We start from the raw sequence: 456,004 nt of genomic DNA on the forward strand, positions 1-456,004 counted from the left end.
GTCGGCCCACTCCCCGAAGACCAACTCGACGCCGCCACCGAAGGCTGGAACCACTTCTTCAACGAACTCGCCACACTCCTGGCGAAGTGAACACCCCAACACCAGGCCGGCCGGGCGTGACGTCACGCCCGGCCGAAACGCGCTCACAGCCGGCGCGGCCTACGGGCCAACCCGCCCTGGCACCATTCCTTGTAGTCGAACAGTTCCGGGTCCGAGATCAACGCCTTGGTGTTGTGGACCCACAACAGCACCCAGGCGTCCTGAGTGGCCGCCGCCTGCTCCAGCAACCGCCGGACCCTGCGTCGCGGATGCGCCCGGAATCCGGTGCGCACCGCGTCGGCGGCGTAGAGGTACAGACAGTGCAGGGCGAAGGTCCGTTTGGGGCACATCGGATCCGCGGCCAACTCCACGAGCGTCGGCATGAGCGGATCGTCCGCCAGCAGCAGGTCCCACTGCGCCGCGATCTGCGGCGGTCCCGCCGCCGGGTCGTTCGCCCAGGCGCGCAGTTCCTCCGCGGTCGGGTTGACCGCGGAGGCGAAGCCGGCGAACACCGTTGACTCCTGCATACGTTCCCCCTGACCGTCGGCGCTGTAGCGTCAACCTAATCCGGCGACGAACCGGACGCCAGCGGATAGCCGGGAACGTCATGAAACCGATACGCGGGCCTGGACCGTTCGGCGGACCGGCCGACGTCACGGCCAGGCCCGCCGAGCCGATCAGGTCGCCGGCGTGGCCGAACGGTCGAACAGCGCCGGCAGCGTCGGCTGCCACGCCTCCCGCATCTCCTCCACCGACACCGAGAACAGGCCGTCCACGTCGAGCCCGTCCATCTTGGAGTCGACGATTCCCAGCGGCTGCCACGGCACGTCGTTCTCCTCGCACAACGCCCGCACCGCCGCCTCGTGCCCGCGCGGCACCGTCACGATCGCGCGCGCGGTGGACTCGCTGAACAACCAGACGAAGTCGTCGAGGCCGTCGGGAAGCCGCACCCGGGCACCGACACCGTGACGCAGCACCGACTCCAGCAGCGCCTGCGCCAGGCCGCCGTCCGACAGGTCGTGCGCACCGGAGAACAACTCCACCTCGGCCGCCCGGCGCAGCACCGACGCCAACGCCTGCTCCGCGACCAGGTTCACCTCCGGGGGCGTACCCCCCAGGTGCCGGTGTTCCTGCCACGCCCACTCCGAACCGGACAGTTCCGGCCGGGTCTCGCCCAGCAGCAGGATCCGGTCGCCGTCGTTGGCGAACCCGCTCGACAACCGCCGCGACACGTCGTCCAGGACACCGAGCACACCCACCACGGGCGTCGGGTGGATCGGCACCATGCCGGTCTGGTTGTAGAAGCTCACGTTCCCGCCGGTCACCGGGATCCCCAGTGCCGCCGAGCCGTCGGCCAGGCCGCGCACCGCCTCACCGAAACTCCACATGACCTCCGGGTCCTCGGGGGAACCGAAGTTGAGGCAGTTCGTGATGGCGATCGGGTTCGCGCCCGTGACCGCGACGTTCCGGTACGCCTCCGCCAACGCCAACTGCGCGCCCGCGTACGGGTCCAGCTTGGCGTACCGGCCGTTGCCGTCGGTGCTGAGCGCGATGCCCAGGCCCGACTCCTCCGACAACCGGATCACACCGGCGTCCTCGGGCTGCGCCAGAACCGTGTTGCCGCGCACGTAACGGTCGTACTGCTCGGTCACCCACGTCTTGTCGCACAGGTTCGGGGAGCCCGCCATCCGCAGCAGCGTGGCCTTCAGCTCCTCCGCGTCGGCGGGACGCGGCAGCGTCTCCGCGCGGTCCACCGCCACCAGGTCCCGGTCGGCCGGGGGCCGCATCGGGCGCCGGTACACCGGCCCGTCGTCGGCGAGGCTGCCCGGCGGGCAGTCGACCACGGTCGCGCCGTGCCAGTCGACGATCAGGCGGGGACCGGTGTCGGCGGCGGGCGGCATGACCTCGCCGATGGCGGTGGCCAGCACGCCCCACTTACGGGCGACCGCCAACACCTCGTCCAGTTTGGACGGCTCGACGATCAGCAGCATCCGCTCCTGCGACTCGCTCGCCAGGATCTCGTGCGGCAGCATCGACGCCTCACGCAACGGGACCCGCTCCAACGCCACGCGCATCCCCAGGCCCGCCGCGGCGGCCGTCTCCGACAACGCGCAGGTCAACCCGGCGCCGCCGAGGTCCTGGATGCCGGTGATCAGGCCCGCGTCGTACATCTCCAGGCACGACTCGATCAGCAGCTTCTCGATGAACGGGTCACCGACCTGCACGCTCGGGCGCGCGGCGCCCGCGTCGTCGCCGAACGTCGCCGACGCCAGCACCGACACGCCGCCGATACCGTCACGGCCCGTCTTGGCGCCCAACAGCACCACGACGTTGCCGACCCCGGACGCCGCCATGTTCTGCAACCGGCTCACCGGCAGCACACCGACACACAACGCGTTCACCAGCGGATTCCCCTGGTAACACGGGTCGAAGACCACCTCGCCGCCGATGTTGGGCAGGCCCAGGCTGTTGCCGTACTGCGAGATGCCCGCCACGACACCCGGAAGCACCCGGGCCGTGTCGGGATGCGACGCCTCACCGAACCGCAGCGGATCCATCACCGCCACCGGCCGCGCGCCCATCGCCAGGATGTCGCGGACGATACCGCCGATACCGGTCGCGGCACCCTGATGCGGCTCCACGAAACTCGGGTGGTTGTGGCTCTCCACCTTGAAACTGACCGCCAGGTCGTCGCTCACGCGCACCACGCCGGCGTTCTGGCCGATACCGGCCAACAACCGGTCGGTCTTCGGGCTCTTCTCCGCGAACTGCGAGAAGTGCACCCGGCTCGACTTGTACGAGCAGTGCTCGCTCCACATGATCGAGTACATCGCCAGCTCGGCCTGCGTCGGCCGGCGGCCGAGCACGTCACGGATGCGCTGATACTCGTCTTCCCGCAGCCCCAGCTCGGCGAACGGCTGCGGTTCGTCCGGTGTGGCCTGGGCGCGGCCGACGGTGTCCACCACGCCGGCGGATTCCACGGTGCTCATACGGTGGTTGCTCCCAGATGGGCGAGAACGGACGTGAACACACCCAGCCCGTCCGTCGACGGACCGGTGAGCCGCTCGACGGCGTGCTCCGGGTGAGGCATCATGCCGACCACGTTGCCGGCCTCGTTGCAGATACCGGCGATGTCACGCTGCGACCCGTTCGGGTTGCCTTCGACGTACCGGGCCACCACCCGGTTCTCCGCCTCCAGCGCGTCGAGGGTCGCGGTGTCGGCGACGAAACAGCCCTCGCCGTTCTTCACCGGCACCACGATCCGCTGCCCGGGCGTGAACGCGCCGGTCCAGGCGGTGCCGGTGTTGCCGATCTCCAACGCCTGGTCACGGTTACGGAAGTGCAGTTCCCGGTTGCGGGTGAGCGCCCCGGGAAGCAGGTGCGACTCGCACAGGATCTGGAAACCGTTGCAGATCCCCAAGACCGGCAGCCCACCCCGGGCGGCGTCCACGACGGTCTCCATGACGGCGGAGAACCGGGCGATCGCCCCGCACCGCAGATAGTCGCCGTAGGAGAACCCGCCGGGGAGGATCACCGCGTTGACCCCGCGCAGCGCACTGTCGTCATGCCACAGCGACACCGGCGTCGCCCCGGCGAGCCGGACCGCACGGGCGGCGTCGACGTCGTCCAGGGAACCGGGGAAGGTCACGACCCCGATGCGCGGGCTCATGCGGTGGGCTCCGCCTCGGACGCGTCCGGCAAGCGGACCGTGAAGTCCTCGATGACCGGATTCGCCAACAGCTTGTCCGCGATCTCGGTGGCCTGCTCCCGCATGACCTTCTCGTCAGTGCCCTCGGTGAATTCAAGCTCGATACGCTTCCCGATCCGCACCGAGGCGACCTGACCGGCTCCCAGACGTGGCAGCGCGTTCACCACCGCCTCGCCCTGCGGATCCAGAATTTCCGGCTTGAGCATGACGTCGACGACGACGCGCGTCACAGCCCCGCTCCTGTCGATAGATGAAAAAACCCGTTCACAAGAATATGCGCAGCTTGGGAGGCCGCCAACCCGCCCCCGGGGACATGGCCCGCGTCTCAGCGCACCCGGTTACCCGCCGACGCCCTCGGATTCCCACGCCCGGAACGGATCCGGGGCGCATGCGGGTCCGGCCACGACCCGTTCCGGGTGGCCGACGCCACCACGGGAGGGATCAGAGGATCGCCTCGGGCGTGTACCCGGCGGCGTCGGGGTGCGCCGCCACGATCTCGCCGACCCGCTCCACGACCGAGGCGACCTGAGCCGACGCGGCACCGGTGAAACGCAACGGTTCGTCGATGAGCGCGCCGAGCCGGGCCCGGTCCAGGCCGAGCCGCCCGTCTGCCGCCAGCCGGTCCAGCAGGTCGTTCCCGGTGGTGCCCTTCTCCCGCATCGCCAGCGCCACCGGCACGGCGTGCTGCTTGATGACCTCGTGCGCGGTCTCCCGCCCCACGCCGCCACGCACCGCCGCCAACAGGATCTTGGTGGTGGCCAGGAACGGCAGGTACCGGTCGAGTTCCCGGGAGATGACGGCCGGGTACGCCCCGAACTCGTCGAGGACGGTGAGGAACGTCATGAACAGGCCGTCCGCGGTGAAGAACGCGTCCGGCAACGCGACCCGCCGCACCACCGAGCACGACACGTCGCCCTCGTTCCACTGGCCGCCGGCCAGTTCCGCCACCATCGACGCGTACCCGCGCAACAGCACCATCATGCCGTTGACCCGCTCGGTGGAACGGGTGTTCATCTTGTGCGGCATCGCGGACGACCCGACCTGGCCCGCCTTGAAGCCCTCGGTCGCCAGTTCCGCGCCCGCCATGAGCCGGATCGTCACCGCCAGCGAGGACGGACCGGCGGCGGCATTCACGAGCGCCGACACCACGTCGTAGTCGAGCGAACGCGGATACACCTGCCCGACGCTGTCCAGCACGTTCGCGAACCCCAGGTGGGCCGCCACGCGCGACTCCAGTTCCGCCAGCTTCGCCAGGTCGCCGTCGAACAGGTCGAGCTGGTCGGCGGAGGTCCCGACCGGTCCCTTGATCCCCCGCAGCGGGTACGACCGCAGCAGGTCCTCGACCCGGCGGTAGGCGGCAAGCAGCTCCTCGGCGGCCGACGCGAACCGTTTGCCGAGGGTGGTCGCCTGAGCGGGCACGTTGTGGGAGCGGCCCGTCATGGCCAGTTCGGCGTGTTCGGTGGCCAGTCGCGCCAGCCGGGCCGCCGTGGCCACCATCCGGTCGCGGACGAGCCGCAGCGAGTCCCGGATCTGCAGCTGTTCGACGTTCTCGGTCAGGTCGCGGCTGGTCATGCCCTTGTGGATGTGCTCGTGCCCGGCGAGCGCGCCGAACTCCTCGATGCGGGCCTTCACGTCGTGCCGCGTCACCCGTTCCCTGGCGTCGATCGACGCCAGGTCCACCTGGTCGGCGACCCGTTCGTAGTCGGCGACGACACCGTCGGGAACCGGGACGCCCAGCTCCGCCTGCGCCTTCAACACCGCCAGCCACAGCCGACGTTCGGCGCGGATCTTCGCCGCCGGGTCCCACAGCGCGGTCATGTCGGCGGAGGCGTAACGGGCGGCCAGAACGTTGGGAATCACCCCGCCATTGTGCGCCGTGCCCCCGGCCGGGACCGGGCAAGGGGCACCCGTGGCGAGGTGCCGGTCTCACCCGGCGCTCAGGTCCGGGTGCTCGCCACGTCACCGCCGTCGTCCGGTTCGGTGCGGTACACGGCCGCGAACCGCACCGCCGTCGCGACCGTGAGCAGTACCGCCAGCGCGCTCAACACCCAGGGGTCGGCCGGGTTGCCGCCCAGGTTCCGGTCGACGATGTGCGAGACGCCGTGCACGACCGCGCCCACGGCTCCACCGAACAACCCCACCAGCAGCGCGTCCCGCCACACGACCGCGGCCAGCAGTGCCGCGCCGATGCCGATCTGGAAGGCGCCGGCGTCGTGGAACAGGTGCAGGTTGAACGGCTCGAAACGTGCCACGTACTCGTAGAACGACCGGGGCCAACCGAACGCCCACACGCCCGGAACCAGGAACACCAGCGCACTCAGCACCAGGATCAGTCGCCACCATCGGTTCACGTCGGTCCCCTTCCTCTCGAACCCGACACCGATACGACCCGCCGGACCGCCCGGAACGTGACGTCCCCCCCGGTGGACCGCGTCACCTTTACCCGCTGGCATCACGAACGAGCGATCGCGTATCCTCCCTCACGGAGGATTCGCCTAGTGGCCTATGGCGCTCGCTTGGAAAGCGGGTTGGGTGCAAGCCCTCAGGGGTTCGAATCCCCTATCCTCCGCCACTTCATAACTGCATTCACCAGCCATAACGCGACTGCGACCACCTTAGTGGAACGTCAGTCGCGTTTGGCGTATCGCACCCTTCCCGACCGGTGTTTACCGACACGTGTTGCACGTTTGATGCACGGCCGTGAGGGCGTGTCGGTTCCCACGTAGAGAGGTCCGGAGGCATCCCGGCGGCGGTTGGTTCAGTTCGGGCCGGTCGAACCGGCTTCCGACGTTCGGTGAGGGTGCCGTCGGCGGGTCCGCACCACCCGTCGTAGTCGGTGTCGACCGTGTGAAGACCCCGCCCGGCGAGCTCGCGGAGCACCGTCGACTTCCCCACGCCCGACATCCCGGTGATCAGCACCCGCGTCATGCCGGCGGCGTAACGCGACGGCACGCCGCCACATCACGGCCTTCGCGACCCGGCGACGGCGTATATACGCTGTGAGATGTTTGATCGACACATCCGATATCACCACCGGGGGGTGACCATGAGTCGGACCGTGATCGACTTGGACGACGGCCTGCTCTCCGAAGTGATGCAGGCACTCGGCACCACGACGAAGAAGGAGACGGTGAACTCCGCACTACGCGAGGTCTTGGAACATCGAAGAAGAGCACTCGCTTTGACGAGATTGCGCGAAGCCGCCCACAGCGGCGGATTCGACCTCGGCCTACTCGAATCGAAGACAGAGTATCGCTGGTGACCCTTGCCGGTATCTGATCGGCACCAGTGCACTGGCCGGTTCATGCGTCCTGACGCCGACCGGTTCGGCTGGGACCAGGCGGCGATCGCCGGGCTCATAGCGACATGTCCGATCACCGAGCTCGAATTCTTCTTCAGCGCCCGGTCCCTTGCCGACCGCACACGAGGCATCGAGGACCTTCGCTCCCTTTTCGGCTGGGTTCCCATCGACGACCGGGCTTACGACCGAGCCTGGCAGGTACAGCACACGCTCACCGAACACGGCGAACACCGCAGCGCCGGACCGGTGGATCTGGTGGTCGCCGCGACCGCGGAGCTCCAGAACCTGACACTCCTTCACCGCGACCACGACTTCACGCGTATCGGCGCGGTCACAGGCCAACCACTGCAGTGGTACGGCCCCACCGGGTGAGGGCCTCCGACCGAAGCGGCCCCGTTGTCGTGTGATGACACGCGCACGTGCGTACGACAGATCCGATCCCTTGAAGTTGCCGTTGCCAGGAAGGGCAGTACCGAAGTCGCGCCGAACGACGCACCCCCGCTCGGCGTGGAGTCCTGCGATTTCAATGCTCGCCGAGCCGAGCACATGGCCCACGGTTCGGAAGGTGGATTCAAAGTGGCGGAACCGGGCGATCCCACGAGCCTCGACAGTCGATAAGGGCGGTGAGGCGGTCGACGACGTCGGCCAGCGGCGCGGTGGTGTCGATCTCCAGGGTGGCACCGGCCCGCAGCAACGGTTCGACGGTGCGGCGCTGCTCCAGTTCCCGGGCCAGTTCGTCAGGGTGCCTGCCGTAGTCGTTGGTGGCGCGGGTGGCCAACCGGTGGAGTACCACGTCCTCGGGCGCGCTCAACAGCACGACGTGGTCGAAGTGGCGGTAGAACACGGCCTGGTTCTCGACGCAGCCGCCGACGTACAGCGGACCGGTCGTCCCGGTCAGCAACCGCCGCATCCGGTCCTCCCGCCACACCCAGCCCGGCCGGGTCTCGGGACGGTCGGGAGGGGTGCCGTCGGCGGGTCCGCACCATCCGTCGTAGTCGGTGTCGACGGTGTGAAGACCCCGCCCGGCGAGCACGCGGAGCACCGTCGACTTCCCCACGCCGGACATCCCGGTGATCAGCACCCGCGTCATGCCGGGAGCGTAACGCGACGGCACGCCTGGGCACAGGATGCGAAGATCCCCGCCGTAAGAGGCCACCGCCGACGACATCGGAACCGATACGTCGCCCCTGCCAAGGCGTGGTACCCCGCCCCCGCCGGGCAGCGATTCCAGTTTTGCGGGAGAACTTGAATGGCGTGGGTCGTGATTCAAGTATCTGGGCGGAACTTGAACGAGCACGCCGTCGTTCGAGTTCCGCCGGTACCTTCACCGAGACCCGGCGGGTCACTCCGGCCAGGTGGCGAGGCAGAACGGCCGGCCCGCCGGGTCCAGCAGGACCCGCCACCGGTCGCCGCCGGGTTGGAAGTCGGGGACGGTGGCCCCCAGTTCCACGGCCCGGCGCTCCGCGGCGGGGATGTCCGCCACCGACAGGTCGAGGTGGAACGCCTTCGCGCCGTGCGGGTCCGGCCACGGCGGCGGCGTGTACTCGTCGACCCTGCCGAAGCCGAGCGCGGGACCGTCGCCGCCGGAGAGCATCACCGCGTTGTCGTCCTGGTACGTGATCTCCCACCCCAGCAGCCGCGAGTAGAACTCGCCCAGAGGTTTCGGGTCCGCACAGTCGACGGTGGTCATCGCCAGCCGGACCGGGTTCGTGGTGTCCGTGTTCATGGCGCGATCGTATTCCCGGCTCCGACCGGCGGCTTGAAGAAAACCGCCACCGGCCCGGGGGATTCTCAACCGTGCCGGGAATGCCCCGAACAGTACTTGCGGCCGACCGCGGCCGTGCGGTCGACGAACCCGGCCCCGCAACCGTCCGCGGCGCAGCGTTTCAACCGGCGCCAGCCGTCGCGGGCGACCAGTCGCGCGAGCGCCGACGCCGCCGAGGCCGCCCGGTCCGGTCCGGTCTCGGTCACCATCACCACCTGCCAGTGCTCCCCCGTGCGGCGTAGCCGCAGCCCCGCGGTGGTCGCCGCCAGCAACCGGTTGAGCGCACGCGCCGCCACCTCGGGATCGCCGGCGGCGACGACCGCCGCGAAACCGGGGTGCCGGGGGTCGCGCAACAGTTCCGCCGCCCAACCGATCCCCGGTTCCAGATCCCGGAGACGGCCCGTCCGGTCAGGCATCGGCGATACGCACCCCCATCGAACGCGCCGTCCCGGCGACGATCCGCATCGCGGCGGCCAGGTCGGTGGTGTTGAGGTCCGGGAGTTTGCGTTCGGCGACGGCACGGAGCTGCCGCTGCGACAGTTCACCGACGATGTCTGTCCCGGGCGTGGCGGAACCGCCGCGTCCGAGTTCCCGCTTGATGAGGAACGACGTCGGCGGTGTCTTGTACCGCAGGGTGAAACCGCGGTCCTCGGCGACGGTGACGACGACGGGGACGATCTCACCGCGCTGCCCGGCGGTGGCGGCGTCGTACTGGAGTTTGACGTCACGGATGTTGACACCCGTGACCGCCAACGCCTTGCCGAGTTCGGGAACGGCGGCGTTGCCGGCCTCGAGTGCGATGGTGACGGTGCGGGTGGGCATGACTTCTCCTCGTCCGGCGGAAAGCCGGTCGGCGACCGGCACCGGCCCAGCGTCCGGCCTCCAGTCGCGAGAGGGTCAAGCCCGTAACAAGTGACGTACGTCACCGTCCGGGACCGTCATTCGGTGATGCGCATCCGCGACACCCGGTCTCCGTCGAGCGTGAACCGGAACGTAGACAGGCCGTTGTAGCCGTCGCCGCCCACGTCGATCACGGTCATGACGTCGTCGCCGTCCTCCTCGGCGGACCGCACGTCGAAGGTCTGCCGGACCCCGATGCTCTCCCGTTCGCTCCACTCCCGGATCTGCTCGTGACCGGTGAACTCCCGGCCCCAGTCCTCGACGACGCCGTCCTCGGTGAACGCCCCGACGAATCCGGCGAGGTCGCCGTCGTTGACCGCCGCGACGAGCAGCCTGACCGGTTCGGGCAGTGCGATGTCGGCCATGAGTGTCCCCCTTCCGTCTCGCGTCAGCCTAGATGTCGTGCCGTCTTCCGGGGCCGGGCGAGACGAATCCGGTGCCGCGACTCCGGGGGCACCCGGAGCCGGGTGCCCCCGGAGGGCGGTCACGCGTCGCGGTACCGGAACGCGAGCCAGCCCCCGCCGACGACGAGCAGCAGCCAGGCCGCCATGACGGCCCCGGCCGCGACGGGCGAGTACACCGCCTGCGGGCCGGCGGCGCCCACCAACTGGCCCGCGAGGTTGGTGGGGAGGGTCGCCGAGACCGGGCGCGCCCAGTCCGCGGGCAGGAAGAACGCCAGCATGGGCGCCACGAACAGCAGTCCGGTCATGGTCACCAACGCCCCGGCGGTGGCGCGCAGCAACCAGCCCAGCCCGAAACCGACGAGCGCGATGAACGCGACCCCGACGCCGCGGCCGACGGTGAGTGTCACGGCGTCCGCCACGGTCTCCCACGGCCGGATCGGGGCGGGCCGCCCGGCGGTGAGCACGTCGGTCGCCAACACGGTCAGCCACGCGACGGCCTGGCCGCCGACGACCGCGACACCCAGTACGACCACGAGCTTCGACGCGAGCAGCCGGCCCCGCCGGGGCACCGCGACCAGGGTCGTACGGATGGCGCCACTGGTGTACTCGGCCGTGACGACGAGGGCCGCCAGGACCCCGAACAGGAACTCCGCGAACGGCATCACGGGGATGCCGATGTCGGCGGCCTCGGTGTGGATCCGGTCGGCGGCGGACATGCCGTCCCAGGTCCGGACCATGAGGTGACCGATTCCGGTGCTGCCCACCAGCACCAGGAACATCGCCCCCAGCAGTGCCCGGCTGGACCGGACGCGGTGGAGCTTGTGCCATTCGGACGCGATGACGGACATCGTCAGGACTCCTCTCCGGTGCGGAACTCCACGGCGTCGGCCGTGAGTTGCAAGTAACTGTCCTCAAGGGACGCGGATCGGGGGGTGAGGCGGTGCAGCGTGATCCCGTGTCGCAACGCGATCTCACCGAGCCGTTCGGCGGTCAACCCGGTCACCGACATGCCCTCCGGGTCGGGGGCGACGACGCCTCCCGCCTCGGTGAAGGCGGACTCGGCGGCGACCGGGTCGGCGGCCGCGACCAGGACGTCCCGCCGGAACCGCTCCGCCAGGTCCGCCATCGACGATTCGAGGATCAACCGGCCCCGCCCGATCACCAGGACGTGATCGGCGGTCAACTGCATCTCGCTCATCAGGTGACTCGACACCAGGACCGTCCGCCCGGTGGCGGCCTCGGCGCGCATGAGGTCGCGGATCCACCGGATCCCCTCCGGGTCGAGGCCGTTGACGGGTTCGTCGAACAGCAGCACCTCCGGTTCCCCCAGGAGGGCGGCCGCGATGCCGAGTCGCTGCCGCATTCCGAGTGAGAAGCCACCGATCCGTCGGCGTCCCACGTCGGTCAACCCCACCCGCTCCAGGACGGTGTCCACCCTGGCGGCACCCAACCGGTTGGCGCGCGCCAACGCGATGAGGTGGTCCCGCGCGGCCAGACCCGGATGCATCGCCCCGGCGTCCAGGAGGGCGCCGACGTGCCGCAGCGGTTCGGCGATGCGGTCGTAGGGCCGCCCCAGCACCCGGGCACTCCCCCGGTCCGGCCGGTCGAGGCCGAGCACCATCCGCATCGTCGTGGACTTCCCCGCCCCGTTGGGGCCCAGGAACCCGGTGACCCGGCCCGGTTTCACCGTGAAGCTCAAGCGGTCGACCGCGGTGCGGCGACCGAAACGCTTGGTCAGTTCGGATACTTCGATCATGGCGACACGATGCCCGCCGGAAGGGGTCCGGCGCGTCGCCGTGACGGTGTCATTCCCGGCTACGGCCGGGGTCGGGCGCCGGGTCGTCGTGACGCAGGGACGTCATACCGGGGTATGACCCCGCGAGTCCGACGCGGGTCCGGTGGCGGCGCGTTAGGGTCGGCCGACATGACGTCTCCTCCGCGAACCGGTTGGCCGCGCCGCCTGCGCGGCATCGGCCGCGCCGTGCTGGACGTCGCGCTCGGAATCGGTGCCGGGGTCGTGCTGTGGGGCATCTCCAGTGTCGCGGGTGTCGAGGGCCGGCCGTTGCTGCCGGCGGGCCTCGCGTGGTTCGCGGTACTCGCCACTGCGGTGGGTGCCTCGGTGGCGGTGCGGCGCCGGTGGCCGCTGGCGGCGCTGGTGGTCACCACGGTCGCCATGCTGTTGTTCACGCTGTCGGGTGCCACCCGGGAGCCCTACACGTTCACCGCGCTGGTCATGTACGAGGTGGCGGCGCGACGGCCCCCGGCCCGCTCCGCCCTCGCGCTGACCGGCGTCGTCGCGGCCGCGGGTACCACCATCACCGTGGTGTACCTGCCCACCGACGGCTGGTACGGCACGGTCGGACTGCTGATCAGCATCGTCGTCCTGAACCTCGGTGGGTGGTTGCTGGGCCAGGTGAAACGGCTCCACGACGTCGCGGTGTCCCGGGACGAGGCCGAACGCCGCCGCCAGGCCGTCACGGTGGAGCGGCTGCGGATCGCCCGGGAACTCCACGACGTCGTCGCGCACAGCATGAGCGTGATCGCGGTGAAGGCGGGGGTGACCGCGCTGGTCGCCGAGTCCGACCCACCGGAGGCGGCCAGGGCGCTGCGGGTCATCGAGGACACCAGCCGCAAGGCGCTCGTCGAGATGCGGCACATGCTCGGCGTGCTGCGGGACGGCTCCGACGACGCCACGGAGGGCGCGCTGCTGCCCGCGCCCCGGCTCACCGACCTGCGGGAACTGGTCGACCGGGCGGCCGTCGCGGGCGTCGCGGTGGACCTCTCGGCTACCGTGGCCGAACCGCTGCCCGAAGGGGTCGAACTGGCGGTGTACCGGATCGTGCAGGAGGCGGTGACGAACGTGATCAAGCACGCCGGGGTACCGGAATGCCGGGTCGTGGTGGCGATGGACGGCGGCGAGGTCGTCGTGACCGTCTCCGACTCCGGGCGCGGCGGGGAACCGGGCGGACGTGGGCACGGCATCACCGGGATGCGGGAACGCGTCGCCGTGTACGGCGGTGAGGTGTCGGCCGGGCCGGGTCCGTCCGGCGGGTTCACCGTCGCGGCGCGGATTCCGGCGGGGGAGGCGGAGTGACGGCACCGGTGCGGGTACTGATCGCCGACGATCAGGCGTTGGTGCGCGGCAGTTTCCGGCTGCTGGTGGACACCGCGCCCCGGCTGGTCGCGGTGGGGGAGGCCGAGAACGGGGTCGCGGCGGTGGAGGCGGCGCTGCGTGAGCTCCCCGACGTGGTGCTCATGGACATCCGCATGCCGGAGATGGACGGGATCGAGGCGACCCGGCGGATCTGCGCGGAGACCGACGCCGTCAAGGTGCTGATCCTCACCACATTCGACCTCGACTCCTATGTGTACGAGGCGTTGCGCGCCGGGGCGAGCGGTTTCCTGCTGAAGGACACGCCGCCGCTGGAACTGTTGTCGGCGATCGACGTGATCGCCGCCGGTGACGGCCTGTTGGCGCCGTCGGTCACCCGGCGCCTGATCTCGGAGTTCGCCCGGCGCCCGGTCCCGGCGCGCGTCCCGTCGGTCGACCTGGCGCGGATCACCAACCGGGAGCGGGAGGTGTTGACGCTGGTGACGTCCGGTCTGTCCAACACCGAGATCGCAGAGGCCCTGCGGCTGAGCCCCGCGACGGTGAAGACCCACATAGGACGGCTGTTGTGGAAGCTGTCGGCCCGGGACCGGGCGCAACTGGTCATCGCCGGTTACGAGGCCGGGCTGGTGACCCCGCGCGGACGCCGGCCCTGACACCGTCGATCCATTGCGGAGTATGCGGCCGACTGTCGGCTGCCCGGCAGCGACACATGGACATCGACGCATAGGCTCATGGCCGTCCACCCACCCCTCACGTGACGGGAGCACCCATGACCGATCCGGTATTCGACCGCAAGGACCAGCTCGCACAGATCCAGGCCGGACTGCTGGAAGGCGAGTCGATCATCGCCGTCTACGACGCCACCGGCGTCTCCACCGGCTTCATCGGCCTCACCGACCGGCGAGTGGTCATCATGGACAAGTCGTTCGTCGGTGAGAAGATCGCCCTCACGTCGATCCCGTACAGCCGCATATCCAGCGTCAGCGTCGTCAGCAACCGGTCGTTCGCCGGACAGTTCTTCTCGTCGGGGACCATCGCGATCCACGTCGGCACCAGCGTCTACGAGTGCGTGTTCCGCGGCGACGAGAAGACCCACCACGTCCACCAGGTGATCATGCACCACATCACCACCTCGTGACCCCCGGCCCGCCCCGCCGGAACCGACACGGCTGTGTCCGGTGTCTCCTTCCGGCGGGCGGGAACCCGGATCGCCCGCCACCGCCGTAACGTCTGCGTCCCGCCCCGCGGCCCACCGCCGCCAGCTCCACCGGAGCCGCCGTGACGTCGACGCGATCGCCACAGGACGTCTTCCGGCTGCCCGGGTTCGCGCTGTTCTGGACCGCCGAATCGGTGTCACTGTTCGGGGTCTACGTCACCACCATCGCCCTGCAGGTGCTCGTCGTGCTCGAACTCGACGGCACCGCCGCCGACGTCGGACTCGTGAACGCCGCCCGGTGGCTCCCCTACCTGCTGCTGGGCCTCGTACTGGGCGCGATCGTCGAACGGTGGCGACGGAAACCCGTCATGGTCGTCACCGACCTGGGTAGGGCCGCGCTGCTCACCGCGATCCCGGTGCTCTGGTTCACCGGGCTGCTGAGCCTGCCCACCCTCATCGCCACCGTCGGCCTGCTCGGTGTCCTGTCGCTCCTGAACGACGCCGCCTCCCAGTCGTTCCTGCCCCGGCTCGTCGCCGCCGACCGGTTGCTCGCCGCCAACGCCAGGATCGACCAGAGCGAGGCCGTCGCGCAGACGTCCGGGCCGGTACTCGGCGGCGCCCTCGTCACCGTGTGGGGGGCACCGTTGGCCGTCCTCACCGACGCCGTCGGGCACCTGGTCTCGGCGGTCGCGGTGTGGCGGATCAAGATCACCGAACCGTTGCACCGGCGCGAACCCGGCGCCCGCCTGTGGCGGGACGTCAAGGCGGGGGTGCGGTGGGGATACCGCCACCGCACGCTCGCGCCCCTGGCGTTGTCCACACACATCTGGTTCCTGTTCAACAGCATGGCCACGACCGCGCTCGTGCCGTTCATCCTGTCCGGGCTGGGACTCAGTCCCGCCGCACTGGGCGTCGCGATGGCCGCCGCCGGCGTCGCCGGACTGGGCGGCAGCCTGCTCGCGGTACGGGTCGGCCTACGGTGGGGCGCGGGTCCCACCGTCATCGCGTGCCGGATCCTGGCGGCGGTGGCGTGGGCGGCGATCGCACTCGTCCCCGACGATCCGCTCTTCGGTCAACAGTGGACGCTCACGGCGCTGCTCGCGGGCTGCCAGTTCCTGTACGGTACGGCGTTGGGCCTGGAGAACGCCAACGAGATGGGATACCGGCAGATCACCACCCCCGACCACATGCAGGCCCGGGTGAACACCACCATGCGGTCGGTGAACCGGGCGATGATCGTGGTCGGTGCGCCCGTCGGCGGCCTGCTCGCCGACTCGATCGGGCACCGCCCGGTGTTCCTGGTCGCCGCCGCCGGATTCGGCCTGGCCGTGCTGACGTTGCTGCTGTCACCGTTCCGCACCGCCCGGCACGACGACGCGGCGGCCTGACGGGCGGAGGAACGGGTCGGCGCCCCGGGGCATCCCCGCCGGACGGTGTCGCGCGTCTTGCGAGCGGACAGCCGACATGAAGGAGGCCACCGCGATGCGGCCCAGTCACGAGACCGAGTACTGCGAGTTCGTGGCGGCGAACCTCATCCCGTTGCGACGCTTCGCCTACCTCGTATGCGGGGACTGGCATCGCGCTGAGGACGCGGTACAGACGGTGCTCACGAAACTCTACGTGGACTGGCACCGGACGGTTCGCCGTGATCCGCAGGCGTACGTCAGGCGCATGGTCGTCAACGCGCTGCACGACGTGCACCGGCGAAGCTGGTTCCGGCGGGAACGACCGGCGGAGACGCTACCCGACACGGCGTACGACCGCGCCGAGGCGACCGAGGACCGCCTGGTCCTGCTCGACGCCCTCGCCAAGCTCCCGGTCAGGCGCCGGGCGACCCTGGTGTTGCGGTTCTGGGAGGACCGGTCCATCGAGGACACGGCCAGGATCATGGGCTGTTCGGAGACGACAGTGAAGAGTCAGACCGCGCGGGGCTTGCACACGCTGCGCGATCTGCTCCCCAACTCCATGACAGAGCGGATCGAGGTTATACCGACATGACAGACGACATCAAGGCCGTCTTCGAACAGACGTTGCCGGAGACGGAACCACCGCCCAGGTGGGACACCGGGCGTTACCTGGAGGCGGGCCGTACTCGGCGACGGCGACGCCACATCGCCGCCGCCGGTACCGGCACCTTCGCCGTGGTCGCCGCCGCCCTGGCGGTCGCGATCCCGCTGTCCGTACCGGGGGCCGACGTCGCGACACCCGGAGACGACACACCGGAGCCCTCCGCGTCCACCACACTGCCGACGCAGTACCCGCCCGCACCCGCCGACTGGGACGAGTACACCGAGATCGTCTCCGGGCTCATCGCGGAACAGTTCCCCGAACTGTTGGTGCAGGACCTCAGCGAGGTGTTCGAGTTGGCGGAGACCGGTGAGGCGTGGACGGACGACCCCGACGCGGCGATGGAGATACCGCACACGGCCGAGCTGTGGTTCGAGACCGCCGAGGGGGAGCCCGCGGGGTCGTTGAGCGTCCGGCTGTTCGAGCCCGGCCCCTGGACCGACGAGATCTCCGAGGAGTGGCTCCACTACCCGGACCCGTTCGGCGGGCCGCTCGTCGGATGCTGGAGTGGCAGTTACGAGGTGCAGCAGGAGGACTCGGGCGTGGTGAAGACCATGCACACCGAGACCACGTGCGACGAGGCCACCACCTCCGACGGCGACCGGATGGTCACGGTGGAGAGCCGGCAGTTCTACGAGGGCGAACCCGTCCAGAGCATCAGGAAGACCGTCGTGGTGTACCGCGCCGACGACACCGCCGTCATGCTGGCGACGCACTGCGGCAACGACGACGAGGACGAGGAGTCCGGGCGCTGCTACGAGTCGCCCGTCGACGTCGCGGCGCTCGCCGCGATCGCGCAGGACCTACCGGCGATCATCGTGACCGACGACGGCCGGTGACCCGTGGGTGTGGCCGCCGGGGCACGGCGGCCACACCCGCGGCGACGGGTGTGGGTGGCGGGCCGTTCCCCCGCGAGAACCGGGGGCCGCCACTCCTCCTCCCCATGGCGTCGAGCCTATGCCCGAAGGTCGCGGGGTGTCGAGCCGCGCGACGGCGGGCTGTGGATAACCCCGCATTGTGGAAAACCGGCCAAGCCGAACCTCGCCCGGCGGGCGGTGACGGGAATCGCGGAGGTCACCGGCACTCCGCGCCCCGGCGGGCCGGCACCGCGAAAGCCCCGGCGCACACGAAACGGCGGCCACCACCGGGTGACCGCCGTTTCGGCATGTATCAGTGCTGGTGCGGGCGCCAGACCACCAGTGCCGTCTCCCGACTCACCTTCGTCCGGCGGGCCAGCCGGAACGGCCCGATCGCGGCCTCCAGTTCGGCGCGTTCGTCCTCCATCGACTCGACATGCGCCATGAGCTCGTTGACGTGTACCCGCAGCGCGGACACCTGGTGCTCCAACTGCATGATCCGTTTGATGCCCGCCAGGTTGACGCCGTCCTCCTGGCTCAACCGCTGGATCTCCCGCAACTGCGCCACGTCGCGGACGCTGTAGCGGCGCCCGCCTCCGGTGGTCCGGGACGGCTGCACCAGACCGAGCCGGTCGTACTGACGCAACGTCTGCGGATGCATCCCCGCCATCTCGGCGGCCACCGAGATCACCAGTACCTTGGCGTCCAGGGCCGCGTCACTCATGGGCGGCTGTTCCGCACTGCGTCTCGTCTGCTTCGCCATCACCGCACCACCTTCCGCACTCGCGACGCGGTGTCGGGCCACCGCGTCTCTCCATGTTCCTCGTCTTCAAGCGTGGCCGACGTCGCCGCCGGCCGCAAGTGTCATCCCGTCGGTGCCGCCGCCGCCCGTTCGATCTCGTCGCGTGGCGCCGCCGGGGCCGCCTGCGCGTACTCCTCCAGGGCCTTGCGGGCCTCGGGGGTGAGGTCCTTGGGTACGTGCACCTCGATGGTGACCAGCAGGTCGCCGCCCTTGCCGTTGTCGCGGTTCACGCCCCTGCCCCGTACCCGCAGCGTCCGCCCGGACGGGGTGCCCGGCGGGACGCGAAGCGTCACCGGGCCGTCGAGGGTCGGGATCCGCAGGTTCACACCCAGGGCGGCCTCGGTGAAACTGACCGGCACGGTCAGGGCGAGGTTGTCGCCGTCCCGGGCGAACAACGGGTGGGGCCGGACGGTGACCAGTACGTAGAGGTCACCCGCGGCACCGCCGCGGGTACCGGGCTCGCCGCGTCCCGCCAACCGGATGCGTTGACCTGACTTGACTCCGGCCGGGATCCGGACCGTCATGGTGCGGGTCTTGGTGACACCGCCGGTGCCCTGGCACTCGGGGCACTTGTCGACGATGACCGTGCCGACCCCGTCGCACTCCCGGCAGGGCTCGGACAGGCTGAACGCGCCCTGGTTGACGGTGCGGACGCCCGCGCCCTGGCAGGTCGGGCAGGTCTTGGGAGACGTGCCGGGTTTCGCGCCGGAGCCGTGGCAGAGGTCGCAGACGCCGGGTGACCGGAGTTTCAGCGGCAGCGCGACGCCCTTGACGGAGTCGTCGAATTCGAGGACGACGCCGGTCTCGACGTCGCGTCCCTTGGTGGGGCCGCGTCGCCGGCCGCCGCCGAAGAACGAACCGAACAGGTCGCCCAGTCCGCCGTTGTTGCCTCCGCCGCCGAATCCGCCGCCTCTGGCCTGGGCCATGAGGTCGTCGAAGTCGAACGGCATGCCGCCCTGGCCCATTCTGGCGCCCCGGCGGAACGCCCCCGCCCCCATGAGGGAGCGCATCTCGTCGTACTCGGCGCGTTGCCGGTCGTCGGAGAGCACGGCGTACGCCTCGGAGACCTCCTTGAAGCGTTCCTCGGCGTCGGCGTTGCCGGGGTTGTGGTCGGGATGCAGGTCCCGGGCCAGTTTCCGGTACGCCTTCTTGATGTCGGAGGAGGGGGCGTCCTTGGTCACGCCGAGGACCTTGTAGAAGTCCTTCTCCAGCCAGTCACGCGAAACCATTATGGACGCTCCCCCTTCCCTACTCTGTCACTTGTCCTTCGGTGCGGTCGACTCGTCCGTTCCATCGCCTCCAGTATCGGGCGATTCGGAGTCGTTGTCGTCGGCCGGACGGTCCGGGGTCTCGGCGGTGTCGGCCGGTTCGGTGTCCGCCGCCTCGGCGTCACCGGTGGCGGGCTCGTCACCGTCCACGGTGTCACCGGGCGCGTCGGTGCCGGTCTCGGTCGCGTCGCCCTCCGGCGTCGCCGGCGTGGTGTCCTCGGTGCCGGTCTCGTCGGAGACGGCCTCCTCGGTCACGGCCGGCGCCGGCTCGTCCGACGGTTCCGCCACCGCGACCATCGCGGCCCTCACCAGTCGCTCACCCATCCGGTAGCCGCGTCGCATCACGTCGATGCAGGTCGGCTCGGTGACCTCCGCGGAGTGCATGTGCGCGACGGCCTCGTGCACCATCGGGTCGAACCGGTCGCCCTTGTCGCCGAAGCTCTCCAGTCCCAGCTTGGTGAGCGAGTTCTGGAGTTGTTCGGCGACGGAGGCGAACGGGCCGACCAGGTCGCCGTGGTCGCGTGCCCGGTCGATGTCGTCGAGCACCGGCAGCAGACCGCTCACGACGGCGACGGTGGCCTGTTCGGCCGTCGCCTGCCGGTCGCGTTCGACCCGCTTGCGGTAGTTGTGGTACTCGGCGGTGACACGCTGCAGGTCGCGGGTCCGCTCGTCGAGGGCCTCGGCGAGCTCACCGGCCGCCGCGGCGGCCACCGGGTCGACGTCGCCGTCGCCCACGGTGGACTCTTCGGCCTTGGGATCCTCGGCGTCGCCGTCAGGGGAGACGTTGTCGGGAGTGTTCTCGTCGCTCACTTCTTGTCGTCCTCGTCGACGATCTCGGCGTCCACCACGTCGTCATCGGCCTTGCCCGCGGTGCCGGTGTCACCGGCGGCGGCCTCGGGGCCGGCCTCCTCGGCCCCGGCGGCCTGCTGGGCCGCGTACATGGCGGCTCCGGCCTCCTGGGAGACCTTGATGAGCGCCTCGGTGCGGGTCTTGATGACTTCGAGGTCGGTGCCGCCGAGCGCGTTCTTCAGTTCGGACAGCGCCTCTTCGATCTCGGTCTTCTTCTCGGCCGGGATCTTGTCGCCGGACTCGGCGAGCAGCTTCTCGGTCTGGTAGACCCAGGTCTCGCCGAGGTTGCGGGTCTCGGCCTCCTCCTTGCGCTGCCGGTCCTCGTCGGCGTGGTCCTGCGCGTCGCGCATCATCCGCTCGATGTCGTCCTTCGGGAGCGAGGATCCACCGGTGATGGTCATCGACTGGGCCTTGTTGGTGGCCATGTCCTTGGCGGAGACGTTGACGATGCCGTTGGCGTCGATGTCGAAGGTGACCTCGATCTGCGGAACGCCGCGCGGCGCCGGCGGGAGACCGGTCAGCTCGAAGGTGCCGAGCTTCTTGTTGTACGCGGCGATCTCGCGTTCACCCTGGAACACCTGGATGAGCACCGATGGCTGGTTGTCGTCGGCGGTGGTGAAGCTCTCGGAGCGCTTGGTGGGGATCGTGGTGTTGCGCTCGATCAGCTTGGTGAAGATGCCGCCCTTGGTCTCGATGCCGAGGCTGAGCGGGGTGACGTCCAACAGCAGGACGTCCTTGACCTCACCCTTGAGGACACCGGCCTGGAGGGCGGCGCCCACGGCGACGACCTCGTCGGGGTTGACGCCCTTGTGGGGGTCGCGGCCGATCATCTCGGTGACCAGGGCGCTGATGGCGGGCATCCGGGTGGAGCCGCCGACCATGATCACGTGGTCGATCTGCGACACCTTGATGTTGGCGTCGCGCACCGCCTGCTCGAACGGCTTCTTGCAGCGGTCGCGCAGGTCGGCGGTCATCCGCTCGAACTCGGCGCGGGTCAGGTTGAGGTCCAGGTGCAGGGCGCCGTCGGGGCCGGCCGTGATGTACGGGAGGTTGATGGAGGTCTGCGTCGCCGCGGACAGCTCGATCTTGGCCTTCTCGGCGGCCTCCTTGAGCCGCTGGAGCGCCATCTTGTCCTTGGACAGGTCGACGCCGTGCTGGCCGTTGAAGGTCTTGACGAGGTGGTCGATCAGCCGGTCGTCCCAGTCGTCGCCGCCGAGATGGTTGTCGCCGTTGGTGGCCTTGACCTGGATGACGCCCTCGGCGATCTCCAGGAGGGACACGTCGAAGGTGCCGCCGCCGAGGTCGAACACCAGGATGGTCTGCTCGGTGTCGCCCTTGTCGAGGCCGTACGCGAGCGCGGCTGCGGTGGGCTCGTTGATGATGCGCAGCACGTTGAAGCCGGCGATCTCACCGGCCTCCTTGGTGGCGGTGCGCTCGGCGTCGTTGAAGTACGCGGGCACGGTGATGACCGCGTCGGTGATGGTCTCACCCAGGTAGGACTCGGCGTCCCGCTTCAGCTTCATGAGCGTGCGGGCGCTGATCTCCTGGGCGGTGTAGTGCTTGCCGTCGATGTCCACGGACCAGTCGGAACCCATGTGCCGCTTCACGGACCGGATCGTGCGGTCCGGGTTGGTGACCGCCTGCCGCTTCGCGACCTCGCCCACGAGGACTTCGCCGTTCTTGGCGAACGCGACGATCGACGGAGTGGTGCGGGCACCCTCGGCGTTGGTGATGACGGTGGGTTCACCGCCCTCCAGGACGCTCACGCAGGAGTTGGTGGTTCCCAGGTCGATGCCGACCGCACGTGCCATGTGTTGCTCCCCCAGACGAGTGGATGCCGTTTGACTTTCCGGTGCCTCTAGTTGAGCCACCGAGACTCAATGTTGCGTCGGGATGGCGGTATTGTCAAGTCCGCTGTTGAGCCGGGGGGACTCAAGGTGACGGATGCGGCGGGTGTGGCGGCCGCGAGACACACCGCCGACGCGCCGATGTACCACCGGGTTACCCGCCCGGCGGCGATGATGATCATGACCGGGCCGTACTCTGATTCGGTAATCGGGTCGTTCACCGCGCGGGTGTGCCGGATCCTCCGGGGCCGCCGCCGCGCCCGGGGCCGCCCGTGGACCGATAGTGGAAATGGTGAGCTATGCCAGCGATCGTTGTGGTTGGTGCGCAGTGGGGCGACGAGGGCAAGGGCAAGGTCGCGGACCTGCTCGGCGGCCGGATGGACTACGTCGTCAGGTATCAGGGCGGGAACAACGCCGGGCACACCGTCGTCACGCCCGACGGTGAGAAGTTCGCCATCCATCTCACCCCGGTGGGCATCCTCACCCCCGGGTGCGTCCCGGTGATCGGCAACGGCGTCGTCGTCGACCCGAAGTTCCTCATCGGTGAACTGGACGGGTTGTCGTCCCGCGGCGTCGACGTGTCGCGGCTGCTGCTGTCGAGCGACGCCCATCTCGTCATGCCCCACCACCGGGCCCTCGACCGCGTCGTGGAGCGCTACCTGGGGTCGGCGCGGATCGGCACCACCGGCCGGGGCATCGGCCCCGCGTACGGCGACAAGGTCGGCCGGGTGGGCATCCGGGTCCAGGACCTGCTCGACCCGGGCATCCTCACCAAGAAGCTGGAGATGGTGCTGCGGGAGAAGAACCAGGTCCTCGTGAAGGTCTACAACCGCAAGGCCATCGACGCCGCCGCCGTCGTCGACGAGTACCTCGGCTACGCGGAACGCCTCGCGCCCTACATCGCCGACACCCGGCTGGAACTCGACAAGGCGTTGACCCGGGGCGCGAACGTGCTCCTGGAGGGCGCTCAAGCGACCATGTTGGACGTCGACCACGGCACGTACCCGTTCGTGACGTCGTCCAACCCGACCACCGGCGGCGCCTGTGTCGGCTCCGGCATCCCGCCCACCAGGATCGACTCCGTCATCGGCATCATCAAGGCGTACACGACCCGGGTCGGCTCGGGACCGTTCCCGACCGAACTGTTCGACGAGTTCGGCCAGCACCTGCTGAAGGTCGGCGGCGAGTACGGCGTCACCACGGGCCGGGAACGCCGCTGCGGCTGGTTCGACGCCGTCATCGGCCGTTACGCCGTCCGCGTCAACGGCATCACCGACCTGTTCCTCACCAAGGCCGACGTGCTGTCGAGCCTGGAGAAGGTGCCGATCTGCGTCGGATACGAGATCGACGGCGAATTCCACGACGAGATGCCGATGACCCAGACCGCCCTGCACCACGCGGTGCCCCGGTACGAGTACCACGACGGTTGGTGGGAGGACATCTCCGAGTGCCGCCGGTTCGGTGACCTGCCGAAGAACGCGCAGTCCTACATCGAACGGCTGGAGGAACTGTGCGGCGCCCGCATCAGCGTCGTGGGTGTCGGTCCCGGCCGTGACCAGAACATCGTCAGGCACGACATCATCTGACGCGGTCCGCGGGGACCTTCCCTGGCGGATCCTGGCGGCATCGGGTCATACTGTCTGAGCGAGGCGAGGACACGATGCCGCCACCGGCTGGACACGCGTCGCGATCCGCAGCCGATACACAGCAGGAGACAAGTCGATGGGGCGCACGCTCGGTCCGTTCACCGACGTCTCAACGGCACGCGTCGACGGCGCATACGAGATCTACGAGGGACTCGACGAAGAGGGCCGGGACATCGAGATCCTGACCCTCGGGATCTCCTCGTCCAAGGATCCGTCCCGCCGGGCGTTGCTGTCCGACACGGTCGCGTGGGCGCACGCCACCCGCGGCCCGGCGGACGCGCCGATCCTCAAGGCCGATCTCAACAGCGAACAGCCGTACGTGGTCACGCTGCGGCAGACCGGGTACCGCGGTGTCGAGCGGATGCTGGAACGGATGCTCGCCATGGGCCCGGCGACCGGCCCGCTCGCGATCACGCCCGGCGCGCACACCGGTCAGATCCCCCGGGTCGGGCACCACACCAACCCGCATGGCATCCCCGCGGTGTCGTCACCGCCGGGTTCGCCGGCCGGATCCCCCGTGGCACCGGCCTCGCCCATGGCGCCCTACGTGACCACCAACCGCAGCTCCCGGCCGGCCTGGCTGATGCCGCTCATCATCGGGCTGGCGCTGCTGGTTCTGGGCGGCGGCGGCTTCGTCGTGGTGTGGGGCATGTCCGGTGACAGTCCCGTGGTCGCCGACGAGGACGGCGGCGTGCCACCGGCGTCCGAGGAGACGCAGGCGCCCGGTGAGGCGCCCCTCCCGGAGTACCGCACCGACCTACCCCCGCAGCAGATGTTCGGGGACCAGGTGTTCGGCGACTCGGCGGCGGGCGTGGTGCAGCCGCCCGGCTGGCCGATCGCGTTCCGGGTGCCGGAGGGCTGGGAGTGCCAGACCGGTGACGGCGACACCACCGTTCCGGTCGTGACGTGCCGGGGACCCAGCGACGACAACCCCGGATTCCCGCCCGCCATGCACCTCGAACTCGTCGAATGCCCCGACGAGTGCGCGGAGAGCACCCGGCTCTCCGTCATCGAACGGTGGCAGATCCGCGCCTCCGAACTCGACCAGGACACGTACTTCTTCGAGGAGTCCACCGCCACCGACTACACCCTCGCGGTCAGCCGGTTCTTCTCCCCCGTCCAGAACGTCGACCTCCACCCCGAGAACCTGCAGCTGGCGATCAGCGCGACCGGCATGACCGAGGACGTCGAGGCGATCCAGCTCGTCGTCAACGACCTGCTCACGCAGTCGCAACGACCGAGCTGACCGGTTCAGAACTGGCAGAACGCCACCGTGGCGTCGTCGTGGACCTTGCCGCGCCGCCACTTGCTGGAGTCGGGATCGGACTCCTCCACCGACCGGGTGCGGGCGATGACCTCCTCCGGCCCCCGCGTCTCGGCGAGGTTCAACAGTCCCAGCCACGTCATCTTCCCGAACAACTCCACCAGCCGGGTCGCGCCGTCGGTGGCGAGCAGCGCCCGCCGCACGCGCCCCCGGCCCAGGTGCCCGGTCAACGCGCGGTAGGCGGCCTTCGGGTCGGCCGCCGCGATCGGGAAACCGTCCGGGCGGTTGCGCGCCCGGGCGAGTTCGTCGGCGCGGCGGCGGCTGATCTCGACGAACTCGGCGCTGCCGGGTGCCGCCTCCCCGTACGGGGTGAGGTTCAACCGGTTGAGCCGGTCGTCGGTCAACACCATCGGTTCCTCACCGCCGTCGTCGACGACCAGGACCGAGTCGGACAGGACCAGGTACTCGACGGCCTCCCGGTTCTGCCGCAGCACGACCACCGTCGATGCGGGCGTCGCGGGATGCCGCAGGTCGCACCGTCCCCTGTGGGCGGAGGCGGTGTCTGCTATCGCGGTCGCCAGGGCGTCGGGCAGCGGCGTGGCACGGTCGGCACCCGACCGCAACAGCGCGGTACCCAGTGTCTTCACGTACCACGGCAGTCCGTGCACACACCGGCGGTCGACGTCGGCGGCCAGCGCGTCGCCGACTCCGCAGCCGTCCAGGACGACCACCATGTCCGGGCCGCTGCCGAGCCAGTCCTCGTTCTCCTTGAAGGGCCGTGTCGGGGTGGAAACACCGGTCACTTTCACGATGTTGAGTCTGACACGTGCCCGCCGGTGGACGAACCCCCGCCGCTGCACGACACTTGACCGTATGTCACTACCCGCTCCGGTTCTGGATCTTGCCTCCGACGTGGTCCCCGACGCCGAGGACCACGGCAAACTCGCGTTCGCGTACGCGCACGGTCCGTTGCTGTCCGGCTTCGGCACCGACGACGAGATCGGCCTGGTGTGCGTGTGGGACCGCGACACCGTCCCCGAGGACGCCCCGCCGCGTGCCGAACACGTCACCCAACACGACTTCAACGCGGCACTGGCGGCCGTCGGCGAGGGCCGGGTGTGGCCGTTGACGCCCGCGAGCCCCCTCACCGGCATCGCCGGGTTCGCGTACGGCGTCCTGCTGTCCGACGAGGAGGGCGCGGGCACGGCCGCCCGTGGCGCCGTCAGCGAGTTCCCGCAGGCGTTGGCCGTGGCGACCGGCCAGCGGCTCGCGTTCGACGTCGGGACGGTGAGCGCGGCGTTGTCGGAGGAGTCGGACCGCTGGATCCGCGCGGAACTGCTGACCGAGGCGCTGCACCACGCCTACGTGGCGTGGTTCGCGGCCCACGAACGCTACTTCCCGGGAGTGCGGCGCCGCGGCGAGTACGCCCGGCACTTCGGGCTCGACCTGTCGGTGCTGGAACTGGAGGACGAGGTGTGGCGCGCCGACAGCGGCGCGCTCGCCGCCGACCGGTACCGCGCGATGGCGGAACGGATCCTCAACGACCGTTGACGGCCCGGATGTACCGGGAGGTCACCGGCGCTGTCAACAGGCCGATCGCGACGGCGGCGCCCGCGGTCCCCGCGAGGGTGAAACCGATCTTCATCCAGTCGATGTACAGCGGGTCGCCGAGCGCCCGCACCGTGAGGAACAGCGGGTACACGACGAGGCCCGCCGCGACCGCGACCAGGCCGGTGCGCGCCCACGGTTCACCGCGCATCAGCGGCGGCGCCATGCCCACGAGGAGGATGACCGCGATCACCAGGAGGCCGCCGATCACGACGGCCTCGGTGAGGGCCGCGCCGCGCTCCGCCTCGGTGTCGCCGAAGTAGACGGCGTAACCGTCGACCTCGTTGAGGGTGCGGTACACGAACACCGCGATCAGCACCGCGAAGACGAAGCACTCCAGGGCCAGCAGATAGACGGCGGCGGTGAGGGTGGCCGGCCGGCGAGGCGCGGTCATGCGACTCCTTCAGCGGAATCCCGTGGGGCGGGGATCGGGCGTTGTCGATGTGAGCTTACGGTCGCGGCGTGACGCGCGCCTCCACCGGAAAGCCGGTGTGGACGGGCACGAACGAAGGGCGGCGGGCGGTCACGGTCGTCGCGGGGACCGGATCGGCGGTGGTGGAACCGCCGGGTCGAGGGGCGGTCCGACCCCGAACCGATACCCGGTTGCAGCATCCGATTCGCACCCGATAACATTGCCCGGTCGGTGCGAACCGGCGGTCGACTGCGCTCGTAGCTCAACGGATAGAGCATCTGACTACGGATCAGAAGGTTGGGGGTTCGAATCCCTCCGAGCGCGCCACACCTCTTTCGCAACGATTGCAGCCCGAAACCGCGATGACATCAAGGTCTCGGGCTGTTTTCACGCCCGGCGGTTCCTTGGGCCGGGCTCCGTGTCGGTGCCGCGCCCTACACTTCGCGGCGATGACCGACGCCACCCCCGACGACCCGGTGACGCCCACGCAAGGCCCCCGCCAGGGCCGGGCGGCCGACGACGCCCTCACGGGATCCCACCGCGACCGGTTCGCGTCCCACCCCGACCGGGACTCCTACGACACGCTCGCGGCACTCGGCGACCCCGAGCTACTCGCCTGGGCGGTCGACCACCTACGTACCGCCCTCGACACCGGCACACCCGATCCCGAGGCCGCCGACCTCCTGACCGTCATACTGCTCGCACAGGACCGGGCCGCCGAGGCGTGGGAGGCCGCCGAACGATACGACGCGTCCCCGCAGGCGCGGGTCGAGGTGGCCAGACGACACCGCCACACCGATCCGGAGGCGTGCGGCGGCTTCTTCATGACCCGAGCGGAAACCCTCATCGGGCAACGGGACCGGGACTCCTACACGGCGGCAGCCGAACTGGTCGCCCTGGCCGCCGAGTGCCTGGACCTGTACGTCGCCCCCGGGACCGGCGAGACCTATGTGGCCGAGCTGCGGTACACGTACTGTCGCAGACGCCACCTGATGGCCGCCTTCGACGCCCGAGGACTTCCCGACGACCTGTGAAGGTCCCGCGGGCACGTCGGGTGTCGCGGTGGCCTCGTCCGCACTCGATTCGACGTGCCGGTGCGGTTTCGCCACGATTGAGGCATCCCGACGGATGAGGTGGATATGGAACCGCGAGACGTCAGCACGCCGGTCGAGTACTCCCGTCAGTACCGGCTGGAGGGTGCGGCCGAAGGGCTCGCGGCGCTCCATGAGCTGATAAGCGACTTCTACGCGGAACTGAATCGGCGGGTTCGTAACCGCGAGGACGACATCTCACCTCGGGACCGCGATTACGACCTGCGGGGACTGGCCGAACGGCTCGGATTCCACCCACCCGATCGCGTGCGGCCGTGGGATATCGCCGTCGGCCACGAAGCCGGACAAACGGTTCTGGTCTGGCACGACTGGACGCAGGAGTGGCCGGTCACCGCCTCACGGAAGGCCCTGGCCGACCTCGCCGAGGCCGCGTCGGAGCTGGACTCGGTCGGCCTGGCGTTCCACGCGCGCACAGCGGGTCTCACACCGCCGTTCCGCCCCGATCTGGACTGGTCGATCGGATACGGAGAACGGCCCACCGAGTTCGGTTGGATCCCGCCCTACGACCACGCCCTTCGGATCGGTTAGCCACCGGAAGTCGGCTCGGCGCGGCGGTGGCGGCTCCCGGCCCGTTCGAGACGACGGCCCCGACTCCCCCATGAGAACACTGTGGAGCTATCCTATTCCGGCCCTTCCGCGCCCAAGGCTTCCGCTGCATTGCCGGGGATCCGGCGGGGCCGGTCGCATGATGTCGCTTATTCATCCTTTATGGATTTACTGCTCTTGCACAGCCCCATATCATCGATGGTGCTACGTACATCGCGACCTTCGGAGGCGACCGCCGATGCGTTTCATCCCGTCTCTCGTCGGGGCGGCCGCCGCGATCGTGACGCTCACCGGATGCACCGGCGACGGACCCGACACGACCACGACCGACGCGACCGGTTCCCCGGCGCAGCAGCCGACCACCGAACCGGAACCGGAGGTCTTCCGGGAGTCCATAGGTCTGTTCCGGACGACCGACCCCGCCACCGCGGACCTCGTCGCGGTGCTGGACACCGGTGACGTCGCCCTCGACCTCACCCTTCACGTCACAGACGAGGTGGTCGAAACCACCGAGCCGGTCAACGGCCCGGCCGGGAGCGTCAACCTCTGGTTCTTCTTCGACGAGGGCGAAGACAACTTCCTGACTCTCAACATCCCCGAAGCGGCCCTGACGATCGGCGACATCGAGAAGCAGGACGGCCTCTCGACACTGCGGGGGACGTTCAGTGTCGAGCCGTCGAGTGGATCCGATGTCGACTACGTACTCACCCAGACCGGAGACGTCCCTGAGGCCACGACCACGGACGAGGTGAAGTGCGGCGAAGAGGAGGCGTTCATCGCGGATGCGGAGACCCTCGCCGGCGACCCCGCGGCCTATGCGACGATCCGCGAGCACTGGGTCGACAGCCCCCGCATGTGGTGGGCCGTCAAGGCCACCGCCCACTCGATCGCGGAATACGGCGATTTCAGCGACTCCATGGCCGTGGCCTGCGCGATCTACGTGCCCTGACAGCCGCCTCGGCTCGCGGTACCGGGCTGGACGCGATGACTCCCGTGGGCGGCGACGACGGAGATGTCAGTCGCGGCCGGGCTACGTGCGCCGAAATCACCGCGCCGACGCGATGATTCCCGTGGTCGGCGGAGGTGTCAGTCGCGGCCGACCCAGGTCGCGAGGTCGACCTCGTTGCCCTCCGGGTCCGCGAGCGTCCAGTGCATGGGGGCGAACCGGTCGGTGACGATCCTGCCGCCGGCGGCCACTGCGGCGGCGACGCGCGCCTCCGCCTGCTCGTGCGGGACACCGACATCGATGTGGATCCGGTTGCGGCCCTCCCGCATGACGTCCATCTGCTGCACGAACACCGGCGGATACAGGCCGTCCGGGTCGGCGATGTCGGAATCGCCGACCATCTCGTAACCGAGCACCGCGCACCAGAACGCCCGGACCCGGTCGACGTCGTAGGCGTCTATCGCGAACTCCCAGGTGCGGGTGGCGCTCGGATCGGCCGGGACCCCGAGCGCGGCGGCCGCGTCGGAGATCTGCCGGGCCAATGCCAGGTCGGCGTCGGTCAACGACCAGTGCTCCTTCGTCACCAACCGCACCTCCAGCACCGTGGCGCGGAGGTTCACATCCGGATGATGCCCGGCCGCTTCCGCGAGCCGGCCGATCTCCGCGACCAGCTTCACGCCGGTGGCGAAGTCGCCGGTGCGGTACAGCGCAAACGCCACCGACCACAGCACCCGCCAGTCGGCTACGCCCTCGGAATCGTGGAACTGCTCAGGAGTGATCTGCACCACCATGCCCGACATGCTAAGCGGCCCCACCGACATCGGACCAAAACGTGCGCCGTGCGTGTGGGATTCGCGCGGCGGCCTCAGTGGACGTCATTCGGGCTGCCGGTCCCGCGAGAGCCGTTCCGTTCACCTGGAGCCTGCTCGGCGCACAGCGGCTCGGATCCGAGTGGAACGAGGAAGACTGATCGATCCCTGCGGTTTTCCACAATCGCGAGTTATCCACAAGCGGTGGCGGGCACGCTGGACGACCTGCGCAAATCCGTTCTACGCTCAAAGTATGGGGCGGAGGTTGGAGGCCCCCGGTACTTCTGTGGTCTCGGTCTGAGCCGGTTCAGATATCGAACGCGCCGGACTTGATGGCGCTGAGCATGGCTCGCCAGTCTTCGGCCGGGGTGGTGAGGATCGGACCGGTGGGGACTTTGGAGTCACGGACGGCCACGGCCTGACCGATCGCACCGACCTCGACGCAGTTGGCACCGCTGGCGTTGGTCCTGGTCGCTTTACGCCATGCCTTTGGTTGTGGGGTGTGCATTGATTTTGCGCTCCTTTCACGCTCGTCGGAAATTGTCTCGCGCCCGTGCGATCAGCGCGGCTGACCGGGCCGGTGGTTCGGCAGCGGCCCGAACATGGTCGAACGCGTCGATGAATCGTTTCACCTCGTGCGGTTCTTCGACGAAGTCGTCACGCCAATGCAGTTGCTCCAGGAATACGGTCCCAGGGTCCATCAAGTCGGCGAAGTGCAGGACAGTGAATCTGGTACTGAGAGACGCGTGTGCTCCAGCTGAGTACGGCATGATCTGGATGGTCACGTTCCGAAGCGTGGACATCTCCAAGAGGTGATCGAACTGCTTAGCCATTGTCTCCCGCGAGCCGATCGGACGATGCAGTACTGATTCATCGAGCACCGCCCAAAGCTCGCACGGAGCTTCCCTTCGCATGAGAATCTTCTGCCGTTCACTCCTCACCAATGCTCGGCGCTCGATCTGCTCCTCGTTGACCTGGCCCAACTCGGCGATCAACACCGCTCGGAAGTATTCCGGTACCTGCAACAGTCCGGGGACGAGGTGGTTCTCGAGGGAGTAGATGGAAGTCGCGGCGCTTTCCAACCCGATGTATGCGACGGTCATGAGATCTCGGTACTTGTGCCACCATCCTCTTCTCCGACCTTGCCGCGCGAGCTCGATGAGGTCGTCACGAACGGCCGTATCCGTGACGCCGTAGAAGTCCAGAAGGGACTCCACGATCGACGGATGGATGGCGAGCTTCCCGGATTCGGCTTTGCTCAGGGAGCCTGGATGGTAAGACACGGTTCTCGCGGCGACTTCGAGCGTGTAGCCGTGCTGGTTGCGGTATGCCCGAAGCTTCGCGCCCAGCACGCGCAAGCTCACCGTTGGACTGATTTCGCGCGACATTTCGGCCCCACAGCTTCTGGATTGCGATTCCTAACGACGCAACTTGCGTATCACAGAGGACACATGCTAGCGTAATCGTGTTGCTACATCAACTTGGAGTGATCTGGGTGGTTGTGGAGGCTTCCCGGTTGCCGTCTTCGGCGGTGGCGGGAGGGAGAAGACCGGGGCGGGTCTCAGTTTGGCGACTTGCCCGCCCCGGTCCTGTAATACCCGAACTCGCGAAAGGAGCTCGCGCGGTCAACAGTCTGTCACACCCGGTGGTGGTGCGCCACTCACGATTGGCCGCCCGCTTCTGAACCGGGTTCGTTACCTCTTCTTACGGCTTTCCCTTTGCGTGTGGTTGGTCTTGCGCCGACATCACCACCCACGCCGGGCGGGTGCCCGCGACTTTTCCGCATACCCGGTGTCGTCTGTCGTGCCCTCCCGCGCGACCGGAGCCGGCGCGGGTGCCCGCCCGTTCTGCTTCGTCTGTCCACTGTTCACTCGTTCTCGCCCTTGGGGGGCCTGTCATGGCGATACGTTCGTGTAGCTACGAGATCCTGATACCCGGTGCCGATCCAGCACCGCCGGCACCCGTTCACCCGGACCCGCACGTCAACGTGGTACTCACGGCGGTGGCACGTGCCGCCCGGACCCGCCGGTTCGCGTTCGTGCAGACCCGCGTCACCGAAGACCGCGTCGACACGGGCCTGATCATCCACGGGGTGGAGAACCCCGACGGCACCGCCGTGGTCCTGGCCAAGGACGGCCACCCGTTCGGGTGGTTCACCACCGTGGACTCCGCGCACGCCCGGATGCCGCTACCGGACATGTACCTGGTCTGGCTCGACCCCGAACGCGACCCCGACCTGTTGAAAGCCGCCGACGCCGAAACCACAGAGCAGAACGTGGACGTGTGGCTCATGGCTCTACCGTTCGCCGCACTCGGACTGGCCGACGCCCGCGCAAGAGCACTCGACATCCTGGCCTGTCTGGAAGACACCGTCCCGGGCATGCTCGCCGAATCGGCCGGGATCTTCGAAGCGACCCGCTCCACCAGCTTCCTGACCCTGTACTGCCCCGAACCCGGCTGCACCCTGTCGCCCTACCACTCCGGCGACCACCACATACCCACCACACCAACCGATGGCGCCGACCTGGCGCCCACGGCCGAACCCGTCTACACATGCGGGCCAGTCGAGACGGAAGCCGAATGCCGCACCGCACCGCAGGACGGGGCCGGCGGTTCGACATCGGAGGCGGAGCGATGAACGCCAGACCGCCCGTCGTGACACCCGCCGACGTCGACTGGATCGACTCCTACGGCGAGGCGCGCGTCTGCGGGCACCGGTTCACCCGCGACGACATCCTCTGCCACGAAGACATCTGGGACCGCCGCACCCACGACAACGCCCTCACGAGCGCCGCACGCCAACGCATCGCCGCCGCACTCACCGAAGAACTACACCAACGCGCCGCCGACGCGCTCGCTGCACACATGCGGCAACACCAGCCGCCGCCCGGAACCGCCGCACTCGAACGGCTGCGCACCGCCGACGCACTCACCACCTGGCAGCACGACCACCCCGCCACCACCTTCACCTGGCGCGCCTGCGACGGCTGAACCACACCGCCTTGGGTGGTCTGAGGCCCACCTTGGGTGGCCACAGGCCCGTTGAAACCGGACATCAAGGCTTATTTGAGGCACATCGATCGGCCCCAGACCACCCAAGGCGACACCACCACCCAGAACACGAAAACGGCGACCAGGCTGTCCTACCAGCCGGGCCGCCACACAACGAGAAATGCGAGTTCTCGCCATGTCATGGTGCAGCATATCCAGTAACCAACAGACCACGCAGATCGCCCGCGCCGAACGCATCCGCGCACTACACGGACCAGGTAAACGAACAGCCCGACACGGCTTCCGCCGCCACTGCACCGAATGCCGCCAACACTGGCACCGCACAAGAGGCTGCGCCCCCTACCTCTGGGCCACCGACCTGTTGTCCAGCCTGTCCAAAGTCGTCTACCCGAGAGCACCACACCGACCCAAAGGCAGACACCGACCCGCATACACCCACGCCCTACACCTGGCCACCCGCAACATGCGGCGACTCAGCCGACCGGTCACCAGGCCGTACCGGCACACCACTCGGCCATACCCCGCACCGATCGGCCACCAACCCGCCTGGTGACACCTCGTGGCCGGGCCGCAGCGTTACCGCCGGCCCGGCCGTGCGGTCTACAGGTACGCGAGGTAGCGGCCGGGCTTGCCGGATTCCTCGATCGTGAAGCGACGCCGCAGGCCGCCGCTCTCCCACGCCTCGACCTGCTGGGTGAACAGTTCACTGGTCACGAACAGGTGGCCTCGGAGGTTCCAGTCCTTCGCCAGCCAGGACCGCAGTGTGTCGCGCAGGGCGTGGTCGGTGGCGGTGCCGAGCCGCGACTTGCGGACCCAGAAGTAGACGGCCGCTTCGTAGTCTTCCCAACGTTCCTCACCGACCGGGGTGATGCGGGCCGTGGTGAAGGAGCGCACGTCGGTGGGCATGAAGTAGACGCAGCCGAGACATTCGGTCTCGGCCGGGTCCATCACCGTGTAGGTGAACGCGCGGCCTTCGGCGTGCCGCCGTTCGAGCCCGTCCAGGTCCTCCCGGTTGGCGTCGACGGTGAAGTCGTCGGTGGGCCACCCGCCGTCCTGTTCCCACCCCCGCAGGTACTCCCGGCTCTCCATGACGGCCGCGTGGTCGAGTTCGGCGTCGGCCGCGGTGATCGGCCGGAGGATGAAGTCGCCGGTCCTCACGCCCTCGGGGACGGTGTCCAATGTGAAAGGCATGCTTCCCTCTCGGTCGGCGGTCGGGGGCTCAGGATAGGAGCCGGCTCCGGTCGTGTCACCCGGTTTTCACGCGGGCGGGCGGCCGTTCAGTTCGTCGACTTGTTGGGAATCAGATGATGTGGCCCGATGAATCCTATATGTACTTTGCGGGTGGTGCCGCCGGTATCGTCGTGGAAGTAGATGCGGGGCGCGAGACGACCACCGCCCTCAGCGATCTTCAGGTGGGCGAACATCGCAATCTCCCCGGAGGGGTCCACAGCGCTGTCTACTTTGAATACCCGTTTCCTGCGCAGCTTCTCGTTCTTGTGAACCGTCTCGCTCTCCTTCATCGAGAGCTTCTTCGGTGTAGCCGGCCAGCCCAGTACCGGCCCCGTGACGCACCATTCCCAGAATCCGCCGTTACTCCAACCGTTGGCGCGATCCTCGGCGTAGGCCGCCAACGCTCGGAGACCACGCCATGCGCTCTTCGCCCAGGGGTGGGACTCGTTGCCGGTATCGATGTGGCCGAGTTCCCGCTCAGCCGAGTCCGGGATGGCGAGCCATTCCGAAAGGTGGCGTCGCGCCTCGCTCACGGCACTGGAGGTGTCCTGAACCTGATCGGGAATCGCGGAGTCCTCGTCCACCACGAATTCGGTGCCCCACAGCAGCCCCCCGAGCCCTCGGGAGAGCAACTCCTTCTTGAGCCGGGACAGGTGTCCGTTGGCGCGGCTGAGCTCCTCCTCCAGGATGCTGAGCTCATCCCTATCGAGTTCGTGCTGGAACTCCCACTCCTCCCGCTCTCGCTGTAGGTCAGCGATCGGGACCATGCCGTCCGGTATGCCGGTGGGCCGTTCATTCCGCTCGGCGAACACGCCGAACACCTTGGGGATCCGACGTGTGACCGACAGTTGGGCGACGGAGTACACGATGCGGTCGATGGTCAGCTGATTCACCGTTTCCAGCCGCGACCTCGGGTAGTACCTGTGCCGCCAACCGTCCGTGTCCGGCATGACGGGGACGGGGGCGTAGACGCGGATGCCGCCGCCCCAGGTCGCGAGGGTACCGAGTTCTCGTTTGAATACCTCGACGGCGTTCGTATCGAGAGTCAGGACGACGGCCACCCCTTGGACACGTGACGCGATGTCCCTGGCCCACTTCAACCAACTGCCGTCGTGAACACCCCACGGTTCCGAACCGACTATCACGGGAAGGGTCCGGTCGGGGTCCGCCAACAGGTCGATGACGATGTCGATGCCCTCGGCGGGAACCGGCTCAGGCGCGGTCAGTAGCCGTCCCCGGCCGGGTGTGGGTTTGGCGGCCGCTACCAGCAGATCGTGAACCACCCGTGGTCTTCCCACCGAAGCGCGCTGCGTGAAGTCGTCGGATTCCATCCCGGTCTCCACGAGGGTGTGCAGTCTATCCTCATCGGCCACGACACGGATCACGGTCGTCCACTCCGTGGTGTCGGCGGGAGTGTCATCGCTGACGGTGACCTCGAATGCCTCGGAACCGACGGCGCGGTAGTTGACGAACCTCCGACGTCCCTGCGACAGGGCGAACTCGCTTCTCCCCACGGTCAGCGAAACGGGTTCCCGCGTGGCCTGCGCCCACGCGGCCACACAGTCACGGTAATGATTCAACAGCTCCGCGGTTCCCGAGGTCGGTGTGTCCGACCAGACCGCCCGATACAACACGCTCATCTCGACTCCTCAGGGTCGCGTCGTGTGCGGTGGCACATACATGGACGACCGCCCCAGGCGAGTCGCGACGGCTCCGGGTGCGCGTCCCGTTCGCGTTCTATCAGGGTTCATGCGTCCCCGCAGTCATGAAGGCGACTCTGTTCCGGTTCGCGGTGTCGCACGGGGTTGGTATTCCTGTGTATGTCGGGTACGAGGGGATGTGGTGGTGTGATCGCACTGGTCGGTGGGGACCTGTTGAAAGACGACGCGGACGTGCTGGTGAATCCGGTCAACGTCGTGGGTGTGATGGGCCGGGGGTTGGCCGCCCAGTTCAAGCGCGCCTACCCGGAGAACTTCGCCGCGTACCGGCGGGCCTGCGAACGGGGCGAGCTGCGGGTCGGCACCGTCCTGGCGGTTCCCATCCCGCACGCGCGGTGGGTCGTGAACCTCCCCACGAAACGGCACTGGCGGGCGGCCTCCCGGTTGGAGGACGTCGCGGCGGGCCTGGACGGTCTCGTCGACTTCCTCGAACGCACGCCGGTGGACAGCGTCGCGGTGCCCGCCCTGGGCGCCGGGCTGGGCGGTCTGCCCTGGCCGGAGGTGGAGGCCCTGACCCGGGAGAAGCTGGGCACGCTGGAGGTCACGGTGCGGTTGTACGCGCCGGCCGGGACGTGACACCGCCTCCGGTGACCGGTTCACGGTCGGCGGGCACCGTGCCCGTTCGTCTGCCCGGACTGTCCCCTCTGGCTTGGCCCCCGCCGGGCCGTTCTCGGTCCCGGGCGGATGAGGCGACCCGCCCGGGATCACACCGTTTCACGCTCGGACCGGCCGCCACGGCGAGGACCAAGCGGGACCGGCCGACGGTCGCGACCGGCGGATTCGACCCGGGCACCAGCTTCGTCCTCATGAGACACCAGAACTTCATGCCCGATATCCCTTGGGGCACAACATAATTCGCCCATACGAATGCGTTCGGTGACTTGACAGGTACTCTCGCGGCCACATAGGGTCTGAAATGTTCTGGATCTAGCCGCCCGACAGCCGCCTGTCACCTGCCACAAATCAGTAGACCTCCCACGGACGACCCGATTCACTCGGAACCTCCGTTGATGAACGCTGCCCCGGGATCGGTGAATCCACACCCGTTTCAAAGGAGAGAACCGTGTTCAGGAGAACGTTCTCACGCGCCGCGTTGGTGGCCGCCATGTGTTTCGCGATGATCTTCGGTGCATCGAGCACCGCGCTCGCCGACTTCACCGTCCAGGGCGACACCGTCGAGTGCGTGTCGATCTCGGGAGCCGAGCGAGGCTGCATCACGCACGTCGACAACGGTGATGACTTCAGGGTCTGCGACACCAATGTCGACGGCCACGGCGTGTACGGCGCCCTGCAGGAATACATCAGCGGCAGCTGGATAACCCGAAAGTCTCAAGAGGACGGCGGCGACCCCGGCTGCGACACGTTCCACTTCGACGTCACGATCGAGGACAGGGACGCCTATCGCCTGAAGATCTGCTGGAACGGGGTGCCCCGCAACTACACCAACTGTGACTACGACCCCTTCCGCGAATAAGGGAACATCGCATTATGCACCCGTACATCGCCCGGGTCGGCCCGGGTGATGTACGGGTGCGCCTCGATAATCCCCAGACGATACTCGAACGCCCATTCATCCGGATTCCGGGAATCGTTTATCTATTCACGGTGATCGATTGAGAAAATGGCACGTCCAATCATTCATTGTGGACTGAAAATACGGATCGGTCATACGGCCGCGCGGCCTCCGGTACGACGGCCCGGACCACCTCCGGACGAGACGATTCACCGATTCACCGATTCACCGGTCACGGTGCGACCCGCTCGCCGCCGCCCGGGTCGCGGGCGTCGATCACGGGCACGGACGGCGCATACCGTGCCACCGCCGCGGCCAGGTCCTTCGCGCGGGCCGGCGACAACCGGACGCTGTGCTTCTGGATCCCTCCCGGCAACCACTCGGGAACCCCGTTCGGCCGCAGGTCCGCCGCCGACCAGGTGCGGCCGGCGGCCTCCCGCTGGAAGTTCCGGGCGCGGTCACCGGCGAGCACCACACCCACCTGCGGCGCCCATCCGGGAACACCGAGACGTCTGGTCCTGCGCCGCCACACCACGAGTCGATCGATCTCGGTCCAACGGACGCGCCTCCGGGAACGGTCCCGCAACACGATCCCGTCCCGGTCGCACACCAACGCGATCAGGCGCCGGAACCTGAAGATCACGAACACCAGCGGGTAACCGACGGCCGCCACTCCGGCGTACAACGGCACCGTCCACGCCCAGGTCTCCCTCTCCCAGACGGCGTACCGGTCTCGCACCATGACGTCGTCGCCACCGGCCGCGATCATCGCCAGCACCGTGACGCCCACGATCACGATCCCGGCGGCCGCCCACAGCCACGCCGACAGCGGGATGCGGTCTCTGATCACCACCCGGTCCGGCGTCCGGTTCACGGTTCGTTCCATCCGGCCAGTGTCGCCCCTTCCCGCGTCCGCCGCGATGACCCCGGTCACGCCGCACCTGGCTCGGGGAGGTCACCGTCACCGGCGGCGGGACACCCCGTCGGGTGCCCCGCCGCCGCGGGCGTTCACGGACGCAGAACGTAGCGGCCGCGTACGCCGCCCTTGGCGACCGCCCGGTGGGCGTCGGCGACCTGATCCAACGGCACGGCCGTGTGCACGCGTGCCGCGAGTTCGCCGGACGCGGTGCGGGCGAGGAGGTCGCTCAACCGGGCGGCGTCGGCGTGGACGTTGACGACGTGCACGGTGATGCCGCGTTCGGCCTCCGGTGCGGCGCCCGGCCGTACTCCCACGAGGGTGCCGCCGTCGCGCACCAGGTCCAACGCCTGCGGTAGTACGGCGGTGTCGGCCACGGCGTCCCAACCCGGTGCGGTGTCGGTGGTGAAGTCGGCTCCGGTACTTCGGACGAACTCCTCGTCGGTCGCCCGGGCCAGGCCGGTCACCCGCCAACCGCGGTCTGGCGCGAGCGCGGCCACGTACCCGCCGACGGCACCGGCCGCGCCGGTCACCAGCAGGCGGGCGCCGGTGGCGGGGGCGTCACCGAGCAGGTCGAGGATCTGCGCCGCGGTCAATCCGTTGGCGGGCACGGTGGACGCCTCGACCAGGTCGAGCCCGTCGGGGACGACGGCGAGGTCGGTGGCGGGTACGACGAGTTGTTCGGCGTAGGTGCCGAAGTCCCGGTCGAAGCCGCCGACCATTCCGGCGACACGGGTGCCCACCGCCAGGTCCACGCCGTCACCGACGGCGATGACGGTTCCGGCGAAGTCCCAGCCCAGACCGGTGTGGTGCGGTTGGTCGATCAGGCCCATCTGGTGGAAGAAGCCGCCGGCGACTCCCAGATCGACCGGGTTGACCGCCGCCGCGGCGACCCGGACGCGCACCTCGCCGGGTCCGGGCTCGGTCACCGGTACGTCGATGATCTCGATCGAATCGGGTCCGTTCGGGTTGCGAACGACGGCGGTGCGGAATGTGGACGTGCTCAAGGTTCGACTCCTGTCGGGGGTGTAATAGGTCGTCTCGCTCCACTATGCTGGCGGTACTTCCGATTGGGAAGTAGGCACCTGAAAGTGCGTAACCCATCCGGCGGTAGGAGGACCGGTCATGCCGACGACGACGGCGGCCCAGAAGCGGGCACAGGCGAAGGCGGAGTACGACGCGTTTCTGGCGGGTTGTCCCAGTCGCCAACTGCTCGACCGGATCTCCGACAAATGGGTCGCGTTGGTCCTGGCGGCGCTCGGCGGCAGCTGCCCGCACGGTCGGCAGCGGCCCGGTGACGGCCCGCAGGCGATGCGGTACTCCGAGCTGGCCCGGCAGCTGGCCGGGGTGAGCCAGAAGATGCTCACCCAGACGCTGCGGTCCCTTGAACGGGACGGGCTGGTGACGCGCACCGTCACCCCGACCGTCCCCGTCACGGTCAGCTATGAACTGACCGGACTCGGTCTGTCGCTGCAGCGCGTGATCGGCGGCGTCAAGAGTTGGGCCGAAGAGCACATGGGTGAGGTGCTGGCCAACCGCGAGGACTACGACACCCGGGGTTGACCGGGCCGGCGACCGTTCCCGCGCCGGTCGGTGGTTGCGGCGGTACCCACATTCCGCTTGGTCCCCGCCGCGTTGTGGGACCCGCCCGGGAACGGGTCGCCACAGGCGTGCACCGACCCCGTCGGCGCGGACCAGGCGCGACCCGGCGGGGACCAAGCGGACCGAGGTGGCGAGGCCGTGCGGGCCGGGCCGATCGGAATCAGGTCGCGGGGCCGGTCGGGGCGGGCCGGAGGGGTTGCCCGTTGAGTTCCACCGCCCGGTCGCCGTACGACCACCACAACCGGTCGTCGACCGTGAGGTACGCCCGGTGTCCGGCCACGTCGCCGCCCTCCCACAGCACCCGCGCCACGGCGCCGAGGTAGGTCGCCAGGTCCGGCCAGCCCCCGGTGAAGTCACCGCAGTCGTCGTGGACCGCCGTGCCCAGCCGGCCCTGACCGGCACCGGGGCGCATGTCGACGACTCCCAGGTCACCACCGGCGGACTCGGCCCACGGGATCCACAGTGAGTGCCACCAGGGTTCACGGCCGGCCTCCGGCGGTACGTCCTCGGCGAAGTCCGTCCATCGCCGCCACAGTCGGGCGATGTGAGCGGTCGGCACCGGGTCGGCCTCCGGCAACAGGTTCGCCCAGCCGGATATGCCGTCGTGGACGGCCAGGGACTCCCTGAGCTGTGCCGGGAAGGCGATGCCGACGGCCTCCTCGGCTGCTGCCACGTCCTCCGGTGACGCGGGAGGGTTGAGCATCGCGAGGCTTTCGGGCGCGTGGGTCGCGAGCCAGGTGTCGATGCGACGCCAGGAGTCGGCCACCGGGGACGGAAAACCGGGGTTCATGTGGACATCATGCGGCCACCGGTCCAGTCGCGGCGCCCACGGTGACGGTTTCCGAGGAGACGGGCGCCGCGCGGGCGACGGCGACGCGGTACCGGTCCCGGCTCCTCCGGCATATCAACGGAATCGGAAACCGTCGCGCGCGAGAAGGAGGAGCCGACACGATGACGGTGGCGGCGTACGGTGCCCCGCCGTTCTCGTGCCGGCCCGACGATCTGCCCGCCGAGATCGGTGAACCGTACGTCTTCCCTCATCTCGAACCGCAGCACCGGCAGTGGGAGACCCTGGAGTCGGCCTTGGACTGGTGTCGGGGCCTGTTCGCGGAGTTGGGCCTGATTCAGCCGCCGGTGGAGACGACCTGATCGGGAGGGGTCCCGGGGTTCCCGGAGCACAATTGAATCGTTCGGCGTAGGAGAGGAAACACCATGGCAGCCACCGACTTCGCACCGCAGATCCTCCCCGGTTGGGTACGCAGCCTGGCCGCGGGCGTGCCCCGGGCGCCGGAGGGCGCGAAGGATCTGCCGACCGCCCCCAGGGGCACGCTGTTCGCCCTCGGTGCCGGTGGTGGGTGGGCAGTCCCGCCGCGCCGCTTCGAACTGCTCTTCGGGCGCAAGGAGGACGACGTCCACATCCCGCTCGGGGTGGACGACCGGCAGATCAGCCGCCGCCAGGGCCGCCTCACCTGTCACGGTGAAGAGTGGACGGTCCGTAACGACGGCCGGTTGCCGATGGTGTTCCCGGGGAACTCGCTGCTGCTGAGCGGTCAGGAACGCGTGATCAGCGCGAGTTACACGCCGGTGTTCGTCGGGGATCCGGAGGACCGTGTCCACTCGCTGGAGATCCGGTTGATCGGTGGGAAACGGACCGGCCCCGACTGCGACACCGACGACGAGACCTCGGTGTCGACGGTCCACCGGTTGAGTGGTGTCGAACGGCTGGTGTTGACGTCCATGGCTCGCCGGTACCTGCTGGACCTGCCACGGCCACGGCCGCAGACCTGGCAGGACATCGCGAACGACCTGAACCGGTCGTCAGCGACCGATCGGGAATGGAACGACAGGTCGGTCGCCCGGGTGGTGGCGAAGGTCAGGGAGCGGCTCTCCACTCCGGGCTATCCCCGGCCGGTGGCGGGGCTGCTGCGGGACGATTCGATCGGTGAGCCGCTGGGCAACGCGCTCAACGACAATCTGGTGCGGGAGATGCTGCAGAGCGCCACGTTGACGCCGAACGACCTGCGGCTGCTCGAGGACTGAGCACGGGCCCGGCGACGGCCGCCCGGAAGCCGGGCGGCCGTACGCGGAGGTTCGCGGTTCAGCCGAACATTGGGGCGATGTAGCCGGTGCCGTCGCCGGCGACCTTCCAGAACTTACGCGCCCACTCCACCGCCTCCTCCTTCGTCTCCACGTCGATGATCCCGAAACCACCGATCAACTCCTTCGTCTCGGCGAACGGACCGTCCACGGTGGTGATATCGCCGCCCTCGGAGGTGATCCGGACCGCGTGCGAGCTGGGTAGACAACCACCGGCCGACACCAGGACACCGGCGGCGGCGACCTCGGCCATGTACCGGCCCATCTCCTCCATCAGTTCGGGGGTGGGGGGCGTGCCGGCCTCGGACTCCGCGCTGGCCTGGTGCCACATGATGTACTGCATCCGACTTCTCCTTCGAGTGTGTCCCGGTGTCTCTCACCGGACACCCACACGACGAACACCCGGCATCGGATTCGACACTCCGGCAGAAGAATCTTCGAAGTTTTTTCCGGTGGGGTGTTCGCGCGGTTCGGGCCGGTGTCACGCGGTTCGGCTCAGAGGTTTCGGTAGCAGATGAAGTAGTAGATCCGGTCGGTCTCCGGGTCCCACTCGCGGCCGACGGCGATGGCCGAGTCACGCCAGTAGTAGTGGTAGTCGAATCCCTCACCGCCGCACGCGAGCCACGCGGCGTCGTCGTGGTCGGGTTGGCTCGGGTTGGGATCCTCGGGATCGGTCACGATCTTGAACACGTACTCGTCGGCTTCGGGGGAGTCACAGGCGACGACGGTGTAGTCCTCGGCCTCCATGAGGCATTCGCCCTCCATCGGGTACCGCTCGACCTGTTCGTCACCGGTGACCGGCGGCGGTGCCGACTCATCCGGGGCCGCGGGGCTTTCGGAGGAGGCGGGATCGGTGGGGGTCTCCGCACCGGAGGCTCCGTCGGCGTCGCGGTCGGGCACGAAGAGGCCGGCCGTGAAGGCCACCACCACCGCGGCGACCATCGTCGCGATCATCCCGATCCGTCGCGGCGCCGAGACCGCCGTACGGCCACTCGACGCGACGGTGGGGGGAGTGTCGTCCGAGGCACCGAGCGCCGTGACGGTGGTGCCACGCGATGCCGGTACCGGCCCCACCCCGGACCGGCCGATCGCACGGTTCAGGTCTGAGGCGAGTGCTTCGCAGGTGTGGTAACGCGCGGCGGGGTCGAGGTGCATGGCCTTCGCCACCACCGTGTCCAGCGTCTCCGGCAGGTCGGGCCGGGACTCCGTGACACGGGGAGCCCCGCCGTCCCGTTGGGCCGCCTCGGCGGCGATGTCGTCCAGTTCGTCGAAGGGACGCCGTCCGGTCAGGCAGTGGTAGAGCACCGCGCCCAGCGAATAGACGTCGCCGGCCCGTTCGACGGCGGTGGCGGGGGTGAGCAGTCCGGCCGTCCGGGGCTCCGGTGCGGTCGTCTCACCGTTGAAGACCTCCATCGCGGTGTAGCGGCGGGTGCCGATGGTCTCGCCCACGGCGGTGAGGTCCTCGCCGGACCTGGTCTTGGCGACGCCGAAGTCACTCAGGTAGACGTGGCCGCCGGCCCCGAACAGGATGTTGCCGGGCTTGACGTCGCGGTGGAGGACGCCGTGATCGTGCGCGTGGTCGAGGGCCGCCGCGATCTGCCCGACGGTGTGAGCCGTCTCGGACAGGTCGAGCGGCCCGGCCTTCAACCGGGTGCGCAGGTCCGCCTCCGCCCTCGGCATGACGAAGTACAGTAGACGATCCTCTTCGGATGCGGCGGTGATGATGTACGCGATGTTGGGGTGTTCGAGGCCCGCCATCAACTGGATCTCACGCAGGAACCGTTTGCGGTATCCGGCGTGGGAGGCCAGGTAGTCGGCCATGATCTTGATCGCCACCTTGCGGTGGTGAAGCCTGGTGTCGACGGCCAGGTACACCCGGCTCATGTTGGTGGTGCTCACCGGTTCCTGATCCAACCGGTATCCCGGAAGCAGTCCGGTGAGTTCCGACCAGGGCAGGAAGGTCGACGACGTCGTGTCATCCATGGGCGTTCCCTTGAGGCTGAACCGGGCGAGCGTTCTACTCCTCAAGGCTGCCATACGAAGCACCCAGCGTGACGTCACGGTCGCCGCCGAGACACTCAGTCCATCAACCGGTCGAAGACACCCCGGACGTCGGCGTCGGAGTAGTCGGAGTCCACTTCGCTCGGCGGGTGGCCGATCCCGGTGAACGACTCGTAGTACAGGATCATGGGACACGGGTCGCCGATGTGCGCGGTGTACCGCGCGACCCGTTCGCCGGTCTTGAGTTCATAGGCCGTGACGGTGAACTTCGTGGCGTAGAACTTCACCGAGGTGACACCTACCGGGGACAGTTCCGCCTCGTAGAAGCACGTGTCCTGGTAGCGGCCGCGTTCCGGTCCGTCGACACACACGACCAGCTCGGTGTCGTCGACGTCGTCGGCGATCCAGGAGCCCGGGAAGTCGTACCCGCGCGGGTTGATGCCGAACCACTCCGCCGGGTGGGGGCCGTCGCCCCGGTAGGCGGGGGCGCCCCGGTACGCCGCCGGGGAGTCGCAGTAGTCGCCGGTGGTGAACAGGTCCTGCACCTCCTCACGCTGGATCGCGGTCTCCACGTCGTACAGCTCGTCTTCGGCGGCGCCGGCGCCCGAATGGTCGGGGAACTCCGTGAGCAACTGCGTGTAGGCGGCCTGTGCCGCGTCGAGGTCCTCGGCATCGGTGAGGTCGCGGGCGCACTCCAGCAGCGGCCCGGGAACGTCGTCGGCGGCTGCGGCGATCGGGCGGGCCAGTTCCGGTGCCGGCCAGTCCCGTTCGCGGATCCAGTCGTTGATGGTCCTCACGCGGCAACTCGCGTCCGACGTGGTGAGGTCGGCGAGGAACGTGGTCACGACCTCCTCGACCCGGTCGGACTCCCCGGGGGCGTCGTGAAGCGTCTCCCGCAACTGGTCGAACGCGACCTGGAGGTGCGGCGTCGGTGTCCGGGACCGCAGGGCGTGCCCGAGCAGGATCTCGGCGCGCCACGGGCCGGCGCCCGTCCATCGCGCGCCCGGATCGTCGAGGTAGTCCCGCAGCGTCGCCGCGGCGGCGAGCGGGTTCTGGCCGTCGGCGGACGACAGCAGCAGGCACGCCGCCAGGTCCCGGTCCGCGACGGCGGCGGCCTCGCCGGAACTGATGCGGTGCAGCGCGGTAAGTCCGTCCAATGCGGACGTCACGCTTTCGCAGTCGCCGTCGGTGTGAGCGCGTGCGGCGGCGTCCACAGTGGATCGGGTTTCGGCCTGGAGGCCGAGGACCATGGCCGACAGCAGGCACGCGACACCGGCGGTGAAGGCGCGGAGTCGCCGGGTCCGGTCCGGGTCGGTCAGGTCGGCCGTGCCGTGGACGGGCGTGTTCCTGGTGAGCCACCAGGCGTGCAGGACGTTGCCGATCCACCACGCGGCCAGGACGAACCGCCAGGCCGGTGTCGCCGGTTCGGCGTACATGAACGCCAGCACCCACAGCGTGACCGCGACCGACACCCCGGCCGACCGGAACCGTCTCAGGAGCAGGTACCCGATGCCGAGGAGGGTCGCGTTGCCGAGGACGACGGCCGTGGGGTCGGGCGGTGGTGGCGTGATGCGGATGGCCGGGTACACCTGGTGCTCCTTGACCGATGCGGGGCGTGGGCGGGTCGGGCCGGTCGTTCCGGGCACGTGACCGGTCGTCGGTTGCGGTTTCCGTCAGCACACCACGACGCTCGCGGGACCGGTCCCGCGAGCGAATCCACGTCCTGAGAGGACGGAGGATTTCCGGGAAAATTCTCACCGGGACGCCAAACGTTTTGCCTGCTACGTGACCTGCTGGAATCCCATGCCCCGACATCGACGGAAATCATTGCCTTGAGTACCTTTTCCAAACCCTCACACCGCTCTATCGTGAGTGCATGTGGCAGTGCCGGCAACCGGCGCGACCGTCACTCTCGGTTCGGTGGAAAGGAACTCACGTGCAGATCGACGAAGAACGCGTACACGGCACCGGCACCCGGATCCGTCGCGTCGGTGAGGACGCCCGGTCGTACCTCACCCGGATGGCGGGGCCGATGCGCGCGGCGACCCAGGGAAACGACGGCCTGTCGGCCGTCCACACCCTGCGACAGGTGCTGGAACGCCTGTACACCAACACCGAGGCCACCGCGGCGGCCTCGGTCACCAACGGCGACAACGTCATGACCGCCGCGTACAGCCACCGGGTCACCGACATCGCGCAGGCGCGGGCGTTCGCCGCCTTCGATCCCGCCGGTGTCGGTTGTGACGACGGGAGTCGATGACGATGGTCGACTTCGCGGGACTCCGCCAGGTGGTGGTGGATCCGCTGCTCGGATTCGCCGACAACGCGAGGAAACTCGCCACCGAGCTCGAACAGTTCGGCAGCGAGACGGACGGCCTCAAGCGGGCACTGTCCGGGATGTGGTCCGGCACGGACGCGGTCGCGGCGACGAACTCGCTGGCCCGCGACGCCGCCGAGTACCGGAAGAGCTCCGGCCAGTATGGACGCCTCGACGAGATCGTCTCGCAGCTCGCCCAGGCGCTCAAGGCGGCCAAGCAACTCCTGGAATCGGCGATCGGCATGGTGCCGTCGATACCCGGCATGATCGACGGCGGCGGGACCATCACCATCGACTACGGAAGGCTGGGGCCGAATCCGTCGCAGGCCGCGGTGGACGCCGCGGTCTCCCGGGCGCATCAGGTCCACGACCAGATCCGGCAGGCGCTGCAACAGGCGACCGACGCCGACCGGCGGGCGCAGTCGGCACTCGCCGGGCTCGTCGAGGCCGACGTGCCGATACCGCAGCCCCGGCCCGACACACTGCCCACCGGCGAGGACGCCCCGGTGCCGCAACCCCGGCCGGACACGCTCCCCACCGGTGAGGACGCCCCCGTGCCGCAGCCCCGGCCCGACGACCTCGGCGGTCAGACCGGTCAGGACGGCCAGGGCGACCAGGGCGACCAGGCCGCCGGCGGTGACGCGGGCGGCGGCGACGCCCCGCTCCAGCCGGTCGGCGGGCTCAACCAGGCGCAGATGAACAACGCCGCGACCATCATCGCGGTCGGCGAACGCCTGGGCATCAGCGAACGCGGCCAGGCCATCGCGCTCGCGACGGCGATGCAGGAGAGCAACTTCCGCAACCTCGCCAACACGAGACTGCCCGACTCCCTGAACGTGCCCAACGAAGGCACCGGCCGGGACCACGACTCGGTCGGTGTGTTCCAGCAACGGCCGAGCCAGGGCTGGGGAAGCATCGAGGAGTGCATGAACGTCGAGTACGCGGCGGAGGCGTTCTACACCGAGTTGCAGCGGGTGCGCGGCTGGGAGGACATGGAGCTCACCGAGGCGGCCCAGGCGGTCCAGCGTTCCGCGTACCCCGACGCCTACGCGCAGTGGGAGAACCTGGCGTACGACATCCTGGAGGCCGACGACTGACCCCGGTCGGCGACGGCCACCGCGGTCCCGACTCCGCCGGACGACGCCCGAGGGGGCATCCGGGCGTCGTCCGGCGGTCCACTGTGCTCTCTGCCCGTAGAGAATCTACGAGCTGATTGACGAATGTGAATTTATTCGCCATCATGTGCTCAGCATGAAACACCCACCCCACGAGAAAGAGGTTTTCATGTCCGGCAACCCCATCTCCCGGCGCCGCGCCCTGATGTTCGGCGCAGCGGGTCTGCTGGCCGCGCCGCTGGCCGCCGGTACCGCCCTCGCCGACCCGATCGGCACCAACGCGGTCAAGGTCTACCTCGACCCGGGCCACGGCGGCTCCGACCCCGGCGCCGTCGGAAACGGCCTGCAGGAGAAGAACCTGACGCTCGACATCGCGCTGCGGACCAGGACCCTCCTGGTCAACAACTGGGGTGTCACCGTGCGGATGTCCCGCACGAGCGACATCTACCGCAGCCTCAGCTACCGCAGCTCCGACGCCAACTCCTGGGGCGCCAGCCTGTTCGTCAGCATCCACATCAACGCCGGCGGCGGCACCGGCTTCGAGAGCTTCCGGTACACCTCCACCAGCTCCCGGACCGTCAACATCCACCGCGCCCTCCACCCCGCCGTCCTGTCCGGAATGCGTTCGGTCGCCTCGGTCACCGACCGCGGCCTCAAGACCGCCAACTTCCACGTCCTCCGCGAGACGAGCATGTCGGCGATCCTCACCGAGAACCTGTTCATCGACCGCGCCTCCGACGCGGCACTGCTCGCCCGCGCCGACTTCCGCGCCGCCATCGCCCGCGGCCACGCCCAGGGCATCGCCAACGCCCTCGGCCTGTGAGACCACGCCGGCGGCCACCGGCCAGGAGGTGGCCGCCGGCAACGGTCCGTGCAGCCGGTGCGTCGCATCGCCCGGCGACGGGCTCCGGCAGCGGACTCCCCGCCTGGCCGGTGATCGCGCGGTGCGGTGACACGGCCGCGGTACGGTGACACGGGGCCGACGTCCCCGGTTCCCTTCCCGCGCGACGCGAACCGCCCGGAGGCACGAACGGGCGGAATCGCGGGCACCTTCACACCCCACCCCTATCCGGGGGCAGGCCACCCACATCGCAAAGCATGACCGGGCGCACCGAGCGTCGTCAACCGGTTATTCAGCGTGGCTTCAGGTTCGGCGGGGGCCGGTGCGTCGCCGTGATTATTCGCGATGGCGAACGACCGGCGTCCGATCCGCCACGGGCCAGCCGGTCTCGCGGGTCACGGTGTCCCTCCTCGACCACGGCGCCCGGAGCAGTCCGCCGGGCGGCAGGATGCCCCGATGGACATCGCGTACCGGTGGCGGGCACCGCTCACCGACATTCAGGTCAACACGCTCCACGCCGCCGCCTTCGGCCACCGGGTGCTTCCGGCGCCGACCATGGCACGGCTGCACCGGCACAGTCTCGGCTGGGTCAGCGCCCACGACGGCGACAGCCTCGTCGGGTTCGTCAACGTCGCCTGGGACGGCCGCCGGCACGCTTTCCTGCTCGACACCTGCACCGCACCGGACAGACAGGGCGGCGGTATCGGGACCGCCCTGGTCGCGCATGCCGTGGACCGGTCGCGCGACGCCGGTTGCGAATGGCTGCACGTCGACTACGAGGAACACCTCACCGGGTTCTACCTCGGCGCGTGCGGGTTCCGTCCCACGGCCGCGGGGTTGATCAGGTTGACGTGACCGGTTCCCCCGTCTCGTCGCCGGGCGCCCGGACGGTGGCGGCCGGGATCTCACATGAGTCGCCGTCGCACGCCACGGCGTCCGGATCACCCAGCAGCGTGAACGGCGACGGCGCCGTCTCGTCCCGTTCGGCGGTCATGACGCGTCGCCCCGGGCCGCCGCCGCCTGCTCCAACGCCGCCGCGAACACCTGGGGTTCCTGTGCGCCGGACACACCGAACTTCTCGTCGATGACGAAGAACGGCACCCCGGAGATGCCGTAGGCGCGGGCCTGCGCGATGTCGGCGGCCACGTCGTCGCGGTGGGCGTCCTCGGCGAGGGCCGCGCGCACCAGTTCCGGATCCAGACCCACCTCGGCGGCCAGTGCGATCAGTTCGGAGTCGCGGCCGAGATGACGGCCCTCCTCGAAGTACGCCTTGAGGAACCGCTCCTTGAGTTCCGCCTGCCTGCCGTGCGCCTTGGCCAGGTGCAGCACCTGGTGCGCCCGGTACGTCTTGGTGTGGCGGAGCGCGTCGAAGTCGTAGTGCAGCCCGACGGAGGCCGCGATGTCGGTGACCTGCTGAAGCATGCCCTTCACCGCCGCCGCGGGCATGCCCTTGTGCTCGGCGAGGAAATCGACCTCGCTGCCGTCGAAGTCCACCGGGGTGTCGGGGGCCAGCTCGAACGAGTGGTACTCGACCTCGACGGCGGCGTCACCGCCGTTCGCCCGGTACCGTTCCACGCCGTCCTCGAAGCGTCGTTTGCCGATGTAACACCACGGGCAGGCGATGTCGGACCAGATGTCGACCTTCAACGGTGCGGTCATTGCGTCTCCTCGTTGTTCGCGGTTCGCGGCGAGCGGGGTGGCCGTCTCGGGACGTACGACGAGGCCGCCGTCACGCCGTCGCACGGCGGAGTCGCAGGATGCAACGGCCCGGGCAGGCGATCGATTCCCGGACGTGACCGGTTCCGCCGCTCACCGGGAGTCGGCATGCCAACCCGCGACCGCCGCGCGGGGTGTGGGCGCGGCGAACCACCACACGACGACGAAACCGACGACCAGGACGGTGGCGGGAAGCAGCAGCGACTCCCCCATCGCCAGCGAGAACGCGTCACGGACCGGCCCGGGCATGTCCGTCTCACCGCCGCCGGCGTCGGCGGTGTCCATCCCGGGAACGTGCACGGCGAGCCGGGCGTTCATCATCGCGGCGATGCCCGCACTACCCAGGACCGCGCCGAACTGCCGGGTGGTGTTGTAGACGCCGGAGCCGGCTCCCGCCAACGCCGGAGGCAGATTCCGGGTGGCCGACGTGGACAGCGGAGCCCACACTCCCGCGTTGCCGAATCCCAGCAGCGCCACCGGCAACAGCAGCGACCACACCGGGACGTCGGGGGACAGGATCGCGCCCAGCCAGACCAGTCCCGCGATCATGCAGGCGAAGCCGCCGGCGGCGAGGTACTTGGGGTTCATCCGGTCGACGAGCCTGCCGACCACCGGCGCGAGCACCCCGGAGATCACCGCCATCGGCGCCATCAGCAACGCCGCCTGGGTGGGACTGAAACCCCGCGCGAGTTGGGCGTAGAGCATCAACGGCAGCGCCATACCCGTCACCGCGAACCCCATGCCGTTGATGGCGACGTTGGCGAGGCTGAAGTTCCGGTCCGCGAACAGGCGCAGCGGGACCAGCGGCTCGCGGCGGTTCCAGCGCTGCCAGGCGACGAACACCGCCAGCACGACCAGGCCGGTGGCCACCAGACTCCACACCGAGACCGGGCCGACGATCGTCCCCCAGTCGAAGGTCTCACCCTCCTGGATACCGAACACCAGGCAGAACAGGCCGACGGCCGAGAGGATCACGCCCGGGACGTCGAAGCTGTGGACGTGGGTGGGCAGGACCGGGACGAGCCGGAACGCCAGCACCCAGCCCACGACGCCGACCGGGACGTTGATGAAGAAGATCCACTCCCACCCGAGGCCGTCGACGAGCAACCCGCCCACCACCGGCCCCACGAGGGTGGCGACACCGGCAACCGACCCCCACAGTCCCATCGCGGTACCGCGCCGGTCGGGTGGGAACGTCCGGGTGATCACGGCCATCGTCTGCGGCGTCATCATCGCCGCGCCCAGGCCCTGCACCACGCGGGCGACGATGAGGCTCTCCACGGTCCCCGCGAAGCCGCACCACGCCGAGGAGGCGGTGAACACCGCGAGGCCCGCGAGGTAGACGTTCTTGGGCCCGTACCGGTCGCCGAGGCGGCCGGTGATGAGCAACGGCACCGCGTAGGCGAGCAGGTAGGCGCTGGTGACCCAGACCGCCTCGGTGATGTCGGCTCCCAGGCCGGACATGATGGCGGGCATCGCGACCGACACGATCGTGGAGTCGACCAGGAGCATGAAGAACCCGATGACCAGTGACCACAACGCCGGCCATGGTCCGGTCCGCTCCGGCATCCGTGAAGCCTCCCGCCCCGCGACTCCGCCCGCCCGGCGTGAGGGCGGCCGGGCGCCCACCGAGGCTATCGGACCGGGGGGCCGCCGCCGGGCGGGTCGCCGATTCCGGGTGCCGGTCAGCCCCAGCCCAGCGCGTGCAGTCTCTCGTCGTCGATGCCGAAGTGGTGGGCGATCTCGTGTACGACGGTCACCGCGACCTCCTCGACCACCTGCTCCTCGGTGTCGCAGACGCGCAGGGTGGGCAGCCGGTAGACGGTGATCTTGTCGGGCAGCACGGCCCCGTAGTCCCAGCCCCGTTCGGTCAGGGCGTAGCCCTCGTAGAGTCCGAGGAGGTTCTGGTCGGGTCCCTCGGGCGCGTCCTCGACCACTATCACCACGTTGTCCATCATGGACAAGAGTGCTGCGGGCACCTCGTCCAGCGCCTCCGAGACCAGTTCCTCGAATCGCTCCGCCGACATCTCCACAGCCACGACCCGAAGGATATGACGTCGCCCTCCTCCACCGCTACGAGTAACCTTTCTCTTCGTGATCGACCTGCGAGTACTGCGAGAGAATCCCGACCTGATCCGGCGCAGCCAAGAACTGCGCGGCGAATCCACCCGGCTGGTTGACGATCTCGCCTCCGCCGACACCGCCCACCGCAACGCCCTGCAGCGCTACGAGTCGCTGCGCGCCGAACAGAAACAGTTCGGCAAGAAGGTGTCGGCGGCCTCCGGTGACGAGAAACAGCAGCTGCTCGCCCGCACCCGGGAACTCTCCGGAGCGGTCAAGGCCGCCGAGAACGCCGTCACCACCGCCGCCGAGGCGCTCCGCAACGCACAGTTCGCCATCCCCAACCTCGTCGAGGAAGGCGTCCGGCCCGGCGGCGAGGACGACTACACCGTCCTGCGCGAGGTCGGCGAGATCCGCACACCCGACCCGTGCCGCGACCACCTGGAACTCGGCGAACTACTCGGCGCCATCGACATGGAACGCGGCGCCAGGACCTCGGGAGCCCGGTTCGGCTACCTGACCGGCGTCGGCGCCCAGCTCCAACTCGGAATGCTGCAACTGGCCGTCCAGTACGCGCTGGAACACCGGTTCACCCCGATGATCCCGCCCGTCCTGGTACGGCCCGACGCCATGGCCGGCACCGGCTTCCTCGGCGCGCACGCCGAAGAGGTCTACTACATCGAACGCGACGACCTCTACCTCGTCGGCACCTCCGAGGTGCCGTTGGCGTCCTACCACTCCGGAGAGATCCTCGACCTGACCGAGCCGCGCCGCTACGCCGCCTGGTCCACCTGCTTCCGCCGCGAGGCGGGCAGCTACGGCAAGGACACCCGGGGCATCATCCGGGTCCACCAGTTCGACAAGGTGGAGATGTTCTCGTACTGCCGGCCCGAGGACGCCGCCGCCGAACACGAACGCCTCCTCGCCTTCGAGGAGGACATGCTCGGCAAGATGGAACTGCCGTACCGGGTCATCGACACCGCCGCCGGCGACCTGGGCTCCTCGGCCGCCCGCAAGTACGACTGCGAGGCGTGGCTGCCCAGCCAACAGCGGTACCTGGAGCTCACCTCCACGTCGAACTGCACCACCTTCCAAGCACGGCGGCTCGGCGTGCGGTACCGCGACGAGGACGGGAAACCCCGCACCGCCGCGACGCTGAACGGCACCCTGGCGACCACCCGGTGGCTCGTGGCGCTGCTGGAGAACCACCAGCGGCCCGACGGTTCGGTGTACGTGCCGAAGGCGTTGCAGCCGTTCGTCGGCCGTGAGGTCCTCGAACCGGTCGGCTGACCGGCCACACGCTTCAGGACCCGGCGGGTGTGAACAACTCGATCGCCCGCCGGGTCGAGGCGACCAGTTCCGGGTCGCCCTTCACCAACCGCAGCGCCAACGCCTCGTGCAGCACCGTGCCGGCCTCGCCGGTCTCGCCCGACTCCGCCAGGCACTTCCCGAGATGCTGCAGCGCGAAGTCCAGCAGCTCGGGGACCGAGGCACGCGCCAGTTCCACGGCACGCCGGTACTGCGGCAGTGCCGCCGCCGGGTCGCCGGCGTACCTCGTCACGTCCGCCCGGTTCACCATCACCGCGAGACGGCGGCGATCGGTGTCGGCCGCCTCGTAGGCGGCGTCCAGCAGCCCGGCCGCCGCCTCGTACTCGCCGGTCAGCAACCTGCCGAGACCGGCGGCGCGCAACTCCGCGAAGCCCTCCGGTTCACCGATCCGGGCCAGTTCGGCGTCGAGCGCCGCCCGGTCGGTGGGCACCATCCGCAACCGTTCGTCGTAGCCGATCAGGTGATACACCACGGCGTGAGCCTATGGGCCGCCCGGACACCGGGGACGGCGGGACCGCCGGGCGCCCTGAACGCCCCACCCCGACCGGGGGCAGACCACCCGGTCGGCTCGAAGCATGACAAACCGGCCGAAACCACGTCAACCGGTTATTCAGCGCGCCTTCAGGTTCACCGCGGGAGACGGCGCCCCGAGTCTTCAACCCTCGGCAACCATGAGTTGGCGCACACGCGGCGATCCCCGTCATCTCCACGCCGGTAATGTCGGAACATGAAGAAGCCCGGACTCGTCATCGTCGACCTCGACGGCACGGTGGTGGCACACGGCGCCGGAGACACCTCCCTCACCGCCGCGGCCGAGCCCAGCCCCGCCGTCATCGAAGCCCTCGCCGCCGTACAGGCCGCCGGCGTCCCCGTCGCCATCGCCACCGGCCGCGCCATCTGGGGCGCCCTCCGCACCGCCCGGTCACTGGGCCTGACCCGCGGCCTGATCTCCGCCGCGCACGGTGCCGTCACCTACGACCTCGCCGCCGGCGCCGTCGTCGACTCCCACATGATCGACCCCTCGCTGGCCGTGAAGAGCCTCGCCGCCGCCGACGTCCGCACCGCGTTCGCCGTGGAACTGGGCACGGTCGGTTGGCGGCACACCGCCGACTTCGCCCGCGACTTCCACAGTGACTGGGCCGACGTCGTCGACGTCGCGACACTGGCCGCCACCAGCACCCCGCGCCTCGCCGCCCGCCTCCCCGGCGGAAGCCGGTACGGCGCGGGCCTACGGTGCCCACTGGCCGGCAAACTCGCAAACGACGCCGCACTCGATCCCGGAATGTACTGTGTGGAGGTGGGCTTCAACGGCTGGATCGACATCGGACCGGCCGGAGTCACCAAGGCGACCGGCGCCGAGGCCATCGCCCGGCACCACGGGGTCTCGGCCGCCGACACCGTCGTCTTCGGCGACGCCGCCAACGACCTGCCGATGTTCGGCTGGGCCGGGCACGCCGTCGCGATGGGACAGGCGGTGGACGAGGTCAAGGCCGCCGCCCACGAGGTCGCACCCGCCGTCGGCGACGACGGCGTCGCCACGGTACTGCGGAGGTGGTTTCGATGAGTCCACTGCCCCGACTGGTCGCCACGGACCTGGACGGAACCCTGGTCCGCACCGACAACACGGTCTCGGAACGTTCACACCGGACACTCGCCCGGCTCGTGGAGCGCGGCGTCCACGTCGTGGGCATCACCGGTCGCGGCCCGCGACTGCTCCGCCTCTGCCGCGACGACATCCCCAGTGCCGGGCACCTCGTTCTGGCGCAGGGCGGCTACGTGTACCACTGCGACGGTCCCGACTCGGCGGTGCCGTTGCGAGAGACCGTCATGCCGGGCGACCGGGCCGCCGCGGTCGTGGAACTGCTGGAACGGCACGGCGGTGACCTGACCGTCATCGCCGAGTGCGACCCCGGGCACGAGGCGCCGCTCATCGGCGCGGTGATCCCGGACTGGCCGTGGCCGGTGCCGATCCTCGGCTGTGAACGGGAGGACATCTTCCGGGGCCCGGTCATCAAGACCTTCGTGCGCAGCATGACCGTGCCGGCCCTGGAGCTGTTGGAGATCGCGCGCTCGGTGGTGCCGGCCGATCTGGCGTCGGTCACCGAGGCCGGCATCGGTTTCGTCGAGATCTGTCCACCCGGGACCACCAAGGCCACCGGACTGGCCTACGTCGCCGACCGGCTCGGCGTCGACAGCCGCGACGTCATGGTCTTCGGCGACGCACTCAACGACCTGCCCATGTTCGAGTGGGCCGGGCGCGCCGTGGCGATGACCGGCGCGCACCCCGACGTCAAGGCCGCCGCGGACGAGGTCACCGGCTCCAACGACGAGGACGGCGTCGCCACCTACCTGGAACGGCTGCTCGCGACCGCGTGACCCGCTCGGTATGGCGTCGTCTTGACGGACGTCAGCCGGGCGTGACAGTCTGTGTGCCATGCCGGGCCGTCACGATCGACCACAGGGGATCACCGCACTGTGGGACGCCACGGCCGTCGCGGTCGTCGGCGCCTCCGACCGGCCGGGATCCATCGGGGGAACGGTCCTCGACCACCTCGCGCGCGCCGGGTACCGGGGGAACGTCTACCCCGTGCACCCCTCGGCGGCGACCGTGCGCGGCATACCGGCGCACCGCAAGGTCACCGACCTGCCGGAGACCGTGGACGTCGCGGTCCTCGTCATCCCCGCCGACGCGGTCGCCGACAGTCTCCTCGACTGCGCCGCCGCCGGGGTGTCCACCGTCGTGGTCACCTCCTCCGGCTTCGCCGACGCCGGACCGGCCGGTGCCCGCGCCGAGGCCGCGCTCGCCCGGACGGCCGCAGAACACGGCATGCGGATCCTCGGCCCCAACTGCATCGGCGCCGCCGACATCCACACCGGCCTGATCACCGGTTTCTCCCCCATGTTCCACGGATACGACCATTCGCGGCCCGGCGGCCTGGCGGTCGTCAGCCACTCCGGCGGCATCGGTTTCGGCATCGCCAGTCTCGCCGCCGAACGCGGCCTGCGGCCCGGCTGGATCGTCACCACCGGCAACGAGTGCGACATCACCGCCGGAGAGGTCATGGCGGCCCTCGCGGAACGACCCGACTGCACCGGCGTGGTCGCGTACCTGGAGTCGGTGCCCGACGAGGACCGGTTGGCAGCGCTCGCCGCGACCGGAGTGCCCGCCGCCGTGCTGCTCACCGGTCACTCCCGGGCAGGGGCCGCCGCGGCCGTCACCCGGCGGGGCCGCACCGGCGACGAGGACCCGGCCGTGTTCCACCGTCACGGCGTCACCGTCGCCGCCGACGTCCCCGCCCTGCTGGACCACGCCGCCGGATTCGCGATGCCCCCGATGACCGGGAACCGGGTCGCGGTCGTCACCACCTCGGGCGGGGCGGGCATCCTCGCCGCCGACGCGATCCACCGGTCCCGGTTGCGGCTGGCGGAACTGTCGGACACGACACGGGACCGGCTCCGCCGGACACTCCCGGGATTCGCGTCGGTGGACAACCCGCTGGACGTCACCGCGAGCGTCATCGGCCGGCCGGAACTGCTGGTGGAGAGCCTTCGCGCCCTCGTCGACGACGACGGCTGCGACGCGGTACTGGTGTCGCTGTGCGTCCTGGCGGCCGGGCAGGCCGACGCCGCGGCGGACGTCATCATCGCCGTCGCCGGGTCCGGTAAACCGGTCGCGGTGTCCCGCACCGGTGCCGATTCGTTGTCGCCGCGGCTGCGTCCCCGGCTGGCCGACGCGGGCATCGGCGTGTACGCCACACCGGACGCGGCGGTGGCCGTGCTGGACGCCGCCCGCACCGACCGTTGGGGGACGACATGGACGTGACGACCCTGTTCGACCGCGCCGCCGTCCGGTTCCGCGACCGTGTCGCCCTGGAGGGGCCGCAGGGCACCCAGACGTTCGCCGAGCTGGCGTCGCGGGTGGCGCGGCTGGCCGGGGTGTTGCGGGACATGGGCCTGCGTCCGGGTGACCGGGTGCTGGACCTGCAACCCAACCAGAACAGCGTCGTCGAGGCCGACCTGGCGTGCATGCGCGCCGGGCTGGTCCGGGTCGCGTTGAACTACCGGCTGCACACCGACGACTGGGACCGGATCGCCGCCGACTGCGAACCCGCAGGGCTGCTGTGCGACGCCTCGCTGGCCACCCGGGCGGCGGGCCTGTACGACCGGCTGCCCGCCAACCTCACGATCGGCGGCGACCACCTGGAACGGCTCGAACGCGCCGACCCGTTGACCCTCCCGGTGTACTCCGACCTGGTGTCACTGAACTACACGTCCGGAACGACGGGGACCCCCAAGGGGGTGCGCCGCCACCACCGGCACCGGCTCACCTCGATGACGAACATGACGCTCGACGTGTTGGGAGGACTGCCCGGCCCCGGCGACACGTACCTGCACGCCGGGCCGATCAGTCACACGTCCGGCCTGTTCGTGCTGCCGTTCCTGACGGCGGGCGCCCGGCAGATCATCCACACCGGCTTCGACACCGACGCGGTACTCGACGCCTTCACGCACCGGGGTGTCACCCACACCGCGCTGGTGCCGACGATGATCGCGCGACTGCTCGGCTCCCCCGACCTGGAGTTCCAGCCGGGACTGAAGATGTTGGCGTACGCGGGCGCCCCGATGTCGGCCGCGCACATCCGGGGCGCCCGCGAACGGATCACCGGGGCGCTGGTGCAGTACTACGGGCTGGTGGAGGCGATCCCGCCCGTCACGGTGCTGACCCCCGAGGACCACGCCGACGCCGTCGACGGCCGCCCCGAACTGCTGGCCTCGGCGGGCCGGGCGGCCCGGCTCGTGGACCTCGCCGTCGTCGACGAACACGGCGTGCCGGTCCCCGCGGGCGAGACCGGTGAGGTCGTCACGTGGGGACCGCACGTCATGCCCGGTTACTGGCGCGGCGAGTCCGACGCCAAGGCGTTGCGGGACGGACGGCTGGCGACCGGTGACCTCGGCAGGATCGGCCCCGACGGGCACCTGTGGCTCGTCGACCGGAAGGCCGACATGATCCTCACCGGCGGATACAACGTGTACCCGCGGGAGGTCGAGACACTGCTCGCGGGAGTACCCGGCGTCGACCAGGTCGCGGTGTACGGCGCCGAAGACCCCGAATGGGGGCAGCGGGTGACCGCCGCCTACACCGGGTCGGCGACGGAGGCCGAACTGCGGGCGCGTTGCGAGGCCGCCCTGGCCGGTTTCAAACGACCGAAGTCGTATCGCCGGCTCACCCGGTTCCCGCTCAACGCCACCGGCAAGATCGACAAGAAGGCGCTGGCCCGCGATGACCACTGAAGAACCCGGAAGGTTCCCGTACACGCGCGGCATCACCGCCGAGCCGCAGCCGTGGATCATGGGCCAGTACGCCGGGTTCGGGACCGCCGCCGACACCGGGGCCAGGTTCCGGGAACTCCTCGACGCCGGGCAGACCGGCTTCTCCGTGGCGCTCGACCTGCCCACCCAACTCGGCCTCGACTCCGACGACCCCCGCGCCGCCGGGGAGGTCGGGCGGGTCGGCGTCGCCGTCGACTCCCTCGCCGACTTCGAGACCCTGTTCGACGGGATCGACCTGTCCCGGGTCAGTCAGATCCGCACGACCGCGAACTCGATCGGTTTCGTGTGGGCGGCGATGTGCCTGGCGTTGGCGGAGGAACGCGGCATCGACCCGGGGGCGTTCGGCGTGTTCATCCAGAACGACGTCCTCAAGGAGTACTTCGCGCGCGGCACCCAGATCCTGCCCGTCCGGGCGGGTCTGCGCCTGGCGGTGGACACCATGGAGTACCTGTCCACGCACGCGCCCGGCTGGGTGCCGTTGGCGATGTCGGGCTACCACATCGCCGAAGCCGGCGGCGACGCCGCGACCGAGGTCGGCTACACCTTCGCCAACGCGATCGCGTACCTGGACGAACTCACCGGGCGTGGCATCCCGGTCGACCGGGTGGCCCCGTCGCTGTACACGTTCCTGTCCGTCGGCATGGACGTGCTCGGGGAGGTCGCGAAACTGCGGGCCGCCCGCCGCGTCTGGGCGGAGCTGGTGACCGAACGGTACGGCGCGACCGATCCCGCCAGTGCCCGGTTGCGCATCTTCGCGTTCACGGCCGGGTCGTCGCTCACCGCGCAACAGCCGCTGAACAACCTGGCCCGCACCGCGTTGGAGGCGTTCGCGGCGGCCTGCGGCGGCGTCCAGACCCTCCACGTGTGCGCCTACGACGAGGCGCTGGGCGTGCCGACGGCGGAGGCGGCGACACTCGCGTTGCGCACCCAGCAGATCGTCGCGCACGAGACCGGGGTCGCCGGGGTCGCCGACCCGCTCGGCGGGTCGTACGAGGTCGAGACGCGCACCGACCGGTGCGCCGAGGCCGTCCGCGCCGTCATGGCCGACATCGAGGACCGGGGCGGCGCGGTCGCCGCCATCGAGGCCGGGTACCAGCAGGAGCGACTCGCCGAAGCCGCCTACCGGCAGGCCCGGGCGGTCGAGACCGGGGACCGGGTCGTCGTCGGGGTGAACCGTTGGCAGACCCCGCCCGAGGAGTTGTCGGTGTTCCGGGTCGACCCGGCGGTCGAGTCGGCGCAGTGCGCGTCGCTGCGGCGGTTGCGCGACGAACGCGACGACACCGCCGTGGCGGCGGCGCTCAACGCCCTCACCGAGGCTGCGGAGAAGGGCGACAACATCGTCCCGGCGTGTCGGCGCGCCGTGCGGTGCCACGCCACGGTCGGGGAGATCATGTCCCGGCTCACCTCGGTGTTCGGGGCGTGGCGGCCGGGGTGACGTTCCACGTGGAACATCACCGCGGCGGCTCCGGCGGGTAGCCGCCCCCACCGTCCGACGCGTCCTCCGCGGCGCGTTCGTACCGGTTGCAGGGCCGCCGGCGGAGCCACACGTCCCAGCACTCCGCCGCCACGTACATGAGACCGAAGGCCCAGCCGTGGCGTCGCCACTGGGCGTCGCGATGATGCCGTTCGTGCGCCAGCAACGCGCGTCCCGGGGCCGCCGCGTCCCCGGCGGTCACGAAGCAGTCGCCCCACTGGGTGCCGCCCCGGCCGTACCAGCGGATCCGTCCGCAGCGACACACCCGCATGTCGGTGACGTCCTCGCATCGTCCACCGGTCGCCACGACCAGCCTCTCGGCCAGCGCGCCCAACGTCCGGGACTGCCATTCGGCGAATCGCGACATGCCGTACTCCGATCTCGGCGGGCCGCCGCGATCCGGAACCGGGGAGGCGCGGGCCCATAATGAGGTATGCCCGAGCCGGTCGCCAAGTTCGCCGTCACCGTCGACCTGGTCATCCTGACGGTACAGCGGGACGTCCTGCACGTGCTCACCGTGACCCGGGCCGTACCACCGTTCGAGGGGCGGGCGGCGCTCCCGGGCGGGTTCGTCCACCCGGACGAACCGCTTCCGGCGGCGGCGACCCGTGAACTGTCCGACGAGACCGGCCTACCCCACGACGCGGGGCACCTGGAACAGCTCGCCACATACGGCGAGCCCGGCCGCGACCCGCGCGGCAGGGTCATCACCGTCGCCTACCTCGCGCTGCTCGCCGACCCGCCGCAACCGGCGGGCTCCGCCGACTGGACCGCGACCGGGCCGCTGCTCGCCGACCCGGCGGCGTTGGCGTTCGACCACCACCGGATCCTCTCCGACGGGGTGGAGCGTGCCCGCGCGAAACTGGAGTACTCGTCGCTCGCGGCGCAGTTCTGCCCGCCGGAGTTCACCATCGCCCAGTTGCGGCGGATATACGAGACCGTGTGGGGGACCCGGTTGGACCCGAGGAACTTCCACCGGAAGGTGACCGGCACGCCCGGGTTCGTGGTCGCGACCGACCATCACACCAGCAGCGACCGGGGGCGACCCGCCCGGCTGTACCGGCGTGGCCCGGCCACCAGCCTGCACCCGCCGCTGCTGCGGCGCTGACGGCGTGTCGCATCCGTGCGGTTCTCGTGGCGGCGGCGGCTAACGTCACGGAACCGCGGTCCGTGACACCGGACCGCATCGACTCAGGAAGTTGCCGTGAACCAGCCGTATCCGTACCAGTCACCTCCGCCGGGTGGCGCGCCGTACCCGCCCGGGCCACCTCCCCCGCCGCCATCCGGCCAGGTACCCGGCGGCCCGCCGCCGATCACGCCACCGGGGGCTCCCGCCGCGAAACCGCCGCGAAACCACACCGGGATCATCATCGCGGTGATCGTCGTCGTCCTGCTCGGGGTGGCGGTGTGCGGCGGAGGTGCCTGGTACCTGTTCGGTGGCGGCGCCGAGACCATCGAGGACGCCACGACGCCGCAGCCGGAGTATCCGCAGGCGTACCAGGTCACGGCCCCGCCGTACGACGGCGCCGCCCTGACCGGCGAGGACCCCTCGGACGTGTGCGACCTCGTCGACACGGACCGGTTGGGGACGGTGATGCCGGTCGTGTCGGCCGCCCCGGACGGCTACTACGACTGCGCGGTCACGTTGAACCACGAGGCGACGTTCCCGGAGTCGGGGCATCAGGGGCAGTTCGGTGTGACCGTGGACGTCCACCCGGACGTCGCCACCGCCGACGCGGCGTTCTCGGCCGACCTCGACTACTGGGACGGCGAGGACCTGGGCACCGGTGAGTTCCAGACCGAGGCGGCGTTGCTGGTCGGCACGGAGACGGACTCCTCCCGTTGGGTGCACCTGGTCGTGCGGCAGGGGGCGCTGACGCTCTCGGTGCACTTCGAGGTCGAGGACAGGATCGACGGCGACACGCCGCCGGGCGTGCCATTGGACGTGTTGCGGAACATGGCGGTCGACACGGCCAACGAGGTGCTGAACGGCTTGAGGACGGGTTGACCCGCCGTCTCCCGTGGCCCCGGCTCCGGGGGCGCGGGAGACGGGCCGGTCGGTGCGCATCAAGGCCGGGTTCGCGGTGTGGGTCGGTGGGGTTCGGGTTCGCCGGTCGGCCGGGCGTGGCGTTCACGACGTGCGCGGTCCGTCCGCGTGACGAGCCCGGGCCGGCTGAGCCGTGCGTCGTCGGCGCCGACGGCCCGGGTTGCCCGACGCAGAGCACGGTGGAACGGGGGGCGCCGGGCACCGTGGGGCGACACTCGGCCGGGCGGGACGGGGCTCGGCAAGCACGGTGCGGTCCGTAATCCGGCGGGGCGGCGGGTGTGCCACGCGTGGGCAGCGATAGCCGGCGGGCTCGCCTGAAGCCCCGCTGAATAACCCGTTGACAGTCTCGTGACCTGACAGTCACACTTCGTCGTGAGGGTGGTCAGCCCCCGGTAAGGGGTGGGGCGTGGCCGGGCACGGAATCACCGGCCCTGGGCGTCGGCGCGGATCGGTTCCGTCGACGGCACGCCGATCGCGCGGGCACCGCCGCTGAACACCCCCGGCGGCCGGCACCTCGGCTCCCACATCCGGCGTGTCGTCCGATCGCACCGACCGGGCCCTTCACCTCTGACCCACGGCGTCGGGGGTCACGCCGCGGAGTCCACCGGACCGTTCCGGCTTCCGGCGGCCACCGAGATCACGTCGTCCAGGACGCCGCGCGCCCGTTCGAGTTCACCGATCATCCGGTCGATGCGTTCCCGCTCCGACGACAGTTCCTCCACCAGCCAGGGCGTCGCCGAGGCCGCCGGTCCGCCGTCGGCGTCCCGCATGCACGGTAGGATCTGCGCGATCTTGGCGCTGTTGAGTCCGGCGGCGTACAACTCCTGGATCCGGATGACCCGGTCGACGGCCGCCTCACGGTAGACGCGTTGCCCCCGGGGCGTCCGGTCCGAGACCAGGAGCCCCTGCTGTTCGTAGTACCGCAGCGACCGTTCACTCACTCCGGTCCGGCGGGCGAGTTCCCCGATGCGCATGGTCCGTCCCACTCCGACTTGCCTCTGACATTGGTGTCAGGTTCTACCGTACCGGCATGACGCATTCACCGTTGTCGACGCCTTACCGTCTCGGAGACCTCGTACTGCCGAACCGCGTCGTCATGGCCCCGATGACCCGCTACCGCGCCACCGAGGACGGTACGCCGCTGCCGATCGTCGCCGACTACTACGCGCAACGGGCGACCGCCGCGTTGATCGTCTCGGAGGGCATCTCCCCCAGCGCACGCGGCCAGTCCGACTGGCGGATCCCCGCGCTGGAGACCGACGCGCACGTCGCCGGTTGGCGCGCCGTGACCGACGCCGTCCACGCCGCGGGCGGCAGGATCTACGCGCAGCTCATGCACGGCGGCCGCAAGGGGCATCCGCTCGCGCGGGTCCTGGGCGACGTGCCTGCGGGTCCGTCGGCGGTACCGTCCCCGGACCCGGTGCGGACCCGCCACGGCGACAAGGCCGCCCCGATCACGCCCCGGGCGATGACCCGCGCCGACATCCGCCAGGCACTCGCCGACTACCACCACGCCGCCCGCAACGCCGTGGCCGCCGGTTTCGACGGTGTCGAACTACACGGCGCCAACAGTTACCTCGTCCACCAGTTCCTCGCCGACAACACGAACCTGCGCACCGACGAGTACGGGGCCCGCCGCGTCACCGACCGGATCCGGTTCGCCGTGGAGGCGGTCGAGGCGATCGCCGACGCGGTCGGCGCGCACCGCACCGCCGTCCGGCTGTCACCCGGCAACCCCCAGTTCGGCATGTCGGAGGCCGACCCGGCACCGGTGTACCGGGCGCTGGTGGACCGGCTCGACCGGTTCGGCCTGTCCTACCTCCACCTCACCGACGACGACGCCTACCCGGCGTTGCGCGACCTGCGGCCCCGGTGGAACGGCACGCTCATCGGGAACGTGGGAGAGAACCGCGAACCGACCACCCGGGCGGCCGGGGAGGCCGTCCTCGCGGAGGGGCTGGCCGACCTGGTGTCCTACGGACGGGCCTTCATCTCCAACCCCGACCTACCGGCCCGGTTCGCCGCCGACGCACCACTCCAGGAGATCGACTCCGCCCACCTGTACGGGCAGACGGCGACCGGTTACGTCGATTACCCGGCACTGAGCCCGGCGGCGGTCTTATCAGGGGTCACCGGGAGGCGGCGGTCTCGTGGACGGTCCGCCACGACCAGTCGCCTCCCGGCTCCCGGACCAGCACGGCGGTGACCCGCCGATGGTTGCCGCCCTCGCCGCGGTGATGGGTTTCCAGGAACCGCACCACCACCATCTCCGGCACCCGCGCCACCTCGTGGAGGTCCGAGATCTCGATGCGCATACCGGGGACGGCGTTGCGGGCCTCCCGCAGTTCCGCCAGCAGCGACTCCCGGTCGGTGACGGTGCCGTCGGGTCCCACCAGGGTGAAGTCGGGGTGTTGCGCGGCGGCGAACCGGGCGAACACCTCGGGTGCGGCTGGTGTACCCAGCCACGTCGCCAGGTCGTCGTGCAGTTCCCGGACCAGGGTGGCCAGTTCGTCCGAAGGGCTGGGCATCGGTTCTCCTCGATACGTGGCGGCGGTCGGGCCGGTGGGCGGGGTGTCGGCCGGCTTCCGCCACGCCCGGTCGGAGCGTAACCGGTGCCGAGCGGGCGGGGTGGTCCCGTCCGGTCTGCCCGGTGAATACTGGCGGCATGATGACCACCGACCCGGATTCCGTCACGGTACGGCCCGCGACCGTCGACGACGACGCGGCCCTGCTGGCCATCGAGAAGACGGCGTGGAACTCCGACTCCGGATTCCCGTCGATGCGCGACCCGGATCAGGTCGTGTTCTTCGACGCCGAGCGGCGTCCCGTGGACATCCACTTCGTCGCCGAACACGCCGGCCGGATCATCGGGTACATCCGCCTGGCACCCGCCGCGAACAATCCCGAGTCGGCGCACGTACTACTGATCCCCGGCCTGGCCGTCGATCCGGCGGCGCGTGGCCGGGGCGCCGCCCTGCGGCTTCTGGAGCACGTGGCCGAGGTCGCGGCGGCCCGGGGCGCCCGCAAGATCATGCTGTACGTGTTCGCCACCAACGACGCGGCGATACGCCTGTACCGGCGGGCCGGCTACGTCGAGGAGGGCAGGATGCGCGACCAGTTGTTCATCGACGGCCGCTACATCGACTCCCTCCTGATGGCGAAACACCTGGTGTGAACCGCGCGGTCGGCCGCCGCTAGAAGCAGCTCCAGTACATCCGGGTCTCCTCGAACCGCCGGGCGAGCAGGGCCTCCCGGTCGATCACCCAGTGCGAGTTCCCCATGTCGCCCCAGCCGACGCCGTTGTCGTCGGTGTCGATCTGCGCCAGCAGGACGGGCAGGTCCTCGTCGGTCTCCCCGTCCACCGCGACCCGCGCGGCGGCGGCCGCCGCGGAGGGCGCGAAGTCGGGGTCGTACTGGACGCCCTCGCCGTAGCCGCCGATCCGGTGCGTGCAGTACATCGGTCCCCCGTCGTCGGAGGGCAGCCACCGGCCGTCCAGGTATCGGTCGAGTCCGCCCCGGACATAGGGGTGGGTGCCGGAAGGGTGGCAGACCTCCACGTCGGCGGCCAGGTCCAGTCGCGGGTGGCTCTCCGCCCTCGAGCCGGGCGGCGGGGACGTGGACCGGGTCGGCGTGCCGGCGGGGATGTGCAGTACGGCGCAGTCCTGCAGGTCGTCGGGTTCGGCGAAGAACAGCAGGCGGCCGTCCGGCGGCAGCTCCAGATCGATCCGGGGCAACACGGCGAGGTCGACGCTCAGCAGGTGTTGGAAGGGCGTGTCGCCGCCCGGCCAGGGATGGTCCCCGGGGAGTTCGGGGTCGCCGCCGAGGTACCCGACGACGACGTCACCGGGTTCGGCGTCGCGTAGCCGCAAGCCGGTGGCGACGCGCGCCTCGCGCCGCCGGGCGATTCGGGCCGCCAGATGCCGTGAGGCGGAGTCGGCGACACGCTGCCACAGTTCTCGCCGGGGGTCCGGCCGTTCGGTCATCCGACGATTGTGCGCGCCATCCGCAACCGAGACCGGAACCCGTGCCTGCACACGGAAACGCCCCGGCCTGATCGGCCGGGGCGCTTCTCCCTGGTGGGGCTAGATGGAATCGAACCATCGACCTCAGAGTTATCAGCTCTGCGCTCTAACCGACTGAGCTATAGCCCCGGGGGATACTCGTGCAACGGTTGGAAACCTTACCCGACGCCGAAACCGCACCCACCGCGAGGGTGGTGGTTTCGGCGGTGCCGACGGGCACGCTCACCTCGGTGAGGATAGCCGTCGGAGGGCGGTCCGCGCATCCCGGTTACGCCGGGCACGACGCGGGGCGGGCACCACCCGGTGCCCGCCCCGCGTCACGTTCGGATGCGGTGTCAGTCCTTCTCGGCGAGGGTCAACTCGATGCCGCCGACCAGGTCCGCGCAGACGTTGTAGATGAACGCGCTGAGCGTGGACAACGCCGTGAACAACACCATGTTCACGAGGCCGAGCAGCGCCGACACCAGGATCACGCCCTTGGCGGTGAACTGGAACGACACGTCGCCCTCACCGCCGCCGGCCCCGATCAGCGACGCCAACAGCTCGTTGACGCTGTCGAACACGCCCATCGCGTCCAGTGCGATGTACAGGACGGTGGTCGCGACGATCATGACGATGAACAGGACCACCGACACCGCGAACGAGAACTTCATGACCGACCACGGGTCGATGCGTTTCACATGCAACCTGGCCCGGCGTGGACCCCGTCCCGCCGCGGCCGACACGGCGGCGCGTGCCGCCTTGACGGCCTCCGCCACCCGGGCGGGGCCCTGGGCGACGGGGGGCTGATCCACCGCGTCCGGGGACGTGGGTGGCGGAGCCATGCCCGGTGGGCGGGTGTAGGTCGCGTTCACCTCGGTGTCGTCCGTCGCGGGCGTGGTGCCCGCGACGGCGGCATGCCCGGAGGCCGACGCGCCACCAACCTGTGCCTCGGTCATAGTTTCAGTCCTGTTCGTCCGGTTCGTCGGCGCTACGCGCGATCGCTATCAGCGTCACGCCCTCTGGCAGGTCCATCAGTTTGACACCCATCGTGTTGCGATCGGTGGTCCGGCGCACCGGTTTCACCGGAGTCCGGATCACACCGCCCTCCGATGTGATAGCGAACAGTTCATCCTCAAGGCTCACCGAAAGCGCACCGATGAGGACACCCCGCCTCTCGGTTATCTTAGCGGTGAGGACCCCCTTACCGCCTCGTCCTTGCTGCGGATACTCCTCGATGGGTGTGCGCTTGGCGTATCCGCCGCTGGTGGCGACGAGGATGTCCATGCCCTCGCGTACGACCTCCATGGTCAGCAGCTCGTCGGACTCGGTGAACCGCATCCCGATGACACCGGAGGTGGCGCGTCCCATGGGCCGCAGCGACTCGTCGCTGGCGGGGAAGCGGATCGCCTGTGCCCGCTTGGAGACCAGCAGCAGGTCGTCCTCCTGGCTGATCAGGGCCGCCGCCACGAGCTCGTCGCCGTCGCGCAGGTTGATGCCGATGACGCCGCCGCTGCGCGCCGAGTCGAAGTCCGACAGCCTGGTCTTCTTGACGAGCCCGCGGCTGGTCGCCAGGACCAGGTACGGCGCGACGTCGTAGCCGCTGATCTGCATGATCTGGGCGATGTGCTCGTCCGGCTGGAACGCCAACAGGTTCGCGACGTGCTGGCCGCGCGCGGTACGACTGGCCTCGGGCAGCTCGTACGCCTTGGCCCGGTACACCCGGCCCTTGTTGGTGAAGAACAGGATCCAGTCGTGCGTGGAGCACACGAAGAAGTGGCTGACCAGGTCGTCCTGCTTGAGCCCGGCACCGGCGACGCCCTTGCCGCCGCGCCGCTGCGACCGGTACGAGTCGATCTTGGTGCGCTTGGCGTAGCCGCCGCGCGTGATCGTCACGACCACGTCCTCGCGGGCGATGAGGTCCTCCATGTTGACCTCGCCCTCGAACGGGACGATCTGGGTGCGACGCTCGTCGCCCCACTTGGCGACGACCGTGTTGAGTTCGTCCTTGACGATGGAGCGCTGCCGGTCGGGGCGGTCCAGGATGTCCTTCAGGTCGGCGATCTTGGTCTCGATCTCACCGAGTTCGTCGATGATCTTCTGGCGTTCCAGTGCCGCCAGCCGCCGCAGCTGCATGTCGAGGATCGCGGTCGCCTGGATCTCGTCGACGCTCAGCAGCCGCATCAGGCCGGACTTGGACTCCTCCGCCGACGGGGAGCGGCGGATCAGTGCGATGACCTCGTCGAGCTGGTCGAGGGCCTTGGCGAGACCGCGCAGGATGTGGGCGCGTTCCTCGGCCTTGCGCAACCGGAACCGGGTGCGCCGCTGGATGACCTCGATCTGGTGGGCGACGTAGTGCCGCACGAACTGGGCCAGGTTCAGGGTGCGGGGCACCCCGTCGACCAGGGCCAGCATGTTGGCGCCGAAGGTCTCCTGCAGCTGTGTGTGCTTGTAGAGGTTGTTCAGCACCACCTTGGCGACGGCGTCGCGTTTGAGCACCAGCATGAGGCGCATCCCGGTGCGCCCGGAGGACTCGTCGCGGATGTCGGCGATGCCGGAGATCCGCCCCTCCTTGATGTGTTCGGCGATCCGCTCGGCCAGGTTGTCGGGGTTGACCTGGTACGGCAGTTGCGACACGACGAGGCAGGTGCGGCCCTTGCGGTCCTCCTCGACCTCGATGACGGCGCGCATCCGCACCGAGCCGCGGCCGGTCCGGTAGGCGTCCTCGATGCCGGAGCGTCCGACGATGAGGGCGCCGGTCGGGAAGTCGGGACCCTGGACGAGCGTGATGAGCGCTTCGAGGGTCTCGTCCTCCGGGGCCTCCGGGTTGTCGAGGCACCAGTTGACCGCCGAGGCGACCTCCCGCAGGTTGTGCGGCGGGATCTTGGTCGCCATACCGACCGCGATGCCCTCGGAGCCGTTGATCAGCAGGTTCGGAATCCGGGACGGCAGGACGAGGGGCTCGGTGGTCTTGCCGTCGTAGTTGGGTCCGAAGTCGACACTGTCCTCGTCGATGTCGCGCAGCATCTCCATGGCCAGCGCGTCGAGACGGGACTCGGTGTACCGCATCGCGGCCGGCGCGTCGTTGCCGGCGGAACCGAAGTTGCCCTGTCCGTCGATGAGCGGGTAACGCAGCGACCACGGCTGCGCCATCCGGGCGAGGGTGTCGTAGATGGCGGAGTCGCCGTGCGGGTGGTACTGCCCCATGACGTCGCCGACGACGCGGGAGCACTTGACGTATCCCCGGTCGGGCCGGTAACCGCCGTCGTACATCCCGTAGAGGATCTTGCGGTGTACCGGTTTGAGGCCGTCGCGCACGTCGGGCAGGGCCCGGCCCACGATGACGCTCATGGCGTAGTCCAGATAGGACCGCTGCATGGCGATCTCGACGCCGACCGGCTCGATCCGCCCGCCCGACACCTCCGGAACGTCGAGGTCCGGTTGGTTGACTTCTGACACGGCTTACCTTTCCCCCGGAGACCGGGAATGACGTGTGACCATCGACGAACATCGGCCGCGCGGCCTAGATGTCAAGGAACCGAACGTCCCTGGCGTTGCGCTGGATGAACGATCGACGCGACGACACGTCCTCGCCCATGAGGACGCTGAAGAGCTCGTCGGCGGTTGCCGCGTCGTCGAGTGAAACCTGCAACAGCGCCCGCGTCGCGGGGTTCATCGTCGTCTCCCACAACTCGGTGTAGTTCATCTCGCCCAGACCCTTGTACCGCTGCACACCGTCGTACTTGCGGGGGTCGGGCTTGCCCTGGCTCATTCCCAGCTCGATCAGGCCGTCGCGTTCCCGGTCGGAGTACGCGTACTCGACGACGTCGCCCTTGCGGTTCCACTTGATCTTGTACAGCGGCGGCTGCGACAGGTACACGTGCCCCATCTCCACCAGCGGACGCATGAACCGGAACAGCAGCGTCAACAGCAGGGTGTTGATGTGCTGGCCGTCGACGTCGGCGTCGGCCATCAGGATGACCTTGTGGTACCGCAACTTCTCGATGTCGAAGTCGTCGTGGATGCCGGTGCCCAGCGCGGTGATGATCGCCTGGACCTCGTTGTTCTTCAGGACCTTGTCGATCCGGGCCTTCTCGACGTTGAGGATCTTGCCCCGGATCGGGAGGATCGCCTGGGTGCGGGGGTCGCGGCCCTGCTTCCCGGAGCCACCGGCGGAGTCGCCCTCCACGATGAACATCTCGGACTCGCGAGGGTCGGTGGACTGGCAGTCCGCCAGCTTGCCAGGCATCGACGACGTCTCCAGCAGGCTCTTGCGGCGGGCGAGCTTGCGGGCCTGCGCGGCGGCCTTGCGGGCCTGCGCGGCGGCGGACGCCTTCTGGATGATCGTCTTGGCCTCGGTCGGGTTGCGGTCGAACCAGTCGACCAGCCACTCGTTGCACACCTTCTGGACGAAGCTCTTGACCTCGGTGTTGCCGAGTTTGGTCTTCGTCTGGCCCTCGAACTGCGGTTCGGTGAGTTTCACCGACACGATGGCCGCCAGGCCCTCGCGGATGTCGTCACCCGACAGCCGGTCGTCGCCCTTGAGGAGCTTGCGGTCGGCGCCGTACCGGTTGACGCAGGTCGTCAACGCGGCCCGGAAACCCTCCTCGTGGGTGCCGCCCTCGTGGGTGTTGATCGCGTTGGCGAAGGTGTAGACGCTCTCGCCGTAGGACTCGTTCCACTGCATCGCGACCTCGACGGACATGCCGGTGTCCTCGGCCTCGAACATGACGACCGACTTGTGGAGCGCGTTCTTGGTCGCGTTGAGGTGCCGGACGAAGTCGGCGATGCCCTCCTCGTACTGGAAGACGACCTCGCGGGGCTTGGAGTCCTCCTCGGCCTCGGCGCGGGGACGCTCGTCACGCAGCACGATCTTGAGGCCCTTGTTCAGGAACGCGTACTCCTGGAGCCGGCGGTAGATCGTCTCGAAGTTGTAGACGGTGGTCTCGAAGATCGTGTCGTCGGGCCAGAAACTCACCGAGGAACCCGTGCGGTCGGTGGCCTCGCCCTTCTCCAGTTGCCCGGGAACGGCGTTCTTGTACTGCTGCCGCCACACCGAACCCGACTTGTGGATCTCCACCTCCAGCCGGGTACTGAGCGCGTTCACCACCGACACGCCGACGCCGTGGAGACCACCGGAGACCGCGTAGGACTTGCTGTCGAACTTGCCGCCGGCGTGGAGGACGGTCAACGCCACCTCGACACCCGGCTTCTTCAGCTTGGGGTGCAGGTCGACCGGGAAGCCGCGGCCGTTGTCGATCACCCGGATGCCGTTGTCGGCCAGGATGGTGACGTCGATGGTGTCGCAGTATCCGGCCAGCGCCTCGTCCACGGCGTTGTCGACGACCTCCCACACGAGGTGGTGGAGGCCGCGTTCCCCCGTCGAGCCGATGTACATACCGGGACGCTTGCGGACCGCCTCCAACCCCTCCAGGACGGTCAGCGACCCGGCGTTGTAATCCTGCTGCTGTTTCGCCGCCACCAAGTACTCCCTTGTGTTCACCTATGAGCTGTGGGCCACATCACCGCCGGGCGCTGTGAGCGAATCACCGCGTCCGCCGCAGATGCGACTCGTCCAATCTTACTTGGGCCGTCCGACAACAAGGCACAGCGCGCCCCTTGACTCGCCAGTGAGCGACCGAAAACCGACCGACGTACCCCCCTGCGCGGGTCAAGGCCGGAAATCCGTCATCGCCAGTCGTCGCGCGACCCACCGAACCGGACCCGCCGGGGACCCGACACGTACGACGGCTGCGACGGCCCCTGCACCCTGATCCGGTCGACGACCCCGGGCCCCACCTCACCGGCCAGCCTGGCCAGCATCTGGGCCTTGAACAGCCGCAGTTGCGTCGCCCACGCCGAGGACTCCGCCTCCACGATCAGCTCACCGTCCTGGCACGCGACCGGGCGGCAGTGCGCCGCCACCTCCTGCCCCACCAGCTCGGGCCACCGCGCGAACAGGCCGGCGTGCGCGGCGGGCCGCCGCCACCCCCGGTCCTTCACCAGCTTGCCCAGCACGTCACCGAGCAGCTGCGGGTCACGGTCGTCCGGTCCCGGACCCGACCAGCCGCCGCGCCTGCGCCGCCGAGGACGCCGAGACGACTCATACGACACGGTTCACCTCCCCGTCACAGATGTCGAACCGGCCACCCGTCATCGCGGCCGGGACGTCCTCGGCGACCGCACACGTCACCAACACCTGTGGGGCGTGCGTCACCATGGCCGCCAGTCGTTCCCGCCGGTCGGTGTCGAGCTCGGCGAACACGTCGTCGAGGATCAACACCGGCGACACCGCCTCGGCCCGCAGCAGCTCGGCCGCGCCCAGCCGCAACGCCAACGCGTACGACCAGGACTCGCCGTGACTGGCGTAACCCTTCGCGGGCAGGTCACCGAGCCGCAACAGCAGGTCGTCGCGGTGCGGACCGACCAGCGTGGTACCTCGTTCGGTCTCACGGGCCCTGGCCGCCGCCAGCGCCGCCGCCAACCGGGCCGTCAACAGGTCCCGGTCGGGACTCAACGGTTCCGCGTCGGCCCACGCCGCCTGATACGTCATCTGCGGCCGGCCACGACCGGCACTGACCGCGTCGTACGCCTTCACCACGTACGGCGACAGGCTCTCCAGCAACGCCAACCGGCCCGCCAGCAGGTCCGCGCCGTGTTGCGCCAGGTGCCGGTCCCAGATGTCGAGGGTGTGCAGGTCGGTGTTGCCCCGCCCACCGGTCTTCCTCGCCAGGTAGGCGGTACGCAGCAGGGTGTTGCGTTGCCTGACCACCCGCTCGTAGTCGGCGCGGACCCCCGCGAACCGGGGATGCCGCGCGATCAGGAGTTCGTCCAGCATGCGGCGCCGCTGCTCCGGCTCACCCCGCACCAGGCTCAGATCCTCCGGCGCGAACACGACCGCCTTGAGGACCCCGATCAGGTCCCGGGCGCGCGGCAGCGGGCTGCGGTTGAGCCTCGCCCGGTTCGACTTCCCGGGTTGGATCGTCAGATCGGCGCGCAACTCACGGCCCTCGTGACCGATCGCGGCCCGGATCACCGCCGACTCCGCGCCGTGCCTCACCAGCGGCGCGTCACCCGCGACCCGGTGGCTGGCACCGGTGGCGAGGTACCCCACCGACTCCACCAGGTTCGTCTTGCCGTGCCCGTTGGGACCCACCAGGACACTCGGCCCCTCCGGGAACGTCACGTCCACCTGGGACCAGGACCGGAAGTCCGTCAACTGCAGTCGGCGCACATGCATCGCGATGACCCGCCTTCCGTCCGGTCGACTCGTGCCGCGGAACCGCCCGACGGGCGGGTTCAGGCGGGCGTCTCCCGGTTCTTCACCGCGTGCCCGCCGAACTGGTTGCGCAACGCCGCCACCGCCTTCATGGTCGGCGAATCGTCCTGCCGGGACGCGAACCGCGCGTACAGCGACGCCGCGATCGCGGGGGTGGGAACCGCCAGTCGGATCGACTCCTCGACGGTCCAACGGCCCTCACCGGAGTCGGGGGCGTAACCGGCGATGCGGTCCAGGTTCGGGTCCTCGTCGAGCGCCCGGTCCAACAGGTCCAACAGCCAGGAGCGCACAACGGTACCCTCCCGCCACGACTTGAAGACCGCGGGGACGTCGGTGACGAACTCGCTGGCCGCGAGCAGCTCGTACCCCTCGGCGTACGCCTGCATCAGGCCGTACTCGATGCCGTTGTGCACCATCTTCGCGTAGTGGCCCGCACCGACACCGCCCGCGTGCACGAAGCCGTACTCACCCGGCGGCTTCAGCGAGTCGAAGATCGGCATGAGACGTTCCACGTGGGCGTCCTCACCGCCGACCATCAACGCGTAGCCGTTCTCCGCGCCCCACACGCCGCCCGAGACACCGACGTCGACGTAGCCGACACCGTGCGCGGCCAGCATCGCCGCGTGCTCGGCGTCGTCACTGAACCGGGAGTTCCCGCCGTCGACGACGACGTCCCCCTCCGACAGCAGGTCACCCAGGGCCGCGACCGTCTGCCGGGTCGGGTCACCCGAGGGCACCATCACCCACACCGCGCGGGGCGCCGCCAACCGCGACACGAGGTCGGCCAGGTCGGCGGCGTCACTGAGGCCGGGGTCCGTGTCGTATCCGACGACGTCGTGTCCGGCGGCGCGCAACCTGGTGCGCATGTTGCCGCCCATCTTGCCCAGGCCGATGATGCCGAGCTGCATCGAGGTCTCCTCCCGAGGAGTGGGGTCAGCTGTCGAAACGCAGCGGCTGGAGCATGTACCGGTAGCCGCCGTAGTCGTTGGTGTCGTCCTCGGAGAGCCTGCCACCGGTCAACACGACCGGCTTACCCGGCTGGGTGAACGAGAACACCGCCTGCGGTGCGGAGATCGCCGACAGGCCGTCCAGCAGGTACTGGGGGTTGAACGCGACCTTCATCGGTTCACCGTCGTACTGGCAGTCCAGGCCCTCGGACGCCTTCGCGTCCTCCGCGCCCCCGGCCTCCACGACCAGGCCGTCGCTGTCGAAACTCAACCGCAGCTGCGAGTTGCGTTCGGCGACCAGCGACACCCGGCGCGCCACCGCGCCCAGTTCCGCCGCGGCCACCCGCAGCTCCGCCGCGAACGTCGCCGGCAGCAGGGACCGCAGTGGCGGCAGTTGACCGTCCAGCACCCGGCTCGTGGTGCGGCGTCCGGCCGCGGCGAACCCGACCATGCCGACGCCGCCGGCCGACGCGTCCGGGACCGCGATCGTGACGTCGCCGCCCCGCGCGCCGAGCGCCTTCGCGGTGTCCGAGAGCGCCTTGGCGGGGATGAGCGTCGTGACCTCCAGGTCACCGTCGTCGGGCCGCCAGTCGAGGTCCTTGATCGCCATCCGGTACCGGTCGGTCGCCAGCAGCGACAGGCCGCTGGGGGTCAGTTCGATCTGGACACCGGTCATCGTGGGGAGCGTGTCGTCCTTGCCGGCGGCGACGGCGGTCTGCGCGACGGCGGCGGCGAAGGCGGCGGCGTCGACGGTCCCGACCGCGCCGGGCATGTCCGGCAGCGCCGGGTAATCCTCGACCGGCATCGTGGGGAGCGTGAACCGGGCACTTCCGCAGGTCAGCTCCACGTGGCTGCCCTCGGCGGCGATGTCGACGGGCTTGGCGGGCAACGCCTTGACGATCTCGGCCAGCAGCTTGCCCGAGACCAGGGCGGATCCGGACGAGTCGGCGGACACGTCGAGCGTCACCTGGCTGGAGACCTCGTAGTCGAAACCGGAGATCGTCAACCGGCCGTCGGTGATCGACAGCAGAGCTCCGGCGAGTACCGGGACCGACGGCCGCACCGGCAGGCTCTTGGCGGTCCATGCGACGGCGTCGGCCAACGCGTCGCGATCGACTCGAAGCTTCATGGGTCTTACTCCTTCGCGTGCCCCTCGATGAAAGCACCATGCTGCCACGTCCCGGTAGGCCGGGTGTCACCGATCTGGCATGGAACGGCCACTCGCGCCGACGATCCGAAAACCCGTGAGCGGCCGCCGATCCGATCGGCGCGGGTTTTCCACATCGTCATTAATAGATTTTTTCCCCTATAGGTAAATACCGTAGTCGTATTGAGTCCTGTGGAAACTGTGGAAAACCGACGTATTCACAGCTCAACACGGTCGGGTGGCTGTGGATTTCATGTGGATGAAACTGTGGAAAAACCCGGAGTTATCCACAGTTCCACAGCCGGGGCCGAGTTATCCACATTCGTCCACAGGACTGTCCACAGGTTATACACAGGTTTTCCACAGCACCTGTGGACGAACCGGAATGGTTTTCCACACGATATCCACACCGTTCTCCACAGATTTCGGCCGGTTATGCACAGGTTACCCACAGGTTTATCCACACCTCCTGTGGAAAACCGAAGCCGCCCACGGCCTCTCCACGGGCCCGCGACGGCGTCCCCGGCGCCGTCCACAGCCCGGAAATCACCCTTTCGGGCCATACCCCACCCGCCGAACGACCACCGCTGGAAACACCGAACGCGCCGCGTCCACCGACACGGCGCGCCCTCGTCACGGACCGGCGGGCCCGGAGTTCAGTCCCCCTGCAACTTCAACCGGTTCGTCAACTCCGCGATCTGGTTGTACAACGACCGCTTCTCCGCCATCTGTTTACGGATCTTGCGATCCGCGTGCATCACCGTCGTGTGGTCCCTGCCCCCGAAGGCCTGACCGATCCTGGGAAGCGACAGGTCCGTCAACTCCCGGCACAGGTACATCGCGACCTGCCTCGCGTTCACCAACACCCGGGACCGCGAATGCCCCCGCAGATCGGTGTCACTGACCCCGAAGTACTCCGCCGTCGCGGTCATGATGTCCTCGGCGGTGACGTCCGGGCTCTCCCCCTCCGGAATGAAGTCCTGCAACACCTCCTGCGCCAGCGCCAGGTCCACCGGCTTACGGGTCAGGCTCGCGTACGCCGTCACCCGGATCAGCGCGCCCTCCAACTCCCGGATCGAATGGTTGATCCGCGACGCGATGAACTCCAACGCGTCCGGAGGCGCGGCCAACCGCTCCTGCGCCGCCTTCTTCTGAAGGATCGCGATCCGGGTCTCCAGGTCCGGCGGCTGCACGTCCGCCAACAGACCCCACTCGAAGCGGGTCCGCAACCGGTCCTCCAGCGTCGACAACTGCCTCGGTGAACGGTCGGACGTGATCACCAACTGCTTGTTCGCGTTGTGCAGCGTGTTGAAGGTGTGGAAGAACTCCTCCTGCGTACGCTCCGCCCGCTCCAGGAACTGGATGTCGTCGATCAACAGGATGTCCACGTCGCGGTAACGCCGCTGGAACGCCTGCCGCTTGTCGTCGCGCAACGAGTTGATGAAGTCGTTCGTGAACTCCTCCGTCGACACGTACCGCACCGTGTTGGCGTTACCGAGGTTCTGCGCGTAATGCCCGATCGCGTGCAACAGGTGCGTCTTCCCCAGACCCGACGCGCCGTAGATGAACAGCGGGTTGTACGCCTTCGCGGGCGACTCCGCCACCGCCACCGCCGCGGCGTGCGCGAACCGGTTCGACGAACCGATCACGAAGGTGTCGAAGCTGTACTTCGGGTTCAACCGGCTCGCCTGCGCCACCGGCGGCGTCGCCTGCCGGGGCTCGCTCCGGAACACCCCGGTACGTTCCGGAGCCGGATCGGCCGCCGGCGGAGGCGGCACCATCGGTGCCGCGGAGCGCGGCGCCGGCGGCGTCGCCCGAGGCCCCGGCCCCAGCACCGAGGTGTCGAACAACGGCGGCGGCAACCCCGCCGACCGCGACGACGACCGGGACGCCTCCTGCCGCGCGGGCGGCGCCGGAGGAGCCGGTTCGGGCTCCGGATAGCGCGGGGCGGCCGCCTGCCGCGGCGGCGTCGGAGCCGCGGGCTCCGCCGAGGCACGCACGGTGACCGCGATCTGTACCGACCGGCCGAGACGACGCGTGAGGGCATCCGTTAGCATCGGCCGCAACCGAGACTCGAACGCTTCACGGGCGAACTGGTGGGGTGCGGCGATGATCACAGTGTCTTCGAACAATCCCAGCGGCTGAGTCACCGCCAACCACGCCCGCTGCTGGCCCGAGAGGGATTCATCGCCAAGCTCCGCGGTCATGGCCGCCCATGCCGTGTGGAGTTCGTCCTGACTCACCGCTGACCCCTCATCCTTCGCGGAACGTTGTCCACAGGTTATCCACAGGCCGCCCGCCCGCTGCGTGTGCGGTGGTCCCAACTGTGATCTTGATGAGCCCCGACCTATCTGACCTGTGGATTCACGCCTGGAAACCGGTCCGGCGACCGCCCGCCGACGCTCCGGGAAACGCCCGGCGAGCTGCGCCGACACCCGGTTATCCACAGGGCCTGTGGATAACCGGGCGGTTGTCCACAGGGCGGTGACCTGCCGTTCGGCCCTCACCTGCCGGATTCTCCCGAGGTGACGGCCGGTACGATCGCGAGGTTGTCCATTGGCGGGCTGCTAGCCTGGGTGGGCGGCACCGAACGCCACAACAACCCTTATCAACGTGGAGAGCACTCGTGAGCAAGCGCACCTTTCAGCCCAACAACCGCCGTCGCGCAAAGACCCACGGTTTCCGGCTGCGCATGCGCACCCGCGCCGGCCGCGCCATCGTCGCCGCCCGCCGCCGTCGCGGCCGTGCCCGCCTGACCGCTTAATCCGGGCCCCACGGGACATCCGGTGTTGCCGGCAGCCGCTCGGGTCCGGCGCAGCGCCGACTTCTCGGCGGTGCTCAGACACGGCCGCCGCGCCAGGCGCGGCGGCGTCGTCGTGCACGCCGGACGCCGAGCCGACCCTCACCCCACGGGTGCACGGGTCGGCTTCGTCGTCAGCAAGGCCGTCGGCGGCGCGGTCACCAGGAACCTGGTCAAACGGCGCCTGCGGCACCTGGCCGCACAGCACCTCCCCGACTGGCCCGCCGACACCGACTTCGTGGTCCGCGCGCTGCCCGACGCCGCCACGGCCGGGTACGACCGACTGGACGACGACCTCACCGCGGCGGTCGCCGCGACACTCCGGCGGCGGCAGTGACCCCGACGGCCCGGATCCTGACGTGGCCCATCGTCGCGTACCGTCGATGGATCAGCCCCGCACTACCGGACCGTTGCCGGTTCCATCCCACCTGTAGCGCCTATGCCGTGGAGGCGCTACAGACGCACGGCGCCGCCCGCGGCGCATGGTTGACCCTGAAGAGACTGGGACGGTGCCAGCCGTTCCACCCGGGTGGATTCGATCCGGTCCCCACGGCACCTGATCGACCTTGAGAGAGCGCAGATGACTGAAACGACCGGAGTCGGCCGGTGAACCTCAACTGGATCTACACCGCCATCTCGTGGCTGCTGCTTCGATGGCACGAGCTGTGGGGGCAGGTGGTCCCCGAAGACGCGGTACTCGGTACGAACTGGTCCTGGGTGCTGGCGATCGTGTTCCTCGTCATCACCATCCGGGTGATCCTCTTCCCGCTGTTCATCAAGCAGATCAAGTCGCAGCGGGCGATGCAGGCGCTCGCGCCGCAGCTCAAGGAACTCCAGAACAAGTACAAGAACGACCGCGAGACGCTGCAGCGCGAGATGGTCGAGCTGTACCGCAAGGAGAAGGCCAACCCGCTGATGGGTTGCCTCCCGCTGCTGCTCCAGGCGCCCGTGTTCATCGGACTCCTCCACGTCCTGCGACGCATCAACCCCGACAACGTCTACGAGCCCAACTGGACGCTGTACGGCTGGACCACCGACCAGTGGTTCAGCGCGCTGGGCTCCCACGTGTTCGGCGCGCCCATCTGGGGCACCTTCACCACCAGCGCCTCGCAGCTCGCCGGCACCGGCAGCGACCCCCTCACCGTCAAGGTGGTGTCCGGGATCCTGGTCATCGTCATGACCGCGACCACCTTCCTCACCACCCGGCAGATGATCCTCAAGACCGGTTGGAACCCCGACCCGCAGCAGCGGATGATCCAGAAGGTGATGCTCTACGGCATCCCCGTGATGCTGCTGTTCTCCGGTGTCATCTTCCCGATCGGCGTCATCGTCTACTGGGTCATCAACAACGCGTTCTCGCTCGGCCAGCAGATCTGGGTGCTGCGCAAGTACCCGCCGCCGCAGAACATCACCGGCGCGAACCTTCCGGCGAAGAAGACCGCCAAGCCGGGCAGCAAGAAGCACGCCCAGGAGCTGAAGGAAAAGCAGGAACGGGCCAAGGCACTGGCGCCGAAGGTGGGCGCCAAGCCAACCAACCGAAAGAAGGGGGGTGCCACGCGTGGCGCCAGTAAGTGAAGCCGAAACCCCGGCTCCGGCCGCCGACGACGTCACCGAGGACGAACTGTTCGCCGAGAGTGAGATCGCGGCCGACTACCTTGAGGGTTTCCTCGACATCATCGACAGCGACGGTGACATCGACGAACTGGTCGTGGGGGACCGGCCGGTCGTGGAGATCGTCGGAGGCGGTCTCGGAAAGCTCATCGGCACCAACGGCGCGACCATGGAGGCGTTGCAGGAGCTCGCCCGGCTGGCGATCTACCGCAAGACCGGCGAACACAGCCGCCTCATGCTCGACGTCGGCGGATACCGCGCGAACCGTCGCAAGGAACTGACCGCGCTCGCGGAACGGACGGCCTCCAAGGTCCTCGACACCGGCAGGCTGGTGCGCCTGGAGAGCATGAGCGCCTTCGAGCGCAAGTGCGTCCACGACGTCATCAACGCCACCGACGGCGTCGAGAGCGAGTCCGAGGGCAGCGAACCCAACCGCCGAATCGTGGTCCGACCGACCTCGTGATGACAGAAGACGCAAACACGGCGGGACCCTCCGGTGTGGAGGGTCCCGCCGTTTCACGTGACACCGCCGCCCCCGCCGAACCCGCGGCCGAACTGACCGGCCAACCCGAGGGCGTCCGCGCCGCCGCGGCGGAACTCTTCGGCGCCCGCCTCGACACCGCCGTCGCCTACGCCGGGCTGCTCGCCACCGACGGCGTGGTCCGTGGACTCATCGGCCCACGAGAGGTGCCCCGGCTCTGGGAGCGCCACCTGCTCAACTGCGCCGCCCTCACCGAACTCGTCCCCGCCGACTCCGACGTCCTCGACATCGGGTCCGGGGCCGGACTCCCCGGCATCCCGCTCGCCGTCGCCCGCCCCGACCTGTGGGTGACGCTCGTCGAACCGATGGAACGCCGGACCGCGTTCCTCACCGAGACCGTCGAACGACTCGGACTCGACAACGTCGAAGTGCTGCGGTCCCGCGCCGAATCGGTCTCCCCCAAGGGAAAGGCCGACGTGGTGACCTCCCGTGCGGTGGCGGCGCTCCCCAAACTCGCCGGCTGGTGTCTCCCGCTCGCCCGCCGGGGCGGACTGGTCCTGGCGATCAAGGGATCGTCCGCGCCACAGGAGGTGGAGGACTACGTCGCGCAACGCCGCTCCCGGAGGGCCGAGCAACCGGCCGTGGTCCGGTGCGGCGAGAAGCTGCTGGACGTTCCGACGACCGTGATCCGGCTCCGCCGTCCGTGACGGCCGGCCCGGCCGTGTATTACCGCCGTGGGCGCGATCGCGCCCACGGCGTTCGTGTTCTCACCGGCGGCGAGTGTCGCCGGGTGGAGTGCGGGTTCGGCGGTGTCCTGCGGTGTTTCGGTCCTCCGGGGTGACACGCGGCGTCCGGGGACACGTGGTGACGGTGGTCTTCGCCGGAACCCGCGACGCCGGACTCGATGCCGAGATGCGGGGCGTGGGGTGCGTGTGCGGCATGTGCCTCGACTCGTTGTGGCCGTGGGTCCTCGATCAGCCTCGGGCTCCTGCGTCCGTCACCGACGGCGGCGTCCACTTCGCGGTGGGCGGCGGTTCCCTTTCTGGAATGCCTTCCGTGCCGAAGGGATGGGGACGGCACGGGTCGGCCGGCCGGTACGCGGCCGGGCTGGTCGCCCGGCTTCCGACGGCGTCCGGCCCGGATCGGCACAGGCGGGCCTCTGTGGCAGTGTGGTGCCGATGCCCGCCCGCCGTCACCGGCCTTCGGTCGGCCCGGCGCGGCGGCTTCCCACCCGGGCGACGTCGACGGGGCCTCGAAGGAACGGGGGCCGGGCGAGGGGGACGGCCGGCCGGCCGAGAGAGATGACGCCCCGATCGATCTCGGGGGCCGCCACTCCTCCTCCCCATGGCGTCGAGCCTATGGGCCGATGTGGGGGTGTGTCGAGGCCGAAGCGCGGGGGCTGTGGATAACCCGCCGGTTGTGGACGGATCCGGGGTGGCCCCGGCGACATGCGGCGATGCGGCATGTGGATACGTCGACGCGCCGGGTCGCACGGCATCCGGACACGCCAATGTTTCACGTGAAACATCGCGGCCCACGGGTGTGCGAAGGTGTTAGCGGAAATCGACCTGGGGCATTGCGTCAAAGGGCCGCCATGGCCGTACTCTTGCGGAGTGCGTGAGAACTGGGATGAAGGTGAAGTCAGTCGCGAGCGCATTCGAGAGGTGCTGGACTCCGCGACACGGCCCGATTTAGCTGCCGACGGTGACCGGCCTGGTAATGAGACGACTCATGGAGCACAGATGCGAGCTGACCACACATGGGAGACTTCGGGCGCCGTTTCACGTGCGATCACGGCCGCGGCCGAAGCTACGGATCCCCAGTTTCCGCAACAGAAGCCGAATGTTCCACGTGAAACAGAGACCGAATGGCCGTCGCCCTGGGACGACGACCTACCTCTCGCCCGTGAGGCGCAGCGCGCCGTCAAGGTGTTGAATCCCGGCGGCGGAGTGTCGATGCCCCGTCCCCGTCGCCGCCGCGTCCTGGGGATCGCGAACCAGAAGGGCGGCGTCGGAAAGACGACCTCGGCCGTCAATCTCGCGGTGGCACTCGCACTCCACGGCAACCGCGTCATGGTGATCGACCTCGACCCGCAGGGCAACGCGTCCACCGGACTCGGTGTGGAGCACGGGGCCGGAACACCCTCCATCTACGAGGCACTCATCGAGGGCGTTCCGCTCGTCGAGGTGACCCAGGCGGTCGAGGGCATCCCGAACCTGGTGTGCGCTCCCGCGACGATCGACCTCGCCGGCGCGGAGGTGGAATTGGTGTCGCTCGTCGCGCGGGAGAACCGACTGCAGCGCGCCATCGCGGGTTACCCGCACGAGATCGACTACATCCTGATCGACTGCCCGCCTTCGCTGGGCCTGCTCACCGTCAACGCGATGGTCGCCGCCGAGGAGGTGTTGATCCCGATCCAGTGTGAGTACTACGCCCTGGAGGGACTCGGACAGTTGCTCCGCAACATCGAGCTCGTCAAGGTGCACCTGAATCCCCGGCTTCAGGTGTCGACGATCCTGCTGACGATGTACGACAAGCGGACCAAGCTCGCCGATCAGGTCGAGCAGGAGGTGCGCAGTCACTTCGGTGACACCGTGTTGAAGGCGGTCGTGCCCCGTAGCGTCCGGGTGTCGGAGGCACCGGGATACGGGCAGTCCGTCATGACGTACGACCCGGGTTCCCGGGGAGCGACGAGTTACTTCGAGGCGGCCGAAGAGATCGCCTTGCGAGGCGCGGCAATGGGGGCATCGTTATGCGCAAGAAGGGTGGTCTCGGACGAGGACTGGCGGCACTGATTCCGCCGTCCCCGGCCGAGGATGTTTCACGTGAAACGGCGTCGGAGGACGAGTCGCTGCCGACGCCGCGGCCTTCCCAGGACGACATCGCCTTCACCGGCGAATCGGCGGAGGCACCCGATGTTCCACGTGAAACGACACCGGAACTTCTGCCCGTACCGGGCGCGAAATTCAAGTTGATCCCGCTCGATTCGCTCGCCGTCAACCCGAAGCAGCCCCGCGAGGACTTCGCCCCGGAGGAACTCGACGAGCTGAAGGTGTCGCTCGGCGAGGTCGGGATGCTGCAGCCGATCGCGGTGCGGCCCCTGCCGCCGAACACGGTGCGCGTGGTCAAGAACGAGGACGACGAGGACGTCGAACGGGTCTTCGAGTACGAACTCGTCATGGGGGAACGCCGGACCCGTGCCGCGCGCGCCCTCGGTTGGGAGACCGTTCCCGCCATCGTCCGGGAGACCAAGGACGAGGACCTCCTCAAGGAGGCCCTGCTGGAGAACATCCACCGGGTGCAGTTGAACCCGCTGGAGGAGGCCGCGGCATACCAACAGCTTCTCGAGGAGTTCGGCGCGACGCAGGAGGATCTGTCGAAGCGGATCGGGCGCAGCCGGTCGCAGATCTCGAACATGATCCGGTTGCTGAGTCTGCCCGCCGGGCTGCAGAAGCAGGTGGCCGCCGGTGTCCTCACTTTCGGGCACGCGCGTGCGCTGTTGGCGCTGCCGAACACCGATCGGCAGCACGCGGTGGCGAAGCGGATCGTTCAGGAGGGTCTCTCGGTCCGGACCACCGAGGAGGTCGTGCGCTTGGAGAACGGCGGCCGGATTCCGGACGGCGACCTGGCGCAGTCGGTGCCGGCGAAGAAGCGGGCCACCAAGATCCACTCGCCGGGGGTCACGGATCTCGCCGATCGGCTCTCGGACCGGTTCGAGACGCGCGTGAAGGTCGCGTTGGGGCAGAAGAAGGGCAAGATCGTCATCGAGTTCGGCAGTATCGCCGATCTGGAGCGGATCGCGAAGAGCATGGGCCTGGACTCCCGCGAGAACTGATCCCGGGAGTATTCACCGGTCACCGGATTCTCCGGTGACCGGTTCTTCGTGTCATCGGGTGGCCCGGATCGTCTCCGGACAGCACGAACACCGCCGAGGTCGTCGGCGGTTTTTTTGTTTCACTCATTCGGTTGTCTGAGAACGTCGGTGTGGTCGACGGTCCGGCTCACGTGTCCGCATGTCTCCCCCGCTGGGCGACATGACCGACGTGGCGAACACCTGGAACGTGGAATGTTTCACGTGAAACATCGCGTCGTGGGTGTGGAGCACCGACCGGAACGAGTGACGAGGTGGTCCGCGTCCCCGGGGTTCGGGCGGCGGTGCCACGCCGACCGGAGGGGCCGGTCGGGACCGGATCGGGGTGACGGTTCGGCCGACGACACGTGCGACCCGGTGGAGGCCGTGGGCCATCCAGAGCCACAGCGCCCACCAGGTCGATGGTGGGATCGGCCGGCCGGACATACATCGGTGTCTATCAGCACGGCGCCCGGTGTGGCGGGAGGCGCGCCGGAGGCCCACCGCCGGAAGCGACGCGCGTCATACCGGACTTTGAGAAAGCATCTGGTGCCCGGGAGAACCATCGGGCACTGTTGTATCCGTGCATTCCGCTACAGCGGTCGGCCCGGACGCGGCTGCCGAAACAATCGAAGTCCTGGTGGATCCACCGGTGACCACGGCCCTGGTGGACGAACTCACCGAGCTGTGGGCGAAGGTGACGAACTCGGGTGGATCGGTGGGCTTCGTCGCCCCGGTCACCGAGGAGGGGGTTCGACCGCACACCGTGGCCATCCTCTCCCGGGTCATCGACGGCAGCGACACCTTGGTCGCCTTGACGAAGGGAGGACAGATCGTCGCATGGTGCGTTCTCGCCGCCAACGACAGTCCGCCGCGTCAGGGTTGGCGGAACGTCCGTCACGTGCAGGTGGATCCGGACAGTCAGGGCGGCGGGCTCGGCGGTCGGTTGCTCCAGGCGGTCGAGGCGGTCGCGCGAGGCGTCCTGGGGTTGGAGGCGTTGAGCCTGAAGGTACGGACCGGTACGGGTGCCGAGGAGTTCTACCGCCGGCACGGCTTCGTCGAGGTCGGCCGGTTGCCCGGTGCCGTCAAGGTCGCCGAGGACGACTACCGGGACGACATCATCATGTGGCGGCGGTTGCGGTAGCCGCGCGGCGGATGATCTCCGGCCGCCGGTCGGTCCGGGTGCCGTCAGGTATGCGGTAACTTCTATCTGTGGCAGGCAACCCCCGATCTCAGCAGCTTCCGGATTTCGTGACCTGGCCCGCTTTTCCGTTCGAGGGCGACCTTCGGTTGAAGCCGATCGCCCCCGCATCGGACGTGGAGCCGCCCCGGCGTGGCGAGGAGCCCGGTGAGTGCGTGTCGTGTCTCACCGGGGACGACGGCTATCTGTGGACGAACGACCGTTGGCGGGTGAAGACCCCGCCGAAGCCTTCGGGGTTGCCGGTCGTCGTCATCCTGGAGACGCGCGCGCATCTCGATCTCGGCGACCTCTCGACGATGCACGCCGCGGAGTTGGGTGTCTTGACGGTGCGTCTCGAACGGGCGATCCGGTCGCTCGACTCGGTCGCGCGGGTGCACGTCAATCGCTGGGGTGACGGTTCGGCCCACCTCCAGTTGTGGTTCCTGGCCCGCCCGAAGGGCCACCTGCAGCTTCGGGGGCCGTTCATGACGATGTGGGACGACATCCTGCCGCCGACCGAGGAGTCGCAGTGGCGCAGCGACCTGGAGTACCTCCGGGCGTGGCTGGACGACACCGACTGAACTGGGCGGGTTTTCCACAATGCCCCGGTTATCCACAACCTTCGCGGACAGCGCTGGACGGGCGCCTCGAATCGGTTCTACGCTCAAGCCATGGGGTGGAGGATGGCGGCCCCCCGGCTCGTCGGCGGGTGCCGGGGTGGGCGTGGGCGGGTCGTCGTCCTGGGGCACACGGCTCGGTGGTGGTTGTGGAGCCGGGGTGGAAACCGGTGGGAATGCGAAAACCGGAACCGATCACGTCGGTTCCGGTTTCTCGGTGGCCAGGGCCGGGGTCGAACCGGCGACCTCTCACTTTTCAGGCGAGCGCTCGTACCAACTGAGCTACCTGGCCGGGATAGAGCCATGCATACGTTACCGCATGAGTGGGCGAGGCCGCATCCGGGATACCGGTGGCGGCGACAGCGGGCGTCCGTGACCGCGGACGTCACGATTCGGTCCCGCACGGCTCGGTGTGGCGGTCGGGTCAGGCCGGGGGCCGGGTGAGCCGGAAGGTGACGTACCGGACGGGGTACCCGTGCCGGTCCTCGGTGAGTTCGGCGACGGGGGCGGCCGACAACGGCGACGCCTCGACGAGTTCCATCAGGTAGTCGAGATCCCCGCTGGAACCGAAGAACAGCAACACCCTGCCGTCGTCGGTGAGGTGCCGGTCCACCTGTTCCATGAAGCCGGTGAGCGTCCGGTAGTCCCGGTCGGTGACGGCGCGTTCGAAGGTGTCGCGCGGCGCGAACCATCGGAACGGCGGGTCGAACACGATCAGGTCGAAACGTCCGTCGATTCCGGTGAAGCAGTCGCCCTCCCGGACCGTCACACGGTCGGCGACCCCGTTGCGGGCGGCGTTCGCGCGGGCGGTCGCCACCGCCGACGGGTTCACGTCGACGGCCAGTACCTCGGCGGCGGTGCCGGCTGCCAGGACGGCGTTGACGCCGGAGCCGGTTCCCATGTCGAGTACCCGGTCACCGGGCCGGACCTCGGCCAGGACCGCCTCGCCCAGGACGTGGGACACCGGGGTGATCGGCATGACGTCGGGCGGGACGGTGAAGGTGCGCCCCAGGTACTCGGTGGTCTCACCGGTTCGCTCGGCGGCACGGTCTCGACCGGCTTCGTGCCACCGCAGTACCCATTCGGCGCGTTCCGGTGACATCCGGGGCTGGTGTGTGGAGCCGGTCATGGTGGAAGCGTAGGAGACGGTTCGGTTGCGCGACAGCGGTTATCGCCGCGCGGCACCGGCGTCCGTTCGCGGCCCGGGTGGTTCGCGCCGTTCGCGACGGCCGGTGCCGTGGCCTTATATCCCCGGGTGCCCGTGCCGGGCGGGCGGATGTGTTTCCCCGGCCGTGGTCGGGGGATGAACGGTGTCCGAACGATCCGCGAACAATCGGGGTGCGGAGACGACGAACCCCGGGCCTGAGCCGATGTCGGACTCTGGACCCGGGGTTCCATGGTGCGGAAGGAGGGAGTTGAACCCTCACGCCCTTTCGGGCACACGGACCTGAACCGTGCGCGTCTGCCATTCCGCCACTTCCGCGAGTGACCGGACGCCTCGAACGAGGCGAATGGAACTCTAACACAGGCGTCGTCGCGCCCGAAACCGGCTTACCGGGTGGGGGTGCGGGCGGGGCCGCGTCGGCTGGCGGGAATTGCGGCGACACTCTAGGCTTACTTAGTCCTGGAATGACCGGCTACGGCTGCTGAAATCACGTGACCGCTCAGCGCGCGACGCTGAGCGGTCTCACGCGGCCCGATACCATCGTTGACGGGCACACAAATGCCACCGTGGTGTTCAATGGTGTGATTGGCAAGGAGGAATCCGGTGACTGTGCTGGGACGCTTCGAGAAGCGGCTGGAGGGCCTGTTTGAGGGTGCCTTCGCGAAGATATTCAAGGGTGTAGTCCACCCGGTGGAGATCGCCGGCGCCATGCAGCGGGAGGCCGAGTCGCACAAGGCCATTCTTGCCGGTGGCCGGATTCTGGTACCGAATCGTTACGTGATCGACCTGTCGCCGCCGGACCACGACAGGCTCGCCCCCTACGCGGCGGCGTTGGCGCAGGAGTTGGCGCAGTCGCAGGCGGAGCACATTGGGGAGCACGGTTGGACCGTGTACGGCGACGTGATCGTGGAGATCGAGCGCGGCGAGGGCCTGGACACGGGGATGTTCCGGGTGATCGCGGAGGTGGCCGCTCAACAGGACCAGCACGCGCAGCACGGCTACGGCCACGGCGGTGGTTACGACGGTTCGCATCCGGGTGGCCAGCCCGCGCCGCCGACGGGTCCCCGCCTGGTGTCCGGTGACGGCAGGCAGTACGCCATCACGATGGGTTCGACCACGATCGGCCGTGGTGAGCAGGCGCAGATCAGGCTGCCCGACGTGGGTATCTCCCGGGTTCACGTGCGCATCGACTTCGACGGCGGCCAGGTGATCGTGACCGACCTCGGCTCGACCAACGGCACGCTCGTCAACGGGCAGCGGATCTCGACGATCGCCCTCCAGCCGGGTGACATGATTCAGCTCGGGACGACTTCGCTGACGCTGCAAGCCAACTGAGCGCGCGGCCGATGTCGGGGCCAGGCCCAATGATTCCTGACCTTTGGAGGACTGTCCGTGCCTGAGTTGGTCTTCACGGTCGCCCGGTTCGGCTTGCTGATCCTGTTGTGGGTGTTCGTCTTCGTGGTGGCGCGTGCGATCCGGCGGGACGTGTTCGCGCGCCCGGGTGGCGGCGTCGCGGTGGCCTCGCGTGGTGCCGCCGCGACGCCGCCGCCGCGTGGCGCACCGGGCGCGCCCGCCCCGCAGGCGGCCAGGTACCTGATCGTGACCGAGGGGGATCGCAAGGGCACCCGGTTGTCGTTGGGGGGTTCCACGATCCGGATCGGCCGTTCCCCGGATTCCACTCTGGTCATCAACGACGACTTCGCGTCGGCGAGGCACGCGCAGTTGATGCCGCGCGGCGGGCAGTGGCTCGTGGAAGACTCCGGATCGACCAACGGAACGTATCTGGGACGCGCTAAGGTCACCGGACCAACTCCAGTCCCCCTAGGGGTGCCGATCCGTATCGGCCGAACCAGCATTGAGCTTCGCCCATGACTTTGACTTTGCGTTACGCCGCCGTATCCGATCGCGGCCTGATCCGCAGCGGCAACCAGGATTCCGTGTACGCCGGGCCGAGGCTGATCGCCGTGGCGGACGGCATGGGGGGTATGGCCGCCGGCGATCTGGCCAGCAACATAGTGATCAGCTCCCTCTCGGTGCTGGACGAGGACGTTCCCCGTGGTGACCTGACCGCCGCGCTGGCGGGCGCGGTGGAGGAGGCCAACCACCGTATCCGCACCACTGTGGAGGAGAACCCGCAGATGGAGGGCATGGGTACGACGCTCACGGCCTTCCTGTTCTCCGGCAGCACTCTCGGAATGGTCCACATCGGTGACTCGAGGGCGTACCGGTTGCGTGGCGGGGCGCTGAACCAGATCACCAAGGACGACACCTACGTCCAGATGCTCGTGGACGAGGGACAGCTCAGCCCGGACGAGGCGGAGAACCACCCGCAGCGGTCGCTGTTGTTGCGGGCGTTGGGTTCCAACGAGGTGGAGCCGACGTTCGCGAGCCTGGAGGCGGTGGCGGGCGACCGTTACCTGCTGTGCAGCGACGGACTGTCCGGTGTGGTCAGTGATGAGACGATCGCGGAGGTGCTCCGGCAGATCCCGGACCCCCGCGAGGCGGTCGACCGGTTGGTGCAGTTGGCGTTGCGGGGTGGAGGCCCCGACAACGTCACGGTCCTGGTCGCCGACGTCACCGACGCCGACATCATCGAGGCCGCCCCGATCGTGGGTGGGGCCGCCGCCGCCGACCGTGACGACGTGTCCGCCGCGGACCCTTCGACGGCCGCGGCCCGTGCCGCGGCGACCACGGCGGGACCGGCCGAGCCGGAGGCCGAGACGCACACCGATGACGCGGCGGCCGAGCCGCCCCGTAAACGCCGGGGTAAGGCCGGTTGGTACACCCTGGTGGCGTTGCTGCTGGTGGGGATCGTCGTCAGCGCCGGGTATCTCGTCTACCAGTCGCAGTACTTCGTCGGGGTGGACGACGAGGGGCACGTCGCGGTGTTCCAGGGCTTCAACGGTGAGGTACTCGGTGTCTCGTTGGCGACCGTCGAGGTGGCGAGCGAGAGGTCGGTGGACGACCTGACCCCGGACGCCCGCCGCAAGGTCACCGCCGGTATTCCCGCCGACAGTCGTGAGGAGGCCCTGGAGATCCTGCAGGGCATGACCGACGACGACCCCGACAACGCGAACCTGTTGGATCCCTGCCCGTCCCCCAGCCCGTCTCCGCTGCCCGAACCGTCCGGGGACCCGGATTCGTCCGAGTCCGCTTCGGACGACGCCGATCCGAGCCCGTCCGACTCACCGTCTCCGGACGGCACGACGACGTCCGGCCCGGAACCCGGCGTCGACTGCCGTCCGATCGACTGACCGGGAGGCCGGGTGACCGCGAGACAGGCCACGCGAGTACCGACACGCCGCAACGTCGAACTGGCGTTGCTGCTGTTGGTGATCCTCGTGCTGTTCGTGTTCCAGACCGCGGTGGAGATCGCGTTGCTGGGCGAGCTCACCCAGACGGCGTTCTGGCTGGTCGGCCTCATGGGGGCCGCGATGCTGGTCGCGCACGTCCTGGTGAGGATCTTCGCGCCGTACGCGGATCCGGTGCTGTTGCCGTGCGGGGCGATGCTGACCGGGATCGGCGTGGTGTTCATCCGTCGCCTCGACATGAGCGCGGTCGTGTTCTCCGAGGAGGCGCAGGCCCTCGTCCAGGTGTATCCGACGGTCGAGGACCGTGCCGCGCTCGGCCTGTTCGACGACCCGGGCGGTCGGCAGCTCATGTACCTGTTCGCGGCGGTCGCGGTGTTCGCGGCCTTCCTGTGGCTGGTGCGGGACCACCGGAACCTGTCGCGGTACCCGTTCATCCTGGGGCTGACGGGGATCCTGATGGCGGCGTCCCCGGCGATCATCGGTCAGGAGATCAACGGTTCGAAGCTGTGGATCGACCTCGGTTTCGCCAGTGTGCAGCCGAGCGAGTTCGCGAAACTGTTGTTGCTGATCTTCTTCGCCTACTACCTGGTGCGTAAGCGGGAGGTGTTGTCGCTCGCGAGCCGCAAGTTCCTGGGGATCCCGTTCCCGCGCGCCAAGGACCTGATCCCGGTGCTGGTGGTGTGGCTGGTGAGCCTGCTCATCATGATCGGGATCCGGGACCTTGGCACGTCGCTGTTGTTCTTCGGCCTGTTCGTGGCGATGCTGTACATCGCGACCGAACGGATCAGCTGGATCATCATCGGGTTGAGCCTGTTCACCGGTGGTGTCCTGTTGATCTACCCGTTCTTCTCGCACCTGCAGTTGCGGGTGTCGATCTGGCTGGACCCGTTCGCCGACCCCAACGGTGACGGCCGGCAGCTCGTCCAGTCGTTGATCGGCCTGGGATCGGGCGGCCTGTTCGGGGCCGGCCCGGGCGCGGGGCAGCCGCAGGCGACGAACCCCGCCGCCAACAGCGACTTCATCCTGTCGGGTCTCGGTGAGGAACTGGGCCTGTTCGGGTTGACGGCGATCCTCATGGTGTACCTGCTGTTGGTCGCGCGCGGCATGCGCGCCGGCCTGGGGGTGCGTGACTCGTTCGGGAAACTCGTCGCGGGCGGCCTGGCGTTCAGCGTCGGTTTCCAGTTGTTCGTGGTGTTGGGCGGAGTCACGAAGCTGATCCCGTTGACGGGTCAGACCGCGCCGTACATGGCCGCCGGTGGTTCGTCGCTGTTGGCGAACTGGGTCCTGTTGGCGATGCTGGTCCGGTTGTCGGACGCCGGGCGGCGTCCGCAGGCGGCTCCGGCGGGCCCCATCAAGATCGCGCCGCCACCGGCTCCGGTGGACGACTCCCCGACCCAGATCGTGTCGGTGCCGCAGCTGGCGAAGGAGCCCGGCACGGGTTCCGACCCGGGTTCCGACGGCCCGCCGACCGACCCCTACCGGACGTCACCGTCCACCACTCCCGAGGTGAAGCCGTGAACGCACCACTGCGTCGGGTGACGATCGTGGTGATCGTGCTCTTCTCGCTGTTGTTCCTGAACCTGAACTGGGTCCAGTTCGCCGAGCACGACTTCTACCAGAACAACGCCTACAACGACCGGGTGACGATCGCGGAGTACTCCCGGCAGCGCGGTTCGATCGTCGCCGGCAGTGAGACGCTCGCCGACAGTGTCCCCACCGAGGACGGCGACGAGTACAAGTACCGGCGGCAGTACCCGCTCAACGAGCCGTTCGCGCACCTGACGGGTTACCAGTCGCTGGTGTACGGCGACAGTGGGCTGGAGCAGACCGAGAACCAGATCCTCTCCGGTGAGGACCCGAGGTTGTTCGTGGACCGGTTGAGCGAGTTGTTCACCGGTACCGAGGTGGCCGGCGGCAACGTGGTGTTGTCGATCGAGCCGGAGATCCAGTTGGCGGCGTGGGAGGCGATCACGGGTGTGAGTGAGGGCCAGGTCGGCGCGGCCGTGGTCCTCGATCCGCGCAGCGGCCGGGTGCTGGCGCAGGTGTCTGCGCCGTCGTACGACCCGAACCCGTTGGCCAGCCACGACAACCAGGAGTCATCCGAGGCGTGGACCGCGTACACCAGCGACCCGTCGAATCCGATGCTCGACCGCAGCACCCGGGAGCTGTACCCGCCGGGTTCGACGATGAAGGTCGTGGTCGCGGCGGCGGCGCTGGCGGCGGGCATGACACCGGAGACCGAGATCTCGTCCGGTAACTCCTACACCCCTCCCAACGCGGGCACCACCATCACCAACAGTGAGAACCAGTGCCCGGAGGACGAGTTGACGCTGCAGGAGGCGTTGACCCGGTCCTGCAACACCTCGTTCGCGAAGCTGTGCGTGGAGGAGCTGGGGCCGGAACCGATCGCGGAGATGGCCGAGGCGCTCGGCTTCGGGCAGCAGCTCACGACGCCACTGGGCGTGGAGGCGAGCCAGTGGGGTGACCTGTCCGACCCGGCGTTCCTGGCGCAGGCGTGCATCGGGCAGCACGAGGTGAAACTCACCGTGATGCAGGACGCCATGTTGTCGGCGGCGGTCGCCAACGGTGGTTCCCTGATGTCGCCGCAGTTGATCCGGGAGATCCAGGCCCCCAACCAGACGACGCTGGAGTTCGGGCCGGAGGACGAACTGTCGAACCCGTTCAGCGCGGACGTCGCCGCCGACCTGCGCAAGATGATGGAGAACGTCGTCTCCGCGAGCAACGGCACCGGCGCGAACGCCCGCATCGAGGGGTTCACGGTGGGTGGTAAGACGGGGACGGCGCAGCACGGCGTCGACGAGAACGGCAACGACCTGCCCGAACACGGCTGGTTCACCGGTTACGCCTTCAACGGTGACGGCGAACCGGTCGTCGCGGTCTCGGTGTTCCTGGCCGCCGCCGGTGACGGCGGCAGTGGCGAGGCGACCCGGATCGCCGGCGAACTGATGCGGTTGGCGCTGGAATGACGTTGGCGGCGGACAGGCACCATGGAGGGTGGACACGACCCTCGGTGAGTAAGGACGGAAGACGATGATGACTCCGGGCAGCAAGCTCGGCGGCCGGTATCGGCTGGACCGGCGGATCGCCACGGGCGGCATGGGCGACGTGTGGCGTGCCACCGACGAGGTGCTGGGCCGGGAGGTCGCCGCCAAGGTGCTGCTGCCTTCGCTGTTGAATGAGCCGGGTTTCGTCGAACGGTTCCGTGGCGAGGCGCGGGTGGTGGCGACGTTGACGCACCCGAACATCGTCCGGGTGTACGACTACGGCGAGTCGCCGATGCCGGGGGGCGGTCAGGTCGCGTACCTGATCATGGAGTTCATCGACGGTGAGGCGTTGACGGCGCGGTTGCAGCGGCAGGGGCGGCTCACCGCGCAGGAGGCGATGCCGATCATCGCGCAGGCCGCGGAGGCGTTGGACGCCGCGCATCAGCGCGGCGTCATCCACCGGGACGTCAAACCGGGGAACCTGCTGTTGTCGCCGCAGGGGAACGTGATGCTGACCGATTTCGGCATCGCCCGGTCGGCGTTGACGGGGGGCCTGACCCAGGCCGGTTCGGTGCTGGGGACGGCCGCGTACATCTCACCGGAGCAGGCGTCGGGGCAGCCGATCACCGGTCAGGCCGACGTGTACTCGCTGGGCATCGTCGCGTATCAGTGCCTCGCGGGGCGGCGGCCGTTCGACAGCGACAACCCGGTCGAGTTGGCGATGCGGCACGTGAACGACGCTCCGCCGCCGTTGCCGGACGACGTGCCGGAGCCGGCGCGGCGGTTCGTGGCGCAGGCGTTGGCGAAGGACACGGCGCAACGGTTCCCGACGGGTGAGGCGATGGCGGCCGCGGCCCGGGAGGTCGTCGGTATGGCGGGTCCGGCTGTGGTCTCGTCGCCGGCGAGGGGGGCGGCGGTGCCGCCGCCGGGTGTCGGACTGGACGACCGTACGCGGGTGAATCAGGCACTGGATCCCCATACGCCGCCGCCGGTGGCGAAACGCAACAGGTTGATGCTGGTGGTCGCGGGCGCGGCCCTGGGCCTGGTGGTGTTGGCCGGTGGTGTCTGGGCGATCGTCGACGGAGGTGGCGCGGAGGCCGGCGACGGGGGCTCCGACAACACCACGCAGTCCGCGGACGCCGAGGAGGAGACGCTGCTCATCGACGTCGGGGAGTACGTCAACGAGGACCCGCAGCAGGTGCAGGCCGCGTTGCAGGAGCTCGGGTTCACGGACGTGGAGATCGACGGGAACGGGCGCTTCGTGGCGGACATCACACCGAATGGTGAGCAGCTCCCTGGAACCCCGATCGTGATTGAAACGAGTATGACAAGGGTGAATCCGGGCGACTCGCAGGATCCGTCCGCACCGGACGGTTCACCGAGCTGTACACCTGGGACCATCGGATGCATCCCCCGCTAGACCGACACAAGTTTCCACACGAAGGACAGTGACGATGACGGCGCAGCCCAGACTGCTCGGCGGCCGCTACGAGATCGGCGGCGTCCTCGGCTACGGGGGCATGGCCGAGGTACACCGCGGCCGTGACCTGCGGTTGGGCCGCGACGTCGCCATAAAGATGCTGCGCACCGACCTCGCCCGCGACGAGACGTTCCTGACGAGGTTCCGGCGGGAGGCGCAGAACGCCGCGTCGCTGAACCATCCGTCGATCGTGGCCGTGTACGACACCGGTGAGGACTCCGGCAACGGGTCCGTCCCGTACATCGTCATGGAGTACGTCGAGGGCCGCACCCTGAAGGAGGTGCTGATCGCCGAGGGGCGGTTGGCGCCCCGGCGGGCGTGCGAGATCGTCGCCGACGTGTGCGCGGCGTTGGACTTCAGCCACCGGCACCAGATCATCCACCGGGACGTCAAACCGGGCAACGTCATGCTGGCCACCAACGGCCAGGTGAAGGTCATGGACTTCGGTATCGCCCGGGCGATGGCGGCGGGCCAGGCCACGATGACGCAGACGTCGGCGGTGATCGGGACGGCCCAGTACCTCTCGCCGGAGCAGGCGCGGGGCGAGACCGTGGACCGCCGTTCCGACGTGTACGCGACCGGTTGCCTGCTGTACGAGCTGTTGTGCGGGGACCCGCCGTTCACCGGCGACAACCCGGTCAGTGTCGCCTACCAGCACGTGCGGGAGGCGCCGAAGACCCCCAGCTCCGTCAACCCGGACGTGCCGCCGTCGGTGGACGCGATCGTGTTGAAGGCCCTGGCGAAGAACGCCGCCAACCGGTACCAGACGGCCGGTGAGATGCGGGAGGACCTGGAACGTGCCATCGCGGGCCGTCCCGTGCTGGCGACGCCGTTGATGGGCGAGGAGGAACGCACCCAACTGCTGGGGGCCGCGACCGGGGACGACACCCGGCACGTGCCCGCCGCGGTGGAGGCGCCCCGCCGGAACCGCAAGCGCGTGGTCGCCCTGTGGACGGTGTTGGCGTTGCTGTTGGCCGGTGCCGTCGGGTACGGCGCCTGGTACATGGCGGCCGGCAACCGGGTCGAGGTCCCCACCGTCATCGGTGAGACCCAGGCCGACGCGGAGACGATGATCCGGGAGGCGGGCCTGGAACCGGAGGTCGACATGGTGCCCTCCACCGAGGAGGAGGCCGGCCTGGTGCTGGACCAGTCGCCACCGGGCGCCGCCTCGGTGGTGGAGGGTTCGGCGGTGACCATCGAGGTGGGTGCCGGCCCGACGATGGTGGAGGTCCCCGACCTGTCGGGGGCACAGACGCAGCAGGAGGTCATCGACCTGCTCGCCGAGGTGGACCTGTCGCCGAAGTTCGAGGAGGTCGACGGTGTCGAACCGGGGTTCGTGTCGCAGGACCCCGAGGCCGGTGAACAGGTCGAACCGAACGGCAAGGTAACCGTCAAATGGTCCGACGGCAATCTGAACGTGGTGCCCAACGTGGTCGGGCAGAACGAGGACGACGCCTGCGGCCAGTTGAGCAGCGCCGGGTTCGGTTGCAACCGCGAGTACGTGACGGGCAACCAACCCGTCGGTACGGTACTGGAGCAGAACCCCGGCGGCGGTCAGGAACTCGAAGGCGGTGACGTGACGATCCGGGTGGTCGGGGTGAGCGTCCCGAACCTGGACGGTAAGACCATCGACCAGGCCCGGGCGGAAATGCCCGATGGTCTGCAACTGGAGGTACCGGCCGACGCCGAGGGCGACTGGGTGATCAACGGCCAGGACCCCGCCCCCGACACGGTGGTGCAGGGCGGCTCGACCGTGACGGTGACCGCGGAGGACCCGGGACCGATCGGGTGACGTGACGACGAGAACGGCCGCCGGTCACCCGGCGGCCGTTTCGCGTATGGGGGCCGGATCAGCCCGCGGCGGGCAGGATGCGGCCGGTGACCTCGCCCAGGCCGATCGTGACACCGCGCGGGCCGGGGGCGGTCGCGGAGATGGTGACGGTGTCGCCGTCGACCAGGAAGGTGCGGATCGAGCCGTCCGCGAGGGTGACCGGTTCGCTGCCGCCCCACGTCAGCTCCAGGAAACTTCCCCGCTGGTCCTTCTCCGGGCCGGAGACCGTGCCGGAGGCGTAGAAGTCACCGGGACGCAGCGCCGCGCCGTTCACCGTCAGGTGCGCCAACTGCTGCGCGGGTGTCCAGTACATCTGACCGAACGGCGGCCGGGACACCTCGGTGTCGTTCCACTTCACCGACAGCGTCAGGTCGTAGCCGTAACGGTCGGACTCCTTCAGGTACGGCAGCACCGCGGGCTCCTGCACGGGCGCGGGCACCCGCGCGGCGGCCAGGGCCTCCAACGGGGTCACCCAGGTGCCGATCGACGTGGCGAACGACTTGGCCAGGAACGGACCCAGCGGCTGGTACTCCCACGCCTGGATGTCGCGCGCCGACCAGTCGTTGACCAGCACGACACCGAACACGTGCTCGGTGAACCCGTCCGGTGACACCGAGGACCCCATCGGGGACGGCGCGCCCACCACGAAACCGACCTCGGCCTCGATGTCGAGCCGGGCGCAGGGACCGAACACCGGCTCCCCCTCCGGGGTGCGGCGCTGCCCACTGGGACGCACGATGTCGGTGCCCGAGGGCACCAGCGTGCCCGCGCGGCCGTGGTAACCGACCGGCAGGTGCTTCCAGTTCGGCATGAGCGGTTCCCCGTCGGGACGGAAGATCTTCCCGACGTTGACGGCGTGGTGCTCCGAGGAGTAGAAGTCGACGTAGTCGGCGGGCGTGAACGGCATGTGCATCGTCACCCGGGCGACCGGCGTGAGCAGTTGCGAGACGGAGGCCTTGTACTCGGTGTCGGTCAGCGCCTCCTGCAGCTGGCCGCGCACCTTCGACCACGCCTCCGGCCCGGCGGCCAGCAACGGGGTCAGGTCGTCGGCGCCCAGGGCGGCGCAGGTGGTGCAGCCGGGGCAGGTGCTCCCCGCGACCAGGGCGCGGACGTCCAGCACCTGATCGCCGATGCGGACACCGATCCGGCGGGACGTGTCGTCCTTCGTGGAGAACACGCCGTACGGCAGGTGATGGACACTGTAGAGGCTGTCGGTGGCGCCGTCGACCCAGCTCACTTCTTATTTCTCCTCATGTACCAGGGACAGACCGGTGAGGTCATCGAGCGGTTCGGCGATGCTGCACGAACCGAAGCCCGCCCACAGTGGCCGTGCGGCGGTGAGCAGTTCACGCAGCCGCGCGGCGACCACGGTGGAGTCGCGGATCTCCAGACATTCTGTCACGGAGTCGACACTTTCCGATCGGTGGGCCTGATCGGCCGCCAGCAACACGTTCCCGAAACCGTGATGCGTGAAACCGGTGGCGGGATCGGTGTGCCGGGCCAGGTGGTGCAGACCCGCCGTCAGCTTGAAACCCGTCCCGGCGCGGGCGCACACGGTGATCGCCTCCGCCAGCCGGCGGGGGCTCGGGAACAGGTCGGCGGTGAGACCACCGGTGCGGAACTTGGGGACCAGGCCGCCACCGGTCAACTCGGGAAGCCAGTCGCCGGCGGCGTCGACGGGTATTTCAGCGAATACCGGTATCCCGTGCCGCTTCACGGCGTCGGCCAACCGTTCCACGTCGGCGCCTCCGGAGACCCGTGCCTCCAACTGCACCGGCCGAAGCCCCGGCGGCGGCGCGTCCAGGACCGCCACGGCGGCGGGGACCCCGGTGTCGGCGATGACACCGACCCGCAACGGTCCCTCCCCGGCGGGCACCTGCGACAGCCGCCCCACCGGCAACAGCAGCGGCCCCACCAGGTCCGCGTACCAGGCGGAACGGTGAACGCGGTGAGCCGCGACCGCGTCCGGGACCGCCGCGTTGCCCGGCGGGAAGACCGCGGCGTCGTCGATGAGGCCGGTGAACAGCGCCGGTATCGCGAAGCGGTGTGACATCGTTCCGAGAATAGTTGACGGCGGTCCCGGTATACCCGTGCGAACCGGACGGACCCGTTCCGTGAAGTGACCGGGCCGGTCAGGGGTCGCGTTAGGCTGGCCACACCACCTACGCTGTCGTGACACCGGCAGCCGACCGCGCGTCAAGGAGTCGATGATGCCCTACTACCGTGCCGTCGGGGAGATCCCCCAGAAGCGACACACCCAGTTCCGGCAGCCGGACGGCAGCCTGTACGCCGAGGAGCTGATGGGGCAGGAGGGTTTCTCCTCGGACTCGTCGCTCCTGTACCACCGGCACCTGCCCACCGCGATCTCCGACAGTCTCGCGTACGACCCCGGCACCGTCGAACCGGTCACCAACCACCCGTTGAAACCCCGGCACTTCCGCACCCACAAGCTCGGCGGCGGCGGCGACGCCGTCCTGGGCCGCCGCCACCTGCTGGCCAACGCCGACTGCCGGATCTCGTACGCGGTGGCGGACCGGCCGTCCCCGTTGTACCGCAACGCGATCGGCGACGAGTGCGTCTACGTGGAGGCGGGAACCGCGACGGTGGAGACCTCCTTCGGTGCGTTGGACGTGTCGCCCGGTGACTACCTGATCGTGCCGATGTCCACCATCCACCGGATCGTGCCGACCGGGGACGAACCGTTGCGGACGCTCGTGGTGGAGTCCAGCGGGCACATCACCCCGCCGAAGCGTTACCTGTCGGTGCGGGGCCAGTTCCTCGAACACTCTCCGTACTGCGAACGCGACATCCGCGGGCCGGAACAGCCGCTCCTGGTGGAGGGTGAGGACGTCGAGGTGTACGTGCAGCACCGCGGCCGCGGCGCACGCACCGTCTGGACGAAGTTCGTGTACCCGCACCACCCGTTCGACGTGGTCGGCTGGGACGGCCACTTCTACCCGTGGGTGCTGTCGATCCACGACTTCGAACCGATCACCGGGCGGATCCACCAGCCGCCGCCGGTGCACCAGACGTTCCAGGGACCGAACTTCGTGATCTGCTCGTTCGTGCCGCGCAAGGTCGACTACCACCCGGACGCGATCCCGGTGCCGTACAACCACCACAACGTCGACTCCGACGAGGTGCTGTTCTACACCGGCGGGAACTACGAGGCCCGCAAGGGGTCCGGCATCGAGCAGGGATCGATCTCGCTGCACCCGTCCGGTTTCACGCACGGGCCGCAGCCCGGAGCGGCGGAACGCGCGATAGGCATCGACTACTTCGACGAGCTGGCCGTCATGGTCGACACGTTCCGGCCGCTGGAACTGTGCGACGCGGCGTTGGAGTGCGAGGACACCGGTTACGCCTGGACGTGGAACCGCAGTCCCGAGGCGTGAACGGCGAACCGCCCCCCGGCCGTGGGCCGGAGGGCGGTTCGGGTCGCTGTCCTGTGCACTGAAGGCTCAGGAGCCGCCCGGGGTGATCACCCGGCCGGTTCCCAGCGTCCTCGTCGAAGCAGTGGCACCGCGCGCCGTCCCACGAGTGGACCGGACACGCGGATCGACCACGGATGTCCTAATCGAACAGTTCTTCGAAGAAGCTCTTGCGGCGCTTCCTCGGGTGGCCGTGGCCGTATCCGTGGCCGTGCTTGTAGTAGGGCTGCCCGTGCCCGTGCTTGTAGTACGGCTGTTGGCCGTGCCCGTACGGGGACGCCGGCGGCGGGTAGTGGCCCGGCGCGACCGGCGGCGGCGGGGCCTGCGGCGCGGGAGCGGCCGGAGGCCGGGGAGCCGACTGCGGCGCCCCACCGGACTGGAACTTGGCGTCGGCGTCGATCAGGTGCTCCAGCTCACCCCTGTCGAGGAAGATCCCCCGGCATTCGGTGCACTGGTCGATCGTGACGCCGTTGCGCTCGAACTGGCGCATCTTCGCGTGGCACTTGGGACAGTTCATCTCCATACTTTCCAACGGTACCTGGCAGGTGCACGCATACGCATATGGGTGACGGTTGACACGTCAGCGTCGCGCCTGGGCACCGTTCTCCACGCGCCACGGCGAGCGTGGCGACTCCGCCTCCCGGAGCACCCACCACCAGATTCCGAACACCGCCGGGTACAGCAGGTAGCCGAACCGGCTCGCCGGCAGCAGGCACATCGCGACCGTGAGCCCCACCGCGCACACCGCCGAGGCGTGGTGCGCGGAGGTGACCGGGGTGCGCCACAGGTACACCGCGAACCCCGCCGCCGCCGACGCCAACAGCATCATCGCGATGATCCCGCCGCCGGGGACGTGCTCGGCGATGAGATGACCCGGCAGCGGCGACGCGGCGGTCGACTTCACGACGCCCTGCCCGAGCGGGTATCCGATCACGTTGTCGTAGAAGGCGCCGGCGTCGGCCACCAGGGCCGGCACCATGGCCAGCACCGGGATCCCGGCGGCGGCGGGCGCGAACCGGCGCAGTTCCCCGCGCCGCCAGGCCAGGACCGCCACGACCACCAGGACCGGCCACGCGAACAGTTTCAACGCCGCGGCGACACCGATGGCGACACCCGCGAGCACCGGCCTGCCCACCGCCATGGCCGCCAACGCCAGTACGCACGCCGCCACCACGGGCAGGTCGTCGCCGCCGGTGGCGAGCGTCAACGCGCACACCGGCACCACGAACACCGCCTGGATCGCGCGGACCGTCGGGTTGACCGGCATACCGGCGTCCCGCAGCAGCCGGACCGCCCACCACACCGCCGCGACCGTCACCAGCGCGAAGTAGATCCGGGCGTCGGTGAACCACGCCTCACCGAACCAGGCGCGCGGCAGGCCGAACAACGCCATGCCGGGCTGGTACGGGTCGTAGCCCAGCAGCGGCACCGGCAGCGCCGAGATCACCTCGTCGGTGAGATAGGGGGTTCCGGTCTCCCACAGCCGGACCCCGGAGTCCTCGACGACCAGCACCTCGTCCTGCGCCCGGCCGGCAACGCCCTGGGCGCGTTGCGCGACCTCCGCCAGCAGGGGCATGCCCGTGACGGCGGCACCGGTACCGACGGCGACCCACAGCCGCAACCGCACCGGTGTGCCGTAACGGTTCCACAGCAGCACGGACACGATCGTCGCGGGCACGTACCCGCCCAGGACGACGGCCCCCCAGAACCGGTGCGCGGGCAGGGTGGACCACACCGCGGTGTACACCGCGAACGCGGCCGACAGCCCGTACAGGAGTGCGTCGAGGTAGAGCGGGTCGCGCCGCAGTCGCTCCATTGTGTCCCCGTGCCTCAGCGGAGGGTGAGCTGGCGGCCGACCAGGCCGTCACGGGCCCGGCGCTGCGCGCTCGTCAACGGGGCCGTCTCGGTGAGCGCCTCCGCGTAACGCTTCATGAACTCCGCGACCGGTGACTCGCACTCCTCGGCGGTGACGTCGGGAGCCAGGTCCCACACCGGAACCAGCAGGCCGTGCGCGCGGAACATGCCCGCGAACTTCGACGCCTCGGTCAGTTTGAGCCGGTCGTCGCCGCGGAGCCGCGCGAGGGCGTCCAGGGCGGAGTCCTCGTCCTGCGGCATCACGATCCGCACGTGTACGTGTTCCGGTGTGCGGCACCAGTAACCGGCGTCGGCGGAGGCGAGCGGACTCGTCGGGTAGATCGACGCGTTGGCGCGTTCCATGCTCGCGCCGATCTGCGGGTTCTCGGTGTCGGCGTCCGGCGCGAGCCAGTAGTCGAAGGTGTCGTGGACGGTGACCTCGAGCGGGGCGTCCGACAGCAGGTCCTGCATGCGCGGGCCGGGACCCGGCCGCGCGGGGACGGCGACGGGCCGGCCCGGGGCGGCCGCGAGCGCGGCCAGCAGGGACGCGGCGATGTCGCGGCTGACGTCACCGGACTGGAACTGCCGCTGCATCGCGACGAAGACCTTGTCGTCGGTGCGGCTCATCGCGGGCCACGCCAACGGGAGCACGGTCGTCAGAACGACCTCGCGGTCGCCGACCTGCTCGGCGAACTCCGGTTTGAGGCTCAGTGGCGCGGTCGCGGCGGGGAGCAGTTCCCGCATGGCGACCCAGTCGCCCTCGCCGGGAAGGCCCTCGAAGGGCCGGGCCACGAATACGTCGCGGATCTTGGTCTTGCGCGGTGTCGCGCCGCTGGCGCTGTGTTTGCGTCGCTTACTCACAGTGTGACAGCCTACGGGTGAACCGCTTGCTGTGCTCCGGGTGTCAGCCTCGCCCACACCGTTCGCCCGTGTGACTCGTCCTGCACACCCCAGTTGGAGGCGAGGGCGCTGACGATGAGCAGGCCCCTGCCGTCGGGTGCGGTGGTGTCGAGGGGGCGGGGCCGGGGAAGGGTCGCGCCGCCGCCGTCGGTGACGGAGAACTCCACCTCGCCGTCGGCCACCCGGCAGCTCACGGAGAGGTCGCCGTCGGGCAGCGGGGTGGCGTGGCGCACCGCGTTACAGATGAGTTCGGTGGCGACGGCGTGTAGATCGGCGAGCCGGTGCGGGTACAGCGAACCGACCACCTCTGCCAGCCAGCGACGGATGGTGGCGGCGCTGCGGGCATGGTGGGGCACCCTGGTCTGCCATGAGGTGGGGCTGTTCACCACCGTCCGCATGTACTCAAGCCTCCACGTGACGCGTGTGTGATACGGCACGGGCGTGAACACGAGCCCCGTTGGGCCGACCCGTCCATGAGGGGTCCACCGAACAGTGTGCCGATCCGTCTAGAAGATACCGCTAGATCGCCGAAACGGCACACGTCCGGTCCGCGCGGCCGGCCGTGAGGTGACGGGATTGTGGCCGCGTTATGGATTCCGGGTGCCTCGTCACGCCTGGCGTGACGACCCGTCGTGTCGGGGAGATCACGGTGTGCGACCCAGTGTGGCCAACGCCATAGCGGGATCGTCGGTGATGACGGCGTCGGCGCCGAGGCCGGCGAGGAACTCGACGTCCTCGGGCCGGTTGGCGGTCCACACGTACACCTTGCGGCCCGCGTCGTGGGCCTGCCGGATCAGGTCCGGCTTGGACCGGACCAGCGACAGCCGGGGTCCCACGATCCCGGCGGCCTCGGGCACTGTCCCGAGCGGGAACTCGTAGAGCCACACCAGCGGTACGGCGGGGTCCATGGTGCGGTACCGGCTGACGGCCGCCCGCGCGAAGGACATGACGGTGACGTCCAGGCCGGGGAAGTCGGCCAGCGCCCGGTGCAGTGCCCGTTCCACCTCCGCGCCGAACCGGGATGGGTGCTTGGTCTCGACCAGCATCCGCACCCTGCGTGGGGCTTCGTTGATCAGCCGCAGCAACTGCACGAACGGCAGGATCTGGTGTTGTTCACCGGCGACCGGTTCGCGCCTGCCGGAGAAGTCGAGCTTCTGGAGTTCGGCGAGTGTCTGACCCGAGATGGCGCCCCTGCCGTTGCTGGTGCGGTCGACCGTGCGGTCGTGGTGGCACACCAGGTGCCCGTCCCGGGTCAGCCGGACGTCGCATTCGACGGCGTCCGCGCCCACCTCGACGGCCCGGACGTACGCGGGAAGGGTCTGCTCGGGGAGATCGACGTTGGCCCCACGGTGCGCCACGATCATGGGTTCCGGCATGCCGCGAAGCATAGTCAACCCACCTGCGTCGGGCCGGGTGGCGGTGTCGGTGGCAGCATTGCCCTCCGTGACGCCTGAAGAGATCTCCCTACTGTTGCACCGGGTCGCGGACGGTACCGCCTCGGTGACCGAGGCCGCCGCCGCGTTGACGGAGGGCGTCTTCGCGGGCGGACCGGGATACGCCGACCTCGGTTTCGCCAAAGTGGACACTCACCGTCCGTTGCGGACGGGTGAACCCGAGACGGTGTTCGGCGACGGTAAGACCCCCGAGCAGTTGGTGGCGATAACGGAACGCCTGCTCGCGGCACGACCCGGCGGCGCGGTGCTGGCCACCCGGTTGCGGCCGGAGGGCCTGGCGGCGTTGCGGAGCGGGTTCGCGCCCGTCGAGACCGACGAGTCGGGCCGCACCGCGCTCGTCGGCACCCCGCCACCGGCGCGGGGCACGGTCGCGGTGGTGTCGGCGGGGACGTCGGACCAGCCGGTCGCCGGTGAGGTGGTGTTGACCGCGCGCGCCCACGGGCTCGGTGTCGTACCGGTGCCCGACGTGGGGGTCGCCGGACTGCACCGGGTGCTGCGGGCCCGGCCCGCGTTGGCGGGGGCCGACTGCGTGGTCGTGGTCGCCGGCATGGACGGCGCGCTGCCGTCGGTCGTCGGTGGACTCGTGCCGGTGCCGGTGGTGGCGGTACCGACGTCGGTGGGTTACGGCGCGGCGTTCGGTGGCCTGGCGGCGCTGTTGACGATGCTGAACTCGTGCGCGCCGGGCGTCACGGTCGTCAACATCGACAACGGTTTCGGGGCGGCCGTCGCGGCGGCCCGCATCGTGCGCGCGGGTGACCGGCGGGAGGCGTGAGGGACCCGAGAAGGGGAACGCGCGTGCCCGGATCACCGGGCACGCGCGTCTGGACTGGGTGAACGGGGCTCAGTGACCGGCCGCCACGGGTTCGCGCTCCTCGGAGCTGCGGCGGGGCTGCGTGGGCCGCGCGGCGGGCGAGGTCTTGTCGGCCCGGGCGATGCGGTCACGGCGGTGTCGTCCGATGTACTTGGCCATGTCTCCTCCTTGTTCATGCGCAGATTACCCACGGGGTACGACATTCAACCCCCAACAGATCGAACACAGTGGATGAATGGTCGGTGGCCGACCGTGACATGTCCTGACCAGGACCTTCGGGGCGCCATGACGGGGCTCACGATATGGCGGTCACCACGGCGCCTCCCCGGAGTGGGGGGCCGCCACTCCTCCTCCCCATGGCGTCGAGCCTAGGAGCGGCGCGCCCGGGATGTCCAACGGGGACGCGGCGGGCTGTGGACAACCGGGTGGTTGTGGAAAACGCCCGGACGCGGCGTCGACCGGCGGGAAACCGGGGACGGCACCGCTCAGCGGGCGATCAACAGGACGAGGTTCAGCAGGGCGAGCAGCCCCAGGGCGATCGAGGGTGTGGCGGCCTTCGTCGGGTCGCCGGCCCGGCGGTGGGCGACGACCGCGCCGATCATCAGCAGGACCAGTCCGATGGACGCCACGACGGCCAGCCACTCCCACCACAGTCCCACCACCAGCGCGACGGCGGCGGCCGTCTCCAGCCAGCCGATCGCCCGGTAACCACCGAACGGCACACCCAGGTGTTCCGCCTGGCGGCGCGCCGCGTCCTTGCCCGTCACCTTGGGCAGGCCGGTCGCCAGGAACGCCACGGCCAGCAGCAGCGACACGATGATGATCACGACCGTCACGGCACCTCCCCCGTAGGAGGCCGATCCTATGTGCCGGGTCGGCGCCGCAGGGGCGAATCACGATCAGTGCCGCGCCGCCAGGCCGTCGAACACCACCCGCAGTACCGCGCGGCACCTGGTGTCGTCCCAGCCGGTGGTCACGGCCGTCTGGCACAGGCCCAGCAGCAGCGCGAGCACGTCGTCGCCCCCGACGTCGGGGCGTACCGCGCCGGCCGCCTGCGCGCGGGCGAGCAGGCGTTCCACGGTGGCGCGCCAGGCGTCGATCGGTTTGTGGACCGCCGGCGCCTCCCCGGTCTGCGCCAGCAATGCCATCACCCCGTGCTTCTCCCCCGCCTGGCGGACCAGTTCGGTGAAGAAGTCGTAGAACGCGGTGGCCGGGTCGCCGTGGGACTCCAGTTCGGTGACGCGGACGGTCAACCGTTCCAGGCTGTCGGTGATGATCGCGTGCAGCAGGTCGGACTTGGTGGGGAAGTGCCGGAAGACGGTGCCGATGCCGACTCCGGCGCGCCGGGCGATCTGTTCGGTGGTGGCGGCCGCGCCGGCCTCCTGGAACACCGCCTCGGCGGCGGCGAGGACCCTCGCGCGGTTGCGGCGTGCGTCGGCGCGCATCGGCCGCGACGGTGACGGATCCGGCAAGGCACCCTCCGAGTCAACCGGAGTGGAGACTCCGTATAGTGGAACCGGAGTGGCCACTCCGGTAAACAGGCTGTCGGCACAAGTGTGCCCCGCATCGAAACGAGCCACACATGACGGATCATCCCACCCCGCGCGAGGTCTTTGAACGCTTCGCCGCCGCCGGCGTCTCCGGAGACGTCACCTCCCAGGCCGACCTCTACACCGAGGACGGCGTCCTCGAATTCCCGCTCGTCGCCGACCCGGTGCCCCACCGCTTCCAAGGCCGCGCCGCGATCCGCAGGACACTCCAGGCGCTCCGCGACCACGTCACGGACAGCGGCACCGTCGTCGACCCCGCCGCCACCCGGGTCACCCTCCACGACACCACCGACCCCCGCGTCCTCGTCGCCGAGATCGCGTTGGCCATCACCCTGCCCACCCCCACCGTCGCCCACTACGTCCAGGTGTTCACCGTCGAGGCGGGACTCATCCGCAACATGCGCGACTACTTCGGCCCCCACCAGATCGACTTCGTGACCCGGGCACTCCGCGACTGAGCCCGACGTCACCCCCACATCCGACCGGGTAACCTCGTCGCGTCCCGTGGACCCGCCACGGGACGCGACGGCGCCCCTGGAGGACGGATGACGATCGGCTGGCTCGACTGTGCCGCCGGCGCCAGCGGGGACATGTTCCTCGGCGCCCTCGTCGACTCCGGCGTGCCACTGCCCGTCCTGCAGTCCGCGATCGACGCACTCGACGTCGAACCCGTGGAACTGCGGGCGGAACCCGTCACCCGGCACGGACTCGCCGCCGTCCGCGTCCACGTCGACCACCCCGAAAGCCACGTGGACCGCCGCTACACCGCCATCCGCGACCTCATCGAGACCGCCGAACTGCCCACCCCGGTCAAGGAACACGCCGTCGACGCGTTCACCCGGCTCGGACACGCCGAGGCCGCCGCCCACCGCGTGCCCCTCGACCGGGTCCACTTCCACGAGGTCGGCGCCCTCGACTCGCTCGCCGACGTCGTCGCCGCCTGCGCCGGACTCCACTGGCTCACCGAACACCGGGGCCTGACCACCGTCACCGCCTCCACCGTCACCGTCGGCGGCGGCGTCACCCGCGGCGCCCACGGCGGCATCCCGCTACCCGCGCCCGCCACGCTCGCCGTCCTGTCCGCGGCCCGGGCACCCGTCACCGGCGACGTCCCGTACGAGGCGTGCACGCCCACCGGAGCCGCGCTCGTCGCCGCCCACGCCCACGGCTACGGCCCGATGCCGCCCATGGTGGTCGACACCGTCGGCTGCGGAGCCGGCGGCAGGGACCCGGCCGAACGCGCCAACCTGCTGCGCCTGGTACTCGGGCAGCCGGTGGAGACCACCGCGCCCGCCGAAGCCGTCCTGCTCGCCGCCAACGTCGACGACCTCGATCCGCGGCTGTGGCCCGACGTGCTGGCCGCCCTCCTGGCGGCCGGTGCCTCCGACGCCTGGCTCACCCCCGTCCTCATGAAGAAGGGCCGCCCCGCGCACACCCTGCAGGTCCTGTGCGCCGACCCGGCGGTCCCCGCCGTCACCGCCGCCGTATTCCGGCACACCACCACCATCGGCCTGCGCAGCAGCCGAGTCGGCAAACACACCCTCCCGCGCCGGTTCGGAGAGGTCTCACTCGACGGGCACACCGTCGCCGTCAAGATCGCCGAACACGACGGCACGGTCGGCAACATCTCCGTCGAACACCGCGACGTCGCCGCCGCCGCCGAGGCACTCGACCTCCCCGTCAAACACGCGCTGGCCAGGGCCACCGCCCTCGCCTGGGACCGGTACGGCCGATGAACGACCTCCTCCCGCTGCTGGCCACCTTCGGCCTCATCTTCATCGCGGAACTCCCCGACAAGACGATGATGGCGACGCTGGTCCTGTCGAGCCGGTACCGGGCGGTGCCCGTCCTCGTCGGGGTCGGCGCCGCCTTCGTCCTCCAGTCGGCGATCGCCGTCGCGGCGGGCGGCCTGCTCACCCTCCTGCCGGACTGGATCGTGCTGGCGATCGTGGCGATCCTGTTCGCCGTCGGCGCCGTCCTGATGTTCCGGGAGAGCCTCTCCGACGACGACGATCCCACCGAGGACGACCGGCGGCGACAGACCCGTTTCTGGCCGACCGTGTTCACCAGCTTCGGCGTCCTGTTCGCCGCCGAATGGGGCGACGCGTCCCAGCTCGCCACCGCCGCCCTGTCGGCCCACTACGAAGCACCCGTCCTGGTGTTCGCGGGCGCGGCGCTGGCGCTCATCGCGGTCGCCTCGCTCGCGGTCGTGCTGGGGCGGCTGGTCGTGCGCTACGTGCCGTTGAAGTGGATCCAACGCGGTGCCGCCGTCCTGTTCGCGGGCTTCGCGATCGTCGCGCTCGTGGAGCTGCTCACCCGGTGAAACGGTTACGCTGGGCCGGTATGTACGTCTTCCGGCGACCCGGCACACCGGCCCTGCGGCCGTTCGTGGCGGCGCTGTGGTGGCTGACGGCGCCTCCCCGGAAGGGATTCGACCGGGTCACCCCCGACGGCGCCGCGGCCCTCTACATCGACCTGGCCGAGACCGGCATCCGCACCTACCACCCCGACGGACGGGTCAGTGAATCGGTGACCGCCGCCGCCGTGCAGGGCGCCGGGACCCGGCCCGTCGTCATCGCCCCCGGAGAACTGACCCGGCACGTCGGTGTCGCGTTCCACCCCGGCGGCGCGTACCCGTTCCTGCCGGAACTGCCGCCCGCCGACACACTGCTCCCCGCCGCCGAACTGTGGCCCGGCGCGAACGCGTTGACCGACCGGTTGCGGCACATCGACGACCCGGACCGGGCACTCGACACCCTGGAGACATTCCTGACCGCCCGGCTGCACCGCCGGCCGGCCCGGGCACTGCCGCAGGTGATGACGGCGCTCGCCGACGGCGTACCGGTCCCCGAGGTGGCGGCCCGGTTCGGCATGACCCGGAAACGGTTCGCCGCCGCGTTCCAGGCACAGGTCGGCGTGTCCCCGAAACGGTACGGGCGCCTGCGGCGATTCCGGCGGGTGTTCGACGCCACCGTGAACGTGCCGGGACCCGACTGGGCGCGGCTCGCCGCCGTCCACGGCTTCCACGACCAGGCCCACCTGATCCACGAGTACCGGTCGTTCACCGGGACCACACCCGGCAGGTACCGGCCGCGATCGCCGCGCGAACCGAACCATTCGCCGTTTTCTACAATCCCCGGCGGCGCGACTGCGGCAAGCTGAAGCCATGACCGGATTCCACGTGATCAAGCTGCAACCCCGACTGGTGGTGTCGGGCGCCGACGCCGCCATCGACTTCTACGGCCGGGCGCTCGGGGCGACGCTCACCGAGCGGTACACCACCCCGCAGGGCAAGGTCGTCCACGCCGAGATCGCCGTGGGGGACTTCACCGTCGCGATCAAGGACGAGGGCGACGGCGACCCGGCACCCCGGGACGGCGGAGTCCCGGTGATCATGTCGCTCCGCGTGACCGACGTCGACGCGGCGGCGGCGGCCTTCGACGCGGCCGGTGGCACCGTCATCTACCCCGTGAGCGACTGGCCGCACGGCGAACGCGGCGGCAGGTTCGCCGACCCGTTCGGGCACCAGTGGATGCTCACCCAGGTGATCGCGGACATGTCGCCCGAGGAGATCCAGCGCGTCACCGACGAGATGTTCTCGCGGGACGACTGACGGCGACTCACCGGGGAGGCGTGGGCGGCCAGTGGGTGGCCTCGGCGGTCTCGGGCACCGGCGGGTTCGGGCGGCCCGGCCGGGGCGGCGCCCACGGGCTGTCCATCGGGACGGACGTCACCGGGTGGTCGGCGTCGGGAGCCGGAGGACCGTAACGCGGCGGTGGCGGCCCGAACCGGGGCGGGGGTGGCGGCCGCAGCCGCGCGAAGTACTGGTTCACGGGTGTCAACGCGATCAGGATGATCGCCACGACCAGTGCGACACAGGCCCCGACCCCGGCGATGACACCGGTGTCGAACAGCCACCGCCAGGCACTGCCCGCACCGTCGTCCCCGTCGGTGCCGTAGAGGGTCAGGAGCAGCACCGTGCCGTACATGCCGCACGGCAGGTGCCAGCCGAGCAGGACTCCGCCGGTCGACCACACGACGACCCGGCCGGCGGGTCTCCCGGCACGCAGCATGACCGCCCCGGTGGCGAGTCCGCCGGCGAGCAGGAACGGGAACGCCAGGATCACCGCGAATCCGGCTCCGGCCCGCGCGATGTCCTCACCGGAGGCGTGGACGGCACCGTCACCGGTGAGCGCGAAGTACGACCACAGCAGACAGACGCAGTGCAGTACGGTGGCCGCCGCCGCACCGATCGCGGTCCACTGACCCGCGACGAGCTGGCGCGGTCTCTCGGCGGGATCGGGGCGACTCGTCATGCCGGACAGCCTAGCGATCGGCGGCATCCCGGTTCACCGGACGCCGCAGCTCGGTCTATTGAGGACGGCGCGTCCGTTCGGGTCGATCCGCGAACCAGTGCGCCGACTGACCGTGCCCACGGGTCCAGGCCAGTGGTGCACCGTCCAGGGCCAGGACGTTGTGGTGGCCGGGACCGGGCGGTTCCGGCAGCGAACCGTACGGCAGCACCGTGGGTGCCTCGTTGGCGATCCAGTGACCCGGGAGCGCGCGGACGGTCTCGGTGAACGCCGCCCGGCCCTCGGGTGGGACCAGGTGCAGTACGGCGGTGTGGAACACCACGAGGGTGGCGCCCGAGGGGGCCTCGGCGGCCAGCGCCGCGAGGTCGCGGCTGAGGTCGCCGCGCACCAGTAGCGGCGGTTCGGCGGCGGCGATCGCCGCCGCGGCCCGGAGTCGCTCCCTGCGGTGCGCGTGCTCCGGCCAGATGAGGGCGTCGAGCCAGGCGAGGTCGTCGGGGTCGGTGACGTCCAACGGGTTCAGTTCGAGGCCGGCGCGCCACACCACCTCGGGCAGCCGGTCGGGAACCGCGACACCGGTCAGCTCGCAGTCCAGGACGGGCGTGCCGGTGCCGCGCAGTCGTTCCCCGTAGCGGTAGCCGTATCGGTCCGGGTACAGGCACAGTCCGGCCGAGGCGCCCACCTCCAGTAGCGCCAACGGTTGCGGAAGGGACGCCAGGACGGGGAGCAGCACGGCGCAGCGACCGGGTTCGTTGGTCTGGGTGATCCGGTTGCGGATCTCGGTGGAGACGCGGGTCCAGTGTTCCCGTACGTACTCGCCGAACCGTGCGGTGTCGTCCACGGGGCCGCCGAGCAGCCGGACGACGCCGAACAGCAGGTTGGGTTGCCGCTTCTCGCGCGGCAGCGTGGCCAGCAGGCTCAACAGCCCGGGGTCCTCGGCGACGGCGAGTGCGAGTCGTTCGTATGTGGGCGAGACGCCTCGGGCCTCGTCGAGGCCGAAGCGGACGTACCTCTCGGCAAGCGACATGGCGTCATGCTGGCACGCCCGGCGGGCGGGAGGTGGCGTCTGTGGTGCTTCTCATCGGCGGGTATCGGTGTGGTTTTCCACAATCCCCGGGTTATCCACAAGCCACCGTTCCGCGACTCGACACCCCGTGACCCGCCAACATCATATGGCGGAGAGGAACCGTCGATGAAGACGACGCTGCACCTTACGCCCGCCCACCGGCGCAATGCACCATCTTCCTGCTTTCGTTATGGAGAACGTGGCAGCGGTGCGAGCATGCAGGATGGCATTGTGCAATGTGACTCATACCGATTTCGGAACCGGCGCTACGACGGTGGAAACCTCAACCTGGCCATCCCGAGTCTTAACGAGGTCGGCCGATCGCTCGCTTGTTGCGAGCAAGTGTGGCTGTGCGAAGTCCTCCAGTGCGGCTACAACGTCAAGTACGGGATATTCCCGACGATCGGCCAAGTAGCGGGCGACCTGCCGTAGCGCTGGCTGCGGCAGGTTGACCTCCTTCGGGACGTTTGCGTCGGCCTTGAGGAAGGACCGGATTACCTGCCAACCACTGTAAAACACTTCCATGAAGTCACCGTCATGCTTGAGCGGACAGACGATCATGTTTTTGGAATCGTCTTTGTATGGGAGATCCGACGCGCCTTGTTTGCTCGGCACGATTCCGACCCGCAGCCCTCGTGCGGATTCTAGCTGTGAAGGATTGATCTTTACCGACGTCCCAACCCATTTGTCTAGATCAGACATTCCAAGGAATAGGTCTGCCTTCCAAAGGCCGGCAATGCTTTGCGGTAGATTGGGCGGATTCTTTCTCTTGCGAAAGGCGTCAGCGACGTTACGTAGATGCTTTTTGAGCTTTACGGGACGGCCCTGGGTTCCATACATGAGTTGAGAATCAGCTGTGAGGAGGGCTAGCGACGTGTCAACCAGTTGGTTCACTCCTGCCTTTTCTGCCGCAAACAGCATGGATGAAGGAGCTTCACCAGGTAGCTTACAGTGCTTTGCAAGGGCATCATGAACCCTTTCCAGCACCATGGGGTCCTTGTGGAGTACAGCACTGTGGACTGCGTACTCAAAGCAGATACCGCAGTCCCCATCGCCTTCCCGGTATACCCTCGGTAGCATTTTTAGCTTCAGTTTCTCGTGCCCGCCTGCCTCGTTGACGATGTCCGCTTTTTGGGCAAGCAACAGCCCGGTTAGGATCGGTCGCACAACGGAAGTAATCGCGGAAACCTCGTCAGCGACGGGACTCTGCTGGGTTTCAAGCCTTAGGCTCAAATGATCCACGTTGGCTCTCCGATTGAAGTTGGAATCTTGACTAGGTGAGGGTCTGACTGTCACCGCTTCCACAACGGCTAGGTCGTACCCGCTGTAGTAGACCAAGGCATGGACGCTAGGCGGATCGACCCAGCGTGCTCGTTCGTTCTATATGTACACGTGCGTTGCTGTGCTCCAATGAGCGGGATCACCACAACTGGTATCGGGGAGGAGTGGCGGCCCCCGACCCGGGGACGGCGCGGTCGGCACCGGAACCCGCTCGGCTCGCCTGTTACTTGGTGTGTTGCGCGCCGATGCGGAAGCCGTAGTCGCGTTCGAGTCGTGCCACGGCGTCGGGGTCGCCCGAGCGCAGCGCCTCGTGGATCTCGTCGTGCGGTGTCGGGCGGGTCTCGGCGACGATCTGGGTGAAACGGAGTTCCCCGTCCGCCAGCATGACCCCCGACCAGCCGGCCGCGACCATCACACCGAGGCAGAGGAACAGGAAGCCGTCGAGTTCGAAGTCCATGAACGCCTCGACGATCCGGTAGCCGGCCACTCCCATGCCCGCGAACGTGAGCATGAAACCGATCCAGGCGAGTGTCTCCGTCGACCAGGTCACCGTCGTCACCCACTGCGCCCGCCCGTTGAGGGCGATCCACCACACCGCGTTCACCGTGTACAGGGCGGCGATGACGGCCAGTACCGGGATCTCCCACCAGTAGCCGGGCCCGAACTCCGCGATCCAGCGGATCAACGTGATGACCAGCAGTGTCGCCATGACGGTGCTGACGATCAGTCCCCGGTACAGCAGGAAGGTCCGTGACCGTGGCGGCTTGGGGTCGTCGGCCCAGTCGGGGGCCACCGGCCCCAGGTCGGGACCGTCGCCGCCGGCCTTCGGGCGGCGCAGGTGTTCCACGTCGGTCTGGAAGCGTTGACCGACGATGCGGCGTTCCAACAGGATGCGTTCCGGGTCGTCGGGGGCGGCCGGGTCGTACCAGACGTCGAAGCGGTTTCCGACGACCGGTGCCCAGCGCGGATAGTCGGGGTAGTGGAACTTGACGTCGCGGGTGCCGTCGGGTCCCGGGTACTCGACGGTGAGGGCGAACACCGGTTGCTGGTTGAGCCATTGCCGGGTGAACCGGACCCCGGTGACCTCACCCGCGACACGGACACCGTGGGCGGCGACGTGGGCGGCGATCGCCTGCCGTCGCCGTTCGTCCCGCATGCCGGCGGTGAAGCGGCGCACGCGCGTGAACGCCGTCCAGCCGATCAGTCCCGGCATCAGGAGCGTGGCGACACCGGTCAACGCCAACGGTACGGCGTCGATCCGGTCCGCCGCCTGCCACAGCGCGATCCCGGCTCCCACCGGCCACCCGGTGGCGAAGGCGAGTCCGGCGACGCCGTAGGTGATGCCGGCCAGCGGCGTCGGGGGTTTGGCGTGCCGGCCGGAGACGGTGTTCATCCCCGCGCGGGCGTATCCGATCGACTTGATGAGCGCGGGATTCAGGTGTTCGGCGGAGCTGAAGGCGGCGAGGACGCAGGGGGTCAGCATCATCACCGGCGCGAACCACCAGGGCATCACCGGCCACAGGGCGAATCCGGGCGCCAGTGCGGATCCGGTGAGTACCCAGCCCATGCCGGCGCCCAACGGGAACCACATGAGGGCGCTGACGACGACGCCGCGGCGGAACACGGCGTGGTGTCGTGCGCGGATGCGGGGCGCCCACGGCAGCGGAAACGTCTTCGCCCCGACCCGCGCCTGCGCGAGGGTGAACGACATCCGTTGAATGTAGTCAGGACGCGCAAACGTTTTGTGCGCGTGGGAGGTGGGCCGTCGGCGAGGTCTCGTGGCGGGACGGACCCGCCACGAGACCTCGCGTGTCAGTCCTTCGGCGTCGCGCCGCCGGTGAGTGCGAGGCCGTCGCCGGATTCGGGGACCGTGACGGTCACGGTGTCGCCGTCGTGGATCTCGCCGGCGAGTAGGCCGCGGGCGAGCCGGTCTCCGATGGTGTTCTGCACCAGGCGGCGCAGCGGCCGGGCGCCGTAGACCGGGTCGAAGCCGCGTTCGGCGAGCCAGGTCTTGGCGTCGGGGTCGACCTCCAGTTGCAGGCGGCGGTTGGCGAGCCTGCGCCGCAGCGCGTCCAACTGGACGTCCACGATGGACGTGAGTTCTTCGCCGGTGAGCGAGTCGAAGACGACGACGTCGTCCAACCGGTTGAGGAACTCGGGTTTGAAGTGTTCCCGGACCCCGGCCAGCACCGCCTCCCGCCGGGATTCCGGCGACAGGGTCGGGTCGGCGATCGCCGCCGAACCGAGGTTCGACGTGAGGATCAGGATGGTGTTGCGGAAGTCGACCGTCCTGCCCTGCCCGTCGGTGAGCCGTCCGTCGTCGAGCACCTGGAGCAGCGTGTCGAACACCCCCGGGTGCGCCTTCTCGACCTCGTCGAGCAGTACGACGCTGTACGGGCGACGCCGTACCGCCTCGGTGAGCTGCCCGCCCTCCTCGTAGCCGACGTAACCGGGGGGCGCGCCGACGAGCCTGGCCACCGAGTGGCGCTCGGAGTACTCGCTCATGTCGATGCGGACCATGGCGCGTTCGTCGTCGAACAGGAAGGCGGCGAGCGCCTTGGCGAGTTCGGTCTTGCCGACGCCGGTGGGGCCGCAGAACAGGAAGGACCCGGTGGGCCGGTTCTCGTCACTGATCCCGGCGCGTGCCCTGCGCACCGCGTCCGACACCGCCGACACCGCGGTGGCCTGGCCGATGACCCGGCGGCCCAGTTCCTCCTCCATGCGCAGCAGTTTGGCGGTCTCGGCCTCCAGCATGCGGCCGGCGGGGATGCCGGTCCACGAGGAGACGACCTCAGCGATGTCGTCGCTCTCGACCTCCTCCTTCAGCATCGCGCCGGACGCCTGGAGTTTCGTCAGGTCGGCCTCCGCCGCGGTGAGTTGCCGTTCCAGCTCGGGGATGCGGCCGTACCGCAGTTCGGAGGCGGTGGCGAGGTCGGCGTCGCGTTCTGCGCGGTCGGCCTGGCCGCGCAGTTGTTCCAGTTCCTCCTTGATGGCCGAGATGGCGGAGATGCGTTCCTTCTCGGTGTTCCAGCGTTGCGAGACGGCGGTCAGTTCCTCGCGGCGGTCGGCCAGTTCGCGGCGGAGCCGTTCGAGGCGTTCGGCGGAGGCCGGGTCGGCCTCCTTCGCCAGCGCCATCTCCTCGATCTCCAGGCGTTTCACTGCCCGTTCGATCTCGTCGACCTCGACGGGCCGGGAGTCGATCTCCATGCGCAACCGGGAGGCGGCCTCGTCGATGAGGTCGATCGCCTTGTCCGGCAGGAAGCGGTCGGTGATGTAGCGGTCGGACAGTGACGCGGCGGCGACCAGCGCGCCGTCGGTGATGCGGACGCCGTGGTGGACCTCGTAGCGTTCCTTGAGGCCGCGGAGGATGCCGACGGTGTCGGCGATCGAGGGTTCCCCGATCAGGACGGGCTGGAACCGGCGTTCCAGTGCCGGGTCCTTCTCGATGTGTTGGCGGTACTCGTCGAGGGTGGTGGCGCCGACCATCCGCAGCTCGCCGCGCGCCAGCATCGGCTTGAGCATGTTCGAGGCGTCCATGGAGCCCTCGCCCTTGCCCGCGCCGACCATGGTGTGGAGTTCGTCGAGGAAGGTGATGATCTGGCCGTCGGAGCCCTTGATCTCCTCCAGTACCGACTTGAGCCGTTCCTCGAACTGGCCGCGGTACTGGGCGCCGGCGACCATGGCGCCGAGGTCGAGTGAGACGACGCGCCGGCCGCGCAGCGACTCCGGGATGTCCCCGGCGACGATGCGTTGCGCGAGCCCCTCGGCGATGGCGGTCTTGCCGACGCCGGGCTCCCCGATGAGCACGGGGTTGTTCTTGGTGCGGCGGGACAGTACCTGTATGACGCGGCGGATCTCGGTGTCGCGGCCGATGACCGGGTCGACCTTGCCGTCGCGGGCGGCGGCGGTCAGGTCGATGCCGTACTTCTCCAGGGCCTTGTAACCGCCCTCTGGGTCGGCGCTGGTGACCTTGCGGTCGCCGCCGCGGATCTGCGGGAACGCCGCCACGAGGGACTGTTCGGTGGCGCCGGCCTTGCCGAGGGCGTCGCCGCAGGCGCCGCCGACCTGGGCGAGCCCGGCGAGCAGGTGTTCGGTGGAGACGTACTCGTCGCCGCCGGAGGTGGCGAGGCGGTCGGCGGCGTTGATGGCGTTGAGCAGTTCCCGGGCCATCGAGGGTTCGGCCATGGAGGAGCCGCGGGCGCTGGGGAGGCCGCGCAGGCCGGTCTCGGCGGTGACGAGGAGGGCGTCGGGGTCCGCGCCGACGGCGCGGAGCAGTGCGGGGGCGGTGGAGCCGGCGGTGGTGAGCAGGGCTCGCAGCAGGTGCCAGGACTCGACGGTGGCGTGCCCGGACTGGGCGGCGTCGGTGGCCGCCGTCGAGATGACCTCCCGGCTCTTGGTCGTCAGTCTTTCGACGTTCAACGTGTCTCCCGTTCAAGGCGCGTGCGGAGTCGGTTCGAGAGTTGAGTCTAGTCGGCTCAAGGTTGATCGGCCAGTCGGAATCCGGGCGCGGCGTGCCGTGTCGTCCGGACGACCCACCGGGCGGCGGACGGTCTATATCGTCGTGTGCATGTCCATGAATCCGATCGCGCTCGTGACCGGAGCCGGCGGCGGAATCGGCCGGGTCACCGCGATCCGGTTGTCCCGCGCGGGTTACCGCGTGGCGTTGACCGCCCGCGACCCCGACCGGCTGGAGCGGGCCGCCGCCGAATGCCCCGGTCCCACCCTCGTCCTTCCCGTCGACCTGACCGCGCCGGGAGCGGTGGAGTCGGTGTTCGCCGACACCGAGGACGAGTGGGGGACGGTCGGGGTGCTCGTCCTCGGGGCCGGCACCGCCACCTCCTCCCCGGTCACCCGCATCACCGACGAGGAGTGGCGGCGACAGCTCGACGTGAACCTGACCGCGCCGTTCCGGTGCGTGCGGCGTGCCGTCCCCGGGATGCGGGCCGCCGGTCACGGCCGGATCGTCGCGGTCGCGTCGGTCGCGGCCAAACGGGGGGACCCCTACGTCACGGCGTACTCCGCCGCGAAACACGGCCTGCTCGGAATGGTGCGGTCGGTCGCGGCCGAGCTCGCCGGTACCGGGATCACCGTCAACGCGGTCTGCCCGGGATACGTGGACACCCCGATGACCGAGGAGTCGGTCGCCAACATCGCCGCCCGGACGGGTAAGACGCCGGACGAGGCCCGGCGGCTCCTCGCCGGTAAGCAGCCGATCGGGCGGCTCATCACGCCCGAGGAGGTCGCGGCGGCCGTCCAGTTCTGTATCGACAGCCCCGGCGTCACGGGGCAGGGTCTCAACATCGACGGTGGAGCGGTGCAGTCGTGAACCGATACGTGAATCCCCCCGAACTGGCCGCCCCCTCGGGGTTCTCGCACGCGGTGATCGCGCCGCCGGGCCGCACGGTGTACCTGGCGGGGCAGACGGCGGCCGACGCCCGTGGCCGGATCGTGGGCGGCGGTGAGTCACCGGACGTGGTGACGCAGTTCGCGCAGTGCCTGTCCAACCTGTTGACCGCGCTGGCGGCGGCCGGGGGCAGGGCCGAGCACCTGGTGAGCATGCGCATCTACCTGGTGGACGTACCGGCCTACCGTGCCCGGGCGCGGGAGATCGGCGCGGTCTGGCGGCAGCTCGCGGGCGATCGTTATCCGGCGGCGGCCGGGATCGGCGTCGCCAGGTTGTGGGACGACGACGCGATAGTGGAGATCGAGGGCGTCGCGGTCATACCCGGCTGACGTGCGCGGCCGTCACGCGAGGAGGCGGGCGGCGGCCTCGGCGGCCGGCGCGGCGAGTCTGCGGCGCAACCGGCCGAAGAGCCGTTGGGCGTGGTGGCCGGGCCAGTCGGCGGGCAGCAGTTCGGTGGGGAGTCCGGGGTCGAGGTAGGGCAGCCGGCGCCAGTCGGTCACCGCCGAGACCCATCCCGCCAGCGGCGCGGCGTCGAGGGTGCCGGTGTGCCGGTCGAGGAATTCGCGGTACATCCCGGCGATGCGCGGGAGGTCCCACCAGGTCGCGACGGCCTCGGGAAGCGGCAGGTCGCCGTGGTAGTCGGACGTGAACAGTGAGACGTAGCGGCCGAGCGCGATGCGGCGGAGCATCGCGGCGGCGGCGGGCAGGGTGTGGGCGGGCGCGATCCACACTCCGGGGGCCGCCTGTCCGAAGCCCAGCCAGGTGAGTCTGCCCCGCAGAACGTGTCGTTTGGCGCGCATCGACTCCGGTATCGAGAACACGCACAGCACCCAGCCGTCGCCGGAGCGGCCGGCGGTGGGCCGGAAGATGCGGCGGTCGCCCTCGTCGAGCAGTTCCCGGCCGGGTTCGGTCAGGGAGTACCCGGCGGCTCCCGCCACCCGGGTGGCCTGCAACATGCCGCGTCGTTTGAGGCGTGACACGGCGGCTCGCACCGCCTGTTCGTCGACGTCGAGTTCGGCGAGGAGCCGCACCAGCCCGGCCACCGGCAGCGCACCGCCGGCCTGCCGGGCGTACAGCCCGTAGACGGTGACTATCAGGGAGCGGGGGGTGGCGGACATGACCGGGCCTTTCTTCGGCGAACTGAACGATAGCCGGTCTGATGGCGATATCTTGACGCACGTCACGGTTACGGAATACCGTCGTATGGGGAGGAAGTCACCGCGGGTCGGTACGCGCCGTGCGGATTCGCGGCCGGTGACGGACGAGTGTCCGCGACGCGGTGGAACGGCCGGGACGTGCCGCCGCGGGGTCCGTGTGCCGGACACGTCGTCAACTCCGAAAGGCTTGTGACCATGGCAGCGTCGCCCGTTCTCAGCCCGTCCGCTCATATCGATACATTTACTCGCGATAATCTCCCCGATCCGGCCGACTGGCCGGACCTGGGCTGCGACCTGCCCGGCCTGCGTTATCCCCAGCGGCTCAACTGCGCCGACGTCCTGCTGGACGAGACGATCGCCCGGTTCGGCGGCGACCGGCGGTGCCTGATCACCGACACCTCCGAGTGGACCTACGCCGAACTCGCCGACCGGTCGGCGAGGATCGCCGACGTCCTGACCCGGGACGCCGGACTCGTCCCCGGCAACCGGGTGTTGTTGCGGGGACCGAACAACCCGATGATGGTGGCGTGCTGGTTCGCCGTCCTCAAGGCGGGCGGCGTGGTCGTCACAACCATGCCGTTGCTCAAGGCGGGCGAGCTGCGCACCATCGGGGAGATCGCCCACATCGATCTGTCACTTGTGGATGACCGTTTCGCGGACGAGCTGGTCGAGGCGGACGTCTCCCCCGTCATGACCTTCGGCGAACTCACCTCCCGCGCCGAGGGCCGGCCCGCCGACCACCGCTCCGTCCCGACCGCCGCCGACGACGTCGCCCTGCTCGCGTTCACCAGCGGCACCACCGGGCGGCCCAAGGCCACCATGCACTTCCACCGCGACGTCCTCGCCAACGCCGACACCTTCTCGCGGCACGTGCTGCGGCCCCGCGCCGACGACGTGTTCGGCTGCTCCCCACCGCTGGGCTTCACCTTCGGGCTCGGCATGGAGGTCGTCTTCCCGATGCGGGCCGGTGCCGCGTCACTGTTGCTGGAGAAGGGCACCCCGGACCTGCTGCTGCCCGCGTTGGCCGCCCACCGGGTGAGCGTCATGGCCACCGCGCCGACCGCGTACCGGGCGATGCTGGGGGCCCTCGCCCTCGACGGCTCCACGGACCTGTCCCGGTTGCGGCGCTGTGTGTCGGCGGGCGAACCGCTGCCCGCCGCCACCTGGCACGACTGGCGGGAGGCGACCGGTTGCCGGCTCATCGACGGCATCGGCGCCACCGAACTGCTCCACATCTTCATCTCCGCGGCCGACGACGACATCCGGCCGGGCTCCACCGGGCGACCGGTGCCCGGATACCGGGCCGCCGTACTCGACGACGACGGCCGGGAGCTCCCCGCCGGGGAACTGGGCCGCCTGGCGGTGCGGGGACCGACCGGTTGCCGTTACCTGTCCGACCCCCGGCAACGCGACTACGTCCGCGACGGCTGGAACATCACCGGCGACATCTACCGCACCGACGAGGACGGCTACTTCTGGTACCACTCCCGCAGCGACGACATGATCATCTCCGCCGGATTCAACATCTCCGGCACCGAGGTGGAGTGGGCGCTGCTGGGGCATCCGGGCATCGCCGACTGCGCCGTCGTGGGCGTCGCCGATCCGGTGCGGACCATGACGGTCAAGGCGTACGTGGTTCCCCGGCCGGGTCATGAACTGACCGCCGAGGACGTCGTAGGGCACTGCCGTGACCGGATCGCCAGTTACAAGCGGCCACGTGAGGTGGAGTTCGTGGAGTCGCTGCCGCGCACCTCGACCGGCAAGGTGCAGCGGTACCGGTTGCGCGCGGCGGAGTGACCCGCGCGGCCGGTCAGTACCACCACCACAGGAACCGTTGCCGCCGCCGTATCGTCAGCGACGATCCCTTGATCTCGCCGGTCACCACGAACCGCACCCCGCGACGGTCACCGGTGAACGGCACCTTGTTCGTCGCCGACGACGCCCGAAGCGACACCGACTCCTCCGCCCACGCGTCCGGGGGAAGGACCAGGACGATGCTGGAACCCTTGGTGTTCAACTCCACGTCGACCTGCCGGTGCCCGATGACCGCCTCGGTGAAGTCGAGTTTCATCGAGGAGGAACGCGGCTTCAACCGCAACCGGCGCGGCACGAGCCAACGGCCGTTGCGGGTCATCGACGAGCCGCGTGGGGCGAGCAGCTCGTCGTCGCCGGCCGTCGTCTCTCCGGCCGCCGTCGCCGGCAGGTCGGCCAGCAGGGGCTTCAGATCGCCGAACGTCCGGGCCTCGTACACCGCGCTGCTGCGCGCCGCGAACTCGTCGAGGTCCAGCCGGCCCTCGGCGGTGCAGGCCTGCAGGTGCGCCACCACGCGTTCCCGGTCTTCGTGTGAGAGCCGAAGCCGGGCCGATTCCATCTCACCTGACATGTATCTACTCTGCCATCCCCTCGGCCGCCCGGCATCGGCGGCGAAGGCGGACGCGATCCGTGGGGTCGGCACCCGGTGTCCCGGGCGCCGACCGGTGACGTGTCGGTTCAGCCGCGACCGTGCGCCCGCGACGCCAGCCACAGCGACATCGCGCGGACCCCGTGACCGATGGCGTTCTCGTCGGGCGTGAACGCCCCGAAGTGCGGATAGCTGTCGATGACCTCCGCTCCGGGGGAACGCACCCCGAGGAACGTCCACGTGCCCGGGAGCCGGTCGAGGAAGAGCGCGTAGTCCTCGCCGCTGAACGGGACGGCGGCCTCCATCCGGATCGCCCGTTCCCGGCCGAACGTGCCGCGCAGGAAGCGGTGTAGCGCGTCGCCCTCCTCGACGGGGCAGGCCATCGCGGGGAACGGGTCTTCCGGGAACACCGCGCCGGTCGTGCCGTGTTCCCGCGCGATGCGGTCGACGTCGCCTCTGAGGGTGACGTACCGCTCCTCCGGCCAGCACCGGAACACGACCTGGACCTCGGTGGCGGTGTCGGTCCGTGCGACACGGGTCCGCAGATACACGAACTCCGCGAGCGGTCCGTCGGGCGTCACGAAGTCGGTGACGAGCCGTTCCACCCCCTCCGGTCCGTCGGGGGGTGACACGGTGCCGAGCGCGGCGATGCGGGCGGCGAGTTCCTCCGCCCGCGCGGCGGCGTCCGGGCCGGTCACGGTGATCGCGCCCGAATCGCGGCCCGGCAGGCCGAATCCGGCCGTGGTGGCGAACGTGCCGACCGGAAACGGTCCACAGTGCAGCGCGTGGATCTCCTCGGGGCGGACCCGGTCGAACACGCCGTCGTCGAGCATGGCCGCCGCCCCCGTCAACGCCTCCTCGGCGGGCTGGAAGACGAACACGACGGTGCCGTGCAGGCGGCGGCGAAGCCGGGACAGCACCTCCGCGACGCCCACACCGACGGTGGTGTGCAGATCGTGCCCGCACAGGTGCGCGGCGGCGATGCCCCCGGGGATCTGGTCGGGCGCGGGGACGGCGTCCATGTCGGCCCGGAACGCGACGGTGCGGCCGGGATGCGCGCCCCGCAGTACCCCGACGACTCCGTGACCACCGACGCCGGTGGTGACGTCCAGACCGCACGCCCGCAGCCGCGCCGCGACGACCCCGGCCGTGCGGCGTTCCTCGCCCGGCCCCTCCGGGTGGGCGTGCAGGTCACGGCGCAACGCGATCAGGTCGTCGCGCAGCTCGTCGGTCAGCGCCTCCACTGAACGGTCGAGCCCCTTCGGCGAGTCGCCGGAGGCCCGGCCGGTGCCGGGTAGCGCCGCCACGGCGACGGCGGCGGCCGTGCCGCCGAGCAGCGTGCGTCTGTTGAGGACGGTGTCGGGTGTGGGCATCGTTTCCTCCGGTGGACTGGATGGTGCGGCTACTGCGCCGAGTGTGGCCCGGAATCCACCGCCGCGCATTGAGGAGAACCCCCCTGTCCACCATGGTGTTTCCCCCACCCCGTGACGGGGACCGTGCCGCGGGTCCACTGTCGTTAACCTGAGTCCATGTCAGATGCGGTACCCCTCGGCGTCGACTTCGGCACCTCGCACACCGTCGCGGTCGTCCGTACCGCCGACGCCGCGTTCACGCCGCTGTTGTTCGACGGCTCTCCGATGCTGCCCTCGGCGGTGTACGCCGAACCGGGCGGTGCGCTCGTGGTGGGGCGGGAGGCGTTGCACGCGATGCGCCTGGAGCCGGCCCGCTTCGAGCCGAATCCGAAGCGGTGCGTCGACGACGGCGCGGTGCTGCTGGGTGACCGTGAGGTTCCGGTCGCCGACATGATCGGCGCCGTGCTGGCGCGGGTCGGTGAGGAGTACACCCGGGTGGTGGGCACCGCCCCGGGATCGGTGACACTGACGCATCCCGCCGCCTGGGCGTCGACGCGGCGGGTGATCCTGCTGGACGCCGCCGCCCGCGCCGGATGGCGGGAGCCCCGGCTCGTGCCGGAACCCGTCGCCGCCGCGGCCAGGTTCGCCGCGAGTCGCGGTGTGGCCGTGGGATCTGCCGTGGTGGTCGCGGACTTCGGCGGCGGCACCTTCGACTGCGCCGTGGTCCGCAGGACCGGGACCGGGTTCGAGGTCGTCGAGGTGGACGGCCGGGAACGGTTGGGCGGCGTGGACGTCGACGAGGCCTTGGTGCGCCGGTTCCGTGATCGTGTCGAGGGTGACGCCGAGTGGCGGCGGCTGCTCGCGCCCGAGACCGCCGCCGACCGCCGACACCGGCGGAGCCTGTACGACGACGTGAGGTCCGCGAAGGAACTGTTGTCCCGGAGGCAGTCCGCGGAGATATTCCTGCCGGTGTTCGACCGTGACTCGCATCTGACCCGTGCCGAATTGGAGGAGACGGCCCGTCCACTGCTGGAGGAGGCGACCCGCGTCACCGGCGCCGTGATGCGGTTGGCCGGGGTGCAGGCCGGTGAGGTGGCGGGCCTGTTCCTGGTGGGCGGCGGCAGCCGGATGCCGTTGGTCGCCACCATGCTGCATCACGCGACCGGGATCGTCCCGACGGTGTGGGAGCAACCCGAGCTCGTCGTCGCCCAGGGCGCGTTGCTCACCGCCGCACCGGCGGTACCGGTCGCCGGGGGCGGCACGGTTCCGGTTCCGGCGTCTCGGGCTCCGGCGTCTCCGGCCCAGGCGGTTTCGGCCCCGATTCCGCGACGGGATCAGCCGCCCGGTCCTGCGAGGACGGAGCCGTACCCGGTGTCACCCGGCGCACCGCCGGTGGCGGAACCGGCAGCGCATCGCCGCCCGGACCGACCGGCCCGGTTGTGGGTCGTTCGGGGGCTGCTGGCGGTGCAGGTGGTGTTCATGGTGATCCTGGCACCTCGCTTCGGCGGGTACTTCTTCGAGCTCGGTGCGGCGATCACATTCTCCATCGTCGTATGCGCCTGCATCGTGTTGTCGGCAGTCCGGCATCGGGTCGCGTTGTGGACCTGTGTCGCCCTGCAATTCGTCCTGGTGGTCGGCCTGTGGACCATCTGAGCAGTGATCACCACAATAGAAGGAATCGATGGGTAACCTAGGCTCTCTGATCCTCTTCACGGCCAGCGCGATCGCCGTCGTGGCCATCCTGTCGACGCGCCGCAGCCGTGCCTGGTTCGGGGCCGGGTCGGCGGTGCCGGGGGTCTTCTCCCGGTACACCGACCGGGCGAGGCGGGCGGTCGTACTGGCGCAGGAGGAGGCGCGACTGCTGGGACACTCGCACCTCGGCTCCGCGCACCTGCTGCTCGGGTTGATCCACGAGGGTGAGGGACGCGCCGCCACCGCGTTGACCGGCCTCGGCCTCACTCTCGACCGGGTACGTGAGCAGGTCCTGCGCGCCCACGGTCGCGGTGACGGTTCCCCGGGCCGGATCCCGTTCTCCCACACGATGCGGTTCGCGATCGGGGCGGCCGAACACGAGGCACGGCGGCGGGGAGACCATCACGTCGGCACGGAACACCTGCTGCTGGGCCTGTTCCTGGAACACGGCGACGCGGTCCGGTCGCTGCGGGAACTGCTGGGACCGGACATGGAACCGGCGGTGCGTGACGCTCTGGGTGCGACGATCGCGACGGTTCACGAGCAGACCGCCTAGAGCTCCGGAACGGTGTCGAGGCCGCGCGCGGTCGTACCGGGGACCACGCGCGGCCGACGCGACGCGTCAGTAGTCGTCGCGCAGCACCGGGCAGGACATGCAGCGTGGGCCTCCCCGGCCGGAACCCAGTTCGGAGCCGGCGATCTCGACCACCTCGATGCCCGCCTGCGACAGTCGCCGGTTGGTCTCGGTGTTGCGTTCGTAGGCGACGCAGACCCGTGGCGCGATGGCGAGCGTGTTGTTGCCGTCGTCCCACTGTTCGCGTTCGGCGGTGACCGGGTCCAGGCCGGTGTCGATGAGCCGCAACGAGTCGATGCCCATCGCCTTGGCGGCGGCGGGGAGGAACGGCGATGGACCCGACACGACGTGGTCGTCACCGACGCGGGCAACGGTGTAGGCCACCAGGGTGTCGGCGACGTTGGGGTACATGACCATCGCGTCGACGTCGACCATCGTGCACACCGTGTCGAGGTGCATGGTCGCGCGTTCCTGCGCGATCGGGACGGCGAGCAGGGTGTGGGCGAGGCCGGCGTCGAATATCTTGCGTGCCAGGCGTTCCGCCCCCGCCGGCGTGGTCCGTTCACCGACACCGACCGCGATGACACCGGGGGCCAGCAGCAGGACGTCGCCGCCTTCGACCGTCTCCAGCGACGGGTCGTACAGCTTCTCGGTGCCGGTGAACCGCGGGTGGTAGGTGTAGATGAGTCCGGTGAGGGCGGTCTCCCGCCGCCGCGCGGGCATGGCCAGCGAGGTCACGGCGACCTTGTCGCCGATCCACACCGAGGAGTCCCGGGTGAACAGCAGGTTGGGGAGCGGGTCGATGACGAAGTCGTGCCGGTCGGCCATCGTGTAGACCAGGCCGGTGCCGCCCCGCACCTCCTCGTGGGAGAGTCCGGCGATCAGCGTCGTCGCCAGTTGGCCGGGGTCGAGGTCGCCGAGTTGCCCCCGTAGCCGGTCGCGGAGCGTGTCCCCGAGCCGTTGGTCCGCCAGGACGTCGGTGACGGCCGCGCGCCGCGCCTCCGGGTTCTCCAGGGTGGTGCGCAGCAGGTCGTGGACGTACAACACCTCGACACCGTGGTCGCGAAGCGCCTGCGCGAACGCGTCGTGTTCCTGCTGTGCCCTGTCCACCCACGGGATCCCGTCGAACAGCAGTGAGTCGTTGTTGCGGGGGGTGAGCCGGGTCAGTTCCGGCCCGGGGCGGTGGAGTAGGACGGTCCTGAGCCGTCCCACCTCGCTGCGCACCCTGTGGTCGGTGAGTGTGTCGGTCATGGCAACCGAGCTTAGAGGCTGTCTTCGGACCCGCTGTTCCGCTGCGCGTCGCCTCGCGGCGTCGCCCGGGGTTTCCGGGTACGACACCGGTACGCATGGACCTCCCCGGGTGTCACCGCTCCTCCGGCCCGCCGTGCGCGGACGAGGATCGACGGGGAACGTGTCCGCCGGGCGGTGCCGGTTCGGGGGCGTGGAGGGTGGCCGTACCGCTTCCGGTTGGCTACCTTCGGTAGGGCACCGGCATCGCCGGGTCCGGCGGTCACCCCGCGTCGGACCGGATACCGTGAGGCGCGCAAACTGAAGGAGTGCCGGACATGCCGCATATCGAACTGTCGCTGTCGGCCCACGACGGTGAGGGGGCCGCGGCCACCTGCCGGCAGTGGGAGGCACCCGTCGGCGGCTCGGCGGACGCGTGTCTGCTGCTGGACGCGCACGGCGTCATCGTGGCCTCGTCGCCGTCGTGCCGCGCGATGCTCGGCCTGCCCGACGACGTCGACCGGCAGCGGCGGCAGTTGGTGGACGGCCTGCTGCGGTTGCTGGGGTTCTCCGCGGGGAGCAGTGTGCTGCCGCAGTGGGAGGTCGAACGGATCCCGCCGTTGCAGGCGTTGAAGACCGGGGCGTTGGCGCGTGGCCTGTTGCGGGTGTCGGCGGACGGCGCCCCCCGCACCCTGGACGCGATCGCGACGCCGCTGCACGGTGGCACCGAGGTGGTCGGTTCGCTGAGTTTCTTCCGGCGCTGCTGACCCGGTCGCGGACGCCGTCCCGGATCCGGGCGGTTCGGTCGCGATCGGGCACTTCGCCCACGCCCCACCCCATCCGGGGGCAGACCACCCCGCCACTCGAAGTGTGACGAATCGGGCGAAACGGTGTCAACGGGTTATTCAGCGGGACTTCAGGTGCGAGCGCCGGGGACACGGCGCGGCCCGGCCGTAACGGGCGCCCCGCACACCGAGACCGGTGCACCGCGCCCCGAGGCCGGCCCGGCGGCTCAACCGGCGAGGACGAACCGTCGTTCCGTCAGCGCCGTGGGATCGAAACCGACGATGCGGTGTGCCCCGTCGGGTTCGATCAGCCACCATCGTGACCTGTCGAGACCGGGACCGGGCGACACCGCCCTGACGTGTAGGTGGACGCACATCTCCATGGCGAGCCACAGTTCGTGCCGGCGGCCGTTGTGTCGTGCGAACGGTTCGGCCGCCTCCATCCGGCAGTCGAACTCGCTGCCGTCGGGGAAGCGGTACTCGGTGACGGTGACGAGGGGGTATGACGTGGTCGGCGGTCCCGGGGAGACCTGGATCTGGCTGGCCGGCACCTGGTACAGCGTCACCAGTGCCGCCGCGACCGCGTCCGCGCGTGTACCGGTGGCGAACGTTATGTCGTAGTCCACGGCCGAATAGTCCTTTTGTCGTCTGTCGTGGTGTTCCAGTCTGGGGGACCCCGAGGGATCTTGCGGCGCCGGGCCGCCGGACGACTCCGTCGCGCCACCCGAACGGGCCGCCCGACCCCACCGGAGGTGCTGATACCGAGTATGCCGTCGCCGGTGTCCCGGTGGGGGGACAGGGGTCGGTGACGTCGCCGGTGGGCCGGGGCGGCGCCCGGTAACGTGGGTGTCGTGAACGACTTCGCCTATACCGATCTGCTTCCGCTCGGCACGGACGACACCGAGTACCGGAAGGTCTCCGACGAGGGTGTCGAGGTGATCGAGGCGGCCGGGCGGCGGCTGCTGACGGTGGCGCCGGAGGCGCTGACCCGCTTGACCGCCGAGGCCATGCGGGACATCTCGCACCTGTTGCGCCCGGCCCACCTCCGACAGTTGGCGTCCATCATGGACGACCCGGAGGCGTCGAACAACGACAAGTTCGTCGCTCTGGACCTGTTGAAGAACGCCAACATCTCGGCGGGGGGTGTCCTGCCGATGTGCCAGGACACCGGTACCGCGATCGTGATGGGCAAGCGCGGCCGCCACGTCCTGACCGACGGCGACGACTCCCGGCACATCGCACGCGGCGTCTACCAGGCGTACCGGGACCTGAACCTGCGGTACTCGCAGTTGGCGCCGTTGACGATGTGGGACGAGAAGAACACCGGGACGAACCTTCCGGCGCAGATCGAGCTGTACGCCGAGGGCGACGACGCCTACAAGTTCCTCTTCATGGCCAAGGGCGGCGGCTCGGCCAACAAGTCGTTCCTGTACCAGGAGACCAAGGCGATCCTGAACCCCGCGTCGATGCTGCGGTTCCTGGAGGAGAAGCTGCGCGGGCTCGGTACCGCCGCGTGCCCGCCGTACCACCTGGCGATCGTGATCGGCGGGACCAGCGCGGAGTACGCGCTCAAGACCGCCAAGTACGCCTCGGCGCACTACCTGGACGGCATCCCCACGGCCGGTTCGGAGTCCGGACACGGTTTCCGGGACCTGGAACTGGAGAAGCAGGTGCTGGAACTGACCCGGAGGTTCGGGATCGGCGCCCAGTTCGGCGGGAAGTACTTCTGCCACGACGTCCGGGTCGTGCGGTTGCCGCGCCACGGCGCGTCGTGCCCGGTGGCGATCGCGGTGTCCTGCTCGGCGGACCGGCAGATGCTCGGGAAGATCACCGCGGAGGGCCTGTTCCTGGAGCGGTTGGAGACCGACCCGGCGAAGTACCTGCCGGAGACGACGTCGGACGACCTGGGCGAGGACGTCGTCCGCGTCGACCTGAACCGCCCCATGGCGGAGATTCGCGAGGAGCTGTCGCGTCACCCGGTGAAGACGCGGTTGTCGTTGACGGGCCCGTTGGTGGTGGCGCGGGACATCGCGCACGCCAAGATCAAGGAGCGGCTGGACGCGGGCGAGCCGATGCCGGACTATCTGCGCGACCACGCGGTGTACTACGCGGGTCCCGCGAAGACCCCGGCCGGGTACGCGTCCGGGTCGTTCGGTCCGACCACCGCCGGCCGGATGGACTCCTATGTGGAGCAGTTCCAGGCCGCCGGTGGATCACTCGTGATGCTCGCGAAGGGCAACCGGTCCTCGCAGGTGACCAGGGCCTGCCGCGACCACGGCGGCTTCTACCTCGGATCGATCGGCGGCCCGGCGGCCCGGCTCGCCCAGGACTGCATCAAGTCGGTCGAGGTGCTGGAGTACCCGGAACTGGGCATGGAGGCGGTCTGGAAGATCCACGTCGAGGACTTCCCGGCCTTCATCGTCGTGGACGACAAGGGCAACGACTTCTTCGCCGAGACCACGAAACCGGTGTTGACGATCCGCACCGGACGGTGACCACCCGGAGACCGTCCCGACCGGATAACGTGAACCGACGACGTCGTGAGAGAACTGGTGCCTGATGACTCTCCCCCCGAACGACCCCGCGGCCGGTCAGTACCCGCCGCCGGGGCAGCCCGGGCCCGGCCCGGTCAGCGGTCCACCGCACCCGGCGGGCCACGGCATGCCGTCCCCCGTGAGCGGTCCGCCGCCTCCCGGGCACGGCATGACGCCTCCTCCGCCGTTCGCGCCGCCCGCTCCACCGTCCGGTTTCCTCACACCGTCACGCGGCATGTCGGGGGCGGTCGTGGCGGCGGGTGTCGCGGCGTTCGTCGTCGGGTTGCTGCAACTGGTGAACGCGGTCCGGGCCGCCATGTTCTTCATCGAGTTCGGTGACACCGCGCTGATCCTGCAGGGCGTCGGGATCGCCGTCTTCACCGCGATCGTGGGGCTGACGGCGTTGACCGGTGGTGCGTTGGTCCTGGCGGGTAAGGAGTTCGGCCGGGTCGCCGCGACGGTGGGCGCCGGGGCGGCGCTGCTCGACAGCGCGTTCTCATTCCTGTCCCTCTTCGGCGACTTCACCCATTTCCACCCCGACATGATGGGTTCCGTGCTGCCGATGCTGGCGTATACGGGCGGTGTGGTGGCGAGTCTCGTGGTCGTGATCGCGTTGGCGGGGCGGGGTGCCTCGGACTGGCTGCATCACAAGAACGCCAAGCCGGAACTCGGATGACCTCGTCCTCACGCCGACCCGCAGACCACGGAAGTGAACAATGACCCAGCAGCCTCCCGGACACGATCCGCACGGTCCCGCCCCGGTCTCACCGGGTGGTTACGACCCGTACGCACCGCCGGTGATGGGGGCACCTCCGGGCGGGATACCGCCGCAGCCGGTGCCGGGTGGTGCGCCACCGCCCGCGACACCGGGCAGCGTGCCACCGCCTCCGGGCATGCCCGGCAGTGTGCCGCCCCCTCCGGGCATGCCCGGCAACGCGCCGCCACCGTCCGGTGATACGAAGAAACGGCCGGGCACCGTCGTCGCCGGCACGATCGCGCTGTTCGCGCTGACCGTCGGGCACCTGGCGATCGCCGCGATCTTCGGTATCGAACAACTCATCGAGCGCTTCGACGTGGACCTCTGGATCCTGGTTCAGTCCATCGGTTACCACCTCCTGTCGGCGATCCTGGTCGGGGTCGCCGGCGGGTTGTTGTCGGCAGGCCGGGGTGCCGGGCGTGTCCTGGGCATCGCGATGGCGGGCGCCTGCCTGTTCACCATGCTGCGGCTGGGGTGGAACCAGATCGTCGCGATGATGTACGGCTACGGCGAGCTCTGGATCCCGTTGCTGATGACGGTCACGGCGGCCGGTGTGGGTACGACGGCGCTGGTGGCGATCGGTGTACTGGCCGGTTCTCGCAACGCGGAGTGGTTGTGGCTCAAGCGGTCGGGAGCCTGATTCACTCCTCCCTGCCCGCGGGCCGCCGCTTGGTGTAGGTGTCGACGTACTCCTGGCCGGACAGTTCGGCGATGGCGTCCATGATCTGGTCGGTGACGGCCCGCAGGGTGAGCCGGTTGGCCTGCATCCCCTCGTAGCGCGCGAAGTCGAGGGGTTTGCCGATCCTGACCTCGACTTTGGCCATCCGGGGCACGGTGACGCCGATGGGCAGTACCTTGTCGGTTCCGCTGAGGCCGATCGGTATGACGGGCGCGCCGGTGGCGAGCGCCAGGCGGGCGACGCCGGTCTTGCCCTTGTGGAGGTGTCCGTCGGTGCTGCGGGTGCCCTCGGGGAAGATGGCGAACAGCCGGCCCTCGTTGAGGACCTGTTCGCTGGGGCCGAGGGCCTGGGCGCTGCGGCGGCCGCCGGAGCGGTCGACGGCGACCTGGCCGAGTCGTTTCACGGTGGCGCCGATCAGTTTCCCCTTGACGCCGCCCCGTACGAAGTACTCGACCTTGGCCATGGTGGCGATGTGCCGGGAGGTGACCAGTGCCAGGAAGTAGTGGTCGGCGACGGACAGGTGGTTGCACGCCAGGATCGCGGGACCCTCGGCCGGGATGTTCTCCCGCCCTTCGATTCGCGGCCGCCACGTCGCCTTGATCATCGGCGCTACGGTCCACTGTAGGGTCTTGTACAGCACTGATGCTCTCCCGGTGAGGCGGCCAGACGTCCAGGCAGGTCGACAGGCACACGATAATCCCTTGACCTGCCACGATATGCACCGGAACACCCCGGTGAGGTGATGCGCACAACGTCGCATGTCGCACCGGTGGGGCGCTGGGGCTGGACGGCGCCCCACCGTATTGGATAGCGTTTGCCGACATGTGGCCGCTCCCCACCGACCCCCGCACCTCACCCCACACCGGATACACCCGGCGGCACTGGGAGGCCGTCGCCGACGAATGGCTCGCCGCCACGACCCGGTACGCCTCCCCGTCCGGCGCACTGCTCCGCATACCGGGAAGGCACGCCTGGTCCGGGCCGGAGTCCGACGCGTTGGAGGGGTACGCCCGCACCCTGCTGCTCGTCGCGTGCCGCACCGCCCACGGCGACCGCCCCGACCTCGTCGACCGGTACGCGGAGGGCCTGATCGCCGGCACCACACCCGGCGGGCCGGAGTCGTGGCCGCGCGGCGACGACTGCCGTCCTGACCGGCGCGGCCCGACCCAACCCATCGTGGAGGCGGCCAACATCGCCTTCGCGTTGCACCTGAGCCGTGGCCGGGTGTGGAGCCGCCTCGACGACGGAGAACGCGCCCGGGTGGTCGACTGGCTGCGGCACCACGCGCGGCTGCGCGCCTGGCCCAACAACTGGCTGCTGTTCACCGCCGTCATCGAGGCGTTCCTCGCCTCGGTCGGCGTCGACACCTCCGGCCACCGCTCCGACGCCCTGGTGCACCGCGTCGAGTCGTGGCACCTGGGCGGCGGCTGGTACACCGACGGCGGCCGCCGCAACGTCGACCACTACAACGCCTGGGTCATCCACCCCTTCCTGTGGGCGTGGTACGACATGGTCGGCGCGGAACGCGACCCCGACGCGGCCCGGCTGTGGCGGAACCGGCTCGCCGCGTTCGCCGCCGACCACGCCCGCATGTTCGGCGCGAACGGTTCCCCGCTGATCCAGGGCAGGTCGCTGGTGTACCGGACGGCCGCACTCGCCCCGCAGTGGCTCGCGCACCTCGTCGACGCGCCCGGAACCGACCCGGGTGCCACCCGGCGGCTCGCGTCCGGCGTGTTGCGGTACTTCACCGACGCCGGTGTCGGCATCGGAAGACCCGTCGGCCTGGGGTGGCTCGCCGACGACCACCTCCCCATGACCCAGGAGTACTCCGGTCCCGGCTCCCCCTACTTCGGCGCGATGGGCTTCCTCGGGTTGCTGCTGCCCGCCGACCACCCGGTGTGGACCGCGCCGGAGCGGCCGCAACCCGCCGAGGGACCCGACACGGTCACCGCACTCCGGGACGTCGGCTGGCTGGTGCAGTCGGTACGGGACGGCGGCGTGGTCACCGTCCACAACCACGGCAGTGACCACGTCACCTCGAAGACACCCGACACCGACCCGTTCTACGGCAAGCTCGCCTACTCCAGTCACGGGTTCCCCGGGACGGGTGCCGCCTTCACCGACGGGTGTGACGGGGAGTTCCAGCGCCTGGGCGACACCGGTGACTGGCTGCGGCGACGCGCGATCGCGGCGCACCGCGTCACGGCCGACACCGCCGTGTCGGACAACGACTACGGTGACGGCACCGTGACCTCGGCGACCGCCGTGCGGGGTGAGCTGGCGGTGCGTTGGCACCGCACCTTCGACGACCGTCCGGTGCGGGAGGGTGGTTGGCTGCTGGCGGATCCGGTGGCGACCGGTGCCGAAGACACCGTCGCGTGGGCGCGGGACGCCTCGGGACTGTGCACGGTGGTGGCCGGACTGCACGGCTGGGCCACCGCCGGAGTCGACGGGTTCGGGGCGGTAACCCCGCTCGGCGACCGGGCGGCAGTGCCGGTGCTGCGTGCCCCGGACGGTCGCGACCTGGTGTCGCTGCACCTGGCGACCCGCCACGCCGATCCGGTGGCGTGGTGCCGGGAGCTGCGGGAACGGCTGTCGGTCACGGTCGACGCCGAGGGGCTGACCGTGGTCTGGCCGGACGGCGCGCGCTGCCGGGTCCGTCCGATTCGCGCACCGGAACGGGCCACAGTGGCGCCGGAGGTGCCGTAGACCGGGGAAATCCCCCGAACCGCTGACATCGTGTCCTCAGGCGATAGCGTGGCGTCATGAAGCGATTCGTCGTCGTCGCGGTCGTCGTGGCGCTGATCGTGGTCGCCGGAGTCGGCGGCTACCTGCTGCTGAGGGAGACACCGGGCGCGCACTCCAGTGCGGCCTCGGAACCGTCGCCGGTCACCGTCACGACGGCACCCGCCAGTCCCGTACCGCCTCCCTCACCGTCGCCGACCGAGTCGCCGGAGCCGGTGGCGGTGGTCCCGGACGAGTCGTGGTCGGGGCCGTCGGGTTCGATGGCCGTGACCGGGTCGGACGCGGTGGCGTTGACCTTCGACGACGGTCCGAGTCCGGCGTGGACGCCGCACGTGTTGAACACGCTGCGGGACTGGCAGGTCAAGGCGACGTTCTGTGTGGTCGGGACGGAGGTGCGGGCGAACCCCGAGTTGGTGAAGGCGATCGTGGCCGACGGGCACACGTTGTGCAACCACAGCTGGCACCACGAGACCCGGTTGGGACACGAGTCGGCGACGAAGATACGCCGCAACCTGGAACGCACCAACGACGCGATACGCGACATCGTCCCGGACGCCTACATCGGCTACTACCGGCAGCCCGGTGGCCAGTGGACCGAGCGGGTGGTGCGGATAGCCATGGAGATGGGGATGGTGCCGCTGCACTGGTCGGTCGACCCGAGCGACTGGGACAAGTCGACCCGTTCCAGCCACATCGAACGGAACGTGCTGGGCCACACCTCGGCGGGGAGCATCATCCTCATGCACGACGGCGGTGGCGACCGGCGGCGCACCAGTGACGCGCTCGGTCCGATCCTGTCGGAGCTGACGTCGCGGTTCCGGTTGATCGCGCTGCCGTGACCGCGCCGTAGGCGGGCCCGGACGGTCATGCCGCCGCGGCCCGCCGAGGCTCACGACCGCAGGGTGACCGCCGGGGCGACCCGGCTGGCCCGCCACGCCGGGTAGACGCCGGCGACCACTCCGACCAGCGCCCCCACCACGGGTCCGGCGGCCAGCAACAGGGGGTCGAAGGCGACCTGCCAGTCCCGGGCGAGCGACACCACGGCGGTCACGTTGACCCCGATGACGGTCCCGATCGCGCCTCCGACGACCCCGATGATGGTGGACTCGCACACGAACTGTCCCGCGATGGCGCGCCGTGACGCGCCCACGGCCCGGCGCAACCCGATCTCGCTGCGCCGCTCCATGACCGACACAAGCGCCGTGTTAGACACGCTGACCGCGCCGATGACCAGCGACACCGCCGCCAGGCCCAGCAGCAGTGCCTGGATGTCACCCTCCACTCCCTGCCGGAAGTCGCTGAGGTCGGGGGGTACCGCGACCTGCACCAGGGCGGGGTCGCGTGGCCACAGGGCGACGCTCGACTCGCCGCCCACCTGTTCGGCGGCGCCCAGTTCGGTGCGGATGCGTGCCTGCGGGCCGCCGAAGCCGGTGCTGCCCTCGGTGAGGCAGAACTCCACCGGGACGATCGCGGCGCGGGTGAAGCCGGTCTCGCTTCGCGGGGCCTGGTAGATGCCGATCAGCAGGTACCGGTCGCCGTCGATGAACAGCACCGGTGACCCGGAGACGTCGGTGATGCCGAGGTCCTTGGCGAGCACGGTGTCGATCATGACGACCGAGTCGCCGCGCGCGCCGTGTCCGGAGTCGTAGGCGCGCCCGTTGACGACCTCGATGCCGATCGCTTCGAGGGCGTGGCCCTCCACCGCCGACACCGGGGCGGATCGGAAGAACCCGTCGGAGTCGGTGCGCGACACGCGGCGTTCCTGACTGGACTCGCAGACCAGGCCGGCGGCGACGACGCCGTTGAGTCCCCTGACCCGCGCGGAGTCCTCCGTGGTCGGGAACAGGCCGGACGCGACGACCTCGTCGCTGAGGCTCGCGGTGACCTGGGTGGCCTTGACCGCGTCGAACTTGTCCGACACGGCCGCCTGCGCGGTCGAGGACAGGCCGACGGTCGCCACGGTGGCCGCGATGCCCATCGCGATTCCGGCGGCCGTCAACCAGGCCCGGACGGTCCGGCCGCGCAGCGACGCCACCGCCTCCGCGACGATCCCCCACACCTGCACGCCCGGTCTGCCCGTGCCGGCGCGGCGGCCGCGTCGCGGGCGTGGTGCCCACCGGATCATTCGGCGCCCCTGTCCCGTTTGGAGACGACCACCTGGTCGCCCTCGGACAGTTCGCCCTCCAGCGGGGTCACGGCGATCTCGCCGTTGTAGTCGACGTGGGTCTCGATCGGGACGTCGGTGAAGGTCTCGCCGTCGTAGACGGTGACCTTCTCGGCGCCGTCCACGGAGGTCCACACCGCCGACGCGGGCACCACCAGGGAACCCTCGGGCGACTTCAGCTTCTCCGCGATGACACGTTGCGGGTCACCCGGTTCGCCCTCGATGTCGCCGGTGACCTCGAAGACGGCGCGTTGGACCGTCTGGGGCTGTTCACCCTCGTAGAACTCGTCCCCGGAGGCCTCGTTCTTTACCTCCTCGATGGTCGGGTAGGCGGTCTCCTGTTCGGCGAGTGGACCCTCGCCGAACCGGAACGGGGTGCTCTCCTTCAACCGGATGAGTTCCGCCGCGGTCTGTTCGTCGAGTTCCACCACGACGCGCCACTCGCCGGTGACCAGGGTCAACAGTTCGCCTTCGGCGGGTGCCGCGAGGGCCGCCTTGACCTTGCCGACGGTGAGCGGCAGGTCGGCGGCGAAGAACACCTCGCTCTGCGGCAGGGTCAGCAGCCGGGCCGGTTCCTTCGCGCCGGTCTCGCCGTCGCCCTCGCCGTCCTCGGGGGACTCTCCGGCGTCGGTGTAGAGCGGTTGGTAGCCGGCGTTCTGGTAGAGCCGGGTGACGTCGGCGGCGGTGCGGGCGTCGAAGACACCGGTGACGGGTGTCCCGAACAGTGGCGCCAACGCCTTCTGAAGCTGCCCGACGTCGGGGCCCTGGTCGCCCTCGGTGAGGTCGCGGTAGGCGGGGATGGCGCCTTCCAGGGCGAGGTACGGGCGGCCGTTGAGTTCGATCAGCACCTTTCCGGCACTCACCTCGTCGCCGGCCTTCGTCGTCAGTTTCGACACCAGCGTCTGTCCGCTGTTGCCCTCGGACTCGCCACCGGAGGCGCCGGGGGCGGTGACGGTGAGTTCGTCCGCGCGTTGCAGCTCACCGTCGAGTTCGAGCAGGTCGATGAGTTGCCGGTCGGCGACGGTCGCGGTGATGACCGACTCGTCCGGCGGTGTGGACTCGGCGGCCTGTTGCGCCGGAGTGCGGGCGTCTGCCGCGACCCACCACGCGGTCGCGGTGCCCGCGACCAGGACGAGGGTGACGGCACCGCCGATGATTCTTCCCTTGGTGACACGCATGGAGATAGGCAAACCTTCGAGGAGGTGAAGCGATCCACTTGCTAGGACGCCTTCACCCGGGCACCGGGTTGCCGACGAACGCGGCCGAGACCGGTCGGTCACCGGGGCGGCGGGTCCAGGTCCTAGGCTGGGCGGTGTGAGACCGCGCGGCAACATCACTCGCGGCACCACCTTCCCCAATCGACTGCGGCGGCTGGACCGTTGGCTGGCGCCGCGGGTCACCGGCCTGTTGCGGCCGGGGACCGCGCCGGTGGTGGTGGACCTGGGGTACGGCGCGCACCCGGTGACCACCGTGGAGTGGTTCCGCCGTTTGTCGGTGGGCCGTCCCGACCTGCGCATGGTGGGCCTGGAGATCGACCCGGAGCGGGTGGCGGCCGCGGCCGCCGCGACGGTGCCGGGGCGGCTGGAGTTCCGCCTGGGGGGATTCGAGTTGGCGGGTCTGCGTCCGAGGCTGGTGCGGGCCATGAACGTGTTGCGGCAGTACCCGGAACCGGAGGCCGCCCGGGCGTGGCACGAGTTGGCGGCGGGCCTGGCGCCGGGTGGCCGGTTCGTCGACGGGACCTGCGACGAGATCGGCAGGGTCGCGAGCTGGGTCCTGCACGACGAGGCGCGGCCGCTGACGCTGACCCTGGCGGCGGACCTGGCGTCCCTGGAGTCGCCGGCGGTGTTGGCGGAGCGGCTCCCGAAGGCGTTGATACACCGCAACGTCCCGGGTGAGCCGGTGCACGCGTTGCTGGCGGCGGCGGAGTCGGCGTGGCGGCAGGCGGCCGGGTGGCAGGTGTTCGGTCCCCGGGACCGGTGGCGCCGGACGCTCGTCACGTTGCAGGAGGCCGGTTGGCCGGTGGCGGAGCCGCCGTCACGGCGACGCGACGGCACCCTCACGGTGCCGTGGGAGTCGGTCGCGCCCGGGTGACCAGTCGCCGCCGGGGCGCAGCGTGGCGGCCAGCCACAGTCCCGACTCGTCGAACAGGTAGCGGCGCATCGTCCCCAGCCGGGGACCGTAGACGTGCACGCTGACGGCGGGGTCGTCGGTGTGGTTGACCATCGCGTGTACGACACGGGGTTCGACGGCGACCGCCTCCGGCGCGTCGACGGTGCGGCGCGCCAGCCGGGGCGTCTCGCCGGGCAGTACCCGGTATTCGGTGAGCCGCCCGGACGCGACCGCGAAACCGGCCGGGCAGGGTGCCCGTCGCCCGCCGTGGTCGTGGAGTTCGGTGCCCTGCCCGGGAAGCCACGCGAGGAGCCACACCTCGTGGTCGGGTCCGGTGAGGACGCGGCGGGCGGACCGGCCGCGCGGCGTGAACCAGGGCCGCCACGGCAGGGCGGCGGCGTGGTCGCGGGCGATGCCGGCGAGTCGTTCGGAGACGGCGACGGTGGAATCGGTCACGGGGATTCCCTGGTGGTCGTGCCCGATGTGGGCGCGCGGACGGTGGACGGACGGCGTCGGTCAGTACCGACGACAGCCGTACAGCGGCGAAGACGACCAGAGGTAACGCATCGCGGTCACCATATCGCATGGGACCGGCCACGGTGGGTGGGAACGGTCGCCGCACACCGTGTCCGTTCCGTGACGACGTGCGGCGGCGACCATCGAGAGCCACCGGCCGGGAATTGTCGGCCCGGGCGGTGATGCGTTAGTCTCGCCGGTGGTCCGCGTCCGCCGGGACGCGATTCGGCGGGCGGACCTGCCACAGTGACACTCGCGGGGGAGCAGAGGAGCATTGCTCGTGACCGCTAACCGATTCGGTAGCAGGCGTTCGAGGGCATGGGTCACCGCGGTGACCGCCGCGGTGGCGGCACTGCTGACGGCGGCCCCGGCGGCGGCGGACCCGATCGGCGACATCGAGGCCGAGATCGAGGCGCAGGCCGCCGATCTCGAGGTCGTCATCGAGGAGTACAACGCGATCTCCGAGGAGCTGGCCGACACCAAGGAGCAGATCGCGGCGCTGGAGGAGGAACTGGCGCCGTACGAGGAGAAGCTCGAGGAGTTGTACGACGCCACCGAGGGCATCGTCACCCACGCCTACCAGACGCAGGGTCTCAGTGGGACCTTCGCGGTCCTCAACGCCGGTTCGCCGGAGTTGTTCAGTGAACGGATGACCGCCCTCAACGGCGCGACGGCGGGTGACGCGGCGTTGATCGCCGAGGTCACCGAGGCCAAGGCGGTCTACGAGGAGGACATGGGCGTGCTCGACGACCTGCGGGCGACGCAGGCCGAGCAGGAGGCCGCCCTCGAAGAGCAGAAGACCACGATCGAGGAGGGCATCGAGCGGTTGCAGGCCGACCGCAAGGACGCCTACCGTGACGAGGCCGCCGCACGTGGCGAGTCGATCGACTACATCCCGGACTACATCCCCGGTGACCGGGGTCTGGTGGTGCGGCACGCGATGGCGCAGTTGGGGAAGTCGTACGTGTGGGCGACGTCCGGCCCGGACACCTACGACTGCTCGGGGCTGATGCTGGCGGCGTACAACGCGATCGGGATCGGTCTGCCGCACAACGCGGCGGCGCAGTACAACATGTCGACACGTATCAGCCGTGACGCGTTGCAGCCGGGTGACCTGGTGTTCTACAACGGCCTGGCGCACGTCGCGATGTACATAGGGGACGGTTACGTGATCCACGCCCCCACCACCGGCGACGTGGTGAAGATCCAACCGCTCGACGAGGCGGCGACCCCCTATTACGGTGCGGGTCGTTTCCTCTGACATGACGATGCGACGGCCGGGAGGGTCACCTCCCGGCCGTCGTCGTGTCTGAGACGGCCTCCAAGGCCGTCGGTCAGGCGGGCACGCCGAGCGTGAGGTAGGCGAAGCCGACCAGGTCGCGGCTGCCGGTGAGCCAGATCCGGCGGTGGTCGGCGAGGTCGGTGCGGTACCCCTCGGCGCGGGGGTCGTCGCCGTGCCGCAGCAGCCACTCCGCCTTGTCCGCCAGGTGACCGGACTCGAACCGTTCCCACTCGTCGCGGTTGACGCTCTCGATCCACAGCGGTTGGAATCCGGCCGCCTCCGCGTGGCCGACGAGTCCGTGCAGCGACGGGTGGTCGTCGGGCGTGGTGTCGGGCCACAGGTTCGCGAGGTCGGCCTCGGTGGGCGGCCGTTCCCAGAACACGTCGGCGAACAGGAGTGTGCCGCCGGGCGTCACCAGTTCCCGCAGCCGCCGGAGGGCCGAGGGGGTGTCGCCGTAGGCGTGGGAGGCGCCGATGCACAGGACCAGGTCGGCGGGCGTGTCGTGGTCTTCGCCGGGGCCGACGACGAACTCGGTCCGGTCGCCGAGTCCGCGTGCGTCGGCGTTGCGCCGGCCGCGCAGGACGTCGGGTTCGTCGGTGTCGATGCCGGTGCCGGTGGCGCCCGGGCAGGACTCGACCAGCCGGAGCAGCAGTTCGCCCCAGCCACAACCGATGTCCAGGATGGTCCGCGGCGTCGCGGCGGCGAGTCTGGTGACCAGTGCGGTGGCGCGTTCTCCGGACAGCGGCGAGGCGAAGTCGAGTCGGGTGCCGTATGCGGGTGCGGGTATGTCTGTCATCACGTTCACTGTGGCGGTGGGTGGTGACGGGCGCAATCGAATTGCAGGTGGCAGGGTAGTGTCGGTGCCCGCTGGTATGATCCCGAAAGACAACCGGTTCGGAAACGCAATCAGTCAGGAGTGAAAGACATGGGCATCGTCACCTGCGACATCTCCGTATCCGTGGACGGCTACGTCGCCGGCCCCAACCAGTCCCTGGAGAACCCGTTGGGAGAGCGCGCCGAGAACCGGCTGCACGCGTGGATGTTCGAGACCCCCGAGGAGAACGCCGCCGAGGTCGCCGCGATCACCGGCGCGGGCGCCTACATCATGGGCCGCAACATGTTCGGGCCGATCCGGGGAGAGTGGGACCTGGAGTGGCGTGGCTGGTGGGGCGAGGAACCGCCGTACCACGCGCCGGTGTTCGTCCTCACCCATCACCCCCGCGAACCACTCACCATGGCGGGCGGCACGGTCTTCCACTTCGTCACCGACGGCATCGAATCGGCCCTCGCCGCCGCCCGCGAGGCCGCCGGTGACCGCGACGTCGCGATCGCCGGCGGTGCCGCCACCGTCAACCAGTACCTGGCGGCGGGCCTGATCGACGAACTGCGTCTCCACGTGAGCCGCGTCCTGCTGGGCGCCGGGGAGCGGCTGTTCGAGGGCGTGCCGGACACCGACCTGGAACACGTGTCGACCCGCGGCGCCTCACTCGTCGACCACCTCACCTACCGGATCCGCCGCTGAGGAGCCGTCGCGTCATCCCCGGGGCGGCGGCCCCGGGGATGACGCGCGGTCGGTCGCCGCGGTGGTCACACCGCCCGCAGCAGCGCCGAATACAGGGTCAGGCCCGGCCCGAACGCGCAGGCGACCAGCTCGCCACGGGCCTCGGCGGCCATCTCCCGCAGGATCATCAGGATCGTCGCCGACGAGCAGTTCCCGTGCCGCCGCAACACGTCCCGGGACACCGCGAGCCGGTCCTCGGTCAACGCGAGCGACTGCCGGGCCACGTCGAGGATGCGGCGGCCGCCGGGATGTATCGCCCACGACTCGACGTCGTCGCGTTCGAGACCGTGCCGCCGAAGCAGGCCGGAGACCGTGTCGGGCAGGTGCCGCGCCAGGACCAGCGGCACCCGCGACGACAGGCCCATCCGGAACCCCCGATCGGTGACGTGCCACGTCATCGCGTCGGCGTGCGCGGTGTCGGTGCGGGACGCGACGTCCAGTACCGCCAGGCCGCGCGCCGGTTCCGGTACCACCACGACCGCCGCCGCCGCGTCCGAGAACAACGCGTGCGCCACCGTCTGTTCGGTGTCCAACGGACCGGGAGCCAGGTGGAGACTGGTCAACTCGACGCACAGCAGGGCGGCGGGCCGGCCGGTGACGCGGACCTGGTTCGCGACCGCCGCCAGGCCGGGAACGGCCGCGTAACAGCCCATGTGTCCGATGAAGAGCCGTTGGGTGGCGATCCCGGCGCCCAACCGGTCTGCGAGCCGGATGTCCAGGCCGGGAGTGGCGTATCCGGTGCAGGAGACGACCGCCAGCAGCGACAGGTCGGCCGCCGACACCCCCGACTCCCGAAGCGCCTCACGCAGCGCCGACTCACCCAGTGGCAGCGACTCGACCTCGTACCGCGCCATCCGCGCCGCCGTACTCCACTGCGACACGTCCTCCACGGCGGGGTCTACGACACCGTGCCTGGTCTCGACACCGGCGTTGCGGAATATGCGTTCGGCGCGGGCCGAGCCGTCGGTGTGGTGCGCGAAGAACTTCGCCCACAGGTGGTCCTGTTCCAGGACCCCGGGAGTCGCGACGCCGAAACCGGCGATCACCGGGTTCACCATCGCGGTTCCGATCCCGCGTAGGGGTCGCCGCCCATCGCGTGGACGCCGAGCCAGTCGGCGCACACGTCGGAGGTCGCCGGTTGCAGCGCGCCGCACCTGGCGTCGCGGAACAGCCGTTCCAGCGGGTTGCCGCGCCGGATCGACGACGCCCCCGCCACCTCCATCATGGACGCGGTCACCGCCGCCGCGGTGTCCCCCGCCGACAGCTTGGTCCGCCACACCCACGCGGCCGCCTCCGGGTCACCGGCGTCCACGAGCGCGGCGGTGTGCAGCAGGGTCGCGTAGGCGGCCGACACCGCCGCGTCGGCGCGGCCGAGTCGCGCGCGCACCGGGGCCAACCCGGCGAGGTTCCGTTCGGCGGCCTGCTCTGCGGCGATCTCCACCGCCGACCGGGCCACTCCGATGTAGACGGCGGCGTAGCTGGCGACCATCCAGTGCGGCGCCAACTGGGCCGCCAGCAGCGTCACCCCCTCGACCCCGCCGACCAGGGCCGTCTCCGGGAGCTTGACGTCGAACCGGACGTCGTGGCTGCCCGTCGCCCGCATCCCCATCGTGTCCCAGGTCGGGTCCACGGTGACGCCGTCACCGGCCGGCACCAGGAACTGCGAGACGGTCTCGGGCGCCGACAGGTCCCGGGCCGCCACCAGGTACGCGTCGGCGTGCCCGGCGCCGGAGACGAACGACTTCGCGGCGGTGAGGTGGAAACCGTCGTCGGTGCGCCGGTACCCGCTGGTCATCCGGGACAGCCGTGACCCGCTGCCGCGTTCGCTCATCGCCACGGCGAACAACGCGCCGGCGGCGGCCTCGGCGAGGATCCGGTCCCGGTGCGCGGGATAGTCCGAGGCACCGAGCTCCTCGGCGAGTTCGTCGGGGATGGTGGCGAGCGCCCCGGTCACCCCGGCGTGCATGTTGAATATCAGCCCGGTGGCGCCGTTGCCGCGGCCGAGCTGGTAGGCCACCTCGACGTAGGTCCGGAAGTCGGCTCCCAGGCCGCCGAGTCGGGTGGGCACCATGAGACCCGGCATGCCCAGTTCGCGCAGCCGCCGGAAGTCCTCGGCCGGGAAGTCACCGGTGCGGTCGTACTCGGTGGCCCTCTCCCGCATCGCCGGTACCATCCGGCGTACTTCACGCATTCTTGACTCCCTTGCCCGCGTAGAGGATCGACAGCGACCGGGTGGTCGCGATCGGGACGGTCCCCCGCCGCCGCCACAACCAGCGCAGCATCGGCAGCGCGGCGGGCCGCAGACCCCACAGGCGCATGTCGACGCCGTGGCGGGCGGCCTCCTCGCGCAGCTCGCGAGGCGGGACGAACAGGGCGGGGTCGTGGATCCCCGGTGGCGGGCCGCCCGGGATCCGTTCCGCGATCCACACCGCCACCACGGTCGCCAGGGCGGTCCTGGCGATGGTGTCCACTATGAGCGTTCCACCGGGGCGCAGGACGCGACACGCCTCGGCGACGGCGCGCCGCCAGTCGGTCACGTGTTCCAGGATCTCCCCCGCGATCACGACGTCCGCGACGCCGTCGGGGAGGGGGAGCCGCATCGCGTCACCCTGGACCGCGAGCACCCCGTGCGCGGCGGCTATGCCCGCGTTGCGGGCCCGGATGTCCAACCCGACGTGCCGGTACCCGGTGATCCACGGCGCGTTCAGGCCGCCGCCGCAACCGACGTCCACCAACACGGCCCCGGGACGCGAGGCCGCCGGGACGAGCGCGCAACGGGACTCGGCGAGCCAGTGCAGCATCGCGAACGCCCCGGCCGGTCGCCACCATTCGGCGGCGAGCCGGTCGTACTGGCGCGGATCGTTGCGCGGGGACACATTGTCCAATCTGCCACAAATCGGGCCGTTACGCTATGGCGGTGACGTTACTGCCCCTGTTGAAGGCGAGCCACTTCGGACCGACCGTGACGGTCACCGCGGTCGCCGTCGCGCTGTCCGCCACCGACCGCCCGCTCCCGGACACGGTCCTGGTGGCCGCCGCCGTGCTGGCCGGGCAACTGTCGATCGGGTGGAGCAACGACTGGATCGACGCCGCCCGCGACGTCGCCTCCGGCCGCGCGGACAAACCCGTCGCCTCGGGCCTGCTGTCGCGCCGCCTGGTGGCGACGGCGGCGATCGTCGCGGCCGTGGCGTGCCTGCCGTTGTCGTTGCTGGCGACGCCGACCGGTGGGGCGCACGTGGTGGCGGTGGCCGCCGGTTGGGCGTACAACCTCGTCCTGAAACGCACGGTCTGGTCGGTGGCGCCGTACGCGGTGGCGTTCGCTCTGCTCGTGGTCTTCGCGATGGACGGACCGCCGTGGCCGCTGGTGGTCGCGGGCGGTCTGCTGGGTGCCGCCGCCCACTTCGGCAACGCCCTCCCCGACCTGGCCGAGGACGCCGCCACGGGCGTGCACGGCCTGCCCCACCGGCTGGGCGCCACCGGAAGCCGGTTCGCCGCGCTCGGGTGTCTCGCGGCCGCGAGTGTGCCGTTGTTCCTCCTTCTCGGCACCCCGTGGGTGTTCGCCGCCCTCGCGGCCGTCGCGGTGGCGGCGGGCTGGGCGTGGTGGGGCGGTTCCCGCAGGCCGGTGTTCCTGTTGGTGCAGTCGACCGCGTTGATCGACGTGGCGATGCTGCTGTTGGTGGCCAACCTCCGGTGACCGGCGCGATGAGTCGGCGGGTCGGCCATGGCGGCCGTTACGCGAGGTTCTACGCTGTGGAACGCATGACGGCTCGATGAGAGGACGACAAGTGGCCACTGCGAGATCGCCGAGACTCCTGACCCGGACCTTGCTGGGGGCCGCGACGGCGGCGACGTTCGTGCTGACCGGCTGCGGCGCGGGGCAGGTCACCGCCACCGACACCAAGGTGCCGGCGGTGCCGGGCACCAACGCCGAGATCGTCAACGAATCGGAGTCCGTCTACATCGCCCTGCGTGACATGCTCGTCGCCTGGGACGGCCTGGAGGGATACGAGGAGGGCGGCACGGCGCCGCTCGTCGTGCGGATCTTCAACTCCGGTCACCAGGCCGACGAACTGCTCTGCGTCACCACCGACGCCGCCGACACCGTGGCGCTGGCGACCGGTGACGACACCGGCACCGAGTCCCCCAGCCCCTCGGACCAGGCCAGCCCCTCGGACCAGGCGAGCCCGTCCGACGGTGCCAGCCCGTCTGACGGCGCGAGTCCGTCCGACGGTGCGAGCCCGTCCGACGGCGCCTCCCCCTCGGACCAGGTGACGCCGTCGGAGACCGCCTCCGCCGATTGTCCGGACGGCGCCGCGCCCGTCAATGAGGAGATCCCGGTGAACGGCAGTCTGCTGCTGGTCCCCGGAGAGGGCCCCCACCTGCGGCTGACCGGCCTGACCGAGGACATCGGCGCGGGCACCGTCATCACGGTCACCTTCACCTTCGCGGTCGCCGGCCAGACCACCGTGGAGATCCCCATGGGCCTGCCCAGCAGCCCGCCGCCGCGTGAGACCGCGGAGTTCGACGAAGAGGGTCACTGACTGACACGGACCACACGCCCCCGTTCCCGCCGGAGCGGGGGCGTTCCGTGTCCACGGGTCGGTGCTTCCGGACCGGCCCGGAGAATTCGTCGAAGAAATCCGGCGGCGGTGTCGAAACCGGCGGCCGCCGTTCGTCGTGTGGGTGTCGGGTGAGAGTCACCGGACACCGTCGAAGGAGATACCGATGCAGTACATGATGTGGACCCACCCCGACGCGAAGTCCGAGGCCGGTACGCCGCCGGACCCGGAGCACATGGCGGAGATGGGCCGGTTCATCGCCGAGGTCGCCGCCGCCGGCGTGCTCGTCACCACGGGCGGCTGCGCGCCGAGCTCACAGGCGGTGCGCATCGTGTCGGAGGGCGGGAGGATCACCACCACGGACGGTCCGTTCACCGAGACCAAGGAACTCATCGGCGGCTTCGCGATCATCGACGTCGAGACGAAGGAGGAGGCCTTGGAGTGGTCGCGCCGGTTCTGGAAGGTCGCCGGCGACGGCACCGGTTACGTCGCCGCGATGTTCTCCGGCGATCCGGGTGACTCGCCCGAGAACTGAATGCGTCACACCCGGTCACTCTCCGCGCGGTCGGTCGGACCCGGTCCGTCGGCGGGCGGCCGGGTCTCGTCGTACCGGTGACTTGGCATCCTCGCCCACGTGAACGTGGGCGCTTCCTACTGTGCCTTCGGCGTAGGCCGCCGCCTGCGTCACCGAAGGCACTTCGGTGGGTTCCTGCTTCAACGACCTGTGCCACTTTCTCAAGTGGTCTTACCTGATCTCCACGGGCGTATACTTCCCGCCTGCCCGGCGGTAGGTTCTCTGCTCGGCTTGGTCCTCGCCGAACAAACCCCCTCACCTTACGGCACGATAACGTCACGGTCTGATACGGGTCAGGCGCTTCACCCTGTCGATTCACCACCGGGCGAACGTCCGGAGCACTGTCGGCAGAACCGGGTAGCGTTCCGGTATGGCCAGAAACGCCCGTACCGTCCACTCCTGTTCGGCGTGTGGGCACACGGTGCCCAAGTGGGTGGGCCGCTGCCCCGACTGCGGCGAGTGGGGGACGATGGCCGAGTCGGCCCCCGTCGCCTCGGCGTCGCCGGCCCGCAAGGCGACCACCGCGCGGCCCGGCGTCCCGGCCAGGTCGATCGGTGACGTCAGCGCCAAACAGGCCGAGGCCCGGTCCACCGGTGTCGGCGAGTTCGACCGGGTGCTGGGCGGCGGCCTGGTCCCCGGCGGGGTCGTGTTGATCGCGGGGGAGCCGGGCGTCGGGAAGTCCACGTTGCTGTTGGACGTGGCGCACCGGTTCGCCGCCGCCGGGCACGGCCGTGCGCTGGTGGCGACGGGGGAGGAGTCGGCGTCCCAGGTGCGGCTGCGCGCCGACCGGATCAAGGCCATCCATCCGGATCTGATGCTGGCGGCGGAGACGGAGCTGTCGGCGGTGCTGGGGCACCTCGACGACGTCAAGCCGGGCCTGTTGATCCTGGACTCGGTGCAGACGATCTCCAGCGGCGACGTGGACGGCGTCCCGGGCGGTGTCACGCAGGTCAGGGCGGTCGCCTCCGGCCTGATCGGTGTGGCGAAGGAACGCGGCATCACCTGCATCCTGGTGGGACACGTCACGAAGGACGGTCACATCGCGGGGCCGCGCGTACTGGAGCACCTGGTCGACACGGTCCTGCACTTCGAGGGCGACCGGCATTCGACGCTCCGGCTGCTCCGCGGCGTCAAGAACCGGTTCGGCCCGGCCGACGAGGTCGGCTGCTTCGACATGACGGAGGACGGCATCGTCGGTCTCGCGGACCCTGCGGGCCTGTTCCTGGCCGAGGGTGGCGATGAGCCGGTACCGGGCACCTGCGTGACGGTCACCATGGAGGGCCGCCGCGCGATGCTCGTGGAGGTGCAGGCACTGGTGGGCGGCAGTGCGAAGGACGGCACGATCCCCCGCCGGACCGTGTCCGGGCTGGACTCGGCGCGGTTGAACATGGGGCTCGCGGTGCTCGACCGGCGTGGCGGCGTGCGCTGCCTCGACCGGGAGGTGTACGCGGCGACGGTCGGCGGGATGCGGGTGACGGAACCGGCCGCCGACCTGGCGGTCGCGCTCGCCGTGGCGTCGTCGGTGTCCTCGGCTCCGGTGTCGGCCGACATCGTGGCGATCGGGGAGGTGGGGTTGACCGGTGCGGTCCGGCGGGTGTCGGGTGTGCCGCGCCGGTTGGCGGAGGCGCGGCGGCTCGGTTTCCGGCACGCGCTGGTGCCGCCGGGCTGTGCGGAGGGCGCGCCCAAGGGCATGACGGTGTCGGAGGTGTCTTCGGTGGGTGAGGCGTTGCGGATGGCCTCGAAGCGTTGGGCGGCCAGGGGTTGACGGTCTCCCCTCACGGTTGTCGGGTCGTCAGGCGGCGCCCCGGAACGACACCCGGATCGAGTGGACCTGCCCTGCGGAGTCGGTGATGAAGAGGTTGTTCCGTTTCGCTCCGCCGAACACCAGGTTGGACGCGGACTCGGGCAGTGGCAGTCTCCCGATCATGGTGCCGTCGGGGTCGTAGCAGTGCAGGCCGTCGAGGCCGGCGGCCCAGATCCGGCCCAGGTGGTCCAGCCGGATCCCGTCGGCCCAGTTCTCGGCGAGTACGCCGCGGTCGGTGAGCCGGTCGTCGTCGGTGACGTCGAAGACGCGGATGTGGCGTCGGCGCGAGTCGGCGATGTACAGCCGGCGTTCGTCGATGGAGAACGCCAGGCCGTTGGGCCGCACGAAGTCGTCGGCGACCTTGCGCACCTCGCCGGTGGCCGGGTCGATCCGGTACACGTGGTCGCCGCCGATCTCGCTGTCGGCCTGGCTCCCCTCGTAGTAGCCGGTGATCCCGTACCGGGGGTCGGTGAACCATATGGAGCCGTCCGACTTGACCACCGCGTCGTTGGGGCTGTTGAGTCTTCTGCCCTCGAACCGGTCGGCCAGTACGGTGATCGAGCCGTCGTGTTCGGTGCGGGTGACCCGGCGGGCGCCCTGTTCACACGTGACGAGGCGGCCCTGCCGGTCCACGGTGTTGCCGTTGGCGTTGCCCGACGGCTCCCGGAAGACGCCGACCTGCCCGGTGGTCTCGTCCCACCGCAGCATCCGGTCGTTGGGTATGTCGCTCCAGACCAGGTACCGGCCCGCCGGGAAGTACGCGGGTCCCTCGGTCTTGCGGCTTCCCCGGTGGATCACCTCGATGTACTCGTCGCCGGAGTACTCCCGGAATCGCTCGTCCAGCACCTCGAACCTGGCCTTGAACATCGCAGCTCCTCGAATGACGATCGTCATATGGCCGATTCCATCGAATCACGTACGGTTGTACCACTGTTTCCACGAATACCGATCGAGGTGTGACGTGATCGACGAGACCGATCGGCGGATACTGGTCCGGCTGCAACGGGACGCCACCACACCGTACGCGGAGCTGGCCGCGGCGGTGGGCCTCTCGGCGGCGTCGGTGCACGCGCGGGTGCGGCGGCTCCGCGAGTCCGGCGTGATCCGCCGGACCACCGTCGAGGTGGATCCGGCCGCCGTCGGCCGGGGTGTACTGGCGTTCGTGACGGTCACCGGTGACGTGTGGATGGGCGACCCCGACACCGTCGAGGCGTTCGCCGGCATCGCCGGTATCGAGGAGGCCCACATCGTCGCGGGAACGGCGTCGGTGCTGGTGAAGGTGCGCGCCGCCACCACGGAGGGACTGCAGTCGGTGCTGCGCGAGATCTTCCACGTCCCCGGTGTCACCGGCACCCAGACGACCGTGGTGCTGGAGACAGGTTTCTCGCGCCCCGTGACGCCCGAGGTGCCGTCGCCCTGACGCGGCCGGCCGCCCTCATTCCACCCGGTCGGCGACCAGTACGTGCGGCGGCGCGAAGCCGGCCAGGTCCCGCAGCAGGCCCTCCGGCGACTGCCGGAAGTCGGTGAGCCGCACCGCGAGGTCGAATCCGGTGGCCCGTCCCTCGGTGGCCCGGTCGGCCTCCCGCAGGACCGCCCGGTCTACGAACCGGGGCCGGTCACCGGAGTGCCTTCCGAGGTGGCCGTCGCACGCGAACAACAGGTATGCCTCGCCGCGGCGGCGGCCCGGGACCGTCAGCGCCGCGACCTCCTCCACGTGCACCCAGGGCAGTAGGACGGTGCGGAACGCGCCCGGCCGCACCGCGAGGCCGTAGTGGTTCACGGCCAGCCGGGGTGGTCGCCACACCGGTACGGTCGCCGCCGCGACCGCGAACACGACGCAGATCGCGACGAAGAGCGGGGCGCGTGCCGCCGGGTTCGGGTCACCCGACGCCAGCCGTTGCGGTTCGGTGACGAACAGGACCCAACCGACCGCCGTGATCCCGACACCGGTGAGCAGGTAGGTGACGAGCCGGACGATGGCGCGCCGGGGTGCGCGGCGCCTCACCACGACCCATTCGGCGGCCTGCCGTTGCATTCGCCGGTCACCTCCGCTCCAGGTCCGTGCCTCGGGGCCCGGGCGGTGCCTCCGCGCGTCGCGGTCTCGCCGCCACGTCGGCGGCGGCACGACGAGGTGATCACCGGCCCGGTCACTACGTACACTAGGCACGCACATACGCCGTACGCAAGGAGCCGACCCGTGCTGACGCCCGAACGCGACGACCCCATGCGCGCCACGCTGGCACTCATGGCGCCCGGCACCGCGCTGCGCGACGGGTTGGAGCGGATCCTGCGGGGCAACACCGGCGCGCTCATCGTGCTGGGTTTCGACAAGACGGTGGAGTCGCTGTGCACCGGCGGTTTCAACCTCGACGTGGAGTTCTCCGCGACCCGGCTCCGGGAACTGTGCAAGATGGACGGTGCCGTGGTGTTGACCAACGACGGTTCGCGCATCGTGCGGGCGGCCGTGCACATGATGCCCGACCCGTCGATCCCCAGCGAGGAGTCCGGCACCCGGCACCGCACCGCCGAACGGGTCGCCAAGCAGACCGGCTGCCCGGTCATCTCGGTGAGCCAGTCGATGCGGATCATCGGGCTCTACGTCAACGGCAACCGGCACGTGCTCGACGAGTCGGCGGCCATCCTGTCCCGCGCCAACCAGGCGCTCGCCACGCTCGAACGGTACAAGTCGCGACTGGACGAGGTCGCGGGCACGCTGTCGGCCCTGGAGATCGAGGACCTGGTGACCATCCGGGACGCCATGGTCGTGGTGCAGCGGATGGAGATGGTGCGCCGCATCGCCGACGAGGTCGAGGGCTACGTCATCGAACTGGGTGTGGACGGGCGACTGCTGGCACTCCAACTCGACGAGTTGATGGCCGGTGTCGACGCCGACCGCACCCTGATCGTGCGCGACTACCTCCCCCACGACCGGGACCGCGCGGAGCTGGCGGCGGCGCTGGGCGCCCTCGACGGTCTGTCGGCCGGGGAACTGCTCGACCTGACGGCGGTCAGCCGCGCGCTCGGCCACGTCGGCGGCACCGAACTGCTCGACTCCTCGATCAGTCCGCGCGGTTACCGGCTGCTGGGCCGGGTGCCCCGGCTGCCGGGGATGGTCGTCGACAGGATCGTGGAGCACTTCGGTTCACTGCAACGCCTGCTGGGCGCGACGGTCGACGACCTCCAGCACGTCGAGGGCGTCGGGCACGCCCGGGCGCGCGGCGTGCGGGAGGGCCTGTCCCGGCTCGCCGAGGTGTCCATACTGGAACGCTACGTCTGACCGGCGGCGCCTCCCCGGCCGAGCCGACATCCCGGGGAATCCCGCCGGATCGGTATCGTGTGAGGCGGGAAACACCGTCGTGTCAACGTGAAGAGGGGACGGCACCCGATGCCCGGACTGCGCGCGACCTTCGACCAGGCCGTCACCCGGCACCTGTCCGCCGTGGCCCGGCTCGCCGCCACCCGCGCCGTCCTCGACACCACGAGTGAGACCGGCCCGGCCCCCGAGGCCGTCGCCGCCGAAACCGTTCTCGGGCAACGCCTCCGGGCCGCCGCCGACACCCTGCGACGCGAACCCGGGTGGGTGCGGATCGGAGAGGGCAGGCTCCACGAGGGCGGTTTCCCCGTCATGGTGCCGTTCCCCGGCCACGCCCACCTGCGGCTGTCGGCCGACGCCGGAGACCCCCGGGTCGCCGGACTCGTCCGGTCGGTGCTGCTCCAGACACTCGCCACCCGGCCGCCCGGCACGCGGGTACTCGCCGTGGACACCGAGACGGTCGGCGCCGCCTTCGCGCCGCTCCGGCCGTTGATGGACGCCGGAGTCCTCGCCGCGCCCGCCACCGACCAGTCCGGCTTCACCGCGGCACTCGCCGCCGCCGAAGGCCACGTCAAGGCCAACCTGCTCGGCGACGGCGGCGGAGAACTCCTGCTCGTCATCGCGTCGGCCCCGGCACTGCCGGGTGCCCTCGCGGACCGGCTCGCCGCGCTCGCCCGGTCCGGCAGCGGATCGGGACTGCGCATCCTCGCCGCCGGCGTCCCCGAACTGCCCGACAGCGTCGACGTCACCGTCGGTGACGTCATGCGGGTCGGCAACCCGCCCAACGCCCCGTTCGGGATGCGCGACGGCCTCGCGGTGCCCGTCGTGTTCGACCCGCCGCAGCCCACCGACTACCTCACCGCCGAGTCGCAGCGGCTCGCCGACCGGGCCAGGGCCGCCGCCGAACTCGGCTTCGCCGACCTGATCCCGCCGGACCTGTGGCGGGAGGACCCCGCCGACGGCCTCGCCACCGTCATCGGCCGCGACGCCCAGGGCGTCGTGTCGCTCCGCTTCGACGACGAGACACCGCACTGGCTGATCGGCGGCCGGACCGGCGGCGGTAAGACGGTGTTCCTGCTCGACGTGCTGTACGGGCTGGCCGCCCGGTACGCGCCGCAGGACCTCGCCCTGTACCTGTTGGACTTCAAGGAGGGCGTGTCCTTCACCGAGTTCACGCCGCAGCCGTCCGACCCGACCTACATCCCGCACGCGAAGGCGGTCGGCGTCGAGTCCGACCGCGAGTACGGCGTCGCGATCCTGCGGGAGCTCGACGCCGAGATGACCCGCCGTTCCGTGGTGATGAAGCGGCACGGCGTCGCACGTTACGGCCAGTTGCGGGTCCACGAGCGGCTGCCGCGCATCGTCTGCTTCATCGACGAGTTCCAGGTGCTGTTCGCGGGCAACGACCGGCTGGCCAGGGAGGCGGTCGCCGTACTGGAGAACCTGGCCCGCAAGGGCCGGTCCTACGGTGTCCACCTGGTGCTAGCCAGCCAGACGACCTCCGGCATCGAGGCGCTGTACACCAAACGCGACTCCATCTTCGGCCAGTTCGGGATGCGGGTGGCGTTGCCGGGCGCCACGTCGGTGCTCGACGGCAGGAACACCGCCGCCCAGAACCTCCGCACCGGGGAGGCCGTGATCAACGTGGACGGTGGAGTCGCCGGCCGCGACCGCCGGATCAGATTCCCCAACGCGCACGCCGACACCATGACGCTGTTCAGGTTGCGGCACGACATGTGGGAACGGCGCGGTGAGGCCCCGGCGCCCACGGTGTTCTACGGGTACGCCGAGGTCACCCTGGAGGAACAACCCGAATACGGCGCACTCGTGGCCTCGGACCCGCCGGAGGTGCTGCTGGGCAGGCGGGTGGACGCCTCACTGCGCGCCGCCTCGGTGCGACTCGACCGGACACCCGGCCGCCACGTCGCGGTGCTCGGCAGCGACCGGGCGGGCGCGCAGACCCTCGCGGCCGCCGCCAGGTCGCTCGCCAGGCAGCAGCCGACGGCCCGGTACGTGATCGCGGGACTCGCCGAACCCGGCGCGGTGGAGTCGGCGCTGGCGGGCATGGCCGCGCCGGAACGTCTCACCGACCCGGACGCGGTGGCGCGGGTGATCTCCGAGCTCGCCGACCACGACGGTCCCGCGTATCTCATCGGGTTCGGCCTCGACCTGGTGACGCTCGACCGCACCGGCCAGGCCGACCTGCGCCGGCTGCTGCGGCGCGGCCCCGGGAACGGTGTCCACCTGCTCGGCTGGTGGCGGAGCCTGCGCCGCTTCATGGAGGACATCGGCGGTACCTCGGGACGGGAGGACGTGGCGTGCAACCTCGTGCTCAACATCCCGGGCGACGAGCTGATGAACCACTTCGGACAGTCCGCGGCCGACTGGCGGCCCAGGCCGGGCCGGGCACTGCTGTTGGACCGGCAGGCCGGCACCCAGGACCTCCTGGTCCCCTTCACCGCCCCCGACCGGACCTGACCGGCCGGTCGTCGTCACGGGTACAACCCCAGTTCCTTTGTGAGTTCAGCGAGTTCGTCGGCGGCCCGTCGACGTGCCGCGTCATCCCGGCGCCGGTACTCCTGGAGGTCTGCGAGCCTCACCCGACGGTGCCGACCGAGTTCGCGGTGTGTGATCTCACCGGAGTCGAGCAGGTGGTTGAGGAGACCGGCGGCCTGCCGTGTGGTCGGTTCTGAATGGCTGGAAACGATCGAGATTCCTTGGTCCTTCGTGGTGTCTCTTGAGCTGAGGGAGGCGGAGTGAGCCCAGCCCGCATTCGGGACGGACGTGGATAATCCGGGCATTCGAGTGCGGGTGTGGGCTGTGGTCTCCGTCGCGTCGGTCGGCTTCGGTCACACAGGCGGGCTTGTTACGGCGACGCTAGGGCGGCATGTGAGACGCCTCCAGGTGACGGGCACACCGGTGGCCCGGTGTGGTCTGAATCCGCCGCCAACGCTCTGCACGCTGAGTCTGGGCCTACCGTGTTCCGCCCCCCGGTTCACACGGTGAGGGGCAACGACTCTCGGACGTTCTCTCCAGTAAAACGAGTTCACCTTCTGAGGGACGGCTCGTCGAACCGGTCGCTTGGTAACCCAGTTGCGGCCCACCTGGGGTCTGACGAGGGTTCGACACTCCCCGGAGACTTCCTGGTAGCCTCGGACCCATTCATTTGTTTCTCGACAATTCAAATGATAGTGCCCCCGGTCGAGGCTCCGCCTCCCGGGGGCACGCCTCTGTCGCGGCACGGTGACACACGGTGCGGCACCGCGCCTGGAGACCCCCACCCGGTTTCCGGGGCCGGCGGTGCGCCGGAACCGGGCGGCTTGGTGGGTCAGAATGTCGGCGTGGTCGGCCGGACCGGGCGAAGTCGGCCGGAGGGCGCCGAAACGTCCAACGGCCACGCCCCACCCCGACCGGGGGCAAACCACCCCACACCGCGAAGTATCACAAAACGGGCGAAACGGTGTCAACGGGTTATTCAGCCGGGCTTCAGGAAACCGTCCTCCACCCGACGTGTCCATGATGGAGTCTCAGTGTGTCGCCGGTCGTCCCGTCGCCAGGTCGTCCAAGGTCTCGCGCAGCACCGGCCACACCGCCGACTCCGGATCGATCGGCGGGAAGTGACCCACCCCGGGCAGTTCACGCAGCACCGTCCGGCCGGTCCGCGCCACGTACTCCCGGGACATCTCCACCGGCACCCACTCGTCCACGTCACCGTGCAACACCACCGCCCGGGAACCGGGTTCCGCCACGGTGAACTCGTCGTACAGGTCCGGAACCTCCTCCGGGGACCCGCCCAGGAACGCCGCCACCGCGCCCCCGTCCAGGTCACGGCGCCAACCGTCCCGCATGTCGGTGACCGGCGCCAGGGCCACGACCCCCGCCACCGGCACCGCCGCCCGCGGCTCCAAGTACAGGGCCAGGTGGCCGCCCGCCGAATGCCCCAACAGCAGCAGCGGCTCACCCGCCACCGCCTCACCGACGTGCCCCACTGCCGCGGCCACATCCCCCGCCGTCACCGCCGGCGCCACCCCGCGCCGGTACTCCACCGCCGCGACCCGCATCCCGGCGTCGCGCAACGCCCCGCACAACGGCCGCAGGTGCGCCCTGTCGTACTCCGGGCGCCAGAACCCGCCGTGGACCACCGCGACCGTGGCGCGCGGCGGCGACACCGGCGTGAACCACTCCACCACCTGATCCGGATCGGGACCGTAGACGTCGGTGACCCCGGCCGCCGCCGGCCGGGTCAGGATGTCGCGGGAATCGGCCATGTGTGCAGAATATGGCCGTGGACTGCTGCGCGCCAGGCCGGGAACCCGGCCGCCCGGAACCGGCCGGCCCGGGGTTCCCGGTGCCGGAACGCGCGCGTCGCGACGTCCTCAAGGGCATGGTGCGCGTCGAGGCCGGAAGGTACGTCCTCGGCGGCGACGACCCCGACGCCAACCCCGGCGACGCCGAGGGACCGCCGCGACCGGTCACCCTGTCGGCCTTCCACATCGACCCGGTGTGCGTCACCAACGCGCGCTTCGCGGCGTTCGTGAAGGCCACCGGCTACGTCACCGAGGCCGAACGCGAAGGCTGGTCGTACGTCTTCCACACGTCGGCGACGCCGCTGGCCCGTCGCAGCCTGGTGGCGGGTTCGCTGCCGGACACGCCGTGGTGGCTGCCGGTCGCCGGCGCGAGTTGGCGGGCACCCGCCGGGCCGGGTTCCTCCGCCGCGACCCTCCAGAACCATCCCGTGGTGCACGTGTCCTGGCACGACGCCGTCGCCTACGCCACCTGGGCCGGTAAGCGTCTGCCGACCGAGGCCGAGTGGGAGGCCGCCGCGCGAGGCGGCCTGGAACAGGCCCGCTACCCGTGGGGCGACGACCTGATCGTCAACGGCGCGCACCGCTGCAACATCTGGCAGGGCCGGTTCCCGCACGTCAACACCGCCGACGACGGCCACGTCGGCACCGCGCCGGTCAAGACCTACCGCCCCAACGGTTACGGGCTGTACCAGATGGCGGGCAACGTCTGGGAGTGGTGCGCCGACCGGTGGGGCACCGACCGCACCGGTGACGTCGACCCCACCGGACCGGACACCGGGACCGCGCGCGTCACCCGGGGCGGCTCCCACCTGTGCCACGAGTCGTACTGCAACCGGTACCGGGTGGCCGCCCGCACCTTCAACACCCCGGACTCCAGCACCGGAAACACCGGTTTCCGTTGCGCGGCATAGCCCGACGGCCCGGCGCATGCTCTACCGTGTGGCAATGCGCGACCTCACCGATGTGCGATACGAGAAGGCCGACCACACCGCGACCGTCACCATCGACCGGCCCGACCGGATGAACTCGTTCCGGGGCCGGACCGTCGACGAACTCATCCACTGCTTCAAGACCGCGTGGACCGACCCCGACGTCGGGGCGATCATCCTCACCGGAGCCGGCGACCGGGCGTTCTGCGCGGGCGGCGACGTCAAGGAACGCGCCGCGACCGGCGGATACGGCGAGACCGAATGGGGCTCCTTCGAGATCGAACGCCTCCACCGGATCATCCGCGACGTACCGAAACCCGTGATCGCCGCCGTGAACGGGGTCGCCGTCGGCGGCGGACACGTCCTCCACGTGCTGTGCGACCTGTCGATCGCGTCCAACACCGCCCGGTTCGGGCAGTCGGGTCCACGGGTCGGCAGCTTCGACGCCGGCTTCGGTTCGGCGTACCTGGCGCGCGTCATCGGCGAGAAACGCGCCCGCTGGATGTGGTATCTGTGCGAACTGATCGACGCCGACACCGCCCTGTCCTGGGGCCTGGTCAACCTCGTCACCGAACCCGGGGAACTGCTCGACACGGCCCGCCGCACCGCCGCCGAGGTCAACCGGCGCTCCCCCACGGCGCTGCGGTTCCTGAAGCACTCCTTCAACGCTGACACCGACCACCTGGGCGGCATCTCCCACCTGGCGTTCGACGGGCTCGACCTGTTCACCCGGACCGAGGAGGCCGCCGAGGGCGCCGAGGCCTTCGCGGAGCGACGCGACCCGGACTTCCGCAGGTTCCGCCGCTGAACGTGTCCGAGACCCGCGCCGAACGGGTACGGGACGGGGGACGCGCCGACCACCTCCGTGCCGAGACCGGGTCCGGCCGATTTGCCGCACCATGGCACAGGATTTAGTCTCGACAGACACGCGACGAGACAGTTGGGGACTAGCAGGGATGACTGAGCACACCGACAAGCCCACCGACGATTCCCGGCCCGAAGAGCCGGAGACGGCCGACGAGCGGGCGGACGCCGCCCAGGAGGACGAGGGACCCGCCACCGTGCTCGTCATGGGACCCGACGGGAAGCCGCTGGGCACCATGGAGGTAGACCCGGAGACCGGCGAGTCCAACGACCCGGCCAAGCTGGTCGAACAACCCGCCAAGGTGATGCGGGTCGGCAGCATGATCAAGCAACTCCTGGAGGAGGTCCGCGCGGCCCCTCTCGACGAGGCCGGCCGCACCCGGTTGCGCGACATCCACGCCCGGTCGATCCGGGAACTGGAGGACGGCCTCGCGCCGGAGCTGCGTGAGGAACTGGAGCGGCTGTCGCTGCCGTTCGAGGCCGACAAACCACCGTCGGAGTCGGAACTGCGCATCGCGCAGGCGCAGCTCGTGGGCTGGCTCGAAGGACTGTTCCACGGCATCCAGGCGGCGCTGATGGCGCAGCAGATGGCCGCGCGCATGCAACTGGAGCAGATGCGGCGCGGCGGCATGCCCGCCCTGCCCGCCGGGGGCCAGATCCCCGCCGGGATGCAGCAGATGCTCGCGGGCCGCCGCGACGACGACGACGCCGGACACGGCCAGTACCTCTGACGGGTGAACCCCCGCCGACCGGTCCCGGCCGGCGGGCACCCGGGCCGGCGACGCTCGGCTGACCAGGGCCGCTGCCGACGACGGCCTGCGACGGCACCTCTACCATTCATGGCATGTCAGCAGCAGACGTCATCTCGTTCTCCCGTGGCGCGCCGAGCCTGGACATCGTCGACATCGAAGGACTCAAGGCCGCCGCGGTGGCCGCGTTCGACTCCGACCCCGCCCGGGTCGCGGGTTACGGAACCTCGGTCGGCTACCCGCCGTTGCGGGAGTGGATCGCTGACAAGCACGGCGTCGACGTCAACCAGGTCCTCGTCACCAACGGCTCAATGCAGGCCGACGCGTTCCTGTTCGACGCGCTCGTGGAACCGGACACGCCGGTCGTCGTGGAACGCCCCACCTACGACCGCACCCTGCTCGGACTGCGCAACCGGCGCGGCGACCTGCACCCGATCGGGCTGGAGCAGGACGGCCTCGACGTCGACGAGCTCGCCGAACGGCTCACCGCCGGACTTCGGCCGGCACTGGCCCACATCATCCCGAACTTCCAGAACCCGGCGGGCGTGACACTGTCCGCCGAGAAGCGGGTCCGGTTGCTGGAGTTGGCGGGCCAGTACGGTTTCACCGTGTTCGAGGACGACCCGTACCTGGACATCCGATTCCGGGGCGAGGACCTGCCGACGATGCTCTCCCAGGACACCACCGGGTCGGTCGTGTTCGCGTCCTCGTTCTCCAAGACGGTGTGCCCGGGCCTGCGGACCGGCTACCTCGTGGGTCCGACCGCGCTCATCAGCAAGATCGCGGCCATGGCCACCAACACCTACATCGCGCCCAACATGCTGGCGCAGGCGACCATCCACCAGTTCGCGATCTCCGGGGCACTCGACGCCTCCATCCGGACGGTCCGCAAGGCGCTCGCCGAGCGCGCCGACACCCTGGCCGCGTCGCTGCGCACCCACCTGCCGCAGGCCGAGTTCACCGTCCCCGACGGCGGCTACTTCCTGTGGGTGGACCTGGGATCCGACGTCGACGTGCACCGGCTCCTCCCCGCCGCCGAACAACACGGCGTGCAGGTGGTCAAGGGCACCGACTTCGTCCTGGAGGGCGGGGAGCACTCGCTGCGGCTCGCCTATTCGGCGGTCCCGGCCGACCGGGTGGACGAAGGAGTTCGCCGATTGGCGGCCGCCGTCGCCGACTGCCGGTGATTCGATACGACTTCGTGATCGCTTCGCGACCATGATGAACGTACTGTGAGGACATGAAGACCGTCCGGCATGACTACCCTGGCGTAGTTACGCCATGGCGGACAACCGCCACGAGGAAGGGTTTGCAACCCCACTCATGACGGATAAGAATCACAGACATGCGACGCGTTAGCGTCCAGGAGGCTTTACCCCCGCCCCCCCATGTGGCGTCGGGTGGCGCACTCGCTGACTCCCCCCCGCAGCGAGCGTGCCCCCGGCGCCACGTTTACGTTCACGGGCCGCACCCGCACACGACGACGGCCCGGCGAACGGATCCGCCGGGCCGCCTCACGCGCGGTACCGGGATTACCGGGTGGCCGCCACGAACGTCTCGGTGCGGTCCTCCACGGTCGCTTCGGGGTAGGTCAGCCCCTCCGCTCTCGGGTCGTCGGCGAACAGGTCGTCTTCTCGTTCGTTCCCACGACGCATCAGCATCAGCCCGGCCGCCGCGGCCGCGGCCCCGGCGGCGACCGCACCCGCGACCCACGGCCAACGGGCACGGCGCTTCTTGCGCAGTCCCACGATGGTCAGGGCACTGTCGATGCGTGGCGCCATCCTCTCCGCCGCGCCGCTGGCGGCACAACTGGTGGCGGACCTGAAATGGCCGAAGCCCTGAGCGAGTTCTCCACGAATCTGCTGGGCACGGCTCTTAGGTGTACGACGGTTCAGCAAGATCACGTTGATTCACCTCCCGTGTTTGGCTACCCCCACATCCTGCCCCGCAAACTCCGGATATGTGCCCGAACCGCTTCAGGTGGTCACCGCCCCCTCCGCACCACCCTCCACGGTGACGTCCCCGGCCACGGCCGTGCCGGGTCGCGGCGAACCGGCACCGGCATGGCACGATGGGCGACATGACAACGGCAACCCTGCACACCAACGTGGGCGACATCGAGATCCAGCTCTTCGACAACCACGCGCCAAAGACCGTGGCGAACTTCGTGGGCCTCGCCGAGGGCACCAAGGACTACGTCGACCCGACCACCGGCAAGCCGGGCAGCGGCCCGTACTACGACGGCGTGGTCTTCCACCGCGTCATCGAGGGGTTCATGATCCAGGGCGGCGACCCGACCGGGTCCGGCCGCGGCGGCCCGGGCTACGAGTTCGCCGACGAGTTCCACAGCGACCTGGTGTTCAACAAGCCCTACCTGCTGGCGATGGCCAACGCCGGACCCGGCACCAACGGTTCGCAGTTCTTCATCACCGTCAGCCCGCAGCCGCACCTGACCCGCCGCCACACCATCTTCGGTGAGGTGAAGGACCCGGCCTCGCAGAAGGTCGTGGACTCGATCGCCACCACCGACACCGATCGCGGCGATCGTCCGAAGAGCGAGATACGCATCGACCGCGTTACCATTGCGCGGTAATGACACACGAACAGGTCGTGCCGGTCTGCTATCGGCATCCACGCAGGGAGACACACGTCAAATGCGTGCGCTGTGACCGGCCGATCTGTCCGGACTGCATGAACGAGGCCTCGGTCGGTTGGCAGTGCCCCGAATGCGTCACCGAGGGCCGCAGGACGGTCCGGCAGGCCCGCACCGCCTTCGGCGGCTCCATGCGGGGCCGGACCGGCCTGGTCACCAAGGTCCTGGTCGGCGTCAACGTCGCGGTGTTCCTGATCGGGCTGCTCGTCTCACTCACCGGCGGCGGCGGTGCCATCCGCAACGTCCTGCTCGGCGGGATGACCGAGTTCCACCTGTACGGCGCGGTGTTCCCGGGGCCGTACATCCAGTTGAACAACGGCCAGTTCGCCGCCTTCGGCATCGCCGACGGCGAGTACTACCGGCTCGTCACGTCGATGTTCCTGCACTACGGGATCATCCACCTGGCGTTCAACATGTACGTCCTGTGGATCATCGGCCGGTACCTGGAACGCGACCTCGGGCCGCTGCGCTACCTGGGCCTGTACCTGGTGAGCGGTCTCGGCGGCGGCGTCGCCACCTACCTGTTCGCCGACCCGATGAGCTTCGCGGCGGGCGCCTCCGGCAGCATCTTCGGCCTGTTCGGGGCACTCCTGCTGGTGAACCGGCGACTCAGCCGGGACAACAGCGGCCTGTACGTGCTGCTGGGCATCAACCTGTTCATCACATTCCTGCCGGGAAGCAACATCAGCATCACCGGGCACATCGGCGGCCTGGTGACCGGTCTCCTGCTGGGCTGGGCGCTGTCCCACGCGCCGCGCGAGAACCGCAACCTCATCCAGGCGGGCGCGTTCGTGGCTGTGATCGCACTGTTCGCCGCCGCCGTGATCTGGCGGACCGGGCAACTACTGTCGGCGGTCCCCTTCACGTAACGGCCGGTTCGCCGTCACACCCGCCGCGACACCGGCGGCCTCCGGCTACCCGCCGCGAACTGCACCGGCCACTCCACCGGGAACTCCTGGTCGGCGGCGGCGTGCAACGTCCACGCCGGATCCCACAGGTGGACCCTCCCGAGGGCGCACAGGTCGGCGCGTCCCGCCAGGATGATCGAGTTGACGTCGTCGGCCGACGAGATCGCCCCCACCGCGATCACCGCCACGTCCGGGTACTCCTCTGCCAACGCCTGCCGGATCCGGTCGGCGTAGGGCGTCTGGAACGACCGGCCGTACGCGGGCCGTTCGTCCGACACCACCTGGCCGCACGACACGTCGACACCGTCGACGCCCGCGGCGGCGAACATCCGCGCCACCTCGATCGACTCGTCACGGGACAGGCCGTCGTCGTGCCAGTCCGTCGCCGACACCCGGACCGTCACCGGGCCGGGCCACTCCCGCCGGACGGCGGCCAGCACCTCCAACGGGAACCGCATCCTGCCGGTCAACGGGCCGCCGTACTCGTCGTCGCGGTGGTTCGTCAACGGGGAGATGAAACTCGACAACAGGTAACCGTGCGCGCAGTGCAGCTCCAACAGGTCGAAACCCGCCGACCGGGCCCGCCGCGCCGCCGCCGCGAACTCCGCGACGATCTCGGCCATCCCCGCCCGGTCCAGTTCCTTCGGCGTCTGGCTGTCCGCGCGGTACGGCAACGGCGACGGCGCCACCAGGGGCCAGTTCCCCTCCGGCAGCGGCGCGTCGATGCCCTCCCACATGAGACGGGTCGAACCCTTGCGGCCGGAATGCCCCAACTGGACGCCGATCCGGGCGTCGCTGTGCCGGTGCACGAACTCCACGACCCGCCGCCACGCCTCGGTGTGGGCGTCGTCGTACAGGCCGGTGCAGCCCGGCGTGATGCGGCCGGTCGCCGACACGCACACCATCTCCGTCATGACGAGGCCGGCGCCGCCGAGCGCCTTGGAACCGAGGTGCACCAGGTGGAAGTCACCCGGGACACCGTCCACCGCCGAGTACATGTCCATGGGAGACACCACCACCCGGTTCCGCAGCGGGAGCCCGCCCAACGTGAACGGCTGGAACATCGGAGGCCGGCGCGTCACCGGCCCGGGGGTCGCGCCGCGTTCGGTCTCGGTCCGCGCGAACCAGTCGTCCACCCGGTCCACCAGCTCCGGATCCCGCAACCTCAGGTTGTCGTACGTGATGCGGCGCGACCGGGTCAACAGGTTGAACGCGAACCGCAGCGGATGCTGCCGAAGGTACTGGCCGACGTCCTCGAACCATTCGAGGCTCGCCGCCGCCGCCCGCTGCGTCGAGGCCACCACCGGCTGCCGCTCCGCCTGGTACTCCGCCAACGCCGCCGGGACGTCGGAATGCCGGTGCAGCGCGGCGGCCAGCGCCGCCGCGTCCTCCATGGCGAGTTTCGTGCCGGAACCTATCGAGAAGTGCGCGGTGTGCGCGGCGTCGCCCAACAGCACCGTCCGGTCGTCGTACCACCGGTCGCAGGTCACCGTCGCGAACGTGGTCCATCCGGTGCCGCCGTCGTGCAGCGCGTGCCCGTCGAGCCGGTCGGCGAACAGCGCGGCGCAGTCCTCCGGCCCCGGCCGGGCCGCCCGCCACACCTCCTCCGGCATCTCGATGATCACGGTGGAGCCGTCGCCGTAGGGGTAGGCGTGCATCTGCATGACGCCGTGCTCGGTGGCGCGGACGTCGAAGGTGAACGACTCGAAGAGCCGGTCGGTGCCCAGCCACACGTACCGGCACCGGTGGTTGACGACCTTCGCGCCGAACCGTTCGGGGCGGGCGGAACGGGTCGCCGACCGCACACCGTCGGCGGCCACCACCAGGTCGTAGTCGCCGGCCAGTTCCGCGGCGGGCGGCGCCGACTCCCCGAACCGGATCCGTACCCCCGTCTCCCGGCAGCGGTCGGCGAGCAGTGACAGCAGGTCGCGGCGGCTCATCGCGGCGAACTCGTGACCGGTGGACGACACCAGGCTGCCCGGCGCGTCCGGTTCGGCACGCAGATGCACGTCGATGTCCTGCCAGGCGACGAACCGTGCGGCCATGGCGGCGTGCACCACCGGGTCGGTGTCACGGATCGAGTCGAGGGTCTCGCCGGAGAACACGACACCGAACCCGTAGGTGCGGCCGGAGGGGTTGCGTTCGAACACGTCGATGTGGTGGCCGGGATCCCGGCGTTGCGCCTGCGCGGCGAAGTAGAGCCCGGCGGGCCCTCCGCCGATGACCGCGATGCGCATCAGTGCCCTCCTGTGACGTCGCTCCGGTGCCCCGCCCGCCCAACCGGCCGGCACCCGTCCGGGATGGACCGGCGGACATTCAGGGTATGGTGCCTTCATGACGGTCGTCAATGATTCGCGAGCCCGTTTCGCCGGTCTCGGAATCGTGGTGACCGGAGCGGCCGGCGGTATCGGGCGGGCGGTGTGCCGCGCCTTCGCCGACGAGGGCGGCCGGGTCGTCGGCATGGACCTCCACGGCGCCGACCTCACCGTGGACGTCGCCGACGCCGAGGCCGTCGGCGCCGCCGTGACCGAGGCCCACCGGCGGCTGGGCCGCATCGACGTACTGGTGACCCTCGCGGGCGGTTCGCTCGGCACGCCCCGCGACACCGGCGACATCACACCCGCCGACGTGGACCTCGTCCTCGACGTCAACGTCAAGGGCACCTACCACGCCTGCGCGGCGGCCCTGCCGTTCCTCACCGCCACAGGCGGTTGCATCGTGACGTGCGGGTCGATCGGCGGCCGACAGCCCTCACCCGTCACCGGTGTGCCGTACGCCGCCGCCAAGGCGGCCGTCGGAGGTCTCACCCGCCGGCTCGCCGCCACCGTCGGGCCCGACGGTGTCCGGGTCAACGCGGTCGCGCCGGGCCTGTTCCCGACGCCCCGGGTGGCCGCGATGTTCGACGCGCTACCCGCGAACGAACGGGAGGCCGTCATCGCGGCGATCCCGCTGCGCCGGATGCCGGAACTGTCCGAACTGGTCGCCCCGATCCTGTTCCTGGCCTCCCGGGACGCCGCCTACATCACCGGAGTGACCCTCGACGTCAACGGCGGCCGTCACATGCCGCCGTGACCGCCCGTCACCGGGCGCGGAACTCCCGCTCCAGGCGGCGGGCGTACTCCAGGGAATCCGGTGTGTCGCAGTCGAACCAGGCGGGAAGGTCACTGTCGAACCAGCCCACCTCGGCATACCGCAGCGTCCCGAGGACCTGACGCATCCCCGTTCCCGGGGCGCAGTCGGCCAACCGGTCACGCAGCACCGGCTGCCGCCACACCCCGCACAACCACTGTGGACGACCGTGGTGGTCGACCAATACGGCCCCGTCGTACCGGTCGTCCGAGGCCGCGCACAACGCCTCCACGACCTGCGGCGTGAGGAAGGGCAGATCCGCCGCCAGCACCAGGACCAACGGCACCGTCGACGGGATGTGCGCCAGTCCCGCCCGCAACGCGTACGCGGGACCGCCACCGGGCGGGTCCTCGATCGTCACGATGAAACCCCGACCGAGGACGTCACCCACCACGACACGGGGACTCGCCTGCGGGGCCGCGTCCATCACCCGGCGCAGCAGGCTCCGGCCACCGACCGTCAACTCCGGCTTCGGCACCCCGCCCATCCGGACCGCGGCTCCCCCGGCGAGCACCACGACGGCGTACCTGGCATCCGGCTGCTCCCCACCGATCGGATCCACCACCGGTTCGTGTGTCACCACACCTCGAAACTACCGGCGGTGGCCGTGGAACCGCCAGCCGGTTACCGTCACCGTCATGGGACGAGTGAGTGACCGCCGCCGGATCCTGCGGGTCAACCCGCAGGGTCGCCGATTCCGCGCCGACGCGATCGTCGGTGAGGAACCGCTGGAGATCCAGCTCAACGGCACGCCCTACACCGTCACCATGCGCACTCCCGGCGACGACGTCGACCTCGCCCTCGGACTGCTGCACGCCGAAGGCGTCATCACCGCCGCCGCCGACACCGTCACCGCCAAGCACTGCACCGACAGCGACCTGAACGTCCTCGACGTCACACTGCGGTTCGCCGCGCCACCGCGCCGCCGGGACTTCGCCGTGTCCAGCGCGTGCGGCGCGTGCGGCTCCGGAAGCATGGCGGAACTGTGGGAGCAACTCAACCCGCAGCTACGACACGACATCGCCGCCGACCCGGTGACCGTCCCGGTGGAACTGCTCACCGGCCTACCGGACGCACTGCGATCCGCGCAGCGGGTCTTCGACCGCACCGGCGGCCTGCACGGCGCCGCCCTGTTCACCGACTCGGGGCGGCGCGAATGCGTCCGAGAGGACGTCGGACGGCACAACGCCGTCGACAAGGTCGTCGGGTGGGCACTGCGCCAGGACCGGCTGCCGCTGCGCGGCGCGATCCTGGCGGTGAGCGGCCGGGTCGGTGCCGAGATCGTCCAGAAGGCCGCGATGGCGGGCATACCGGTGATCGCGGCCGTGTCGGCGCCGACCACGCTGGCGGTCGATCTGGCCGCCAAATGGGGGATGACGCTGGCCGGGTTCGTCCGAGACGGCGGCGCCAACGTCTACACCGGATTCCAGCGGATACCCGGAGAAGAGGACTCGTAGCCGGCGGAGTGCTCATCGGGACCCGAACTCCACCGTCTTCCACGGCGGAGTGCCCGCGGTGAGGATGTGCCGCATCAGCCCCGCCAGTCTCCCCTCCGGCAGCCCCGCCAGCGATATCGCCACCGCCTCCGCGGCGAGCACGCCGTTTCCGGCGCGCCACGCGGCGTACGCCAGCAACGCGGCGGCCCGGGCACGGTAGCCGGCCTGCACGTGGCGCGTCAGCCAGATCCACAGCGACACACCGGTGCGGTTGCCGGGACGGTCGACGCTGCGCAGCGCCGCGTCGTGGATCTCGTTGTCCTCCAAAGCGACCCCGAGCCAGACCGTGTCGGCCAGACTGGGCAGTTCACCGGTCGCCACACTGTGGTCCAACACGGCCAACGCCTTGTCCCGCAAGGTGTCACGGTCGGCGCGGTCACCGTCTCCGACTAGTTCCAGCAGTCGCCGCGTCGCGTCGGCCACCGCCTGCCGGGTGCGGCCGGTCACCGGCGCCAACTGCCGGATCAGCGTCTCCCGGGACGGGAGCGCCTGCGACCCGGCGAGGGTGAACTCGGCGGCGACACTGGAGTCGTCGCCGGGGACGGCGGTGCCCTCCACGGGGCAGCATTCGGTGTCCTCGCACAGGTAGGACCAGAACCGGCCCTCGGTGACCCGCAGGGCCTCCACCAGGTCGATGCGGTTGACGTCGCACAACCGCCGCAGCCAATCGACGCAGCGGGTGACGCGGTCGGCGGGGCCGTATCCCACCAGGATCGCGCCGTCGACCTCGTTGTTCTGCAGTGCGTGGGCGGTGATGCCCAGCCGGTCGGGTGGTTCGTCGCGACCGGGCAGGCCGGCGCGCGCGGTGACGGCGATGCCGTCGCCGGCCATGCCGATGAGGACCATGCTGTCGCTGGGGTGGTACCCCAGGAGATACGGCACCGCCGACAACAGCTCGGCGGGGGAGGTCAGTGTGATGTCCGGGCGATTCGCCCGTTTCGCGGTCTCCATGCCGTCCAGAGTCGGAGAATCCGGCCGACCACGCCAATCGGAGGAACCGGGGCTGTGGATAACCACCCGGTTGTGGACGACGGGCGGAGCCGGGGTTGTCGGCACGTACCGGCTCGGGGGCCGCCACTCCTCCTCCCCATGGCGTCGAGCCTATGGTCGCGGTGAGGGGGACGTCCAGCCGGCGGGCGCGGGGCTGTGGATAACCGGCCGGTTGTGGACGACGGGTGCCCGGCGGTCCGGGTTGTGGAGGGTCTATGGGCCGGAACCGCGCGCGGTTTCACCGACAGTTCCATGGTGGACTGTCGAGACCCGGAATCGCCACCGTCCTGACTTGCGGATACGACGCGGGAATTGATCATTCCGAGTGCGCCCGGCGGTTTGTGACAATAGTGGGCGGGCGCGCGCGCTGTCATGATCGGAAATGCGTTCGCCCGCGCGCACCCGGATAAACCGGATCGGCGCCGGGTTCCGTGGTGACACGACGACGTCGCCGGACGTGATCACCCCATGGGCCGTCGGGAATCGGCGCGGGCGTGTGGCGCGTGACGGGACGGGCGTTCCAGAACCCTACGGGTATACCGGAGAGGGGGATGGGGCCCGCCCCGGCGGCACGGGGGAACGGCCGGGGCGGGGGACTCGGGTTCAACACGGATAAAGAACCGGAGTCGGGGGCTGCGGCTCCACGGGAGGAGAGCCGGAGCCCGGCACCATGGTGTGCGTCGAGTGTATCCGATGAATTCCTTGCACGGGAACCTTGGGCACGCATATTTTTCCCGCCGAGTCACAGACCCGCCGACGAGAAAAACCGGCGGTTACCGACACCGGAATTGCACACCGGGTAATGGCGTACGCCACGGTCTCTTAACCGAATGGCATTCGGCGGAATTCAGTCGGCGTCGCCCTCTTCACGACGACGCCCCTCCGCGGCCACGGCGTCCGCCCGCCGTACCGCCTCCCGGCGCGCCAACCTGTTGTTCTGATAGGTCTCGTGCACCTCCTGGTGCAGCCGCCGCTTCCGCTTGGCGTACCAGGAGGTCAGGACGATGCCGACGATTCCGGCGATCATGAAGATCCAACCGGTCGTCTCCAGGTCGATCCACTCCGGTTCCAGCCGTACCGCGAACGCCAGGATCGCGCCCAGGACGAGAAGGAAGATACTGCCGCCGAGTCCCATCGTCGTCGTCTCCTTCGCGGGCAACGGGGTGCACAGTGGGCGGCTTCAAGCCTACCGGCTGAACGGTTCGCGTGCGGGTCGGCGGAATCACCGTCACCACGGGACGGCTCACCGGCAGAATGTGTCACATGACGCGAGGATGGCAGTTCTGGATCGACCGGGGTGGCACGTTCACCGACGTCGTCGCCCGCGACCCCGACGGGCGACTGCACGTCCACAAGCTACTGTCCGAGAACCCGGAGGCGTACCCGGACGCCGCGATCGCCGGAATCCGTCGCGTCCTGGACGTCCCCGCGACCGCGCCGATCCCGGTGGCGGACATCGCACTGGTCAGAATGGGCACCACCGTCGCCACCAACGCCCTGCTGGAACGCGACGGCGAACCCACCGTCCTGGTGACCACCACCGGATTCGGCGACGCCGCCCGGATCGGCTACCAGAACCGGCCGCGCATCTTCGCGCGTCACATCGTGCTCCCCGACGTCCTCCACTCCGCCACCGTCGAGGTGTCGGCGCGCGTAGACCGGGACGGCGGCGAGGTCACGCCACTGGACGCGGCGGCCGTCGAGTCCGCCCTCCGCACCGCCTACGACGACGGCTTCCGCAGTGTCGCGGTGTGCCTCCTCCACGGCTACCGGCATCCCGGTCACGAACGCGCCGTCGGGGAGATCGCCCACCGGATCGGCTTCACCCAGATCTCACTGTCACACGACGTCAGCCCGCTCATGAAACTGGTGTCCCGCACCGACACCACGACCGCCGACGCCTACCTGTCGCCGATCCTGCGCCGGTACGTCGACGCCGTCGCCGCCGAGCTGCCGGGGGTGCCGCTGTGGTTCATGCGGTCCTCGGGCGGGCTCACCGACGCGGCGGCCTTCCGGGGCAGGGACGCGGTGATGTCCGGCCCGGCCGGCGGCATCGTGGGGATGGCCCGCACCGCCGAGGCCGCCGGGATCACCCGGGTCATCGGCTTCGACATGGGCGGCACCTCCACCGACGTGTCCCGGTACGCGGGCGAGTTCGAGCGTGAACTCGACACCCAGGTCGCCGGGATCCGGTTGCGGGCACCGATGATGAGCATCCACACCGTCGCCGCCGGCGGCGGGTCGATCCTGCGGTACGACGGCGCCCGGTTCCGGGTCGGTCCACAGTCGGCCGGTGCGGTCCCCGGTCCGGCCGCGTACCGGCGGGGCGGCCCGCTCACGGTGACCGACGCGAACCTCATGCTGGGCAGGATCCAGCCCGCGCACTTCCCGGCGGTGTTCGGGGAGTCCGGCGACCTGCCGCTCGACCTCGGCACCGTCACCGAACGGTTCACCGGTCTCGCGGAACGGATCGGCGACGGCCGTTCCCCCGAACAGGTCGCCGAGGGGTTCCGCCGGATCGCGGTGTCCAACATGGCCGAGGCCATCAAACGGATCTCCGTACAGCGCGGGCACGACGTCACCCGGTACACGCTCGCCGCGTTCGGCGGCGCGGGCGGGCAGCACGCGTGCGCGGTCGCCGACGAGCTGGGCGTCACCGAGGTGTTCGTCCATCCGCACTCCGGTGTCCTGTCGGCGGTGGGAATGGGGCTGGCGGACGTCACGGCGACCCGGGAGATGGCCGTGGAGGCGGTGTTCGACCACGACGGGCTCGCCGCCGCGGCCGACACCGCCGAACGCCTGGTCGTCGAGGCCCGCACCGAGCTGTCCGACCAGGGCATGCCCGGTGACGAGGCGGAGGTCCGGCTCACCGCGCTGTTGAAGTACGCGGGCACCGACACCACCGTGCCGGTGCCGATCACCGGCGAGGCGGAGATGCGTGACGACTTCACCCGCCGCTACCGCGAGATGTTCTCCTTCCTCATGCCGGAACGGGACATCGTGATCGAGGCGGTCGCCGTGGAGGCGGTGTCGCCCGCGGCGGCGCTGATCCGTGAGCCGTCGCCGCCGAGTGGCGGCACGGCACCGGAACCGGCCGACACGGTGCGGCTGTACCACCACGGCGAGTGGCGTGACGTCCCGTTGTTCCGGCGGGGCCTGCTGGGCGCGGGTGCGGCGGTGACGGGTCCGGCCATCATCGCGGAGTCCGGTGGTACGACGGTCGTGGACCCGGGTTGGCGTGCCGAGGTCACCGGCGACGGCGACCTCGTGATGCGGCGGGTCGCCTCCGCCGACCGGGAGACCGGGGCAGGCACCGCCGTCGACCCGGTCATGTTGGAGTTGTTCAACAACCTGTTCATGTCGGTGGCGGAGCAGATGGGGCACCGGCTGCGGGCGACCGCGAACTCCGTCAACATCAAGGAACGGCTCGACTTCTCGTGCGCGGTGTTCGACGCCGACGGTGAACTCATCGCCAACGCCCCGCACATCCCGGTGCATCTGGGTTCGATGAGCGAGTCGATCAAGGCGGTCATCGCGGCGCGCGGTGAGGCCATGCGCGACGGCGACTCCTACGTCCTGAACAACCCGTACGCCGGCGGCACCCATCTGCCCGACATCACGGTGGTGACGCCGGTGTTCGACCCGCGCGGCGAACGGGTCTGGTTCCATGTCGCGTCCCGTGGGCACCACGCCGACATCGGCGGCATCACACCGGGATCGATGCCCGCTTTCAGCGGCGAGGTGACCGAGGAGGGGGTGCTCATCGGTGACTTCCTGTTGGCGCGTGACGGGGAGCTGCGTCACGACGCGATGCACCGGTTGCTTACCGGTGGCCCGTACCCGTCGCGGAACCCGGCCGACAACCTGGCGGACCTGCGGGCGCAGTTGGCGGCCAACCACACCGGCGTGGCCGAACTGCGCCGGCTGGTGGAGCAGTTCGGCCTGGCGACGGTGCGCGCCTACATGGGGCACGTGCAGGACAACGCGGAGGAGGCGGTCCGGTCGGTCGTCGACACGCTGCGGGACGGCGAGTACCGGTACCGGATGGACGGCGGCCAGGTCATCGCGGTGTCGGTGCGGATCGACTCGGCGGCACGGCGGGCCGTCATCGACTTCACCGGCACCTCACCACAGTTGCCGGGGAACTTCAACGCACCGCGTGCCGTGACGACGGCGGCGGTGCTGTACGTGTTCCGGACCCTCGTGGGCGACGAGATCCCGTTGAACTCGGGTTGCCTGCGACCGATCGACCTGGTCGTCCCGGACGGTTCCATGCTGTCGCCGCGGTTCCCGGCGGCGGTGGTCGCCGGGAACGTGGAGACCTCGCAGGCGCTCGTGGGGGCGTTGTACGCGGCGCTGGGGGTGCAGGCGGAGGGCAGCGGCACCATGAACAACGTGACCTTCGGCAACGCGCGGTACCAGTACTACGAGACCGTCGCGTCCGGTTCCGGTGCGGCCGAGGACTTCCCGGGCACGAGCGTCGTCCAGACCCACATGACGAACTCGCGCCTGACCGATCCGGAGGTGCTGGAGTGGCGGTTCCCGGTGCGGCTGGAGGAGTTCTCGATCCGGCGGGGCAGCGGCGGCGCGGGCGCCAACCGGGGAGGTGACGGCGCGGTCCGGCGGATCCGTTTCCACGAGCCGATGACCGTGACGATCCTCAGTGGGCACCGTGAGGTGCCGCCGTACGGCATGGCCGGCGGCGAGCCCGGCGCGCTCGGTACCCAGTGGATAGCGCACGCCGACGGCGGCACCACCACCGTCCGGGGCTGCGACTCGGTCGAGGTGGCGGCCGGAGACGTGTTCGTCCTACACACCCCCGGCGGCGGAGGCTACGGCCCGCCGCAGGTCTGACCATTCAGACGGGCGATACCGGTTCGGGCGCCGTGGACTGCCGCGGTATCGCCGAGAATCCACCATGCCCCCGCCGCACCCGGCCGCCGGCGGTTCAGTCCTCGTCCTCGTCGTCGTCCTCCCCCACGTCGGCGTCGTCGGGTTCGCCGGGTTGGAGGATGACGTAGTCGTTGGGGACCTCGTCGATCTCCTGCCGGTCGGGGGTGACCACCCACGGTTCCCCGTCCACCCACGCCGCGACCGCCAGGACGACGGTGTTGCCGTCGTCGTCCTCGGTGCGTACCCGCCATCCCGCGCCCACCGGCGGGACCGCCGGTTCGCCGCCGGAAACGCGAGCCGGGACGCGGCCCGTACCGCGCCGCCCGGCGGCCGGGGCCGGTCGATCGTCGCCGGTAGACCCGTCGTCGCCCCAGTCGAAGTCGTCGTCGTACATGGCCATGCGGTCCTCACCTCGTCGTCGCCGGTCGCTCCGGCACCCGCAAGTGTCCTCCCTTCCGCTTCCGGCCGGGGCTCCGGCGGCGACACGGTCACCCGAGACCGGCACGACAGCCGGTCCGACAGCCACCCGCCCGCCCGGAGCCGCACCGCGACCGCCACCGCACGGCGCGGCCCGGTCGCCCGCCACGCACCACCGGTGGCGAGACGGGTACACCGTGGGCAGCCGTGGCGATACGGCATGATGACCCGTGATGACCGCCATCGACCGAAGCACCGTGACCGGCCGTCCCCGCCCCGACGACGGCCGTCCCGTCGCGCCGTCCCGGACCGACCGTGTGGTGCGGTCCCTGTCTCAGGCCATCGGCGGGCCACTCGGCAGGCACGGCCGCAACCCGCCGCGTAGACGGTTCTGGATCCCGATCCGGGTCGTGTTGCTGGCCGCGGTGATCATGGCGGGCCTGGCCTGGCTGCAGAAGTATCCCTGCGCGGACGGCGGCTGGACGGACTTCCAGCAGTACACCCAGTACTGCTACAGCGACATCCGGGCACTGTGGGGAGCCGAACGGCTCGACCAGGGCGCGGTCCCCTATTTCGACCACCCCGTGGAGTATCCGGCGTTGACCGGCGTCTTCATGGGGATCTTCGGCCTCGCGTCGCACGCGCTGCTCGGCGCCGGCGGCGGCACGCTGTACTACCACCTCAGCGCGGTCGTGCTGCTCGGTTTCGGGGTGGCCGCCGTCGCGTCGGTGTACCGGATGCGCCCGGGCCGGCCGTTCGACGCCATGATGCTCGCGGTCGCGCCGATGGTCCTGTTGACGGCCGGCGTCAACTGGGACCTGCTCGCGGTCGGGCTCACGTGTTTCTTCCTCGCGGCCTTCGCGCGGGGCCGGGTCGTGGCCGCCGGGGTGTTGTGGGGGCTCGCGGTGGCGGCGAAGTTCTACCCGCTGCTGATCGCCGGTCCGCTGTTGTTGCTGGCGTGGCGGCATCGCAGGCTCGGACCGGCCCTGTCGGCGACCGGGATCGCCGCCGCGACGTGGTTGCTCGTGAACCTGCCGTTCATGCTGTGGGCGCCCGACGGCTGGCGCCGGTTCTTCGAGTTGAACTCCGAACGCGGCATCGACTGGGGCACCTCCTGGTACATCCTGCGGCACTTCGCGGAGGTGGGCGGCGGCCTCGACTCCGCGTTGCAGGGGCTGGGCGCGGCGCAGGGGTGGCTGTACGGGACGTTGAACCACGTCGACACGTTGAACTGGCTGTACCTGGTGGCGTTCGTGTTGTGCTGCTCCGGTATCGCCTGGCTGGCGTTGTTCGCGGCCGAGCCGCCCCGGTTGGCGCAGTTGGTGTTCCTCGTGGTCGCGACGTTCCTGTTGACGGGCAAGGTCTGGTCGCAGCAGTACGTGCTGTGGCTGATCCCGTTGGCGGTGCTGGCCCGTCCGAAGTGGCGGTTGTTCCTGGTCTGGCAGGTCGGGGAGCTGCTGTACTTCTTCGGCTTCTATTCGGAGTTGTTGACCGTCTCGGAGTCCCAGGACTCACCGGCTCCGGCGTGGGGCCTGGTCATCCCGGAGTGGGTGTTCGTGATGACCTCGATCGCGCGGTTCGTCACGTTGACGATCCTGGTGGTCGCGGTGGTGCGGGACGTCCTCGATCCCGCCCGCGACGTGGTACGGCGGACCTACCGGGGCGACCCGGACGCCGGGCCGCTGCTTCCCGCGGGCGGCCCGGCGTCGGTCACAGTGCGAACACCACCACCGCGCCGAGGTCGGTGACGGTGACGGTCGGGTCCTGGGTGGCGGTGTTGAGCGCGTTCTGCCAGGGCGTCCCATCGACCCGGTCGCGCACGATGACGACGGTCCGGATGCCCTGCTCCCGCAGTGCGGCGACGCTGAGTGGCGCGGGGAACGACAGGGCGTCGTCCCGGATCTCCTGTTGACTCGTCGGGGTGAAGGCCGCCGTGCCGTTGGTGATCTGCGGGAAGCCGTCGACGCTCCAGTACTGCACGGTGGTGTCGTTCCAGCCGTCGGACGGCAGGACGAGTATCGGGTCGGCGAGTTCGGACAGTGCCACCGGGGGCGGTTCCGGCCGGGCGGTCTTGCCGACGCCCATGCCCTCGGCCAGCACCAGCAGCACCGGCAGCAGTACCGCCAGCCGGAGCGGCACGGGCGCGGTGACGGTCCACCGTGGATCGACCCGGTCCTCGTTGGCGTAGCCGTCGAGCCGGTCCGCGAGGTGGGTGAGCGTCCCGGCGGCGAGGATCGCCAGGAGGATCGTGGTGTACAGGACGAGCCGGCCGGGCGTGCGCAGGCCGTCGAAGCCGGGCAGGTACTCGAACAGCAGCGCGTACGCCCAGGTGCCGTCGTCGATGAAGTTGGTTCCCATCGCCAAGGCCACCGACACGAACGTCCCGGCCGCCAGGTACCAGCGTTGCCGCCGCGTCCACACCGACCAGACGAGACCGACGACCGCGAGTGACAGCAGGGTGAACCCGACGAGCAGGCTGGTCTCGACCGGCGCGACCATCTCGGCGCGCGCGGGCGCGTGGGCCTCCCCCCACAGGGCCGATTCACCGGGGGCGATGAGGAAGCTCGACCAGGTGGGCGAGAAGACGTCCACGTAGTCGAGGGTGCGGACCGCCTCCGGGTGGGCCTCGATGACCCGGAAGTAGGGGATGGCCAGCAGCAGTCCGACGGCGGCGAACACCAGGCCGCCGCCCGCGTCGGCCGCCACGATCCGCCAGGGGACGCGCGGGAAACCGGAGACCGCCCAGCACACGACGGCGACGATCCCGATGCCCGCCAGCAGGTACGCGAAGGGCACGCCCATGCCGAATCCGATACTCACCTGCCAGGCGGCGACGAGCCAGCCGCCGAGCACCCAGCCCCACCGGGTGCGGTTGCGACGGTACCCGTATCGCAGGGACCAGCCGTGGCCCCGGGCGAGCATCGCCAGGGCCAGGACGATCCCGCCGACCGACAGGACCTGGAGGTGCCCGGCCTGCGCCAGCTTCCACGGCGCGTACGCGAAGGCCGCCGCGCCGACGACCGAACCGGCGACGCGGGCGCCCAGTTGCCGCAGCAGCGCGTAGCAGCCGAGGAACGCCAGCGCGAACGCCAGGATGAACAGGACGTTGTAGCGGATCAGGGCCGCCTCGTGACCGCTGCCGATGAGGGCGGCGGGCGCGTAACCGAGGAACGTGTCGGTGAAGGCGTAGGAGTCGACGGCGGGCCAGAACGAGGAGGTGTCCCAGATCCCCGACGGGTCGTTCCACAGGGCGTGGCCGGTCCAGGCGAGCACATAGGTGATGAGGAGTGGGTCGCCGAGGTCCTGGGGGATGGTGTGCGCGGGGTCGGCGGCGGCCGGCCACGTCATGAAGACGGCCAGCGCGAGGCTGCCGAGGGCGGCGAGTGTCCATTCGTGCCGCAGGATCCGGGCGGCGTGACCGGCCCAGCGGGTGACGCGCCGCGGCGGTGCCTCGGGTTCCGTGTCCTCGGGGTCGGTGGTCTCGGTGGCGAACCGTTGCCACCGTTCGTCGTCGTCGCGGTCGGTGTCCTGGTCTTCGACGCCGGTGGTGCCGGCCTCGGGTGAGGTCATCTCGTCAGCTTCCGGATCAACGCGATGTCGGCGGCCTGGGATTGCGCGTCGCCGGGGGTTTCGACGACGGCCGGGCCGCCCGCAGCCGAGATGATATCGGCTATGACACCCGGTTCGATGGCACCGGCTCCGAGGTTGGCGTGGCGGTCGCGTCCGGAGTCGAAGGTGTCGCGTGAGTCGTTGGCGTGGACGAGGTCGATGCGGCCGGTGATGGCCTTGACGCGGTCGACGATGCCGGACAGTTCCTCACCGCCGGCGAAGGCGTGACAGGTGTCGAGGCAGAATCCCGGTGAGAACTCGCCGATGGCGTCCCACAACCGGGCGAGGGCGTCGAGGCGGCGGGCGCACGCCCTGTCGCCGCCGGCGGTGTTCTCGATGAGGATCGGCACCGGGAAACCGCCCTGTTCCCGGCCGTACTCGAACGCCTTGCGCCAGTTGGCGAAACCGACGGCGATGTCGTCGTCCTTGGTGACGTGGCCGCCGTGGACGATGAGTCCGGCGGCGCCGACCTCGGCGGCGGCCTGGGCGTGTTGCACGAGGAGGCGGCGGCTGGGGACCCGGATCCGGTTGTTGGGGGAGGCGACGTTGATGACGTACGGAGCGTGGATGAATACATCGATGTCCGAGGCGCGGAGCGCGGCGGCGTCGTCCCGGGGTTCGGGCTTCTTCCAGCCCTGGGGGTCGCCGAGGAAGAACTGGACGACGTCGGCCTGCCGTTCGCCGGCGGCGGCCAACGGATCGACGGAGTCGACGTGTGAACCGATGCGCATGACGCGAGCGTACTTGCCGGGGGTGTCATCGGCCGGTGGCGGTGTGACCGGGGACTCGACGCCCGGGCGGCGGACGCTCGGTCAGTCGCCGGACACGGTCCGCGACACCCGGCCCGCCGTTCCTTAAAATCAGGCAAAACCGGGTATTGCATGTCACATTGACGCCCGCGAACACGTTACCCTCACGGTGCCGCGTCGTTAACCGTAGAGACCACAACTCAATCCGATCGCCACCGAGCGAATGAGACCGGGTGCGGCACCGGTCGGCGTGCAGCGGCACTGGAACGAGCGGCCACGCCGGCCCCTGGACACCCCCGGTAGACGTGGCACAACCGTAGGTAGGAGAACCATTCATGCGTGAACCCGGCGCCCGCGGCCGGCGACCCAGTCCGTACCCACGACCGCCACACGTCCAGTCGGCACCCGCGCCCGTCCCGCCCCAGGCGCCGCGTCCCGCCGTCCGCCGCGCGAAGCAGCGCCGTTACGTCGCAGGAGTGTCGATGGCCGCGGTCGCCGCGGCCGTGACGGTCGGCATGATGTCCAGCGGTAACGCCTTCGCCGAGGGTGAGGGCGACAGCGTGGTCTTCAACGGCCACTGCGGTCTGGTGGGTCTCGGACTCGCGCACGAGTCCAAGCCCGACAAGAGCGAGTTGTCCGTCACCGAGGGGGACGAGGTCACCTTCGTCAACAACCTCGGGACCGACGCGACGTTGTTCCTGGGGAAGCAGGAGATAGAGGTCCCCGAGGACGACGAGTACACCACGACGCTGTCCGCCTCCAGTGAGGCGTTGATGGCACCGGACTGCCCGGCGAAGCTGTCGGAGCGGGCCGAGACGGTGACGGTCACGGTCACCGCGGCCCCCGCGACCTCGGACGACCAGGGGTCGAACGGGAACGGTTCGCCGTCCACGGGCGACACCGGGGATACGACCGGCACGGGTGACGATTCGGCGCTCGGCGTCCCGGACGACGGCGACCAGCCGCCGCTGGACGCGACCGATCCGGCCGCGAAGGACCAGGTCCCGGCGCCGGACGGTGAGAAGGACGACGACGGTACGTCCTCGGGTGAGGAGGCGGTCGGCACCGACACCGGTGACACCGCCGGTACCGACGAGACCGCCACGAACGTGGAGGCGGTCGACTCCAGCACGATCGAGCAGACCGGGGCCTCCGGGGTGCTCGCGTTGCTGGCGACGGTGTGTCTGGTGGGGGTCGCCGTCGCGGCGATCCGGACCCTCATGACGCAGCGGGCCGCCGCGCGCGGCTGACGCCCGCGGAGATCGTTCACGGGCGGGGCGCCTCGGCGCTCCGCCCGTTTTCGTGCGCGTCGACGAGTCGCCGTGCCACCGCTTGGCCAAACCGCCGCCGTGATCTACCCTTAACGCACGTTAAGTAGGCGGCGCGGACCATCCTCGTCCGTCGCGGCACGGCGGTGTGGCCGGTCCCCCGGTCCCCGCCCACCCGCGGACGATCCGGCCGTGCGCCGCCGCGAGTCGCAGGGTGAGAATCGGAGCCGGTGTGGACACCAAGGATTTGAGCGAGCGCATCGAGGCCGGCGGGGCCGCCAAGTACCACGAGGCCAACGCCGCCAAGGGCAAACTGTTCGCGCGGGAGCGGATCCTGCGACTGGTCGACAAGGACTCCTTCATAGAGGACGGCCGGTTCGGCAACGCCCTGGCAGGCGACCTCCCCGCCGACGGCGTCATCACCGGTTCGGCGCGGATCGCGGGTCGCCCGGTGTGCCTGCTGGCCAACGACTCCACCGTCAAGGCGGGTTCCTGGGGTGCCCGGACGGTCGAGAAGATGGTCCGGATCACCGAGCAGGCCTACGCCAACGGTGTGCCCATGGTGTACCTCGTCGACTCGGCGGGTGCCCGCATCACCGACCAGGTGGAGTTGTTCCCCGGTCGTCGCGGCGCGGGCCGGATCTTCTACAACCAGGTGCGGGCCTCGGGTTCGATTCCGCAGGTGTGCGCCCTGTTCGGGCCGAGCGCGGCCGGTGGCGCCTACATCCCGGCGTTCTGCGACGTGGTCGCCATGGTGGACAAGAACGCGTCCATGTACCTGGGGTCGGACCGGATGGTCGAGATGGTCACCGGCGAGAAGACCACTCTGGAGGCCATGGGCGGCGCCAAGGTGCACTGCACGGAGTCGGGCGTGGGGCACTTCCTGTGCGCCGACGAGGACGAGGCGCTCGCCGTGGTGAAGCGTTACCTGTCGTTCCTCCCCGACAACTGGGAGCAGGCGCCTCCGGTGACGGAGCCCGGTGAGGCGCCGGAGGTGGACCTGCGGGCGATGGTGCCCGACAGTGAACGCCAGGCGTTCGACATGCGCAAGTACGTCAAGGGCCTGCTCGACGACGGCGACTTCTTCGAGGTCCACGCCAGGTGGGCCAAGGAACTGGTCACCGGTTTCGGGCGGCTGGCGGGCAAGCCGGTCGGAGTCGTCGGCAACAACTCGATGTTCAAGGGCGGGGTGCTGTTCGTCGACTCCAGCGACAAGGCGGCCCGGTTCGTGCAGTTGTGCGACGCGTTCAACATCCCGCTGCTGTTCCTGGCGGACGTGCCGGGGTTCATGGTGGGCAGCGCGGTCGAGAAGCAGGGCATCATCCGGCACGGCGCGAAGATGGTCAGCGCCATCTCCGAGGCGACCGTTCCCAAGATCTGCGTCGTGGTCCGGAAGGCGTACGGCGCGGGCCTGTACGCGATGGCCGGGCCGGGTTTCGGCCCCGACGCGACCCTGGCGCTTCCGACCGCCAAGATCGCCGTCATGGGCGCCGACGCCGCCGTCAACGCGGTGTACGCGCGAAAGATCGCGGCGATCGAGGACGAGTCGGAACGTGACGAGTTCGTGCGGTCGAAGCGGAGCGAGTACGAGGCCGACATCGACGTGGTGCGGCTGGCGAGCGAACTCGTCGTGGACTCGATCGTCGAACCGGAACGGCTGCGTGACGAGCTGATCGCACGGTACGCGGCCGCGGCCGGTAAGAACCGTGAGTTCTCCCGGCGCCGTCACGGCGTCACACCCGTATAGAGAGGGCAGCGATTCCATGGATTTCCGGCTTACCGAGGACGAGACGGCGCTGCGGGACGCGGTGGCCGAGTTCGCGACCGAGAAGGTCGCGCCGGTCATCGGCGACTACTACGAGCGCGGTGAGTTCCCGTACGACCTGGTCGCGGAGCTCGGCAGGATGGGCATCTTCGGTGCCCCGTTCGCCGAGAAGTACGACGGCGCGGGCGGCGACTACTTCATGCTGTGCCTTGCGTTGGAGGAACTGGCCAAGGTGGACTCGTCGGTGGCGATCACCGTGGAGGCCGCGGTGTCGTTGGGCGCCATGCCGGTGTACCGGTTCGGCACCGACGCGCAGAAGGAGCGTTGGCTGCCCCGGTTGTGCCGGGGCGAGGCGCTGGCCGCGTTCGGGTTGACGGAGCCCGGCGGCGGCTCGGACGCGGGTGCCACCCGGACGAAGGCGGTGCTGGACGGCGACGAGTGGGTGATCAACGGCGCGAAGTGCTTCATCACCAACGCCGGGACCGACATCACGGAGTTCGTGACGGTCACGGCGGTGACCGGTACCGGTGCCGACGGGCGGCCGGAGATCTCCAGCATCATCGTGCCGAACGGCACTCCGGGTTTCACCGTGGGACAGAAGTACTCGAAGGTCGGTTGGTGCGCCTCGGACACCCGGGAACTGTTCTTCGACGACTGCCGGGTGCCCGCCGAGAACCTGCTGGGTGAACGGGGACGCGGTTACGCGCAGTTCCTGCGGATCCTCGACGAGGGCCGGATCGCGATCGCCGCCCTGGCGACCGGTCTCGCCCAGGGTTGTGTGGACGAGTCGGTGCGGTACGCCGGTGAGCGGGAGGCGTTCGGTCGTCCGATCGGCACCAACCAGGCGATCCAGTTCATGATCGCCGACATGGAGGTCCGTGCCCACACGTCACGGTTGGCGTACTACGACGCGGCGGCGCGGATGCGTGCGGAGCAGCCTTTCAAGCGGTACGCGTCGGTGGCGAAGCTGCACGCCTCGAACGCGGCCGTCGACAACGCGCGGGCGGCGACGCAGGTCTTCGGCGGGTACGGGTTCATGAACGAGACGCCGGTGGCCCGGATGTGGCGTGACACCAAGATCCTGGAGATCGGGGAGGGCACCAGCGAGATCCAGCGGATGCTCATCGCCCGTGACCTGGGCGTGGGCTGAGCCCACCGGGTCACGTACCGCGCCCGTCCCGGACGGACGTCGCAGTAGTGGCGGCCTGCGCGGATCGACCCGTGCGGGCCGGCCCCTGAGAGGCTGCCTTCGGTCCTGGTGTTCTGCTGCGCGTCGCCCGGTCGGCGCCTCGCGGCGTTGTCGAAAGATCCTATGTACAACACCGGTAGGCAGGACGTCCTCCGCCTTGCGAATGCACTCGATTGGACACCGCTCGCGACGAACGAGGACCGAAGACCGCCGCTAACCGCGTCCGTGCCAGTCGTCGATCGCGGCCTGGATCTCGGCGGGGTCCGGCATGGACGGGTACGGTCCGGCGAGCCGGAGCCCGAACGCCGGCAGCAGGGCCGCGAAGGAGTCGGTGAGCAGCGACGACCGGAAGATGTCCACTCCCCTGTGGACCATCGGTGATCGGTCGGCGGTCGTCACGTAGGGGTACTCGAACAACGGCATCGCCGGCGACGGCGAGACCAGGCGCAGTGGTGTGCCGGTCTCCGCCGTGTTGTGGGCGGCGACGCCGGCCGCCGACATCGGTACGGCGCCGCCGGCGTCGTACCGGGGCGACGCCCCGGCGGACCGCGCGGTCATGAGCAACGCCAGTGACGCGGCGTCGATCCGCGGGTCTTGCAGCGCGACGGTGGTGTCGCCCAAGGCCATACCCTCCGCGGCGAGTTCCCACCGTCCCTCGGGGACGGCCAGGCCGAGCGGGCCGGCGGCGACCGGGTCCATACGGGCGTCGAACGGCGAGACGCCCTCCCCGGCGAGCCTGGCGGGCCAGGTCAACGACTCCGGTACCCAGACGTCGGGCAGGTCACCGGGTGCGGCGGGCGTGTCGGCCAGATCGACGTCGGCTCCGGCGGCGGCGGCGAAGGCCGCCGCCGTCTGTGCGGACTCCACGGTGGTCACCTCGGCGGTGACGCAGGTGCCGTCGGTGGGCCGGGCCTCGGCGGCCCAGGTGGCGGCGTGCTGCCGGAGGACGGGCGCGATCTCGGGTGCCGCCGCCACGTGTACCGTCACCGTCTCGCGGCACTCGTTGACGTCCCCGATCGCCGAGGCGAGTGCGACTCCGGCGACGGGTGCGAGCACCGCGACCATCGCCGTACCCAGTAGGGCGCGGCGTGCCCGTGGCGTCAGCCTCGCGGGCCTACGGTGTCGTCGCGTCACGGTGTCGATTCTAAGGGTTCTCCCGTCGTCGCGCGTCGTGCGCGACCGGGCGGAGAACCGCCCGCGGGGAGTCGTCCGGCGGTGCCGGAGTGCACCCGGATCCCGAAGGGGGAGGGCGAAACCGGTCGGATCGTCACGGTCTCACCGGAGGTCGCGGGCGTCGCCCGCCGAGGCGGGCCGCGGGTTCAGCTGCGGCGGCGGCCGCGGCGCTTCGGCGGGGTCAGCAGGTCCGCGACGGCGTTGAGGGTCTCCGGGACGATGCGGAAGTACGCCCACACGCCGCGCTTGTCGCGTTCGACGAGTCCCGCCTCGGTCAGGATCCGCAGGTGGTGGCTGATGGTGGGCTGCGACAGACCGAGTGGCTCGGTCAGTTCGCAGACGCAGGCTTCGCCGCCTTCGGTCGACTGGATCAGGCTGATCAGCCGGAGCCGGTTCGGGTCGGCCAGAGCCTTGAGCACTCCGGCGATTCGCTCCGCGTCACGGCGGGGCAGCGGCTCACCGCCGACCGGGGACGCGGGAGTTGTGGTATCAGCGAGTACGCGGACCACGATTCATCCTCTCACCAAGACTATCGATTAGTATTTATATCACTACGGACTGTGCGTGCTTCCAGTGAGGGGGCGAGACATCGAGGTATATCGGGTTCCTCGATTGTTTTACAATTGTAGATCTTTGCTGGTGAATGCCGCACGGTATTCGTAACCAGCGTCACGTACCGCGTCACCCGCGCCGCGGTCGACGATCACCGCGACTCCCACCGGGTCGGCCCCCGCCTCCCGTAGCGCATCGACGGCCGTCAACACACTACCTCCCGTCGTGGAGGTGTCCTCGACTGCCAGGACGCGGCGCCCCGCGACGTCGGGGCCCTCGATGCGGCGTTGCAGCCCGTGCGCCTTGCCCGCCTTGCGGACCACGAAGGCGTCGAGCGGGCGCGGCGAGTGGTGCAGCATGGCGGTGGCGACCGGGTCCGCTCCCAGCGTCAGGCCCCCCACGGCGGAGTAGTCCCAGTCCGCCGTCAGTTCCGCCATCACGCGTCCCACCAGGGGCGCGGCACGGTGGTGCAGCGTCACACGGCGCAGGTCGACGTAGTAGTCGGCCTCCCTGCCACTGGACAGCACGACACGGCCGCGCACGACGGCCAATTCATCGATGAGTGCAAGCAATTCGTCCCGGTCGGACACGCAGTGAGCCTACGACACGCCACACCGGCCCATCCCCCCGGAGTGTCAGCTTGTGATTACGCTCGTGTGGGGAGGAACACATTCAATCGAAAGTCGCGAATATTATGGCTGATCAGCGGATCTGCCCCCTGGCCGAAATGGCGGCCATCCGGGAGGTGATCCGGCCCAGCATCCCCAACGGCATGTGTCGGATTGCCGACACAATGAGTTTGTATCGCACCGACGGCACACTGATGAGCTTGCCCAGCCTCAGATCCCGCATCCCCGCCTCGACCACCGCGTCGGCGTCCAGCCACATCCACTGCGGAATGTCGTCGGTCGGGATCTCCGCGCTGGCGTGGAACTCGGTCCGCACGAAACCCGGGCACAACGCCATGACCCGGACACCCTGGCCCCGGCCCGACAAGCCGATCGACTCGCTGAACGAGGTGACCCACGCCTTCGTCGCGTTGTAGGTGGAACCGGGCATCGTCGCGCCGAAGCCCGCCACCGAGGACACGTTGACGATGGTGCCGCCGCCCCGCCTGGCCATCTCCGGGAAGGCGGCGTGGGTCAACCGCAGCACCGCGCGCACGTTGAGGTCGAGCAACCGTTCCTCCCCCTCGAGGCCCGCCGAAGGGAAGCCCTTACCGAGACTGATGCCCGCGTTGTTCACCAACACGTCCACCTCGGCCGCCGCCTCGGCGGCGGCCTCGCAGCCCTCGTCGGTCGACAGGTCCGCGGCGAGTGGCCGCACCCGTACCGCGTGCCGTTCCGACAGCATCGCGGCCACCCGCTCCAGGCGGGAGAGGTCACGCGCCACCAGGACCAGGTCGTGGCCCTCGGCGGCGAGATGCCGGGCGAACGCGGCACCCAGTCCGGCGGTCCCTCCGGTGATCAGCGCGGTCGTCATGTCTGCCCTTCGCTCCGGTCCTGTGTACGAATACCGTGGGGTCGTTGCGGCGGCGGGTCGCCGGCCCGTGTGGAGGCATACCCCCGATCCTCCACATGAGTCCGGCCGGGTCAGACCGGCGGCAGCCCGACCGGCTGCGGCGGTTGCCTTCGGAAGAACGGGTTGGAGGCCGGGAGCGCCAACAGCACGATCACCACCAGGTACAGGATGGTACTGAGCACGGTGGTGACGATGCTCAGGGCGGTGAACCAGCCGGGGACGGTCACCTGGTTGACGACCTCGTTGAGAGCCCTGGTGAACTCGTCGCCGCCGGTGACCTGGGTGGTCTGGTTGAACGGCATCGCCAGTCCCGAGCAGATCCCGCAGGCGAGCCCGATACCGGCCAGTACCCACGTGGTGACGCGCGCCCAGTTCTTGCCCCGCATGACGAACAGACCCATCAGGCCGACGACGGCGGCGAACAGCAGCGACACCACCGACACGCCGATCGCCAGTACGGTGCTGAACTGGATGATGAGTTCGAGGTCCTGGGGCGTGACCGACGGGACGTCGGAGAGGGCGGACTCCAGCCGGTCCATGTAGTCGAGGGTGACGACGACGCTCAACACCGTCGACACCACGGCGAGCGCCGCGATCGCGTACTGCGACCAACCGGCGGCGGTGACGGTCGAGGGGCGGGCGGGGGGCTCCGGGGTGACGTACCCCTCCGGTTCGTAGGGCACCGGATCGATCGGTTGATCGGACATGCTGGAACGCTACCCGATCGGGTGGCGGGCCGGGTCCCGCCGCGGAGCGCCGGTGGTCAGCGCAGGGTCCCCGCCCGGCGGGCGGCACTGAGGGCGCTGAACCAGCGGTTCGCCGGGGTCAGCGACAGCAGCACGATGATCAGGATGTCGATCACGCACAGCAGGAACACCAACACGGTCGCCGTCACGGCCTGCCACGGTTCGCCCTCGGTCTCGCTGAGGGCGACTCCCAGGACGAAACTCACGCAGATGTTCATCATGAGGAAGAGCGCGTAGACCACGATCGCGGTGATGCGGACGCCCTGCCGGCCCCGCAGCACGCCCAGCGCCAGGGCCACGAAACCGATGCCGGTGATCAGGAAGACGACACCCACCCACAACGCGATGCCGCGGTCCTCGTCGTTCATCATCGGGATGCTCGTGAACGCCAGCGCCACCGTGAACAGTGACAGCGCCACGGTCACCAGGATGGCGATGCCGGCGGCGGTCACGACCGTCGGCCGTTCCGTCACGACCGGCGGGGCGGGTGCGTATCCCGGCGGGTACGCCGGCGACGTGTAGGCCGGTTGCGCGTACGGCGACACCGGGACACCGGAGGCGGGGTGCTGCCCCGGCGGGGAGTAACCGGGACCGTACTGGCCCTGCGGGTACTGCGGTGAGTGCGGGTCCTGCGGGGGAGGGTAGGTCATCGTGCCGTCTCCGTGAACGTGGTGGCTGCCATCTCACCGTAACGGTGAGACGCGAGGCGCCGCACCGTTACGGTGAGGCGCGAAGGGCCGCCGCCGTCCGGTGAGGACGGCGGCGGCCCGGACGTGTCTCGTCAGGAGAGGCCCGCGGCGCGCGCCTGTCCGCTGAGCTTGAACCACTCGCCGGATTCGCGGTTGGCGAGCATGACGACCGCGACGATCGGGACCACCATCTGCAGCAGCGACAGGATGATGCCGACCGGCATGTACCAACCGGGGATGATCTCGGGCGCCGTGGTGCCGACGGCGGCGGCCTGTGATTCGAGGGTCTCCATCATCGCGCCGACGCCGGCGTAGGCGATGAGCGCGACACCGGAGCACGCGATGACGAGGCCGTGGACGATGAAGGCGGCGATCCGGGCGCCGTTGAAGCCGCGCAGCAGGAGCAGCGCGATGACGACGAAGCCGATCATCCACAGCAGGTTGATGAAGTTGGTGAACCCGGAGAAGCTACTCGTCTCCGGGTAGGAGCCCAGGCCGTTCTCGGAGTACCACTCCTCCATGTTGGCGTTGAGGGTGGCCTCGCCGACGAAACCGACGATCGCCGCGATCAACGTCAGTGCGGCCATGCCGAGCGTCATCATGGCACCGAGGGTGACCTTCTGGGGACGCTCGCCGGGCCCCTGCGCGGGAGCACCGTAGCCGCCTCCGTATCCCGGCTGGCCGTACGCCGGCGAGGACGGCACGCCGGTCACCGGCTGGCCGTACGCGGGGGACGCGGGTACACCGGTCACCGGTTGCTGTCCGTACGGGTCGGGCTGTTGACCGTAGCCGGGCTGCTGGCCGTACCCCGGCTGTTGGCCGTAGCCGGGCTGCTGCCCGTAGGGGTCGGGTTGTTGCTGACCGTAACCGGGCTGTTGGCCGTAGCCGGGCTGCTGCCCGTAGGGATCAGGCTGCTGCTGACCGTAGCCGCCAGGCTGTGGTGGGTAAGACATGTCGCGCCCTCCTGGCTGCGATACTGAGGTGTCGAAACGACAGGTTACTCGACCACCCGTCAGCGGGCATCGCCCCATTCGGCGACCACCCGGTACCGGCGAGTAGTCCGCACGGGCACTCTACGGGCCACCACCGACATCCCGCACAGTGGACCGTACCGCCGGTGCACAGCGGTACGGGCAAGGGGTTTCCGGAACGGTGACGACCGCGCGTGACCAGCCGCCGGACCAACACCGGAACCCGGCCGCCGCCCACGCGCGCCGTGGGCACGGGAGCCCGCGCGAACCGATGGCGAATCGGGATTTATGTGTGATTTAAGGTCGGCCGTCCGGTCATCACCACATCGAGGCCCTCCGGACGCCGAATCGTTACGTTCACGTCGCACTCCGGGGCCGTCCGGCGACCGCCATCATGGACATCCGGGGCCGGTCTGTCCACCGGCACAACGGAACCCGCGAAGCGCGCTTCCGGCGTGACGGGTGATACTCGTCGTCCCACGGCTGCCCGGCACGCATCCACCCGACCCCCTCACCGTGCCCGAGGTATCCCATGTCCACACCCATGGACCGACTCCAGCGTCCGATCGGACCGCCGGCCCCTCCCACCTATCTGGCTCCCGCCATCATCGCCACGTTGTTCTGTTGCCTGATACCGGGAATCGTCGCCATCGTGTACGCGGCCAAAGTGGAGGGAACCCACGCCGCCGGTCACCACGAGGACGCCCGCCGCTACTCCGCGCTCGCGAAGGGCTGGCTGATCACCTCGGTGGCACTGGGACTGGTCGCGATCATCGTGGTGCTCCTGTCCAGGGTGCCCGATAGCGCCTGGTGAACCGGTACGGCGGCCCGCCGACGGCACCCGGTCGCGCACCGGTAACGGCATGCCGGATGATTCGGAGCGGCCGGGGTGCGGGAGCGACCGATCGGATTCGATCACCGTCCGTTCGTCCACCGGTAGCCGACGGTTTATCGATCATCAGTCTTGATCGACTGTGGTAAACCGTTAAGCCGACAACTGTCACACCAGCCCATTCACCCGGACGGCGTCCCCATGCCGCCCACAACGGAGGAACTCCCCAATGGCCTACTCTCAGCCCCACGCCGGCGGCACCCCGCCGTCCAACTACCTCGCGGCCTCGATCGTGTCGATCTTCTGCTGCTGGCCGTTCGCGATCCCCGCCATCATCCAGGCCAACAAGGTCAACCAGCTCTGGCAGGCCGGTGACTACGCGGGTGCGCAGGAGGCGTCCAAGCAGGCCAAGAAGTGGATGACGATCGCGTTCGCCGTCGGCATCGGCTGGTACGTGCTGTGGATCGTGCTCTACGCGGTCGGCGCCGTCGCCCTGTTCGGCTACGGCGCGACCCTCTAACGGACCAGATTGTTCACCGCGATCGACGCCGCCGCCACCCGCTGGCGCCAACGGTTCCCACTGTTGGAGCCGGCGGGTGTGCTCGCCGTGGCCACGGCCACGGTGGTGTTCGTCGGCCTCAACGACCCGAACGCGCCCGGGAACTACCCGACGTGCCCGTTCCTGGCGATGACCGGCTACTACTGCCCCGGATGCGGTTCGCTGCGGGCGATCCACGCCCTCGCCCACCTGGACCTCGGCACCGCGCTGCGGCTGAACCTGCTGACCGTCCTGGTCATGTTGCCCCTGGCGGCGTTCTACTACTTCCGGTGGGCGGGTGAACGACTGCTCGGCAGACCACTGCGGAGGAACCTCGCCCATCCGGCGTGGATCTGGGCGTTCCTGGTCCTCATCCTCGGATTCTGGCTGACCAGGAACCTGCCGTTCGCCGCGATCCTGGCCCCGTACGGCATCGCGCCCTAGGGGGATGGCGGGGGACGCTCCCGGCTCAGGCGACGCGGCGGTGCAGCACCCGCCGCACCAGGCCGGCGAGCATCACGCCGACGTCCAGTCCCGCCGCCTCGACCGCCATCGGGAACAGCGAGGTCTCGGTCATGCCCGGGACGACGTTGGCCTCCAACACCTGCGGCGGCCCGCTCTCCGGCACGATGAGGTCGATCCGGGACAGGTCGCCCAGGCCGAGCGCGTGGTACGCCGCGAGCGCGGTACGCCGCACCTCCTCGGCGACGGCCTCGTCGAGCCTCGCCGGCACGTGCCAGGTGGTCGCGCCGGGGTTGTACCGGGCGGCGTAGTCGTAGTCGCCGCTGTTGGGGGCGATCTCGACGGCGGGCAACGTGATCGGACCCTCCGGTCCCGACACGATCCCCACCGCCACGTCCACACCCGGTGCGAACCGCTCCACCAGTGCCTCGTCCCCGTACGCGAAGCAGCCGATCATGGCGGCGGGCAGGTCCGCGGTGCGCCGCACCAGGTGTACGCCCAGCCCGGAGCCGCCCGACGCCGGTTTCACCGCCAACGGCAGCCCCCACCGGTCGGCGATGCGTTCCAGCAGCGGCCCGGCGCCGAGGTCGGTGAACATGTCGCGTGGCAGGGTGATCCATTCGGGCGTGGGGATTCCGGCCGCCGCGAGTACCGCCTTGGCCGCCGGCTTGTCCCAGGCGCGGCGCGCGGCGGCCGCGTCCGGTCCCACGTAGGGCACGCCGATCAGGTCGAGCACCGACCGCAGCGAACCGTCCTCTCCGATGTGTCCGTGCAGTGCGAACACGACGGCGTCGGGCGGATCGGCGACCAGGGAGGGGATCAACGAGTCGTCGACGTCGCGGAGTTCGGCGGCGACACCGACCCGGGTGAGGGCGTCGGTGATGCGGCGACCCGACCGCAGTGACACGTCGCGTTCGTAGGACAGGCCGCCGGCCAGCACCACCACCCGGGCCTCGTCGAGTTCCGGTGCCACAGACTCGGTCATGCGGTGAAGGTATCCCGTAGCCGGGTCGCCGCGTCGATCACCCCGGCGAGCCGCCGGACGCCCTCCCGGATGCGTTCCGAGGTGGGGAACGAGAAGTTGAGCCGCATCTGGCCGGTTCCGCCGCCGTCGGCGTGGAAACCTGTGCCGGGCACGTAGGCGACCCGTTCGGCGAGCGCCTGCGGCAGCATCGCCTTGGAGTCGATGCCGTGCGGCAGGTCCGCCCACACGAAGAGTCCGCCGCCGGGCCGGGTCCACGTCATGCCCGCGGGCATCGATTCGGCGAGGCAGGCCAGCATGGTGTCGCGTCGTTCCTGGTAGAGGGTGCGGAACACCTTGACCTGTTGCCGCCACGGCATCGTCGACAGGTACCGGGTCACGGCGGCCTGGGTGAACGCGCTGGGGCACAGGATCTGCGACTCCGACGCCAGGACGAGCTTGTCACGCACCGCCGGCGGGGCGAGGACCCAGCCGACGCGCAGCCCCGCCGCGAAGGTCTTCGAGAAGGTGCCCAGGTAGAACACGCCGTCGTCGGTGCGGGCGCGCAACGGCGCGGGCGGTTCGCCGTCGAAGGCGAGCATTCCGTACGGATCGTCCTCCACGATCAGCAGTCCGTGCCGGTCGCAGATATCGAGGACGGCGGCGCGTCGCCGGTCGGTGAGTGTGACACCGGTCGGGTTCTGGTACGTCGGCACCGTGTAGAGGAACTTCGGTGGCGTGTCGGACTCGGCGATCGCGGCCTCCAGGGCCTCCGGGATCAGGCCTTCCGCGTCCATGGTCACGTGCCGGACCCGCGCCTGCGCGGCCTGGAACACGCCCAGCGCGCCCACGTACGTGGGTCCCTCGGCGAGCACGATGTCGCCGGGGTCGAGGAACACGGTCGCGAGCAGGCTCAGTCCCTGCTGCGCGCCGACGGTGACGACGACGTCGTCCGGTGACGCGGCGGCGATACCGGTCGAGGCCATGACCCGGCAGATCTCCTCGCGCAACCTGGTGTCGCCCTGCCCGGGGCAGTACAACATGGCGGCGGGACCGTTGTCGCGCAACAGCTGCGCGAACATGTCGCCCAGTTCGGCCATGGGAAGCGCGGTGGTGTCGGGGTTTCCGCCGGCGAGGGACACCACCTCGGGCCGGCTCGCGACGGCGAAGAGTGCCCGGATCTCCGACTGGGCCATCCCGTGGATGCGTGCCGCGTAACGGTCGGTGTAGTCGTCGAGTGTCGTTCCGGACACGGTTACCTCCCGCGCTGCGCCGATGGACTCCGAAGTCATGCCAGCGTACTCGGCGGCGCAGTCGTCGCCGCCCGGGTTTCCCGGCATACGGCACTCCCGTGCCGTGACACCGCAGGTGGCGGAGCCTTACGCGAAACAGTCGGCACGGAAAGTGAGAGGACGGTTACGTCGCACCGGATTCGGGTCTAGGATTGCGGCGTGTCGCGACGAATGGGGAGTTTGACGCTCGACACGCTCAAGGACCTGCCGCAGCGGTGCCGGGGGTGTGTGTTCTGGGAGCTGTCACCGGAGTGCGAGGCCGCGATGGCGGCCGAGAGTTCAATGCTGGACAAGGAAGCCTGGTTGTCGGGCACCCTGCTGGAGTGGGGCGGTTGCGGCAAGATCGCGTACATCGACGGGATGCCCGCCGGTTACATCAGTTACGCTGCCGCCCGTTACGTGCCCCGCGCGGCCGACTTCCCGACCGGTCCCGCCTCGCCGGACGCGGCGCTGTTGATGACGGCGCACGTGATCCCGGAGTTCGCGGACACCGGCCTGGGCAGGCTGCTGGTGCGCGCGTCGGCCGAGGACCTGGCGAAGCGGGGGGTGCGGGCGCTGGAGGCGTTCGGGGACAACCGCGGCGAGTCGGGTGCCTGCGTCGCGCCCGCCGGATTCCTGCGCGCGGTGGGGTTCAAGACCGTGGCGCCGCATCCGCACTACCCGAGACTGCGGCTGGACCTGCGGGTGCTGCCCGGTTGGGGCGCCGGTGCGGGGGCGCTGGAGGACGAGGTGGAACGCTGGTTGTCGACCGTGTCGCTGGACGTCGCGCCGCAGCGGCGGGCACGGCAGTCGGTCGTCTCCTGACACACGAAACGAGGGTGGCCCCGGCGGTTTCGCCGGGGCCACCCTCGTTTCGTTCAGGCGGCGCTCTCCATGAGCTTGCGGATGTCGCCCTTGGGCTTGGCGCCCACGATGCTGCCGACGGGCTCGCCGCCGTTGAACAGCATCAGGGTGGGAACGCTCAACACCTGGTACTTACGTGTGATCTCGGGGTTGCCGTCGGTGTCGACCTTCACCACCGACACCCGGCCGGCCAGCTCGGTGGCCAACTCCTCCAGGATCGGTGAGACCTTGCGGCACGGGCCGCACCATTCGGCCCAGAAGTCGACCAGTACCGGGCCGTCCGCCTGGAGCACTTCCTGGCTGAAGGTGGCGTCGGTGACCGCCTTGGTAGCTCCCATGGTCATGTCCCTCGGTTGTAGTTGTCGTGTCTTGGGGTGGGCGATGCGGCTGAGACGAGGTCTCAGCTCTCGATCGCGGTGACGTAACGTTCCGCGTCCAGCGCCGCGGCGCAGCCGGTGCCGGCCGCGGTGATGGCCTGCTGGTACGTGTGGTCCACCAGGTCGCCCGCGGCGAACACGCCCGGGAGGCTGGTACGGGTGCTGGGGGCCTCCACGAGGACGTAACCGCCCTCGTCAGTGTCGACCTGCTCCGAGAACAGCCCGCTGCGCGGGTCGTGCCCGATGGCGACGAACACACCCGTGACCGGTACGGTCTCGCTCTCACCGGTGACGGTGTCGCGCAGCCGGACGCCCGAGACCTTGCCCTCGCCGAGGACCTCGTCGACGACGCTGTTCCAGCGGACCTTGATCTTCGGGTTCGCCAGGGCGCGGTCGGCCATGATCTTGCTGGCCCGGAACTCGTCGCGGCGGTGCACGATCGTCACCGACTCGGCGAACTTGGTCAGGAACGTGGCCTCCTCCATCGCGGAGTCGCCGCCGCCGACCACGACGATGTCCTGGCCCTTGAAGAAGAACCCGTCACAGGTGGCGCACGCCGAGACGCCGTGTCCCAGCAGTTCCTTCTCGCCGGGCACGCCGAGCGGACGCCAGGCCGAACCGGTGGCCAGGATGACGGCGTGGGCCTTGAAGACGGTGTCACCGACCCAGACGGTCTTGACGTCGCCGGTGAGTTCGACCTTGGTCACGTCGTCGGTCAGCAGCTCCGCACCGAACCGTTCCGCCTGCTTACGCATGTTGTCCATGAGGTCCGGCCCCATGATGCCGTCGGCGAAACCGGGGAAGTTCTCCACGTCGGTCGTGGTCATCAACGCGCCACCCGATTCGGCCCCCTCGATCACCAGCGGGCGCAGGTTCGCGCGGGCGGTGTAGAGCGCGGCCGTGTACCCGGCCGGGCCCGAACCAATGATGATCACGTTGCGGATCTCGGTCACTGACATGCTCCTTAGCGTGCTGGCGCGGTGCGTCGCCATCGTCAACGTCATGGTACGGACGGGCATTCCGGGGCGCGGCCCACGCCACCGTGATTGTGAACGCACCACACCGGCGCCGCGGCCGGTGCGAGGGAGCGCGGTTCCCGGTCAGGCGAACGACTGCGAGTGGTAGAGGTCGAGCGTGCCGTCGGCGCAGCCCGGCCCCTGCGCGGCGATCGTGCCGCCGCCGGTCACGGAGGAGACGACGACCACGACGGCGGGGGAGTCCTCGAAGGTGCCGAAGTCCACGGCCACGGCGGTCCCACCGAAGTAGCGTTCCACGGCGGAGACACAACCGGTCAACGCGTCCGGGTCGGCGGCGATCACCTGCAGGCCGGGGTCGAGGCCCTTGACCGAGACGTCGCCGGTCGCGGCCAGCGCGAACTCCATGTCCTGCCCGGGGGCGTAGTCGTGGCCCGAGTAGGTGACCACGTAGCCGGGCTCGCCCTGCGTGCCGAGCGGGGTGTCCTCACCGCCCTCCGGTGCGCCCGCCTCCGGCTCGGACGCGGCGGACTCCTCCCGTTCGAGGGCGGGCTCGGCCGCGTCCTCCGCGCCGCCGGTCTGCAACGGCTGGGTCGCCAGGAACAGTGCCGCGACGATGACGGCCGTACCGGTGCCGGCGGCCGAGGCCAGTGCGAGGCGTCGCCGCCACCACGGGCGGGGACGCGCGGGCGCGGGCCGGTCGGTCTGCGGCGCCTCCAGCGGCGGCAGCTCCGCCAGCACCCTGTCGAGCCGGTCGGCCACGGCGGTGGGCAGTGCCTCGTAGTCGGCCGAGGCGGCGGCCAACCGGTCGCGGAGGCGGGCGTCCCGGCCGTCGGGTGGTGGTGTCACCGGCGTGGTCATCTCGTCCCCTCCTCTCCGGTTCGGGCGGTCCCCTGGCGCGAGTCGGTACGCCCCGTGGATGGGACGGCACCGGTGCCGGGCCGGTTCCCCGGTTCCGCCAGCAAAGCGGCCAGTTGTGACCGGGCTCTCGACGCGCGGCTCTTGACGGTGCCGGTGGGGATCTCCAGGATCGCCGCGACGTCGGCCACCGGGTAACCCAGCATGTCCACGTACACCACCACCGCGCGGTGTTCGAAGCTGAGCCGGGCCAGCGCGTCCCGTACCGCGAGGACGTCGGCCTGGTCCGGTCTGCCCTCCGGCGGCGCCGGTTCCGGCAGCCGGTCCGACATGGGTATGGCGGGTCTGGCCTGCCGGCGCCGGATCCGGTCCAGGCAGGCGTTGACCACGATGCGGTGCAGCCAGGTGGTGACGGCGGCGTCGCCCCGGAACTTGGCCGCCGACCGGTACGCGTTCACCATGGCGTCCTGCAACGCGTCGGCGGCCTCCTCGGGGTCGGAGAGGGTGCGCAGCGCCACCGCCCACAGCCGCTCCCGGTGACGCCGGAACAGTTCGCCGAACGCGTCCCGGTCACCGTCGATCACGTGCCGGCGCAGCAGCTCCGGATCGGACAGCGACTCCAAGTCGTTCATGGCGCACCGGACATCAGCGGGCGAACACCTCGATCTCGGTGACGGTCCACTGGTACTGCTCGAATCCGAGTTCGGCCGGGACCGAGCACCACACCAGCAGGTACCTGGTCGCGGGCGCGTCGGTGACGGGGGTGAAGGTGACCGACTCCCCCGCGTCGTCCTGCGCCTCGGCGATGACCGTCAGTTCCGGTGTGGTGCCCGGCATCCCGGGGTCACCGACGTAGACGCCGACGGTCGTGCCGGACACCGACATCCGCAGGTTGACCGTGGCGACCTCGTGTTCCTCACCGAGGTCGATCAACAGGCCCATGCCCTCCTTGAAACCTCCCCAGTCGACCTGCTTGTAGACGCTGGTCTTCCAGGCGGTGCCGCCGTCGCCGTCGACGACGAACCCGGGGTTCTGCCGGGCGCTGTCGTCGCCGTCGTCGGGATCGACGACCGTTATCCGGTCGGGGGAGAGTTCGAGGCGGGTCGGTTCGGCGGGGGTGTCGTCCTCCTGTCCCGCCTCCTCGCCGGTCTGGTTCTGCGCGGTCTCACCGGGGTCGGTGGGCTGTTCACCGGGGATCAGCACCATCGCGGCGATGAGTCCGGCGATCGCGAGTCCGACCAACGCGCCGGCGCCCACCAGGAGCCGCTTCCGCATCGAGCGGGGCGGCAGCGGCGGTTGCGGCCGGTCGGGATCGGGGGTCACGAGGGCGAGGGCGCCGGTGCTGTCGTCGGCGATGCGCGCCAGCCGGGACAGTTCCGTGGACAGGTCCGCCGCCGAGGGCGGCGCGATCTGCGCCGACAGCAGCTCCGAGACGAGGGTGTCGAGGCGTTCCGGGACGTCGTCGCGCACCTGCGACACCGGGAGCGGGTCGCCGCCGGCGTCGACCGGACCGTCGGGAAGCGACACCGGGCCCGGCACGGTGCGGGGCCAGCCGCCGGTGAGAGCACAGTAGAGGGTCGCGCCGAGTGCGCGCACGTCTCCCACCTGGGTGGCGGTGGCGTCGGCACGGGGATCGGCCAACACGGCACGGTCGTCGGTGGACAGCAGCACCGTGCCCGGGTGGATGTTGCCGTGTGCGACACCGGTCGCGTGGACGGCCGCCACCGCCGCCGCCACGCACTGCACGATCTCCACGACGTCGACGACTTCCAACGCGGTCGCGGAGATCGCGTCCCGCAACGACTGTCCCTCGACCCACTCCCTGACCACGTACGCGCAGTCACCCTGGTCGACGGCGTCGTAGACGCCGACGATGTTGGGATGGTTCACCCGGCTCGCGGCCACGGCGGCGGCGAGCATCTCCTCGGCGGCGTCGCCGCCGGGGATGCGAAGCACCACAGTGACCGGACGGTTCAACAGGACGTCCATCCCGCGCCACACCTGGCGTCCCGAGGAGTCGTCGTTGATGTGCGCGGCCAGGCTGTAACGGTCGGCGAGCAGGTCTCCTATCGAAGGAGTAGCCACCCCTGCCACGTCATCCTCCATCCGGTCGGTGCTTCGGCGTTCTTCGCCGGCGGTCTGCGACGCAGGCCGGTCTGACCGTGCCGCAGCCGGAATCCGGGCGGCACGCAGGTTTCAGAGTAGTCGGATCACGGTCGCCGCGGCCAGTCGTGTCCTCCGACCGTGCCACCGGCCCGCCGACGTCGCGATACCACCGAACGTGACGTCACCGTCGCGTTGTGGTGGTCGTGGTCGTCAGCGCCCGAGTTTCGCGCGCACCATCCCGGCCATGTCGGTGATCTCCGAGATGCGCAGCAGGAACGCGACCGCGAAGTACACGACCAGGATCAGCGCGCCGACCCCGGCCAGCACCCCGATGAGCACCGGCTTGCTCGCCTCCGCGCTCGGAAGCAGTTGCAGCGCACCGTAACCGGCTAGCCCGGCGACGGCACCGGCGATCAACTGCCGGACCCAGGTCCACACGATCCGGTTCATGCCCAGCAGGCCCACCCGGCGGCGCAGGTACACCGTCGACAGGATCACCGTCACCACGAACGACAGGCCCAGGCCCCCCATCAGTCCGGCGACGACGTACTGCGGCGGCAGCAGCAGGTACGCCAGGACGCAGGCCCCGACCCGGACCGCGACGACCGGGATGTTGATCAGCGCGACGGTCTTGGCGTCGGTCATGGCGTAGAACGCGAAGGTCTGCAACTGGCTGATCGCGAACGGCAGCAACGCCAGGCCCGCGACCGCGACGATGACACCGGTGGCGGCGGCGCTCTCGAAGTCGAAGTTGGCCCAGTTGAACAGCAGCACCGACAACGGCGTGCCCAGCACGATGTACACCGTCGTGATCGGCACCAGAGCCAGAGTGGATAGTCGGGTGCCCGAGGAGAGGTTCGCGGCCACGGCGCCGAACCGGCCCTCCGAGGCCGCCTGCGACAACCGGGGCATGAGCGCCGTGATGATCGACACCGCGATGATGCCGTGCGCCATCATCATGATCAGGTACGCGTTGTTGTAGTTGATCGGCCCGGGGGTCGCCACACCCGGCTCGGCGTTGTCGAACGCCATGTTGGCCAACCGGATCAGCACCATCATCGCGACCTGGTTCAGGCCGACGTACAACAGGATCCAGCCGCCCAGCCGCCCGATCTCACCCAGGCCGAGATGCCGCAGGTCCCAGCGCCACCGCCACCGGAAGCCGACCTTCCGGATCGCCGGCCACAACGCGAGCGACTGCACGACGATGCCCGCGAGCGTCCCCAGGCCCAGCACCAGCACCATGTCGGTCGTGACTCTGCCACCGGTGATGGCGTCGCTGGTGGCCGCGTTCGAGGTGTACATCGCGAAGAACACCGCGCCGACCACGATGATCACGATGTTGTTGAGGATCGGCGCCCACATCGGCGCGGCGAAGTGCTCACGGGTGTTGAGCACCGCCTGGAGCAGCGCGCACAGGCCGTAGAAGAAGATCGCCGGGAGCATGAAGTAGCTCAACCGGGTGACCAGTTCGTGGTTCTCCTCGGTCGCCAGCGTCGTCAGCCACGGCGCGGCGGCGACGATGCACACCGTCGCCAGCGCCAGGAACGTCACGGCGAGCGTCAGGAGCCGCTGCGTGTACGCCTCGCCGCCGTCGAGGTCCCGGTTACGGGCCTTGACGATCAACGGGACGACGACGCTGGTCAGCACGCCGCCCATCAGCAACTCGTACAGCATCTGCGGGAAGTACTGCGCCGTTGTGTAGGCGTTGCCCAGCACCGTGGCGCCCAGCGCCGCGCCGATCACGACGTTCCGGAGGAACCCGGTGATCCGCGACACCAGGGAACCGGCGGCCATGATCACGCCGTGGCGCGCCAGACTCGGTGGGGACGCTTTCGTCTCAGTCACGCCGACGCCTTCCGATAAGCTTTCCGATCGATGTCAGACCGTATCGGAACCCGAATCACCGTCCCCCCAGTGGCCGACGCTCTCGGTGAGGTGTTCACGCGGGCGGGCCATGAGCTGCATCTGGTGGGCGGCCCCGTCCGCGACGCGATCCTGCGCCGTGGAAGCCAGGACCTCGACTTCGCCACGAGCGCGCATCCCGACCAGACCCTCGCGTTGTTGGAGGAGCACGGCACCACGACGTGGACCACCGGCCGCGCCTTCGGCACCATCGGCGCCATGTTCAGGGGCGAGCGGGTGGAGGTGACGACGTTCCGCGCCGACTCCTACGACCGGGTCGGCCGCAACCCGCAGGTCGCGTACGGCGACAACCTCACCGACGACCTGCGCCGCCGCGACTTCACCGTCAACGCCATGGCCGTGTCGCTGCCCGACCACGAGTTCAGCGACCCGTTCGACGGGATCGGCGACCTCGCCAGGCAGGTGATCCGCACACCCGGCACGCCGCAGGACTCCTTCGCGGACGACCCGCTGCGGATGCTGCGCGCGGCCAGGTTCGCGGCCCAGCTCGGATTCGAGGTGGACGGGCCGGTGCGCACCGCGATGGCCGACATGGCCGCCGACCTCGACCGGATCACCGCCGAACGGGTCCGGGACGAGTTCGTCAAGCTGATGGGGGCCGCCGACCCGGTCCGGGGCCTGCGGCTGCTCGTGGACACCGGACTCGCCGACCGGTTCCTGCCCGAACTGCCCGCGCTGCGGATGGCGATCGACGAGCACGCCCAGCACAAGGACGTCTACGAGCACACCCTCACGGTCGTCCGCAACGCCATCGGCCTGGAGGAGGACGGCCCCGACGTCACCCTGCGGATCGCGGCACTGCTGCACGACATCGGCAAACCCGACACCAAGGGACACGGCCCGGACGGCCGGGTCACGTTCCACCACCACGAACTCGTCGGCGCCCGCATGGCCCGCAAACGACTGCGCGCGTTGCGGTTCCCCAAGGACGACATCACCGAGATCAGTGAACTGATCGCCCTGCACCTGCGGTTCTACGGTTACGGCCGGGGCGAGTGGACCGACTCGGCGGTGCGGCGTTACGTCACCGACGCCGGTGCCTACCTGCCGAGGCTGCACAAGCTGGTCCGGTCGGACTGCACGACCCGCAACCGGCGGAAGGCGGCCAGGCTCGCCGCCGACTACGACGCCCTGGAGGAGCGCATCGCCCGCATCGCCGCCGACGAGGACCTGGCGCGGGTACGGCCCGACATCGACGGCAACGAGATCATGCGGTTGCTGGACATCCCGCCCGGCCGGATGGTGGGCGAGGCGTGGCGGCACCTCAAGGAACTGCGCCTCGAACGCGGGCCGCTGACCCGCGAGGAGGCCGAGGCCGAACTGTTCACCTGGGCGCGGGAGCACGACATCGCCGTCCCGGACCGGTCATGACGGCCGAAGCGGAACTGCGCGAAGCGCTGCGTGCGGCGGTGCCCGCGCAGGCCCCCGCCGCCGTCGCGGTGATCGGTGTCGCCGGTGAACCCGTCGCCCGCGCGGCCGTGGGCGAACTGGTCCGTTACGCCGACGCGGACGGCACCGTCGCGGCGGAACGCCCGCCGGTGCGGCCCGACTCGGTGTTCGACCTGGCGTCGCTGACGAAACTGTTCACCACGGTCACCGCGCTGCGGCTCGTCCAGGCCGGGCGGCTCGGACTGGACCGGCCGGTCGCCGACTACCTGCCCGGATACACCGCCGCCGACACCGTCACCCTGCGCCACCTGCTGACCCACACCGCCGGGCTGCCCGCCGGTGTCCCGGTGCGGGACGTGTCCGCCGCCGACCGGCGCGACCTGGTCCTGTCGACGGCCCCGGAGACGCCCCCGGGTACGGCGCACCGGTACTCCGACGTGTCGTTCATCCTGACCGGCTGGTACCTGGAGGCCGCGACCGGCGAACCGCTCGACCGGTTGGTGCGGCGCGAGGTCACGGCACCGCTCGGACTCGCCGACACCGGTTTCCGGCCGCCGGAGTCGGCGCGGGAACGGATCGCCGCCACCGAGTTCAAGCCGCGCGGACTGGTCCGGGGCACCGTCCACGACGAGACGGCGCACGCGCTGGGCGGCGTGGCGGGACACGCCGGACTGTTCGGTACGGCCGACGACCTGTGGCGGTTCGGTGAGGCGCTGCGGACCCACCGGCTGCTCGACGCCGCCACGACCGGACTCATGACCCGCCGGCACGTCCACACGCCCGACTTCGACCAGGGCCTGGGGATCCGGATCGACGACGTGGCGAACACCGGCCCGCTCACCGGCGCCGTCGGGCACACCGGGTTCACCGGGACATCCCTGGTGGTGGACTTCGCGCGCGAGACGACCGTCGCGCTGGTGACGAACCGGGTGCATCCGGTGCGCACCTTCGGTCAGGTCAATCCGGTACGGTGCGCGGTAGCCGATATCGCCCACCGCGCGCAACGGAGGAGAAATGCTGGAACGTCCCAGGGCACCGTGGCCTTACGATTTCCTGCCCAAGGTGGCCGGATTCACCGTGGTGTCCGACGACATCCGCGACGGCGAGATGCTGGCCGACGCCCACACCTTCGACGGCGGCAACACCTCCCCGCAGTTGACCTGGTCCGGGTTCCCGGCCGAGACCCGGGGCTTCGCCGTCACCTGTTTCGACCCGGACGCGCCGACGGCGTCCGGCTGGTGGCACTGGGTACTGCTGAACCTGCCCGCCGACGTGACCAACCTGGCGACCGGTGCCGGAGAGCCGGGCGCCGAACTGCCGGGCGGTGCGTTCATGCTCCGCAACGACATGGGGCAGGCCGGTTACGGCGGTGCCGCACCCCCACCGGGCGATCACCTGCACCGTTACCTGTTCGCGGTGCACGCGCTCGACACCGACGCGCTCGACGTCCCCGCCGACGCCTCACCGGCGGTCGCGGGCTTCAACCTGACGTTCCACACCGTCGCCCGGGCCGTGGTGACACCGGTCTACCAGCGCTGAGGCAGGGCGGCGGACCGGACTCCCGGCGGCGCGGTGTGACGCCTCGCCGCCGGGGTCTCACGTGGGCCGGTGGGGGGGTGCGCCGCCTCAATACACTCCCCGAATGCCCCGAATAGCCAAATCTAAAAGAATGAATGCCCGGTGGGTCGGTCTCGCCGCGATACTCGCCGTAACGGTGGCCGCCACCCTGATCAGCGCCCCGCAGGCCAACGCCGAGGCCCGTCTCGCCGCCGCGCCCGCCGGCTGCACCGCCGAGGGCCACTACGAGGTCTGCTTCTCCGACCCCGGGGCGAACGGCACCGACACGGTCATCGAGAAGCGCCTGGTCCAGGTGGCCGCCACCGCCGGAGACGGCGACATCATCCGCGCCACCATGTACAAGTGGAGCCGTACCGCGGTCGCCGAGGCGTTGGCCGGCGCCGCCGACCGGGGTGCCGACGTCCGCGTCGTCCTCGACGACTACAACAAGGAGGCCGACACCGCGGCCTACCGGCTGTTCAAGCGCGAGGGTGTCACGATGACGCACTGCGTCGCCGCCTGCCTCGGGAACAAGATCAACCACAACAAGTTCTTCCTGTTCCGGATCGACGGCACCTACTCCACAGTGCTCACCTCCACCAACCTGACCACCAACCAGATGGGCAAGTACAACGACTCCATCCGCGTGATCGGCGACCACAAGCTGTGGCGCTTCTACGCCGACTACTGGAACCGGCTCCAGCGTGGAAGCTGGACGCACGACGGCGACACCTGGCGCAACGACGACCGGCACGCCACCGGAGACCTCGCCACCAAGGGATACGTGTACCCCCGGACCGACGGCGACAACATCGTCGCGATCCTGGACAACGTCACCGACTGCCGTGACGACGACAAGAAGATCTGGGTCGCAATGAGCCTGTTCACCCGCCCACGCGACGCGGTCGCCCGGCGGCTCGAGGAACTCCACGAGATGGGCTGCAACGTCAAGGTCGTGACCCAGTACAAGGACCACCAGGAGTGGGTCCAGACCGGGCCGCTCCCGAACTCCAAGGTCAGGTACACCAACCTGCACCACAAGTTCATCGTCATAGACGCGAAGTACAACGGTGAATGGCGCAAGGTGGTCTTCACCGGCTCCCACAACCTGACCTCGCACGCCCTGACCGACAACGACGAGGCCGTCCTGCGGGTCCAGAACACCTGGGTGACCGAGACCTACGAGGACCACTTCGAGAAGATCTACGGTCGCGCGCACGGCGGTTGACCGTGACGGCGGTACGTGTCAACGACCGGGCGCGTACCGCCGGATCGACGATCGGGCGGCAGTCACCAGAACCGGCGGCGCCGGTCACCGCCGTCGGCGACGTACACCTTCACGCTCCCGACGACGGTCGTCACGTGCAACCGCACCGTCATCGCCGGCATCGACTCCGGCAGCGGATTGTCCTCCGCGCGCCGGGAACCGACCCGGGTGGAACCGGTGACCTCCAACCGCACGTGCGCGGGCACGACGACCTTCACCGTGCCGTACCGCACGTCGACGGACAGGTCCGTGACCCGGGCGGCGAACGCCGCGTCCCGCAGGTCGAGCTTGACGGTCCCCATCGTGACGGCGATCCGGTGCACCGGGGGGAGCCGCCACTGGCCGTCCCGCCGGATGCTCCCCAGCGCCAACCGGACACCGGGGGCGGACGGGTCGGCGGCGAGGACCACGGTGTCCGGTTCGGGCAGTCCCGTCAGGCACCGGGTGAGTTCGCCGCGGGTCCGTGCCCGGTACACCGCCGCGCTCCGGTCGCCGAACTCGTCGATGGTCAACCGGCCCTCCGACACCGCGACGTTCAGCCGGGCGATGGTCGCCTCGCGCTCGGCGTCGGAGGCGAGCACCTCACCGGTGATCCTCGGCGGGGTGTCGTGGGACATGTACTCAGGCTACCGGTAACCGGGCCCGTTCCGGAAGCGGTGAAACCGTCACGCGGGATAGTCCGGGTCGCCGGGAAGACAGATGCGGGCGGCGCCGTCGTCGAGCCGGATCCGTGGCAGCACCGGGGAGAGGTCACGTTCCTCGGCGGCGGCCAGGACACTGTCGACGGTCAGGTGCCGCGACAGTTCGCTGAGCGCCACCGCCGTCGGAGGCAGCATGTCGGCGCCGTGGTCCCGCAGCGCCTCGGCCGGCGAGAGCCACCCCACCCAGTCGGCCTCGCCGCCGACGTCCTGCGGTTGGACGTCGTCGGGCTGCCGGGCCACGTAGAACCAGGTGTCGTAGCGGCGCGGTTCGAACTCCGGGGTTATCCACCGGCTCCACGCGTGCAGTTCCCGCAGCCGCAGGCCGGTCTCCTCCCGCACCTCCCGCAGCGCCGCCGACTGCACGTCGATGTCGGCCGGATCCACCCCGCCGCCCGGAAACGCGTACAGTCCGCCCGCGAACGCCATGGTGGGCCGCCGCCGGATCAGGTACACCTCGATCCCGCCGCAGGCGCCCGCCACGTGGGGGAGGTCGCGCAGCACCATGACGGTCGCGGCGCGGCGCGGCTCCACGGCGGTCGCGCCGTCGCGGTAGAACGCCCTCGCCCGTTCCGCGAACGCCGCGGGAACCCGCCGCAGGTTCGGTTCAGTCAACATGTACCACCACCGCCATGCCCTGCCCGACGCCGATGCACGCCGCGGCCACCCCGTATCCGCCGCCCCGTCGGCGCAATTGGTCACACAGGTCAATGATGATACGCGGTGCCGACGCTCCCAGTGGGTGTCCGAAGGCGATCGCCCCGCCCTGCATGTTGACACGCTCGCGGGGCACCTCGGGGAGTTCGTGCAGACAGGACAGCACCATGGCGGCGAACGCCTCGTTGAACTCCCACACGGCGACGTCGGAGAAGTCGAGGCCGGACCGGGTCAGCACCTTGCGCACCGCGTCGACCGGGGCGATCGAGAACCGCTCCGGGGAGACACCCACGGTGACGGCGGACACCAGTCGCCCCATCGGCGCCTCGCCGGGCTGGCCGGACACCAGTACCGCCGCCGCGCCGTCGTTGATCGGTGAGGAGTTGCCGGCCGTCACGGCGCCGTCGGGCGTGAACGCGGGACGCAGCCCGGCCAGCACCGCCGTGTCGGTTCCGGGCCGGATGCTCTCGTCGCGGGTCACCGAGTCGACGGGCATCACCCGGTCGTCGAACCGGCCGGCCCGCCACGCCGCGTCGGCCAGTTCGTGGCTGCGCACCGCCCACTCGTCCTGCGCGGCGCGGCCGATGCCGAACTCGGCGGCGACCCGCTGCGCGCACTCACCCAGCGACGTGACCCATTCGGGGGCGAACCGGGGGTTCGTCAACCGCCAGCCGACCTGCGTCGCGACGAGGTCCAGGGTGCGGGGGAACGCCCGGTCGGGCCGGGGAAGGACGAACGGGGCCCGGCTCATCGACTCGACCCCGCCGGCGAGCACGGTCTCGGCGTCTCCGGCGCGGATCATGCGGCCGGCCTGCACGACGGCCTCGGCGCCCGAGGCGCACAACCGGTTGACGGTGACACCGGGGACCGACACCGGCAGTCCGGCCAGCAGCGCCGACATCCGGGCCACGTTGCGGTTGTCCTCCCCCGCTCCGTTGGTGTCGCCGAGGATCACGTCGTCGATGTCGGCCGGGTCCAGCCACGGGTTGCGTTCCAGCAGGCGGGCGAGCGGGAGGGCGGCGAGGTCGTCGGGGCGGATGTGCGACAGGCCTCCGGCGTGTTTGCCGAAGGGGGTGCGCACCGCGTCGATGAGGTAGGCGTCCACGTCCGTGACGATACCGCCCGGTACTTAACGACGGTTCAGTCGCTCGGGCGGCGACTGGCGCGCCTCGGGTGGGCGCAGGCCGAGACCGAACCGGACACGTCGTCACGTTCCGGGCGCGCCGGTGGGCCTCAGGCCACCCGAGGCGTATGAAAGGGGGCGGGTCAGAACAGCGGGCGCACCAGGTAGTACACCCCGGCGGCCACCGCGGCGGCGGCCGGGAACGTCAGGATCCACGCCGTCACGATGTTCCCGGCGACACCCCAGCGCACGGCGGCCAGGCCCTTCGTCGTTCCCACGCCCATGATCGCGGAGGTGATGGTGTGGGTGGTCGAGATGGGGGCGCCGAACACGAGGGCGTTGGTGTAGAGCACGCCGCTGGCGACGGTCTCGGCCGCGAAACCCTCCGGCGGACCCAGGTCGATGACCTTACGTCCCAGCGTCTTGATGATCCGCCAACCACCCGCGTAGGTACCCGCCGCCAGGACCGCCGCCGAACTGATGAACACCCACTCCGGGATGTGCTCGGTGTTGTCCTGGAAACCGCCGACGTACAACGCGAGGACCACGATGCCCATGGTCTTGGCGGCGTCCTGCATACCGTGGCCGACCGCCATCGCCGCCGCCGAGATCGACTGGGCGACCTTGAAACCGCGGTTGAGCTTGCGCGGGTTGCCGCGGCGGAAGATCCACAGGATGGCGATCATGACGACGAAGCCCAGCGTCAGGCCCACGACCGGGGAGATAACCATCGGCAGCACGACCTTGTCGAGCAGACCGCCCCACAGCACCTCGTAGCCGCCGACGATGGTCGCGCCGACCAGGCCGCCGATCAGGGCGTGCGAGGACGACGAGGGCAACCCGAACCACCAGGTGATCAGGTTCCAGGTGATGGCACCGACCACCCCGGCGAACACCACCGACAACCCCACGCTCTCCTGCGGGATGTCGACGAGCCCCGAACCGACGGTCTGGGCGACCTTCGCGCCGAGGTGCGCGCCGACGAAGTTGCCGACCGCGGCCAGCGCGAGCGCCTGCCGGGGCGACAGCGCCCGGGTGGACACCGAGGTGGCGATGGCGTTGGCGGCGTCGTGGAAGCCGTTGGTGTAGTCGAAGACCATCGCCGCCAGGATGACGGCGATGACGCCGATGAGAACCGGATCCACTTAGGATTCCTTAACCGAGATCGTCTCGACGGTGTTAGCGACGTGCTCGAAGGCGTCGCACGCCTTCTCCAACTCGTCGGCGACCTCCTTCAGCTTCAGCACGGTCAGCGCCTCGTACTCCCCGGAGAACAACCGCACCAGCAGCATCCGGTACGCCCGGTCGCCGTCGTTCTCCAACCGGTTGCACTCGATCCAGTAGTCCCGCAGCGAGGCGTCCATGCCCTTCAGCTTCGGCATCGCCTGGACGGTGATCGCGGCCTGCGCCACCAGCACGTTGAGCAGTTCCACCATCTCGCGCGGCGGCGCGGGAAGCTCCGACAGGCCGTACAGGTAGACCAGGTTCCCGGCCGCCTCGATGTGGTCCATGACGTCGTCGAGCTGCGAACCGAGCGCGTACATGTCCTCGCGGTCCAACGGGGTCACGAACGTCGAGTTGATCTTGTTGTACAACTCGTGCGTGATCTCGTCGTTGGCGTGTTCGACCTCCACCAACCGCTCCGAGACGGACTGGACGTCCGCCTCCGGCTCCGCCAGTTCTGCGAGGATCGCGGTGCCCTTGACGATGTTCTGAGCCGCGTCTGTGAAGAACTTGTAGAACGTGTCGTCCTGGGGTCGCAGTGAAAAGCGCACCTGTCACCTCGTGAGCACAACATAGACAGGCATCACCGAATGGCGACGCCGCCGTTCACGATACCTTTACCTTCAAGATCCGCGCGTGGAGTCCACCGGGCGGGCCGCCAGCCGCCGCAACGCGGCGTGAACTTTGTCCCCGTCTGTCGTGTACCACAACGGCGGCAAGGTTTTTCTGAGATATGGACCATACGAGCGCGCGGTGTGCAGCCGCGGATCCAGCACCGCCGCGACCCCCTTGTCACTCGCGGTGCGGATCAACCGGCCCACACCCTGCGCCAACCGGATCGCCGCGTGCGGCACGCTCACCGCCGCGAACCCCGAACCGCCCGCCGCGTCCACGGCCGCCGCGCGCGCCGCCGACAACGGCTCGTCCGGACGGGGGAACGGCAACCGGTCGATGACCACCAACTGGCACGCGTCACCCGGCACGTCCACGCCCTGCCACAGCGACATGACCCCCAGCAGGCAGGTACGCGGATCCGCCTTAAACTTCTTCACCAGCAGCGGCAGGGTCTCCTCACCCTGCAACAGCACCGGCAGGTCGGTGCGGGCGCGCAACACCTCCGCGGCGGTGTCGGCCGCCCGCCGCGACGAGAACAGGCCCAGCGTCCGGCCCTCCAGGGCGGTCGTCAACCTGACCAGTTCGTCGGCGGCGGCGTCCGACAGACCCGAGGCGGTGGGACGCGGCAGCCCGGCCGCCACGTACAGGATGCCCTGCTTGCGGTACTCGAACGGCGAACCCACGTCGAGCGCACGCCACACCGGCCCGGTGTGGACACCCGCGGGACCGCCCTCGCCGGTGTGCTCGTTCTCCTTCGACAGCCCCAGTGAACCCGCGACGGTGTCGAACCCGCCGCCCAACGTCAGGGTCGCCGAGGTCGCCACCACGACCCGGTCGGCGTACAGCTCCTCGCCGAGTACGCCCGCGACCGACAACGGCGCCACCACGAGCGCGCGCCCCCGGCCGTCGCCCTCACACCACCGCACGTCGGAGTCGGCGTCGATCAGGCAACGTTGCGCGGTCTCCTGCGCCTCGGTGAGCTGCGCCTTCAACTGGGTGCGCGCCATGTAGTCGGCGGCGTCGGGACGCACGTTCCCGATGCCCGACACCGCCTCCCGGCACGCCCCCTCCAACAGGGTCAACGCCTCACGCAGCGACTCCGGAAGCGTCAGCAACCGGGTCTGCGGGCAGTCGGCTATCGCGACGCCCAGGTGATCGGCGATCTCGGCCAGCCGCCCGCTCATGTCGTTGCCGCATATCTTCGTGGAACGACGCGACAACCGGTCCACGCCGCTCGCGTGCAGCTCCGCCCGGGCCGCCGAGGTCGCCCGGTCGGCGAGTTCGTGCGCCTCGTCGATGACGAGGAGCCTGTGATCGGGCAGGATCGAACGGCCGTGCAGCAGGTCGATCGACAGCAGCGCGTGGTTGGTGACGATGATGTCGGCCGACCGGGCGCGTTCCCGGGCCGCCTCCGCGAAACACTCGGTACCCCACCGGCAGTTCGACGCCCCCACGCAGTCGCGCGCCGACGTCGAGACCTGCCGCCACGCCGTGTCGGAGACACCCGGGTCGAGGTCGTCCCGGTCGCCCGTGCCGGTGTCCGACGCCCAGTCGGTCAACCGGGACATGTCCTTGCCCAGCCGCGACCGCTGCCCGAGCCAGCCGCCGTCGTCCCCGTCGTCGAACAGCGTCCCCTCTTCCTCCTCGTCGGTGCCGACCTTCGCCGCGCACAGGTAGTGGTGACGCCCCTTGAACACCGCGAACGTCGGCCGTCTGCCCAGCACCGGCGCCACCGCGTCCACCAACCGGGGCAGGTCCGTCGCGATCAACTGGGACTGCAACGCCAACGTCGCCGTCGACACCACGACGGGGCCGTCCGACAACAGGGCCGCCGCCAGGTACGCCAACGACTTGCCGGTGCCGGTGCCGGCCTGCGCCAGCAGGTGGACGCCGGTTTCCAGGGATTCGGCGATGGCGGTGGCCATCTGCTGCTGACCGGTGCGGATCTCACCGGCCGGAACGGCCGAGACCGCCGCCTCCAGGAGCTGATCGACTGTCGGTTTGGTCACGTGGAGACGCTACCGGGAGGGGGTGACTCCTCCACCGGCAGCGGTCGGGCGCGCAACTGCCGCACACCCGCGTTCACCACCGCGACGATCGGCACCGCGATCAGCGCGCCGATGATGCTGCCGAGCACCATTCCCGCGCTCACCGCCAGCACCACCGCCAACGGGTGGATGCTCACCGCCCGCCCCATCAGGAGCGGCTGCAGGACGTTGCCCTCCAACTGCTGCACGGCCAGGACCAGGCCCAGCACGATCAGCGCGGTGATCCAGTCGTCGCCGACCAGCGCCACCAACACCGCGACCGCGCCCGACACCGTCGCACCCACGATCGGGACGAAGGCGCTCAGGAACACCAACGCCGCCAACGGGATCGCCAACGGGACGTCCAACAGCACCAGGCCCGCGCCGATGCCGACCGCGTCGATCACCGCGACCAGGATCGTGGCGCGCACGAACGAGACCAGCGTCCGCCACGAGGAGTTCCCCGCCCGCATCATCGGCTCGAAGGCGTTGGCGGGCAGCATCTTGACCAGGAACGTCCAGATCTTGCGGCCGTCGCGCATGAAGAAGAAGGTGACGAACAGCACCAGGAACAGGCCGGTGAGGATGTTCATGGCGACGCCCAGGGTCACCGCCGTCGTCTCGGCGGCACTGCTCGGGTCGGGGGCCAGCCAGGCGTTCAACGACTCCGTCAACTGTTTGAAGAAGTCGTCGATCTGTTTCTGTTCGAGGTGAAGCGGCCCCTCCTTCGCCCAGGTCTGGATGGTCTGGACACCCTCCTGGACGTTCTCCACCAGTTTGGGGACGCCTTCGATGAACTGGTTGATGACGTAGGTGAGCACCGCCGCGACCGTCCCGAGGCCGGCCACCAGGACCACGGCCGCCGCCAGCGACCGGGGGACGTGCCAGCGCACCAGCATCGCCACCATCGGTTGCAGCATCGCCGCCAGCAGCAGCGATATCAGCAGCGGGATGACCACCACCGCCAACATGTCGGCGAGATAGAGGATCGCGATGACGGCGGCGGCGGTGATCAGGGTGCGCCACGCCCACCCGGCGGCGATGCGCAGACCGTTGGGGATGCCGTCCGACCGGGGCTCGGGTTCCGGTTCCGGGATCTCCTCGGGCTCCGGCGGATCGATCGGCGGGGGTTCCAGAGGCGCGAGGTCGTCCTCGTTGCGGCGGCGGGCCTGTTCCACCCGCTCCACATAGGGATTGTGGCGGAGCGCGGCCCACACCTGCCTGGCACGGGCACCGGTACGGCCGAGCCGGCTCATGGTGTTCTCCTCTGTTCACGCGTGTGCTCCAAGGTATCCGAACACCACGGCGGTTTCGACCGTCCGGTTCCGGACGATCACCCGCCGTCGCCGCCCGGGGATACCCGGCGGCGACGGTGTTACCCACACGGTGCGTGTCCCACCCGTGCCGCCGGTGAGAGCACATCCTGCATCGACGGAGGCGGGCCGTCCACCGGTTTCGCTGCGGCAACTCGTTTCGGTGGCACCGTCACCGCCCGGGTAGGGTGGGCTGCTGTGACCGCATACGACACCAAGACCGGCCTACCGATCCGCCTGCTGCACGACAGGCTGTTGGTGAGCGTGGAGAGCGAGGGGGAACGCCGTTCCACGGCGGGCATCGTCATCCCCGCCACCGCGTCCATCGGTCACCGGCTGTCCTGGGCGCGCGCGGTGGCGGTGGGACCGCTGGTCCGTTCCGTCCAGGTGGACGACCGGGTGCTCTTCGACCCCGACGACAGGTCCGAAGTGGAACTGCAGGGCGAGGACTACGTCCTGTTGCGGGAGCGTGACGTGCACGCGGTCGCCGCGCCCCGGGTCGACGACGACAACACCGGCCTCTACCTGTGATCACGCGGCCGTAATCACACTGCGGCGCCGCTCCGGCATGGCATAGGGTGCCGCCATGAGACGTATTGATCAGATCGCCGACCGGTTCGTCGAGGACATCGTCGCGATCAGCCCGACGACCGCCACCTACCTGGGCGTGCCCGGCCAGGACCATCTGCTGGACGACCTCTCCCCGGCGGGAACCGCCGCCAAGATCGACCTGGCCCGCAAGTGCATCGCGGACCTGAAGGCGACCGAGCCCGTGGACGAGCGGGAGCGGGTGGCCAAGGAGGGGATCCTCGAACGGCTGGAACTGCAGGTCGAGCGGCACGACGCCGGTGACGACCACCTGGACCTGAACGTGCTGGGAAGTCCCGTCCACGACGTCCGGCAGACCTTCGACATGATGGGCACCGAGGGCCGCGAGAACGCCGAGAACATCGCCAAGCGGCTCGCGGCGATCCCGGTCGCGTTCGAGCAGTACGCGGAGACGTTGCGCGCCGAGGCCGCCGCGGGCAGGGTCGCCGCCCGCCGGCAGGTCACCGAGGTCGCCTCCCACTGCGACAACTGGAACGGCGCCGAGGGCGACGACTTCTGGCGGGGCCTCGTCGACCGGATCACCGTGGACGGCGCCCCCGCCGAGGGTGAGCTCGCCGACGCGCTGCGCGCCGGTGCCGACGCCGCCCGCGAGGCGACCGCGAAGTTCGCCGTCTTCCTGCGTGACGAACTGGCGCCGCAGGCTCCCGAGAAGGACGCCGTCGGACGGGAGCGTTACGCCCGCGCGTCCCGTTACTTCCTCGGTGAGGCCGTCGACCTGGAGGAGACCTACGCCTGGGGATGGCAGGAACTGCACCGTATCGAGACCGAGATGGCCGCCGTCGCGCAGCAGATCAAGCCGGGCGCGACCGTGGACGAGGCGGTGGAGATCCTCGACGCCGACCCGGAACGCACCATCACCGACAAGGCGGAGTTCCGCGACTGGATGCAGCGTCTCGCCGACGAGACCGTGGCCGACATGGCCGACAAGCACTTCGACATCCCGGAACCGGTGCGGCGCATCGAGTGCATGATCGCGCCGACCGCCGACGGCGCGATCTACTACACCGGCCCGAGTGAGGACTTCACCCGCCCGGGCCGCATGTGGTGGTCGGTGCCCGAGGGCCAGGAGAAGTTCTCGAAGTGGCGCGAGGTCACCACCGTCTACCACGAGGGCGTTCCCGGACACCACCTCCAGGTGGGACAGACCGCGTACCGTTCCGAACTGCTCAACCGTTACCAGCGGCAGGCACTGTGGTGCTCGGGCCACGGCGAGGGTTGGGCGCTGTACTCGGAGCGGTTGATGGACGACCTCGGCTACCTCTCCGACCCCGGCGACAAGCTGGGGATGTTGGACGGCCAGGCGTTCCGCGCCACCCGGGTCATCGTCGACATCGGGGTCCACCTGGAGTTGGAGATCCCCGCCGACAACCCGTTCGGTTTCGCGCCGGGACAGACCTGGACCCCGGAACTGGCGTGGGAGTTCCTGCGCGCCCACTGCCGGATCGAGGAGGACATGCTCCGCTTCGAGCTGAACCGGTACCTGGGCTGGCCGGGCCAGGCGCCGTCCTACAAGGTCGGTGAACGGATCTGGCTCGCCGCGCGTGAGGACTACAAGCGGCGCAAGGGCGCCGAGTTCGACCTCAAGAAGTTCCACACCGACGCGCTCAACCTGGGCTCGCTGGGCCTCGGGCCGTTCAAGGCGGCACTGCAGCGCCTCTGACCGGCTGACACCACCCGTCTCACCGGAGTCGGGGGACACCGACCTTGTGCGACGCTTCAAGGCCGGTCCCCCGACTCCGGTCGTTCTCGGGGGAGGTCGGGGAACGCCCGGCGGTGATCCCGGCGGCCCGCCGTCGGCGGCGTCCGTCGCGTGTCCCGTCCACGGCGGTGGGCCGCTTCGAGTCCGGTCGCCCTCCACGGTTGATCCGGTCGTCGCCCGGTGCACACCGCCCGGCCACCCGACGGGTGTACGGGGTGGGCGGGGCCGCTGCGGCGGATGTGGCGTTTAGTCTGGGCGGACACGTCACGGCCGTCCGACCGGCCGGTATGAGGAGGATGCGTCACACCATGCCCACCCGTAACCTGCTGCCCGGGCCGGAAGAGACCAAGCTGCCCGACGACTCCGAACAACTGGCCTTCATGACCGAGAACGGTCCCGCCGAGGCGGCTCGCCGCTACCCGAGGTTCTGTGGCGCGTGGGCGAAGCTCGCCGGGGCCGCCCGTGAGGACGGCGACGACCTCGCCGCCTACGCGTACGCCCGGACCGGCTACCACCGTGGACTGGACCAGTTGCGCGCCGCCGGCTGGCGGGGGCACGGTCCGGTTCCGTGGGCGCACAAGCCGAACCGGGGTTTCCTGAAGTCGCTGTACCAGCTCAGTGTCGCCGCCGATTCGATCGGGGAGGCGGACGAGGCCGCCCGGTGCGCCCAGTTCCTGCGCGACTGCGACCCGGCCGCCGCCGACGCGCTGAGCTGACCCGGTCCCCTCCGCCGCACCGGGTCGCCGTATCGATCCGCTTGGTCCCCGCCGGGTTGTGCTTGGTCCCCGCCCGGTGGTGCCGGAGTGCCCGTTTCATGCCCTGAAATCGCTTACCGTCCCATTTGTCGAGGACCAAGCGCGCAATGGCGGGGACCAAGCGGATCCAGGGGGCAACCGGACGGGGACCAAGCGGGCCGGGGGTCGGGGCGGTGGCCGGCGAGCGGGCCGGTGAAGGAGCCGGGAGGGAACGCGCGGCCGCATGGCAACCGCTTGCCATGATGGCCGAAAAAAGGACCGAGCGCCCCGGCACGGCGCTCGGTCCGACGTGACAGCCGGAGTGCGTCAGGGGCTCCCCGGCCGTTACACCCCTAATCACGCACGGCGCGCCCGGCCGGTTGCGCCCGATCCGACGAATACTGGAGATTCAGCCGCGCGTACCGTGACCGGGTGGACATTCTCGACCGACCCACCGCCGACGACGTCGCCGACGTCATCGCGCTCGTCGACGTCGGCACCGCCGCCGACGGGCTCGCGGCGCTGGGAGAACAGACACTCCTCGACCTCCGGCACGGTGACGCGGGCAAGGCCGCGCACCTCCTGATCCGCGACGCGGACACCGGACTCGCCGGTTTCGCCGTCGTCGGCCTGTCCAATCCCGCCACCGCCACCATGGAACTCGTCGTCCACCCGATGCGCCGGCGACGGGGCCTCGGGGACGCGCTGGTGTCCACGGCCGTGAGGATCGCGCGGGAACACGGCGCCACCGAACTACACGCCTGGGCGCACGGCGACCACCCGTCCGCCCTCGCGCTCGCCGACCGGTACGGGTTCACCCGGCCCCGGGTGCTGTGGCAGATGCGGCGCTCGCTCACCGACGCCGAACCGGAGGTGGAGACCCCCGAACAGGTGCGGATCCGCGCGTTCGTGCCCGGCCGGGACGAGCAACGCCTGTTGGACGTCAACAACGCCGCGTTCGCCGACCACCCCGAACAGGGCGTGTGGACACTGCGGGACGTCGCCGTCCGGGAGCGGGAACCCTGGTTCGACCCGGCCGGTCTGTTGCTGGCCGAACGGGTCGAGGACGGCGAACTGCTGGGATTCCACTGGACCAAGGTCCACGGACACGGGGACTCCGCCATCGGTGAGATCTACGTCCTCGGAGTGGCGCCCGCCGCGCAGGGGCTCAAACTCGGCGGCGTCCTCACCATGGCGGGCCTGCACCACCTGCGCGACCGAGGACTCTCGAAGGTGATGCTCTACGTGGACGAGTCCAACACGCGCGCCGTGCAGCTCTACACCCGTTCCGGGTTCCGGCGCTGGACCACCGACGTCGAGTACGCGTTGGGGCTGTGAACCGCGACGGTTCGTTACCGGAATGTGACAGGTAGCTGACTCCGCGCCGCATCACGGTACGCGACCATGTAGGTCACTCTGACGACCGAAGAGGTCCGCGCATGAGCATCCGCCGCGATTTCGACGCGTTCGCCGACGTACTGGCGAACGCCGAACCGGAGCTTCGCCACGCCGCGAGCGCGGCCGATCCGGCGTCCGACGTGTCCGACCGGCTCGTGTTGGCGGCCGCGACCCGGCTCGCCGCCAGGTGGCGGACCGGTCCGGTGCCGGACGCGGACCGCTTCCTCATCGACAGCGTCGACTTCTACGCGACCCGGCCGTGGCACGGGCCGTCCCCGGCGCGGACCGGCACCGCGCGGGAACTCGCCGAGACCGCGTGGGCCGCCGGTGGCCGACTGGCCAGGCGGCGGCTCCGGACGGCGGCGATCGTCGCGGTACTCGTGGCCGTCGTGATCGCCGGCTACCTGTGGGCGGTCACCCCACCCGGTGGCGCGGAGGCCGCCGGCGAACCGAGCACGCCACCGCACACCGACTCGCACTCCCAGATGACGGTGCTCACCGACACGGTCGTGGCGTTGCCGCCGCCGCACGTCGTGGCCCGCACCCCGTTCGTTCACAGTGGCCTCCCGGTGGACCTCGCGGTGGCCGAGAGCTCCGCGCCACCGCTGGCGGAGTCCCCTCTCGACTCGTTCGCCGCGGTCCTGCGCCATCACCGGCGCTGGCCGATCGTCACCTCGCCGGACGGCACCGCGCGCCGGGTAGACCTCACCGCGCTCGACGTGCGGCCGGAGGCCGTGCTGTTGTGGCCGCGCGCCGTGGCGCCCGACTCGGCGCGGTTCGCCGTCTCGGCGGGGACGCTCGTGCTCACCGTGGACACCTCGGGTGAGGTCACGGCGGTGCCGTTGCCCGGCGAGGTGGGCGCGCCCGTGGACGTCGGGTGGTTCCCCGACTCACGCCACCTGCAGGTCACGACCGCGACCGGGACGTGGACGGTCTCCCCCGACGAGGGCACGGTCACGCCGCTGCCGTGGCGGGGCGACGCCACCGCCTTCGACTCCGCGACCGGCGAGGCGGTGGAGTTCACGCCGGTGGTGGACGGCGACATCGCCACCCGGCGCTGGCGGGACGGCGACGCGGAGGAGCCCCGGGTGGCTCCGGGCCAACCCGTGGACGCCTGGATGGGTACCCCGTTCGCCGACGGCACCCGGCTGGTCCGGGGCTGTCTCCCCTCGCCCGCCCTGGAACTGCCGGACGGCGAACCGGCCGACTGGTGTGTCGTGGTCCTCGACGACACCGGAGACCGGGAGTGGCTGCTCGCGATCGGCGAGGAGTACACCGGCGTCCGCGTCCTGGCGGCGTCCCACGGTGAGATCTACCTGCAGGTGCAGGCGTCCGCCACCGGTGACCACCGGGTCCTGGTGTGGCGGCCCGCCGACCAACGGCTGCTCCACGTCACGACGATGGACCGGGACGGCCAACTCGCCCTCGGCGACTGGTGACGGCCCGGTCACGTGCGACCGGGCCGGCTCACCATGTCACGGGCAGTTGACCCATTCGTCGGTGCCGTCGGTGAAGAACTGGTGCTTCCACACCGGCAGGCGGGCCTTCACCTCGTCCACCAGTCGGGCGCACGCCTCGAACACCGCCGCCCGGTGTGGGCCGGCGACGGCCGCCACCAGTGCGGCGTCACCGATCGCGAGGTCACCGATCCGGTGGCTCACCGCGATCGCCGCCACGCCCGGGGTCTCGGCGACCTCGGCGGCCACCGTCCGCAGCACCTCCGCCGCGCCCGGGTGCGCCTCGTAACCCAGCCGGTCCACCCGGCGACCGTGGTCGTGGTCGCGCACCACGCCCGAGAACGAGACCACCGCGCCGCTCGACCGGCTCGACACCATGGACTCGTGGTCCACGACGCTCAACGGCCGGTCGGTGACCTCGGCGTGGATCACCGGTGGTCTCCCGGAATCGGCAGGAACAGCACCGTGTCGCCCTCCTTGGCGTCCTTACCCGGCTCGATGACCGCGAAGCCCTCCGACTGCGCCAGGCCACGCAACATCGCCGAACCACGGTGGGAAGACGGCACCACGGACCCGTATTTGCCCAGCCTCACCAGTGCCAGGTGCGTGTCGGTGCCCCGGCCGGGGATGTCGACGCCCGCCTTCACCCTCGGCAGTTGGCGAAGCCGCCGCCCGGTCAGTCCCGCGATCAACGGCACCACGAGCGAGACGAGCGCGATCACCGCCGACTGCGGGTTGCCGGGCAGGCCCACGACGAACCGTTCACCCGGTAGCGCCGCAAGCAGCATGGGGAAGCCCGGGCGCACCGCGACCGAATCGACCACGTACTCGGCGCCCAGCGCCTCCAACGCGGCGTGCAGGTGGTCCACGGGACCCTGCATCGTGCCACCGGTGGTGCAGACGATGTCGGCGTCGTCGAGCGCCGCGCGCAACGCCGCGACGTGGGAGTCCAGGGTGTCCTCGATGGGGCCGCGCGGACTGAATCCCGGAACCGGCGCCGCGCCCACGTGCCGCAGCATCGGCGGAAGCAGCGGCCCCAGGGCGTCCCGCACCCGGCCGCGCCCGGGCACCCCCTCGGTGGCGAGTTCGTCGCCGAAGACGAGGACGGCGGCCCGGGGACGGGGCCGCACCTCCAGTGTGTCGTGCCCCGCGGCGGCGGCCAGCCCGATGACGGTGGGGCTGATCTCGACTCCGGCGGGGAGCAGTACCTGGCCGGCGGTGGCCTCCTCACCGACTTCGCGCCACTCCGGGTTCGGCCGGGCGGCGCCGGAGACGGTGCCGCCCTCCAGTTTGGCGTCCTCCAGCCGGATGATGGCCTCCAGGCCGTCCGGGACCATCGCGCCGGTGGCGACCTCGACCGCGCAACCCTCCGCCAGCGGGGGCGGCGTCTCACCGGCCAGCACGCGGCCGGTGAGTTTCCACGGGCCGGTCCCCCGCACCGCGTACCCATCCACACTGGATGTCGGGAACGCGGGCAGGTCGGTGAGCGCCGTCAGCGGCGCGGCGAGGGTGAGGCCGTCGGTGTCCGCCGGTTTCTGGCGACGGGTGGGCAGTATCGCGTCCAATCCGGCCTGGTGAGCCGCTTCGCGAGCCGCCTGCCAACTGAGCGTGTTCATGGACTCTCCCTAACGTGATCGCCACCGTTGACTTGTTCGACGGCGTGGCTGAGCAGCGGCCCCAGTACGGTGAGCCCGTCGCGGGCGGCACCGGTGGAACCGGCGAGGTTGACCACCAGGCTGCGGCCGGCGACTCCGGCCAGTCCCCGAGACAACCAGGACATCGGGGTGTTGCGGGCGCCGAAGGCGCGGATCGCCTCGGCCAGACCGGGTACCGGGCGGTCCAGGAGCGGGGCGGTGACCTCCGGGGTGCGGTCGGTGGGGGACAGCCCGGTGCCGCCGGAGGTGACGACCACGTCGGCGCCCGAGGCGATCGCGGCGGCCAGCGCGGTGCCGACCGGTTCACCGTCGTCGACGACGACCGGCTCGGAGACCTCGAAGCCCAGTTCGCGCAGCCCGTCCGCAAGGATCGGCCCACTCGTGTCCGAATAGATCCCCGCCGCCGCCCGGTGCGACGCCACGATCACCACCGCGCGCATCACCGCTCCCAGTCACCCGTCTTGCCACCGGACTTCGACAGCACCCGCACGTCGGTCAGCACGGCCGCCGGATCGACCGCCTTCACCATGTCGATGAGGGTCAGCCCGGCCACCGTCACGGCGGTCAGCGCCTCCATCTCGACGCCGGTGCGGTCGGCGGTCCGGGCGGTGACCGTGATCTCCACGCCCCCGTCGTCCACGGACAGGTCCACCGACACGCCGTGCAGGGCGATCGGATGACACAGTGGAATCAGGTCCGGCGTGCGTTTGGCGCCCATGATCCCGGCCAGCCGCGCCGCCGCCAACGCGTCGCCCTTGGGCAGGGCGTCGCCGCGCAGCGCGGCCACCACCTCGGGGGTCGTGGTCAGGCGGCCTGCCGCGACGGCCTGCCGCGCGGTCACGTCCTTCGCCGTCACGTCGACCATCCGGGCGGCGCCGGAGGCGTCGATGTGGGTGAATTCGGGCGCAGTGGTCACCCGTGCAGTCTAGAGGTTGTCCCGTCGTCACAGGTCGAGCGAGACGAGTCCGTGGGTGTCGTACGACGGTCACGGGGGGCGTCCCCGCACCGGTTCACGCGGCCGGCGGGACGGTCGTCCGCCGGGCGTGTCCACATGGCAGGACCCACCGGTCACGGGGTCGGCGGCGGTGCCGCCGGAGCCCGGCGACGGCTCCGGTGTGGAGCGTGGCCCACGCGCCACGGCGAACCCGGCCGGGCGCGTCGCGCGCGGTGACGCATTCGGACGAATTTCCATGAATCGTCTGCAATCGGTCTTCTCGACGGTTCCGGTCGACCGCTCCGGCGTGTCACTCTGAGCGACGAACATCCCTCCGGGAGCGCTCCCGGTCCGACAGATGGGTACAACATGAGGTTCCCCCGCGCACTGCTCGCCGTCGTGGCCGCCGCGGCGACCGCCGTCCCGGTGTCGATCGCCGTCACCGCCCACGCCGCCACCTCCGACGACCCACCCCGGGTGGCCCAATCGGACTTCTACGTCAATCCCGAGTCCAACGCCTACAAGTGGCTCGACCGGAATCCCGGTCACCACGACGCCGACGCCATTCGCACCCACCTCGCCGAGCAGGCGACCGCGAACTGGTACGGCGACTGGGTCAACGACATCCCGCTGTCGCAGTACGTCGCCGACGCCGAATCCGCCGGGAGGATGCCGATCGTGGTCGCCTACAACATGTACGAACGCGACTGCGGCGGCCAGTCGCAGGGCGGCGCCGACACGCCCGACCTGTACCGGCAGTGGATCGACCGGTTCGCCGCCGACCTCGGCGACCGTCCCGCGATCGTGGTGTTGGAGCCGGACGCGGTCGCGCAGCTCCTCGCGGGCTGCCTGGCCGAGCCGGACGTCCGCACCGAACTGCTTGGTTACGCCGTCGACGCGCTCGCCGCCACCGCCGCCACCGTCTACATAGACGCGGGCAACTACGAGTGGCCGACCGACCCGGCGCAGGTCGCCGCCACCCTGGAGGACATCGGCGTCCAACAGGTGCGGGGTTTCGCGCTCAACACCTCGAACCACTACACCACCGCCGACAGCGTCACCCGGGCCGCCGCGATCAACGCGCACCTGTCGGCACCGGCCGGGTTCGTCGTGGATACCAGCCGGAACGGTTCGGGCAAGACCCAGTCCGGCCCGATGTCGTGGTGCAACCCGGTCGGGGCGACCCTCGGAGAGCACTCCACGTACTCCGGCGGACCCGCCGACGCGCACCTGTGGCTGAAGGTCCCCGGCGACTCCGACGGCGACTGCGGTTACGGGTCCGGCATCCCCGCCGGAACGTTCAGCGAGAAGTTGGCGATGGCACTGATCACCGGCGACTACGTCTGAGAACCACCGCGCGGCACCGGTTTCGGTGTGAGTCCGTTCCGATCCGGGACGGGCTCACCCACCGGCTCACCCCAGGTACACCGTCCCCAGCCACCAGGACACCACCCAGGTGCTGAGACAGACCACCAGGCCCAACCGCGGATTGCGGACCAGCTTGTGCGCCGGCCGGGCCTCCTCGCCGCCGAGACGCGGCCGCGACACCACACCGATCGCCAGCCACGCCGCGCCGAACGCGACGAACGGCAGTACCAGGCACACGGCGAACTCCGCGAACTGCTCACTGAACGGCTGCCCGGCGGCACCCGCCAGCACCGTCATCTGCGCCAGCAACGACAACAGGCCCGCCACACCGTAGATCAGGCCGTTGCGTTCGTCGGCCCGCCACCGGGGAAGCAGCGCCGGCCGGTGCGCGAGGTACCGGGCCTGTTCCAGGCCCTCGTCGGCGGCGTCGGCGTCGGCGGTCGCGAGCGCTACCTCGGCCACCGGATCGGCCGGTCTCGCCACCGGATACGGCTTGTCCGGCACCGGCGGCAGTACGGCGGTCGCGGCGAGCGCGTTCAGTGCGGTGCGTTGCGCGCCGAGCCGTTCCCAGAGCGCGCCCATGTCCCGGTGCAGCAGGCCGCGCCTTCCGGCGTCGGCGGCGGCGGCGTCCTGTTGCGATCCGCGCAGCACGTCGAGCTCACGCAGCGCCGCCAGGTACTCGTCGGCACTCAACCGACACTCCTTCCCGGCCGGTGTCCACCGGCCCCGCCGGGCCGGTGTGGGAACCGGAATCACCGCCCTCGGCCCGGATCCTACCGCCACCGCGTCACCACGGGGTACGACCGGGAACCGCGTCAGGCGCCTCGGGATTCCGGCCGGTAGGTGGCCAGCAGTACCCCCGTCGTGGTGGGGACGGCCTCCACCAGGGTCATGGCCGACACGTCGAGCGAGTCGTCGAACAGGCGCCGCCCGGTACCGAGTATCAACGGGTGGATCATCAGGAGCATCTCGTCGATCAGGTCGTGGCGGAGCAGGGCGCGGACGAGTTCGCCGCTTCCCATGACGCAGACGTCGTCGCCGGGGCCGGCCCTGAGTTCGGCGACCGACTCGACGGGGTCGCCGGGCAGCAGCACCGAGTTACGCCACGGCAGGGGATCCCGGAGGGTCGTGGACACCACGTACTTCTCGGTCCGGTCCAGCACCTCGGTGTACGGGTTCTCCCGCTGCCGCGGCCAGTACCCGGCGAAGTCCAGGTAGGTGCGCCGTCCCAGTAGAAGTGCCCCGCATTCGGCCATGCCGCGGCCGAGCCGGGCGTTCATGACGTCGTCCTGTCGGGTGGCGGCCCAACCGCCGTGCCGGAAGCCGTCCCGGGTGTCCTCGTCCGGTCGGCCCGGCCCCTGCATGACCCCGTCAAGGGTGAGGTGGTTGACGACGACGATTCTCCGCATCCGATTCTCCATCCGTACGGCTCGGCCCGGATCAGATGCTCAGCCTTCCATTGCGGCACACGGAATGTGTGCCGAACCGTATACCGGTGACCATGGTCCCGCGAAGCGCAGCGGCGCCGCCCGGACGGGACCGTCCGGGCCGTTCTACGTTCCTGCGTCAGGCGGCGTGCGGAAGCCGCTGCAGTGCCTTGATGGCCTCGGTGACCGAGACGAGTCCCTCGTCACGGCCGGTCAGCACCCGCTGCACGGCGGTCCGCACCCATTCCGAGGGCGTCACCCCGTCGGCTTCGGCGGCGGCCTTGATCTGCTGTTCCAGCTCGGCGGGGAACCGGATCGACCGCACCACCATCACCGGGTTGTCCGGGTCGGCCACCGGCAGCCGCGACAGCAGGCGCGCCTCCTCACCCGGGTCGGGTTTGGGTAGCCGCGACAGGTCGGAGCCCAGCAGGCGTTCGGCCTCGGCGGCGAGCTGTTCCTCGTGACGGTTCACTGTTCCTCCTCCTGTAGTCGTTCCCACCGGGCGTGCTCGGCGGCCTCGGTGTCGGTCATCTGCCTGGCCGCCACGATCAGGTAATCGAGATCGGCCTCGTGTCGCAACACCACGATCAACGGTCGGCCGGCGCGAGTGCGGCCCCAGACCGTCAACAGGCGCATCGGCCCGGCCGCCGGTACCGGCCGACGCCAACGCGCACCCAACACCTGCAGCACCTCGTGCGGCTCCACCCCGGCCAGGCGCTCCATCGCGCCAGCCAACCATTCGTACGGCACCATCCAACTGTACTACGACACGTATTACGTGTCGAGCGAATCGGAGGGGGGTCTTCGTGGGGCGGATGGGGTGGCACGTCCCGCCGGTCCGGGCGGCGAGTTCACTGTGGATTACGGAACCTGTCACCCGTTGGGTGGACGCCGTTTCCCGTTCCACGTCTGGGTGAGATGTCCCGGGTGTATGCTTTCGCGGCAGACCGGCGGATCGGAGAGGGGTGATCGTCATGCGGAACAGCACCGGCGAACCTCCGAGTCCCGTGCCGCTGGCCGCGCGTTGACGACCACCGGCGTCCCCACACCGGTTCGCGCCACCAGCGGTAGCCATTTCCCATTCAGGTGAATCTCCGTTCGGTGAAAGAACTGCCATGTCCGACTTCCGTAACCTGGCGAAGCGCGCCTTCCGTATGCCCGTGTCCCGGCGGCAGCCCGGCCATCCGCCGCCCTCCGCCGTGGATACGGCGCCGGAGGTGCCGGTGCCGAACCGTCGCAGCCTGATCGATTCGGCGCTGTACCGTGACGGCCGCCGCGTTCACACCCCCGACTCCCTGGCCGAGACGTATCGGCTGGCCCGTGCCGATCCCGCGACGATGGCGTGGATCGGGTTGCGCAAACCCACCGAGGGTGAGTTGATCTCACTCGCCGGTGAGTTCAACCTGCACGAGCTGGCCGTGGAGGACGCGCTGGAGGCCCATCAACGGGCCAAACTGGAACGTTACGGCGAGACGCTGTTCGTGGTGTTGCGCGCGGCCCGGTATCTCGACGAGACCGAGAGCGTGGAGTTCAGTGAGCTGCACGTGTTCCTCGGACCGGGGTTCGTGTTGACGGTGCGGCACGGTGCCGCGCCGGACCTGTCGGCGGTGCGGCGGCGCATGGAGGCCGAACCGGAGTTGTTGGCCCGTGGCCACGAGGCCGTCCTGTACGCCATCTTCGACGCCGTCGTGGACGGCTACGCGCCGGTCGTCGCCGGGTTGCAGAACGACATCGACGAGATCGAGACCGAGGTGTTCGGCGGTGACCCGGAGGTGTCGCGGCGCATCTACCAGCTCTCCCGTGAGGTGGTGCAGTTCCAGCGGGCGGTCAGGCCGTTGTCGGGGATGCTGCGGACCCTGGTGGCGGGGTGGGAGAAGTACGGCATCGACGAGGAGTTGCGGCGCTACCTGCGGGACGTCGCCGACCACGCCGCCGTCGTCATGGAGCAGGTCGACACGTTCCGGCAGGCGTTGGCGGACATGCTCACCGTGAACGCGACACTGGTGGCGCAGCAGCAGAACGCCGACATGAAGGCGCTCACCGAGGCCAGTTTCGAACAGAACGAGGAGATCAAGCGGATCTCGTCGTGGGCGGCGATCCTGTTCGCGCCCACCCTGATAGGCACCGTCTACGGCATGAACTTCGACCACATGCCCGAGACGCATTGGGCGGTCGGCTATCCGTTGGCGGTCGCGATGATGGGCGTCACCTGTGTGACGCTGTACTTCATCTTCAAACGCCGCAACTGGTTGTGACACCGCCACGGACCCGACCGGCTCCGATGCCGTCGGCGTGGTGCGGACGCCTCGATCGTTCGGCGAGGTGAGCACCTCGGCCCGCCGTTGCTCTTCGGCGGGCGAGGTGTCACGGGTTCTCGCGGTGGGCGGCCCCGTCGCGAAGCGTCCCGTCGACTCCCGAACCCGGCGCCTCGCCGGAGTCGGCACGTCCGCGTCGCCGCATCGTGCTCACGCGTGGCGGCGGCATCGATGCCCCGTGTGCCTCCGGCGGGGTCGCCGCGGCCCGGCCGTGCCGTGGTGACCCCGGGGATTCGCCCTGTTCACCGGATTCCGAACGACCTCGAACCGTCCATCTCCCTGTTGTCCCCGCCGGCGCGCACAGTGCCGTGTGCCACACCAGCACTCTGCGCTTGACACTAGTGTGTGCCACACAGTATCGTGTATCGCGTGAGTTCGGATGAGTTGATTCAAGGACAGGCGCAGGAACTGCGCCGTGGCACGGTCGTGCTCGCCTGTCTGGCTCTCCTGGAGACGCCGCAGTACGGCTACGCGCTCCTGGAGACGCTGGACCGTGCCGGAGTCACCGTGGACGGAAACACCCTTTACCCCTTGCTGCGCAGGCTGGAGAAACAGGGCCTGCTGATCAGCGAATGGAACACCGACGAGACCAGGCCCCGCAAGTTCTACCGGATCAGCCCGGAGGGAGCCGAAGTCCGAGAAGGACTACTGCGTGAATGGCGTGACCTGGTGGCCGCCATCGCGAGATTGACGGAGGAGACCCCATGAGTACCGACACCCTGACCGAACGGTACGTCCGCGAAGTCGTCAAACGGCTGCCCGCCGACCAACGCGACGACGTCGCCGACGAACTGCGCGCCACCATCGCCGACACCGTGGACGCCCACGGCGGCGACCCCGCCGCCGCCGAACACGCGGTGCTCACCGACATGGGCGACCCGATCCGGCTGGCGGCCCGATACGCCGACCGGCCGGTCGCGCTCATCGGCCCGGTCTTCTACCCCGCCTACATCCGGTTGCTCAAGCTGCTGCTGTCGATGGTGCTGCCGGTCGTCACGGTCCTCATGATGACCCTGGAGTTCTTCGACGGCGGTGACATCGGTCAGGTGATCGGCGCCGGGGTGGGAGCGGCCCTGTCGGTCGGCGCGCAGATGATCGCCTGGCTCACGGTGGTCTTCGCCCTCGTGGACCGGGCCGGTGGCCGGGATGCGTACAAGCCCACCGAGTGGACCCCCGACGACCTGCCCGAACTCCGGGCCACCGACGACAACCGGACCACCGTGATCGCCGCCGCCGTCTGGAACCTCGTGCTGGCGGGCCTGATCGTCTGGCAGCACACCGCGCCCACCCGGCTCGGCGGCCTGCGCGTCGAGGTGATGCATCCGGACCTGTGGTCGGGCATGGTGTGGCCGATGCTGGCCGGCCTGGTGGGCATGGCGATCGTCGAGGTGCTGCGGATCGCCGCCCGGCGGTGGACCTACGGCCTGGCGACGGCGTACTCGGCGGCCGGACTGGTCTTCGCCTTGCCGCTGGCGTGGGTGCTGTACCGGCGGGAGTTCTTCAACCCCGAGTTCCTCGCGCTGTTCAACGAGGAGTTCACCGTCATGGACGAGTTCTACACCGTCGCCGCGATCGGCGTGCTCGCCGTCGTGGTCGCCGAGATCCTCCGCAGGTTCATGGCGGCGCACCGGAGCTGACCGCCCGACGACCCGTGGCCCCCACCGACACCGGTGGGGGCCACGTCAGTCTTCGAGCAGGATGCGGGGTCCCGCGCCGTGGGCGGCCAACTCGTCGTCGCGGTTGTACAGGGAGCACGAGGTGAGCGACAGGCAGCCGCAGCCGATGCAGCCGGAGAGGTCGTCGCGCAGCCGCTCCAGCATCCGGATCTGGTCGGTGAGCCGTCGGTGCCAACCCTCGGACAGCTTCGCCCAGTCCGCCCGCGTGGGGGTGCGGGACTCCGGGAGGGTGCCCAGTGCCTCGGTGATCTCGGTGAGCGTCAGCCCCACCGACTGGGCGGTGCGGATGAACGCGACCCGCCGGAGCTCGGAACGCTGGTAACGGCGCTGGTTGCCGGAGGTGCGCACCGAGTGGATCAGGCCACGCCGCTCGTAGAACCGCAGGGCCGTGGCGGCCACGCCGGCACGCGCCGCGAACTCGCCGATCGTGAGCAGTTTGTGGGGCATCGATGGTGTTCCTCACAGCGGGGTTGACTTCGAGTTAAGTATAGGTTGGACGCTTGTCACATGACCTCCACCGGTTACGCGACCGCCCGGGAACTCGTCTCCCGCACCGTCGTCGACGTCCGATACCCCCCGAACAACTACACCTTCGACCTGCTCTGGGTGCTGTACGACCGGATCCTCGCCGTGACACCGCAGACCGCCGAACACCCCCACCGCGACCGCCTCCTGCTCTCCAAGGGACACGGACCGGGCGCCTACTACGCGGTACTGGCCGCCAAGGGATTCATACCCGTGGAATGGCTCGACGACATCGCCTCCGCCGAGTCGGCGCTGGGAGGGCACCCCGACGCCACCCGTGTCCCCGGGGTCGAGATCTCCTCCGGCTCGCTCGGCCACGGGCTCCCCATCGGCGTCGGCCAGGCACTCGGCCTGCGGGCGCAGGGCATCACCCGGCCCCGGGTGTACGTCCTGATCGGTGACGCCGAACTCGACGAGGGCTCCAATCACGAGGCCATCGCCTACGCGGGCGCCGTCGGACTCGACCGTCTCACCGTCGTCGTCGCCGACAACGGTTCCGCCACCCACGGCTGGCCCGGCGGCATCGCCTCCCGGTTCGCCGCCAACGGCTGGACCACCGCCACCGCCGGAATCACCGACCACGACGCGTTGACCGCCGCGCTACGGGCCGACACGCCGGGCCGCCCGCACGTCGTCGTCGCCACCACGAACCCCACGGAGGACTGAACGATGCGCACCCACCCGATGAAGACCGCCGACGGCACCACCGCGATGCGAGACGTGTTCATCGCCGAGACGGGCCGGCTGCTGGACGAGGAACCCCGGACCGCCCTGGTGCTGGCCGACATCTCCGCCGGTCACGGCAGGTTTGCCGACGCCGCCGTGAAGCACCCCGACCGCGTCGTCAACGTCGGAATCCGGGAACAGCTGATGGTCGGCGTCGCCGGCGGATTGGCGCTCACCGGGATGCGTCCCGTCGTCCACACCTACGCGCCGTTCCTGATCGAGCGGGCGTTCGAACAGGTGAAGCTGGACCTCGGCCACCAGGGGGTGTCGGCGGTACTGGTGACGGTCGGCGCCTCCTACGACTGGGCCGAGGGCGGCTACACCCACTTCAGCCCCCGCGACGTCGCGCTGCTCGACACCATCCCGGGCTGGCGCGTCGTGGTCCCCGGCCACCCGGACGAGGTCGCCGGTCCGTTGCGGGACGCCGTCCTCGGCGACGAGCCGGTGTACATACGGCTCTCGTTGCGGCGCAACGCGACACCTCAACCGGTGACCGACCGGCTCACCGTGCTCCGTGAGGGCTCCCGGGCGGCCGTCGTGGCGGTCGGACCGATGCTCGACAACACGCTCGCGGCCGTCGAGGGCCTGGACGTGACCGTCGCCTACACCGCCAACGTCCGTCCCTTCGACGTCACGGGGTTGCGGATGCTCGGCCACGACACGATCGTCGTCGTGGAGCCCTACCTGGCGGGGACCAGCGACCGGGTGCTGCGCACCGCGTTGGCCGACCGGCCGCACCGGCTGCTGTCACTCGGAGTCACGACCGCCGACCTGCACGCCTTCGGCACACCCGACGACCACGACAGGTGGCACGGACTCGACCCGGCCGGTATCCGCGCCGCGGTCGGCGACTTCCTGCACTGAACCGTCAGGCGGTCGCCGTCGCGGCCGCCCGGCGGCGCCGGCGGCGCGCCAGCAGCCACAACGCGATCGCACCCGCCGTAACCGCCGTCAACGCGATCGCCGTCGCGGGGACGGCGGGGCGGCCCCGCAGTGCCGCGATGCGGTGCCGCAGCGAGATGGGGTGCTTGAACGTCACCATCGGCCAGTCCCGCTCCACCGCGACCCTCCGCAGCGCGCGGTCGGGGTTGACCGCCGTGGGATGCCCCACCACCGACAGCATCGGCAGGTCCGACACCGAGTCGGAGTACGCGTAGCAGTCCTCCAGCGGGTATCCCCGTTCGGCCGCGAACGCGGTCACCGCCTCGGCCTTGGCGGGGCCCGCCGCGTAGAACTCGACCTCGCCGGTGTACCGGCCGTCCACCGCGACCATCCGGGTCGCGATGACGTCGTCGATGCCGAGCAGCCGACCGATCGGGCGCACCATCTCGTCGCCGGACGCCGACACCAGCACCACGTCGCGTCCGGCGTTGCGGTGCTCGGCGATCAGGGCCACCGCCTCGGCGTAGATGTACGGGTCGATGAGTTCGCCCAGGGTCTCGGCGACGATCTGGCTGACCTGCTCGACCTCCCAACCACGGCACAGTTGGGCCAGGTAGTCGCGGGTGCGGGCCATCTGGTCCTCGTCGGCGCCCGCGATGAGGTAGGCGAGCTGCGCGTAGGCGGCCTTCAACACGTCGCGGCGGCCCATCAGGCCGCCGTGGTACAGCGGTCTCCCGAAGGCGAGCGCGCTCGACTTGGCGATGACGGTCTTGTCCAGATCGAAGAACGCCGCCCCCGTCGCTTCAACCGGTCTCACCGGGCTCATGTCGGCCGAGTCTAGGGGAGCCGGTCCACCGGACGGCCCGGTGGGGGTTGCGGTGGCGCCTCCGGGACCGTCACCCGGCCGAGGCGACGCGGTCACGCTCCGTGGTAGTTGTCGCGGGCTATGGACGATGCGTGACCCGTCGTGCATCCTTGGGGGTGCATGCGGCTCACGGCGCTCTTCCTCCCTTCGGCGCCGAGCCGTGAGACCTCAGCGGTTGCCTCCCCCCGTGGCCGCTGGGCGGGCCCGGCTCGATCATCCCCCCCGGAGCCGGGCCCCTACGGCCCCTGGACTCCCCCCTCCGGGGGCCGTCCACTTTCCACGTCGGGTCAGGCGGTCGCGCGGGCCGGGGAGTTGCGTTCGAACACCATCCGCAGCCCGATCAGCGTGAGCATCGGCTCGTGATGGGTGATGGTCTCGCACTCCCCGATGATCACCGGGGCGAGACCGCCGGTGGCGATGACGGCCGCCACCTCGCCGAGTTCGGCGATGAACCGGCGCACCAGGCCGTCGATCTGCCCCGCGAACCCGTAGATGATCCCCGACTGGAGGCACTCCACGGTGTTCTTGCCGATCACCGACCGGGGCTTGACCGGTTCCACCTTCTGAAGCTGTGCCGCCCGGGACGCCAGGGCGTCGATGGATATCTCGATCCCGGGCGCGAACGCGCCACCCAGGAACTCGCAGTCGGCGGAGATGGCGTCGATGTTGGTCGAGGTGCCGAAGTCCACGATGATCGACGGGCCGCCGTAGAGCTGGAACGCCGCGTGGGTGTTGACGATCCGGTCGGCCCCGACCTCGCGGGGGTTGTCGATGGCGAGTTTCACCCCGGTGCGCACCCCCGGAGCCACCAGGACCGTGTGCACGTCCGCGTAGTAACGGCTCAGCATGGTCCGCAGTTCCCGCAGCGCCTGCGGCACGGTCGAGGACACGCAGATGCCGGTCACCTGGACGTTGTCGCCGGCCAGCAGCCCCCGGAACGTCAACACCAGTTCGTCGGCGGTGGCCCGGGAGTCGGTCTTGATCCGCCAGGAGTGCACCAGGGTGTCACCGTCGAAGGTGGCCAGCACCGTGTTGGTGTTTCCGATGTCGACGCACAGCAGCATGACGCTCCTCAAATCAGGTGTGGGCGGATTCGGGCACCCGCCGGTCAGCCCGCGCCGGAACCGTGGCGGATGTCCAGCGCGATGTCCAGGATGGGCGACGAATGGGTCAACGCACCGGCCGAGATGTAGTCCACGCCCGTGTCGGCGTACTTCTCGGCCGACTCCAGTGTGATGTTGCCGGTGGCCTCCAGTTTCGCGGCACCCGCGACGGCCGACACCACCTCACGGAGTTCCGCCGGGGTCATGTTGTCGCACAACAGGAAGTCCGCGCCCGCCGCGACGGCCTCCCGGGCCTCGGCGAGGGTGTCCACCTCGACCTGGATCGCGATGTCGGGCCGGGCCGTGCGGACCGCCCGGAACGCGGCCGTCACCGAACCGGCCGCGAACTTGTGGTTGTCCTTGATCATGGCGACGTCGTACAGGCCCATCCGCTTGTTGTCGCCGCCTCCGGCGCGCACGGCGTACTTGTCGAGGCACCGCAGACCGGGCGTGGTCTTGCGGGTGTCCAGCACCGTCACCCCCGTGCCGTCCAGCAACCGGGTCCACTCCGCGGTGTGGGTCGCCACGCCCGACATCCGGGACAGCAGGTTCAGGACCGTCCGTTCCGCCATCAACAGGTACCGGACCGGTCCCGAGACGGTGGCGAGGACGTCGTCGCGGTACACCCGGTCGCCGTCGCGCCGCCGGTACTCGAAACCCGGTTCGGTGGTCTCGGCGACCCGCCGGAACACCGCCTCGGCCACCGGCAGCCCCGCCACCACGCCGCTCTCCCGGGCGACGACGTCGGCGACGCCGGTGACCGTGACCGGGAAGATCGCCTCGCTGGTCGGGTCGGTGCGGTCCGGGCCGAGGTCCTCGGCGAGCGCCCGCGTGATGATGTCGTGCACTTCGGCCGGATCGAGACCGGCGGCGGCCAGCCGGCCGTCACCGTCGGATGTGGACGTCACAGTCGCTCCCACTCTCTGGTCAGGACGCCGTCGGGCCCGACGGCGACGGCGAGGTGGCCGCGCCAGCCGGGGTCGGCGTCGGGGAAGTCCTCCCGCCAATGACAGCCGCGGGTCTCACGGCGGGCGTGCGCGCCCGCCAGCAGCGCCGACGCGATGGTCACCAGGTTCGTCGCCTCCCACGCGGCGGTGCGCGACCGCTCGGCGCGGCCGGACGCGAGTGTCGTGACCGTGTCGGCGGCGGCCTCCAGCGAGGCGGCGCTGCGCAGTACGCCCGCGCCCTCGGACATGGCGCGTTGCAGCGGCTCCCGCGCCGACTCCGGAACCGTCCAGGCGTCGGTCGCGGGAATGACCGGTTCGGTCTGCTTCGGCAGACCCGCCGAGATGTCGGCGGCGATACGGCGCGCGAACACCAGCGCCTCCAGGAGCGAGTTCGACGCGAGCCGGTTCGCGCCGTGGACGCCGGTGCAGGCGACCTCGCCGCACGCGTAGAGCCCCGGGACCGAGGTCCGGCCCGACAGGTCGGTCCGCACCCCGCCCGAGGCGTAGTGCGCGGCGGGCGCGACCGGGATCAACCCCGTGACCGGGTCCACGCCCGCGGCCCGGCAGGCCGCCACGATGGTCGGGAACCGGTTCTCCAGCATCTCGCGGCCCAGGTGGCGGGCGTCGAGCCACACGTGGGAGGCGCCGGTCCGCCGCATCACCCGCGTCGCGCCCTTGGCGACGACGTCACGCGGCGCCAGTTCCGCCAGCTCATGCACCCCGGTCATGAACCGGTCGCCCGCGTCGTCGACGAGGTGGGCGCCCTCGCCGCGCAGCGCCTCCGAGATGAGCGGCTGCCGGTCCCGCCCGGCGCGGTCCGCGTGCGGCAGGTACAGCGCGGTCGGGTGGAACTGCACGAACTCGATGTCGGTGACGACGGCCCCGGCCCGCAGCGCCGCCGCGACACCGTCCCCCGTGGAGACCGCCGGATTGGTGGTGGACGCGAATATCTGGCCCATGCCGCCGGTGGCGAGGACGACGGCGCGGGCCAGTACGCCGCCGACGCCGTCCTCGGTGCCCTCCCCCAGCACGTGGAGGCTGACCCCGCAGGTGCGGCCGTCGGCGTCGGTGAGCAGGTCCAGTACGAGCGCGTGGTCGATGACCCGGATCCACGGGTCCCGGTGGACGGCCGCGTGGAGGGCGCGCTGCACCTCGGCGCCGGTGGCGTCGCCGCCGGCATGCACGATCCGGCGTGCCCGGTGGCCGCCCTCCCGGGTCAGCATCAGCGCGCCGTCGGGGTGGCGGTCGAACCGGGCACCGGTGTGGATCAGTTCCCGCAACCGGTCGGGACCCTCGGTGACCATGACCGACACGGCCTTCGGGTCGCACAGCCCCACGCCCGCAAGCTCCGTGTCGTGGGCGTGCGCGGCGGGCGTGTCGTCCGGGTCGAGGACCGCGGCGATGCCGCCCTGCGCCCAGCGGGTCGAGCCGTCGTCGATGTCGACCTTGGTGACGACGGTGACGTGCAGTCCCGCCTCACGGAGGTGGAGCGCGGTGGTGAGTCCGGCGATGCCGGAACCGATGACGCACACGTCGGTGGTCTCGGTCCAACTCGGCGGGGCGGCCCCCAGCCGCCGGGGGAGTACCGGCAGCCGGGGAGGTGGAGACGTCATGCCGGGGCGCCGCCGGTCACGAAGTCGGCGAGGTGTTGCGACTGCGCGAGCCGGGACTCCTCGTGCACGTACATCATGTGCCCGGATTCGAAGTACTCGACCTGGATGTTGTCGCGCAGCGCGTCCGGGATCGCCAGGTGGGCGAGGTTGTGCTCGACCGCGCCCGGCGGCACACCGCCGTCGTAGTAGCCCAGCGCCACGTACAGCCGCAGGTGCGGGTTCATCCGCATCGCGGTGGAGAGCTTGTCCACCACGGTGACCTGCTTGTTCTCGAAGTCCGAGTAGGACCACGGGTGGACCTTGCGAGACAGGATCTCGTAGTTGAGGTCGTTCTCGTATTCGAGCTCGGCGCGCACCAGGTGGTTGAACGCGGCCGTGTAGGGCGGGGTGATCGCCGAGAAGAACGGGTCGCCGGAGAACCGTTCCCGGGCGTAGTCGCTCTCCGGGCCGGTGAACCGGGCGTCCAACCGGCCGACCACGAGGCGACGGTGCCGCAGCAGCTCGGTGTAGTACCGGATGTGCTCGACACGCAGGTTCACCGCGTCGACGTAGTCCTCGGACAGGCCGGTCAGCGAGGCGATCTTCGTGACGGCGGCGGCGCGTTCCTCCGCGGTCAGCCGGGCACCCTTCGCCAGCACCGTCGGGTACTCCTCGGCGGCGTACCGGGCGGCCTCGTCGACGACCTCCGCGAGGGTGCGGCCCTCGTGGAGACCGTGGTAGTGGGCGATCGCGGCGTACGTGGAGAGGTAGTTGACGTACGGCGCGTCGTTGCCCTCGGAGAAGAAGATGGAACCGAGATCCAAGGCCGGCGCGATCAGGATGAGGCCGTTGAGGAACATCCCGAACCGCTGCTGGAGGTATTCGGCCAATGCACCGGCACGGGTCCCGCCGTAGGACTCGCCCGCGAGGTACTTGGGCGACAGCCAGCGGTTGTTGCGGGTGGTCCACAACCGGATCACCTCGGCGACCGACTCCAGGTCACCGGTGAAGCCGTGGAACGGGGTGGCCTTCTCGCCGTTGGCGGCCCGGGAGTACCCGGTCGAGACCGGGTCGATGAACACCAGGTCGGAGTGGCGCAGCAGGGTCTCGTGGTTGTCGGTCAGGCCGTACGGCGGCGGGGTCAGCGAACCGGCGTCGCCCATCACGACCCGGCGCGGGCCGAGCAGACCCACGTGCAGCCACACGCTGGAGGAGCCGGGGCCGCCGTTGAACGCGAAGGTGACGGGACGGGTCGTGTGGTCGGTGTCGTCCAGGACGTACGAGGTGATCGACACCTCCGCCTTGGGCTTGTGGCCGGCGAACTTGTCGTCTTCGAACACCTCCTCGCGCAGCACGATCCGGCCCGTGACGGCGGTGTAGCTGAGACCGGCGGTGGTGTGCCGGGTCTCGACCAGATCGTCCTTGGGCTCGGCGGGTTTCACCTGCTCGGACTGGGGGGTGTCCGGTTTCTTCTCGTCAGCCATAACCGCAGACCCTATGCCACCGGAATCGATACCGGAAGCGCCGAATCGGGCTCCTCGGCGGTGGCGTACGGGTTGGCGACCGGGTCACCGGCGGTGCCAGGGACGGCCTCGGCGGGGTCGTCTCCCAGTTGAACGACCCGGTTTTGGGCGTCGACGTGGACGATGCTCGGCGTGAAGGCGCGGGCCTCGGCGTCGTCCATGGCGGCATACGAGATGAGGATCACCAGGTCGCCCGGGTCGATCAGGTGCGCCGCGGCGCCGTTGATGCCGATGACGCCGCTGCCGCGTTCACCCGGGATGACGTAGGTCTCCAGGCGTGAGCCGTTGGTGATGTCGACGATGGCGACCTGTTCGCCGTCGAGCAGGTCGGCGGCCTCCATCAGGTCCCGGTCGACGGTCACCGAACCCACGTAGTGCAGGTCCGCCTGGGTCACGGTCGCCCGGTGGATCTTCGACTTGAGCATGGTGCGCAGCATGGTCGCTGGCCTCCGTTCTGGGTGGGCGTGGGCTGTCAGGTGTTCGCCGGGACGGCGGTGAGCCGCACGGCGACGTTGTCGATGAGCCGGGTCGTCCCCACCCGGGCGGCCACGAGCAGTCGCGCGTCCCCGGGTCCGGTGGGTGGGGTGAGGTCGGGCGCGGTCAGTTCCAGGTAGTCGAGGGCCACGTCGGGTTCGGTGGCCAGCACCTCGCGCGCGGCCGTCAACGGGGCGGCGGGTGTCTCGGCGGCGGCGCGCAGTGCGCGCGACAGCACCACCGCGAGCCGGCGCTCGGACTCCGACAGGTAGGCGTTGCGGCTGGACCTGGCCAGTCCGTCCGGTTCCCGGACGGTGGGGACGCCGACGATCTCCACCGGCAGGTCGAGGTCGGCGACGAGGCGTCGCACCAGGGTCAACTGCTGGTAGTCCTTCTCCCCGAACACCGCCAGGTCGGGCCGCACCAGTTGGAACAGCTTCGTGACGACGGTGAGGACGCCGGTGAAGAAACCCGGGCGGGAGGCGCCCTCCAGGATCTCGCCCAACGGTCCCGGTGACACCGTCACCTGGGTGGGGTGCGGGTACATCACCTCGGGGGTGGGGGCGAACACCAGGTCCACTCCCCGGTCGCGCAGCGCGGCCGTGTCCGCCTCGAGGGAACGCGGGTAGCGGTCGAAGTCCTCACCGGGCGCGAACTGCAGCGGGTTGACGAAGATCGACACGACGACGCGGTCCGCGCCGGCGGCCCGGGCGGCGTCGACCAGCGCGAGGTGGCCGTCGTGCAGCGCGCCCATGGTCGGGACCAGCGCCACCCGGCCGGTCAGGCGGGCGCGTTCCCGGGCCAGTCCGGGCCGGTCCTCGACGAGAACGGTCACGTGTCGCCTCCTTGTTCGCGGCGGGCCAGGACCCCGAGAAGGGGTTCAGCCGATTCAACGGACAACCGGCCCGAGGCGATGGCACGATCCGCTGTGCGTCTCGCCATAGCCAGATAGGCCGGTATCGATTCGGGGGAGACCGCCTCCACGGCGGTCAGGTGCGCCGCGACGGTGTCGGCGTCGCCACGGGCCACCGGACCGGTGAGGGCACGGTCGCCGAGCCGCAACGTGTTGTCCAACGACGCCGACAGCAGTGGCGCGATCAGCCGGTCGGGGTGCGCGATACCGGCGGCCCGCAGCAGGTCCATCGCCTCGTTGACCAGGGTGTTGAGGTGGTTCGTCCCGTGACTGAGCGCGGCGTGGTAGAGCGGCCGGGCGGCCTCGTCGACGAACTCGGGCTCCCCGCCCATCTCCAGGACGAGGGCCGCGGCGACCGGCCGCAGCGGCTCGGGTGCCGTCACCCCGAAAGAGATCCCGGCCAGCCTGTCGACGTCCTCGCCGCGACCGGTGAACGTCATGACCGGGTGCAGCGCCATGGTCAGGCATCCGACCCCGGCGGCGGGCCGCAGCACCTCCACGCCGTGGGCGCCGGAGGTGTGGGCGACGAGTTGGCCCGGCTGTAGGTGACCGCCGGACGCCAGGCCTGCCACCAGTCCCGCGATCGCGGTGTCGGGGACGGCGAGCAGCAGCAGGTCGGCGCGGGCGGCGACCTGGTCGGCGGGCAGGATCTCGGTGGTGGCGGGCAGGCGCGCCGCGCGGGAACGGGACTCCTCGGAGACGGCACAGGCGGCGACGACGCGGTGTCCGGCGCGGGCGAGCGCGATACCGAGCGCGGTGCCGACACGGCCCGCGGAGACGATGCCGACATCAAGCCGGCTTGCGGCCTCGCCCGGGCGGGCGACGCCGGTTGGCGACATTGCCATCGGTGAAGGATCCAGTCCTGACGTTGAGTTGGGTACCGGTCGATTCACACGATAAATCCGTTGCGCCGCGCGCACAACGCGGGATTGATCACACCCCGCGACCGCCTCCCGGCGTGGCGCGCCGCCGGTTCCGCCCGTCTTGTGGACCCCGTGTGGAACTCGTGTGCGGCTCGTGTGGACCGGTTCGCGACAGTGGTCGATCCTAGTCCGCTTCACGTCTGGAAGGTCCCATGACCGAGAACCCCGTGACCCGCCGCGCCGTTCTGGGCGGCCTGACCGGAATCGCCGCCGCCGGACTCACCGGCGTCGGCGTCGCCTCCGCCGACGACCTGACCACGACCGTGGCGGCCCCCGAGATCATCGGCTGCGCCGGCTGGGGCGCCCGGCGACCCACGTCCCCGGTGGACATAGTGGGGCACCGCCCGTCGAAGATCATCGTCCACCACACCGTCACCGCCAACACCTCCGACCGGTCGAAGGCGCAGGCCAAGCGGCACGCCCGGCAGGTGCAGAACATCCACATGAACTCCAACGGCTGGCGCGACACCGGTTACCTGTTCCTGGTGAGCCGGGGAGGGTTCATCACCGAGGGCAGGCACCGCAGCCTGGAGATGCTGCGCGGCGGGCGCCGGTTCGTCGAGGGCGCCCACACGTCCGGTCACAACACGACGGGCTTCGGGGTCGCCCTGGAGGGCAGCTACCACCTGAGCGCGCCGGTTCCCGACCGGCAGTGGCGGGCGCTGGTGCACCTGTGCGCCTTCGCGTGCCAGAAGTACGGCATCGCGCCCCGGAAGATCTACGGCCACCGCGACTTCGGGGCGACCGCCTGCCCGGGGGACCGGATGTACCGGCGGCTCGCCGACCTGCGTGAGGCGGTCCGCCGCCGGCTGTGACGGTCACGGCCGGGGACGCCGTGTCGTCCCCGGCCGCGTCAGCGGGCGAGCCGTTCGCACAGTTCCCACACCGCCCGCTGACCGGCGGGGTCGGAGGCACCGGCCGGCCATGGCGTGGGGCGGCAGCGGGTGTCGAGGTACCGGTCCGTCACGCCCGCCATCTCGGGGCTGCTCGCCGCGTGGATGCTGGAGCGGGCCGCCCGGATGACGGCGGACTCGCCCATCACCACGGGGCCGAGCAGCCGCAGTACCGGTGCGAGTGGCCGGTACAGGGCCGGGAGCGCGGCGGCCGGCATCGCGCGATTGCCGGGGGTGTAGGCGTGGCCGGGGTAGACGACGTTGACGTGGACGCCGTGCGGGGCGATGTCGCGCGCCATGACACGGCTCATCGCCATGAGTGCCGTCTTCGAGTGGTTGTACTGACTGAACGTCACGCCGATGTACCGGCGTTCGCCCTGCAGGTTGTGGGGGTCGATGGGCCCGCCGGGCATGCCCCCCGTCAGGTTGACGACGCGGGCGTCGTCGGAGCGCCGGAGTAGCGGCAGCAGTGCGCGGGCGAGCGTGAACGGGGCCAGGACGTTGACGGCGAAGTCGAGTTCGACGCCCTCCGGATTGAGTTCCCGGTGCGCCCGGTTGACTCCGGCGTTGTTCACCAGGACGTCGAGCCGGTCGCAGTGTTCCCCGACACGCGTGACGAGGTGGGCGAGTCCCGCCGCGTGGGAGACGTCGGTGTGGAAGGCGGTCACGTCGCGTCCGGTCTCGGCGCGGAGGGCGGTCGCGGCTTCGGCGGCTCTGGCGGGGTCCCGTCCGACGAGCAGTACCCGCGCTCCCAGGCGGGCGAGCCCTCGGGCGGTCGCCAGCCCGATGCCTCCGGTGCTTCCCGTGACGAGCACTGTCCTGCCTTGCATCCGGTCCTCCTCGTATTGTGGCGTGTCGCCGCACGCCTAATGTGTCATCGAGTGTCACAATCTACATCAGGTGTCGAAAAGTAGACTCCGAGCCATGTCCACCGGTCGAAATCCCGGATTGCGGGAACGCACCCGGCGCGCCGTACGCGCCGAACTCAGCCGCACCGCGATGGACCTGTTCACCCGGCACGGATACGAGGCCACGACCGTCGACGACATCGCCGCCGCCGCCGGAATCTCCAAACGCAGCTTCTTCCGGTACTTCCCGCAGAAGGAGGACGTCGTCCTCGCCGACGTGGAGCTGCTGGGCGACGAGGTGGTCCGGGGCGTCGCGGCACGGCCGGTGGACGAGGCACCGTGGGACAGCCTCGCCGCCGTGCTGGGAGAGTGGGCGGAGGGGATCCTGAGCACCACCGCCGCCACCAGGCGACTGCGACTCGTCGAGGGCACGCCCGCGCTACGGGCCCGGCTGCACACGACCAGGGACGAACTCCGTCGGCGCGTCGCGACCGCGCTGTGTGACCGCGACGGTGTCACGCTCGACCGGTTCGAGGCGGAACTGCTCACCGCCGCCGCCGCGGCGGCCCTCGACACCGCGTCACACCGGTGGAGTCTCGACCCCGACGCGGACCTGCGTGGCCTGGTCACGCGGGCGTTCGAGGTGCTCCGGCCGGCGGCTGCCACACTGGAGTGATGGCGGTGCGGTGGTCCGAGGCGATGCGCACGGCACTGTACGGCCCGGACGGCTTCTACACCCGCCAGTCCCCCGCCGCGCACTTCCGCACCAGCTCCCAACTGCCGCCGTTCGCCGACGCGATCGCGGAAATCGTCCGGCGCGTCGACGCCGCGACGGGCCGCCCGGAGGTGTTCGAGGTCGTGGACATGGCCGCCGGCGGCGGGGAACTGCTCGACCGGCTGTCCCGGCTGGTCCCGCTGGAGGGCAGGCTGCGGCTCACCGGAGTGGAGGTCCGCCCCCGACCCCCCGGGCTGCCGTCCGCAGTGGAGTGGCGAGAGGAACCCCCGCCCCGGGTCACCGGCCTGTTGCTCGCCTGCGAATGGCTCGACAACGTGCCCCTGGACCTGTGCGAGGCCGGTGACGACGGGGTCGCCAGGTACCAGCTCGTCGACCCCGCGACCGGGACGGTCACCACGGGCGAGCCGGTGTCCGCCGAGGACGCCGCCTGGCTGCGGCGGTGGTGGCCCACGCCACCGGGGACGGTCGCGGAGATCGGCACGACCCGCGACGCCGCCTGGCGCGACCTCACCGCCCGTCTAGACCGGGGACTGGCGGTGGCCGTCGACTACGGACACACCCGGGCGACCCGCCCGGGATTCCCCACGCTCACCGGCTTCCGCGACGGCCGGGAGGTCGCCGCGATACCCGACGGCCGCGGTGACGTCACCGCCCACGTGGCGATGGACTCGCCGGGCGGCGAACTGATCCGGCAACGCGACGCGCTGCGCGCGTTGGGCGTGACCGGTGCCCGGCCCGACCGGGAGACGGCACTGCGCGACCCGGCCGGTTACCTGGCCGCGCTGTCGGCGGCCGGCCAGGCGGGCGAGCTGCTGGCACCCGGAGGACTCGGCGGCCACTGGTGGCTGCTGCAACCGGCCGGAATCCATTTCAGACTGTGATCTGCCCCGGCGTCGGCCTCGCCTCCGGCCGTCCCGGCCCGGCGCGACGGCGCCCCGGATCGGCCTGCACCACCGGCACCCCGTCCGGCGTGCCACGATGGTGCGCATGACCGAGATGACCGTCGGTGTCGGCTCCGGTGCCGACGAGTTCGCCGACATGGTGCTCAACATCGGTCCGCAGCACCCCTCCACCCACGGTGTGTTGCGGCTGAAGCTGACGTTGGACGGGGAACGCATCACCGCGTGCGAACCGGTCATCGGATACATGCACCGTGGCGCGGAGAAGCTGTTCGAGGTCCGCGACTACCGGCAGATCCTCATGCTCGCGAACCGGCACGACTGGCTGTCGGCGTTCTGCTCGGAACTGGGCGTGGCCCTGGCCGTGGAACGCCTCATGGGGATCGAGGTGCCGGAACGCGCCGTGTGGCTGCGGACCGCGCTGGCGGAACTGAACCGGGTCCTCAACCACCTGATGTTCCTCGGTTCCTATCCACTGGAGATCGGCGCGATCACCCCGATGTTCTACGCGTTCCGGGAACGCGAGGCACTGCAGGCGGTGTTCGAGGAGGCCAGCGGCGGACGCATCCACTACATGTTCAACCGGATCGGCGGCCTCAAGGAGGAGGTGCCGTCCGGGTGGACCGGCCGGGCGCGCGAGGCAATCGACCAGGTGCGCCGGCGGATGCCCGACCTCGACGACCTGATCCGCCGGAACGAGATCTTCATGGCCCGCACCAGGGGGATCGGTGTCCTGTCGCCCGAGACCGCCGCCGCGTACGGCGTGTCCGGCCCGGTGGCGCGGGCCAGCGGAATGGACTTCGACCTGCGGCGGGACGACCCGTACCTGGCGTACGGGGAGCTGGACGTCCCGGTGGTGACCCGGACCGCCGGTGACTGTCACGCCCGGTTCGAGTGCATGTTGGACCAGGTGTACGTGTCGCTGGACCTGGCGCAACGCTGCCTGGAGAAGGTCGACACGTTGTCCGGCCCGGTGAACGTCCGACTGCCCAAGGTGGTCAAGGCCCCGGAGGGCCACACCTACGCGTGGACCGAGAATCCCTTGGGTGTCAACGGCTACTACCTGGTCTCGCGCGGCGAGAAGACGCCGTGGCGCCTGAAGTTGCGGACCGCCTCCTATGCCAACGTGCAGGCGCTCAGCACCCTGCTGGTGGGTTGCCTGGTGCCCGACATGGTGTCGATCCTCGGATCGATGTTCTTCGTGGTCGGCGACATCGACAAGTGACGGTGTGTGGCAGGATGTCCCCGCCCACACACCACTGTGCTCGACCCTCATCGGAGGAACCGTGCCCCGCAACCCCGCCCGGCGGACCGGTCTGGTCGTCGCCGCGTTGGCCCTGACGATGCCCGCCGGATCGGCGGCGTTCCACGCCCCGCCAGGCGACACCGCGCCGCCCGCCCACTCCACCGTGGCCGCCCCGCCGGCCGCCTGCGGTGAATGCCTGCCCGAACCGGTCACGGCGCCGGAACCGGCGCCGGCCGCCGCCGCTCCGGTGACGAAACAGGTCTCCGAACCCGGGTACACCGGCGGAACCGGCGCGCAACCGGACACCCACGCCGCCGACACCCGCCCCGAGGGCAGCGCCCAGGAGATCGCCGACGCGCAACCGGATCACATCGATCTGGGCCCGGTGGAGAACGGCCCGGTGGACGACGGCGGCACCGCCCCGGAGGACCCCGGCACCGGAGGGTGACCGACCGGGGTGGGCCGGATTCGACAATCGATCCATAATGATCGTGTCGCTTCCGGTCATCCCACGGGATCGTGGGTCCGGTCGTCTCGGCGGGATTCCCACGGCATGACGAGCCGATTCGTCCGGCCAGGTCACGGTCCGCGTCGCGAGGGACCGCGAGAAGTCATCCACAATCGGGAGTGCCCGCGCACCGAGGCTCTGGAGACCCACGCCGAACGGCTATAGGGTCCGGGCATGCCGGGATTCCAGCAGATCCTCGAACGCTCGAAGGCGTCGGTCGTGTCGCCCGACTCGCACATCCGCGTGGTCATCCACAAGGGAAGCAGCATGCGGTTCGCGTTCGCCAAGGACGCGTACCGGCGGTACGACGAGGCCCGGTTGTGTGCCCAGCTCGCCGCGGTGCTCGTATCCGCCTTCGCGGCCGAGGAACGCGTGCGGCGGGAGGCCCTGAGCGCCGCCGTCGGCGACACCGTCCACCCCCGCGCCGAGTGGCAGCTCGACGCGAGGGAACGGCAGCTCAGGAAGCACCGGGCCCACATCGCGGTGCTCGGGAAGTCCGACGACGGCAGGGTCCGGGTGAAACGGACCGGCGAGGACGGCTGGGCGGTGCGCATCGCCTCGGGCACCCTCAAGGACCTCGACGCGGCGGAGTTCCTCACCCGCTTCCAGCAGGCGTTGAGCGCCGCCGTGCGGGAACACCGGATCGCCGTCGCCGACGCGCGACTGAAGGTGTTCGGCAGCGCGCGGCACCGCCGGTACGTCGCCCCCGAACCGAAGACCCCGAAGGAGACCCCGAATGGCCGACCAAAGCGGTGAGGCGCTCGGCGCGAGCCTGTACAAGATCGTGGAGGCCGCGGCGCACTGCGGCGACATGGCCGAGAGCTTCCTGGCGGCCAACGCGAGCCTCCAGGGCACCCAGAACGGCACCGACGGCGCCTTCGGCTCCCGGGAGAACCGCGCCGGCGGGCAGAGCTCGCCGGTCGAGGGCGCGTGGATGTCGCTCCGCGACCAGTTGCAGGGGATCCTCGGGCAGAACTACGTCAACTTCAAGGACGCCGAGACCGCGCTGCGGACCATCGCGGCCGACTACGCCGCGACCGACGGCGGTGCCGCCGCCGAGATGAACCGCCTCATCGAAGACTACAACGACGCGCCCGACCCCGACCTCGGCGACATCGCGCCACCGCGCTCGGACGAGAAACCCGACTATCCGAAACCCGACATCCCCGACGGCTACGTCGAACCGTCCGAAGACGAGTAGGAGCTCCGCATGACCGAGTACTCGGACGAACAGATCGGCCGCGACGACCTGGCGACCTCCGGCGACTACGAGGCGGTCATCCTCATGCAGTCCGGTGAGGTCCGCAACGCCGCCACCAACGCCTACGCCCGCGAGTACAACCACGAACTCATGTCCGACCCGATGTACTGGGACGAGTACGGGACCACGGGCAACAAGATCAACGAGGGCGACGAACGCTGGTGGGAGGTGTGGAAGCAGTTCTCCTGGATACCGGACCTCTTCGAGCCCCTGTCCACCATCCCCAACCCCGACAAGTCGGGTGAACTCGCGGCCTCGGTGCAGGAGGTCGCCGGCGGCGGCGAGCTCGACATGCCGGACCAGAACGGCGAGCAGCCGCCCGCGAACTACGAGGCCACCGGCGGTGCGCTGGGCGAGCGGGCCATGGACGGCCACGCCAACATCCTGACGGCGGTGACCGACTGGCGGAGCGTCGCGGCCAACGACTTCCGCAACAACTTCTGCAAGGACATCCCCTCGACACTGCGCAACCAGATCATGCTGGCGAAGATCCTGCGCGCGACCGCCATCGCCAACCAGGGCCTCCTGTTGGCGGCGCGGAAGGACTCGCAGGAGTTGGCGCGCAAGGCGAAGGAGACGCTGGACGCCTACAACCCGGCGGGCAACAGTCCCGAGGTGAACACCGGTTTCGCGGTGGCCGGCGCGGTGCTCACCATCGCGGCCGGTATCGCCACCGGCGTGGGCGGCGTCGTGTCGGCGGGCGCGTTGACCGCGTTGGCGGGTATCAGCAGCGCGGAGTCGTTGGCGGGCACCAAGAGCGACCCGATGGGACTGGGTGGCGACTCGGTGGAGGCCATCACCGGCAAGATCTTCGACGGGGTCAGCAAGATCCTCACCGAACTCCGCGACGGTGAGGACACGCTGATCAACCAGGTCCTGATGCCGAACAGCAACGTCACGTGGGAGCACAACGACATGTTCGTCGTCAGCAGGCCGACCCTGATCGGGGCGCCGAAGGGCGACTTCCAGCCGCCGCCCGCCTGACGCCCCACCCCTAAGTCCCCGCCTTGGGTGGTCTGAGGCCCGCCTTGGGTGGTCGGGAGCCGCCGAAATACGGACATCAAGGTCTATTCGAGGCATGTCGATGGGCCTGCGGCCACCCAAGGCGGAAAAATCAGGCCGGTCGGTCTAGAATCAGGCCATGCAGACTGAAAAGAGTGCGACCGGCCGACCGGAGGGTTCGTTCATCGAGCGGGCCCGGCGTGCCCAGATCACCGCCGCCGCGATCGAGGTGGTCGCCGAGTCCGGCTACGCCGGCGCGTCGCTGGCCCGGATCGCCGCCCACGCCGGCATCAGCAAGAGCGTCATCTCCTACCACTTCGCGGGCAAGGACGAACTGCTCACCGAGGTCGTCAACCAGGTCTTCCACGACACCTGGCGGCACGCCGAACCCCTGCTCGCCGCGCAACCCGACCAGGCGGGCCGTCTGCGGGTGTGGATCGAGGCGCAACTGTCCTACATGTCCGAGAACCGCGACCGGCTCCTCGCCCTTGGCGCGATCATGACCAACCACCTGGGCGCCGACGGCGGCGCCCGTTACGCCGACGAGATCAGGTCGGGTGTCACCTTCGTGGCAGACCTGATCCGCGACGGCCAGCGCGCCGGCGAGTTCCGCGACTGCGACCCCGTCGTGGCCGCGACGACCGTCAACCAGGCCGTGCAGGGCGCCCTCAACGCCTGGGTGCTCGATCCCGGCATCGACATCACGGCGTACAGCCGGGCACTCGTCGACCTCTTCGATCACGCCCTGCGGGTCCGGCCCGGCGGTGAGGAAGATGCCTGACCTCGACTGGTCCCACTGCGGCGTCAACTACGACACCGGAACCGCGTACGGCGGCGAACCGACCCGCCGCGACTGGGACCCCGGCCGGGTCGCCGCCGACATGACGCTCATCGCCACCGGACTCCACTGTGACAGCGTCTGCGTGTACGGCTCGGACGCCGACCGGCTGTCCGACGCCGCCGACGCCGCTGCCGACGCCGGACTCAAGGTGTGGATCCAACCCCGCGCGATCGAGGGCGACACGTCCGAGTCCTCGGCGCTGCTCGACCGGGCCGCCCGCGTCGCCGCCCGGCTCCGGAAGGCCGGTGTGAAGACCGTTCTCAACGTCGGTTGCGAGCTGAGCATCTTCGCGTCCGGGATCATGCCCGGTGAGGACTACGCGAGGCGCGCCGCGAAACTGTCCACTATGTGGTGGCTGCTGCCGTTGTACCACCGCCGCCTGAACCGGATGCTCGGTGAACTGGTGACCGTCGCCCGGCGGCGTTACGAGGGACCGTTGACCTACGGGGCCGCGCTGTGGGAACGGGTGGACTGGCGCCCCTTCGACATCGTCGGGCAGAACTACTACCGCCTGGCGTACAACGCGCGGAACTACCCGGCCCGGGTCGCGAGGTTCCACCGGTACGGGAAACCCGTCGTCATCACCGAGTTCGGGTGCTGCGCCTACGAGGGCGCCGACCGGCTCGGGCCGTCGGGCCACGAGATCATCGACTTCACCGTCCGTCCGCCACGATTGCGGAACGCCCCGGTCCGTAGCGAGGCCACCCAGGCCCGTTACATCGGTGAGCTCCTGGAGGTGTACCGCCGGACGGGCATGGCCGGCGCGTTCGTCTTCGAGTTCGTCGCCGAGGCGCACCCGCACACCGAGGACCCGCGGACCGACGTCGACATGGCCGGGTACGGTCTCGTCCTGCCGCACGACCGGACACCGAAACAGGCGTTCCACACCGTCGCGGAGTTCTACCGTCGCGGCTCCTGACGGCCCGGCGGGAACGGGTTGCACGGCTTTTCTGCTGGATCCCTTGCGTCGCACGGGTGCCGGCTTCGGAACCGTGCGCTGTCCGGCCGCTTGGCCGTTACCGTCCGCGGTGGGTGGACACCGTCGAGATCCGACGCGTGATCCCGCCGTGTTCCGTGCCGGTCGAAGCCGGAGAACGGGTGCGACGGCCACCCGGAAACCGAGAGGAAGGTACCGAGATGCGGCGAATCATCGAACGGATCGGCGACGGACTGCTGAAGCGGGTCCTGCCGGACGCCCGCGCGACCGCCCAGACCTGTCGTCCGATACGCGGATACTGTGTGAGTCCGTCCAACGCCTGTCCCTGCCATTCTTGCCTGATGGAGTGCTGGGACTGCGCCGGTCACACGACCTGCAGCGCGCGGGGTGCCTGCTGCTAGCCGGACCTTACACGACCGGTCGGGCGTCGCCGCCTCACGCGATCTTCGCGGCGGAGGGCGACACCCGGCCGGCGGGTCACCGGGCGCGCGTGCGGTTCGGCACCTAGTTCATCCGAAGTGGCTGCCCGGCCGTCACCGGTCCCCGTAGTAGCGGTCCATATAGGATCCGGCGCCTCGCGACTCCTCGCTCCACCGCCGCCCGGGTTCCGCCTCGGAGTCGGCGATGGCCCGCCGGGGCGGTTCGTCCCGGTACCGCGACCCCCGCTGGTCCTCCCAGCCGTCCTCGGGCACGGAACGGCTCTCCCGCATCCCCATCCGCAGCTCGGCGGACCGCTCCTCGGTCCGCCACCCGCCGTGGCCGCCGGTCTCCCGTGGCCCGCCGCCCCAGTCGTCGTCGTGCTGTCGTGACCGGTCACGTTGCCGGGGAAGCGGTTGTCCGGCACCGGAGTCCCGGTACCAGTCGTCCTCGTGGCCGGGTTCGGGGGCCAGCCCCGACAGCAGCGAATCGGCCTGCGCGTCGTCGTCGGGTCCGCCGGGCTCTCGGCCGCCCATCTTGGGGAGCTTGAACCTGGAGAACTTCTCCGAGATGCCGGACCGCACCGGGCGTCCCTGGTAGACACCGGGTTCCTCGGCGGGGTGGGGTGGTTCGTATCCCGGATCGAGCGGGCGCATCGTGGTCGTCTCGCGCCGTGTCACCGACACCGACTCGGTCACCCGCACCATCTCGCCGGTCTCCTCCAACGCCGCCTGTCTGCGGCGCTGTTGTTCGGCCGGAGACGGCGGCCGGTAGTCCTCGGACCGGCGCGGCGGAGGCGGCGGCTCGTGGTGCGGTTCCCGGTACGGGTCCCGTTCCGGACGCCGTGGCGGGTCGGTGTGCTGCTCGCGGTGGGGTTCCCGTTCGGGACGTCGCGGCGGCGGGTCGTAGGGGTCCGGCCGGTGATGGTGCCCGGCGGGTTCCGGTTCGGGGCGCCGGCGTCCACCGGTGGCCGGTTCGGCGTGCGGGTCCGGATACCGGTCCATCGGCGGCTGCGGCCGGTGGGGCACCGGCCGTGGCTCGGGTTCCCGCCTCCGCTGCGGCGGCACCCGGCCGGACTCGGCGGCGATCTGGCGCAGTTGACCACGCAGCTGCGCGAGCGCCTCGTGGGTCTGCTCCTCCAGGTCGGCCATGGCGTCGGACAGGTCGGCGGCCACCGACTCGGGATCCCGGCGCCACGTGACCGAAAGGCCGATCAGCACCACCGAACCGAGTCCGAGGACCAGGGCCATCCTGGTGGTCCCCTCACCACTGCCCACGAGCAGCAGCAGGGCCGCCAGCGGCGCCAGCGCCACCCCGCACCAGAACAGGACGGTCAACGTCCTGGTCGTACGCCAGAACGGGGTGCTCGTGGTGTTGCCCTGCCTCGACATATCGCCATACGTTACTACCGAACCATTTCGGGCGAAACAACCGACGCCGATCGTCGGCGGCGGGTTCGGTCCGGTGTGCACCTCGGCGGCCGGAACCCGGCCCCGCACCGGACCGTGCGGTGGACGCGACCGGCCACCCGCCTGGGTAGGGTGTGTGCCCGGACGGCACCGGAGAGAGGCGGCGGGCATGGCGGTCGAGTTGACCTACGAGACGCACTCGGTGACCGAGGACAACGAGAACGGCATCGCGACCGGATGGCTTCCCGGCCGGCTGTCGGAACGCGGCCGCGCGCTCGCCGTGGAACTGGGCGAACGGTACCGGGACGCCGGGCTCGACGCCGTCTACACCTCCGACCTGCACCGGGCGGTGGAGACGGCGCGGCTGGCCTTCCCCGACACGGACCTTCCCGTGCACCGCGACGCCCGGCTCCGCGAGTGCGACTACGGCGACCTCAACGGCGCACCGGTCACCGCGCTCGCGGCCGTACGGTCGGCACACGTCGACCGGCCCTTCCCCGGCGGCGGCCAGAGCTACCGGGAGGTCGTCGACGCCACCCGCGAACTGCTGCGGGAGATCGCCCGCGACCACGACGGCGGCCGGGTCCTCGTCATCGCCCACTCCGCCAACCGGTGGGCGTTGCAGGCGTTGCTCACCGGTGCGCGTCTGGAGGAACTGGTCGACGCGCCCTTCCGGTGGCGGCCGGGCTGGCGGTACCGGTTCACCGCCGACTCGCTCGACGCCCGGTGACCCCGCCCGGCGCCGTCACGCCGGTGGGATGACCGGTTCGCCGCCCGCCAGGACCGCGCGGACCAGCGGCACCCCCGGCCGGTACGCCAGATGGAGGTGGCTCGGCGCGTCCAACACGACGAGGTCGGCGCGTTTCCCGACCGCCACGGTGCCGACGTCGTCGCGCCGCAGCGCACGCGCGCCGCCCGCGGTCGCCGACCAGACCGCCTGTTCCACCGTCATGCCCATCTCCCGCACCGCGAGCGCGATCATCAGGGGCATGCTGGAGGAGAAGCACGAACCGGGGTTGCAGTCGCTCGCCAACGCGACCGTCACGCCCGCCTCGATGAGGCGCGCGGCGTCCGGATACGGGGACCGGGTCGAGAACTCCACACCCGGAAGCAGTGTCGCCACGGTGTCACCGCCCGCCAGAGCGTCCACATCGGAGTCCGAAAGGTACGTGCAGTGGTCGACCGAGGCCGCGCCCAGCTCCACCGCCAGCGCCACCCCCGGCCCGTGACCGAGCTGGTTGCCGTGGACCCGCAGGCCCAGCCCCGCCGAGGCGGCGGCGGTCAGGACGGTGCGCGCCTGGTCGGCGTCGAACGCGCCGCGTTCGCAGAAGACGTCCGCCCACCGCGCGTACGGCGCGCACGCCTCCAGCATCGGCCCGGCCGCCAACGCGGTGTACTCGTCGGCGTCCGCACCCGGCGGCACGACGTGCGCGCCGAGGTAGGTGGTCTCGCCCGTGAACCCGCGCGCGATCCGCAGCGCCCGCGCCTCGTCCTCGACGGTGAGCCCGTACCCGCTCTTGATCTCGACGGTCGTGGTGCCCTGTGCCGTCATCTGGCCGAGCAGATGCCGTACGTTCGCCGCCAACGCCTCGTCCGTCGCGCGCCGGGTGGCGGCCACCGTGGTCGCGATGCCGCCCGCCGAATAGGGCCGGCCCGCCATCCGCGCCGCGAACTCCGCCGACCGGTCACCCGCGAACACCACGTGGGAGTGGCTGTCGACGAAACCGGGCAGCACCGCCCGTCCCGCCACGTCCCAGCGGTCGTCGGCGGCCGGCGCCTCGGCGGCGGGACCGATCCACTCCACCGTCGTGCCGGACACCACCACGGCGGCGTCGGTCAACACGGTGAAATCGGTGTCGCAGCAGGCGAGTTCACCGATGTTGTCGATAAGCAGGCTCACGTCGTTCCCCTGTCGGTTGCCGGATCGGCCCCACGGTAACCCGGCGGGGTGTCACGGCGGACGCACCCGGCCCGCCTTCCGGCGTACGGCCGTCGGTCGGTGAGGTGCCGCCGCCCGGTTCAGGCCGAAAGCAGGACGATGCCGACGACGCACATGACCACGAGCAGCGCCGACGCGATACGCAGCCCGAGGTATCCGGCGCGGCCGGGCTCCTCGGCCTCGGGGTGGCGGTAACGCCACGCCCCCACCGCCCACCACGCGGAGCGTGGCGCGACGACGGCCCAGGTCGCGAACAGGGCGGAGGCCCCGAGGATCATGACGCCGCAACCCATGGCGGTCGGCCTCCCGTCGGGCGTGAGAGGGGTGATTCACCCGAGGATAGGGCCGGGGCGCAACCGTGGCCGGTCAGCCGGTGGAGTCCGGGGCGGGACTCAGGTCCTCGCACCACTGCTCGGGAGTCAACAGGCCCTCGTCGTCGTCGTTCTGGGCCAGGCACTCCTCGTAGGTCTCCCGTTCCCGCTCGGCGGCCACGTCGTCCTCGATGGACAACAGGAAGACGCCGAACCCGACCATGATGAGCGCGCCGATCGCCGCCGACACCCGCTGGACGGCGTATCCGGCCTCGCTGGGCTCGTTGGCCTCGGGGTTCCTGTACTGCCACGCGGCGGTGGTCCGCCACATGCCCTTGGGGGAGATCGCGATCCACAATGGGATGAGCGCGGCGACGAACAGGATCACGGCGAGCCAGGTCATGGGGTATCGGTGACCTTTCAGCAGAGGTGCGGCCGGCGGGGAGTCGCGGTGTGCCGTGGCCGGCCCGCCGCCGTATACCCGCAGCATAGCCGCTGCGGACACCCGGCGGCGGGCGTCGCGATCAGGCGGTCAGCCCTCACCGCGCATCGGCACGGTGACGCCGCGTTCCTCCGCGACTTGTTCGGCGCGCTCGTAACCGGCGTCGACGTGGCGCATGACCCCGGTGCCGGGGTCGTTGGTGAGTACCCGGGCGATCTTCTGCGCCGCCAGCGCGGTCCCGTCGGCGACGGTGACCTGTCCGGCGTGGATCGACCTGCCCATTCCGACGCCGCCGCCGTGGTGGATGGACACCCAGGTGGCGCCGGAGGCGACGTTGAGCATGCCGTTGAGCAGCGGCCAGTCGGCGATCGCGTCGGAGCCGTCCCTCATCGCCTCGGTCTCCCGGTACGGGGAGGCTACACTGCCGCAGTCGAGGTGGTCACGGCCGATGACGATCGGGGCCTTCAGGGTGCCGTCGGCGACCATCTCGTTGAACCGTTCGCCCGCCTTGTCACGTTCGCCGTAGCCGAGCCAGCAGATCCGCGCGGGAAGCCCCTGGAAGGCGACGCGTTCACCGGCCATCCGCATCCAGCGCGCCAGGGTCTCGTTCTCCGGGAACAGTTCCAGGATCGCCCGGTCGGTGGCCGCGATGTCGGCCGGGTCGCCGGACAGCGCCGCCCACCGGAACGGTCCCTTCCCCTCACAGAACAGCGGCCGGATGTAGGCGGGGACGAAGCCGGGGAAGTCGAAGGCGCGTTCGTACCCGCCGAGCCGGGCCTCGCCGCGGATCGAGTTGCCGTAGTCGAACACGACCGCGCCCGCGTCGGCGAACTCGACCATCGCCCGGACGTGCGCGGCCATCGACGCCCGGGAACGGTCGGTGAACTCCTCGGGCTTCTTGGCCGCGTAGTCGGGTGCGTCGCCGAGGTCGACGCCCTCGGGGATGTACGACAGCGGGTCGTGGGCGGAGGTCTGGTCGGTGACGATGTCCACCGGGACGCCCCGGCGCCGCAGTTCCGGCACCATGACCGCCGCGTTGCCGACCACGCCGATCGACACGGCCCGCTTCGCGGTGCGGGCCTCGGTGGCCAGCGCCACCGCCTCGTCGAGGTCGCCGGCGATCGTGTCGAGGTACCGGGTGTCGACGCGGCGGCGCAACCGGACCGGGTCGACGTCGATGATCAGGCAGACGCCGCCGTTCATGGTGACCGCCAGCGGTTGCGCCCCGCCCATGCCGCCGCAGCCGGCGGTGAGGGTGAGGGTGCCGGCGAGGGTGCCGCCGAAGTGTTTCTCGGCGACGGCGGCGAAGGTCTCGTAGGTGCCCTGGAGGATCCCCTGCGTGCCGATGTAGATCCAGGACCCGGCGGTCATCTGGCCGTACATGGTGAGGCCGAGTGCCTCCAGCCGCCGGAACTCCGGCCAGGTCGCCCAGTCGCCCACCAGGTTGGAGTTGGCCAGCAGCACGCGCGGCGCCCACTCGTGGGTGGTGAACACGCCGACGGGTTTGCCGCTCTGCACCAGCAGGGTCTCGTCGCCGCGCAGTTCCCGCAGGGTCCGCAGGATGGCGTCGTAGCTGCGCCAGTCGCGGGCGGCCTTGCCGGTGCCGCCGTAGACCACGAGGTCGTCGGGGTTCTCGGCGACGTCGGGGTCGAGGTTGTTCTGAAGCATCCGGTAGGGCGCTTCGATCTGCCAGTCGGCGCAGGACAGGGTACTGCCGCGCGGCGCCGTGACCCGGCGTGGTCCGGAAGTGTCGATCATGCGCCGAGAGTAGCGAAGCGGTCCGGGCGGGGTCGTGGCAAACCGGTGGTCACGGGGTGGGGAGGCCGTCGACCAGCAGTCCCACGACGGTCTCGTCGAAGTGCGCGTCGGTGTCGCCGCCCCGGAACATCACCCGCAACCACACGGCGCCCAGCAGCATGTCGACGACGGCGGTGCGGTCCAGGTCTGCGGTGATCTCGCCGCGTGCCACCGCGCGGTCGAAGATCGACTGTTCGCGGTCGAGGCGGTCGGCGAGCAGGTTCCGCACCAGGTGGGTCAGGCCGGGCCGGCTCGCGGCGGCGGCGAAGGCCGCGGCGACGGCGCCGGCGGAGTCGGGGCCGGTCAGCAGGCCGCGGACGTAGCCGGTCAGGGCGGTCAGGTCGCCGCGGAGGGACCCGGTGTCGGGTGGGGTGAAGCGGAACAGGGCCGAGCGGTCGAGCGCGTCGGCGAGGAGCGCGTCCTTGGTGTCCCACCAGCGGTACAGGGTGGTCTTGTTGACCCCGGAGGCCGCGGCGATGCCCTCGACGGTCAGGCCGTCGTAGCCGTGTGCGGCCAGCAGCCGCAACGTGGTGTCGAAGATGTGCGCGGCCTTGCGGGGGCCGTCCCCGGGGCGCCGGGCGGCGGAGGTCATGCCGGAATGCTACGCGACGTCGCGTGGCGCGGCGCGCGTGCTAGCCTCGAATACAACGCAACGTTGCGTTGCATTCGAGGAGGTGTCGTGAACGTACCCGTCGTCTTCATACCGGGAATCCGAGTCACGGGAAGCATGTGGCGGCCGCAACGCGACGCCCTCGGCGCGCGACGGGCCGTGACCGCCGTCGACCTCCCCGGCCACGGCGTCCACCGGGACCGGGAGTTCACCATGGCCGAGGCGGTCCGCGTCGTGATCGACGCCGTCGACCGGCTCGACCGCGGCCCCGCCCTGCTCGCCGGGGCCTCACTGGGCGGATACGTCGCCTTCGCGGCGGCGGCGTCCCGCCCCGAACGGGTCGCCGGAGTGGTGGCGGTCGGCAGCACCGCCCTGGTCACCCCGGCGCGGATCCGGCCCTACCGGCTGATGGCGGCACTGTCCGGCCGCACCGGTGACGCCGTGCAACGACTACTACTGCGCCTGGCGCTGGGAACCCGCGCCGCCGCCGACCTCACCGCGGGCGGCCTCCACACCTCGGTCGTCCCGGAGGTCCTGGCCGCCATGAGCCGCCACGACCCGCTCGCCGACCTCGCCGCCTACCCGGGCCCGGTCTGGCTCGCCAACGGCACCCGCGACCACTTCCGGGTCGACGAAAACCGGTTCCTGGCCGCCTGCCGCGACGGCCGGTCGCACCCGATCCCGCGTGCCGGGCACCTGGCGGGCCTCACCCGGCCCGGCGAGGTCACCCGGCTCATCGAGGCGGCCGCAGAGGAGGTCAGTCGAAGAAGGCCGTCGCCACCTCGATGAACCGGTCGTTCTGCTCGGTGGTGCCGAACGAGGCACGCACGCCGTCGCCCGCGAACGGCCGCACGATCACCCCGTGCGACTCGCAGTGACGCGCGAACGGGACCGCGGCCTCCCCGATCGGCAACCACACGAAGTTGGCCTGGCTGTCCGGCGCGTCGGGGACGAACTTGCGCAGCGCGGGCACCACCCGATCCCGCTCCGCGACGACGGCCGCGGCCCGGCGGCGCATCTCACCGTCGGCGGCGAGGGCCGCCACGGCCGCGGACTGGGCCAGCGCGTTGGTCGAGAACGGGGTGACGATCTTGCGCACGGTCTCGGCCACCGGCGCCGACGCCACCAGGTAGCCGGCGCGCAGCCCGGCCAGTCCCCACGCCTTGGAGAACGTCCGCAGCACCACCACGTTCGGGTGGTCGCCGAACTCCACCAGGCCGTCGCACACCTCGGGGTCGGTGATGAACTCCAGGTACGCCTCGTCGAGGACCACCAGCACGTCCTGCGGCACCCGGTCGAGGAAGCGGCCCAGCGCTGCGCGGTCCACAGTGGTGCCCGTCGGGTTGTTCGGGTTGCACACCAACACCAGGCGGGTCGCCGGGGTGATCGCCGCCAGCATGGCGTCGAGGTCGTGGCCGTGCCCGGCCGTGTTCGGCACCTGGACGCTCGTCGCCCCGGCACCGGCCACCACGATCGGGTAGGCCTCGAACGACCGCCACGAGTACACGACCTCCGCCCCCGGCAGACAGGTCGCCTTCACCAGGTGCTCCAGCAACGCGACCGAGCCGCAGCCGGTGGCGATCCGCTCGACCGGTACGCCGAGCCGTTCCGCCAGCGCGTGACGCAGCCCCTGCACCGCCATGTCCGGGTACCGGTGGACCTGCGTCGCGGCGAGCGCCACCGCTTCCGTGACCCCCGGCAGCGGCCCGTACGGGACCTCGTTGCTGGCGAGCTTGATCGCCTCGGGCAGTCCCAGATCCCTCGCGAGGTCGGCGGGATTCCGGCCCGGAACGTACGAGGGCAGGGCCTCCAGGTCAGTGCGGGTCAGTTGCGACATCGGCGTCTCCTTCGACGTGCGGGGCGGTGGGCTTGACGATGACCATGGTCATGGCGGACTTGTCGTGAAGGCATTGACGGAACGGGCGGTCGTGCAGGCACCACACTCCGTCTACGATGGACAGGATCACTCCGAACGGGAAACACAGCACCGGAAGCAGCAGCAGCGACCAACGGGAGATGACCATCCCGTAACGCAGCTTCGGGAACGGGATCGAGGCCACCTGAATGCCCATGATCCGTTTACCGAGGGTCTGGCCGCTGCTCACGGTGCTCGGCACCTCGTACAGGAACCACAGCAGCACCCCGATCGCCATGATCGTCCACTGCAACCGGGTCGCCTGGTCCGAGATCACCAGGTCGGCGGGATCGATCGTCGGATCGGAGAGGATGCTGCGCACCACCGGCATCATCTCCTGGACGTACTGGTACACGAACCAGCCGTTGACCACGACGTTCAACAACAGCACCGCCACCACGTCGATCAACCGCGCGACCAGGCGCAGCCCGGGCTCCGCCGGCCGACGGCCCGCCATGAGCTCGGCGACCTGCGCCTCACTCAGCCGGACACCCGGTGGCGGCGGGGTCGGCGGGGACTTCCGCGCCGGTTCGGGAGCCGGTGGCGGGGCGGGCGCGGGCAGCGGTTCGGGCCGCTCGGGCGGCACCTCGTCGAGACCGACCGGTTTCCCGATCCACTCCTCGCCGTCCCAGTAGCGCTGTGTGTCAGGTGCGGCCGGATCGCGATACCAGCCTGGCTCGATATTGGTCATCGGGGTGATTCTGACAGGTCGTCCTGTGGGCGGCGGTCGCCGCGCGTGCCGGTGTGGCCGGTCCCGCCGTGGCGGCGGGCGGAGTGCGGTGCGGGTGACCTCCGTCCAGTCACCCGCACCACGCCCCACCCTTCCCCGGCTTGGTTGGCCGTACGACGATCGATATGCCTCGAATCGTACGTGATGTCCGATTTTTCGCCGTCATATGACCAACCAAGCCAGACGTATGACCAACCAAGCCGCAAGTGCGGTGTCTTCGGAGCGCGAGGGGGGCTGCGCCACCCTCGCGCTCCCCCGCGGTGGGGTCGGCGGGTGCTGGAGGGTCACAGGTTGCCGCGGCGGGCCTGTTCCTTCTCCAACGCCTCGAACAACGCCTTGCGGTGCCTTTGGAGGGCGAGGGGGCTGCGCCACCCTCGCGCTCCCCCGCGGTGGGGTCGGCGGGTGCTGGAGGGTCACAGGTTGCCGCGGCGGGCCTGTTCCTTCTCCAACGCCTCGAACAACGCCTTGAAGTTGCCCTTGCCGAAGCTGAGGGAACCGTGGCGTTCGATCAACTCGTAGAAGAGGGTCGGGCGGTCCTGCTGGGGCTTGGTGAAGATCTGCAGCATGTAGCCGTCCTCGTCGCGGTCGACCAGGATGGACCGCTTCTGCAGCTCCTCGATCGGGACGCGGACGGTGCCGATGCGCTCGCGCAGTTCCGGGTCCTCGTAGTAGGAGTCGGGCGCCTCCAGGAACTCGACGCCCTGGGCGCGCATGGCGTCCACGGCGGCGATGATGTCGTTGGTGGCCAGCGCCATGTGCTGCACGCCCGGACCGTCGTAGAACTCCAGGTACTCGTCGATCTGGGACTTCTTCTTGCCCTCGGCGGGCTCGTTGATCGGGAACTTCACCTTGCGGGTGCCGTTGGCGACCACCTTGGACATCAGCGCGGAGTACTCGGTGGCGATCGCGTCGTCGACGAACTCGACGATGTTGGTGAAGCCCATGACCTTCTGGTAGAACTCGACCCAGTCGAGCATCTTGCCCTCTTCGACGTTGCCGACCACGTGGTCCAACGCCTGGAAGAACCGCTTCGGCTGCGCACCGGAGGCGATCAGGGCGCTGCGGTCCACGATCGGTTCGGCGGCGACGAAACCGGGCAGGAACGGCCCGTCGTACCGGGAACGGTCGATCAGGACGTTGCGCGTCTCGCCGTAGGTGGCGATCGCGGCGATCCGGACGGTGCCGTGCTCGTCGGTCAGGTCGTGCGGCTCCACGAGCCCGGTCGCGCCCTGCTTCACGGCGTAGGCGTAGTTGTCGTCGACGTTCGGCACCTCGAGCGCCACCTCGATGACACCGTCCCCGTGCTTCGCGTAGTGCCTGGTGGCGGCGGAGTCGGCGGTGACGCCGCCGGCCAGCACGAACACCACGCCGCCGGACTTCAGCACGTACTCGGCGTGCTCACGGTGACCCTGTTCCGGTCCGCGATAGGCGATCAGCGTCATCCCGAAGGCGGTCGAGTAGTAGTGCGCCGCCTGCTTCGCGTTGCCGACGTAGAACCGGATGTGGTCCCAACCCTTGATCGGGAAGTCGTCCTCGGTGATGTCGTGCTCCACCGCACCCACCAACTGGGCTTCCGGGGTGACGAGGTCGGTCATGATCGCCTCCTTGCGCGCGCCTGGCCTGTCCGCCGCGGCGGTGGCCGCGGCGCTTTCCGCGATGATCGATCATGCGATCCGACTAGGCAAGTCTTGCAGTGAATGCTACGCATTCTGCCCGGATACGTGAGCTGTTCCGGTATTAGACTGGACAACATGACCAGTGAAGGCGGCGTGGACTCCCTGGACGCCAGGCTCATCGCGTTGTTGGCGGCCGAGCCGCGCATCGGCGTGCTGGAATGCGCCCGGCGGCTCTCGGTGGCACGCGGGACGGTCCAGGCGAGGCTCGACAAGCTGTCGGCGCGCGGCGTCATCCGGGACTTCGGCCCCCGCATCGACCCCGCCGCCCTCGGCTACACCGTGACCGCGTTCATGACCCTGGAGATCGCGCAGGTCCACGGGCACCAACCGGTCGCGGCGCACCTCACCGCGATCCCGGAGGTGCTGGAGGCGCACACCGTCACCGGTTCCGCCGACCTGATGTGCCGGATCGTGGCGCGCAGCAACGCCGACCTGCAACGGGTCATCGACCAGATCGTCGCCTCCGACGGCGTGGTTCGGGCGTCCTCGGTCATCGCGCTGGCCGAGCAGGTGCCGTACCGGACGCTGCCGCTGGTGCGGGCCGCCGCCGCGAAGGGCGTGACCCGACAGCCTCCTACAGGCGGTCAAGCCGGAACGAGCTGACCATAAAGGACACCAGCAGTAGCGGGAGGCCCACGGCGGCCAACGGGAACGCCGCCACCGTCGGCGCGGCGACGCCCAGCAGCACGGTCGCCGCCACCCCCGCCAGCCGCAGCCGGGTCTGCCAGGGCCGCAACCCGGTCCGGGCGATACCGCCCCACAACGAGCCCGGCACCACCTGCCGGAACGCCCGTACGTGCAGGACGGCGGGTATCGCCACGCCCACGGCGACCACCACCGCCACCGGCAGGTGCCACCAGTGGTGGAACCGCCCCACGTCACCGAGCATGTGGGTGAACAGCACGACCGAGCAGAGCAGTCCCAGCAGCGCGGTGCCGAGTGCCAGCCGCCAGGTCCAGCTCACCAGCAGGAAGGTGATGAGCCGGACGCGATGTGCGGCGGAGGCGTCGCCGGGGTCGATGCGGACCGCGGTGGCGAAGCCGGCCAGCGCGGCCAGCCTGCCGCGCAGTCCGCCCCGGTGGAGCCGGACGACCGCGAGTTCCCGGTGCAACGGGGCCGACTGCGGGTCGAGCCGCAGGCCCTCCGAATACGCCGCCTCGGCGTCGGCCATCCGGTCCTGTGCGCCCGCTACGAGGCCCTGTGTGAGCCGGAAGCCGGCCTGCGTCGGTGCCAGCCGGACGGCCTCGTCGGCCGCGTCACGGGCGGCGGGCAGCATGTCTTGGAGTTGGGCGAGCAACGCGGCGAGGAGTTCGAACGCCGCCCCGTTGGCCGGATCGAGCCGGATCGCCGCGTGGGTGACCTCGACGGCGTCGTGATACCGGTCGAGCCGGCCGAGGATGCGGGCGTGCCTGAGCAGGTAGGGCGCGGATTCGGGCGAGAGCCGGACCGCGGTCTCGGCGGCGGTCAGGGCAGTGGCGTCGTTCTCCGCGCGCAGATGGGCCCCCGCGAGCAGGTACCACGCGGTCGCGTTCTCGGGATCGCCCGCGATGGTCTTCACCAGTTCGGCGATCGCGTCGGTGGTACGGCCGACGTCGAGGAGCAGTTCCGCCTTGGCGAGTCCACGCGAGGTGTCGAAGGACATCGGCGCTCCCGGCCGGTCAGCCGAGCCCGCCGGAGCGGGGCCTTCGCGCGACGAGGAACAGCACGCCCATCGCCAGGCCCGCGAACGGCGCCACCGGGAAGAACGTGACCGCCGGGGTGACGACACCGCCGGCGACGGCCACGGCCAGCCCCGCCGAGCGGACCCGGGTCCGCCACGGCCGCAAGCCGATCCGGGCGATCCCCGGCCGCAACGTACCGGGAATCCGCCGCAGCAGCGTCACGGCGACCGCCACGCCGGGAACCGCCGTCACCGCCACCGCGACCGCGATCGCCGCCCAGTGCCCCGCCGTGTAGGCCGGGTCGGAGCCGGTCAGGACGAACCGGTCGACGAGGGTTCCCGTCACCATGCCGCACACCAGGGTGCCCAGGGCGAGGAGCCAGCCCTTCGTCACCAGCCGGTACACCGCGTCGGCCAGGTTCGGTACCGCGAGGCGGAATCCCGGGTCGGCCCGTACCGCGTCGGCGAACCCGGTCACCGCCGCGACGGTCTGCCTCGCGGCACCGAGCCGCAGCCTCGCGAGCGCGAGATTGCGGTGCAGTTCCGCCGACTGGGGATTCCACCGCAACGCCTCCTGGAACGCGGTCACGGCGATCGCCGCGTCGCCCTGTTCCAGTGCCACGACCCCGTGGATCAGGTGGTTGGTGGACTTCTGCGGTCCGAGCCGGACCGCGTGTTCGGCCATCGTCCGGGCCGTGGGGAGCGCCCGGGGGTCGCGGCGCAGTACGTCGGCCAGTTGCGCGTAACCGCCGGAGTCCTGCGGGGCGAGCGAGACACACCTCTGCAGGCTCTGCGCCGCCTCCGGCAACCGGCCGAGCAGCTTGAGGACGGCTCCCCGCAGCCGCCAACCCGCGGCGTGTTCCGCGCGCAGCTCCAGATGGGCTTCCACCGCGCGCAGCGCCTGTTCGTGGTCCCGGAGGTCCACGCGCGCCACCGCCAGCAGGTACCAGGCGTCGGCGTCGCCGGGGTGCGCGGCGAGCAGTGTCGTGAGCAGTTCGGCGGCCTCGTCGGCGCGCTTGGCCTCGACGAGGAGCCGCGCCTTGGCGAGGCCGGTCTCGGTAACCATTTGCGGTGCCGCTTCAGATAGGTGACGAGGTCGTCGTACATGCCGCCGTCGTTGGAGAACATCGCGACGTTGCGGGCGGTGGCGAACCACGGGTCGGCGGACGGCCGGACGTCGCCGAGCGCGGTCTCCATGTCGTCCTGCGTGATCATCCTGGGTTCCCCGGAGGCGATGGAGTCCATGAGCGCGGCCTCGGTGGCGAGTTCGCACAGGTGCGTCAGGTCGGCTCCGGACAGGCCCTCGGTGCGTTTCGCCAGCCGGGCCACCTCGATGCCGGCTATCGGTCGGTCCCGCAGCGTCGCGCGTAGGATCTGCTCCCGCGCCTCGGTGTCGGGTGGCGACACCAGGACCGTGCGGTCGAAGCGGCCGGGACGACGCAACGCGACGTCGACGTCCCACGGATGATTGGTGGCCGCCAACAGGTAGACGCCCTCGTTGTCGGACCCGACACCGTCCATCTCGGTCAGGAGCTGGTTGACGACGTTGCGCATCCCGCTGCTGCGCAACTGGTCGCGCTTGCCGCCGATGGCGTCGAGTTCGTCGAAGAACAGCACGCACGGTGCCTGGAGCCGGGCCGCCTCGAAGAGGGCGTGCAGGTTGCGTTCCGAGTCCCCCAGCCAGCGTTCCAGGATCTCGTTGAGTGTCACGGGTATGAACGCGGCACCCAGCTCGCCCGCCACCGCCTTGGCGAGGAACGTCTTCCCGCAGCCGGGCGGACCGTACATGAGCAGGCCGCCGCGCAGGCTCTTGCCGAAGAACCGGCGGAGCTTCGGGTTGCGGATCGGCGCGAGGAACGCCGCCTCCAGTCGCTTCTTGGCCTCGGCCATCCCGGCCACGTCGGCGAGCGTGACCCGGCTCTCCTCCACGTCGAGCACCGGTGGGGCGGACTCGTCGCCGTCGGTGGTGACGGGTTCGTGGAACCTCGGCGGGATCACGTCCTTGAGTTCGTCCTGTGCGGTCCGCCAGTCGAAGCCGTCCGGTTTCGGCTCCGCGCCGACCGCCTGCGGTGCCGGCGTGGCGGCTCCGGTCGCGGCGCCGCCGGTCTCGGCCGCCGTGGGCGCCGATTCGCCTGCGGCCCCGGCGGACCGCTGCGCGGGTGGGGCGGCGAGCCGGCCCATGAGCGCCAGTGCCGCCGGGTCGCCGGGTTCGCGTTGCAGTGCCTGCGCGACCTCGACGACGGCGGCGGCCCGGTCGTCGGCCGCCAGCAGCAGCTCCGCCAGGTGGAGGCGGAGGGTGACGTCGTCGGGTGCGGCGGCCACGGCGGCGCGGAGGCTGTTGATCAACGGGGACGGGTCGGCCATGCGTCGATTATGCGTGGCCGATCCGGCGGTGGGACGGCCCGTCGCCGGATCGGCCATTGTGGCCGGACGGTCAGACGACCCGGACGTAGTCGACCGTCATGGTGAAGTCCAGGTTCGGATCCGGGGCGCCCGCCCAGGAACCGACCGCCACGTTCAGCAGGACGGTCGCCGGGGAGTCGGCCGGGACGTCCAGCGGCAGCGTGGCGTACCAGACGCCGTCGATCGACAGGGCCGCCCAACCGTCCGGCCCGCTCTCCCAGTCGAGTTCGTACTCGTGGAACTCGGCGGGATCGAAGTCGGCCGGGAAACCGGGCGCGTCGGCGTAGAACAACGCGCCGCCACGGTGAGTGGGCGTGTGCACGTTGTAGGTGGGGCGCCAGTCGGAGCCGTTGAGGCCGTTCTCCATCAGGTCGACCTCACCGTGCAGCGGCCACACGTCCTCCGGCTGACCTAGCGTCCAGATGGCCGGCCAGGCGCCCGGCTGCCAACCGTCCATCTTGGCGCGGACCACGATGTTGCCGCTTCCGGTGGTGTGCGTGGACTTCAGGCGCGCCGAGGTGAACGACGCCGATTCACCCCACTGGTTGGTGTACTCCTCGGCACGGGCGTGGATCACCAGGTTGCCCTGCCCGTCGAGTTCGGCGTTGTGGCCGCCGTCGGTGTAACACTGGTCCTCCTTGTTCGCGGTGTCCCCCCAGTTGCAGCCGGTCTCCTGTACCCACAGGGCGGGGTCCGGCCCGCTTCCGGCGGGACCGTCGAACTCGTCCACCCAGCTGTAGTCGGCGGTGGACATCACCGGCGTGAACTCCTCCGCCACCGGGGTGTACTCGGTGGGTTGTCCGCCGCCGGGTTGCTGCACCGACGTCCACAGGCACGGGAAGTTCCCGGACTCCGCGCACTCCGGTTGCCACCACAGCGCCACCGAGGCGCCGCCGTCACGCATCCCGGCGAGGGCGGCGCGCATCATGGCGGGTGTGCTGCCGTTGTGGGCGGGTGAGACCTCGGCGTAGAACTCCGACCACCAGATGGGCAGGTCGGTCCGCGCGGCGACCCATTCGGTGATGGTCCGGAACTTGTCGGTGACCTGCGCGGTCGTCGTCGGGTGCCACTCGCCGTCACTGGTCTGGGCGGCGGCGTCCATGGTGAAGAAGTCGGCGCCGACGTTGTTGGCGAGCCAGTACTCGATGGCGTCGAGCGGCCGCCGGTCGAGAACGCCCCACTCACCGGAGATGTCGCTGGGGTGGCTTCCCGGTTCGGCGTAGGTGACCATCGGGGTGTACGGGCCGCCGATGAGGGCGTCGGGCCGCACCTCCTTCACGGCGGTGTACACGACGTTGTAGAACTCGGTGAAACCCTCGTAGTCCCAACGGTTCTCCGCCTCGTTCCAGAAACCCTTGAACTCGTTCCAGACCTGGAAGTGCCGCACCTGCGGGTACCGCTGCGCGGTCTCGGCGGCCAGTCGGGCGAAGTCGTCGAAGTGTTCGGGCGCGACGGGGGCCTCCATCGCCCAGTCCATGTCGTCCTCGCCGTCGCCGTCGGAGTCCCGGCCGCCGCCGGGTTTCATCCATCCGGGCGCGGTGCACAGCGTGATGACGGGGGTCCCGCCGGTCTCGTCGATCAGGGCCATCCGCGCGTCCAGGCTCTCCCAGTCGCGGGCGTCGGAGTCGGGGTCGGGCCACGGATTGGACGTGCCCCAACCCATGAGGTGCTGGTTCTGCAGCGGGCCGAGATCCGCCAGGAGTCGTTTCGCGTCGGCGACGGCGGCCGGGTCGCCCCAGGAGTCGATGCTGCGTTGGGTGTGGGTGACACCGAGCTGGAACCCGTCGGCGGTGGGGCGTGGCGTGGCGGTCGCATCCGACGCCGCCGCGGTACCGGTGAGCAGTAGGGCCGCCGCGGCGGCGGTGGCGAGGACCGGCCGCAGCCGGAACCTCGCAGGTCTGGAGTGGACGGTCATGGTGGGAACCTTCCGAAGGGGAACGGGCAACCTCACGCTAATGACCCGCCGATGGGCTGACAAGGCGGCGCGGTGTCCGGTCTGGCCAGCGGGAGAACGTTTGCAGGAGGCCCGGGCGTACCCCCGGCCGGCCCCGCACCCGCTGAGAATCTCTCAGCCGCCGGACCGCGAGAGTGGCCGGAGCCGGCCGGCGGCTATACCGTGGAACCCGTGACTCGACTGGTGCGTTGGTGGACGTTCCGGCGACTGGTGATCCTGGCGTTGGCGGCCGCGATCACCGGGAGCCTGATGGCGGCGTCGGCGCACGTGTGGGTGCGCGCGAACTCCGCCGACCGCCAGTACACGGTGGACTCCGTACCGGCCGCGCCGGTGGCGTTGGTCCTCGGGGCCAGGGTCGACCGGACGGGAGCGCCCTCCCCGGTGCTGGCCGCCCGACTGGACCTCGCCCGGGAGCTGTACGAGTCCGGCAAGGTCAAGGCGCTCCTGGTCAGCGGTGACGGCGGAAGCCCCACGTACAACGAGGTCGATCCCATGCGGCGGTACCTCATCGACGCGGGTGTGCCCGAGACGGCGGTCATCGGCGACTACGCCGGTTTCGACACCTGGGACTCCTGCGTCCGCGCCGCCCGGGTCTTCGGGGTCGAGCGGATGATCGTGGTGACCCAGACGTTCCACCTCGACCGCGCCATCGCGTTGTGCCGCGGCGCCGGGATCGACACCGTGGGAGTGGGCGAGGAGACCCTCCGGGACGACGACCTCCAGTGGCGTCGCAACGTGGCACGCGAGTACCTCGCCAACGTCAAGGCGATGTGGGACGCCCTCGTCGACAGCGACCCCACCTTCCTCGGTCCCTACGAGACCGGAGTGGACGAGGCCGTCGCGGCCGGTTGACCTCCACCTCTCAGTCGTGGTCGTGATGCCCGGCCGCCGGGTCGGTGGGGACCACGCCGACCTCCTGGCCCTCGTCCAGCACCACGAACTGGCCCATCAGGCCGCTGTCCTCGTGGTAGAGGATGTGACAGTGGTACATGTAGGGCATGTCGGGGTCGGTGAAGTCGCTGAACCGCATCGCCACCCGCACCGGTCGGCCGTGCCACACCTGGACGGTGTCCTTCCAGCCGGCGAGCTCCGCCGGCGGTGCCTCGCCACCGATCGAGAGCACCTGGAACTGCACGTCGTGTACGTGGAAGTTGTGCAGCGAGGCGTCGACGTTGACGATCTCCCAGATCTCCACGCTGTCCCGGCGGACACCGAAGTCGATCCGGCTCATGTCCATCTTGGACTTGTTGATCCGGAAACCCGACAACTCGAACGTCCGCGTCGTCACCGCCTCGTCCACCGGCAGCGGCGGTACCTCGACCAGCGTGTCGGGCAGCGGCGGCGAGTCGGCCAGCTCCGCGGCGGCCCGGAACTCCAGCACGTCGAACCGGTCGTCGCCGCCGTGCACCCGGTCGGTGAAGAAGTCGCCCATCAACTCCGGCGGCTCGCTGCGCAGCACCACGGTCTCCCCGGGCGTGAACTCCACGATCACCTCGGCCCGCTCCCCCGGTGACAGCTGCAGCCGCCGGGTCGCGTGCGGAGCCGCGAGCAGGCCGCCGTCAGAGGCGATGACGGTGAGCGGCCGGTCGTCCGAGAACGCGAACTGGTAGACCCGGGCGTTGGACCCGTTGAGCAGCCGCAACCGGACCCGCCGGGTCGACACGTCCAGGTACGGACCGTACGTCCCGTTGACGAGCAGGTGGTCACCGAGGACTCCGGCGCTGCTCATCAGGTGCGGGGCGTCGTCGAACTGGTTGCCGCCGTCGAACGCCCGGTCCTGCACGACGACGGGGACGTCGTCCACACCGTACTCGCGGGGCAGCGGCAGCGCGGCCTCCGCGTCGTCGTCCACCAGGAACAGCCCCGCGAGTCCGCGGTACACGTGCTTTGCGGTGGCGCCGTGCGGGTGCGGGTGGTACCAGAGCGTGGCGGCGGGCTGGTCCACCGTCCACTCGGGAGACCAGGTGTCGGTGGGCGCGACCGCCTGGTGCGGGCCGCCGTCCATCGCCGCGGGCAGGTGCATTCCGTGCCAGTGGACGCTGGAGGTCTCCGGCAGCGAGTTCCGCACGTTCACGACCACGTGGTCACCGCGCCGGGCGCGCAGGGTGGGACCCAGGTAGTCGCCGTTGAACCCCCAGGTGCGGGTGGACTCGCCGGGCAGGAAACGCCGGGAACCCTCCTTGAGCTGCAGGTCGAAGACGAGCCGGCCGTCCGCGTCGCGTTGCCCGGTGGCGAGTTCCGGGATGTGCAGCGGCGTGGCGAAGTCGACCTCGCCGACGGTGTCGGTCTTCGCGGAGTGCAAAAGCGCCCCGACGACTCCGCCGGCCCCGGCCGCGAGGACCCCCACTCCGGCGAGTCCGTAACCGAGGACCCGGCGGCGGGTGAGTCGTGGTGTCGGGCTGGTGCTCATGTCTCCTCCGGGGTTCGGGTTCACAAGTGGGGGGCGAGCCGGGGATCCCTGCGGTGGCCGATGCGTTCCAGCAGGCGACGGCGCCTGGTGTTCTGGAAGGCGGTGAACCTCCACTCGCCGTCCGCGCGGCGTACCGCCACGAGGGTCTGGACCTTCCAGTCGCGGCGTTTCGGTGCGCGTTGGCGGCGTTGCAGGATCGCGCCGCGCGAGACGAGGACGGCCACGTCGTCGGTGACGAATCGCAGGGAGTCGACGACCTGGTGCAGCCGGGTGTTCCGCTGGAACGTGCTCCACAGCGCCTCGTGGCTGTCGACGATGTGCCGACGGCCGCGCATGTGGCCGCCGAGGAAGTTGACGTAGTCGGCGTCGGGGGTGAAGCAGTCGGCGTAGGCCTCGGCGTCGGCGGCGGCCCACGCGGCGACCAGCGTGTCGAACAGTGCGGTCACGGCGGTGGTGTCGTCGGTGTGTGTCATCGGTGTCGCCCCTTCGGAATCGAATCGGTCGGACACGGACGACGTTATGGTCGTCGCCGCCGGCCGGCATCGGGTGCGCGACCGGTGTGGTGACCGGTATCTGGCAGACGGCCGCTTCATAAGTAGCGAGGCTACATGTGGGGCGGCTGGCCGTCCTCGGGGTTCTCCCGGGCATCGACCCTGATTCCGGCGCGGTCGGCCGGTCGTAGGCTGGCGGCATGCTGTACGGCAGGGAGACCGAGACCGCCCGGGTCGACCGGCTGGTGCGCACCGCGAGAAGGGGCGGCAGCGCCAGCCTGCTGCTCACCGGCGAACCCGGGTCCGGCAAGTCCGCGTTGCTGGACCACGCCGCCACACTCGCCGACGACATGACCGTGCTGCGGGCGACGGCGGTCCCCGCCGAGACCGGACTCCCATACGCGGCGCTCCACATGCTGCTGCGTCCGTTGCTGCACCGGTTGCCCGAACTCCCCGCACCGCAGGCCGCCGCGATCGCGACCGCCTTCGGGATGCGGGACGGCGGCGAGGTCAACCGGTTCGCGATCGGCCTGGCCACCCTGCACCTCCTGGCCGCGGCCGGAGCCGATCGACCCGTGCTGTGCCTCCTCGACGACACACAGTGGATGGACGAGCCCTCCTCGGAGGCCGTCGGATTCGCCGTCCGGCGGTTGGACGCCGATCGGGTCGCCGTGCTGATGGCCCGCCGGGCATCCGCCGAGACGACCGCACCCGGCGGGATATCGGTGATGCACGTCCCCGGGCTCCACCGCGCCGCCGCCGAACGCCTGCTCGACGCCTGCGGGGTGGCGCCCGGGCTGTGGCCGGCGATGATCGGCGCCACCGGCGGGAACCCGCTCGCGTTGCGGGAACTCGCGCGTACCGGTACCGCGGCCGACTTCACGGACCCCGGAGGGCCGGCTCTGCCCAGGCGCGCTCAAGACCTCTACGCCGCCGAACTCGCGGTGCTCGACGAGGTGTCGCGCACCGTGCTGGTCGTCGCCGCCACCCAGGGCGGCGGCGACCTCGACGCCGTGCTGCGCGCCACCGAACGGCTGGGGTCGCCTGCGGCCGCACTCGACGCCGCAGTGGCCGCCGGACTGGTGGAGGTGACCGGCGGCGAGATCCGGTTCCGGCACCCGCTCCTGCGTTCCACGGTCTACCAGACGGCGCCCGCCACCGTCCGGCGTGACGCGCACCGCGCGCTCGCGGAGGCCTACCGCGCCGGTGGTGACGCCGATCGCGCCGCCTGGCACGCCGCCGCATCCGTCACCGGCACCGACGACCGGATCGCCGACGAACTCGCACACGCCGCCGACCGCGCCCGGGAACGCGGCGGTCACTCCACCGCCGTGAGCCTGTACGCCCGCAGCGCCGAACTGTCGACCGGTGACGCGATACGCGCCGCACGGCTCATCCAGGCCGCCGAGTCCGCCGGAGACACCGGAATGGAGGCCGCCGCCCGAGACCTCGCCTCGCGGGCCGCGACGCTCACCGGTGACCCCCACGCCATGGCCCGGATCGCCGAACTGCGTGCCGAGGCGGAGCTCCTGTCCGGACGACCGGCGAGCGTTCCCGACCTGCTGTGCGCCGCGGCCGAGGCGGTCGCCGACACCGACCCCGGCCGGGCGGTGATCCTGTACACCCACCTCCTCAACACCGCCATCCAATGGGGACGGCCGGAGTGGTGCGGCCGGGCGCGCGACGGACTGGTCCGCTTCGAGGCCGTCGGCGGGCACTTCGACCGCGCGGTGGCCGCCGGTCGCGGCGCCGTGCAGGTGCTGACGGGGGACGCCGCCACCGGTACCGCAGCGGTGCGCGGCCTCCTCGAGGCGTTGCGCCCGATCCGGTCCGGCCTGGTGGGCGCCCGGCACTTCGCCGCCGAGCTCGCCACCCTCACCGACGACCTGGAATCCGCGGTACCGGTCAGCGAGGCGCTGCTCGACGAGTGCCGGGACGGGAACCTACTCGGATGGCTTCCCACCCTCCACACCACACTCGGTTGGCAACTGACGCGTTCGGGGCGGCTCCGAGAGGCCAGGATCGTCACCGCCGAAGGTCTCCGGCTCGCCACCGACCTCGGACAGCACCGCCCCGCGGCCCGGCTGGAGGCGGTCCTTCGCCTGTTGAACGCGCACACCGGAACGCCGGACACGGCGCCGGCACCGGACGACACCCCGGGGGACGCCCAACCGTGGGTCGTCGCGGTTCGGGGTTGGGCCGCCGCCGTCACGGACCTGGCGGCCGGACGCGGTGACGAGGCCGCCGGTCGCTGGGACGCCGTCATGACCGGTCCCGCCGGTCATACGCCGGTCTTCCACGGCTGGGCACCCGACCACGTCGAGGCCGCGACCCGGAGCGGACGGGCGGACACCGTCCGCGAAACCGCCGACCGTTTCATTCGCTGGGCACGCGGCACCGGTCGCCCACCCGCCCTGGCACTCGCCGCGCGCTGCGAGGCGCTGCTGGCCGGAGACGAGCGGGCCGAGGCCTCGTTCCAGGACGCCCTGCGGCACCACGAGACCCACACCCGGGAGTTCGACCAGGCGCGGACCCGGTTGGTGTACGGCGAACGGCTTCGCCGTGACCGCAGGCGGAGCGACGCGCGCCGGCCACTGCGGGCGGCACTGGACGTGTTCACCCGGCTGGGGGCCGCCGCCTGGGCGCGCCGGGCGGGAGCGGAGTTGCGCGCCACCGGCGAGAGCCGCGCCGACACCACGCCCGCCGCCGACCTCAGGGATCGGTTGACGCCACAGGAACTCCAGGTCGTGACCCTCGCGGCCCGCGGCGCGAGCAACCGCGACATAGGGGAACGGATGTACCTCAGTCCCCGCACCGTCGGACACCACCTGTACAAGGCGTTTCCCAAGCTGGGAGTGGCGAACCGGGCGGAGCTGGCGGCCCTGTTCCCCGAATGAGGACGCGGCGGATCAGCCGCAGTGGCCCATGGGGATCCGGCCGGTGCCGACCCGGCCCACCGAATCCGTGACCCGTGCCGTGACCGCCACGCAGGTACCCGCCGCCGCGACGGTGACCGGTCCGGCGTAATAACCGAACCGGCCGTCGTCGGTCCGCGTCTGGCCGGACTCCGTCTCCAACACCACCGACACCCGGGTCGGCGTGCCCAGGTCGGTCGACTTCAGCGTGACGGCGCAGTTCCTACCGAGGCCGCCGTTCCACAACAGGTGGACGTCACCGAGCACGACCCCGCCCGAGGTGGTCACCGGCACCGACTCCTGCACCGTGTACCCGCCGCCGCACACCTCGCCCGGCGAGTACGGATTGCCGGTATGGGAGGCCGCCGACCACAGTCCGGCGGCCGCGGCGTCCGCCATCCGGTCCACGGCGGCGGTGTCCACGTTGCCGGGGAAGGCGTCGCAGGCGGTGTGGTAGCAGGGGTCGAAGGGTTCCCCGGCGGTGCCGCCCCATTTCGCGGCCTGCGCCGTCGTCTTCAGCTCGCCGTACCCCGTGGACAGTGACGTCGTGGGTACGCCGGCCTGCCGGAACGGCCGGTCGTCGGTGCAGCAGTCGGTCATCTCCTCGGCGGGGAAGCCGGCCTGTTCCAGCGACGCCGCGAACGGCTCCGCCCAACCGCTCAGCAGGTCGTCGACGAAGTAGCCGGCGTTCACGCCGCCCACCATGTCGAGATTGACGTAACCGGCGAGGTCCGATACGCCGACGGTGTCCACATAGTGCTGCGAGCCGTGCATCCCCAGTTCCTCCTCCGCCCACCAGGCGAACCGGACGTGCCGGGCGAAGCCCGGGTCCTCCTGCGCCAGCCTCAGCGCGATCGCCAGCAGCACCGCCGAACCGGAGGCGTTGTCGTCGGCGCCGGGACCCGCGCGCACACCGTCCAGATGCGCGCCCAGCATGACGGTGTCGCCGGCGTCGCCGCCCGGCCAGTCGGCGACGACGTTGTCGTCACCGTGGCGGCAGGACGTGCACGGTTGCCGCTCGACGCGGAAACCGGCGTCCCGCAACGTCTGCGCCACGTAGTCGGCCGACCGGTCGTACCCGGCGGTCCCCGCCGCCCGGTTGCCGCCGTTCTCGTCGGCGATCCGCTGGAAGCGGGCGAGGTGCGGCGTGAGTTCGGCGACCGTGATGTCCGGTGCCGCCGCGACCGACGGCGTGGCACTCTCGGTCGGGGCGGGTGCGGGCCGGGCGGCCCCGGCCGACACCGCCACCGTCGCCACCGCGACCACCGAGGTCAGGATCCTGCGGAACCGGTGCATGTGCGGCCTCCCGTCCGGGCTGGCCCGGCCGCCGTGGCCGGACGTCATCCCGGCAGCCTAGTGTCCCGGCCGGTGTCGTTCGACGCCGAAACCCCCGCACATGGGTGGAATGTGGTTAATTCGGCCATAGTGGAACGAATGTGGATCGGCGTCGTCTCCGGGTCGCCGGTGCCCGGCTCGGCCGCGGGGTCCCGCCGCGACTTCCCCGGCCCCACACGGCCGTGCCCGGTGGTCACGTCCTCGCCGGTCGTGTGGCCGTGACGGCGTCGACCACCTCGGTCGACACCGTTCCCCGTGGGTGGCGCGCCGAGCCACCCGACGACGGGCGCCATCGGTCCGCCTGCGGCCGGTCCGCTTGCCCGGCAAGTGGTCCGGGACATAGGGTGAGACCGTGACCCGACCGCCGTCCCCGCCGTACCCGCCGGGCGGCCGTGCCCCGCAACGGGTGGCGGTGGCCGAGCCCGCCGAGTCCTATCCGGATCCGCCGCGTTCCTGGCGCCGGGCGGGCCTGCTGTTCGCCGCCTGGGCGGCGGCGTGGACCGCGGTCCTGATCCTCGGCCTCGGCTGGCAGGTCGTGGCGGCCCCCTCCGGCACCGGGAACCCGGTGGAGGACGACCCGGTGAACCCGCGCGACGTCACCCGCAAGTTCTTCGCCGCGATCTTCACCGAACAGGACCTGTCGCTCGCCGCGCGACTGCAGTGCCCCGACCCGCCCGGCCTGGACCCGCAGGAGATCTGGAGCGCATGGCAGACCGACATCGGTGACTACGGAGGCCAGGTCGGCTTCGACAACGACAACGCCGCCGCCGACTGGACGACCAGCTTCGTGGTTCAGGTGACCGTGACCGACGGTGGGGTGACCCAGGGGCGTGCCTGGGTCGTGGAGACCGTCGGCGACGGCGGGGACGCCCTGGTCTGCGACGTCACCGCGCTGACACCCTGACCGGCGCCGGTCGGTACCGGAGCACCGGCTCCCGTTGTGGCCCGGGTCGCAGTCGAGGCACCGGGCCGGTCGGCGACCGTTGCGCCGCAACCGATCCCGTCGCACACCCGACCGCACCCTCCCCGGGCGGCCGCATCACGGCGGGGCACACCGCCGGACGGTGGCGCTAGATTACCCGGGTGCGAATCGGGATGCTGGGCTCATTCGAGGTGTGTGACGACGACGGCCGGGCCGTGGAGATACCGGGCGCGCGGTTGCGCGCGCTGCTGGCGGCGCTCGCGCTGGAACCGGGCCGGATCGTCCCCCGTTCGCGACTGGTGGACTGGATCTGGGGGAACCAGCCGCCCGCCGACGAGGTGAACGCCCTCCAGGTCCTCGTGTCCCGGCTGCGGAAACTGCTGCCCGCCGGCGTCGTCGAGGCACAGGCCGGCGGCTACCGCCTCGCGGTCGACCCCGGCGCCGTGGACGTGAGCCGGTTCGAGGACCTGGTCGCGCGGGCCCGCACCGCCGAGGACCCCGAACGGGTCGACCTGCTGCGCGCCGCGCTCGACCTGTGGCGGGGCACCGCACTCGCGGGCGTCGAACTGCACGAGAGCAAGGCGTTCGACGCCGCGGTCGCCGGATTGGCCGCGCGACACCTCGCCGTCCTGGGAGACCGGGTGGCCGCGGAGATCCGGCTGGGACGCGGTGCCGACATGATCACGGAACTGACCGACCTGGTGGAGCGGCACCCGCTGCGGGAGGGTTTCGTCGGCGCGTTGATGCGGGCCCTCGCGGAGGCGGGCCGGGGCGCGGAGGCGTTGACCCTGTACCAGCGGACCCGGGAACGACTCGCCGACGAGTTCGGCACCGACCCCTCCGCCGAACTGTCGGCGCTGCACACCGCGCTGCTGCGCGGTGAACTGGGCGGCCGCGCGGAGAACCGCAGGACGAACCTCCGCGCCGGGTTGACCGGTTTCGTGGGCAGGGACGACGACGTCGCCGCCGTCACCGACCTGTCGACCAGACACCGGCTGACCACGTTGACCGGTCCGGGCGGTTCGGGCAAGACCAGGCTGGCGACCGAGACGGCCAGGGCGATGCTCGCCGAACTGCCGGACGGGGCGTGGCTGGTGGAGCTGGCCCCGTTGCGGTCCGGCGGTGAACTCGCCCAGGCCACGTTGACCACCATCGGCCTCCGCGACCAGACGCCGCCGGGGGAGACGGCCGGCGACGACGCGGTGGACCGGCTCATCGCCGCCATCCGAGACCGCGTGATGTTGCTCGTGCTCGACAACTGCGAACACATGGTGGAGGAGGTCTCCCGCTTCGCCGACCGGCTCCTGGGCGGATGCCGCAGCCTGCGGATGATCGCCACCAGCCGGGAACCTCTCGGCATCACCGGTGAGGCGCTGTGGCAGGTGGAACCGCTCGGCCTGCCCGCGCCGGGGGCGAGCCCGGCCGAGACCGCCTCGGCACCCGCCATGCGGTTGCTGCGGGACCGGGCCGACGCCGTGCGCAGGAACATCGGATCCGACCCCGAGACCCTGGCGACCATGGCGCGGATCTGCCGAGCCCTCGACGGGATGCCACTGGCCATCGAACTTGCCGCCGCCCGATTGCGCACCATGTCGGTCGACCAACTGGCCGACCGGCTCGACGACCGGTTCCGGCTGCTGACCGGCGGGAGCCGCACCGCGCTCGCCCACCACCGGACACTGCGCGCGGTGGTGGACTGGAGCTGGGACCTTCTGAGCGAAGCCGAGCGGGACCTGCTGCGGCGGCTGTCGGTGTTCTCGGGCGGAGTGAGCCTGGAGGCCGCCGAACGGGTCTGCGCGGACGAGGAGGCGGTCTTCGAGTTGTTGACCGCGCTGACCGAGAAGTCACTACTGCTGGCCCACGACGAGGGCACGCCGCGTTACCGCATGCTCAACACCATCAGGGAGTACGCGGCGCAGCGGCTCGACGAGGCCGGGGACACCGAGACGGCGCGGCGGGCCCACCTCGCCCACGTCACCGAACTGGCCGAGACCGCCGACCCGCACCTGCGGCAGGCCACCCAACTGGAGTGGTTGGCGGTCCTCGAAACCGAGCACGACAACATCGCCGCCGCCCTGCGCGAGGCCGTCGCCCGGGGCTGGGCGGCCGAGGCGATGCGCCTGGTCGCGGCGGCAGGCTGGTACTGGTACCTCGGCGGGCACCGCGCCGAGGGGACCGAACTCGGCATCGCGGCGGCGGCCCTGCCGGGCGAGGTACCCGACGAGGTGCGGGCACTGGCCTACAACGTCGTCGCCCTGTTCGTGTCCTCCGGCTACGGCGGTGACCAGTACCAGGCCCGGGAGTGGATCCAGGAGGCGCACCGACTGGTCGAGCGGAACGGTCACCGGCACCCGCTGCTCGGATTCGTGGCACCGCTGGAGCGGATGCTGCGCGAACCGGGGAACTTCCTTCCCGCGTTCGACCCGCTCGTCGCCGACGACGACCCGTGGGTGCGGGCGCAGGCGCGACTGGCCCGCGCCCGGCTGCGGCTGACGCTGGGCAGCGACGAGACCGGTGTCGACGACGACGCCGAGACCGCGCTGGCCGAGTTCCGCGTACTGGGCGACCGGTGGGGCATCTCCTCGGCGCTGACGTTCCTGGCCGAACGGCTCGCCGGTCGCGGCGACTTCGCGCGCGCCTGCGAGTACCAGGACGAGGCGGCGGTCGCCCTGACCGAGCTCGATTCCACCGAGGAGGTCGTCGTGCTGCGTGCCCGGCAGGCCCAGCTCTACTGGTTGCGCGGCGACGCACCGTCGAGCGCGTCCGCGATGGCGCTGGCACAACGGTCGGCCGAGGGGATCACCTGGCCGGACACCCTCGCCGAGCTGGGCTTCGCGAAGGCCCACCTGGCGCGCTGGCGCGGCGACACCGAGGAGGCGCGCCGCGCGATGGCGGCCATACCCGTCCGGCCCGGCGGCGACTCCGACGCGGTCCGCGCCATGACCGAGGACCTGCGGGCGTACCTGTCCGAGGACGTCGCACGGGCCCGCGCCCACCGTGCCGAGGCGTTCCGGGCCGCCACCGGGCTGGGACACCGGCCGTTCATCGCGCAGGTGCTCATCGGGATCGCGGACCTCGCGGTCCGCTCGGGGGACGACGCGCAGGCGGTGCGGCTGCTCGCGGCGAGCGACGTGGTGCGCGGCACGATCGACCGGTCGCAGCCCGACGTCGCCCGCATCACCGAGGACACCCGGGAACGCCTCGGCGACACGGGTTTCACCGAGGCGTTCCACGAGGGTGGACGACGGGACTGGCGTGAACTCGCGGAGGCCGTGCTGACCGCGTGACCGGCGAGCCGTCCGGTTCCGGTCATCCGGAGAGCCGCGCGGCGCCGTGCCGGACGTCGTGACCGGACTCGACGCGGCGGACGACGATGTCGCCGCCGTGGCAACGGGCCCTGACCGCCACCGTCCGGTCGGTCGGCGAGGAGGTCCCCAGGTCTCCGCGTACCCGGCCGGTCGTGGCCCGCGCGTCGAGCCGGACGTGCGTGCCGTGCGGCGCGCCGATCTCCAGCCCGCCGATCGCCGCGTACAGATCGACGGTGCCCTCGCGGACCTCGCCCAGCCGGATGCGCCCGTTGGCGGTCCTGGCCTCGACGTCCGAACCCGCTACCCCGACGGTGATGTCACCGCCGAGGTCGTGGACGACCGCGGGGCCCTCCACCCGGCCGATCCGGACGCCGCCGTAGCCGGCGACGTCGGCGGAGCCGGTCACGTGGTCGACGATCACCCTGCCGCCGGTGGTCTTCAACCGCGCCTCGGCGGCCCGTTCGACCCGGATGTCCCCGATGGCGGTCTTCAACCGGCAGGAACCGACGGCGCCCCGGACGACGTGTTCGCCCTGCGCGGTGTCGCCCCGGACGTCCGAGCCGGTGGGCAGCTCCACCAGCACCCGCACCGAGCCGAACCGCCGGGTGAAGGCGCTCCGCAGCCGAGGGTGTGAGACCCGCAGCCGCCCCTGGGCGTACTCGACCCGGACCTGCGCGGCGGCCTCGACGTCCAGGGCCCGGCCGGGGTCGAGCGGATCGACGCCGACCACGGTGTCGATGCGGTCGGTGGCGACGAACCGGATGTCTCCCATGACGACGTCCACCGTCGCCGAGATCGGTGTGGGGGTGGGGAAAGCCCGCATGTGCTGCTCCTTCGCGATGTCCACCGGCGCCGGGGGGCGGTCGGCGGGGCCTGTCTGCATGCCACGACGATCGCCGACCCCGCTGTCATCCGGCCTTCCCCGCGCTGTCGCGGACCTGACGTGGCCGAGCCGGCCACCGGCTGCGGGGAACCGATCCGCCGGTGCGGCCGTCGGAAGCGGTGACCCCCGTGTGAGGAGAGACCGTGCCGCGAAGACTGACGCCCGTGGTGGCGATCGTGCTGTCACTGGCCGCCGGATGCGATTCCGCGCCGTCCGCCGGAGATCCGCCGACCGAGGCGGCGTCCTCCCCGGTGATCGACGTGGACCTCACCGAGGAGGAGCGGATGCTCGTCGAGACGGTGGCCGAGGAGGGGACCGTCTCGGTGATCGTCCGGGTCACCGCGGAGGACGAGGTGGCCGTGGCCGCGCAGTTGGAACGGCTGGCCGCCGACCTCGCGGACTACGGCGTCACCGACGTGGACACCGGCTCGGACTGGTTCTCGGCGACCGTCACCGAGGACGCGCTGCACTTCCTGCTCCAATCCCCCGACGTGGAGCGCGTCTACGAGAACAGCACGATCCCGCTGTCGTGAGGCCCGGACGCCCCGACTCCGTCGGCGAGCCCGACCGCGATACGGCACGGCACGAACGATCGGGCTCGTCGCACCCCGACGGAGGTCCACCGTCGGCACGTTCGCGCCGTTACCATGCTGCGCGTGCCCGACGCCACGCCCCGGGTCCGCGTCGCCGCCTATGTGCTGCGCCGGAGGCCGGACCGCCCCACCGAACTGCTCGTCTTCGACCACGAAGCCGACCTGCCGCCGGGAACCCACGTCCCCGCCGGTGGCGTCGCGCTCGGCGAGACCCTCGAACAGGCCGTGATACGGGAGGTCCGTGAAGAGACCGGCCTGCACGACGCCAGGATCGTGCGGATACTCGGCGACGATCACACCGTCCACCCCATCCGGGGCTTCGCCCGCCACACCACGTATCTGCAGCTGACCGCCGATCCCGCCACGCCCGACGCCTGGAACCACCAGGTCACCGGTACCGGCCGGGACGAGGGGATGACCTTCCGCTGCCGCTTCGTCCCCCTGCCCCTGACGTTCCACCTCGCCGACGGTCAGGACGCGTGGCTCCACCGGCTCGACATCTGAGCGGCCCTGCCCGGGTTCTCCGCAGTCGGAGGCGCCCGCCTCCACGACGGGACCGTCCGCCGCCACCGGCGCGAGTCGGTCCACAAGACACCGCGGCCCCATGGCGAACCGCTCGACCCCCACCGAACGAGCGGGAGACCGCACCGGCTCAGCCGTCGATGGCGACACCCTGCTGTGCCAGCCACGCCACCGGGTCGATGGCCCCCTGGTTCGACTGGTCGTTGCCGGTGTGCACCTCGAAGTGCAGATGCGGCCCCGAGGAGTTGCCGGACGTACCCGAGACACCGATGACCTCACCGGCCGCCACCCGCTGCCCCACCTGCACCAGCGGCGCGGTCTCGAAGTGGCAGTACCGGGTCTGGATGCCGTCGGCGTGCTGGATGTTCACGAACCAGCCACACCCGGCGATCGACGGTGAACCGTCCACATCGCACGAGTACGCCGAGCCGTCGGGCGCGAAGGCGTTGCACTCGGCGGTGATGACCACGCCACCGGCCGCCGCCCGCACCTCCGTGCCGCGCGGTGAACCCAGGTCCACACCGTAGTGGTCCGGGCGCTGCGCGGTGCGGTAACCCGACACGATGCCCTGCGGCACCGGCGCGGTCCACCCGGAGGCGGTGATCTCGCCCAGGGCCGTGCACTGTCCCAGTTCCCCGCCGTTGGCGGCCGACCGGGCGCCGCCGTCGGTGAGGACGTTCACGACGTCGGTCGCCAGCGGCTCCCACTTGGCGTAGGCGTCCGGGTACGCCGACCGTTGCACCGCCTGCGCCGCGACCGTCAGGTCCATGCCCTCCCAGCTCGCCACCTTCAACAGGCTCCGGTAGAAGGACCTGCTGGCGTACACCGGGTCGGTGATCTGTTCGACCGTGCCCCAGCCCTGGCTCGGCCGCTGCTGGAACAGGCCCTGCGAGTCGTGGTCGTTGCGGTCGCCGAGGTGGCCGTAGTTGTGGAGTGTGGACTCCTGCATGGCCGTGGCCACCGCGATGATCCAACCGCGCGGCGGCACGCCCTCGTCCTGTCCCACCTGGACGATGATCGCGGCGTTCTCCATCTGCTCCTGACTGAGGTTGCGCACCTGCGGGAGCGGCCCGTCGATCTCCACCTCGCCGTCCACGCCGCAGCCGGCGAGGTTGACGGGCGAACCGTTCTCGGGGGTCAACGTCAACGCGACCACGTACACCGTCACACTGCCGCAGCACAGCAGGGCGAGGAGGCCACCGGCGATCCCCCACCACAGTCTGCGGCGGGCCCGGCCGGGGGCGGTCGGTTCAGCGGCGTCCATGTTTCCGGTCTCTCACTCGTCGTCGCGGTCAGGGCCGCCGGAAATCGATCCCGGCCACCAGCCAACCACCATTTTCCTCCGTCATGCGCAGGATGAGCAATCCCGCATCCGTGTCGAACTCCACATGGGCCGCCGACGCCCGGCCCTCGCCGCGCACCTCGGTGGCGGGCACCGACACCGGGTCCACACCGGCCAACTGTTCGTGGAGCTCACGAGTGGCGTACGGGGCCAACCGGTCGACCCATTCGGCGGCGGTGGCGGACCCGGTGTCCACCCAGGCGACCGCGAACGCGGTCGCGGTGTCCACGGCGGAGTCCGGCAACACGTCGGCCGCCGGTCCGGAGGTCGCGCCCGGATCGGCGGAGGGCGTGGCGAACCCGTCGTCGGGCGCACCCGGTTCGACGTTGTCGACGGTGTTGCCCTGCTGGCCGCCGTCGCCCGGCGTCGACCGCGACTGGTCCTGGGCCACGGCGACCACCGAGATCACCACCAGCAGGAGGATCGCGGCGATGCCGTACCGGGAACCGAGCATCCGCAGCACGCGGCGCGTCATCACGGCCTCCTAGTCCGGTCGCCGGACGGTCACCATCGGACGGTCACCGGCGGACGCGCCGGAACCCGACCCGCTCGGCCGGTAGATGGCGTACCCGGCCTTCGCCTTCCCGGCGGGCGGCGTCGCCGGTGCCGGCCTGGGAGGCAGTCCGGCGGCGGCGTTGTCGGAGGCGTCGCCCCGGGACTGTGCCGTCAACGGTTCCCGCGACTCGGACCTGACCGGTACCGGCTCCTCCTTGCCGGTCTCCACCCGGTACTTCTCCGGCCGTTCCGACGCGGTCGACCTGTCGTTCGGCCCGGCGGCGGATCGCCGGCGGCCGAACGCGGCCTCGGCGATGCTGGAACCGCCGCGCAACGACCCGAGGCGTCGATAGGGCCGCAACAACATCCAGGCGGCGACCCCGATGAGCGCGATCAACAGCACCTGTAGCCACCCCGGCAGGTCGGCGGCGAGGATCTGGCTGACCGCGTACAGGTAGACCGCGGCCGCGACGCCGAACACGATGACGTTGATGACCGCGGCGACCACCGCCGACACCAGTCGCTTGAAGCCGCCCGATGCGGGCCGCAGTATCGCGATGGTCCCGATGAGCGGCAACGCGATCACCGCCCACCGGATCAACAGGAACCCGAGGATGATGAGGATCGACGTGGTCAGGTCGAACAGCGCGAAGAACAGCGCCGACAGGATCGCCAGCAGGCCGGTGCCCGCCCGGTCCCAGCCGTTGGCGCCGGTGAGGTTCTGGTACGCCTCCGGGTCCTCCCGCTCGATGGCGGCGGCGACCTTGCGCCACTGGTTCTGCTTCTGCTCGACGAGCATCTGCCGGTCCGAGGGGCTGGCACGGGCGTCCTGGATCTCCGCCCACGTGAACGCGGTCGCGTCGTACAGCGCCGGACCGTACTTGTAGGCGGTGTTGCCGTCGGCCACCACCGGGCGGCCCTGGTCGTCGGTGAGGACGTCGCCGTCGGCGTCGGTCTCGTACACCACCTCCTCGGACTGGCCGAGCACCGAGCGGATCCAGTTGTTGTACAGGATCTCGCCGGTCGCCATGTCCGACGCGCGGGTCGCCGGGGAACGCAGGTCGAGGCAGGCGCCGCCGTCCCACGCGGCCCGCTGCTCGGCCTCGGTCATGCCGTAGGCGTCCTCGCAGCCCTCCTGCGTCGGAGGGCCGACGGCGTCCTGCACCACCGAGAGGGAGGCGGTCAGGCCCTCGTCGGCGAAGTTGGCCGACTCGACGGGCCAGCGGGCCACCGCCGTGACCACCACCAGCACCAGTACCGCCCAACCCGCCGTGGTCACCGCCATCGACATGTCGGCCTGCCGCGACCGCCAGATCAGGTACAGGCCCACCAGCGCGACGGTCAACGCCCCGAAGACCGTGAACACCTGCTCGTAGATCGCCTCGGTGGCGTTCTTGACGAAGGTGTCGGCCCAGCCCCACAGGCCACCCGGCTCCCAGGCCGCGTGCCGCAGACCGTTCGAGGCGCCGATGATGCCGGTCGCGAGGGTGAACTCCAGGTTGGCGAGGCTGTTGCCCGCCGACTCCGAGTCGGGGACGACGTTCCCCACACACCCCAGGTCGTACAACGGCATGTCGTACCCGGCGTAACCGTAGTGGGAGTACGCGCCCTTGGCCTGCGGCGACAGTTCGTACCCGTCCGGCGGTGACTGCGGTTCCTGCGCGAACCAGCCGGCCATGCCGGAGTCGGGGGACGCGGGCACCGGCGGGGTCTTGCAGCTGGTCTCCGGTTCGTCGGGGAGCGCGTCCACGCACTGCCGCCAGTTCTCGTGCCACTCCTGCACACTGCAGTCGTCGGCCTGGGCGGCGGTCGGGGAGAAGAACAGGACCGCGAGCGCGGCCACCGCCGTCACCAGCAACCGGGCGCCCACCCGGGCGATTCGGCGCGGCCGGGCGCTACCGGGCGACCACGTCGGGTGGCGGTGAGGGGCAGACATCTGTCATCACTATCCCATCTGGCTGCGGCCGGCCTACTGTGCCGGGTCGGTGGCGGTCGGTGAGGCGTCGGTCGGCCGGGCTGCCGCCTGGCGTCCCCCGGGAGTGGTGTCCAGGTGATCGAGCAGTCCGGGCACATAGGAGATGTCCGCCCGTACCCGCTGCACTCGACCGTCCACATCGCGCATAATAAACTCGCGGTAGGGCAGTCGGGAGTCTTCGGTGGTATCGGCCTCGCTGAGCGACGCGAGGGTCTGCTCGTACCCGACGTCGCGCGGCACCCGGAGCATCCGCAGCGCCTCGGCGGCGATCTCGGCGTCCTCGGCGATCCGGCCCACGAACACCGTCGAGACCAGGTTCTGCACGTCCAGTCCCAGGATGTCCTTCGGGTTCTGCGAGGCCACCAGGGCCGCCAGGTTCCACTTCCGGGAGTCGCGTGCCATCCGGACCAGGAACGAACGCCCGGAACGCCAACCCTCCATGAAGTGGGCCTCGTCGAGCCCGACGAGCTTCCGGCGGTGGATGTCGCCGCCGTAGGAGCGGCGGACCGCCAACCGGTGCGCGGTGTGGAGCATCGGCAGCGCCAACGCCTCCTCCGCCGACCAGTACTCGCGCTCGATCTTCAGGTCGGGGAGCCGCAGCCCGGCCATCGTGATGACCGTCAACAGCGCGTCGTCGGTGAGCATGTCCGAGGGCGGCGAACCGAAGAACAGCATCGCCAGCGGCATCTCCGCGGTGTCCATCAGCAGGGCGGCGAGCTCCTCGCCCTCCTCGCCCTGCCCCCGCAGGCAGGCCACCACGTCCTCGAGGGTGGACGTCTCCTCGGCGGGGACCTGACGGGCCGCGTGACGCAGCAGCCGGGCGGTCGACGCCTCCCGCGCCACCTGCGGCGGAACCAGCATGGAACAGATGTCCTGTACCAGCATGCGCCGTTCCGCGCGCGCGTTCGACACCGCGATGTGGAACTCCCGTTCCGCCTCCGGGCCGGGATCCCAGTGCTCCCGCCGGGGAGTCGGGATCAGCGCGTAGGGCGCGAGCGTCCCGCCCTCCGAACCGGTCAGGTTCAGCACCTTGGAGTACGGCTTGAGCTCCGGCATCTCGCACAGCCGCGCCAGCGGCCCCGACGGGTCGAGCAGGGTCACCTGCACGCCGCGCCGCGCCGCGAGGTAGCCCAACGCGCCCATGAGGGTCGACTTGCCGCCGCCGGGTTCGGCGACGAACACCGCCAGGCCGGAGCGTTCCCGGACCTCGGTCGGGAAGTGCAGGTCGAGGAACACCGGTCGGCGGCAGGTGCCCGCCGTACGCCCTATGAGGTCGCCGCGCCGGTCACCGACGTGCGAGGCCGCCTGCGGCAACGCCGCCGCGAACAACCGCACCGGCATCCGGCGCAGGTACCCGGTGTTGGCGACCGGCTCACCGGGGATGAACTCCCTCGCCAGCCAGTCCTGGTTCTTGGGGTGCTGCAGGGAGATCCGCAGGTCCCGGTTGTACATCTGGATGACCTTGCGTGCCCGTTCCAGGCATTCGTCGCGGGTGTCGGCGGCGACGGCGAGCCGGTGCCAGCCGTGCACCCGCGCCGCGTCGGTCGCAAGGCCGGTCGTCATCTCGTCGCCCACCACGAGCGCCCGCTGCGCGAGCCGTTCCAGTTCCGGCGGGGCGTCCATCGAGTGTTCGTCGTAGTCGTGCTGTTGCGACCGGATCATCCGCAACCGGTGTTCGAGGTTGCGGAACGCCTCCCCGGGACCCAGCACGTCGATGCGTGACGAGAGCTCCATCGGCCAGGGCGCCCGCTCGTGGAAGTGCAACCACGGTTCGTGGCGCTCTGGGATCTCCAGATCCTCCATACGCCCGACGGTCAACACCGCGACGTGCCGTTCCTCGCCGGTGAGGCGGTTGACCAGCTTCACGGTCGAGCCGTAGGGCGTGCGGTACCGCTCGATCTGTTCGGTCATGGCCAGGACGTCGCCCGGCTCCCAGTGGCCGTCACGCACCGCGGAGAGCAACTCCGGCGGTTCCATCCCGAGGGCGACACTGCGGAAGATCAGCCACTCCAGCTCGTGGCTGGTGGCGCGGCGGGCACGGACGCCGAAGGCGCCCAGCACCTCGTCGAACTGTTCGGTGACCTTGGCGATCCGGTGGCGTTCCGCGTCACGGGTGCCCTTGCCGAACAGCCTGCCGAACTTCTCCCCGAGCGTGTCGGCGAGGGTGCGCCGGGCGAAACTGATGCCCAGGTAGATCTGCCCCTCCGAGTGCTGCACGTCGTGGAGGTGCCGCTGCGCCGCGACCAGGTGGTCGGCCCAGGAGGGCGCACCCGGCACCGGCGGCAGCGGGCGGGGCGTGTTGCGGTCGACGGTCCGCGCCCACTCGTCGGCGGGGAACGGCCGGGTGGTCCGGCGAAGGTGCAGCCGGTACCCCGCCATGCCCGCGTACTGCTCGGCGATGGCCGAGATCAGGGCCTCGCGTTCGGGGTCGGGCCGGAACGCCCACCGCACCTCCGGGAGCCGGTACCAGGCGGTGACGGAGGTCGGCGTGAACGTGGTGTGCCCGGCGATCTCGGTGATCGCCAGTTCCTGCGCGGCCGTGCGGTCACGTTCGCGCGGCGGCTTCGGCATCCGGTGGGGCCGCTCGGGAGCCGGAGGCGCCGGCGGCAACGGGACGAGCTGCTGGCTGCGCCGAGGTGGCGGAGCCGGGACCGGCGGGGGCGCGACCGGAGCCGTCCGGCGGGGCGGCCGGGGATCGGCGACCGGTGGCGCCGGCGGCCGGCTCGACAACCGGGGGTCCACCGTGGGCGGTTGCGGTACCACCGGGTGTTGCCCGCTCGCCGGGTCCACTCCCGGTCGCCGCGCAGCCGGAGGCGGACCGGTGAACCGGACCGGACCGGACCGGGTCTGGCCCATCTCGCCGGCGACGGTACGGGGCGGCCCGGCGGGCGGAGGTGCCGCCTGCGGAGGTGTCGGCGGAGGCGCGGACGGCGTGGCCGGGGGCGCGGACCGGCTGCGACGGGCCGCGACCGAACGGGCCTGGTCGAGTTCCCGGTTCGCGGCCTCGGTGGCGGCGAACGGGTTCCGGGCGGGCGGTGGTGGTGGGGGTGGTGGCTCCATGCGGGGCCGCAGCCGCGAGGTGTCGGGCTCCGGCGGCGACTGCGGGGCGGCACGCCGCCGGGCGGCGAGTTCCTGCGCCTGCTGCCGGGCGTGGATCTGCGCCAGGACCCGCGCCTCCTGTTCGGCGAACCCGTTGCCCGGTGCAGTCGTCGGAGACGGTTCGGGAGCTGCGGCCTCGGCGGCCACGTCCTGTGGATAACCCGTCGCCGCGGGTGGCCGCTCACCCTCCGGCTCCTGTGGATAACTCCGCCCATCCTGTGGATAACCGGCGGTTGCCTGTGGATAACCGGGCGATTCCTGTGGATCGTGCTGTGGATTTCCCGGCGCTTCACCGGGACGTTCCTGTGGATAACCCTGTGGATATTCCTGAGCGGAGACGAGGTTATCCGCAGGTGAACTGGCGTGTCGCGTCACGGCCGCCGAGGCGGCGGGATCGGAGGTCTCCTCCGTCGCCTCGTCCTCGGCGGGGCCGGATTCGACCGCCGCCGGATCGGCCGACTCGTCCTCGGGTGCCGCCCCCGGTGACACCTCGGGCGAGCCACCCCACGGGCCGAACAGCTCCACAGTGGGTTCGGTGGCCGGTGGCTCCGGGTCGACTTCGCCGGAGATCAGCCGTCGGGTGTGCCGGGGGTCGGGCGGAGCCGTGGCCTGGGGGGCGTTCCCGGTCTCCACGGCCGTGCCGGAGTCGTCGGCCGCCTCGGCCCGCGCGTCGGATTCCGGGGCGCCGCCGGCGGGCTCACCGTCGTGGTCTCGGGCCGACGCCTCGCCCGGCGGGTCGGCGGGTTCTCGGCGAGCCCGGTCGGTGCGCTCCGGGGACGGTGCCTCGCTCCGCTCGGCGCCGTCCGGTCCGCTTCGCGGCCCGGTTCGGCTCGCACGCTCACCGCTGTGCTCTTGAGTTCGGCTCGCACGCTCGCCGCTGCGCTCTTGAGTTCGGCTCGCACGCTCGCCGAACAGAACATCCGCGAGCGCGGTGGTGGGGTCGGGTTCGGTGGACTTGGGAGCCTTGAACACCGCCGTCGGGCGGGTCTGGGGGTCCGTCTCGGTGTGGTGGCCGGACGGTGGAGGGGCGGAGTTCATGCCAGCTCCTCCCGGATGACGATGCGGTTCGCGGAGAAGCGCCGGTCGCGTTGCTCGGTCATGGGTTCGCGGGTGCGTCGCCAGTCGGTCAGGACCGTGCGGATCACCGCGCGGGCGGGGCGGTCGGGGTCGACGTAGCGGAAGATCAGCGACGTGCTCACCATCGCCAGGGCGATCTCCCAGGCGGGGAAGATCTCGACCCGGAACGTGAACAGCCAGTGGACGAACATGTAGAAGGCCAGCAGCGCGGTGAAGACGCCGTACTGCGCGTAAGGCAGATGCACCGGGAACGTGTAGCCCGGTGGACCCAGATAGAGCAGCCTGGCGCGGTAGATGTCGTCGTCGGTGCGCAGCTTCATGGCTACTCGCCGTCCTCGCTGGTGAACAGCAGGTCGACCAGGCCGCCGCCGAACAGCACCAGGGTGGTCGCGCCCGCGATGAACGCGATTCCGACGATGGCGATCGTGGAGGAGGTGAGCACGCGGGAGACCTCGCCCTTGTTGGCCCGGGCGATGAAGATGACACCGAGGATCGCGAGCAGGATCGGTGCGATCCGGCTCAGGAAGAAGGACAGGATGCCCTCGGTGTTGAGCTCGTTGGCCTGTACGGCCAGCAGGTACGGGATGTCTCTCATGTGCGGTCGTCCTTCATCGATACAGGAAACACGAATTCGGTCATTCGTGGTGCCCGGCGGGTCGGATAATTCGTGGGTACTCCCGGGATCCGATGGCTTTCAGTGTCACCTTGAGACTGTGACCTGCGAATTCGGGACTTTCTGTCAGATAGCCGACACCGGGCGTGTCGGTAATCGGCTGCGGGTGTACGGGTCTGCCGACTGTGGTCGTTTTGCTTTAGCCTCAATGCCGGACGCCGAGCCGGTGTCCGTCCGGGCAGTGGCGACGTGATCGCCTGCCGACAGGAAGGTACGGCAATGGAGTTGCGCATCGGCATCGCCGTCGCGGCCCTCGCGGTGGCGGGGCTAGTGACGGCGGGGTTGTCGGCTGCGGCGCTGGGCACCGCGAAGGCGTGGGCGAAGTGGCCGGTCGAGGGGCGGCGTCCGAAGAGCACCGTGCCACCGTGGATCGGCGTGGTGATCGGCGTGGCGCTGTGCGGCGCCGCGGCGGGGGCCGGTGCGTCGCTGGCTCCGTTGCCGAAGCCCATGATGTGGTACGGCGGGATCGGGGTGGCCGCCGTCCTCGGCGTGGCGTTGAGCGGCTGGGGAGCGGCCAAGCTCGCCGGCAAGATCGAACTATCCGCACTAATCAATTCGCCGTCTCCGGGAGGTGGAGATCTCCAGCGTGCCACGCCACACCACGTGCCGCAACCGAACGTGATGACCGAATCGCGGCCCGAATCCGAGATCGCCTACGGCGAACCGTATCCGGGACTGGTCGCGCAACGCGGCGGCCACGAGGTGATCGGTCGGGACGCCTACGCGCCGGTCGTTCCATCGCCCTCCTCCTCGCCTGAAGTCGTTGCCGGGCAAGCACCCGAAGCGTTCACGGACGGGCTTCATACTACGACGCCGAGTTCCGGTTCCCCCGCAATCCGGCACACCGCCTTCGATACGGCCGACGCCGACCCCGAACTGCCGGAGGACGCCACGCCCGGCTGGGTCTACACCGACGAGGCCGACCAGTGGTATCTCGTGGTGGCGTTCGCCGACCGGCTGCGGCTCATGCGGCTCGGCGACTTCACGGTCGCCGACGCGGCGTCGATCGACGGGGAGTTGCGGTTGTCCGGAAGCATCGAGATGACCGTCTGGCCCGTAGAGGAACAGTCGACAGAGGAGTGAGGGGCGAACGAACGCCCCGAACCGGAACGGTCCGGGGCGTCACCCCCAAAGGAAGGGAACGACGGCTCCCATGCCGCGCCACCCTACCGCACGGTGGCCGGACGCTCACCGCCCGCATCGGGTGTCCGGGCCGCGGCGGTCATTCCTCGTCGCCCGGCCGCCGCAGCGCGGCGAACAACGCGATGACCCCCGCGAGCGTGAACGCGGAGGTGAAGATGATGCCCGCCGCGGCCAGCGACACGGGAACGAAGGCGTTGACGATGCCGACCACACCGGTGGTCGCGAAGAGCATCCCGAGGATGAGATAGGCCGTGCTGGCCGGGTGGCGGTCGCTCACCGGGTCACCTCCAATGTGCCGAACTCGATGGTCACGTCGATCGTCACCCGACCGCCGCCGGGGCCGTCCGCCCCCTCCGACACGAGTTGCCCCGAGCCGGCCGTCTCCATGGTCACGTCGCTCGCCGGATCGTGGATCTCCGCGTTGCCGCCGGTCATGTCGACGAACAGGACCACGTCGACGTCCGGCGGCACGTGTATCTCGGCCGCGGCACCGCGCACCATGACCTGCAGCCGGACCTCGTCGGACTCGGTGAAGTCGATGCCGCGCAGATCCAGCTCGGACTCCCCGAACCACACCGACCACTGCGGCGGGATCTCCTCGACCGACACCGGCGCCATCCGCTCGTTGACCGGCCCGGCGGGACGGTCGTTGGTGTCGAAGTACTGCACCGCCAGCACCGCCGACAGCGCCGCGCCCACGACGATCAACGACCGGGACCGCCCCCACCAGGTCGCGACGATGAGGACCATCCCGATCAACAGCAGCGCGACGCCACCGAACGCCCCCGCCGGGACCGGCACACCCGCCATCGCCACGATCGACATCACCGCCATCGCCAGCGCGGTCACGGCCCCGCCGATGACGGTGAGCCGGTGGCTGTACCGGCGGCGCACCGGAGGAGCCGGGGGCACCGGTTCGACGGGCGCCGTCACGGACGGCGTCTCCGGCTCCACGGCGGGGAATTCCCGGGTGCGGGCGTAGGGGCCGCCCGGCGCGAAGGGCGACCGGTAGCCCTCCTCGGTGGCCGCGACGACGGGCTCGGGTGCCGCCGGCGCGTCCGTCTCGTCTGGGGCGGACCGCCGACCGGCCGCGACCGCCGCGGCCGGCGTCGCCACACCCAACACCAGCATCGGGTAGTTCGAGGGATCGAGACACACGACGACACCGAGGAACGCCACGGTCCCCGCCAGCGTCAACGTGGCGGCCAGCGACGTGCTGCTGCGCCCGCGGCCCAGCAGCGACTCCAGGGCCGACACCTCGTCACCCCGTTGCGGGAAGCACAGCCACGCCAGCGCGTACAGCAGCAGACCGATGCCGCTGAACACCACGAGCACCGCCAGCAGCGCCCGCCACAGGAGTGGATCGGTGGCGCTGGCCCGGCCGAGCGCGGCGCACACGCCCGCGATCTTCCGGTCCGACCGGTCGCGCACCAGACCGGAGCGACCCATGAGGCCACCCGGGGGCGGAGTCGGCTCGCTTCCCACAGAGGTCATCAGTCGATCTTGCCAACCGGCCGGCACCGGCGCATCCGGGCGGCCCCCTGAGATAACCCTGAGCCGGGAAAATACGGGACGGCTGGGGGACGGCACCCCTGTCGGCGGCCCGTGCCGCGTGTGACGATGGGGTTGTTTCCGGCGCGGACCCCGCCGGGTCGAGCCCCACCGTGGAGAGGAGCCGGTCATCGAGACGCAGGAGGCGGTCCACCGCCGACCGGCCAGGCCACCGCTGCGGCGGGTCCGTGCCGGCCGGTTGCTCACCGGTGTGGCGCGCGGGTTGGCCGAGCACCTTCGCGTCCGGCCCATATACGTGCGGTTGGCGTTCGTCGTGATGGCCACCCCGCTGTTCGAGGGACTGGGCGTCCTGCTCTACGTGGCGCTGTGGGCGGTGCTGCCCAACGACACCGGACGCAACGCGTGGCGGGACCGCCGGCAGTGGCCGGTGTTCGCGCTGCTGGGGATCGCGATCGTGTTCCTGTCGGTGCTGACCGGGTGGGCCGGCCCGGGGATGCTGTTCGGCTGGCTCGCCGCGCTCGTCGCGCTGGGCGCCGGGGTCATCTGGCACCAGATCAAACCCGACGCGGACTGGCTGACGACGATCGTCGGCGAGGGGGGCCGCCGCTCGGCGGTGCTGCGGCTGGGCGGCGGCGGACTGCTGGTCGCCGTGGGCGTCATCGGGACCCTGGTGGCCCTGGTCGGCATCAACCGGGACGGACTCTCCGACATCCTGAACAGTCTGTTGTTCACCGCCATCGCCTTGGCGGGCGTCGCGGTGGTGTTCGGGCCGCTGGTGTACCGGATGTTCACGCAGCTGCGCGAGGAACGCGAGGGCCGGGTCCGTGAGGCCGAACGCGCCGACATCGCCGCGATGGTGCACGACCAGGTGTTGCACACACTGGCGTTGATCCAGCGGCGCGCCGACGACCCCCGCGAGGTGGCGCGGTTGGCGCGCGGACAGGAACGGGCGCTGCGGAACTGGCTGTACAAGCCGACCGCCGAGGCCGCCGACAAGTTCGGCGCGGCGCTGGAGGCCGCCGCCGCCGAGGTCGAGGACTCCTTCGCCATCACCGTCGACGCGGTGGTCGTCGGCGACCACGACATGGACCCGCACGTGGCGGCGCTGGTGGCCGCCGCCCGCGAGGCGATGGTCAACGCCGCCAAGCACGCCGGCGTCGGCAGTGTCTCGCTGTACGCAGAGGCGGAGCCGGGCCTGCTCAGCGTGTTCGTGCGGGACCGGGGCGCCGGGTTCGACCCGGAGGGGGTGGCCGACGACCGGCACGGGATCCGTGGCTCTATTTTGGACCGGATGCGGCGGCACGGTGGCACCGCGGAGGTGCGCAGTACGGTCGGGGAGGGCACGGAGGTGCGGCTTACCATGCCGGTGGACTCGGCGGGCGACGGTCCGGCCGGTGACGAGGAGGAACGGGTATGAACGATCAACCCAGGCTGCGGGTGTTCCTGGTGGACGACCACGCCATGTTCCGGGCGGGTGTCCGGGCGGAACTCGGTGACGCCGTCGAGGTGATCGGGGAGGCCGGGACGGTCGCCGAGGCGGTCGCGACGATCCGCCGGGTGCTGCCGGACGTGGTGTTGCTCGACGTCCACATGCCCGACGGCGGCGGCCGGGCGGTGCTGGAGCAGGTGAGGGCGAGCAATCCCGACATCCGGTTCCTGGCGCTGTCGGTGTCGGACGCCGCCGAGGACGTCATCGGCCTGATCCGCGGCGGCGCGCGGGGTTACGTCACCAAGACCATCGGCGCGGCCGAACTGGTGGCCGCCATCCGGCGGGTCGCGGACGGGGACGCGGTGTTCTCACCGCGGTTGGCGGGTTTCGTGCTCGACGCGTTCGCCGCCAAGAACCAGGCCCCGGCGAGCGACCCGGAACTCGACCAGCTCACCAACCGGGAACGGGAGGTGCTGCGGTTGCTGGCCCGGGGGTACGCCTACAAGGAGATCGCCAAGGAGTTGTACATCTCGATCAAGACCGTCGAGACGCATGTGTCCAATGTGCTCCGGAAATTGCAGATGTCCAACCGCTACGAGTTGTCGCGCTGGGCGGTCGATCGCCGCATCGTGTGACCGGAAAGCGTTGTCCCACACCGTCCCCTTGGCTTCGCGCATCGCACAACGTGTCCGTCGATCGTGCCGGATCGGCCCGCCCGTGCCGGATTCGCGTAGAAGTCACCTGATTGTGACGGGCATCAATGCCCCATATGGGACCAAACGGTCCGCCGAATCATTGTGCCCCAACCGCAACCCGTTGTCATCCGCTAACGTGTGACTCTCGGAAAGAACTTCCCTCAATTCCTGTTCCCCCGGGAGGGACACTCAATGAAGAACAACTGGCTGCGGGCGACCGTTGCCCTCACAGCCGCAGGTGCGCTCGGTATCGGCATGGCCGGCACCGCCGCCGCCGAAGACGAGGACGAGGCACCGACCCCGGTTCGGGGCATCGTCACCACCGAGCCCGGCTGGGGTGTGACGGGCGGCCCGGGTGCCACCCGGATCTCGATCACCCCGGACGGTGCCTCTGAGGCGATCCTGGCGTACTGCATCGACATCGAGACGAGCCTGCACCCGGAGTTCATCTACGAAGAGGGCGCCTGGGACGCATCCAATGTGAACAACCTCGCCAAGGTGCAGTGGGTGCTTCACCACAGCTTCCCGACCGTCGACCCGGCCGCACTGGCCGAGGCCGCGGGCGCCGACCTCGCCACGATCGACGCCGAGAGCGCCGACGAGGCCGCCTACACGGCGACGCAGGCGGCGATCTGGAGCCTCACCGACGGGTTCGCCCTCGACACCGGCAACTCGACCGATCAGGGTGACGCCGAGGACGCCGTCGTGACGGCGATCTACAACTACCTGACCGCCGGTGCCACCGAGATGCCGGAGCCGATCACCGAGATCACCTTCGACGGCCCGTCCTCCGGTGACCTGTCGGAGAAGATCGGTCCGTTCACGGCCACCGGCCCGGGCGAGGTCAACCTCACCGTCGAGAACGGCAAGCTGGTCGACGCCGACGACAACGAGCTGACCTCCGTCCCGTCCGGCGGCGAGTTCTACATCCTGCCGGATGAGGGCGCCACCGAGATCACCGTGACCGGTACCGCCACCGTGGCCGTGCCGACCGGCACCGTCTTCATGTCGACCGGTGAACTCGCCAAGGTGAGCACCATGTCGGCCGGCGACGAGTCGCAGAAGCTGATCCTGGCGGGCGTCATCGAGGGTGAGACCGAGGCGCAGCTGAAGATCACCGTGACCGGCGACAACACCCTGCCGGTGACCGGTCTGTCGCTGACCAACTCGCTGCTGCTGGGCGCCGCCCTGCTGGTCGCGGGCGCCGTCGTGCTGGTGGTCATCCGCCGCCGCCGTACCGCCGCCACCTGGGGTGACGCGGCCTGATCCGTCCTTAGAGGCTGTCGTTGATCCTGCTGTTCTGCTGCGCGTCGCCCGGTCGGCGCCTCGCGGCGTTGTCGGAGGATCCTGCGTACAACACCGGTACGCAGGACCTCACTCCGCCTTGCGAATGCACTCGACCGGACCGCCGCTCGCAACGAACGAGGATCAAAGACAGCCTCTTACAGCGGTTCTGAGAACCTTGCGCCGGCGGTACCCGGAACACCCGGGTGCCGCCGGCGTCGTCGTGTCCGGTGACGGCGGCAGCAGTGCGGGCGGCTCCATCCCACCGGCCGGAACGCGCACGTGACGCACCCGACCACCGGTGAAGGGCGGGTCTCCGGCGCGGCGTGTGGCATACTTGCCGACGTGATCGGCAACGCGCGATTTTATGGCTACTACGGCACCGGATGTCCGGGCCGTAGGTCGCGCTGAGCCGCCATAGACCTACCGCCCCGGGCATCGAGCCCGGGGCGTCTCACTTTCCGCGACGCCACGGGCCGACCCGGGACCGGCGGGCACCCGACCCACCGCACACGGCATCGCGAGGAGTACGACATGACCGCCACCACGACCCGCACCGAGGACGCCACCGAACTCGCCGAGCTGCGCGAGCGCATAAACCGGATCGACGCCGAACTGATCCGGTTGTGGCGGGAACGGTCACAGATATCCAAAGAGGTCGGCAGGCTCCGGATGGCCTCGGGCGGCACCCGTCTGGTGCTGTCCCGGGAACGCCAGATCTGCGACCGGTTCCGTGAGGCCCTCGGCGAGGACGGCACCCAGTTGGCGCTGCTGCTGCTCCGGGCCGGCCGGGGTCCGTTGTAGACACCGCCGCGCCGTGGGGCGGAGACCTCCGCCACGCGCCCGGTGCCCGGAGCGACCCGGGCCGTACCGCCGGTCGTCGGCGCCCGTCACGGTGTCGGAGGGCGGGCATACACTTGACGGCGCCATGGACTCGATTCTGGATACGTCCGCCCCGTTGACCACCGACCGGCTGCTGGCCGGGCTCAACGAACCGCAACGTCAGGCGGTGACCCACGAGGGTCCGCCCCTGCTGATCGTCGCGGGCGCCGGGTCCGGCAAGACCCGGGTGTTGACCATGCGGATCGCCCACCTGGTGGCGATGCGTCACGTCCATCCCGGCGAGATACTGGCGATCACCTTCACCAACAAGGCCGCCGCCGAGATGCGGGAACGGGTCGCCGGTGTGGTCGGCAACCGCGCCCGGCTGATGTGGGTGTTGACGTTCCACGCCGCCTGCGTGCGCATCCTGCGCCGGGAACACGACCGGCTCGGCCTGAAGTCGAGCTTCACCATCTACGACTCCGACGACTCGCGACGCCTGATGCAGCAGGTGGCACGCGAGATGGAGCTCGACAAGCGCACCAGCGCCCGCGGCCTGCTCGCCGCCGTGTCCCGGCTGAAGAACGAACTCATCGATCCCGACGCCGCCCTGTCGACCGCCGACACGCCGAAGCAGCGCACGGTGGTGGAGGCGTACCGGCGCTACGACGAACGACTGCGGGCCGCCCACGCCCTCGACTTCGACGACATCATCGGGCACACCGTCCACCTGTTCCGGGCGTTCCCGCAGGTCGCGAGGGAGTACCGCCGCCGGTTCCGGCACGTGATGGTCGACGAGTACCAGGACACCAACCACGCCCAGTACGCGCTGATCCGGGAACTCGTCGGCACCGACGAGGACGACACCGAGGTGCCGCCCAGCCAGTTGTGCGTCGTCGGCGACGCCGACCAGTCGATCTACGCGTTCCGGGGCGCGACCATCCGCAACATCCTGGAGTTCGAACGCGACTACCCGCAGGCCAGGACGATCCTGCTGGAACAGAACTACCGTTCCACCCAGACGATCCTCTCGGCGGCCAACGAGGTCATCAGGCAGAACCCGGGCCGCAAGGACAAGAAGCTGTGGACCGACTCCGGCGACGGCGCCAAGATCGTCCGTTACGACGCCGACAACGAACACGACGAGGCGCTGTGGGTCGCCGACCGGATCGACGCCCTCGCCGACTCGGCGGGCGTCAAACCCGGTGACGTGGCGGTGTTCTACCGCACGAACGCACAGTCCCGGGTCTTCGAGGACGCCTTCATCCGGCGCGGCCTGCCCTACAAGGTCGTCGGCGGTGTCCGGTTCTACGAACGCCGCGAGGTCCGCGACGCCCTCGCCTACCTGAAACTGACCGTCAACGACGACGACACGGTCTCGGCCCGCCGCGTGGTCAACGTGCCCAAACGCGGCGTCGGCGACCGCGCCCTGGCCTGCGTGGACGCCCTCGCCGACCGGGAGCGGATCTCCTTCCCGGCGGCGCTGCGCCGCAAGGGCGAGGCGATCGGACTGTCGTCGCGCGCCGCCGGCGGCATCGACCGGTTCCTCGCCGTCGTGGACCAGGCCCGCGCGCAGGCGGCGGCCGGTGAACCACCCGAGGTCGTGCTGGAGACCCTGCTGACCGACAGCGGCTACCTCGCGGAACTCGCCGCCTCCCAGGACCCCCAGGACGAGGCCCGCGTCGACAACCTGCAGGAACTCGTCAGTGTCGCCCGGGAGTACACCGAACGCACCCTCGCCGAGACCACCGGCGTAGACGTCGAGGGCGCCGAGGCCGAACCCACCGTCGCCGGATTCCTCGAACAGGTCTCCCTGGTCGCCGACGCAGACCAGATCCCCGACCAGCCCGACGACGCCGACGGCGTCGTCACGCTCATGACCCTGCACACCGCCAAGGGCCTCGAATTCGACGTGGTGTTCCTCAGCGGCATGGACCAGGGTGTCTTCCCCCACGAGCGGTCGCTCAGCGAACCCGCCGAGATGGAGGAGGAACGCCGGCTCGCCTACGTCGGCATCACACGGGCGCGGAAACTGCTGCACCTGTCCCGCGCCGAGACCCGTAGCGCGTGGGGGCAACCCCAGTTCCACCCGCCCAGCCAGTTCCTCGCCGAACTGCCCGGCGAACTGCTGGAGGTGGAGCGTTCCACGTCCAGCCGGGCGGCGGCCTCACCCGTCACCACCCGGTTCGGCATCCCCGGCGCCGACCTGCGGCCCGCGTCGAGCCTGCCCGTCAAGGACGTGCCGGTGCTGTCGGTGGGCGACCGCGTCAACCACGACAAGTGGGGGATGGGCCGGGTCGTCGAGGTCAAGGGCAGCGGACCCCGCGCCCAGGCGTGCATCGACTTCGGGGACGGTGGACCCAAGTGGCTCGTCGTCCGGCACGCCCCGATCCAGCGGATCTGAACCCGCGGCACGACCGGTGAACTCCACCGGCCGTGCCGCCGGATCACCTCGTGTCCCGCTCCGGCAGCACGTTCCGCGCGGCACCGGTCACGTCCACACCGACACTCCCGAGGTACGTCACCGGATCGACCGGTGCGCCGTCCACGTGCAGTTCGAAGTGACTGTGCGGGCCGAACGAGTTGCCGGTGTTGCCGACGTCGGCGATGTGGTCCCCGGCCTCGACGACGTCCCCGGGAGCGACCGCCAGCCGGGAGTTGTGGGCGTAGTAGGTGCGTACACCGTCGCCGTGGTCGATGACGACGAGCTTGCCGAACCCGCCGTTCCACCCCGCCGACGCCACCGTGCCCGCCTGCGCCGCGTACACCGGCGCACCCTCGGGCGCCCCGAAGTCGAGGCCCTGATGCAGGACACCCCACCGCATGCCGAACAGCGACGTCAGGTCGAAGTGGTCGAGTGGCAGCCGCCACGTCGTCTCGGCCGGTTGCACCGTCAACGGCCCGGTGAGCCGGTCGGCGCCGCGGTCACTGCGCGCGGTGGTGACCGGTGCCGCTGCGCCGGTGGTCGCCGGGGTCGCGACCCGCGGTTCCTCGCGGGACTGGAAGGCGGTGGCGAGTGCGGCGTCCGGCGGCTCGGACGGCAGGGCCGCCGCCGAGCCCAGTGCGACCGCACCGGCGCTGAGCACCGCCATCCCCACCACGGCGACGTATCTGCCCTGTGGCGCGAACGGAACGGAGATCGGCGCGCGATGCCTGCCCCGGTGGATCAGCGGCGCGGCCCGGTGACGGCCCGGTGGGCGGGCGGTGACCCCGCGGTCACCGTTTCGGAGACTGAGCAATGGTCCTCCACGTGGTTCACGGTGCGACGGCACACGGAGACGTTCCGTGGAGGGGTGTTCCGTCTCGGTGGCGAACCGGAGGTTCGCCACCGGAAGTGATCTAGCCCACCGTAGCCCTCGTCGCGCCGGGGTCGGCGGCCAGGTCCCCTAGCGCACTCGGAAACGGGCGTCCGGGGAACCGGGAGTTATATGGACAATTGGGTGAATTGACTCACCGAACAGACGGCCGGACGACTACGCTGCTTGGGGTTTCCCCGCCAACTGTGGCAATATGTCAGCCACACCCCTTAAAATGCAAGGCTTTGGCATTCCAGGCAAAGGAGCCACAATGAAGGTTCCCACGCTCAAACGAGTGGCGGCGGCAATCACCTCATCAGCTTTCGCTGTTGCCGTGGTCATCGGCGGCGTCCTCGTGAGCTCCGCGGACGAGACGGCCGCCGTTCCGGCCTCTCCGACAGACCACGAATGGCACCAGGCAGACCACGAGTGGCACGGTCAGCAGGAGGCGTTGCCGGCCGATCACGAATGGCACTGACCCACACGTCCGCCGAACCCCCGGCATTAGACCAGCGACCAGGGAGGACGCCGGGCTGTGAGTCGCATTCGAGTCGATTGGCTGCGCTGGACAGCATGGGCGTTCAGTGGATCGCTCATGCTGTTCGCCGCCGTTCTCGCCGCCGTCATCTGGCCACTGCAACCCGGACAACCGAACTGGGCCGTATTCGGTCTACTGCTGGTATTCCACATCGCGGCCCTCGCGCTGCCCCTGCACCTCGAAGTGCAGCGGCAGGGGATCCTGGTCTCCGCCGGGGAGATCCCCTTCATCCTGGCACTCTTCTACCTGCCGCCCTTCTGGGTGTTCGTGGTGCGCGCCCTGGCCGGTCTCGTCGTGTACGCCTACCGATGGCTGTCCCGGAAGATACAACTGCACAAGGCCGTTTTCAACCTCGCCAACACGTGCTGCGCAGTGGCTGCGGCGGCCTTGCTGGCGCACACCATCGGTGTGGGAGCCGCCTCCGATCCCCGGACCTGGGTGACCCTCCTGTCGTCGGCGATGGTCTATCTGTTGGTGACGGCACTGTTCCTCACCGCGATCCTCTCCGTGACCCAGGGGCGCCGCAGCCTCGACGAGCTGCTGCACAGTATGGGGTCGAGCCTGATCATCGGCGGGATCAACGCGATAGTCGGAATCCTGATCCTTTTGACGCTCAGCGCCACACCGTGGGCGCTGGTGCCGTTGATCGTCCTGTTGGTCCTGGTCTTCGCCGCCTATCGGGGGTACTCCAACCTCGTGCGGCAACGTCGCGCCCTGGCCGACCTGAACGACTTCACCCAGTCGGTGGCGCAGGCGGTCCAGAGCAATCGCCTGATCGACATCATGACCCACCGGCTCCGGGAGATGCTCAACGCCGAGGTGGCGACGGTGTGGTTGCGGCGGGAGAAGCGGTTCCCGGCGATCCTGCTGTCCGCGTACATGGACAGTGAGGGACTGTTGGACACCACTCCCGTCCCACGGGAGCTGCTGGACTCCGTCCTGGCCTCCGGTCAGCCGTTGCTGGTCTCCCGGAAGATCGGTGACCCCGCCTACCGCGAACAGCTCCGCGCCGCCGACGGCAAGGACGCGATCATCGTCCCGTTGCGCTCCGGCAAGATCGCATACGGTTGTCTCGCGGTCGCGAACCGGTTGGGTGGTGACCTGAACGGGTTCGGACCCGACGAGTTGGCCCTCCTGGAGACCCTCGCCGCCCACGCCGGGGTCGCCGTCGAGAACTCCCGCCTCGTGGACCGGTTGCGGTTCGATGCCTACCACGACGCGCTCACCGAACTCCCCAACCGGCGGCGGACCATGGCGGTCTTGGAGCAGTCGATCTCCATCACGGTGCCCGGCGAGATCGTCGCCGTCATGCTGTTCGACGTCGACGGGATGCGCGACATCAACGACTCCATCGGGCACGCCTCCGGCGACAAGCTCATCGTGGAGGTCGGGCGGCGGCTCAAGGAGGCGGCACCGCCCGCCGCGCACGTCGGCCGGATCGACGGCGACGAGTTCGCGGTCGTGCTCCGGATGCCCGACACCGCCGCCGCGGTCGAACTGGCCGCCGAGATACGCGGCGCGCTGCAACAACCCTGCCTGCTCGGTTCGCTCAATGTGGACATAGACTGCGCGGTCGGTATCGCGGTACACCCCGAATCCGGTGACAACGCCGACGAACTGCTGCAACGCGCCGACGTCGCCACCCAGACCGCCAAGAACGTCTCCAGCGGCGTCCAGGTATACAACGCCGGGCTCGAATCGGGCAGCGTCCGGCGGCTGGGGCTCGCCACCGACCTGCGACGCGCCTTCGACAACGACGAACTGCACGTCTACTACCAGCCGAAGATCTCCCTGGGCACCCGCCAGCTCGTCGGCGTCGAATGCCTCGCCAGGTGGCGGCACCCCACCCACGGAGACGTCCCACCGGAGGACTTCGTGCCGGTGGCCGAACACACCGGCCAGCTCGGCCGGCTCACCGAGTTCATACTCCGGGACGGCCTCAGCCGCGTCCACGGCTGGGACGGTGAGGGGCACCGGCTCAACGTCGCCGTCAACCTGTCACCCCGCACCCTCGTCGACACCGACTTCCCCCAACTGGTCGCCGCGCTCCTCGACGAATACCGGATCGAACCGCCCAGACTCACCCTGGAGATCACCGAAGACGGCATGGTCGGTGCCGGAGGCAAGGCCCCCGAGACGCTACGGCGGCTGCGGGAGATGGGCGTCCGCCTGTCCGTCGACGACTTCGGCAAGGGCTACTCGTCACTGTCGTACCTGCGCAGGCTCCCCGCGCAGGAGATAAAGATCGACCGCGGCTTCGTGCAGGGCATGGCCACCGACGAAGGCGACCACGCGATCGTCCGCGCCATCGTCGACCTCGCCCGCCACTTCCGTATGACCGTCGTCGCCGAAGGCGTCGAGAGTGAGATGACGCTCTCACTGCTGTCGGAGATCGGTTGCGACATCGCACAGGGCTTCTACTTCTCGCGTCCCCTACCCCCCGACCGGTTCGCCGCCTGGATGGCCGCGCAACAGGGCCCCGGCGGCGACGGCCGGCGAACCGGCAGGTTGCGGGCGGTGTGACCCCGTAGACCCAAACCCGCGTGACCGCCCCGCCGAGACTCATGTACTCTTGTGCGCGGCACGTTAGCTGCAAAGCTCACGTAACGCCCCTTTAGCTCAGTCGGCAGAGCGTCTCCATGGTAAGGAGAAGGTCTACGGTTCGATTCCGTAAAGGGGCTCTCCTGATCGCTGGTGCGATCCGGTCTCGCGGCGGTGTAGCTCAGTTGGCAGAGCAAACGACTCATAATCGTTGTGTCGCCGGTTCAAGTCCGGCCATCGCTACAGCCCTAAGCCCACTGTGTTCGGGTAGACCGAACCGGTGGGCTTTCACATTCTCCGCACCCGCCTGGCGGCGGGTGCCCACGGGGGCTTCGCCCCCGTGCTCCCCCTCTGTCGGGCTCACGGTGATCGGTCTTCGCTCTGGCTGACTGTGTTCGGCTTTCGTCGAACCGGTGAGCTTCTGTTATCTCCGCACCCGCCTGGCGGTGGGTGCCCACGGGGGTCGATTCTCTGATGATTCTCCGATCCGAAACCGAGGTTCCTCGAGGCATCGGTGTCTAGCGTCTGACCCGACACGGATCACGGAGGAACCATGTGGAAGAGAAGGCGTAATCGAGACGACGTTCCGACGTATGAGGGACGGCCGTTGCCCAGGCCGAGCGAGGACCTGGAGGATCAGGGCCTCGGCTTCGACGTCGGAACGGTCCTGAACCGCCGGGGCGTGCTCGCGATGTTGGGACTGGGTGTGGTCGGCGCCGGCCTGACGGCCTGCGGAGCGGGATCGGACGGTACCTCGAGTCCCACGCCGTCCGGGAGTCCCTCCGCCGGCCCGTCGGTCGGCGAGATCCCCGACGAGACCGCCGGGCCGTACCCCGGCGACGGCTCCAACGGGCCGGACGTGCTCGAACAGAGCGGCATCGTCCGCAGTGACATCAGGTCCAGCTTCGGCGGCGCGAGCGGGACGGCGGAGGGCGTCCCCATGACCCTGCGGTTGACGATTCTCGACCTCGCGAACGGTGGTGTGCCGTTCGCAGGCGCGGCGGTGTACGTGTGGCACTGCACCCGCGAAGGCGGGTACTCCCTGTACTCGGAGGGCATCACGGAGGAGAACTTCCTACGAGGGGTGCAGATCGCCGACGCCAAGGGGGTCGTCCGGTTCACCAGCGTCTTCCCCGCCTGCTACAGCGGGCGTTGGCCGCACATCCACTTCGAGGTGTACCCGTCGCAGGCCGACATCACCGACTCGTCCAAGGCGGTCTCGACGTCCCAGGTGGCGTTGCCGAAGGACGTGTGCGACGAGGTGTACGCGCAACCGGGCTACGGGCAGTCGGTGGGGAACCTCTCACAGGTGACGCTGCTGAGCGACAACGTGTTCGGGGACGACGGTGCGGCCCGCCAGGTCGCGAGCGTCGACGGCGACGTCGACTCGGGCTACGACGTGTCGCTCGTCGTAGGGGTCGACACCGGCACCGAACCACAGGATGGCGAGGCGCCGCCGGGTCACGGCGGCCCGCCTCCCGGACGGTAGCCGGTCGCAGCGCCCGTCAGTAGTGGTATCGGGCCTTGAGAATCTTGACGACCTTGTCATCCACCCGGTAACCACGAAGTCATTTCCGGCGGAACGGACTGGATGTCCCTCACTCGTCGCCCGCCAAGGCGCTCAGGGCTTCGACGGATTTCGTCACAGTGGGCGATCCGTTGCGGTCGCGCTCGATCGCCTCCATGAGGCGTTCGGCGTTGGCGGGCGACCGCAACAGGTACACCGTTTCCCGCCAGGCGTCGAAATCTTCGGCGCTCATGAGCACGGCGTCGCCGTGCGTGGAGATGATGCGCAGGGGTTCGTGGTCGGCGTTGACCTTCTGGATCAACGGGACCAGGTCGGCTCCCACCTGACTCACGATGATGAACATGTTCGGATCCCCTCGTCATGAGACCGAATCGCCACACGTGCCACACCGACACCGCACGTCGCCCCGGATGCCGATTCTCCCGGATCGACCTGTATCGGGCAACGGGGACGAAGGGTTCGGAAGCAGTCGTCCCGGGCCGCTCCGGCACGTCGCCGTGGCAGGCCCGTGACCGGAGGATGGGCGGTAGTCAGAGCTCCAGCATCGCGGCCGCGACTTCACCGGAGGCCGAATCCGGGATCCTCGTCGAGGCGCCTTCGAGGATGAGAAGCCGTGCCCCGGGGATCTCCCGGGCAAGTGCTTCCCCGTTGCCGACCGGGAAGAACGGGTCATGGCGGCCGTGCACCACCAGTGCAGGCAACGCGAGGTCGGGAAGGCGTTCCCTCCAGCGCGGCCCGCAGTCGAGTCTGGAGAACACCATCCCCAGCTGATCGGCCATGTGCGCAGCGGGAAGTGCGCCCGGTGTGCGGTCCCATATGCGTCCGGCGGCCACGCGGGCGGCCGCCGGGTCGTCGCCGAGGATGTCGGCGCTTTCGGCCGCGTACTCCGCAACCGCGTCGCGATCGGACCAGTCGGGCATGGGCCGTGAGTACAGTCGGCCCATCGTCGCCTCATCGTGGTCGGGCAGATCGTCGTCGACCGGTCCTGGGGCGATCGGCCGTGTTCCGACGAGGGTGAGCGCCGAGAACGTCTCCGGGTGATCGAGAGCGGCGACCTGGGCGACCATGCCACCGACTCCGATGCCCGCCAGGTGGGCGGGTCGGTCATCCAGTCCGCCGGCGAGTGCCGCGGCGTCGGCGGCGAGGTCTCGCAGTGTGTACATCGGCTTCTCTGGGTCGACGGTGGTCGATTCGCCGGAATCTCGCAGGTCATAGCGCACGACGTGTCGACCACCGCGCGCCAGAGACTCGCACAGCGCGGCCGGCCACGAGAGCATGGTGGTGCCGCCCACGCAGAGAACCAGCGGGTCGGTCGTATCGCCGAAACGCTCGATGCCGAGCGTCACGCCATTCGCCTTCCGGGTGCTCACCTCAACGGTGACTTCACGGCTCATAGGTCCTCCCATCATGGTGCATAAATGAAACTTCAGTTTAAACAATGAACCGATACGACTAGGATGTCAACCATGAAGACCTACGGTCAGTACTGCGGCCTGGCCCGGGCGGCCGAGTTCCTCGGTGAACGATGGACTCTGGTGATCCTGCGTGACCTGCTCGTCGGCCCGAAGCGCTTCAACGAACTCAGGCATGGCATCCCGGGCATCCCCTCGAACATGCTGACGAATCGTCTCGGCGACCTCGAACGAGCCGACGTCGTCGAGCGGGCCATCGAAGGCCGCAGCGTCGTCTATCGACTCAGCGACTACGGGCGGGATCTCGAGCCGATCCTTCTCGCGATCGGCCGTTGGGGATCGAGGCGCATGGATGCCCCACGTGAGGGGGAGCGGCCGACCGACAGCTCCCTGGCGGCGGCTCTGCTCACCGGCCGCACCGCGACGAAGGTCGTGCCCTTCACCGTCGAGGTGACCGTCGATCCCGCGGTGGCGAACGCGGAGGTGGGGGAGACCGGCGCCAGCATCGCCGAGGGGCCCCTTGCCGACGCAGATCTCCGCCTCGGCGGCTCCGGGCTGCGTCGCCTCCTCGCCGACGGAGACGTCGGGGCGGCGCTCGGTTCCGGCGGTCTTCACTTCGACGGCCCCGCTTCGCTGGTCGAGGAGTTCGCCCGCGCATTCCGTGTTCCTCTCGACCCCTCGGGAAACCGCTGAAACACCTTGCTGGAACCGCGTGCCTCAGAGGGTCGGAAGCCGGTCACGGCGGGCGCCGGCGGAGTCCTGGAATCGTCGGATCGGCCCGTATCGGGCAACGGGGACGAAGGGTTCGGAAGCAGTCGTCCCGGGCCGCTCCGGCACGTCGCCGTGGCAGGCCCGTGACCGGGGCATCGGCCGACGCGGACGTCCCGAACAGATCGGGTACCCTGAAACGGTTGCTCGCTGCCCGTGGTACGTCCACGGGCAGCGGCCACTGCGCCGGAGACCACAATTCTCCGGCTTCGGATCAGGCCGCTAGCCCGCTAGCCTTGATCAGTCCCATACGTGAAACACCCGTAACACAGGAAGGCGCATCGCCGTGGCTAAGGCTACTGACGTTCGTCCCAAGATCACCATGGCCTGCGTCGAGTGCAAGGAACGCAACTACATCACCAAGAAGAACCGGCGCAACGACCCCGACCGGATGGAACTGAAGAAGTTCTGCCCGCGTTGCAACCAGCACACCGCTCACCGCGAGACCCGCTGACCCGGTGCTGAACCGCGCCTACATCGGCAGGCGGCTTCCCGCCACCACGCCGGTGGAGATCACCGAGGAGGCGGTGGCGGCGTTCGCCGCCGCCCTGGGGGAGACGGGCGGGCACATCCCGCCCACCTTCTTGATCTCGTTGACGTTGCCCGCATCCGACGCCCTGATCGACGACCCCGACTTCGGGCTCGACTTCAGCCGGGTGCTGCACCGTGAGCAGCGGTTCAGTCATCATCGCCCGCTCCGCATCGGCGAGCGGGTCTCCTGCACCGTTCAGGTGGAGGACGTCAAGGTCGTCGCCGGAAACGAACTGCTGACCCTGCGCACCGAGGTCACCGCCGAGGACTCCGAACCCGTCGCGACCGTGTCGACGGTGTTGTTCGTCGCCGCTGGCGGCGACGACGAAGAGCAGAGCGTCGCCGCTCGCGGTGACGACGTGGAGCAGAGCGCCGACGTGACGCCCGGCGTCGCCGCAGGTGCGGCCCGGAGTCCCGAGCCGGCACGCGGTGGGGAGGCGTCGTGAACTCCGGAGACGAACTGTTCCGTCGTGACTTCGAGATCACCCGCGCCGACCTCGTCGCGTACGCCGGCGCGTCGGGCGACCAGAACCCGATCCATCAGGACGACGACGCCGCCCGCGCCGCCGGGTTGCCCGGCGTGATCGCGCACGGCATGTACACCATGGGCCTGGCGGCCCGGGCCGTCACCGAATGGGCCGGCGGTCCGGAGCGGATCACGGAGTTGACCGCGAGGTTCGCGAAGCCGGTGGTGGTTCCGGCCGACGCTCCCGCGACCGTGACCGTCGTCGGTACGGTCCGCAGGCTGCACGACGACGGCGCCGTGGAGATCGCGATGACCGCTACCAGCGGGGCCGACAAGGTCCTCGCCCCGGCCCGCGCCACCGTGGCGGCGGCCTCCTGACGGTCTCCCGGTCGGGACGTCGACGAGCCGTGCCCGGCGATCAGTCCCCCGACTCGGCCGCCCGCAATTCCTCGAACGCCGTTCCGGGCGTGCCCTCCGAGATCCGTGCGGCGATCCGTCGCGCGCATTCGTGGGAGCTGAAACGCCCGGTGTCGCATTCGAGGTCGTAGCGGCCGTGGGCGTGCACTCGGGGGAAGTGGTGCTCGGCGCGGCCGGGTTCCCTGTCCCGCCGGGCGAGTTCGCGACGGCGTAGTTCGGGCAGTGGGCAGTACACCTTCACGAAAAGCACGTCCAGGGGCGCGAACAGGCGTAGGCAGTCGGTGAGCCAGTGCGGTTCCCGGAGTACGTGGTCCATGACCACGTCGTTGCCCGCCAACGCCATCCCGGCGACCGCCCGGTGGAATCCCAGTACGGTGCGTTCCAGGACCTCGGAGAAGCGCTCGGGTCCGAGGCGTTCCGCCCAGTCGTCGGCGCGCATGGCGTTGATCCCGTCCACGGGCATGTGGAAGTGTGGGCGGTCCAGCAGTGGAAGCAGTGCTCGGGCGATGCCGGTCTTTCCGGAGCTGCTCGTACCGTTGAGCAGGATGATCCGGCCGTGAGGCGGATGTGAGAACACGTCGTGTGGTCCGGTCATCCACGGATCCTCTCAGCGGACGCCCCCGCCATCCACGAAGAGGGGCGGGGCGTCCGCCGTTCCGGTCGGGAAACGGTGAGGGTGAACGGGACGTCCTTGTACGTACCGTTGACCGCCCCTTTGATGTCCTATGTGTACGAGCCGGTTCCCGGGCGCCGAACCGGTTCCCCATCCCACCCCGACGCGGCGACATGCCGGACACGGTGGTGGGGGTGAAAAAAAGCCCCCGACCAGGTGTTCCCGGTCGGGGGCTGTTGGCGGTGGCGGTGGGATTTGAACCCACGGAGGGCGTAAACCCTCACACGCTTTCGAGGCGTGCTCCTTAGGCCGCTCGGACACGCCACCGTCGACGAGGGTACCCGAGCGGTCCGGAGGCGCGCCAGCGGGTATCGCCCCGTCGGGATCAGGCGATCTCGTAACCGCACAGCACGTAGTCGTCCGCGGTGGTGTTGGGCCAGTCCACCCAGTACCAGAACTCCACGGGCCCGTAGTCGGAGTCCGGGCAGTCGTTCTGGTCGAGGGTGCCGTAGACGATGTCGTAGAAGTAGTAGTTGGCGCTGGAGTCGTCGCAGTCGACCAGGACCGCGTCGTACTCGGTCTGCGCGTCGTTGGTGGGCCAGGCGTAGACGCAGTCGCCGACCTGTCCGCGCCGGGGGTCGTCCTCCGGGATGCCCTCGAACGGGTCGGTGGAGGTCTGGGTCTCGCTGGAGGGCGTCTCCTCCGACGGCACCGAGTCGGTGGTGGCCGCGGCACTCGTCGAGGGGTCGTCCGCGACGGTTCCGCCGTCGCCGTCGTCGTCGCCGGGCAGCAGGAAGACCAGCGCCACGACCGCGACCACCAGGATCACGACCGCGCCGACGCCGCCGGCCACCCAGATCCCGGTGTTGCCGCCGCTGGTCTGCGGGGGCGGGAACGGGGGGCCGCCCATGGGCGGGGGCATGCCGGGTTGGTAGGACGGTGCCCCGGTGGTCGGGCTGCCGTAGGGGTCGGAGGGGCCGTAGCCGGGCTGCGGGGAGTACGGGTCGCCGCCGGGCTGGTAACCGGGTTGCTGGCCGTACGGGTCACCGCCGGGTTGTTGGCCGTACGGGTCACCGCCGGGTTGGTAGCCGGGTTGCTGACCGTAGGGGTCGGAGGGTTGTCCGTAACCGGAACCGTCGTACTGTGGGTATCCGCCGGGTTGCTGGCCGTACGGGTCGGCGGGCTGTCCGTAACCACCGGGGCCGGGCGGCGGTTGTTGGCGGGAGGGGTCGCCAGGCTGTTGCCCGTACGGATCTTGCGGTCCGTACATAGACATGAGGGTGCTCCTCTTCGAATGGGGGTGCGCCGGCGGTGCTGCGCGGGTGGCCGGTACTGCACCAACCATACGACGGTCCGGCGACCGATTCACCCTGGTAGTCGTGGGTGTCCGGGTGATTACAGCAGCCGGGGCTGTTCGGGTTGCGATCGGTGACCGCGGACGTGACCGAACGGCGTGAACAGGCCGGGGTCGATGTCGTCGAGCAGCGGCGACCCGTTCCCGATGTGGCTCACGTACAGGAGGTCGCGGGCCCGGCTCATCGCGGCGAACAACAGGCGGCGGAACCCGGGCTCGTCGGGGAACGCCTCCGCGGTGACGCCGACACAGCACACGACACGGTGCTCCCTGCCGGCGGCGGAGGTGATCGGCCGCGCGGTGTCGATGCCGGTGTACCCCTCGGGTGCGAGGATCGCGACCTCGTCGGGCGCCACGCCGAAGGGGCGGAGCCGTTCGGCGAGTTGACCGGCGAAGTGCCGTTCGTCCCGGTCGTCGAGCGCGAAGTGGCGCCCGACCGGTGCGGTCCCGGCGGCGGGCCGGGCGGGCAGCATGCCGCGACCGGGCGCGCGGGAGACGGGCGTGATGAGTTGCATGGCGGCGGCCAGGATCGGGGCCGTGCTGCGGTGGTTGCGCGACAACCGGACCACTCGTGCCTCGGGGTAGTCCTGGGCGAACCTCTCGAACGGTCCCGGCTCGCCGTCGGCGATGTGGGCGTCGGGGTCGCCGGTCGCGGTGAAGGCGGGCTGGTCGCCCCGGTCGGCGCGCAGCGTCTCGTAGAGCCGGATCGGCATGTGTTCGAGGTCGTCGACGAACAGGTGGCCGAGCGGTGGGAGTTCCCCGGCGGCGTCGAACGCGCGGACCGTCATGTCGTCGGCCACCGGCCCGAGCAGTCCGTCGAGTTCGCGGCGCAGGGCGTCGGCCGCCTCGGTGGTCCGGGCCAGTACCAGGCACTGCGAGGCGGGCACGTGGAGTTCGGCCACCAGATAGGCGATCCGGCGGGTCAGGATGTGGGTCTTTCCGGTGCCGGGTCCGGCGTTTATCAACAGCGGGCCGGGCGGTGCGGAGGCGGCGACGCGCTGCATGGCGTCCACGTGGTCGAGCAGGCCGGTGCCGACCTCCTCCATCCCCGCCAACGGTGGCCCGTCGTGTTGGTGGGGTTCCGGACGGACGGGCAGGACGGGTTCCGGCATCGGCACGTGCCGGATCGAGGTGCCGCCGACGTGTCTGGGCCGGCCGCCCCGGGCAGGACGCGGCACCCGAGCGCCTTCGGGCAGCTCGAACAACGCATTTGGCTCTACCGGCGAACCCACGTGGGAAATCTTGTCAAAGCTGAAAGCGCCTGACCGGTAGGGGGTCGGGGCGTGGCGTCAACCGCCCGCGAACGGAGGGAGCACATCCACAGTGGAGTCGGCGGGGAGGGACGCCATCGGGTCGTGCCCGGTGACACCGTCGATGAGCAGCGTGCTCACCGTCAGGACGCGCTCCAGGTCCGGCCCCAGCCGCTTGGCCAGATCCGCGCGTAGCTCCGCGACCGTCTCGGCCGTACTCGTCACCTCGGACACGCCCGCCGCCGCCCGCGCCCCGGCGAAGAACCGCACCGTCGTCATCTGTCACCCCTCGCCGTCACCGGTACCGACTCGACGGTATACCCGGTGCGGACGGCATGGCGACGCCGCGCGGCCCGGGACGGGTGCTCACGTACCATCGAGCGGTGAGTTTGCGACTGTATGACACCGGCACCCGGAAGGTGCGCGATTTCACACCGCGCGTTCCCGGCAGGGTGGGCGTGTACCTGTGTGGGCTCACCCTGCAGGGCCCCCCGCACATCGGTCACCTGCGGTCCGGCGTCAACTACGACGTGCTCACCGCGTGGCTGCGGCGCTCCGGCCTCGACGTCACCTACGTCCGCAACGTCACCGACATCGACGACAAGGTCCTCGCCAAGGCCGTCGAGCAGGGCGTCCCGTGGTGGGCCATCTCGTTCGCCAACGAGCGACGCCTCACCGCCGACTACGAGGCGCTGGGGGTCCGGCCGCCGACGTACGAACCGCGCGCCACCGGGCACATCCCGCAGATGCTGGACCTGATCGCCGACCTCATCGCGCGCGGCCACGCGTACGCCACCGACTCCGGCGACGTGTACTTCTCCGTCGAGTCGTACCCGGAGTACGGGGCGCTGTCCCACCGCCGACCCGAGGACATGCTCCTCAACGGCGAGACCGGTGGAGACAAACGGGATCCCCGCGACTTCGCGCTGTGGAAGGCCGCCAAACCGTCCGAACCGGACGACTCCGCCTGGAACACCCCCTACGGCCGGGGCCGGCCGGGCTGGCACATCGAATGCTCCGCCATGGCCCGCCGCTACCTCGGCGACGCCTTCGACATCCACGGCGGCGGCACCGACATCATGTTCCCGCACCACGAGAACGAACTCGCCCAGTCGCGGGCGGCGGGCCTGCCGTTCACCGACTTCTGGGTCCACAACAACATGCTCAACCTGGCGGGCACCAAGATGAGCAAGTCGCTGGGCAACGTCCTGAGCGTGTCCGCCCTCGGCGACCGCGGCTTCCGGCCGATCGAGATCCGGTACTACCTGTTGGCGCCGCACTACCGGTCCGCGATCGACTTCTCGGACCGCTCGCTGGCGGAGTCGGCCTCGGCACTGCAACGGCTGGAGAACTTCCTCCACCGCGCGAAGGACGCCGCGGGAGTCGTCCCCGTGGACTCCGCGCTGCCGCCGGCGTTCGCCGCCGCGCTCGACGACGACCTCGGCACCCCGGGGGCACTGGCCGTGGTCCACGAGACCGCGCGGGAGGGCAACACCGCCCTGGACCGGGGCGACACCGACGCGGCGACCGCCGCCGCGAGCGCGGTCCGCGCCATGCTCGACGTCCTGAACCTCGACCCGCTGGCGCCGCAGTGGGACGCCCGGTCCGAGTCCGACCTGACACCGGTGGTGGACTCCCTGGTGTCGGCGCTCCTCGGGCAACGGGAGAAGGCGCGCGCCGCCAAGGACTGGGCCACCGCCGACGCGTTGCGGGATCAGCTCGCCGCCGCGGGACTGACCATAGAAGACACCCCCGGCGGAGCCCGGTGGAGTGTGACCAAGGAACGGGGATCGGACGATGGCCGGTAACTCACAACGACGCAACCGGCGCACCACCTCCAAGAAGGGGGCGGCCAAGGGCAGCGGCGGTCAGGGCAAGAAGTCGCTGGAGGGGCGCGGCAAGACGCTCTCCGCGGCCGACCGGCCGTGGCACAAGGCGTACACCGGCACCAACGTGCCGAAGAAGACCAAGTGGAAGCAGGAGAAGGAACGGCGCGCCGCCGCCGCCGAAGGCCGGGCTCCCAAGGCCGGCGGCCCGGCACGTTCGGCACCGCCGCGCCGCGACTCCGGTGACGGCGTCGAGATCATCGTCGGCCGCAACCCCGTGGCGGAGGCGATGCGCGCGCACGTCCCCGGCACCGCGCTGTACGTGGCGCAGGGCGTGGAACTCGACGAGCGGGTACGCGAGTCGATCCGGCTCGCCGGGAACCGGGGCATCTCCATCCTGGAGGTGACCCGCGCCGAGCTCGACCGGCTGTGCCGGGGAGCACTGCACCAGGGCATCGGACTGCAGGTGCCGCCGTTCCACTACGAGACGTACCCGGACCTGCTGGCGGCCGCCGCCGAGCACCCGCAGCCGCCGCTGCTCGTGGCGCTCGACGGCGTCACCGACCCGCGCAACCTCGGGGCGATCATCCGTTCCGCGGCCGCGTTCGGCGCGCACGGCGTCGTCGTACCGCAGCGGCGGGCCGCCGGTATGACCGCCACCGCGTGGCGCACCTCGGCGGGTGCGGCGGCGCGGCTGCCGATCGCCAAGGCCACCAACCTGACCCGGGCGCTCCAGGAGGTCCAGCAGGCGGGGCTGCTCGTCGCCGGACTCGACGCCGACGGTGAGATCGACCTGTTCGACCTGCCCGCCGCCGTCGACCCGCTGATGCTGGTGGTCGGCTCGGAGGGCCGTGGGCTGTCCCGTCTCGTCGGGGAGACCTGCGACCTGCGGGTCCGGATCCCGATCGCCTCCGACGTGGAGTCGCTCAACGCCTCGGTGGCGGCCTCGGTCGCGCTCGCCGAGGTCAACCGGCGCCGGGGCCTGCACACCGGCTGACCCGTCCGGCCGAGTCCGGCCGGGGCTGGCGGTTGTCCGTAGGATCGTGTCGAACCAACCATCCCCGCGAGGAAAGCCAATACATGTCAGCCCCCAACGGCTATGTACTCGGTGTCGACCTGGGCACGTCTCACACCGTGGCGGTGATCCGCTGGCCGGACGGCCGGACACGCCCGTTGCTGGTGGACGGGGCACCCGTCATGCCGTCCGCGGTGTTCCTGGACGAGTCGGGGCATCTGCACGTCGGCCGTGACGCGCAGCGGCTCGCCCAGACCGACCCCGCCCGGTACGAACCCAACCCGAAGCAGCGCATCGGAGAGGGCACCGTGCTGTTGGGCGACCGGGAGGTCCCGGCGACCGCGTTGCTGTCGGCGATCCTGCGCAACGTCGCCGCCAAGGCGGTGGAGGCGGTGGGACAACTCCCGCCCACGGTGTTGACCTTCCCCGCGAAGTGGGGGCCGCAACGCAGGTCCGTCCTCGAGGACGCGGCCGCACAGGCCGGGTTCCCGCCGGTGGCACTGGTCCCCGAACCGGTCGCCGCCGCGCACTACTTCACCGAGGTGATGCGGCAACCGATCCCGCAGGGCGGCGCGGTCGCGGTGTTCGACTTCGGCGGCGGCACCCTCGACATCGCGGTGGTCCGGCACGAGGCGGACGGCCGGTTCACCGTGTTGTCCGACGGCGGGCTCGACGACCTCGGCGGCCTGGACGTGGACGAGGCCCTGGTCGACTATCTCGGCAAGACGATCTCTGCGCACGTGCCGACGGTGTGGGAGCAGTTGACGAGCCCCGGCACGGCCACCGACCGCCGCAACCGGCGGTTGTTCTGGGACGACGTGCGGGGCGCGAAGGAGATGCTGTCGCGCACCACCGTCGCCCCCGTCCCGGTACCCGGCGTGGAGGCAGCGCTGCACCTGACCCGCGACGAGTTGGAACGCCTGGCGAGTCCGCTGCTCGCCCGCGCCGTCGCCGAGACCGAACGGGTCATCGGCGGCACCGGGCAGGCCGCCGACCAGTTGGCGGGCCTGTTCCTGGTCGGCGGTGCCAGTCGCATCCCGTTGGTGGGGCGGATGCTGCACTCGCAACTGGGCATCGCGCCCACCGTCCTGGAACAGCCGGAACTGCCGGTGGCCGAGGGGAGCCTCGCCGCCGCCTTCCCGGTGAAGGACGCGCCGGCCGAGGCCACCCCGCCGCCGCAGCCGCATCAGGTGTCGGTCCCGGTCCCGGCCGAGACGACGCCACCGCCGCCTCAGGAGTCGTTCACGCCGCAGGTGCCGGTGTCGGGCGGCCCGTCCGGTGACGCCTACCCGCGTCCCGTGTCGGGTGGCGCCTCCGGAGAGCCGTACACCCGGCCGGTGTCGGGCGGTGCCCCCGGCGAGCCCTACACCCGGCCGGTCTCCGGTTCGCCGTATCCCCATCCCGTCTCCGGTGGTGCCGCGGCCGGCCCGGTCTCGGGCGGCCCGTCCGGTGACCCCTACGCGAGCCCCGTCTCGGGCGGTGCACCGGGGACGCCGACGTTCGCCCGCCAGACGCCGCCCGGCGTGCCCGGGCAACGCGCCCCCTTCGGAACGCCGCCGTCCGGCGCCGGGACGGGCGGAACCGTCTCGGCGACCCGTCCGTGGTGGCGCAACCGTTCCACGTGGATCGGCGCGGGCGTGGGCGTCGTCGTCCTCGCCCTGCTGGCCGGCTGGCTGATGTACGACCCGTATCCGCAGCGGGACATGACCCCGCTGGAGCAGGTCGGCGCGGACATCGCGTACCCGGGGATCGACGAGGGTGAGACGCCGTACGTCTTCGCGCCCGACATCGACGGCGACGTCGCCTACTACGCCACCGAGCCCGAGACCGACCGGTTGTACGTCACCGCCGTGGACCTCACCACCGGCGAGAAACTGTGGGAGACGCCGGCGATGACCGGCGACTGGACCGACATCGTCGCCCAGAACTCCCTGCTGTACGTGGGGGAGACGATCGACACCGGGACCAACCGGCTCACGTTCCTCGACAGGGAGACCGGTGACCGGCGCGGCACCGTCGACATGGCGTCGGACGACTGGGGATACGCGGTGGGCGACCGGCTCGTGATCTTCCGGGCGGAGTCGGGCGCGGTGGAGGCCTACGACGACGCCGGTACCCGGCAGTGGTCGGTGGACCTGGCGGCGCCGCTGGTGGACGGTGCCCGCGTGAACACCTGGGAAGAGGTCAGCGCACGCGCCAACGAGACCTTCGACCGCACCGAGGGCAGCGTGTGGGCGGTCGACGAGGCGGGTGAGACGAGCATCATCGACGTGGAGGCCGGAGAGGTCGTCGCGTCCAAGGCACTCGCCGACCCGGACGCCGACTACTACGCCTACGAGGACACCCTGTTCGTCGCGGAGGGCGACGGCGGCTACCTCGTCTCCGCCTACGACGTCGCCGACCTGTCGGGGACGTTGAACTGGCGTCCCGAGGGAACGACCCAGAACCCGCTCTGGCTAGGGCCGTGCGGGGAGACCCGGGTGTGCGTCATGGAGGACCGCGACGAGGACGACACCGCCGACGGCACCACCGTACTGAGTTTCGACGGCGAGGGCGAGATCGTGTGGACCTCGCCGGCCGGCCAGTTCGTCCGCGGCGCGCAGATCGCCGGCGAATACCTCGCGATCTCCCGGTTGACCGGCGAGGGCGAGGACTCACAGGTGACCCAGGTCTACGACGAGAACCTGGAACCGGTCGGTGAGGCGCAACCGGGCACCTTCACCCGCATCGACAGCGGCAGCTACCTGCGGTTCCCCTACAGCGGAGGCTCTACACCGCTGCCGGAACAACGCGCCTTCGTCGGCCTGGGCGGTCAGGACGGCACCCGCTACGAACTGGGGTCCTACGAGGTGATCCCGCAGTGCGACGCCACCGACATGTACCTGACATGCCCCACACCGACCGGTTTCCGAGTGTGGACGTTCCGGGAGTGACGGCCCGCGAACCCCATCCCGTAAACTGGAGGCGCGCCGGGACACCGGCGCCCGGCTGGAGTGGCGCAATTGGCAGCGCAGCTGTCTTGTAAACAGCAGGTTGTGGGTTCGAGTCCCATCTCCAGCTCCGAGGAACACCGAGAGCCGCCGACCACCTGGGAGACCATCCCGGAGTCGGCGGCTCTCGCCGTGCCGGTGGCCGAAGAGGGTGTACCGGAGGGTGGAACGCGTCGTTCCCGCAACACCCGCCTCATACGTTCCGTAGCGGCCATTAACGTTTCGCCGGCCACATACGTGTACCGCTGAGCAGCCAGGCGACGAATGGCGGGAGCCTTCTGGAAAGTGGGAATCCAATGCCTTGCGTCGCCGTGGTGTGGCGCATGTCATGTGACGCACAGGAGGCTTTCCTGCGGGCCTTCCTCACCGATCCGCTGAGCCACATGAAGGCGACATATCCTCACACCATGGCTTCAACGATGTGGACCATCCACAGTGAGCGAATTGTGGATGGGTCTAGGCGGGCGGTGTGGTCGATCGCCGACGTTGAACTGCCGGATGGTATCCGGTTCGAGCAGTATGTCTACAGGGCGCCGGCGGCGGCGATGATGCTCATGGTCCGTGAAGATGCGGTCCTGATGATGCGGCGGCACCGGTTCGTGATCGACCGGTGGGTGTGGGAACTCCCCGGGGGCTACCAAGAGCACGGCGAGACATTGGCCGAGTGCGCGGCCCGGGAGGCGGAAGAGGAGACCGGTTGGCGGCCTGTCGAATCGCTCCCGTTGGTGGAAGTGCAGCCGTGGGTGGCGACCGCAGATGCGCTCAACGCGCTGTTCGTCAGCTACGGGGCGGAGCAGGTGGCGGAGCGACCGCCGGACATCAACGAGGCGGCGGCGCTGCGGTGGATCCTGCTGGACGAGGTGCCAGGCATGATCGCTGCTGGCGAGATCATCGGCGCCGCGACCGTGGTCGGGGTGCAGGCGGTGCTACTGGACCGGCTGAGCCGCAACCGCAGCTGAGAACTCGCGCACGGCGATGATGTCGTATGCGGACAGTTCCCGCTGTAGCCGCTTCAGGTAGGTCACGGCTCGCGCCGACCGCATGGCGTCGGTGAGTTCCAGTGCCACGTGACGCTCGGCGGCCGACCAAGCCGAAGTGCCAACCGATCCGGGAGTCGATCTACCAAATGCCGGCCAGGTGTGTCGGCGATGAGCCGCCCCGGCCGTGTCGTCGGCCGGGGCGGTGTGTGCACAACGATTGTCGGTGCGCTGTTATCCCACCGAGCGCAGCAGGGCGATGAACTCTGCACGGTCGACGGCGAGGCTCCCGAGTTCCGGGGCCTTGCTGTCCCGCACATCGACCAGCGCATTACGGGCGCTGTAGGTGCGGGCCTCGACGCAGTTGCCACCGTTACCGGCACTGCGGCTTGACTTGCGCCACTTTCCGGGCGTCATTTCAGGTACTCCTCAAACGGGATGGTGCATTTCAGAGCGGCAGCGAACGTCCGCTCATACAGGGACACTACGTCTCGCTTCTCCTCATACCGGCCGCCGTCGACCGAATCGACAAACACGAATGGAGGGCCGGGAATCGGTGGGCCGGGTGTGATGATCGTGAATGCGCCGACCATCGCAGGGTGCAGCTCAGTGATGACGCGGATGTCGGCCCCAGGCATCTGGGACACCTCGATGATTCGCTTACGTTGGCGGTCGCCGACCTCGCCGAGGCCGTCGAGATACCAGAGCGCCGACCGGCCGATGAGCATGGTCATGCGCGGCAGTGGAGTGCGTGCGAATACCCGTTCTTGGCGATGGTGGCGCAACCACCGGATCGCCTTGACTCGCTCAGGGGGCATCGGTAGAAGTGCTGCCTGCACGGCTTGGAGGTAATCGTCGGTCTGTAGCAGCCCAGGTATGTGTTCCAGTTCGAGGGATTGCAACGTGGCCATCTCGGCCTCGGCCTCGACGAACGCGCGGGTCTCCGGCGGGACACCCTCCCGGTACTGCTCCCACCATCCCCGTTTCGCGCCCTCTTTCGCCCATCGTTCGAGCTCGGCGCGCTGCGCTGGTGGAACGCCGTAGAGGTCGCAAAGGCCCTGAACCTGGTGAGGGCGTGTCGCTTGCACGCCTTCTTCGATCCGTTGAATCGTCTGGTGCGCGTATCCGATGTGCAATCCGGCCGCCGACCGGCTGATGCCCAAAGCTTCCCGATGATTTCGCAGCGTCGTTCCAAGCGCCCGACGCGCAACGGTGGGACTACCGTTCGTCATGTAACGAGTGTTGCAGGCCACACGGTGTCCGCATCGGGGGACCCCATGACGGACATGCCCGTATCGGACCTGACCGTGTGGCACTGTCCGAAACGGACAGCACTGCGCCTCTTCCATCTAGCCGCAACGTGCGTTTACGGTCGTCACATGGGGTCGCCTCCCATCGGTTCAGCCCACAAGTTGCCCGGCCGGAGGTCCCCATGTGAAACGGAGCCGGGTGCGGCTGCATCCCGCCCGGCTTCTCGGGACATCCACTTTGCTTGGAGGGCTCCATGGACGACGGAGACGGGGTACGTGTGGACGGTGCGGTGAAGCCGCATCGTGTGGCTGAGCCGATTTCGCATGGTGATGTTCGGCCGCATTTTCCGGATGTGATCCGGGGTGAGGTGTGTCGGGCGTGTGGTGGTGAGTGGCCGTGCGAGACCGTGAAGACGCGGCGGTGGTGGGAGTGAACGTGGAACTCGGGCGGTTCGCGCTCGCCGGCGGGGTGTTCGAGGTCGTGTCGAGCGTCGCGCCGCACACCGTGCGCCTGTACTCCATTCAGGGTGATCACCGCATCCTCGCGTGCACGATCAGCGTTGTCGGTGAGTCGGTGGCGGCGTCGTGGGGCGCGGCGTGGCTCGGACAGTCCGCCGACTGGTACGCCCGTGTGGAGGCGGCGGCTGTCGAGGTGTACCGGGCGGCGGCGCGGCACCGGTCAGCATCGGAGGCCGGGTCATGACGGCCTACACCAGGTGCCCCGGTTGCGATGCGGCCCGCACGGTCACCGCAACAGCCCGCGACGACGGCACCGAGTCGCTGGACGCCGAGGACCCGCAGCCGTGCCCGCAGTGCGACGGCACCGGTTGTGTGCCGTTTCAGGGTTATGTCCTGGTCGCTGCGGAGGAGGACCGGTGACCCGGCTACCGATCCGACTTGACGACCTCGGCGGGAAGGTCTGCACGATCCACAACGCACATTTGGAGACCCGGGGTGATGCCATCCGGATCCGCAACGGCTGGGGGATCCTCCACACCGGTCCCGCACCCCGCATCGGCTACTGCGAGGCGACGCAGAGCTGGCACGTCATCCCGCCGCGCCCGACACCACGGCGCCGCACCCGGTAGCCGCCCCACCCGGGGCACCCCCCCGGGGCCGGCCGTCGACGTCCCCCCCGCTGCGACGGTCGGCCCGGCGGATACCGGATCTTCGGATCACGAAGGAGGAACACGTCATGATGACCGACACGCCATGCCGGACGGTGTCCATGTGGGTCGCCGGAGAATTCTCGCGCGACATCTCCTACATCGAGGACATCGAGGACCTGGTGGAGGACCACCAGTGGCAGTGGGGTGGCAACACGGTAGCGCTGTGCGCACTCGGGACCAAGGGCGAGTTCCCCCCGGTGATCCACTACGCCCGCTGGCCCGACGTCGAGGGCGCATACCTGGCCTGGCGAGGCGTACCGGCGCGCAGCCCGGAACCGCCACCGTCCCCGGCCACGGGCATGGAGGTCGACGACACCGGGCACACCAGCCGCACCATCCCCGCCGCCGACATCGCCGTCACGCAGGCCGACCTACTCGCCGCGCTCCTGGAATGGCTCGACACCGGGGAGCGCCCGACGTGCGTGGAGTGGTCCACCAGCTCGCCATGACGGCTCTCACCGCGCCCGCGACCGTCCGGCACCCGGGCGGGCGGTCCCGGTGGTCGCGTCGGGGTGGTCGCGTCTTCCCCGGTCAAGTGGGCCGGCCGGGTTTGATCTTGATTCGGTAACAAACCGGTCCGGCCGGCCACCGGGAACTTGGCATCGATGGTGAACCCGGTTACGGTGTCAGCCAGCCCCTCGGCCGTCCCTCGGCCCCGGTGCTTTCTACTCGGATCGTCCGGCACGTTCCTGCCGGTGGAAGGACACGCACATGGCTACCGTCACCTATAAGGGTGCCTCTCGCATCTACCCGGGCACGAAGAAGCCCGCCGTGGACAAACTCGACCTGGAGATCACCGACGGTGAGTTCCTGGTCCTTGTCGGCCCGTCCGGCTGCGGAAAGTCCACCAGCCTGCGGATGCTCGCGGGCCTGGAGGAGGTCGACGAGGGGTCGATCTTCATCAACGACACCGACGTGTCGAACCTGCCGCCGAAGTCCCGGGACATCGCGATGGTGTTCCAGAACTACGCGCTGTACCCGCACATGACGGTGTTCGACAACATGGCGTTCGCGCTGAAGCTGCGCCGCACCCCCAAGAACGTCATCCGTGAGAAGGTCGCCGAGGCGGCGAAGCTCCTCGACCTGGAGGACTACCTCGACCGCAAGCCGAAGGCGCTCTCCGGCGGCCAGCGGCAGCGCGTCGCGATGGGCCGCGCCATCGTGCGGCAGCCGCAGGTGTTCCTCATGGACGAGCCGCTGTCGAACCTCGACGCGAAGCTGCGAGTGCAGACCCGTTCGCAGATCGCCTCCCTGCAGAAGCGGCTCGGCGTCACCACCGTGTACGTCACGCACGACCAGGTCGAGGCCATGACGATGGGTCACCGGGTCGCCGTGATGAAGGACGGCCTGCTCCAGCAGGTCGACACGCCCCGCACCCTGTACGACAAGCCGTCCAACGTGTTCGTCGCCGGTTTCATGGGTTCCCCCGCCATGAACATCAAGACGGTCCCGTTGGGCGAGGACGGCGCCAAGTTCGGCGACGTGATCGTCCCGTTGAGCCGGGAACGTCGTGAGATCGCCGCCGCCGGCGACTTCGACAAGGGCAAGACCGAGGTCACCATCGGTATCCGCCCGGAGGACTGCAAGCTCGGCACCGAGGCCGACGGCGGCATCGCCGTGGAGGTGGACCTGGTGGAGGAACTGGGTTCCGACGCGTACGTCTACGGGCACGCGGTCTACAGCGACGGCACCGAGCGCTTCGTGATCCGCTGCGACGGCCGCAACATGCCGCGACTGGGCGACGTGGTGCACCTGGTTCCCGAGGTGGGCCGTGAGCACGTCTTCCACGCGATCACCGGCGACCGCATCGAGTAGTCCCCGACCGATCGCACCGACCGCCCCGGCCGCCGCCGGGGCGGTTCTCGTATCCGGGGACGGTCAGGCGTCCCGGTCGCCCCGGTAGTCGCCCCGGTGCGGGGCGATGTCACCGCGGGCGCCTCCGATCGTGGAGCCGCCCAGCGGACGTGAACCGATCAGGTCGGCCCGGATCCCCGACGACACCGGCGCGACCCGGTGGCGGCCCGGGGCCGGTGAGGCGCTCGACTCGATCCGGCCGGACGGTTCACCGGGTGTCGTCGCGATCGCGGGGAAGTCCCCGGCCGACAGCGGGCGCATCGTGTCGCCCAGCAGCGGCAACCAGGGGGTGTCGAGTCCGGACGGCGCCGGTCCTCCCGGCGCGACGGGAAGGGGTTCGGCGGCGAACGCGGTGCCCGCCGCTCCCGCGCCGATGACGGACGCGGCGATCACCGCCCCCACGGCGTGGATCAGGCGTGTCCTCATGTCGAATGCGGCCCTTCTGTTCGCGCCCACCAGCCGGTGGGCTGATTCCGGTCGTCTCATGATTACAACGAGTCACGGCCCGGACGGACGCGTTTCGCCGAATCGTGGCACGTTGTACCGAAAGTAGGGCTTCCCTCACCTTGCGTGCCCCGGATACCATCGCGCCGTGTCTCCGGTCTCCCTGCGTCGCAACGCTTTTCGTGATCATGTGATCGTCTGTGGTGACGACGGCATGACGTTCCGGCTCGTCGAGGAACTCGTCTACCGGCGAGGTGAGAACGTCACGGTCGTGTTGCCGTCACGTCGCCGCAACCACGGCCCGCAGATCTCCAGGGTCCCCACGGTCCGAGTGGTCGAGAACGACCGGTTGGACGAGGACGCCTTCTCCGCCGCGCGGATCGGCACCGCCAAGGCGTTGGCGCTGATGGTGCAGGACGACGTGGGCAACATCCACGCCGCGTTGCGGGCCCTGGAGATCACCGACGTCCGGATCGTGGTGCGGGTTTACAACACCAACCTGGGCAACCGCATCGAGGGACTGCTGGGCGACTGCGTCCTGCTGTCGGACGCCTCGATGGCGTCACCGACCTTCGTCGCCGCCGCCCTCGGTGAGGTCGAGCCGAGGTACCTGCCGATCGCCGACAGGACCCTGTACGTCACCACCGCCGAACTCGCCCGCCGCATCCCGGGGCCGAGCTGGACCATCACCACCACCGAGTCGCGCGGCGTCCTGCTGCCCGGCCCGGAGCGGGAACCGGGGCTGGCGATCACGGCGGCGGTCCGGCGGCCCCGGGCGCTACGGACGACCCGGCACCGGGTGCGGCGGCTGGTGACCCGGTTCTGGGACGAACTGCGGGAGATCCTGGACCGGAAACTGCGGTTCGTCACCGTGTCGCTCGTGCTCGTCATCCTGCTGGGCACCCTGCTGATCTGGCAGTTCCACAACGACCGGCCCGGCGTGCCCGACATCAGCTGGATAACCGCCGGATACGTCGCCCTGCTGGCCGCCGCGGGCGGTATCGACCCCGACCTGGCGGCCCCGGCGGCGGAGAAACTCGCCCACACCATCGTGGCGTTCGCGGGAGTACTGCTGGTCCCGGTGTTCACCGCATCCATAGTGGAGAACATGGTGGGCCGGCGTATCGCCACCCAGGAGGGCAGGCTACGCGGCCCGGTGAGCGACCACGTGATCGTCATCGGGCTCGGCAACGTCGGGATCCAGGTCGCCACCCAACTGCACAACCTCGGCGTACCGGTCGTGGCGGTGGAACGGGACGGGCGGTCCCGCGGTGTCGAGGCGGCCCGCAGCCAGGGCATCCCGGTGGTGCTGGGCGACGCCAGCCACTCCGAGACGCTGCACAACGCCCAGGTCCGGACCTGCCGTTCACTGGTCGCCGTCACCAGCAACGACATCGTCAACCTGGAGGCCGCCCTGCACGCCCGCCGGTTGCGGCCCGAACTGCGTACCGTGCTGCGGCTGTTCGAACCCGACCTGGCGAACCGGGTCCACGACACGTTCGGGATCGGGGCCACCCTCAGTGTCGCCGGAGTCGCCGCCGCCGAGTTCGCCGCCGCCATGACCGACCGCAACGTCAAGGGCACCATCCCGTTGGGGCGCATGCTGTTGCTGGTCGGCGAGATCACCGTCGGCGCCGGCTCCATCTTCGACGGTGCGGCGATCAGTGAAATAGACGTCGACGAACAGGTGAGAGTTCTCGCCGTATGCCGCCCCGGTAGGACAGAGTGGAGACCGGATCCCGCGCGGCGGCTGCGGAGCGGCGAGACGCTGCTCGTGCTGGCGACCCGGCCCGGACTGGCCGGGATGGTCGCGGACGCCGCCGCGCCCGTCGCACAGGAGTAACCATGATGGACATACGCACGGTCGAGGCACCCCGGTTCGGGATTCCCGCCGACGACGGATTGGCGCGCGCGAGACGGTTCGCCGACACCATGGCCGCCCGGCGCACCGTGCGGGACTTCTCGCCCGAGCCCGTGGACGAACGCATCGTCACCGAGGCGATCCGGGCCGCCGCCACCGCGCCCAGCGGCGCCAACGTGCAACCGTGGCGGTTCGTGGTGGTGACCGACCCCGGATTGAAGTCGCGCATCCGGGAGGCCGCCGAGGCGGAGGAACGCGAGTTCTACGGCCGCCGGGCCGGTGACGAATGGCTGGCCGCGCTCGCGCCGCTGGGCACCGACGACAGCAAACCGTTCCTCGAGACCGCGCCGGTGCTGGTGGTGGTCTTCGAGGTCCACAAGGGTGACGGCGAGCCGCGACCGTACTACGTCAAGGAGTCCGTCGGCATCGCGGTCGGCCTGTTGCTGGCCGGCCTCCACCAGGCCGGTCTCGCCACCCTCACCCACACACCCAGTCCGATGCGGTTCCTCGCGGAGCTGTGCGGCAGGCCCGCCAACGAACGGCCGTTCGTCCTCATCCCGGTCGGTTACCCGGCGCCCGGTGCGCGGGTGCCCGACATCGAACGGAAGCCGTTGACCGAGGTCCTCGTCCGGCGCTGAGGCCGAGACGGGTCACCCGGTCGGGCTCTCCCTCCACTCCGGCCACGTCACGGGCGTGGCCAAACGCTGTGTGGCTCGTTGATTACCGGGGAGGTCTCGTCGCCGCCCCCGCAATCGCCAACATCAGCAACAGGAGGGGGCAGGATGAGGCGAACCGTCACGCTGGTGGCCATCGGCATGGTCGCCGCCGCCACGCCACTGCTGCTGGGCCCGGTGGCCGAAGCGGTCCAACAGGAGGACCGTCCGGTACGCCAGGCGCAGCAGCCGGTGGAGAGCGGCACCATGGAGATCGGTACGGTGGAGGACGTCGGCAAGACCCTCTCGTACCTCACGTCGGCGGAGCAGACACTCCGCTACCCGGGCAGCAAATACGTCAAGGTCCACTTCTCGCGGCTCGACCTGCTGCCGGAGGACTACATCACCGTGTCTAGTCCGGACGGTTCGGAGAGTCACCGCATCGAGGCCGCCGACGCGCCTCGGTGGAGCACCTCCATCACCGGCGACACCGCCGTGGTGGAGTTGCACACCGCCGGAGGTGTCGTCTCCGACGTGATGTCGCGGTACGGGGTGGAGGTCGACAAGGTCGCCCGCGGCTTCACCGACACGGAACTCGCCGAGGAACGGGAGTCCCACCGCCGCACCGAGAGCATCTGCGGCGGAGACGACCAGCAGGACGCCGTCTGCTACGAGTCCGACGAGCCCGAGGTCTACGACAACGCGTCCCCGGTGGCGCGGCTGCTGATCGGCGGAACGACACTGTGCACCGCTTTCCGGGTCGGCGAGGACAACCGGATGCTCACCAACAACCACTGCTTCGAGACGACCGCGCAGGCCCGCGACACCGAGGTCTGGTTCGACTACGCGTGCCGCGAATGCGGCGGCGAGGAGGTCCGCGACGTCGTGAAGGTCAACGGTGACGAGGTGCTGGACACCGACTTCACCTACGACTACACACTGTTCACAGTGGACGACTTCGCCAAGATCGAGGAGTTCGGTCACCTGACCCTCTCCGACCGGAAGTCCCGTCAGGGCGAGAAGCTGTACATCCCGCAGCATCCCAGCGGAGCACCCAGCCAGATCGCCATGGTGTCCGACGCCGACGGCGGCGCCTGCCGGGTCGACGACCCGGCCTTCGACGGGTACGCCGCCGACAGCGACGTCTCTTACTACTGCGACACCGAGTTCGGTTCGTCCGGTTCGCCGGTGCTGTCCCGCGACACCCACGAGGTCATCGCACTGCACCACTTCGGCGGTTGCCCCAACTCGGGCGTGCGCTCGGACATCCTGCTGGACCGGATCGGCTCCATGCTGTGACGTGAACGCACGACAGACCGGGCGGCAGCGGGTTCACGCTGCCGCCCGGTCTCGTGTCTCGGATCGAAACCGCCCCTCGGAACCGTCGACGCGACGCGCCTCAGGACCGCGGGCGCCGTGCCTCAGGACCGACCGGTCGTGCGCCGCGTCGTCGTGGCCTTCCGGGTCCCGGCCTTGCGGGTCGTCGACTTCCGCGTCCCGGTCCGGGGCGTGGCGGCGGGCTCCACCGGGTCGGCGGAGACCGTGTAGTCCTCGGTCGGCTCGTCGCGGTGCGCGATGGTCGCGATCACCTTGATCGGGCTGCGCTCGCCGTTGGCGACGTGCTCACCCCGCTCCACCAACTCCTGGTACGTCAGACGGGCCCGCTCCGACGCCGTCCGGGCGCGCTCGCCCAGCGTGCCGGCGGTCTCGGTGGCCGTCTCCCGCAGTCGCGTGGCGTCCATGCCGCGCACGGTCTCCACGCCCCGCGTCACGTTCTCCCGGACCACCGTGGACACCGCGGTGAACCGCTCCTCCAGCTTGCTGCGGTCCCGCAGGTCCTCCACGACGGCGGGCAGTTTCCTCAGTTGCTCCACCACCACCTCGGACGCGCCCGCGGCGGCGTAGAACGGTGACGGGAGTTTGCGCTGTGCCATGTGATCGTCTCCTTGGCTCGTTATTACCGTGGTCGGTGGCCTCGTTCGTCACGCCCGGCGGCGTCCGGCCGAACCGCGGTGCCGGATGTCCCGGTCACCACGGCCTCAGGCCGTGTCGCCGCGCGAACGCGCCGTTCCCCACGCCACCGTGGGAACGCGCCGTACGCGGGTTCACCGCACACGGCCTAGTCCGTCGGATCGTCTGTCGTCGTCGGCGCGGCGGTGCGCCTGCGTGCCCGGGTGCGAGCGGGACGCCCGGCCGCGCGGGCGGCGGGTTCCGTCGGTGCCGGTTCGGGTTCGGTGGGGCCGGGTTCGGCCGGTTCGGGAACGGCCTGCGGTCGTTCGGGGGCGTCGTCGTCCCGGCGGCCGTACTGTTCGGCCTCGGCCGCCTCGTACAGGTCGTCGGCCACGGCGGCGACGTCGGCGTCGAAGACCACCGGGGCCTCCATGTCGTCGTCGAGGTCGGTGCCCTCGTTGCGGATGTTCTCGCGCCGGAACGCCTCGTAGATCTCGCTCAGGGTCTGCTTCTGGCGGGTGGTGAGGCCCGGGTCGGCCGCGATGGCCGCCAGGGTCCCCTGCCCGTCTTTCTGGTTGAGCAGTCCCGCCCGCAGGTACATCAGCGGGGTGGAGACCTTCAGGGCGTTGGCGATCTGTTGGAGCACTTCGGCACTGGGTTTTCGCAAGCCACGCTCAATCTGACTGAGATACGGATTGCTGACTCCCGCCTGGTCGGCGAGCTGCCGCAGGGACACCTTCGCGTTTCGGCGCATGTCGCGGATGAATCCGCCGATGTCTCGTTCGGCCATGCGTCAACGCTAACTCGCGCTGCTAGCAATTGCAAGCAAAACGCTTGCAATTGTTGTACACGTCTCCGGTGCGAGGACCGGCCGAGGGTTCCGGCAGGATCACCAGCATGGCGTACTTCGGAATGACGACGGTGCTGGTCGACGACTACGACACCGCGATCGGCCACTACGTGACCGCGATGGGGTTCACCCTCGTGGAGGACACCGACCTCGGCGGCGGAAAGCGGTGGGTGGTCGTCGCACCGGACCCGCGGACCGGCGCCCGGTTGCTGTTGGCGCGCGCCGACGGCGACGCGCAACGCGCCAGGATCGGCGACCAGACTGGCGGCCGGGTCGGCTTCTTCCTCTACAGCGACGACTTCGCCACCGACCACGCCCGATACGCCGCGGCCGGAGTCCGCTTCGACACCGAACCCCGCGAAGAGGAGTACGGCACCGTCGTGGTGTTCAGCGACCACTACGGGAACCGGTGGGACCTCATCGCCCGGCGGTGACCGGGCCGGGCGGTCCTTGAGTGTTCTTCGGGGGCCGCCACTCCTCCACCCCTATGGCTTCAGCCTAGATCGCATCCCGGGCGTGGCGCCAGCCCGGAAGCCCGGGCCTGTGGATAACCCGGGATTGTGGAAAACCGGCGCCGTGACGGCGGCATCGGGGCCGGACGTCGGGCACACCCGCCCGGTGCCGGCCGTCGTCCGGTCGTGGGCCGGTGGCGCCCCGGTATCGCCCGCCGCCGACCGCGTCCGGCGGGCCGCGCCCGATCCACCGGCCGGGCGAGCCGGCACCCGTCACACCACCGAGCCGCGTCGCGCGACTCCACCACGGTTTGAGACTCAACCGCCACTACACCAGCGTCACGCCACGAGAAGTCTCAACCGTCGTTTCAACGATACGATTCAGACACATGACTCGGAGAATCCAAGAGTTCCTGGCCCCGTCATGTGAACTGCTCGCCTACGGTGAACCCACACACCTGGAACCGGCGTTCGGCCGCATCCGCAACACCCTCTTCACGCAACTCGTCGCACTCGGCTTCCGGTCGGTGGCCGTCGAATCCGACCGCGCCGCCGCACTCGTCGTCGACGACTTCGTCCGTAGAGGACACGGAACCCTCGACGAGGTGATGCGGGACGGCTTCTCACACGGCTTCGGCGCGGTGCAGGCCAACCGCGACCTGGTCGTGTGGATGCGCGACCACAACGAGCACCTGCCCGAGGCGGAACGGCTCGCATTCCACGGCTTCGACGCCTCGGTGGAGACCATGAGCGCGCCCAGCCCCCGCCGCCACCTCGAACCCGCGCGACACCTGCTCGGCTTCGACGTCGATTTCGCGGACCTCCTCGGCGACGACGAACGGTGGAGCCGTACCGAGGCCGTCATGGACGCCGCCGAATCACCCGGCGCCACCCCTGAAGCCGTACGGGCGGCCGTCCTGGCCGACGACATGCTCACCGACCTCTACACGCGCGCGCCGGAACTGATCGCGGCGACGTCGCCTCGCGAGTGGACCGTCGCCCGGACCCACCTCGTCGCCGCGATCGGGCTGCTCCGATACCACCGGCGCGCCGCCGACCCCGGCGCCCCGGACGCACGCTGGAACCGGATGTGCGCGACCAGGGACGCGCTCATGGCGCAGAACCTCCTCGACATCCGGCGGATCGAGAGCCCCCGGGGCGGCACCCTCGTGTTCGCCCACAACCTCCACCTGCAACGCAACGTCAGCGACATGGACATGGGCCCCATGCACATGCACTGGAACGGCGCGGGTGCGATCCTGTCACCCCTGCTCGGCGACGCTTACCGGTTCGTCGCGGGAAGTCTGGGCCGCAGCGACGGCATCGGCCTCGCGGAGCCACCCGGCGCGACCGTCGAGGCCGCGTTGCAGGACCGGGTCACCGACTGGGGGATACTCCCGGCCGGCACGGTCCCCGACGGCGACGTCCGGACCGACCACGTCCCCGAACAGGGCTACTTCCCGTTGGAGGCGGCTACCGTGCACGGCGCCGACCTGGTCCTCCACGTCTCCGGGAGGACCGGCGGCGACACCGCGGCGTGAACCACCGCCCCGGGCGGTCCTCCGCACGGGGCGTCACGCCCGCCTCAACCGGCGGCCCGGACCAGGGCCGCGACGTCCAACATGCCGGCCCCGGCCGCGTCCTCCGCCGAGCCGCACGCGTCGAGCTCCGCCCCGGTGGCGCCGGTGACCGGTGCCGCCGTCTCCCGCAACAACTCGGCGGTCGCGGACACGTCGCCGCGAAGCTCCGGAACGGCCGACCACAACACCGCGACCGCTCCCGACACGTGCGGGGCCGCCATCGAGGTCCCCATCATGCGGCCGTAACCGCCGCCGGGCAACGCCGACACCACACCGTTCGTCGAGGTGTCGGTGCCGGGCGCCACCAGGGCGGGGACGGTGTGCCCGCCGACCGGCCCCCGGCTGGAGAACCACGCGACCCGGCCCTCGGCGTCCACCGCGCCGACACTGAACGCGCCCGGGTCGCCCACCGGCGGGGTCGAGGCGGTGCCGCAGGCCGGCCCGGCGTTGCCCGCCGACACCACGAAGAAGATCCCGGCGGACTGGTAGGCCGCCAACGCCGGGCCGAACACGCCGGAGTCGCAGCCCTCCACGTGAGGACAACCCCACGAGTTCGACACCACGTCGGCAGCCCGGGACGGGTCGCCGTCGGTGAACGGGTCCTCGCCGGGCGCGTAGGGTGCCAGCATGAACTCCAGGCACGCCAGGTAGTCGCCCGGGTTACCGGCGTTGCGGGGCAGGTTCGCGCACCCGATCCAGTCGGCGCCCGGCGCGACGCCGACCCCCTCACCACCCAACGCGAGACCGAGCGCGTGGGTGCCGTGCCCGTTGGGGTCGTTCGGTTCCGTCGTACCGTTCACCGGGTCGGCCCACGAGTCGTCGCCGCCGCGGAACCGGTCCGCGAACGCCGGATGCGTGCCGTCGACCCCGCTGTCGGCGATGCCGATGACGACACCGTCGCCGTCGGAGCCGGCCTGCCACGCGGTGGGGGCGCCGACCTGCGTGATGTTGGGTTGTGGCGCGTCCGTCTCCAGCGGCCCTCCGGTGGTGACCGGCCAGGCGAACGGCACGGGCCGGCTCTGCGGGCTCAACAGGACCGCCGCCACGTCGGAACGCTCCTCCAGCCAGTCCCGCTCCCACAGGTCGGCGTCGACCTCGATCGCGTTCACCAGGTAGAACGGCCGCCACGTGAGACCGCGCGCGGTGAGCTCCGCCCGCAACGGGGCCTGGGACTCCACCGCGGTCGCCGTCAACCGCGAGTAGACCTCGGCGCGGCGCTGCGCGACGTCCCCCTCGACGCCGTCCAGGTCGGCCTGCTCCCGCAGCACCACGAGCAGTTTCTCGCCGTGGAGACCGGGCTGCGCCAACGCACCGGTGCCCCCGGCGACGGCGGCCACGATGACGGCGGTCCCCGCCGCGAACGCCGGAACGGTCACCAGTTTCCGGGCCGTCAACCCGTAGAGCAGACCCGCGAGCCACGCCAACAGCACCGCCATGATCGCGGCGACGAGCAGCCACACCCCGAAATCCGGCCCCAGCGCCAACGGCAGGAACTCGTCGGCGTCGCCGTAGGCGAGCGGTCCGAAGGTCGCCGGCGCCACCGCGGCGGCGACCACCCGCCCGGTCCGGTACGTGCGGCGTTGCAGGGCGGCGACCGCGAAGCAGACGGCCGGGACGCTCATCCCGATGAGGAGGTTGAGACCGCCGCCGCCCATCACGAGCGACGGCAGGGCGAGGGCGACACCCGCCGCGGCACCGCCGCCCAGTATCCGGCGGGCACCGGACATGCCGACGAACCGGGACCAGAACCGGTCACCCAGCAGTACCCCGCACAGCAGTGCGAATCCGAGGGCGGCGGCGACGGCGGCGACGGTCTCCCAGGCGCCACCGAGTGCGCCGGCCCAGACCCACGGGACGAGCATGACGCCGCCGGCGCACAACGCCCACCAGAACGCGCCGGGTGCGGCGGGCGCCCTGTCCGGTGACGGGGAGGCGGGCTTCCCGCGCCACAGTGGCCACAGTACGGCGGCCGCGATCGCGCAGCAGACGGCCTGCACCGCCAGTTGCAACGCGCCCGCGGGCATCGCGACGAGCCGGGTGACGCCGAGCAGCCCCATCAGCACCGCGGCCACCGCCCAGGTGGCGCCGACCGTGCGCAGGGCGGGGAAGCGGCGGGCCGCGAGCAGCGGTGACGCGATCAGCAGTGCCAGCGCCGCGGCCACGGCGGTCTCGCCGGGCCACAGTGTCATGTCGACGGGTGCCGAGCCCAGTACGAGCGACTGGGCGTCGAGCCAGACGCCGAACTCCAGGTACCCCGTCACCAGGACGATCGCGGCGCCGGCCAGGACGGCGTACCCGGTGGCGAGCGGACCCCACACGCCGGAATCCACAGTAGAATTACGTTGTGCCTCGCCGGTTCCGCCCGGCGTCACGTCGTTGTGATTGCCCTCATCCACGTAGCCAGCCTATGGTCTTGCGCCGCGTACTACGGTTAGCAGCGTGAGAACCGATCCACACGTCTCCCGCTACCACGCCGGAACGCTGTCGCCCGAACGCCGCGGCGCGGACCTGGACCGGATGCGTCACGAGCACTTCGACGTACTGGTGATCGGCGGCGGCGTCACCGGCGCCGGCGCCGCACTGGACGCCGCCAGCCGGGGCCTGCGCGTCGCGATGGTCGAGGCCCGCGACTACGCCGCCGGCACCTCCAGCCGCTCCAGCAAACTCATCCACGGCGGCCTGCGCTACCTGGAACAGTTCGAGTTCGGCCTGGTCCACGAGGCGTTGACGGAACGGGGACTCCTCACCAACCGGCTCGCCCCGCACCTGGTCAAGCCACTGCCGTTCCTCGCGCCCCTGTACAGCAGGTTCCAGCGCGGCTACTACGGACTCGGCCTGGCCGTCTACGACGCCCTCTCCACCGCGCTCGGTCACGGCGGCCGGCTGCCCCGGCACCGCCATCTGAGCCGGCGGGGCGCCCGCCGCCAGTTCCCCGGACTCGCCCCGCACCGGCTGGTCGGCGCGATCCGCTACTTCGACGCCCAGACCGACGACGCCAGATTCGTCGTGACCCTCGCCCGCACCGCCGCCTCGTACGGCGCCGCCGTCGCCACGTCCACCCGCGTGGTGGGGCTCAACCGCGACGCGCGCCAGGTCACCGGCGCCCGGGTGTGCGACCTGGAGTCCGGCGACGAGTTCGACGTCTCCGCGACCACCGTCATCGCCGCGACCGGCGTGTGGAGCAACGACCTCACCGGCATGCTCGGCAGCAAGGTCGGACTGCGGGTCAGGGCGAGCAAGGGCGTTCACCTGGTGGTGCGGCGCAGCGCGATCGCCGGTGAGACCGCGGTGATCCTCCGGACCCCCAGCAGCGTGCTGTTCATCCTGCCGTGGGGCGGCCACTGGATCATCGGCACCACCGACACCGACTGGACGCTCGACCGCGACCACCCGGCGGCCTCCGCGATCGACGTCGCATACCTCCTGGAACTCGCCAACAAGTCACTCGACCGTCCGCTCACACTGAGCGATGTGGAGGGCGTCTACGCGGGCCTGCGGCCACTGCTGTCGGGCGAGGACGAGGACACCTCGCAACTGTCCCGTGAGCACGCCGTCGTCGAACCGATGCTCGGCCTGTTGCTCGTCGCGGGCGGCAAGTTCACCACCTACCGGATCATGGCCAAGGACGCCGTCGACCGGGCCGCCCGGCGACTCCACGGCGTCCCCAAGTCCCGGACGGCGGACGTGCCGCTGCTGGGAGCCGACGGATACGACGCCGCCTGGCGCGACCGCGCCGAGACCGCCGCCCGGGTCGGACTGTCCACCGGCGTCATGGAACACCTCCTCGGCCGGTACGGCACGCTGACCACCGAACTACTCGACCTGATCAGGGAACGCCCGGAACTGGCGGCGCCGGTCGAGGGAGCCCCGGAATACCTCGCCGCCGAGGTCGTGCACGCGGTCCGGCACGAGGGGGCGCTCCACGCCGACGACGTCCTCACCCGCCGCACCCGGATATCCGTGGAGACGGCCCACCGCGGCGAGAACTCCGTCGCGCACGTCGTCACGCTGATGGCCGACGAACTCGGGTGGTCCCCGGAGGAACGGGAACGCGAGATCTCCCACTACCTCGCGCGGGTCGCCGCGGAACGTGACTCCCAACGGCAACCCGACGACGCCACGGCGGACGCCGCCCGGCTCGGCGCCGAGGACGTCCGGGGAATGAGCCTGACGGCCCCCGGCGAACCGGCGGTGACCGGCCGACGATGACACCGGCCCGGACGGGCGACCGCGGCCCCTTCGGATCGGGTGACCGTGCCCCGGACCGGTGACCGTGTTCCGCCTGGGCAGAGCGGCCCCGCCCCGGATTGGTGATGATCAGCGACCCCGCCCTCGCCCGATGGTCACCGGCAACCGTGCTCCCGGACCCGCCGCCGGACCGGGCGGGCCGACGCGACGGTGGCCGGGTGCCATCGACTAGACTCCGGTGCGTCGCCGCGCGCGACCACCGTCCGCCCTCTTAGCTCAGGGGATAGAGCAATGGTTTCCTAAACCATGTGTCGCAGGTTCGAATCCTGCAGGGGGCACCTAGCAAAAGACCCGCTGACCAGCGACGACACCGGTCAGCGGGTTTTTCACGTCCGGTCGCTCCGCGCGTTCGGAAGCGGCGAACGTTGTCAGCGTTCGCCTTTAACGTCAAGGGCTCGGATGCTGGGTGAAGACTAGTCGCCGTGGCCGCTCAACTTCAGAGCCTGATTGCATCGGCATGGTCTCATGTAGATACTCATGCAATGATCTCCGGAAAGCCAGTGGAGAACGGTTGATGCCCGAAAGGGCAATATTAGCCGGACAGGCCACGCGTATTACAGACCGACACACCAACCGATATGCTGTGAGCCAAGACTGTCAACTCAGTACACGGCGGTGAACCCGTGATCGAGACACCATCAGAAGTATTCTTGCGCATGGAAGCAGCATATGCGCCCGCTGGTGATCGCCAGCGCAGTGTTCACGAGTGCTTCTCACTTCTAGACTTCCAGCTTCGTTTTCTGACCTTCCTGACAGTAGCCGCAGTGAGTGCCGAGGGTTTGGTTGCTGCTCCTGTTCGTCGGTCGTCAGGGCTCGGCGAGTGGATCCGCTACTTGCGTCGCAGCGCCAAACAGCTCGTCAACTACCCTTCAGCCTCCGCTACCGCTACCGCTGTCCGGCGGGCTGTTGTCGAGATACTGAGTTTTTATGACGGTGGTTTGCCTGATGCTCCCCCCGGCCTACAGAATGTTAAGCATCTACGAGACCATATAAGTCATGGAGGGCCGTTGCCGACGGACCTTCGAGAAATTGACACGCTTAAGGACTTGGTCAATGCTGCATCCAAGACAATAGCTAAATGTATCGCCTCAGCTGAACTTCGTATGGATTCAGACGATCAGAGTCGTTCACTCAAAAGACCGGTACTAATTTGGGAAGAACACGAAGTGCCGCTGTGGCCCTTCTTCTATGTTACGGTCGGCAATGAATGGTGCGTCTTTTCCAGCATGCGTGGAGCAGACCTGAAATACCTTTGCTTCGGGGGAAGCCGGGGTAGCCTAAAGCCTACTGAAGAGCAGCTCAGTGTTGCAATCGAGCCGTTCCTGGAGGGTAAGCAAGGTGCGAAGGACGCTACGCTGACTCAATATATGAAAGACGTGGAAAAAGACCTCCGTGGCTTTGCCGACGATGACGCTGAGCTAATATGTTTGGATTCTGATCAGGGGTTCGAATTCTACTGGAGTAAAGCGACGGGAGAAGGCACGGGTACTCAGCTTCGCAGAGATTACTTCCGCCTCGGCCCTGAGAATGCACGGCAATGGCGCGCGAAAGATGCTTGGGTGCCTTACTCGAAATATTTGCGTGAGCTGGCAAACTGGCACGTTGTTGCTACACGCCTACGCCAAAGGCTAGAACAGATTGAAAGCCAGCTGGTGGGAGAGGAGCGTGAAACTCTGGGATGGATCTCCAGCGAGCCGGGTAACACTCGAATGGCTAAGGTTGTCGTATCAGATATGGACGGGAGCAATCGGGGGTCGCCCCGGACATTCGCTGAATTGATCGGCGAGGTTGATGAAGACCTCCAAGCGAACCGAGGACAGACGCAGGTCGTCTTTATCAATGGTGAGGCTGGCATTGGCAAGACCCGCGCAATGGTAGATGCCGCTAAATCGCGAGCCCAAGAAGTAGAGGGCGCTATTGATCAGGGGAACGATACCAATCTAGCATTGTTTCTATACGTTCGTTCGACAGGACAGGTGCTCGACAGCCTACCTACAGTGGTCTCCAGCGCGGTTGCATCGACACGCAACCTCACCGACGCAGGAGTCAAGGCTTTGTGCCGAAACGGTCTAATGACCCTGCTAATCGACGGATTCGACGAATTGTTGGGTGGTGCCGGGTATAGCGATGCAATTGGTTCGCTTCGCCCGTGGTTGAACGAGCTTGGTGGCCGTGGGGTGGTGGTCGTGTCGGCGCGATCGTCCTATTATATGGGCCAGTATCGATCCAGCGTTGAACGCGCGAATGAGCAGGGAATGGAATTGGTTCGTCATAGGATTGCAGAGGTGCAGCGGTGGTCCGACGAAGATGTTCTAGCGTTCCTCGCTGACTATAACGTCCCAAGTAAAAGGTTCGAAAGTCTATCTGAACATGATCGCCGACTGCTGGGACTACCCTTCTTCACACGTGTCTTCGCAGAGATGGCCACCTCGTCGGAAGTGAACCATAATTCTAACGAGAGTCTCACTGAACGGCTTCTCAACAAATATGTGGAGCGTGAAGAACGCAAGCTCACGATGGGTCAAGAGGATACGACTCTTCTCACTAGTGCAGAGTTGCGGCGCACTTTTGAATACGTGGCCGAGTTCATGGCCAGTAGCGCTGAGCGTGAGGCTGACATTAGCGAACTTGAGATCGCTGCTGAAAGCGCGATTGAGGTTGAACTGAATACACCTGAACGGCGACAGCTGAAGCAGCGACTTCCGGTTCTATGTGGGCTCGCTGCGGCATCCGACGACATATCGACGTCTCGCTTCCGGTTCCAGCACGAGCTGTTTTTTGACCAGTTCCTCGCTGGCGCTGCATGCCGGTACCTGATGACTGGTCAGGAGAAATTGTTTCAGACGATGCTGGGAGAGTCGCATTGGAGATCGGCGACAGTGGCGGCGGTAGTTGCTGGAGCTGGAACTGAACGCATCCGAAAGGCAATCGGATACCGCCCGCGAGCAGGTGTGCGCAACGATGTCGCGGCAACCAATATGGGGGCGTTGTGGTCGATGATCATAAAAAACGCTGGGGAGATACCAGTGTCAGACCTTAACGGGCTGACATTTACTGACCACCTAGACTTGAGTTGTGTTCGGTTCTCAAAACTTCGCATGGTTGATTGTCGACTTTCCTCCATGTCTTTGCCGGAGCTTCCAGGTTGGGAACTACAACTGAACGGAACTAAAATCAAAAAGATCGAGGTTACCGGACACCCTTCAGACCTCTCCCGACTTCGGGCCCTTCAACATGCTGATTTGGCGGAGTTGCAGCTTCCAAACGAGGTGCATTATAAGAAGGAAGCGATCCTTGAGGTGCTACACAGATATGGTGCCGAAGTCGTGGACGGTACGCCACTAGGTGTCGGCAGTCCCTCTGAAGAAGTGCTCGCTGCTCGTCATTTTCTCAGCAACCTTGCTCGGCGTGTAGAGAAATCTGTGATTCTTCGCCGGGATCATCAGCCAGAGGACGATGTCCGACTCAAGTGGACACGCGTGTATGGCCGGGATGCGTGGCGGAAGTTTGTAAATGGCCTGGTTCTGGCGGAGCTAGCCACGCTCGATAACTTTTCAGCTAGTGGAGAACCCAAGATCCGATTGCGACTGAAGTGCAGCGCAACCACGATCCTAGCGAACGACGAAGCCCAAAGCAAGGTACAGGAGTATTGGAAAGGGCTTGAAAGGTCCGGTAGTGTTTAGGCTCCGTGAGCTTCCTGACACGGGGTTTCTATTCTGGTGGGCTGTATTGGGATGTGGGCCACGTAAGGAATCCCCTGGTTTATAAACGGTGGGCGAGTTGGTTGCGGCGGTTCATGGACGTGTGTCCTTCAGTCGAGGCAGAACTCGTTGCCTTCGACGTCCTGCATCACGATGCACGACTCGTTGAAGCCGTCGGCCTCCAGGAGCCGGAAGCGGACAGCGCCGAGCGCCACGAGCCGGGCGCATTCGGCCTCAAGGGCGGCGAGCCGTTCCTCGCCGACCAGCCCGGTGCCGACGCGTACGTCCAGATGTACCCGGTTCTTGACGACCTTGCCTTCGGGAACGCGTTGGAAGAACAGTCGCGGACCCACCCCCGTGGGGTCGACACAGGCGAACGCGGAACCCCGGCGTTCCGGTGGTAGCGAGTGGTTGAAGGCGTCCCACGAGTCGAAGCCCGGCGGCGGCGGTGGCACTTCGTAACCCAACACCTCACACCAGAACCGGGCGACCCGTTCGGGGTCGGCGCAGTCGAAGGTGACCTGGACCTGCTTGACGGACGTCATTGGAACACCATAGTGCGACCCGGCGCGAACCACCACGCCGTTTCCGTGTGACCCGTGGCAACACCGGTCGGTCCGCGGCCGGGGCCGGTGCCCGATGGTGTCGGGGCACCCGGTGGATCGTTCAGCGCGGGAGGAACCGGCCCGCGCCCCGTCGGTGTCGGGTGTCGCCGGGCCCGACCGGAGAACGCGGTGCCCGGTACGTCGTGACCGCTGACGAGGGGCGCGCCCCCACTTCGGAGGCGCGTGGAAGTGGAACCGGACGACTCGCCGGCCTTGACGTCGCCCGCACGCGGTGACTTCCGCCGGGCACGGCCATGGCGGAATCCGACAGATCGTCGTCATTGCGGACGCGCCGAGCCGGGGGCACCATCGACGTATGTCCCCCACTCATCGCGTCGTCATCGCCGTCTTTTCCGACGTCGACCTGCTCGACGTCACCGGCCCGGCCGAGGTGTTCGCCCTCGCCAACCGGGAGAGCGGGGGACTCGCCGGATACGAGGTACGTCTCGCCGCGCCCGAACCGGGACCGGTGACGACGTCGGCGGGTGTGCGCCTCGTCGCGGACACCACCTTCACCGAGGTGGGGGCCGCCGTCGACACGCTCCTGATACCCGGCGCGGTCGATCTCCGGCCGGACGGGCCGGTCGCCCGCGTCGACGACACGGTCGTGGACTGGGTGAAGGCGACCGCGGTGCACGCCCGCCGGATCGCGTCGGTGTGTGTGGGCGCGCACGTCCTCGCCGCCGCCGGACTCCTCGACGGGCGGCGGGCGACCACCCACTGGTCGACCGCCGGGCAGCTCGCCGGCGATCATCCGCGGGTGCACGTCGACCCCGATCCGATCTTCGTCCGCTCCGGACGGATATGGACCGGTGCGGGAATCAGCACCTGCATCGACCTCGCGTTAGCGTTGGTCGCCGAGGACCACGGGGAGGAACTGGCGCTGTCCGTCGCACGGCAACTCGTCGTGTACCTGCGTAGGCAGGGCGGTCAGAGCCAGTTCAGCGTCCCGTTGCGCAGTCCGGCCACCAACCGCAGGGACATCGACGACCTGCGCGGCTACATCACCGAACACCTCGACGCCGACCTGTCCGTTCCGGCCCTGGCGCGGCGGATGTGTCTGAGCGAACGCCACTTCGCCCGCGTCTTCCGCCGGGAGACGGGCACCGGGCCGGCCGGTTACGTGGAGGCGGCGCGCGTCGAAGCGGCCCGTCGTCTCCTGGAGACCACCGATCAGCCGCTGGAGCGGGTCGCCGAGTCGAGCGGCCTGGGATCGGTGGAGACGCTGCACAGGGCGTTCCGCCGCCAGATCAACACGACCCCGGCGTCCTACCGGCGCCGGTTCCGCACCACCACCTGACCCATTGGGAACGGCCCGCCCCACCCCGGGGCGGCTTCGCCGTGCCCGCCTACCGAAAGGAACCACCGTGAAACCGTCTTCCACCCTGCGCGACGTCATCGGTCTCGGCGACGCGACGCCGCGCCTGGCCGACGCCACACTCCTCATGATCGACTACCAGAACACCTACCGGACCGGCGTCATGGCGCTCGACGGTGCCGGACCCGCCGTGGCGGCCGGGGCGCGGTTGCTCGCCGCGGCCCGCGCGGAGGGTGCGAAGGTCGTCCACATCGTCAACGACGGCGGCGAGGGATCCCCGTACGACGTCCGCGCCGAGATCGGCCGCATCGACTCCGAGGTGGCGCCCCGTCGACGGGGAACCGGTGATCGTCAAACGGTTCCCCGACGCCTTCCACCTCACCGCGCTCAGGCAGACGCTCGAGGACCTCGGCGCCGGGCCCGACCTGGTGCTCGCCGGTTTCATGACCCACATGTGCGTGGCCGCCACCGCGCAGGGCGGGTTCGAGGCCGGTTTCCGGCCCACCGTGGTCGCCGAGGCCACCGCCACCCGGTCGCTCCCGGTGCCCGGTGGCGGCGTCGTCTCCGCCGAGGCACTGCAGGCGGCGAGCCTGGCCATGATCGGGTACCTGTTCGGGACCGTGGTCGACACGGTGGACCGGTTGACGCCGTGAACCGACCGGCCCGTCACGGCGCGCGGACAGGTCGTGTCGGGGGCGGCGGCTAGGCTGCCCGCATGGTGACACGGGGACCGGCGTGATGGCCGAACGCAAGCACGGGGCCGCGCCCCCGCCGACCGAGTCCACCGTCCGTTCCGAGGACTGGTACGGCCGGGAGCTCGCCGACGAGACCTTCACCCGGGTCGCGTTCGTGGACGTGGACATGACGGAGGCCGCGTTCCGGAACGTGGTCTTCACCGAATGCACCTTCCGGGGCGTCCGGTTCCACGCGTCCACGCACGTCGACGGCGGGTTCGTCAACTGCACGTTCACCCGCTGTGGGTTCTTCGACTCCGAGTTCACCGGCGGGAAACTCGTGGGGAGCATGTTCGACGGCTGCAGCTTCGGCCTGTGGCGGGTCCGCGGCGGCGACTGGTCCTTCGTCGGTCTCCCCGGCGCGGACCTGCGCAAGTCGGAGTTCACCGGCGTGCGGTTGCGCGAGGCCGACCTGACGGGCGCGCGCTGCGAGCGGGCGGAGTTCCGGGACAGTGACCTGTCGGGCGCGTGGTTGTCGAAGGCGGACCTGCGGGGGTGCGACCTGCGGGGCAGTGTTCTCCCCGACATGGATCCGCTCACCGTGCGGTGGGACGGTGCCGTGGTGGACGCGGCGCAGGCCGTCGCGATCGCCCGCGCCTTCGGACTGGACGTCCGCACCGACTGATCGTCCGCCCCGGTGACCACCGGGGCGGACGTCGCGGTTCAGCCCTTCGCGTGCTCGGCCCGGTAGTGGGCGACCAGCGCGTTGGCGTGCCCGTGGCCCAATCCGTGTTCCGTCTTCAACCAGGTCACGAGTTCACCGTGCGCGGTCAGTGGGGAGGAGCCGATCAGGTCCATCCATTCGGCGATGGGCCGACCGTACTTCTGCTCGATGGACGGGAAGTAGCTGGCCGGACCGTTCCCGGAAGCCGCCATGGGGTTCTCCTTCGTGTCGGGGTGACGGCGCGGGCCGTCGTCCGGTGACGTGGGGGATCACGCCGGTCAGACGGTACCCCGCAGTCCGCACCGGTCGCGGGGTCGATACACCCGGATGCGACGCGCATCCCGGCACGTCGCCTCGGGTGTTCGCGGGCGACGTGCGACATGGTCGGTCTCGGGGAGGCTCAGGCACGCGGCCGGGTGGGTGGTGGTGTCGCCGCCACAGATCCACCCTCCGGCCGCGCCGGGACGCCGGCCTCGGTGTGGCGCGGCGGCCGGTCAGGTGGTGACCGGTACATACTCGCCGCACTCCCGGCAGGTGGTGCCCTTGTCGGGGCCGCCCACCACGCAGACGCAGCCGGCGTTCGGCCGGGTCGGCAGGTCCAGCACGGCGGGTGGTACGGACACCAACTCCCGCCACCGTTTCGCGATGCATCGGTGCAGGTATTCCGCCCAGTACTTGTCTCGGTACTCCATGTACACCTGTGCCAGCCAGGTCGCGGGGACCGGGCACTGCTGGAACATGCCGTGGTCCATGCAGGCGAACAGCAGGCCGGCGCTCTGGGAGATCATCGGAAGGACGTCCGCCTCGTGGCGGCCGCATTGCAGGCAGTGCCAACGTGTCTGCGACTTCTCCACGCTCATCCCACCTGTGTACCGCTCGCCGTGTCCTCACCGACGGACCCGCGGTGCGACCACGGTCGCCGGTAACTGATGTTCGCGAAGAGCTGGACGTCGTTGAACGTGAACTGCCGCGCCGGCGACACCGCCGTTGCCCGTGTCCTCCGCGTGAATCGCCTGGCGCGGGACCGTATCGTGCCCGACCTCATGTGACGTGTCCGAGCCGGTTCGAGGCTCGGGGCGCTCCGCCAGCTGGTACGGGGCTTATCGGGTGTGCGTTCGCGACGGTCGGACCGACGGGTGACGGGGCGGGCCGGCCGCCCCGCCGCCCCGGGCGGTCAGGACGCCGCGCCGATCACGAGGGCCGTCACCACCGGGGCCATGTACACGACCGGGAACGCGACGTGCGAATAGGACCGGGCACGGAGGACCGTGATGACGGCACCAGTGAAGTACAGCACCAGTCCCACACCGGCCGCGACGCCGATCACCGGCACGAACAGGCCCACCAGCAGGCCGGCCGCGCCCGCGGCCTTCGCGGCGCCCAGCCACGGCCACCACGACACGGGCACCCCGTATTCGGTCAACGGCTCCGTGACCCACGCGGCGCGCAGGAACACCGAACCCGCCGAGAACGCCGCCATGGCGGCACCCAACACACTGACGACGATGTGGACGGTCGACATCACGGACCACTCCTTCGGAGAGTCGGCGCCGCCACGGGGATCGTGTCGGCGGGAGTCCCACCGGGGCCTCCACCTCTTCGACACCGCCCACCGGGCCGCCGTGACCGGTCCGTGGTGAGACGGTGATCACTCCGGGATTCAGCCCGCCGCCGCCCGGGTGATCTGCCGGTGGGTCGCGGCGGCCACGCGCGGGTTCACCGCCGCGTACGCGGTGTACGCGTTCAAGCCGGTCGCGATCGCCCAGCCCCGGCCGCGTGTCCAGGTCGCGTCGTCGACACCGGACAGGGACCGGAACGTGTCGCGTGCCGCCGCGTCGAACAGGGTCCAGGCGACGACCAGGTCGCACGCGGGGTCGCCCGCCGCCAACCCGCCGAAGTCGATGACCGCGCTGAGCCGGCCGTCCACCACCAGGAGGTTCCCGTCGTGCATGTCGCCGTGCACCCAGCGGGGTGCCCGGTCGTCGGTGGTGGCGAGCGCCGCCTCCCACACCCGGGTGAGCGCGGCGGCGTCGAACCGGTCGGCGGTGGCGGTGATCGCGTCGCGGGTGGCACGGTCCCGGCGGGCCAGTCCCTCGGCGGTCGGCGCGGCGTCGTCCGATCCCTGGCCGGGCAACGGTGTCTCCCACAGCGTGGTCAGGAAACCGGCGAGGTCGCGGGCGGCCCGCTGCGGGTCGGTGAGCAGTTCCGTTCTGGCGGCGGTGCCGGGCAGCCACTGGGACACCGACCAGTGCCACGGGTAGCCGAGCGCGGGTTCACCCAGGCCGACCGGTGCGGGAATCGCCAAGGGCAACCGTGCCGCCAGGCCCGGCAGCCACCGGTGTTCCTTGACCGCCTGCCCGGCGGCCCACTCGCCGCGCGGCAACCGGACCGACAGGTCGTCGCCGAGCCGGTAGATGACGTTGTCGGAGCCGGCCGGTTCCCACCTGCGCAGCGGCAGGCCGCTCCAGGCGGGGAACCGGTCGGCGACGAGGTCGCGGACGAGTGCGTCGTCGATGTGTGGCGGGTCCGTGGGCCGGGGTGTCGGCACGTCGCTCCTCGGGGCGTGGACGGTCGTGACGTGTGGAGTCCACCGCATGCCCGCGTCGCTGTCCACCCCGTTACGTCTCACGCCTCGTCGTCGGCGTCGACGGGGCCGAGTCGTACCGTCCCGTCCGCCCGGATCGACCATCCCGGGTTGTGGCAGATCTCCCAGGTGACGCCGTTGGGGTCGCGGACGTGCCCGTGGTAGCCGCCGAAGTCGGCGGTCTGCGGTGGTTTCACCACGGCCGCGCCCAGGGCGGCGAGCCGGGCGACGGTCTCGTCGACCTCTTCGGGGGAGTCGAGGTTGTGGGACAGGGTGAGGCCGCCCAGGGACGTGTCGGCGACGGCTCCGGCGATGTCACCGACGAACCTGTCCGCGTCGAACAGGCCGAGGACCAGGCCGTGACCGACCTGGAAGAAGACGATCTCGCCGGGCACGTCCAGCAGCGGGGACCATCCGAGGCCGTCCCGGTAGAAGGCGCGGGCGGCCGCGAGGTCGGGCGTGGCGAGGGTGATGAAGTGGACCCGTGGTGTCATTCCGTCAGTGTGCGCCCCCGAGGGCGCGATGGTATTGAACGAAACGGCCGGGCGCGGCCGGTGCCGGGGATAGCCTCGGGGAACGCCGCCGATGGCGGGCGGCAGGACATGGGGGTGTGGCGATGGCCAAGACGTCGGAGGAGCCGCGCCGGGACCCGGCCGGCGACGGGTTGCTGGCGCCGGGGAACTGCGTGCTCGCGTTGATCGACTTCCAGCCCGGACAGTACGCGACCGTCCGTTCCTCGCCCGTGGAACTGATCGACCTCAACGTGCGGGCGCTGTGCGAACTGGCGACCGCGTTCGAGGTGCCCGTGGTGCTGTCGACGGTCGGAGTGGACATGGGTGTCAACGAGGGCACCGTGGACTTCATCCGGCGGGCGCTGACCGGTGTGGAGGAGATCGACCGTACCGGTGTGAACGCGTGGGAGGACGCCGACTTCCGCGCCGCCGTCGAGGCCACCGGTCGTTCACGGGTGGTCGTCGCCGGATTGTGGACGGAGGTGTGCGTGACGTTCCCGACCCTGGACATGCTGGCCGCCGGATACCGCGTGTATCCGGTGGTGGACGCCATCGGTGGCGTCTCCGAGACCGCGCACCGTGCCGCGATCGGCCGGATGACGCAGGCGGGCGCGTCCCCGGTCACCGCCGTCGGGTGGGGGTGTGAGCTCATGCGGAACTGGGCCCGGCCCGAGGCCGACGGACTGCGTCGTGTGATGAGTTGGTACTTCCCACGGTTGCGCGAACTGTCGGACACGCGCTGACGGGAATGTCGGTGCCCGCGAGCATGATGGCCGGAAACCGGAGGGAGAACCGATGACACCCGACCTGGCGCCCGCCGCGGAGACGATGAGAAGACTCCTCACTCAGGTGACCGACGACCAACTGGACCTCCCGACGCCATGCGAGCGGTACCGGCTCGGCGACCTGGTCGAGCACGTCGGCGGCCTCGCGTCGGCGTTCATCGACGCCGCGCGCAAGGCACCCGGGGCCGGTGGCGCCGGGCCGTCCGGCGACGCGGCGCGGCTGCCTCCGAAGTGGCGTGAGATCTACGGTGAACGCCTCACCGAACTGGGCGAGGCGTGGCGCGACCCGGCGGCGTGGGAGGGACGTACCCGCGCCGGCGGCGTCGACCTGGCCGGATCCGAGGCGGGCGCCGTCGCCCTCGACGAACTGGTGCTGCACGGCTGGGACGTGGCCCGGGCCGTGGGGCTCCCGTACGAACCGGACGAGGCGACGCTCGACGTCGTCGAACCCTTCGTGGCGTCGTTCAGCGGCCCGGGGCACGAGGAGGCCAGGAACGGCCTGTTCGGTCCCGAGGTCACACCACCGGCGGGCGCGTCCCGGTTCGCGCGGGTGCTCGCGATGGCCGGCCGTGACCCGGAGTGGCGACCGGACGGTCCGCGAGGGTGACGGGGGCGGGGGGCGGATCGCCCCGAGTGGGGGGCCGCCACTCCTCCTCCCCATGGCGTCGAGCCTAGCCACCGCCGCCGGGACGTGTCGAGTCGCGAACCCGGTGCCTGTGGACGACGGGCCTGTTGTGGATAACCGCCCGCGCGGTGCGGGCCCTTCCCGGGTCGGCCGATCGGCCAGGGTGTGCGGAAATTCGGCCCACACCCGTGCGTGACGGCACGTGTACGACTCCGACCCCATAGGATCCGGGGGTATGAGTGATCCACGTTCGGCCGCGTCGCCGGAGCCTCGCCCGGCGGGATCGCCGGTCGATGCCGGCGGGGACGACCGGCGTGACGACCCGTGGGGGGACACCGGCGACGCCGACGCCGCGACGGACCGGCGACGGTCTCGGCGGGGCGTGATGTGGGGCGTCCTGGCGGCCGTGCTGGTGCTGCTGGCGGGCCTCACCGTCGGCGGGGTCGTGTTGTGGAACGCGACCGGCCCCGGGCACGACCGGGTGTCGCAGCCGCAGGCGCCGAACCAGGCGGGCGGCATACTGCTCGGCAACGGCCCGGTCGAGGTCGACGTGTACCTGGACTACCTGTGCGAGTCGTGTGCCGTCTTCTACGTCTCGCACTCCGACCGGATCGCGCGCGAACTGGAGGCCGGCACCGTCTCGGTCAGGTTCCATCCCCTCGGTTGGCTCGACGAACGCAGCAGCGGCGGCCGCTACTCGACACGCGCGGCCGCGGCCGCGGTGTGCGCCGCCGACCAGGACGAGTTCATCGGGTACTCGCGGGTGCTGTTCGAGAGCCGCCCCGCCTCGGGATCGACCGGGCACGACGACGCCACGTTGGTGCGTATGGGTGACCAGGTCCACCTGGGTGCCCGGTTCGCCGACTGCGTCGACTCGGGCACCTATCTCGACTGGGTGGAGTTGGCGACGGTGAGCGCGCGGAACCAGGGGGTCGCGTCGGTCCCGTACGTGACGATCGACGGCGAGGTCGTGCAGGACGCGATGCTGGAGTTCGGATCCGCCCTCGACGAGGCGTTGCGTTGACCGTCACGCGCCGGGCCGCGTGACCCGGTGCGCCTCGGTGAGGTCGGGGCTCTCCCAGCGGCGCAGCATCCGCTCCACCACGGCGGCGGGCACGGTGTCGGGCCGGTCGCGGTTGCGGCGGCGGAGCTCGGCGGGCGTGGTCTCCACGGCGACGATCTCCACCCTCGCCCGGTAGGCGGCGGCCAGCCCGATCACGGCGTCACGGGACCTGCGTGACAGCGTGGTCGCGTTCCAGACCAGCGACGTACCGGCGCGCAGCAGCACACGGACCCGCTCCCGCGCGGCGGCGACGACGGGCCCCTGGTTCTCGCCGGGGTGGATCCCCAGTTCGGCGCGGATGTCGTCGAGCGCCACCACCGGCAGGTCCGGGCGGTGGTGTGCCACCCAGGTGTCCTTGCCGGAGCCGGGCAGTCCCGACATGACGGTCACGGTGCAGACGGTGTCGTCGTAGGCGTCGTGACCCGGGTCGCGTCCGGGGGTCCGGAAGTACTGGAACCGGGCGTGGTCGGACGGGAAGTCGCGGGGCGTGTCGAGGCAGCCGCGGTCGTCGCAGTACTCCTCGAACAGCGCGATGTTCTCCAGTACCCGTTCGGCGTCGCGGCAGATCCGCCCGGTGATGTCGGCGCGGGCCAGTACGGCGAGGTCGTCGTTGCGGGTGGTGAGGCTGCTCGCGAACACGATCCGGTCGAGGTCTTCGCGTTCCAGCGCCCAGAACGGGAGTTGGTGGTGGCGGATGAGGGCGGCGACGTGTTCCCGGTCGGCGGCCGGCACTCCGGCCTCCCACAGTAGACGCCGCGCGACGAGTTCGCCGCGGCGGGAGTGGCCGTGCGCGGTGACGCGGCCGTCGTCGCCGACGACGGTGCAGTCCCGTTTCCCGACGTCGTGCAGGAGGACCGCCGCGAACAGGCGGAGCCGACGGGCGGGTTCGAGCCGCCGCCACGCGGGGTCGGCGGCGAGTGCCTCGGCGGCCATCCGGGTGTGGACGGCGACGTCGCCCTCGGCGTGGTGGACGGGGTCCTGCGGTACGCCGTCGAGTTCGGCGAGCCAGGGCAGGCCGCGTACCGTGGCGTCCCAGTCGAGTGTCCAGTCGGGACCGGTGGGGCAGTGCGGTTCAAACGGTCGCATAGAGCACTCCGGGGTCGGCGAGCCGGTTGGCGATGACGGGCCGGTCGTGCCAGTGGCTACCGGAGTCGAGTACGGCGGTGAGGAACGAGGCCCGTACCCACTTGTAGCGGTCCACGGTGTGCGCGTCGGTCTCGACCTTGATGTACAGGCCCTCCATGTGGTCGCTGGAGTCGGACTCGGCGGCGGCCCGGTCGGGGTCGACTCCGGAGCTGCGGGCTTCGGCGGCGAGGGCGTCCCGCCACCGCGGGGTGCGGCAGGTGGAGGGGCCGACGTGCGCGGTGACGGCGGAGAGGGACCGGAACCGTCCGGTGGCCAGGACGGGCACCGACACGACGCCGGTGTCGGCCAGTAGGGCGTGCCGGGCGGGTGTGGACAGGAAGTCACCGGTCCGCCGGTCGTAGACGTCGAACTCGCAGAAGTAGTGCGGTAGGGCGTCGTAGAAGACGGTGTGTTTGGCGTACAGCCATTCGCCGTACATCACGTACCGGTCTTCGAGGACGGGGCGGAGCCGGTGGGCGGCGGTGGCGGCCCAGGACTTCAGGGGCGCGAACTGGCGTTCCCGTGGGCCGCCGGTCAGGTAGTGGCCGCGGCTCTGCAGCCGCAGGGTGCCGTCGGTGTCGAAGCTGACGGCGCAGTTGGCGCCGTCGAGTTTCTCCTCGACGACGAGGTGGCGGCCCGCGAGCGTGGCGAAGGGGACGGAGTCGAGGTCCTCGTCGCCGGGTTGCCGCCGGGAGCCCTCCAGGTGCGGGGTGCGGGGGTACTTCAGCAGCATGGGTCGTTTGTATCCGGCCGCGGCGCCGTTCTCCAGGGATTATCGACAGGACTGATAGCGCCTATGCGCAGGAATGTAGTACATGTACTATCTTTCTCAATGGTTCGACTACAAGAGGATGTGAACATGACGGCGGTTGACCCCGTGACTGCCGACCCCGACCAGCCCGTCATCGAGGTGACGGACCTGCGGATGCGGTACGGCAGCGAAGACGTCCTGACCGGGGTGGACTTCACCGCCCGGCGCGGAGAGGTCCTGGCCCTGCTCGGCCCCAACGGAGCCGGTAAGACCACCACCATCGAGATCCTCGAAGGGTTCCGGATGCGGTCCGCCGGGCACGTCCGGGTACTGGGCGTGGACCCGGCCCACGGCGGCGAGGAGTGGCGCGCCCGGTTGGGAGTCGTGCTGCAGTCCTGGCGCGACCACGGCAAATGGCGGGTACGGGCACTGCTGGAACACTTCGGCGTCTACTACCGGCCCTACTCCACCGGCGCCGTGAAACGCCCCTGGCCGGTCGACGACCTGCTGGAGGCGGTCGGCCTCACCGCGCAGGCGGGACAGCGGGTGTCCCAACTGTCCGGTGGGCAACGCCGCCGCCTCGACGTCGCCATCGGAATCGTGGGACGACCCGAACTGCTGTTCCTGGACGAACCGACCGTCGGCTTCGACCCGCAGGCACGCCGCGAGTTCCACGACCTCGTCCACCGCCTGTCCGACATGGACGAGACGACGATCCTGCTGACCACCCACGACCTGGACGAGGCCGAGAAACTCGCCGACCGGATCGTCATCCTGGCGGGTGGACGCATCATCGCGGACGGTTCCGCCGACGCCCTCTCCCGGCGGATGTCCACCGAGGCCGAGGTGAAGTGGAGCCGCCACGGCGAACACTTCGTCCACTCCACCCTCGACGCCACCGGTTTCGTGCGGCGACTCTTCGCCGAACACGGTGAGGACGTCGCCGACCTGGAGGTCCGCCGGGCCACGCTGGAGGAGACCTACATGACCATGGTGCAGCGGTTCGAACAGGGCCGCGCCGAATCCGCCGTCGCGGACTTCCAGGAGGCCACCCGATGAACCGCACCTGGACGCCCTACCGGGCGGGACTGCTCCGCGGCCTCCTCGAATTCCGGTACTTCGTCACCTCCGCGGCCGAGATGACCGGCGCGCTGTTCCCCTCCCTGATCGCACTCGTCGTCATGATCTTCCTCCGCGACACCGATGTGGACTCGTCGGTGGTGTCGCTGGGTGCCATGACGATGCCCAGCCTCATCGGCATGAACATCGCGTTCGGCGGCCTCATGAACGTCCTCGGCATACTCGCGACCGAACGCGAGGACGGCACACTGCTGCGCGCCAAGGCGATACCCGGCGGCATGACCGGCTACCTCGTGGGCGTCGTCGTCCTGACCGCCCTCAGCACCGTCATGACCCTGCTCGTCATGATGGTGCCCGCCCTCACCCTTTTCGACGGCGTCGGCCTCAACGGACTCGGTGGCACACTCACCCTGCTGTGGGTGCTGACGGTCGGGCTCGTCGCCACCATGCCCATGGGCGCCGCCCTGGGTTCCCTGATCTCCAGCCCACGGCTCGTCGGACTGCTGATGCTGCCGATCACCGGCCTGATCGCCGTCTCGGGGATCTTCTACCCCGTCACCGCGCTCCCGGGATGGGTGCAGGGCATCGCCCAGGTCTTCCCGTTCTACTGGCTCGGCCTCGGCACCCGCTCCGCGATGCTGCCCGACGCCATGGTGGCGGTGGAGATAGGACAGTCGTGGCGGCACCTGGAGACCCTCGCCGTCCTGGGCGGATGGGCGGTGGCCGGCATGCTGCTCGCGCCACTGCTGCTGCGCCGGATGGCGCGCCGGGAATCCGGATCCGCGGTAGCGGCACGGCGGGAACGGGCCATGCAGAGCGCCGTACGGTAATGCCGACCGCCACCACCTACCGGAGAGGACGTCCAACCCGTGAGCAGTGAGGTGATCTACAACCGGATCGCGATGCTCCGCGCCGAACGGGGCATCTCCCGCCGACAGCTCGCCGAGGCCCTGGGCGTCCACTACCAGACGATCGGATACCTCGAACGCGGCGAATACAGCCCCAGCCTGCACCTGGCGCTGCGCATCGCCGAACACTTCGAGGTCGCCGTCGAGGTGGTGTTCTCCACCGCCCCGTTCCCCCGCATCGGGAGCTGATCACTCACCCGGATCCCGGCGCAACCGTTTCACCTCGCCGCGCCGCCGCTTGTCGTCCACCCGCCGCTGCTTCGCCCGGCGGCTCGGCTTCGTCGGGCGGCGCGGCGGCGCGGGAGGCGCGATCGCGTCCGCCAACAGCCGCGCCAACCGCTCCATCGCGGCCTCACGGTTACGCAACTGGGAACGGAACTGTGACGCCGTCACGGTCACCGTGCCGTCGACGAGCCGTCCCGCCAACCGCTGCAACGCCCGGTCACGCTGCACCGGCGACAACGCCGACGACGCCGACACGTCGAAGCTCAACTCGACACGACTGTCGGTGGTGTTGACGTGCTGCCCACCCGGCCCGGACGCACGGGAGAACCGCCAACTCAACTCGGCCTCCGGTATGGACACCGAATCCGTCACCCGCAGTGTCGCGGCCACCGAAACCCACCTCCCAGACTGCGATCGTACGGCCGCCACCCGCCCCGCACCACCGCGATTCACCGTCCACGCCGGTCACCGGAACCCGCGAACCGGCCCCGGGCGGCGCCGCGACCGGGTGGGATGAGGCCATGACCGACTATCCGGCCGTACCGTGGCGGCGCCGCATGCGGGCCAGGGACGCCGCCGAACCGCACCGCGCCGCCACACCGCTGGAACTGTTCTACGACCTGTGCTTCGTCGTCGCGGTCGCCGCCGTCTCACACGAACTCCACCACGCCGAGACCGAGGGACACCTGGCGTTCGGCCTTCTCGGCTACCTCCCGGTGTTCTTCACGATCTGGTGGGCGTGGATGAACTTCACCTGGTTCGCATCCGCCTACGACCCCGACGACACCCCGTACCGGTTGTGCGTGCTCGTCCAGATCCTCGGCGTGCTGATCCTGTCGGCGGGCGTGGCCCCCGCCTTCGCCCACGGCGACTTCCGCGCGGTCTTCGCCGGATACGTGATGCGGATCGGCCTGGAGACGCAGCGGCTCCGCGCCGCCCGGGCGGACCCGTCCGGCCGCCGCACCATGCGCCGGTACGTCGCCGGTGAGTCGACCGCGCTGCTCGGCTGGGCGGTCGTCGTCTTCACCCTGACCGGCGCCGCCCTCACCGCCGGGTTCGTCGCCATGGCCGTCGTGGAACTGCTGGTCCCGGTGTAGGCGGAGGTCGGAAGGCGCTCCCCCTGGCACCCGCACCACATCGCCGAACGGTTCGGCCTGTTCACGTTGATAGTCATGGGCGAATCGGTCGCGGCGGCGACCACCGCGGTCGCCGAGGCGCTCGGCGACCGCGCCCACTTCGACGAACTCGCCACCCTGACCTGCGGGGGACTGCTCATAGTGTTCTCGATGTGGTGGCTCTACTTCGCGCTTCCCGCGCACGAACTGCTGACCTCGGTGAACCGGGCGTTCGTGTGGGGATACGGCCACTACGTGATCTTCGCGTCGGTGGCGGCGGCCGGGGCGGGGCTCGCCGCCCACATCGACGTCGTCACCGGCGACTCGGCGTTGACCGGTTGGTGGCGCGGCGGCGTCGTCGCGGTGCCGGTGGCGCTGTACCTGTGGGTGTTGTGGGCGCTGCAGATGAAGCCCAGGGCGATGCCGGGCCGGTTCCAGCCGGTGCTTCCCGTCGCGGGCGTCGTGGTGCTCGCGTCGGCCGGAACGCCGGAACCGGTGCTGGCCACCGGGGTGGTGACGGCCGTCGTGACAGGTGGCGCGATCGTCGTGTCGTCGCGGTCGGCGGCCGCGTCCGGTCGCGCGGGCACCGGTGAGGCGACGTAGCATCGCGGTGCGTACGGCGAGAGGACACGATCATGCGGAGATTGACGGTGGCGGGCCGGGTCCCGGCCACGGAGGCGGTTCACCTGTTGGCGGCGCCGGTGAAGCAGGCGTTGTCGGCGCTGCCCGGCGCGGACGCCGGGGTGATGGAGATCGACGCGGACTTCGCCGACACCGCCGCGTTCTGCGAACGTTACGGCATCCCGTTGGACGCCTCCGCCAACTGCGTGATCGTCGCCGGGAAACGCGGCGAGACGGTGGGTTACGCGGCGTGCATGGCGTTGGCGACGACACGCGTCAACGTCAACACGGTGGTGCGGCGCCGGATGGGCGCCCGCAAGGCGTCCTTCGCGCCGATGGCGGACGCCGTGGAGATGACCGGGATGGAGTACGGCGGCATCACCCCGGTCGGGTTGCCCGCCGACTGGCCCGTCCTGGTGGACCGGGCGGTGGCGGAGGCCGGTGAGGTCGTCGTCGGTAGCGGCATCCGCGGGTCGAAGTTGATCGTGACCGGGGAGTTCCTTGCGGCGCTGCCGGGCGCCGAGGTCGTGGACGACCTCGCGTCCTGACCGGGGAGGGTTGTCACCGCTCGGGGTGTGGCTCGTTCGCCGGCGGGCGGCCGAAACGCCGGCCCCCATGATCGTCCACAGGGGCTTTTCCACAACCGGCGCCCCGTCCACAACCCGCACCGTCGCGGCTGGACACCCGGTCCGAACCGGGGCTACGCTCGAAGTATGGGGCGGAGGTTGGAGGCCCCCCACCATCGCCGGTATCCGCATGTGCGCCACCGTCCACCGCAGGATTCAGCCGTCCGAACGTAACGCGGCGGGGTCGCAAGCCGGCGCAAGCCGTTCGTGACGCCGGTGCCGCCATGCCCGACGGCGGCACCGGCGGACCGTCAGCCGGGGGCCCGTTCCTGCAGCGCCCAGCCGTTGCCGTCCGGGTCGTCGAAGAACACCCAGGAGTTCCACGTGCCGCCCGGGCCGTCACGCCATTCACCGGCCTCGAAATGCCGGACGGGCGACACGTCCACACCCCGCTCCGCCAGTCCACGCCGGGCCGCCTCGACGTCCTCGACGACGATCTGCACGCCCCGCACCGAACCCGGCGCGGCGTCACTGCCGCTACCCAACACGATCGAACAGGCCGAACCCGGCGGCGTCAACTGCACCGCCCGCCGCCCGTTCCCCAGATCGACCTCCAGGTCCAGGGTGAAACCGACCTTCGCGGTGTAGAACTCCACCGCCGCCGTCACGTCGGTGACCGGGATCGGGATCACCTCGATCGCCCACTTCATCGTCGTCTCCTCTCGCTTCGCCCCACCGTCCGGTGGGGCCGACGTCGGAGACGTCGAAGCCGCGCCGCCGGTTTCGACACCCGGCGTCGGCCGTCACCGTCCCGGGCGCACCGGCACGACCGCCGGTCCCGCCGACGTGTCCACCACCATCACGTTCGCCCGGTAGTGGCGGGTCAGCAACGGCACGGTCAGCACCTCGGCGGGAGGACCCGCCGCCACGACCTCACCCGCCGCCAGCAACAGCAGCCGGTCGGCGTACTCGCCCGCGACCGACAGTTCGTGCATCGTCGACACGACCGTCAGGCCGCCGTCCCGCCGCAGCGAGTCGACCAGCTCCAGCACCTCCTGCTGATGACCGATGTCGAGCGCGCTGGTCGGTTCGTCCAGCAACAGCAGCGCCCGCCCCGCCCCGGACAGCTGCGCGAGCGCCCGAGCCAGGAACACCCGCTGCCGCTCCCCACCCGACAGCGTGTCGAGGCGGCGGCCCGCCAGTCCGGTCAGGTCGAGCCGTTCGCACACCGCCGCCACCACCGACAGGTCCGCCGGGCTCTCCCTGCCCAGGAACGGAAGATGCGGCGTCCGTCCCAACAGGATGTAGTCGAAGACCGACATCCCCGTCGGCACGACGGGATGCTGCGGCACCACCGCGACCCGGCGCGACCGCTGCCGCCGGTGCAGACCCGCCGGGTCGTCGCCGTGCCAGCGGACGTCACCGGTGAACGGCAGCAGCCCCGCGACGGCGTGCAGCAGCGTCGACTTCCCCGCCCCGTTCGGCCCGATCACGGTGAGCCACTCCCCGTCCCCCACCGAGAACGACACGTCACGCACCACCGGTACACCGCCCAGGGCGACCCGCACTCCGGCCGCCGTCAGCGCGGTCACGGCGCCGCCTCCTTCGCGGTCCGCATCACCAGCACGAAGAACGGCGCCCCGATGAACGCCGTCACCACGCCGATCGGCAGTTCCGCCGGCGCGGCGACCGTACGGGCGGCCAGGTCCGCGAGGATGAGGAAGCTCGCCCCGCTCAACAGCGACAACGGCAGGATGCCCCGGTAGGAACGGCCCGTCAGCAACCGGATGATGTGCGGCACCACCACTCCCACGAAACCGATCAGGCCGCTGACCGACACGGCGGCGGCCGTCCCCAGCGACGCCGCCAACAGCAGGATCAGCCGGGAACGTCTCGGATGCAGCCCCAACGCGGCGGCCTCGTCGTCACCCACCGACAGCACGTCCAGTTCCCGCCGCCGGAACAACACCAGCGCCGCCGTCACCACCACGTACGGCAACAGCAGCCGCACCTCCGCCCACCCGGCGACCGTGAGCTGCCCCAGCAGCCACGAGTACACCGACGTGATGGCGTCGACGTTGCGTTGCTGGATGTAGGTCTGGACGGCGCTGAGGAAACTCGACACCGCGACCCCCGCCAGGATCAGGGTGGTGGTCCCACGTCTCCGGCCGCCCGCCGCGCCCAGCAGGTACGTGGCGGCCAGCGCGAGCACGGCACCCACGAACGCCGCCAGTGGCAGCAGTCCGCGAGGCAGCGGAACCCCGGCCGTGCGCGCCACGATGAACAACGTCGCCGCCAACCCGGCGCCGGCGGCGACACCCAGCAGCATCGGGTCGGCCAGCGGGTTGCGGAAGACACCCTGGTAGCAGCCGCCGGCGAGCGCGAGCATCGCGCCCACCAGCAGCGCCAGCAGGACACGCGGCAGCCGGAGCTTCCACACGATCGCGGCCTGCTGGGCGGTCAGGCCGGTGTCGAAGTCGGTGCCGAGGATCCGGTTGGCGAGTTCGGCGGCGACCCCGCCGAACGGCAGCGACACGGGACCGAACGCGACACCGGCGATGACGGTCAACACCAGCAGGAGCGACGCGACGATCAGCCACGACGGCCGCAACCCCGCCGGACGGGGAAGCGTCCAGCGGGGCCGCGGCGGAACCGGGTCGGTGATCACGGTGCGCGGTGTCAGGCGGCGGCCGCGGCCGTGGTGATCGCCTCCATCAACTCCACGACGCGGGGACCCCACCGGGACGCGACGTCGGGGTCGAGGACGACGACGCCGTCGTTCTTCACCGCCGTCACGGTGTCCCAGCCGTCCCGGCCGGTGACGTCGGCGGCGGCCTCCTCACCGGAGACGAAGATCAGGTCCGGGTCGGCGTCGAGGATGTACTCGGCCGACAGTTGGGGGTACCCGCCGGCCTCCTCGGCGCCCTCGGCCGCGTCGGCGATGTTCTCCAGGCCCGCCATCTCCAGCAGGGACCCGGCGAACGTCGTCGACGTCAACGAGAACAGCTGGTTGTCGAGCTCGTAGTACGCGGTGAGCGGCTCAGGCTGGTCGGGCAGTTCCGTCAGCAGCTTCTCGATACCGGTGGCGATGTCGTCGTTGACGGTCTCGGCCTCCTCGGTGTGCCCGGTGAGGGCACCCAGGTCGCTGATCTGCCGGTACGTGTCCTCGATGGTGGCGGCGGCCGGCGCGTAGTACACCGGGACCTCCACCTCTTCGAGTTTCGCGATGATGCCCTCCTGGTCGTGGGACAGCACGACCAGGTCTGGCTGGTACTCGGTGATCGCCTCGACGTTCGGCATGTAGGCGTCGAGGTCGGTGGTGGGGACGCCCTCCGGGTGGTTGGAGGTCATGTCGACGGCGGTGACCTGGTCACCCGCGTCGATGGCCCACAGCATCTCGGTGGCGGTCGCCGACAACGACACGATCTTCTCGGGACGTTCCGGGAGCACGAGGTCGCCGGCGGCGTACGTGCTCTCCGTGGAGGGGGAGGCGGAGTCGCCGGGTTCGGTGCCGCCGCCGCAGGCGGCGAGTGTCCCGGCCAGTGACAGGGCCATCGCGCCGACGAGGGCGGCACGAGGAGTACGGTTCATGGTCTCTCCTAGCGGGGTGGCGAGGGATGTCGGCTCGCCGGACGGGCTAGAAGATCCCGGCGGTGCGAACGCTCGTTCCTCGACAGCTCGGTTCGCGACACCGGGGCAGGCGGCCTGGCTCAGCCCCCGTGCGGGGGCATCACAGTTGCGGGACAGCGCCGGATTCGCACCGGCTTCGCTGCGCAGGGTGTCAGGTGTTCGCCATGACGGTAACGCAGAGCCGCGTACGGGTCGCAGTCACCCGTGCGGGCGGGAGCCCCGTCACTCCGGCCGGGTCAGCATTCGATGACGTTGACGGCGAGGCCGCCCCGTGACGTCTCCTTGTACTTGACCTTCATGTCGGCGCCGGTCTCCCGCATGGTCTTGATGACCTTGTCGAGGCTGACGGTGTGCCTGCCGTCGCCGCGCATCGCCAACCTGGCGGCGGTGATGGCCTTGATGGAGGCGACCGCGTTGCGTTCGATGCACGGGATCTGGACGAGCCCGCCGACGGGGTCGCAGGTGAGACCGAGGTTGTGTTCCATGGCGATCTCGGCGGCGTTCTCGACCTGCGCGGGGGTCCCGCCGAGTACCTCGGTGAGCCCGGCGGCGGCCATCGAGCAGGCCGACCCGACCTCGCCCTGGCAGCCGACCTCGGCACCGGAGATCGAGGCGTTCTCCTTGAACAGCACGCCGATGGCGGCGGCGGTCAACAGGAACCGGACCACCCCGTCCGGTCCGGCGCCGGGCACGTACCGCCAGTAGTAGTGCAGGACGGCGGGCACGATGCCGGCGGCGCCGTTGGTGGGCGCGGTCACGACCCGGCCCCCGGCGGCGTTCTCCTCGTTCACCGCCAACGCGAACAGCGTCACCCAGTCCATCACCTGCAGCGGGTCGCTGGTGGCCTGGCGGCCGAGGTCGCTCTCGGCCTGGTGCTCGTCGCGGAGGCGGCGGTACAGCTCGGAGGCGCGTCGCGGCACCTTGAGTCCGCCGGGCAGTCGTCCCTCGGTGTGGCATCCGGCGTGCACGCAGTCGCGCATGACCTGCCAGATCCGCAGCAGGCCTTCCCGGACGTCGGACTTGGAACGCCAGGCGAGTTCGTTGGCGAGCATGACCTGGCTGATCGACGAACCGGTGCGTTCGGTGATGTCGAGCAGTTCCGCGCCGGTGGTGAACGGGTGGGTGACCCGGGTGTCGTCGGCCTTGATGGGGGAGTCGCCGGCCGCCGCCGACTCGTCCACGACGAAGCCGCCGCCGACCGAGTAGTAGGTGCGTTCCCGGATCTCGGCGCCGTTGGCGTCGCGGGCGGCGAACACCATTCCGTTGGGGTGGAAGGGCAGGCTGCGGCGGCGGTGGAGGGTGAGGTCGGTGTCCGGGTGGAAGTCGATGTGGTGGACGCCGAGGAGGTTGAGGCGGCCGGTGCGGTGGATCGCGTCGACGCGGTCGGTGACGCCGCGGGTGTCGACGGTCTCGGGGTCCTCGCCCTCCAGGCCGAGGAGTACCGCGGGGCCGGAGCCGTGCCCGTGGCCGGTGGCGCCGAGCGAGCCGAACAGCTCGGCGCGGATGGCGGTGACGCCGGAGAGCATCCCGTCGGCCTTGAGTCCCTCGACGAAGGTGCGGGCGGCCCGCATGGGTCCGACGGTGTGGGAGCTGGACGGCCCGATCCCGATCTTGAACAGATCGAACACGCTGATCATGGCGAACTCCTTGAACACTGTGGACGACGGCACCTCGTCGTGCCGGCCGCTGGCAAGCGTAACGCGCCGGAGATCACTGAATGCCGCGCCGAGACGGGCTTCACCACGTATTCATCGCCGGGGGTGCCCGCCGACACCGGGAGCGTGCCCGGAATGTGCCGGGACGTCCGGGTTCACTCCCGCAGGCCCGCCTTCCGGTCGGCCTCGGCCAGCTTCGCCAGGTACGCGTTGTACCGCTCGTGCGGGTCGTCCTCGGGACGGCCGGTCTCGGCGGCGCGTGCCGCGAGCCGGTCCAGCCGCCTGCCCTCGCGTTCCTCGCTGCGGGACCACTGCCACACGAGCGCGGCCAGTACGACGACGCTGGGTATCTCGCCGAACGCCCACGCGATGCCGCCGCCGGTCCGCTGGTCCTCCAGCGACGAGGCGCCCCAGTCGCGGCCGAGCGCCTGGAACCAGTCGGCGGCGATCACCTCCGTGGACTGCATGATCGTGAGTCCGAAGATGGTGTGGAACACCACGGCGATGAAGAACATCAGGACCCGCGCCGGGTACGGGGGCCGCCGGGGCGCCGGGTCGGGTCCGATGATCACCCAGAAGAACAGACCGCCCGCCGCCAGGAAGTGCCCCACCATCAGCATGTGCCCGGCGTGGGACCGCATCGCCCATTCGAACAGCGACGTGAAGTACATCAGGTAGAGGCTGAATATGTACAGCGCCAACGCGATCAACGGATGCGACACGAACCGGACGAACCGGGAGTGCAGGATCGCCAGCAGCCACTCGCGGGGGCCGCGCGGCCTGGCGGGCCGCAGCGCCCGCAACGCCAGTGTCAGGGGGGCGCCCAGTACCAGCATGATCGGGATCAGCATGTTCAGCGTCATGTGCTGCACCATGTGGACGCTGAACATGACCATGCTGTACCGGCCCATGCCCGAGGAGGTCACGAACACCGCGAGGCCCCAACCGCCGATCCACACCAGGACACGGGTCACCGGCCAGCGGTCGCCGCGTGCGACCAGCCGCCGCACTCCCAGCAGGTACAGGCCGATCCCGGCGACGGCGGCGGTGCAGATCAACACCTGCGGATACCAGTCGAGGAGGAGGCTGCGCACGGTGAGCGGCCCGGGCATCGGGAAACCCAGCAGCGACTGCGCGGCGGTCTCGTCGGCCTCGGGAACCGGGAACGGTGTGCGGGACAACGCCACCGCGAGACCGAAGGTGGCGCCCATGACGACGAGCTCGACCGCGGCCAGGCGCCGGAACGCCCGGGTCTCACCCGCGTCGACACGGGGGATCGTGGCGCGGCGGTGCCACAGGCCGAACCCGCCCAGGACGACCAGGGCGGCGGACTTCGCCAGCACCTCCCGGCCGTAGGGGGTGCCCAGCAGGTCGCCGAGGCCGGTGAGCCGGGTGGCGGCGTTGACGACCCCGGAGGCCCCCACGAGCACGAACGCGACCAACGCGACCCGGCTGTACCGGCGGACGGCGGGCGCGGCGGTGCGGCGCGCCAACAGGAGCGCCAGCAGGCCGCCCGTCCACAGCAGTGCGCCCAGGACGTGCAGGATCATCGAGTCCACCGCGATCTGGTGGTTGCCCGAGGACGCGGAGTGGCCGGTGAAGACCTGAGGCAGTGCCGCGGCGATCGCGATCACGGTCGCCCAGGCGGCGGAGTTGACGGTCAGCGTGTTGAGCGCCACCACTCCCGCCACCAGCGCCAGGACCGCGGTCAGCGCGAGCGCGAAACCGTCCTCGGTGTCGGACAGGTAGCTCCACACGGCTTCGGGGGTCGCCGTCTCCATCCCGGAGGCGAACACGTCGGCGAGCGTGGCGGGTGCCTGCACGAGTGCCACGACCGCCCACAGCACGGCGAGCCAGCCGCCGGTCTTCAACCACCGCCACGCGGTCGACCGGATGCGGCCGTCCTCGCCGTCGACGAAGAACGCGGCGGCGGCCAGGCAGCCGACGACACCGGCGGACAGTAGTTGCCCGGCGAGTTTCAGCATGGGGACGAGCCAGGTGACGGTGGTGTCGCGTGGCGGCAGCCCGAGTACGGGCTCGGTGATGACGCCACCGCCGAGGTTCAGCACCCACACCGCGACGCCGACTGCCGCGGCCACGGCGAGCGCGGGCACCACGGGGTTGACGCCGCGTCGCGCGGGCGCGGACACCGGGGCGTCGGTGGAGGGTTTCGCTGTGTCTACCACGGGTTCGATCCTCTACGACGCAATGTCGAAGCGCGCGGCGGGGCCGTCGTCAGTGACCGTGGCGTCTCGCCGAGGGGGAACGGTGGTGGTGAAGTGGCCGGTGTCGGCGGATGGGGTGGCGGTGTGGGCGGGCGTCGGTCGGTGCGGCCGGTCGGTGCGACCGAAGGCCGGGCGTCGCGGTCGCCGGCGGGTGGACTGCGCCGAGACCGCACCGGTGTCCTGTGCACCGGTGGGTGGTCGTCGTGCGAGGCGGACGCGCGGCGCGGCCGTCGCCCCGGGCCGCCGCGTCGGGGCACCGACACGACGGTCCATAATGGGTTCTCCACAATCCGGAGTTGTCCACACCCCTCCCCGTCCGCGGCTGGTGCGGCCCCGTCCATCGGCGTAGGCTCGACGCCATGGGGAGGAGGAGTGGCGGCCCCCGAACACGTGCGTGCGGTCGCGCCTTCCCCACCGGGTCCTCAACCCGGGTGGGCCGCCGTGCGTTCTGGGAGCGGTCTTCGGTGGGGCCGGTTCAGCGGGTCAGCGAGCCGAAGTCGTTCCGTCCCCGGTCGCGCGTGCGGCGGCGTTCCGCGCTCACCGCCTCGATCAGCCAGGCCCCGCCGAGTAGGCAGACGGCCAGGATCGCGAGGGACGTGCCCTCGCCGGTCTCGGGGTTGCCGACGAACCGGATCGGGTCGGTGATCTGATTCCACAGCAGGACCAGGCCGCCGGCCGTGATCCCGGCGAGGACGGTCATGGTGACGCCGCGGGCGACGGTGTGGGTCCGCATCGCGGTGAGCGCGACGGAGGACACGAGGCACAGCACGGTCAGCCAGGCGGCGACGCAGCCGGAGTCGACGACGGCGGACTCGGTGAGACCGGTGAACAGTTCCCCGGCGAACAACAGGCCGGCCCCGGTGTGGCGTTCCCGGATGTCGTCGGCTTCGTTGACGTACCAGGGCAGGAACAGCGCGACCAGTAGGACGCCGTGGAGTACGGCGATTCCGGTGTGCAGGCGAAGCCGGGGTGTGGGCTCGGTCATGACCGCACGTTACCCAACCGGCACAAGACGTCCGGTGACGGAGTGGACCCGGGCGGCCGTGGTCGGGCCGCCCGGGTGCCGGGTTCAGCAGTAGAGGTTGCCGCCGGGGGCGACGCCCAGCAGGCTCGTGAAGGACTGGTACTTGGTGACGCGGCTCTGGACCTGTCCGGGGTTGCCGCCGTCGCATTCGAGTGCGCCGTTGATGGCCCGGATGGTCTCACCGAATCCGTGGCCGCCGACCATGGCGTTGTGCGCGGTCATGGAGCCGGGGCCGCTCTGGGTCATCCAGTACCAGATGGCGGTCTTCCACGCCACCGCCGAGTCCTGCTCGACGAGCCAGGGGTTGGTCAGCAGCGGCAGTCCGAGGGCGTTGCCCGCGGCGTTGTAGTTGAAGTTCCAGCTCAACTGGATCGGCCCGCGGCCGTAGTAGGCGTCGTTTCCTGCGGGGCAGCCGTAGGGCTGGGTGGTGTCGCAATAGTGCGGGTAGTTTGCCTGGTTCTGTTCGACGATGTGGACGAGTCCGCCGGTCTCGTGGGAGACGTTGGCCAGGAAGGCCGCGGCCTCCTGCTTGGCGACGGTGGTGCCGCCGGCGGCGAACGCCGGGAAGGACTGCGCCGCGGTGACGAGTCCACTGTAGGTGTAGAACGGGTTCCGGTTGGGGAACATCTGCTGGAACTGGGATTCGGTGACGACGAAGCCGGACGGGTCCGGGTCTCCGCCGCCGTCGCACTGGTACGGGTTCCAGTACCAGGTGGATATGACGGGGTCGTATCCGGGATTGTCGTGTTCGGCGATGTAGAGGTTGCCGTCGCTGTAGCGGACGATGCTGCCGGCGGGGTACCAGGTGCCCGCCACCCAGGACGGGTGGTCGCAGTCGTCGGAGGGCGGGTTGCCGCCGCCGTCGCAGGGGCCGTTGTCGGTCCACACGGAGGCGGTGCCGGGTGCCTCGTTCTGGGTCCACCACTGCGCGGTGTAGTTGCGTCCGTTGTGGGAGGCGGTGTCGCCTCCCCAGTAGACGGTCGCGGAGTTCCACGGGGTGTCGCAGGACTGGGCGGCCTGGGCGGTGGATCCGGGGAGCAGGAAGGCGATCACGCCGACGACGGCGACCGCCAGTGTCGCCGTGAGGGCACGTATTCGGGACATCTGACCACTCACTTTCACTTTCAAGTCAGTAAGTTAACTGATATATATCAGCAACTATCGATGTGATCAAGTGGTGTCGTGTCATGACGTTCCGTATACCGGAGTGATCGCGGGTCAGTCCCGCAACGCCTCCAGGGTCCGCCGGGCGATGCGCGCCATCATCGGATTGGTCTCGACGTAGTACGGCAACGCCATGATCGCCTGCAGTACGGCCCATCCCCGGCCCCGCAGCCACTCCTCGTCGTCGGCGGCCAGACCGTGCCGGTACGCCTTCCGCGCCTCCCCCGACCACACCGTCCACGCGGCCAGCATGTCCACGGCCGGGTCGCCGATCCCGGCGATCTCGAAGTCCAACACCCCCACCAGCTCACCGTCCCGCACCAACAGGTTGCCGGGCATGAGGTCGGCGTGGATCCGTGCCGGCGTCCCCGAGTACGCCGGTGCCGCCACACACCGCCGCCACAACCGTTCGATCGGTGCCGTGTCGATCAGATGCCCGCTGCGGGCCAGCGCGTCGGTGACCGCCGCGTCGTGGTCGGCCAGCGGCCCGCCCCTGCCGACGCCGGGCCAGCCCCGACCGTCGTTGCCCACCGCGCGCAACGCCGACACGAACTCCGCCAACCGGTGTGCGGCCGCGACCGGATCACGGAACGGCACGGTGTCGGCGGTGGCGCCGGGAAGCCACCGGTGGACCGTCCACAGTCCCGGATACCCCGGACCGGGTTCCCCCACCGCGACCGGCTCCGGGATCGCCAGCGGCAGCCGTTCCGCCAGGCGGTGGGCCAGGGCGATCCGCTCCGACAGCTCCGCTCGGAACTCCGCACTCGCGTCCGGCTGCAACGGGAACCGCGCCACCAGATCGTCCCCGACGCGGAACAGCGCGTTGACCGTGCCGTGTGAGGGCACCGGCCGGATCTCGGCACCGCGCGACCCGGGCAGCGCGTCCGCCACCAGGGACGCCACCGTCACGACGTCCACGTCCACCTGGTCGGAGTGCATCTTGAGAGTCACCCGGTCATGCTGCCGCAACCCCCCCGGCGCCCGCAATCGGATTCGGGCGACCCGCCGCCGGACACGATGTGCGACGGACGGGTCGCCGGCTGACTAGCCTTGAACCATGTGGTTCACCCGGCACAAGACCGCCGACGCGCTCACACCCGAGACGGCCCAGGAACTGGTCACCGCCGAACGGGTGCGGGACCGGTTGGACGCGGTGGCCCGCGCCCGGTTCGACGACGAGTGGCGCGCGGTACTGGCCGCCGTCCGCCGGTCGTACGACCTGGACCACGCCAAGGCGCTGGAACGGTCGTGGTGGTTGGTCTCGGGAGGCGACCGCCGCACCGCGCAGCTCGCCGAACAGCAGGCGAGGACGTTGTCCTCGGCGCGTTCGGCGACCTACGGCAGGTTCCACGCCGCCGCCGAACGCAACGGCCCGGCCGTGTACGCGCAGATCTCCGAGGCCGACCGCGCCGACTTCGACCGCGAGTGGGGTGAGGCCTGCGACGTCGCGCGGTACACCTTCGACCTGGTGCCGTTGGAGGGCCTGATCACGAAGTACTGGGCCCACACCGAACTGCGTCACCACGACGCCTCGCCGTCGGTGTGACCGGGAGCCGCCGTGGTGAGGTTCGCCGTTCGCTTCACCGGATCCGCCGCCCGCACCCGTGACGACCTGCCCGGTCCCGCCCGGCGCGCGCTGGACGACCTGGTGGAACGGTTGGCGTCCGACCCCTTCCTGGGCGGTGCCCCGGCGGAGGCGGCCGCGGAGCACTCGGCGACGTTCGGCCGGGGCGGGGTCCTCGAATACGCCGTCCACACTAGACTCACAACGGTCTCGGTGATCCGCATCGTCTACATGGGATGATCCTCGCCGGCGAACCGGCGTCCCAGGACCCCCAGTTCCGCGACGTTCTTCGTCAGCTCGACGTTCAACCAGGCGGCGACCCGCGACAGCGGCCAGTCGGGCAGGATGCCGCCCGTGCAGGGCCGTGCCAGATCGGCGTCGCGCAGCACCGCGTCCCACTCGTCGTGCATGCGGTGGAGTTCCCCGACCGACGTCGCGAGGTCGCCCGACCACTCCTGCGCGTCGGGCGGCGAGGCCGGTCCGCCCCGGACGGACGCCAGGGCCGCGCCCCACCACCACTCGACGTGCCACAGCAGCCAGGCCGCGGTCGGCTCCGGCGGCGGCACGGCGGTCTCGTCGGGCAGTTCGGCGCGCCATCGGCCCTCGACCGGCCGCACCCCCACCGCCCGCGGTGAAGGCGGCCGGTGCAGCATGTCCTCCGTAAGGCCGGGCAGGACGTGTTCGGTGGCCAGTCGCCAGGGGATCGCCAACTGGTCGCGCAGGAGCCGACGCATTCCCGCAGTCTGCGTGACCGCGGCGGTGGACGCCACCGGATTACTCCGCCAGACGTGCCATATTTCCGCGTTGTCCCGCATGACCGTTTCCACGTGCCCTTGACGGCGTTGACCAATATGTCCACCATTGCCCACACAGGCATATCGCGGAGGTGCCGCATGGCTCACGAGGCTCCGGCGTTGGTGATCGAGAAGAAGCGGCTGTCGGTGGTGAAGGCCCGCTTCCTCGGCATCGTGGGCGACGCCGCCCACAGTTTCGGTTATCACCTGGCGGCGGCCGACCTGCCGTCCGACGACTACAGCCTGCAGGGCGCGAACCAGCCGGTCGCCGACGACGGCGCGGCCTGCGCCATCGACATCGGCATGGACTGGCCCGCGTCGCGCCGGTGGCTGCGGTGGCTGATCGCCGAGATCCGCGCCGACCGCATCAAGGGGATCGGCGAGGTGATCGGCTCCTACGACGGGAAACGGGTCCGGTACTGGTCGGACGGTTCCGGTTGGGGCCGCGACGGCGTCGAATACCAGGGTTCCGGTCACGACAGCTGGACCCACGTCGCGATCTACCGCAACGACACCACCACCGATCGCGGGCTGCTCAAGGGCTGGACGCCCGACGGATACGAAGGAGACGACGACATGCCCACCGCCAAGGAGATCGCCAAGGCGGTCGTTGACTACACCTGGCGCAAACCGAAGCAGGCCACCTATTCCGACGCCGAGGACTGGCGGCTCGCCACCCGGCTCGACTCGGCGTGCAACAACTCGATCGCGGCGTACAACAACACCAAGGAGATCCTCGCCGCGCAGGCCGCGATCCTGGCCAAGCTGGAGGGCAAGGACCCGTCGGCCACCCGCGAGATGATCGGGGAGCAGTTGCGCCGCTCCGGAAGCGACCCGGCCGACCACCGTGGGGAACTGCTGGACGCGCTCGCGGCGGCGGCTCCCCGCATCGCCGAGGACGTCGCGCGGGAGCTGCCCGGTGACGTCGACGTCGAGGCACTGGCGGCGGCACTCGCCGAGGCGCTTCCCCGGCGGCTGGCACCCGCACGTGGAACCGTGCCCGCGCAGGCGAAACCGGAGTGAAGCCACGTTCCGTGGCCGTTTCATCACGATTTCGACAAGATCGGGTGGCCGGGTCTGGTGCAATCCTTTTGCGATCATGCACTGTTGTTAGATGGCAGAGCGCCCAACGGATCTTTCGCCCGAACAGTTGCACTTCCAACGACAGCCGGCGGTCCGCTGGCTGTCCACGAGGGTTCTGACATCGACGGCGGCCCGGCTCGCCCTCGCCCGGCTGCTGGGTGCCTATCTGGACAAACGCGAGTTGCAGGCGTTGTCGCCGCAGGGGGTCTTCGACCACTCCGACGGCGACGAACTGTGGCTCGACTACGTCGCCGACATCGGCGACGGGTTCGACGCCACCTACTCGGTGGCCTACCTGGCGAGCCAACCCGAACTCCGACCCTCGGGTCCCCCGGAACGGCACGGCCTCACCACCCGGCCGACTCCGGGGCCCGAGACCGGCCTGCCGCGCGGCGACATCCTCGTCATGGGCGGCGACCAGGTGTATCCGGCGGCGAACTGGCGTGACTACGAGAACCGTTGCAAGGGGCCGTACCAGGCCGCGCTGCCCGCCGGCGGCGGCTGGCTGTACGCCGTCTCGGGCAACCACGACTGGTTCGACGGGCTGACGTCGTTCCTGCGGGTGTTCTGCGCCGAACGCGACATCGGCGGCCGCACCACCCGGCAACGCCGCAGCTACTGGGCGGTCCGGCTGCCGCACCGCTGGTGGCTGATCGGGATCGACGCCCAGTTCGACGCCTACCTCGACGGTCCACAGTTGCAGTACTTCACCGAGGCGCTGGCCGAGATGGAACCGGGAGACCCGGTGATCCTGTGCGTGCCGCGTCCGTCCTGGGTGTGGACCGAGGCGGATCCTCGCGCGTACGACCGGATCGACTACTTCATCCGGATGTTCATCAAACCCAAGGGCGGCAAGGTGCCGCTCATCCTCACCGGCGATCGCCACCACTACGCGCACTACCAGGAGATCGGCGGGCCGCGCCACCTGGTCACCGCCGGCGGCGGCGGCGCCTACCTGTCGGCGACCCACACGCTGCCCGAGATCCTGGAGGCACCGCCGCACGACTCGATGGTCAGGCACGGTTCCCCGGTGCGCACCTACGAACGCGGCGCCACCTACCCGGAGCGGAAACGGTCGTGGAGCTTCGCCACCGGGGTGTTCTGGCGCCTGCCCCGCCGGAACCCGAGTTTCGTGATCCTGTTGGGACTCATACACCTGTTGGGGCTCATGGCGTTCGTCGGGTCGCCGGGCACCGCGGTCGCCGCGGCGGCGGCGACGGTCGGCGCCACGGTCATGTTCGCGAACCCGTCGGCGGGCGGGCGCACCGCCCGGCACTGGATCGCCGGACTGACGCACGGCGTCGCGCACCTGGCCCTGGTGGTGGCGGGCAGTCTGGCGTGGTCGGCGCTGGAGTTGTCGGGTTGGCTCGCGCACCTGGGTTACGTACCGGTGGCGGGCCTGGCGGCGACCATGCTGGTGGCCGCGTACCTGTTGGTGGCGGGCGGTTTCGGCGTCAACGAGAACGAGTTGTTCGCCGGGCAGTGCATCGACGACGCCAAGTGCTTCGTGCGGCTGCGGGTGACCGCCTCGGGTGTCACCGTGTATCCGGTGGCGATCCCGAAGGTCGGGCGGCTGTGGAAGGCCGAACCGGACGGGCCGGAGGACGCCTCCTGGATCTCGCCGGAACAGCCGATCCGTTCACATCTGATCGAGCCGCCGTTCACGATCCCGGGAAAGATTCCCGGGACGGAAAAAATTCACGAGGTCCCGGAAACGACGTAACCGGCCACACAATGCCTCGTTGAAACAGGTGGATCCGATGATTCCGCCGCATCGGAGCACCGGCTTTCACCGCCCAACCCGAGGGCCGGGCGTCATCGCGGTTCACACCCACCGCCTGGCGCCCGGCCCGCCCCATGTGAGGGGACCGGACCGGAACGGGCGAACCGCCTTCCGGGTCAGCCCTCGATCCTCGCCAACCGCGCCGACAGGTGCGGCGTCATCGGGTGCCCCATCGCGGCCATCTCGGCGGCGTACATCAACGCCCCCTCCACGATCCCGTACAGCCGCTTCCCCGCGGTGACCTCCTTGGCGGCGGGGCTGCGGATCACCGCGTCGGTCGCGAGTTCGACGGTGGTCCCGTCGACGTGCCCGTAGTAGAGCTCCATGATCCCGGTGGGGTGGCTCAACTCCAGCTCGACCTCGTGGCGTTTGCCGTCACCTCCGACGACCCGGAACCAGCCGCATTCACGGGCGGCGGGCCGGATCGGCGCGTCGGACTCGTCGACGAGCCAGGTACGCGAGTCGTAGAACAGGAACGGCCGCCCGTCGTGCGAGATCCGCACCTCCTGGCCGTACGCGAAGTCCTCCATGTCCGGGTAGCCACCCTGCCCCCGGCCCCGCCACACCCCGATCAACGGCAGCAGCGGAAGCATCTGCGGGTGCAGGTCCGGTCCGTGCCGCAGGTTGTGGCTGTCCTCGAACGGATAGGGGTCGATGGGGGTGAACGTGCGGCTGAAGTCCGCGGGGATCTCGCCGTCGCCGGTCTCGGTCACCTGTTTCTCCCTACCTTGATCGCCCAGTAACCGAGCCCGCCCGCGAGCGCGCCGCAGGCGGCCACCAGCGCGACGACCACGACCACGTCCATCACGCCCGACAGCTTAGAACTCCCGGATCACGGGGGCCTGACCAGGGAGGGGAGCCCGCATGGCCCACACACCCGGCGACCGTCACCGCGTGCGCCGTGCCGGTCCGGGGACGCGCGACGTGACCAGGCCACCCGGGACCGGACGGGACCGCGACCAGGCCCCCGGACGTCGCACCCGGATGGCACACTTGCGGCATGAGCACGCGCGGACCGATCGAATGCTGGCTGACCGACATGGACGGCGTCCTGGTCCACGAGGGCGTACCGGTGCCGGGTGCCGACAAGTTCCTCGACGCCCTGAAGTCGTCGAACCGGCGTTTCCTGGTGTTGACGAACAACTCGATCTACACGCCCCGAGACCTGCACGTCCGGCTCCGCGCCGCCGGCCTGCACGTCCCCGTCGAGGCGATCTACACCTCCGCCATGGCCACCGCGGACTTCCTGTCGGTGCAGCGCCCGGAGGGGACGGCGTACGTGATCGGTGAGGCCGGCCTGACGACGGCGCTCCACGAGATCGACTACGTCCTGACCGACATCGCCCCCGACTACGTGATCCTGGGCGAGACCCGCTCGTACAGCCTGGGCGCGATCACGCGCGCGATCCGGCTGGTCGACGCCGGGGCACGGTTCATCGCCACCAACCCCGACGCCACCGGGCCGTCCCCGGAGGGCATCCAGCCCGCCTGCGGCGCGGTCGCGGCCCTCATCACCAAGGCGACCGGGGTGGAACCGTACTTCGTCGGGAAGCCGAACCCGTTGATGATGCGGTCGGCGCTCAACCGGGTCAACGGGCACAGCGAGACCACCGCCATGATCGGCGACCGGATGGACACCGACATCGTGTCGGGCATGGAGGCGGGCCTGGAGACGATCCTGGTGCTGACCGGGGTGACGAAGGCCGACCAGGTGAACCGGTTCCCGTTCCAGCCCAACCGGATCGCCGACTCCGTCGCCGACCTGGTGCCACTGGTGGAGCCGAGTTGAACCGCCCCCCTCACACCCCCCTCACCTCGCGGCAGCGGGAGATCCTCGCGTTCGAGGCCCGGTTCTGGCGTGACGCCGGCGCCAAGGAGCAGGCGTTGCGCGACGAACTCGGCATGACCGAGACCGGTTACTACCAGGCGCTCGCCCGGCTGCTCGACGAACCGGCGGCGCTGGAGCACTCACCGGCGCTGGTCAACCGGTTGCGGCGGGCCCGCGACCGGCGGCGTGGCTGGCGCACCGCCACCGACTGACCGGCGGCGCGGCCCTCACCGTGCCGGACCGGGGTCGAAGCGGTTCAGTGGCCCCAGTGGCAGCGTCGCCCACGGCAGCCGTTGCAGACACCGGATCACCACCATTCCCAGCAGGTATCCGGCCGGGGTGTCGGTCAGCCAGTGGTAGCCGAGGTAGGTCTGGCTCAGCAACAGGATCACCGGCGGCGCGACGTAGAGGATCATGCGCTGCCGGTGTGTGAGTTGCGCGCCGAGCAGCAGCACGATGAAGGCGAACCAGACCGCGGTGTTGGCGGCGTGCCCCGAGGGGTAGGACGCCGACGGTTCCAGTGGCGTGAACAGCACCGAGCCGTTCGCGTCCACGTACGGCGGCGGCAGTTCGGCCCCGGGGTAGCGGGGCGCGACCCGGTCCGTCAAGTCCTTGCCGATCTTTATCACCAGCGACGACGTGAACCACACCGCGACGTGCAGCAGCAGCGGCCGGATCGTGCGGTACCGCCACGCCGTGATCGCCGCCAACCCGAGCGCGATCACCGCCAGTGGAGTGCCCTGGCCGACGTAACGCAGCATGTCGGCGGTGAACCGCGCCCACTCGGGCTGGTGCGACAGCGACCAGTCGCGCACCAGGATGTCCAGTTCCACCAGTGGCGACGGCCAGACCAGCAGCGCCGACAACGCCGCCACGGTCAGCAGCATCAGTACGTCCGGCCACCAGGAGCGCGGCCCCCCGTAGGGCCGCCAGCGTTCACCGGTGACCGGCCAGAACCGGTCCAGCAGCCGGTCGGGCCACGCCGGCGACGCCGGGGCCTCGGCCGGCCGTGACGTCGCGGCCGGCGCCGAGGGGTTGCCGCCGTCGGATCCAGGTGGTTGAGCCATCACGGCAACAATCCTGACATCCGGTTCGACGGCGTGGTTCACACCTCCGGCGTCATTTCTGGCCAGAACCGCCACGGCATCCCGTCCGAGCAGCCGATTCCCCACCTTCGCGGCTCGACGTGGCGGAATGCCGGAGACGGGGGCGTGACGGGACGGCCGGGGGTGGAGTGGGCCGCTAAGCTCGGTCCAGGAGACCGAAGGCGGTGAAACGGATGCCTTCCTCAGGCCCGGCCCCGTTGAGTGAGTCCGACCCGTACACGGTCGGCACCGACCACTGGCACAGCCTGCCGGACGGGCGGATCCAGTGCGACGTCTGTCCCCGCGCCTGCCGGTTGCGGGAGGGGCAACGCGGCCTGTGCTTCGTCCGGGGCCGCGTCGGCGACCAGGTCGTGCTGGCGTCCTACGGCCGTTCCAGCGGGTTCTGCGTCGACCCCGTCGAGAAGAAACCCCTCCACCACTTCCTGCCCGGCACACCCGTGCTGTCGTTCGGCACCGCCGGGTGCAACCTCGGTTGCCGGTTCTGCCAGAACTGGGACATCTCGAAGTCCCGGGAGATCGACACCCTGTCCGGCGCGGCGTCACCGGACGCGCTCGCGGCGGTCGCGGAACGGCTGGGCTGCCGCTCCATCGCGTTCACCTACAACGACCCGACGGTGTTCTTCGAGTACGCCGCCGACATCGCCCAAGCCTGCGCGGCGCGCGGCATCCGTTCCGTGGCGGTCAGCGCCGGTTTCATGAACCCGAAGCCGCGCGAGGAGTTCTACCGGCACATCGACGCCGCCAACATCGACCTGAAGGCGTTCACCGAGTCGTTCTACGAGAAGATCGCGTTCGCGAAGCTGGCGACGGTGCTGGAGACCCTGGAATACCTGCGCCACGAGACCTCGGTGTGGCTGGAGATCACGACACTTCTCATCCCCGGCCACAACGACTCCGACGAGGAGCTGACCCGGCAGTGCGCGTGGATCGCCGCCCGGCTCGGCACCGACGTGCCGTTGCACTTCTCGGCGTTCCACCCCGACTTCAAGATGCGCGACGTCCCACCGACGCCGCCGGAGACGCTGCACCGTGCCCGCCGCATCGCACGCGACCACGGGCTGCGGTTCGTCTACACCGGCAACATCCACGACCCGGAGGGCCAGACCACCTACTGTCCCGGCTGCGGCGAGGCGGTGGTGGTGCGCGACCGGTACGTCCTGAATGACTACCGGCTCGGCGACACGGGCGAGTGCGCCGCCTGCGGGCACCGGCTGCCCGGCGTGTTCGACGGTCCCGCCGGTGACTGGGGCGCCCGCCGCCGGCCGATCCGGTTGGCACCCCCGGCCTCCCGCCCCGGCCCACACGACCGGCGCCGACCGGCGGCCGAGAACACGTCGAAGGGTGAACGGTGACCTCGGTCAGGGAGCCCGCTGTCGCGGGCCGGTTCTACCAGTCGGGTCCGCACATCCTGCGCAACTCCGTCGAGGCGCGGCTCGCCGAGGTCGCCTTGCCGGAGTCGGAGCCGCCCGCGCGCGGATACGTCGTCCCGCACGCCGGTCACCGGTTCTCGGGGGCGATCGCCGCGAAGGTGTACGCCCGGTTGCGGCGCGACGCGGCCCGGATCGGACACGTCGTCCTGATCGGCCCCTCGCACTTCGTGCCGTTGCGGGGTTTCGCGGCGTCCCCCGCCACCGGGTGGCGGACGCCGCTGGGGGTGGTGGAGGTCCGCGGCACCGACGCGGCCCCCGCGCACGAGGCACCACACGCCCGGGAGCACTCGCTGGAGGTGCAGTTGCCGTTCCTGCAGGTGTGCCTTCCCGGCGTACCGGTGACGCCGGTGGCCGTCGGCGTGTCGAAACCGGAGGCGGTCGCGGACCTCGTCGACGCGGCCATGACCGCCGACGCCGTGCTGCTGTGCAGCACCGACCTGTCGCACTACCTCGACAGACCGACCGCGGAGGCACGGGACCGTGCCACCGCGAACGCGATCCTGGCGGGCCGGCACGACCTGATCGGCGACCGGGACGCGTGCGGCAGGTGGGCGCTGCGCGGGACGGTCGCGTGGGCGGCCCGGCACGGCCTGGTCACGACGGAGCTGGACCTGAGGAACTCCGGTGACACCTTCGGCGGCGATGACCGGGTTGTGGGGTATTCCGCGTTTTCGTTCCGGGAAAGCACCGTTTGACGCAACTGGCCGCCCGGTTCGCGCGTGAATAGTGGCAAGAGCTTGCCAGAAAAGGCCGTCAGGTGTCTCGTGCCGATCGCGATGGCACCTCCGCCGCGCCACCCCCTCGGCGCGGAAGGTTGACGATCTTTCGAACGTCACGGTATGAAAGCGAGGTCCTACCCCCATGCCTTCACACTTGCGAGCGCCAGACACCCTGCGGCTCAACGGATCCCACCCGTTCACCCGGCCACCCGAGCCGCCCCGCCTCCCCGCCGACCAACTCGAGTTGCTGCGGCTGCTCGCCACCGGACTGTCCGACCAGGCCATCGGCCGCCGGCTGGACCTGTCCCGCCGGACGGTGCAGCGGCGGGTGAGGTCGCTCATGGACTCCTTCGGCGTGCAGACCCGGTTCCAACTGGGTATGCGCGCCGCGACCCAGTTGGAGTCCTGAACGACATGGAGACCGTGGTGAGAGGTGCGGCGCGGGCCGACACCCCGGCGCACCCGGCCGTCGCGGCGGCACAGACGTGCGTGGCGGAACCACACTCGCCCGAGGTACCCGGCACACCTTGACGGTTCCACGCGAACCGCGAGCCCACCCGAACGAGATCGGGTGGGCTCGTCGCGTCCGGGCCGTGGACGGACACCCGGGCCGTGCGTGGCGCCGAACCGCCCGCCCGGGAAATCGGGATCAGTACCTTATCCGAGTGACCTACGACTCCCCGAAACCTCGAAATCCGGTCGACCCCAACGAGACGGAAGTGCACGCGTTGTCGTTCGGGCAGGCCGCGGACCTCTACAACTCGGCACGTCCGAGCTACCCGCCGGAGGCGCTCGGCTGGGCCTTCGGCGACCGGCCACTCGACTTGGTGGACATCGGCGCCGGCACCGGACTGCTGACCCGCGGGCTCATCCAGGCGGGTCACCGGGTGACCGTCGTCGAACCCGACCGCAAGATGCTCGACAAGCTCGTCGCCGTGACCGAGGGGCTCACCGGGCACCACCTGGGCAGTGCCGAGCGGCTTCCACTGCCGGACGGGTCGGCCGACGCCGTCACCGCCGGACAGGCGTACCACTGGTTCGACCCCGAGGCCGCCCTGCCGGAGATCCGCCGGGTCCTGCGGCCGGGCGGCGTGTTCATCCCCATCTGGAACGTCCGCGACGAGTCGGTGGACTGGGTGCGGCGGCTGTCGGAGAACGTCGGGCAGTCCGCCGCCGAGCTCACCGCGTCGGTGGCCGGGCAGCCCGGCTACTTCGCGCCCTACTTCCGGGACCCGGAGCTGCGGGTGTTCCGGCACGAGAAGCCGTTGACACCGGAGAGCCTGATCCGGTTGGTGAAGTCCCGTTCCTACTACCTCACCGCGACCGACGAACGGCAGCGGCAGATCATGGCGGGCGTGGCCGAGCTGTTGGCCGACCATCCCGACCTGGCAGGCCGGGAGGCGTTCCACATGCCGTACGTGACGCACGTGTACCGGATGCGGGCCGTCGACTGACCCGCCGCCCGCCGCCGCCCTCCGGTGGCGGGCGGCCGGCGGACCCGCCGTACCCGAAATCCCGTTGGCGTGCCGTTCCCGGCGGCGTTTAGGCTTGTCAACGGCAATCAGCCCAGTACGAAACGCCGCGTCCCGCCACACCGTCGGCCGACCGACCGGTCGGTGTCGCCGGGAGCGGCCCCGAGACCGAAATGAGCGGTACGTGACCGAGAATCCCAGCACACCGGCCCTCGAGGACGACCTTCCCGAGCAGATGAAGGTGCGGCGCGACAAGCGGGCCGCACTCCTCGGCGAAGGCGGCAAGCCGTACCCGCTGGGCGTCAAGCGTTCGGTCACGCTCGCCCGGCTCCGCGCGACCTACGGCGACCTGGGGGCCGGTGAGTCCACCGGTGAGACCGTCACGGTCGCGGGCAGGGTCATGTTCGTCCGGAACACCGGCAAGCTGTGCTTCGCGACCGTCAGGGAGGGCGACGGCACCGAGCTGCAGCTCATGTTGTCGCTGGCGAAGGTCGGGGAGCAGGCGTTGGCGGACTGGAAGCGCCTGGTCGACATCGGCGACACGGTCGCCGTGACCGGTGAGGTGGTGTCGTCGCGGCGTGGCGAGCTGTCCGTGATGGCCGACTCGTGGACGATGGCCGCCAAGGCGCTGCGGCCGCTGCCCGTCGCGCACAAGCCGCTCGGGGAGGAGACCCGGGTACGGCAGCGCTACGTCGACCTGATCATGCGGCCGGAGGCCAGGCGCAACGCCAGGCAGCGCTCCACGGTGACGCGCGCGCTGCGGGACATCCTGCACGACGCGGACTACATCGAGGTGGAGACGCCGATGCTGCAGGTGCTGCACGGTGGCGCGACCGCCCGGCCGTTCGTGACGCATTCGAATGCGTTCGACCTCGATCTGTACTTGCGGATCGCCCCCGAACTGTACTTGAAGCGGTGCCTGGTCGGCGGTATCGAAAAGGTCTTTGAAATCAACCGGAATTTCCGGAATGAGGGGGCCGACTCCTCACATTCACCCGAATTCGCGATGCTGGAGGCATACGAGGCGTTCGGGGATTACCAGACGATGGCCTCGCTTATCACCTCGCTGGTGCAGGGGGCCGCCACCCGTACGTTCGGTTCCACATTGGTGCGTCACGTCGACGGCGTGGAACTGGATCTGGGCGGGCAGTGGCGCCGCGTGACCCTGTTCGACGCGATATCGGAGGCGCTGGGCGAGACCGTGACAATCGACACCCCTTACGAGACACTGGTTTCGTATGCGGAAAAGACCGATCTCGGTGTTGATCCGGTATGGGGTCCGGGCAAACTGGCCGAAGAACTATTCGAGCATCTGGTCGTGGATTCGCTCATTGAACCGACCTTTGTGTTCGACTATCCGGAGGAGACCTCCCCGTTGACGGCCGCGCACCGCGAGGCGCCCGGCCTGACCGAGAAGTGGGACCTCTACGTGCGCGGCGTCGAGCTCGGCACCGGCTACTCGGAGCTCAACGACCCCGTTGTCCAGCGCGAACGATTCGTACAGCAGGCCGCGTTGGCGTCCAGGGGTGACGACGAGGCCATGCCGCTCGACGAGGACTTCCTGCGGGCCATGGAGTACGGCATGCCACCGGCCGGCGGAATGGGCATGGGCATCGACCGGCTCCTGATGGCGTTGACGGGCTTGGGAATCCGGGAGACCATCCTGTTCCCACTCGTTAAACCCGAAGTCTGATCCGGTCCCGGATTATCGCCTAAAAGCGCGCCCGCCCCGGGTGGCGACATTCGCCACCCGGGGCGGTGCGCTTTTCGAATTCGTTGGGATAAAGTATCGATGCGTATGGCACATAATTGACGACCAGGAGGTCTTGCGGTGGCACAAAGAGTTCAGGTAATCCTCGTTGACGACCTCGATGGTGGTCAGGCGGAAGAAACCGTCAAGTTCGGCCTGGATGGATTCGCCTACGAGATCGACCTGTCCCATGAACATGCCGGCACCTTGCGGGAAGCGCTGGCCGATTACGTCAACGTGGCTCGTAAGCTGGGACGCTATTCCGTGAGTGCGAAAGCCGGAACGACTAACACCCCGCCCAAATCGCGTGCCCCGATCGACCGTGAACAGAACAAGGCCATCCGCGAATGGGCGGCTCGGGTGGGCAAGAAGATTTCCGACCGCGGCCGCATCGCGCAGAGCATCGTCGACGAGTACAACGCCAGCGCCGGTAAGTGACCTGGTCGCACACCGGAGCGGCCCGCGCGCCGCGACACACCGAACGCGAGGGAGGCCCCGGGCTCCCTCGCGTTCAGTGTGTCAGCGGTCTCGTAGCCGCAGGTGGCGAATAAAGAGGCCGCCCGCGGGCGTCACGGTCGGTTCCCGCCCGGTCGGGTTGTTCGCCCAGGGCGTACAACGCCATCACCTGGGAATGCCATTGGCGGGTACACCGTTGCGGTCCCACATCAGCGATAGGGTGGACTCATTGTTAAGTAGTCGCATCTGTCGGCGCAGGCCCATCACGGGGCGGACGCAAGGAGCACGAGCACATGTTTGAACGGTTCACCGACCGTGCGAGACGAGTGGTTGTCCTGGCCCAGGAAGAGGCCCGGATGCTCAACCACAACTACATCGGCACCGAGCACATCCTGCTCGGCCTGATCCACGAGGGCGAGGGGGTCGCCGCCAAGGCCCTGGAAAGCCTCGGCATCTCGCTGGAAGGGGTGCGACAGCAGGTCGAGGAGATCATTGGACAGGGCCAGCAGGCACCCAGCGGACACATCCCGTTCACGCCGCGCGCCAAGAAGGTTCTCGAACTGAGCCTGCGTGAAGCCCTCCAGCTCGGTCACAACTACATCGGGACCGAGCACATCCTGCTCGGCCTGATCCGGGAGGGCGAGGGTGTCGCCGCCCAGGTGTTGATCAAGCTGGGTGCCGACTTGAACCGGGTCCGCCAGCAGGTGTTGCAGTTGCTGTCGGGATACCAGGGCAAGGAGCCCGCCGGCGCCACCGCCGGCACCGGCGTGGGCAGCGAGCAGTCGCAGTCGACGTCGCCCGTCCTGGACCAGTTCGGCCGCAACCTGACCCAGGCCGCCCGCGAAGGCAAGCTCGACCCGGTCATCGGCCGGGAGAAGGAGATCGAGCGGGTCATGCAGGTGCTGTCGCGGCGCACCAAGAACAACCCGGTGCTCATCGGCGAGCCCGGCGTCGGCAAGACCGCCGCGGTGGAGGGCCTCGCCCAGGCCATCGTCAAGGGCGCGGTGCCCGAGACCCTCAAGGACAAGCACCTCTACACCCTCGACCTGGGTGCCCTGGTCGCCGGTTCCCGGTACCGCGGTGACTTCGAGGAACGCCTCAAGAAGGTCCTCAAGGAGATCCGCACCCGCGGCGACATCATCCTGTTCATCGACGAGATCCACACCCTGGTGGGTGCGGGCGCCGCGGAGGGCGCCATCGACGCCGCCAGCATCCTCAAGCCGATGCTGGCCCGCGGTGAGCTCCAGACCATCGGCGCCACGACCCTCGACGAGTACCGCAAGCACCTCGAGAAGGACGCCGCCCTGGAGCGGCGGTTCCAGCCGATCCAGGTGGCCGAGCCCTCGCTGGCGCACACCATCGAGATCCTCAAGGGCCTGCGGGACCGCTACGAGGCCCACCACCGGGTCTCCATCACCGACGGCGCCCTGGTGGCGGCGGCCACCCTGGCCGACCGTTACATCTCCGACCGGTTCCTGCCGGACAAGGCGATCGACCTCATCGACGAGGCGGGCGCCCGGATGCGGATCCGCCGGATGACGGCCCCGCCGGACCTGCGCGAGTTCGACGACCGGATCGCCCAGGCCCGCCGGGACAAGGAGTCGGCCATCGACGCCCAGGACTTCGAGCGCGCCGCGCAGCTTCGCGACAACGAGAAGCAGCTGCAAGACCAGCGTGAGAAGCGCGAGAAGGAGTGGAAGGCCGGCGACCTCGACACCGTCACGGAGGTCGACGACGAGATGATCGCCGAAGTGTTGGCGAACTGGACGGGCATCCCCGTCTACAAGCTGACCGAGGAGGAGACCTCCCGCCTGCTGCGCATGGAGGACGAGCTCCACAAGCGGATCATCGGGCAGAACGACGCGGTCAAGGCCGTGTCGCAGGCCATCCGCCGTACCCGCGCCGGCCTGAAGGACCCGAAGCGTCCCGCCGGTTCGTTCATCTTCGCCGGTCCGTCCGGCGTCGGTAAGAGCGAGCTGTCGAAGGCGCTCGCGGAGTTCCTGTTCGGTTCCGAGGACGCTCTCATCCAGCTCGACATGAGCGAGTTCCACGACCGCTACACCGTGTCGCGGCTGGTCGGTGCGCCTCCGGGATACGTCGGCTACGACGAGGGCGGGCAGCTCACCGAGAAGGTGCGGCGCAAGCCGTTCTCGGTCGTGCTGTTCGACGAGATCGAGAAGGCGCACGCCGAGGTGTTCAACACGCTCCTCCAGATCCTGGAGGACGGACGCCTCACCGACGGGCAGGGCCGGATCGTCGACTTCAAGAACACCGTCATCATCCTGACGACGAACCTCGGAACCAAGGACGTCGCCAAGGCGGTGTCGCTGGGCTTCCAGGCCGACCAGGGCGACGAGGACGGCTACGAGCGGATGAAGCTGAAGGTGCAGGACGAGCTCAAGCAGCACTTCCGGCCCGAATTCCTCAACCGCATCGACGACACCATCGTGTTCCCGAAGCTGTCGGAGAACGAGATCATCAAGATCGTCGACCTGATGATCGCGCGGATCGAGGAACAGCTGAAGAACCGGGACATGGGTCTGGAGATCACCCAGGCGGCCAAGGAGTTCCTCGGCCACAAGGGCTACGACCCGGTACTGGGCGCGCGTCCGCTGCGGCGCACGATCCAGCGCGAGATCGAGGACACCCTCTCGGAGAAGATCCTGTTCAACGAGTTGGTGGCCGGGCAGATCGTCGTGGTGGACTGCGAGGGCGACCCGGAGGACATCGAGAACTCCCACCTGACGTTCAGCGGGTCGGAGAAGCCGATCGAGGTCCCGGACGTGCCGCCGGTCGAACTGGCCGGCAACGGAGGCGCCGACGACGCCGAAGAGGGCAAGTGACGGGCGGCCCGCTCGGGTGACCACCTGAGCGGGCACCCACCCGGACGAACACGAGACGGGGCGGCCGTAACGGCCGCCCCGTCTCGCCGTCCCCGCCCGCCTCAGCCCGTTTCGGCCCGGCGGTGCCGATCGCCTCCGCTTGGTCCCCGCCGAGTACGGCTTGGTCCCCGCCCGGTCGCACTCGGTCCCCGGTAAATCGTGACAAAAGGGATTAAGCGGTCAAAGATCGCGGAATCGCCTCACCGGGCGGGGACCAAGCGGAAGACCGGGCCACCGGGCGGGGACCAAGCGGTCTGAGAAAGTGGGGGAACACGACGAACCGGGGCAGCTTGCGCGCGGTACCCCGGCTCGCCGTAACTGGCCGATCGCGCGCGGCGGGCACGACGATCACGGTGTCTTCAGGAGTTCCGGCGCGACCGGACGGCTTCTGCGGCGCGTCGCCGTCCCGGTTGTGCTCCTCGCCGGAGCCTGTCGAGAACACCGCGATGGAATGTGTCCCATGAAAACATCCCATCGGCCTGTGAATTGTGGTCTTCAGGCGCCTTCGTTTCGAGGCTAACACCGATGCCACGCCCCCGGGCCGTATCCATGATCTTGAAACTGTGTACCCGTCGGCCGGGCGGCGGGCGGGTTCCACCCGTGACTCGCCGCTCACCGCTCGCCTGCGCCGGGCGGGCGGTATGCCCGGCCCGAACTATCATGAGCGGGTACGCCTGATTCAGGATTTGGGGATTCCACATGCCATTCACCGCCAGCGTCGGACGCCGTGCCGCCCGAGTCATCGCCGATGAGTTCATCCGGCACCCCGGCCCCAAGACCGGCCTCATCGTGGGGGCCGGGGCGGCCCACCCGGTACTGGCCGCCGCCGTCGACGCGCTGCTACCCGGTGACCGCCTGACGGTCGCCGTGGAACCGGCGGAACGGGGCGCCATCGAGGCATACCTGGCCGAACAGGGCAACTGGGTCGTCGAGCGGGTGAAGCTCGTCGCCTCGGTCTCCGACGCGGCCCCCGCCGACGTCGTCATGTCGGCCGAACCGCTCTCCGCGCGTGACGAGTTCACCAAGACCGTCGCGACCCTGCGGGAACTGACCGCCGCGGGCGGCAGCCTCACCGTGGCGGTCCCGCTCACCGACGTGCCGGAGGACCTCGCCGACCTGGTCGGTGAGTTCGGCACCAGCAACGACCTGGTGTTGCGCAACCGGCCGCCGATCCGGGTACACCGGTTCCGCTTCAAGCCGGGCGCCCAGGACCTTCAGCTGGTCGACCGGATCGCGCCGACCCATCGGCCCAGCAGCGTCCCGTTGACCTCGAAGATGCACATCGACTCGAACGGCATCGCCGCGGGCGCGATCCTGCTGGGGCTGGCCGGGCTCGCCAAGAGCACCCGGCCGAAGTCCAAGCTGTGGATGATCCCCGCCGCGGCCGCGCTGCCCGCCGCCGCGTTCTTCCGCGACCCGAACCGGGTCACCGACGACGACCCGGACGCCGTGGTGTCGTCGGGTGACGGCAAGGTGCTCTCCGTGGAGCGGGTGAGCGACGACCGGTTCGGCGGCGCGACCGGCCAGGCGGGAGAGGAGTGGCTGCGGATCGCGGTGTTCCTGTCGGTGCTGGACGTGCACGTGAACCGTTCGCCGGTCGCGGGCCGGGTGGTCGACGTGTTCCGTGAGGAGGGCGGTTACGCGCCCGCAATGAAGGCCGCCGCCGAGCACAACGTGGCGTGTTACACGGTGCTGGACACCGCGCGGGGCCGGGTCGCGGTCGCGCAGCGGACCGGACTGATCGCCCGGCGGATCGTCAACCGGGCCCAGCCGGGCGCGTTGCTCGCCAAGGGTGAACGGTACGGACTGATCCGGTTCGGTTCGCGGACCGACGTGTACCTGCCCGCCGACGCGGCCGACGCCCTGGTGGCGCCGGGCGAGAAGGTCGTCGGCGGCGAGACGGTCATCGCCCGCTGGCGGGTCTGAGTTCTTCGGAAGCGCCCCGGCCGTGTTAACGGCCGGGGCGCTTCCGTGCTGTCGTACCGAGGCGCACGTCGGGTGGTCGTCCGCGGGGGCCGACCGTTTCAGCGCGGCTCGGCCTGCCGTGACGCCGCCCGAAGCCCCGCCGCTTCTCCGGAGGGTGTGCCCCTTCGGGCGCGCCGGGCCGGCTCCGACCCCTTTCGGGCATCCCGCTTCGCCTCGACCGCCGACCCGTCGTGGGTTGTCCACAACGCGGTGGTTATCCACAGCCCGGCGCGCGCGGACTGGACCACGCCCCCGATCCGGTTCTACGCTCAAAGTATGGGGCGGAGGTTGGAGGCCCCCCGATCTCTCACATGACGACGCCGCCGGGGACCGAATCCGATCGGTCCCCGGCGGCGTGGCCGTCTCGGGCGTCAGCCCTTGTTGAGGAGTTCGGGGTTCTCCTTCATCCACTGGTCCATGGTGTCTTCCCGTAGTGCCGCGAACAGGTCATTCATGATCTGTTCCTCCTCGGAGCCCGGCAGCACGGTTTCATAGGACTCCTCGACACCGGTGAAGTACTCGGTGGAGTTGGTGGTGGGAAGCCGGATGGTCTCCATGCCGGACGGCTTGATGCCGCGCAACGCCACCGCCATGTCCACGATGCCCTTGTTCATGATGGGGTCGATGACCAGCGACGGGCCGATGTCCTCGATGAGGGCGGAGACCTTGGTCGGGTCGGTGGTGTAGCCCTCGTCGGTGGCCTTCTTCAGCAGCTGCTTGATGAAGTGCTGCTGCATGTGCTGGCGGCCGTAGTCGCCGTAACCCCATGAGGGGTCGAGATCGGGGTTCTCTCGGACGTACGCGTACCGCTCCCGCACGATCCACAGCGCCTCCTGGGCGTTGTACTCGTTGCAGCCCTTCGGGAAGATCCGGCCGGTTCCGCCGTCCTTGTCGAGCTTCTCCTGTTCCAGCGCCATGTCGATGGGCAGGCACAGTTCGATGCCGCCGAAGGTCTTCACGGCGTTGAGGAAGCCCTCGAAGCCCATGATGACGGCGCCGTCGAACTTCTCGATCCCGGTGAGGTCGGAGACGGTGGCGGCGAGGTTGGCGAACTTCTCCTCGCGGCTCCACTGGTCGAGGCCGGCGTTGTACGCGGCGTTGATCTTGTACGTGCAGGGGCTGGAGAACAGCTGACCGCAGTCCTGGATCTCGACCTTGAGGTCTCGGGGGATCGAGACGATGGTGGCCTTGTCCAGGTTCTTGTTGATGTGCAGGATCATGATCGTGTCGGTGCGGTCCTGCCCGTCGGAGTCGTTGACGCGCAGGTCGGTGCCGATGACGAGCAGGTTCAGCGGCCCCTCGATCGGTTCGCCGGTGTCCTCTTCACCGTTGCCGAGCAGGTCGGCGGTCTCCACCGAGTCCTCGACGGTGTCCAGCAGGACGTTGGCGTAGACGACCGTGGTGCCGGTCACGACCATGATCAGGGCACCCACGCCGAGCATGACCTTCGACCACCACGGCGCACGGTTCGTCAGCGCCCGCCGGGCGCCCTGCTTGCTCATGTCTTTCCTTTACAGCCGAGGGGACGACATTTCATGTTAACTCCGTTACTCAAGTCGGGGAAGTGTTGCCGCACAACCATTTCCCATTGTGAGGAGATGATCACCATGATCTGTCCGTGTTTTTCGGGGGGTATGGGGATCGAAACGTGGAAACGTCGTATTGGCGCGTTCTACGACGCATTGAGGGAATGTTTCCGGGTACTCGGCCGGGGAGGCGGTACGTTCGTTTCCCCGGTGCGGTCGAGGTGCGTAACCCCAGGTGGGCGCCCCGATGGCCTCGGAAGTGACGCCGCGCGGCCCGATGTGTCCGGACGCGCCGAGACCGGGAACCGGACGATGTGCCGGGGAATGTGGCCCGGGTCTCGATGATGCCGGGGCGGGATTTCCCGTAATCGCCGGGCATTCCCGTGGCGGTGTATTCACCGAGCGGCGGAGTGAATCGCCACCACCACGTGGACGGGTTTCGCGGATGTGGGACCGGCGCGTTCCGGCCGCGTGGCGGAGGACACCGTGGGGTGACCGCGTCGCCTGCGGGCGCATCGTTCCTCCGGTGGGTGGTCCGCCGGCCGGCGGCCGGGACCGGTCTGGTGACCGGCCGTCCGGTTGACGCCTTGAAGGTGCCGTGAGGTTGCCTCCGGCCGGGACGACCCGTCGAAGCCCGGGTGAGAGGGACGCGACGGCTAGAGATTCGCCGGGGACTCGTAGGAGCGGCCGCGGATGCCGCCGGTCCGGCGCCGCACCGGCGGTTCCGGTTCGGCGGGTTCCTCGGAGTCGAAACCGGGAACCAGGCCGTCGGGGGTGGAGTCGTCGTCCTCCGCCGGGGTGAGTTCCGGCTGTGGCGGAACGTAGACGGATCGGCGTTCGGCCGTGCGGGGGCGGCGGGCGCGTTCCCCGGCCAGCCGGACGGCGCGTTGCCGGAGGAAACGCACGAACAGCAGCAGCAGCGCGAGCGACACCCCGACGCCGAGCCAGAATCCGGGGCCGACCACGACGACTCCGACGAGCTCGATGAGGACGAGCGCGAGCAGCACGTACAGGACGCGACGATGGCGTCGCTGCCACCAGGTACGTAGCTGTGCCGAAGTCACCGTCACCTCCTCGCGTCCCGTCGTCGCGGGCGCGTCCGGGCTCAAGGTTACCGATCCCGCCACGCGTGCGCCGGAACGCTCCCATCTCCGCGCGGCCGGATCGGGCGTCGCGGGGTCCTGAACGTCGGTGTCGGGGTCCGCCTCGCCGGTCTCGGCCGCGGGCGGGTCCGCCGGTGTCGCGCCGGTGCCGGTGTGGCCTTTCTCGGTCCGGTCGAGTACCCGGGCCTGGGACTCCTCGCGGTCCGCGGCGATGCGTTCGTCGGCGTCGTAGCGGCGCACCAGGGCGGGGGCCAGCGCCAGCAGGCCCGCGCCGGCGAGTACCGCCAGCAGAACCGACGTTGGCATGGCCCCTCCTGTATCCGGCGTTACTTGAGGGTACGCCCTGTGGACAATGCCGACCGGTCAAGCGGTCGGTGACGATCCCGTCCACAAGCTATACCGGCGTCGGAACCGCCGGACCCGAATCGGCCGATTCGGACTGTCGGGCACCGGCGTGTCAGGCGGCCTGCTCGCGGCCCTTCAGGTAGGTGTCGAGGACTCCGCCGCCGGTGACGTCCTCCACGGTCATGCCGTATCCGACGTGGTCGCGCCACTGGCCGTTGATGTAGAGGTACGCCTTGTACATGGCCTCCTCGCGGAAACCGAGCTTCTCCACGACACGGCGGCTGGCCGTGTTGTGGGGTTGGATGTTGACCTCGATGCGGTGCAGCCTGCCGCGTGTGAAGGCGTGGTCGCACACCAGGGCGAGCGCGGTCGGTGTGATGCCGCGCCCGGCGTGTCGTTCGTCGACCCAGTAACCCACGTGCGCGGAGCAGAACGCCCGGCGGACGATGTTGCCGACGGTCATGCCGCCGACCAGTTCGCCGTCGTAGCACACGGCGAACGGCCACACGCCGCCCGCGCGCGCCGATCTGCGCAGGTCGCGGTACATGGCGCGGAATCCGGCGGGCGAGTTCGACTCGTGCCACGACATGCCGGAGGCAGGTTCCCAGTGGGCGAGCCACTTCTCGTTGAGCCGCCGCACCGCGCTCCACGCCGCCGCGTCGGATCGCCGGTACGGGCGCAGGGTGACCCGGTCGTGTGTGAGGGTGACGGGCCAACCCGGTTCGTTGATGTTCATCGATGCCTATCGAACAACAGGACGTCTACAGTCGATCCGGCGGGGGCGGTGGTGACCTTCTCGCCCAGGACCATGAGCCCGGTCGCCTCCGCCAGGCTCGACAAAGTGTACGGGCCACCCGGCAACGGTGCCGCCGTGTATCCGCCGCCGCGTCGCTCGGCGACGTGGACGGGCCGGAACTCCCGGAACCCGGTCGGCGACGAGACCGGTTCGATGAGGTTGGCCCGTACGCTGGGCCGGAACACCGGTTCGGCGCCGGCCAACCGCAGGATGATCGGCCGGGCCAGCACCTCGAACGCGATCATGGCGGCCCCGGGGTCGCCGGGCAGGCACGCGATCGGCACCTCCTCGGGTCCGACGCTGCCGAACCCGATCGTGCTGCACGGGTACACCGACACCGGTGAGAACTCGACGGTGCGGTCGCGGCCGAAGGTGCGCCGCACCATGTCGCCCGGACCGGTTCCGGTGCCGCCGGTGGTGATGATGAGGTCGGCGCGCAGTGTCTGGTCGTCGAGGACGGTGCGTAGCGCCTCGGGTTCGTCGTCGCAGATGCCGACCCGGTAGGCGTGCGCGCCCGCCTCCGAGGCGGCGGCGGTGAGCGCGTGGGAGTTGACGTCGACGAGTTGTCCCGGCTGGCTGACCCGGCCGGTGTCCATGAGTTCGTCGCCGGTGGCGATCACGACGACCCTGGGTGTGGGCCGGACGACGATGTCGCCGACTCCGGCGGCCGCGAGCAGCGCGACGAGCTGCGGTGTTATCTGGCGGCCGTTGTGGGCGAGGACCTCGCCCTGTGCCCGTTCGCTGCCGGCGCGGCGCAGCCCGTGCCCGCGTTTGGGTGCCTGCGCGACCTGGACGGCGGCCATGCCCTCGTCGGTCCAGCTCAACGGTATGACGGCGTCGGTGCCGGACGGCAGGGCGGCTCCGGCGGCGACGGCGAAGCAGGCGCCCGGTACCAGCCGGACGGGCCGCCAGCTCGCCGCCGCGACGTCGCCGAGCACCTTCAGGGCGATGGGACGGTCGGGCGACGCGGCGGAGACGTCCTCCATCCGCACCGCGTAACCGTCGACGGCGGCGTAGTCGAACGCCGGGAGTGGGCCGGGGGCGGTGACGTCGGCCCCCAGGACGCAACCGCAGGACTGGGTCAGGTCGAGATCGATGGTCGGCAGTGGCCGGACTCGCGCCAGTGCCGCCGCCAGGAAGTCGGCCAGCGCGACCGGCTCTCCCATAGTGTCCACTGTTCATCCCCCGTTTTCACTGTTCCGCCGATGTGTCGTCGCGTGTCGTTCAACGGTCCTGCTCTGCCACGAACGCCGTCAGCCAGTCCCTGAACGGTGCCAGGTCGTCGCGGCGCATCGCCAGCTCGATGATGGTGCGCAGGTAGCCGACGGGTTCGCCGGTGTCGTATCGCGGGCCTCGGAAGACGATGCCGTGCACCGGCGTCCCCTCGGACAACAGGCGGGCCATCGCGTCGGTGAGTTGGATCTCGCCGCCCTTGCCGGGTTCGGTGAGCCGGATTGCATCGAAGATAGCCGATGGAAGGATGTAGCGCCCGATGAGAACCAGGTTGCTGGGCGCCGAGGCGGGATCGGGTTTCTCCACCAGGCCGGTGACCTTCACGACCCCCGGGTCGTCGGTGGTCTCCACCGAGGCGACGCCGTACCGGCTCACCTCCTCCCGGGGGACCTCCAGCAGCGCCAGGACGATACCGCCGGTGGTCGCCTGGAGGTCGATCATCCTGGTGAGCAGGCCGTTGTCGGGGTCGGTGAACTCGTCGGCCAGCAGCACCGCGAAGGGTTCTCCGGCCACATGGGACTCGGCGTAGCCGACGGCGTCGCCGAGCCCGAGCGGTTCGGCCTGCCGGCTGGTGTAGATCTCGGCGAGTTCGGACGGTTCCATGACGGCCTTGAGTCTCGCGGTGTCGCCCCGGTCGATGAGACGTTGTTCGAGGTCGGGGCGCCGGTCGAAGTGGTCCACCATCGACGTCTTGCCCCTACCGGTGACCAGGAGGACGTCCCGGATCTCGGCGGCGGCCGCCTCCTCCACGATGTGTTGGAGCACCGGTTTGTCGATGACCGGGAACAGCTCCTTCGGGACGGCCTTGGTCGCGGGCAGGAAGCGGGTCGCGATGCCGGCGGCCGGTATCACGGCCTTGATCCGGGAGGAGGTGTCGGTTGCTGACATGGGTCGAGACTAACGGGCGGGACCGTCATCCACCTGCCACCCGCCAGGTGTCGCGCCCTGCGGCTTTGGCCGCGTACAGTGCCCCGTCGGCGGCCGACAGGACCTGCGCGCCGTCGTCCCCGTGGTCGGGGAACACCGCGATTCCCAATGAGACGGTGACGGGTATCCGCCGTTCCGGTTGCCCGGCGCCGGAAGGCACCGCGACGGGGGTGTCCCGCACCGCCTGCCACAGGCGTTGCGCGACCCGTTCGGCGCCGGCGGCCTCGGTTTCGGGCAGCAGGATGACGAACTCCTCGCCCCCGTACCGGAAGGCGAGGTCCACGTCCCGGATCTCGGCGGCGACCCTGGTGGCGACCTCGGTGAGGACCGCGTCTCCCGCGAGGTGGCCGAAGGTGTCGTTGACGTGTTTGAACTTGTCGAGGTCGATCACGATGACGGCCGCCCGGCGGTGGAACCTGCCGGCCCGTTCGACCTCCCGGGCCAGCGACACCTGCAGGTACCGGTAGTTCCACAGTCCGGTGAGCGGGTCGGTGAGGGACAACCGCCGCACCTCCCGGTGGGACAGCACGTTGCCCACGGCGACGGCCGCCTGACCGGCGAAGTCCCGCAGGGTCGACAGGTCGTCGGCGTCGAACTCGCCCTCCCCGGCGGGGTCGTAGACGGCGAGCACCCCGAGCAGGGCGTCGCCGGTGGCGGTCTCGGTGGTGTCGCCCCGGTCGGCCAGCGACACCACCGGTACGGCGAGTACCACCTCGCCGCCGGGTTCGCGTGGGCTGCGCGCCGGGAGCGTCGGGTCGCCGATCCTGCCGTGGACGGGTTCACCGGTGGCGGCGACGTGGCCGAGCAGGCCCTCTCCGACGGCGAGCCGGACGTCGCCGACGCGGTCGCGGCCTCCCGGGCCGTGCCCGGCCTGCCCGACCAGCGCCCCCGGTTCGTCCGGGTCGGCGAGCAGCATGACACCGGCACGCGCGCCGGTCGCGACCATCGCGGTGTCCACGATGACCGGCAGTATCCGCTCCAGGTCGAGGGTGCTGGACAGGGTCTGCCCCAGCAGCGTCAACTGGCCGCGCATCTGGTCGCGGCTGGCGGTGAGCGCCACGACGTAGCCCTGCGTCTCACGGGCCATCCGGTTGAAGCTGCGGGCGAGCGCGGCCAACTCGTCGTTGCCGCGCACCGGGACCCGGATCTCCAGGTCGCCGCGTGCGATGGCCTCGGCGCCGCGCGCCAGTTCCGCCAACGGCCGGGTGGTGGACCTGGCCAACCAGGCGGCGGCGGCGACCGCGAGGAGCCCCGCGACCGCCACGGTGGCGATCAGGACCCCGAACAGCTCCCCCTCGGAGTCGGCGTGCACCGCCACCACCACCGGGATCGGCGAGTCGGGCATGGCGGGGACGGTCCGGACGACGGCACCGTTGGGGTCGCTGACGACCGGGCCGTCCTCCCCGTCGGCGAGCCGGGCCAGCCGTAGCCGGTCGGCGGCGGTCGCGGCGTCCTCGGGGCCGAACGACGACAACGGCGGCGACCGGCCGTCGTCCACGATGACGTCGGCTCCGGCGGCGCGGGCCAGGGAGTCCACGAGCGCCCCGTCCACGCGCATCGACGCCCGCGCCACACCGACGGTCCTGCCGTCGGCGTCGTGCACCTCCACCTCGGCGGCGACGGTGTCTATGCCCGCGACGGTGCCGGGATGGCGGCAGCGGGCCTGCCTGGCGACGTCGGTGCCCGCCGCGCCGGCCTGCGCGACGACCTCGCCGGTGAGGTCGGTCAGCCAGAGCCGTTCCAGCCCGGCCGTCTCGACCGCGCGTGCGGCGGCGGCCGTGATGACGGCGGTATCCTCTTCGAACAGTACGGCGATCGCGGAGGCGGTCGCGGCGAGACGTTCACAGTGGTTGCGTACGGTGGTGGTGACGACGCCCGCGGCGGCGGCGAGCCGGTCGGCGGCCCGGCCGTCGGAGACGGTGTTGACGGCGGCGCCGATGAAGAGGGCACCGAGCAGGACCGGTCCCAGGACGACCACGAGGAAGGCCGCGGTCAGCCGGGCTCGCAGCGGCATCGTCGATCCTCCTCCCACCGGTCAGGCGGATCATTCTCCGTTGAGCGTTACACAGGGCGATGACATCCGCACGATCGGCCAGACTTCTGTTGGTGAAACCGATCCGAACGACGGAGGGCTCATGGGCTTTTCCTACCAACACAACAACGACGCCGAGGCGGCCAAGGTCGCGATGCGGGCGGCGGTGTTGTCGGCGAGACGCGCCATGCCCGTCGCGGACCGGGAAGCCGCCGACGCCGCCATTCTGGCCATTTTGGACAAACTGGTGTCGGGTCCGGCGGGCAACCCACGCACCGTGGCGGCCTATCAGCCGATGCGGGACGAACCGGGCGCGGACCTGCCCGCGCGGTTGTCGGCGGCCGGGCACCGTGTGCTGTTGCCGCTGCTGCTGGCGGACGACGACCTGGACTGGGCCTGGTACACCGGTCACGCGATCACGACCGGCCGGCCGCTGCCGGAGCCGTCGGGTACCCCGCTGGGACCCGGTGCCATCGACGGCGCCGACCTGGTGATCGTCCCGGCGCTGGCGGTGGGCGACACCGGGGTGCGGCTGGGCCGGGGCGGCGGCAGTTACGACCGCGCGCTGGCGCGGGTGTCGGCCGGGGTGCCGATCGTGGCGCCGTTGTACGACGGTGAGTGGCCGCTGCCGGTCCCGGTGATGCCGCACGACCGCGCGGTGACGATGGTCGTCACACCCTCCGAGGGCTTGACGGAGGTTATGGGGTTAGCCACCAATCCCACCCCGGTGGTGGCCGAATCCACTCGGATGTCGCACAATTGGCACTCGAAACATCAGAGTGCCAATCTCGCGGAGGCGGACAGTGCCCACCTACCAGTACACCTGCTCCAACTGCGGCCACGACCTGGAGGCCCGGCAGTCGTTCACGGATCAGCCGTTGACCGACTGCCCGACCTGCGGCGAGAACGCCCTGCGCAAGCAGTTCGGCTCGGTGGGCGTGGTGTTCAAGGGCAGTGGTTTCTACCGCACCGACTCGCGCAGCGGCTCGGGCAAGGAGCTCGCGAAGAACGACTCCGCCAAGAAGTCCGACACCAAGAGCGAGACCAAGTCCGAGTCGAAGAAGACCGAGACGAAGAAGGCGGACAAGCCCGCCAAGACCGCCGCGGCCTCCACCACCGGCTGACGGCCTCCCCGCCGCACCGCGGACCGGTCTCGGTCCGCGGTCACACACCACGTGCCGGGAGACGGCGCCACAGCCGGGCCGCGGCGTGCCGACTCGAACGCCCCACCCCGACCGGGGGCAAACCACCCGGATGGTGCGAAGTGTCGCAGAACCGGCGAAGGGGTGTCAATCGGTTATTCAGCGGGCGTTCAGGTCGGCGCACCGGTGCCCGCATCGGGCCACGTGCCCTGCCGCCCGGCCGGGGCCATCCGTCGTCCGGGGAGCGGTCACCTTCACCGATCGCGGGACCGGGCAGCCTCACCCGGCACCTTGCCCCGGGCGTCGGAGCCGGCGCCGTCACTTCACGGCGCCACCACCGGATGTGCCGGTCGTGGTCTAGCGCAGCGCGAAGAACCCGCCCCCGTCCTCCACGACGTATCCGGCGGCGACGCCGTTGGGCGTCAGTTGCAGGGACGTCCGCTGGCACCAGCCGGACTCGGCGATCGACTCCGGGACGGGCAGCCGGGTCGTCTCGCCCTTCTCCGGCCCGGCGACGTACCAGCGACAGTCCGGCCGGTTCAGGTCCATGGACGCGTCCACCGCCAGCACGACCCTGCCGTCGGGGAGCCCCATGAACCACCGGCTGGTGTCCTCGTCCCGGGTCGGTGAGTAGCCCAGCGGCGCCTTCGCGGTGTACACGCCGTCGCCGTCGTCGGCGGCGAGGACCGTCACGTCCATCGACGCTCCCGCCGCGCCGCTGATCTGGTGGCATTCGCCGAGCAGTACCACCGGTTCGGCACCCGACTCGCCGCCGGCGACCTGCAGCGTCCCCGCGCAGGCCGGGGCGTAGGTGTTCCCCAGTTCCAGGTTCTCGCGCCGCCACACCGACTCCCCCTCGGCGAGGGAGATCGCGTTGACGTCGTGCCGGTACATGCGCGCCGCGAACATGCCGTCGTTGGGCGACTCGTCCCGGCGGACGTCCACGACGACGCGGTCCCCGACGACCACCATGCCGTGGCGGAAGACGCGGCCCTCGGCGGCGGCGACCCAGTCCCACAGGGCGCGGCCCGAGTCGGCGTCCAGGGCCAGCACGTGGGACTCCTCGGCGGTGCCGTTCTCGGCGCGGCAGCCGAGTGCCACGGTGACACGTTCACCGGCGTCGGCGGTCGCGGTCGCGGTGCACATCGCGGGCACGCGGTACGTCCAGCGGGTGCGTCCGGAGAAGTCGCGGGCGGTGAGGTTCTGTCGTTCGGTGCCGGACAGGTGGACCACCAGGGTGTCCGACACCATTTCGAGGCTGCCGGGGTCGCCGTCGAAGGGCACGTCGGCGCGTACCCGGCCGGTGCGGCTGTCCAACACCGTGACGTAACGCAGCATCGTGTCGTCGCGGCGTTTGCCCGACAGCGCGACCAGTTCGCCGCCGGTCGACACGACCGGGGCCTGACCGGCCTCCCGGTTCCACCGGCGGTGGTGCCACCGTTCGGCGCCGGTCAGCGGGTCGCGCATGGTGACGGCGACCGAGGCGCCCTCCCCGGTCTGGTCGGTGGTGAGGACGCCCCCGGGGGTGCCCGCCAGGACCCGTCCCTCGATCGGGTTGGACGCGGCCTCGAAGCGCAGCTTCGCCGGTTCCAGACCGCCGCCGGTCGCCTGGGACGCCTCGGTGTTGGCCTTGTCGGCCCACGTGTGCATCGCGGGGATCCCCAGTCCGGCCGCGACGACGACCAGCGCGACCGCCGGTATCCCGAACCGCAGCCGGAGCCCGGCCGGGACGTCGTCGTCGGACTTGCGGGCGTCGAAGGCCATCTCGCCCAGGACGAGGAGCGCACCGCCGATGACACCGAACGCGAACGCCAGGGCCGCGATGGCGTGCCGGTGCGTGATGAAGGCACCGACCCCGGGTTCGGGCATCGTGGAGTAGACCAGCCACGCGCCGACCGCCGCGCCGACCGCCGTGACGCCTCCGGCGAGCCCGGTCATCCAACCGGGGTGGGTGACCATCATCGACAGCACGACGAACACCGCGAGGAAGCTGACCAGGGTGGCGACGGCGAGCCACGTGCCGTCGAGGTCGTCGCCGGAGGGTTCGGTGAACACCGCCACCGACAGCAGGATCACCCAGGCGACGAGGGCGGCGGCGCCGCAGTACAGCAGGACGTTCCGCAGCAGTGCGCGGTTCCCGCCGGTCCGTCGACGGTCGTCACTCTCCGAGTTGGCCACGTCACTGGTTCTACCGCACCCGGCCGGGTGCCGGTGGTGAAGCGGCGATATTCACCGGCCGGGTGCGGGTCGGTTCACGCGGTCAGCGGCAGCCACTCCAGGACGGTGTGGTCGTGGAGGTCCGACGCCTGCAGGCCGGTCGCCGACACCGTCCAGAGCGTGTCGCCGATGACGAGGGTCCGTTCCACGCCGGTCCAGTCGTCGGACTGTGGGTGGGTCACCTCGGCGAGCCGGGTGAGGGTGTCGCCGGAGACCTCGACGAGCAGCGCCGCGCCGGGGGAGCCCTGGTAGTCCTGTACGGGTATCGCCAGCAGTGACTCCGGCGGCCACCACAGGAACGCGTGCGGGTCGGTCTCGGCGGTCGAGTAGGTGTCCGGCAGGTGGAGCTGGTCGAGCCGGGTCGGCGCGGTCGGGTCGCCGACGTCGAACAGGGAGATCTGGGTGCCGGTGGTGACTCCGTCGAGGTCGGCCTCCTGTCCGATGCCCAGCAGCCGGTCGTCGCTCAGCGGGTGCAGGTACGCCGAGTAACCGGTGATCTTGAGTTCGCCGGTGGCCTCGGGCGCCGCCGGGTTCCGCAGGTCGAGGATGTAGAGCGGGTCGACCTGCCGGAACGTCACGACGTAGCCGGTGCCGCCGCTGAAGCGGACCGCGTAGATCTGTTCGCCCGGGCCGAGCCCGGTGACCTCCCCGACCCGGTCGAGGTCGCCTTCGAGGTCGAGGACGTAGACGGCGCTGGATCCCAGCGAGTCGGGGTCCCATCGGGTGGTGGCGACGCGCAGGTGCCCGTCCCACTGCGACATCGAGTACTGGTTGAGCAGGAAGCCCGGCACGACGCCGGAACCGGTGTAGGCGGGGTGGCCGGCGCCGGACAGGTCGAAGCGGTACAGCTCGGTCTCCGCCTCGGCGGGTCGCGCCCAGTCCGTGGTGGCGAACATGCGGCGGTCGTTGGCGATGTAGAGGGCGTCGGCCGCGCCGTAGACGGTCTGCCCGTCGGCGGCCACCGTCACGGGGGAGCCGTCATCGAGGGAGTCGGCGAGGTCGAACGTCAGGACGGTGAGCATGGACGTCCCGGAGTAGTGGGACGGTCGGGCGAGGGCGTCGCAGGCGATCTCGCCGGTGCGGCCGTCGACGCTGTAGTCGGGCAGCCAGGCGGAGATCTCGGCGCGTTCCACGGCCGCGGCGCGGTCGACGCTGCCGTACGCCTCCAACGGGATGTCGGGTGCGGAGCGGACCACGACGCGGGCGACGCCGTCGATGGACCGCGCGTCGAGGTAGGACCCGTCGAACTCGAACCGGTTGACGAGGGTCGGTTCGCCCGCGATGTCGACCAGCAGGAGCGTGGTGCCGTATGCGGTCTCGCCGGTCTCGGTGTCCTCGCGCAACGTGATGTGCGGGGCTTCGGGGACGACGACGAGGACGCGGTCGCCGTGGAGCAGTAGGTCCGCGGTCCCCCACGAGTCGTCGGAGAGTCGCAGGCTGCCGGTCACGGCGCGTGCGGCGGCGTCGGCGACGTACAGGACGCCGTCGCGGTACGTGACGATGCGCCGCCCGTCGGTCTTGACGAGGTCGGGCTCGTCGACGCCCTGTTCCTGGACGTTCGTGCCGGAGAAGTCCTCACCGTCCCCGGGGGCCGCGGCCTTGGCGGTGTCGGCAGCGTCTCCGCCGGCGTCCTCCTGGGCGCCGAACGGGACCATCACGTCGTCGGGGTACAGGGCGGGCAGGTGGGCCGTGGTGGCGGCGCGCAGTTCGGTGAGCGCGGTGTCGCAGTCGTCGAAGGATTCGAGCGCACCGGTGAGGACGGGGGCACCGGTGTCGCGTCCGGTGTCCGTGCCGTCGGTGGGGGAGCCGGTGCAGCCGGCCGCCAGCAGAGCCGGCACGGTGACCAGTAGGGCCGCGCGCGTCAGGGTGGGGGGCTTGTTCATGCGGGTGTGACGAGTGACGTGCCGCACTGGTTCCGTCGGCCCGGTCACGGTTCGGACGCGAACGGGCAGCTCACCGGTTTGTGAAACCTTCCTTTCCGTGACGGTTCGGATACATCCCCCGTTCGGATGATCTCGCCGATACGCAGTGGTCATTTAGGATCTCACTCCGTGACCGCCAAGATCGCGCGCAAGCGCCACTACCTGCTATGTCGTCCCCATCACTTCGCCGTGGAGTACGCCATCAACCCGTGGATGGACGCCTCGGCCGACGTCGACACCGCGCGGGCCGTCTCCCAGTGGGAGACCCTGGTCGGCACGCTGCGTCGCCTCGGTCACACGGTGGACACACTGGACCCGGAGCCGGGGCTTCCGGACATGGTGTACGCGGCGAACGGCGCGTTCAGCGTCGACGGCGTGGTGTACGGCGCACGGTTCCGGTACCCGCAGCGGCAGGCGGAGGCCGCCGCGCACGAGAAGTGGTACCGGGCGACGGGTTGGCGGTTCGCCCCGCCGACCGAGACCAACGAGGGCGAGGGCGACTTCGCGTACGTCCCGGGGCCGGGCCTGGTGCTGGCCGGGTACGGGTACCGCACCGACCCGCGTGGGCACGCCGAGGCGGCCGAGGCGTTGTCGCGTCCGGTGATCTCGTTGAAGCTGGTCGACGACCGGTTCTACCACCTCGACACGGCGTTGACCGTGCTCGACGACGAGACGATCGCCTACTACCCGGGGGCGTTCTCGACGGGTTCGCAGACCATCCTGCGCCGGTTGTTCCCGGGCGCGCTGCTCGCCGACGAGGCGGACGCGGTCGCGTTCGGCCTGAACTCGGTGAGCGACGACCACCACGTGGTGCTCAACTCCGAGGCCGCCGGTATGGCGGAGAAGTTGGCGGCGCGCGGTTACACCCCGGTCCCGGTGGACCTGTCGGAGCTGAAACGCGGCGGCGGCAGTGTCAAGTGCTGCATCGCGGAGTTGCGCGCGGCCGCCTGACGGTTTCCACGTGCGGTAGTCGGCCGCGTCCCGGTCGGGGCGCGGCCGACGGCGTCGTGGCGGTTGTAGAGGGGTTGTAGGCAAGCTACATCGACACACTTGACTTTGTCGATGGGCATCGTCACGCTGTGAGACGGCGGCGGTACACCGCCGCCGCCGCTCCCCCCCGATCACATGGGAGATGTGCTCATGGCAGCCCTCACCTGCGAAGTCTCCTGGTTCTGCTGCGGCAATTCCTGGGGACCGTGCGGAACGACCGGCACCGGTGCCTGCGGCACCTGCCACTCCGGACGACTCCAACACGCATGGCCGAACGCGTCCCAGGCCTGCTGGGACATCACCAGGCCCGACCTGTGCGGCATCAACCTGGCCCGGCGTACCTGCGGACACCGGCACACCACGACCAGCCGATGCACCGGCCGCGCCGTGGCCACCACCATCGCCGACTGCGGCCCCCGCACCAAGTCCTTCTGCGGCGAACGCAGCTGTTGCGGCTCGGTCTGCGAGAGCAACCGCGCGATGGACCTGACACCCGCCGCGTACAGCCGCATCGAGAGCCTGTCGACGGGGCTGCGGCCCTGCCAGGTCACCTGACCGAAAGGCGTCATCATGTCCACAACGATCGACCGTCGCCGGCTCCTGACCGGTGCGGCACTGGGTGCCGCCGGCGTCGTCACCGGTTCCGCCTTCGGATCCTTCGCCCCCGAAGACGCACTGGCCAACGACGCCGTCTCCGCGCTCGAACCCGGCATGCCCGACCCGAACTTCGCCGAAGGTCTGGTCCGCAGCATCGACGACGACGTCATCTCCGCACTCGGCTCGGACGGCACCCTGTGGCGCGTCCGGGTCACGTCCGGAACCAGCGTCTGGAAACTCACCCCGACCACCTTCGACAAGGTCGCCGTCGGCGACGGCCTCTACGCCCGAGGTGCCCGCCTCGACGACGGCACGCTCGCCGCCGACTCGGTGTGGGCCAACATCGTCAACCTGAAGGCCCACGTCGTCTCAATCAGCGACCGCAAGATCCACCTCGACCACAACGACGAACGTATCGTCGCCCACGTGATGCCCGGCATCAGCGCCGCCGTCTACAACGGCACGCCCGCCATCTCGGACGTCTCGATGGTCCAGGTCGACAGCCACGTCCAGGTCCTGGGCGCCTGGATACCCGGCACCAACGAGGTGGAGGTCTCCACCATCTACGCCGCCGCCTGAACCCGCGGCCCCGAATCGGTGCCGGAACACTGTTCCCTTCCGGCACCGATTCGGGCAGAATCGACCCCGGAAAGGCTCTCATCATGCTGGACACCATCGCCTCCGCCCAGGCGCCCCTGCTCGGAGCCGTACTCCTGTGGGCGGCGGCCGTCAAACTGTTCACCCGCCGCGGCCGCATCCGCAGCCAGACGACCGCACTGTCCACACTGCTGGGCAAGGACCGCGCAGCACTCGGATACCGCGCGCTCGGTGGAATCGAGGCCCTGGTCGGTGCCGCCCTGCTGCTCCCGCCACTGTGGTGGCCGGAGGCCGCGGCCGTCGTCGTCATGGCGGTCGGCTTCGCCGGATACCTCGCGTACTCGCGGGTCGCCGCGCCCGACTCCTCGTGCGGCTGCATGTCCTCGAAACACGTCCCGATCTCCTGGCGCGGCTTCACCCGCGCCGGCTGGCTCCTGGCCGCCGGAACACTCGGCGCGTTCGCCACCCAGTACTGGACCGGCGCGATCGCCGACCGGCCCGTCGTGCTCGCCGTACTGGCCGCCGAGGCGGCGTTGTTCGTCGCCCTGTCACCGGAGTTCGACGGCGCCTGGCTCATCCCGTTGCGGCGGCTGCGGGTCCGCTTCACCGACCCGCTCGGCGGCGACACCGGCGGCGTCCCGCTCGACGCCACCCTCACCCGTCTGCACCGGGAACCGCTGTACCGGCACGTCGCGCTCATGCTGCGCACCGACGTCCAGGAGTACTGGGACGAGGACGAATACCGGTTCGTCGTCTACGGTGCGAGCCTCGACGGCCGCAGCACCACCGCCGTCTTCGCCGTCCCGTTGCGGGTCGACGCGGTCGAGACCCTCCGGGTCGCCGTGGTCGACGAGTCCACCGGGGAGACCCTGCTGCAACTCGACCACGCCCCCGACGAGGAACCCGAATCGGCGTTCGCCGGCTGACACCGGCCCGGGCGGGACCGGCCACGACCGGCCCGCCCGTCACACTCCCGCCGCTACCGAGACGTCCCGACCGAGCCGCACCGTCTCACCACGCCGGACGGTGCGCAACACCCCCGGCAGCCTCCGCCGGCGCCACGTCGCCTCGAAGTCCCGCAGCGCGGACCGGAAGACACCGTAGTCGTCGTAGTGGACCGGCACGGTCACCCCGGGGTGCAACGTCTCCACCAGGTCGGCGCCCTGCCGGTCGTCCATCGTCACCAGGACACCCAGAATCCGGGTTCCACCCAGATGCACCACGGCGGCGTCCAACGGCCCGCACCGCTCGGTCACCTGCGCGAGCCACGGCCGGTAAAGGGTGTCCCCGCTGATGTACACCCGAAACGGTGGGGCGTCGCCGCCGCTCAGTTCCAAGACGGTGCCCATCACCGGCGGCAGCAGCGCCCGCAGCGGCCGGGGTGAGTGGACACCGGGTGTGGACGTGATCGTGAGCCGGTGCAGGCCGTCGGTCAGGGTCGTCGACTCCCACGGGGCCATGCCCAGGCTCTCACCGAACCCCCACCGCCGGAGACGACGGTAGGCGTGCGGCGTCGTGAACACCGGCAGCCGCCGGTCGAGCGCCCGTCTCGCCACCCGGTCGAAATGGTCGCCGTGCAGGTGCGACAACACGATGCCGTGCAGTCCGGGCAACCCCTCCGGACGCAACGAGGGCTCGGTGCGTCGCTTCGAGAACAGGCCCTTCCCGAGGTACGCGCGCTGCCCCCGGTGCAGGAAGTTCGGATCCGTCAGCAGGGTGAACGGACCCATCCGCAGCAGGGTCGTGGCCGTCCCGACGAACTCCAACGTGGGTTCCGACATGATGATCCCCCTGAACGTGGGATTACCCGTCGTCTCGGCCAACGCAAACCCGTCAGTGCGGCAACCGGAACCTGTCACCCGGCACGGCCTCCACCAGGCCGTCCGTGATCAGCCCGGTCAACGCCTCCTCCCGGCGGGCGGGTTCGTGCCACAGACCCTCGATCTGCACCCGGGTCACCGGTTCCGTCGTCTCCCGCAGTAGGGCCATGATCCTGCCCCGCACCTGACGGGTCGTGCCGTGGTACCGCTGCGGACGGCGACTCGGGCCGGGAGGCAACACCGCACCGGACGCCTTGAACCGGCAGCGTTCCGCGATCGGGCACCGGCCGCACTCCGGTTTCCGCGCCGTGCACACCAGCGCGCCCAACTCCATCAACGCCACCGAGAAGTCCGCCGCCCGGGCGTCACCCTCCGGAAGCAGCGCCGCCGCGGCCCGCAGGTCGGCGGAGGTGGTGGCCGCGCCCGCGTCGGCGTGGCCCGCCGCGAACCGCGCCACCACGCGCCGCACGTTCGTGTCGACCACGGCGTGCCGTCGCCGGTAGTGGAACACCGCGACGGCGGCCGCGGTGTACGTTCCGACACCCGGCAACGCCAACAGGTCGGCGAGTTCGTCGGGGACGCGGCCGCCGTGCAGTGACACCACGGCGGCGGCGCACTCGTGCAGGCGCAGGGCACGCCGGGGGTAACCGAGCCGGCCCCAGGCCCGCAACACGTCGGCCTGCGACGCCGCCGCGAACTTCGCCGGATCCGGCCAGCGCGCCATCCACTCCGTCCACGTCGGTGCGACCCGCGACACCGGGGTCTGCTGTGACATCACCTCGCTGACCAGCACACCCCACGCGGTGGTGCCCTCACGCCGCCACGGCAGGTCACGACCGTGAACGGCGAACCAGTCCGACAACCGTCCCGCCAGCCATTCGCTCATCGCGGTCAATTGTGCCCGCCCGCCTCCGGTGCGGCCGCCGTGGAGGTGCGGACCGTTCAGGCGTCGGCGGGGATGCCGGTGACGGGTGCGGTGCCCGGCGGCGGGGATGCCAGCCACCACCTCACCGTTCGTACCGCTCCGTCCACTCCACACCGTCCACGTGGTGGATAACCACTTGACGACTCACCGTGACGATGGGAGGTTTGACCTCGTCTCGGGGTGGCTCGTCCCCCGGAATGGGGTGGGGCTGTACAGGGTCCGCCGACGCGCGCCGCACCGCGCGGGCGCGGTGGGGTTCCGCGCCCCGCACCGCTCGCGCGCGGACTCCCGCGCCGACCTCACAGTCCCTCGGCCACCGCCGCGGCGATCTTCAGCCACGCCTCACGACTCGCCGGGCTCAACATCCCGTACCGGATCGGCTCGCCCGAGTCGAGCAGCTTCTCGTACGGGGCGAGCAACACCGCCCGGGTACGCGCCGAGAAGTGACGCTGCACCGCCGGAAGGTCGAGGTCCTTGCGGTGCGCGGGCATCGACACGACCGTCACCGCCTGCCGCACCAACTGCTGCCGGCCGCTCTGTTCGAGGTGGTCGAGCATCCGGGCCGCCGTCTCGGCGGAGTCGTTGCGCGCCGACATCGTCACGACGAGCTGGTCGGTGGCGTCCATCGCGGACTGCCAGTTCGCGGCCCGCACGTTGTTGCCGGTGTCGACCACGATCAGTTTGTAGAACCGGCTGACCACCTCACGGATGTCCGCGAACGCCCGCGACGTCAGCATCTCGCCCGCCGTCGCCGACTCGTCCGACGCCAGGACGTCGAACATCGCCTCGCCCTGCGCCCTGACGTACTGGGACAGGTCCCCGACCCGGCCGGTCGGGCCGGAGAAGTGTTCGAGGTCCCGCAGGAGGTCACGCACCGTCCGGTGGTGGAAGTCCTGCTGCGCGCGCATTCCCAGCGTCCCCTGGGTCTCGTTGTTGTCCCAGGCGAGCACGTAACCGCCACGGCGCTGCCCGAACATCATCGCCAGCATCAACACCGCGACGGTCTTCCCGGCGCCGCCCTTGGGATTGACGACCGTGATCTGGCGCAGGCCGCCGAAGTTGCGCCGCACCGCCTCGGTGGAACGCAGCACCTCCTGTTCCCGCCTGCTGGGCGGCAGCGAGACCAGACCGAACGTCGTCTTCCGCAACGCCGCCCGCGGCCCCATGGTCGCGACCGGCTTGACGGGGGCGACGCTGCGGCGGCGCGCGAAGTCGTCCGCCGTGACCGGCATCGACTCCAACGCACCGGTCTGATCCGGGAACGGCACCGGCAGGTTCGCCGGTGGCGCCGGGCTCACCGGCGGGTGCCCCGGGTGCGGCGGTGCCGACTGCGGCCCACCCGGTACGCCGCTGTGTGGCGCGTGGGGCGGGACGTTGTGTGGGACGTTGTGCGGCGGACCCGACTGCGGCGGGTACCCCGGAGGCGGGGCCTGCTGCGGGGGCGGCGGCACGGGGGGAGCCGCCTGGCCGGGCTGCCGGTAGGGCGGTGCGTAGCCCGGCGGCGGGGCCACCACCGGCTGCTGCTGGGTGGCCGGGTTGAGGCCGGGCGCCGGTTGCGGCGCCTGCTGCGGGGGTGTGACGTGCTGCGCCGGGCGTTCCTCGCCCGCGGGGTTGGGGGCCGGCGCGAACGGCGACCAGTGCTGTTCGGTGGTCTCCTCCTCCGGTGCGGCTTCCGCCGCGCCGAACCGTCGCGTGTCCGGTTCGTCGCCCGGTTCGTCGGGTCGACGTGTCGAGGGAGGCACGGACTGGGCCGGGTCGGTCCGCGGATTCTCCACTGCTCACTCCTCGTGGCCTTGGGCCCCGTCGTCGAGGCCCGAACTGCTGAATCGCGCGTCGCCCACGGCGGGGCGTGCCGTGGAAGGCCGTCCGTCGTGCGGACGGGGCCTGCCGGCGACGCCGACTGCTCCACGTTACGGGTTCCCGGCCAATCCGGCAGGGCCGACAAGCCAACAGTTCGGTGTCGGTATCGCCGCCACGGGACGGGATCAGGCGGAATCCGGCACGTACCACCCGGCCGCGGCGCGTTCCATCCACCAGGTCCGTTTCCGGTTGAGGTCCGAGACGGTCCCGTCGTCGAGGTGCGGCACCTCCGCCATCGGGGTGATCGCGACAGCCCTGCCCCTGGCCCGCCGGACCTCCACGCGGGTGCGGCGTTTGACGAGACCCCGGTGCACGAACGGCACCGCCACCGCGACGTCGAGCCGCCCGTCCGCGGGATCGGGTTCGCACATGCCGAGGCCGTCGATCCGGCCGTAACCGCCCGCGTTGGCGACCACGCACGTGATGACGGGTTCGCTGCCGTCCGACAACACCAGGTCGTCCAAGGCGATCTGGCCCCGCCACGGCCGGTCGCCACCGCCGATGCGGACACCGTTGACGGTGACGCCGCCGCCGTCGTGGCGCAGCAGGTCGGTGCGCCTCACCCGGCCGCCGAGCACGGCCGCCGCGACGGCGGTGGGTTCGGCGGGTAGGTCGAGGTCGCGGATCAGGTCGGGGCGTTGCGCCAACGGCAGTACCGCCAGCGGCGGCAGGTCGGGGACGGTGCGGTCACCGGGGAGGTCGTCGGGGCGGCTGCTCGGTGGTGGTGCGAGCCGCCGTACGGCCCGCCGCAGCACCGCGCGGACCTGGGAGTCGGTGTCGGCGGCCACGACGAGCCGGGTGCCCGAGGCGACGGCCGCGTCGATCCCGGCGTCGTCGACGGCGTCGACCAGCTCCACGGTCGCCCCGCCGGCCCGCAGCGCGTCGGCGCAGGCGAGGACCGGTGTGCGGGGCGCGCAACCGGGTGCGCCGTTGACGAGGGAGAGCACGGTGACGTCCACGGAGAACCAGGTTACGGCGTGAGGGCGGTGACAGCACATCGGGCGGCGAGGAGCCTCGCCGCCCGATGCGGTGGTCTGTGTCGGGGATCAGGGCTTGGGCGAGCCCATGCGCCGGGCATCGCTTCCGTCAGGTGCCGGCTTGACGAATGAAGGGGTCGGGCGTTCAGTCCTCGGATGCTTCCCGCTGACCGGGTATCTGGTCCTGCAACAGGTCGCGTACTTCGGATTCACGGTAACGCCGGTGGCCGCCGAGGGTACGGATCGCGCTGAGCTTTCCGGCCTTGGCCCACCGGGTGACCGTCTTGGGGTCGACACGGAACATGGACGCCACTTCTGCGGGGGTGAGCAGCTGTTCGGGGTCCTGCATTCGCGCTGCCATGGATGTTCTCCTCCAGGGTCAAGAGATACGCAATCGCACTTGTGGGGCCGACGATCTAACGTGCCTCCATGGTCCGATGCGAATGCACCCCGTGACATAGGCCGAACGGTCAAAAGTGATTCAGCCGACAGGTGGGGAAAACTGGTATATATCCGGTTTTACACCGGTTTATCGCGATATGGGTGGGTCAGTTGCTGCGTTCCCGTACCCGTATCCGGCGCCACTGCCGCATCAGTTGCTCGTAATGCCGACCGGCCGTCACGACGTCGCCGCGCGCCAGGGCGAGCAGGCCCTCGTGCACCAGCCGGGGTGAGACGTCCGCGCGCAGTTCAGCTGCCGAGAGTACCCACACCAGGCCACCGTAGTCCACTTCGACGACCGAGCGCGGGTGGAAGACCGCCAGCCACTCGCTCAGCTCCCGCACCGCCCGGGTCACCGGGTTGTCCGCGCCGAGCGAGGCCCGCAGCACCTCGTGGGCCCGGTGCGCGCGGTGACGTGCCCGCGCCATCGGCACCCGGTAGCGGCACGTCCGCCGTTCCTCGGTGACGACGAGTTCCCGTTCGGCGGCCTCCACGCACACGAACCAGCGGCTCGGCAGATGCCAGGTGGCGATGTGCTCGTGGTAGACGGCGGTCCCGTCGGGGCGGTGACGCGCGTCGGGGCCGTCACCGGTGGCCGCGGCCTCCGCCGCCACCTCCGGGGCGACGAACGCGGTCGCCAGTCGCAGGCTCGCGACCCCGTCGGCGAGTCCCCGCACCGACGCCGCCATCCGAGGGTGCAACTGCCACGGGCAGATCAGCGGGCCGTCGTCGCCGTCGAGGACGTACGCCTCGTCGGGCACCTGCGGAAGCCGGGTGGCGAGGCCGCCCGACTCGTACAGTGAACGACGCTGCCGCACCGGGCCGAGTTCGACCGGCACGCCCCTGCCCTCCGCCGCGTACCGCCGCCACCACGACGCGCGCTCGGCGCTGAACGCGGCGAGCGGTTCGTACACCCGCAGGTACGCGGCGGTCGGAACGGTCACTGCGTGATCTTCGCACGAGCGGGCGGTGTCACGCAGCCGTCGATCGGCGATCCGGCCGTAACCCGTGGACAGGGGCGTGTCCCACCAACTGGACCTTTAGGGTCTGGGTGTGGAGTCCATTCCAGCCGGGAGGCGATTCCACGGTCGGGCACCGATCCGACGACGGCGAACACCCCCGCCGGCAGCATAATCGTCCCATAAGGACTAACGACACCGTGGAGCGGCACATCATGGGCGTATTCGAAGCCCCACCGAACCTGAGCGGGCACGAGCAGGTCGTCTTCTGCCAGGACAAGCACTCCGGTCTCAAGGCCATCATCGCGGTGTACTCCACCGCGCTCGGCCCGGCGCTCGGAGGGACCAGGTTCTATCCCTACGAGAGCGAGGCGGACGCCGTCAGGGACGCCCTCGACCTCTCCAAGGGCATGGCCTACAAGAACGCACTCGCGGGACTGGACCTGGGCGGCGGCAAGGCCGTCATCTGGGGCGACCCCGAGACCGACAAGTCCGAGGCGCTGCTGCGCGCCTACGGCCGCTTCGTCGAATCACTCCGAGGCCGGTACTACACCGCGTGCGACGTGGGCACCTACGTGCCCGACATGGACGTCATCGCCAAGGAGACCCGGTACGTGACGGGCCGGTCCACCGAGAACGGCGGAGCCGGGGACTCCTCGATCCTCACCGCGTACGGGGTCTTCTGCGGAATGCGCGCCGCCGCCGAGCACCGGTGGGGCGCGGCCAGTCTCGCCGGCCGCACCGTCGGCGTCGCGGGCGTCGGCAAGGTCGGGCGCTACCTGGTGAAGCACCTGCTCGACGACGGCGCGACCGTCGTCGCCACCGACGTCTCCGAGCAGGCGCGCGGCTGGCTGGCCACCAACTACCCGCAGGTCCAGTTCGTCGACGACACCGACGCGCTCATCACCTCCGACATCGACGTCTACGCGCCGTGCGCCCTGGGTGGCGCGCTCAACGACGACACCGTGCCGATCCTGCGGGCGTCCATCGTGGTCGGCGCGGCGAACAACCAACTGGCGCACCCGGGTGTGGAGAAGATGCTCGCCGAACGCGGCATCCTGTACGCACCGGACTACCTGGTCAACTCCGGGGGTGTCATCCAGGTGTCGGACGAGATCCACGGATTCGACTTCGAACGGGCCAAGCGGCGGGCCTCCCAGATCTTCGAGATCACCGGCCGGATCCTGCGGACCGCCGAGTCCGAGGGCGTCCCGCCCGCCGTGGCGGCCGACCGGATGGCCGAACGGCGGATGGCCGAGTGCGGCCGGCTCCGCTCCATCTACCTGCCCTGACGACCCGAGGCCCCGGCCGTCCGCCACGCGCGGCCGGGGCCTCGTCGTCTCCGCCGGCGCACCCGTTCCCGACCCGTCGGCGGGCGCCGTGATCGATGCCACGGGTAGCGGGTCGTCGGGCCGGTCGGCCGTTACCGTATTCCGCGTCACCGCCTGCGGAGTTTCGTCCGGTATTGCCCTGTTTGCGCCGAAAAATCGCCCCCCATTCGTCGGTGGGCCGGGTGGGAAAGCCAGACATCGCGCTGTACCGTAGGAGCCACGAGAGATGTCAACTGTTCCGGGGCGCCGATGCGGTGACCCCGATGATTCTGTGCGAGGGGGTCGAGCCATATGGGGCGCGGCCGAGCTAAGGCTAAGCAGACGAAGGTAGCCCGGCGGCTTAAGTACCACTCGCCGAACACCGACCTCGACGCGCTGGAGCGCGAACTGAGCGGCGGTGGATCGGCGGACGATGAGTACGACCGAGACCCGTACGCCGACTACGTACCCGACAAGGGCGTAGACGACGAACCGCGTGAAGAAGACTGGTTGAAGAAGCGCTGACCCGACCGGCTCCTGTCCGGGAGCCGGCGCACTCTCGTCCGGCCCCCGTCGGCCGCGACACCCCCCGACCGACCGGTCCACCGCGTCGCCGCCACCGGCGGACGGGCACGACATGACCGGCACGTGGTCACGCCGCGCCCCGAAACCGCCTCGGCCGCTCACCGGGCATCGCCGTCAGAACCGGAAGACCACCCCTCCGGTCGCGGCCACCGCCTCACACGAGTTGCCGAATTCGCCGGTGAAGTACCGGCTCTGCGAACCCCACCGCCCGTGCAACTCGACGGTCACCGGGTCGTACTGGGCCGTGCACATCGACTGGACCGAGGCCGGGATCCGCTCCACGTGCCCCTGCGCGTCGCGCAGCTGCGCGCACGCGGCGATACCGTCCGGATGGGAACCACCGACGGCGGGGTCGCACGACAGGGTCGCCGTGCGCGCCGCCTCGACCCCCGCCGACCGCACCACCAACAGGAACTGCGGTGCCACGGTGCCCGGCTCGGTGCCGCCGCGACCCGCCGCGGTCTCCGGATGCGCGGCCGCCGACACGGGGACCTGCCCCGCGACCACCGCCAACAGGGCCACCACGGCCCAGCGTGTGAAACGAGCTCTCATCTCTCCTCTTCGGGCATGTCGAATCCGCTGTGACGTCGCCGCCCACGCACACCGCCGGAACTTCGGCGGGGCGCCGTGGCGGCGCACCCGGGAAGGCCCGCGCGTACCACGGTGGTCACGCCTGCCACCCCCCGTCACGACCTTAGAACCCGGATGCGTGAAACCGCCCCGATTCGGGCAAGTGTCGGGTGACCGGGCCGCCGCCGCGGAACCGGTCGACCGGTCCGGCGAACCCGCCGGGCCGCCCCGGACGGGACTATGCTGAGGCGATGGACGAATCCACCCTGGACGAACTGAGCACCACCGAGCTGCGGGAACGTGCCTTCGCGCTCGCCCGGCGGCGGCACGACCTGTCGTTCTTCTGGGAGGTGGTGCAACGACTGCCGCACGCGCAGGAGGCCGAGGAGGTGGACGGCTCACTCGGATCGGTCGGTCCCGCCATCGACGCCGTCGTGGAGATGTGGCACGAACTCACCGGCCACGACACCGACTACGGGGACGTCGAGCCACTACTGCGCGCCCGGTTCATCGAATACCTGACCGCACCCGAACCACCCCGGTGACCGTGCCGGTCACTCCTGCCGGCCGAAGAACCCGCGCAGCAGTTCCGCCGACTCCTCCGCGAGCACACCGCCGTGAACCTCCGGACGGTGGCTGAGCCGCCGGTCCCGCAGCACGTCCCACAGGGACGCCACCGCACCCGTCTTCGGCTCGTAGGCGCCGAACACCACGGTCGAGATCCGGGCGAGCGTGATCGCGCCCGCGCACATCGTGCACGGCTCCACCGTGACCACGAGCGTGCAACCGGACAACCGCCAACCGTCGCCGTGCCGTCGCGCGGCCGCACGCAACGCCAGCACCTCGGCGTGCGCGGTCGGGTCGGCCGTCGCCTCCCGCGCGTTGTGGGCGGCGGCGAGCACGTCACCGTCGGGGCCGACGACGACCGCGCCTATCGGGACGTCGGATCCCGCCTCGGCCGCCACGGCCAGCGCCGCCCGCATCCACGCCACATGGCGCGGATCAGGCGTCATGCACCTCTTCCATGACCTCGCCGCAGCCGATCCGGGAGGCGACCTCCGCGGTGACGTCGGAGGGCAGCATCCCGTCCTTGGCGCACAGCGTCAACAGCATCGACGCCGACACACCCAGGTCGGCGAGCAGATCGGCCTCACCGACCGGTTCGGCGTCGAGCTCGCTCTTGACCGGGGTGTCATCGTCGTCGTCGACCGGCTCGGGGGCGTCCGTCTCGGTCTCCGACAACAGGACGGCGCCGAGGCGGCTCTCCTCGGCGAACGGCGCGTCGGAACCGAACACGCGCAGGTCATCGCCCTGGTCGAGTCGCAGCACCACCAGGTACTCGTCATCGGCCTCCACGAACAGCAGCGAGATGTCGGCGTCGGGATTGACATCACGCAACCGATCCACGACCTCGTCGAGGTCTTCGACACCGTCCAGGTCGACCTCGGTGGCCTCCCAGGCACCGTCGGAGCGGACGGCAGCGGCGGCGAAATAGGACAACGTGCACCCCCGGAGAGTTGAGTCTAGAGTGGACCACGACGGCGGGTTCGCCGCGGCGTGGTCTCGAAGGTCATTGGGTCGCAGGCGGACATGGTCACCAGAGGATCCACGTACCACCGAGCGCGTGCCATTCCACCACAAGCCCGACGACCGCTGACGCGGCACCGGCCACTGCGGCGACGCCGACGGCCGCGCCCCGGTCACCGTAGCTCGCCAGCAACCAGGCGGCTCCCAGTGCGAACAGGCTTGCGACGAGCATCACCCACATCGTGGAGGCCAGGTCGACCCCCAGCAACGCCGTCACCAGGAACCAGACGACGGCGGCGGCCGCGCCACCGCCGACACCGGCCGGAGTGATCCTATGGGTCTCCTGGTAGGTGGGCCGGGCGGGCAGCACCGAACCGGCCGGCCGGTGGCGCCACTGCGGCACACCGGCCGGCACGGGCCTACGCGGATCGACCGGATTCACCGGTGGCCAACGGGTCGCCGGGGCGGATTGCGCGCCCGGCGCGGACCAGCGCGGCATCGAATCGGTCATGCGTCAAGAGTATGCCCGGCCCGCGTCGTTGTCACGACGGAAACAACGCCAGGCCACGCTGCCGGACGGTGCCCGCCGCGAAGGTCAGGAAGTCACCGCCCGCCACGAGCACGTCGTCGCCGGAGGCGATCGTCAACGCCCCCATCACCGAGTCGGCGTGCGGATTCCAAGCCCGCAACGCGTTCTCCGTCGTCACCGCCATGAACTTCTGCCGTTCCTCGGTCACGCCCAGACAGTCGCCGCGGTCGTCGACCTCGCCCCCCTCACACACCTTCGTGAAGTGACCCCCGGCGTAGACGACCCCGTCGCGCACCGTCACCGCCGCCACGTCACCGTCGGCGGCGCGCTCCCACGCCGTCACGCCGTCCGACTCGAACGCGTGGACCCGGCCGCCCGGGCCACCGGTCGCCGCGTACACCCGGGGACCGCTGACGTCCAGGTCGTGGACGACCCCGCGCGCCCGGGGGGCGAACCCGGCGACCAGCGAACCGTCCCGCGGATCCACCGCCGCGAGATTCCGGGCGGCCGTACCGTTCACCGCCGTGAACCCGCCGCCCACGTACACCCGGTGGTTCGTGGCGTCGATCGTGCGTACCGCCTGGTCGAACCGGGGCGCGAAGTCCGGCAGCAGTGATCCGTCGTCGGTGGACACCGCCGCCAGCCGCTCCCGTGGCTGCCCGTCGACGGTGTGGAAGTCCCCGCCCAGGTAGAGCGTGTCGCCGTGAACCTCCAAAGCCCGGGGCAGGGCGTCCACCCGTACCGTGAAGTCCGGGTCGAGTTCGCCGGTGTCCAGCGAGAACCGGGCGAGGCGCCGCCGCTCCACGCCGTCGACGGCGCGGAAGCGCCCCGCCGCGTACAGGTGACGGCCGTCGGTCGCCAGCGCGTGTACGGGACCGTCGACCTCCGGGGCGAAGCCGGTCAGCTCGCCGTCCGTGGTGGTGGCGGCCAGGTGGTGACGTTCCAGTCGCCTACCCGACTGGAACGCGTAGGAGAACTCCCCGCCGGCGTACACCCTCCCCGCGTGGTGCACGACGGCCAGGACCGTGTCGTTGAAGCTTGCCGATGCCATGGGACGGTCGGACGCTTCGGTTGCGGTCGCCGGTGCGGACCCGGCCAACAGCACGGCCGCCGTCCCGGCGCACATGATGAGACGCTTCATGCCCGGAGTCTCGCATTGAGAGTTCCCGAAACGTTGGAGATGACGAGCCGGGCGCGGCGGGATGTGAGCGGCCACTACCAGCGGGTACGCCTACTCCGGTGGTCGCCTTCGACCAAAAGCGACGGTCAGCTCGCGGGCCGCCACGCGGGCACCGGCGGCACCGGGCGGGGCACCCCCGGCGGCATGATCGGGATCGGCATGATCGGCTGCACCGGCGGGTTGATCTGCCGGATCGAACCGTCGGGGAACTGCACCTGGTAGTACCTGCCGTCCCACGTCGCCCGGGGCATCGCCGGGTCCGCGCCGGTGAACACCTCCCGGTACGTCAAGAGCCGTTGCAGCAGTTGCCGTTCCGTCTCCGGATCCGGTGGCGTGAAACCGCGCGCGACCGCGTCCCGCGTCGCCGACAACTGGGTCGCCAACCGCTGATACTCCCGCATCGCCTTGAACCCGGCGTCCCCCGCGACCCGGCGCGCCCACAACCGGGCCGCGCCGCGGCGCCGGTGGGTCGCCAGGGCCGCGATCTCCGGCGGGCTCAACAGGCCGGCGTCCACCAGGTCCGACAGCGCCGTCACCGCGAGCCGGGCGTCGGCGGCGCGCAGCCACAACGCCACCCCCACGACCGTGAAGAAGATCGGGACCATCACCGCCATGTAACCCGACAACAGGATCGCCGGACCCAGCGACGCGATCAGGTTCCACGCCGAGTGCAGCAGCATCGCCGCCACCACCATGCCCAACGGGATCAGCAGCCGACCGGGACCGGGACGCCGCCGCCGCGACATGCCCAGGCCGATGCCGATCATCGACGAGAACAACGGGTGCGCGAAACCGCTGAACAGGATGCGCATCACGAACGTCATACCCGTGATCAGGACCCCGCCCCCGATGCCGAAGAACTCGTCACCCTGGTCGAAACCCCGGCCCAGGTACAGGATGTTCTCCACCATGGCGAACCCGATCCCCGCCAGGCCGCAGTACACGATGCCGTCGAGGACGCCCGTGAAGTGGCGGCGGCGGAACAGGAAGATCGCGAACGGCGCCAACGCCTTGGTCAACTCCTCGATCACCGGCGCCGAGGCGATCGCCGCGAAGAAGTCCGGCCACGGCATGACGTCCTCACTGGGCCGGTCGATGTGGTCGAGGAACGCCCAGTCCACCTGTTCCAACGCCACCGAGACGGAGGTGTTGACCAGGACCGACACGCCCGTGGCGACCAGCGCCCCCCACGCGAAACAGAAGATCAGGTAACGGACCGGGCGGTGGTTGTAGCGGCCGAGCCACAGGACGCAACCGACCAGCAGCGGCACCGGCAGCACCGCCGCCGCGACCCCGATGGCGATTCCCGAAGGCGACACCGAGAACTTGATGACCCACGCGAGCGTCAACGCGCCCACCGTCGGCGGCAGGTACACGGCCAACAGCATCATCAGACGACGCCACGGGAAACCGGACCGCTCCGGCGGCGGCCCACCCGGCGGCGGACCGTACGGCGGCCGGGGACCGTTGAACGGTGGCGGAGCCGCGGGGTTCGGCTGCCCGGCAGGTGATACCGGGGCGGGGCCGGGTCCGGCAGGTGGGACGACGTTCATCGCCTCAGCCTAATCGGTACCGGGCCGCCGCCGCCCCTTCACCGGACGGTGCCCGGCCGAACCGGCCGCCCGGGGGTACCGGCGGATCCGACGCACCCAGGACCTCGGGGGCCGCCACTCCTCCACCCCGATGGCTTCAGCCTAGAACGCGTTCCGGGCGCGGCGCCAGGCCGAATCACGGCGCCTGTGGATAACCCGGCGTTGTGGACAACCGCCGAGGCCGACCGGCCGTCGTCGGCCGGTCGGCGGGAAGTGGCCACGGGTCGTGAAGCGCCGCCCGATGCGGCGGCGGGACTCGGAGGCGGTGCCGTGCCGCTGTGACCAGCGCCTCACGCCCGGCGTGTCCCGCGGACCGGTACGGGCTGGACGCGCGGGGCGGTGGCCGCTATCGTCGAGCCAGGTCATGAGTGACAGCGACAAGCCCTGGCTTGCTGTCCGGCAACCCAACTCCGCGTGGGGTGCCCCAGGTGAGGACCGGGTCCGGCGTCACGAGGCGGCGGGCAAACCGCGGGCCTGGTACAGGTCCGGCCGACCTGCCAGGAGGCGACATGTCAACGTCCGCTCTCGTCCAGCCCCGCCCGGGTGCCGCACCCGCCGAGCCCGCCGCGTGTCCTCCGGCCGGTCACGAGGGCCTGGAGACGATCGCTCCCCCGGACGTCCCGCTGTTGACCGGCCGCCGGGTCCGGTACGCCAACTTCGACTACGCCGCCAGCGCGCCGTGTTCCCGCGCCGCCGCCGAGGCCGTCGCCGAGATCCTTCCCCGCTACACCGCCGTACACCGGGGCGCCGGCTGGCTGTCGCAGGAATGCACCCGGTCCTATGAGGAGGCGCGTGCCGAGGTCGCCGCGTTCGCGGGCTGCCGCCCCGGCGACCACGTCGTGTTCACCCGGCACACCACGGAGTCGCTGACGCTGCTGGCCGGGGCGTTGCCGCCGGGGACGCGCGTCGTCGCCTTCGAGTCGGAACACCACGCGAACCTGCTGCCGTGGCCGGAACTGATCCGGCTCCCCGCGCCGGACTCGCCCGCGCAGGCGGTCAGGTCGGTGGCGGCGGCGCTGCGGGTGCTCGCCGACGACGACGCGCCCGTCCTGGTCGCGGTGACCGGGGCGTCGAACGTCACCGGTGAACTGTTCCCGGTGGCCGACGTCGTGCGGATCGCGCACCGTCACGGCGCCCGGGTCGTCGTGGACGCCGCGCAACTGGCACCGCACCGCAGGATCGACCTGGCGGGATGGGGCGCCGACTACGTGGCCTTCTCGGGGCACAAGCTCTACGCGCCGTTCGGGACCGGGGTACTCGCCGGCCGCGCCGACTGGCTCGACGCCGCGCCCCCGCACCTGCCCGGCGGCGGCGCCGGCTACTCGGTCGGCGACATCACCGGCGAGGTGACCTGGCGGACCGGACCGGCCCGGCACGAGGGCGGCAGCCCCAACGTCGTCGGTGCCGTGGCGTTGGCGGCGGTGTGCCGGGCGCTGCGGACCGCGTCCTGGTCCGACCTGGAGACTCGGGAGGAGGCGCTGCGGTCCCGGATGGCGCAGGGACTCTCCCGCATCCCGGGCGTGCGGCAACTACACCTGTTCGGGCCGGACTCGCCGCGCGTCGGGACCGTCGCGTTCACCGTGGACGGACTACCCGCCGGACTGGTCGCGGCCGCGCTGTCGGCCGAGTACGGCATCGGGGTCCGGGACGGCTTGTTCTGCGCCCACCCGTTGACGCGGCGGCTGGTGACCCGTTCCCGCGACTTCACCGGACCGACCCGGCACGCCGACGGGTCGGTGAGCCACGACCGGCAGGCGATCCGTGCGAGCGTCGGTCTCGGCAGCGACATCAGCGACGTGGACCGGCTCGTCGCGGCGGTCGGGCGGTTGGCGGCGGAGGGACCGGCGTGGCGGTACGAGGTCGTGGAGGGCCGGTACCAGCCGGTCGACGACCCGCGCCGGAACGCCCTGCCGGGCTGAGTGTGGACGGGGGTGCCGCGCCCGAAAGTGCGTGGGGGCCGCCACTCCTCCTCCCCATGGCGTCGAGCCTACGGCCGCCGGACGGTGCCGTCGAGGGGGTAGCGGTGAGGGGTGTGGAAAACCGCGGATTGTGGATAATCCGCAGTGGACGGTCATGTCGTCGGCCCGGGGGTCGGATACGGCACCGGCCCGGTCCGGCGCGTCAGCCCAGTAGCCGCCGCTTCGCCGCGCTGAACTCCGCGTCGGTGAGGTCGCCACGCCGATGGAGTGCGGCGAGCCGGTCGAGCTGACCGGCGAGGTCGACGGGACCGGTCGCCCCGTCCTCCTCGTCCGACGCGGGTTCCGGCCGGTGATCCTCGGGCACCGGCAGCAGCTCCCGCAACCGCGTGTGCACCTGGTCCCGGCTCCGGCCCACCATCGACCACTGCGGTTCACCCACCGAGACCCGTGTCGAGTCCTGCGGACTCGTCGGGTCGTACCAGACCGTCACCGGCCGGCCCACCAGTTCACGCCGCACCGTCACCGGGACGTCGTGCCGCGTCTCGAACGCGTCCATGAACGACACGACCGCCGGACCCTTCGCGTCGTGCGGATTCTCGTACCGGTGGACCCGCCCCGCCGCGGACCGCCGCCCCCGCCACGCGTTACCGACACCGCTGGTCCGCAACGCCGAAGCGAACGCGACCACCGCCTGAACGGCGGCGAGGCCACCCACCACGAGTGCCGCGATCCGCCAACCGACGACCGAGTCCTCCGTGACACCGTAATCCCGTATGGCGTCGGTGAAACCCGTCCAGACGGCGGCCGCGGCGACCAGCAACGACACGCCCGGCGCGGCACCCCTCAGCAGCGGCCAGGCCGCCGCGGCCAACGGCACCGCCAGGATCCCGCCGATCACCGGCATCGCACCCCGGAAGTCGTCGGTGCTGCACTCGGAGCCGTAGCAGTACCAGGCGACCTGGCTCGCCTCGTGGGATCCGGTGTAGAGCAGCCACCACACGACCCCGCCCAGGGCGAGCGTCAGCACGAGGTAGGCGGGCAGCGCGAACGGGAGGGGGCGGTGCTTCATGTGGGCCTCTACTCCGGGGAGGGATGCGACCGATATTAACCGCCCGTGGCGAACCGGGACCCGCGTGAAACGGAGGTCCGTCACGGGCCGCCCGGCCCGTACGGCGCGTTCCTCGAACTTGGTGACCGGCCGCCACTCCGGCCGCGGCGCCGCCCCGTCGTGCAGGTTGCGCAGCTGCGGGTCGCCGCCCAGGACCTCCATCATGACCTCGGCGTACTGCGGCCAGTCGGTGGCGCAGTGCAGTACACCGCCGGGACGGAGCCGGGACCGCAGCAACGCGACGTTCGCCGGGCGGATGAGCCGTCGCTTGTGATGCCGTGCCTTCGGCCACGGGTCGGGGAAGAACACCCGGATCTCGGCGAGCGCGTCGGGCGGGACGTGCCGGGCCAGGAACTCGACGGCGTCGCCGTCGTGGACGCGGAGGTTCCGCAGGCCGGTCTCCTCCGCCATGGCCAGCAGGTTGCCGACACCGGGCGGGTGCACCTCCACGGCGATGTGGTCCCGGCCGGGGTCGGCCGCCGCCATGGCGACCGTCGCCTCGCCCATCCCGGAGCCGATCTCCACGACCACGTCGGCGTGCCGGCCGAAGAGCTCCCCGGCGGACAAGGGCGCGGCGGGCACACCCAGCACCGGGTACAACCGGTGCAGTGCGTCGAGGTGGCGTTTACTGACGCGGCCCCTGCGGGGGTAGAAGCTGCGTTCTCCGAGGTCCTGGCTCACAGTTGATCCAGGATACGTCGCGTCCGCCGTGGCGACGGCCCTCGGAGGTGATGCGGGAGAATCACCGGCATGCGTGTTGCCGTGCTGGGGGACACCCGGATCGCCGGGCCGGACGGTGCGTGGCGTGCCGTGGGAGGGCCGGGAGTGCGTGCCCTGCTGGCGTTGCTGGCGATGGACGCGGGCGTACCGGTCGCCCCCGAGCGACTGATCGACCTGCTGTACGGGCCCGACGCCCCCGGCAACGCGGTGGCGGCGTTGCAGTCGCAGGTGTCGAGGCTGCGGCGGGAGGTGAAGCCGCTCGGCGGTGACGTCGAGTTCGGCCCGGCCGGTTACCGGCTGACGGTGCCGCCGGAACACGTCGACGCCGTCGAGTTCGACGCCCTCGCGGTGCGGGGCCGGGCCGCACTGGCTTCCGGCGACGACGTGACCGCGGCCCGGTTGCTGGGCGAGGCGTTGGAGCTGTGGCGGGGACCGGCACTCGCCGACGTCGGTGACGCCCGGTTCGCCGCCGGAAGGGCCGCCCGGCTCGCGGACCGCAGGCTGGGCGCGGAGTGCGACCGCGTGGAGGCGTGGCTGCGGCTGGGCCGGTACACCGACGCGGCGGACCGGATGCGGGACGTCACCGCGGAGCATCCGCTGCACGAGAGGTCCTGGGGCCTGCTGATCCGGGCGTTGCACGGCGGCGGCCGGACCGCCGACGCGCTCACCGCGTACCGGGAGCTGCGCACCAACCTCGCCGAACGGCTGGGCTCGGACCCGTCGCCCGCCCTGGTCGACCTGCACCGTGCCGTGTTGCGCGGGGAACTGCCGTCCGGGGCGGAGACACCGGTGAACCGGACGGGACTGCCCGCCCAGTTGACCAGTTTCGTCGGCCGGGACGCCGAACTGGAGACCGTGTCGTCCATGCTGGAACGGGAACGCCTGGTGACGCTCACCGGGCCCGGCGGCACCGGGAAGACCCGCCTGGCGATCGAGGCCGTCAACCGGTACCCCCGCGACTCGTGTTTCGTGGACCTCACCCCGTTGACCGAGCCGGAACAGCTCCCGGTCGCGGTCATCCAGGCGCTCGGTGTCCGTGACACGTTCAGCCTCCGCAACGGACCCAGATGGGACCCGTCGGAGGCGACGATGGCGTTGTCGGCGGCCCTCGCCGACCGGGACCTGCTGCTGGTGCTGGACAACGCCGAGCACGTCGTGGAGGCGGTCGCCGACCTGGTGAACCGGTTGCTGACGGGGCTGCCCCGGTTGCGGGTGCTGGTCACCAGCCGAGAGGCGCTGGCGGTCACGGGCGAGACGCTGTGCCCGGTTCCGGGCCTGGAGATGCCGCCGCCGGGCGCCGACGTCACGGTCGCGGGCGAGAGCGGCACGGTCAGGTTGTTCGCGGAACGGGCCGCGGCGGTGTCGCCGGGTTTCCGGATCACACCCGACAACCTGGACCCGGTGGTGCGGATCTGCCGGGCGTTGGACGGGCTGCCGTTGGCGATCGAGTTGGCGGCGGCACGGACCAGGTCCATGTCGCCCGCCGACATCGTCCGCCGGTTGGGGGAGGAACGGTTCGGGTTGTTGTCCCGGGGCAGCCGTACCGCCGCGCCCCGGCACCAGACGTTGCGCGCGGTCGTGGCGTGGAGCTGGGACCTCCTGGAGGAACCGGAACGGCGGCTGGCCCGCCGGTTCACGGTGTTCTCCGGTGGCGCGGACGTCGCCGCGGTGTCGGCGGTGTGCGACGAGTCGGAGCCCGAGGCGTGGGACCTGTTGACGACGCTGGTCGACAAGTCCTTCCTGGAACACCACGACGGCCGGTACCGGATGCTGGAGACGATCCACCGGTTCTGTGCCGAACGCCTGGAGGCCGCGGGTGAGGCCGGCCGGTTCCGGGACCGGCACGTCGCCTACTTCCTGGGCCTGGCCGAGGAGGCGGACCCGCTGCTGCGCGGGCGCGACCAGTTGAGGTGGGCGGAGCGGCTGCGGCGGGAGTCCGGCAACCTCGGTGCCGCGATCGCCACCGTGACCGCCACGCGGGACGCCGCCCGGTCGCTGCGGCTGGTGTCGGCGCTGACGTGGTACTGGTGGACGACGGGACAGCGCGGGCAGGGCGCCACGTACTGTAGGCGGCTGCTGCGGTGGCTTCCGGTGGGTTCGCCGCCGGGACTGCGGGACGAGTACCTGCTGTGCCTGTTGAACGCGTTGGCGTTGGAGGCGCCCGACCCGGCGTTGCAGTCCCACGTGGCCGGAGTCGGTCCGGTGATCGACATCGAGGCGGGCGTGTGGCCGGGCAACCCGGTGGTCATGGTGATGTGGTCGATGCTGGTGGGTCCACCGCAGGGCGTCGCCGTCGACGACCTCGGGCGGCGGTTGACGGTGTACCAGGAGGCCGGAGCCGACTCGTGGGCGCTGGCGGTGACGCACCTGGGGATGGCGTACGCGTGCATGTACGGGGGTTCGCTCGACGAGGCGGAACGGGAGTTCGACATCGCCCGCGCCGAGTTCGAGGCGGTGGGGGACCGCTGGGGGCACGGCAACGCGTTGGCGGGCCTCGCGACAGTCGCGGCGCGACGCGGCGCCGTCGACCGGTTCCGCGAGTTGATCGACGGGGCGGTCCGCTTGATGGAGCAGATGGGTGCCGTGGAGGAACGCGCCGAACTCTCCTGCGACGTGGCCGAACTGCTGCTGCGCACCGGCGAGTACCCGGCCGCCGCGGAGCTCTTCGGCGAGGCGGAACGGTTGACACGGGACCACGCGTCCGTGGAGGGCAGGGTCCGCGCCAAACGCGGACTCGGGGAGATCGCGCGGGTCTCCGGTGACCTCGACGCGGCGGAGCGCCTGTTGGGCGAGGCCCTGGACGCCAGCCTGGAGGGCTGGTTCTTCACGGGCCTGGCCCGCGCGAACGTACTGGTGGCGTGGGGCCGTACCGCGCTCGACCGGGGCGACCCGGTCGTGGCGAGGAGCCGTCACCGCCGGGCGTGGCGCCTGATGGCGGACCGGCGGGTCGACCAACCGGGCCTGGCGGACGTGGTGCTGGGGGTCGCGGCGTGCGACCTCGCGGAGGACCGCCCGCGGCGGGCGGCGGCACTGTTGGCGGTGGCGGGGCGGTTGCACAGCATGCCGGAGACCCGGGACGTGGAGCGGGAGCGGCTGGAGCAGCGGGTCCGCGCGGCGTTGTCCCCCGAGGAGTTCGAGGCGGCGACGGCGCGCGGCCGGGATCTCGACCAGGCGGAACTGGACGAGTGGATCACCGCTGACGGCTGATCGCCGCCGCTGACGCCGTCCCGGTGCGGCGGTCAGTCGGCGGTGAGCCCGTCGTCAGCGCGCCGGGTGACGCTGACGACATGACCGATGTATCGAGTTACGGCCCGCGCGTGTACGGCGCGGGACGACGGTGGGGGACGCTGGCGATCTCCTGCCTCGCGATGTTGTTGTTGGCAGTGGACATGACGGTGCTGCACCTGGCGGTGCCCAAACTGGTGTCCGACATGGCCCCGTCCTCCACCCAGTTGCTGTGGATCCTCGACATGTACGGTTTCGCGTTGGCGGGGCTGTTGATCACCATGGGCAACCTGGGTGACCGGATCGGGCGGAAGCGGCTGCTGCTGATCGGTTCGGCGTGCTTCGCGGTGGCGTCGCTGCTGACGGCGTACGCGACCGGACCGGAGTTGCTGATCGCGGCGAGGGCGCTGCTCGGTGTGGCGGGCGCGACCCTGATGCCGTCGACCCTGTCGATCATCCGCAACGTGTTCACCGACCCGAAGGAACGCACCACCGCGATCGGACTGTGGAGTTCGATCGGCGCGATGGGTTTCGCCCTGGGGCCGCTGGTCGGTGGCGCCCTGCTGAACGAGTTCTGGTGGGGTTCGGTGTTCCTGATCAACGTGCCGGTGTGCGCGGTGATCGTGGTGGCGGGCGCGTTCGTGCTGCCGGAGTCGCGTGACCCGCACCCGGGGAGGCTCGATCTGCCCAGCATCGTCATGTCGATCGTGGGGATCGTCGCCGTCGTCTACGCGATGAAGGAGGTCGTCGACGGCGCGTGGCGGGCCGAGGTCCTGGTGCCGGGAGTCGTCGGCCTGGCGGTGCTCGTGCTGTTCTGCGTACGGCAGACGCGGTTGGCGAAGCCGCTGATCGACGTGTCGCTGTTCCGGCGGCGGGCGTTCTCGGCGACGGTCTCGGCGACCATGATCGGGATGTTCGCCATGATGAGCATGTCGTGGATCTTCGCGCAGTTCTTCCAACTGGTGTTGGGCTGGTCGCCGCTGGTGTCGGGCCTGGCCGGCCTGCCCGCCGGTATCGGTGCCGCCAGTGGCGGCATCCTCGCGGCGAAGCTGATCCAGACGGCGGGGCGCGCGGCCGCGACGGCCACCGGCCTGTTGCTCGCCGCGGTCGGGTTCGGGTTGTACAGCCAGGTCGGGATCGACGTCGCGTACTGGTTCCTGGTGGTGGCGATGATCGTCACCGGGTTCGGTATCAGCCTGACCTTCGCGACCGCCAACGACACGGTGATGGCGTCGGTGCCGCGGACCCGGGCGGGCGCGGCCTCGGCGATCTCCGAGACCGCCACCGAACTCGGCGGCGCGTTGGGTATCGCGGTGCTGGGCAGTGTGTTGAGCGCGGCGTACCGGTCGAACCTGGCGTTGCCGGAGGGGTTGCCCGCCGAGGCGGCCCGGCACGCCGAGGACGGCCTGGGGACGGCGTTGGAGGTCGCGGCGGGACTGCCGGGCGAGACGGCGGGCCGGCTGACCGAGACCGCCCGTGAGGCGTTCATGTCGGCGTTGTCGGCGACGACGCTGACCGGCGCGGCCGTCCTGGTCGTGCTGGGGGTCGTGGTGCTGTTCACGATGCGGGGCATTCCGAAGGTGCTGGACGAACCGGAGCAGGACGACCCGGCGGCCTTGGCGCCTCCGAAGGAGGTGGCGCCGCCGTCGTACCGCTGACCTGCGGGACCGCGCGGTGAGACGACCGCGCCGGGAGCGAAATACCGGGGCCGGAGGTGGCGTGACACGTCCCTCCGGCCCCGGTCGCGCGCGGATGTCGGCGGCCCGGGGTTCGTGGCCGGTGCCGGTGCCGGTGCCCGAGCACCGGACGAGCCGCGAGCCGTGAGCGCCGGACGGGCCGCAGGCGCCGGAGTCGCGGCGCACCGGCCGGACCCCACCCCGACCGGGGGCAAACCACCCCGATGTCACGAAGCGTCTCAAATCGGGTGAAAAGCCGTCAACCCGTTATTCAGCGGGGCTTCAGGTTCGTGACCGGTGCGGCCGGGCTCGCCGTCACTCCCACGCCCACCGGAACGGACGAGGGCACGCAAGACACGCCCACCGGACGAGTGCACCGCAAGACCCGGCCACGGCCAGCAACCGCCACCGTCCGCAACCGCCCCGGCCGGTCACCAGTCGGGGCGCAACGGCATCCCGGACTCACCGTCGGGGCCGTGTTTGATGCCGAGTATCTGGTGCAGTTCGATGTGGTCGGATTCGAAGCCGAGCCGGGACCCCACCAGGTAAAGCCGCCACGCGCGGGCGGTCTCGTCGCCGACGAGTTCGATCGCGGAGTCCCAGTTGCTCTCCAGGTTGGTGACCCAGTCGGTGAGGGTGAGCGCGTAGTGCTCCCGCAGGTTCTCCTCGTGCCGGACCTCGAAACCGGTGTCGTGCATGTGGGACACGAGCCTGCCGGGTCCCGCGAGACCGCCGTCGGGGAACACGTACGTGGAGATGAACCCGCCCCGGGTGATCGCCGGTCCCTTGTTGTGGGGCTTGGTGATGCAGTGGTTGAGGAGCCGGCCCCCGGTGCGCAGTTTCGCGTACAGTGCCGCGAAGTAGTCGGCGAGGTTCTCCGGCCCGACGTGCTCGGTGAGCCCGATGGAGGACACCGCGTCGAACCGGCCCTCCTTGACGTCCCGGTAGTCGGCGAACCGCACCTCGGCGAGGTCGTTGAGCCCGGCGTCGTTGATGGCCTTGGCGGCCCACTCGGCCTGTTGGCGGCTCAGCGTGACACCCAGCGCCTTCACGCCGTAGTGCCGTGCCGCGTGCATGACCATGCCGCCCCATCCGCAGCCGACGTCCAGCAGCCGCATCCCCGGCCGCAGCCCGAGTTTGCGGGCGACGAGGTCGTGCTTGGCGTACTGGGCGTCGGCGAGCCGGGTCTCGGGTGTCTCGTAGACGGCGCAGGTGTAGGTCATCGACTCGCCCAGGATCAGTGAGTAGAAGTCGTTGCCGACGTCGTAGTGGTGGGCGATGGCGGCGGCGTCGCGGGCCTTGGAGTGCCTGCGTCCGGCGAGACTGGCCTCGCGTTGCGGGAGCGGCGGACGGCGCAGCAGTTTCAGGCCGCCCAGTCCCCTGAACAGCCGCAGGTACTCCATCGGCGGCAGTTTCACCTCCATGTACCACAGTGACCTCATGGCCTGGTACAGGTCGCCGACGACGTCGAGTGCGCCGGTGACGTAGGCGCGGGCGAGCCCGAGTTCCACCTTGCGGGCGCTGGCCAGGTAGTTGAGCGCGCGGGGCTGCCGCACGTCCAGGATGGGCAGTCCGCCGTCGGCGGCGACGCTGCTGCCGTCGTAGGCGCGGAAACCCACCGGGGGGTCCGCCCCGTAGATCCTGGTGAACACCTCAGCGAGTCGCATGATCTCCCACCACCTTGTCGTACAGTTCGGGCATTCTCCGGTCGGGGTCGTAGCGGTCCTTGACCGCGCGGTACGCGGCGAGGTCGTAGCCGCGCCAGAACTCCTCCCGGTCGTAGTGGACGGTGGAGTAGAGCGACTTGTGGCCGCCGTGCGCGGCGACCAGTCGTTCCACCTCCCGGTTGAAGTGGTCGTCGGGGGCGTCGGCGGGCAGGGCGGCGGTCGCCCAGAACCCGAAGTTGACGTACGGTTCGCCGGCGGGCAGCGGGTACAGCGGCCAGCGGCGGTCGTCGGCGGTGCGGAGCGGGCAGATCCAGACCGGCCGGATCGGGATGCGGGCGCAGAACTCGTCGAAGAACGCCGCCGCCGCCGGCAACGGGATCTCGACGTCCTGGATGACGGCCTCCCGGCGGCCGCCCCGCAGCCGGGACAGTGTCCGGCTGAGTCCGACGCGGCGGTCGAGGCCGACGAGCCGCCGGTACACGTCGGACCGCCGGTAGGGGCGTGGCCACAGTGGCCGGATGAACCGGTTCTGCACGCCGAACGCGGCCGAGCACCAGAACCAGTCGGTGTCCCACCGCCACAGGTAGTCGTGGATGGTGAGGCGGTCGGTGTCGCGTTCCCGGATCGACCGGTAGTAGACGGCCTGCCCGGTGTAGTCGCTGGTGGGGCCGGGGGCGTCGTCGAAGCGGCCGGTCGTGAGGTAGAGCTCGCCGGTGTCGAATCCGACGCCGTCGACGAAGTCGACGGCCGGGTCGTCCCACAGCCGGGCGAGGGCGTCGAAGGTCTCGGCGGCCGAGTCGTGGCGGTGGTGGGTGAGCGCGACGGCGTTGCCGACCGGTTCCAGCCGGATGACCAGCCGCACGGCGTACCCGAGGGTGCCGTAGGAGTTGGGGAACGCCTGGAACAGCGCGTCGTCGTCGGTGACGGTGACGAGTTCGCCGGAGGGCGTCAGCACGTCCATGGTGATCACGGACTCGTGTGGGAGCCCGGACCGGAACGACGTGGACTCGATGCCGAGTCCGGCGACCGCGCCGCCGAGTGTGATGGTGCGCAGTTGCGGCACGACCGCCGGCATGAGCTTGTGCGGCAGGGTCGCCGCGACGAGTCTCTCGTAGGTGATGAGTCCGCCGGCCTCGACGGTGCGGGCGTCGGCGTCGAGCGTGATGACGGTGTCGAGGCCGTCGACCGGCAGGCCGGGGACGCGGTCGCGGGCACCGAATCGGAACAGGTTGGAGCTGGGTTTGCCCAGCCTCACCGGCGATCCGGGCGGCAGCGACGACATCGCCGCACGCAACCGGTCGACGGCGGCGTCATGGGCGCTACGGCACATGACCAAACGTTAATGCATGTGGACGACACTGACGCGGCTTCGACGACTCTGCCCGGTCACGGAACGTTCAGTGGGTGCGGCGCAGCCTCACCACGGGGATCTCCCGGGTGGTCTTGCGGCGGTAGCCGGCGTAGGGCGCGAACACCTCGTCGAGGTGCGGCCACACCCGGTCCCGGTCGGCGGGTGACAGGTCCTCGGCCTCGGCGTCGAACCACTCCGGGCCGACGCGCACCCGTACCCGGGGGTCGGCGGTCAGGTTCCGGTACCACTGCGGGTGCCGGTCGGCGCCGCCGTTGGAGGCCACGATCAGCAGGTCGTCGCCGTCGCGGCCGTAGATGAGGACGGTGCGGTACCAGTCGCCGGAGCGGCGGCCCCGGTGGTCCAGCAGCAGGCACGGCGCGCCGTGGATGGTGGTGCCTTTGGTCCCGCCGGACTCCTCGTACAGGCGGGCCTGGTCGGCGACCCACTTGGTGGGGCTGAGTTTGACGGTCACGGTTCCTCCTGTGTCGAGTGGTGTCGAAGGAGGCCAAGGCGGGCGGCGGTGCCGGTATTCCACGGTAACGGTGTGAGGACGGCACGGCCGGGTATCCGGCCGGCCTCCAGTTTCTCGAAGACGGCGGGCGCCTCGGAGAGCGGGTGCCGTTCCACGGTGACCTTGATCCTGCCGCGCCGCGCCAGCGACATGACCTCGTGGAGGTCGGCGCGGGTGCCGCCGTAGGGTTTCACGATCCCGGCTCCCCAGGGGAGTCCGCCGGGCGGGCCGTCGGCGGGGAACGGGAGGGTGCCCCGGCCGAGGCCCGCGACGACGATCTGCCCGAACGGGGCGATGGTGTCGGCGGCGAGCCGCAGGGTGGGTGCCACGCCGACGAAGTCGAACACGACCTCGGCGCCGCGGCCGTCGGTGGCGTCGAGGATGTGCGCGGCGGCCTGTTCGTCGGAGGGGACGGTGAGTTCGGCGCCCAGTTCCGCGGCGTGACGCAGTTTCGACTCGTCGAGGTCGACGGCGATGACCCGCGCGCCGGTGGTGGCGGCGAGGATCTGCACGGCCATGTGGCCGAGTCCGCCCACTCCGACGACGACGGCGTTGGACGTCGGCACCAGTTTCGGCCGGGCGATGTCGACGGCGTGGTACGGGGTGAGGCCGGCGTCGGTGAGGGGCGCGGCGTCGACCGGGTCGAGGTCGACGAGCGGGACGAGGAACCGGGCCTTGGCGATGACGTACTCGGCCATGGCGCCGTCGTAGCCGAGCCCGGGGCCGGGGACGATGCCGCGTTTGTACACCTCGCAGTAGTTCTCGTACCCGGACGCGCAGGTGTGGCACTGTCCGCATCCCCAGCACAGGTACACCAGGACGGGTTCGCCGACGTCCCAGCCGGTGACGCCGGGACCGAGTTCGGCGATGCGGCCGCTGACCTCGTGCCCGATCGTCATGGGCAGTGGTTGCCAGGCGTCGGCGTGCAGGATGTGGAGGTCGGAGTGGCACACGCCGGCGCCGGCGACCTTGAGCAGCACCTCGCCGACGCCCGGGGTGGGCTGGTCGACGTCCTCGAACCGCGCGGTGTGTACGTCCGTGAGTCGGTATGCCTTCATGGCGTCGATCCTGGCGTGCGGTGCGGCGCGGGGCGGGCGTTTTCCGCGAATGGGGCATTCCGGACGTGACGGGCCGGGTGGTCGTGGGCGCAGTTGCGCCGGTGGCCGGTGTGTCGCACGGGGTCCGGTAATCGGGCACGCGGCGCGCCGGGGCGTGTCAGGGTGAACCCGAAGGCGGCGTGAGTGCCGCGAACGGAATCGCATTCAGTGAGGAGGCGATGAGCATGACCAACGCGCGCGACATGATGCACCTGGGTGCGACGTGCGTCGACATGGACAGGACTCTCGCCGAGGCCGCGCGGATGATGCGCGACCAGCAGGTCGGTTCACTGCCGATCTGTGGTTCGGACAACCGGTTGCAGGGGATCATCACCGACCGCGACATCGTGGTCAAGTGCATCGCCGAGGGCGGTGACCCGAACGAGGTGACGGCCGCGGAGATGGCCGGCGGTGATCTCGTGTGGATCGACGCCGACGCCGACTCCTCGGAGGTGTGCCGCGTCATGCGGGATCACAAGATCCGGCGTCTCCCCGTGATCGCCGACCGTGAACTGGTGGGGATGATCAGCGAGGCGGACCTCGCGGAGCACCTCGACGAGGCGGAACTGTCGGAGTTCGTTCACGACGTGTACGCCGCTCCACCCAACAACTGAGCGGTGGCGGGGCGGCGCGGGTGCCGCCCCGCCCTGGTTCAGATCCCGCCCAGCACCTCGTAGTGCCGCAGTTCCTCCATCGCGTCGTGGAAGCGCCCGACGTGCGCGGTGAACTCCTCGAAGTCGGCGTGTCCCCGGAAGCCCTCGGTGTGCCCCTCGCGGGAGTCCCAGATGATTCGGACGGTGTGGACGCCGGGATCGTCGAGGCAGCGCGCCACCTCCAGCGACCGGTTGTGCGGGTTGCGGCGGACCAGGGGCGCGGCGGCGGCCCAGGCGTCGGCGAACTCGTCGATCCGGTCGGGGTGGAGCCGGTATCGGATGTATTCGACTATCACGGCGTCACACCGTGGCCCTGTCGAGCCGGAGCGCGCCCGAGGGGCACGAGTCGACCGCCCGCTCCACCCGGTCGTGGTACTCCTCGGCGGGTGTCACGTCGGACACCAGGACACGACCGTCCACATCGTCCTGGTCGAACAGTTCGGGGACGGTGAGGGCGCACATCCCGGCACTGACACACATCTGGCGGTCGACTCGGATTCGCACGGTTTCACTCCTGTCGCCACGTGACCGGAAGTTCATGTACCCCATAGAGTCCCATATCGGAACGCATCGGTACAGCCTTCGCGTCGACGGCCAGTGCCAGTCCGGGGAGCCGCCGCAGCAGGGCGTCGAAGCCGATGCGCATCTCCGGGCGCGCCGGTTGCTGCCCGAGGCACTGGTGGACGCCGTGGCCGAACCCGACGTGCCCGGTGCCGGGCCGGGTGACGTCCAGCCGGTCGGGTCCGTCGAACCGTCGCGGGTCGTGGTTGGCGGCGGGCACCGAGACGGTGACGTTGCTGCCGGCGGTGACGAGTCGCCCGTCGATCCGGACGTCGGCGGTCGCGCACCGCGTCGGACCCATGTGGACGATCGACAGGAACCGCATCAGCTCCTCCACCGCCTGCGGCATGAGCGCGGGACGGGCGCGCAGCAGTTCCGCCTGATCGGGGTGTTCCAGCAGGGCGAAGGTGCCCAACGCGAGCATGTTCGCGGTGGTCTCGTGACCGGCCAGCAGCATGAGGAAACCGACGCCGGCGAGTTCGGCGTCGTCGAGTTCGCCCGAGTGGACGAGGGAACCGAGCAGCCCGTCGTCGGGTCGCCCGCGTTTGCGGTGCGCGGTGCGCAGCATGAACGCGCCGATGCGTTCCCGTGCCGCGATGCGTTCCTCCACCGGTACCCGCAGGTCCATCAGGGTGTGCGAGTCGGTCTGGAACCCGTCGCGGTCGTCGTAGTCGACGCCGAGGAGTTCGCAGATCACCAGGGACGGGACCGGCAGCGCGAACTCCGCGACCAGGTCGGCGGGTGGGCCGGCGGCGAGTACGGCGTCGATCCGTTCCGCGACGATCGCCTCGACGCGGGGCTCCAGGGCGCGCATCCGCTTCACCGTGAACTGTCCGGTGAGCATCCGCCGCAACCGGGTGTGGTCGGGCGGGTCCATGTTCAGGAAGAAGCCCGGTTGCGTCTGCGGTCGTTCCTGAGTGGGCAGTGGCGCGTCCAGCGGAGAGTGCAGCAGTTCGGGACGGTTGGAGAAGTGGGGGCTGCTGAGGACCTCCCGTGCCAGGTCGTGCCCGGTGACGAGCCAGCCGCGGTGGCCGTCGGGGTAGATCATCGGACTGATCGGGTGCCGGTCGCGCAGCTCGGCGAGCCCGGTGGCGGGTGCGAACCGGTCGTCGCGGCGCATGGGCAGCCCGCGCAGAGGTCGAGGTGTGTCGGCCATCGAGGAATCCCCTCGGGTGGAACGAACTCCCGGCCCGTGGCCCTTCGTCGCGGTGCCACGGCCCGCGGCGTGCGCCGGCGGTGTATGTCGACTCCCTGCGCGACCCCGCGTCAACCTAGTGGCGTCCTGGACACCGGACAATGTGATCGAGCCTGAAAACCCTGTGCCCCAATGTTTCTGGCATGTCCGGTGGAGACGGCGCCCGACCGGGACGGTCCGTCCGTTCCGCTGAGGACGGTAGTGGTGTGGCGTGGATAACATTCAAACGTGCACCCTCGGTCGTCGCACCCTCACCCCGGTCAACCCCAGGACACACGTGGCCACCGCCTCATGGTGATGAGCCTGTGGCTCACCGTCGTCGGCATCGTCGTGGGCGCGGTCATCGGCCTCGCCCAGATCGCCGGTGCCGGTAAGGCCCGCACCGACACGCCCGCCGACACCGCCGGGCAGCCGCAGACCTCCACACCGCCGCCGACCCCCACCGACTGGGTTCCCAACGGCTCCCAGGAGACCTACCTCAACATCCCGGAATGGGACCCCGTCGCCTGCCCGGCGTTCGTCGTCGACTTCGACGTCGCGCGCGGTGACGAATGGAAGGGCGGCGTCCGCGCCCTCGCCGACACCGTCTCCGACCGGGGCAGCGATCTCATCTGGACGTTGTGCCCGGACGGATTCCTGACGGTCACGGGCCGCGGCGAACTGTCGTGGTCGGCGGGCGGCCTGGCCGACACGGCCACCCCCGAGGCGTGCGACGTCCTCGCGGGCCGGAACCGGCAGGACGGCTGGACGTTCGACGGCGGCGATTCGCACCCGTCGGCCGGCGAGGTGCTGTGCATCCGTACCGACGACGGCAAGATCGCGCGTGTGGCCGTCGACGACGTCCAGTCCGATCCGTTGGCGGTCGGCGTGGCGATGGACGTGTGGTCACCGGGGGCGACGGACCACCCGTGACCGTCCGGCCCGGTGCGCACCGGCCGTGCCGACGGTGTGGCGAACAGTCGCCACCGCGTGGCGACAAGTCGCCATGGCGACTTGTCGTCGCAGCTCAACCCGCCGTCCGGCGGTGATCTTCTGGGAGGGTTCAGTCCGGGAGATCCCGGTGGCCACACCGGACGACGCGTACCAGGCCGCCCTGCGGGCGGTCGTGAGCCGGGGCGCACCGGCCGGGGACGGCCGCCGGGATCCTCCAGCCCCCACCCCCAGAGGCCCGGCGTGCCCGTGGCCGGTGCCGGTACCCGGCCACCGGAACGACGCCCCGCCTCCCGACCGGCCGGAGACCACATGTCCGCAAGACCCGCCCGGCGCCGCATCGGCGCCGGACTAGCCGCGGCGATCACCGCGGTGACGGGTGTGGCGTTCACCGCCGCGCCCGCCGCCGCCGATCCGCCCGCACCGACCGCCACCAGCAGCGCCGTCACCCTTATCACCGGTGACGTCGCGGTCGTGGACGTCGCCGCCGACGGCACCACGTCGGCATCGCTCACCACCACCTCCGACTACTACACCCGCATGTCGGGCGGCGACGTGTACGTCATCCCGGTCGAGGCGGAGGCCATGCTGGCCGCCGGGACACTCGACCCGGAACTGTTCAACGTGACCGGGTTGGTCCGGTCCGGTTACGACGACGCGCACCGCGACGACATCCCGCTGATCACGACGGGGCCGACGCCGCGCACCGCCGGACTGTCCAGCACCGGCACCCTGTCGTCGATCGGCGCGACCGCCGTCACCGTCGACAAGGGAGAGGCCGGGGACGTCTTCGACTCCTTCGGCCGCAGCCGTTCGTCCTCGGGGAGGATCTGGCTGGACGCCAGGGTGACCGGGTTCGACCTGGATCCGACCACCGGCGTCGAACAGACCGGCGCCGACGAGGCCTGGGATCTCGGCTTCGACGGTGAGGGCACCACGGTCGCGATCCTCGACACCGGCGTCGACGCCGACCACCCCGACCTGGCCGGGAGGATCACCGCGTCCCAGGACTTCACCGGTGGTGGGAACCCCTCCGACCACGACGGCCACGGCACCCACGTGGCCGCGACCGTCGCCGGTACCGGCGAGGCCTCCGACGGCTCCCGCGCGGGCATGGCGCCCGGAGCGGACCTGGTGGTCGGCAAGGTGCTCGGTGTCGGTGGTGGCCAGGCGTCCTGGATCATCGCCGGCATGGAGTGGGCGGTCGCCCAGGGCGCCGACGTCGTCAACATGAGCCTGGGGACCAACGTCCCCACCGACTGCACCGACCCGATCGCGGAGGCGACCCGCGCGTTGACCGAACAGGACGACACCCTGTTCGTGCTGGCCGCCGGCAACGCCGGCCTGCGAGAGACCGTGACCTCGCCCGGTTGCGTGGAGACGGTCCTGACCGTGGGCGCCGTGGACGCGGACTCCCAGACCGCGTCATTCTCCAGCCGGGGACCGACGTTGGGTGACCTGCGGGTCAAGCCCGACATCGCCGCGCCGGGCGTCGCGATCACCAGCGCCTACGCCGGCAGCCCCGGCGGCAACCACTACCGGCAGATGTCGGGCACGTCGATGGCGGCGCCGCACGTCGCCGGCGCCGCGGCACTGGTGCGGCAGGCACACCCGGAATGGGGAGCCCGGCAGATCAAGGAGGCGTTGACGTCGAGCGTCAAACCGGACGCCACCGGCACCGTCTACGAACAGGGTTCGGGTGAACTGTGGGTGCCCGGCGCGATCGAGTCGACCGTGCAGGCGACCGCCAGCGTGAAGGTGGGCGGCTTCCTGTGGCCGCACAGCGGCACCGAGACCGCGCGCAGCTCCATCACGTACACCAACTCCGGTGACGAGAACGTGAAACTGTCGTTGAAGGTCACCGACCTGGTGGGCGCCAACGGCGGCAAGATGCCCAAGACGGCGCTCCAGGTGGCCGCGAAGAAGGTGACCGTCCCCGCCGGTGGTTCCGTGACCGTCCCGGTGGTCGTCACCGACGTGACCCGCAAGGTCTCCGCCGACTCGTTCGGTGAGATCAGCGCCCGGATCGTCGCGACCGGTAAGGGCGTGCAGGTCACCACCGCCGTCGGTTACTGGCTGGAACCGGAGACCGCCGAGATCACCGTGAAGGTCACCGACCGGGCCGGACAGCCCGCCGCCTCCGGTTTCCTCGACGTGTTCCACATGGACGAGGACCGGTTCGAGGGCTACTACTTCAACGGTCAGGACGTGGTGCTGCGCGCCCGCGTCGGGACCGTGTCGATCTCCGGGTTCGTGCGTTCCGCGTCCGGCGCCGACAAGTCCTACACCTACGTCGGCGACCCGGAGATCGAGATCACCGGTGACACGACACTGCGGTTCGACGCCCGCGACGCCACCCGGATCAAGGTGACGACCGAGCAGGCCAGCCAGGCCCGGGCCGCGACACTGCACTACACCCGCAACGACGAACGGTGGCTGACCCTGGGATCGGTGTACTCCGGTGACACCGACGTCGCCATGTACGCCCTGCCCACCGAGGGCAAGGTCAAGAAGGGGGACTTCGGTTTCGGCAGCTTCTGGCGTATGTACGCCGACGGTGTCGCCACCGAGGCCAGCCCCTTCGTGTACAACCTGGGATTCACCGAGACCGGGAAGGTGGGCGCGCGTCAGCGGTACGACGTCGCCGACGCCGACCTGGCGACCGTGTCGGAGAGCTTCTACGCGCAGCGGGAGGCCGGCACCTACTTCGACACGATCAAGACCCTGTCGGCGGCGAACGAGCAGGTGTTCGTCGGGACCGGGATGCAGCCGGTGACGACACCGGCGGAACGGACCGCGTACTACAGCGCTGGCATCCCGTTCCAGCAGATGGGCATCGGCAACGACTCCCGGCTCGGTGCGGACATGATGTTCGACCCGTTCCGGGTGTACGAGGCCGGAGAGACCCGCGAGACCGTGTGGAACCGGCTCCCCACCAACACCGGTGTGTGGACCGACCTGTACGGCGCCCCCGGCCGGATCGCCGAACGGCAGGGCGACCTCATGGGCTTCTCGTTCGCGCCGTTCAAGGACTCCGAGGGCCGTTACGGCCTCGGCGGCTTCGGCGACGTCGGCAACCTGCGGTTCTTCGAGAACGGTGAACTCGTCGGTGAGAACGCCTGGCCCAACGGGCAGGTCGTGGTCTCCGGCGACCCGTCCACGCGTTACGAGGTCCAGGTGACCCAGTTCCGGATGCGGATGCTGAACGGGCAACTGCCCGGCACGCACATCGGTCTGGCCACCCAGTCGGTGTTCGGTTTCGACTCCGAACGTCCCGCCGGTGAGTCCGTCGCGGCGCTGCCGATCCTGATGCCGACCTACGACATCCCCGTCGACGGGTACAACCTGGTGCCCGCCGAGGGCGTGACCCCGGTGACGGTCGGCTTCACCGGCCAGGACGGGTTCGACCCGGGTGAGATCGTCTCGTTCACCGCGCAGGTGTACTACGACGAGATCGACCTCATGGCCGTGGAGAGCCTGGCCGAGTACGACTGGGCCGACGTCGAGGTCGAGTACCGTGACGGCGCGTGGCGGGCCCTGGTGGACAACACCGGGCACGCGGGCGCGTACCCGTCGCTGCACATCACCGCCACCGACGCCGACGGCAACAGCGTCGACCAGTACGTGGTGCGGCTCTACGGCGTCGCCTGAGGTGCCGCCGTCCCACGACTGGGCGGCCCGGGAACTCCCCGGGCCGCCCGGTCCACGTCCACACGGGTTTGGTGTTCGGCGGCGGTTTGCTCCATACTCCTGGACTGTGAAGCTGACCGCGTTGGGCATCCCGCCAGACCAGGAACGGGCCTACCGTGCCCTGGTGGCGGGCGGCCCGACCGACGCGGCCGGGTTGTCCGGAGGCATCGACACGACCCCGGTACGGGCGGCGGAGCTGCTGGCGTCGCTCGCCGACGCCGGGCTCGCCACCCGGGAGAACGAGCGATTCCGGGCCGCGCCACCGGAACTGGCGTTGCGGGCGCTGCTGGTGCGGCGCCGCGACGAACTCGGCCGCGCCGAGACCGCGTTGGCGGAACTGGCCGAACTGTTCCGCAGCCGCGGCGACGCCGGTTCGGTGAAGGACCTGGTGGAGGTCGTCACCGGCGCCCAGGGCGTCCGGCAGCGGTTCCTGCAGTTGCAGAGCGGCGCCACCCGTGAACTGCGGGCCTTCGTGAAACCCCGTCCCCTGCTGGTCACCGCCGAGGACAACCCCGCCGAGTCGGAGGCCCTGGCGCGCGGCGTCACCTACCGGGTCGTACTGGAACGGTCGATGCTGGAGCAGCCCGGCATGCTCGCGTCCATCGCCGACACCCTCGCCGCCGGTGAACAGATCCGCGCCACCGGGACGTTGCCGCTGCGCATGTTGATCGCCGACGGTGAGATCGGCCTGGTGCCGTTGGCGGCGTCGGGGGAACCCGGCGCGGTCGTGGTGCATCCCAGCGGGCTGCTGGACGCGTTGACCGGACTGTTCGACCTGGTGTGGGAACGCGCCGCCGAGGTCTTCGACGCCGGGGAGTCCGGTGAAGCGCCCGGTCTCGACGACCGGATCGTCGCCCTGCTGCTGCAGGGGTTCCCGGACAAGACGATCGCCAAGCAGTTGGCGGTGTCGCCCAGGACCGTGCAGCGGCGCATCAAGGAGATGATGGACGCCGCCGGCGCCGACACGCGGGTGCAGTTGGGGTACTGGCTGGCGCGTCGCCGGTGAGTGCCCGGCCCCACCCGGCCGGACGGCGGTGACCGCCGGCGGCGACGGCAGGCATACTGGCGTGAGCCGATCGGCGGGAGGAACCCTTGTCACCGTCAACCAGCGACGGACCCGTGGCGGAGTCCACGCGCGAACACCACCTTCAGCATGTCCTGGGGGCCTGCTTCGGCGCCCTCGCGCTGGGCATGGTGGTGGCGACCGTCCTGGGCATCTGGTTGCAGTCACCGGGCGGGCCGGTCGTCATCCCCGACCCGGACAAGCTGGTGCGGGGCGGTTGCGCCGTCCCGTTGAGCGAGGACCAACCCACCGACTACATCGGCATCGCCTGCGACGACCCGGACGCGACCATCCTGGTCCTCGACCTGGTGGGACCGGTGGAGGCGCCGGGCCGCCCCGGCTGCCCGTTCGGGACCGACCAGATCATCCCGGTCTACGAACCGCCGATGCTGGAGACGCCGGAACCGTCGGAATCCGGTGAGGAGCCGGAGGAACCGGTCGTCGACGAACTGATCTGCGCCCGGAACCTGTACCCGCCGCACCCGGGCGACCCGGGCGCGGGCGGTGGCCTGCTGGTGGCGGGCGACTGCGCCGCCGTCGTGGAGGACCTGGTCGTGGAGACCCCCTGCGACGGCAGCGGGGAGTACGCCGCCGAGATGGAGGTGCTGGCGATCGTCGGCGACGCCGACGACTGCCCCGACGGCACCGAGACCGGCCAGGAGCCCACCGGCGACGTCTATCCGATGTGGCCGGACCTGCTTCCGGAGGAACCGGGCCAGGAGTTCATCTGCACCCGCGTCCACGAGGTGCCCGCCGTCGACTGAGCCGGGCCGGTCGCCTCACCGCCACGACCCTCGCCCGGTGCGCGGTCACGTCCAGCGGAAGTACCAGGCGCGGGAACGGATCATGTGCACCGCCAGGTCGTCCAGTGTCGGTACGCCCGCCGCCAACAGGTCCGGGCAGTAGGCGTGCACCTGCGACGCCGCGGTCAGGACGTCGTCGTCGCCCGACGGCGGATTCGGCACGTACAGCTCCAGGATGTCCCAGGTCATGGACACCAGTTCCACCTCATGGCGTTCGTGCCACATCCGCAGGACCGCGGCGTGCTCGGCACCGTAGAGCTCCCAGTTGGTGGAGCCCTTCCACGGCAGCAGCGCCGGGATCTGCCAGCCGTGCTCGGCCTGCACCATGCCCAGCAGCCCGTCGCTCTTGGGCACGGCGAAGTCGGAGTCGCCCCGAGTCGGGAGGATCGGCACCCCGCGCGGCGGTTCACCGGCCTCGGCGGCCTTGTCCGACAGCAACGTCACCGCGTCGATCTCGTCCAGGCGGGACAGTTCGTCCTCGCCCTCGTGGAGGACGCCCTCCCCGTTGTCCAGCCAGTCGTCGGCCGACCCCAACAGGACCGGCAGCCAACCCGTCTTCTCGTGGACCTGACGCACCTGCAGCCACCAGCCGAGCGCCTCGCTGGCGCGGACCCCGAACGCCCACAACTGGACGTCACCGCGCTGCACGATCTTCTGCATGTGGGGGACGGTGATCCCGGCGTCCCGCAGCGCCGCGCGCGGCGAACCCGCCACGTCCAACGGCAGCGCCGGATTGGCGGGCGTCCGCAGGCCGTCCTCCGGAGGCGGCGGCGGTTCCAGGTCCAGCAGTTCCCGGCGCGGCCGTTCCGGAACGAAGTAGTCGAGGTCGCGGGTCACCGGTGTGCCCTCAGCGTCACGGGTTTCGCCTTCCGTGCTGTCGGGGGCGGACGGTTCGGTGTCGGTGTCGTCGGGCGCGGTGTCGGGCGAGGGGCGCGCCTGCGGGACCGGTGCGGGCGCCGGCGGCGCCGGGATCTCACCGGTGGTGTCGCCCGGGAGCGGGGCCGCGTCCTCCAGGACGGCACTGGAGCGGCCGGTCGTGGGCGCGTCCGGGGACACGTTCCCGGACGCGGCCTCGGGGTCCTCGGGCCGCCCCGTCCCGTCGGCCGGCGCGGCGGTCTCGGGCACCGCCGGATCCGGCGGCGGCGTGGGCTGTTCGTCGCCGCGACGCCCCAGTAGCTTCTGCAGGATTCCCACGGCTTAGATGATGCCGGTTGCCGACGGTGTAAGGCAAGGCGACTCCGTCGTCGCCGCGGAACGGGCGGGGAGCACACGCACATCGGGCATTGTGGATGATCCAAACCGGGTGGTGGTGGGCGGGGGCACGGTTCAGCGGCGCGGCGGGCGGCGGCGCTTCTGCACGGCGAGTCCGAAGACCCACGCCGCCGCCAACAACACCACCAGGATGAACAACAGTTTGAACACGGTCAGGCACCCGCCTCGGTCGCGGCCTTGCGCAGGCGTTCCAACGTGGGCCGCTTGGCGGTGACGGTGTCGCCGCTGGAGATCCCGTTGATGCGGCGCCTCACCCACGGCGCCAGGTGTCCCCGGGCCCACTTCAGGTCCTCGCGTCGCCGGGCCGTCCAGGGCGCGGGCGTCGCCGGCGGCGGTGCCGCGTTCCACGCCTCGTCGGCCTCGACCTCCAGGGCGGCGCACACCATCGCGGCCACCCGGGCGTGCCCCAGCGGCGACATGTGAAGCCGGTCGTCGCTCCACATGGAACGGTCGTTGAGGGGGGTGTCGCTCCACAGGTCCACCAGTACCGACGAGTGACGTTGGGCGACCCGCCGCACCGCGTCGTTGAGGCCGGACAGCCGTGTCCTGATCAGGTGGGCGGCCGGCAGCCCCGGCGGCGGCAGGGGCGAGGTGAACAGGATGACGGTCGCCCCCGAGGCGGTCAGTACCCGTACCGCCTCGTGCAACCGGGTGCCGAGCCGCTGCGGGTTGAAACGACGGCGCAGCGCGTCGTTGCCGCCCGCGACGAAACTGACCAGGTCGGGACGCAACCGCAGGGCCGCGGGCACCTGTTCGTCGACCACCGCGTCGAACAGCCGGCCCCGGACGGCCAGGTTCGCGTACCGCAGTTCCGGACGGCCCAGGCTCAACCGGTCGGCTACCAGGTCGGCCCAACCCCGGTAGCGCCCGTCGGGGCCGAGGTCGTTCATGCCCTCGGTGAAGCTGTCGCCGAGAGCCGCGAAACCGTTGAATCGATGCGTCATTCGCTCGCTCCTGTCCCTGCCGGGTGCCGCATTGCCAACAGTGCCAGTCGGCTGGCGGTGCCACGCCGGACGGATTGTGCGTTCACAGGGCGACCGGAGGGCGGGAGGCCGGGGGCGGGTGAGGGGCGCCGGCGGCACCGCCGCGGTCGGGTCGTTCACCGCGGGCGAGCACGTGTCTATAGACAATGCGCCGAAAAGATAACGAATCGGTCTCGCGCGCCCTTCGATTCCGCCCGCAACGCGACCGAGTGGCGAAGGCCGAGACCGGGATCACCTTCCCCGGCGCGGAATCCCGGCCGGTGCCGCGACGGCACCGGCCGGGTGGTGTCTCTCAGTGCGGCAGGCGGCCCGCGACGTAGTCACCGGCGGGCTGCCGGGTCGTGACGTTCAACCGGTTGAAGGCGTTCATCATCGAGATGTGGCACACCAGCGCGACGAGCTGGTCCTCGTCGAAGTGCGCGGCGGCGGCCTCCCACACCTCGTCGGGGACGCCGTACCCGTCGGCGATCCGGGTGGCGTGCTCGGCCAGGTCCAGGGCGGCGCGCTCGGCCGCCGTGTACACGGTCGCCTCCCGCCAGGCGGCGACCAGGTGCAGCCGCACCGCGGTCTCCCCGGCGGCCTCGGCCTCCTTGGTGTGCATGTCGATGCAGCCGGCGCAGCCGTTGATCTGGCTGACGCGCAACGCCACCAGTTCCCGGGTGGTCGCGGACAGCCCCGACTCGGTCAGCACCTTGTTTGCGCCGAGGATGTGCGTGATGAACTTCCCGGCGACCGGGTTCCTCATGACGTTCAGACGGGCTTCCATCGTGTCCTCCTTGCCGTGGTGGGTCTCTCGGGCATGAGACGCCGCCCGCGGCGCGGGTGTGACGGCCTGTGACCGGGCTCTCCCGACGTGGCTCCCCCGGCGGTCCGGCGTGAAACCACCGGCGTGCCGTCACGCCTCCGGCACGGGACAATGGGTGGCGGGTACCGGCCGCGCATCCGGTACACCGGGCATCGCCCGTACCGCACCGGGATTGGAAGATATAGCCATGTATGACGACAATGCCTGGCCGGAGACGGCCGCCGTGTCAACCTTCATCCCGGAACGGAAACGGCCGCAACGGGTGACCGTGGCGGCGATCGCGTTCCTCGTGGCGGCGCTGCTCGCCGTGCTCGCCGGCGCCCTGTACGCCACCATCGGCACCGCGGCGTCGAACTTCCTGCTGACCATGCCGTGGCTCGTCGCGGTACCGGTCGCGGCGCTGGTCGCGGTGTGGTGCGCGATCCTCGGACGGGTGGTGTGGAAGGGCCGCCGCTGGGCGGCCGGGGCCGCGTTGTGGAGCGCGGTGGGCCTGTTGGCGGCCTGCGGTGGCTTCGGGGCCATCGCCAATCCGAAGGTGTCCACGATGGTCACCGGGGCTCAGGGCTGGTTCTACGCGGTGGTGGTGATCGGTTGCGCGCTGTGCGGCGCCGTCGCCCTGGTGGGACTCGTGGGTAGGCAGTCCCGGGAGTGGTTCGACCCGCCCGCGCAGCCGAACCCGTTCGCGCAGCAGGAGCGCGACGGCATGCCGCCGATCGCGGGCTACGACGCCGACTGGACGCCGCCGCAGTACCGGCAACCCGGTGCGCCGGGACCGCAGCAGGGTGGACCGTACCCGCCGCAGCAACCCGGACCGCCTCAGTACCGTCCGTGACCGGTAAGCACCGTCCCGGCAGTCTGCGGGTTACAGATCGATCAAGCGTTTCGGCCTCGGATCGGGTGTGACGCCGCAAAACGGGAGATTTCCGCCTCGGTGGGGATCTCCCGTTAACGTAGGCTCGGGCCATGGGACGCATTGACGACATCGCGGAACGCTACATGGCCGAGGCCGTGGCGATGAGCCCGATCCGCGCCACGAGCATGGGCATCAAGGACCGCGACGACGAGTACGACGACTTCTCGCCCGAGGGGTTCGCCGCCCGGGCCGACCACGACCGCACCACCCTGGCGGCGCTGCGTGCCGAGGAACCCGGCGACGAACGGGAACGCGCGGCCAAGGAGACGATGGAGGAACGGCTCGCCCTGGCGGTCGAACGGCACGAGGCGGGCGACATCGCCGCCGGCCTCAGCGTCATCTTCAGTCCACTGCACTCCACCCGCTCGGTGTTCGACCTGATGGGCACCGAGGGCGCCGACAACGCCGCCAACATCGCGTCCCGGTTGGAGAAGCTGCCCGCCACCCTCGCCGGTTACGCCGAGACCCTCCGGACCGAGGCCGCCAGAGGCAACGTGTCCGCGCGACGCCAGATCACCGAGGTCGCCGTCCAGACCGACAACTGGCTCGGCGCCAAGGGTGACGACTTCTTCACCGGACTACTGTCCAGGCTCACAGTGGACGGTGAACCGGTCCGTGGTGCGCTCGCCGACCGGTTGACCGCGGCCGCCGACACCGCGCGCGGCGGCGTCGCCGAGTTCGGGCGTTTCCTGCGCGGCGAACTGGCACCCGTGGCACCGGAGAAGGACGCCGTCGGGTGGGAGAAGTACTCGCGGGGTTCCCGGTTCTCGCTGGGGACGGCCGTGGACCTGGCAGAGACCTACGCGTGGGGATGGCAGGAACTGCACCGCATCGAGACCGAGATGGCCGCCGTCGCGCAGCAGATCAAGCCGGGCGCGACCGTGGACGAGGCGATCGAGGTGTTGGACGCCGACCCGGAACGTACCATCACCGACAAGGCGGAGTTCCGCGACTGGATGCAGGAACTGGCCGACACCACGATCGCCGACATGGCCGACAAGCACTTCGACATCCCCGAACCGGTGCGGCGCATCGAATGCATGATCGCCCCCACCAGCGACGGCACCATCTACTACACCGGTCCCAGTGAGGACTTCACCCGCCCGGGCCGCATGTGGTGGTCCGTGCCGCCTGAGCAGAAGTCGTTCTCGAAGTGGCGCGAGGTCACCACCGTCTACCACGAGGGCGTCCCCGGACACCACCTCCAGATCGGACAGACCGCGTACCGTTCCGAACTCCTCAACCGGTTCCAGCGCCGCGGGGTCATGTGCTCCGGCCACGCGGAGGGTTGGGCACTGTACTCGGAGCGGCTGATGGACGACCTCGGCTACCTCTCCGACCCCGGCGACAAACTCGGCATGTTGGACGGCCAGGCGTTCCGCGCCACCCGCGTCGTCATCGACATCGGCATGCACCTGGAGTTGGAGATCCCCGCCGACAACCCGTTCGGCTTCGCCCCCGGAAAGACCTGGACCCCCGAACTAGGGTGGGAGTTCCTGCGCGCCCACTGCCGCATGAACGAGGCGTTCCTGCGGTTCGAACTCAACCGCTACCTCGGCTGGGCCGGACAGGCACCGTCCTACAAGGTCGGTGAACGGATCTGGCTGGCCGCGCGCGAGGACTACAAGCGAAGCAAGGGCGCCGAGTTCGACCTCAAGACCTTCCACACCGACGCGCTCAACCTCGGCCCGATGGGTCTGGACCCGTTCCAGGCCGCCCTCAAACGCCTGTAAGGTGTCGGCACCGGTGCGTGCCGGCGAAGGGCACGCACCGGTCCGTTCCTCCACTTCCACTGCGCCACAACCGTTCACTCTCCCACCGGGTCCCTCGCGGCTACGCTGGGTGGATGGCGGTCGAGTGCTGGTGGTGCGGCGACCCGTCCCTACCCGGCGACCACCTCCGGACGGCCGTGCACCGCGACGTGGAGGAGCGGCTCCTGGGGCTGCGGCAGGAGTGGAAGGTCCGTTGGCTCGACATTCCACGGTGCCGCCGCTGCCGCCACGGCCACGCCCTGGATCGCGCGGTGCGGTACGTACTCGTCGGCTCGTTCGCCGTCACCGGCCTGATGCTGCTTGCGTGGGGCGCGAGCCGGGCGGCGGGCGAGGTCTGGGCCGACGAATGGCAACTGGTCGTCCCGGTGGCGTGGACCCTCACGTGGTGGATCCTGTGGTGGTGGATACGGCTCGGACGATGGCGTTGGACCGCGCCGAAACCGGAGAACCACGCGGACGACCATCCCGTGGTGCTGAGCCTGTTCGCGGAGGGTTGGTTGCCGGGGGCCGGGCCGCGATCGGGAGAGCGGCCCACCGACCGGGAATGACACCCCGTCCGGCTGCGGTGGCGAGACCTGTTACTCCCGAGTCGACACACGGTGACCGGCATGGCCACCGGCATTCGACGTCGTCGGTCCCGGACTGCGTTCCGATCGGCTGCGCGGGTTCTCGGTCAGGTCTCGGCCAGCAGCGACTCGATGGCCGCGGTCGCGTCGGGCCGGATGCGGTTCGGCGCGTCACCGCCCCGCCAGATGCGCCCGCGGTCGATCCAGATCGTGCGCAACCCCGCCGCCCGGCCGCCACCGACATCGGCTTCGGCGCTGTCACCGATCATCCAGCCGCCGAGGGAGAGGTCGGCGCCGCAGCGGCTCGCGGCGATGGCGAACAACTCGGTCGCCGGTTTCCTGATCCCTTCGGCGCCCGAGACCGCCCAGCCGTCGACCAGACCGCTCAATCCCGCGTGCATGATCGTGGCGACCTGGGTGTCCTCCCGGCCGTTGGTCACGATGCCGATCCGCCACCCGCGTTCCCGCAGCCGGGTGAGCCCGGCCCGGATCGTCGGGTCCGGCGTGATCAACGCCGGCTTCTCGGTCCGGTATCGCGCCCAGAGCTCCTCGGTGCTCTCCCGCAGGTCGAACCGTGTCTTGACGGCGGCGAAGTAGCGGTCCTTGGGAGTCAACCCGTCGCCGTCCTCCGCGATCAACCACTCGACGGCTCCCGGCCCGAGTCCGTGGTCCGCCACCAGCCGTTCGACCCAACGGCGGTGCGCGGCGGCGCGATCGACCAGCGTGTTGTCGAGATCGAAGAGCGCGAGCCGTGGCGACACGAGAGGCATCCTAGACCGCCGGTCGTAGCGCCCCGGAGAATGCCCGACGCGGCACCGACGGGGTTCCGGCGCGTGACCTTCTCATCGGACCGGATCGTGCTCGCCCGTCCGGGGCCTCCCGACTTATCCACAACCGGGTACTCATCCACAGGCCGCCGGATTGCGCCTGGACGGGCCGTCGTCCGCCGTTCTACGCTCAAAGTATGGGGCGGAGGTTGGAGGCCCCCGAGAGTGACGAGAGAAGTACCCGGCCCGCCCTGCGGTACCAGCCGGCCAGTCCACGCGACCGCCACCGGCCGTGCCGTCAGTCCTCGGCGGCGTCGTGTGCCAGCAAGGCCAACTGGATCCGGTTCGTCATGCCGAGTTTGGTGAGCGCGCTGGAGATGTGCGCCTTCACCGTTCCCACCGACATGAACAGCTCCGCCGCGATCTCGGAGTTCGACCGTCCACTGGTGACGGCCATCGCCACGTCGCGTTCCCGTTCGCTCAACAGCGCCAGCCTCGCCCGGGCGCGGCCCCGCCGGTCGTCGCGCGGTCCCGCCACGTGCGAGATCAACGTCCGGGTGACGCCCGGCGACAACACCGGCTCTCCCGCCGCCGCCCGCCGCACCGCCGCCACGATCTCCTCCGGCGCGGAGTGTTTCACCAGGAACCCGGCCGCGCCCGCCCGCAACGCCGCCAGCACCGTGCCGTCGGCGTCGAACGTGGTCAACACGATCACCTGGGGGGCGTCACCGCGTTCGGTCAACCGCCGGGTCGCGGCTATCCCGTCGACCAACGGCATCCGCACGTCCATGAGCACCACGTCGGGTCGCAGCCGCTCCACGGCCTCCCACACGTCACTGCCGTCGGACACCTCACCGGCCACCTCGATGTCCCCGGCGCCGCCGAGCATCAGGCGCAGGCCGGTACGCACCAGCGGGTCGTCGTCGACCAGCAGCACCGATATGGGAGCGTCCGACATCGCTCAACGATACGTGCCCGGCGTCATGCGCCCGGCAGCCGCGCGGTCAACCGGAACTCGCCCGGCCCGCCCCCGGTGTGCAGTTCACCGCCCGCCAACGCGACCCGTTCCGCGAGTCCCGCGAGTCCGAAACCCGATTCCGGCGCGGCCTCGTCGACGACCGTGCGGGGATTCCACAGCGACACCGTGACCGCTTCGTCGTCACCCACCGACACCTCCACGGTGACCGGTTGCCGGGGTGCGTGTTTGCGGGCGTTGGTCAGGCCCTCCTGCACGATCCGGTAGACGGTGCGGCCGGCGCGGTGCCCGACACCGGCGGCCTGTTCGGCGGTGGCGTCGAGCCGCAGTGTGACGTCCTGGCCCGCCTCGACGGCCGTGTCGACCAGTCCCGCCAGGTCCGACAACCGGTGGAGGGCGGCGGACTCGTCGGAGTCGTCGGGGGTCCGCAGCACCGTCAGCACCTCCGTCAGCTCGGTGAGCGCCTGGCGCGCGTTGTCCTGGATGACCCGGATCGCCGCCGCCATCTCCTCCGGGTCCACCGGAACCGCAGAGCCCGCCGCCGCCTGCGCGTTCCGGTACGCCAACGCGCCCGCGTGCACCGACAGGAGCGACAGCCGGTGCGCCAGCACGTCGTGCATCTCCCTGGCGATGCGCTGCCGTTCGGCGGCCCGCGCCGACTCCAGGCGGCGTTCGGCGTCCTGCCGCACGATCTCCGCGTCCCGCCGCAGCGTCCACACCAGTTGCCGCCGGAACCGCACCGCCAGGCCGGTCACCAGCGGGACCACGTGCATCAACCCGACCAGTGCCGCGTAGGCCGCCGGGGGCATCTCCGGCGACGGATACGCGAACGCGTACGGGACCGTCAACACCAGGAACGCCGTGGTGAACCCGACCGCCCACGGCCACGGCCGGTGCACCGCCAGGGTCAACACCATGACCAGTACCGCGCCGTACCCGGTCGCGGTGAACAACAGGACCGGCAGCATCGCGAAGGTCAACGCGATCGGGAACCGCCGCCGCCACCACAGCGCCAGGCAGGCCGCGGCCCCGATCCACGGGTCGACGTCGAGCATCCACTGCGGCGGCGCGTCCGGGATGTACTCGAACGGGTAGGCGTGGCGTTGCACGTCCCACCACCACGCGGAGACCGCGAACAGGAGGACGTCGACCAGCCAGTCACGCCACGTGCGGCGATGCGGTCGCCCGGTCGGCTCGGCCAGCGCGCCGGGCAGCATCCGCCGCGACCAGGCTCCCGGTATCCGGGTTCCCATCCCGCGAGCTTACGGACGGTTTCGGGGGATCCGGTGGTGCCGGTCGGCCAGTTCGGATGGCCACCCGGCCGGATGTGGCGGCGCGGCCCGGCGGGGTGGCGCACGAAGCTGGCCGGGCGGGGCGGCGCGCCCACCGTTGCGGCCCCCGTACCCCACCTCACCCCGCCCTTCCATTCCGCTTGGTCCCCGCCGTTGTGCGCCTGGTCCCCGCCGGATGGCCTGGTCGCGCCTGGTCCGCCGGAATTCAGCCGCCTGCGTACGACCGGGCGGGGACCAAGCGGAACGGGGCGGGGACCGAGCGCGGAGAGGGAGCCCCGGGGTGGCGCGAAGCTGGCCGGGTGGCGGGGCCGCCTGGTCGGGCGGCCGATGCGGTGATCCGGTCGGTGTCGGCACGCTGGAGTCGGGCTCGGTGGCGCAGGCCGAGGGCGTGCAGGCCGGGGCCGGAAGGATGACGTGATACCGATGACCCGTACCCGCCGAGAGTTCCGGCTGCGTCCGCCCCGTCACCGTGTTCACCGGCGCGCGATCGCCTGGTGGACGCTTCAGGCGGTCGTAAGCGGTGTGTTCATTGTCGGCGGCCTCACCGCCGCCTACCTGCTGTTCCCCGTCGCGCGCCCGTGGTTGGCGCCGCCGCTGTGGTTGATGGCGTTCGTGACGGCGGTGGAGGTCCTGGTGGTGCCGCTGTGGCGGTACCGGGTGCACCGGTGGGAGACCACCGACAAGGCCGTGTACGCCGCGACGGGCTGGTTCGTGCGGGAGTGGCGGGTGGCCCCGATCTCGCGGATCCAGACGGTGGACACCGAGGCGGGGCCGTTGCAACAGCTCCTCGGTCTGGCGACGGTGACGGTGACGACCGCGTCAGCGCAGGGGCCGGTGCGTATCGCGGGCCTGGCCAAGCCGACGGCGGTGCGGGTGGCGGAGCAGCTCACCGAGATTGCGCAGGTCACGGAGGGGGACGCGACATGACCGACGTTCCCGAGAAGGAGACCGAGTCCGGGGAGACCGCGTGGCGGCGGCTCCATCCCCGGGTCGTGTGGGTGGACGCCCTGCTGGCCTTGCTGTCGTTGACGCCGTTGGCGGTGTCGGTGACGGTGTTCGAGGGACGGGTCGATGGGGCGTTCTGGATTTCGGGTGCCGTCATCGGGGTCACCGGTGTCACCAAGGGCGTCTCCGACGGGCTGCGCTGGTTCAAGACCTGGTACCGGATCACCGACACCCACATCGAACTGCGCACCGGGCTGCTGCATCGCAGCCACCGCACGGTCCGCCGGGACCGGATCCGCAGTGTCGACACGTCCGCGAAGTTGCGGCACCGGTTGGCGGGCCTGCGGATCGTGGTCATCGGTGCCGGCCAGCAGTCGGCCGGTGAACCGGCGTTCGCCCTGGACGCGGTGTCGCGGGGCGACGCGGAGTGGCTCGACGACCACCTCATCATCGGCCGCGCGGTCTCGGCCGAGCCGGACGAACCGGTGGCGGACACGTCCGAGCCCGAGACGCCGGCCGAGACCGTCCACCCGATCGCGGCGGTGCGGTGGGGCTGGTTGCCGTACAACGCGATCACGGTGTGGGGCCTGCTGTTGGCGGCCGGTGTGCTGTGGGGCGCGTACTGGGCGTTGGGCGGGTTCGGCATCCGCATCGACCGTTGGGCGCTCGGTCTGGCGGACTGGGAGTCGCTGGGGCCGGTCCGGACCGTCTTGGTGGCGTTCGCGGCGGTGTGGCTGTTCGGTGTGATCGGGATGTCGGTCAACTTCGTCGCCGAGTGGTGGCGGTTCCGGCTCGACCGGGTCTCCACCGGTGGTGAGAGCGTGTTGCGGACCAGTCAGGGCCTGTTCAGCACCCGTGTCGTCAACCGTGACGACCGCCGGTTGCGGGGCGCGGAGATGATCGAACCCCTGCCGTGGCGGTGGGCGAAGGCCGCCGACACCAACGTGATCTCCACGGGTCTGTCGGGTGGCAGCCTGAAACAGAACGCCGCCGCGACGGTCCTGCCGAGGGCGCCGCGCGCCGAGTCGCGACGGGTGATCGGCGAGGTCCTGGGCGATCCGGTGATCTCGGCACCGTTGCGCGGGCATCCGCTCGCGGCGTTGCGGCGCCGGATCGGTTGGGCGGTCAACACGACGGTGGTCCTGGCCGCGATCGTGTGGTATCTGGAGTGGACGGACGTCCTGCCGGGCGGCTGGTGGCCGTGGTGTGGCGTGATACTGCCGGTGGGTGTGGTGCTGGCGTTCGCCGGTTGGCGGGCACTGGGGCACGCCGCCACGCCGGGTTACCTCGCGGTGCGGTCGGGCGCGTTCTACCGGACCACGGTCGCGTTGCGGCGCGACGCGGTGATCGGCGTGACCGTGCGGCAGTCGGTGTTGCAGCGTCGGCTCGGCCTGGCGACGGTCACGTTGACCACCGGTGCGGGTTCCGGCGGCTACGCGGCGGTGGACGCCGACGCGGGCGACGCGGTCGACTTCGGTGACGAGGTGTCGGCCGGTCTGCTGGAACCGTTCCTGACGCCCCGGGCGGAGTGAACCGGCCGCTGCGGCGAGGGGATGTCAGTCCGGTGTCGCGGCCCGTTCGGCGAGGAAGGCGTCGAGGAGGTCGAACAGGGTTCGTAGCGCCGTCTCCTGCTGCGCGGGGGTGAACTCCGTGGGTAGTTGTTCCGCGTCGGGGAACGTGAGCTGTAGGACGATTCCCGGCCAGCCCAACGGTGAGCCGTGGCCGAGGCGTTGCAGTAGCCATTCGCGCAGGCCGTCCAGGCCGTGTCCGCCGTTACGGGCGGCGCCGCGGGCGTACCCGGTGAGGAAACTCGTCACCGCGTCGTAGGTGACGCGGCCGGTGAACATTCCGGGGCGGCGGCCGACGAAGGCGATGAACTCGCGTTCGTCCATGGCGTCGAGGTCGATCACCGGTACCCCTCATGCATGTCGTCGGGACGGTGCGGTGGCCGCCGGAGGAGCCGAGTATGCCGGAACGGGGTCACCGGGCGCGTTCGGCGGCCTTCAGCACCTCCGCCGAGGCGAGGTCGCCGACCTGTATCGCCTCGAATCTGTCTACAAGCGACGTCAGTGACCGGCGGAGGCCGCCGTCGTCGGTCTCGTCGAGGCCGTGGGTGGCCAAAACCCGCGCGTCCACGGCCACCGTGGTGAACGCGGCGGCCCGGCGTTCGGCGTCCGAGGCCCGGGTGTCGCTACCGAGGAAGCTCGACGCCGCCGACATCGCCGCCGCGCACAGGGCCAGGACGCCCGCCGCGATCCGGCCGGTCGTGGAGATGAGGCTGGTCGCGCCCGCCACGGTCGCCACGATCGCGGTCGGCAGGCCCAGGGCCAGGTGCACCCGTCCCCATAGGACGGCCCGCTTGGCCTCGGCCTCGGCGGCCAGCCGAGCGGCGTCGCTGAGCGTCTTTATCTCGGTGCGCAACGTGTGTGACAGCCGGGCGTCTCCGGCGACCACGCGCGAGTCCAGTTCACCACTTTGGACACTTCCGTACACGTGGCCGTACGCGTATCCGCCGTCCGTGGGTCCGGGCTGCTCCAGCATCCGTCCACTTCATCCCAGCCGGTCCGGAAAGTCAACCGGGTGGCGCGGACCACGTCCCCCGGCCGTCGGGCCGGTGTCGAGATCGGCGACCCGGCTCCGACGTATCCGGTGAGTATCGGGAAACACGCCATCGGAGGAGCCGACATGTCACGTTCACTCATCGCCAACGTCACCGTCTCGCTGGACGGCTACATCGCCTCACCCGGCGGCGGCATGGAATGGCTGGCCCGGCACGCCGTGGACCCGGGCATGAGCGCCTACTTCGCCGGGGTGTTCACCGGCTGCGACACGGCGTTGCTGGGCCGCGTCAACTACGAGGGTTTCCACGGCTACTGGCCGCCGGTCGCCGCCGACCCGGCCGCCTCGTACCGTGACCGCGATCTGGCGCGGTGGCTCGACGAGGTGGAGAAGGTCGTGTTCTCCCGGACGCTGACCGAGGCGACCTGGCGCAACTCCCGCATCGCCACCGACCCGGTCGCGGAGGTCACCGCGTTGAAGGCGAAACCGGGGCGGGACATCGTCATCCTGTCCAGCGCGAGCCTCATCCGGCAACTGCTCGCCGCCGACCTAGTCGACGAACTGCGACTCAACCAGGTGCCGGCGATCCTCGGCGACGGGATGCCGCTGTTCGACGGCGGTCAACCGGCCTCGACGTGGCGGCTCGCCGGAAACGCCACCCTCGACACCGGCTGCGTCGGACTGCGGTACCGCCGCGACTGACGGCCCACCGCGCGACACCGCCCCGTCCCTCCACAGCGGAGGGTGTGGGGCGGTGGTGCGTGCGCGTCCGGTCAGCGGGCCGGGCCGCCGGGATTCCCGCCGCTCGGGGAGGGCGAGTCGATTCCGCTGGGAGTGCCGCTGGGGGTCGCGGTTCCCGACGGTGTTCCGCTACCCGGGAGTCCCGAACCCGGCTGCCCACTGGGCGGCAGGGTGACCGTGCCTTCGGTGACCGTCACGCCGAGGATCGTCACCGGCTGCGGCGGAAGACCGTCGAACGGTTCCAGGCCCGCCGAGCCGCCGATCTGGTCCAGTACCTCGAAACCGTCGATGACCTGACCGATCACCGACAGCGACGCCGTCGGGATCGACTGGCCCCGGACGAACGCGAACGCGCTGCCCGCCTGCCCGGTGCCGTCGTTGATGAGCGCGAACGAGTCCAGGACGGCACGTCCCTCCGACTTCTGCTCCGAACGGAACCGGTACCCGGGGCCGCCGTTGCCGCTGCCGGTCGGATCGCCGCAGCGCAGCGTCACCGTGGGCGCCATCGGTTGTGTAGTGATCCGGTGGCAGTTGTTCCCGGCGTAGAAGCCCTGCCCCGCGAGGTAGGTGAAGCCGCTGACCCCGCACGGCGCCAGATCCCCGAACAGCAGGACCGTGACCGGGCCGAAGTTGGTGGCGACGGTGGCGGTCACCCGGTCGGGCGCGACGCCGAGCCGCGGCGGGGCGATCATCAACCCCTGGTCCTGGTATTCGGCGACGTGGCAGGGATCGCCGGGGTCGGTCTGCGCGTTCGCGTCGGTCTCCTCGGGGCCGCCGAACAGCAGCCAGCCCACCGCGCCGACCACGGCGACCAGGGCCAGCGTCAACGTGATGCCCAGCGCGGTGCGGCGGCCGTCGCCGCGTTGCAGCCACGGCGGGGTGCCGCCGAACGGGTCGTCGGGTTCCAGTTCCTCCGGTCGGGGCCGCCGCACCTTCGCCGGTTTGGCGGTCGCCTCTGCGGCCTCGGTCTCGTCGGGTTTCTCGCCGTCGTCACCGGAGTCGTCGTCGGACTCGCCGTCGTCCTCGGTCTTGTCGGCGTCGGGGGTTGCGTCGTCGGTCTCCGGTTCGCGGTCACCGGACGCGGCAACGGACGCCTCCGAGTCGGTCGGCGCCTCGGTCTGGGGCGCCGATTCCGCGTTCGGTTCCGACCGCCCGGCACGGAGGGTCGCTTCGGAGGGGGAGTCGTCCTGCTTGCCGTTCATGGTCGTCGATGTTATTCGGCTCGTCTGAAGTTCTGCTGTGACATCGGTATCGGTTTGGCCCTCATGGGACTATCCCGGCATATGCGGCGAAACGCCGTGACACGAACCAGTACCAGGCCGACAGGACCGCGTACCCGCCCGCCGCCGCGAACAGGATCCACGGCGCGTAACCGTCCGAGGGCAGGAACAGCACGCAGACGAACATGCCGAGGATGTAGGCGATGTTGTAGACGGTGTCGTTGAGGCTGAACAGCCGGCCACGGTACTCGTCGTCGCAGTTGAGTTGCAGTGACGTGTCCGTGGTGATCTTCAGGCCCTGGGAGGTGATGTTCACCAGGAACGTCGCGACGACGAACACGACCTCGACCATGATGGTGCCCACCATGGACAGTACGAGTACCAGCATCGCCAGCAGGCCCGTGACCAGTGTTCCGGGGCCGAACGCGCGGGACAGTTTCGGTGTGATCACCGCGGCCAGGAACGAGCCGACCTGCCCGGCGGCGGCCGCGGCTCCCGCCCACGCGAGGGTGTCGCCGAATCCCTCCAGTCCCGGGTCGTGGAAGTGTCCGCGCAGCAGGGCCAGGGTCAGCACGAACACGACGCCGTACAGGGCGCGGTGGCACGCCTGCGTGAACATCATGTACAAGGAGCCGCGCCGGATCCACAGGTGCCGGAAGCCGTGGACCATTCCCCTGCTGATGCCGATGATCTGCGACAACACGCGACCGGTGACCCGCTCGGACTCGTCGGGACCCAGGTCCATCCGGCCGTACGACAGCCACGCCACGGCGGCCGAGGCCGCGTAGAGCGGGATCGCGAGGGAGGCACCGGCGGCGTAGCCGCCCGCGCCGCCGCCGAGCAGTTGGATCACGAGGAGGGAGGCGCCGAGCCCGGCGCCGAAGCAGATGGTGCCCATGGTGGTGGCGAAGGCGTTGGCGGTGACCAACTCCGGTTTGTTCACTGTGTGCGGTTGGGACGCGGAGAGTCCCGCCAGCACGAACCGGTTGATCGTGATGACCAGCATCGCGAAGATCGCCCACTGCCATTCCGGCTGTCCGAGCAGTAGGAGCACCGCGGCGGGCGCGACCAGGAGGGCGCGGGCGGTGTTGCAGATCGCCAGGACGTTGCGGCGGCTCCAGCGGTCGAGGAACACGCCCACGTACGGTCCCAGTACCGAGTACGGCGCGATCAGGATCGTGAACGCGATCGCGTAGGCGACCGGCTCGACCTCCTTGCCCGGGTTGAAGAACGCCGACAGGGCGAGGGCGGCCTGGAAGAACCCGTCCGCGAGTTGGCTGGTCGCCCGGCTCACCAGCAGGCGCCGGAAGTCGCGGCGTCCGAGCATGGCGCGGACGTGACCCTTACGGTGCTGCGGAGGTGAGGGACTGACGGTATCGGCCACTCATGCACTGTACGGGCCGCGTCCAGACGCCGCACGACCCCGAACCCGTGACCGTCCGCGTGCCACCCGTCGGGCGTGGCCGTACGCCGGGTGGTGAGCCTCGCGGCCGCGCGTGACCGGGTCGGCGGGGTGACGGGCCGGGTGACGGGCCGTGCCGGACGGCAGCCCGGTCACCGGCGTTCTCCACAACCACCCGGTTATCCACAAGCCCCGCGTTCACCGCTCGACACCGCCCGGTCGCGGTACCTAGGCTCGACGCCATGGGGAGGAGGAGTGGCGGCCCCCTAGGTCGGGGGCGCGATGCGGGACACCGGCCCGCACCCCCGCCATCCCGGCCCCGGCGGCGACGCGGCGCTGCGTGATCGCCCGGAGCCCCGGGGCCTCACACCTCCGATTGCGGCTTGCGGCGTTTCTGCGCGGGGAGTCTGGTCGAGGGCCGTTCGGTGCGGGGCCGGGGGGCACGTGCCGCCGGTGAACCGGCGGCCGGGGAGTCGCCGTCGATCCTTCGGTCTGTCGGCCCGCGCCCGGCCGCGCCGTCGGCCGGTTCCGCCTCGCCGACGCCGTCCGCCTCGTCCGCCCCGGCCACGTCGCCGCCCCGGCCGCCTCGGTCATCGGTCCCGACAGTGGGTGCGGGCAGAGGGCCGGAGGTTCCGGCCAGGCCGGCGAGCAGTTCACGCAGGTCGATCCCGGTGAGGTCCTTGCCGATCTGGAGTCCCTGCGCGACGTTCTCGGCGACGTCCCTGGTGAGCCGGGTCGCCCCGTCGGTCGAGATGACCGTCATGGAGTCGATCGCCTCCATCGGCTGCGCGGCCCGCCCCACGACGTCCGGCAGCACCTTGATCAGCAGGTCGAGCACGGCCGCGTTCCCGTAGTGGTGGAAGGCGTCGGCGCGCGCCCGCATCGCCTCGGCCTCGGCGTTGCCCACCGCGAGCGCCCATTTCGCCTGGGCGTCGCCCTCGGCGATGACCGCCTCGGTGACGGCGGCGCGCCTGGCCCGTTCGGCCTCGCCACGTCGCGCGCCTTCGACGGCCTCGGCCTCGGCGAGTAGGACGCGGCGTTCCCGTTCGGCGTGACCGGTCAGTCGGGTGGATTCCGCGTCGGCCTGCGCCTGCGAGATCACGGCCAGTCGTCGTGCCTCCGCGTCGGCGACGGCGGTGTTCTTGCGCGCCTGGGCGTCGGTCTCCATCTCGTAGCGTTTGGCATCCGCTGGTTTGCGGATCTCGGTGTCGAGTTGGCGTTCCTTCAGTTCGGCGTTGCGGGCGGCGACGGCCTGTTGTGCCTTGAGGATGTTCTCGTCCTGTTCGGCGCGGGACAGGGGGCCGGCCGCGGCGGAGCGGGCCTTGGCGGCGTCGATCTCGGCCTGGATCTCGGCGCGTTTCAGGGCGAGGCTGCGTTCGGCGTCGGCGATGCGTTCCTCGGCGCGCATCCGCTCCTCCTCACTCGACTGCCGTGCCCGCGCCTCGGCGATCGCGGCCTCCATGGCGACCCGGGCCGCCTCGGGCCTGCCGAGGTCGTTGAGGTATCCGCCGTCCGCGGTGATCTCCTCGATGAGGAATCCGTCCAGCACCAGTCCCTGGTGGGCGAGCGCGGCGGTGGCCTCCTCGGAGACGGCGGCGGCCAGTGCCGCCCGGTCGTGGACGGCCTGTTCCACGGTGAACCGACCGAGGACGGAGCGGAGCGCCCCGGCGAGGATCTGTTCGGTGAAGTCGTCGATCTGGTCCTGTTGCCGCAGGAAGCGCTGCGCCGCGGCGGTCACCGCGTCGGCGGTACCGCCGATCTTGACCACGGCCAACGCCTCGACGCCCACCCGGATGCCGGTGGCGGTGAGGCTGCCGCCGATCCGGAACCGGATCTTGCGGCTCGACAGGTCGATGTGGTGGAGGCGCTGTACGACGGGCAGGACGAACACGGCCGCGCCCAGCACGACCCGCTGGCCCGGGGCGGCGGTGTCACCGCTCTTGCGGCGGCGGCCCGTGATGAGGAACGCCTCGTCGGGGCCGGGGACCTTCACCCTGGTCCACGTAAGGACGGCCAGGACGACGACGGCGGTCGGTATGGCGGCCCACATGATGATCTCGGGGGACACTGCTTCTCCAAGCGGGGAGGATCGAGCGCCGTGTCGTGGTGTCGCGCGACGGCCGGTGCGGCGTTCCGGCGGACTCTGTCGGCGGTCGGGGCGCGACGTGTCACGGCGGTGTCAGAGCCTGCCTCCGCACCCGGTCCTTCGTGCGACGGGACGGCGGGTGTGAAGACAGGCGATCAGCCTATCGGCTCGCGGCCACGGGCGGGTCACGCCCGGCGCCAGGCCCCGCAGCCGTCGGTGGCGAACGCCTTGTCGGACTCCTCGATGGTCACGGTGACGTTCTCGCCGGGTTCGGCGACACCGTTGGCGATGATGTCCTCGAACTCGCCGGTGGTGGCCGACAGCCGTTCCCAGTAACACAGCACGGACTCCTCGGGGACTGTCGCCCGGTAGTCGCCGGGTTCGATGTCCTCGCCGACGAGGAAGATGCCGTCGCCTCCGATGTCGGCGTTGGGGTCGAAGCTGGGTTGCGGAACGGAGCCGTCGTCGGGGACGGTGGGCTGCGGTGGCTCGCCGGTGTTCTCGATGTGGGCGGTCTCGTCGCCGCCGCGGTTCGCGAACAGGACGGCGCCGACCGCCAGCAGCGCGAGGATGACGAATCCGCCGACGAGCAGGCCGATGACCGCGCCCACGGGGAGCCCTCGGCGGGGCGGCGGTGGTCCGCCGGGCGGCCCGTATACCCCCTGGGGGTGGTACTCGGGTGGCGGCCCGTAATACGGCGCTCCCGGCGGCGGCCCGTACGGGTAGCCGCCGGGCTGTTGCGGCGGTGTCGGGTCCGGGTCGCCGTAGTGGTGGGATGAGCTGCCCTGATACGGCTGCTGCGGACCGCCGGGCGGTTGCCAACTGCCTTCCTCCGGCTGGTAGCTCATGTGGATCATCGTGCCGGGTGTCCCGGTTCCGGGGGCCGAAACCGGGGAATGCCGGACGGTGGGGACGGCAGGGGCGGTTGTGGTGGACGGGTCAGTCGGGGAGGGTCATGCCCAGGTGGCGGCGGAGGTGGGCCAGGGTGGCCCGCTCCAGTGCCTCCGGCCAGGGGTTCCCGGTGGCGGCGGCGAGGGCGCGGCCGCGGGGGATGAAGTCGGCGGCGAGGTGGCGGTGAGCGGCGATGATCTCGGCCGGTTCCGGTCCGGCGCCGGGGACGGTGTCGAGCACGTGGCGTTGTTCCCCGGTGAGGAACGGTGACAGCCGTTTGGCGCCGCCGGTGCGGCGTACGCCCTGTTCGGCGCACATGAGTGCGACGAGTTGGGCGCGGACGAGGCCGAGCCCGTCGAGTGCGAGCGTGGTCTCGCCGCGTCCCAGGACGGCCACGAGGTTTCCGAGGAAGAAGAAGAACATGTCGACCGTGCGTTGCGGGAACCACGGCGGCTCGGGCGGGGCGTCGCCGGTACGGGGTGGGGGTAGCAGGCCGGCGTGGTCGAACAGTGGTGCGACCGCGTCGTACCGGTCGGGGTCGTAGCCGGAGCGGGCGTGGAAGAACAGGTCGAGTCGCAGCCAGTCGGCGGCGACGGCCACGGCGCCCGTCGTGCCGGGGAGGCGGTCGGCCAGGGCGAGCGGGCCGGCGATGCGGGTCATGAGGGCTTCGGCGTCGGCGAGACAGGTCTCCACGTCGGTGTCGGCGACGACGCAGTGCAGGTCGACGTCGCTGTAGGCGTCGGCGGTGCCGGCGGCGTGGCTGCCGATGAGGAAGGCGGCGAGGATTCGCGGGTCGGCGGCCAGGACGTCGCGGCCCCGCGTGATCGCGTCGCGTTGGCGGTTGAGGGAGCGGCGGATCGGGTCTTCCGGAGTGGTGGCGGGCATGGTGTGACGGTACGGCAGCGGTATCGCGCGCACCCGCCGCCCGTTTTACCCCCTGGGGGTATGGTGGGGATCACGCCGTCGCGGGGGTGACCGTTCAGGGCGGCCCTGCTATGGTCGTCAGCAGATACCCCCTAGGGGTATCCTCACGAGAGGAGAACACCCGATGTGCGACACCTGCGCCACCACCCAGGCCCCCGCCACCGTTGACCTGACCACCACCCCCGCCGTCACCTACCAGGTCGAGGGCATGACCTGCGGTCACTGCGAACAGTCGATCCGCGCCGAAGTCGGCAAGATCCCCGGCGTGACGACGGTCACCGCCGACGCCGCCACCGGCCTCATCGCCGTCACGGCCGACACCCCCGTCGACGAGGAAGCTTTGCGCGCCGCCGTCGACGAGGCCGGATACCGGCTCACCGGCCCCGCCCGCTGACCCACCCCGCCCGGATCGCGGTGGAACCGGTTGGCGTTCCGCCGCGACCCGAGCACAATGACTCTCAGAGGCCCACATGAAGACCGACACCGACATCATCGAACTCGACATCGGCGGCATGACGTGCGCGTCGTGCGCCAACCGCATCGAGAAGAAACTCAACCGGATCGACGGCGTGACCGCCACCGTCAACTACGCCACCGAGAAGGCCACCGCCAACGTCTCACCCGGCGTCACGGCGGAGGACCTGATCGCGGTCGTGGAGAAGACCGGCTACACCGCCGCCGCCCCGCGCACCGAACCCGAACCGGAGGCCGGCGAACCCGCCGAGGACCCCGAACTGCGGTCGCTGCGGCAGCGCGTCGTCACCTCCCTCGTCCTGGCGGTGCCGGTCATCGCGATGGCGATGATCCCGCCGCTGCAGTTCACCAACTGGCAGTGGATGTCCCTGGTACTGGCGGCACCCGTCGTGGTGTACGGCGGCTGGCCGTTCCACCGCGCCGCCTGGATCAACCTGCGGCACGGCGCCGCCACCATGGACACCCTGGTGTCGATCGGGACGATCGCCGCGTTCGCGTGGTCGCTGTGGGCGCTGTTCTTCGGCGATGCCGGGATGCCCGGCATGACCCACGGCTTCGAGTTCACCCTGACCCGGGGCGACGGGGCCTCCGACATCTACCTGGAGGCCGCCGCCGGAGTCACCGCGTTCATCCTGCTGGGCCGGTACTTCGAGCACCGCGCCAAACAGCGGGCGGGCGGGGCGTTGCGCGCCCTGATGAGCATGGGCGCCAAGGACGTCAGCGTGCTGAAGAACGGGCGCGAGACCCGCGTCCCCATCGCGGACCTCGCGGTGGGAGACGAGTTCGTGGTGCGGCCCGGTGAGAAGATCGCCACCGACGGCGAGGTCGTCGACGGGCACTCCGCCGTGGACGAGAGCATGCTGACCGGCGAGTCGGTGCCCGTCGAGGTGTCGGTGGGTGACACGGTCACCGGCGCGACCGTCAACTCCGGTGGCCGACTGGTCGTGCGCGCCACCCGCGTCGGCTCCGACACCCAGCTCGCCCAGATGGCGAGGCTCGTGGAGGAGGCCCAGACCGGCAAGGCGCCCGTGCAGCGGCTCGCCGACCGCATCTCCGGGATCTTCGTGCCCGTGGTGATCGCGCTCGCCGTCGCCACCCTCGGCTTCTGGTGGGGAAGCGGCGCGGGGACCACCGCGGCGTTCACCGCCGCGGTCGCCGTCCTCATCATCGCGTGCCCGTGCGCGCTGGGACTGGCGACGCCGACCGCCCTCATGGTCGGCACCGGCCGGGGCGCGCAACTGGGCATCCTGGTCGGCGGACCGCAGGTCCTGGAGTCGACGCGCCGGGTCGACACCGTCGTCCTCGACAAGACCGGCACCGTCACCACGGGTGCCATGGCCGTGGACGAGGTCGTCCCGGTCGACGGCGGCGACGCCGACGAGCTGCTGCGCGTCACCGCCGCCGCCGAAGCAGGTTCCGAGCACCCGATCGCCCGCGCGATCACCCGGGCGGGCACCGACCGGTTCGGTGAACTGCCGCCGGTCACCGACTTCGAGAACCGGCCGGGCCTGGGCATCTCCGCGATGGTCGGGGAACACGCGGTACTGGTCGGGCGGCCGCGGCTGCTCGCCGACTGGTCGGTCACCCTGGACGACGGCCTGGAGGCGGCCCGCGCCGCCGCCGAGGCCGACGGCAAGACCGTCGTCGCGGTGAGCTGGGACGGTGTCGTGCGCGGCATCGTCGTGGTCGCCGACCAGGTCAAACCGAGCAGTGCCGAGGCGGTGCGCAGGTTGCGTGACCTCGGGTTGCGGCCGGTGCTGCTCACCGGCGACAACCGGGCCGCGGCGGAGGCGGTCGCCCGCGGCGTCGGCATCGACGAGGTTCACGCCGAGGTCATGCCCGCCGACAAGGTGGACGTGGTCAAGGCCCTGCAGGCCGACGGCCGGGTCGTGGCGATGGTCGGGGACGGCGTCAACGACGCCGCCGCCTTGGCACAGGCCGACCTGGGTATCGCGATGGGCACCGGCACCGACGTGGCGATCGAGGCGAGTGACCTGACCCTGGTCCGTGGCGACCTGCTGGTGGCCGCCGACGCGATCCGGCTGTCGCGGCGCACCCTGCGGGTCATCAAGGGCAACCTGTTCTGGGCGTTCGCGTACAACGTGGCGGGGCTGCCGTTGGCGGCGCTGGGACTGCTCGCGCCGATGATCGCCGGGGCGGCCATGGCCTTCTCGTCGGTGTTCGTGGTGGGCAACAGCCTGCGGCTGCGCCGCTTCAAGTGATACACGGCAGGGGCACCGACACCCACGGTCCGGGTGGTGTCGGTGCCCCTTGTTCGGTGACGGATGGGGAGGCGGCGCCCGCCCGGGCATGGCGACGTTCGCCGGGGTGGACATGTGGTCACCGCCGTTACGCCTTACGGCGTTCGTCACCGGGCGGGTGGCGTTAGGTCTTGCGGGCGCCGTTCCCCGCCGGCATCACGCGAGGATGCAGGCGTTGTAGGACGGGTAGACGCCGATCGTCACGACGCGCCCGTTGACGACGCAGTTCTTGTACCAGGTGCGGGGGGTTATCCGTTTGCAGTCGCATTCGCGGGCCTCGGCGTTCCCCTGCCGGAGGATGCCGTCCAGGGCGCGGTCGGCGGTGCGGCGGATGCCGTCGATGATTCTCATGTGGACTCCTGTTCGGTGGTGTGACGCGGCCTCCGCGAAACGGGATACGGTGCGGTGGTGCGTCACAGTGGACGGGGTCAGCGCGTCAGGCGGTGAGGCAGCGGCTCTGCGTGGGGTACGTGCCGATGACCACGATGCGGCCGTTGATGACGCAGCGCTTCTGCCAGCCGCCGGAGACCCTGACGCAGTCGCATTCGCGGGCGGCGGCCGATCCCTGCCGGATCACCGCGTCCAGTGCGTTGTCGGCGGTCTTCCGAATCCGGTCGAACATCTTCATGGCGACTCCCACGGTTCTCGTTGAGGGAAGGGGGAACGCGCGTCAACGTACCCAGCGCCACATTTCGCGAGCAACTGTTAGGAAGATGTCCGGAAGGTCGGCTGGCGAACCGGTCCGAAGCGGACGCCGGCTCCGGAGGACGGCCCGATCCAGAGCTGCCGAAACATCGGACTGTCCGGCCCGGAACGCTCAGACGGCGATCGGGCGCGCAGCAGACCAGCAGGTGCGAAGTCGGCCTCTCAGGCGTCCCTGCCGTCCATGGGGCCGAACACCGCCAGCGCGTCGAGGTCGGAGTTGCGGGCGCGGACGTACTCGTCGGCCCACGCCGCGCCACCCGGGTATCCCGACTCGGCGATCCGGCGACACGCGGCGTCGTAGTCGAACTCGGTGCGGCGCAGCGTCACCCCCGGCCCCAGCATTCCCCAGTGGGCGCCCGGGCGACCGTACGGCATGCCCACACTGCCCGGGTTGACGACCAGTATCCCGTGGGTCAGCCGGACGAACGGCATGTGCGTGTGCCCGCACACCACCGCGTCGATCGCCGGGTCCAGCGTGCTCAACACCTCGCCCCACCGGTCGGGCCGCGAGTCCACCAGCGCCACCTCGGTGTCGTTGCGGGGCGTCGCGTGGCAGAACAACACCTCACCGACGCCCGCCACACTCAACCGGGCCTCGGTGGGCATGGTCCGCAGCAGCTCCAGGTGCTCCGGGGTGAGCCGCCGGTACGCCCACGGGTCCACGGGGATCTTCGGGGGCTCGCCCGAGGTGGCGGCGGCCAGCATCTCCCGGTCGCCGTTGCCCCGCACCCACACCACCCGGTCTCCGAGCGTGAGAAGCGTGTCGAACACCTCGGCGGCCTGCGGGCCGGCGATGATGTCGCCGGTCAACACGATCCGTTCGGCGGCGGCGACGTCGGGTTCGGCGAGCACCGCGTCCAGCGCGGGCGCGACCCCGTGAATGTCCGACAGGACGGCTACCCGATTCCACATGCCGCCCACGGTAGGCGCAACCGAGGACCTGACGGAAGGGGATTCTGCCGTCGGCAGAGGCCCGTCACCTCCCGCAGGACATGTCGTGACCACGTGGCCGCCCCACCCGGGGTGGCTCCGACCGGCTCCGGCGTTCGCCCGTCGAAACCACCCGTCCTCGGCGGGGAGGAAGCGGACACCCCGGCAACCCGGTTGGCGATATCCGGGATCGGCCCGTATGATGATTCGAGCCGACGGTTCGCCGTCAGCGGTATAGGAGTGTGGCTCAATTGGCAGAGCAGCGGTCTCCAAAACCGCAGGTTGCAGGTTCGAGTCCTGTCACTCCTGCCACGTGAACGGCCCGCCACCTGGGAGAACTCCCGAGGTGGCGGGCTGTTTCGTTGCCCGGAAGAGAGCCGGGGGTGTACGAAAGGGTGTGGCCACCTCGGGCGCGACGCCCGTCCGATACCTCCCGTGACGTCCGACACCGACCTGGCGGGGCACTCGCCGCCGCGTATTCCAGGGCTCGTAGGTGTCCGAGTCCGCCGCGTCACCGGCACACCCGTCGCATACCTCAGATCCGGCGGTGGGCCGCGTGTCGTCCAGGAGGCACCGAACCGTCGAATGGCCCCCGAGCGCGAACCACCCACAGAAGCAACGCCCCCACCATCCGGTATGGACGGCGGGGGCGTGTCGGTGTTTCGCGTCAGGCGACGCTGAAGTAGAAGTCCCGGTCCTTGTAGGCGCTGCCGGTACCGGTGGTGACGAGGACGGTCTCGGCGTCGTTGCCGCAGGTCGAGGTCGGGTGCGTGTCGACGTAGATCTCGCTGTCCCACGGCGCGTTGTTGCGCAGGACCGCGGTCGGCACGAGCTCGGTCACCGGTTTCACGACGTCCAGTTTGAGGCAGTACTTGCCCGTGCCCGGCTTGGTGACGGTCACGTTCTTCGCGTTCCGGACAGTGCCGTCGGCGGCGACCTCCGCGGCGGCCTGCGCGTAAGGCGCATAGATCTCCAGGACCGGGTCGGCGTCGGCGGTGGCGGTTCCGGCCACCGCGATCGAGCCGATCACCGCGGTCGCGACGGCGGCCGAGACGCGCTTGGCGAAGCTGGGCATGGACATGGTTCCCCCTGTGATTGAGATGGGTGGTGACCGGGACAGGCATGGGTACCGGCCCGGTTTTCGAGCACCCAGACCGTAACCATCGGCCCGTTCGGCGGCAGAGTGAAACGCGCGCGACGATTTGTCACTTATCCGACAGAACGGACATTCGTCCGGGCGGCCGCGCGTCGCTCGCGGGATGGGTTCATCCGTACAGGTGTGAACCCATCCGAGCCGAGGCCCT

Annotated in this window: 436 protein-coding genes, 11 tRNA genes, 10 pseudogenes and 2 riboswitches; of the genes and pseudogenes, 219 read left to right on the forward strand and 238 right to left on the reverse strand. The window is 70.3% G+C overall.

Features of this window, described 5'->3' with window-relative positions:
• Positions 1–143: 143 nt before the first annotated feature.
• The 6 genes from LX16_RS10625 to LX16_RS10650 form a co-directional block, all read right to left on the reverse strand.
• Positions 144–566, reverse strand: coding sequence for a hypothetical protein (locus LX16_RS10625; RefSeq protein WP_147137468.1), 423 nt, complete (start codon positions 564–566; stop codon positions 144–146).
• A gap of 150 nt (positions 567–716) precedes the next feature.
• Positions 717–3,029, reverse strand: coding sequence for a phosphoribosylformylglycinamidine synthase subunit PurL (gene purL / locus LX16_RS10630; RefSeq protein WP_147137471.1), 2,313 nt, complete (start codon positions 3,027–3,029; stop codon positions 717–719).
• Entirely contained in the window at positions 3,026–3,709 is a 684-nt protein-coding gene (gene purQ / locus LX16_RS10635; protein ID WP_147137474.1) for a phosphoribosylformylglycinamidine synthase subunit PurQ, read from the reverse strand. The genes purL and purQ overlap by 4 nt, the downstream gene beginning before the upstream one ends.
• On the reverse strand, positions 3,706–3,978 hold the full coding sequence (gene purS, locus LX16_RS10640) for a phosphoribosylformylglycinamidine synthase subunit PurS (protein ID WP_147137477.1): 273 nt from the start codon (positions 3,976–3,978) through the stop codon (positions 3,706–3,708). Before purS ends, purQ begins: the two co-directional genes overlap by 4 nt.
• A 211-nt stretch (positions 3,979–4,189) precedes the next feature.
• Positions 4,190–5,608 (reverse strand): adenylosuccinate lyase, encoded by a 1,419-nt coding sequence (purB, locus tag LX16_RS10645; protein WP_147137480.1) that lies wholly within the window; start codon positions 5,606–5,608, stop codon positions 4,190–4,192.
• A gap of 77 nt (positions 5,609–5,685) precedes the next feature.
• On the reverse strand, positions 5,686–6,099 hold the full coding sequence (locus LX16_RS10650; RefSeq protein WP_147137483.1) for an Asp23/Gls24 family envelope stress response protein: 414 nt from the start codon (positions 6,097–6,099) through the stop codon (positions 5,686–5,688).
• A gap of 133 nt (positions 6,100–6,232) precedes the next feature.
• Here LX16_RS10650 and LX16_RS10655 point away from each other — a divergent pair.
• Positions 6,233–6,320: transfer RNA gene (locus tag LX16_RS10655), tRNA-Ser, on the forward strand.
• Positions 6,321–6,532: 212 nt separating this feature from the next.
• Here the strand turns inward: LX16_RS10655 and LX16_RS28220 are convergent.
• Positions 6,533–6,676, reverse strand: a pseudogene (locus tag LX16_RS28220) (AAA family ATPase); the annotation flags it as partial.
• A gap of 118 nt (positions 6,677–6,794) precedes the next feature.
• Between LX16_RS28220 and LX16_RS10665 the strand changes: the two are divergent.
• Both LX16_RS10665 and LX16_RS10670 read left to right on the forward strand, forming a co-directional pair.
• Positions 6,795–7,010: a type II toxin-antitoxin system VapB family antitoxin gene (locus LX16_RS10665; RefSeq protein ID WP_147140665.1), complete on the forward strand. Its 216-nt coding sequence runs from the start codon at positions 6,795–6,797 to the stop codon at positions 7,008–7,010.
• Positions 7,000–7,421, forward strand: a pseudogene (locus tag LX16_RS10670) (PIN domain-containing protein). The gene LX16_RS10665 and the pseudogene LX16_RS10670 overlap by 11 nt, the downstream one beginning before the upstream one ends.
• A 199-nt stretch (positions 7,422–7,620) precedes the next feature.
• Here the strand turns inward: LX16_RS10670 and LX16_RS10675 are convergent.
• The 7 genes from LX16_RS10675 to LX16_RS10705 form a co-directional block, all read right to left on the reverse strand.
• Positions 7,621–8,139 carry an AAA family ATPase gene (locus LX16_RS10675; protein WP_147137488.1) on the reverse strand — a complete coding sequence of 173 codons (519 nt, stop codon included), beginning with the start codon at positions 8,137–8,139 and terminating at the stop codon, positions 7,621–7,623.
• Positions 8,140–8,391: 252 nt separating this feature from the next.
• A complete protein-coding gene (locus tag LX16_RS10680; protein ID WP_147137491.1) occupies positions 8,392–8,775 on the reverse strand; it encodes a VOC family protein in 384 nt (127 codons plus the stop codon).
• Positions 8,776–8,840: 65 nt separating this feature from the next.
• Positions 8,841–9,230 (reverse strand): CGNR zinc finger domain-containing protein, encoded by a 390-nt coding sequence (locus LX16_RS10685; protein WP_147137494.1) that lies wholly within the window; start codon positions 9,228–9,230, stop codon positions 8,841–8,843.
• Positions 9,223–9,636 carry an uL11 family ribosomal protein gene (locus LX16_RS10690; RefSeq protein WP_147137497.1) on the reverse strand — a complete coding sequence of 138 codons (414 nt, stop codon included), beginning with the start codon at positions 9,634–9,636 and terminating at the stop codon, positions 9,223–9,225. Before LX16_RS10690 ends, LX16_RS10685 begins: the two co-directional genes overlap by 8 nt.
• Before the next feature lie 116 nt (positions 9,637–9,752).
• A complete protein-coding gene (locus LX16_RS10695) occupies positions 9,753–10,079 on the reverse strand; it encodes a nuclear transport factor 2 family protein (RefSeq protein WP_147137500.1) in 327 nt (108 codons plus the stop codon).
• Between the two features lie 119 nt (positions 10,080–10,198).
• Positions 10,199–10,966 (reverse strand): ABC transporter permease, encoded by a 768-nt coding sequence (locus LX16_RS10700; RefSeq protein ID WP_147137503.1) that lies wholly within the window; start codon positions 10,964–10,966, stop codon positions 10,199–10,201.
• A 2-nt stretch (positions 10,967–10,968) separates the two neighbouring features.
• Positions 10,969–11,874 carry an ABC transporter ATP-binding protein gene (locus LX16_RS10705; RefSeq protein WP_147137506.1) on the reverse strand — a complete coding sequence of 302 codons (906 nt, stop codon included), beginning with the start codon at positions 11,872–11,874 and terminating at the stop codon, positions 10,969–10,971.
• 168 nt (positions 11,875–12,042) lie between these two features.
• Between LX16_RS10705 and LX16_RS10710 the strand changes: the two genes are divergently transcribed.
• The 6 genes from LX16_RS10710 (at position 12,043) to LX16_RS10735 (ending at position 17,292) form a co-directional block, all read left to right on the forward strand.
• On the forward strand, positions 12,043–13,212 hold the full coding sequence (locus LX16_RS10710) for a sensor histidine kinase (protein WP_158645557.1): 1,170 nt from the start codon (positions 12,043–12,045) through the stop codon (positions 13,210–13,212).
• Positions 13,209–13,883 (forward strand): response regulator, encoded by a 675-nt coding sequence (locus tag LX16_RS10715; protein ID WP_147137512.1) that lies wholly within the window; start codon positions 13,209–13,211, stop codon positions 13,881–13,883. The genes LX16_RS10710 and LX16_RS10715 overlap by 4 nt, the downstream gene beginning before the upstream one ends.
• 116 nt (positions 13,884–13,999) lie before the next feature.
• On the forward strand, positions 14,000–14,368 hold the full coding sequence (locus LX16_RS10720) for a PH domain-containing protein (RefSeq protein WP_147137515.1): 369 nt from the start codon (positions 14,000–14,002) through the stop codon (positions 14,366–14,368).
• Between the two features lie 140 nt (positions 14,369–14,508).
• On the forward strand, positions 14,509–15,774 hold the full coding sequence (locus LX16_RS10725) for an MFS transporter (RefSeq protein WP_147137518.1): 1,266 nt from the start codon (positions 14,509–14,511) through the stop codon (positions 15,772–15,774).
• A 76-nt stretch (positions 15,775–15,850) separates the two neighbouring features.
• The gene (locus LX16_RS10730) at positions 15,851–16,384 is read left to right on the forward strand and encodes a SigE family RNA polymerase sigma factor (protein WP_244615789.1); all 534 of its coding nucleotides are present in this window, start codon (positions 15,851–15,853) and stop codon (positions 16,382–16,384) included.
• Positions 16,381–17,292, forward strand: a complete 912-nt coding sequence (locus LX16_RS10735) for a hypothetical protein (RefSeq protein WP_147137521.1) — start codon at positions 16,381–16,383, stop codon at positions 17,290–17,292. The genes LX16_RS10730 and LX16_RS10735 overlap by 4 nt, the downstream gene beginning before the upstream one ends.
• Before the next feature lie 331 nt (positions 17,293–17,623).
• Here LX16_RS10735 and LX16_RS27925 read toward each other — a convergent pair whose 3' ends face one another.
• The 4 genes and pseudogenes from LX16_RS27925 to dnaK form a co-directional block, all read right to left on the reverse strand.
• Positions 17,624–18,073, reverse strand: coding sequence for a heat shock protein transcriptional repressor HspR (locus LX16_RS27925; RefSeq protein ID WP_280176802.1), 450 nt, complete (start codon positions 18,071–18,073; stop codon positions 17,624–17,626).
• A 101-nt stretch (positions 18,074–18,174) separates the two neighbouring features.
• Positions 18,175–19,341, reverse strand: coding sequence for a molecular chaperone DnaJ (dnaJ, locus tag LX16_RS10745; RefSeq protein ID WP_147137524.1), 1,167 nt, complete (start codon positions 19,339–19,341; stop codon positions 18,175–18,177).
• Positions 19,342–19,656: 315 nt separating this feature from the next.
• A pseudogene (gene grpE, locus LX16_RS28225) lies at positions 19,657–20,190 on the reverse strand (nucleotide exchange factor GrpE); the annotation flags it as partial.
• A complete protein-coding gene (dnaK, locus tag LX16_RS10755; RefSeq protein WP_147137530.1) occupies positions 20,187–22,040 on the reverse strand; it encodes a molecular chaperone DnaK in 1,854 nt (617 codons plus the stop codon). The gene dnaK and the pseudogene grpE, both read right to left, overlap by 4 nt.
• A gap of 335 nt (positions 22,041–22,375) precedes the next feature.
• Between dnaK and LX16_RS10760 the strand changes: the two genes are divergently transcribed.
• A complete protein-coding gene (locus LX16_RS10760; protein WP_147137534.1) occupies positions 22,376–23,662 on the forward strand; it encodes an adenylosuccinate synthase in 1,287 nt (428 codons plus the stop codon).
• Positions 23,663–23,798: 136 nt separating this feature from the next.
• A complete protein-coding gene (locus tag LX16_RS10765) occupies positions 23,799–24,968 on the forward strand; it encodes a hypothetical protein (protein WP_147137537.1) in 1,170 nt (389 codons plus the stop codon).
• A 5-nt stretch (positions 24,969–24,973) separates the two neighbouring features.
• Here LX16_RS10765 and LX16_RS10770 read toward each other — a convergent pair whose 3' ends face one another.
• Entirely contained in the window at positions 24,974–25,789 is an 816-nt protein-coding gene (locus LX16_RS10770; protein ID WP_147137539.1) for an integrase, read from the reverse strand.
• 70 nt (positions 25,790–25,859) lie between these two features.
• Here LX16_RS10770 and LX16_RS10775 point away from each other — a divergent pair, with 70 nt between their 5' ends.
• Positions 25,860–26,537, forward strand: coding sequence for a hypothetical protein (locus tag LX16_RS10775; RefSeq protein WP_147137542.1), 678 nt, complete (start codon positions 25,860–25,862; stop codon positions 26,535–26,537).
• Here the strand turns inward: LX16_RS10775 and LX16_RS10780 are convergent.
• Positions 26,524–26,988, reverse strand: coding sequence for a hypothetical protein (locus tag LX16_RS10780; RefSeq protein WP_147137545.1), 465 nt, complete (start codon positions 26,986–26,988; stop codon positions 26,524–26,526). The two genes, LX16_RS10775 and LX16_RS10780, sit on opposite strands and share 14 nt — an antisense overlap.
• A 269-nt stretch (positions 26,989–27,257) precedes the next feature.
• Between LX16_RS10780 and LX16_RS10785 the strand changes: the two genes are divergently transcribed.
• The 4 genes from LX16_RS10785 to LX16_RS10800 all read left to right on the forward strand — a co-directional run bounded on the left by LX16_RS10785 (position 27,258) and on the right by LX16_RS10800 (position 29,613).
• Positions 27,258–27,333: transfer RNA gene (locus LX16_RS10785), tRNA-Arg, on the forward strand.
• Between the two features lie 122 nt (positions 27,334–27,455).
• A complete protein-coding gene (locus tag LX16_RS10790) occupies positions 27,456–28,040 on the forward strand; it encodes a hypothetical protein (protein ID WP_147137548.1) in 585 nt (194 codons plus the stop codon).
• A 105-nt stretch (positions 28,041–28,145) separates the two neighbouring features.
• Complete coding sequence (locus LX16_RS10795) at positions 28,146–28,646, forward strand: hypothetical protein (RefSeq protein ID WP_147137551.1); 501 nt, start codon at positions 28,146–28,148, stop codon at positions 28,644–28,646.
• Between the two features lie 256 nt (positions 28,647–28,902).
• Entirely contained in the window at positions 28,903–29,613 is a 711-nt protein-coding gene (locus tag LX16_RS10800; protein ID WP_147137553.1) for a hypothetical protein, read from the forward strand.
• Between the two features lie 137 nt (positions 29,614–29,750).
• Here LX16_RS10800 and LX16_RS10805 read toward each other — a convergent pair whose 3' ends face one another.
• The 3 genes from LX16_RS10805 to LX16_RS10815 form a co-directional block, all read right to left on the reverse strand.
• The gene (locus LX16_RS10805) at positions 29,751–30,401 is read right to left on the reverse strand and encodes a VOC family protein (RefSeq protein WP_147137556.1); all 651 of its coding nucleotides are present in this window, start codon (positions 30,399–30,401) and stop codon (positions 29,751–29,753) included.
• 325 nt (positions 30,402–30,726) lie between these two features.
• On the reverse strand, positions 30,727–30,927 hold the full coding sequence (locus tag LX16_RS10810) for a DUF397 domain-containing protein (protein ID WP_147137559.1): 201 nt from the start codon (positions 30,925–30,927) through the stop codon (positions 30,727–30,729).
• A gap of 16 nt (positions 30,928–30,943) precedes the next feature.
• The gene (locus tag LX16_RS10815) at positions 30,944–31,807 is read right to left on the reverse strand and encodes a helix-turn-helix domain-containing protein (RefSeq protein ID WP_147137561.1); all 864 of its coding nucleotides are present in this window, start codon (positions 31,805–31,807) and stop codon (positions 30,944–30,946) included.
• A 509-nt stretch (positions 31,808–32,316) separates the two neighbouring features.
• Between LX16_RS10815 and LX16_RS10820 the strand changes: the two genes are divergently transcribed.
• Entirely contained in the window at positions 32,317–33,057 is a 741-nt protein-coding gene (locus LX16_RS10820) for a hypothetical protein (RefSeq protein ID WP_147137564.1), read from the forward strand.
• Positions 33,054–33,410 (forward strand): hypothetical protein, encoded by a 357-nt coding sequence (locus tag LX16_RS10825; RefSeq protein WP_147137567.1) that lies wholly within the window; start codon positions 33,054–33,056, stop codon positions 33,408–33,410. The genes LX16_RS10820 and LX16_RS10825 overlap by 4 nt, the downstream gene beginning before the upstream one ends.
• Positions 33,411–34,031: 621 nt before the next feature.
• On the opposite strand, the gene LX16_RS10830 is transcribed toward LX16_RS10825, so the two are convergent.
• Entirely contained in the window at positions 34,032–34,622 is a 591-nt protein-coding gene (locus LX16_RS10830; RefSeq protein ID WP_147137570.1) for a GNAT family N-acetyltransferase, read from the reverse strand.
• An 86-nt stretch (positions 34,623–34,708) separates the two neighbouring features.
• On the reverse strand, positions 34,709–36,301 hold the full coding sequence (locus LX16_RS10835; RefSeq protein WP_211354450.1) for a hypothetical protein: 1,593 nt from the start codon (positions 36,299–36,301) through the stop codon (positions 34,709–34,711).
• A 207-nt stretch (positions 36,302–36,508) separates the two neighbouring features.
• On the opposite strand from LX16_RS10835, the gene LX16_RS10840 reads away from it, so the two are divergent.
• Both LX16_RS10840 and LX16_RS10845 read left to right on the forward strand, forming a co-directional pair.
• Positions 36,509–36,955 (forward strand): macro domain-containing protein, encoded by a 447-nt coding sequence (locus LX16_RS10840; RefSeq protein ID WP_158645558.1) that lies wholly within the window; start codon positions 36,509–36,511, stop codon positions 36,953–36,955.
• Between the two features lie 487 nt (positions 36,956–37,442).
• Complete coding sequence (locus LX16_RS10845) at positions 37,443–37,853, forward strand: hypothetical protein (RefSeq protein ID WP_147137576.1); 411 nt, start codon at positions 37,443–37,445, stop codon at positions 37,851–37,853.
• A gap of 271 nt (positions 37,854–38,124) precedes the next feature.
• Here the strand turns inward: LX16_RS10845 and LX16_RS10850 are convergent, their stop codons facing one another.
• Positions 38,125–38,778, reverse strand: a complete 654-nt coding sequence (locus LX16_RS10850) for a hypothetical protein (protein ID WP_147137579.1) — start codon at positions 38,776–38,778, stop codon at positions 38,125–38,127.
• A gap of 122 nt (positions 38,779–38,900) precedes the next feature.
• A complete protein-coding gene (locus LX16_RS10855; protein ID WP_147137584.1) occupies positions 38,901–39,815 on the reverse strand; it encodes an NADP-dependent oxidoreductase in 915 nt (304 codons plus the stop codon).
• A 118-nt stretch (positions 39,816–39,933) separates the two neighbouring features.
• On the opposite strand from LX16_RS10855, the gene LX16_RS10860 reads away from it, so the two are divergent.
• Entirely contained in the window at positions 39,934–40,371 is a 438-nt protein-coding gene (locus LX16_RS10860; protein ID WP_147137588.1) for a winged helix-turn-helix transcriptional regulator, read from the forward strand.
• A gap of 199 nt (positions 40,372–40,570) precedes the next feature.
• Here the strand turns inward: LX16_RS10860 and LX16_RS10865 are convergent, their stop codons facing one another.
• Positions 40,571–41,200: an SMI1/KNR4 family protein gene (locus LX16_RS10865; protein WP_147137591.1), complete on the reverse strand. Its 630-nt coding sequence runs from the start codon at positions 41,198–41,200 to the stop codon at positions 40,571–40,573.
• Positions 41,201–41,361: 161 nt separating this feature from the next.
• On the opposite strand from LX16_RS10865, the gene LX16_RS10870 reads away from it, so the two are divergent.
• Together LX16_RS10870 and LX16_RS10875 are read left to right on the forward strand one after the other, a co-directional pair.
• On the forward strand, positions 41,362–41,559 hold the full coding sequence (locus LX16_RS10870) for a hypothetical protein (RefSeq protein WP_147137594.1): 198 nt from the start codon (positions 41,362–41,364) through the stop codon (positions 41,557–41,559).
• Between the two features lie 63 nt (positions 41,560–41,622).
• Positions 41,623–42,450, forward strand: a complete 828-nt coding sequence (locus LX16_RS10875; protein WP_147137597.1) for an FHA domain-containing protein — start codon at positions 41,623–41,625, stop codon at positions 42,448–42,450.
• Between the two features lie 58 nt (positions 42,451–42,508).
• On the opposite strand, the gene LX16_RS10880 is transcribed toward LX16_RS10875, so the two are convergent.
• From LX16_RS10880 to LX16_RS10890, 3 genes are all read right to left on the reverse strand, one after another.
• The gene (locus LX16_RS10880; protein WP_147137600.1) at positions 42,509–42,850 is read right to left on the reverse strand and encodes a YciI family protein; all 342 of its coding nucleotides are present in this window, start codon (positions 42,848–42,850) and stop codon (positions 42,509–42,511) included.
• A gap of 152 nt (positions 42,851–43,002) precedes the next feature.
• The gene (locus LX16_RS10885) at positions 43,003–44,490 is read right to left on the reverse strand and encodes a serine/threonine protein kinase (protein WP_158645559.1); all 1,488 of its coding nucleotides are present in this window, start codon (positions 44,488–44,490) and stop codon (positions 43,003–43,005) included.
• Positions 44,491–44,585: 95 nt separating this feature from the next.
• Positions 44,586–46,097 (reverse strand): hypothetical protein, encoded by a 1,512-nt coding sequence (locus LX16_RS10890; protein ID WP_147137606.1) that lies wholly within the window; start codon positions 46,095–46,097, stop codon positions 44,586–44,588.
• A gap of 347 nt (positions 46,098–46,444) precedes the next feature.
• Between LX16_RS10890 and LX16_RS10895 the strand changes: the two genes are divergently transcribed.
• The 4 genes from LX16_RS10895 (at position 46,445) to LX16_RS10910 (ending at position 49,636) form a co-directional block, all read left to right on the forward strand.
• Complete coding sequence (locus LX16_RS10895; RefSeq protein WP_147137609.1) at positions 46,445–46,768, forward strand: hypothetical protein; 324 nt, start codon at positions 46,445–46,447, stop codon at positions 46,766–46,768.
• The gene (locus LX16_RS10900; protein ID WP_147137612.1) at positions 46,765–47,922 is read left to right on the forward strand and encodes a hypothetical protein; all 1,158 of its coding nucleotides are present in this window, start codon (positions 46,765–46,767) and stop codon (positions 47,920–47,922) included. Before LX16_RS10895 ends, LX16_RS10900 begins: the two co-directional genes overlap by 4 nt.
• Positions 47,923–48,109: 187 nt before the next feature.
• Positions 48,110–48,763, forward strand: coding sequence for an N-acetylmuramoyl-L-alanine amidase (locus LX16_RS10905; RefSeq protein WP_147137614.1), 654 nt, complete (start codon positions 48,110–48,112; stop codon positions 48,761–48,763).
• 474 nt (positions 48,764–49,237) lie between these two features.
• Positions 49,238–49,636, forward strand: a complete 399-nt coding sequence (locus tag LX16_RS10910) for a GNAT family N-acetyltransferase (RefSeq protein ID WP_147137616.1) — start codon at positions 49,238–49,240, stop codon at positions 49,634–49,636.
• Here LX16_RS10910 and LX16_RS26570 read toward each other — a convergent pair.
• The 4 genes from LX16_RS26570 to LX16_RS10925 form a co-directional block, all read right to left on the reverse strand.
• A complete protein-coding gene (locus LX16_RS26570; protein ID WP_158645560.1) occupies positions 49,623–49,775 on the reverse strand; it encodes a hypothetical protein in 153 nt (50 codons plus the stop codon). The genes LX16_RS10910 and LX16_RS26570 overlap by 14 nt on opposite strands.
• A complete protein-coding gene (locus LX16_RS10915; RefSeq protein ID WP_147137619.1) occupies positions 49,772–50,440 on the reverse strand; it encodes a DsbA family oxidoreductase in 669 nt (222 codons plus the stop codon). Before LX16_RS10915 ends, LX16_RS26570 begins: the two co-directional genes overlap by 4 nt.
• Before the next feature lie 150 nt (positions 50,441–50,590).
• A complete protein-coding gene (locus LX16_RS10920) occupies positions 50,591–52,066 on the reverse strand; it encodes a DHA2 family efflux MFS transporter permease subunit (RefSeq protein WP_147137622.1) in 1,476 nt (491 codons plus the stop codon).
• 116 nt (positions 52,067–52,182) lie between these two features.
• The gene (locus LX16_RS10925; RefSeq protein WP_345740767.1) at positions 52,183–52,530 is read right to left on the reverse strand and encodes a metallopeptidase family protein; all 348 of its coding nucleotides are present in this window, start codon (positions 52,528–52,530) and stop codon (positions 52,183–52,185) included.
• A 61-nt stretch (positions 52,531–52,591) separates the two neighbouring features.
• Here LX16_RS10925 and serS point away from each other — a divergent pair, with 61 nt between their 5' ends.
• Positions 52,592–53,848 (forward strand): serine--tRNA ligase, encoded by a 1,257-nt coding sequence (gene serS, locus LX16_RS10930; protein WP_147137629.1) that lies wholly within the window; start codon positions 52,592–52,594, stop codon positions 53,846–53,848.
• A gap of 13 nt (positions 53,849–53,861) precedes the next feature.
• On the opposite strand, the gene LX16_RS10935 is transcribed toward serS, so the two are convergent.
• Positions 53,862–54,359 carry a hypothetical protein gene (locus LX16_RS10935; protein WP_147137632.1) on the reverse strand — a complete coding sequence of 166 codons (498 nt, stop codon included), beginning with the start codon at positions 54,357–54,359 and terminating at the stop codon, positions 53,862–53,864.
• 255 nt (positions 54,360–54,614) lie between these two features.
• On the opposite strand from LX16_RS10935, the gene LX16_RS10940 reads away from it, so the two are divergent.
• From LX16_RS10940 to LX16_RS10960, 5 genes are read left to right on the forward strand one after another with little or no spacing between them, the layout of a single operon-like run.
• Positions 54,615–55,451 carry an HAD family hydrolase gene (locus LX16_RS10940; RefSeq protein ID WP_147137635.1) on the forward strand — a complete coding sequence of 279 codons (837 nt, stop codon included), beginning with the start codon at positions 54,615–54,617 and terminating at the stop codon, positions 55,449–55,451.
• Positions 55,448–56,263, forward strand: coding sequence for an HAD family hydrolase (locus tag LX16_RS10945; RefSeq protein ID WP_147137638.1), 816 nt, complete (start codon positions 55,448–55,450; stop codon positions 56,261–56,263). The genes LX16_RS10940 and LX16_RS10945 overlap by 4 nt, the downstream gene beginning before the upstream one ends.
• Positions 56,264–56,321: 58 nt before the next feature.
• Positions 56,322–57,710 (forward strand): CoA-binding protein, encoded by a 1,389-nt coding sequence (locus LX16_RS10950; protein ID WP_147137641.1) that lies wholly within the window; start codon positions 56,322–56,324, stop codon positions 57,708–57,710.
• The gene (locus tag LX16_RS10955; RefSeq protein ID WP_147137644.1) at positions 57,701–59,179 is read left to right on the forward strand and encodes a class I adenylate-forming enzyme family protein; all 1,479 of its coding nucleotides are present in this window, start codon (positions 57,701–57,703) and stop codon (positions 59,177–59,179) included. The genes LX16_RS10950 and LX16_RS10955 overlap by 10 nt, the downstream gene beginning before the upstream one ends.
• Complete coding sequence (locus LX16_RS10960; RefSeq protein WP_147137647.1) at positions 59,169–60,653, forward strand: acyl-CoA mutase large subunit family protein; 1,485 nt, start codon at positions 59,169–59,171, stop codon at positions 60,651–60,653. Before LX16_RS10955 ends, LX16_RS10960 begins: the two co-directional genes overlap by 11 nt.
• A gap of 16 nt (positions 60,654–60,669) precedes the next feature.
• Here the strand turns inward: LX16_RS10960 and LX16_RS10965 are convergent, their stop codons facing one another.
• Entirely contained in the window at positions 60,670–61,059 is a 390-nt protein-coding gene (locus tag LX16_RS10965) for a hypothetical protein (protein WP_147137650.1), read from the reverse strand.
• A gap of 66 nt (positions 61,060–61,125) precedes the next feature.
• Between LX16_RS10965 and LX16_RS10970 the strand changes: the two genes are divergently transcribed.
• Together LX16_RS10970 and LX16_RS10980 are read left to right on the forward strand one after the other, a co-directional pair.
• Positions 61,126–61,800: an NUDIX hydrolase gene (locus LX16_RS10970; RefSeq protein ID WP_147137653.1), complete on the forward strand. Its 675-nt coding sequence runs from the start codon at positions 61,126–61,128 to the stop codon at positions 61,798–61,800.
• Between the two features lie 96 nt (positions 61,801–61,896).
• Complete coding sequence (locus LX16_RS10980) at positions 61,897–62,700, forward strand: hypothetical protein (RefSeq protein WP_158645561.1); 804 nt, start codon at positions 61,897–61,899, stop codon at positions 62,698–62,700.
• 626 nt (positions 62,701–63,326) lie between these two features.
• Here the strand turns inward: LX16_RS10980 and LX16_RS10985 are convergent.
• Positions 63,327–63,713: a MerR family transcriptional regulator gene (locus LX16_RS10985; RefSeq protein ID WP_147140674.1), complete on the reverse strand. Its 387-nt coding sequence runs from the start codon at positions 63,711–63,713 to the stop codon at positions 63,327–63,329.
• A 56-nt stretch (positions 63,714–63,769) separates the two neighbouring features.
• Between LX16_RS10985 and LX16_RS10990 the strand changes: the two genes are divergently transcribed.
• Positions 63,770–64,945, forward strand: a complete 1,176-nt coding sequence (locus LX16_RS10990) for an alkene reductase (RefSeq protein ID WP_147137664.1) — start codon at positions 63,770–63,772, stop codon at positions 64,943–64,945.
• Here the strand turns inward: LX16_RS10990 and LX16_RS10995 are convergent.
• Positions 64,869–65,267, reverse strand: a complete 399-nt coding sequence (locus tag LX16_RS10995; RefSeq protein WP_147137667.1) for a DUF4440 domain-containing protein — start codon at positions 65,265–65,267, stop codon at positions 64,869–64,871. The genes LX16_RS10990 and LX16_RS10995 overlap by 77 nt on opposite strands.
• 137 nt (positions 65,268–65,404) lie before the next feature.
• Here LX16_RS10995 and LX16_RS11000 point away from each other — a divergent pair, with 137 nt between their 5' ends.
• Entirely contained in the window at positions 65,405–65,914 is a 510-nt protein-coding gene (locus LX16_RS11000) for a GNAT family N-acetyltransferase (RefSeq protein WP_147137671.1), read from the forward strand.
• Between the two features lie 19 nt (positions 65,915–65,933).
• On the opposite strand, the gene LX16_RS11005 is transcribed toward LX16_RS11000, so the two are convergent.
• The 10 genes and pseudogenes from LX16_RS11005 to dnaA form a co-directional block, all read right to left on the reverse strand.
• The gene (locus LX16_RS11005) at positions 65,934–66,722 is read right to left on the reverse strand and encodes a DUF1963 domain-containing protein (RefSeq protein ID WP_147137674.1); all 789 of its coding nucleotides are present in this window, start codon (positions 66,720–66,722) and stop codon (positions 65,934–65,936) included.
• 91 nt (positions 66,723–66,813) lie between these two features.
• Positions 66,814–66,890, reverse strand: a tRNA-Ile gene (locus LX16_RS11010).
• 206 nt (positions 66,891–67,096) lie between these two features.
• A pseudogene (locus LX16_RS11015) lies at positions 67,097–67,588 on the reverse strand (DUF3566 domain-containing protein); the annotation flags it as partial.
• 115 nt (positions 67,589–67,703) lie between these two features.
• Positions 67,704–70,118, reverse strand: coding sequence for a DNA gyrase subunit A (gene gyrA, locus LX16_RS11020; RefSeq protein WP_345740766.1), 2,415 nt, complete (start codon positions 70,116–70,118; stop codon positions 67,704–67,706).
• Positions 70,119–70,263: 145 nt separating this feature from the next.
• A complete protein-coding gene (gene gyrB / locus LX16_RS11025; protein WP_147137683.1) occupies positions 70,264–72,222 on the reverse strand; it encodes a DNA topoisomerase (ATP-hydrolyzing) subunit B in 1,959 nt (652 codons plus the stop codon).
• A 206-nt stretch (positions 72,223–72,428) separates the two neighbouring features.
• Positions 72,429–72,854, reverse strand: a complete 426-nt coding sequence (locus LX16_RS11030; RefSeq protein WP_147137686.1) for a DciA family protein — start codon at positions 72,852–72,854, stop codon at positions 72,429–72,431.
• Entirely contained in the window at positions 72,844–73,980 is a 1,137-nt protein-coding gene (gene recF, locus LX16_RS11035) for a DNA replication/repair protein RecF (protein ID WP_147137689.1), read from the reverse strand. Before recF ends, LX16_RS11030 begins: the two co-directional genes overlap by 11 nt.
• Positions 73,981–74,039: 59 nt before the next feature.
• On the reverse strand, positions 74,040–74,927 hold the full coding sequence (gnd, locus tag LX16_RS11040) for a phosphogluconate dehydrogenase (NAD(+)-dependent, decarboxylating) (RefSeq protein WP_147137692.1): 888 nt from the start codon (positions 74,925–74,927) through the stop codon (positions 74,040–74,042).
• Between the two features lie 25 nt (positions 74,928–74,952).
• Positions 74,953–76,095, reverse strand: a complete 1,143-nt coding sequence (gene dnaN, locus LX16_RS11045; protein WP_147137695.1) for a DNA polymerase III subunit beta — start codon at positions 76,093–76,095, stop codon at positions 74,953–74,955.
• 674 nt (positions 76,096–76,769) lie between these two features.
• Positions 76,770–78,320, reverse strand: coding sequence for a chromosomal replication initiator protein DnaA (gene dnaA / locus LX16_RS11050; protein WP_147140676.1), 1,551 nt, complete (start codon positions 78,318–78,320; stop codon positions 76,770–76,772).
• Positions 78,321–78,739: 419 nt separating this feature from the next.
• Here dnaA and rpmH point away from each other — a divergent pair, with 419 nt between their 5' ends.
• From rpmH to LX16_RS11100, 10 genes are all read left to right on the forward strand, one after another.
• Positions 78,740–78,877 (forward strand): 50S ribosomal protein L34, encoded by a 138-nt coding sequence (gene rpmH, locus LX16_RS11055; RefSeq protein WP_142039993.1) that lies wholly within the window; start codon positions 78,740–78,742, stop codon positions 78,875–78,877.
• 22 nt (positions 78,878–78,899) lie between these two features.
• Complete coding sequence (gene rnpA, locus LX16_RS27090) at positions 78,900–79,250, forward strand: ribonuclease P protein component (protein WP_147137698.1); 351 nt, start codon at positions 78,900–78,902, stop codon at positions 79,248–79,250.
• Positions 79,247–79,483 carry a membrane protein insertion efficiency factor YidD gene (gene yidD / locus LX16_RS11065; RefSeq protein ID WP_211354452.1) on the forward strand — a complete coding sequence of 79 codons (237 nt, stop codon included), beginning with the start codon at positions 79,247–79,249 and terminating at the stop codon, positions 79,481–79,483. Before rnpA ends, yidD begins: the two co-directional genes overlap by 4 nt.
• Before the next feature lie 36 nt (positions 79,484–79,519).
• The gene (yidC, locus tag LX16_RS11070) at positions 79,520–80,488 is read left to right on the forward strand and encodes a membrane protein insertase YidC (protein ID WP_147137701.1); all 969 of its coding nucleotides are present in this window, start codon (positions 79,520–79,522) and stop codon (positions 80,486–80,488) included.
• Complete coding sequence (locus tag LX16_RS11075) at positions 80,472–80,987, forward strand: Jag family protein (protein WP_147137704.1); 516 nt, start codon at positions 80,472–80,474, stop codon at positions 80,985–80,987. Before yidC ends, LX16_RS11075 begins: the two co-directional genes overlap by 17 nt.
• Positions 80,987–81,712, forward strand: coding sequence for a 16S rRNA (guanine(527)-N(7))-methyltransferase RsmG (rsmG, locus tag LX16_RS11080; RefSeq protein WP_147137707.1), 726 nt, complete (start codon positions 80,987–80,989; stop codon positions 81,710–81,712). Before LX16_RS11075 ends, rsmG begins: the two co-directional genes overlap by 1 nt.
• Positions 81,713–82,747: 1,035 nt before the next feature.
• Positions 82,748–83,800 (forward strand): ParA family protein, encoded by a 1,053-nt coding sequence (locus LX16_RS11085; RefSeq protein ID WP_425304425.1) that lies wholly within the window; start codon positions 82,748–82,750, stop codon positions 83,798–83,800.
• Positions 83,752–84,840: a ParB/RepB/Spo0J family partition protein gene (locus LX16_RS11090; RefSeq protein WP_147137714.1), complete on the forward strand. Its 1,089-nt coding sequence runs from the start codon at positions 83,752–83,754 to the stop codon at positions 84,838–84,840. The genes LX16_RS11085 and LX16_RS11090 overlap by 49 nt, the downstream gene beginning before the upstream one ends.
• Before the next feature lie 667 nt (positions 84,841–85,507).
• Positions 85,508–85,999 (forward strand): GNAT family N-acetyltransferase, encoded by a 492-nt coding sequence (locus tag LX16_RS11095; protein WP_158645562.1) that lies wholly within the window; start codon positions 85,508–85,510, stop codon positions 85,997–85,999.
• A 68-nt stretch (positions 86,000–86,067) separates the two neighbouring features.
• Positions 86,068–86,616 carry a hypothetical protein gene (locus LX16_RS11100; RefSeq protein WP_147137720.1) on the forward strand — a complete coding sequence of 183 codons (549 nt, stop codon included), beginning with the start codon at positions 86,068–86,070 and terminating at the stop codon, positions 86,614–86,616.
• A 254-nt stretch (positions 86,617–86,870) separates the two neighbouring features.
• On the opposite strand, the gene LX16_RS11105 is transcribed toward LX16_RS11100, so the two are convergent.
• From LX16_RS11105 to LX16_RS11115, 3 genes are all read right to left on the reverse strand, one after another.
• Positions 86,871–86,944, reverse strand: a tRNA-Phe gene (locus LX16_RS11105).
• 132 nt (positions 86,945–87,076) lie between these two features.
• Positions 87,077–87,781, reverse strand: coding sequence for a methyltransferase (locus LX16_RS11110; RefSeq protein WP_211354455.1), 705 nt, complete (start codon positions 87,779–87,781; stop codon positions 87,077–87,079).
• A gap of 268 nt (positions 87,782–88,049) precedes the next feature.
• Positions 88,050–88,135 (reverse strand) — tRNA-Leu (locus tag LX16_RS11115).
• A gap of 285 nt (positions 88,136–88,420) precedes the next feature.
• Between LX16_RS11115 and LX16_RS11120 the strand changes: the two genes are divergently transcribed.
• The 7 genes from LX16_RS11120 to pknB all read left to right on the forward strand — a co-directional run bounded on the left by LX16_RS11120 (position 88,421) and on the right by pknB (position 97,405).
• Positions 88,421–89,152 carry an FHA domain-containing protein gene (locus tag LX16_RS11120; protein WP_147137723.1) on the forward strand — a complete coding sequence of 244 codons (732 nt, stop codon included), beginning with the start codon at positions 88,421–88,423 and terminating at the stop codon, positions 89,150–89,152.
• A 57-nt stretch (positions 89,153–89,209) separates the two neighbouring features.
• Positions 89,210–89,689 carry an FHA domain-containing protein FhaB/FipA gene (locus tag LX16_RS11125; protein WP_147137726.1) on the forward strand — a complete coding sequence of 160 codons (480 nt, stop codon included), beginning with the start codon at positions 89,210–89,212 and terminating at the stop codon, positions 89,687–89,689.
• Positions 89,686–91,071 carry a PP2C family protein-serine/threonine phosphatase gene (locus tag LX16_RS11130; protein ID WP_147137729.1) on the forward strand — a complete coding sequence of 462 codons (1,386 nt, stop codon included), beginning with the start codon at positions 89,686–89,688 and terminating at the stop codon, positions 91,069–91,071. Before LX16_RS11125 ends, LX16_RS11130 begins: the two co-directional genes overlap by 4 nt.
• Before the next feature lie 12 nt (positions 91,072–91,083).
• Positions 91,084–92,646 (forward strand): FtsW/RodA/SpoVE family cell cycle protein, encoded by a 1,563-nt coding sequence (locus LX16_RS11135; protein WP_147137732.1) that lies wholly within the window; start codon positions 91,084–91,086, stop codon positions 92,644–92,646.
• Entirely contained in the window at positions 92,643–94,115 is a 1,473-nt protein-coding gene (locus LX16_RS11140; RefSeq protein WP_147137735.1) for a penicillin-binding transpeptidase domain-containing protein, read from the forward strand. The genes LX16_RS11135 and LX16_RS11140 overlap by 4 nt, the downstream gene beginning before the upstream one ends.
• 64 nt (positions 94,116–94,179) lie before the next feature.
• A complete protein-coding gene (locus LX16_RS27095) occupies positions 94,180–95,553 on the forward strand; it encodes a serine/threonine-protein kinase (RefSeq protein ID WP_211354456.1) in 1,374 nt (457 codons plus the stop codon).
• Between the two features lie 34 nt (positions 95,554–95,587).
• Positions 95,588–97,405 carry a Stk1 family PASTA domain-containing Ser/Thr kinase gene (gene pknB / locus LX16_RS11150; RefSeq protein ID WP_147137738.1) on the forward strand — a complete coding sequence of 606 codons (1,818 nt, stop codon included), beginning with the start codon at positions 95,588–95,590 and terminating at the stop codon, positions 97,403–97,405.
• Between the two features lie 58 nt (positions 97,406–97,463).
• Here pknB and fahA read toward each other — a convergent pair whose 3' ends face one another.
• Positions 97,464–98,681 (reverse strand): fumarylacetoacetase, encoded by a 1,218-nt coding sequence (fahA, locus tag LX16_RS11155; RefSeq protein WP_147137741.1) that lies wholly within the window; start codon positions 98,679–98,681, stop codon positions 97,464–97,466.
• 3 nt (positions 98,682–98,684) lie between these two features.
• Complete coding sequence (locus LX16_RS11160; RefSeq protein WP_147137744.1) at positions 98,685–99,497, reverse strand: hypothetical protein; 813 nt, start codon at positions 99,495–99,497, stop codon at positions 98,685–98,687.
• A 157-nt stretch (positions 99,498–99,654) separates the two neighbouring features.
• Here LX16_RS11160 and LX16_RS11165 point away from each other — a divergent pair, with 157 nt between their 5' ends.
• Positions 99,655–100,839, forward strand: a complete 1,185-nt coding sequence (locus LX16_RS11165; RefSeq protein WP_147137747.1) for a homogentisate 1,2-dioxygenase — start codon at positions 99,655–99,657, stop codon at positions 100,837–100,839.
• A gap of 178 nt (positions 100,840–101,017) precedes the next feature.
• Here the strand turns inward: LX16_RS11165 and LX16_RS11170 are convergent, their stop codons facing one another.
• The 5 genes from LX16_RS11170 to LX16_RS11190 all read right to left on the reverse strand — a co-directional run bounded on the left by LX16_RS11170 (position 101,018) and on the right by LX16_RS11190 (position 105,005).
• Positions 101,018–101,398, reverse strand: coding sequence for a zf-TFIIB domain-containing protein (locus LX16_RS11170; RefSeq protein ID WP_147137750.1), 381 nt, complete (start codon positions 101,396–101,398; stop codon positions 101,018–101,020).
• Positions 101,399–101,455: 57 nt separating this feature from the next.
• Positions 101,456–102,691, reverse strand: a complete 1,236-nt coding sequence (locus LX16_RS11175; protein ID WP_147137753.1) for a glycosyltransferase 87 family protein — start codon at positions 102,689–102,691, stop codon at positions 101,456–101,458.
• Between the two features lie 14 nt (positions 102,692–102,705).
• Positions 102,706–103,590, reverse strand: a complete 885-nt coding sequence (locus LX16_RS11180) for a DUF5926 family protein (protein ID WP_147137756.1) — start codon at positions 103,588–103,590, stop codon at positions 102,706–102,708.
• An 11-nt stretch (positions 103,591–103,601) separates the two neighbouring features.
• Positions 103,602–104,027 carry an ATP-binding protein gene (locus LX16_RS11185; protein ID WP_147137760.1) on the reverse strand — a complete coding sequence of 142 codons (426 nt, stop codon included), beginning with the start codon at positions 104,025–104,027 and terminating at the stop codon, positions 103,602–103,604.
• A 246-nt stretch (positions 104,028–104,273) separates the two neighbouring features.
• Positions 104,274–105,005: a glycerophosphodiester phosphodiesterase gene (locus tag LX16_RS11190; protein ID WP_147137763.1), complete on the reverse strand. Its 732-nt coding sequence runs from the start codon at positions 105,003–105,005 to the stop codon at positions 104,274–104,276.
• A gap of 67 nt (positions 105,006–105,072) precedes the next feature.
• On the opposite strand from LX16_RS11190, the gene larB reads away from it, so the two are divergent.
• Positions 105,073–105,855, forward strand: a complete 783-nt coding sequence (gene larB, locus LX16_RS11195; RefSeq protein WP_244615793.1) for a nickel pincer cofactor biosynthesis protein LarB — start codon at positions 105,073–105,075, stop codon at positions 105,853–105,855.
• 69 nt (positions 105,856–105,924) lie between these two features.
• Here the strand turns inward: larB and LX16_RS27930 are convergent, their stop codons facing one another.
• From LX16_RS27930 to LX16_RS11205, 3 genes are all read right to left on the reverse strand, one after another.
• On the reverse strand, positions 105,925–106,053 hold the full coding sequence (locus LX16_RS27930; protein ID WP_280176803.1) for a hypothetical protein: 129 nt from the start codon (positions 106,051–106,053) through the stop codon (positions 105,925–105,927).
• 326 nt (positions 106,054–106,379) lie between these two features.
• A complete protein-coding gene (locus LX16_RS11200) occupies positions 106,380–106,730 on the reverse strand; it encodes a DoxX family protein (RefSeq protein WP_158645563.1) in 351 nt (116 codons plus the stop codon).
• A 63-nt stretch (positions 106,731–106,793) separates the two neighbouring features.
• Entirely contained in the window at positions 106,794–107,339 is a 546-nt protein-coding gene (locus LX16_RS11205) for a TetR/AcrR family transcriptional regulator (RefSeq protein WP_147137772.1), read from the reverse strand.
• Positions 107,340–107,476: 137 nt separating this feature from the next.
• Between LX16_RS11205 and LX16_RS11210 the strand changes: the two genes are divergently transcribed.
• From LX16_RS11210 to LX16_RS11230, 5 genes are all read left to right on the forward strand, one after another.
• Positions 107,477–107,902 (forward strand): nuclear transport factor 2 family protein, encoded by a 426-nt coding sequence (locus LX16_RS11210; RefSeq protein WP_147137777.1) that lies wholly within the window; start codon positions 107,477–107,479, stop codon positions 107,900–107,902.
• Between the two features lie 87 nt (positions 107,903–107,989).
• Positions 107,990–109,180 carry a nickel pincer cofactor biosynthesis protein LarC gene (larC, locus tag LX16_RS11215; RefSeq protein ID WP_147137780.1) on the forward strand — a complete coding sequence of 397 codons (1,191 nt, stop codon included), beginning with the start codon at positions 107,990–107,992 and terminating at the stop codon, positions 109,178–109,180.
• Positions 109,177–109,767: a TMEM165/GDT1 family protein gene (locus LX16_RS11220; protein ID WP_147137783.1), complete on the forward strand. Its 591-nt coding sequence runs from the start codon at positions 109,177–109,179 to the stop codon at positions 109,765–109,767. Before larC ends, LX16_RS11220 begins: the two co-directional genes overlap by 4 nt.
• Positions 109,768–109,787: 20 nt before the next feature.
• Complete coding sequence (locus tag LX16_RS11225; protein ID WP_147137786.1) at positions 109,788–110,606, forward strand: helix-turn-helix domain-containing protein; 819 nt, start codon at positions 109,788–109,790, stop codon at positions 110,604–110,606.
• A 4-nt stretch (positions 110,607–110,610) separates the two neighbouring features.
• Positions 110,611–111,057, forward strand: coding sequence for a VOC family protein (locus LX16_RS11230; protein WP_147137788.1), 447 nt, complete (start codon positions 110,611–110,613; stop codon positions 111,055–111,057).
• 7 nt (positions 111,058–111,064) lie between these two features.
• Here the strand turns inward: LX16_RS11230 and LX16_RS11235 are convergent, their stop codons facing one another.
• The 5 genes from LX16_RS11235 to clpB form a co-directional block, all read right to left on the reverse strand.
• A complete protein-coding gene (locus LX16_RS11235) occupies positions 111,065–111,760 on the reverse strand; it encodes a hypothetical protein (RefSeq protein ID WP_147137790.1) in 696 nt (231 codons plus the stop codon).
• A 55-nt stretch (positions 111,761–111,815) separates the two neighbouring features.
• Positions 111,816–112,781, reverse strand: a complete 966-nt coding sequence (locus tag LX16_RS11240) for a DUF2332 domain-containing protein (RefSeq protein WP_147137793.1) — start codon at positions 112,779–112,781, stop codon at positions 111,816–111,818.
• A 282-nt stretch (positions 112,782–113,063) separates the two neighbouring features.
• Positions 113,064–114,158 (reverse strand): hypothetical protein, encoded by a 1,095-nt coding sequence (locus tag LX16_RS11245; protein ID WP_211354457.1) that lies wholly within the window; start codon positions 114,156–114,158, stop codon positions 113,064–113,066.
• A 166-nt stretch (positions 114,159–114,324) separates the two neighbouring features.
• Positions 114,325–115,812 (reverse strand): DUF3592 domain-containing protein, encoded by a 1,488-nt coding sequence (locus tag LX16_RS11250; RefSeq protein WP_147137797.1) that lies wholly within the window; start codon positions 115,810–115,812, stop codon positions 114,325–114,327.
• A gap of 101 nt (positions 115,813–115,913) precedes the next feature.
• Positions 115,914–118,520: an ATP-dependent chaperone ClpB gene (gene clpB, locus LX16_RS11255; RefSeq protein WP_147137800.1), complete on the reverse strand. Its 2,607-nt coding sequence runs from the start codon at positions 118,518–118,520 to the stop codon at positions 115,914–115,916.
• 148 nt (positions 118,521–118,668) lie between these two features.
• Between clpB and LX16_RS11260 the strand changes: the two genes are divergently transcribed.
• Together LX16_RS11260 and LX16_RS11265 are read left to right on the forward strand one after the other, a co-directional pair.
• Positions 118,669–119,427 carry an SDR family NAD(P)-dependent oxidoreductase gene (locus tag LX16_RS11260; protein ID WP_211354458.1) on the forward strand — a complete coding sequence of 253 codons (759 nt, stop codon included), beginning with the start codon at positions 118,669–118,671 and terminating at the stop codon, positions 119,425–119,427.
• The gene (locus LX16_RS11265) at positions 119,424–119,834 is read left to right on the forward strand and encodes a RidA family protein (protein ID WP_147137803.1); all 411 of its coding nucleotides are present in this window, start codon (positions 119,424–119,426) and stop codon (positions 119,832–119,834) included. The genes LX16_RS11260 and LX16_RS11265 overlap by 4 nt, the downstream gene beginning before the upstream one ends.
• 12 nt (positions 119,835–119,846) lie before the next feature.
• Here LX16_RS11265 and LX16_RS11270 read toward each other — a convergent pair whose 3' ends face one another.
• Positions 119,847–120,623, reverse strand: a complete 777-nt coding sequence (locus LX16_RS11270) for a PaaX family transcriptional regulator (protein ID WP_147137806.1) — start codon at positions 120,621–120,623, stop codon at positions 119,847–119,849.
• 234 nt (positions 120,624–120,857) lie between these two features.
• Here LX16_RS11270 and LX16_RS11275 point away from each other — a divergent pair, with 234 nt between their 5' ends.
• Positions 120,858–122,459: an AMP-binding protein gene (locus tag LX16_RS11275; protein WP_147137809.1), complete on the forward strand. Its 1,602-nt coding sequence runs from the start codon at positions 120,858–120,860 to the stop codon at positions 122,457–122,459.
• A gap of 13 nt (positions 122,460–122,472) precedes the next feature.
• On the opposite strand, the gene LX16_RS11280 is transcribed toward LX16_RS11275, so the two are convergent.
• The gene (locus tag LX16_RS11280; protein ID WP_147137812.1) at positions 122,473–123,045 is read right to left on the reverse strand and encodes a DUF1707 SHOCT-like domain-containing protein; all 573 of its coding nucleotides are present in this window, start codon (positions 123,043–123,045) and stop codon (positions 122,473–122,475) included.
• Between the two features lie 107 nt (positions 123,046–123,152).
• Positions 123,153–124,436, reverse strand: coding sequence for a M20 metallopeptidase family protein (locus LX16_RS11285; RefSeq protein WP_147137815.1), 1,284 nt, complete (start codon positions 124,434–124,436; stop codon positions 123,153–123,155).
• 156 nt (positions 124,437–124,592) lie between these two features.
• On the opposite strand from LX16_RS11285, the gene LX16_RS11290 reads away from it, so the two are divergent.
• Positions 124,593–126,068, forward strand: coding sequence for an Hsp70 family protein (locus LX16_RS11290; protein WP_147137819.1), 1,476 nt, complete (start codon positions 124,593–124,595; stop codon positions 126,066–126,068).
• 28 nt (positions 126,069–126,096) lie between these two features.
• Positions 126,097–126,663 carry a Clp protease N-terminal domain-containing protein gene (locus LX16_RS11295; protein WP_147137822.1) on the forward strand — a complete coding sequence of 189 codons (567 nt, stop codon included), beginning with the start codon at positions 126,097–126,099 and terminating at the stop codon, positions 126,661–126,663.
• A gap of 66 nt (positions 126,664–126,729) precedes the next feature.
• Here LX16_RS11295 and LX16_RS11300 read toward each other — a convergent pair whose 3' ends face one another.
• Positions 126,730–127,932 (reverse strand): arginine deiminase, encoded by a 1,203-nt coding sequence (locus tag LX16_RS11300; protein ID WP_147137825.1) that lies wholly within the window; start codon positions 127,930–127,932, stop codon positions 126,730–126,732.
• A gap of 314 nt (positions 127,933–128,246) precedes the next feature.
• Here LX16_RS11300 and LX16_RS11305 point away from each other — a divergent pair, with 314 nt between their 5' ends.
• Positions 128,247–128,675 carry a nitrogen regulation protein NR(II) gene (locus LX16_RS11305; protein ID WP_147137828.1) on the forward strand — a complete coding sequence of 143 codons (429 nt, stop codon included), beginning with the start codon at positions 128,247–128,249 and terminating at the stop codon, positions 128,673–128,675.
• Positions 128,676–128,920: 245 nt separating this feature from the next.
• Here the strand turns inward: LX16_RS11305 and LX16_RS11310 are convergent, their stop codons facing one another.
• Complete coding sequence (locus LX16_RS11310; protein WP_147137831.1) at positions 128,921–129,319, reverse strand: hypothetical protein; 399 nt, start codon at positions 129,317–129,319, stop codon at positions 128,921–128,923.
• 225 nt (positions 129,320–129,544) lie between these two features.
• Between LX16_RS11310 and LX16_RS11315 the strand changes: the two genes are divergently transcribed.
• The 3 genes from LX16_RS11315 to LX16_RS11325 all read left to right on the forward strand — a co-directional run bounded on the left by LX16_RS11315 (position 129,545) and on the right by LX16_RS11325 (position 132,624).
• The gene (locus LX16_RS11315) at positions 129,545–131,188 is read left to right on the forward strand and encodes a fumarate hydratase (RefSeq protein ID WP_147137833.1); all 1,644 of its coding nucleotides are present in this window, start codon (positions 129,545–129,547) and stop codon (positions 131,186–131,188) included.
• A gap of 274 nt (positions 131,189–131,462) precedes the next feature.
• Positions 131,463–131,903, forward strand: a complete 441-nt coding sequence (locus tag LX16_RS11320; RefSeq protein ID WP_147137835.1) for a hypothetical protein — start codon at positions 131,463–131,465, stop codon at positions 131,901–131,903.
• A 40-nt stretch (positions 131,904–131,943) separates the two neighbouring features.
• Positions 131,944–132,624, forward strand: coding sequence for a hypothetical protein (locus tag LX16_RS11325; RefSeq protein WP_158645564.1), 681 nt, complete (start codon positions 131,944–131,946; stop codon positions 132,622–132,624).
• 1 nt (position 132,625) lies between these two features.
• Here the strand turns inward: LX16_RS11325 and LX16_RS11330 are convergent, their stop codons facing one another.
• Entirely contained in the window at positions 132,626–133,303 is a 678-nt protein-coding gene (locus tag LX16_RS11330; RefSeq protein WP_147137839.1) for a lysophospholipid acyltransferase family protein, read from the reverse strand.
• 182 nt (positions 133,304–133,485) lie between these two features.
• Here LX16_RS11330 and LX16_RS11335 point away from each other — a divergent pair, with 182 nt between their 5' ends.
• Both LX16_RS11335 and LX16_RS11340 read left to right on the forward strand, forming a co-directional pair.
• On the forward strand, positions 133,486–135,372 hold the full coding sequence (locus LX16_RS11335) for a DUF2264 domain-containing protein (RefSeq protein WP_147137841.1): 1,887 nt from the start codon (positions 133,486–133,488) through the stop codon (positions 135,370–135,372).
• 56 nt (positions 135,373–135,428) lie between these two features.
• Entirely contained in the window at positions 135,429–136,247 is an 819-nt protein-coding gene (locus tag LX16_RS11340) for a polysaccharide deacetylase family protein (RefSeq protein ID WP_147137844.1), read from the forward strand.
• 50 nt (positions 136,248–136,297) lie between these two features.
• Here the strand turns inward: LX16_RS11340 and LX16_RS11345 are convergent, their stop codons facing one another.
• Together LX16_RS11345 and LX16_RS11350 are read right to left on the reverse strand one after the other, a co-directional pair.
• Positions 136,298–137,533, reverse strand: a complete 1,236-nt coding sequence (locus tag LX16_RS11345; RefSeq protein ID WP_147137847.1) for an ABC transporter permease — start codon at positions 137,531–137,533, stop codon at positions 136,298–136,300.
• Entirely contained in the window at positions 137,530–138,750 is a 1,221-nt protein-coding gene (locus tag LX16_RS11350; protein ID WP_147137851.1) for a peptidoglycan-binding domain-containing protein, read from the reverse strand. The genes LX16_RS11345 and LX16_RS11350 overlap by 4 nt, the downstream gene beginning before the upstream one ends.
• Positions 138,751–138,877: 127 nt before the next feature.
• On the opposite strand from LX16_RS11350, the gene LX16_RS11355 reads away from it, so the two are divergent.
• Complete coding sequence (locus LX16_RS11355) at positions 138,878–139,663, forward strand: class I SAM-dependent methyltransferase (RefSeq protein WP_147137854.1); 786 nt, start codon at positions 138,878–138,880, stop codon at positions 139,661–139,663.
• On the opposite strand, the gene LX16_RS11360 is transcribed toward LX16_RS11355, so the two are convergent.
• Complete coding sequence (locus tag LX16_RS11360) at positions 139,607–140,137, reverse strand: cysteine dioxygenase (protein ID WP_158645565.1); 531 nt, start codon at positions 140,135–140,137, stop codon at positions 139,607–139,609. The genes LX16_RS11355 and LX16_RS11360 overlap by 57 nt on opposite strands.
• A gap of 340 nt (positions 140,138–140,477) precedes the next feature.
• Between LX16_RS11360 and LX16_RS11365 the strand changes: the two genes are divergently transcribed.
• Positions 140,478–141,458, forward strand: a complete 981-nt coding sequence (locus LX16_RS11365; protein ID WP_147137862.1) for a C40 family peptidase — start codon at positions 140,478–140,480, stop codon at positions 141,456–141,458.
• Positions 141,459–141,531: 73 nt separating this feature from the next.
• On the opposite strand, the gene LX16_RS11370 is transcribed toward LX16_RS11365, so the two are convergent.
• A complete protein-coding gene (locus tag LX16_RS11370) occupies positions 141,532–142,275 on the reverse strand; it encodes an SAM-dependent methyltransferase (protein WP_147137864.1) in 744 nt (247 codons plus the stop codon).
• 129 nt (positions 142,276–142,404) lie between these two features.
• Between LX16_RS11370 and LX16_RS11375 the strand changes: the two genes are divergently transcribed.
• Complete coding sequence (locus LX16_RS11375; protein WP_147137869.1) at positions 142,405–143,001, forward strand: dihydrofolate reductase family protein; 597 nt, start codon at positions 142,405–142,407, stop codon at positions 142,999–143,001.
• Positions 143,002–143,066: 65 nt separating this feature from the next.
• Here LX16_RS11375 and LX16_RS11380 read toward each other — a convergent pair whose 3' ends face one another.
• From LX16_RS11380 to LX16_RS11390, 3 genes are read right to left on the reverse strand one after another with little or no spacing between them, the layout of a single operon-like run.
• On the reverse strand, positions 143,067–144,098 hold the full coding sequence (locus LX16_RS11380; RefSeq protein WP_147137872.1) for a type III polyketide synthase: 1,032 nt from the start codon (positions 144,096–144,098) through the stop codon (positions 143,067–143,069).
• Entirely contained in the window at positions 144,092–145,231 is a 1,140-nt protein-coding gene (locus LX16_RS11385; protein WP_147137875.1) for an acyl-CoA dehydrogenase family protein, read from the reverse strand. Before LX16_RS11385 ends, LX16_RS11380 begins: the two co-directional genes overlap by 7 nt.
• Positions 145,224–145,916 (reverse strand): methyltransferase domain-containing protein, encoded by a 693-nt coding sequence (locus LX16_RS11390; protein ID WP_211354459.1) that lies wholly within the window; start codon positions 145,914–145,916, stop codon positions 145,224–145,226. The genes LX16_RS11385 and LX16_RS11390 overlap by 8 nt, the downstream gene beginning before the upstream one ends.
• A 35-nt stretch (positions 145,917–145,951) precedes the next feature.
• Between LX16_RS11390 and LX16_RS11395 the strand changes: the two genes are divergently transcribed.
• The 4 genes from LX16_RS11395 to radA all read left to right on the forward strand — a co-directional run bounded on the left by LX16_RS11395 (position 145,952) and on the right by radA (position 149,938).
• A complete protein-coding gene (locus tag LX16_RS11395) occupies positions 145,952–146,734 on the forward strand; it encodes a UbiA family prenyltransferase (protein ID WP_147137878.1) in 783 nt (260 codons plus the stop codon).
• Between the two features lie 91 nt (positions 146,735–146,825).
• Positions 146,826–147,581, forward strand: coding sequence for a copper chaperone PCu(A)C domain-containing protein (locus LX16_RS11400; RefSeq protein WP_147137881.1), 756 nt, complete (start codon positions 146,826–146,828; stop codon positions 147,579–147,581).
• Between the two features lie 184 nt (positions 147,582–147,765).
• Positions 147,766–148,134 (forward strand): YciI family protein, encoded by a 369-nt coding sequence (locus LX16_RS11405; protein ID WP_147137882.1) that lies wholly within the window; start codon positions 147,766–147,768, stop codon positions 148,132–148,134.
• Positions 148,135–148,543: 409 nt separating this feature from the next.
• A complete protein-coding gene (radA, locus tag LX16_RS11410; protein WP_147137885.1) occupies positions 148,544–149,938 on the forward strand; it encodes a DNA repair protein RadA in 1,395 nt (464 codons plus the stop codon).
• Between the two features lie 27 nt (positions 149,939–149,965).
• On the opposite strand, the gene LX16_RS11415 is transcribed toward radA, so the two are convergent.
• On the reverse strand, positions 149,966–150,844 hold the full coding sequence (locus LX16_RS11415) for an SMP-30/gluconolactonase/LRE family protein (protein ID WP_147137888.1): 879 nt from the start codon (positions 150,842–150,844) through the stop codon (positions 149,966–149,968).
• A 94-nt stretch (positions 150,845–150,938) separates the two neighbouring features.
• Here LX16_RS11415 and LX16_RS11420 point away from each other — a divergent pair, with 94 nt between their 5' ends.
• Positions 150,939–151,397 (forward strand): Lrp/AsnC family transcriptional regulator, encoded by a 459-nt coding sequence (locus LX16_RS11420; RefSeq protein ID WP_147137891.1) that lies wholly within the window; start codon positions 150,939–150,941, stop codon positions 151,395–151,397.
• Between the two features lie 15 nt (positions 151,398–151,412).
• Here LX16_RS11420 and LX16_RS11425 read toward each other — a convergent pair whose 3' ends face one another.
• Complete coding sequence (locus LX16_RS11425; protein WP_147137894.1) at positions 151,413–152,012, reverse strand: hypothetical protein; 600 nt, start codon at positions 152,010–152,012, stop codon at positions 151,413–151,415.
• A gap of 189 nt (positions 152,013–152,201) precedes the next feature.
• Here LX16_RS11425 and disA point away from each other — a divergent pair, with 189 nt between their 5' ends.
• On the forward strand, positions 152,202–153,254 hold the full coding sequence (gene disA, locus LX16_RS11430) for a DNA integrity scanning diadenylate cyclase DisA (RefSeq protein ID WP_147140688.1): 1,053 nt from the start codon (positions 152,202–152,204) through the stop codon (positions 153,252–153,254).
• Positions 153,255–153,362: 108 nt separating this feature from the next.
• Entirely contained in the window at positions 153,363–155,768 is a 2,406-nt protein-coding gene (locus LX16_RS11435) for an FtsK/SpoIIIE domain-containing protein (protein WP_147137897.1), read from the forward strand.
• 1,049 nt (positions 155,769–156,817) lie between these two features.
• Here the strand turns inward: LX16_RS11435 and LX16_RS11440 are convergent.
• Complete coding sequence (locus tag LX16_RS11440; RefSeq protein WP_147137900.1) at positions 156,818–157,558, reverse strand: alpha/beta hydrolase family protein; 741 nt, start codon at positions 157,556–157,558, stop codon at positions 156,818–156,820.
• Positions 157,559–157,569: 11 nt separating this feature from the next.
• On the opposite strand from LX16_RS11440, the gene LX16_RS11445 reads away from it, so the two are divergent.
• The 4 genes from LX16_RS11445 to LX16_RS11460 all read left to right on the forward strand — a co-directional run bounded on the left by LX16_RS11445 (position 157,570) and on the right by LX16_RS11460 (position 161,326).
• The gene (locus LX16_RS11445) at positions 157,570–158,508 is read left to right on the forward strand and encodes a formylglycine-generating enzyme family protein (RefSeq protein WP_147140690.1); all 939 of its coding nucleotides are present in this window, start codon (positions 157,570–157,572) and stop codon (positions 158,506–158,508) included.
• A 34-nt stretch (positions 158,509–158,542) separates the two neighbouring features.
• A complete protein-coding gene (locus tag LX16_RS11450; RefSeq protein WP_147137903.1) occupies positions 158,543–159,334 on the forward strand; it encodes an enoyl-CoA hydratase-related protein in 792 nt (263 codons plus the stop codon).
• Between the two features lie 148 nt (positions 159,335–159,482).
• Positions 159,483–160,121, forward strand: coding sequence for a bacterial proteasome activator family protein (locus LX16_RS11455; protein WP_147137906.1), 639 nt, complete (start codon positions 159,483–159,485; stop codon positions 160,119–160,121).
• Positions 160,122–160,234: 113 nt separating this feature from the next.
• The gene (locus LX16_RS11460; RefSeq protein ID WP_147137910.1) at positions 160,235–161,326 is read left to right on the forward strand and encodes an aminotransferase-like domain-containing protein; all 1,092 of its coding nucleotides are present in this window, start codon (positions 160,235–160,237) and stop codon (positions 161,324–161,326) included.
• A gap of 345 nt (positions 161,327–161,671) precedes the next feature.
• Here LX16_RS11460 and LX16_RS11465 read toward each other — a convergent pair whose 3' ends face one another.
• Positions 161,672–161,920: a hypothetical protein gene (locus LX16_RS11465; protein WP_147137913.1), complete on the reverse strand. Its 249-nt coding sequence runs from the start codon at positions 161,918–161,920 to the stop codon at positions 161,672–161,674.
• A 299-nt stretch (positions 161,921–162,219) separates the two neighbouring features.
• Between LX16_RS11465 and LX16_RS11470 the strand changes: the two genes are divergently transcribed.
• Together LX16_RS11470 and LX16_RS11475 are read left to right on the forward strand one after the other, a co-directional pair.
• Positions 162,220–162,732: a peptidylprolyl isomerase gene (locus LX16_RS11470; protein WP_211354462.1), complete on the forward strand. Its 513-nt coding sequence runs from the start codon at positions 162,220–162,222 to the stop codon at positions 162,730–162,732.
• The gene (locus LX16_RS11475) at positions 162,732–163,661 is read left to right on the forward strand and encodes a rhomboid family intramembrane serine protease (protein WP_147137919.1); all 930 of its coding nucleotides are present in this window, start codon (positions 162,732–162,734) and stop codon (positions 163,659–163,661) included. The genes LX16_RS11470 and LX16_RS11475 overlap by 1 nt, the downstream gene beginning before the upstream one ends.
• Before the next feature lie 14 nt (positions 163,662–163,675).
• Here the strand turns inward: LX16_RS11475 and LX16_RS11480 are convergent, their stop codons facing one another.
• Complete coding sequence (locus LX16_RS11480; RefSeq protein ID WP_147137921.1) at positions 163,676–165,937, reverse strand: bifunctional salicylyl-CoA 5-hydroxylase/oxidoreductase; 2,262 nt, start codon at positions 165,935–165,937, stop codon at positions 163,676–163,678.
• Positions 165,938–166,034: 97 nt separating this feature from the next.
• On the opposite strand from LX16_RS11480, the gene LX16_RS11485 reads away from it, so the two are divergent.
• Positions 166,035–166,772: an SDR family NAD(P)-dependent oxidoreductase gene (locus LX16_RS11485; RefSeq protein WP_147137924.1), complete on the forward strand. Its 738-nt coding sequence runs from the start codon at positions 166,035–166,037 to the stop codon at positions 166,770–166,772.
• A 7-nt stretch (positions 166,773–166,779) separates the two neighbouring features.
• Here LX16_RS11485 and mobA read toward each other — a convergent pair whose 3' ends face one another.
• Complete coding sequence (mobA, locus tag LX16_RS11490) at positions 166,780–167,412, reverse strand: molybdenum cofactor guanylyltransferase (protein WP_211354464.1); 633 nt, start codon at positions 167,410–167,412, stop codon at positions 166,780–166,782.
• A 55-nt stretch (positions 167,413–167,467) separates the two neighbouring features.
• Here mobA and fdhD point away from each other — a divergent pair, with 55 nt between their 5' ends.
• Positions 167,468–168,286: a formate dehydrogenase accessory sulfurtransferase FdhD gene (gene fdhD / locus LX16_RS11495; RefSeq protein WP_147137929.1), complete on the forward strand. Its 819-nt coding sequence runs from the start codon at positions 167,468–167,470 to the stop codon at positions 168,284–168,286.
• Between the two features lie 12 nt (positions 168,287–168,298).
• Here the strand turns inward: fdhD and LX16_RS11500 are convergent, their stop codons facing one another.
• Together LX16_RS11500 and LX16_RS11505 are read right to left on the reverse strand one after the other, a co-directional pair.
• Complete coding sequence (locus tag LX16_RS11500; RefSeq protein WP_147137931.1) at positions 168,299–169,276, reverse strand: DUF4192 domain-containing protein; 978 nt, start codon at positions 169,274–169,276, stop codon at positions 168,299–168,301.
• Positions 169,277–170,162: 886 nt separating this feature from the next.
• A complete protein-coding gene (locus tag LX16_RS11505) occupies positions 170,163–170,474 on the reverse strand; it encodes a DUF6458 family protein (protein ID WP_147137934.1) in 312 nt (103 codons plus the stop codon).
• A 104-nt stretch (positions 170,475–170,578) separates the two neighbouring features.
• On the opposite strand from LX16_RS11505, the gene LX16_RS11510 reads away from it, so the two are divergent.
• On the forward strand, positions 170,579–174,169 hold the full coding sequence (locus LX16_RS11510; RefSeq protein ID WP_147137937.1) for a hydantoinase B/oxoprolinase family protein: 3,591 nt from the start codon (positions 170,579–170,581) through the stop codon (positions 174,167–174,169).
• A gap of 94 nt (positions 174,170–174,263) precedes the next feature.
• On the opposite strand, the gene LX16_RS11515 is transcribed toward LX16_RS11510, so the two are convergent.
• Positions 174,264–174,608 carry a hypothetical protein gene (locus LX16_RS11515; protein WP_147137940.1) on the reverse strand — a complete coding sequence of 115 codons (345 nt, stop codon included), beginning with the start codon at positions 174,606–174,608 and terminating at the stop codon, positions 174,264–174,266.
• Between the two features lie 250 nt (positions 174,609–174,858).
• Between LX16_RS11515 and LX16_RS11520 the strand changes: the two genes are divergently transcribed.
• Positions 174,859–176,373 (forward strand): glycosyltransferase family 87 protein, encoded by a 1,515-nt coding sequence (locus LX16_RS11520; protein WP_147137943.1) that lies wholly within the window; start codon positions 174,859–174,861, stop codon positions 176,371–176,373.
• Here LX16_RS11520 and LX16_RS11525 read toward each other — a convergent pair.
• Both LX16_RS11525 and LX16_RS11530 read right to left on the reverse strand, forming a co-directional pair.
• Positions 176,336–178,195, reverse strand: a complete 1,860-nt coding sequence (locus LX16_RS11525) for a hypothetical protein (RefSeq protein WP_147137946.1) — start codon at positions 178,193–178,195, stop codon at positions 176,336–176,338. The genes LX16_RS11520 and LX16_RS11525 overlap by 38 nt on opposite strands.
• Positions 178,192–178,965, reverse strand: coding sequence for a deoxyribonuclease IV (locus LX16_RS11530; protein ID WP_147137949.1), 774 nt, complete (start codon positions 178,963–178,965; stop codon positions 178,192–178,194). The genes LX16_RS11525 and LX16_RS11530 overlap by 4 nt, the downstream gene beginning before the upstream one ends.
• Before the next feature lie 500 nt (positions 178,966–179,465).
• On the opposite strand from LX16_RS11530, the gene LX16_RS11535 reads away from it, so the two are divergent.
• From LX16_RS11535 to LX16_RS11545, 3 genes are all read left to right on the forward strand, one after another.
• On the forward strand, positions 179,466–180,233 hold the full coding sequence (locus LX16_RS11535; RefSeq protein ID WP_147137952.1) for a hypothetical protein: 768 nt from the start codon (positions 179,466–179,468) through the stop codon (positions 180,231–180,233).
• A 250-nt stretch (positions 180,234–180,483) separates the two neighbouring features.
• Positions 180,484–181,998, forward strand: a complete 1,515-nt coding sequence (locus LX16_RS11540) for an acyl-CoA carboxylase subunit beta (protein WP_211354465.1) — start codon at positions 180,484–180,486, stop codon at positions 181,996–181,998.
• A 16-nt stretch (positions 181,999–182,014) separates the two neighbouring features.
• A complete protein-coding gene (locus LX16_RS11545; RefSeq protein ID WP_147137955.1) occupies positions 182,015–183,166 on the forward strand; it encodes an acyl-CoA dehydrogenase family protein in 1,152 nt (383 codons plus the stop codon).
• A gap of 252 nt (positions 183,167–183,418) precedes the next feature.
• On the opposite strand, the gene LX16_RS11550 is transcribed toward LX16_RS11545, so the two are convergent.
• From LX16_RS11550 to LX16_RS27100, 7 genes are all read right to left on the reverse strand, one after another.
• Complete coding sequence (locus tag LX16_RS11550) at positions 183,419–184,339, reverse strand: substrate-binding domain-containing protein (RefSeq protein WP_147137958.1); 921 nt, start codon at positions 184,337–184,339, stop codon at positions 183,419–183,421.
• Positions 184,340–184,524: 185 nt separating this feature from the next.
• On the reverse strand, positions 184,525–184,890 hold the full coding sequence (locus tag LX16_RS11555) for an ArsR/SmtB family transcription factor (protein ID WP_147137961.1): 366 nt from the start codon (positions 184,888–184,890) through the stop codon (positions 184,525–184,527).
• A 105-nt stretch (positions 184,891–184,995) separates the two neighbouring features.
• Positions 184,996–185,520: an orotate phosphoribosyltransferase gene (locus LX16_RS11560; RefSeq protein ID WP_147137964.1), complete on the reverse strand. Its 525-nt coding sequence runs from the start codon at positions 185,518–185,520 to the stop codon at positions 184,996–184,998.
• Positions 185,521–185,632: 112 nt separating this feature from the next.
• Positions 185,633–186,412: an SDR family NAD(P)-dependent oxidoreductase gene (locus LX16_RS11565; RefSeq protein WP_147137967.1), complete on the reverse strand. Its 780-nt coding sequence runs from the start codon at positions 186,410–186,412 to the stop codon at positions 185,633–185,635.
• Between the two features lie 110 nt (positions 186,413–186,522).
• On the reverse strand, positions 186,523–187,158 hold the full coding sequence (locus LX16_RS11570; protein ID WP_147137969.1) for a hypothetical protein: 636 nt from the start codon (positions 187,156–187,158) through the stop codon (positions 186,523–186,525).
• Between the two features lie 56 nt (positions 187,159–187,214).
• Positions 187,215–187,847 (reverse strand): hypothetical protein, encoded by a 633-nt coding sequence (locus LX16_RS11575; protein WP_147137973.1) that lies wholly within the window; start codon positions 187,845–187,847, stop codon positions 187,215–187,217.
• 131 nt (positions 187,848–187,978) lie between these two features.
• On the reverse strand, positions 187,979–188,839 hold the full coding sequence (locus LX16_RS27100) for a hypothetical protein (protein ID WP_211354466.1): 861 nt from the start codon (positions 188,837–188,839) through the stop codon (positions 187,979–187,981).
• 550 nt (positions 188,840–189,389) lie between these two features.
• Here LX16_RS27100 and LX16_RS11585 point away from each other — a divergent pair.
• The 3 genes from LX16_RS11585 (at position 189,390) to LX16_RS11595 (ending at position 190,671) form a co-directional block, all read left to right on the forward strand.
• Positions 189,390–189,671, forward strand: a complete 282-nt coding sequence (locus tag LX16_RS11585; protein WP_147137976.1) for a CD225/dispanin family protein — start codon at positions 189,390–189,392, stop codon at positions 189,669–189,671.
• A 247-nt stretch (positions 189,672–189,918) separates the two neighbouring features.
• Complete coding sequence (locus LX16_RS11590; RefSeq protein WP_147137979.1) at positions 189,919–190,209, forward strand: CD225/dispanin family protein; 291 nt, start codon at positions 189,919–189,921, stop codon at positions 190,207–190,209.
• A 9-nt stretch (positions 190,210–190,218) separates the two neighbouring features.
• Positions 190,219–190,671, forward strand: coding sequence for a DUF2752 domain-containing protein (locus LX16_RS11595; protein ID WP_211354467.1), 453 nt, complete (start codon positions 190,219–190,221; stop codon positions 190,669–190,671).
• A gap of 25 nt (positions 190,672–190,696) precedes the next feature.
• Here the strand turns inward: LX16_RS11595 and LX16_RS11600 are convergent, their stop codons facing one another.
• Both LX16_RS11600 and LX16_RS11605 read right to left on the reverse strand, forming a co-directional pair.
• Positions 190,697–191,674 carry a D-alanine--D-alanine ligase family protein gene (locus LX16_RS11600; RefSeq protein ID WP_147137982.1) on the reverse strand — a complete coding sequence of 326 codons (978 nt, stop codon included), beginning with the start codon at positions 191,672–191,674 and terminating at the stop codon, positions 190,697–190,699.
• A complete protein-coding gene (locus tag LX16_RS11605; RefSeq protein ID WP_147137985.1) occupies positions 191,671–192,903 on the reverse strand; it encodes an aminotransferase-like domain-containing protein in 1,233 nt (410 codons plus the stop codon). Before LX16_RS11605 ends, LX16_RS11600 begins: the two co-directional genes overlap by 4 nt.
• 198 nt (positions 192,904–193,101) lie before the next feature.
• Here LX16_RS11605 and LX16_RS11610 point away from each other — a divergent pair, with 198 nt between their 5' ends.
• Positions 193,102–193,746, forward strand: a complete 645-nt coding sequence (locus tag LX16_RS11610) for a GNAT family N-acetyltransferase (RefSeq protein WP_147137987.1) — start codon at positions 193,102–193,104, stop codon at positions 193,744–193,746.
• A 53-nt stretch (positions 193,747–193,799) separates the two neighbouring features.
• On the opposite strand, the gene trxA is transcribed toward LX16_RS11610, so the two are convergent.
• The 6 genes from trxA to murJ all read right to left on the reverse strand — a co-directional run bounded on the left by trxA (position 193,800) and on the right by murJ (position 199,948).
• The gene (gene trxA, locus LX16_RS11615) at positions 193,800–194,123 is read right to left on the reverse strand and encodes a thioredoxin (RefSeq protein WP_147140698.1); all 324 of its coding nucleotides are present in this window, start codon (positions 194,121–194,123) and stop codon (positions 193,800–193,802) included.
• Between the two features lie 62 nt (positions 194,124–194,185).
• On the reverse strand, positions 194,186–195,121 hold the full coding sequence (trxB, locus tag LX16_RS11620) for a thioredoxin-disulfide reductase (protein ID WP_211354468.1): 936 nt from the start codon (positions 195,119–195,121) through the stop codon (positions 194,186–194,188).
• A 141-nt stretch (positions 195,122–195,262) separates the two neighbouring features.
• Complete coding sequence (locus LX16_RS26575; protein WP_158645566.1) at positions 195,263–195,997, reverse strand: hypothetical protein; 735 nt, start codon at positions 195,995–195,997, stop codon at positions 195,263–195,265.
• Positions 195,994–196,626: an RNA polymerase sigma factor SigM gene (gene sigM, locus LX16_RS11630; RefSeq protein WP_147137993.1), complete on the reverse strand. Its 633-nt coding sequence runs from the start codon at positions 196,624–196,626 to the stop codon at positions 195,994–195,996. Before sigM ends, LX16_RS26575 begins: the two co-directional genes overlap by 4 nt.
• 13 nt (positions 196,627–196,639) lie before the next feature.
• Entirely contained in the window at positions 196,640–198,079 is a 1,440-nt protein-coding gene (locus tag LX16_RS11635; protein WP_158645567.1) for a protein kinase family protein, read from the reverse strand.
• A gap of 231 nt (positions 198,080–198,310) precedes the next feature.
• Positions 198,311–199,948 carry a murein biosynthesis integral membrane protein MurJ gene (gene murJ / locus LX16_RS11640; protein WP_147137999.1) on the reverse strand — a complete coding sequence of 546 codons (1,638 nt, stop codon included), beginning with the start codon at positions 199,946–199,948 and terminating at the stop codon, positions 198,311–198,313.
• Positions 199,949–199,978: 30 nt separating this feature from the next.
• Here murJ and LX16_RS11645 point away from each other — a divergent pair, with 30 nt between their 5' ends.
• From LX16_RS11645 to LX16_RS11660, 4 genes and pseudogenes are all read left to right on the forward strand, one after another.
• Positions 199,979–201,397, forward strand: a complete 1,419-nt coding sequence (locus LX16_RS11645) for a CCA tRNA nucleotidyltransferase (RefSeq protein ID WP_147138002.1) — start codon at positions 199,979–199,981, stop codon at positions 201,395–201,397.
• A pseudogene (locus LX16_RS28230) lies at positions 201,394–202,302 on the forward strand (serine hydrolase domain-containing protein); the annotation flags it as partial. The gene LX16_RS11645 and the pseudogene LX16_RS28230, both read left to right, overlap by 4 nt.
• Positions 202,303–202,429: 127 nt before the next feature.
• Positions 202,430–202,954, forward strand: coding sequence for a YbhB/YbcL family Raf kinase inhibitor-like protein (locus tag LX16_RS11655; protein ID WP_147138005.1), 525 nt, complete (start codon positions 202,430–202,432; stop codon positions 202,952–202,954).
• Positions 202,955–203,084: 130 nt separating this feature from the next.
• Positions 203,085–204,200, forward strand: coding sequence for a phospholipase D-like domain-containing protein (locus LX16_RS11660; protein WP_158645568.1), 1,116 nt, complete (start codon positions 203,085–203,087; stop codon positions 204,198–204,200).
• A 62-nt stretch (positions 204,201–204,262) separates the two neighbouring features.
• Here LX16_RS11660 and LX16_RS11665 read toward each other — a convergent pair whose 3' ends face one another.
• The 7 genes from LX16_RS11665 to LX16_RS11695 all read right to left on the reverse strand — a co-directional run bounded on the left by LX16_RS11665 (position 204,263) and on the right by LX16_RS11695 (position 211,839).
• The gene (locus tag LX16_RS11665) at positions 204,263–204,856 is read right to left on the reverse strand and encodes a DUF1707 SHOCT-like domain-containing protein (RefSeq protein WP_147138011.1); all 594 of its coding nucleotides are present in this window, start codon (positions 204,854–204,856) and stop codon (positions 204,263–204,265) included.
• Between the two features lie 48 nt (positions 204,857–204,904).
• Positions 204,905–205,555 carry an NUDIX hydrolase gene (locus LX16_RS11670; protein ID WP_147138014.1) on the reverse strand — a complete coding sequence of 217 codons (651 nt, stop codon included), beginning with the start codon at positions 205,553–205,555 and terminating at the stop codon, positions 204,905–204,907.
• Complete coding sequence (locus tag LX16_RS11675; RefSeq protein WP_147138018.1) at positions 205,545–206,699, reverse strand: thiolase family protein; 1,155 nt, start codon at positions 206,697–206,699, stop codon at positions 205,545–205,547. The genes LX16_RS11670 and LX16_RS11675 overlap by 11 nt, the downstream gene beginning before the upstream one ends.
• Before the next feature lie 161 nt (positions 206,700–206,860).
• A complete protein-coding gene (locus LX16_RS11680; protein ID WP_147138021.1) occupies positions 206,861–207,862 on the reverse strand; it encodes an inorganic phosphate transporter in 1,002 nt (333 codons plus the stop codon).
• On the reverse strand, positions 207,863–208,492 hold the full coding sequence (locus LX16_RS11685; RefSeq protein ID WP_147138026.1) for a DUF47 domain-containing protein: 630 nt from the start codon (positions 208,490–208,492) through the stop codon (positions 207,863–207,865).
• Positions 208,493–208,564: 72 nt separating this feature from the next.
• Positions 208,565–210,565, reverse strand: coding sequence for an ATP-dependent DNA helicase (locus LX16_RS11690; RefSeq protein WP_244615802.1), 2,001 nt, complete (start codon positions 210,563–210,565; stop codon positions 208,565–208,567).
• Positions 210,562–211,839, reverse strand: coding sequence for an AI-2E family transporter (locus LX16_RS11695; RefSeq protein WP_211354469.1), 1,278 nt, complete (start codon positions 211,837–211,839; stop codon positions 210,562–210,564). Before LX16_RS11695 ends, LX16_RS11690 begins: the two co-directional genes overlap by 4 nt.
• Positions 211,840–212,094: 255 nt before the next feature.
• Here LX16_RS11695 and LX16_RS11700 point away from each other — a divergent pair, with 255 nt between their 5' ends.
• The 5 genes from LX16_RS11700 (at position 212,095) to LX16_RS11720 (ending at position 217,775) form a co-directional block, all read left to right on the forward strand.
• Complete coding sequence (locus tag LX16_RS11700; RefSeq protein WP_147138029.1) at positions 212,095–212,427, forward strand: GroES family chaperonin; 333 nt, start codon at positions 212,095–212,097, stop codon at positions 212,425–212,427.
• A gap of 55 nt (positions 212,428–212,482) precedes the next feature.
• Entirely contained in the window at positions 212,483–214,165 is a 1,683-nt protein-coding gene (locus LX16_RS11705) for a DUF885 domain-containing protein (protein ID WP_147138032.1), read from the forward strand.
• Between the two features lie 347 nt (positions 214,166–214,512).
• Positions 214,513–214,920, forward strand: coding sequence for a DUF3151 domain-containing protein (locus LX16_RS11710; RefSeq protein ID WP_147138036.1), 408 nt, complete (start codon positions 214,513–214,515; stop codon positions 214,918–214,920).
• 450 nt (positions 214,921–215,370) lie between these two features.
• Positions 215,371–216,276, forward strand: a complete 906-nt coding sequence (gene mshD / locus LX16_RS11715) for a mycothiol synthase (protein WP_147138039.1) — start codon at positions 215,371–215,373, stop codon at positions 216,274–216,276.
• A 101-nt stretch (positions 216,277–216,377) separates the two neighbouring features.
• Positions 216,378–217,775: a hypothetical protein gene (locus tag LX16_RS11720; protein WP_147138042.1), complete on the forward strand. Its 1,398-nt coding sequence runs from the start codon at positions 216,378–216,380 to the stop codon at positions 217,773–217,775.
• Positions 217,776–217,811: 36 nt separating this feature from the next.
• Here the strand turns inward: LX16_RS11720 and LX16_RS11725 are convergent, their stop codons facing one another.
• Genes LX16_RS11725 through moaC form a run of 4 tightly spaced genes read right to left on the reverse strand, consistent with a single transcriptional unit; the run spans position 217,812 to position 220,364 of the window.
• Positions 217,812–218,225, reverse strand: coding sequence for a molybdenum cofactor biosynthesis protein MoaE (locus tag LX16_RS11725; protein WP_147138045.1), 414 nt, complete (start codon positions 218,223–218,225; stop codon positions 217,812–217,814).
• Entirely contained in the window at positions 218,222–219,409 is a 1,188-nt protein-coding gene (locus LX16_RS11730) for a molybdopterin molybdotransferase MoeA (protein WP_147138048.1), read from the reverse strand. The genes LX16_RS11725 and LX16_RS11730 overlap by 4 nt, the downstream gene beginning before the upstream one ends.
• On the reverse strand, positions 219,406–219,891 hold the full coding sequence (locus LX16_RS11735) for a molybdopterin-binding protein (RefSeq protein WP_147138051.1): 486 nt from the start codon (positions 219,889–219,891) through the stop codon (positions 219,406–219,408). The genes LX16_RS11730 and LX16_RS11735 overlap by 4 nt, the downstream gene beginning before the upstream one ends.
• Complete coding sequence (moaC, locus tag LX16_RS11740) at positions 219,888–220,364, reverse strand: cyclic pyranopterin monophosphate synthase MoaC (RefSeq protein ID WP_147138054.1); 477 nt, start codon at positions 220,362–220,364, stop codon at positions 219,888–219,890. The genes LX16_RS11735 and moaC overlap by 4 nt, the downstream gene beginning before the upstream one ends.
• Positions 220,365–220,751: 387 nt before the next feature.
• Here moaC and LX16_RS11745 point away from each other — a divergent pair, with 387 nt between their 5' ends.
• Positions 220,752–221,729: a glycoside hydrolase family 6 protein gene (locus tag LX16_RS11745; RefSeq protein ID WP_147138057.1), complete on the forward strand. Its 978-nt coding sequence runs from the start codon at positions 220,752–220,754 to the stop codon at positions 221,727–221,729.
• Between the two features lie 66 nt (positions 221,730–221,795).
• Here the strand turns inward: LX16_RS11745 and LX16_RS11750 are convergent, their stop codons facing one another.
• The 4 genes from LX16_RS11750 to LX16_RS11765 all read right to left on the reverse strand — a co-directional run bounded on the left by LX16_RS11750 (position 221,796) and on the right by LX16_RS11765 (position 223,927).
• Positions 221,796–222,443, reverse strand: a complete 648-nt coding sequence (locus LX16_RS11750) for a hypothetical protein (RefSeq protein WP_147138060.1) — start codon at positions 222,441–222,443, stop codon at positions 221,796–221,798.
• Positions 222,444–222,565: 122 nt separating this feature from the next.
• Positions 222,566–223,159 (reverse strand): dihydrofolate reductase family protein, encoded by a 594-nt coding sequence (locus tag LX16_RS11755; protein ID WP_147138063.1) that lies wholly within the window; start codon positions 223,157–223,159, stop codon positions 222,566–222,568.
• 157 nt (positions 223,160–223,316) lie between these two features.
• A complete protein-coding gene (locus LX16_RS11760) occupies positions 223,317–223,649 on the reverse strand; it encodes a hypothetical protein (RefSeq protein WP_147138068.1) in 333 nt (110 codons plus the stop codon).
• On the reverse strand, positions 223,646–223,927 hold the full coding sequence (locus tag LX16_RS11765; protein WP_147138071.1) for a hypothetical protein: 282 nt from the start codon (positions 223,925–223,927) through the stop codon (positions 223,646–223,648). Before LX16_RS11765 ends, LX16_RS11760 begins: the two co-directional genes overlap by 4 nt.
• A 365-nt stretch (positions 223,928–224,292) precedes the next feature.
• On the opposite strand from LX16_RS11765, the gene corA reads away from it, so the two are divergent.
• The 3 genes from corA (at position 224,293) to LX16_RS11780 (ending at position 227,129) form a co-directional block, all read left to right on the forward strand.
• Entirely contained in the window at positions 224,293–225,432 is a 1,140-nt protein-coding gene (gene corA / locus LX16_RS11770) for a magnesium/cobalt transporter CorA (protein ID WP_147138074.1), read from the forward strand.
• A gap of 429 nt (positions 225,433–225,861) precedes the next feature.
• The gene (locus LX16_RS11775; RefSeq protein ID WP_147138077.1) at positions 225,862–226,200 is read left to right on the forward strand and encodes a PadR family transcriptional regulator; all 339 of its coding nucleotides are present in this window, start codon (positions 225,862–225,864) and stop codon (positions 226,198–226,200) included.
• Positions 226,197–227,129, forward strand: a complete 933-nt coding sequence (locus LX16_RS11780; protein ID WP_147138080.1) for an HAAS signaling domain-containing protein — start codon at positions 226,197–226,199, stop codon at positions 227,127–227,129. The genes LX16_RS11775 and LX16_RS11780 overlap by 4 nt, the downstream gene beginning before the upstream one ends.
• 45 nt (positions 227,130–227,174) lie before the next feature.
• Here LX16_RS11780 and soxR read toward each other — a convergent pair whose 3' ends face one another.
• The gene (soxR, locus tag LX16_RS11785) at positions 227,175–227,615 is read right to left on the reverse strand and encodes a redox-sensitive transcriptional activator SoxR (protein ID WP_147138083.1); all 441 of its coding nucleotides are present in this window, start codon (positions 227,613–227,615) and stop codon (positions 227,175–227,177) included.
• Between the two features lie 60 nt (positions 227,616–227,675).
• On the opposite strand from soxR, the gene LX16_RS11790 reads away from it, so the two are divergent.
• Complete coding sequence (locus tag LX16_RS11790; protein WP_147138087.1) at positions 227,676–228,359, forward strand: thiamine pyrophosphate-dependent enzyme; 684 nt, start codon at positions 227,676–227,678, stop codon at positions 228,357–228,359.
• 45 nt (positions 228,360–228,404) lie between these two features.
• Entirely contained in the window at positions 228,405–229,283 is an 879-nt protein-coding gene (locus LX16_RS11795) for a transketolase family protein (protein ID WP_147140702.1), read from the forward strand.
• Positions 229,284–229,287: 4 nt separating this feature from the next.
• Here LX16_RS11795 and LX16_RS11800 read toward each other — a convergent pair whose 3' ends face one another.
• The 8 genes from LX16_RS11800 to LX16_RS11835 form a co-directional block, all read right to left on the reverse strand.
• Entirely contained in the window at positions 229,288–230,127 is an 840-nt protein-coding gene (locus LX16_RS11800) for an HAD family hydrolase (RefSeq protein ID WP_147138090.1), read from the reverse strand.
• A 326-nt stretch (positions 230,128–230,453) separates the two neighbouring features.
• Positions 230,454–231,230, reverse strand: a complete 777-nt coding sequence (locus LX16_RS11805) for a type III pantothenate kinase (protein ID WP_147138093.1) — start codon at positions 231,228–231,230, stop codon at positions 230,454–230,456.
• Between the two features lie 44 nt (positions 231,231–231,274).
• Complete coding sequence (nadC, locus tag LX16_RS11810) at positions 231,275–232,177, reverse strand: carboxylating nicotinate-nucleotide diphosphorylase (RefSeq protein ID WP_147138096.1); 903 nt, start codon at positions 232,175–232,177, stop codon at positions 231,275–231,277.
• Positions 232,174–233,829, reverse strand: coding sequence for an L-aspartate oxidase (locus LX16_RS11815; protein ID WP_147138099.1), 1,656 nt, complete (start codon positions 233,827–233,829; stop codon positions 232,174–232,176). The genes nadC and LX16_RS11815 overlap by 4 nt, the downstream gene beginning before the upstream one ends.
• Positions 233,826–235,292 (reverse strand): S10 family peptidase, encoded by a 1,467-nt coding sequence (locus LX16_RS11820; protein WP_147138103.1) that lies wholly within the window; start codon positions 235,290–235,292, stop codon positions 233,826–233,828. The genes LX16_RS11815 and LX16_RS11820 overlap by 4 nt, the downstream gene beginning before the upstream one ends.
• A gap of 11 nt (positions 235,293–235,303) precedes the next feature.
• Positions 235,304–235,768, reverse strand: coding sequence for an aspartate 1-decarboxylase (gene panD / locus LX16_RS11825; protein WP_147138106.1), 465 nt, complete (start codon positions 235,766–235,768; stop codon positions 235,304–235,306).
• Positions 235,769–235,803: 35 nt separating this feature from the next.
• Positions 235,804–236,640, reverse strand: a complete 837-nt coding sequence (panC, locus tag LX16_RS11830; RefSeq protein ID WP_147138109.1) for a pantoate--beta-alanine ligase — start codon at positions 236,638–236,640, stop codon at positions 235,804–235,806.
• Positions 236,637–237,563, reverse strand: coding sequence for a Rossmann-like and DUF2520 domain-containing protein (locus tag LX16_RS11835; RefSeq protein ID WP_147138112.1), 927 nt, complete (start codon positions 237,561–237,563; stop codon positions 236,637–236,639). The genes panC and LX16_RS11835 overlap by 4 nt, the downstream gene beginning before the upstream one ends.
• 230 nt (positions 237,564–237,793) lie before the next feature.
• Between LX16_RS11835 and LX16_RS11840 the strand changes: the two genes are divergently transcribed.
• Positions 237,794–238,456 carry a peptidoglycan recognition protein family protein gene (locus LX16_RS11840; RefSeq protein ID WP_147138115.1) on the forward strand — a complete coding sequence of 221 codons (663 nt, stop codon included), beginning with the start codon at positions 237,794–237,796 and terminating at the stop codon, positions 238,454–238,456.
• Between the two features lie 38 nt (positions 238,457–238,494).
• Here the strand turns inward: LX16_RS11840 and LX16_RS11845 are convergent, their stop codons facing one another.
• Complete coding sequence (locus tag LX16_RS11845) at positions 238,495–239,364, reverse strand: SDR family NAD(P)-dependent oxidoreductase (protein ID WP_147138118.1); 870 nt, start codon at positions 239,362–239,364, stop codon at positions 238,495–238,497.
• A gap of 94 nt (positions 239,365–239,458) precedes the next feature.
• On the opposite strand from LX16_RS11845, the gene LX16_RS11850 reads away from it, so the two are divergent.
• The 10 genes from LX16_RS11850 to LX16_RS11895 all read left to right on the forward strand — a co-directional run bounded on the left by LX16_RS11850 (position 239,459) and on the right by LX16_RS11895 (position 247,213).
• Positions 239,459–240,058 (forward strand): TetR family transcriptional regulator, encoded by a 600-nt coding sequence (locus tag LX16_RS11850; RefSeq protein WP_147138121.1) that lies wholly within the window; start codon positions 239,459–239,461, stop codon positions 240,056–240,058.
• Positions 240,058–240,999, forward strand: a complete 942-nt coding sequence (locus tag LX16_RS11855) for an SAM-dependent methyltransferase (protein WP_147138124.1) — start codon at positions 240,058–240,060, stop codon at positions 240,997–240,999. The genes LX16_RS11850 and LX16_RS11855 overlap by 1 nt, the downstream gene beginning before the upstream one ends.
• A gap of 106 nt (positions 241,000–241,105) precedes the next feature.
• Positions 241,106–242,242: an NADH-quinone oxidoreductase subunit D gene (locus LX16_RS11860; RefSeq protein ID WP_211354471.1), complete on the forward strand. Its 1,137-nt coding sequence runs from the start codon at positions 241,106–241,108 to the stop codon at positions 242,240–242,242.
• 61 nt (positions 242,243–242,303) lie between these two features.
• A complete protein-coding gene (locus tag LX16_RS11865) occupies positions 242,304–242,711 on the forward strand; it encodes a hypothetical protein (RefSeq protein ID WP_147138131.1) in 408 nt (135 codons plus the stop codon).
• Between the two features lie 234 nt (positions 242,712–242,945).
• Positions 242,946–243,527, forward strand: a complete 582-nt coding sequence (locus LX16_RS11870; protein ID WP_147138134.1) for a hypothetical protein — start codon at positions 242,946–242,948, stop codon at positions 243,525–243,527.
• Positions 243,508–243,972: a hypothetical protein gene (locus LX16_RS26580; protein ID WP_158645569.1), complete on the forward strand. Its 465-nt coding sequence runs from the start codon at positions 243,508–243,510 to the stop codon at positions 243,970–243,972. The genes LX16_RS11870 and LX16_RS26580 overlap by 20 nt, the downstream gene beginning before the upstream one ends.
• Positions 243,973–243,981: 9 nt before the next feature.
• Positions 243,982–245,016, forward strand: a complete 1,035-nt coding sequence (locus tag LX16_RS11880) for a hypothetical protein (RefSeq protein WP_147138137.1) — start codon at positions 243,982–243,984, stop codon at positions 245,014–245,016.
• 157 nt (positions 245,017–245,173) lie between these two features.
• Complete coding sequence (locus LX16_RS11885; RefSeq protein ID WP_147138140.1) at positions 245,174–245,815, forward strand: TetR/AcrR family transcriptional regulator; 642 nt, start codon at positions 245,174–245,176, stop codon at positions 245,813–245,815.
• The gene (locus LX16_RS11890; RefSeq protein ID WP_147138143.1) at positions 245,808–246,794 is read left to right on the forward strand and encodes a glycoside hydrolase family 113 protein; all 987 of its coding nucleotides are present in this window, start codon (positions 245,808–245,810) and stop codon (positions 246,792–246,794) included. Before LX16_RS11885 ends, LX16_RS11890 begins: the two co-directional genes overlap by 8 nt.
• Positions 246,795–247,012: 218 nt before the next feature.
• Positions 247,013–247,213 carry a hypothetical protein gene (locus LX16_RS11895; protein WP_147138146.1) on the forward strand — a complete coding sequence of 67 codons (201 nt, stop codon included), beginning with the start codon at positions 247,013–247,015 and terminating at the stop codon, positions 247,211–247,213.
• A 132-nt stretch (positions 247,214–247,345) separates the two neighbouring features.
• Here LX16_RS11895 and LX16_RS11900 read toward each other — a convergent pair whose 3' ends face one another.
• The gene (locus LX16_RS11900) at positions 247,346–248,620 is read right to left on the reverse strand and encodes a hypothetical protein (protein WP_147138149.1); all 1,275 of its coding nucleotides are present in this window, start codon (positions 248,618–248,620) and stop codon (positions 247,346–247,348) included.
• Positions 248,621–248,807: 187 nt separating this feature from the next.
• Between LX16_RS11900 and LX16_RS11905 the strand changes: the two genes are divergently transcribed.
• Positions 248,808–249,368 (forward strand): histidine phosphatase family protein, encoded by a 561-nt coding sequence (locus LX16_RS11905; protein ID WP_147138152.1) that lies wholly within the window; start codon positions 248,808–248,810, stop codon positions 249,366–249,368.
• Between the two features lie 15 nt (positions 249,369–249,383).
• Here the strand turns inward: LX16_RS11905 and hutI are convergent, their stop codons facing one another.
• The 5 genes from hutI to LX16_RS11930 all read right to left on the reverse strand — a co-directional run bounded on the left by hutI (position 249,384) and on the right by LX16_RS11930 (position 253,719).
• Positions 249,384–250,538 (reverse strand): imidazolonepropionase, encoded by a 1,155-nt coding sequence (gene hutI, locus LX16_RS11910; protein ID WP_147138155.1) that lies wholly within the window; start codon positions 250,536–250,538, stop codon positions 249,384–249,386.
• A 119-nt stretch (positions 250,539–250,657) separates the two neighbouring features.
• On the reverse strand, positions 250,658–250,855 hold the full coding sequence (locus LX16_RS11915; protein WP_147138159.1) for a DUF6199 family natural product biosynthesis protein: 198 nt from the start codon (positions 250,853–250,855) through the stop codon (positions 250,658–250,660).
• 88 nt (positions 250,856–250,943) lie between these two features.
• Entirely contained in the window at positions 250,944–251,291 is a 348-nt protein-coding gene (locus LX16_RS11920) for a DUF6199 family natural product biosynthesis protein (protein ID WP_147138162.1), read from the reverse strand.
• 129 nt (positions 251,292–251,420) lie between these two features.
• Positions 251,421–253,088: a urocanate hydratase gene (hutU, locus tag LX16_RS11925; protein ID WP_147138165.1), complete on the reverse strand. Its 1,668-nt coding sequence runs from the start codon at positions 253,086–253,088 to the stop codon at positions 251,421–251,423.
• 49 nt (positions 253,089–253,137) lie between these two features.
• Positions 253,138–253,719 (reverse strand): TetR/AcrR family transcriptional regulator, encoded by a 582-nt coding sequence (locus tag LX16_RS11930; protein ID WP_147138168.1) that lies wholly within the window; start codon positions 253,717–253,719, stop codon positions 253,138–253,140.
• A gap of 87 nt (positions 253,720–253,806) precedes the next feature.
• Here LX16_RS11930 and LX16_RS11935 point away from each other — a divergent pair, with 87 nt between their 5' ends.
• Entirely contained in the window at positions 253,807–254,526 is a 720-nt protein-coding gene (locus tag LX16_RS11935; RefSeq protein ID WP_211354472.1) for an alpha/beta fold hydrolase, read from the forward strand.
• Here the strand turns inward: LX16_RS11935 and hisC are convergent.
• The 3 genes from hisC to hppD form a co-directional block, all read right to left on the reverse strand.
• Positions 254,495–255,574: a histidinol-phosphate transaminase gene (gene hisC, locus LX16_RS11940; protein WP_147138178.1), complete on the reverse strand. Its 1,080-nt coding sequence runs from the start codon at positions 255,572–255,574 to the stop codon at positions 254,495–254,497. The two genes, LX16_RS11935 and hisC, sit on opposite strands and share 32 nt — an antisense overlap.
• The gene (locus LX16_RS11945; RefSeq protein WP_147138180.1) at positions 255,552–256,343 is read right to left on the reverse strand and encodes an RDD family protein; all 792 of its coding nucleotides are present in this window, start codon (positions 256,341–256,343) and stop codon (positions 255,552–255,554) included. The genes hisC and LX16_RS11945 overlap by 23 nt, the downstream gene beginning before the upstream one ends.
• 452 nt (positions 256,344–256,795) lie before the next feature.
• Positions 256,796–257,977 (reverse strand): 4-hydroxyphenylpyruvate dioxygenase, encoded by a 1,182-nt coding sequence (gene hppD, locus LX16_RS11950; RefSeq protein WP_147138183.1) that lies wholly within the window; start codon positions 257,975–257,977, stop codon positions 256,796–256,798.
• Between the two features lie 156 nt (positions 257,978–258,133).
• Here hppD and LX16_RS11955 point away from each other — a divergent pair, with 156 nt between their 5' ends.
• Positions 258,134–258,661, forward strand: coding sequence for an Lrp/AsnC family transcriptional regulator (locus LX16_RS11955; RefSeq protein WP_147138186.1), 528 nt, complete (start codon positions 258,134–258,136; stop codon positions 258,659–258,661).
• Here the strand turns inward: LX16_RS11955 and LX16_RS11960 are convergent.
• From LX16_RS11960 to LX16_RS11975, 5 genes and pseudogenes are all read right to left on the reverse strand, one after another.
• Positions 258,633–259,700 (reverse strand): tetratricopeptide repeat protein, encoded by a 1,068-nt coding sequence (locus LX16_RS11960; protein ID WP_147138190.1) that lies wholly within the window; start codon positions 259,698–259,700, stop codon positions 258,633–258,635. The two genes, LX16_RS11955 and LX16_RS11960, sit on opposite strands and share 29 nt — an antisense overlap.
• A gap of 16 nt (positions 259,701–259,716) precedes the next feature.
• Entirely contained in the window at positions 259,717–260,403 is a 687-nt protein-coding gene (locus LX16_RS27105) for a tetratricopeptide repeat protein (protein WP_211354596.1), read from the reverse strand.
• A 129-nt stretch (positions 260,404–260,532) separates the two neighbouring features.
• Positions 260,533–260,784 (reverse strand): annotated as a pseudogene (locus LX16_RS28235) (tetratricopeptide repeat protein); the annotation flags it as partial.
• A pseudogene (locus LX16_RS11970) lies at positions 260,784–262,082 on the reverse strand (ATP-binding protein); the annotation flags it as partial. The pseudogenes LX16_RS28235 and LX16_RS11970, both read right to left, overlap by 1 nt.
• A 70-nt stretch (positions 262,083–262,152) precedes the next feature.
• A complete protein-coding gene (locus LX16_RS11975) occupies positions 262,153–264,036 on the reverse strand; it encodes a family 16 glycosylhydrolase (RefSeq protein WP_147138196.1) in 1,884 nt (627 codons plus the stop codon).
• 210 nt (positions 264,037–264,246) lie between these two features.
• Between LX16_RS11975 and LX16_RS11980 the strand changes: the two genes are divergently transcribed.
• Positions 264,247–264,927: a SanA/YdcF family protein gene (locus LX16_RS11980; protein WP_244615804.1), complete on the forward strand. Its 681-nt coding sequence runs from the start codon at positions 264,247–264,249 to the stop codon at positions 264,925–264,927.
• Between the two features lie 10 nt (positions 264,928–264,937).
• Here LX16_RS11980 and LX16_RS11985 read toward each other — a convergent pair whose 3' ends face one another.
• Together LX16_RS11985 and LX16_RS11990 are read right to left on the reverse strand one after the other, a co-directional pair.
• A complete protein-coding gene (locus LX16_RS11985; RefSeq protein ID WP_147138199.1) occupies positions 264,938–266,485 on the reverse strand; it encodes a multicopper oxidase family protein in 1,548 nt (515 codons plus the stop codon).
• A 20-nt stretch (positions 266,486–266,505) separates the two neighbouring features.
• On the reverse strand, positions 266,506–266,958 hold the full coding sequence (locus tag LX16_RS11990; RefSeq protein ID WP_158645570.1) for an SgcJ/EcaC family oxidoreductase: 453 nt from the start codon (positions 266,956–266,958) through the stop codon (positions 266,506–266,508).
• A 218-nt stretch (positions 266,959–267,176) separates the two neighbouring features.
• On the opposite strand from LX16_RS11990, the gene LX16_RS11995 reads away from it, so the two are divergent.
• A complete protein-coding gene (locus LX16_RS11995; protein ID WP_147138205.1) occupies positions 267,177–269,873 on the forward strand; it encodes an AAA family ATPase in 2,697 nt (898 codons plus the stop codon).
• 12 nt (positions 269,874–269,885) lie between these two features.
• On the opposite strand, the gene LX16_RS12000 is transcribed toward LX16_RS11995, so the two are convergent.
• Positions 269,886–271,235, reverse strand: coding sequence for a M20/M25/M40 family metallo-hydrolase (locus LX16_RS12000; RefSeq protein WP_147138209.1), 1,350 nt, complete (start codon positions 271,233–271,235; stop codon positions 269,886–269,888).
• A gap of 343 nt (positions 271,236–271,578) precedes the next feature.
• Here LX16_RS12000 and LX16_RS12005 point away from each other — a divergent pair, with 343 nt between their 5' ends.
• Both LX16_RS12005 and LX16_RS12010 read left to right on the forward strand, forming a co-directional pair.
• Entirely contained in the window at positions 271,579–272,130 is a 552-nt protein-coding gene (locus LX16_RS12005; RefSeq protein ID WP_147138212.1) for a hypothetical protein, read from the forward strand.
• Positions 272,131–272,309: 179 nt separating this feature from the next.
• Positions 272,310–275,435 carry an AfsR/SARP family transcriptional regulator gene (locus tag LX16_RS12010; protein ID WP_147138215.1) on the forward strand — a complete coding sequence of 1,042 codons (3,126 nt, stop codon included), beginning with the start codon at positions 272,310–272,312 and terminating at the stop codon, positions 275,433–275,435.
• Positions 275,436–275,457: 22 nt separating this feature from the next.
• Here LX16_RS12010 and LX16_RS12015 read toward each other — a convergent pair whose 3' ends face one another.
• Entirely contained in the window at positions 275,458–276,339 is an 882-nt protein-coding gene (locus tag LX16_RS12015) for a DUF4097 family beta strand repeat-containing protein (RefSeq protein ID WP_211354474.1), read from the reverse strand.
• A gap of 143 nt (positions 276,340–276,482) precedes the next feature.
• On the opposite strand from LX16_RS12015, the gene LX16_RS12020 reads away from it, so the two are divergent.
• Together LX16_RS12020 and LX16_RS12025 are read left to right on the forward strand one after the other, a co-directional pair.
• Positions 276,483–276,872, forward strand: coding sequence for a hypothetical protein (locus LX16_RS12020; RefSeq protein WP_147138218.1), 390 nt, complete (start codon positions 276,483–276,485; stop codon positions 276,870–276,872).
• Between the two features lie 114 nt (positions 276,873–276,986).
• On the forward strand, positions 276,987–277,436 hold the full coding sequence (locus LX16_RS12025) for an NUDIX hydrolase (protein WP_170283855.1): 450 nt from the start codon (positions 276,987–276,989) through the stop codon (positions 277,434–277,436).
• A 148-nt stretch (positions 277,437–277,584) separates the two neighbouring features.
• On the opposite strand, the gene LX16_RS12030 is transcribed toward LX16_RS12025, so the two are convergent.
• The 6 genes from LX16_RS12030 to LX16_RS12055 form a co-directional block, all read right to left on the reverse strand.
• Positions 277,585–278,718 (reverse strand): M23 family metallopeptidase, encoded by a 1,134-nt coding sequence (locus tag LX16_RS12030; RefSeq protein ID WP_147138224.1) that lies wholly within the window; start codon positions 278,716–278,718, stop codon positions 277,585–277,587.
• A gap of 28 nt (positions 278,719–278,746) precedes the next feature.
• The gene (locus tag LX16_RS12035) at positions 278,747–279,271 is read right to left on the reverse strand and encodes a hypothetical protein (RefSeq protein WP_147138227.1); all 525 of its coding nucleotides are present in this window, start codon (positions 279,269–279,271) and stop codon (positions 278,747–278,749) included.
• A gap of 9 nt (positions 279,272–279,280) precedes the next feature.
• The gene (locus LX16_RS12040; RefSeq protein ID WP_147138231.1) at positions 279,281–281,227 is read right to left on the reverse strand and encodes an MFS transporter; all 1,947 of its coding nucleotides are present in this window, start codon (positions 281,225–281,227) and stop codon (positions 279,281–279,283) included.
• A 33-nt stretch (positions 281,228–281,260) separates the two neighbouring features.
• A complete protein-coding gene (locus LX16_RS12045) occupies positions 281,261–284,326 on the reverse strand; it encodes an ATP-binding protein (RefSeq protein WP_425304428.1) in 3,066 nt (1,021 codons plus the stop codon).
• A 1,073-nt stretch (positions 284,327–285,399) separates the two neighbouring features.
• Entirely contained in the window at positions 285,400–285,762 is a 363-nt protein-coding gene (locus tag LX16_RS12050; protein ID WP_147138234.1) for a hypothetical protein, read from the reverse strand.
• 2 nt (positions 285,763–285,764) lie between these two features.
• On the reverse strand, positions 285,765–286,037 hold the full coding sequence (locus LX16_RS12055; protein WP_147138237.1) for a hypothetical protein: 273 nt from the start codon (positions 286,035–286,037) through the stop codon (positions 285,765–285,767).
• Between the two features lie 297 nt (positions 286,038–286,334).
• Here LX16_RS12055 and LX16_RS12060 point away from each other — a divergent pair, with 297 nt between their 5' ends.
• Positions 286,335–287,198, forward strand: a complete 864-nt coding sequence (locus LX16_RS12060; protein WP_147138240.1) for a hypothetical protein — start codon at positions 286,335–286,337, stop codon at positions 287,196–287,198.
• Positions 287,199–287,337: 139 nt separating this feature from the next.
• Here the strand turns inward: LX16_RS12060 and LX16_RS12065 are convergent, their stop codons facing one another.
• Both LX16_RS12065 and LX16_RS12070 read right to left on the reverse strand, forming a co-directional pair.
• Positions 287,338–287,535 carry a hypothetical protein gene (locus LX16_RS12065; protein ID WP_147138243.1) on the reverse strand — a complete coding sequence of 66 codons (198 nt, stop codon included), beginning with the start codon at positions 287,533–287,535 and terminating at the stop codon, positions 287,338–287,340.
• Positions 287,532–288,752, reverse strand: a complete 1,221-nt coding sequence (locus tag LX16_RS12070; protein ID WP_158645571.1) for a PspC domain-containing protein — start codon at positions 288,750–288,752, stop codon at positions 287,532–287,534. Before LX16_RS12070 ends, LX16_RS12065 begins: the two co-directional genes overlap by 4 nt.
• Before the next feature lie 187 nt (positions 288,753–288,939).
• On the opposite strand from LX16_RS12070, the gene LX16_RS12075 reads away from it, so the two are divergent.
• The 5 genes from LX16_RS12075 to pcrA all read left to right on the forward strand — a co-directional run bounded on the left by LX16_RS12075 (position 288,940) and on the right by pcrA (position 295,404).
• Entirely contained in the window at positions 288,940–290,187 is a 1,248-nt protein-coding gene (locus LX16_RS12075; protein ID WP_425304429.1) for an ATP-binding protein, read from the forward strand.
• A complete protein-coding gene (locus LX16_RS12080; protein ID WP_147138252.1) occupies positions 290,184–290,834 on the forward strand; it encodes a response regulator in 651 nt (216 codons plus the stop codon). The genes LX16_RS12075 and LX16_RS12080 overlap by 4 nt, the downstream gene beginning before the upstream one ends.
• A 252-nt stretch (positions 290,835–291,086) precedes the next feature.
• Positions 291,087–292,160 (forward strand): thioester domain-containing protein, encoded by a 1,074-nt coding sequence (locus LX16_RS12085; RefSeq protein WP_147138256.1) that lies wholly within the window; start codon positions 291,087–291,089, stop codon positions 292,158–292,160.
• Positions 292,161–292,595: 435 nt separating this feature from the next.
• The gene (locus LX16_RS12090) at positions 292,596–292,982 is read left to right on the forward strand and encodes a chorismate mutase (protein WP_280176815.1); all 387 of its coding nucleotides are present in this window, start codon (positions 292,596–292,598) and stop codon (positions 292,980–292,982) included.
• Between the two features lie 124 nt (positions 292,983–293,106).
• Positions 293,107–295,404, forward strand: a complete 2,298-nt coding sequence (gene pcrA / locus LX16_RS12095) for a DNA helicase PcrA (RefSeq protein ID WP_147138263.1) — start codon at positions 293,107–293,109, stop codon at positions 295,402–295,404.
• Positions 295,405–295,447: 43 nt separating this feature from the next.
• Here pcrA and LX16_RS12100 read toward each other — a convergent pair whose 3' ends face one another.
• Positions 295,448–296,239, reverse strand: a complete 792-nt coding sequence (locus LX16_RS12100; protein WP_147138266.1) for a M23 family metallopeptidase — start codon at positions 296,237–296,239, stop codon at positions 295,448–295,450.
• Positions 296,240–296,567: 328 nt separating this feature from the next.
• On the opposite strand from LX16_RS12100, the gene LX16_RS12105 reads away from it, so the two are divergent.
• The 5 genes from LX16_RS12105 to LX16_RS12125 all read left to right on the forward strand — a co-directional run bounded on the left by LX16_RS12105 (position 296,568) and on the right by LX16_RS12125 (position 300,864).
• Entirely contained in the window at positions 296,568–296,774 is a 207-nt protein-coding gene (locus LX16_RS12105) for a hypothetical protein (protein WP_147138270.1), read from the forward strand.
• Positions 296,775–296,831: 57 nt separating this feature from the next.
• Entirely contained in the window at positions 296,832–299,357 is a 2,526-nt protein-coding gene (locus tag LX16_RS12110) for a putative bifunctional diguanylate cyclase/phosphodiesterase (protein ID WP_147138273.1), read from the forward strand.
• 85 nt (positions 299,358–299,442) lie between these two features.
• Positions 299,443–299,515, forward strand: a tRNA-Thr gene (locus LX16_RS12115).
• 30 nt (positions 299,516–299,545) lie between these two features.
• Positions 299,546–299,618: transfer RNA gene (locus tag LX16_RS12120), tRNA-Met, on the forward strand.
• A 310-nt stretch (positions 299,619–299,928) separates the two neighbouring features.
• Positions 299,929–300,864, forward strand: a complete 936-nt coding sequence (locus tag LX16_RS12125) for an intradiol ring-cleavage dioxygenase (RefSeq protein ID WP_147138276.1) — start codon at positions 299,929–299,931, stop codon at positions 300,862–300,864.
• A 109-nt stretch (positions 300,865–300,973) separates the two neighbouring features.
• On the opposite strand, the gene LX16_RS12130 is transcribed toward LX16_RS12125, so the two are convergent.
• Together LX16_RS12130 and LX16_RS12135 are read right to left on the reverse strand one after the other, a co-directional pair.
• On the reverse strand, positions 300,974–301,246 hold the full coding sequence (locus tag LX16_RS12130; RefSeq protein ID WP_147138280.1) for a type II toxin-antitoxin system Phd/YefM family antitoxin: 273 nt from the start codon (positions 301,244–301,246) through the stop codon (positions 300,974–300,976).
• Positions 301,247–301,433: 187 nt separating this feature from the next.
• Positions 301,434–302,297: an alpha/beta fold hydrolase gene (locus LX16_RS12135; protein ID WP_211354475.1), complete on the reverse strand. Its 864-nt coding sequence runs from the start codon at positions 302,295–302,297 to the stop codon at positions 301,434–301,436.
• A gap of 72 nt (positions 302,298–302,369) precedes the next feature.
• Between LX16_RS12135 and LX16_RS27110 the strand changes: the two genes are divergently transcribed.
• The 4 genes from LX16_RS27110 (at position 302,370) to LX16_RS12155 (ending at position 304,458) form a co-directional block, all read left to right on the forward strand.
• Positions 302,370–303,008, forward strand: a complete 639-nt coding sequence (locus LX16_RS27110) for a winged helix-turn-helix transcriptional regulator (protein ID WP_211354476.1) — start codon at positions 302,370–302,372, stop codon at positions 303,006–303,008.
• Positions 303,009–303,369: 361 nt separating this feature from the next.
• Positions 303,370–303,537: a 50S ribosomal protein L33 gene (rpmG, locus tag LX16_RS12145; RefSeq protein ID WP_147138283.1), complete on the forward strand. Its 168-nt coding sequence runs from the start codon at positions 303,370–303,372 to the stop codon at positions 303,535–303,537.
• Positions 303,538–303,541: 4 nt separating this feature from the next.
• Positions 303,542–304,060, forward strand: coding sequence for an FAS1-like dehydratase domain-containing protein (locus tag LX16_RS12150; RefSeq protein WP_147138286.1), 519 nt, complete (start codon positions 303,542–303,544; stop codon positions 304,058–304,060).
• The gene (locus LX16_RS12155; RefSeq protein ID WP_147138288.1) at positions 304,057–304,458 is read left to right on the forward strand and encodes a MaoC/PaaZ C-terminal domain-containing protein; all 402 of its coding nucleotides are present in this window, start codon (positions 304,057–304,059) and stop codon (positions 304,456–304,458) included. Before LX16_RS12150 ends, LX16_RS12155 begins: the two co-directional genes overlap by 4 nt.
• 40 nt (positions 304,459–304,498) lie before the next feature.
• On the opposite strand, the gene LX16_RS12160 is transcribed toward LX16_RS12155, so the two are convergent.
• From LX16_RS12160 to LX16_RS12180, 5 genes are all read right to left on the reverse strand, one after another.
• Complete coding sequence (locus LX16_RS12160) at positions 304,499–305,092, reverse strand: chloramphenicol phosphotransferase CPT family protein (protein ID WP_147138290.1); 594 nt, start codon at positions 305,090–305,092, stop codon at positions 304,499–304,501.
• 255 nt (positions 305,093–305,347) lie between these two features.
• Positions 305,348–305,437: transfer RNA gene (locus LX16_RS12165), tRNA-Ser, on the reverse strand.
• A 58-nt stretch (positions 305,438–305,495) separates the two neighbouring features.
• Positions 305,496–306,386 (reverse strand): LppU/SCO3897 family protein, encoded by an 891-nt coding sequence (locus LX16_RS12170; protein WP_147138292.1) that lies wholly within the window; start codon positions 306,384–306,386, stop codon positions 305,496–305,498.
• A 119-nt stretch (positions 306,387–306,505) separates the two neighbouring features.
• Positions 306,506–307,642: a UvrD-helicase domain-containing protein gene (locus LX16_RS12175; RefSeq protein WP_211354477.1), complete on the reverse strand. Its 1,137-nt coding sequence runs from the start codon at positions 307,640–307,642 to the stop codon at positions 306,506–306,508.
• 111 nt (positions 307,643–307,753) lie between these two features.
• The gene (locus tag LX16_RS12180; protein ID WP_147138294.1) at positions 307,754–307,993 is read right to left on the reverse strand and encodes a MoaD/ThiS family protein; all 240 of its coding nucleotides are present in this window, start codon (positions 307,991–307,993) and stop codon (positions 307,754–307,756) included.
• 104 nt (positions 307,994–308,097) lie between these two features.
• Between LX16_RS12180 and cysS the strand changes: the two genes are divergently transcribed.
• The 5 genes from cysS to LX16_RS12205 all read left to right on the forward strand — a co-directional run bounded on the left by cysS (position 308,098) and on the right by LX16_RS12205 (position 314,504).
• Entirely contained in the window at positions 308,098–309,522 is a 1,425-nt protein-coding gene (gene cysS / locus LX16_RS12185) for a cysteine--tRNA ligase (protein ID WP_147138297.1), read from the forward strand.
• On the forward strand, positions 309,512–310,537 hold the full coding sequence (rlmB, locus tag LX16_RS12190) for a 23S rRNA (guanosine(2251)-2'-O)-methyltransferase RlmB (protein ID WP_147138300.1): 1,026 nt from the start codon (positions 309,512–309,514) through the stop codon (positions 310,535–310,537). The genes cysS and rlmB overlap by 11 nt, the downstream gene beginning before the upstream one ends.
• A gap of 83 nt (positions 310,538–310,620) precedes the next feature.
• Positions 310,621–313,488 (forward strand): Hsp70 family protein, encoded by a 2,868-nt coding sequence (locus LX16_RS12195; protein ID WP_147138304.1) that lies wholly within the window; start codon positions 310,621–310,623, stop codon positions 313,486–313,488.
• Between the two features lie 54 nt (positions 313,489–313,542).
• Positions 313,543–313,615: transfer RNA gene (locus LX16_RS12200), tRNA-Thr, on the forward strand.
• 337 nt (positions 313,616–313,952) lie between these two features.
• A complete protein-coding gene (locus LX16_RS12205; protein WP_147138307.1) occupies positions 313,953–314,504 on the forward strand; it encodes an NUDIX domain-containing protein in 552 nt (183 codons plus the stop codon).
• Between the two features lie 252 nt (positions 314,505–314,756).
• On the opposite strand, the gene LX16_RS12210 is transcribed toward LX16_RS12205, so the two are convergent.
• Complete coding sequence (locus tag LX16_RS12210; protein ID WP_147138309.1) at positions 314,757–314,939, reverse strand: DUF397 domain-containing protein; 183 nt, start codon at positions 314,937–314,939, stop codon at positions 314,757–314,759.
• Positions 314,936–315,754, reverse strand: coding sequence for a Scr1 family TA system antitoxin-like transcriptional regulator (locus LX16_RS12215; protein ID WP_158645572.1), 819 nt, complete (start codon positions 315,752–315,754; stop codon positions 314,936–314,938). Before LX16_RS12215 ends, LX16_RS12210 begins: the two co-directional genes overlap by 4 nt.
• Positions 315,755–316,169: 415 nt before the next feature.
• Here LX16_RS12215 and LX16_RS12220 point away from each other — a divergent pair, with 415 nt between their 5' ends.
• From LX16_RS12220 to LX16_RS12240, 5 genes are all read left to right on the forward strand, one after another.
• Complete coding sequence (locus LX16_RS12220; RefSeq protein ID WP_147138314.1) at positions 316,170–316,475, forward strand: hypothetical protein; 306 nt, start codon at positions 316,170–316,172, stop codon at positions 316,473–316,475.
• Positions 316,472–316,651: a hypothetical protein gene (locus LX16_RS12225; RefSeq protein WP_147138317.1), complete on the forward strand. Its 180-nt coding sequence runs from the start codon at positions 316,472–316,474 to the stop codon at positions 316,649–316,651. Before LX16_RS12220 ends, LX16_RS12225 begins: the two co-directional genes overlap by 4 nt.
• Positions 316,648–316,860, forward strand: coding sequence for a hypothetical protein (locus tag LX16_RS12230; RefSeq protein ID WP_147138320.1), 213 nt, complete (start codon positions 316,648–316,650; stop codon positions 316,858–316,860). Before LX16_RS12225 ends, LX16_RS12230 begins: the two co-directional genes overlap by 4 nt.
• 110 nt (positions 316,861–316,970) lie before the next feature.
• Complete coding sequence (locus tag LX16_RS12235) at positions 316,971–317,390, forward strand: Imm1 family immunity protein (protein ID WP_158645573.1); 420 nt, start codon at positions 316,971–316,973, stop codon at positions 317,388–317,390.
• 262 nt (positions 317,391–317,652) lie between these two features.
• Positions 317,653–318,756 carry an ABC transporter ATP-binding protein gene (locus LX16_RS12240; RefSeq protein ID WP_147138324.1) on the forward strand — a complete coding sequence of 368 codons (1,104 nt, stop codon included), beginning with the start codon at positions 317,653–317,655 and terminating at the stop codon, positions 318,754–318,756.
• 63 nt (positions 318,757–318,819) lie between these two features.
• Here LX16_RS12240 and LX16_RS12245 read toward each other — a convergent pair whose 3' ends face one another.
• Entirely contained in the window at positions 318,820–319,221 is a 402-nt protein-coding gene (locus LX16_RS12245) for a hypothetical protein (RefSeq protein ID WP_147138326.1), read from the reverse strand.
• 166 nt (positions 319,222–319,387) lie between these two features.
• Here LX16_RS12245 and LX16_RS12250 point away from each other — a divergent pair, with 166 nt between their 5' ends.
• From LX16_RS12250 to LX16_RS12260, 3 genes are all read left to right on the forward strand, one after another.
• Positions 319,388–321,082, forward strand: coding sequence for an NAD-binding protein (locus LX16_RS12250; RefSeq protein WP_147138328.1), 1,695 nt, complete (start codon positions 319,388–319,390; stop codon positions 321,080–321,082).
• 2 nt (positions 321,083–321,084) lie between these two features.
• Positions 321,085–321,738, forward strand: a complete 654-nt coding sequence (locus LX16_RS12255; RefSeq protein ID WP_147138330.1) for a nitroreductase family protein — start codon at positions 321,085–321,087, stop codon at positions 321,736–321,738.
• A gap of 144 nt (positions 321,739–321,882) precedes the next feature.
• Positions 321,883–323,052: a trypsin-like serine peptidase gene (locus tag LX16_RS12260; RefSeq protein ID WP_147138331.1), complete on the forward strand. Its 1,170-nt coding sequence runs from the start codon at positions 321,883–321,885 to the stop codon at positions 323,050–323,052.
• Between the two features lie 122 nt (positions 323,053–323,174).
• Here the strand turns inward: LX16_RS12260 and LX16_RS12265 are convergent, their stop codons facing one another.
• Together LX16_RS12265 and LX16_RS12270 are read right to left on the reverse strand one after the other, a co-directional pair.
• On the reverse strand, positions 323,175–323,687 hold the full coding sequence (locus LX16_RS12265) for a hypothetical protein (protein WP_147138333.1): 513 nt from the start codon (positions 323,685–323,687) through the stop codon (positions 323,175–323,177).
• A gap of 185 nt (positions 323,688–323,872) precedes the next feature.
• The gene (locus LX16_RS12270; RefSeq protein WP_147138335.1) at positions 323,873–324,493 is read right to left on the reverse strand and encodes a helix-turn-helix domain-containing protein; all 621 of its coding nucleotides are present in this window, start codon (positions 324,491–324,493) and stop codon (positions 323,873–323,875) included.
• Between the two features lie 107 nt (positions 324,494–324,600).
• Here LX16_RS12270 and LX16_RS12275 point away from each other — a divergent pair, with 107 nt between their 5' ends.
• Both LX16_RS12275 and LX16_RS12280 read left to right on the forward strand, forming a co-directional pair.
• On the forward strand, positions 324,601–324,987 hold the full coding sequence (locus LX16_RS12275; protein ID WP_147140714.1) for a VOC family protein: 387 nt from the start codon (positions 324,601–324,603) through the stop codon (positions 324,985–324,987).
• A 407-nt stretch (positions 324,988–325,394) separates the two neighbouring features.
• A complete protein-coding gene (locus LX16_RS12280) occupies positions 325,395–326,546 on the forward strand; it encodes an erythromycin esterase family protein (RefSeq protein ID WP_147138338.1) in 1,152 nt (383 codons plus the stop codon).
• Positions 326,547–326,590: 44 nt separating this feature from the next.
• On the opposite strand, the gene LX16_RS12285 is transcribed toward LX16_RS12280, so the two are convergent.
• Positions 326,591–328,981 (reverse strand): S8 family serine peptidase, encoded by a 2,391-nt coding sequence (locus tag LX16_RS12285; RefSeq protein WP_147138340.1) that lies wholly within the window; start codon positions 328,979–328,981, stop codon positions 326,591–326,593.
• Between the two features lie 121 nt (positions 328,982–329,102).
• On the opposite strand from LX16_RS12285, the gene LX16_RS12290 reads away from it, so the two are divergent.
• From LX16_RS12290 to LX16_RS12300, 3 genes are all read left to right on the forward strand, one after another.
• A complete protein-coding gene (locus tag LX16_RS12290; RefSeq protein WP_147140716.1) occupies positions 329,103–330,794 on the forward strand; it encodes a glycerol-3-phosphate dehydrogenase/oxidase in 1,692 nt (563 codons plus the stop codon).
• Between the two features lie 244 nt (positions 330,795–331,038).
• Positions 331,039–331,111, forward strand: a tRNA-Arg gene (locus tag LX16_RS12295).
• A gap of 345 nt (positions 331,112–331,456) precedes the next feature.
• On the forward strand, positions 331,457–334,516 hold the full coding sequence (locus tag LX16_RS12300; protein WP_147138342.1) for an NACHT domain-containing protein: 3,060 nt from the start codon (positions 331,457–331,459) through the stop codon (positions 334,514–334,516).
• 128 nt (positions 334,517–334,644) lie between these two features.
• On the opposite strand, the gene LX16_RS12305 is transcribed toward LX16_RS12300, so the two are convergent.
• Complete coding sequence (locus LX16_RS12305) at positions 334,645–335,079, reverse strand: VOC family protein (RefSeq protein WP_147138344.1); 435 nt, start codon at positions 335,077–335,079, stop codon at positions 334,645–334,647.
• 376 nt (positions 335,080–335,455) lie between these two features.
• On the opposite strand from LX16_RS12305, the gene LX16_RS12310 reads away from it, so the two are divergent.
• The 3 genes from LX16_RS12310 (at position 335,456) to LX16_RS12320 (ending at position 337,816) form a co-directional block, all read left to right on the forward strand.
• The gene (locus LX16_RS12310) at positions 335,456–336,439 is read left to right on the forward strand and encodes a GlxA family transcriptional regulator (protein ID WP_147138346.1); all 984 of its coding nucleotides are present in this window, start codon (positions 335,456–335,458) and stop codon (positions 336,437–336,439) included.
• 251 nt (positions 336,440–336,690) lie between these two features.
• The gene (locus tag LX16_RS12315; protein ID WP_244615809.1) at positions 336,691–337,110 is read left to right on the forward strand and encodes an isochorismatase family protein; all 420 of its coding nucleotides are present in this window, start codon (positions 336,691–336,693) and stop codon (positions 337,108–337,110) included.
• 85 nt (positions 337,111–337,195) lie between these two features.
• Positions 337,196–337,816 carry a pentapeptide repeat-containing protein gene (locus LX16_RS12320; protein ID WP_147138348.1) on the forward strand — a complete coding sequence of 207 codons (621 nt, stop codon included), beginning with the start codon at positions 337,196–337,198 and terminating at the stop codon, positions 337,814–337,816.
• A 38-nt stretch (positions 337,817–337,854) separates the two neighbouring features.
• Here LX16_RS12320 and LX16_RS12325 read toward each other — a convergent pair whose 3' ends face one another.
• The 5 genes from LX16_RS12325 to LX16_RS12345 all read right to left on the reverse strand — a co-directional run bounded on the left by LX16_RS12325 (position 337,855) and on the right by LX16_RS12345 (position 340,933).
• Complete coding sequence (locus tag LX16_RS12325) at positions 337,855–338,067, reverse strand: DUF4287 domain-containing protein (protein ID WP_147138349.1); 213 nt, start codon at positions 338,065–338,067, stop codon at positions 337,855–337,857.
• 282 nt (positions 338,068–338,349) lie between these two features.
• The gene (locus tag LX16_RS12330) at positions 338,350–338,715 is read right to left on the reverse strand and encodes a hypothetical protein (RefSeq protein ID WP_147138351.1); all 366 of its coding nucleotides are present in this window, start codon (positions 338,713–338,715) and stop codon (positions 338,350–338,352) included.
• 314 nt (positions 338,716–339,029) lie between these two features.
• Complete coding sequence (locus tag LX16_RS12335) at positions 339,030–339,377, reverse strand: DoxX family protein (protein ID WP_147138353.1); 348 nt, start codon at positions 339,375–339,377, stop codon at positions 339,030–339,032.
• Positions 339,378–339,515: 138 nt separating this feature from the next.
• Positions 339,516–340,451 (reverse strand): aminoglycoside phosphotransferase family protein, encoded by a 936-nt coding sequence (locus tag LX16_RS12340; RefSeq protein ID WP_147140718.1) that lies wholly within the window; start codon positions 340,449–340,451, stop codon positions 339,516–339,518.
• Positions 340,452–340,480: 29 nt separating this feature from the next.
• Positions 340,481–340,933, reverse strand: coding sequence for a VOC family protein (locus LX16_RS12345; RefSeq protein ID WP_147138354.1), 453 nt, complete (start codon positions 340,931–340,933; stop codon positions 340,481–340,483).
• A gap of 122 nt (positions 340,934–341,055) precedes the next feature.
• Here LX16_RS12345 and LX16_RS12350 point away from each other — a divergent pair, with 122 nt between their 5' ends.
• The 3 genes from LX16_RS12350 to LX16_RS12360 all read left to right on the forward strand — a co-directional run bounded on the left by LX16_RS12350 (position 341,056) and on the right by LX16_RS12360 (position 343,385).
• Positions 341,056–341,694 carry an isochorismatase family protein gene (locus tag LX16_RS12350; RefSeq protein ID WP_147138356.1) on the forward strand — a complete coding sequence of 213 codons (639 nt, stop codon included), beginning with the start codon at positions 341,056–341,058 and terminating at the stop codon, positions 341,692–341,694.
• Between the two features lie 52 nt (positions 341,695–341,746).
• On the forward strand, positions 341,747–342,343 hold the full coding sequence (locus tag LX16_RS12355) for a TIGR03086 family metal-binding protein (RefSeq protein WP_147138359.1): 597 nt from the start codon (positions 341,747–341,749) through the stop codon (positions 342,341–342,343).
• A gap of 253 nt (positions 342,344–342,596) precedes the next feature.
• Entirely contained in the window at positions 342,597–343,385 is a 789-nt protein-coding gene (locus LX16_RS12360) for a DsbA family protein (RefSeq protein WP_147138360.1), read from the forward strand.
• A 3-nt stretch (positions 343,386–343,388) separates the two neighbouring features.
• On the opposite strand, the gene LX16_RS12365 is transcribed toward LX16_RS12360, so the two are convergent.
• Positions 343,389–344,510, reverse strand: coding sequence for an AAA family ATPase (locus tag LX16_RS12365; protein ID WP_147138362.1), 1,122 nt, complete (start codon positions 344,508–344,510; stop codon positions 343,389–343,391).
• Entirely contained in the window at positions 344,497–345,282 is a 786-nt protein-coding gene (locus LX16_RS12370; protein ID WP_147138364.1) for an RNA ligase family protein, read from the reverse strand. Before LX16_RS12370 ends, LX16_RS12365 begins: the two co-directional genes overlap by 14 nt.
• 126 nt (positions 345,283–345,408) lie before the next feature.
• Between LX16_RS12370 and LX16_RS12375 the strand changes: the two genes are divergently transcribed.
• The 3 genes from LX16_RS12375 (at position 345,409) to LX16_RS12385 (ending at position 347,477) form a co-directional block, all read left to right on the forward strand.
• Positions 345,409–346,359 carry an ABC transporter ATP-binding protein gene (locus tag LX16_RS12375; RefSeq protein ID WP_147138366.1) on the forward strand — a complete coding sequence of 317 codons (951 nt, stop codon included), beginning with the start codon at positions 345,409–345,411 and terminating at the stop codon, positions 346,357–346,359.
• Positions 346,356–347,210: an ABC transporter permease gene (locus LX16_RS12380; protein WP_147138368.1), complete on the forward strand. Its 855-nt coding sequence runs from the start codon at positions 346,356–346,358 to the stop codon at positions 347,208–347,210. Before LX16_RS12375 ends, LX16_RS12380 begins: the two co-directional genes overlap by 4 nt.
• 72 nt (positions 347,211–347,282) lie before the next feature.
• Positions 347,283–347,477, forward strand: coding sequence for a helix-turn-helix domain-containing protein (locus LX16_RS12385; RefSeq protein ID WP_147140721.1), 195 nt, complete (start codon positions 347,283–347,285; stop codon positions 347,475–347,477).
• On the opposite strand, the gene arfB is transcribed toward LX16_RS12385, so the two are convergent.
• Positions 347,478–347,903 carry an alternative ribosome rescue aminoacyl-tRNA hydrolase ArfB gene (gene arfB / locus LX16_RS12390; protein WP_147138370.1) on the reverse strand — a complete coding sequence of 142 codons (426 nt, stop codon included), beginning with the start codon at positions 347,901–347,903 and terminating at the stop codon, positions 347,478–347,480.
• A gap of 167 nt (positions 347,904–348,070) precedes the next feature.
• Here arfB and LX16_RS27560 point away from each other — a divergent pair.
• Positions 348,071–349,231, forward strand: a pseudogene (locus tag LX16_RS27560) (low temperature requirement protein A).
• 32 nt (positions 349,232–349,263) lie between these two features.
• Positions 349,264–349,797: a YbaK/EbsC family protein gene (locus LX16_RS12400; RefSeq protein ID WP_147138372.1), complete on the forward strand. Its 534-nt coding sequence runs from the start codon at positions 349,264–349,266 to the stop codon at positions 349,795–349,797.
• A gap of 329 nt (positions 349,798–350,126) precedes the next feature.
• Here LX16_RS12400 and LX16_RS12405 read toward each other — a convergent pair whose 3' ends face one another.
• The 9 genes from LX16_RS12405 to LX16_RS12445 all read right to left on the reverse strand — a co-directional run bounded on the left by LX16_RS12405 (position 350,127) and on the right by LX16_RS12445 (position 360,464).
• A complete protein-coding gene (locus LX16_RS12405; protein ID WP_147138374.1) occupies positions 350,127–350,525 on the reverse strand; it encodes a VOC family protein in 399 nt (132 codons plus the stop codon).
• Between the two features lie 93 nt (positions 350,526–350,618).
• Positions 350,619–351,407, reverse strand: a complete 789-nt coding sequence (locus LX16_RS12410) for an ABC transporter ATP-binding protein (protein ID WP_147138376.1) — start codon at positions 351,405–351,407, stop codon at positions 350,619–350,621.
• Positions 351,404–352,480: a FecCD family ABC transporter permease gene (locus LX16_RS12415; RefSeq protein ID WP_425304430.1), complete on the reverse strand. Its 1,077-nt coding sequence runs from the start codon at positions 352,478–352,480 to the stop codon at positions 351,404–351,406. The genes LX16_RS12410 and LX16_RS12415 overlap by 4 nt, the downstream gene beginning before the upstream one ends.
• Positions 352,481–352,494: 14 nt before the next feature.
• Entirely contained in the window at positions 352,495–353,406 is a 912-nt protein-coding gene (locus tag LX16_RS12420; protein WP_147138378.1) for an ABC transporter substrate-binding protein, read from the reverse strand.
• 113 nt (positions 353,407–353,519) lie between these two features.
• Positions 353,520–353,580, reverse strand: a riboswitch (cobalamin riboswitch).
• Between the two features lie 101 nt (positions 353,581–353,681).
• Positions 353,682–355,082 carry an L-serine ammonia-lyase gene (locus LX16_RS12425; RefSeq protein WP_147138380.1) on the reverse strand — a complete coding sequence of 467 codons (1,401 nt, stop codon included), beginning with the start codon at positions 355,080–355,082 and terminating at the stop codon, positions 353,682–353,684.
• 173 nt (positions 355,083–355,255) lie between these two features.
• Positions 355,256–357,286: a bifunctional copper resistance protein CopD/cytochrome c oxidase assembly protein gene (locus tag LX16_RS12430; RefSeq protein WP_147138381.1), complete on the reverse strand. Its 2,031-nt coding sequence runs from the start codon at positions 357,284–357,286 to the stop codon at positions 355,256–355,258.
• A 514-nt stretch (positions 357,287–357,800) separates the two neighbouring features.
• Positions 357,801–358,310, reverse strand: a complete 510-nt coding sequence (locus tag LX16_RS12435) for a hypothetical protein (protein WP_147138384.1) — start codon at positions 358,308–358,310, stop codon at positions 357,801–357,803.
• Positions 358,311–358,394: 84 nt separating this feature from the next.
• The gene (locus LX16_RS12440) at positions 358,395–359,453 is read right to left on the reverse strand and encodes a glycoside hydrolase family 19 protein (protein ID WP_147138386.1); all 1,059 of its coding nucleotides are present in this window, start codon (positions 359,451–359,453) and stop codon (positions 358,395–358,397) included.
• 114 nt (positions 359,454–359,567) lie between these two features.
• Positions 359,568–360,464: an aminoglycoside phosphotransferase family protein gene (locus tag LX16_RS12445; protein ID WP_244615813.1), complete on the reverse strand. Its 897-nt coding sequence runs from the start codon at positions 360,462–360,464 to the stop codon at positions 359,568–359,570.
• A 106-nt stretch (positions 360,465–360,570) separates the two neighbouring features.
• On the opposite strand from LX16_RS12445, the gene LX16_RS12450 reads away from it, so the two are divergent.
• Both LX16_RS12450 and LX16_RS12455 read left to right on the forward strand, forming a co-directional pair.
• On the forward strand, positions 360,571–361,059 hold the full coding sequence (locus LX16_RS12450) for a DUF6247 family protein (RefSeq protein WP_147138388.1): 489 nt from the start codon (positions 360,571–360,573) through the stop codon (positions 361,057–361,059).
• 15 nt (positions 361,060–361,074) lie between these two features.
• Positions 361,075–361,317: a hypothetical protein gene (locus tag LX16_RS12455; RefSeq protein WP_147138390.1), complete on the forward strand. Its 243-nt coding sequence runs from the start codon at positions 361,075–361,077 to the stop codon at positions 361,315–361,317.
• Here the strand turns inward: LX16_RS12455 and LX16_RS26585 are convergent.
• Positions 361,305–361,892 (reverse strand): DinB family protein, encoded by a 588-nt coding sequence (locus LX16_RS26585; protein WP_158645574.1) that lies wholly within the window; start codon positions 361,890–361,892, stop codon positions 361,305–361,307. The two genes, LX16_RS12455 and LX16_RS26585, sit on opposite strands and share 13 nt — an antisense overlap.
• A 78-nt stretch (positions 361,893–361,970) precedes the next feature.
• Here LX16_RS26585 and LX16_RS26590 point away from each other — a divergent pair, with 78 nt between their 5' ends.
• Positions 361,971–362,894 (forward strand): hypothetical protein, encoded by a 924-nt coding sequence (locus tag LX16_RS26590; RefSeq protein WP_158645575.1) that lies wholly within the window; start codon positions 361,971–361,973, stop codon positions 362,892–362,894.
• 91 nt (positions 362,895–362,985) lie between these two features.
• Entirely contained in the window at positions 362,986–364,677 is a 1,692-nt protein-coding gene (locus tag LX16_RS12465; protein ID WP_147138392.1) for a metallophosphoesterase family protein, read from the forward strand.
• Between the two features lie 176 nt (positions 364,678–364,853).
• On the opposite strand, the gene LX16_RS12470 is transcribed toward LX16_RS12465, so the two are convergent.
• Together LX16_RS12470 and LX16_RS28240 are read right to left on the reverse strand one after the other, a co-directional pair.
• Complete coding sequence (locus LX16_RS12470) at positions 364,854–365,450, reverse strand: heme-binding beta-barrel domain-containing protein (protein WP_211354479.1); 597 nt, start codon at positions 365,448–365,450, stop codon at positions 364,854–364,856.
• Positions 365,447–365,542 (reverse strand): small membrane protein MtfM, encoded by a 96-nt coding sequence (locus LX16_RS28240; RefSeq protein ID WP_425304431.1) that lies wholly within the window; start codon positions 365,540–365,542, stop codon positions 365,447–365,449. The genes LX16_RS12470 and LX16_RS28240 overlap by 4 nt, the downstream gene beginning before the upstream one ends.
• A gap of 195 nt (positions 365,543–365,737) precedes the next feature.
• Here LX16_RS28240 and LX16_RS12475 point away from each other — a divergent pair, with 195 nt between their 5' ends.
• Both LX16_RS12475 and LX16_RS12480 read left to right on the forward strand, forming a co-directional pair.
• The gene (locus tag LX16_RS12475) at positions 365,738–366,526 is read left to right on the forward strand and encodes an HAD-IIA family hydrolase (protein ID WP_147138395.1); all 789 of its coding nucleotides are present in this window, start codon (positions 365,738–365,740) and stop codon (positions 366,524–366,526) included.
• On the forward strand, positions 366,523–366,777 hold the full coding sequence (locus tag LX16_RS12480) for a DUF3263 domain-containing protein (RefSeq protein WP_147138397.1): 255 nt from the start codon (positions 366,523–366,525) through the stop codon (positions 366,775–366,777). The genes LX16_RS12475 and LX16_RS12480 overlap by 4 nt, the downstream gene beginning before the upstream one ends.
• 15 nt (positions 366,778–366,792) lie before the next feature.
• Here LX16_RS12480 and LX16_RS12485 read toward each other — a convergent pair whose 3' ends face one another.
• Positions 366,793–367,632: a phosphatase PAP2 family protein gene (locus tag LX16_RS12485; protein WP_147138399.1), complete on the reverse strand. Its 840-nt coding sequence runs from the start codon at positions 367,630–367,632 to the stop codon at positions 366,793–366,795.
• 212 nt (positions 367,633–367,844) lie between these two features.
• Between LX16_RS12485 and amrS the strand changes: the two genes are divergently transcribed.
• From amrS to LX16_RS12525, 8 genes are all read left to right on the forward strand, one after another.
• Complete coding sequence (gene amrS, locus LX16_RS12490) at positions 367,845–369,023, forward strand: AmmeMemoRadiSam system radical SAM enzyme (RefSeq protein ID WP_147138401.1); 1,179 nt, start codon at positions 367,845–367,847, stop codon at positions 369,021–369,023.
• Complete coding sequence (amrB, locus tag LX16_RS12495; RefSeq protein WP_147138403.1) at positions 369,020–369,796, forward strand: AmmeMemoRadiSam system protein B; 777 nt, start codon at positions 369,020–369,022, stop codon at positions 369,794–369,796. Before amrS ends, amrB begins: the two co-directional genes overlap by 4 nt.
• 178 nt (positions 369,797–369,974) lie before the next feature.
• Positions 369,975–370,229 carry a helix-turn-helix domain-containing protein gene (locus LX16_RS12500; protein WP_211354480.1) on the forward strand — a complete coding sequence of 85 codons (255 nt, stop codon included), beginning with the start codon at positions 369,975–369,977 and terminating at the stop codon, positions 370,227–370,229.
• A 256-nt stretch (positions 370,230–370,485) separates the two neighbouring features.
• Positions 370,486–371,274 carry a class I SAM-dependent methyltransferase gene (locus tag LX16_RS12505; protein WP_211354481.1) on the forward strand — a complete coding sequence of 263 codons (789 nt, stop codon included), beginning with the start codon at positions 370,486–370,488 and terminating at the stop codon, positions 371,272–371,274.
• Positions 371,275–371,476: 202 nt separating this feature from the next.
• Positions 371,477–372,985, forward strand: a complete 1,509-nt coding sequence (gene lysS, locus LX16_RS12510; protein ID WP_211354482.1) for a lysine--tRNA ligase — start codon at positions 371,477–371,479, stop codon at positions 372,983–372,985.
• A 138-nt stretch (positions 372,986–373,123) separates the two neighbouring features.
• Complete coding sequence (locus tag LX16_RS12515; protein ID WP_147138406.1) at positions 373,124–373,480, forward strand: histone-like nucleoid-structuring protein Lsr2; 357 nt, start codon at positions 373,124–373,126, stop codon at positions 373,478–373,480.
• A 311-nt stretch (positions 373,481–373,791) separates the two neighbouring features.
• Positions 373,792–376,341, forward strand: coding sequence for an ATP-dependent Clp protease ATP-binding subunit (locus LX16_RS12520; RefSeq protein WP_147138408.1), 2,550 nt, complete (start codon positions 373,792–373,794; stop codon positions 376,339–376,341).
• Between the two features lie 738 nt (positions 376,342–377,079).
• Entirely contained in the window at positions 377,080–378,306 is a 1,227-nt protein-coding gene (locus tag LX16_RS12525) for a phosphatidylserine decarboxylase (protein WP_147138410.1), read from the forward strand.
• 410 nt (positions 378,307–378,716) lie between these two features.
• On the opposite strand, the gene LX16_RS12530 is transcribed toward LX16_RS12525, so the two are convergent.
• The 6 genes from LX16_RS12530 to LX16_RS12555 form a co-directional block, all read right to left on the reverse strand.
• Entirely contained in the window at positions 378,717–379,847 is a 1,131-nt protein-coding gene (locus LX16_RS12530; RefSeq protein WP_147138412.1) for an LCP family protein, read from the reverse strand.
• A gap of 680 nt (positions 379,848–380,527) precedes the next feature.
• Positions 380,528–381,280, reverse strand: coding sequence for a divisome protein SepX/GlpR (gene sepX, locus LX16_RS12535; protein WP_147138414.1), 753 nt, complete (start codon positions 381,278–381,280; stop codon positions 380,528–380,530).
• 151 nt (positions 381,281–381,431) lie between these two features.
• A complete protein-coding gene (locus LX16_RS12540; RefSeq protein ID WP_147138416.1) occupies positions 381,432–382,055 on the reverse strand; it encodes a GNAT family N-acetyltransferase in 624 nt (207 codons plus the stop codon).
• On the reverse strand, positions 382,052–383,281 hold the full coding sequence (locus LX16_RS12545) for a molybdopterin molybdotransferase MoeA (protein ID WP_147138417.1): 1,230 nt from the start codon (positions 383,279–383,281) through the stop codon (positions 382,052–382,054). The genes LX16_RS12540 and LX16_RS12545 overlap by 4 nt, the downstream gene beginning before the upstream one ends.
• A gap of 58 nt (positions 383,282–383,339) precedes the next feature.
• Positions 383,340–384,236, reverse strand: a complete 897-nt coding sequence (locus LX16_RS12550) for a UTP--glucose-1-phosphate uridylyltransferase (protein WP_147138419.1) — start codon at positions 384,234–384,236, stop codon at positions 383,340–383,342.
• A gap of 25 nt (positions 384,237–384,261) precedes the next feature.
• Entirely contained in the window at positions 384,262–386,289 is a 2,028-nt protein-coding gene (locus tag LX16_RS12555) for a diguanylate cyclase (RefSeq protein ID WP_147138422.1), read from the reverse strand.
• A 205-nt stretch (positions 386,290–386,494) separates the two neighbouring features.
• Between LX16_RS12555 and LX16_RS12560 the strand changes: the two are divergent.
• A pseudogene (locus LX16_RS12560) lies at positions 386,495–387,019 on the forward strand (5-formyltetrahydrofolate cyclo-ligase); the annotation flags it as partial.
• Positions 387,020–387,110: 91 nt separating this feature from the next.
• Positions 387,111–387,431, forward strand: coding sequence for an FmdB family zinc ribbon protein (locus LX16_RS12565; RefSeq protein WP_147138424.1), 321 nt, complete (start codon positions 387,111–387,113; stop codon positions 387,429–387,431).
• 375 nt (positions 387,432–387,806) lie between these two features.
• On the opposite strand, the gene LX16_RS12570 is transcribed toward LX16_RS12565, so the two are convergent.
• Complete coding sequence (locus tag LX16_RS12570; protein WP_147138426.1) at positions 387,807–389,627, reverse strand: PQQ-binding-like beta-propeller repeat protein; 1,821 nt, start codon at positions 389,625–389,627, stop codon at positions 387,807–387,809.
• A 74-nt stretch (positions 389,628–389,701) separates the two neighbouring features.
• The gene (locus tag LX16_RS12575) at positions 389,702–391,549 is read right to left on the reverse strand and encodes a beta-propeller domain-containing protein (protein WP_147138428.1); all 1,848 of its coding nucleotides are present in this window, start codon (positions 391,547–391,549) and stop codon (positions 389,702–389,704) included.
• Between the two features lie 126 nt (positions 391,550–391,675).
• Here LX16_RS12575 and ddaH point away from each other — a divergent pair, with 126 nt between their 5' ends.
• The 4 genes from ddaH (at position 391,676) to LX16_RS12595 (ending at position 394,698) form a co-directional block, all read left to right on the forward strand.
• Positions 391,676–392,539, forward strand: a complete 864-nt coding sequence (gene ddaH, locus LX16_RS12580; protein WP_147138430.1) for a dimethylargininase — start codon at positions 391,676–391,678, stop codon at positions 392,537–392,539.
• Between the two features lie 189 nt (positions 392,540–392,728).
• Positions 392,729–393,133, forward strand: coding sequence for an RlpA-like double-psi beta-barrel domain-containing protein (locus LX16_RS12585; RefSeq protein WP_147138431.1), 405 nt, complete (start codon positions 392,729–392,731; stop codon positions 393,131–393,133).
• Between the two features lie 15 nt (positions 393,134–393,148).
• Entirely contained in the window at positions 393,149–393,754 is a 606-nt protein-coding gene (locus LX16_RS12590; RefSeq protein WP_147138434.1) for a cell wall protein, read from the forward strand.
• A gap of 83 nt (positions 393,755–393,837) precedes the next feature.
• Positions 393,838–394,698 (forward strand): MauE/DoxX family redox-associated membrane protein, encoded by an 861-nt coding sequence (locus LX16_RS12595; RefSeq protein WP_147138435.1) that lies wholly within the window; start codon positions 393,838–393,840, stop codon positions 394,696–394,698.
• 39 nt (positions 394,699–394,737) lie between these two features.
• On the opposite strand, the gene LX16_RS12600 is transcribed toward LX16_RS12595, so the two are convergent.
• From LX16_RS12600 to LX16_RS12625, 6 genes are all read right to left on the reverse strand, one after another.
• Positions 394,738–395,553: an MBL fold metallo-hydrolase gene (locus tag LX16_RS12600; protein ID WP_147138437.1), complete on the reverse strand. Its 816-nt coding sequence runs from the start codon at positions 395,551–395,553 to the stop codon at positions 394,738–394,740.
• 52 nt (positions 395,554–395,605) lie between these two features.
• A complete protein-coding gene (locus LX16_RS12605) occupies positions 395,606–396,478 on the reverse strand; it encodes an HhH-GPD family protein (protein ID WP_147140734.1) in 873 nt (290 codons plus the stop codon).
• Positions 396,479–396,816: 338 nt separating this feature from the next.
• A complete protein-coding gene (locus LX16_RS12610; protein WP_425304432.1) occupies positions 396,817–398,259 on the reverse strand; it encodes a MinD/ParA family ATP-binding protein in 1,443 nt (480 codons plus the stop codon).
• 243 nt (positions 398,260–398,502) lie between these two features.
• Positions 398,503–399,336 (reverse strand): diacylglycerol kinase family protein, encoded by an 834-nt coding sequence (locus tag LX16_RS12615; RefSeq protein ID WP_147138439.1) that lies wholly within the window; start codon positions 399,334–399,336, stop codon positions 398,503–398,505.
• 163 nt (positions 399,337–399,499) lie between these two features.
• Entirely contained in the window at positions 399,500–399,715 is a 216-nt protein-coding gene (locus LX16_RS12620; protein WP_147138441.1) for a BldC family transcriptional regulator, read from the reverse strand.
• Between the two features lie 187 nt (positions 399,716–399,902).
• Positions 399,903–400,739 carry a DUF8083 family protein gene (locus LX16_RS12625; RefSeq protein WP_147138443.1) on the reverse strand — a complete coding sequence of 279 codons (837 nt, stop codon included), beginning with the start codon at positions 400,737–400,739 and terminating at the stop codon, positions 399,903–399,905.
• 230 nt (positions 400,740–400,969) lie between these two features.
• Between LX16_RS12625 and LX16_RS12630 the strand changes: the two genes are divergently transcribed.
• Positions 400,970–402,046, forward strand: a complete 1,077-nt coding sequence (locus LX16_RS12630; RefSeq protein ID WP_147138445.1) for a Glu/Leu/Phe/Val family dehydrogenase — start codon at positions 400,970–400,972, stop codon at positions 402,044–402,046.
• 330 nt (positions 402,047–402,376) lie between these two features.
• Positions 402,377–402,589: a DUF3073 domain-containing protein gene (locus LX16_RS12635; RefSeq protein ID WP_147138447.1), complete on the forward strand. Its 213-nt coding sequence runs from the start codon at positions 402,377–402,379 to the stop codon at positions 402,587–402,589.
• Between the two features lie 174 nt (positions 402,590–402,763).
• On the opposite strand, the gene LX16_RS12640 is transcribed toward LX16_RS12635, so the two are convergent.
• Positions 402,764–403,201, reverse strand: coding sequence for an SSI family serine proteinase inhibitor (locus LX16_RS12640; protein ID WP_147138449.1), 438 nt, complete (start codon positions 403,199–403,201; stop codon positions 402,764–402,766).
• 269 nt (positions 403,202–403,470) lie between these two features.
• Between LX16_RS12640 and LX16_RS12645 the strand changes: the two genes are divergently transcribed.
• Entirely contained in the window at positions 403,471–403,764 is a 294-nt protein-coding gene (locus LX16_RS12645) for a hypothetical protein (protein ID WP_147138451.1), read from the forward strand.
• Positions 403,765–403,773: 9 nt separating this feature from the next.
• Here LX16_RS12645 and LX16_RS12650 read toward each other — a convergent pair whose 3' ends face one another.
• The 5 genes from LX16_RS12650 to LX16_RS12670 all read right to left on the reverse strand — a co-directional run bounded on the left by LX16_RS12650 (position 403,774) and on the right by LX16_RS12670 (position 407,846).
• Positions 403,774–404,232, reverse strand: a complete 459-nt coding sequence (locus tag LX16_RS12650; protein ID WP_211354484.1) for a nucleoside deaminase — start codon at positions 404,230–404,232, stop codon at positions 403,774–403,776.
• Positions 404,222–404,719: a tRNA adenosine deaminase-associated protein gene (locus tag LX16_RS12655; protein ID WP_147138452.1), complete on the reverse strand. Its 498-nt coding sequence runs from the start codon at positions 404,717–404,719 to the stop codon at positions 404,222–404,224. The genes LX16_RS12650 and LX16_RS12655 overlap by 11 nt, the downstream gene beginning before the upstream one ends.
• A gap of 94 nt (positions 404,720–404,813) precedes the next feature.
• Positions 404,814–405,257, reverse strand: coding sequence for a hypothetical protein (locus LX16_RS12660; RefSeq protein ID WP_147138454.1), 444 nt, complete (start codon positions 405,255–405,257; stop codon positions 404,814–404,816).
• A gap of 31 nt (positions 405,258–405,288) precedes the next feature.
• A complete protein-coding gene (locus LX16_RS12665; protein WP_147138456.1) occupies positions 405,289–406,416 on the reverse strand; it encodes an outer membrane protein assembly factor BamB family protein in 1,128 nt (375 codons plus the stop codon).
• A gap of 125 nt (positions 406,417–406,541) precedes the next feature.
• Entirely contained in the window at positions 406,542–407,846 is a 1,305-nt protein-coding gene (locus LX16_RS12670; protein WP_147138458.1) for a PrsW family intramembrane metalloprotease, read from the reverse strand.
• Between the two features lie 561 nt (positions 407,847–408,407).
• A riboswitch (SAM riboswitch) is annotated at positions 408,408–408,522 on the forward strand.
• Positions 408,523–408,556: 34 nt separating this feature from the next.
• Between LX16_RS12670 and LX16_RS12675 the strand changes: the two genes are divergently transcribed.
• Complete coding sequence (locus LX16_RS12675; RefSeq protein ID WP_147138459.1) at positions 408,557–409,966, forward strand: aminotransferase class V-fold PLP-dependent enzyme; 1,410 nt, start codon at positions 408,557–408,559, stop codon at positions 409,964–409,966.
• A gap of 1,129 nt (positions 409,967–411,095) precedes the next feature.
• On the opposite strand, the pseudogene trmB reads toward LX16_RS12675, so the two are convergent.
• Positions 411,096–411,755: pseudogene (gene trmB, locus LX16_RS28245) on the reverse strand (tRNA (guanosine(46)-N7)-methyltransferase TrmB); the annotation flags it as partial.
• A gap of 69 nt (positions 411,756–411,824) precedes the next feature.
• On the opposite strand from trmB, the gene LX16_RS12685 reads away from it, so the two are divergent.
• Entirely contained in the window at positions 411,825–415,001 is a 3,177-nt protein-coding gene (locus LX16_RS12685; RefSeq protein ID WP_147138463.1) for an ATP-binding protein, read from the forward strand.
• An 80-nt stretch (positions 415,002–415,081) separates the two neighbouring features.
• On the forward strand, positions 415,082–416,677 hold the full coding sequence (locus LX16_RS12690; RefSeq protein ID WP_147138465.1) for an MFS transporter: 1,596 nt from the start codon (positions 415,082–415,084) through the stop codon (positions 416,675–416,677).
• A 449-nt stretch (positions 416,678–417,126) separates the two neighbouring features.
• Here LX16_RS12690 and LX16_RS12695 read toward each other — a convergent pair whose 3' ends face one another.
• The 4 genes from LX16_RS12695 to LX16_RS12710 all read right to left on the reverse strand — a co-directional run bounded on the left by LX16_RS12695 (position 417,127) and on the right by LX16_RS12710 (position 421,282).
• Entirely contained in the window at positions 417,127–418,362 is a 1,236-nt protein-coding gene (locus LX16_RS12695; protein ID WP_147138467.1) for a class I SAM-dependent methyltransferase, read from the reverse strand.
• Positions 418,349–419,692: an FAD-binding oxidoreductase gene (locus LX16_RS12700; RefSeq protein ID WP_147138469.1), complete on the reverse strand. Its 1,344-nt coding sequence runs from the start codon at positions 419,690–419,692 to the stop codon at positions 418,349–418,351. Before LX16_RS12700 ends, LX16_RS12695 begins: the two co-directional genes overlap by 14 nt.
• Positions 419,693–419,759: 67 nt before the next feature.
• Positions 419,760–420,185 carry a nitroreductase family deazaflavin-dependent oxidoreductase gene (locus LX16_RS12705; protein WP_147138471.1) on the reverse strand — a complete coding sequence of 142 codons (426 nt, stop codon included), beginning with the start codon at positions 420,183–420,185 and terminating at the stop codon, positions 419,760–419,762.
• A complete protein-coding gene (locus tag LX16_RS12710; protein WP_147138473.1) occupies positions 420,182–421,282 on the reverse strand; it encodes an NAD(P)-dependent alcohol dehydrogenase in 1,101 nt (366 codons plus the stop codon). Before LX16_RS12710 ends, LX16_RS12705 begins: the two co-directional genes overlap by 4 nt.
• A gap of 224 nt (positions 421,283–421,506) precedes the next feature.
• Here LX16_RS12710 and LX16_RS12715 point away from each other — a divergent pair, with 224 nt between their 5' ends.
• The gene (locus tag LX16_RS12715; protein ID WP_147140739.1) at positions 421,507–421,935 is read left to right on the forward strand and encodes a CBS domain-containing protein; all 429 of its coding nucleotides are present in this window, start codon (positions 421,507–421,509) and stop codon (positions 421,933–421,935) included.
• Positions 421,936–421,973: 38 nt separating this feature from the next.
• Here LX16_RS12715 and LX16_RS12720 read toward each other — a convergent pair whose 3' ends face one another.
• From LX16_RS12720 to LX16_RS12730, 3 genes are read right to left on the reverse strand one after another with little or no spacing between them, the layout of a single operon-like run.
• Positions 421,974–422,270, reverse strand: a complete 297-nt coding sequence (locus tag LX16_RS12720) for an antibiotic biosynthesis monooxygenase family protein (RefSeq protein ID WP_147138475.1) — start codon at positions 422,268–422,270, stop codon at positions 421,974–421,976.
• 4 nt (positions 422,271–422,274) lie between these two features.
• On the reverse strand, positions 422,275–422,478 hold the full coding sequence (locus tag LX16_RS12725; protein ID WP_244615816.1) for a ferredoxin: 204 nt from the start codon (positions 422,476–422,478) through the stop codon (positions 422,275–422,277).
• Between the two features lie 4 nt (positions 422,479–422,482).
• A complete protein-coding gene (locus LX16_RS12730; RefSeq protein ID WP_147138478.1) occupies positions 422,483–423,691 on the reverse strand; it encodes a cytochrome P450 in 1,209 nt (402 codons plus the stop codon).
• A 330-nt stretch (positions 423,692–424,021) separates the two neighbouring features.
• Between LX16_RS12730 and LX16_RS12735 the strand changes: the two genes are divergently transcribed.
• The 4 genes from LX16_RS12735 to LX16_RS12750 all read left to right on the forward strand — a co-directional run bounded on the left by LX16_RS12735 (position 424,022) and on the right by LX16_RS12750 (position 430,177).
• A complete protein-coding gene (locus LX16_RS12735) occupies positions 424,022–424,642 on the forward strand; it encodes a hypothetical protein (RefSeq protein ID WP_147138480.1) in 621 nt (206 codons plus the stop codon).
• A gap of 330 nt (positions 424,643–424,972) precedes the next feature.
• Complete coding sequence (locus LX16_RS12740) at positions 424,973–428,311, forward strand: S8 family serine peptidase (protein WP_147138481.1); 3,339 nt, start codon at positions 424,973–424,975, stop codon at positions 428,309–428,311.
• A 106-nt stretch (positions 428,312–428,417) separates the two neighbouring features.
• Positions 428,418–429,356 carry a helix-turn-helix domain-containing protein gene (locus tag LX16_RS12745; RefSeq protein WP_147138483.1) on the forward strand — a complete coding sequence of 313 codons (939 nt, stop codon included), beginning with the start codon at positions 428,418–428,420 and terminating at the stop codon, positions 429,354–429,356.
• 86 nt (positions 429,357–429,442) lie between these two features.
• Positions 429,443–430,177, forward strand: coding sequence for a hypothetical protein (locus LX16_RS12750; RefSeq protein WP_211354486.1), 735 nt, complete (start codon positions 429,443–429,445; stop codon positions 430,175–430,177).
• A 45-nt stretch (positions 430,178–430,222) separates the two neighbouring features.
• Here the strand turns inward: LX16_RS12750 and LX16_RS12755 are convergent, their stop codons facing one another.
• From LX16_RS12755 to LX16_RS12765, 3 genes are all read right to left on the reverse strand, one after another.
• Positions 430,223–431,410 carry a DUF4253 domain-containing protein gene (locus LX16_RS12755; RefSeq protein ID WP_147138487.1) on the reverse strand — a complete coding sequence of 396 codons (1,188 nt, stop codon included), beginning with the start codon at positions 431,408–431,410 and terminating at the stop codon, positions 430,223–430,225.
• Positions 431,411–431,640: 230 nt separating this feature from the next.
• Positions 431,641–432,432, reverse strand: coding sequence for an SGNH/GDSL hydrolase family protein (locus LX16_RS12760; protein WP_147138490.1), 792 nt, complete (start codon positions 432,430–432,432; stop codon positions 431,641–431,643).
• Between the two features lie 331 nt (positions 432,433–432,763).
• On the reverse strand, positions 432,764–433,237 hold the full coding sequence (locus tag LX16_RS12765; protein WP_147138492.1) for a carboxymuconolactone decarboxylase family protein: 474 nt from the start codon (positions 433,235–433,237) through the stop codon (positions 432,764–432,766).
• Positions 433,238–433,463: 226 nt separating this feature from the next.
• On the opposite strand from LX16_RS12765, the gene LX16_RS12770 reads away from it, so the two are divergent.
• The 3 genes from LX16_RS12770 to LX16_RS12780 all read left to right on the forward strand — a co-directional run bounded on the left by LX16_RS12770 (position 433,464) and on the right by LX16_RS12780 (position 436,509).
• Positions 433,464–434,108 carry a hypothetical protein gene (locus LX16_RS12770; RefSeq protein WP_147138493.1) on the forward strand — a complete coding sequence of 215 codons (645 nt, stop codon included), beginning with the start codon at positions 433,464–433,466 and terminating at the stop codon, positions 434,106–434,108.
• A 131-nt stretch (positions 434,109–434,239) separates the two neighbouring features.
• Positions 434,240–435,922 (forward strand): DUF885 domain-containing protein, encoded by a 1,683-nt coding sequence (locus LX16_RS12775; RefSeq protein WP_147138495.1) that lies wholly within the window; start codon positions 434,240–434,242, stop codon positions 435,920–435,922.
• Between the two features lie 113 nt (positions 435,923–436,035).
• On the forward strand, positions 436,036–436,509 hold the full coding sequence (locus LX16_RS12780) for a hypothetical protein (protein WP_147138496.1): 474 nt from the start codon (positions 436,036–436,038) through the stop codon (positions 436,507–436,509).
• A gap of 125 nt (positions 436,510–436,634) precedes the next feature.
• Here the strand turns inward: LX16_RS12780 and LX16_RS12785 are convergent, their stop codons facing one another.
• From LX16_RS12785 to LX16_RS12795, 3 genes are all read right to left on the reverse strand, one after another.
• Complete coding sequence (locus LX16_RS12785) at positions 436,635–437,288, reverse strand: HAD family hydrolase (protein ID WP_158645578.1); 654 nt, start codon at positions 437,286–437,288, stop codon at positions 436,635–436,637.
• Between the two features lie 304 nt (positions 437,289–437,592).
• Positions 437,593–438,252: a response regulator transcription factor gene (locus LX16_RS12790; protein ID WP_147138501.1), complete on the reverse strand. Its 660-nt coding sequence runs from the start codon at positions 438,250–438,252 to the stop codon at positions 437,593–437,595.
• 23 nt (positions 438,253–438,275) lie between these two features.
• Positions 438,276–439,523, reverse strand: coding sequence for a sensor histidine kinase (locus tag LX16_RS12795; RefSeq protein WP_147138503.1), 1,248 nt, complete (start codon positions 439,521–439,523; stop codon positions 438,276–438,278).
• Between the two features lie 319 nt (positions 439,524–439,842).
• Between LX16_RS12795 and LX16_RS26595 the strand changes: the two genes are divergently transcribed.
• From LX16_RS26595 to LX16_RS12805, 3 genes are read left to right on the forward strand one after another with little or no spacing between them, the layout of a single operon-like run.
• Positions 439,843–439,980, forward strand: coding sequence for a hypothetical protein (locus LX16_RS26595; RefSeq protein WP_158645579.1), 138 nt, complete (start codon positions 439,843–439,845; stop codon positions 439,978–439,980).
• A gap of 5 nt (positions 439,981–439,985) precedes the next feature.
• Entirely contained in the window at positions 439,986–440,489 is a 504-nt protein-coding gene (locus LX16_RS12800) for a PH domain-containing protein (protein WP_147138505.1), read from the forward strand.
• Complete coding sequence (locus LX16_RS12805) at positions 440,486–442,039, forward strand: PH domain-containing protein (protein ID WP_147138507.1); 1,554 nt, start codon at positions 440,486–440,488, stop codon at positions 442,037–442,039. The genes LX16_RS12800 and LX16_RS12805 overlap by 4 nt, the downstream gene beginning before the upstream one ends.
• Positions 442,040–442,063: 24 nt before the next feature.
• Here the strand turns inward: LX16_RS12805 and LX16_RS12810 are convergent, their stop codons facing one another.
• Together LX16_RS12810 and LX16_RS12815 are read right to left on the reverse strand one after the other, a co-directional pair.
• A complete protein-coding gene (locus LX16_RS12810) occupies positions 442,064–442,417 on the reverse strand; it encodes a hypothetical protein (protein WP_147138509.1) in 354 nt (117 codons plus the stop codon).
• A gap of 70 nt (positions 442,418–442,487) precedes the next feature.
• Positions 442,488–443,048: a hypothetical protein gene (locus LX16_RS12815; RefSeq protein WP_147138511.1), complete on the reverse strand. Its 561-nt coding sequence runs from the start codon at positions 443,046–443,048 to the stop codon at positions 442,488–442,490.
• Between the two features lie 144 nt (positions 443,049–443,192).
• Here LX16_RS12815 and LX16_RS12820 point away from each other — a divergent pair, with 144 nt between their 5' ends.
• A complete protein-coding gene (locus LX16_RS12820; RefSeq protein WP_147138513.1) occupies positions 443,193–443,768 on the forward strand; it encodes a dihydrofolate reductase family protein in 576 nt (191 codons plus the stop codon).
• A 71-nt stretch (positions 443,769–443,839) separates the two neighbouring features.
• Here the strand turns inward: LX16_RS12820 and LX16_RS12825 are convergent, their stop codons facing one another.
• The 5 genes from LX16_RS12825 to LX16_RS26600 form a co-directional block, all read right to left on the reverse strand.
• On the reverse strand, positions 443,840–445,009 hold the full coding sequence (locus LX16_RS12825; protein WP_147138515.1) for a peptidylprolyl isomerase: 1,170 nt from the start codon (positions 445,007–445,009) through the stop codon (positions 443,840–443,842).
• 61 nt (positions 445,010–445,070) lie between these two features.
• Positions 445,071–446,411 carry an MFS transporter gene (locus LX16_RS12830; RefSeq protein WP_147138517.1) on the reverse strand — a complete coding sequence of 447 codons (1,341 nt, stop codon included), beginning with the start codon at positions 446,409–446,411 and terminating at the stop codon, positions 445,071–445,073.
• 382 nt (positions 446,412–446,793) lie between these two features.
• Positions 446,794–448,479 (reverse strand): SPFH domain-containing protein, encoded by a 1,686-nt coding sequence (locus LX16_RS12835; protein ID WP_147140741.1) that lies wholly within the window; start codon positions 448,477–448,479, stop codon positions 446,794–446,796.
• Between the two features lie 221 nt (positions 448,480–448,700).
• Complete coding sequence (locus LX16_RS12840; RefSeq protein WP_147138519.1) at positions 448,701–449,363, reverse strand: Rv1352/Rv1906c domain-containing protein; 663 nt, start codon at positions 449,361–449,363, stop codon at positions 448,701–448,703.
• Positions 449,364–449,454: 91 nt separating this feature from the next.
• Positions 449,455–450,291 carry a nucleotidyltransferase domain-containing protein gene (locus tag LX16_RS26600; RefSeq protein ID WP_158645580.1) on the reverse strand — a complete coding sequence of 279 codons (837 nt, stop codon included), beginning with the start codon at positions 450,289–450,291 and terminating at the stop codon, positions 449,455–449,457.
• Between the two features lie 163 nt (positions 450,292–450,454).
• On the opposite strand from LX16_RS26600, the gene LX16_RS27935 reads away from it, so the two are divergent.
• Positions 450,455–450,724, forward strand: a complete 270-nt coding sequence (locus LX16_RS27935) for a heavy-metal-associated domain-containing protein (protein ID WP_147138521.1) — start codon at positions 450,455–450,457, stop codon at positions 450,722–450,724.
• 76 nt (positions 450,725–450,800) lie between these two features.
• Positions 450,801–453,026: a heavy metal translocating P-type ATPase gene (locus tag LX16_RS12850; RefSeq protein WP_147138523.1), complete on the forward strand. Its 2,226-nt coding sequence runs from the start codon at positions 450,801–450,803 to the stop codon at positions 453,024–453,026.
• A 195-nt stretch (positions 453,027–453,221) separates the two neighbouring features.
• Here the strand turns inward: LX16_RS12850 and LX16_RS12855 are convergent, their stop codons facing one another.
• From LX16_RS12855 to LX16_RS12865, 3 genes are all read right to left on the reverse strand, one after another.
• Complete coding sequence (locus tag LX16_RS12855) at positions 453,222–453,416, reverse strand: hypothetical protein (protein WP_147138525.1); 195 nt, start codon at positions 453,414–453,416, stop codon at positions 453,222–453,224.
• Positions 453,417–453,501: 85 nt separating this feature from the next.
• Positions 453,502–453,693 (reverse strand): hypothetical protein, encoded by a 192-nt coding sequence (locus LX16_RS12860; RefSeq protein ID WP_147138527.1) that lies wholly within the window; start codon positions 453,691–453,693, stop codon positions 453,502–453,504.
• A gap of 239 nt (positions 453,694–453,932) precedes the next feature.
• Positions 453,933–454,682 carry a metallophosphoesterase family protein gene (locus tag LX16_RS12865; RefSeq protein ID WP_147138529.1) on the reverse strand — a complete coding sequence of 250 codons (750 nt, stop codon included), beginning with the start codon at positions 454,680–454,682 and terminating at the stop codon, positions 453,933–453,935.
• A 254-nt stretch (positions 454,683–454,936) separates the two neighbouring features.
• On the opposite strand from LX16_RS12865, the gene LX16_RS12870 reads away from it, so the two are divergent.
• Positions 454,937–455,012 (forward strand) — tRNA-Trp (locus LX16_RS12870).
• Positions 455,013–455,367: 355 nt separating this feature from the next.
• On the opposite strand, the gene LX16_RS12875 is transcribed toward LX16_RS12870, so the two are convergent.
• The gene (locus LX16_RS12875; RefSeq protein ID WP_147138531.1) at positions 455,368–455,781 is read right to left on the reverse strand and encodes a hypothetical protein; all 414 of its coding nucleotides are present in this window, start codon (positions 455,779–455,781) and stop codon (positions 455,368–455,370) included.
• Positions 455,782–456,004: the final 223 nt, after the last annotated feature.

The organism is Stackebrandtia albiflava (assembly GCF_007994225.1).
Lineage (GTDB): Bacteria > Actinomycetota > Actinomycetes > Mycobacteriales > Micromonosporaceae > Stackebrandtia > Stackebrandtia albiflava.

Coding starts and splice junctions, on each gene's coding strand:
- LX16_RS10625 (WP_147137468.1), bottom strand. CDS start 566: ATGCAGGAGTCAACGGTGTTCGCCGGCTTCGCCTCCGCGGTCAACCCG.
- purL (WP_147137471.1), bottom strand. CDS start 3,029: ATGAGCACCGTGGAATCCGCCGGCGTGGTGGACACCGTCGGCCGCGCC.
- purQ (WP_147137474.1), bottom strand. CDS start 3,709: ATGAGCCCGCGCATCGGGGTCGTGACCTTCCCCGGTTCCCTGGACGAC.
- LX16_RS10665 (WP_147140665.1), top strand. CDS start 6,795: ATGAGTCGGACCGTGATCGACTTGGACGACGGCCTGCTCTCCGAAGTG.
- LX16_RS10675 (WP_147137488.1), bottom strand. CDS start 8,139: ATGACGCGGGTGCTGATCACCGGGATGTCCGGCGTGGGGAAGTCGACG.
- LX16_RS10680 (WP_147137491.1), bottom strand. CDS start 8,775: ATGAACACGGACACCACGAACCCGGTCCGGCTGGCGATGACCACCGTC.
- LX16_RS10685 (WP_147137494.1), bottom strand. CDS start 9,230: ATGCCTGACCGGACGGGCCGTCTCCGGGATCTGGAACCGGGGATCGGT.
- LX16_RS10690 (WP_147137497.1), bottom strand. CDS start 9,636: ATGCCCACCCGCACCGTCACCATCGCACTCGAGGCCGGCAACGCCGCC.
- LX16_RS10695 (WP_147137500.1), bottom strand. CDS start 10,079: ATGGCCGACATCGCACTGCCCGAACCGGTCAGGCTGCTCGTCGCGGCG.
- LX16_RS10700 (WP_147137503.1), bottom strand. CDS start 10,966: ATGTCCGTCATCGCGTCCGAATGGCACAAGCTCCACCGCGTCCGGTCC.
- LX16_RS10705 (WP_147137506.1), bottom strand. CDS start 11,874: ATGATCGAAGTATCCGAACTGACCAAGCGTTTCGGTCGCCGCACCGCG.
- LX16_RS10710 (WP_158645557.1), top strand. CDS start 12,043: ATGACGTCTCCTCCGCGAACCGGTTGGCCGCGCCGCCTGCGCGGCATC.
- LX16_RS10720 (WP_147137515.1), top strand. CDS start 14,000: ATGACCGATCCGGTATTCGACCGCAAGGACCAGCTCGCACAGATCCAG.
- LX16_RS10730 (WP_244615789.1), top strand. CDS start 15,851: ATGAAGGAGGCCACCGCGATGCGGCCCAGTCACGAGACCGAGTACTGC.
- LX16_RS10735 (WP_147137521.1), top strand. CDS start 16,381: ATGACAGACGACATCAAGGCCGTCTTCGAACAGACGTTGCCGGAGACG.
- LX16_RS27925 (WP_280176802.1), bottom strand. CDS start 18,073: ATGGCGAAGCAGACGAGACGCAGTGCGGAACAGCCGCCCATGAGTGAC.
- dnaJ (WP_147137524.1), bottom strand. CDS start 19,341: ATGGTTTCGCGTGACTGGCTGGAGAAGGACTTCTACAAGGTCCTCGGC.
- dnaK (WP_147137530.1), bottom strand. CDS start 22,040: ATGGCACGTGCGGTCGGCATCGACCTGGGAACCACCAACTCCTGCGTG.
- LX16_RS10760 (WP_147137534.1), top strand. CDS start 22,376: ATGCCAGCGATCGTTGTGGTTGGTGCGCAGTGGGGCGACGAGGGCAAG.
- LX16_RS10765 (WP_147137537.1), top strand. CDS start 23,799: ATGGGGCGCACGCTCGGTCCGTTCACCGACGTCTCAACGGCACGCGTC.
- LX16_RS10775 (WP_147137542.1), top strand. CDS start 25,860: ATGTCACTACCCGCTCCGGTTCTGGATCTTGCCTCCGACGTGGTCCCC.
- LX16_RS10780 (WP_147137545.1), bottom strand. CDS start 26,988: ATGACCGCGCCTCGCCGGCCGGCCACCCTCACCGCCGCCGTCTATCTG.
- LX16_RS10790 (WP_147137548.1), top strand. CDS start 27,456: ATGACCGACGCCACCCCCGACGACCCGGTGACGCCCACGCAAGGCCCC.
- LX16_RS10795 (WP_147137551.1), top strand. CDS start 28,146: ATGGAACCGCGAGACGTCAGCACGCCGGTCGAGTACTCCCGTCAGTAC.
- LX16_RS10800 (WP_147137553.1), top strand. CDS start 28,903: ATGCGTTTCATCCCGTCTCTCGTCGGGGCGGCCGCCGCGATCGTGACG.
- LX16_RS10805 (WP_147137556.1), bottom strand. CDS start 30,401: ATGGTGGTGCAGATCACTCCTGAGCAGTTCCACGATTCCGAGGGCGTA.
- LX16_RS10810 (WP_147137559.1), bottom strand. CDS start 30,927: ATGCACACCCCACAACCAAAGGCATGGCGTAAAGCGACCAGGACCAAC.
- LX16_RS10815 (WP_147137561.1), bottom strand. CDS start 31,807: ATGTCGCGCGAAATCAGTCCAACGGTGAGCTTGCGCGTGCTGGGCGCG.
- LX16_RS10820 (WP_147137564.1), top strand. CDS start 32,317: ATGGCGATACGTTCGTGTAGCTACGAGATCCTGATACCCGGTGCCGAT.
- LX16_RS10825 (WP_147137567.1), top strand. CDS start 33,054: ATGAACGCCAGACCGCCCGTCGTGACACCCGCCGACGTCGACTGGATC.
- LX16_RS10830 (WP_147137570.1), bottom strand. CDS start 34,622: ATGCCTTTCACATTGGACACCGTCCCCGAGGGCGTGAGGACCGGCGAC.
- LX16_RS10835 (WP_211354450.1), bottom strand. CDS start 36,301: ATGAGCGTGTTGTATCGGGCGGTCTGGTCGGACACACCGACCTCGGGA.
- LX16_RS10850 (WP_147137579.1), bottom strand. CDS start 38,778: ATGGAACGAACCGTGAACCGGACGCCGGACCGGGTGGTGATCAGAGAC.
- LX16_RS10860 (WP_147137588.1), top strand. CDS start 39,934: ATGCCGACGACGACGGCGGCCCAGAAGCGGGCACAGGCGAAGGCGGAG.
- LX16_RS10865 (WP_147137591.1), bottom strand. CDS start 41,200: ATGAACCCCGGTTTTCCGTCCCCGGTGGCCGACTCCTGGCGTCGCATC.
- LX16_RS10870 (WP_147137594.1), top strand. CDS start 41,362: ATGACGGTGGCGGCGTACGGTGCCCCGCCGTTCTCGTGCCGGCCCGAC.
- LX16_RS10875 (WP_147137597.1), top strand. CDS start 41,623: ATGGCAGCCACCGACTTCGCACCGCAGATCCTCCCCGGTTGGGTACGC.
- LX16_RS10880 (WP_147137600.1), bottom strand. CDS start 42,850: ATGCAGTACATCATGTGGCACCAGGCCAGCGCGGAGTCCGAGGCCGGC.
- LX16_RS10885 (WP_158645559.1), bottom strand. CDS start 44,490: ATGGATGACACGACGTCGTCGACCTTCCTGCCCTGGTCGGAACTCACC.
- LX16_RS10900 (WP_147137612.1), top strand. CDS start 46,765: ATGACGATGGTCGACTTCGCGGGACTCCGCCAGGTGGTGGTGGATCCG.
- LX16_RS10905 (WP_147137614.1), top strand. CDS start 48,110: ATGTCCGGCAACCCCATCTCCCGGCGCCGCGCCCTGATGTTCGGCGCA.
- LX16_RS10910 (WP_147137616.1), top strand. CDS start 49,238: ATGGACATCGCGTACCGGTGGCGGGCACCGCTCACCGACATTCAGGTC.
- LX16_RS26570 (WP_158645560.1), bottom strand. CDS start 49,775: ATGACCGCCGAACGGGACGAGACGGCGCCGTCGCCGTTCACGCTGCTG.
- LX16_RS10915 (WP_147137619.1), bottom strand. CDS start 50,440: ATGACCGCACCGTTGAAGGTCGACATCTGGTCCGACATCGCCTGCCCG.
- LX16_RS10920 (WP_147137622.1), bottom strand. CDS start 52,066: ATGCCGGAGCGGACCGGACCATGGCCGGCGTTGTGGTCACTGGTCATC.
- LX16_RS10940 (WP_147137635.1), top strand. CDS start 54,615: ATGAAGAAGCCCGGACTCGTCATCGTCGACCTCGACGGCACGGTGGTG.
- LX16_RS10945 (WP_147137638.1), top strand. CDS start 55,448: ATGAGTCCACTGCCCCGACTGGTCGCCACGGACCTGGACGGAACCCTG.
- LX16_RS10950 (WP_147137641.1), top strand. CDS start 56,322: ATGCCGGGCCGTCACGATCGACCACAGGGGATCACCGCACTGTGGGAC.
- LX16_RS10955 (WP_147137644.1), top strand. CDS start 57,701: ATGGACGTGACGACCCTGTTCGACCGCGCCGCCGTCCGGTTCCGCGAC.
- LX16_RS10960 (WP_147137647.1), top strand. CDS start 59,169: ATGACCACTGAAGAACCCGGAAGGTTCCCGTACACGCGCGGCATCACC.
- LX16_RS10965 (WP_147137650.1), bottom strand. CDS start 61,059: ATGTCGCGATTCGCCGAATGGCAGTCCCGGACGTTGGGCGCGCTGGCC.
- LX16_RS10970 (WP_147137653.1), top strand. CDS start 61,126: ATGCCCGAGCCGGTCGCCAAGTTCGCCGTCACCGTCGACCTGGTCATC.
- LX16_RS10985 (WP_147140674.1), bottom strand. CDS start 63,713: ATGCGCATCGGGGAACTCGCCCGCCGGACCGGAGTGAGTGAACGGTCG.
- LX16_RS10990 (WP_147137664.1), top strand. CDS start 63,770: ATGACGCATTCACCGTTGTCGACGCCTTACCGTCTCGGAGACCTCGTA.
- LX16_RS10995 (WP_147137667.1), bottom strand. CDS start 65,267: ATGCCCAGCCCTTCGGACGAACTGGCCACCCTGGTCCGGGAACTGCAC.
- LX16_RS11000 (WP_147137671.1), top strand. CDS start 65,405: ATGATGACCACCGACCCGGATTCCGTCACGGTACGGCCCGCGACCGTC.
- LX16_RS11005 (WP_147137674.1), bottom strand. CDS start 66,722: ATGACCGAACGGCCGGACCCCCGGCGAGAACTGTGGCAGCGTGTCGCC.
- gyrA (WP_345740766.1), bottom strand. CDS start 70,118: ATGCAGCGGTCCTATCTGGACTACGCCATGAGCGTCATCGTGGGCCGG.
- recF (WP_147137689.1), bottom strand. CDS start 73,980: ATGCATGTGCGCCGACTGCAGTTGACGGACTTCCGGTCCTGGTCCCAG.
- gnd (WP_147137692.1), bottom strand. CDS start 74,927: ATGCAGCTCGGCATCATCGGCCTGGGCAAGATGGGCGGCAACATGCGC.
- dnaN (WP_147137695.1), bottom strand. CDS start 76,095: ATGAAGCTTCGAGTCGATCGCGACGCGTTGGCCGACGCCGTCGCATGG.
- dnaA (WP_147140676.1), bottom strand. CDS start 78,320: ATGACCGCGGAGCTTGGCGATGAATCCCTCTCGGGCCAGCAGCGGGCG.
- rsmG (WP_147137707.1), top strand. CDS start 80,987: ATGACAGAAGACGCAAACACGGCGGGACCCTCCGGTGTGGAGGGTCCC.
- LX16_RS11085 (WP_425304425.1), top strand. CDS start 82,748: ATGCGAGCTGACCACACATGGGAGACTTCGGGCGCCGTTTCACGTGCG.
- LX16_RS11110 (WP_211354455.1), bottom strand. CDS start 87,781: ATGACCGGCTCCACACACCAGCCCCGGATGTCACCGGAACGCGCCGAA.
- LX16_RS11130 (WP_147137729.1), top strand. CDS start 89,686: ATGACTTTGACTTTGCGTTACGCCGCCGTATCCGATCGCGGCCTGATC.
- LX16_RS27095 (WP_211354456.1), top strand. CDS start 94,180: ATGATGACTCCGGGCAGCAAGCTCGGCGGCCGGTATCGGCTGGACCGG.
- pknB (WP_147137738.1), top strand. CDS start 95,588: ATGACGGCGCAGCCCAGACTGCTCGGCGGCCGCTACGAGATCGGCGGC.
- LX16_RS11160 (WP_147137744.1), bottom strand. CDS start 99,497: ATGTCACACCGCTTCGCGATACCGGCGCTGTTCACCGGCCTCATCGAC.
- LX16_RS11165 (WP_147137747.1), top strand. CDS start 99,655: ATGCCCTACTACCGTGCCGTCGGGGAGATCCCCCAGAAGCGACACACC.
- LX16_RS11170 (WP_147137750.1), bottom strand. CDS start 101,398: ATGGAGATGAACTGTCCCAAGTGCCACGCGAAGATGCGCCAGTTCGAG.
- LX16_RS11175 (WP_147137753.1), bottom strand. CDS start 102,691: ATGGAGCGACTGCGGCGCGACCCGCTCTACCTCGACGCACTCCTGTAC.
- LX16_RS11185 (WP_147137760.1), bottom strand. CDS start 104,027: ATGCGGACGGTGGTGAACAGCCCCACCTCATGGCAGACCAGGGTGCCC.
- LX16_RS11190 (WP_147137763.1), bottom strand. CDS start 105,005: ATGCCGGAACCCATGATCGTGGCGCACCGTGGGGCCAACGTCGATCTC.
- LX16_RS27930 (WP_280176803.1), bottom strand. CDS start 106,053: ATGGCCAAGTACATCGGACGACACCGCCGTGACCGCATCGCCCGGGCC.
- LX16_RS11205 (WP_147137772.1), bottom strand. CDS start 107,339: ATGCGCGCCGACGCACGCCGCAACCGCGCGAGGGTCCTCGCCGCCGCC.
- LX16_RS11210 (WP_147137777.1), top strand. CDS start 107,477: ATGACGGATCATCCCACCCCGCGCGAGGTCTTTGAACGCTTCGCCGCC.
- larC (WP_147137780.1), top strand. CDS start 107,990: ATGACGATCGGCTGGCTCGACTGTGCCGCCGGCGCCAGCGGGGACATG.
- LX16_RS11220 (WP_147137783.1), top strand. CDS start 109,177: ATGAACGACCTCCTCCCGCTGCTGGCCACCTTCGGCCTCATCTTCATC.
- LX16_RS11225 (WP_147137786.1), top strand. CDS start 109,788: ATGTACGTCTTCCGGCGACCCGGCACACCGGCCCTGCGGCCGTTCGTG.
- LX16_RS11230 (WP_147137788.1), top strand. CDS start 110,611: ATGACCGGATTCCACGTGATCAAGCTGCAACCCCGACTGGTGGTGTCG.
- LX16_RS11235 (WP_147137790.1), bottom strand. CDS start 111,760: ATGACGAGTCGCCCCGATCCCGCCGAGAGACCGCGCCAGCTCGTCGCG.
- LX16_RS11240 (WP_147137793.1), bottom strand. CDS start 112,781: ATGTCGCTTGCCGAGAGGTACGTCCGCTTCGGCCTCGACGAGGCCCGA.
- LX16_RS11250 (WP_147137797.1), bottom strand. CDS start 115,812: ATGTCGTTCACCCTCGCGCAGGCGCGGGTCGGGGCGAAGACGTTTCCG.
- LX16_RS11260 (WP_211354458.1), top strand. CDS start 118,669: ATGTCCATGAATCCGATCGCGCTCGTGACCGGAGCCGGCGGCGGAATC.
- LX16_RS11270 (WP_147137806.1), bottom strand. CDS start 120,623: ATGTCCGCCACCCCCCGCTCCCTGATAGTCACCGTCTACGGGCTGTAC.
- LX16_RS11275 (WP_147137809.1), top strand. CDS start 120,858: ATGGCAGCGTCGCCCGTTCTCAGCCCGTCCGCTCATATCGATACATTT.
- LX16_RS11280 (WP_147137812.1), bottom strand. CDS start 123,045: ATGTCAGGTGAGATGGAATCGGCCCGGCTTCGGCTCTCACACGAAGAC.
- LX16_RS11285 (WP_147137815.1), bottom strand. CDS start 124,436: ATGCCCACACCCGACACCGTCCTCAACAGACGCACGCTGCTCGGCGGC.
- LX16_RS11290 (WP_147137819.1), top strand. CDS start 124,593: ATGTCAGATGCGGTACCCCTCGGCGTCGACTTCGGCACCTCGCACACC.
- LX16_RS11295 (WP_147137822.1), top strand. CDS start 126,097: ATGGGTAACCTAGGCTCTCTGATCCTCTTCACGGCCAGCGCGATCGCC.
- LX16_RS11300 (WP_147137825.1), bottom strand. CDS start 127,932: ATGACCGACACACTCACCGACCACAGGGTGCGCAGCGAGGTGGGACGG.
- LX16_RS11305 (WP_147137828.1), top strand. CDS start 128,247: ATGCCGCATATCGAACTGTCGCTGTCGGCCCACGACGGTGAGGGGGCC.
- LX16_RS11320 (WP_147137835.1), top strand. CDS start 131,463: ATGTCGGGGGCGGTCGTGGCGGCGGGTGTCGCGGCGTTCGTCGTCGGG.
- LX16_RS11325 (WP_158645564.1), top strand. CDS start 131,944: ATGACCCAGCAGCCTCCCGGACACGATCCGCACGGTCCCGCCCCGGTC.
- LX16_RS11335 (WP_147137841.1), top strand. CDS start 133,486: ATGTGGCCGCTCCCCACCGACCCCCGCACCTCACCCCACACCGGATAC.
- LX16_RS11340 (WP_147137844.1), top strand. CDS start 135,429: ATGAAGCGATTCGTCGTCGTCGCGGTCGTCGTGGCGCTGATCGTGGTC.
- LX16_RS11345 (WP_147137847.1), bottom strand. CDS start 137,533: ATGATCCGGTGGGCACCACGCCCGCGACGCGGCCGCCGCGCCGGCACG.
- LX16_RS11350 (WP_147137851.1), bottom strand. CDS start 138,750: ATGCGTGTCACCAAGGGAAGAATCATCGGCGGTGCCGTCACCCTCGTC.
- LX16_RS11370 (WP_147137864.1), bottom strand. CDS start 142,275: ATGACAGACATACCCGCACCCGCATACGGCACCCGACTCGACTTCGCC.
- LX16_RS11375 (WP_147137869.1), top strand. CDS start 142,405: ATGGGCATCGTCACCTGCGACATCTCCGTATCCGTGGACGGCTACGTC.
- LX16_RS11380 (WP_147137872.1), bottom strand. CDS start 144,098: ATGGTGAACCCGGTGATCGCCGGTTTCGGCGTCGCGACTCCCGGGGTC.
- LX16_RS11385 (WP_147137875.1), bottom strand. CDS start 145,231: ATGCGTGAAGTACGCCGGATGGTACCGGCGATGCGGGAGAGGGCCACC.
- LX16_RS11395 (WP_147137878.1), top strand. CDS start 145,952: ATGGCGGTGACGTTACTGCCCCTGTTGAAGGCGAGCCACTTCGGACCG.
- LX16_RS11405 (WP_147137882.1), top strand. CDS start 147,766: ATGCAGTACATGATGTGGACCCACCCCGACGCGAAGTCCGAGGCCGGT.
- radA (WP_147137885.1), top strand. CDS start 148,544: ATGGCCAGAAACGCCCGTACCGTCCACTCCTGTTCGGCGTGTGGGCAC.
- LX16_RS11415 (WP_147137888.1), bottom strand. CDS start 150,844: ATGTTCAAGGCCAGGTTCGAGGTGCTGGACGAGCGATTCCGGGAGTAC.
- LX16_RS11425 (WP_147137894.1), bottom strand. CDS start 152,012: ATGCAACGGCAGGCCGCCGAATGGGTCGTGGTGAGGCGCCGCGCACCC.
- disA (WP_147140688.1), top strand. CDS start 152,202: ATGCGCGCCACGCTGGCACTCATGGCGCCCGGCACCGCGCTGCGCGAC.
- LX16_RS11435 (WP_147137897.1), top strand. CDS start 153,363: ATGCCCGGACTGCGCGCGACCTTCGACCAGGCCGTCACCCGGCACCTG.
- LX16_RS11440 (WP_147137900.1), bottom strand. CDS start 157,558: ATGGCCGATTCCCGCGACATCCTGACCCGGCCGGCGGCGGCCGGGGTC.
- LX16_RS11445 (WP_147140690.1), top strand. CDS start 157,570: ATGGCCGTGGACTGCTGCGCGCCAGGCCGGGAACCCGGCCGCCCGGAA.
- LX16_RS11450 (WP_147137903.1), top strand. CDS start 158,543: ATGCGCGACCTCACCGATGTGCGATACGAGAAGGCCGACCACACCGCG.
- LX16_RS11455 (WP_147137906.1), top strand. CDS start 159,483: ATGACTGAGCACACCGACAAGCCCACCGACGATTCCCGGCCCGAAGAG.
- LX16_RS11460 (WP_147137910.1), top strand. CDS start 160,235: ATGTCAGCAGCAGACGTCATCTCGTTCTCCCGTGGCGCGCCGAGCCTG.
- LX16_RS11465 (WP_147137913.1), bottom strand. CDS start 161,920: ATGGCGCCACGCATCGACAGTGCCCTGACCATCGTGGGACTGCGCAAG.
- LX16_RS11470 (WP_211354462.1), top strand. CDS start 162,220: ATGACAACGGCAACCCTGCACACCAACGTGGGCGACATCGAGATCCAG.
- LX16_RS11475 (WP_147137919.1), top strand. CDS start 162,732: ATGACACACGAACAGGTCGTGCCGGTCTGCTATCGGCATCCACGCAGG.
- LX16_RS11480 (WP_147137921.1), bottom strand. CDS start 165,937: ATGCGCATCGCGGTCATCGGCGGAGGGCCCGCCGGGCTCTACTTCGCC.
- LX16_RS11485 (WP_147137924.1), top strand. CDS start 166,035: ATGACGGTCGTCAATGATTCGCGAGCCCGTTTCGCCGGTCTCGGAATC.
- fdhD (WP_147137929.1), top strand. CDS start 167,468: ATGGGACGAGTGAGTGACCGCCGCCGGATCCTGCGGGTCAACCCGCAG.
- LX16_RS11500 (WP_147137931.1), bottom strand. CDS start 169,276: ATGGAGACCGCGAAACGGGCGAATCGCCCGGACATCACACTGACCTCC.
- LX16_RS11510 (WP_147137937.1), top strand. CDS start 170,579: ATGACGCGAGGATGGCAGTTCTGGATCGACCGGGGTGGCACGTTCACC.
- LX16_RS11515 (WP_147137940.1), bottom strand. CDS start 174,608: ATGGCCATGTACGACGACGACTTCGACTGGGGCGACGACGGGTCTACC.
- LX16_RS11520 (WP_147137943.1), top strand. CDS start 174,859: ATGACCGCCATCGACCGAAGCACCGTGACCGGCCGTCCCCGCCCCGAC.
- LX16_RS11525 (WP_147137946.1), bottom strand. CDS start 178,195: ATGACCTCACCCGAGGCCGGCACCACCGGCGTCGAAGACCAGGACACC.
- LX16_RS11530 (WP_147137949.1), bottom strand. CDS start 178,965: ATGCGCATCGGTTCACACGTCGACTCCGTCGATCCGTTGGCCGCCGCC.
- LX16_RS11535 (WP_147137952.1), top strand. CDS start 179,466: ATGGCCGCGGTCGCCGCGGCCGTGACGGTCGGCATGATGTCCAGCGGT.
- LX16_RS11545 (WP_147137955.1), top strand. CDS start 182,015: ATGGATTTCCGGCTTACCGAGGACGAGACGGCGCTGCGGGACGCGGTG.
- LX16_RS11565 (WP_147137967.1), bottom strand. CDS start 186,412: ATGACGACCGCGCTGATCACCGGAGGGACCGCCGGACTGGGTGCCGCG.
- LX16_RS11570 (WP_147137969.1), bottom strand. CDS start 187,158: ATGTCCGATCAACCGATCGATCCGGTGCCCTACGAACCGGAGGGGTAC.
- LX16_RS11575 (WP_147137973.1), bottom strand. CDS start 187,847: ATGACCTACCCTCCCCCGCAGGACCCGCACTCACCGCAGTACCCGCAG.
- LX16_RS27100 (WP_211354466.1), bottom strand. CDS start 188,839: ATGTCTTACCCACCACAGCCTGGCGGCTACGGTCAGCAGCAGCCTGAT.
- LX16_RS11585 (WP_147137976.1), top strand. CDS start 189,390: ATGTCCACACCCATGGACCGACTCCAGCGTCCGATCGGACCGCCGGCC.
- LX16_RS11590 (WP_147137979.1), top strand. CDS start 189,919: ATGGCCTACTCTCAGCCCCACGCCGGCGGCACCCCGCCGTCCAACTAC.
- LX16_RS11600 (WP_147137982.1), bottom strand. CDS start 191,674: ATGACCGAGTCTGTGGCACCGGAACTCGACGAGGCCCGGGTGGTGGTG.
- trxA (WP_147140698.1), bottom strand. CDS start 194,123: ATGGGAGCTACCAAGGCGGTCACCGACGCCACCTTCAGCCAGGAAGTG.
- trxB (WP_211354468.1), bottom strand. CDS start 195,121: ATGTCAGTGACCGAGATCCGCAACGTGATCATCATTGGTTCGGGCCCG.
- LX16_RS26575 (WP_158645566.1), bottom strand. CDS start 195,997: ATGACCACGCCGGTGACACCACCACCCGACGGCCGGGACGCCCGCCTC.
- sigM (WP_147137993.1), bottom strand. CDS start 196,626: ATGAACGACTTGGAGTCGCTGTCCGATCCGGAGCTGCTGCGCCGGCAC.
- LX16_RS11645 (WP_147138002.1), top strand. CDS start 199,979: ATGTCAGACCGTATCGGAACCCGAATCACCGTCCCCCCAGTGGCCGAC.
- LX16_RS11655 (WP_147138005.1), top strand. CDS start 202,430: ATGCTGGAACGTCCCAGGGCACCGTGGCCTTACGATTTCCTGCCCAAG.
- LX16_RS11660 (WP_158645568.1), top strand. CDS start 203,085: ATGAATGCCCGGTGGGTCGGTCTCGCCGCGATACTCGCCGTAACGGTG.
- LX16_RS11665 (WP_147138011.1), bottom strand. CDS start 204,856: ATGTCCCACGACACCCCGCCGAGGATCACCGGTGAGGTGCTCGCCTCC.
- LX16_RS11670 (WP_147138014.1), bottom strand. CDS start 205,555: ATGTTGACTGAACCGAACCTGCGGCGGGTTCCCGCGGCGTTCGCGGAA.
- LX16_RS11695 (WP_211354469.1), bottom strand. CDS start 211,839: ATGAGCCGGCTCGGCCGTACCGGTGCCCGTGCCAGGCAGGTGTGGGCC.
- LX16_RS11705 (WP_147138032.1), top strand. CDS start 212,483: ATGAGACGTATTGATCAGATCGCCGACCGGTTCGTCGAGGACATCGTC.
- LX16_RS11710 (WP_147138036.1), top strand. CDS start 214,513: ATGCCCACCCGTAACCTGCTGCCCGGGCCGGAAGAGACCAAGCTGCCC.
- LX16_RS11720 (WP_147138042.1), top strand. CDS start 216,378: ATGAGCATCCGCCGCGATTTCGACGCGTTCGCCGACGTACTGGCGAAC.
- LX16_RS11730 (WP_147138048.1), bottom strand. CDS start 219,409: ATGAACACGCTCAGTTGGCAGGCGGCTCGCGAAGCGGCTCACCAGGCC.
- LX16_RS11745 (WP_147138057.1), top strand. CDS start 220,752: ATGAGGTTCCCCCGCGCACTGCTCGCCGTCGTGGCCGCCGCGGCGACC.
- LX16_RS11755 (WP_147138063.1), bottom strand. CDS start 223,159: ATGCGGAGAATCGTCGTCGTCAACCACCTCACCCTTGACGGGGTCATG.
- corA (WP_147138074.1), top strand. CDS start 224,293: ATGTCCGACTTCCGTAACCTGGCGAAGCGCGCCTTCCGTATGCCCGTG.
- LX16_RS11780 (WP_147138080.1), top strand. CDS start 226,197: ATGAGTACCGACACCCTGACCGAACGGTACGTCCGCGAAGTCGTCAAA.
- soxR (WP_147138083.1), bottom strand. CDS start 227,615: ATGCCCCACAAACTGCTCACGATCGGCGAGTTCGCGGCGCGTGCCGGC.
- LX16_RS11790 (WP_147138087.1), top strand. CDS start 227,676: ATGACCTCCACCGGTTACGCGACCGCCCGGGAACTCGTCTCCCGCACC.
- LX16_RS11795 (WP_147140702.1), top strand. CDS start 228,405: ATGCGAGACGTGTTCATCGCCGAGACGGGCCGGCTGCTGGACGAGGAA.
- LX16_RS11800 (WP_147138090.1), bottom strand. CDS start 230,127: ATGAGCCCGGTGAGACCGGTTGAAGCGACGGGGGCGGCGTTCTTCGAT.
- LX16_RS11805 (WP_147138093.1), bottom strand. CDS start 231,230: ATGCTGCTGTGCGTCGACATCGGAAACACCAACACGGTGCTGGCCACC.
- LX16_RS11815 (WP_147138099.1), bottom strand. CDS start 233,829: ATGACGTCTCCACCTCCCCGGCTGCCGGTACTCCCCCGGCGGCTGGGG.
- LX16_RS11820 (WP_147138103.1), bottom strand. CDS start 235,292: ATGGCTGACGAGAAGAAACCGGACACCCCCCAGTCCGAGCAGGTGAAA.
- panD (WP_147138106.1), bottom strand. CDS start 235,768: ATGCTGCGCACCATGCTCAAGTCGAAGATCCACCGGGCGACCGTGACC.
- LX16_RS11835 (WP_147138112.1), bottom strand. CDS start 237,563: ATGGCAATGTCGCCAACCGGCGTCGCCCGCCCGGGCGAGGCCGCAAGC.
- LX16_RS11840 (WP_147138115.1), top strand. CDS start 237,794: ATGACCGAGAACCCCGTGACCCGCCGCGCCGTTCTGGGCGGCCTGACC.
- LX16_RS11845 (WP_147138118.1), bottom strand. CDS start 239,364: ATGCAAGGCAGGACAGTGCTCGTCACGGGAAGCACCGGAGGCATCGGG.
- LX16_RS11850 (WP_147138121.1), top strand. CDS start 239,459: ATGTCCACCGGTCGAAATCCCGGATTGCGGGAACGCACCCGGCGCGCC.
- LX16_RS11855 (WP_147138124.1), top strand. CDS start 240,058: ATGGCGGTGCGGTGGTCCGAGGCGATGCGCACGGCACTGTACGGCCCG.
- LX16_RS11860 (WP_211354471.1), top strand. CDS start 241,106: ATGACCGAGATGACCGTCGGTGTCGGCTCCGGTGCCGACGAGTTCGCC.
- LX16_RS11870 (WP_147138134.1), top strand. CDS start 242,946: ATGCCGGGATTCCAGCAGATCCTCGAACGCTCGAAGGCGTCGGTCGTG.
- LX16_RS26580 (WP_158645569.1), top strand. CDS start 243,508: ATGGCCGACCAAAGCGGTGAGGCGCTCGGCGCGAGCCTGTACAAGATC.
- LX16_RS11880 (WP_147138137.1), top strand. CDS start 243,982: ATGACCGAGTACTCGGACGAACAGATCGGCCGCGACGACCTGGCGACC.
- LX16_RS11885 (WP_147138140.1), top strand. CDS start 245,174: ATGCAGACTGAAAAGAGTGCGACCGGCCGACCGGAGGGTTCGTTCATC.
- LX16_RS11890 (WP_147138143.1), top strand. CDS start 245,808: ATGCCTGACCTCGACTGGTCCCACTGCGGCGTCAACTACGACACCGGA.
- LX16_RS11895 (WP_147138146.1), top strand. CDS start 247,013: ATGCGGCGAATCATCGAACGGATCGGCGACGGACTGCTGAAGCGGGTC.
- LX16_RS11900 (WP_147138149.1), bottom strand. CDS start 248,620: ATGTCGAGGCAGGGCAACACCACGAGCACCCCGTTCTGGCGTACGACC.
- LX16_RS11905 (WP_147138152.1), top strand. CDS start 248,808: ATGGCGGTCGAGTTGACCTACGAGACGCACTCGGTGACCGAGGACAAC.
- LX16_RS11915 (WP_147138159.1), bottom strand. CDS start 250,855: ATGATCCTCGGGGCCTCCGCCCTGTTCGCGACCTGGGCCGTCGTCGCG.
- LX16_RS11920 (WP_147138162.1), bottom strand. CDS start 251,291: ATGACCTGGCTCGCCGTGATCCTGTTCGTCGCCGCGCTCATCCCATTG.
- hutU (WP_147138165.1), bottom strand. CDS start 253,088: ATGATCGACACTTCCGGACCACGCCGGGTCACGGCGCCGCGCGGCAGT.
- LX16_RS11930 (WP_147138168.1), bottom strand. CDS start 253,719: ATGACCTCCGCCGCCCGGCGCCCCGGGGACGGCCCCCGCAAGGCCGCG.
- hisC (WP_147138178.1), bottom strand. CDS start 255,574: ATGTCGCAACTGACCCGCACTGACCTGGAGGCCCTGCCCTCGTACGTT.
- LX16_RS11945 (WP_147138180.1), bottom strand. CDS start 256,343: ATGACCAATATCGAGCCAGGCTGGTATCGCGATCCGGCCGCACCTGAC.
- hppD (WP_147138183.1), bottom strand. CDS start 257,977: ATGACCGACCTCGTCACCCCGGAAGCCCAGTTGGTGGGTGCGGTGGAG.
- LX16_RS11955 (WP_147138186.1), top strand. CDS start 258,134: ATGACCAGTGAAGGCGGCGTGGACTCCCTGGACGCCAGGCTCATCGCG.
- LX16_RS11960 (WP_147138190.1), bottom strand. CDS start 259,700: ATGTCCTTCGACACCTCGCGTGGACTCGCCAAGGCGGAACTGCTCCTC.
- LX16_RS27105 (WP_211354596.1), bottom strand. CDS start 260,403: ATGGCCGAACACGCGGTCCGGCTCGGACCGCAGAAGTCCACCAACCAC.
- LX16_RS11975 (WP_147138196.1), bottom strand. CDS start 264,036: ATGACCGTCCACTCCAGACCTGCGAGGTTCCGGCTGCGGCCGGTCCTC.
- LX16_RS11985 (WP_147138199.1), bottom strand. CDS start 266,485: ATGAGCACCAGCCCGACACCACGACTCACCCGCCGCCGGGTCCTCGGT.
- LX16_RS11990 (WP_158645570.1), bottom strand. CDS start 266,958: ATGACACACACCGACGACACCACCGCCGTGACCGCACTGTTCGACACG.
- LX16_RS11995 (WP_147138205.1), top strand. CDS start 267,177: ATGCTGTACGGCAGGGAGACCGAGACCGCCCGGGTCGACCGGCTGGTG.
- LX16_RS12000 (WP_147138209.1), bottom strand. CDS start 271,235: ATGACGTCCGGCCACGGCGGCCGGGCCAGCCCGGACGGGAGGCCGCAC.
- LX16_RS12015 (WP_211354474.1), bottom strand. CDS start 276,339: ATGCAGACAGGCCCCGCCGACCGCCCCCCGGCGCCGGTGGACATCGCG.
- LX16_RS12025 (WP_170283855.1), top strand. CDS start 276,987: ATGCTGCGCGTGCCCGACGCCACGCCCCGGGTCCGCGTCGCCGCCTAT.
- LX16_RS12030 (WP_147138224.1), bottom strand. CDS start 278,718: ATGGACGCCGCTGAACCGACCGCCCCCGGCCGGGCCCGCCGCAGACTG.
- LX16_RS12035 (WP_147138227.1), bottom strand. CDS start 279,271: ATGACGCGCCGCGTGCTGCGGATGCTCGGTTCCCGGTACGGCATCGCC.
- LX16_RS12040 (WP_147138231.1), bottom strand. CDS start 281,227: ATGTCTGCCCCTCACCGCCACCCGACGTGGTCGCCCGGTAGCGCCCGG.
- LX16_RS12045 (WP_425304428.1), bottom strand. CDS start 284,326: ATGGAGCCACCACCCCCACCACCACCGCCCGCCCGGAACCCGTTCGCC.
- LX16_RS12050 (WP_147138234.1), bottom strand. CDS start 285,762: ATGAAGCTGCGCACCGACGACGACATCTACCGCGCCAGGCTGCTCTAT.
- LX16_RS12055 (WP_147138237.1), bottom strand. CDS start 286,037: ATGAGAGACATCCCGTACCTGCTGGCCGTACAGGCCAACGAGCTCAAC.
- LX16_RS12060 (WP_147138240.1), top strand. CDS start 286,335: ATGGAGTTGCGCATCGGCATCGCCGTCGCGGCCCTCGCGGTGGCGGGG.
- LX16_RS12070 (WP_158645571.1), bottom strand. CDS start 288,752: ATGACCTCTGTGGGAAGCGAGCCGACTCCGCCCCCGGGTGGCCTCATG.
- LX16_RS12080 (WP_147138252.1), top strand. CDS start 290,184: ATGAACGATCAACCCAGGCTGCGGGTGTTCCTGGTGGACGACCACGCC.
- LX16_RS12085 (WP_147138256.1), top strand. CDS start 291,087: ATGAAGAACAACTGGCTGCGGGCGACCGTTGCCCTCACAGCCGCAGGT.
- pcrA (WP_147138263.1), top strand. CDS start 293,107: ATGGACTCGATTCTGGATACGTCCGCCCCGTTGACCACCGACCGGCTG.
- LX16_RS12105 (WP_147138270.1), top strand. CDS start 296,568: ATGAAGGTTCCCACGCTCAAACGAGTGGCGGCGGCAATCACCTCATCA.
- LX16_RS12125 (WP_147138276.1), top strand. CDS start 299,929: ATGTGGAAGAGAAGGCGTAATCGAGACGACGTTCCGACGTATGAGGGA.
- LX16_RS12130 (WP_147138280.1), bottom strand. CDS start 301,246: ATGTTCATCATCGTGAGTCAGGTGGGAGCCGACCTGGTCCCGTTGATC.
- LX16_RS12135 (WP_211354475.1), bottom strand. CDS start 302,297: ATGAGCCGTGAAGTCACCGTTGAGGTGAGCACCCGGAAGGCGAATGGC.
- LX16_RS27110 (WP_211354476.1), top strand. CDS start 302,370: ATGAAGACCTACGGTCAGTACTGCGGCCTGGCCCGGGCGGCCGAGTTC.
- LX16_RS12160 (WP_147138290.1), bottom strand. CDS start 305,092: ATGACCGGACCACACGACGTGTTCTCACATCCGCCTCACGGCCGGATC.
- LX16_RS12170 (WP_147138292.1), bottom strand. CDS start 306,386: ATGTCTATGTACGGACCGCAAGATCCGTACGGGCAACAGCCTGGCGAC.
- LX16_RS12180 (WP_147138294.1), bottom strand. CDS start 307,993: ATGACGACGGTGCGGTTCTTCGCCGGGGCGCGGGCGGCGGCGGGCGTG.
- rlmB (WP_147138300.1), top strand. CDS start 309,512: ATGGCCGGTAACTCACAACGACGCAACCGGCGCACCACCTCCAAGAAG.
- LX16_RS12195 (WP_147138304.1), top strand. CDS start 310,621: ATGTCAGCCCCCAACGGCTATGTACTCGGTGTCGACCTGGGCACGTCT.
- LX16_RS12205 (WP_147138307.1), top strand. CDS start 313,953: ATGGCTTCAACGATGTGGACCATCCACAGTGAGCGAATTGTGGATGGG.
- LX16_RS12210 (WP_147138309.1), bottom strand. CDS start 314,939: ATGACGCCCGGAAAGTGGCGCAAGTCAAGCCGCAGTGCCGGTAACGGT.
- LX16_RS12215 (WP_158645572.1), bottom strand. CDS start 315,754: ATGACGAACGGTAGTCCCACCGTTGCGCGTCGGGCGCTTGGAACGACG.
- LX16_RS12225 (WP_147138317.1), top strand. CDS start 316,472: ATGACGGCCTACACCAGGTGCCCCGGTTGCGATGCGGCCCGCACGGTC.
- LX16_RS12235 (WP_158645573.1), top strand. CDS start 316,971: ATGACCGACACGCCATGCCGGACGGTGTCCATGTGGGTCGCCGGAGAA.
- LX16_RS12240 (WP_147138324.1), top strand. CDS start 317,653: ATGGCTACCGTCACCTATAAGGGTGCCTCTCGCATCTACCCGGGCACG.
- LX16_RS12245 (WP_147138326.1), bottom strand. CDS start 319,221: ATGAGGACACGCCTGATCCACGCCGTGGGGGCGGTGATCGCCGCGTCC.
- LX16_RS12255 (WP_147138330.1), top strand. CDS start 321,085: ATGATGGACATACGCACGGTCGAGGCACCCCGGTTCGGGATTCCCGCC.
- LX16_RS12260 (WP_147138331.1), top strand. CDS start 321,883: ATGAGGCGAACCGTCACGCTGGTGGCCATCGGCATGGTCGCCGCCGCC.
- LX16_RS12265 (WP_147138333.1), bottom strand. CDS start 323,687: ATGGCACAGCGCAAACTCCCGTCACCGTTCTACGCCGCCGCGGGCGCG.
- LX16_RS12270 (WP_147138335.1), bottom strand. CDS start 324,493: ATGGCCGAACGAGACATCGGCGGATTCATCCGCGACATGCGCCGAAAC.
- LX16_RS12275 (WP_147140714.1), top strand. CDS start 324,601: ATGGCGTACTTCGGAATGACGACGGTGCTGGTCGACGACTACGACACC.
- LX16_RS12280 (WP_147138338.1), top strand. CDS start 325,395: ATGACTCGGAGAATCCAAGAGTTCCTGGCCCCGTCATGTGAACTGCTC.
- LX16_RS12290 (WP_147140716.1), top strand. CDS start 329,103: ATGCGTCACGAGCACTTCGACGTACTGGTGATCGGCGGCGGCGTCACC.
- LX16_RS12305 (WP_147138344.1), bottom strand. CDS start 335,079: ATGACGTCCGTCAAGCAGGTCCAGGTCACCTTCGACTGCGCCGACCCC.
- LX16_RS12310 (WP_147138346.1), top strand. CDS start 335,456: ATGTCCCCCACTCATCGCGTCGTCATCGCCGTCTTTTCCGACGTCGAC.
- LX16_RS12320 (WP_147138348.1), top strand. CDS start 337,196: ATGGCCGAACGCAAGCACGGGGCCGCGCCCCCGCCGACCGAGTCCACC.
- LX16_RS12325 (WP_147138349.1), bottom strand. CDS start 338,067: ATGGCGGCTTCCGGGAACGGTCCGGCCAGCTACTTCCCGTCCATCGAG.
- LX16_RS12330 (WP_147138351.1), bottom strand. CDS start 338,715: ATGAGCGTGGAGAAGTCGCAGACACGTTGGCACTGCCTGCAATGCGGC.
- LX16_RS12335 (WP_147138353.1), bottom strand. CDS start 339,377: ATGTCGACCGTCCACATCGTCGTCAGTGTGTTGGGTGCCGCCATGGCG.
- LX16_RS12340 (WP_147140718.1), bottom strand. CDS start 340,451: ATGCGGTGGACTCCACACGTCACGACCGTCCACGCCCCGAGGAGCGAC.
- LX16_RS12345 (WP_147138354.1), bottom strand. CDS start 340,933: ATGACACCACGGGTCCACTTCATCACCCTCGCCACGCCCGACCTCGCG.
- LX16_RS12350 (WP_147138356.1), top strand. CDS start 341,056: ATGGCCAAGACGTCGGAGGAGCCGCGCCGGGACCCGGCCGGCGACGGG.
- LX16_RS12355 (WP_147138359.1), top strand. CDS start 341,747: ATGACACCCGACCTGGCGCCCGCCGCGGAGACGATGAGAAGACTCCTC.
- LX16_RS12360 (WP_147138360.1), top strand. CDS start 342,597: ATGAGTGATCCACGTTCGGCCGCGTCGCCGGAGCCTCGCCCGGCGGGA.
- LX16_RS12365 (WP_147138362.1), bottom strand. CDS start 344,510: ATGCGACCGTTTGAACCGCACTGCCCCACCGGTCCCGACTGGACACTC.
- LX16_RS12370 (WP_147138364.1), bottom strand. CDS start 345,282: ATGCTGCTGAAGTACCCCCGCACCCCGCACCTGGAGGGCTCCCGGCGG.
- LX16_RS12375 (WP_147138366.1), top strand. CDS start 345,409: ATGACGGCGGTTGACCCCGTGACTGCCGACCCCGACCAGCCCGTCATC.
- LX16_RS12380 (WP_147138368.1), top strand. CDS start 346,356: ATGAACCGCACCTGGACGCCCTACCGGGCGGGACTGCTCCGCGGCCTC.
- LX16_RS12385 (WP_147140721.1), top strand. CDS start 347,283: ATGCTCCGCGCCGAACGGGGCATCTCCCGCCGACAGCTCGCCGAGGCC.
- LX16_RS12400 (WP_147138372.1), top strand. CDS start 349,264: ATGCGGAGATTGACGGTGGCGGGCCGGGTCCCGGCCACGGAGGCGGTT.
- LX16_RS12405 (WP_147138374.1), bottom strand. CDS start 350,525: ATGAAGTGGGCGATCGAGGTGATCCCGATCCCGGTCACCGACGTGACG.
- LX16_RS12420 (WP_147138378.1), bottom strand. CDS start 353,406: ATGAACCGTACTCCTCGTGCCGCCCTCGTCGGCGCGATGGCCCTGTCA.
- LX16_RS12425 (WP_147138380.1), bottom strand. CDS start 355,082: ATGATCAGCGTGTTCGATCTGTTCAAGATCGGGATCGGGCCGTCCAGC.
- LX16_RS12435 (WP_147138384.1), bottom strand. CDS start 358,310: ATGACCGAGCCCACACCCCGGCTTCGCCTGCACACCGGAATCGCCGTA.
- LX16_RS12440 (WP_147138386.1), bottom strand. CDS start 359,453: ATGTCCCGAATACGTGCCCTCACGGCGACACTGGCGGTCGCCGTCGTC.
- LX16_RS12450 (WP_147138388.1), top strand. CDS start 360,571: ATGTGGTTCACCCGGCACAAGACCGCCGACGCGCTCACACCCGAGACG.
- LX16_RS26585 (WP_158645574.1), bottom strand. CDS start 361,892: ATGCGGGACAACGCGGAAATATGGCACGTCTGGCGGAGTAATCCGGTG.
- LX16_RS26590 (WP_158645575.1), top strand. CDS start 361,971: ATGGCTCACGAGGCTCCGGCGTTGGTGATCGAGAAGAAGCGGCTGTCG.
- LX16_RS12465 (WP_147138392.1), top strand. CDS start 362,986: ATGGCAGAGCGCCCAACGGATCTTTCGCCCGAACAGTTGCACTTCCAA.
- LX16_RS28240 (WP_425304431.1), bottom strand. CDS start 365,542: ATGGACGTGGTCGTGGTCGTCGCGCTGGTGGCCGCCTGCGGCGCGCTC.
- LX16_RS12475 (WP_147138395.1), top strand. CDS start 365,738: ATGAGCACGCGCGGACCGATCGAATGCTGGCTGACCGACATGGACGGC.
- LX16_RS12485 (WP_147138399.1), bottom strand. CDS start 367,632: ATGGCTCAACCACCTGGATCCGACGGCGGCAACCCCTCGGCGCCGGCC.
- amrS (WP_147138401.1), top strand. CDS start 367,845: ATGCCTTCCTCAGGCCCGGCCCCGTTGAGTGAGTCCGACCCGTACACG.
- LX16_RS12520 (WP_147138408.1), top strand. CDS start 373,792: ATGTTTGAACGGTTCACCGACCGTGCGAGACGAGTGGTTGTCCTGGCC.
- LX16_RS12525 (WP_147138410.1), top strand. CDS start 377,080: ATGCCATTCACCGCCAGCGTCGGACGCCGTGCCGCCCGAGTCATCGCC.
- LX16_RS12530 (WP_147138412.1), bottom strand. CDS start 379,847: ATGAGCAAGCAGGGCGCCCGGCGGGCGCTGACGAACCGTGCGCCGTGG.
- sepX (WP_147138414.1), bottom strand. CDS start 381,280: ATGCCAACGTCGGTTCTGCTGGCGGTACTCGCCGGCGCGGGCCTGCTG.
- LX16_RS12540 (WP_147138416.1), bottom strand. CDS start 382,055: ATGAACATCAACGAACCGGGTTGGCCCGTCACCCTCACACACGACCGG.
- LX16_RS12545 (WP_147138417.1), bottom strand. CDS start 383,281: ATGGGAGAGCCGGTCGCGCTGGCCGACTTCCTGGCGGCGGCACTGGCG.
- LX16_RS12550 (WP_147138419.1), bottom strand. CDS start 384,236: ATGTCAGCAACCGACACCTCCTCCCGGATCAAGGCCGTGATACCGGCC.
- LX16_RS12555 (WP_147138422.1), bottom strand. CDS start 386,289: ATGCCGCTGCGAGCCCGGCTGACCGCGGCCTTCCTCGTGGTCGTCCTG.
- LX16_RS12575 (WP_147138428.1), bottom strand. CDS start 391,549: ATGAACAAGCCCCCCACCCTGACGCGCGCGGCCCTACTGGTCACCGTG.
- ddaH (WP_147138430.1), top strand. CDS start 391,676: ATGATCTCGCCGATACGCAGTGGTCATTTAGGATCTCACTCCGTGACC.
- LX16_RS12585 (WP_147138431.1), top strand. CDS start 392,729: ATGGCAGCCCTCACCTGCGAAGTCTCCTGGTTCTGCTGCGGCAATTCC.
- LX16_RS12590 (WP_147138434.1), top strand. CDS start 393,149: ATGTCCACAACGATCGACCGTCGCCGGCTCCTGACCGGTGCGGCACTG.
- LX16_RS12595 (WP_147138435.1), top strand. CDS start 393,838: ATGCTGGACACCATCGCCTCCGCCCAGGCGCCCCTGCTCGGAGCCGTA.
- LX16_RS12600 (WP_147138437.1), bottom strand. CDS start 395,553: ATGTCGGAACCCACGTTGGAGTTCGTCGGGACGGCCACGACCCTGCTG.
- LX16_RS12605 (WP_147140734.1), bottom strand. CDS start 396,478: ATGAGCGAATGGCTGGCGGGACGGTTGTCGGACTGGTTCGCCGTTCAC.
- LX16_RS12620 (WP_147138441.1), bottom strand. CDS start 399,715: ATGGCAGCGCGAATGCAGGACCCCGAACAGCTGCTCACCCCCGCAGAA.
- LX16_RS12630 (WP_147138445.1), top strand. CDS start 400,970: ATGGGCGTATTCGAAGCCCCACCGAACCTGAGCGGGCACGAGCAGGTC.
- LX16_RS12635 (WP_147138447.1), top strand. CDS start 402,377: ATGGGGCGCGGCCGAGCTAAGGCTAAGCAGACGAAGGTAGCCCGGCGG.
- LX16_RS12640 (WP_147138449.1), bottom strand. CDS start 403,201: ATGAGAGCTCGTTTCACACGCTGGGCCGTGGTGGCCCTGTTGGCGGTG.
- LX16_RS12645 (WP_147138451.1), top strand. CDS start 403,471: ATGGACGAATCCACCCTGGACGAACTGAGCACCACCGAGCTGCGGGAA.
- LX16_RS12650 (WP_211354484.1), bottom strand. CDS start 404,232: ATGACGCCTGATCCGCGCCATGTGGCGTGGATGCGGGCGGCGCTGGCC.
- LX16_RS12660 (WP_147138454.1), bottom strand. CDS start 405,257: ATGACCGATTCGATGCCGCGCTGGTCCGCGCCGGGCGCGCAATCCGCC.
- LX16_RS12665 (WP_147138456.1), bottom strand. CDS start 406,416: ATGAAGCGTCTCATCATGTGCGCCGGGACGGCGGCCGTGCTGTTGGCC.
- LX16_RS12670 (WP_147138458.1), bottom strand. CDS start 407,846: ATGATGCTGTTGGCCGTGTACCTGCCGCCGACGGTGGGCGCGTTGACG.
- LX16_RS12675 (WP_147138459.1), top strand. CDS start 408,557: ATGTCAACGTCCGCTCTCGTCCAGCCCCGCCCGGGTGCCGCACCCGCC.
- LX16_RS12685 (WP_147138463.1), top strand. CDS start 411,825: ATGCGTGTTGCCGTGCTGGGGGACACCCGGATCGCCGGGCCGGACGGT.
- LX16_RS12690 (WP_147138465.1), top strand. CDS start 415,082: ATGACCGATGTATCGAGTTACGGCCCGCGCGTGTACGGCGCGGGACGA.
- LX16_RS12695 (WP_147138467.1), bottom strand. CDS start 418,362: ATGCGACTCGCTGAGGTGTTCACCAGGATCTACGGGGCGGACCCCCCG.
- LX16_RS12700 (WP_147138469.1), bottom strand. CDS start 419,692: ATGTGCCGTAGCGCCCATGACGCCGCCGTCGACCGGTTGCGTGCGGCG.
- LX16_RS12710 (WP_147138473.1), bottom strand. CDS start 421,282: ATGAAGGCATACCGACTCACGGACGTACACACCGCGCGGTTCGAGGAC.
- LX16_RS12715 (WP_147140739.1), top strand. CDS start 421,507: ATGACCAACGCGCGCGACATGATGCACCTGGGTGCGACGTGCGTCGAC.
- LX16_RS12730 (WP_147138478.1), bottom strand. CDS start 423,691: ATGGCCGACACACCTCGACCTCTGCGCGGGCTGCCCATGCGCCGCGAC.
- LX16_RS12735 (WP_147138480.1), top strand. CDS start 424,022: ATGGTGATGAGCCTGTGGCTCACCGTCGTCGGCATCGTCGTGGGCGCG.
- LX16_RS12740 (WP_147138481.1), top strand. CDS start 424,973: ATGTCCGCAAGACCCGCCCGGCGCCGCATCGGCGCCGGACTAGCCGCG.
- LX16_RS12760 (WP_147138490.1), bottom strand. CDS start 432,432: ATGACGCATCGATTCAACGGTTTCGCGGCTCTCGGCGACAGCTTCACC.
- LX16_RS12765 (WP_147138492.1), bottom strand. CDS start 433,237: ATGGAAGCCCGTCTGAACGTCATGAGGAACCCGGTCGCCGGGAAGTTC.
- LX16_RS12770 (WP_147138493.1), top strand. CDS start 433,464: ATGTATGACGACAATGCCTGGCCGGAGACGGCCGCCGTGTCAACCTTC.
- LX16_RS12775 (WP_147138495.1), top strand. CDS start 434,240: ATGGGACGCATTGACGACATCGCGGAACGCTACATGGCCGAGGCCGTG.
- LX16_RS12780 (WP_147138496.1), top strand. CDS start 436,036: ATGGCGGTCGAGTGCTGGTGGTGCGGCGACCCGTCCCTACCCGGCGAC.
- LX16_RS12790 (WP_147138501.1), bottom strand. CDS start 438,252: ATGTCGGACGCTCCCATATCGGTGCTGCTGGTCGACGACGACCCGCTG.
- LX16_RS12795 (WP_147138503.1), bottom strand. CDS start 439,523: ATGGGAACCCGGATACCGGGAGCCTGGTCGCGGCGGATGCTGCCCGGC.
- LX16_RS12800 (WP_147138505.1), top strand. CDS start 439,986: ATGACCCGTACCCGCCGAGAGTTCCGGCTGCGTCCGCCCCGTCACCGT.
- LX16_RS12805 (WP_147138507.1), top strand. CDS start 440,486: ATGACCGACGTTCCCGAGAAGGAGACCGAGTCCGGGGAGACCGCGTGG.
- LX16_RS12815 (WP_147138511.1), bottom strand. CDS start 443,048: ATGCTGGAGCAGCCCGGACCCACGGACGGCGGATACGCGTACGGCCAC.
- LX16_RS12820 (WP_147138513.1), top strand. CDS start 443,193: ATGTCACGTTCACTCATCGCCAACGTCACCGTCTCGCTGGACGGCTAC.
- LX16_RS12825 (WP_147138515.1), bottom strand. CDS start 445,009: ATGAACGGCAAGCAGGACGACTCCCCCTCCGAAGCGACCCTCCGTGCC.
- LX16_RS12835 (WP_147140741.1), bottom strand. CDS start 448,479: ATGTGGGCCGCCATACCGACCGCCGTCGTCGTCCTGGCCGTCCTTACG.
- LX16_RS12840 (WP_147138519.1), bottom strand. CDS start 449,363: ATGAGCTACCAGCCGGAGGAAGGCAGTTGGCAACCGCCCGGCGGTCCG.
- LX16_RS26600 (WP_158645580.1), bottom strand. CDS start 450,291: ATGCCCGCCACCACTCCGGAAGACCCGATCCGCCGCTCCCTCAACCGC.
- LX16_RS27935 (WP_147138521.1), top strand. CDS start 450,455: ATGTGCGACACCTGCGCCACCACCCAGGCCCCCGCCACCGTTGACCTG.
- LX16_RS12850 (WP_147138523.1), top strand. CDS start 450,801: ATGAAGACCGACACCGACATCATCGAACTCGACATCGGCGGCATGACG.
- LX16_RS12855 (WP_147138525.1), bottom strand. CDS start 453,416: ATGAGAATCATCGACGGCATCCGCCGCACCGCCGACCGCGCCCTGGAC.
- LX16_RS12860 (WP_147138527.1), bottom strand. CDS start 453,693: ATGAAGATGTTCGACCGGATTCGGAAGACCGCCGACAACGCACTGGAC.
- LX16_RS12865 (WP_147138529.1), bottom strand. CDS start 454,682: ATGTGGAATCGGGTAGCCGTCCTGTCGGACATTCACGGGGTCGCGCCC.
- LX16_RS12875 (WP_147138531.1), bottom strand. CDS start 455,781: ATGTCCATGCCCAGCTTCGCCAAGCGCGTCTCGGCCGCCGTCGCGACC.